Origin of the sequence: Bacterioplanes sanyensis, from assembly GCF_014652515.1 — a bacterium.
In the GTDB taxonomy this organism is placed as follows: domain Bacteria; phylum Pseudomonadota; class Gammaproteobacteria; order Pseudomonadales; family Oceanobacteraceae; genus Bacterioplanes; species Bacterioplanes sanyensis.
Window position 1 is genome coordinate 141,450 of sequence record NZ_BMYY01000002.1, and the last position, 453,605, is coordinate 595,054.

General features: G+C 53.2%; 429 protein-coding genes, 3 tRNA genes, 1 other RNA gene, 2 pseudogenes and 3 CRISPR repeat arrays. Of the genes and pseudogenes, 249 read left to right on the forward strand and 186 right to left on the reverse strand.

The window, feature by feature from the left end; translation table 11 throughout:
- A pseudogene (locus tag IE090_RS03665) lies at window positions 1-538 on the forward strand (alpha-amylase family glycosyl hydrolase); the annotation flags it as partial.
- A 904-nt stretch (window positions 539-1,442) separates the two neighbouring features.
- On the opposite strand, the gene IE090_RS03670 reads toward IE090_RS03665, so the two are convergent.
- Window positions 1,443-2,399 (reverse strand): hypothetical protein, encoded by a 957-nt coding sequence (locus IE090_RS03670; protein ID WP_189386997.1) that lies wholly within the window; start codon window positions 2,397-2,399, stop codon window positions 1,443-1,445.
- Between the two features lie 496 nt (window positions 2,400-2,895).
- On the opposite strand from IE090_RS03670, the gene IE090_RS03675 reads away from it, so the two are divergent.
- On the forward strand, window positions 2,896-4,584 hold the full coding sequence (locus tag IE090_RS03675) for an alkaline phosphatase (RefSeq protein ID WP_189386998.1): 1,689 nt from the start codon (window positions 2,896-2,898) through the stop codon (window positions 4,582-4,584).
- A 35-nt stretch (window positions 4,585-4,619) separates the two neighbouring features.
- Here IE090_RS03675 and IE090_RS03680 read toward each other — a convergent pair whose 3' ends face one another.
- Window positions 4,620-5,201, reverse strand: a complete 582-nt coding sequence (locus IE090_RS03680) for a hypothetical protein (protein WP_189386999.1) — start codon at window positions 5,199-5,201, stop codon at window positions 4,620-4,622.
- Between the two features lie 302 nt (window positions 5,202-5,503).
- Between IE090_RS03680 and IE090_RS03685 the strand changes: the two genes are divergently transcribed.
- The 3 genes from IE090_RS03685 to IE090_RS03695 all read left to right on the forward strand — a co-directional run bounded on the left by IE090_RS03685 (window position 5,504) and on the right by IE090_RS03695 (window position 9,580).
- A complete protein-coding gene (locus tag IE090_RS03685) occupies window positions 5,504-5,797 on the forward strand; it encodes a 4a-hydroxytetrahydrobiopterin dehydratase (RefSeq protein ID WP_189387000.1) in 294 nt (97 codons plus the stop codon).
- 177 nt (window positions 5,798-5,974) lie between these two features.
- Window positions 5,975-7,795, forward strand: coding sequence for a PhoX family protein (locus IE090_RS03690; RefSeq protein WP_189387001.1), 1,821 nt, complete (start codon window positions 5,975-5,977; stop codon window positions 7,793-7,795).
- A 63-nt stretch (window positions 7,796-7,858) separates the two neighbouring features.
- Complete coding sequence (locus IE090_RS03695; protein WP_229815451.1) at window positions 7,859-9,580, forward strand: Aq_1262 family (lipo)protein; 1,722 nt, start codon at window positions 7,859-7,861, stop codon at window positions 9,578-9,580.
- On the opposite strand, the gene ppnN is transcribed toward IE090_RS03695, so the two are convergent.
- The gene (ppnN, locus tag IE090_RS03700; protein ID WP_189387002.1) at window positions 9,567-10,928 is read right to left on the reverse strand and encodes a nucleotide 5'-monophosphate nucleosidase PpnN; all 1,362 of its coding nucleotides are present in this window, start codon (window positions 10,926-10,928) and stop codon (window positions 9,567-9,569) included. The genes IE090_RS03695 and ppnN overlap by 14 nt on opposite strands.
- A gap of 17 nt (window positions 10,929-10,945) precedes the next feature.
- The gene (locus IE090_RS03705; RefSeq protein WP_189387003.1) at window positions 10,946-11,527 is read right to left on the reverse strand and encodes a CBS domain-containing protein; all 582 of its coding nucleotides are present in this window, start codon (window positions 11,525-11,527) and stop codon (window positions 10,946-10,948) included.
- A gap of 261 nt (window positions 11,528-11,788) precedes the next feature.
- Between IE090_RS03705 and IE090_RS03710 the strand changes: the two genes are divergently transcribed.
- From IE090_RS03710 to purU, 3 genes are all read left to right on the forward strand, one after another.
- A complete protein-coding gene (locus IE090_RS03710; RefSeq protein ID WP_189387004.1) occupies window positions 11,789-13,084 on the forward strand; it encodes an ammonium transporter in 1,296 nt (431 codons plus the stop codon).
- A gap of 5 nt (window positions 13,085-13,089) precedes the next feature.
- The gene (locus IE090_RS03715) at window positions 13,090-13,728 is read left to right on the forward strand and encodes a hypothetical protein (protein ID WP_189387005.1); all 639 of its coding nucleotides are present in this window, start codon (window positions 13,090-13,092) and stop codon (window positions 13,726-13,728) included.
- A 136-nt stretch (window positions 13,729-13,864) separates the two neighbouring features.
- On the forward strand, window positions 13,865-14,716 hold the full coding sequence (gene purU / locus IE090_RS03720; protein ID WP_189387006.1) for a formyltetrahydrofolate deformylase: 852 nt from the start codon (window positions 13,865-13,867) through the stop codon (window positions 14,714-14,716).
- An 11-nt stretch (window positions 14,717-14,727) separates the two neighbouring features.
- Here purU and IE090_RS18050 read toward each other — a convergent pair whose 3' ends face one another.
- Entirely contained in the window at window positions 14,728-14,898 is a 171-nt protein-coding gene (locus tag IE090_RS18050) for a helix-turn-helix domain-containing protein (protein ID WP_189387007.1), read from the reverse strand.
- Window positions 14,899-15,218: 320 nt separating this feature from the next.
- On the opposite strand from IE090_RS18050, the gene IE090_RS03730 reads away from it, so the two are divergent.
- Window positions 15,219-15,758: a PepSY-associated TM helix domain-containing protein gene (locus IE090_RS03730; RefSeq protein ID WP_189387008.1), complete on the forward strand. Its 540-nt coding sequence runs from the start codon at window positions 15,219-15,221 to the stop codon at window positions 15,756-15,758.
- A gap of 43 nt (window positions 15,759-15,801) precedes the next feature.
- Here the strand turns inward: IE090_RS03730 and IE090_RS03735 are convergent, their stop codons facing one another.
- The 3 genes from IE090_RS03735 to IE090_RS03745 all read right to left on the reverse strand — a co-directional run bounded on the left by IE090_RS03735 (window position 15,802) and on the right by IE090_RS03745 (window position 19,999).
- Window positions 15,802-17,334, reverse strand: a complete 1,533-nt coding sequence (locus tag IE090_RS03735; RefSeq protein WP_189387009.1) for a methyl-accepting chemotaxis protein — start codon at window positions 17,332-17,334, stop codon at window positions 15,802-15,804.
- Window positions 17,335-17,706: 372 nt separating this feature from the next.
- Window positions 17,707-18,426: a hypothetical protein gene (locus IE090_RS03740; protein ID WP_189387010.1), complete on the reverse strand. Its 720-nt coding sequence runs from the start codon at window positions 18,424-18,426 to the stop codon at window positions 17,707-17,709.
- A 220-nt stretch (window positions 18,427-18,646) separates the two neighbouring features.
- Window positions 18,647-19,999, reverse strand: a complete 1,353-nt coding sequence (locus IE090_RS03745) for an 8-oxoguanine deaminase (RefSeq protein ID WP_189387011.1) — start codon at window positions 19,997-19,999, stop codon at window positions 18,647-18,649.
- Between the two features lie 325 nt (window positions 20,000-20,324).
- Between IE090_RS03745 and IE090_RS03750 the strand changes: the two genes are divergently transcribed.
- The gene (locus IE090_RS03750; protein WP_189387012.1) at window positions 20,325-21,875 is read left to right on the forward strand and encodes a sensor histidine kinase; all 1,551 of its coding nucleotides are present in this window, start codon (window positions 20,325-20,327) and stop codon (window positions 21,873-21,875) included.
- Window positions 21,876-21,881: 6 nt separating this feature from the next.
- Here the strand turns inward: IE090_RS03750 and IE090_RS03755 are convergent, their stop codons facing one another.
- From IE090_RS03755 to IE090_RS03780, 6 genes are all read right to left on the reverse strand, one after another.
- Window positions 21,882-22,520 carry a TetR/AcrR family transcriptional regulator gene (locus IE090_RS03755; RefSeq protein ID WP_189387013.1) on the reverse strand — a complete coding sequence of 213 codons (639 nt, stop codon included), beginning with the start codon at window positions 22,518-22,520 and terminating at the stop codon, window positions 21,882-21,884.
- Between the two features lie 208 nt (window positions 22,521-22,728).
- Window positions 22,729-23,460, reverse strand: a complete 732-nt coding sequence (locus tag IE090_RS03760) for a hypothetical protein (protein ID WP_189387014.1) — start codon at window positions 23,458-23,460, stop codon at window positions 22,729-22,731.
- 18 nt (window positions 23,461-23,478) lie between these two features.
- Window positions 23,479-24,546 carry a BMP family ABC transporter substrate-binding protein gene (locus IE090_RS03765; protein WP_189387015.1) on the reverse strand — a complete coding sequence of 356 codons (1,068 nt, stop codon included), beginning with the start codon at window positions 24,544-24,546 and terminating at the stop codon, window positions 23,479-23,481.
- 17 nt (window positions 24,547-24,563) lie between these two features.
- Window positions 24,564-25,490, reverse strand: a complete 927-nt coding sequence (locus IE090_RS03770) for an ABC transporter permease (RefSeq protein ID WP_189387016.1) — start codon at window positions 25,488-25,490, stop codon at window positions 24,564-24,566.
- A 3-nt stretch (window positions 25,491-25,493) separates the two neighbouring features.
- Window positions 25,494-26,585 (reverse strand): ABC transporter permease, encoded by a 1,092-nt coding sequence (locus IE090_RS03775; protein WP_189387017.1) that lies wholly within the window; start codon window positions 26,583-26,585, stop codon window positions 25,494-25,496.
- Window positions 26,578-28,122: an ABC transporter ATP-binding protein gene (locus tag IE090_RS03780; protein WP_189387018.1), complete on the reverse strand. Its 1,545-nt coding sequence runs from the start codon at window positions 28,120-28,122 to the stop codon at window positions 26,578-26,580. The genes IE090_RS03775 and IE090_RS03780 overlap by 8 nt, the downstream gene beginning before the upstream one ends.
- Window positions 28,123-28,363: 241 nt before the next feature.
- Between IE090_RS03780 and xdhA the strand changes: the two genes are divergently transcribed.
- The 9 genes from xdhA to IE090_RS03825 are packed head-to-tail and all read left to right on the forward strand — an operon-like array spanning window position 28,364 to window position 38,036.
- Window positions 28,364-29,857 (forward strand): xanthine dehydrogenase small subunit, encoded by a 1,494-nt coding sequence (gene xdhA / locus IE090_RS03785; protein WP_189387019.1) that lies wholly within the window; start codon window positions 28,364-28,366, stop codon window positions 29,855-29,857.
- A gap of 30 nt (window positions 29,858-29,887) precedes the next feature.
- Window positions 29,888-32,236, forward strand: coding sequence for a xanthine dehydrogenase molybdopterin binding subunit (xdhB, locus tag IE090_RS03790; RefSeq protein ID WP_189387020.1), 2,349 nt, complete (start codon window positions 29,888-29,890; stop codon window positions 32,234-32,236).
- Window positions 32,233-33,096, forward strand: coding sequence for a xanthine dehydrogenase accessory protein XdhC (gene xdhC, locus IE090_RS03795; RefSeq protein ID WP_229815453.1), 864 nt, complete (start codon window positions 32,233-32,235; stop codon window positions 33,094-33,096). Before xdhB ends, xdhC begins: the two co-directional genes overlap by 4 nt.
- Window positions 33,097-33,099: 3 nt before the next feature.
- Complete coding sequence (gene alc / locus IE090_RS03800; RefSeq protein ID WP_189387021.1) at window positions 33,100-34,131, forward strand: allantoicase; 1,032 nt, start codon at window positions 33,100-33,102, stop codon at window positions 34,129-34,131.
- Window positions 34,128-34,637 (forward strand): 2-oxo-4-hydroxy-4-carboxy-5-ureidoimidazoline decarboxylase, encoded by a 510-nt coding sequence (gene uraD / locus IE090_RS03805; protein ID WP_189387022.1) that lies wholly within the window; start codon window positions 34,128-34,130, stop codon window positions 34,635-34,637. Before alc ends, uraD begins: the two co-directional genes overlap by 4 nt.
- A 41-nt stretch (window positions 34,638-34,678) precedes the next feature.
- Window positions 34,679-35,020 carry a hydroxyisourate hydrolase gene (uraH, locus tag IE090_RS03810; protein ID WP_189387023.1) on the forward strand — a complete coding sequence of 114 codons (342 nt, stop codon included), beginning with the start codon at window positions 34,679-34,681 and terminating at the stop codon, window positions 35,018-35,020.
- Window positions 35,021-35,022: 2 nt separating this feature from the next.
- Window positions 35,023-35,532 carry an ureidoglycolate lyase gene (locus IE090_RS03815; RefSeq protein ID WP_189387024.1) on the forward strand — a complete coding sequence of 170 codons (510 nt, stop codon included), beginning with the start codon at window positions 35,023-35,025 and terminating at the stop codon, window positions 35,530-35,532.
- 24 nt (window positions 35,533-35,556) lie between these two features.
- Window positions 35,557-36,861 (forward strand): guanine deaminase, encoded by a 1,305-nt coding sequence (gene guaD, locus IE090_RS03820; protein ID WP_229815455.1) that lies wholly within the window; start codon window positions 35,557-35,559, stop codon window positions 36,859-36,861.
- Window positions 36,861-38,036: a urate hydroxylase PuuD gene (locus tag IE090_RS03825; RefSeq protein WP_189387025.1), complete on the forward strand. Its 1,176-nt coding sequence runs from the start codon at window positions 36,861-36,863 to the stop codon at window positions 38,034-38,036. The genes guaD and IE090_RS03825 overlap by 1 nt, the downstream gene beginning before the upstream one ends.
- Window positions 38,037-38,262: 226 nt before the next feature.
- Here IE090_RS03825 and IE090_RS03830 read toward each other — a convergent pair whose 3' ends face one another.
- Window positions 38,263-38,418 carry a hypothetical protein gene (locus IE090_RS03830; protein WP_189387026.1) on the reverse strand — a complete coding sequence of 52 codons (156 nt, stop codon included), beginning with the start codon at window positions 38,416-38,418 and terminating at the stop codon, window positions 38,263-38,265.
- Window positions 38,419-38,554: 136 nt separating this feature from the next.
- Between IE090_RS03830 and IE090_RS03835 the strand changes: the two genes are divergently transcribed.
- The 5 genes from IE090_RS03835 to IE090_RS03855 are packed head-to-tail and all read left to right on the forward strand — an operon-like array spanning window position 38,555 to window position 41,787.
- On the forward strand, window positions 38,555-39,112 hold the full coding sequence (locus IE090_RS03835; protein ID WP_189387027.1) for a PepSY domain-containing protein: 558 nt from the start codon (window positions 38,555-38,557) through the stop codon (window positions 39,110-39,112).
- A complete protein-coding gene (locus IE090_RS03840) occupies window positions 39,093-39,758 on the forward strand; it encodes a response regulator transcription factor (protein ID WP_189387028.1) in 666 nt (221 codons plus the stop codon). The genes IE090_RS03835 and IE090_RS03840 overlap by 20 nt, the downstream gene beginning before the upstream one ends.
- Complete coding sequence (locus IE090_RS03845; RefSeq protein WP_189387029.1) at window positions 39,758-41,122, forward strand: ATP-binding protein; 1,365 nt, start codon at window positions 39,758-39,760, stop codon at window positions 41,120-41,122. Before IE090_RS03840 ends, IE090_RS03845 begins: the two co-directional genes overlap by 1 nt.
- Window positions 41,112-41,447, forward strand: a complete 336-nt coding sequence (locus tag IE090_RS03850; RefSeq protein WP_189387030.1) for a Bor family protein — start codon at window positions 41,112-41,114, stop codon at window positions 41,445-41,447. The genes IE090_RS03845 and IE090_RS03850 overlap by 11 nt, the downstream gene beginning before the upstream one ends.
- Window positions 41,440-41,787 carry a hypothetical protein gene (locus tag IE090_RS03855; protein ID WP_189387031.1) on the forward strand — a complete coding sequence of 116 codons (348 nt, stop codon included), beginning with the start codon at window positions 41,440-41,442 and terminating at the stop codon, window positions 41,785-41,787. Before IE090_RS03850 ends, IE090_RS03855 begins: the two co-directional genes overlap by 8 nt.
- An 11-nt stretch (window positions 41,788-41,798) precedes the next feature.
- Here IE090_RS03855 and IE090_RS03860 read toward each other — a convergent pair whose 3' ends face one another.
- Complete coding sequence (locus IE090_RS03860) at window positions 41,799-43,742, reverse strand: methyl-accepting chemotaxis protein (protein ID WP_189387032.1); 1,944 nt, start codon at window positions 43,740-43,742, stop codon at window positions 41,799-41,801.
- Between the two features lie 370 nt (window positions 43,743-44,112).
- On the opposite strand from IE090_RS03860, the gene IE090_RS03865 reads away from it, so the two are divergent.
- The 8 genes from IE090_RS03865 to IE090_RS03900 all read left to right on the forward strand — a co-directional run bounded on the left by IE090_RS03865 (window position 44,113) and on the right by IE090_RS03900 (window position 52,492).
- Window positions 44,113-45,111, forward strand: coding sequence for a hypothetical protein (locus IE090_RS03865; protein ID WP_189387033.1), 999 nt, complete (start codon window positions 44,113-44,115; stop codon window positions 45,109-45,111).
- Window positions 45,104-46,129 (forward strand): hypothetical protein, encoded by a 1,026-nt coding sequence (locus IE090_RS03870; protein WP_189387034.1) that lies wholly within the window; start codon window positions 45,104-45,106, stop codon window positions 46,127-46,129. Before IE090_RS03865 ends, IE090_RS03870 begins: the two co-directional genes overlap by 8 nt.
- Window positions 46,129-46,686: a hypothetical protein gene (locus IE090_RS03875; RefSeq protein ID WP_189387035.1), complete on the forward strand. Its 558-nt coding sequence runs from the start codon at window positions 46,129-46,131 to the stop codon at window positions 46,684-46,686. Before IE090_RS03870 ends, IE090_RS03875 begins: the two co-directional genes overlap by 1 nt.
- Entirely contained in the window at window positions 46,686-49,043 is a 2,358-nt protein-coding gene (locus IE090_RS03880; RefSeq protein ID WP_189387036.1) for a DUF6160 family protein, read from the forward strand. The genes IE090_RS03875 and IE090_RS03880 overlap by 1 nt, the downstream gene beginning before the upstream one ends.
- Before the next feature lie 83 nt (window positions 49,044-49,126).
- The gene (locus IE090_RS03885; protein WP_189387037.1) at window positions 49,127-50,671 is read left to right on the forward strand and encodes a 2-isopropylmalate synthase; all 1,545 of its coding nucleotides are present in this window, start codon (window positions 49,127-49,129) and stop codon (window positions 50,669-50,671) included.
- 5 nt (window positions 50,672-50,676) lie between these two features.
- Window positions 50,677-51,378 carry a hypothetical protein gene (locus tag IE090_RS03890; RefSeq protein ID WP_189387038.1) on the forward strand — a complete coding sequence of 234 codons (702 nt, stop codon included), beginning with the start codon at window positions 50,677-50,679 and terminating at the stop codon, window positions 51,376-51,378.
- On the forward strand, window positions 51,378-51,818 hold the full coding sequence (gene rimI / locus IE090_RS03895; protein ID WP_189387039.1) for a ribosomal protein S18-alanine N-acetyltransferase: 441 nt from the start codon (window positions 51,378-51,380) through the stop codon (window positions 51,816-51,818). Before IE090_RS03890 ends, rimI begins: the two co-directional genes overlap by 1 nt.
- On the forward strand, window positions 51,815-52,492 hold the full coding sequence (locus IE090_RS03900; protein WP_189387040.1) for an energy-coupling factor ABC transporter permease: 678 nt from the start codon (window positions 51,815-51,817) through the stop codon (window positions 52,490-52,492). The genes rimI and IE090_RS03900 overlap by 4 nt, the downstream gene beginning before the upstream one ends.
- Here IE090_RS03900 and IE090_RS03905 read toward each other — a convergent pair.
- The 5 genes from IE090_RS03905 to modA are packed head-to-tail and all read right to left on the reverse strand — an operon-like array spanning window position 52,489 to window position 56,868.
- Window positions 52,489-53,019: a response regulator transcription factor gene (locus IE090_RS03905; protein WP_189387041.1), complete on the reverse strand. Its 531-nt coding sequence runs from the start codon at window positions 53,017-53,019 to the stop codon at window positions 52,489-52,491. The genes IE090_RS03900 and IE090_RS03905 overlap by 4 nt on opposite strands.
- A 3-nt stretch (window positions 53,020-53,022) precedes the next feature.
- A complete protein-coding gene (locus IE090_RS03910; RefSeq protein WP_189387042.1) occupies window positions 53,023-54,276 on the reverse strand; it encodes an ATP-binding protein in 1,254 nt (417 codons plus the stop codon).
- 57 nt (window positions 54,277-54,333) lie between these two features.
- Window positions 54,334-55,431 carry a molybdenum ABC transporter ATP-binding protein gene (gene modC, locus IE090_RS03915; protein ID WP_189387043.1) on the reverse strand — a complete coding sequence of 366 codons (1,098 nt, stop codon included), beginning with the start codon at window positions 55,429-55,431 and terminating at the stop codon, window positions 54,334-54,336.
- The gene (gene modB / locus IE090_RS03920; RefSeq protein WP_189387044.1) at window positions 55,428-56,099 is read right to left on the reverse strand and encodes a molybdate ABC transporter permease subunit; all 672 of its coding nucleotides are present in this window, start codon (window positions 56,097-56,099) and stop codon (window positions 55,428-55,430) included. Before modB ends, modC begins: the two co-directional genes overlap by 4 nt.
- Window positions 56,089-56,868: a molybdate ABC transporter substrate-binding protein gene (modA, locus tag IE090_RS03925; protein WP_189387045.1), complete on the reverse strand. Its 780-nt coding sequence runs from the start codon at window positions 56,866-56,868 to the stop codon at window positions 56,089-56,091. The genes modB and modA overlap by 11 nt, the downstream gene beginning before the upstream one ends.
- A gap of 148 nt (window positions 56,869-57,016) precedes the next feature.
- Here modA and IE090_RS03930 point away from each other — a divergent pair, with 148 nt between their 5' ends.
- Entirely contained in the window at window positions 57,017-57,751 is a 735-nt protein-coding gene (locus tag IE090_RS03930; protein ID WP_189387046.1) for an enoyl-CoA hydratase/isomerase family protein, read from the forward strand.
- On the opposite strand, the gene IE090_RS03935 is transcribed toward IE090_RS03930, so the two are convergent.
- From IE090_RS03935 to IE090_RS03980, 10 genes are all read right to left on the reverse strand, one after another.
- A complete protein-coding gene (locus IE090_RS03935; protein WP_189387047.1) occupies window positions 57,748-59,301 on the reverse strand; it encodes a cryptochrome/deoxyribodipyrimidine photo-lyase family protein in 1,554 nt (517 codons plus the stop codon). The two genes, IE090_RS03930 and IE090_RS03935, sit on opposite strands and share 4 nt — an antisense overlap.
- Window positions 59,302-60,684, reverse strand: a complete 1,383-nt coding sequence (locus tag IE090_RS03940) for a DASH family cryptochrome (RefSeq protein ID WP_189387048.1) — start codon at window positions 60,682-60,684, stop codon at window positions 59,302-59,304. It lies immediately after the preceding gene.
- A 24-nt stretch (window positions 60,685-60,708) separates the two neighbouring features.
- A complete protein-coding gene (locus IE090_RS03945; RefSeq protein WP_189387049.1) occupies window positions 60,709-60,894 on the reverse strand; it encodes a DUF2256 domain-containing protein in 186 nt (61 codons plus the stop codon).
- The gene (locus tag IE090_RS03950) at window positions 60,894-62,429 is read right to left on the reverse strand and encodes a cryptochrome/photolyase family protein (RefSeq protein ID WP_189387050.1); all 1,536 of its coding nucleotides are present in this window, start codon (window positions 62,427-62,429) and stop codon (window positions 60,894-60,896) included. The genes IE090_RS03945 and IE090_RS03950 overlap by 1 nt, the downstream gene beginning before the upstream one ends.
- Before the next feature lie 193 nt (window positions 62,430-62,622).
- Entirely contained in the window at window positions 62,623-63,321 is a 699-nt protein-coding gene (locus IE090_RS03955) for a VC0807 family protein (protein WP_189387051.1), read from the reverse strand.
- Between the two features lie 82 nt (window positions 63,322-63,403).
- Window positions 63,404-69,289: a DUF4347 domain-containing protein gene (locus tag IE090_RS03960; RefSeq protein ID WP_189387052.1), complete on the reverse strand. Its 5,886-nt coding sequence runs from the start codon at window positions 69,287-69,289 to the stop codon at window positions 63,404-63,406.
- Window positions 69,290-69,458: 169 nt separating this feature from the next.
- Entirely contained in the window at window positions 69,459-70,151 is a 693-nt protein-coding gene (locus IE090_RS03965) for a phage tail protein (RefSeq protein WP_229815457.1), read from the reverse strand.
- A 193-nt stretch (window positions 70,152-70,344) separates the two neighbouring features.
- Window positions 70,345-71,373 (reverse strand): lipoyl synthase, encoded by a 1,029-nt coding sequence (gene lipA / locus IE090_RS03970; RefSeq protein WP_189387053.1) that lies wholly within the window; start codon window positions 71,371-71,373, stop codon window positions 70,345-70,347.
- A 255-nt stretch (window positions 71,374-71,628) separates the two neighbouring features.
- Complete coding sequence (locus tag IE090_RS03975) at window positions 71,629-72,390, reverse strand: substrate-binding periplasmic protein (protein ID WP_189387054.1); 762 nt, start codon at window positions 72,388-72,390, stop codon at window positions 71,629-71,631.
- Between the two features lie 132 nt (window positions 72,391-72,522).
- Entirely contained in the window at window positions 72,523-72,915 is a 393-nt protein-coding gene (locus tag IE090_RS03980; RefSeq protein ID WP_189387055.1) for a thiol-disulfide oxidoreductase DCC family protein, read from the reverse strand.
- 169 nt (window positions 72,916-73,084) lie between these two features.
- On the opposite strand from IE090_RS03980, the gene IE090_RS03985 reads away from it, so the two are divergent.
- Genes IE090_RS03985 through IE090_RS04015 form a run of 7 tightly spaced genes read left to right on the forward strand, consistent with a single transcriptional unit; the run spans window position 73,085 to window position 80,523 of the window.
- Window positions 73,085-74,425 carry a V-type ATP synthase subunit B gene (locus IE090_RS03985; protein ID WP_189387056.1) on the forward strand — a complete coding sequence of 447 codons (1,341 nt, stop codon included), beginning with the start codon at window positions 73,085-73,087 and terminating at the stop codon, window positions 74,423-74,425.
- A gap of 2 nt (window positions 74,426-74,427) precedes the next feature.
- Window positions 74,428-75,030, forward strand: a complete 603-nt coding sequence (locus IE090_RS03990; protein ID WP_189387057.1) for a V-type ATP synthase subunit D — start codon at window positions 74,428-74,430, stop codon at window positions 75,028-75,030.
- Complete coding sequence (locus IE090_RS03995; protein ID WP_189387058.1) at window positions 75,027-76,844, forward strand: V-type ATP synthase subunit I; 1,818 nt, start codon at window positions 75,027-75,029, stop codon at window positions 76,842-76,844. The genes IE090_RS03990 and IE090_RS03995 overlap by 4 nt, the downstream gene beginning before the upstream one ends.
- 11 nt (window positions 76,845-76,855) lie before the next feature.
- On the forward strand, window positions 76,856-77,308 hold the full coding sequence (locus IE090_RS04000) for an ATP synthase subunit C (RefSeq protein ID WP_189387059.1): 453 nt from the start codon (window positions 76,856-76,858) through the stop codon (window positions 77,306-77,308).
- A complete protein-coding gene (locus IE090_RS04005) occupies window positions 77,305-78,006 on the forward strand; it encodes a hypothetical protein (protein ID WP_189387060.1) in 702 nt (233 codons plus the stop codon). The genes IE090_RS04000 and IE090_RS04005 overlap by 4 nt, the downstream gene beginning before the upstream one ends.
- Entirely contained in the window at window positions 78,006-78,695 is a 690-nt protein-coding gene (locus IE090_RS04010; RefSeq protein ID WP_189387061.1) for a DUF2764 family protein, read from the forward strand. Before IE090_RS04005 ends, IE090_RS04010 begins: the two co-directional genes overlap by 1 nt.
- A complete protein-coding gene (locus IE090_RS04015) occupies window positions 78,682-80,523 on the forward strand; it encodes a V-type ATP synthase subunit A (RefSeq protein WP_229815458.1) in 1,842 nt (613 codons plus the stop codon). Before IE090_RS04010 ends, IE090_RS04015 begins: the two co-directional genes overlap by 14 nt.
- Here IE090_RS04015 and astE read toward each other — a convergent pair.
- Together astE and IE090_RS04025 are read right to left on the reverse strand one after the other, a co-directional pair.
- Window positions 80,514-81,524, reverse strand: coding sequence for a succinylglutamate desuccinylase (gene astE / locus IE090_RS04020; RefSeq protein WP_189387062.1), 1,011 nt, complete (start codon window positions 81,522-81,524; stop codon window positions 80,514-80,516). The two genes, IE090_RS04015 and astE, sit on opposite strands and share 10 nt — an antisense overlap.
- Before the next feature lie 18 nt (window positions 81,525-81,542).
- Entirely contained in the window at window positions 81,543-81,983 is a 441-nt protein-coding gene (locus IE090_RS04025) for an Lrp/AsnC family transcriptional regulator (RefSeq protein ID WP_189387063.1), read from the reverse strand.
- A gap of 171 nt (window positions 81,984-82,154) precedes the next feature.
- Between IE090_RS04025 and IE090_RS04030 the strand changes: the two genes are divergently transcribed.
- The 4 genes from IE090_RS04030 to IE090_RS04045 are packed head-to-tail and all read left to right on the forward strand — an operon-like array spanning window position 82,155 to window position 86,726.
- Window positions 82,155-83,357 (forward strand): aspartate aminotransferase family protein, encoded by a 1,203-nt coding sequence (locus IE090_RS04030; protein WP_189387064.1) that lies wholly within the window; start codon window positions 82,155-82,157, stop codon window positions 83,355-83,357.
- A gap of 15 nt (window positions 83,358-83,372) precedes the next feature.
- Window positions 83,373-84,410: an arginine N-succinyltransferase gene (gene astA, locus IE090_RS04035; RefSeq protein ID WP_189387065.1), complete on the forward strand. Its 1,038-nt coding sequence runs from the start codon at window positions 83,373-83,375 to the stop codon at window positions 84,408-84,410.
- On the forward strand, window positions 84,407-85,867 hold the full coding sequence (gene astD, locus IE090_RS04040) for a succinylglutamate-semialdehyde dehydrogenase (RefSeq protein WP_189387066.1): 1,461 nt from the start codon (window positions 84,407-84,409) through the stop codon (window positions 85,865-85,867). Before astA (IE090_RS04035) ends, astD begins: the two co-directional genes overlap by 4 nt.
- A 55-nt stretch (window positions 85,868-85,922) precedes the next feature.
- Window positions 85,923-86,726, forward strand: coding sequence for a DUF1338 domain-containing protein (locus IE090_RS04045; protein ID WP_189387067.1), 804 nt, complete (start codon window positions 85,923-85,925; stop codon window positions 86,724-86,726).
- A 62-nt stretch (window positions 86,727-86,788) separates the two neighbouring features.
- Here the strand turns inward: IE090_RS04045 and IE090_RS04050 are convergent, their stop codons facing one another.
- Window positions 86,789-87,079 (reverse strand): hypothetical protein, encoded by a 291-nt coding sequence (locus IE090_RS04050; RefSeq protein WP_189387068.1) that lies wholly within the window; start codon window positions 87,077-87,079, stop codon window positions 86,789-86,791.
- 236 nt (window positions 87,080-87,315) lie between these two features.
- On the opposite strand from IE090_RS04050, the gene IE090_RS04055 reads away from it, so the two are divergent.
- Window positions 87,316-87,654 carry a hypothetical protein gene (locus tag IE090_RS04055; protein ID WP_189387069.1) on the forward strand — a complete coding sequence of 113 codons (339 nt, stop codon included), beginning with the start codon at window positions 87,316-87,318 and terminating at the stop codon, window positions 87,652-87,654.
- A 60-nt stretch (window positions 87,655-87,714) separates the two neighbouring features.
- Here the strand turns inward: IE090_RS04055 and astB are convergent, their stop codons facing one another.
- Together astB and astA (IE090_RS04065) are read right to left on the reverse strand one after the other, a co-directional pair.
- Complete coding sequence (astB, locus tag IE090_RS04060) at window positions 87,715-89,049, reverse strand: N-succinylarginine dihydrolase (protein ID WP_189387070.1); 1,335 nt, start codon at window positions 89,047-89,049, stop codon at window positions 87,715-87,717.
- An 18-nt stretch (window positions 89,050-89,067) separates the two neighbouring features.
- On the reverse strand, window positions 89,068-90,066 hold the full coding sequence (gene astA / locus IE090_RS04065; protein WP_189387071.1) for an arginine N-succinyltransferase: 999 nt from the start codon (window positions 90,064-90,066) through the stop codon (window positions 89,068-89,070).
- Between the two features lie 264 nt (window positions 90,067-90,330).
- Between astA (IE090_RS04065) and IE090_RS04070 the strand changes: the two genes are divergently transcribed.
- Window positions 90,331-90,855 carry an Lrp/AsnC family transcriptional regulator gene (locus tag IE090_RS04070; RefSeq protein ID WP_189387072.1) on the forward strand — a complete coding sequence of 175 codons (525 nt, stop codon included), beginning with the start codon at window positions 90,331-90,333 and terminating at the stop codon, window positions 90,853-90,855.
- Here the strand turns inward: IE090_RS04070 and ybaK are convergent.
- From ybaK to IE090_RS04095, 5 genes are all read right to left on the reverse strand, one after another.
- Window positions 90,852-91,331, reverse strand: coding sequence for a Cys-tRNA(Pro) deacylase (gene ybaK, locus IE090_RS04075; RefSeq protein WP_189387073.1), 480 nt, complete (start codon window positions 91,329-91,331; stop codon window positions 90,852-90,854). The two genes, IE090_RS04070 and ybaK, sit on opposite strands and share 4 nt — an antisense overlap.
- An 8-nt stretch (window positions 91,332-91,339) precedes the next feature.
- Window positions 91,340-91,579 (reverse strand): DUF1653 domain-containing protein, encoded by a 240-nt coding sequence (locus tag IE090_RS04080; RefSeq protein WP_189387074.1) that lies wholly within the window; start codon window positions 91,577-91,579, stop codon window positions 91,340-91,342.
- A complete protein-coding gene (locus IE090_RS04085) occupies window positions 91,576-92,262 on the reverse strand; it encodes an SIMPL domain-containing protein (protein WP_189387075.1) in 687 nt (228 codons plus the stop codon). Before IE090_RS04085 ends, IE090_RS04080 begins: the two co-directional genes overlap by 4 nt.
- Window positions 92,263-92,272: 10 nt before the next feature.
- Window positions 92,273-92,560: a DUF1244 domain-containing protein gene (locus tag IE090_RS04090; RefSeq protein ID WP_189387076.1), complete on the reverse strand. Its 288-nt coding sequence runs from the start codon at window positions 92,558-92,560 to the stop codon at window positions 92,273-92,275.
- A gap of 151 nt (window positions 92,561-92,711) precedes the next feature.
- Window positions 92,712-93,392 (reverse strand): type 1 glutamine amidotransferase domain-containing protein, encoded by a 681-nt coding sequence (locus tag IE090_RS04095; RefSeq protein ID WP_189387077.1) that lies wholly within the window; start codon window positions 93,390-93,392, stop codon window positions 92,712-92,714.
- A 98-nt stretch (window positions 93,393-93,490) separates the two neighbouring features.
- On the opposite strand from IE090_RS04095, the gene IE090_RS04100 reads away from it, so the two are divergent.
- Window positions 93,491-94,405, forward strand: coding sequence for a LysR family transcriptional regulator (locus IE090_RS04100; RefSeq protein WP_229815461.1), 915 nt, complete (start codon window positions 93,491-93,493; stop codon window positions 94,403-94,405).
- Here the strand turns inward: IE090_RS04100 and IE090_RS04105 are convergent.
- The 5 genes from IE090_RS04105 to smpB form a co-directional block, all read right to left on the reverse strand.
- Window positions 94,385-94,861, reverse strand: a complete 477-nt coding sequence (locus IE090_RS04105; protein WP_189387078.1) for a cyclic nucleotide-binding domain-containing protein — start codon at window positions 94,859-94,861, stop codon at window positions 94,385-94,387. The genes IE090_RS04100 and IE090_RS04105 overlap by 21 nt on opposite strands.
- A 100-nt stretch (window positions 94,862-94,961) precedes the next feature.
- Window positions 94,962-95,534: a hypothetical protein gene (locus IE090_RS04110; RefSeq protein ID WP_189387079.1), complete on the reverse strand. Its 573-nt coding sequence runs from the start codon at window positions 95,532-95,534 to the stop codon at window positions 94,962-94,964.
- A 137-nt stretch (window positions 95,535-95,671) separates the two neighbouring features.
- Entirely contained in the window at window positions 95,672-95,932 is a 261-nt protein-coding gene (locus tag IE090_RS04115) for a hypothetical protein (protein ID WP_189387080.1), read from the reverse strand.
- Window positions 95,933-96,281: 349 nt separating this feature from the next.
- Window positions 96,282-96,639: a transfer-messenger RNA gene (ssrA, locus tag IE090_RS04120) on the reverse strand.
- Window positions 96,640-96,727: 88 nt separating this feature from the next.
- Window positions 96,728-97,210 carry an SsrA-binding protein SmpB gene (gene smpB / locus IE090_RS04125; RefSeq protein ID WP_189387081.1) on the reverse strand — a complete coding sequence of 161 codons (483 nt, stop codon included), beginning with the start codon at window positions 97,208-97,210 and terminating at the stop codon, window positions 96,728-96,730.
- A 211-nt stretch (window positions 97,211-97,421) separates the two neighbouring features.
- Here smpB and IE090_RS04130 point away from each other — a divergent pair, with 211 nt between their 5' ends.
- The 3 genes from IE090_RS04130 to IE090_RS04140 are packed head-to-tail and all read left to right on the forward strand — an operon-like array spanning window position 97,422 to window position 99,513.
- Window positions 97,422-98,774, forward strand: a complete 1,353-nt coding sequence (locus IE090_RS04130; RefSeq protein WP_189387082.1) for a sodium-dependent transporter — start codon at window positions 97,422-97,424, stop codon at window positions 98,772-98,774.
- Between the two features lie 12 nt (window positions 98,775-98,786).
- Window positions 98,787-99,218, forward strand: a complete 432-nt coding sequence (locus IE090_RS04135; protein ID WP_189387083.1) for a type II toxin-antitoxin system RatA family toxin — start codon at window positions 98,787-98,789, stop codon at window positions 99,216-99,218.
- Window positions 99,211-99,513 carry an RnfH family protein gene (locus IE090_RS04140; RefSeq protein ID WP_189387084.1) on the forward strand — a complete coding sequence of 101 codons (303 nt, stop codon included), beginning with the start codon at window positions 99,211-99,213 and terminating at the stop codon, window positions 99,511-99,513. Before IE090_RS04135 ends, IE090_RS04140 begins: the two co-directional genes overlap by 8 nt.
- 20 nt (window positions 99,514-99,533) lie before the next feature.
- Here the strand turns inward: IE090_RS04140 and IE090_RS04145 are convergent, their stop codons facing one another.
- On the reverse strand, window positions 99,534-99,932 hold the full coding sequence (locus IE090_RS04145; RefSeq protein ID WP_189387085.1) for an outer membrane protein assembly factor BamE: 399 nt from the start codon (window positions 99,930-99,932) through the stop codon (window positions 99,534-99,536).
- A gap of 86 nt (window positions 99,933-100,018) precedes the next feature.
- Between IE090_RS04145 and fur the strand changes: the two genes are divergently transcribed.
- Window positions 100,019-100,429, forward strand: a complete 411-nt coding sequence (gene fur / locus IE090_RS04150) for a ferric iron uptake transcriptional regulator (RefSeq protein WP_189387086.1) — start codon at window positions 100,019-100,021, stop codon at window positions 100,427-100,429.
- A gap of 70 nt (window positions 100,430-100,499) precedes the next feature.
- Here fur and recN read toward each other — a convergent pair whose 3' ends face one another.
- Entirely contained in the window at window positions 100,500-102,164 is a 1,665-nt protein-coding gene (recN, locus tag IE090_RS04155; RefSeq protein WP_189387087.1) for a DNA repair protein RecN, read from the reverse strand.
- A gap of 142 nt (window positions 102,165-102,306) precedes the next feature.
- Here recN and grpE point away from each other — a divergent pair, with 142 nt between their 5' ends.
- From grpE to dapB, 4 genes are all read left to right on the forward strand, one after another.
- Window positions 102,307-102,879 carry a nucleotide exchange factor GrpE gene (grpE, locus tag IE090_RS04160; RefSeq protein ID WP_189387088.1) on the forward strand — a complete coding sequence of 191 codons (573 nt, stop codon included), beginning with the start codon at window positions 102,307-102,309 and terminating at the stop codon, window positions 102,877-102,879.
- A 142-nt stretch (window positions 102,880-103,021) separates the two neighbouring features.
- Complete coding sequence (gene dnaK / locus IE090_RS04165) at window positions 103,022-104,932, forward strand: molecular chaperone DnaK (protein WP_189387089.1); 1,911 nt, start codon at window positions 103,022-103,024, stop codon at window positions 104,930-104,932.
- A gap of 83 nt (window positions 104,933-105,015) precedes the next feature.
- Entirely contained in the window at window positions 105,016-106,137 is a 1,122-nt protein-coding gene (gene dnaJ / locus IE090_RS04170; RefSeq protein WP_189387090.1) for a molecular chaperone DnaJ, read from the forward strand.
- A gap of 44 nt (window positions 106,138-106,181) precedes the next feature.
- Window positions 106,182-106,985 carry a 4-hydroxy-tetrahydrodipicolinate reductase gene (dapB, locus tag IE090_RS04175; protein WP_189387091.1) on the forward strand — a complete coding sequence of 268 codons (804 nt, stop codon included), beginning with the start codon at window positions 106,182-106,184 and terminating at the stop codon, window positions 106,983-106,985.
- A 94-nt stretch (window positions 106,986-107,079) separates the two neighbouring features.
- Here dapB and IE090_RS04180 read toward each other — a convergent pair whose 3' ends face one another.
- Window positions 107,080-107,688, reverse strand: a complete 609-nt coding sequence (locus tag IE090_RS04180) for a TetR/AcrR family transcriptional regulator (protein WP_189387092.1) — start codon at window positions 107,686-107,688, stop codon at window positions 107,080-107,082.
- A gap of 523 nt (window positions 107,689-108,211) precedes the next feature.
- Here IE090_RS04180 and carA point away from each other — a divergent pair.
- Genes carA through greA form a run of 3 tightly spaced genes read left to right on the forward strand, consistent with a single transcriptional unit; the run spans window position 108,212 to window position 113,082 of the window.
- Window positions 108,212-109,354, forward strand: a complete 1,143-nt coding sequence (carA, locus tag IE090_RS04185; RefSeq protein WP_189387093.1) for a glutamine-hydrolyzing carbamoyl-phosphate synthase small subunit — start codon at window positions 108,212-108,214, stop codon at window positions 109,352-109,354.
- A gap of 10 nt (window positions 109,355-109,364) precedes the next feature.
- On the forward strand, window positions 109,365-112,580 hold the full coding sequence (gene carB / locus IE090_RS04190; protein ID WP_189387094.1) for a carbamoyl-phosphate synthase large subunit: 3,216 nt from the start codon (window positions 109,365-109,367) through the stop codon (window positions 112,578-112,580).
- Window positions 112,581-112,605: 25 nt separating this feature from the next.
- Complete coding sequence (gene greA / locus IE090_RS04195; RefSeq protein ID WP_189387095.1) at window positions 112,606-113,082, forward strand: transcription elongation factor GreA; 477 nt, start codon at window positions 112,606-112,608, stop codon at window positions 113,080-113,082.
- Between the two features lie 62 nt (window positions 113,083-113,144).
- Here the strand turns inward: greA and fabA are convergent, their stop codons facing one another.
- Together fabA and IE090_RS04205 are read right to left on the reverse strand one after the other, a co-directional pair.
- On the reverse strand, window positions 113,145-113,660 hold the full coding sequence (gene fabA / locus IE090_RS04200) for a 3-hydroxyacyl-[acyl-carrier-protein] dehydratase FabA (RefSeq protein ID WP_189387096.1): 516 nt from the start codon (window positions 113,658-113,660) through the stop codon (window positions 113,145-113,147).
- A 130-nt stretch (window positions 113,661-113,790) separates the two neighbouring features.
- Window positions 113,791-114,909 carry a beta-ketoacyl-ACP synthase III gene (locus IE090_RS04205; protein ID WP_189387097.1) on the reverse strand — a complete coding sequence of 373 codons (1,119 nt, stop codon included), beginning with the start codon at window positions 114,907-114,909 and terminating at the stop codon, window positions 113,791-113,793.
- Window positions 114,910-115,093: 184 nt separating this feature from the next.
- Here IE090_RS04205 and IE090_RS04210 point away from each other — a divergent pair, with 184 nt between their 5' ends.
- Window positions 115,094-115,480, forward strand: coding sequence for a hypothetical protein (locus IE090_RS04210; protein ID WP_189387098.1), 387 nt, complete (start codon window positions 115,094-115,096; stop codon window positions 115,478-115,480).
- On the opposite strand, the gene yhbY is transcribed toward IE090_RS04210, so the two are convergent.
- Window positions 115,477-115,776, reverse strand: a complete 300-nt coding sequence (yhbY, locus tag IE090_RS04215) for a ribosome assembly RNA-binding protein YhbY (protein WP_189387099.1) — start codon at window positions 115,774-115,776, stop codon at window positions 115,477-115,479. The genes IE090_RS04210 and yhbY overlap by 4 nt on opposite strands.
- 68 nt (window positions 115,777-115,844) lie before the next feature.
- On the opposite strand from yhbY, the gene rlmE reads away from it, so the two are divergent.
- The 14 genes from rlmE (at window position 115,845) to pnp (ending at window position 130,963) form a co-directional block, all read left to right on the forward strand.
- Complete coding sequence (gene rlmE, locus IE090_RS04220) at window positions 115,845-116,465, forward strand: 23S rRNA (uridine(2552)-2'-O)-methyltransferase RlmE (protein ID WP_189387100.1); 621 nt, start codon at window positions 115,845-115,847, stop codon at window positions 116,463-116,465.
- A gap of 72 nt (window positions 116,466-116,537) precedes the next feature.
- Complete coding sequence (gene ftsH / locus IE090_RS04225) at window positions 116,538-118,463, forward strand: ATP-dependent zinc metalloprotease FtsH (RefSeq protein ID WP_189387101.1); 1,926 nt, start codon at window positions 116,538-116,540, stop codon at window positions 118,461-118,463.
- 59 nt (window positions 118,464-118,522) lie between these two features.
- Window positions 118,523-119,368, forward strand: a complete 846-nt coding sequence (gene folP / locus IE090_RS04230; RefSeq protein ID WP_189387102.1) for a dihydropteroate synthase — start codon at window positions 118,523-118,525, stop codon at window positions 119,366-119,368.
- 15 nt (window positions 119,369-119,383) lie between these two features.
- Entirely contained in the window at window positions 119,384-120,718 is a 1,335-nt protein-coding gene (glmM, locus tag IE090_RS04235; RefSeq protein ID WP_189387103.1) for a phosphoglucosamine mutase, read from the forward strand.
- 94 nt (window positions 120,719-120,812) lie between these two features.
- Complete coding sequence (gene tpiA / locus IE090_RS04240) at window positions 120,813-121,553, forward strand: triose-phosphate isomerase (protein WP_189387104.1); 741 nt, start codon at window positions 120,813-120,815, stop codon at window positions 121,551-121,553.
- 10 nt (window positions 121,554-121,563) lie between these two features.
- Window positions 121,564-121,950, forward strand: a complete 387-nt coding sequence (gene secG, locus IE090_RS04245; RefSeq protein ID WP_189387105.1) for a preprotein translocase subunit SecG — start codon at window positions 121,564-121,566, stop codon at window positions 121,948-121,950.
- A 27-nt stretch (window positions 121,951-121,977) separates the two neighbouring features.
- Window positions 121,978-122,064 (forward strand) — tRNA-Leu (locus IE090_RS04250).
- A 285-nt stretch (window positions 122,065-122,349) separates the two neighbouring features.
- Complete coding sequence (gene rimP, locus IE090_RS04255; protein WP_373296395.1) at window positions 122,350-122,790, forward strand: ribosome maturation factor RimP; 441 nt, start codon at window positions 122,350-122,352, stop codon at window positions 122,788-122,790.
- Window positions 122,791-122,811: 21 nt separating this feature from the next.
- On the forward strand, window positions 122,812-124,308 hold the full coding sequence (gene nusA / locus IE090_RS04260; RefSeq protein ID WP_189387107.1) for a transcription termination factor NusA: 1,497 nt from the start codon (window positions 122,812-122,814) through the stop codon (window positions 124,306-124,308).
- Between the two features lie 27 nt (window positions 124,309-124,335).
- Window positions 124,336-126,852, forward strand: coding sequence for a translation initiation factor IF-2 (gene infB, locus IE090_RS04265; RefSeq protein WP_189387108.1), 2,517 nt, complete (start codon window positions 124,336-124,338; stop codon window positions 126,850-126,852).
- Window positions 126,853-126,934: 82 nt separating this feature from the next.
- Window positions 126,935-127,336 carry a 30S ribosome-binding factor RbfA gene (gene rbfA, locus IE090_RS04270; RefSeq protein WP_189387109.1) on the forward strand — a complete coding sequence of 134 codons (402 nt, stop codon included), beginning with the start codon at window positions 126,935-126,937 and terminating at the stop codon, window positions 127,334-127,336.
- A 2-nt stretch (window positions 127,337-127,338) separates the two neighbouring features.
- Window positions 127,339-128,286 (forward strand): tRNA pseudouridine(55) synthase TruB, encoded by a 948-nt coding sequence (gene truB, locus IE090_RS04275; protein ID WP_189387110.1) that lies wholly within the window; start codon window positions 127,339-127,341, stop codon window positions 128,284-128,286.
- A gap of 88 nt (window positions 128,287-128,374) precedes the next feature.
- Window positions 128,375-128,644 (forward strand): 30S ribosomal protein S15, encoded by a 270-nt coding sequence (rpsO, locus tag IE090_RS04280; RefSeq protein ID WP_189387412.1) that lies wholly within the window; start codon window positions 128,375-128,377, stop codon window positions 128,642-128,644.
- A 216-nt stretch (window positions 128,645-128,860) separates the two neighbouring features.
- Window positions 128,861-130,963: a polyribonucleotide nucleotidyltransferase gene (pnp, locus tag IE090_RS04285; RefSeq protein WP_189387111.1), complete on the forward strand. Its 2,103-nt coding sequence runs from the start codon at window positions 128,861-128,863 to the stop codon at window positions 130,961-130,963.
- A gap of 46 nt (window positions 130,964-131,009) precedes the next feature.
- Here the strand turns inward: pnp and IE090_RS04290 are convergent, their stop codons facing one another.
- Together IE090_RS04290 and IE090_RS04295 are read right to left on the reverse strand one after the other, a co-directional pair.
- A complete protein-coding gene (locus IE090_RS04290) occupies window positions 131,010-131,279 on the reverse strand; it encodes a hypothetical protein (RefSeq protein ID WP_189387112.1) in 270 nt (89 codons plus the stop codon).
- 96 nt (window positions 131,280-131,375) lie between these two features.
- Window positions 131,376-132,743, reverse strand: coding sequence for an MBL fold metallo-hydrolase (locus IE090_RS04295; protein WP_189387113.1), 1,368 nt, complete (start codon window positions 132,741-132,743; stop codon window positions 131,376-131,378).
- Window positions 132,744-132,872: 129 nt separating this feature from the next.
- Here IE090_RS04295 and IE090_RS04300 point away from each other — a divergent pair, with 129 nt between their 5' ends.
- From IE090_RS04300 to IE090_RS04310, 3 genes are read left to right on the forward strand one after another with little or no spacing between them, the layout of a single operon-like run.
- On the forward strand, window positions 132,873-134,402 hold the full coding sequence (locus IE090_RS04300; protein WP_229815464.1) for a thymidine phosphorylase family protein: 1,530 nt from the start codon (window positions 132,873-132,875) through the stop codon (window positions 134,400-134,402).
- The gene (locus IE090_RS04305) at window positions 134,402-135,298 is read left to right on the forward strand and encodes a ribose-phosphate diphosphokinase (RefSeq protein ID WP_189387114.1); all 897 of its coding nucleotides are present in this window, start codon (window positions 134,402-134,404) and stop codon (window positions 135,296-135,298) included. Before IE090_RS04300 ends, IE090_RS04305 begins: the two co-directional genes overlap by 1 nt.
- Window positions 135,295-137,745: a phosphoketolase family protein gene (locus IE090_RS04310; protein ID WP_229815465.1), complete on the forward strand. Its 2,451-nt coding sequence runs from the start codon at window positions 135,295-135,297 to the stop codon at window positions 137,743-137,745. The genes IE090_RS04305 and IE090_RS04310 overlap by 4 nt, the downstream gene beginning before the upstream one ends.
- Here IE090_RS04310 and IE090_RS04315 read toward each other — a convergent pair.
- Window positions 137,711-138,490: a TonB family protein gene (locus tag IE090_RS04315; protein WP_189387115.1), complete on the reverse strand. Its 780-nt coding sequence runs from the start codon at window positions 138,488-138,490 to the stop codon at window positions 137,711-137,713. The genes IE090_RS04310 and IE090_RS04315 overlap by 35 nt on opposite strands.
- Window positions 138,491-138,707: 217 nt before the next feature.
- On the opposite strand from IE090_RS04315, the gene IE090_RS04320 reads away from it, so the two are divergent.
- The gene (locus IE090_RS04320; RefSeq protein WP_189387116.1) at window positions 138,708-139,310 is read left to right on the forward strand and encodes a peroxiredoxin; all 603 of its coding nucleotides are present in this window, start codon (window positions 138,708-138,710) and stop codon (window positions 139,308-139,310) included.
- Between the two features lie 91 nt (window positions 139,311-139,401).
- On the opposite strand, the gene IE090_RS04325 is transcribed toward IE090_RS04320, so the two are convergent.
- The 5 genes from IE090_RS04325 to bioF form a co-directional block, all read right to left on the reverse strand.
- Window positions 139,402-140,448, reverse strand: coding sequence for a cyclic nucleotide-binding domain-containing protein (locus tag IE090_RS04325; RefSeq protein WP_189387117.1), 1,047 nt, complete (start codon window positions 140,446-140,448; stop codon window positions 139,402-139,404).
- Between the two features lie 92 nt (window positions 140,449-140,540).
- Window positions 140,541-141,257: a dethiobiotin synthase gene (gene bioD, locus IE090_RS04330; protein ID WP_189387118.1), complete on the reverse strand. Its 717-nt coding sequence runs from the start codon at window positions 141,255-141,257 to the stop codon at window positions 140,541-140,543.
- Window positions 141,258-141,263: 6 nt separating this feature from the next.
- Window positions 141,264-142,043, reverse strand: coding sequence for a malonyl-ACP O-methyltransferase BioC (gene bioC, locus IE090_RS04335; protein ID WP_189387119.1), 780 nt, complete (start codon window positions 142,041-142,043; stop codon window positions 141,264-141,266).
- The gene (locus IE090_RS04340; RefSeq protein ID WP_189387120.1) at window positions 142,030-142,725 is read right to left on the reverse strand and encodes an alpha/beta fold hydrolase; all 696 of its coding nucleotides are present in this window, start codon (window positions 142,723-142,725) and stop codon (window positions 142,030-142,032) included. Before IE090_RS04340 ends, bioC begins: the two co-directional genes overlap by 14 nt.
- Window positions 142,722-143,885, reverse strand: a complete 1,164-nt coding sequence (bioF, locus tag IE090_RS04345; protein ID WP_189387121.1) for an 8-amino-7-oxononanoate synthase — start codon at window positions 143,883-143,885, stop codon at window positions 142,722-142,724. The genes IE090_RS04340 and bioF overlap by 4 nt, the downstream gene beginning before the upstream one ends.
- A gap of 146 nt (window positions 143,886-144,031) precedes the next feature.
- On the opposite strand from bioF, the gene bioA reads away from it, so the two are divergent.
- On the forward strand, window positions 144,032-145,333 hold the full coding sequence (gene bioA, locus IE090_RS04350; protein ID WP_189387122.1) for an adenosylmethionine--8-amino-7-oxononanoate transaminase: 1,302 nt from the start codon (window positions 144,032-144,034) through the stop codon (window positions 145,331-145,333).
- A gap of 110 nt (window positions 145,334-145,443) precedes the next feature.
- On the opposite strand, the gene IE090_RS04355 is transcribed toward bioA, so the two are convergent.
- Window positions 145,444-146,247, reverse strand: a complete 804-nt coding sequence (locus tag IE090_RS04355) for an ion transporter (protein ID WP_189387123.1) — start codon at window positions 146,245-146,247, stop codon at window positions 145,444-145,446.
- Between the two features lie 385 nt (window positions 146,248-146,632).
- Between IE090_RS04355 and mraZ the strand changes: the two genes are divergently transcribed.
- From mraZ to mutT, 20 genes are all read left to right on the forward strand, one after another.
- On the forward strand, window positions 146,633-147,088 hold the full coding sequence (gene mraZ / locus IE090_RS04360) for a division/cell wall cluster transcriptional repressor MraZ (protein WP_189387124.1): 456 nt from the start codon (window positions 146,633-146,635) through the stop codon (window positions 147,086-147,088).
- Window positions 147,085-148,020, forward strand: a complete 936-nt coding sequence (gene rsmH, locus IE090_RS04365; RefSeq protein ID WP_189387125.1) for a 16S rRNA (cytosine(1402)-N(4))-methyltransferase RsmH — start codon at window positions 147,085-147,087, stop codon at window positions 148,018-148,020. Before mraZ ends, rsmH begins: the two co-directional genes overlap by 4 nt.
- Window positions 148,020-148,280 (forward strand): cell division protein FtsL, encoded by a 261-nt coding sequence (ftsL, locus tag IE090_RS04370; RefSeq protein ID WP_189387126.1) that lies wholly within the window; start codon window positions 148,020-148,022, stop codon window positions 148,278-148,280. Before rsmH ends, ftsL begins: the two co-directional genes overlap by 1 nt.
- Entirely contained in the window at window positions 148,277-150,004 is a 1,728-nt protein-coding gene (locus IE090_RS04375; protein WP_189387127.1) for a peptidoglycan D,D-transpeptidase FtsI family protein, read from the forward strand. Before ftsL ends, IE090_RS04375 begins: the two co-directional genes overlap by 4 nt.
- A complete protein-coding gene (locus IE090_RS04380) occupies window positions 150,001-151,455 on the forward strand; it encodes a UDP-N-acetylmuramoyl-L-alanyl-D-glutamate--2,6-diaminopimelate ligase (protein WP_189387128.1) in 1,455 nt (484 codons plus the stop codon). The genes IE090_RS04375 and IE090_RS04380 overlap by 4 nt, the downstream gene beginning before the upstream one ends.
- Window positions 151,445-152,809, forward strand: a complete 1,365-nt coding sequence (locus tag IE090_RS04385; RefSeq protein WP_189387129.1) for a UDP-N-acetylmuramoyl-tripeptide--D-alanyl-D-alanine ligase — start codon at window positions 151,445-151,447, stop codon at window positions 152,807-152,809. Before IE090_RS04380 ends, IE090_RS04385 begins: the two co-directional genes overlap by 11 nt.
- A gap of 1 nt (window position 152,810) precedes the next feature.
- Window positions 152,811-153,893 (forward strand): phospho-N-acetylmuramoyl-pentapeptide-transferase, encoded by a 1,083-nt coding sequence (gene mraY, locus IE090_RS04390; RefSeq protein ID WP_189387130.1) that lies wholly within the window; start codon window positions 152,811-152,813, stop codon window positions 153,891-153,893.
- Window positions 153,894-153,902: 9 nt separating this feature from the next.
- Window positions 153,903-155,258 carry a UDP-N-acetylmuramoyl-L-alanine--D-glutamate ligase gene (murD, locus tag IE090_RS04395; protein ID WP_189387131.1) on the forward strand — a complete coding sequence of 452 codons (1,356 nt, stop codon included), beginning with the start codon at window positions 153,903-153,905 and terminating at the stop codon, window positions 155,256-155,258.
- Window positions 155,255-156,409, forward strand: a complete 1,155-nt coding sequence (ftsW, locus tag IE090_RS04400) for a putative lipid II flippase FtsW (RefSeq protein ID WP_189387132.1) — start codon at window positions 155,255-155,257, stop codon at window positions 156,407-156,409. The genes murD and ftsW overlap by 4 nt, the downstream gene beginning before the upstream one ends.
- Window positions 156,402-157,460: an undecaprenyldiphospho-muramoylpentapeptide beta-N-acetylglucosaminyltransferase gene (murG, locus tag IE090_RS04405; RefSeq protein ID WP_189387133.1), complete on the forward strand. Its 1,059-nt coding sequence runs from the start codon at window positions 156,402-156,404 to the stop codon at window positions 157,458-157,460. Before ftsW ends, murG begins: the two co-directional genes overlap by 8 nt.
- Before the next feature lie 43 nt (window positions 157,461-157,503).
- Window positions 157,504-158,913, forward strand: coding sequence for a UDP-N-acetylmuramate--L-alanine ligase (gene murC, locus IE090_RS04410; protein ID WP_189387415.1), 1,410 nt, complete (start codon window positions 157,504-157,506; stop codon window positions 158,911-158,913).
- Complete coding sequence (locus IE090_RS04415) at window positions 158,889-159,830, forward strand: D-alanine--D-alanine ligase (protein WP_189387134.1); 942 nt, start codon at window positions 158,889-158,891, stop codon at window positions 159,828-159,830. Before murC ends, IE090_RS04415 begins: the two co-directional genes overlap by 25 nt.
- Window positions 159,823-160,611, forward strand: coding sequence for a cell division protein FtsQ/DivIB (locus IE090_RS04420; protein WP_189387135.1), 789 nt, complete (start codon window positions 159,823-159,825; stop codon window positions 160,609-160,611). The genes IE090_RS04415 and IE090_RS04420 overlap by 8 nt, the downstream gene beginning before the upstream one ends.
- Window positions 160,611-161,846 (forward strand): cell division protein FtsA, encoded by a 1,236-nt coding sequence (gene ftsA, locus IE090_RS04425; RefSeq protein WP_189387136.1) that lies wholly within the window; start codon window positions 160,611-160,613, stop codon window positions 161,844-161,846. Before IE090_RS04420 ends, ftsA begins: the two co-directional genes overlap by 1 nt.
- A 57-nt stretch (window positions 161,847-161,903) precedes the next feature.
- On the forward strand, window positions 161,904-163,070 hold the full coding sequence (ftsZ, locus tag IE090_RS04430; protein ID WP_189387416.1) for a cell division protein FtsZ: 1,167 nt from the start codon (window positions 161,904-161,906) through the stop codon (window positions 163,068-163,070).
- 91 nt (window positions 163,071-163,161) lie between these two features.
- Window positions 163,162-164,070, forward strand: coding sequence for a UDP-3-O-acyl-N-acetylglucosamine deacetylase (gene lpxC / locus IE090_RS04435; protein ID WP_189387137.1), 909 nt, complete (start codon window positions 163,162-163,164; stop codon window positions 164,068-164,070).
- Window positions 164,071-164,201: 131 nt separating this feature from the next.
- The gene (locus IE090_RS04440) at window positions 164,202-165,128 is read left to right on the forward strand and encodes a M23 family metallopeptidase (protein ID WP_189387138.1); all 927 of its coding nucleotides are present in this window, start codon (window positions 164,202-164,204) and stop codon (window positions 165,126-165,128) included.
- Window positions 165,129-165,265: 137 nt separating this feature from the next.
- On the forward strand, window positions 165,266-167,995 hold the full coding sequence (secA, locus tag IE090_RS04445; RefSeq protein WP_189387139.1) for a preprotein translocase subunit SecA: 2,730 nt from the start codon (window positions 165,266-165,268) through the stop codon (window positions 167,993-167,995).
- 9 nt (window positions 167,996-168,004) lie between these two features.
- The gene (gene argJ, locus IE090_RS04450) at window positions 168,005-169,222 is read left to right on the forward strand and encodes a bifunctional glutamate N-acetyltransferase/amino-acid acetyltransferase ArgJ (protein WP_189387140.1); all 1,218 of its coding nucleotides are present in this window, start codon (window positions 168,005-168,007) and stop codon (window positions 169,220-169,222) included.
- On the forward strand, window positions 169,222-169,647 hold the full coding sequence (gene mutT / locus IE090_RS04455) for an 8-oxo-dGTP diphosphatase MutT (RefSeq protein ID WP_189387141.1): 426 nt from the start codon (window positions 169,222-169,224) through the stop codon (window positions 169,645-169,647). The genes argJ and mutT overlap by 1 nt, the downstream gene beginning before the upstream one ends.
- Here the strand turns inward: mutT and IE090_RS04460 are convergent.
- The gene (locus tag IE090_RS04460; RefSeq protein WP_189387142.1) at window positions 169,631-169,975 is read right to left on the reverse strand and encodes a DUF6164 family protein; all 345 of its coding nucleotides are present in this window, start codon (window positions 169,973-169,975) and stop codon (window positions 169,631-169,633) included. The two genes, mutT and IE090_RS04460, sit on opposite strands and share 17 nt — an antisense overlap.
- A 119-nt stretch (window positions 169,976-170,094) precedes the next feature.
- On the opposite strand from IE090_RS04460, the gene IE090_RS04465 reads away from it, so the two are divergent.
- Entirely contained in the window at window positions 170,095-170,925 is an 831-nt protein-coding gene (locus IE090_RS04465; RefSeq protein WP_189387143.1) for a FadR/GntR family transcriptional regulator, read from the forward strand.
- Here IE090_RS04465 and lnt read toward each other — a convergent pair.
- Genes lnt through miaB form a run of 5 tightly spaced genes read right to left on the reverse strand, consistent with a single transcriptional unit; the run spans window position 170,858 to window position 176,164 of the window.
- A complete protein-coding gene (gene lnt, locus IE090_RS04470) occupies window positions 170,858-172,387 on the reverse strand; it encodes an apolipoprotein N-acyltransferase (RefSeq protein WP_189387144.1) in 1,530 nt (509 codons plus the stop codon). The two genes, IE090_RS04465 and lnt, sit on opposite strands and share 68 nt — an antisense overlap.
- A 24-nt stretch (window positions 172,388-172,411) precedes the next feature.
- A complete protein-coding gene (locus tag IE090_RS04475; RefSeq protein ID WP_189387145.1) occupies window positions 172,412-173,284 on the reverse strand; it encodes a CorC family transporter in 873 nt (290 codons plus the stop codon).
- The gene (ybeY, locus tag IE090_RS04480) at window positions 173,281-173,757 is read right to left on the reverse strand and encodes an rRNA maturation RNase YbeY (RefSeq protein ID WP_189387146.1); all 477 of its coding nucleotides are present in this window, start codon (window positions 173,755-173,757) and stop codon (window positions 173,281-173,283) included. The genes IE090_RS04475 and ybeY overlap by 4 nt, the downstream gene beginning before the upstream one ends.
- Window positions 173,754-174,788, reverse strand: coding sequence for a PhoH family protein (locus tag IE090_RS04485; RefSeq protein ID WP_189387147.1), 1,035 nt, complete (start codon window positions 174,786-174,788; stop codon window positions 173,754-173,756). The genes ybeY and IE090_RS04485 overlap by 4 nt, the downstream gene beginning before the upstream one ends.
- A gap of 26 nt (window positions 174,789-174,814) precedes the next feature.
- The gene (gene miaB, locus IE090_RS04490) at window positions 174,815-176,164 is read right to left on the reverse strand and encodes a tRNA (N6-isopentenyl adenosine(37)-C2)-methylthiotransferase MiaB (RefSeq protein WP_189387148.1); all 1,350 of its coding nucleotides are present in this window, start codon (window positions 176,162-176,164) and stop codon (window positions 174,815-174,817) included.
- A gap of 262 nt (window positions 176,165-176,426) precedes the next feature.
- On the opposite strand from miaB, the gene IE090_RS04495 reads away from it, so the two are divergent.
- Window positions 176,427-177,017, forward strand: a complete 591-nt coding sequence (locus IE090_RS04495; protein ID WP_189387149.1) for a hypothetical protein — start codon at window positions 176,427-176,429, stop codon at window positions 177,015-177,017.
- 52 nt (window positions 177,018-177,069) lie between these two features.
- Here the strand turns inward: IE090_RS04495 and IE090_RS04500 are convergent, their stop codons facing one another.
- The 11 genes from IE090_RS04500 to IE090_RS04550 all read right to left on the reverse strand — a co-directional run bounded on the left by IE090_RS04500 (window position 177,070) and on the right by IE090_RS04550 (window position 185,986).
- Window positions 177,070-177,231, reverse strand: a complete 162-nt coding sequence (locus tag IE090_RS04500; RefSeq protein ID WP_189387150.1) for a hypothetical protein — start codon at window positions 177,229-177,231, stop codon at window positions 177,070-177,072.
- A gap of 74 nt (window positions 177,232-177,305) precedes the next feature.
- Window positions 177,306-177,869, reverse strand: coding sequence for a TetR/AcrR family transcriptional regulator (locus IE090_RS04505; RefSeq protein WP_189387151.1), 564 nt, complete (start codon window positions 177,867-177,869; stop codon window positions 177,306-177,308).
- 83 nt (window positions 177,870-177,952) lie between these two features.
- Window positions 177,953-179,134 carry a Bcr/CflA family multidrug efflux MFS transporter gene (locus IE090_RS04510; RefSeq protein WP_189387152.1) on the reverse strand — a complete coding sequence of 394 codons (1,182 nt, stop codon included), beginning with the start codon at window positions 179,132-179,134 and terminating at the stop codon, window positions 177,953-177,955.
- An 85-nt stretch (window positions 179,135-179,219) separates the two neighbouring features.
- Window positions 179,220-180,311, reverse strand: a complete 1,092-nt coding sequence (gene ychF / locus IE090_RS04515; RefSeq protein WP_189387153.1) for a redox-regulated ATPase YchF — start codon at window positions 180,309-180,311, stop codon at window positions 179,220-179,222.
- 49 nt (window positions 180,312-180,360) lie between these two features.
- Window positions 180,361-180,948, reverse strand: coding sequence for an aminoacyl-tRNA hydrolase (gene pth / locus IE090_RS04520; protein ID WP_189387154.1), 588 nt, complete (start codon window positions 180,946-180,948; stop codon window positions 180,361-180,363).
- Window positions 180,949-181,018: 70 nt separating this feature from the next.
- On the reverse strand, window positions 181,019-181,651 hold the full coding sequence (locus tag IE090_RS04525) for a 50S ribosomal protein L25/general stress protein Ctc (RefSeq protein WP_189387155.1): 633 nt from the start codon (window positions 181,649-181,651) through the stop codon (window positions 181,019-181,021).
- 86 nt (window positions 181,652-181,737) lie between these two features.
- Entirely contained in the window at window positions 181,738-182,679 is a 942-nt protein-coding gene (locus IE090_RS04530) for a ribose-phosphate pyrophosphokinase (protein ID WP_189387156.1), read from the reverse strand.
- Window positions 182,680-182,730: 51 nt separating this feature from the next.
- Window positions 182,731-182,805, reverse strand: a tRNA-Gln gene (locus IE090_RS04535).
- A 4-nt stretch (window positions 182,806-182,809) separates the two neighbouring features.
- Complete coding sequence (ispE, locus tag IE090_RS04540) at window positions 182,810-183,661, reverse strand: 4-(cytidine 5'-diphospho)-2-C-methyl-D-erythritol kinase (RefSeq protein WP_189387157.1); 852 nt, start codon at window positions 183,659-183,661, stop codon at window positions 182,810-182,812.
- Complete coding sequence (lolB, locus tag IE090_RS04545; RefSeq protein WP_189387158.1) at window positions 183,654-184,214, reverse strand: lipoprotein insertase outer membrane protein LolB; 561 nt, start codon at window positions 184,212-184,214, stop codon at window positions 183,654-183,656. Before lolB ends, ispE begins: the two co-directional genes overlap by 8 nt.
- On the reverse strand, window positions 184,211-185,986 hold the full coding sequence (locus IE090_RS04550; RefSeq protein WP_189387159.1) for a tetratricopeptide repeat protein: 1,776 nt from the start codon (window positions 185,984-185,986) through the stop codon (window positions 184,211-184,213). The genes lolB and IE090_RS04550 overlap by 4 nt, the downstream gene beginning before the upstream one ends.
- A 133-nt stretch (window positions 185,987-186,119) precedes the next feature.
- Between IE090_RS04550 and hemA the strand changes: the two genes are divergently transcribed.
- From hemA to IE090_RS04575, 5 genes are all read left to right on the forward strand, one after another.
- Window positions 186,120-187,397: a glutamyl-tRNA reductase gene (gene hemA, locus IE090_RS04555; RefSeq protein ID WP_189387160.1), complete on the forward strand. Its 1,278-nt coding sequence runs from the start codon at window positions 186,120-186,122 to the stop codon at window positions 187,395-187,397.
- 4 nt (window positions 187,398-187,401) lie between these two features.
- Window positions 187,402-188,490 carry a peptide chain release factor 1 gene (gene prfA / locus IE090_RS04560; protein ID WP_189387161.1) on the forward strand — a complete coding sequence of 363 codons (1,089 nt, stop codon included), beginning with the start codon at window positions 187,402-187,404 and terminating at the stop codon, window positions 188,488-188,490.
- Window positions 188,490-189,317, forward strand: a complete 828-nt coding sequence (gene prmC / locus IE090_RS04565) for a peptide chain release factor N(5)-glutamine methyltransferase (RefSeq protein ID WP_189387162.1) — start codon at window positions 188,490-188,492, stop codon at window positions 189,315-189,317. The genes prfA and prmC overlap by 1 nt, the downstream gene beginning before the upstream one ends.
- Window positions 189,314-190,054 carry a HesA/MoeB/ThiF family protein gene (locus IE090_RS04570; RefSeq protein ID WP_189387163.1) on the forward strand — a complete coding sequence of 247 codons (741 nt, stop codon included), beginning with the start codon at window positions 189,314-189,316 and terminating at the stop codon, window positions 190,052-190,054. Before prmC ends, IE090_RS04570 begins: the two co-directional genes overlap by 4 nt.
- Window positions 190,055-190,240: 186 nt before the next feature.
- Entirely contained in the window at window positions 190,241-191,533 is a 1,293-nt protein-coding gene (locus IE090_RS04575; RefSeq protein ID WP_189387164.1) for an NAD(P)/FAD-dependent oxidoreductase, read from the forward strand.
- Here the strand turns inward: IE090_RS04575 and IE090_RS04580 are convergent.
- Both IE090_RS04580 and trmL read right to left on the reverse strand, forming a co-directional pair.
- On the reverse strand, window positions 191,499-192,569 hold the full coding sequence (locus IE090_RS04580; RefSeq protein ID WP_189387165.1) for a PQQ-dependent sugar dehydrogenase: 1,071 nt from the start codon (window positions 192,567-192,569) through the stop codon (window positions 191,499-191,501). The two genes, IE090_RS04575 and IE090_RS04580, sit on opposite strands and share 35 nt — an antisense overlap.
- A gap of 1 nt (window position 192,570) precedes the next feature.
- The gene (gene trmL / locus IE090_RS04585; protein ID WP_189387166.1) at window positions 192,571-193,056 is read right to left on the reverse strand and encodes a tRNA (uridine(34)/cytosine(34)/5-carboxymethylaminomethyluridine(34)-2'-O)-methyltransferase TrmL; all 486 of its coding nucleotides are present in this window, start codon (window positions 193,054-193,056) and stop codon (window positions 192,571-192,573) included.
- A 248-nt stretch (window positions 193,057-193,304) separates the two neighbouring features.
- Here trmL and IE090_RS04590 point away from each other — a divergent pair, with 248 nt between their 5' ends.
- Genes IE090_RS04590 through IE090_RS04665 form a run of 16 tightly spaced genes read left to right on the forward strand, consistent with a single transcriptional unit; the run spans window position 193,305 to window position 209,795 of the window.
- Window positions 193,305-194,246, forward strand: a complete 942-nt coding sequence (locus IE090_RS04590; RefSeq protein ID WP_189387167.1) for a type IV pilus biogenesis protein PilM — start codon at window positions 193,305-193,307, stop codon at window positions 194,244-194,246.
- A complete protein-coding gene (locus tag IE090_RS04595) occupies window positions 194,236-194,865 on the forward strand; it encodes a hypothetical protein (protein ID WP_189387168.1) in 630 nt (209 codons plus the stop codon). The genes IE090_RS04590 and IE090_RS04595 overlap by 11 nt, the downstream gene beginning before the upstream one ends.
- Window positions 194,862-195,521 (forward strand): hypothetical protein, encoded by a 660-nt coding sequence (locus tag IE090_RS04600; protein WP_189387169.1) that lies wholly within the window; start codon window positions 194,862-194,864, stop codon window positions 195,519-195,521. Before IE090_RS04595 ends, IE090_RS04600 begins: the two co-directional genes overlap by 4 nt.
- On the forward strand, window positions 195,514-195,831 hold the full coding sequence (locus IE090_RS04605; RefSeq protein WP_189387170.1) for a hypothetical protein: 318 nt from the start codon (window positions 195,514-195,516) through the stop codon (window positions 195,829-195,831). Before IE090_RS04600 ends, IE090_RS04605 begins: the two co-directional genes overlap by 8 nt.
- A 3-nt stretch (window positions 195,832-195,834) precedes the next feature.
- Window positions 195,835-197,424: a pilus (MSHA type) biogenesis protein MshL gene (gene mshL / locus IE090_RS04610; RefSeq protein WP_189387171.1), complete on the forward strand. Its 1,590-nt coding sequence runs from the start codon at window positions 195,835-195,837 to the stop codon at window positions 197,422-197,424.
- Window positions 197,424-198,329: an ExeA family protein gene (locus IE090_RS04615; RefSeq protein ID WP_189387172.1), complete on the forward strand. Its 906-nt coding sequence runs from the start codon at window positions 197,424-197,426 to the stop codon at window positions 198,327-198,329. The genes mshL and IE090_RS04615 overlap by 1 nt, the downstream gene beginning before the upstream one ends.
- A complete protein-coding gene (locus tag IE090_RS04620) occupies window positions 198,326-199,453 on the forward strand; it encodes a hypothetical protein (RefSeq protein ID WP_189387173.1) in 1,128 nt (375 codons plus the stop codon). Before IE090_RS04615 ends, IE090_RS04620 begins: the two co-directional genes overlap by 4 nt.
- Complete coding sequence (locus IE090_RS04625; RefSeq protein ID WP_308428484.1) at window positions 199,450-201,168, forward strand: GspE/PulE family protein; 1,719 nt, start codon at window positions 199,450-199,452, stop codon at window positions 201,166-201,168. The genes IE090_RS04620 and IE090_RS04625 overlap by 4 nt, the downstream gene beginning before the upstream one ends.
- Window positions 201,169-201,170: 2 nt before the next feature.
- Complete coding sequence (locus IE090_RS04630) at window positions 201,171-202,394, forward strand: type II secretion system F family protein (RefSeq protein WP_189387174.1); 1,224 nt, start codon at window positions 201,171-201,173, stop codon at window positions 202,392-202,394.
- Window positions 202,395-202,405: 11 nt separating this feature from the next.
- On the forward strand, window positions 202,406-203,311 hold the full coding sequence (locus IE090_RS04635) for a hypothetical protein (protein WP_189387175.1): 906 nt from the start codon (window positions 202,406-202,408) through the stop codon (window positions 203,309-203,311).
- Between the two features lie 17 nt (window positions 203,312-203,328).
- Entirely contained in the window at window positions 203,329-203,781 is a 453-nt protein-coding gene (locus IE090_RS04640) for a prepilin-type N-terminal cleavage/methylation domain-containing protein (protein WP_189387176.1), read from the forward strand.
- Window positions 203,782-203,787: 6 nt separating this feature from the next.
- Window positions 203,788-204,258, forward strand: coding sequence for a GspH/FimT family pseudopilin (locus IE090_RS04645; RefSeq protein WP_189387177.1), 471 nt, complete (start codon window positions 203,788-203,790; stop codon window positions 204,256-204,258).
- Between the two features lie 12 nt (window positions 204,259-204,270).
- Complete coding sequence (locus IE090_RS04650; protein ID WP_189387178.1) at window positions 204,271-204,756, forward strand: type IV pilus modification PilV family protein; 486 nt, start codon at window positions 204,271-204,273, stop codon at window positions 204,754-204,756.
- Entirely contained in the window at window positions 204,756-205,544 is a 789-nt protein-coding gene (locus tag IE090_RS04655; protein WP_189387179.1) for a prepilin-type N-terminal cleavage/methylation domain-containing protein, read from the forward strand. The genes IE090_RS04650 and IE090_RS04655 overlap by 1 nt, the downstream gene beginning before the upstream one ends.
- On the forward strand, window positions 205,534-205,944 hold the full coding sequence (locus IE090_RS04660) for a hypothetical protein (protein ID WP_189387180.1): 411 nt from the start codon (window positions 205,534-205,536) through the stop codon (window positions 205,942-205,944). Before IE090_RS04655 ends, IE090_RS04660 begins: the two co-directional genes overlap by 11 nt.
- On the forward strand, window positions 205,941-209,795 hold the full coding sequence (locus tag IE090_RS04665) for a DUF6701 domain-containing protein (protein ID WP_189387181.1): 3,855 nt from the start codon (window positions 205,941-205,943) through the stop codon (window positions 209,793-209,795). Before IE090_RS04660 ends, IE090_RS04665 begins: the two co-directional genes overlap by 4 nt.
- A 44-nt stretch (window positions 209,796-209,839) precedes the next feature.
- On the opposite strand, the gene ntrC is transcribed toward IE090_RS04665, so the two are convergent.
- The 3 genes from ntrC to IE090_RS04680 form a co-directional block, all read right to left on the reverse strand.
- The gene (gene ntrC, locus IE090_RS04670; RefSeq protein ID WP_189387182.1) at window positions 209,840-211,264 is read right to left on the reverse strand and encodes a nitrogen regulation protein NR(I); all 1,425 of its coding nucleotides are present in this window, start codon (window positions 211,262-211,264) and stop codon (window positions 209,840-209,842) included.
- A complete protein-coding gene (gene glnL / locus IE090_RS04675) occupies window positions 211,261-212,337 on the reverse strand; it encodes a nitrogen regulation protein NR(II) (RefSeq protein ID WP_189387183.1) in 1,077 nt (358 codons plus the stop codon). Before glnL ends, ntrC begins: the two co-directional genes overlap by 4 nt.
- Window positions 212,338-212,565: 228 nt before the next feature.
- Entirely contained in the window at window positions 212,566-213,096 is a 531-nt protein-coding gene (locus IE090_RS04680) for a DUF4124 domain-containing protein (protein ID WP_189387184.1), read from the reverse strand.
- Window positions 213,097-213,267: 171 nt separating this feature from the next.
- On the opposite strand from IE090_RS04680, the gene dtd reads away from it, so the two are divergent.
- The 7 genes from dtd (at window position 213,268) to IE090_RS04715 (ending at window position 221,011) form a co-directional block, all read left to right on the forward strand.
- Window positions 213,268-213,702: a D-aminoacyl-tRNA deacylase gene (gene dtd / locus IE090_RS04685; RefSeq protein WP_189387185.1), complete on the forward strand. Its 435-nt coding sequence runs from the start codon at window positions 213,268-213,270 to the stop codon at window positions 213,700-213,702.
- A gap of 106 nt (window positions 213,703-213,808) precedes the next feature.
- Window positions 213,809-214,192, forward strand: coding sequence for a SirB2 family protein (locus IE090_RS04690; protein WP_189387186.1), 384 nt, complete (start codon window positions 213,809-213,811; stop codon window positions 214,190-214,192).
- Between the two features lie 104 nt (window positions 214,193-214,296).
- Window positions 214,297-214,656 (forward strand): hypothetical protein, encoded by a 360-nt coding sequence (locus IE090_RS04695; RefSeq protein WP_189387187.1) that lies wholly within the window; start codon window positions 214,297-214,299, stop codon window positions 214,654-214,656.
- Between the two features lie 117 nt (window positions 214,657-214,773).
- Entirely contained in the window at window positions 214,774-216,117 is a 1,344-nt protein-coding gene (locus IE090_RS04700; RefSeq protein WP_189387188.1) for a TolC family protein, read from the forward strand.
- On the forward strand, window positions 216,114-217,502 hold the full coding sequence (locus IE090_RS04705; RefSeq protein WP_189387189.1) for an efflux RND transporter periplasmic adaptor subunit: 1,389 nt from the start codon (window positions 216,114-216,116) through the stop codon (window positions 217,500-217,502). Before IE090_RS04700 ends, IE090_RS04705 begins: the two co-directional genes overlap by 4 nt.
- Complete coding sequence (locus IE090_RS04710; RefSeq protein WP_189387190.1) at window positions 217,483-220,641, forward strand: efflux RND transporter permease subunit; 3,159 nt, start codon at window positions 217,483-217,485, stop codon at window positions 220,639-220,641. The genes IE090_RS04705 and IE090_RS04710 overlap by 20 nt, the downstream gene beginning before the upstream one ends.
- Window positions 220,628-221,011: a hypothetical protein gene (locus IE090_RS04715; protein ID WP_189387191.1), complete on the forward strand. Its 384-nt coding sequence runs from the start codon at window positions 220,628-220,630 to the stop codon at window positions 221,009-221,011. The genes IE090_RS04710 and IE090_RS04715 overlap by 14 nt, the downstream gene beginning before the upstream one ends.
- Here the strand turns inward: IE090_RS04715 and IE090_RS04720 are convergent.
- The 6 genes from IE090_RS04720 to IE090_RS04745 form a co-directional block, all read right to left on the reverse strand.
- Window positions 220,997-222,550 carry a GGDEF domain-containing protein gene (locus IE090_RS04720; protein WP_189387192.1) on the reverse strand — a complete coding sequence of 518 codons (1,554 nt, stop codon included), beginning with the start codon at window positions 222,548-222,550 and terminating at the stop codon, window positions 220,997-220,999. The two genes, IE090_RS04715 and IE090_RS04720, sit on opposite strands and share 15 nt — an antisense overlap.
- Window positions 222,551-222,717: 167 nt before the next feature.
- Complete coding sequence (locus IE090_RS04725) at window positions 222,718-223,035, reverse strand: peptidylprolyl isomerase (protein WP_189387193.1); 318 nt, start codon at window positions 223,033-223,035, stop codon at window positions 222,718-222,720.
- A gap of 56 nt (window positions 223,036-223,091) precedes the next feature.
- The gene (minE, locus tag IE090_RS04730) at window positions 223,092-223,352 is read right to left on the reverse strand and encodes a cell division topological specificity factor MinE (RefSeq protein WP_189387194.1); all 261 of its coding nucleotides are present in this window, start codon (window positions 223,350-223,352) and stop codon (window positions 223,092-223,094) included.
- 1 nt (window position 223,353) lies between these two features.
- Window positions 223,354-224,160 (reverse strand): septum site-determining protein MinD, encoded by an 807-nt coding sequence (gene minD, locus IE090_RS04735; protein ID WP_189387195.1) that lies wholly within the window; start codon window positions 224,158-224,160, stop codon window positions 223,354-223,356.
- Between the two features lie 50 nt (window positions 224,161-224,210).
- Complete coding sequence (gene minC, locus IE090_RS04740; protein ID WP_189387196.1) at window positions 224,211-224,864, reverse strand: septum site-determining protein MinC; 654 nt, start codon at window positions 224,862-224,864, stop codon at window positions 224,211-224,213.
- On the reverse strand, window positions 224,861-225,223 hold the full coding sequence (locus IE090_RS04745) for a HopJ type III effector protein (protein ID WP_189387197.1): 363 nt from the start codon (window positions 225,221-225,223) through the stop codon (window positions 224,861-224,863). Before IE090_RS04745 ends, minC begins: the two co-directional genes overlap by 4 nt.
- A 167-nt stretch (window positions 225,224-225,390) precedes the next feature.
- Between IE090_RS04745 and dinB the strand changes: the two genes are divergently transcribed.
- Window positions 225,391-226,428 (forward strand): DNA polymerase IV, encoded by a 1,038-nt coding sequence (dinB, locus tag IE090_RS04750; protein WP_189387198.1) that lies wholly within the window; start codon window positions 225,391-225,393, stop codon window positions 226,426-226,428.
- Between the two features lie 11 nt (window positions 226,429-226,439).
- Here dinB and IE090_RS04755 read toward each other — a convergent pair whose 3' ends face one another.
- The 4 genes from IE090_RS04755 to IE090_RS04770 all read right to left on the reverse strand — a co-directional run bounded on the left by IE090_RS04755 (window position 226,440) and on the right by IE090_RS04770 (window position 230,477).
- Window positions 226,440-227,012: a phosphatase PAP2 family protein gene (locus IE090_RS04755; RefSeq protein ID WP_189387199.1), complete on the reverse strand. Its 573-nt coding sequence runs from the start codon at window positions 227,010-227,012 to the stop codon at window positions 226,440-226,442.
- Window positions 226,948-228,168, reverse strand: a complete 1,221-nt coding sequence (locus tag IE090_RS04760) for a glycosyltransferase family 4 protein (RefSeq protein ID WP_189387200.1) — start codon at window positions 228,166-228,168, stop codon at window positions 226,948-226,950. The genes IE090_RS04755 and IE090_RS04760 overlap by 65 nt, the downstream gene beginning before the upstream one ends.
- 110 nt (window positions 228,169-228,278) lie before the next feature.
- Complete coding sequence (locus tag IE090_RS04765; RefSeq protein ID WP_189387201.1) at window positions 228,279-229,304, reverse strand: AraC family transcriptional regulator; 1,026 nt, start codon at window positions 229,302-229,304, stop codon at window positions 228,279-228,281.
- 276 nt (window positions 229,305-229,580) lie between these two features.
- Entirely contained in the window at window positions 229,581-230,477 is an 897-nt protein-coding gene (locus IE090_RS04770) for a DUF6685 family protein (protein WP_189387202.1), read from the reverse strand.
- Window positions 230,478-230,759: 282 nt separating this feature from the next.
- Between IE090_RS04770 and IE090_RS04775 the strand changes: the two genes are divergently transcribed.
- Window positions 230,760-231,212: a flavodoxin domain-containing protein gene (locus IE090_RS04775; protein ID WP_189387203.1), complete on the forward strand. Its 453-nt coding sequence runs from the start codon at window positions 230,760-230,762 to the stop codon at window positions 231,210-231,212.
- Here IE090_RS04775 and IE090_RS04780 read toward each other — a convergent pair.
- A complete protein-coding gene (locus tag IE090_RS04780; protein WP_189387204.1) occupies window positions 231,209-231,658 on the reverse strand; it encodes a hypothetical protein in 450 nt (149 codons plus the stop codon). The genes IE090_RS04775 and IE090_RS04780 overlap by 4 nt on opposite strands.
- Window positions 231,659-231,924: 266 nt before the next feature.
- Here IE090_RS04780 and IE090_RS04785 point away from each other — a divergent pair, with 266 nt between their 5' ends.
- Window positions 231,925-232,629: a TetR/AcrR family transcriptional regulator gene (locus IE090_RS04785; RefSeq protein ID WP_189387205.1), complete on the forward strand. Its 705-nt coding sequence runs from the start codon at window positions 231,925-231,927 to the stop codon at window positions 232,627-232,629.
- Here the strand turns inward: IE090_RS04785 and IE090_RS17925 are convergent.
- Entirely contained in the window at window positions 232,619-232,753 is a 135-nt protein-coding gene (locus IE090_RS17925) for a hypothetical protein (RefSeq protein WP_268247112.1), read from the reverse strand. The genes IE090_RS04785 and IE090_RS17925 overlap by 11 nt on opposite strands.
- Before the next feature lie 355 nt (window positions 232,754-233,108).
- Window positions 233,109-234,251, reverse strand: coding sequence for an NAD(P)/FAD-dependent oxidoreductase (locus tag IE090_RS04790; protein ID WP_229815469.1), 1,143 nt, complete (start codon window positions 234,249-234,251; stop codon window positions 233,109-233,111).
- 128 nt (window positions 234,252-234,379) lie between these two features.
- Here IE090_RS04790 and IE090_RS04795 point away from each other — a divergent pair, with 128 nt between their 5' ends.
- The 8 genes from IE090_RS04795 (at window position 234,380) to IE090_RS04830 (ending at window position 240,844) form a co-directional block, all read left to right on the forward strand.
- Complete coding sequence (locus IE090_RS04795) at window positions 234,380-234,580, forward strand: DUF2788 domain-containing protein (RefSeq protein WP_189387206.1); 201 nt, start codon at window positions 234,380-234,382, stop codon at window positions 234,578-234,580.
- A gap of 313 nt (window positions 234,581-234,893) precedes the next feature.
- Window positions 234,894-235,406: a hypothetical protein gene (locus IE090_RS04800; protein WP_189387207.1), complete on the forward strand. Its 513-nt coding sequence runs from the start codon at window positions 234,894-234,896 to the stop codon at window positions 235,404-235,406.
- A 63-nt stretch (window positions 235,407-235,469) separates the two neighbouring features.
- A complete protein-coding gene (locus IE090_RS04805) occupies window positions 235,470-235,718 on the forward strand; it encodes a DUF4404 family protein (protein ID WP_189387208.1) in 249 nt (82 codons plus the stop codon).
- Between the two features lie 2 nt (window positions 235,719-235,720).
- On the forward strand, window positions 235,721-236,152 hold the full coding sequence (locus IE090_RS04810; protein ID WP_189387209.1) for a CBS domain-containing protein: 432 nt from the start codon (window positions 235,721-235,723) through the stop codon (window positions 236,150-236,152).
- A 140-nt stretch (window positions 236,153-236,292) separates the two neighbouring features.
- On the forward strand, window positions 236,293-236,997 hold the full coding sequence (locus IE090_RS04815) for a helix-turn-helix domain-containing protein (protein WP_189387210.1): 705 nt from the start codon (window positions 236,293-236,295) through the stop codon (window positions 236,995-236,997).
- Between the two features lie 51 nt (window positions 236,998-237,048).
- Window positions 237,049-238,197 (forward strand): glycosyltransferase family 4 protein, encoded by a 1,149-nt coding sequence (locus tag IE090_RS04820; protein WP_189387211.1) that lies wholly within the window; start codon window positions 237,049-237,051, stop codon window positions 238,195-238,197.
- A gap of 44 nt (window positions 238,198-238,241) precedes the next feature.
- The gene (locus IE090_RS04825; RefSeq protein WP_189387212.1) at window positions 238,242-238,547 is read left to right on the forward strand and encodes a hypothetical protein; all 306 of its coding nucleotides are present in this window, start codon (window positions 238,242-238,244) and stop codon (window positions 238,545-238,547) included.
- A 92-nt stretch (window positions 238,548-238,639) separates the two neighbouring features.
- On the forward strand, window positions 238,640-240,844 hold the full coding sequence (locus IE090_RS04830) for a CHASE2 domain-containing protein (protein ID WP_189387213.1): 2,205 nt from the start codon (window positions 238,640-238,642) through the stop codon (window positions 240,842-240,844).
- Between the two features lie 52 nt (window positions 240,845-240,896).
- Here the strand turns inward: IE090_RS04830 and IE090_RS04835 are convergent, their stop codons facing one another.
- Window positions 240,897-242,945 carry a FecR family protein gene (locus IE090_RS04835; protein ID WP_189387214.1) on the reverse strand — a complete coding sequence of 683 codons (2,049 nt, stop codon included), beginning with the start codon at window positions 242,943-242,945 and terminating at the stop codon, window positions 240,897-240,899.
- A 20-nt stretch (window positions 242,946-242,965) separates the two neighbouring features.
- Window positions 242,966-244,321, reverse strand: coding sequence for a tetratricopeptide repeat protein (locus IE090_RS04840; RefSeq protein ID WP_189387215.1), 1,356 nt, complete (start codon window positions 244,319-244,321; stop codon window positions 242,966-242,968).
- Between the two features lie 318 nt (window positions 244,322-244,639).
- Between IE090_RS04840 and ccoM the strand changes: the two genes are divergently transcribed.
- The gene (gene ccoM, locus IE090_RS17985) at window positions 244,640-244,759 is read left to right on the forward strand and encodes a cytochrome c oxidase subunit CcoM (RefSeq protein ID WP_308428487.1); all 120 of its coding nucleotides are present in this window, start codon (window positions 244,640-244,642) and stop codon (window positions 244,757-244,759) included.
- Between the two features lie 127 nt (window positions 244,760-244,886).
- On the opposite strand, the gene IE090_RS04845 is transcribed toward ccoM, so the two are convergent.
- Genes IE090_RS04845 through IE090_RS04880 form a run of 8 tightly spaced genes read right to left on the reverse strand, consistent with a single transcriptional unit; the run spans window position 244,887 to window position 252,333 of the window.
- On the reverse strand, window positions 244,887-245,651 hold the full coding sequence (locus IE090_RS04845; protein ID WP_189387216.1) for a septal ring lytic transglycosylase RlpA family protein: 765 nt from the start codon (window positions 245,649-245,651) through the stop codon (window positions 244,887-244,889).
- A complete protein-coding gene (gene mltB, locus IE090_RS04850) occupies window positions 245,651-246,607 on the reverse strand; it encodes a lytic murein transglycosylase B (protein ID WP_189387217.1) in 957 nt (318 codons plus the stop codon). The genes IE090_RS04845 and mltB overlap by 1 nt, the downstream gene beginning before the upstream one ends.
- Window positions 246,608-246,620: 13 nt before the next feature.
- A complete protein-coding gene (rodA, locus tag IE090_RS04855) occupies window positions 246,621-247,763 on the reverse strand; it encodes a rod shape-determining protein RodA (protein ID WP_189387218.1) in 1,143 nt (380 codons plus the stop codon).
- Complete coding sequence (gene mrdA / locus IE090_RS04860; protein WP_189387219.1) at window positions 247,763-249,616, reverse strand: penicillin-binding protein 2; 1,854 nt, start codon at window positions 249,614-249,616, stop codon at window positions 247,763-247,765. The genes rodA and mrdA overlap by 1 nt, the downstream gene beginning before the upstream one ends.
- 13 nt (window positions 249,617-249,629) lie before the next feature.
- Complete coding sequence (rlmH, locus tag IE090_RS04865; protein ID WP_189387220.1) at window positions 249,630-250,097, reverse strand: 23S rRNA (pseudouridine(1915)-N(3))-methyltransferase RlmH; 468 nt, start codon at window positions 250,095-250,097, stop codon at window positions 249,630-249,632.
- Window positions 250,094-250,444 carry a ribosome silencing factor gene (rsfS, locus tag IE090_RS04870; protein ID WP_189387221.1) on the reverse strand — a complete coding sequence of 117 codons (351 nt, stop codon included), beginning with the start codon at window positions 250,442-250,444 and terminating at the stop codon, window positions 250,094-250,096. The genes rlmH and rsfS overlap by 4 nt, the downstream gene beginning before the upstream one ends.
- 7 nt (window positions 250,445-250,451) lie before the next feature.
- A complete protein-coding gene (nadD, locus tag IE090_RS04875; RefSeq protein ID WP_189387222.1) occupies window positions 250,452-251,096 on the reverse strand; it encodes a nicotinate-nucleotide adenylyltransferase in 645 nt (214 codons plus the stop codon).
- A complete protein-coding gene (locus IE090_RS04880) occupies window positions 251,077-252,333 on the reverse strand; it encodes a glutamate-5-semialdehyde dehydrogenase (RefSeq protein WP_189387223.1) in 1,257 nt (418 codons plus the stop codon). The genes nadD and IE090_RS04880 overlap by 20 nt, the downstream gene beginning before the upstream one ends.
- A 158-nt stretch (window positions 252,334-252,491) precedes the next feature.
- Here IE090_RS04880 and IE090_RS04885 point away from each other — a divergent pair, with 158 nt between their 5' ends.
- On the forward strand, window positions 252,492-253,415 hold the full coding sequence (locus IE090_RS04885; protein ID WP_189387224.1) for a GGDEF domain-containing protein: 924 nt from the start codon (window positions 252,492-252,494) through the stop codon (window positions 253,413-253,415).
- On the forward strand, window positions 253,412-254,398 hold the full coding sequence (locus tag IE090_RS04890; RefSeq protein WP_189387225.1) for a GGDEF domain-containing protein: 987 nt from the start codon (window positions 253,412-253,414) through the stop codon (window positions 254,396-254,398). Before IE090_RS04885 ends, IE090_RS04890 begins: the two co-directional genes overlap by 4 nt.
- 3 nt (window positions 254,399-254,401) lie before the next feature.
- Here IE090_RS04890 and IE090_RS04895 read toward each other — a convergent pair whose 3' ends face one another.
- Window positions 254,402-255,244 (reverse strand): class I SAM-dependent methyltransferase, encoded by an 843-nt coding sequence (locus IE090_RS04895; protein ID WP_189387226.1) that lies wholly within the window; start codon window positions 255,242-255,244, stop codon window positions 254,402-254,404.
- A 94-nt stretch (window positions 255,245-255,338) separates the two neighbouring features.
- Here IE090_RS04895 and IE090_RS04900 point away from each other — a divergent pair, with 94 nt between their 5' ends.
- Entirely contained in the window at window positions 255,339-255,923 is a 585-nt protein-coding gene (locus IE090_RS04900; RefSeq protein WP_189387227.1) for a DedA family protein, read from the forward strand.
- Here the strand turns inward: IE090_RS04900 and IE090_RS04905 are convergent.
- Window positions 255,918-256,160, reverse strand: a complete 243-nt coding sequence (locus tag IE090_RS04905; RefSeq protein WP_189387228.1) for a hypothetical protein — start codon at window positions 256,158-256,160, stop codon at window positions 255,918-255,920. The two genes, IE090_RS04900 and IE090_RS04905, sit on opposite strands and share 6 nt — an antisense overlap.
- A gap of 130 nt (window positions 256,161-256,290) precedes the next feature.
- Here IE090_RS04905 and IE090_RS04910 point away from each other — a divergent pair, with 130 nt between their 5' ends.
- Window positions 256,291-257,310: a DUF3549 family protein gene (locus IE090_RS04910; RefSeq protein WP_189387229.1), complete on the forward strand. Its 1,020-nt coding sequence runs from the start codon at window positions 256,291-256,293 to the stop codon at window positions 257,308-257,310.
- A complete protein-coding gene (locus IE090_RS04915) occupies window positions 257,307-257,747 on the forward strand; it encodes a YchJ family protein (protein ID WP_189387230.1) in 441 nt (146 codons plus the stop codon). Before IE090_RS04910 ends, IE090_RS04915 begins: the two co-directional genes overlap by 4 nt.
- A 34-nt stretch (window positions 257,748-257,781) precedes the next feature.
- On the opposite strand, the gene IE090_RS04920 is transcribed toward IE090_RS04915, so the two are convergent.
- Complete coding sequence (locus IE090_RS04920) at window positions 257,782-258,054, reverse strand: hypothetical protein (protein ID WP_189387231.1); 273 nt, start codon at window positions 258,052-258,054, stop codon at window positions 257,782-257,784.
- Window positions 258,055-258,175: 121 nt separating this feature from the next.
- On the opposite strand from IE090_RS04920, the gene IE090_RS04925 reads away from it, so the two are divergent.
- From IE090_RS04925 to IE090_RS04945, 5 genes are all read left to right on the forward strand, one after another.
- Complete coding sequence (locus IE090_RS04925) at window positions 258,176-259,186, forward strand: hypothetical protein (protein ID WP_189387232.1); 1,011 nt, start codon at window positions 258,176-258,178, stop codon at window positions 259,184-259,186.
- 117 nt (window positions 259,187-259,303) lie between these two features.
- Window positions 259,304-260,461, forward strand: a complete 1,158-nt coding sequence (locus tag IE090_RS04930) for a D-alanyl-D-alanine carboxypeptidase family protein (protein ID WP_189387233.1) — start codon at window positions 259,304-259,306, stop codon at window positions 260,459-260,461.
- A gap of 89 nt (window positions 260,462-260,550) precedes the next feature.
- Window positions 260,551-260,823: a YbeD family protein gene (locus IE090_RS04935; RefSeq protein ID WP_189387234.1), complete on the forward strand. Its 273-nt coding sequence runs from the start codon at window positions 260,551-260,553 to the stop codon at window positions 260,821-260,823.
- Window positions 260,824-261,468 (forward strand): lipoyl(octanoyl) transferase LipB, encoded by a 645-nt coding sequence (gene lipB, locus IE090_RS04940; protein ID WP_189387235.1) that lies wholly within the window; start codon window positions 260,824-260,826, stop codon window positions 261,466-261,468.
- Window positions 261,465-262,127 (forward strand): TorF family putative porin, encoded by a 663-nt coding sequence (locus IE090_RS04945; RefSeq protein ID WP_189387236.1) that lies wholly within the window; start codon window positions 261,465-261,467, stop codon window positions 262,125-262,127. The genes lipB and IE090_RS04945 overlap by 4 nt, the downstream gene beginning before the upstream one ends.
- A 5-nt stretch (window positions 262,128-262,132) precedes the next feature.
- On the opposite strand, the gene mtnC is transcribed toward IE090_RS04945, so the two are convergent.
- From mtnC to dksA, 17 genes are all read right to left on the reverse strand, one after another.
- The gene (mtnC, locus tag IE090_RS04950; protein ID WP_189387237.1) at window positions 262,133-262,837 is read right to left on the reverse strand and encodes an acireductone synthase; all 705 of its coding nucleotides are present in this window, start codon (window positions 262,835-262,837) and stop codon (window positions 262,133-262,135) included.
- Window positions 262,834-263,385 (reverse strand): 1,2-dihydroxy-3-keto-5-methylthiopentene dioxygenase, encoded by a 552-nt coding sequence (locus tag IE090_RS04955; protein WP_189387238.1) that lies wholly within the window; start codon window positions 263,383-263,385, stop codon window positions 262,834-262,836. Before IE090_RS04955 ends, mtnC begins: the two co-directional genes overlap by 4 nt.
- On the reverse strand, window positions 263,382-264,047 hold the full coding sequence (locus IE090_RS04960) for a methylthioribulose 1-phosphate dehydratase (RefSeq protein WP_229815470.1): 666 nt from the start codon (window positions 264,045-264,047) through the stop codon (window positions 263,382-263,384). The genes IE090_RS04955 and IE090_RS04960 overlap by 4 nt, the downstream gene beginning before the upstream one ends.
- 9 nt (window positions 264,048-264,056) lie before the next feature.
- Window positions 264,057-265,070 (reverse strand): S-methyl-5-thioribose-1-phosphate isomerase, encoded by a 1,014-nt coding sequence (gene mtnA / locus IE090_RS04965; RefSeq protein ID WP_189387240.1) that lies wholly within the window; start codon window positions 265,068-265,070, stop codon window positions 264,057-264,059.
- 67 nt (window positions 265,071-265,137) lie between these two features.
- Window positions 265,138-266,796 (reverse strand): glucose-6-phosphate isomerase, encoded by a 1,659-nt coding sequence (pgi, locus tag IE090_RS04970; protein WP_189387241.1) that lies wholly within the window; start codon window positions 266,794-266,796, stop codon window positions 265,138-265,140.
- Between the two features lie 97 nt (window positions 266,797-266,893).
- The gene (panD, locus tag IE090_RS04975; protein ID WP_189387242.1) at window positions 266,894-267,274 is read right to left on the reverse strand and encodes an aspartate 1-decarboxylase; all 381 of its coding nucleotides are present in this window, start codon (window positions 267,272-267,274) and stop codon (window positions 266,894-266,896) included.
- Between the two features lie 106 nt (window positions 267,275-267,380).
- The gene (gene panC / locus IE090_RS04980; protein WP_189387243.1) at window positions 267,381-268,241 is read right to left on the reverse strand and encodes a pantoate--beta-alanine ligase; all 861 of its coding nucleotides are present in this window, start codon (window positions 268,239-268,241) and stop codon (window positions 267,381-267,383) included.
- The gene (panB, locus tag IE090_RS04985; protein WP_189387244.1) at window positions 268,241-269,047 is read right to left on the reverse strand and encodes a 3-methyl-2-oxobutanoate hydroxymethyltransferase; all 807 of its coding nucleotides are present in this window, start codon (window positions 269,045-269,047) and stop codon (window positions 268,241-268,243) included. The genes panC and panB overlap by 1 nt, the downstream gene beginning before the upstream one ends.
- Window positions 269,048-269,522: 475 nt before the next feature.
- Window positions 269,523-269,816, reverse strand: a complete 294-nt coding sequence (locus IE090_RS04990; RefSeq protein ID WP_189387245.1) for a HigA family addiction module antitoxin — start codon at window positions 269,814-269,816, stop codon at window positions 269,523-269,525.
- Window positions 269,816-270,094 (reverse strand): type II toxin-antitoxin system RelE/ParE family toxin, encoded by a 279-nt coding sequence (locus IE090_RS04995; RefSeq protein WP_189387246.1) that lies wholly within the window; start codon window positions 270,092-270,094, stop codon window positions 269,816-269,818. The genes IE090_RS04990 and IE090_RS04995 overlap by 1 nt, the downstream gene beginning before the upstream one ends.
- Before the next feature lie 316 nt (window positions 270,095-270,410).
- Entirely contained in the window at window positions 270,411-270,932 is a 522-nt protein-coding gene (folK, locus tag IE090_RS05000; RefSeq protein ID WP_189387247.1) for a 2-amino-4-hydroxy-6-hydroxymethyldihydropteridine diphosphokinase, read from the reverse strand.
- On the reverse strand, window positions 270,932-272,203 hold the full coding sequence (gene pcnB, locus IE090_RS05005) for a polynucleotide adenylyltransferase PcnB (RefSeq protein WP_229815472.1): 1,272 nt from the start codon (window positions 272,201-272,203) through the stop codon (window positions 270,932-270,934). The genes folK and pcnB overlap by 1 nt, the downstream gene beginning before the upstream one ends.
- 1,070 nt (window positions 272,204-273,273) lie before the next feature.
- Window positions 273,274-274,653 carry a sigma-54-dependent transcriptional regulator gene (locus IE090_RS05010; RefSeq protein WP_189387248.1) on the reverse strand — a complete coding sequence of 460 codons (1,380 nt, stop codon included), beginning with the start codon at window positions 274,651-274,653 and terminating at the stop codon, window positions 273,274-273,276.
- Window positions 274,650-277,598 carry a sensor histidine kinase gene (locus IE090_RS05015; RefSeq protein ID WP_189387249.1) on the reverse strand — a complete coding sequence of 983 codons (2,949 nt, stop codon included), beginning with the start codon at window positions 277,596-277,598 and terminating at the stop codon, window positions 274,650-274,652. Before IE090_RS05015 ends, IE090_RS05010 begins: the two co-directional genes overlap by 4 nt.
- Window positions 277,588-277,764 (reverse strand): hypothetical protein, encoded by a 177-nt coding sequence (locus tag IE090_RS05020; protein WP_189387250.1) that lies wholly within the window; start codon window positions 277,762-277,764, stop codon window positions 277,588-277,590. Before IE090_RS05020 ends, IE090_RS05015 begins: the two co-directional genes overlap by 11 nt.
- A gap of 62 nt (window positions 277,765-277,826) precedes the next feature.
- Complete coding sequence (gene gluQRS / locus IE090_RS05025) at window positions 277,827-278,696, reverse strand: tRNA glutamyl-Q(34) synthetase GluQRS (protein ID WP_189387251.1); 870 nt, start codon at window positions 278,694-278,696, stop codon at window positions 277,827-277,829.
- 33 nt (window positions 278,697-278,729) lie between these two features.
- On the reverse strand, window positions 278,730-279,164 hold the full coding sequence (gene dksA, locus IE090_RS05030) for an RNA polymerase-binding protein DksA (protein ID WP_189387252.1): 435 nt from the start codon (window positions 279,162-279,164) through the stop codon (window positions 278,730-278,732).
- 198 nt (window positions 279,165-279,362) lie between these two features.
- Between dksA and IE090_RS05035 the strand changes: the two genes are divergently transcribed.
- Complete coding sequence (locus tag IE090_RS05035) at window positions 279,363-280,571, forward strand: pyridoxal phosphate-dependent aminotransferase (protein ID WP_189387253.1); 1,209 nt, start codon at window positions 279,363-279,365, stop codon at window positions 280,569-280,571.
- On the forward strand, window positions 280,571-281,284 hold the full coding sequence (gene sfsA, locus IE090_RS05040) for a DNA/RNA nuclease SfsA (RefSeq protein WP_189387254.1): 714 nt from the start codon (window positions 280,571-280,573) through the stop codon (window positions 281,282-281,284). The genes IE090_RS05035 and sfsA overlap by 1 nt, the downstream gene beginning before the upstream one ends.
- Window positions 281,285-281,294: 10 nt before the next feature.
- Here the strand turns inward: sfsA and IE090_RS05045 are convergent, their stop codons facing one another.
- The gene (locus IE090_RS05045; RefSeq protein WP_189387255.1) at window positions 281,295-281,624 is read right to left on the reverse strand and encodes a Rieske (2Fe-2S) protein; all 330 of its coding nucleotides are present in this window, start codon (window positions 281,622-281,624) and stop codon (window positions 281,295-281,297) included.
- Between the two features lie 21 nt (window positions 281,625-281,645).
- On the opposite strand from IE090_RS05045, the gene IE090_RS05050 reads away from it, so the two are divergent.
- Together IE090_RS05050 and IE090_RS05055 are read left to right on the forward strand one after the other, a co-directional pair.
- A complete protein-coding gene (locus tag IE090_RS05050; protein ID WP_189387256.1) occupies window positions 281,646-282,620 on the forward strand; it encodes a FecCD family ABC transporter permease in 975 nt (324 codons plus the stop codon).
- Complete coding sequence (locus tag IE090_RS05055) at window positions 282,614-283,354, forward strand: ABC transporter ATP-binding protein (RefSeq protein WP_189387257.1); 741 nt, start codon at window positions 282,614-282,616, stop codon at window positions 283,352-283,354. Before IE090_RS05050 ends, IE090_RS05055 begins: the two co-directional genes overlap by 7 nt.
- A 381-nt stretch (window positions 283,355-283,735) precedes the next feature.
- Here IE090_RS05055 and IE090_RS05060 read toward each other — a convergent pair whose 3' ends face one another.
- Both IE090_RS05060 and IE090_RS05065 read right to left on the reverse strand, forming a co-directional pair.
- Window positions 283,736-284,536 (reverse strand): cyclic nucleotide-binding domain-containing protein, encoded by an 801-nt coding sequence (locus IE090_RS05060; protein ID WP_189387258.1) that lies wholly within the window; start codon window positions 284,534-284,536, stop codon window positions 283,736-283,738.
- 98 nt (window positions 284,537-284,634) lie between these two features.
- Window positions 284,635-284,985, reverse strand: a complete 351-nt coding sequence (locus tag IE090_RS05065; protein ID WP_189387259.1) for a pentapeptide repeat-containing protein — start codon at window positions 284,983-284,985, stop codon at window positions 284,635-284,637.
- A 118-nt stretch (window positions 284,986-285,103) separates the two neighbouring features.
- On the opposite strand from IE090_RS05065, the gene IE090_RS05070 reads away from it, so the two are divergent.
- Window positions 285,104-287,476, forward strand: coding sequence for a DNA polymerase II (locus IE090_RS05070; protein ID WP_189387260.1), 2,373 nt, complete (start codon window positions 285,104-285,106; stop codon window positions 287,474-287,476).
- 18 nt (window positions 287,477-287,494) lie between these two features.
- Here IE090_RS05070 and IE090_RS05075 read toward each other — a convergent pair whose 3' ends face one another.
- From IE090_RS05075 to IE090_RS05090, 4 genes are all read right to left on the reverse strand, one after another.
- Window positions 287,495-288,568: an imelysin family protein gene (locus IE090_RS05075; RefSeq protein ID WP_189387261.1), complete on the reverse strand. Its 1,074-nt coding sequence runs from the start codon at window positions 288,566-288,568 to the stop codon at window positions 287,495-287,497.
- A gap of 19 nt (window positions 288,569-288,587) precedes the next feature.
- A complete protein-coding gene (locus IE090_RS05080; RefSeq protein WP_189387262.1) occupies window positions 288,588-289,742 on the reverse strand; it encodes a DUF1513 domain-containing protein in 1,155 nt (384 codons plus the stop codon).
- 11 nt (window positions 289,743-289,753) lie between these two features.
- Window positions 289,754-291,199, reverse strand: a complete 1,446-nt coding sequence (locus IE090_RS05085; RefSeq protein WP_189387263.1) for a di-heme oxidoreductase family protein — start codon at window positions 291,197-291,199, stop codon at window positions 289,754-289,756.
- 86 nt (window positions 291,200-291,285) lie between these two features.
- Window positions 291,286-292,740: an imelysin family protein gene (locus IE090_RS05090; protein ID WP_189387264.1), complete on the reverse strand. Its 1,455-nt coding sequence runs from the start codon at window positions 292,738-292,740 to the stop codon at window positions 291,286-291,288.
- A 237-nt stretch (window positions 292,741-292,977) separates the two neighbouring features.
- Between IE090_RS05090 and IE090_RS05095 the strand changes: the two genes are divergently transcribed.
- The 3 genes from IE090_RS05095 (at window position 292,978) to IE090_RS05105 (ending at window position 295,840) form a co-directional block, all read left to right on the forward strand.
- Window positions 292,978-294,249, forward strand: coding sequence for a cytochrome-c peroxidase (locus tag IE090_RS05095; protein WP_189387265.1), 1,272 nt, complete (start codon window positions 292,978-292,980; stop codon window positions 294,247-294,249).
- Between the two features lie 70 nt (window positions 294,250-294,319).
- On the forward strand, window positions 294,320-295,099 hold the full coding sequence (locus IE090_RS05100) for a TIGR01458 family HAD-type hydrolase (RefSeq protein ID WP_189387266.1): 780 nt from the start codon (window positions 294,320-294,322) through the stop codon (window positions 295,097-295,099).
- A gap of 36 nt (window positions 295,100-295,135) precedes the next feature.
- On the forward strand, window positions 295,136-295,840 hold the full coding sequence (locus tag IE090_RS05105) for a tRNA-uridine aminocarboxypropyltransferase (protein ID WP_189387267.1): 705 nt from the start codon (window positions 295,136-295,138) through the stop codon (window positions 295,838-295,840).
- On the opposite strand, the gene IE090_RS05110 is transcribed toward IE090_RS05105, so the two are convergent.
- The 6 genes from IE090_RS05110 to gpmI form a co-directional block, all read right to left on the reverse strand.
- The gene (locus IE090_RS05110) at window positions 295,806-297,221 is read right to left on the reverse strand and encodes a D-arabinono-1,4-lactone oxidase (protein ID WP_189387268.1); all 1,416 of its coding nucleotides are present in this window, start codon (window positions 297,219-297,221) and stop codon (window positions 295,806-295,808) included. The two genes, IE090_RS05105 and IE090_RS05110, sit on opposite strands and share 35 nt — an antisense overlap.
- A gap of 2 nt (window positions 297,222-297,223) precedes the next feature.
- Window positions 297,224-297,523: a c-type cytochrome gene (locus IE090_RS05115; protein WP_189387269.1), complete on the reverse strand. Its 300-nt coding sequence runs from the start codon at window positions 297,521-297,523 to the stop codon at window positions 297,224-297,226.
- Window positions 297,524-297,638: 115 nt separating this feature from the next.
- The gene (locus IE090_RS05120; protein WP_189387270.1) at window positions 297,639-298,412 is read right to left on the reverse strand and encodes a divergent polysaccharide deacetylase family protein; all 774 of its coding nucleotides are present in this window, start codon (window positions 298,410-298,412) and stop codon (window positions 297,639-297,641) included.
- Window positions 298,409-299,758, reverse strand: a complete 1,350-nt coding sequence (locus IE090_RS05125) for a S41 family peptidase (protein ID WP_189387271.1) — start codon at window positions 299,756-299,758, stop codon at window positions 298,409-298,411. Before IE090_RS05125 ends, IE090_RS05120 begins: the two co-directional genes overlap by 4 nt.
- A 44-nt stretch (window positions 299,759-299,802) precedes the next feature.
- Window positions 299,803-300,927 carry a murein hydrolase activator EnvC family protein gene (locus IE090_RS05130; protein WP_189387272.1) on the reverse strand — a complete coding sequence of 375 codons (1,125 nt, stop codon included), beginning with the start codon at window positions 300,925-300,927 and terminating at the stop codon, window positions 299,803-299,805.
- 9 nt (window positions 300,928-300,936) lie between these two features.
- Entirely contained in the window at window positions 300,937-302,481 is a 1,545-nt protein-coding gene (gene gpmI, locus IE090_RS05135) for a 2,3-bisphosphoglycerate-independent phosphoglycerate mutase (RefSeq protein ID WP_189387273.1), read from the reverse strand.
- 150 nt (window positions 302,482-302,631) lie between these two features.
- On the opposite strand from gpmI, the gene IE090_RS05140 reads away from it, so the two are divergent.
- From IE090_RS05140 to IE090_RS05155, 4 genes are all read left to right on the forward strand, one after another.
- Entirely contained in the window at window positions 302,632-303,045 is a 414-nt protein-coding gene (locus IE090_RS05140) for a rhodanese-like domain-containing protein (protein WP_189387274.1), read from the forward strand.
- A 24-nt stretch (window positions 303,046-303,069) separates the two neighbouring features.
- Entirely contained in the window at window positions 303,070-303,540 is a 471-nt protein-coding gene (gene secB / locus IE090_RS05145; RefSeq protein ID WP_229815474.1) for a protein-export chaperone SecB, read from the forward strand.
- Window positions 303,541-303,690: 150 nt separating this feature from the next.
- Window positions 303,691-304,674: a ferrochelatase gene (gene hemH, locus IE090_RS05150; protein ID WP_229815475.1), complete on the forward strand. Its 984-nt coding sequence runs from the start codon at window positions 303,691-303,693 to the stop codon at window positions 304,672-304,674.
- Window positions 304,675-304,775: 101 nt separating this feature from the next.
- Window positions 304,776-305,585: a crotonase/enoyl-CoA hydratase family protein gene (locus tag IE090_RS05155; RefSeq protein ID WP_189387276.1), complete on the forward strand. Its 810-nt coding sequence runs from the start codon at window positions 304,776-304,778 to the stop codon at window positions 305,583-305,585.
- A gap of 47 nt (window positions 305,586-305,632) precedes the next feature.
- Here the strand turns inward: IE090_RS05155 and IE090_RS05160 are convergent, their stop codons facing one another.
- The 3 genes from IE090_RS05160 to IE090_RS05170 all read right to left on the reverse strand — a co-directional run bounded on the left by IE090_RS05160 (window position 305,633) and on the right by IE090_RS05170 (window position 309,589).
- Complete coding sequence (locus IE090_RS05160) at window positions 305,633-307,342, reverse strand: SulP family inorganic anion transporter (RefSeq protein ID WP_189387277.1); 1,710 nt, start codon at window positions 307,340-307,342, stop codon at window positions 305,633-305,635.
- A 10-nt stretch (window positions 307,343-307,352) separates the two neighbouring features.
- Window positions 307,353-308,216 (reverse strand): MBL fold metallo-hydrolase, encoded by an 864-nt coding sequence (locus IE090_RS05165; protein WP_189387278.1) that lies wholly within the window; start codon window positions 308,214-308,216, stop codon window positions 307,353-307,355.
- A 269-nt stretch (window positions 308,217-308,485) separates the two neighbouring features.
- Complete coding sequence (locus IE090_RS05170) at window positions 308,486-309,589, reverse strand: PA0049 C-terminal domain-containing protein (protein WP_189387279.1); 1,104 nt, start codon at window positions 309,587-309,589, stop codon at window positions 308,486-308,488.
- A gap of 763 nt (window positions 309,590-310,352) precedes the next feature.
- On the opposite strand from IE090_RS05170, the pseudogene IE090_RS17810 reads away from it, so the two are divergent.
- The 6 genes and pseudogenes from IE090_RS17810 to IE090_RS05190 form a co-directional block, all read left to right on the forward strand.
- A pseudogene (locus tag IE090_RS17810) lies at window positions 310,353-310,460 on the forward strand (DUF6500 family protein); the annotation flags it as partial.
- Between the two features lie 858 nt (window positions 310,461-311,318).
- Window positions 311,319-313,073: an anti-phage protein ZorA-like protein gene (locus tag IE090_RS05175; protein WP_189387280.1), complete on the forward strand. Its 1,755-nt coding sequence runs from the start codon at window positions 311,319-311,321 to the stop codon at window positions 313,071-313,073.
- Entirely contained in the window at window positions 313,073-313,777 is a 705-nt protein-coding gene (locus IE090_RS05180) for an OmpA/MotB family protein (RefSeq protein ID WP_189387281.1), read from the forward strand. The genes IE090_RS05175 and IE090_RS05180 overlap by 1 nt, the downstream gene beginning before the upstream one ends.
- Window positions 313,774-314,895: an HNH endonuclease gene (locus IE090_RS05185; protein WP_189387282.1), complete on the forward strand. Its 1,122-nt coding sequence runs from the start codon at window positions 313,774-313,776 to the stop codon at window positions 314,893-314,895. Before IE090_RS05180 ends, IE090_RS05185 begins: the two co-directional genes overlap by 4 nt.
- Before the next feature lie 175 nt (window positions 314,896-315,070).
- Entirely contained in the window at window positions 315,071-315,298 is a 228-nt protein-coding gene (locus IE090_RS17815) for a hypothetical protein (RefSeq protein WP_229815477.1), read from the forward strand.
- Between the two features lie 140 nt (window positions 315,299-315,438).
- Complete coding sequence (locus IE090_RS05190) at window positions 315,439-317,157, forward strand: UvrD-helicase domain-containing protein (protein ID WP_189387283.1); 1,719 nt, start codon at window positions 315,439-315,441, stop codon at window positions 317,155-317,157.
- Window positions 317,158-317,452: 295 nt separating this feature from the next.
- Here the strand turns inward: IE090_RS05190 and IE090_RS05195 are convergent, their stop codons facing one another.
- Together IE090_RS05195 and IE090_RS05200 are read right to left on the reverse strand one after the other, a co-directional pair.
- Entirely contained in the window at window positions 317,453-317,734 is a 282-nt protein-coding gene (locus IE090_RS05195) for a hypothetical protein (protein ID WP_189387284.1), read from the reverse strand.
- A 212-nt stretch (window positions 317,735-317,946) separates the two neighbouring features.
- A complete protein-coding gene (locus tag IE090_RS05200; RefSeq protein ID WP_189387285.1) occupies window positions 317,947-318,372 on the reverse strand; it encodes a hypothetical protein in 426 nt (141 codons plus the stop codon).
- A gap of 692 nt (window positions 318,373-319,064) precedes the next feature.
- Between IE090_RS05200 and IE090_RS05205 the strand changes: the two genes are divergently transcribed.
- The gene (locus tag IE090_RS05205; RefSeq protein ID WP_189387286.1) at window positions 319,065-320,465 is read left to right on the forward strand and encodes a PDDEXK-like family protein; all 1,401 of its coding nucleotides are present in this window, start codon (window positions 319,065-319,067) and stop codon (window positions 320,463-320,465) included.
- Window positions 320,466-320,941: 476 nt separating this feature from the next.
- Window positions 320,942-322,287: a CRISPR direct-repeat array (repeat unit 36 nt; unit sequence GTCTCAATCCCTTTATTAACAGGGCGTGGTTTTAAC).
- A gap of 326 nt (window positions 322,288-322,613) precedes the next feature.
- Here the strand turns inward: IE090_RS05205 and IE090_RS05210 are convergent.
- From IE090_RS05210 to cas10, 8 genes are all read right to left on the reverse strand, one after another.
- Window positions 322,614-324,899 carry an amidohydrolase family protein gene (locus IE090_RS05210; protein ID WP_189387287.1) on the reverse strand — a complete coding sequence of 762 codons (2,286 nt, stop codon included), beginning with the start codon at window positions 324,897-324,899 and terminating at the stop codon, window positions 322,614-322,616.
- Between the two features lie 315 nt (window positions 324,900-325,214).
- A CRISPR array of direct repeats spans window positions 325,215-326,073; the repeat unit is 36 nt; unit sequence GTCTCAATCCCTTTATTAGCAGGGCGTGGTTTTAAC.
- Window positions 326,074-326,220: 147 nt separating this feature from the next.
- Entirely contained in the window at window positions 326,221-327,360 is a 1,140-nt protein-coding gene (locus IE090_RS05215; protein WP_189387288.1) for a Card1-like endonuclease domain-containing protein, read from the reverse strand.
- The gene (gene cas6, locus IE090_RS05220) at window positions 327,317-328,285 is read right to left on the reverse strand and encodes a CRISPR system precrRNA processing endoribonuclease RAMP protein Cas6 (protein WP_189387289.1); all 969 of its coding nucleotides are present in this window, start codon (window positions 328,283-328,285) and stop codon (window positions 327,317-327,319) included. Before cas6 ends, IE090_RS05215 begins: the two co-directional genes overlap by 44 nt.
- Window positions 328,282-329,910 (reverse strand): type III-A CRISPR-associated RAMP protein Csm5, encoded by a 1,629-nt coding sequence (gene csm5 / locus IE090_RS05225; RefSeq protein ID WP_189387290.1) that lies wholly within the window; start codon window positions 329,908-329,910, stop codon window positions 328,282-328,284. The genes cas6 and csm5 overlap by 4 nt, the downstream gene beginning before the upstream one ends.
- Window positions 329,907-330,917, reverse strand: coding sequence for a type III-A CRISPR-associated RAMP protein Csm4 (csm4, locus tag IE090_RS05230; protein WP_189387291.1), 1,011 nt, complete (start codon window positions 330,915-330,917; stop codon window positions 329,907-329,909). Before csm4 ends, csm5 begins: the two co-directional genes overlap by 4 nt.
- A 9-nt stretch (window positions 330,918-330,926) precedes the next feature.
- On the reverse strand, window positions 330,927-331,643 hold the full coding sequence (gene csm3, locus IE090_RS05235) for a type III-A CRISPR-associated RAMP protein Csm3 (RefSeq protein WP_189387292.1): 717 nt from the start codon (window positions 331,641-331,643) through the stop codon (window positions 330,927-330,929).
- Window positions 331,644-331,671: 28 nt separating this feature from the next.
- Window positions 331,672-332,082, reverse strand: a complete 411-nt coding sequence (csm2, locus tag IE090_RS05240) for a type III-A CRISPR-associated protein Csm2 (RefSeq protein ID WP_189387293.1) — start codon at window positions 332,080-332,082, stop codon at window positions 331,672-331,674.
- A gap of 9 nt (window positions 332,083-332,091) precedes the next feature.
- Window positions 332,092-334,611, reverse strand: coding sequence for a type III-A CRISPR-associated protein Cas10/Csm1 (cas10, locus tag IE090_RS05245; protein ID WP_189387294.1), 2,520 nt, complete (start codon window positions 334,609-334,611; stop codon window positions 332,092-332,094).
- Window positions 334,612-334,947: 336 nt separating this feature from the next.
- Window positions 334,948-336,430: direct repeats of the CRISPR family, unit length 36 nt; unit sequence GTCTCAATCCCTTTATTAACAGGGCGTGGTTTTAAC.
- Window positions 336,431-336,626: 196 nt separating this feature from the next.
- On the opposite strand from cas10, the gene IE090_RS05250 reads away from it, so the two are divergent.
- The 3 genes from IE090_RS05250 to cas2 are packed head-to-tail and all read left to right on the forward strand — an operon-like array spanning window position 336,627 to window position 338,253.
- Window positions 336,627-336,896: a CRISPR-associated endonuclease Cas2 gene (locus IE090_RS05250; RefSeq protein ID WP_189387295.1), complete on the forward strand. Its 270-nt coding sequence runs from the start codon at window positions 336,627-336,629 to the stop codon at window positions 336,894-336,896.
- Window position 336,897: 1 nt separating this feature from the next.
- Window positions 336,898-337,821: a CRISPR-associated endonuclease Cas1 gene (cas1, locus tag IE090_RS05255; RefSeq protein ID WP_189387296.1), complete on the forward strand. Its 924-nt coding sequence runs from the start codon at window positions 336,898-336,900 to the stop codon at window positions 337,819-337,821.
- The gene (cas2, locus tag IE090_RS05260) at window positions 337,822-338,253 is read left to right on the forward strand and encodes a CRISPR-associated endonuclease Cas2 (protein WP_189387297.1); all 432 of its coding nucleotides are present in this window, start codon (window positions 337,822-337,824) and stop codon (window positions 338,251-338,253) included.
- On the opposite strand, the gene IE090_RS05265 is transcribed toward cas2, so the two are convergent.
- From IE090_RS05265 to flgA, 12 genes are all read right to left on the reverse strand, one after another.
- Window positions 338,250-339,032: a DUF6602 domain-containing protein gene (locus tag IE090_RS05265; protein WP_189387298.1), complete on the reverse strand. Its 783-nt coding sequence runs from the start codon at window positions 339,030-339,032 to the stop codon at window positions 338,250-338,252. The two genes, cas2 and IE090_RS05265, sit on opposite strands and share 4 nt — an antisense overlap.
- A gap of 53 nt (window positions 339,033-339,085) precedes the next feature.
- Window positions 339,086-339,400, reverse strand: coding sequence for a hypothetical protein (locus IE090_RS05270; RefSeq protein ID WP_189387299.1), 315 nt, complete (start codon window positions 339,398-339,400; stop codon window positions 339,086-339,088).
- Between the two features lie 221 nt (window positions 339,401-339,621).
- Entirely contained in the window at window positions 339,622-340,047 is a 426-nt protein-coding gene (locus IE090_RS05275; protein ID WP_229815479.1) for a hypothetical protein, read from the reverse strand.
- A 1,101-nt stretch (window positions 340,048-341,148) separates the two neighbouring features.
- The gene (locus tag IE090_RS05280) at window positions 341,149-341,844 is read right to left on the reverse strand and encodes a helix-turn-helix domain-containing protein (RefSeq protein ID WP_189387301.1); all 696 of its coding nucleotides are present in this window, start codon (window positions 341,842-341,844) and stop codon (window positions 341,149-341,151) included.
- A 190-nt stretch (window positions 341,845-342,034) separates the two neighbouring features.
- Window positions 342,035-342,259 carry a helix-turn-helix transcriptional regulator gene (locus IE090_RS05285; protein ID WP_189387302.1) on the reverse strand — a complete coding sequence of 75 codons (225 nt, stop codon included), beginning with the start codon at window positions 342,257-342,259 and terminating at the stop codon, window positions 342,035-342,037.
- Between the two features lie 92 nt (window positions 342,260-342,351).
- Window positions 342,352-343,227, reverse strand: a complete 876-nt coding sequence (locus tag IE090_RS05290) for a hypothetical protein (protein WP_189387303.1) — start codon at window positions 343,225-343,227, stop codon at window positions 342,352-342,354.
- Window positions 343,211-344,407: a tyrosine-type recombinase/integrase gene (locus tag IE090_RS05295; RefSeq protein ID WP_189387304.1), complete on the reverse strand. Its 1,197-nt coding sequence runs from the start codon at window positions 344,405-344,407 to the stop codon at window positions 343,211-343,213. Before IE090_RS05295 ends, IE090_RS05290 begins: the two co-directional genes overlap by 17 nt.
- Before the next feature lie 166 nt (window positions 344,408-344,573).
- Window positions 344,574-344,649 (reverse strand) — tRNA-Arg (locus tag IE090_RS05300).
- Between the two features lie 40 nt (window positions 344,650-344,689).
- Window positions 344,690-345,424 (reverse strand): flagellar brake protein, encoded by a 735-nt coding sequence (locus tag IE090_RS05305; RefSeq protein WP_189387305.1) that lies wholly within the window; start codon window positions 345,422-345,424, stop codon window positions 344,690-344,692.
- 15 nt (window positions 345,425-345,439) lie between these two features.
- Window positions 345,440-345,910: a flagella synthesis protein FlgN gene (locus IE090_RS05310; RefSeq protein WP_189387306.1), complete on the reverse strand. Its 471-nt coding sequence runs from the start codon at window positions 345,908-345,910 to the stop codon at window positions 345,440-345,442.
- A 13-nt stretch (window positions 345,911-345,923) separates the two neighbouring features.
- A complete protein-coding gene (flgM, locus tag IE090_RS05315) occupies window positions 345,924-346,262 on the reverse strand; it encodes a flagellar biosynthesis anti-sigma factor FlgM (RefSeq protein ID WP_229815482.1) in 339 nt (112 codons plus the stop codon).
- Between the two features lie 64 nt (window positions 346,263-346,326).
- A complete protein-coding gene (gene flgA, locus IE090_RS05320; protein WP_189387308.1) occupies window positions 346,327-347,013 on the reverse strand; it encodes a flagellar basal body P-ring formation chaperone FlgA in 687 nt (228 codons plus the stop codon).
- Between the two features lie 133 nt (window positions 347,014-347,146).
- Here flgA and IE090_RS05325 point away from each other — a divergent pair, with 133 nt between their 5' ends.
- The 18 genes from IE090_RS05325 (at window position 347,147) to IE090_RS05410 (ending at window position 368,282) form a co-directional block, all read left to right on the forward strand.
- Window positions 347,147-348,067, forward strand: coding sequence for a chemotaxis protein CheV (locus tag IE090_RS05325; protein WP_189387309.1), 921 nt, complete (start codon window positions 347,147-347,149; stop codon window positions 348,065-348,067).
- A gap of 16 nt (window positions 348,068-348,083) precedes the next feature.
- Window positions 348,084-348,905, forward strand: coding sequence for a CheR family methyltransferase (locus IE090_RS05330; RefSeq protein ID WP_189387310.1), 822 nt, complete (start codon window positions 348,084-348,086; stop codon window positions 348,903-348,905).
- Between the two features lie 591 nt (window positions 348,906-349,496).
- On the forward strand, window positions 349,497-349,895 hold the full coding sequence (gene flgB / locus IE090_RS05335) for a flagellar basal body rod protein FlgB (protein WP_189387311.1): 399 nt from the start codon (window positions 349,497-349,499) through the stop codon (window positions 349,893-349,895).
- A gap of 2 nt (window positions 349,896-349,897) precedes the next feature.
- Entirely contained in the window at window positions 349,898-350,344 is a 447-nt protein-coding gene (gene flgC / locus IE090_RS05340; RefSeq protein ID WP_189387312.1) for a flagellar basal body rod protein FlgC, read from the forward strand.
- Between the two features lie 10 nt (window positions 350,345-350,354).
- On the forward strand, window positions 350,355-351,149 hold the full coding sequence (locus tag IE090_RS05345) for a flagellar hook assembly protein FlgD (protein WP_189387313.1): 795 nt from the start codon (window positions 350,355-350,357) through the stop codon (window positions 351,147-351,149).
- A gap of 20 nt (window positions 351,150-351,169) precedes the next feature.
- A complete protein-coding gene (locus IE090_RS05350) occupies window positions 351,170-354,868 on the forward strand; it encodes a flagellar hook-basal body complex protein (protein WP_189387314.1) in 3,699 nt (1,232 codons plus the stop codon).
- Between the two features lie 229 nt (window positions 354,869-355,097).
- On the forward strand, window positions 355,098-355,844 hold the full coding sequence (locus IE090_RS05355) for a flagellar basal body rod protein FlgF (protein WP_189387315.1): 747 nt from the start codon (window positions 355,098-355,100) through the stop codon (window positions 355,842-355,844).
- A gap of 36 nt (window positions 355,845-355,880) precedes the next feature.
- Window positions 355,881-356,666: a flagellar basal-body rod protein FlgG gene (gene flgG / locus IE090_RS05360; protein WP_189387316.1), complete on the forward strand. Its 786-nt coding sequence runs from the start codon at window positions 355,881-355,883 to the stop codon at window positions 356,664-356,666.
- Window positions 356,667-356,676: 10 nt separating this feature from the next.
- Entirely contained in the window at window positions 356,677-357,363 is a 687-nt protein-coding gene (gene flgH / locus IE090_RS05365) for a flagellar basal body L-ring protein FlgH (RefSeq protein WP_189387317.1), read from the forward strand.
- A gap of 11 nt (window positions 357,364-357,374) precedes the next feature.
- Window positions 357,375-358,475: a flagellar basal body P-ring protein FlgI gene (locus IE090_RS05370; RefSeq protein WP_189387318.1), complete on the forward strand. Its 1,101-nt coding sequence runs from the start codon at window positions 357,375-357,377 to the stop codon at window positions 358,473-358,475.
- On the forward strand, window positions 358,472-358,774 hold the full coding sequence (locus IE090_RS05375; RefSeq protein WP_189387319.1) for a hypothetical protein: 303 nt from the start codon (window positions 358,472-358,474) through the stop codon (window positions 358,772-358,774). Before IE090_RS05370 ends, IE090_RS05375 begins: the two co-directional genes overlap by 4 nt.
- A gap of 273 nt (window positions 358,775-359,047) precedes the next feature.
- Window positions 359,048-360,043: a flagellar assembly peptidoglycan hydrolase FlgJ gene (gene flgJ, locus IE090_RS05380; protein WP_189387320.1), complete on the forward strand. Its 996-nt coding sequence runs from the start codon at window positions 359,048-359,050 to the stop codon at window positions 360,041-360,043.
- A complete protein-coding gene (flgK, locus tag IE090_RS05385) occupies window positions 360,036-363,020 on the forward strand; it encodes a flagellar hook-associated protein FlgK (protein ID WP_189387321.1) in 2,985 nt (994 codons plus the stop codon). The genes flgJ and flgK overlap by 8 nt, the downstream gene beginning before the upstream one ends.
- 40 nt (window positions 363,021-363,060) lie before the next feature.
- A complete protein-coding gene (gene flgL, locus IE090_RS05390; protein ID WP_189387322.1) occupies window positions 363,061-364,299 on the forward strand; it encodes a flagellar hook-associated protein FlgL in 1,239 nt (412 codons plus the stop codon).
- Between the two features lie 79 nt (window positions 364,300-364,378).
- Entirely contained in the window at window positions 364,379-365,383 is a 1,005-nt protein-coding gene (pseB, locus tag IE090_RS05395) for a UDP-N-acetylglucosamine 4,6-dehydratase (inverting) (protein WP_189387323.1), read from the forward strand.
- Window positions 365,380-366,519, forward strand: coding sequence for a UDP-4-amino-4,6-dideoxy-N-acetyl-beta-L-altrosamine transaminase (pseC, locus tag IE090_RS05400; protein WP_189387324.1), 1,140 nt, complete (start codon window positions 365,380-365,382; stop codon window positions 366,517-366,519). The genes pseB and pseC overlap by 4 nt, the downstream gene beginning before the upstream one ends.
- On the forward strand, window positions 366,520-367,605 hold the full coding sequence (locus tag IE090_RS05405; RefSeq protein WP_229815484.1) for an N-acetylneuraminate synthase family protein: 1,086 nt from the start codon (window positions 366,520-366,522) through the stop codon (window positions 367,603-367,605).
- On the forward strand, window positions 367,602-368,282 hold the full coding sequence (locus IE090_RS05410; protein ID WP_189387325.1) for an acylneuraminate cytidylyltransferase family protein: 681 nt from the start codon (window positions 367,602-367,604) through the stop codon (window positions 368,280-368,282). The genes IE090_RS05405 and IE090_RS05410 overlap by 4 nt, the downstream gene beginning before the upstream one ends.
- On the opposite strand, the gene IE090_RS05415 is transcribed toward IE090_RS05410, so the two are convergent.
- From IE090_RS05415 to IE090_RS05435, 5 genes are all read right to left on the reverse strand, one after another.
- Window positions 368,274-368,843, reverse strand: coding sequence for a YdcF family protein (locus IE090_RS05415; RefSeq protein WP_189387326.1), 570 nt, complete (start codon window positions 368,841-368,843; stop codon window positions 368,274-368,276). The two genes, IE090_RS05410 and IE090_RS05415, sit on opposite strands and share 9 nt — an antisense overlap.
- Entirely contained in the window at window positions 368,840-369,901 is a 1,062-nt protein-coding gene (gene pseI / locus IE090_RS05420) for a pseudaminic acid synthase (RefSeq protein WP_189387327.1), read from the reverse strand. Before pseI ends, IE090_RS05415 begins: the two co-directional genes overlap by 4 nt.
- Window positions 369,898-370,470, reverse strand: a complete 573-nt coding sequence (locus IE090_RS05425; RefSeq protein ID WP_229815486.1) for a formyltransferase family protein — start codon at window positions 370,468-370,470, stop codon at window positions 369,898-369,900. The genes pseI and IE090_RS05425 overlap by 4 nt, the downstream gene beginning before the upstream one ends.
- A 33-nt stretch (window positions 370,471-370,503) precedes the next feature.
- Window positions 370,504-371,124, reverse strand: a complete 621-nt coding sequence (locus IE090_RS05430; RefSeq protein ID WP_189387328.1) for a pseudaminic acid biosynthesis-associated methylase — start codon at window positions 371,122-371,124, stop codon at window positions 370,504-370,506.
- A 584-nt stretch (window positions 371,125-371,708) separates the two neighbouring features.
- Window positions 371,709-373,682, reverse strand: a complete 1,974-nt coding sequence (locus tag IE090_RS05435; RefSeq protein ID WP_189387329.1) for a motility associated factor glycosyltransferase family protein — start codon at window positions 373,680-373,682, stop codon at window positions 371,709-371,711.
- Between the two features lie 199 nt (window positions 373,683-373,881).
- Between IE090_RS05435 and IE090_RS05440 the strand changes: the two genes are divergently transcribed.
- From IE090_RS05440 to fliD, 3 genes are all read left to right on the forward strand, one after another.
- On the forward strand, window positions 373,882-377,490 hold the full coding sequence (locus IE090_RS05440; RefSeq protein ID WP_189387330.1) for a flagellin N-terminal helical domain-containing protein: 3,609 nt from the start codon (window positions 373,882-373,884) through the stop codon (window positions 377,488-377,490).
- 65 nt (window positions 377,491-377,555) lie between these two features.
- Window positions 377,556-377,939, forward strand: a complete 384-nt coding sequence (locus tag IE090_RS05445; RefSeq protein WP_189387331.1) for a flagellar protein FlaG — start codon at window positions 377,556-377,558, stop codon at window positions 377,937-377,939.
- Window positions 377,940-378,065: 126 nt separating this feature from the next.
- Window positions 378,066-382,016: a flagellar filament capping protein FliD gene (fliD, locus tag IE090_RS05450; RefSeq protein ID WP_189387332.1), complete on the forward strand. Its 3,951-nt coding sequence runs from the start codon at window positions 378,066-378,068 to the stop codon at window positions 382,014-382,016.
- Window positions 382,017-382,305: 289 nt separating this feature from the next.
- Here fliD and IE090_RS05455 read toward each other — a convergent pair whose 3' ends face one another.
- Complete coding sequence (locus IE090_RS05455) at window positions 382,306-382,500, reverse strand: (2Fe-2S)-binding protein (RefSeq protein ID WP_189387333.1); 195 nt, start codon at window positions 382,498-382,500, stop codon at window positions 382,306-382,308.
- A gap of 226 nt (window positions 382,501-382,726) precedes the next feature.
- Here IE090_RS05455 and prfB point away from each other — a divergent pair.
- From prfB to ung, 3 genes are all read left to right on the forward strand, one after another.
- Window positions 382,727-383,867 (forward strand): peptide chain release factor 2 gene (gene prfB, locus IE090_RS05460; protein ID WP_189387334.1). Its coding sequence is split into 2 segments (ribosomal slippage): window positions 382,727-382,843 and window positions 382,845-383,867, totalling 1,140 coding nucleotides; the frame shifts between segments, so codons are not numbered across the junction.
- A 40-nt stretch (window positions 383,868-383,907) separates the two neighbouring features.
- Window positions 383,908-385,437 carry a lysine--tRNA ligase gene (lysS, locus tag IE090_RS05465; protein ID WP_189387335.1) on the forward strand — a complete coding sequence of 510 codons (1,530 nt, stop codon included), beginning with the start codon at window positions 383,908-383,910 and terminating at the stop codon, window positions 385,435-385,437.
- Window positions 385,438-385,502: 65 nt separating this feature from the next.
- Window positions 385,503-386,180, forward strand: coding sequence for a uracil-DNA glycosylase (gene ung, locus IE090_RS05470; protein WP_373296407.1), 678 nt, complete (start codon window positions 385,503-385,505; stop codon window positions 386,178-386,180).
- 1 nt (window position 386,181) lies between these two features.
- Here ung and IE090_RS05475 read toward each other — a convergent pair whose 3' ends face one another.
- A complete protein-coding gene (locus IE090_RS05475; protein WP_189387337.1) occupies window positions 386,182-388,233 on the reverse strand; it encodes a class I SAM-dependent methyltransferase in 2,052 nt (683 codons plus the stop codon).
- On the reverse strand, window positions 388,187-388,477 hold the full coding sequence (locus IE090_RS05480) for a hypothetical protein (protein ID WP_189387338.1): 291 nt from the start codon (window positions 388,475-388,477) through the stop codon (window positions 388,187-388,189). The genes IE090_RS05475 and IE090_RS05480 overlap by 47 nt, the downstream gene beginning before the upstream one ends.
- A 17-nt stretch (window positions 388,478-388,494) precedes the next feature.
- Here IE090_RS05480 and fliS point away from each other — a divergent pair, with 17 nt between their 5' ends.
- From fliS to IE090_RS05705, 45 genes are all read left to right on the forward strand, one after another.
- Window positions 388,495-388,959: a flagellar export chaperone FliS gene (gene fliS / locus IE090_RS05485; protein ID WP_189387339.1), complete on the forward strand. Its 465-nt coding sequence runs from the start codon at window positions 388,495-388,497 to the stop codon at window positions 388,957-388,959.
- A gap of 352 nt (window positions 388,960-389,311) precedes the next feature.
- Window positions 389,312-390,763: a sigma-54 dependent transcriptional regulator gene (locus IE090_RS05490; protein ID WP_189387340.1), complete on the forward strand. Its 1,452-nt coding sequence runs from the start codon at window positions 389,312-389,314 to the stop codon at window positions 390,761-390,763.
- 173 nt (window positions 390,764-390,936) lie between these two features.
- Window positions 390,937-392,205 carry a sensor histidine kinase gene (locus IE090_RS05495; protein WP_229815489.1) on the forward strand — a complete coding sequence of 423 codons (1,269 nt, stop codon included), beginning with the start codon at window positions 390,937-390,939 and terminating at the stop codon, window positions 392,203-392,205.
- Window position 392,206: 1 nt separating this feature from the next.
- The gene (locus IE090_RS05500) at window positions 392,207-393,562 is read left to right on the forward strand and encodes a sigma-54-dependent transcriptional regulator (RefSeq protein ID WP_189387341.1); all 1,356 of its coding nucleotides are present in this window, start codon (window positions 392,207-392,209) and stop codon (window positions 393,560-393,562) included.
- A gap of 168 nt (window positions 393,563-393,730) precedes the next feature.
- Entirely contained in the window at window positions 393,731-394,183 is a 453-nt protein-coding gene (fliE, locus tag IE090_RS05505; RefSeq protein WP_229815492.1) for a flagellar hook-basal body complex protein FliE, read from the forward strand.
- A 14-nt stretch (window positions 394,184-394,197) separates the two neighbouring features.
- Window positions 394,198-395,895 carry a flagellar basal-body MS-ring/collar protein FliF gene (gene fliF, locus IE090_RS05510; RefSeq protein ID WP_189387342.1) on the forward strand — a complete coding sequence of 566 codons (1,698 nt, stop codon included), beginning with the start codon at window positions 394,198-394,200 and terminating at the stop codon, window positions 395,893-395,895.
- A complete protein-coding gene (fliG, locus tag IE090_RS05515; RefSeq protein WP_189387343.1) occupies window positions 395,885-396,907 on the forward strand; it encodes a flagellar motor switch protein FliG in 1,023 nt (340 codons plus the stop codon). Before fliF ends, fliG begins: the two co-directional genes overlap by 11 nt.
- Window positions 396,908-396,915: 8 nt before the next feature.
- Window positions 396,916-398,070, forward strand: a complete 1,155-nt coding sequence (locus IE090_RS05520; protein ID WP_189387344.1) for a FliH/SctL family protein — start codon at window positions 396,916-396,918, stop codon at window positions 398,068-398,070.
- Window positions 398,039-399,379 carry a flagellar protein export ATPase FliI gene (gene fliI / locus IE090_RS05525; RefSeq protein WP_373296408.1) on the forward strand — a complete coding sequence of 447 codons (1,341 nt, stop codon included), beginning with the start codon at window positions 398,039-398,041 and terminating at the stop codon, window positions 399,377-399,379. Before IE090_RS05520 ends, fliI begins: the two co-directional genes overlap by 32 nt.
- 1 nt (window position 399,380) lies before the next feature.
- Window positions 399,381-399,851, forward strand: coding sequence for a flagellar export protein FliJ (gene fliJ, locus IE090_RS05530; RefSeq protein ID WP_189387345.1), 471 nt, complete (start codon window positions 399,381-399,383; stop codon window positions 399,849-399,851).
- Between the two features lie 99 nt (window positions 399,852-399,950).
- A complete protein-coding gene (locus IE090_RS05535) occupies window positions 399,951-400,235 on the forward strand; it encodes an STAS domain-containing protein (RefSeq protein ID WP_189387346.1) in 285 nt (94 codons plus the stop codon).
- Window positions 400,236-400,238: 3 nt separating this feature from the next.
- Complete coding sequence (locus IE090_RS05540; RefSeq protein ID WP_189387347.1) at window positions 400,239-400,601, forward strand: response regulator; 363 nt, start codon at window positions 400,239-400,241, stop codon at window positions 400,599-400,601.
- Window positions 400,602-400,606: 5 nt separating this feature from the next.
- Window positions 400,607-402,622: a chemotaxis protein CheA gene (locus IE090_RS05545; protein WP_189387348.1), complete on the forward strand. Its 2,016-nt coding sequence runs from the start codon at window positions 400,607-400,609 to the stop codon at window positions 402,620-402,622.
- Between the two features lies 1 nt (window position 402,623).
- Entirely contained in the window at window positions 402,624-403,139 is a 516-nt protein-coding gene (locus IE090_RS05550) for a chemotaxis protein CheW (RefSeq protein WP_189387349.1), read from the forward strand.
- A gap of 29 nt (window positions 403,140-403,168) precedes the next feature.
- Complete coding sequence (locus IE090_RS05555) at window positions 403,169-405,502, forward strand: methyl-accepting chemotaxis protein (RefSeq protein ID WP_189387350.1); 2,334 nt, start codon at window positions 403,169-403,171, stop codon at window positions 405,500-405,502.
- Between the two features lie 20 nt (window positions 405,503-405,522).
- The gene (locus IE090_RS05560) at window positions 405,523-406,341 is read left to right on the forward strand and encodes a CheR family methyltransferase (RefSeq protein WP_229815496.1); all 819 of its coding nucleotides are present in this window, start codon (window positions 405,523-405,525) and stop codon (window positions 406,339-406,341) included.
- Window positions 406,341-406,994 carry a chemoreceptor glutamine deamidase CheD gene (gene cheD, locus IE090_RS05565; protein ID WP_189387351.1) on the forward strand — a complete coding sequence of 218 codons (654 nt, stop codon included), beginning with the start codon at window positions 406,341-406,343 and terminating at the stop codon, window positions 406,992-406,994. Before IE090_RS05560 ends, cheD begins: the two co-directional genes overlap by 1 nt.
- Entirely contained in the window at window positions 406,994-408,040 is a 1,047-nt protein-coding gene (locus IE090_RS05570) for a protein-glutamate methylesterase/protein-glutamine glutaminase (RefSeq protein WP_189387352.1), read from the forward strand. The genes cheD and IE090_RS05570 overlap by 1 nt, the downstream gene beginning before the upstream one ends.
- A 56-nt stretch (window positions 408,041-408,096) precedes the next feature.
- Entirely contained in the window at window positions 408,097-408,402 is a 306-nt protein-coding gene (locus IE090_RS05575) for an STAS domain-containing protein (protein WP_189387353.1), read from the forward strand.
- A 6-nt stretch (window positions 408,403-408,408) separates the two neighbouring features.
- Window positions 408,409-410,148, forward strand: coding sequence for an ATP-binding SpoIIE family protein phosphatase (locus IE090_RS05580; RefSeq protein ID WP_189387354.1), 1,740 nt, complete (start codon window positions 408,409-408,411; stop codon window positions 410,146-410,148).
- Window positions 410,141-410,491 (forward strand): Hpt domain-containing protein, encoded by a 351-nt coding sequence (locus IE090_RS05585; protein WP_189387355.1) that lies wholly within the window; start codon window positions 410,141-410,143, stop codon window positions 410,489-410,491. The genes IE090_RS05580 and IE090_RS05585 overlap by 8 nt, the downstream gene beginning before the upstream one ends.
- 265 nt (window positions 410,492-410,756) lie before the next feature.
- Window positions 410,757-412,232, forward strand: coding sequence for a flagellar hook-length control protein FliK (locus tag IE090_RS05590; RefSeq protein ID WP_189387356.1), 1,476 nt, complete (start codon window positions 410,757-410,759; stop codon window positions 412,230-412,232).
- Window positions 412,233-412,504: 272 nt separating this feature from the next.
- Window positions 412,505-413,035 (forward strand): flagellar basal body-associated FliL family protein, encoded by a 531-nt coding sequence (locus IE090_RS05595; protein ID WP_189387357.1) that lies wholly within the window; start codon window positions 412,505-412,507, stop codon window positions 413,033-413,035.
- Between the two features lie 9 nt (window positions 413,036-413,044).
- Window positions 413,045-414,019 (forward strand): flagellar motor switch protein FliM, encoded by a 975-nt coding sequence (fliM, locus tag IE090_RS05600; RefSeq protein WP_189387358.1) that lies wholly within the window; start codon window positions 413,045-413,047, stop codon window positions 414,017-414,019.
- Between the two features lie 9 nt (window positions 414,020-414,028).
- On the forward strand, window positions 414,029-414,598 hold the full coding sequence (gene fliN / locus IE090_RS05605) for a flagellar motor switch protein FliN (RefSeq protein WP_189387359.1): 570 nt from the start codon (window positions 414,029-414,031) through the stop codon (window positions 414,596-414,598).
- Entirely contained in the window at window positions 414,573-414,977 is a 405-nt protein-coding gene (fliO, locus tag IE090_RS05610) for a flagellar biosynthetic protein FliO (protein ID WP_189387360.1), read from the forward strand. Before fliN ends, fliO begins: the two co-directional genes overlap by 26 nt.
- Window positions 414,974-415,735, forward strand: a complete 762-nt coding sequence (fliP, locus tag IE090_RS05615) for a flagellar type III secretion system pore protein FliP (protein WP_189387361.1) — start codon at window positions 414,974-414,976, stop codon at window positions 415,733-415,735. Before fliO ends, fliP begins: the two co-directional genes overlap by 4 nt.
- Before the next feature lie 12 nt (window positions 415,736-415,747).
- Window positions 415,748-416,017, forward strand: coding sequence for a flagellar biosynthetic protein FliQ (locus tag IE090_RS05620; RefSeq protein ID WP_189387362.1), 270 nt, complete (start codon window positions 415,748-415,750; stop codon window positions 416,015-416,017).
- 2 nt (window positions 416,018-416,019) lie between these two features.
- Complete coding sequence (gene fliR / locus IE090_RS05625) at window positions 416,020-416,796, forward strand: flagellar biosynthetic protein FliR (RefSeq protein WP_189387363.1); 777 nt, start codon at window positions 416,020-416,022, stop codon at window positions 416,794-416,796.
- Between the two features lies 1 nt (window position 416,797).
- Entirely contained in the window at window positions 416,798-417,946 is a 1,149-nt protein-coding gene (gene flhB / locus IE090_RS05630; protein ID WP_189387364.1) for a flagellar biosynthesis protein FlhB, read from the forward strand.
- A 69-nt stretch (window positions 417,947-418,015) separates the two neighbouring features.
- Window positions 418,016-420,220: a flagellar biosynthesis protein FlhA gene (flhA, locus tag IE090_RS05635; protein WP_189387365.1), complete on the forward strand. Its 2,205-nt coding sequence runs from the start codon at window positions 418,016-418,018 to the stop codon at window positions 420,218-420,220.
- Window positions 420,221-420,239: 19 nt separating this feature from the next.
- Complete coding sequence (gene flhF, locus IE090_RS05640) at window positions 420,240-421,478, forward strand: flagellar biosynthesis GTPase FlhF (RefSeq protein WP_189387366.1); 1,239 nt, start codon at window positions 420,240-420,242, stop codon at window positions 421,476-421,478.
- A gap of 35 nt (window positions 421,479-421,513) precedes the next feature.
- Window positions 421,514-422,332, forward strand: a complete 819-nt coding sequence (locus IE090_RS05645) for a MinD/ParA family protein (RefSeq protein WP_189387367.1) — start codon at window positions 421,514-421,516, stop codon at window positions 422,330-422,332.
- A 3-nt stretch (window positions 422,333-422,335) separates the two neighbouring features.
- The gene (locus tag IE090_RS05650; protein ID WP_189387368.1) at window positions 422,336-423,064 is read left to right on the forward strand and encodes an RNA polymerase sigma factor FliA; all 729 of its coding nucleotides are present in this window, start codon (window positions 422,336-422,338) and stop codon (window positions 423,062-423,064) included.
- Between the two features lie 127 nt (window positions 423,065-423,191).
- The gene (cheY, locus tag IE090_RS05655) at window positions 423,192-423,566 is read left to right on the forward strand and encodes a chemotaxis response regulator CheY (RefSeq protein ID WP_444542203.1); all 375 of its coding nucleotides are present in this window, start codon (window positions 423,192-423,194) and stop codon (window positions 423,564-423,566) included.
- 18 nt (window positions 423,567-423,584) lie between these two features.
- The gene (locus tag IE090_RS05660; protein WP_189387370.1) at window positions 423,585-424,382 is read left to right on the forward strand and encodes a protein phosphatase CheZ; all 798 of its coding nucleotides are present in this window, start codon (window positions 423,585-423,587) and stop codon (window positions 424,380-424,382) included.
- Between the two features lie 12 nt (window positions 424,383-424,394).
- Window positions 424,395-426,593 (forward strand): chemotaxis protein CheA, encoded by a 2,199-nt coding sequence (locus IE090_RS05665; RefSeq protein WP_189387371.1) that lies wholly within the window; start codon window positions 424,395-424,397, stop codon window positions 426,591-426,593.
- Window positions 426,594-426,619: 26 nt separating this feature from the next.
- Window positions 426,620-427,648, forward strand: a complete 1,029-nt coding sequence (locus tag IE090_RS05670; protein ID WP_189387372.1) for a protein-glutamate methylesterase/protein-glutamine glutaminase — start codon at window positions 426,620-426,622, stop codon at window positions 427,646-427,648.
- On the forward strand, window positions 427,648-428,388 hold the full coding sequence (locus IE090_RS05675) for a motility protein A (protein ID WP_189387373.1): 741 nt from the start codon (window positions 427,648-427,650) through the stop codon (window positions 428,386-428,388). Before IE090_RS05670 ends, IE090_RS05675 begins: the two co-directional genes overlap by 1 nt.
- A complete protein-coding gene (locus tag IE090_RS05680; RefSeq protein ID WP_189387374.1) occupies window positions 428,385-429,077 on the forward strand; it encodes an OmpA family protein in 693 nt (230 codons plus the stop codon). Before IE090_RS05675 ends, IE090_RS05680 begins: the two co-directional genes overlap by 4 nt.
- A 63-nt stretch (window positions 429,078-429,140) precedes the next feature.
- On the forward strand, window positions 429,141-429,923 hold the full coding sequence (locus IE090_RS05685) for a ParA family protein (protein WP_189387427.1): 783 nt from the start codon (window positions 429,141-429,143) through the stop codon (window positions 429,921-429,923).
- 303 nt (window positions 429,924-430,226) lie between these two features.
- Window positions 430,227-430,952, forward strand: a complete 726-nt coding sequence (locus tag IE090_RS05690) for a chemotaxis protein CheW (protein WP_189387375.1) — start codon at window positions 430,227-430,229, stop codon at window positions 430,950-430,952.
- Window positions 430,953-431,090: 138 nt separating this feature from the next.
- Window positions 431,091-431,573, forward strand: coding sequence for a chemotaxis protein CheW (locus IE090_RS05695; protein ID WP_189387376.1), 483 nt, complete (start codon window positions 431,091-431,093; stop codon window positions 431,571-431,573).
- 10 nt (window positions 431,574-431,583) lie between these two features.
- The gene (locus tag IE090_RS05700; protein ID WP_189387377.1) at window positions 431,584-431,961 is read left to right on the forward strand and encodes a DUF2802 domain-containing protein; all 378 of its coding nucleotides are present in this window, start codon (window positions 431,584-431,586) and stop codon (window positions 431,959-431,961) included.
- 337 nt (window positions 431,962-432,298) lie between these two features.
- Complete coding sequence (locus IE090_RS05705; protein WP_189387378.1) at window positions 432,299-432,541, forward strand: hypothetical protein; 243 nt, start codon at window positions 432,299-432,301, stop codon at window positions 432,539-432,541.
- A 6-nt stretch (window positions 432,542-432,547) separates the two neighbouring features.
- Here the strand turns inward: IE090_RS05705 and IE090_RS05710 are convergent, their stop codons facing one another.
- On the reverse strand, window positions 432,548-432,922 hold the full coding sequence (locus tag IE090_RS05710) for an MAPEG family protein (RefSeq protein ID WP_189387379.1): 375 nt from the start codon (window positions 432,920-432,922) through the stop codon (window positions 432,548-432,550).
- Window positions 432,923-433,052: 130 nt separating this feature from the next.
- Window positions 433,053-433,532, reverse strand: a complete 480-nt coding sequence (locus tag IE090_RS05715) for an Mpo1 family 2-hydroxy fatty acid dioxygenase (RefSeq protein WP_189387380.1) — start codon at window positions 433,530-433,532, stop codon at window positions 433,053-433,055.
- 114 nt (window positions 433,533-433,646) lie between these two features.
- On the opposite strand from IE090_RS05715, the gene IE090_RS05720 reads away from it, so the two are divergent.
- Entirely contained in the window at window positions 433,647-434,672 is a 1,026-nt protein-coding gene (locus IE090_RS05720; protein ID WP_189387381.1) for an AraC family transcriptional regulator, read from the forward strand.
- Here the strand turns inward: IE090_RS05720 and bcp are convergent.
- The 5 genes from bcp to nrdA form a co-directional block, all read right to left on the reverse strand.
- On the reverse strand, window positions 434,636-435,109 hold the full coding sequence (bcp, locus tag IE090_RS05725; protein ID WP_229815498.1) for a thioredoxin-dependent thiol peroxidase: 474 nt from the start codon (window positions 435,107-435,109) through the stop codon (window positions 434,636-434,638). The two genes, IE090_RS05720 and bcp, sit on opposite strands and share 37 nt — an antisense overlap.
- Window positions 435,110-435,213: 104 nt before the next feature.
- Window positions 435,214-435,495, reverse strand: a complete 282-nt coding sequence (locus tag IE090_RS05730; RefSeq protein WP_189387382.1) for a hypothetical protein — start codon at window positions 435,493-435,495, stop codon at window positions 435,214-435,216.
- A gap of 71 nt (window positions 435,496-435,566) precedes the next feature.
- A complete protein-coding gene (gene yfaE, locus IE090_RS18055; RefSeq protein ID WP_373296409.1) occupies window positions 435,567-436,019 on the reverse strand; it encodes a class I ribonucleotide reductase maintenance protein YfaE in 453 nt (150 codons plus the stop codon).
- Window positions 436,019-437,152: a class Ia ribonucleoside-diphosphate reductase subunit beta gene (gene nrdB / locus IE090_RS05740; protein WP_189387383.1), complete on the reverse strand. Its 1,134-nt coding sequence runs from the start codon at window positions 437,150-437,152 to the stop codon at window positions 436,019-436,021. Before nrdB ends, yfaE begins: the two co-directional genes overlap by 1 nt.
- 115 nt (window positions 437,153-437,267) lie before the next feature.
- On the reverse strand, window positions 437,268-439,535 hold the full coding sequence (nrdA, locus tag IE090_RS05745) for a class 1a ribonucleoside-diphosphate reductase subunit alpha (protein ID WP_189387384.1): 2,268 nt from the start codon (window positions 439,533-439,535) through the stop codon (window positions 437,268-437,270).
- A gap of 371 nt (window positions 439,536-439,906) precedes the next feature.
- Here nrdA and IE090_RS05750 point away from each other — a divergent pair, with 371 nt between their 5' ends.
- Window positions 439,907-440,647, forward strand: coding sequence for a response regulator (locus IE090_RS05750; protein WP_189387385.1), 741 nt, complete (start codon window positions 439,907-439,909; stop codon window positions 440,645-440,647).
- Between the two features lie 37 nt (window positions 440,648-440,684).
- Window positions 440,685-442,223, forward strand: coding sequence for an ATP-binding protein (locus IE090_RS05755; protein ID WP_189387386.1), 1,539 nt, complete (start codon window positions 440,685-440,687; stop codon window positions 442,221-442,223).
- 162 nt (window positions 442,224-442,385) lie between these two features.
- Here IE090_RS05755 and IE090_RS05760 read toward each other — a convergent pair whose 3' ends face one another.
- Window positions 442,386-443,309: a LysR family transcriptional regulator gene (locus IE090_RS05760; RefSeq protein WP_189387387.1), complete on the reverse strand. Its 924-nt coding sequence runs from the start codon at window positions 443,307-443,309 to the stop codon at window positions 442,386-442,388.
- 142 nt (window positions 443,310-443,451) lie between these two features.
- Here IE090_RS05760 and glpK point away from each other — a divergent pair, with 142 nt between their 5' ends.
- Both glpK and IE090_RS05770 read left to right on the forward strand, forming a co-directional pair.
- Complete coding sequence (glpK, locus tag IE090_RS05765; RefSeq protein ID WP_189387388.1) at window positions 443,452-444,939, forward strand: glycerol kinase GlpK; 1,488 nt, start codon at window positions 443,452-443,454, stop codon at window positions 444,937-444,939.
- A gap of 90 nt (window positions 444,940-445,029) precedes the next feature.
- Window positions 445,030-446,124 carry a GGDEF domain-containing protein gene (locus IE090_RS05770; RefSeq protein WP_189387389.1) on the forward strand — a complete coding sequence of 365 codons (1,095 nt, stop codon included), beginning with the start codon at window positions 445,030-445,032 and terminating at the stop codon, window positions 446,122-446,124.
- Window positions 446,125-446,133: 9 nt separating this feature from the next.
- Here IE090_RS05770 and argF read toward each other — a convergent pair whose 3' ends face one another.
- Window positions 446,134-447,039 carry an ornithine carbamoyltransferase gene (gene argF / locus IE090_RS05775; RefSeq protein WP_229815501.1) on the reverse strand — a complete coding sequence of 302 codons (906 nt, stop codon included), beginning with the start codon at window positions 447,037-447,039 and terminating at the stop codon, window positions 446,134-446,136.
- A 331-nt stretch (window positions 447,040-447,370) separates the two neighbouring features.
- Here argF and IE090_RS05780 point away from each other — a divergent pair, with 331 nt between their 5' ends.
- Window positions 447,371-448,063 (forward strand): transglutaminase-like domain-containing protein, encoded by a 693-nt coding sequence (locus tag IE090_RS05780; protein WP_189387390.1) that lies wholly within the window; start codon window positions 447,371-447,373, stop codon window positions 448,061-448,063.
- Here IE090_RS05780 and rimK read toward each other — a convergent pair.
- From rimK to IE090_RS05795, 3 genes are read right to left on the reverse strand one after another with little or no spacing between them, the layout of a single operon-like run.
- Complete coding sequence (rimK, locus tag IE090_RS05785; protein WP_189387391.1) at window positions 448,060-448,965, reverse strand: 30S ribosomal protein S6--L-glutamate ligase; 906 nt, start codon at window positions 448,963-448,965, stop codon at window positions 448,060-448,062. The two genes, IE090_RS05780 and rimK, sit on opposite strands and share 4 nt — an antisense overlap.
- Window positions 448,962-449,402: an ATP-dependent zinc protease family protein gene (locus IE090_RS05790; protein WP_189387392.1), complete on the reverse strand. Its 441-nt coding sequence runs from the start codon at window positions 449,400-449,402 to the stop codon at window positions 448,962-448,964. Before IE090_RS05790 ends, rimK begins: the two co-directional genes overlap by 4 nt.
- Window positions 449,399-449,752 carry a MaoP family protein gene (locus IE090_RS05795; RefSeq protein WP_189387393.1) on the reverse strand — a complete coding sequence of 118 codons (354 nt, stop codon included), beginning with the start codon at window positions 449,750-449,752 and terminating at the stop codon, window positions 449,399-449,401. Before IE090_RS05795 ends, IE090_RS05790 begins: the two co-directional genes overlap by 4 nt.
- A gap of 123 nt (window positions 449,753-449,875) precedes the next feature.
- Here IE090_RS05795 and hdfR point away from each other — a divergent pair, with 123 nt between their 5' ends.
- The gene (gene hdfR, locus IE090_RS05800) at window positions 449,876-450,727 is read left to right on the forward strand and encodes an HTH-type transcriptional regulator HdfR (protein WP_189387394.1); all 852 of its coding nucleotides are present in this window, start codon (window positions 449,876-449,878) and stop codon (window positions 450,725-450,727) included.
- Window positions 450,724-451,689, forward strand: a complete 966-nt coding sequence (locus tag IE090_RS05805; RefSeq protein ID WP_189387395.1) for an alcohol dehydrogenase catalytic domain-containing protein — start codon at window positions 450,724-450,726, stop codon at window positions 451,687-451,689. Before hdfR ends, IE090_RS05805 begins: the two co-directional genes overlap by 4 nt.
- Here IE090_RS05805 and queE read toward each other — a convergent pair whose 3' ends face one another.
- On the reverse strand, window positions 451,690-452,391 hold the full coding sequence (queE, locus tag IE090_RS05810) for a 7-carboxy-7-deazaguanine synthase (RefSeq protein ID WP_189387396.1): 702 nt from the start codon (window positions 452,389-452,391) through the stop codon (window positions 451,690-451,692).
- Window positions 452,391-453,053, reverse strand: coding sequence for a 7-cyano-7-deazaguanine synthase QueC (gene queC, locus IE090_RS05815; protein ID WP_189387397.1), 663 nt, complete (start codon window positions 453,051-453,053; stop codon window positions 452,391-452,393). Before queC ends, queE begins: the two co-directional genes overlap by 1 nt.
- Between the last annotated feature and the right edge of the window lie 552 nt (window positions 453,054-453,605).

Genomic DNA, 453,605 nt, shown 5'->3' on the forward strand with positions numbered 1-453,605 from the left:
GTGCAGCAGTAAACAGCCATGCTTCTCTTCGCGTGACTGTCTGTTTTTTGAAAAAGCACTGGCTGCCTGCATGGCCTACGTGGATTTAAACCCTGTTAGAGCAGGCATGGCGAAAACACCTGAAACGTCTGATTATACCTCGATCAAAAAACGCAGCCGTAAAGCACAGCAAGCCAGTTCACCCAATCACCCGTTTCAACAAGTCCCCGAGCTATTTAACTTCGCTGGTAACCCTCGTGAAAAAATGCCGGAAGGCATTCCAATGCAGTTAACCGACTACATCGACTTGGTGGACTGGACAGGCAGACAAATACGCGATGATAAACGCGGTCATATCGATCAAAGCTTACCACCCGCGTTGCTCAGGCTGGGCATTGATCCACAACACTGGCTGGTGATGACGCAGCAATTTGAAAGCCAATTTAAAGGCCTAGTGGGCAGTGCTCAGCAGCTAAAGGCCAAACTGAGCTGCTTTTTCCGCGACAGCAAACAACATAGAACGGCTGGCATTGGTGCTTGCCAGCAGCTGCTGACTTAACAGAAGTCAATAAAATCTCTGCATCAAAAACCTGTTTGTTCAACAAGCATGGGTTAACTTTGTCTGAAACTCTCTCTCGGTAGCTAAATCACTTTTTGATTCATTGATAGACGGTGCTCAAGGCCGCCAGTGGCTGGGTGCAGCAGTAAACAGCCATGCTTCTCTTCGCGTGACTGTCTGTTTTTTGCCTGGCTAAAAGCCAAACTGAGCTGCTTCTTTCAAGATAACAAGCAACACCGAACGGCTGGCATTGGAGCTTGTCAGCAGCTGCTGACTTAACAGAAGTCAGCAAAATCTCTGCATCAAAAACCTGTTTGTTCAACAAGCAGGGGTTAGCTTTGTCTGAAACTCTCTCTCGGTAGCTAAATCACTTTTTGACTCATTGATAGACGGTGCTCAAGGCTGTCAGTGACTGGGTGCAGCAGTAAACAGCCATGCTTCTCTTTGATGACTGTCTATTTTTGTTTGCTAAGGCGCGGAAACCTGAATGCGAGAGCGCATTTTGAGCTAAGAGCGGCTTTGCATTGTGTGCTAGCTGGGGTCAGAGCTTAAGCTCTGACCCCTTATGTGGATTTTCACCGGCCTTCATTTTTACGCCTGCTGGAAGTCCTTTGGCCTGAGCTGGGAGTTGCCAAACGCTATTTTGCGTTGGATGGGTGTGCAAGATCACCAAGACCTCTCTTCGCGTGACTGTCTGTTTTTTGGCAGTAAACAGCCATGCTTCTCTTCGCGTGACTGTCTGTTTTTTGCTAGGCGATGGCGACCAAGGTGGTACTGGCGGCAGCACCACCGGTGGTGACAGCCAATCAAGTGCTACTGCGCCGACAGAAACCGACCAAGGCGCCCAGAGCGATGCGGGCGCGTCGGTAAATCAACCGTTGGGAGGAGGCAAAGGTGGCCTGCTCTAAACGAAGTAGTATTCTCCAGAATTACCGCCATGCACACCAGATAGGACGCAGGCTGCGGTTGTGCCGCGGTAATTGCTGACCTTGCGGCCAGTTTCAATATCAATACCAAAATCCCGCGCCAAGCGGCCGGCGGGCAAGTGCAGGTCAAAGCGAGCCTTAGGGTTGACCTTCAAGGTTTCTTTGGACGACGGAAACGGCTTGCCCTCGTAATAGCCAAACTGAATGCGGTTTTGCTGCCAGAACCGATAGCGCTCCTGCTCAAACTGGCGGCGCATGATGGCGCTGGTCGAGTTAGGACCATTGTGGGCGTCTTCCACCGTCATGGCACGGTCTTTCAGTTGGTGGTAGGTGTCCACTTCACCTTTTAAAGCATCGCAAAAGGCGCGGCCACGCAAATGCGCGTTAGCATTGCTAGGGTTCAACAGGGCGTTGAGCACCAGGTTCTCCGCCTTGGATAACACCCGGTCATGCAAACACCAGTCGTACCACTCCATGCGGCACAACAAGCGCAAGTTGATCTCGCGGATTTCGCCATCGTTCAGTGCGCGTTCACCGAGGGTTTCTGGCGTATGCTTGCCTTGCAAGCCAAGGCACAACTCCGGTGGTACGCGCTTAAAGCGCTCGTCATTCGGGTCCAGCCCCAAGGCAGCAAAGACCAACTGAGCCCGGTACAGCATGAGCTCTTGCGCCAGGTTGTTGGTGTAACCGGCCACGGCCAAGCCATTACTGGCATCCAGCAAGCGATCCCGCGTTATGCGGAGATAGCTCTCGGCGTTTTTGGCGCGGGTAAGTAGTCCACTATTTTCGCGAGCTAGGCGCTTGGCGGAGCGTTCCTGTTCCAAAGCGTGTTGTTTCCATGCAACGTAATTTTCATGGTACGTCGCCGCGTCCCTTTCAGCCTCACGGGCACGGTTTTGAGCGTTTGGGTCCAGGAAGTAATGGGGTTTTAGCATGGGTTCTCCTTGCTGTCTTCCTTGATGACAATAGAAGCATTAGGTTAAGGCTAGCTGCATATATTGCAAGTGTGGCCTTTGTGATGTGTGAGCTCGGGCACTACCGGCTATTCTCGGGATGTCTGTTTCAAGCTTTGAACTCGCTCTCGCGGCTAGGTTTTCCACGCCTTAGCAGGCCGCCTGAGTTGGCAGTGCCTGTGCCCGCAGGGGGGGGCCCAGATAGCAGCGCAAAGCAGGGAGTTCTCCCGCCGACGTGAGAGCAAGCTCCTTCAATAATGGCATAGGGCTTGGCGGTTAAACGCAACGCAGCTTTTTGCGCATTCATTAACCCGTTGGCAGCCCGAATAGAGTCCTTTGGGGACAGTTTGCTCACTGATTGAACATTCAATCAACTTTGTCATAAAACTTTTATATTACCTTTGTAGCGTGCACGCCCAATGTGCCCCGGACCTGTTTGGGGCAAAAGTCATTCGCACTATCGAAGGTTACTTATTTCATGAAAACCCTCAGCAAATTATCGGCGGCGATTGTTACGTCGACTCTGCTCGTTGCCTGTGGCAGTGATTCAGATTCCAGCTCGGATAGCGAAACGACAGCGCAGCAAGGTCAGGTGAAAAATCTGATTTTGATGATTGGCGATGGCATGGGCGCTCAGCAAGTCGGTTTGTTGGAAGAATATGCGCGTCGTGCGCCAGCCAATGCTGCTCAAGTGGGTCAGGTGACTGGCTTGCAGCGTTTGGCTGAGGGCGGTGCGTTGGGTCTATCCATGACAGCGCCCATGGGGGCGAACCCTGGCTTGGTAGTGGACTCTGCTTGCTCGGCCACGCAACTGGCGACGGGCCAAGGTTCGATTTCTGAAGCCGTGGGTTTGGATGACCAAGGCAATAAAGTCGAAACCATTTTGGAAAAAGCCAAAAAAATGGGTAAGGCTACGGGCCTGATTACCGATACGCGCTTAACTCACGCCACGCCAGCAGGCTTTGCCTCGCATCGCCCGCATCGCTCGATGGAAAATGAAATCGCTGAAGATTTATTAGATGCCGGCGTAGACGTTTTGTTGGGCGGTGGCTCGCGCCATTGGGCACCGGCTGTGGATGATTTTGCTGCACTGGCGGCAGAATTGAATGCACCGACTCATGTCATCAAAAAATCCAAGCGCAGCGCTGATGACGATCGCAATCTATTTATGGAAGCAAAAAGCGCGGGCTACGCGCTGGCATTTGATCGCGCCCAAATGAACGCCGTTACTTCAGGCAAACTGTTGGGCCTGTTTGATGATTCGGCGATGAACGATGGTATTGAATACACTCAGTGCAAAAAGGCAGGCACGGCAGAAGCGGGTAGCAAATGTGCTGATGAGCCATCGCTGAAAGAAATGACCAAAAAAGCGTTGGATATTCTCTCGCAAGACCCTGATGGCTTCTTCTTGATGGTTGAAGGTGGCCAAATCGACTGGGCGGGTCATATTAATGACACCGGTTGGTTGCTGCATGAAATGCTGAAGTTTGATGAGGCCGTACAGGCGGTACATGAGTGGGCGGCAGAGCGTGATGACACCTTGGTGGTGGTCACGGCAGACCATGAAACCGGTGGCTTTGGTATGGCGTATCACAAGCACGATATTCCAGCGGCGAAAACTCTGCCAGGTGATGGCATGGTGAATGGCGATGGCAGTGCGCGCGATTACCAGCCGCAATACAACTTTGGTGCCTTGGCAACGCTGGATAAGATCTACGCCCAGGAGCGCTCGTTTTATGACATTTTGAGCGCTGTCAATGGCGATTGGGATTTTTCCAATAGCCAGGCGGCTGATTGGGTAGCGGAAGTGAATGCCAGCTTGCATCAAGACTTCCACATTGATACCGAATCAGGTGAGCGCATTGCGGCGCGCTACGAAGTGCCAGCAGAAGATGTGCACCCTGAGCACAAGTATCTGAGTGCGACCAATATCCCAAAATTTAACGATTTTTCAGACTTCTACGTGTATGCAGATGAAGACACCGGTGCTTTGATTGCGCGTGAAATTGCGCACAAGCAAAGCGTGACCTGGGGCAATGGCACCCATACCGCAGCACCTGTGCCGGTATATGCTTTTGGCCCAGAAGCCATCACCAAGCAGTTTTCTACCATGCAGCATCATACCGATGTTGGTCAGAAAATGATTAAGGCATTGATTGGCGAATAAGCCTAAGCCTTAAGGCCCTAGAAAAGTAGGGCCTTTTAAATAAGCCTGTCGTTTTTCAGTGTCAGCACGAGATAGCGGTAAGCGTTTCTTTCCATCTCATGGGCCGCTCTGGCTGGGTCGTCATTAAATGGGTGCAGTAATATTAAAGGCAGCCAATGCACGACGGTAAATGAATCCTGCAGCTTGTACAGATTTTGGTCGCTGTGATTTTGCGCGGTAATGTGCAGGTTGATTGCACCGGTTTTCCACCCAGGTAGCAGAAAAAGCAGGGCGGGCATGGGGTGAATGAATAAGTCCAGCACATTGCTTTGGCTATTGACCACGCCGCGTATGGTGACCTGCGCTTGGGCTTTGGTGGCCACAATCTGACAGCAACCCGACTCTATTAACGCCGTTTCAAATGCGGTTCTATGAAAATCGGCGTAATAGTCTTGGCTGAAAGCATCATTGGCTGCTGCCATGCGCCACTCGCTATACACTCTGGTCTTGTCCGGCTTGGCAGTGTGCAAGGCGTGTTGCGGCACGGTAGGTAGGTCATGTGCTCTGAAGGTCGCACAGCCGCTGCTACACACTGTGCTGATGGCAATGACTACTAGCGTTAGCATTCCTTGGCGCATGCTGATTCCTTGTGGCGATCAAGGTGATTATATCGGCCGTGAAATGCGCTGTAGAGAAAAGCAAAGCTCTGGAACGCTGGGTTTTAGGGCGATTTTTCTGAGCGATGTTCAGTGTTTGTTCAGCTGTGCTTAGGGCAACCGCTACTGGCTACACCAAGGTTAGGGCTTAAGGCTAAGACAGTGGCGACCGGTCTGCTGTGTGCAGATGGGGGCGCCAGTAATGGGCCAACCCGCACGCTGCTCTTTAAACCTGTGTTGGCTGCCATTAAGGTGATGGGGAATCTCAGCGAAGGAGCATTAGCATGAGTGATAAATTAAATGATGAGGCCATCGTTACGGCGTTGTCGACGTTACCGCAGTGGCAAAAACAGCTGCTAGATGGGGTGGCTGCGTTGCAAAAAGACTTCCGCTTTAACGATTTCGCCGGGGCCATGGCGTTTGCTCAAAAGGTGGCGACATTGGCGGATGAACACGACCATCACCCACAGTTAACCATTACCTACGGCCATGTCGAGGTGCTGTGGTGGTCCCATGATGTAAATGGTGTCAGCGAGCGCGATGTGCGCCTGGCTGAACTGTGTGAGGCATTGGTGTGAAACCAAACCGGCAGGCGGCTAGGCCGCCTGTCCGTTTAGGGTAACGGATTTCTTCTACCCGCATCTCTTGTCACGGATGTGACTTGTTACTGTCATATTTTCTTATCTGAATTGTCATTAAGCATCGCTAGGCTGCCCTCTCCTGACCGTACACGGTTTGATAAAGAGAGAATAACCATGGAAACGATGATGAAGTCGCGTCTGGCTCAGGCGCTGATGATCGCAGCTACCGCTGCTGCGGTAACTGGATGTGGCAGTGATAACGATAGCGATAGCACACCTGCCACCCGTGAGATTACGTTTGCCGGTGTCAATGCGCCTGCCACCGACGCCGACAAGCGCGCTATTTTGGCCTCCAGCGCTACGGTAGAAGAGAAAACCTACGGTGGTGAGTACCGCACTTTCTTGCGCTCGGGCGATGAGAAAGACGGCATTATGTTTGGTCAGCTGGTGGATAAAACCGGCAGCGTGCTGCAAGCTGAAGATGGCTCTGTACGCATTTCTGACTCTAATGAATTCACCTCGATTTTACCTGTGGGCGATAAGCTGTTTTCGGTGTCACAGTTTGAAGACCGCCCTGGCGCTATGTTCCTAATGGAACTGGATCAAGCCGACGATGGCGTGTTGTCGGTTAAATCGCTGCAACAAATTGATCAGTCTGGCGTTGACGGTGGGTGGGTACACTGTGCTGGCTCTGTGACGCCTTGGACCACTCACTTGGCGTCAGAAGAATATGAGCCGGATGCACGCAGCCAGGTTACTGGCGATGATGCCGCTGATAATGGTTACTCGGCCCCAATGCTGGATTATTACGCTAACCCTAGCGAGTGGAACCCTTATTATTATGGCTGGAACATCGAAGTGGCCGTCGATGAAGATGCCACAGTGACGTCAACCAAGCACTACGCCATGGGCCGTTTAGCCTACGAGCTGTCGTATGTAATGCCAGACGAAAAAACCGTCTACATGACAGACGATGGCACCAACGTTGGTTTATATATGTTCGTCGCTGACAATAAAGGTGACTTAAGCTCAGGTACCACCTATGCCGCTAAATGGCGTCAAACCTCAGCTGAGGGCGTGGGTGCGGCCAACTTAGAATGGGTGAGCTTAGGGCATGCCAATGGCGCAGACATCAAAGACTATGTGCACGGCAGCAACGGCAAGCCACAGGTGAAGTTTGCCGATATTTTTGATGCCGTTGAGCCAGAGGCCAACGTTTGCCCAGTGGGTTACACCTCCATCAACGCCGGTGGCAATGGTCAGGAATGCTTGAAAGTTAAACCTGGTATGGAAACCGTCGCCTCGCGTTTGGAAACCCGTCGCTACGCGGCCATGCTGGGTGCAACCACCGAGTTTCGCAAAGAAGAAGGCGTGACTTTCGATAGCAAGCGTAACAAGCTCTATATTGCCATGTCGTCGGTTGAACGTGGCATGGAAGACTTTAAGAAAAATGGCGCGTCGAAAAACTCTTACGACATCGGTGGCCCTAACCACATTCGCCTGAACAGCTACAACAAGTGTGGCGCTGTGTATCAGTTGGACCTGGCCCAAAATACCGCCATGGGCTCTGACTATGTGGCGCAAAATATGTCGGGCTTGGTATTAGGTCGCCCAGTGTCTGAGCAAGATCCACAAGTGGCAGGTTTTGAAGAAAACAACAGCTGCCATATCGATGGCATTGCCAACCCGGATAACGTTACCTATATGTCAGGCTACGACAAGCTGATCATTGGTGAAGATACCGGCAGCGGCCACCAGAACGATGTGATCTGGGCGTACGACTTTGCGGATCAGTCACTGACTCGCATTCAGACTACTCCCTACGGTGCCGAAACCACTTCACCTTATTGGTACCCCAATATTAATGGTTGGGCTTACCTGACCTCTGTGGTGCAGCACCCATACGGTGAATCCGACAGCGATAAAGACACCGGCGCGGGTGAAGCGCGTGCCTACACCGGCTACATCGGGCCTTTCCCGGCTGTAAAACAGTAGTCACATTGGCGGGGTAACCTGCAAAGGACGGCTGCGGCCGTCCTTTTTTGTTGGGAGAAAATCATGAACAAATCCATCTGGTTACTGGCCGCTGCGCTGCTCAGTGGCTGTTTTAATGGTCAGGAAGACAACCCTCAACAGGCCAGCACCGAAGTACCTGATAACACATCGTCAGTCGCTGACAATAACTTAGAATATGGCAGCTTAATCGACCTAAGCCATGATGTTAGCCACAACCCCGTCGCCTACATACCGCCACAATGTTACACCGACCCAGTGACGGAGCAGGGCGCACAGAACCCGTGCTATGTGTGTCATACCGACAGCAAGCGGCCTAATTTCTTGAACGATACCGACGTTCAGCAAACCTACACCTTTCCTGAACCAGGGTTAAAAAACTACTGGTCAAACCTATTTAAAGACCGCCGTGAGGCCGTCGCTGCCATCAGTGATGACGCGATTTTAAATTACGTGCGACAAGATAATTATAAAGATAAGCATGGCCAGATTACCCTAGCGCAAAAGCTGCATCAGCTACCCGCAGAGTGGGATCGCAACGGCAATGGTGAGTGGGATGGCTATGTGCCGGATGTGTATTTTAATTTTGATGAAGAAGGCTTTGATCGCGCTCCAGATGGCAGCCTAACTGGCTGGCGTGTGTACGCATATTATCCATTTCCCGGCACTTTTATGCCGACTAACGGCTCTACCGATGACGTTATGATGCGTTTGCCAGAGCCTTTTCGTCAAAACCGCGACGGTGAGTTTGACAAAGAAATTTATAAGCTCAACCTGGCCATCGCTGAAGCCATTGCCCGTGAAAAAGACGTACCCTTCGGGCCGGTGGATGAGAGCAAGGTCGGCGTTGATTTAAATAAAGATGGCGTGCTGAGCATCAGCTCTGTTATTCGCTACGATTGGGCGCCGTTAGAAAATCGCCATATGTATTATGTTGGCTTGGCCGGTGAGCTACAAAAAGCGGGCGAAGTAAAAGCCGCAGCGCGGCTGTTGCCCGTCGGCACTGAGTTTGCCCACAGTGTGCGCTATCTCGACGTGACCGAAAACGGAACCGCCATGGCCCAGCGGATGAAAGAATTTCGCTACGGTAAAAAATCCTTCTGGCGCAATTATCACCAGCTGCGCACCATTGTCGACAATGAAGTCAAAGAGCGTCACGACTTCCCTGATCGCACCAAGCAGGTCACTGGCAATGCCGAAGAGGGCCTGACTTTAGCGCATGGCTGGACATACCAAGGCTTTATTGAAGATGATAAAGGCCAGCTGCGTCCACAAACCTACGAAGAAACCTATTTTTGCGCGGGCTGCCACGGTGGCATGGGCGCCAGTAACGACACCATTGTGTCGCTGGAGCGTAAGTTTGACCACGGCACTTTTCGCGATGGCTGGTATCACTGGTTGGAAAAAGGCCTGCAAGGTATTGCAGACCCTAAACGTGAAGATGGCCAAGGCGAGTATGCGTTCTACTTGCAAAATAATCCGACGGGTAATGAATATCGCAACAATATGGAGGTATTAAATACCTTCTTTCATAGCGATATGAGCCCTAAAACGCAGGCGTTTGCCCAGCTAGAAACGGACATCTCTCTGCTGCTGATGCCGTCACCACAACGTGCTTTGCAGTTAAATAAGGCTTATCAGCTGGTGGTGAAAGAACAAAGCTTTGCCGAGGGCCGTGATGCGGTGCTGGCGCCGTTAACCACAGTGCATAAGCAAGTGGAATTGGACGGCAGCACCGGCATTGACAATGTACTTAGCTATTATTGATTTGATAGCAAGGCGTGTATTGGCCGCTGATTTTCATGCGGCCATGATCAACCATCGCTTTTAATAGCTGATCCATGCCGGCCATGATGCCGGCATCGCCGCTGAGTTGAAACGGCCCATGTTCTCGCACTCGCAACACGCCAGATTCCTTCACATTGCCGGCGACAATGCCAGAAAATGCGCGGCGTAAATTGGCCGCCAGTTCGTGCTCAGGCAGTTGCTTGCTTAAGCTGAGGGCGGCCATGGCTTCGTGCGTCGGTTCAAACGGATGCTGAAAATCCGGGTCGATGGTTAAGCGCCAATTAAAGAAATAGGCGTCGTTCTCTTGGCGGCGATAGTCTTGTACTTTGCGTAAGCCTTCTTTAATGGTGCGGGCAACGGTAGTCGGCTCATCAATAATTAGCTGATAACGCGACTGTGCTTCTTCGCCTAAACTGTCGCCGATAAACCTATCAATGGCTTTTAAATAGTCACCAGCTTCTTGTGGCCCAGTAATGACCACAGGAAAAGGCATGTTACGGTTATCTGGATGGGACAAAACACCCAATAAAAACAGCAATTCTTCGGCTGTGCCTGGGCCACCAGGGAAAATCACAATGGCATGAGCCATGCGCACAAAGGCTTCTAGGCGCTTTTCAATATCCGGCAGAATCACTAGCTCATTAACGATGGGGTTGGGCGCTTCTGTGGCAATGATGCCCGGCTCAGTAATGCCAATGTAGCGACCATCGCAAATATGTTGTTTGGCGTGGCCAATGGCAGCGCCTTTCATAGGGCCCTTCATGGCACCTGGGCCACACCCTGTGCCTACGTTAAGGCCACGCAAGCCTAACTGGTAGCCGACTTTTTTGGTGTATTCGTATTCATGCCGAGGAATGGAGTGGCCACCCCAGCAAACGACCAAATTGGGCTCGGTGTCGGGTTTTAAAACACCGGCGTTACGCAGCAGGTGAAACACCGCGTTGGTGATGTCTTCTGGGTTGTTGAGGTCAAAGCGATGGGCGCGCAAAATGGAATCTTGAGCGTAAAGCACATCGCGCAGCACCGAAAACAGTTGTTCGCGCACACCGCGAATCATGTCATCGTCGACAAAGGCAGACGCTGGCGGATTTTTTAGGTTGAGTACGATGCCACGGTCTTGTTGCAATACCTCGATATCAAAATGACGATAATCCTGCTCTAAATCGAGGTAGTCATCGGTACCATTGCCAGCATTTAACACCGCATAGCAGCAGCGCCGAAAGAGCTCATGAGTTGCGCTATTGGTATCGGTTAATTGTTGAATTTCGTAGCGGGATAAGACTCGCAGATGGGTTTTGGGGTGTACCAGTTGATAATTTTTGATCATGAACAACTCCTAGATGATCAGGCCCAAAGCTCCATTGGGCCGTAATGACTCAGGGTGCGCAAAATATCGGATGGCGTCAAAATGCCACACAACTGTTGCTGGTCATCTACCACCGGCAGCGCGCCGATGTTGTATTGGTACAGCGTTTGCGCAGCCTGACGAATATCGGCCTGGGGCCGAATGCACACCACCGGCCGGCTGGCATAGCGGCTCACCGGGTGGTGTTGAATATCGTTGTTTTCTATCAGTGCATTCAGTACATCGCGATCGGATAAAATTGCATGCACTTGCAGATTGTCATCCACCACTGGGAAGTGATGAAAACTGTTGTGCCGGAAGCGCCGTAACGCCAACCCCAAACTGTCGTTGGGACTTAGGGCCTCAACCTGCTGCGACATAATGTCTTGCACATAAGCGACTGGCTGAGGTGGGCGTTGCTCTGGGTGCTGGTAGGCTGAGTCGGCGGTGGCTTCATAGCTGTGCGTGGCAGGGTGATCGTCCTGCACCGGTGAGGTAGCGGTGGTTTTTTGAGTGCGCAAGCGATCCGGCTGAACCGGTGTTTCAACCCGACGACCCATATCAAACACCACTAACGACATACGCGTCACCTCTGCCTGACTGTTACAGTGTCATCATAGTCGCATAATTTAACCAACAATGGTGCACTATTGCGTGAATGCACTGCTTTAGGGCTTTAGTGGCCGCTGGCATGGGTATTTTCAAGGTAGACAGCGCTTAGAAGCATCCTGCGCTGCTCGCAATGTGCAGCGCCCAGCACGCATTCAGACGCTATGGCATATGCCTTGCTCCATTTGATATCCACCGGCTTAAACGCCGCGTTGACTTCAAGGAGTGTGCTGATGAAATCGACTGTTTGGTTGTTATTTGGAATCGCTTTTTCTCCTATGACCTGGGCCGCACCGCCATCGGTGTCGGAATGGGTGTTGTCTATGAATACCGTGTGGCTGGTGATGGCATCGGCGCTGGTATTTTTTATGCAGGCGGGCTTTGCATTATTAGAAAGCGGTATGTCACGCAGTAAAAATGCTGTGAATGTAATGATGAAAAACTACATGGATGTTTGCCTGGGCAGTTTATTATTCTGGCTGGTCGGCTATGGCCTTATGTTTGGTGAAAACCTCACAGGCTTTATGGGCACCAGTCATTTTGCTTTATCCGATGCCAGCGATTGGGATTTTACCCTGCTGCTATTTCAAACCATGTTTGCTGCCACCGCCATCACCATTTGCAGCGGCGCCATGGCGGAACGCACTCGATACGATGCCTATTTATTGGCCGCAGCTGGCATTATTGTGTTGATTTATCCGCTGTTCGGCAGCTGGGTTTGGGGCGGTTTATACGGCGGCAGCGGTTGGCTGGCCGATTTAGGTTTTATTGATTTCGCCGGTTCTACCGTGGTGCATTCCATCGGTGCTTGGTGTGCTTTAGCCGGCATTATGGTGCTGGGGCCACGCAGCGGTCGCTTTGATAAACGCAGTGGCGAGGTGCGCGCCATACCTGGCCATAATTTATCCTTGGTGGCGCTGGGCGGCTTTATTTTATGGTTGGGCTGGTTTGGTTTTAACGGCGGTAGCACGTTAGCGGCAGGCAGCGATATTGGCAAAATTGTGCTGAATACCCAGTTGGCCGCGGCGGCAGGCGCCTGTGGAGCATTGTTGTTTAGCCGCTTAACGCGTCAACCTGTGTTGTTAACCGCAACGGTGAATGGCAGCTTGGCGGGGCTGGTAGGTATTACCGCAGGCTGTGCGGTGATGGCGCCTGAACTGGCGGCCTTTACCGGGTTAATCGCAGGCGCCATCGCCGTGGCGGGTGCGCGCTTATTGGAGCGCTGGCAATTGGACGATGTGGTGGGTGCCATTCCTGTGCATGGCTTTGCAGGTGCTTGGGGGACCTTGGCAGCCGGCATGTTTGTGCACGGAGATTTATTCAATCCAACACAAATAATGGTGCAGCTGGCGGGAATCGGGGCAGCATTTTTATGGGCGTTCCCGCTGTCTTTGCTGCTGTTTTTTGCCATTGATCGCACGCTGGGATTGCGCGCCTCAACCCAACACGAGCAACAAGGTTTGGATTTTACCGAGCACGATGAAGTGGGGTATCCGGAGTTTCACCGCCATAGCATTATTCGGGAGTAACGCGGATGAGCGAAGCAAGAAACCGTCGTGCTGTGTACACCGTGATGTCTGAATATTTGCCAGAACTGCAGTTATGGCCAGTGATGTGGTTATGGCAACGTGAATTTGCAGATCGCTCGCCGTTTGAGCTGAATGCGTTTTTTACCGCTTGCAGCCACTTTCCTGTGGTAAAGCAGCATCGCGCGTCTTTGTATCGCCAGTTGATAGCGCTACTGATGGATGATGCCGCCAAGCTCAAACCTGATCCTTGGCCCGCCATGCAGCGTTATCAACAGGCGCTGCAGCCCGCTACTGAAGCCCGAGATGACGCAGAACTGGCGGTCTTTAATGAAATCCTGGCGTCACTGTTTTACGACCTGCGCTCAGATACCGCCGTGACAGTGACGCATTATGTGATGGAGCAAGCCGGGCGTCGGCGACTGTCCCGGACGCTGATATCCCCAGCCTTGATGGAAGATTTCGCTCGCTGTGCAAAAAATGGCGAGCGGCTAACAACGGCGGCGGATACCCATCAATTGCGCGCCTTACTCAACCTGATTTATATCGGTTTGTGTGAATGCCTGGGGCCTGTGGTCGCGGATCGCATGCTCAATCAGGCGGTAGAGCGTGCTGGCCCCCAAGCACGGCCATTAGTGACAGGCTGAAAAATAACACTTGCCGCAGCCCCTCACGGCCGCAGCTGCTATGATAGCCGGCCATTTCATTGGCCGGGCTTTGATTTCCCCTGTGGTAGGGCGGCATCGTGGTCTGGCGTTAGCAGCTTAAGAAGAAGTTATATTTATGGAACGTGTGTACCGTTTGACCATTTCCTGTCCGGATCGTGTTGGCATCGTTGCCAAAGTCGGGCAGTTTTTGTCCGGCCACGGCGGCTGGATTTTGGAGGCGAATCACTATTCCGACCTCGCCAGTGGCCAGTTTTTTATGCGCCACTGCATCAAAGCGGATTCCATGCCACTAGGGCTGGAAGAGTTTAAACAAGAGTTTGCACCGATTGCGGCAGAGTTTGATATGCAATGGGATGTGAAAGACTCTGGCGTGGCTAAAAAAGTTATTTTAATGGCCAGCCGCGAAAGTCACTGCCTGGCGGATTTATTGCACCGCTGGCACAGCAAGGAACTCGACTGCGATATTCCTTGTGTGATTTCCAACCATGATACTTTGCGTTCGATGGTTGAATGGCACGGCATTCCATTTTTTCATGTGCCGGTGGATAAAAATAATAAAGAAGAGCACTTTCGCCGCGTGAGTGCCATTGTGGATGAGCATAACGCCGATACCATTGTGCTGGCTCGTTACATGCAAATATTACCGGCGGATTTATGCCAGCGCTATGTCGGCCAGGTGATTAATATTCACCACAGTTTTTTGCCGTCTTTCGTCGGTGCCAAACCTTATCATCAAGCCGCTGAGCGCGGTGTAAAACTTATTGGTGCGACCTGTCACTACGTGACTGAAGAGCTGGATGCTGGCCCCATCATTGATCAGGATGTAATTCGTGTGTCGCACAAAGACACCGTTGAAGACATGGTGCGCCTTGGCAAAGACGTTGAAAAAATGGTGTTGGCCCGTGGTGTGCGCAGCCACCTAGAAGATCGGGTATTGCGTCACGGTAATAAAACCATCGTTTTCTGAGGCTGAATTACTCAGGCGCGCATGGCCCGGGGCGATAAGCCAAACCATTGGCGACAGGCCCGGCTGAAATTGGCCGGGTCACTGTAGCCCAATAAGCGACTGACGGTGTGAACACTTAAGGCGCCACAACCGAGCAACAATAGCCGAACAATTACCGAGCGCTTGCGCCTTGGTTGCTCCACCAGCTGTTGATGATGACAACCTTCACCCCAAGCGACGCTGCAAGATCAGCGCACTGCGTTCCGATTCTGTTGCCATTTGCTCAGAGCGCAGGAATGCCAATCACTTCCACCGCTGCAGTTCAGCCAGCAGACTTTGGGTCAAAGGGAAAGTAAGCCAGTCCAGCAACAGCCTGTGCATGATGGCTTGCTTTTTTAAGGTTCATTTAAACAGCACCTGATAGTCTTTAACCCATGATCCAGAGAGCACAGCTGCCGTTTTCGCAAAACTGCAAAGTGACTTGGGTAACTTACTTCAATCCTTATTCGATGAGTAGTCAACAATGTCGAGAAAACTTCTTGTTTCGATTCACCTTTATCTGGCCGCTTTCTTTGCCCCCATGGTGATTATCATGGCCATTTCCGGTGGCTTGTATCTATTTGGGATCAAAGGCCAAATGAATTACCAGCAGGTGGCCGAGGTTACAGCCCCCGAATGGTCACAGCAGTCCGATGAGCGCCAGCAGCAGGTAAAAGCTCTATTGCAAAGCCAGCAGCTGGACAGTGACTTTGAGTATGTGAAAATCAAAGGCGATCAGTGGTACACGCGGCCTACCAGTCGTGAGCATTTTCGCTTGCAAATGCAAGATGATCTCGTTGTGATCAGCCGCGCTGAGCCAAATTTACAAGCCATGGTGATGGAGTTGCACAAAGGCCATGGTCCGGGCTGGTTTAAATGGTTTGAAAAATTATTCGCCGTAGGCCTGCTATTTATTATGGTGTCGGGGCTGGTATTGGGCTTGCAATCGCCGATGTTAAAGAACAAAACCTTGGCGCTGAGTGCGGGCGGTTTACTGGTATTCTTGCTGTTGGCATTGGTATAGCACTTCACCAGATGGCGAGTGGATAAAGAAACTGTCACTCGCCTTAAGTGTGAAAAAACTCTGTGGTTTGCTGCAACGCTTGGGCTTGTTGGCTGATGTCTTCGGCAGTGGCAGATAATTGCTCCGACGCCGAAGCATTTTGTTGGGTAACGCTGTCCATTTCTGACATGGAGCGGCTCATCATTTGAGCGTTACTGGCTTGCTCGGCGGAGACGGATGATATTTGTTGCACCAGCTCGGCGGTGCGCTCAATGCTGGGGACAATTTCTTCTAAAAGTTGGCCAGCCTGTTGGGCAATGGCGACGCTATTGCTAGCTTGCTCACCAATAGTGCGTGAGGCTTCCTGACTGCGGGCGGCGAGCTTGCGTACTTCGGTGGCGACCACGGCAAAGCTTTTGCCACTCTCACCAGCTCGGGCGGATTCGATGGCGGCGTTAAGGGCAAGCAGGTTGGTTTGATAGGCAATGTCGTCAATGATGGTGATGTTTTCTGCGATATTGGACATGGCGGTTACTGTGTTGGTAACGGCCTCACCGCCTTGGCGAGCTTTTTTTGCCGACTCAATAGCGATGGCTTCGGTTTGTCGGGCATTGTCGGCATTGCGGGTAATCGATGATGCCATTTCTTCTACCGATGAAGTGATTTGTTCAATGCTGGACGCTTGCTCGGTAGAGGAGGTGCTGAGTGCTTGCGAGGTGGCGTTGAGTTGTTCAGAGGCGCTGGCCAGTGATTGCGCACCGCCTTTGACGTTGTCCACTGTGTCTCGCAAGTGATCGTTCATATCCTGCAGTGCGTGCAGTAACTGCGCCATTTCATTGTTGCCTGTCACCCGAATATTTTGACTGAGGTTGCCCTTTGCTAGCACCTTGGCAAACGACAAAGCACGGTTGATGGGGAAGATAATGCTACGGCTAACCCAGACGGCTGACAGAATGACTATCACCAGCAAGCCTAGGGCGACCAGTGCCAGTATCGACTCCAGCTGCATAAGGCCCGCGTCGGCTGTGGCGTGTAGGCCGTCGACAATGGCGTCGATGTCTTCAAGGTAAAAGCCCGTTCCCAGTACCAGATCCCAGCGTTCGAGATAAATGGCATAGGAAAGTTTGGGTGAGGCGACGGTTTCACCCGGTTTAGGAAAGTAGTAAGTTACATAATCACCGCCTTGTTGAGCGGCAGTGACGAGCTCACGAATCAGGTAGTTCCCCTTGACGTCTTGTAAATTCCAGTGATTTTCCCCCAGCCCTTTATCCATTGAGCCGAGTAATACCCGCGTTCCATCGCTGTGATAGCCAAACATATAACCGTTGTTGCCATACTCTAGTGCCTTGAGGATGGGCAGCGCCTGTTGCAGTGAAGCGCCGCTGTCATAAAGATGGGTGACAGCGGTGGTAGCCATGCGCACATAGCTTTGCAACTGGTCGCGCTTGAGTTGGATTAAATTATCCTCGGCTTGGGCGGTTTGCTGTTGTGATAACTGGCCAATTTGAATATAAGCAACGCCAGCCAGTACTGAGGCTAACAACACGACGGGAACAACAGCGAGCAGGTGCAGTCGGGTTCTGATTGAGATATCCATATGCGATTACCATATATCCGTTTTGATCGGAGGACAGAGATGCATGGCTGTCTCAGAGGTTATACAAAATACTCGCAATGCGTCCGATTTTGACGCCTATTGGCACTTGAAAATACGTCTTAAGAATGATGAAAAATACGCCACCGATACAAGTTTCAACACCATAGATATGCATTAAGACCCTATGGGCTTTATCTAAGGTGTTGATATCTCGATTATTTTTTGTCGAGTGAGGGATTACGGGGCACTACTCAGATAGGAACATGCTCGGCAAGCCAGCCTTCACCTATGGTTAAAGAACAATCTCATGCTTTATGTTGATCTACAAGGGTGTGGCTTCTAAGCATAAGAGGCGAGGACGTGGCATAAAAATCAGTACACCAAGTTAGGGTAAAAATCACAGACTGACTGGTCAATTAGCTCTACATTGGTGTTGCAATCCCAGTCAATTTTCCCTCCAACAGAGCTGAATGTCGGTGTCAGACGCACAATGGCAGGTGTTGGCCAGCCTGCGTTGGCTTGGGCAGCGATAATGCCATGACTGATTTTGACAGCATCATACTCCTTACTCTGCACGGGTGCTTGCCGACCTAAATCGGTCAAGTCTGATGGAAACTCACCGTGCAGGTTGGCGTATTGATCGACCTCGAGTTTGATGGGGGTGAGCGCTTGCAGCAAACCGGCAAAGCGAGCGCTGTGACGGTAACGCTCTTGATGGTTTAAAAAAGTTTGATCTTGCTCGTCCATAGGGGGTGTCGCGTCTTTTTCTGCAGCTTTTGCTGCGACAGTTTCTATTTGGCACTGCCAGCCCCAACTTTCTTGTTTGGCAACAAATTCAGCCGCTTTACGCTCGCAATAGCCGACGGTTTTACTGGCTTGCCACAAGGTTTGCTGTTGGCCATCTTTTTGATAATACACCGCACAAGGAATTTGCTGCCCTACTTGCTCGTAGGCAACCCAAATAAGGCGCTGCTGGTCTTTATGGGTACAGCGATATTGCTCGGTGACTACCGGCTCGGCAGCTTGCAGAGGAAAAGAGAGCAAGCAACTGGCGGCCAACCCTAACCAAGCTGAACGGCGAACAATGGTCATAACGCGATATCCCTGAAGGTTGGTTTTTTGAAAGGCGCTATCCTAAGCCGCCAGTGTATGGCTGGCCAGTGCTAACAACGCTGTTCAGCCATGAGTGTGAACAAGGTCCGCCCTGACTTGTGCGCTAGGGCACTTCTGACTAACTCCACACAGCTCTGCGCGAGTGCTGCGGGCTTTCAGAGCAAGGCAGTGATGGCAGCAAATGGCCAGCCCTTGCGCCTTATGTAGCGCTCAATAGTTGCTCGGCAGCGCTTTGGTGACGCTGCATTAGCTCCTTGATATCACCACCCAACCACTGTCCTTGCTGCACTTTCCAACTGCCATTAACCATCACGGCATCGGCGCGCTGAGCGCCGCATAGAACCAAGGCCGCCAAGGCATCATGGGCACCGCTGAAGCGCGGCTCGTCCAACTTAAATAGCGCGATATCGGCTTTTTTGCCGACGGCCAGCTCACCAATATCGTCGCGATTAAGCACACTTGCAGAGCCTTTGGTGGCCAGCTGCAATGCATCCAAATGGCTGAAGGCATCGGCTGGATAGCGTAAACGTTGAATTAATAAGGCTTGTCGCACTTCCTGCATTAAATTGCTGTGGTCATTGGATGCACTGCCATCGACGCCTAACCCCACCGGGCTGCCAGCTTGTTGCAGTTCATTCACCGGACAAATGCCCGAGGCCAGCACCATATTGGAGGATGGGCAATGGCAGATCCCTGTGCCTGTTTGGCCTAAACGCTGGATTTCCTCACGATTAAAATGAATGCCATGCGCTAACCAGGTGTGTGCGCCTAACCAGCCGACGGATTCAAGGTAATCCAGCGGCCGCTGACCAAACTGGGCGATACAAAACGCGTTTTCATCCTCGGTTTCGGCCAAATGGGTATGTAAGCCTACCCGATATTGTTGCGCTAATTCGGCTGTTGCCGACATCAGCTCCTGCGTGACCGAAAACGGTGAGCAAGGCGCCAATGCGATTTCCAACAAGCCATGCTCATCTTGTTGATGCCAGCGGCGGATCAAGCGCTCACTGTCATCCAGAATGTGTTGCTCCGTTTGCACCACCTCTTTGGGAGGCAAGCCGCCGTCTTCTTGGCTGAGCGACATTGAGCCACGGGTCAAAGTGGCGCGCATGCCCAATCGCAGGGCGATTTCTGCTTGCTGGTCGATGGCGGCATTGAGCGCTTGGGGAAATAAATAGTGATGGTCTGCAGCCGTGGTGCAGCCCGAAAGCAGCAGTTCGACCAGCGCCAACTCCGTGGCGACGGCATGCCACTCTGGCGTCAGCCCGGCCCAGACGGGATATAAACTTTGTAACCAGGGAAATAGCTTTTTATTTAATGCCACTGGGCAAGCACGGGTGAGGGTTTGATAAAAATGGTGATGGCTATTAATTAAGCCGGGCAACAATACGTGCTCGCTGGCATCCCAGGTTTGATCGATCACGGTGTTAGGTTGTTGGCCGCTGGCCACCAGTTCCACAATGCGGTCGTTGCAAATGACGATGCCGTTGTCGGCATTTTGTGCATTGGCGGTATAGCAGGCGCGGGGGTGTTTGATCCAGATGGTGGTCACAGGCGTCTCCGTTAATCGTGCGACGCACTGACACGCCGCACTCTGTTTCTGTAGGGCGCATAAGCGCCATCAACAGCAGTGACTTGCGTGTTAATCTGCTCAGCGCAGTTTATCAGAGTCAGGCTCGGCAGTAACGGTGAGTGGTTTATCGGCGTTATTGCTTAACAGCTTGTTACCTGGGCGCAGTCGTGATGAACCTGTCAGCGATGAGAATGCTTCCACGTCAGTACTGTCGCGCACTTGAGGCGGCTATAGCGGTTCAAGTGGGTCACTGCTAGGCTCACAGCAGGGGTCGCTGGGGCGGCTGGTTAGGTGGAGCTGATGCATGTCCAAAGCTGGCGTTCTAAGCCGCAAACTGCTGCTGGCGATCTTGCTCAGCAGCTCCCTGGTTACTTTGCTCATGACGGGTTTTATTCTTTGGCGCGATTATCAAAGCGAGGTGTCGGATGCGCGCCAAGCGCTGGAGCACATTCAACTGACCTATTTGGATAGCGTTGCCATCAGCTTGTGGAACATGGATGAAACCCAACTCGAAGCTCAGCTGCAGGGTATGGTCAACCTGCCTTATGTCGAAAAAGCGACAGTTAGTGATGAATTTGGCGTGGTGATCGAGGTAGGAGAAGTAAGCGCTGGTCAGCAGCTAGAAGCGCAAGATTTTGAGCTTCTGTATACGGCCAAACAACGTCATCATCAGCTGGGCGTGCTGACCCTGCAGGTGGATCATGAGCGCATCTTGGCGGCGGTGTACGGTAAGGCCGTGACGATTTTGGTTTCCCAGTTTGTGCGCACATTATTGATCTCGGCTGTGATCTTACTGCTGGTGAACCGCATGATCACTCGCCACCTAGATAGCTTAGCCGCCTGGGCGGATCGCGATGATTTAAGCGTTGGGCCGACGTTGCAACGTCGTGGACGACCGGATGAGCTGACCCGTTTGGTGCAGGCGATCGATCGGCAACGCCAGCGTGTGCTGCAAACACTGGCGGAGCGTGATTTGGCCAGCGCCCGCTTGCAAGAACTGAACAACACTCTGGAGCAGCAAGTTGAAAATCGCACGCGGCGCTTAAGCCAGGCGTTTCAGAGTTTGCAACAATCGATGGAGGAGCTGCGCAGTACCCAGCAGCAACTCGTCACGTCAGAAAAAATGGCGCAGCTGGGTGGTTTGATTGCCGGCGTTGCTCATGAGTTAAATACCCCGCTGGGCACGGCTTTAACAGCACACAGCTTTTTAAAAGAGCAGCTGCAACAAGCACAAAGCGACGACGATATGCGCGAGGCACTGGTTTTGCTGGAAAACAACTTGCAGCGTGCGATTGCCATCGTTAATACCTTTAAACGTTTGGCGGTACAGCCGCAGCAAGAAGCTCGACGACGCTTTCGCTTGGCTGACGTTGGTGTGGAGTTGTTTGACCTGGTGGCAGATTATGGCGTGGCTGATCGGCTGCAGCTGGATGTACAGCTGGCCGATGTTTGGCTCAACACCTATCAAAGCAGTTTTATTACCGTGGTTCGCTCGATTTTGGCTAACAGCATTGAGCATGGTTACCCTGAAGGCGGGCCAATGCAGATTAGCATTACCGCGCGTTGTGATGAGGAAGATTGGCTAACGCTGGAATTTATCGACGATGGCATCGGCATGTCTGAGGAAATTCGTGCGCACGCCTTTGACCCGTTTTATACCACCCGCCGTTCACAAGGCAGCACCGGCTTAGGGTTACATTTGGTGTATAACCTGGTCAGCCAGATTCTGGCCGGCCAGATACGCGCGGAAAACAGCACTCGAGGTGCACATTTGGTGCTGACGATTCCGGTGGATGTGACGCGTGAGGAGCAAACCTTAGCGAAGGGCTCCTCAGAATCGGACTCTGCTAGGTAGGCGCTGTTACTGAGGGCTGGGCTTAAGACCGCAACCGGTCAAAATCATGTCTTGCAAAAAGTGGGTAATGCGCTCGATGTCTTCGAGCTCGTATTGGCGCTTATTCGACACCTCCAATACCTGAGTTTCAAAGTCGGCGTAGTGCTGGGTGGTGGACCAGATCATAAAAATCAAATGCATGGGGTCCACTGGACGCAGCTTGCCCTGGTCTATCCAGCTTTGAATCACGGCGCTTTTGTCTTTTACCCAATGGCGCATTTCTTGGCTTAAATGTTCTTTTAAGTGCGGTGCACCCTGGATAATTTCCATGGCAAAGATTTTGGAGCCGTTGGGGTTGAGGTAGGACTGTTGAACTTTAACGGCAATAAAGCGGCTCAGCACTTCTGCTGGGTCATCGGCTGGGCTAATGTCTTCCAGCACTTCGTTCCAGCTCTGCATAATATGACTTAATAAAGCCTTATACAGATTGGCTTTGCTCTTAAAGTAATAATGCACATTGGCCTTGGGAACCTCCGCACGATCGGCGATGGCCTGCATACTGGTGCCTTTAAAACCGTTGCGAACAAACTCACGCTCAGCGGCGGCGAGGATGTTTTCCTCATTGCGCTCACGGATTTTGCCCGGCTTATACTTCTGTGTGGTCATGATCAACTTCCTACAACAGCTGGTAATCACAAAGGGCAGCCAGTGCTGCCCTAGGGGAACCTAAAAACCCCTTTTTATCATTTTGGTGTCGTTAAAAATCGCCAAGCAGTGCTCATTTACTGCAGTAAACTCCGCTTTGTTGACGATTTTTGCCTAGCCAAAATTTCGACTCTGAGGTTTTTAGAGGCCCCTAGGTTATCATTAACGCTTACAAATGCGCTTTGATGATAAAGCTTACTGCATTTTGGTCCTTGTCTTCATCATCGATGAATTTCAAACCAAACTTGTTGTTCCAGTAGCTGTATTCCACACCGACTTTCACCTTGTTGCTGATCCCCAGTGCCGGGCCAACGTTATAGGTGATTTGTGGGTTGAAGTGGAACTGGGCGTCCAGGTCTTCGGTTGCGGTGGAATAGTCGATGTAACCATCAATATTGAAATTGCCCTGGTTCCAGCCATAGGTCAATGTCAGCTGATGGTCGTTTTCAACATTTTCGTTGTTGGCGTAGAAATAGGTGGCGCTGGCGTAGTTTAGGCCCGGCACCGCCAGGTCAGCGCCAACACCGTACAGGTAGTTGTCCTGCTGGCCAGAGGCGTCGCTGGTCGAGCCAAACTCGTAGGTAAAGGCAGCGTTAATGGCGCTGACAAAACCGTCCATTTTCACCAGGTGAACCTTGGGTGAAAACTCACCGTAGGTTTCTTTAAACTGAGTGCCGCCTTCTGGCGTTTCGCCAACATGGCGATCGACGAAGAAAAACAAGCCGCCCCAGCTATGACCAGAGGCGTGCTCCAGTGTCATGGTGGTGAGTTTTTCTTCGGGTACCAGCTTGTAATCTTCGCCATACAACACAGACACACTGTTATCTGCCCAGTATTGCTCTGCTTGAGCGGGGACCGCAATGGCGGCGCTTAACAAGGTGCCAATGACTACTTTTTTCATGACTGCTTTCTCTCTTTATCAAGCTTCGGGTAATTTGCTATCGACACCTTCGACGTGCCAGTTCATGCCTTTGAGATCGTCATCTGCCAGGCTTTCATTGACTTTAACGCGCTCTGTGCCTTGCTGATCTTTGATCGGGCCTGCGAACACTTGCAGTTCACCGGCCTTAATTTGCGCTTTTTTCTCTTCTACCAAGGTACGTACCTCGGCCGGTACCGCAGCGTTAAACGGCGCGATATCGGTAACGCCTTCTTTCAGGCCATACCACAGGCTTTGTGATTCCCAAGTGCCATTCATCACGGCTTCGGCTTTGGCAATATAGAGCGGCGCCCAATTGTGAATGGTGGAGGTCAGGTGAGCACTTTTACCGTAGGCCGACATATCGGTGTGATAACCGATGGCGTATTTGCCTTTGGCTTCGGCGGCTTGAATAACTGCCGCAGAGTCTGTGTGCTGAGTAAGTACATCAGCGCCTTGCAGCATCAAGGTTTCGGCCGCTTCGCGCTCTTTGGCTGGATCGTACCAGCTGCTGATCCAGATGACTTTTACTTTTACATCTGGGTTCACTTCACGCGCGCCTTTGGTAAAGGCATTAATGCCGCGCACCACTTCAGGAATAGGGAAAGAGGCAACGTAACCCAGGGTATTGCTTTCGGTCATGCTGCCAGCAACTAAACCCGTTAAATAACGGCCTTGATACGCACGGGCCATGTAGTTGCCGACGTTTTTACCCTGCTTGTAACCGGTAGCGTGTTCAAATTTAACTTTGGGGAACTTGCGCGCCACTTTTAGGGTTGGGTTCATGTAGCCAAACGAGGTGGTAAAAATCAGCTCGTTGCCTTTTTGTGCCAGGTTGCGAATCACTCGGGCCGAGTCAGCACCTTCTGCCACGCTCTCGACGTAGGTGGTTTTGACTTTATCACCAAATTTTTCTTCTACCGCTTTACGCGCTGCATCATGGCCGTAAGTCCAACCGGCATCGCCGACTGGGCCAACGTAAACAAAGCCGATGTTGAGCGGTTCTGCCTGGCTGGCGCTAGCCGCAAAGGCCAGGCCGGCGGCGACCATCAGTTTTTTAATTGTCATGTCTCTCTCCTTCCAGATTAACTCATTGGCCGGTAGGGGCGGCCGATGGATTTAGGTGCGCTCAAACGGGTTTTAACGGCATCGCTGGATAGCCATACCAACACCACAATGGTCGCAACATACGGCAACATGGCCATAATATTGGGCGGTACTTCAAAGCGCGTGCCTTGCAGCACCAAATGCAAAATACTGGCAAAACCAAATAAGTACGCACCTAACAAAATGCGCTCGGCTTTCCAGCTGGCAAACACCACCAGTGCCAGTGCAATCCAGCCGCGCCCGGCTGACATGCCCTCTGACCACATAGGCGTGTACGCCAGCGATAAATAAGCCCCGGCTAAGCCTGTCATGGCACCGCCAAATAGCACCGCGGCGTAGCGCAGCAGCTGCACGTTAATGCCAATGGCATTGGCGGCTTCTGGGTTTTCACCAACAGCGCGAATTTTTAACCCCAAGCGGCTGTACTTAAACAGCCAAAACACCAAGGCAAATAGGGTTAGCGCCACGTACACCAGAGGATCGTGCTGGAATAGAACCTTGCCAATAACTGGGAGGTCGCTGAGCAATGGAATGGCCAGCGGCTGCATGCCATCCAAGCCAATGCCAACATAGTTGCTGCCCAAAAACGCGCTCAGGCCAGTACCAAAGATGGTCAGCGCCAAACCGGTGGCCACTTGGTTAGAGGCCAGTGAAATGGCCAAAAAGCCAAACAGCAAGGCCATCAACATGCCAGCAAATATGGCAAACCAAACGGCAATAAATAAGTTGCCGGTGACGGTGGCGGCGATAAAGCCAATCACAGCGCCCACCAGCAGCATGCCCTCTTGGCCGAGGTTTAACACACCGGATTTCTCACACACCATTTCGCCTAGGGCGATCAGAATTAACGGTGTGCCGGTGCGAATGGTGGCGTATAAAATATTGGTAATTAGATCAATATCCATGACTCAGGCCTGGCTTGCGGTGGTCGAATGGGAAGCGGGCTGGCGGCGCCAGACCAGTCGATAGGCAATCAGAAAATCCGTTGCCAGCAAGAAAAACAGCAACATGCCCTGGAACAGCCCGGTAAGGGATTTGGGCAAGGTCATTTCCATTTGCACCATTTCACCGCCCATGTAGGTCAGTGCCAATAACATGGAGGCGAATAAAATGCCCAGCGGCTGCATTCGGCCTAAAAACACCACAATAATGGCGGCGTAGCCATAGCCAGGTGACACTTGTGGCACCAGTTGCCCGAGCGGCCCCGTGACTTCGGAAACACCGGCTAAACCGGCCAGTGCACCGCAGGCCAGCAAGGCAAACCAGGTCAGTTGCTTGTCTTTAAAACCGGCGTAGCGTGCGGCTTTGGCATCTTCACCGAGCACGCGAATTTGATAGCCAACCCAGCTGCGTGCCATCAGTGTCCAGATAGCCACCATCGCCAGCAGGGCAAATAAGATGGAAATATTTAAGCGATAATCGTCGCTAAATACCGGCAGCAAGGTGGCGTCGGCAAACAGCGCAGATTCTGGAAAGTTAAAGCCTTCAGGGTCTTTTAATGGCCCATGCACACCGTATAGCAGCGCATTTAGCGCTACATAGTTGAGCATGATGGTGGTTAAAATTTCATTGGCGTTAAAGCGGGTTTTTAGCCACGCGGCCAACGCAGCCCAGCCCAAGCCACTTAAGGTGCCGGCTAATAAAATAGGCACCAGTGCCCAGCGACTGTCGGCATCGAGGAACTGCAGTGCGGCAATGCTGCCACCCAAAGCGCCCATAATGAACTGACCCTCGGCGCCGATGTTCCAAATTTTGGCGCGAAAGCACAATGTGAGTCCCATGGCACACAGCAATAACGGTGCGACTTTGATCCCCAGCTCGGTCCAGCCATACACACTGGTCAATGGGGCAATAAAAAATGTATGTAAGGCCGCGAATGGATCGTGCCCTAAAAAGACAAACAAAATGCCACCGCAGAGCAGGGTGAGCAGGATGGCAATCAATGGCGATAAATAAGCCATTAAGCGCGAGTCGGACGGGCGCTTTTCCAGTTTAAGCATGACTTACCTCGGGTTGTTGTGGCTGTGGGTCAGAAAACTGACCGGCCATCCACTGGCCCAGTTGTTCAATAGAAACACTTTGTGTTGGCGCGATGGGGGATAAACGGCCGTCACAAATAGCACCAATGCGGTCACTGATCTGATACAGCTCGTCAATATCTTCGGAAATCACCAAAATCGCGGCGCCTTGATCGCGCAAATGAATCAGCGAGTGGCGAATTAAAATGGCAGCGCCAATATCGACGCCCCAGGTCGGGTGGGAACACACCAAAAACTTAGGTTGTTGCTCGATTTCGCGGCCAATAATGAATTTTTGCAAGTTGCCGCCCGATAAACTTTTGGCTTGGGCGTCTTCGTCGGCGCATTTGACGTTGTAGCGGTCAATAATATGGCGAGCGAACTGGCGCACGGCTGGATAACGAATCCAACCTTTGCGCTTTAACCCGGTATGGCTAGCACTTAACAGGGCGTTATCGACCAGCGACATATCGGGCACGGCACCGCGACCTAAGCGCTCCTCCGGTACAAAGGCAAAGCCGAGTTGGCGGCGCTGATCTGGGCTGAGGTGTTCGATGGCTGTGCCATTGAGCTGGATGCTGCCACTGTCTTGGCGCTCTTCACCGGATAGCAGCCCCATCAGCTCGTCTTGGCCATTGCCCGCTACACCGGCAATGCCGAGAATTTCACCGGCTTTGACCTGCAGTGCTAACTGCTCTAGGCGCACGCCAAAGGGGTCTTCAGGTTGGTAGCATAAGTCCTTGGCGTCTAATGCGACGCGGGTGCCTTGGGCTTTGCTGTAGTTTTCGCTCAGCGGCGTGTCGTCCCCTACCATCATGCGTGCCAGCTCACCGCTGGTGGTGTGCTGTGGGTTGCAATGCCCGGTAACCTGGCCGTGGCGCAGCACTGTGGCGGCATTGCACAGCTCTACTACCTCATCCAGCTTGTGCGAAATAAACAGGATGGAGCAGCCTTCGCTGGCCAGGGTTTTCAGCGTTCTAAACAGTTGCTGCACTTCTTGAGGGGTGAGCACCGAGGTTGGCTCATCCAAGATGAGCAGCTCAATGTCTTGCAGCAAGCAGCGCACGATCTCGACGCGCTGCTGCTCACCTACCGATAGGGTATACACCAGGCGTTTAGGATCCAGCGCCATGCCGTAGTGCTCGGACACCTCACGGATACGCGCTTCGAGCGCCGCCATGTCTTTGGCTTGGTCGGCGGGCAAGCCGAGGGCGATGTTTTCTGCCACCGTCAGCGTTTCAAATAACGAGAAGTGTTGAAACACCATGCCAATGCCAAGCTGGCGGGCATGGCTGGGGCCGCTGATGACTTGCGGCTGGCCATGCCACAACAGTTGGCCGGCATCGGGCGCAATCACACCGTAAATAATTTTCATCAAGGTGCTTTTGCCGGCGCCGTTTTCGCCCAGTAGGGCGTGAATTTCGCCACTATTAACGCGCAGTTCAACGGCGTCATTGGCGATGCACCCGGGGTAGGCTTTGGTGATGCCTTGCAGGTGCAAGCGTTCGCTGGAACTCACAGTGAAACCTCAGTTGATAAAGCTGACCAGTTGGACAGTCTTAGCAATTAGTTTGCCACTGCGAAAAATCCACCCATTAGGATATGATGGTTATACACTTGACCAAATGGTCAGATTTTTGCAGGGTCTTGTCCGGAAGACCGCTGCAAACCGGAAGTGTCTGGGCTGCAAGCGGGCCCGAAAAACGGCCGCCATGATACGCTATTTCCTGGGCTAAGCGGCAAAAAATGGGGATACCGTGATGCGATTTAATCTAAATGGCCGCTGGGTAGAAGACGCTCAGGCTGATCCGCAATCGACCATTTTGCGTTACCTGCGCACTCAAATGGCGCAGGTGGATGTGAAAGAAGGTTGTGCTGGCGGCGACTGCGGTGCCTGCACTGTCATGGTCGGCCAGGTGACGGAGCAGGGGCTGCAATACCACACTGTTAACGCTTGCATCGCCTTGTTGGCCAGTGTGCATGGTGCTTATGTGATTACCCCGCAGGGGCTGGCCAGTGATGGCGAATTGCATCCGGCGCAGCAGGCTCTGATTGACCATCACGGCTCGCAATGCGGCTATTGCACACCCGGCTTTGTGATGTCGATGGCGGCGCTGTATCAGCAGCAATTCAGTCAGGCTGATTCTGACGCTGCTGGCCAGACGGTCAGTAATCGACCAGCTGATCGATTGAATGCATGGCCGGTGCCTGAGGACGAGGCCATTCATGCGGCGATTTCCGGCAACTTATGCCGCTGCACCGGCTATCGACCGATTATCGATGCCGCGCGGGCGATGGGGGAATATCCGGCTAAAAATGCTGACGCAGTTGTCAGCTTTGATCCGAAAGAGATAAATGTCAGCCAAGAAAATGGGCTGCAACCACTTCTTAAAAAACAGCAACGGCAGCTGTTTTTGCCGGCGACGGAAGAGCAATTAAAAGCCTTATTGCAACAATATCCGCAAGCGACCTTGTGGGCCGGTGGCACTGACCTAGGGTTGGAAATTTCCCAGCGTTTTAGCCAGTTCGACACGGTGATTTGCCTGCATCAAATCGACTCGCTGCAGCACTGGCAACATCAATCGGATGAGCCGTCAGGGCAGTTGGTGTTAGGTGCAGGCATGACGTACACCCAGTTGGAGCCTGTACTTGCAAAAGATTTCCCCAGCTTTGCTGAGCTGTTGCACCGCATCGGCTCTCGCCAAATTCGTAACCTAGGTACCTTGGGCGGCAATATTGCCAATGCCTCGCCCATCGGTGACACGCCGCCCGTGTTATTGGCTTTAGGAGCGCAGTTGGAAATTGACGGCATACACGGCCGCCATCAAATCGCAGCGCAAGATTTTTTCACCGGCTATAAGCAAACCCGCTTGCGCACCGGCGAATATTTGCGTGCGGTGATACTGCCCAAACTGTCCCCGAGTCAAACCCTGCACTGCTTTAAGGTGTCAAAGCGCTACGACGACGACATTTCTGCGGTGATGTATGCCGCTTGGTTGGAGATTGACGATCAGCAAATTATTCAGGCACGCATTGCTTGCGGTGGCATGGCGGCAACACCGCTGCGCGCTTACACGGTGGAGCAGGCTTTAACCGGCCAGCCTTGGTGTGAGGCCACTGTGCTCGCTGCAGCACAGCAAGTGGAGCAAGACTATCAACCGATCGACGATGTGCGCGCCAGCCAAGGTTATCGCTTACAGTTGGTGCGTAACTTGTTATTAAAAACTTGGGCACAGCAAGAGGTGGTGGCATGAAGGAGACGGTAGCATGAAGGAGACAGTGATATGAGTTATCAGTCGTCGTTACTGGCGCCTTACAGCGAACGTCGCCAGCGCCCGGCCAAGGGTCGCAGTGGTCAATCACTGGCCCACGACAGTGCACACAAACACGTCAGTGGTGAGGCGGTGTATGTGGATGACATGCCGGAGCTGGCGCGCACACTGCATGTGGCGGTGGGCAAAAGCAGCATTACCTGTGGCCAGATTACCCAGCTAGATTTAACGGCAGTACGCAGCGCCGAAGGCGTGATCGATGTCATTACCCTCGATGACGTGCCCGGTGAAAAAGACATAGGCCCAGTATTTAAAGGCGACCCCTTGTTGGCGGATGGGCGCATCGAATTTCATGGCCAGCCCATTTTTGCCGTGGCGGCAGAGAGCTTTGAACAAGCTAAGCGCGCCGTGGCGCTGGCAAAAGTCGATTATCAGACCGATACCCCGATATTAACCATCGCTGCGGCATTGCAACAAAATGCGTTTGTACGCCCTGCCCATGTGATGCAAAAAGGCGATGTTGAAGCGGCCTTGCAGCAAGCCCCAAAAATGTTAACCGGTGAGCTGTATAACAAAGGACAAGAGCATTTTTATCTCGAAGGTCAGGTCAGTTACGTGGTGCCAACGGAAGATGGCGGCATGAAGGTGTATACCTCCAGCCAGCATCCCACCGAGGTGCAAAAACTGGTGGCTGAGGTGTTGGATGTACCGATTAACTATGTGCAAACCGAAGTACGGCGCATGGGCGGCGGTTTTGGTGGCAAAGAAACGCAAGCGGCACAGTGGGCGTGTCTGGCAGCAGTATTTGCCAAGCGCTTAAAACGACCGATAAAAATGCGCCTTGATCGTCAAGACGACATGCAATTAACCGGTAAGCGCCATGACTTTTATGGTCGTTATCGGGTGGGCTTCGATGCGCAGGGCAAACTGTGTGCAGCAGACATTGAGCTGGCGGGTAAATGTGGCTATTCGCCCGATTTATCCGATGCCATTGTCGATCGCGCCATGTTTCATATCGACAATGCCTATCATTACCCCGCGATGCGTGTGCTGGGGCAGCGCTGTAAAACCAATACTGTGTCGAACACCGCCTTTCGTGGTTTTGGCGGCCCACAAGGCATGTTGATCGGCGAGGGCATATTAGACGACGTAGCACGAGCCGTGGGGCGCGACCCACTGGATGTGCGCTTAGAAAACTTATACCAACTCGGTGACAGCACCCATTACGGCCAGGAAATAGAAGACTTTCCTATGGCGGAATTGATGACGAACCTGGCTAGCCAGTGTGAATATTATTCGCGGCGCCGGGCAATTGCCGATTTTAACCAGCAGCATCGCTTTAAAAAACGTGGTTTGGCCTTAACGCCAGTGAAGTTTGGTATTTCCTTTACCATCCAGTTTTTAAACCAAGCTGGCGCTTTGGTGCATATTTATACCGATGGCTCGATTCACCTCAATCACGGTGGCACGGAGATGGGTCAGGGTTTATTTACCAAAGTGGCGCAGGTGGTCGCCAATGAATTTGATGTCGATATCGACACGATTCAAGTGTCTGCGACGGCGACGGATAAAGTACCCAATACGTCGCCCACCGCGGCGTCTTCCGGTACGGATTTAAACGCCAAAGCGGCACAAAATGCCTGCTTAACCATCAAATCCAGATTGCTGGATTTTGCCCAGCAACACTATGGTGTCAGTCGCGAGGCGTTGCGTTTTTGTAATAACCATTTAGTGGTCTCAGCCGAGCAAGAAACCTGGGTGACGTTTGCTGATTTTATTCAGCTCGCTTATCAGAACCGGGTATCTTTGTCATCAACGGGTTATTACAGCACGCCCAAAATTCACTATAACCGCGACCAGGCCAATGGGCGTCCATTTTTTTATTATGCCCTAGGCGCTTCATGCTCTGAGGTGGAAGTGGATACGCTGACAGGCGAATACAAAGTATTGCGCACCGACATCCTGCACGACGTTGGGCGCTCTTTAAACCCTGCCATTGATATCGGCCAAATTGAAGGCGGCTTTGTGCAAGGCATGGGCTGGCTGACCAGTGAAGAACTGAGTTGGGATGAGCAAGGTCGGCTAGCGTCTAATGCGGCAGCCAATTATAAAATTCCTACGTCGATTGATGTGCCAGCTATGTCGGTCACCTTGTGGGATAAAGCCAACAGCGAAGAAACCATTTATCGCTCCAAAGCCGTGGGTGAGCCACCGTTAATGCACGGCATTTCTGTCTGGTGCGCCCTGCGCGATGCCGCCGCCAGTGTGGCGAATTACCGTGTAAATCCACCGTTGAATACGCCCGCGACCCCTGAGCAAGTATTAAATGCCGTGCAATATTGTCAGGAGCATGGCGCGTGAACGTGCGCTGGTTTGAAGCCCTAGCGGACTGCGAGCAACAAGGGCACAGCTATGTGTTGCTGACGGTCATGGGCACAGCAGGTTCGGTACCGCGTAACCCTGGCAGTAAAATGCTGGTCACAGCGGAGCAGCAGTACGACACCATCGGTGGCGGTGAGCTTGAATTTCAGCTGATATCGCAGGCGCGACAATTATTGGCTCAAGGGCAAAACAGCCAACAATTGGTGCAAGTTCCACTGGCGGCAAAAGCCGGTCAGTGCTGTGGTGGCAGTGTGAGTGTGTTGCTGGAATGCTGTATCGCCAGCGCCGCACCTGTGGTGATTTTCGGTGCTGGCCACGTGGCGCACGCATTAATGACCATTTTGGCTCAGTTGCCCATACCTGTCCTATGGCTGGATAACCGTCAGAAATTGGCGCAAGAAGCGGGCGCGCCATGCCAATGGCTGGCGGACCCTGTCGCTCAGGTGGCCGATTTGCCCGCTCAGGCTCGGCTGGTCATCGTGACGCATAATCACCAATTAGATTACGACTTAATTCGAGCGGCACTGCATCATGGCCAGTTGGGCTATGTCGGCTGTATCGGTTCTGCCACCAAAACCGAACGTTTCAAGCTGCGTTTGCAGCGCGATGGCTTTTCACAAACCGATATACAGCAACTGACCATGCCGATTGGCCATCCGGATGTGGCGGGCAAAGAACCCATGGCTGTGGCTGTTGCCATTGCTGCGCAATTGTTGCAGCAGCCAGTCATATCTGCACCACACAGCCAAGATCGCCAGCGCCGCCAGGGGCTGCATTGGAAACAGTTAAAGCAGGTGTTGCAGGGCGATACCTCGAGTCCGGTTAAATCAGGAGAATAACGAATGGCAACTGCCGTAAAGCAACATCCCTATCAACAATGGGTCGACTTGGCCAGCCGTCGCTTAGGTGGACAGGTGCTGGCTTGCAATGATGATTTTTTTGCCGAAATGGAAAATCTTATCAAAGCCAGCGAGCCGGTATTTATTGCCGATAAATACACAGATCGTGGCAAATGGATGGATGGCTGGGAAAGTCGGCGCAAGCGCTTAGCCACCCTAGAAAATGGTGAGCTGGAAGATGGCTCTGACTGGGCCGTGCTTAAACTGGGAGCCGCTGGGCGTTTGCGTGGTTTTAATGTGTGCACGCGCTTTTTTGCCGGCAATGCGCCTCAGCAGGTAAAAATTGAAGGCTGCATCAGTCACCAGGCACCGGATGATAATACCGAGTGGCATACGTTGGTGGAGCGACAAGACGTCCAACCGGATAGCGATAATTACATCGACTGCCACCATGATGGCCTTTATAGCCATCTGCGTTTAACCATGTTTCCTGACGGTGGCATTGCCCGTTTGCGTGCTTATGGACAGGCGCAAATGAATAGCGACTGGCGCTTGCCAGGTGAGCCCATTGATTTAGCGTATGTGAAAAATGGCGCTCGTCCACTGGCCTGCAGTGATATGTTTTTCAGTGATATGAGCAATCTCATTATGCCAGGGCGCGGCGTCAATATGGGGGATGGTTGGGAAACCAAGCGCCGGCGCGGCGGTCGTGACAGTGATTGGATGATCATTAAGCTAGCGACGCGTGGCAATATCGCCAAGGTATTGGTCGACACGGCCCACTTTAAAGGCAACTACCCAGATGGCTTTGCCTTATTTGCCATCGACAGCCCAGATGCCGACCCGGATGAAAACGCCGATTGGCAAACCGTTATCTCGCGCCAGCCATTAACGGCGGATGCTGAGCATTTTTATCGCCAACAAGTGTTAACGCAGCAACAGTGCTTCACACACGTTAAAATTGCCATGTACCCCGACGGTGGCATCAGTCGCTTGCGGGTGTACGGCTACCCTGATCAGGAGCTTGAAGCATGACGCTGGATGAATTTAACCAGCTGACGGACGAACAAGCCCGTGTGCAGTTATTGAGCTGCTGTGCGGCCGAACGTTGGGCCGATGCCATGTTGGCGCAGCGACCTTTTGCTTCGCTGCATACCCTTTGTGAGCAGGCAGAAAGCATTTGGCAGCATCTGACTGAAGCGGATTATTTACAGGCATTTGAGGCGCATCCCAAAATTGGTGATGTCAGTTCGCTGCGTGAAAAGTATGCCAATACCAAGGCGATTGCTGCCAATGAGCAAAGTGGTGCGCAGCAAGCGTCTGAACAAACCTTGCAACGCTTGAGTGAGCTGAACCATAGCTATGAACAGAAGTTCGGCTTTATTTTTATTGTCTTTGCCACCGGTAAAAGTGCGCAACAAATGCTGGCCCTACTAGAGCAGCGCATTGACAATGAGCGCGATCAAGAGGTGGCAAATGCTGCGGCGAATCAAATGCAAATAACAGACTTGCGGCTTAAAAAGCTTATCCAAGAGAAGTAGCACACGAGTCGCAACAGAGTCTTATAAAACAGAGGTTGGATATGAAAAGTGTGATTACCACGCACATTCTGGATACTCACAAAGGTCGCCCGGCGGCCAATGTTGAGGTCAGCCTGTATCAATGGCAGCAAGACGGCTGGCAACACATGGCGAGCGCTCAAACCGACGATGACGGTCGCATTACTGACTGGCTCGGTGATCGCCAGCGTGAGCAGGGCTTGTATCGGCTGACGTTCGCCACGGCTGAGTATTTTAGCCACCAGGGTGTGATCAGCTTATACCCCCAGGTGGACATTCATTTTCAAATTGAAAATGCCGATGAGCACTACCATATTCCGTTGCTGCTCAGTGCCAATGGCTACTCCACTTATCGGGGGTCCTAGTTGTGCATCGGGTGTTAACGCCACAGCCACTGACTGCAGCGGCTTTTGCGCCTTTCGGCGACTTAATTGCCGCGCAAGCCACGCCGCTGATGATTAATGAAGGCACCACCGAGCGCCACCATGCGTTGGCAAGCGTCAGTGTGGGTGACGGCGAGGGCATTATTAATATTTTTCGCGCCCAGCCGCGCACCTTGCCAATGCGCATCACCATGATGGAGCGCCACCCATTGGGCAGTCAGGCATTTTTGCCGGCGGACAATACGCCCTATTTGGTGCTGGTATGCGAGGGAAAGACCGAGCCAGACCCAAGCACCTTGCAGCTGTTTGTGGCGCAAGGCGTTGGCGTAAACTACCGCCCGAACTGTTGGCACCACCCGCTGTTGGCGTTAGACAAAGTCTGTGATTTTTGGGTGGTCGACCGCCGGGGCGATGGCAATAACCTGGAAGAATCCTGGTTTGATGCGGACACGATAATTGAACTACCCGATCCGCGCGGTGAGCGGATCGGCTGAGGCAGGCTATGCCTCGGATTTTTGATGAGAGAATATTTAATGAACTACCAAGCTCAGCGCGGCGCCATATTGCATTTTTTAGATCAAAATACGCCCGAGTATTTTGCCGACGGCATTTTGGTCACGGACAGCGAACAGGGGACAGTCGTGGCTGTGGGCGAGGCTGAAGCCATATTGGCGCAATTTCCCCAGCTAGAGGTCACGCAGCACGAGCAGGCACTGATTTGCCCAGGGTTTATCGATACCCATATTCATTACCCTCAGGTCGACGTCATTGCTTCGTATGGCGAGCAGTTGCTTGACTGGTTAAACAACTACACCTTTCCACAAGAAGGCAAATTTGCCGACCCACAACACGCCGCGGAAACGGCAGACTTTTTTTTGCGTGAGCTGTTAAAAAACGGTACCACCACGGGATTGGTGTTTGGCACGGTACATCCGCAATCCGTCGATGCTTTTTTCCACGCCAGTGAAGCGCTCAATACCCGCATGATTTGTGGCAAAGTCATGATGGATCGCAACGCCCCGGACTTTTTATGTGATGACGCTGCCCGCTCTAAAGCAGACAGCCAGGCTTTGATTGATCGTTGGCATGGCAAAGGACGACAGCTGTATGCCGTTACCCCGCGTTTCGCCATTACCTCCACGCCCGAGCAGTTAGCCGCGGCGGGCGAGTTGCTGGCAGACAATCCTGGCGTTTACATGCAAACGCATTTATCGGAAAACCTGGATGAAATTGCGTTTGTGAAAGAGCTGTTTCCTGAACACAAAAACTACCTGGATGTTTACGACCATTACGGTTTATTGGGTGAGTACAGCACTTTTGCTCATGGGGTACACCTGGAAGACAGTGAGTATCAACGCCTGAGTGAAACCGGCAGCAAAATTGCGTTTTGCCCGACTTCTAACTTGTTTTTAGGCAGTGGCTTATTGCCACTGGATAATCAACCTTACTCGGTTGAGGTCAGTGTGGCGACGGATGTGGGTGGGGGCACCAGCTTTTCTATGTTGCAGACGATGAATGAGGCCTACAAGGTGTGCCAACTGCGCGGCAGTCGTTTAGCACCACAGCAGGCGTTTTACATGATGACGTTGGGCAATGCCAAATCGCTGCAGCTGGATGATCGCTTGGGCAACTTTACCGCCGGTAAAGAAGCCGATTTTGTGGTGCTGGATTTAGCCGCAACTGAGTTAATGCAACGTCGTCAGGCCAGCTGCAATACCTTAGATGAAACCTTGTTTTGTCTGACCATGCTTGGCGATGACCGCAGTGTGGCAGAAACCTGGGTGGCAGGTAAAAAAGCCTACAGCAAACATGAGGCCAGCTGATGGAAGCCTATTTATTTGACTGGCTAAACTTATTTTTTCGCTGGTTTCATGTCATTGCTGGCGTGGCCTGGATCGGCGCTTCTTTTTATTTTATCTGGCTAGATTTAAGTCTGCGCGAGCCGCCGGAGCATAAAAAAGAGCAGGGCATTAAAGGAGACCTGTGGGCCATTCATGGCGGCGGGTTTTACGAAGTGGCCAAATATCAGGCGGGGCCACCACAAATGCCAAGCACCTTGCATTGGTTTAAATGGGAGGCCTACACCACCTGGCTCACAGGCTTTGCGTTGCTGTCGGTGATGTATTATTGGGGCGCTGAGCAGTATTTAATTGACCCACAAAAAGTCGCTTTAGGGCAGTGGCAGGCCATTGGCATTAGCTTGGCGTTTCTCGCGGGCGGCTTTGCTGTGTATGAAGCCTTGCTTAAAAGCCCATTACGGCAGATGCCAAAGCTGTTTGCGGCCTTGTTGTACAGCGCGTTGGTGCTGGCTGCTTGGGCGCTGGATCAAATCTTCAGCGATCGGGCGGCGTACTTGCATGTCGGAGCACTGATTGGCTCGATTATGGCGGGCAATGTGTTGTTTGGCATTATGCCGGCGCAGCGTGAATTGGTGCGTGCAGTCACCGCAGGGGAAACACCTCAGGCGCATTTTGCCGAGCTAGCCAAGCTGCGCTCCACCCATAATAACTATTTCACCCTGCCGCTGATTTTTATCATGATCAGCAATCATTACCCTATGACCTATGGCCATGAGCAAGGTTGGCTGGTGCTGGCTTTCATCGGCGCCATCAGTGCTTTTGCTCGTCATTATTTTAATTTAAAGCATCAAGACAACCATCAACCCTGGATTTTGGTGGCAGCCGCGTTGGCCTTGTTTGCCTTGATTGGCTGGATGCTGCCAAAGCCGGCTCAACCCCTGCCCGAGAGCAGTGAGCGCGTATCGCAGCAACAGGCGATGGCGTTAGTGACGGCACATTGCTCGGCTTGCCATGCTGCTAAGCCTTCCCATGCGGCATTTAATGCGCCACCAGGTGGCATTGAGTTGGAGCAGTGGTCACAAGTGACGGCCAATGCAGCACGCATTATTCCGGCATTGCGTACCGGTTATATGCCGTTGGGCAATGCCAGTGGCATGACCGAGGAGCAGCGCGCACAATTGATTCAGGCGCTGCGCTGAACTAAACGTCAGAACGATAAGGGTGTTGAAGCGTCATTTTTTGGGGCTTGCAACACCTGCTGTCGCTGGCGTAAATATTCCTCCTCAGACATCTGATAACTGCCCATGCATTCTTCATATTGCTCAGGAGGATACTCGCTCATGCAATGTGAGCGTTGGCTCTCTTGCATTTGACTGTAACTGCAGGCGCAGCTCAGAAACGCCAAAGCTAATAGATACAGGTTGTTCATGCGGCTTGGCTGGCAGCAACTGGGCGTGCAATGATGGCCGCTGGTTTAACGGTTGTTGGCTTTAACATGCGCTTCCCTGTGCGATTTTTATGCATCACCTGGCGGTTGGTCTGGACCAGCTGTTGCAACTGTTCTAAGTAGGCAGATGACATATCGAGCTCCATGGTTTTTTTATCTATAGCGCCGCAGTTTACGGTCGCTGGCTGAACGAAGGCTGAATCGGATTGTTGAAAGCTTCGATGTTGGTGTGGTGGTTCACATTCAGTTCCGATTCAGTCGCAGGCTGGTATGCTGCAGCCCTCTGTGTACTGGATTGAGATTGTGCGCTGTTTTTTTCTCTGTTGCCCATATGACAACTGTCATGTCATTCGCCTTAGCGCCCGCTGGCGCTCGGGCTTGGCGACGCTATTGCTTTGCTGTGTGGCTGTTGGCGCGCAGGCGGAGCCAAAAGACAATAAGCCCACCTGGGTGGAAGAGCAGATTTCACCCACCACCGAATGGCTTGAGCGCGCCGTCGTGCCTTTTACTCGCTGGATGGAGAAGTCCATTCAGGAGCCCGCCAAACAGCGCCAGCAAGACTTTGTCAGCGAAGTTCCTCAGCCCTTACCCGCTGGCATCATCAGCCCTGAAGAAGCGGCCCGTCTGTTAGCCTTGTTGGAATCCGGCCAGTTGCTAAAAGTGCAGTGGCTGAGCTCTAAACCTCCAGTTTATGTGTTGCGCATGCTGTCTGCCAATGGGCGTGTGCGCGTGTTTTATATGAATGCCAGGGATGGAACCTTGCTGGATACCCCTCCCACGGTGACTGAGCCTGAAGATGGAGAAGTGCATGAAAGTACTGATCGTTGAAGATGACACGGCGCTGGCAACACAGCTGCAGACGGGACTGGTTGCCAGCGGAGCAGACGTCACCGTGTGTTATGACGGTGTGGACGGTTTGTTTCAGGCGCAAGAATTGCCGTTTGATGTGGCCGTGGTCGATTTGGGGCTGCCGAAGCTGGAAGGTACCGAGCTGATTCGTCGCTTACGGGCTGGCCAATCCACGTTGCCGGTGCTGATTTTGACGGCTCGCGGCGGTTGGAAATCCAAAGTGGAGGGCTTAGAAGCTGGCGCCGATGACTACATGGAAAAGCCTTTCCACATTGAAGAGCTGCAGGCTCGTTTGCGTGCCTTGCTGCGCCGAGCCAGCGGTTACAGCAGTGAGTTAACCGCAGGGCCGTTGACGCTTAACCTGACCTCAGAACAGTTTTCATTGGCTGGCCAAGCGTTGGAGCTAACCGCTTATGAGCATCGCATTCTGGAGTACTTGATGCGTCATCGAGGTGAGGTGGTATCAAAAGCGGTGTTAACCGACTACCTGTATGAACAAGACTTTGACCGTGACAGCAATGTTATTGAAGTGTTGGTCGGGCGTTTGCGGCGCAAATTAGCCCAAGCCGATGGCTTTGCACCCATCACGACGTTGCGCGGTCGTGGATATCGGTTTGCCGATTAATGCAGCAGTCGCTACTGGTACGTTTGTTGGCGTTTACCTTGCTATTCCTACTGGTAGTGATGGCGGCCGTCGGCTACGTGTTAGATACCGCGTATCAGCAGCGACAGTTAGAAGATTGGAAAGAGCGCATGCAAATCCACAGCTACAACCTGCTGGCCATGATCGAGGAGCAAGGGGCCAGCATTGAGCTGCCGCAACAACTGCCAGATCAACGCTTTAATAACGCCAGTGCTGGCTTATACGCCGTGTTAGAGCAGCCGGACGAAGTGTTGTGGCAATCGATTTCTGCGCGCGGATTAGAGCGCTTTAGTCATGGTTGGAGTGAACCAGGCGATTGGGATTACAGCCGCGCCAGCAACGGCGAGCAAGAAATTCTGATTGCTCGCTTTGGCTTTGAGTGGCAGTTATTGAGCCAAGGCGGTGAACTGCGCACCTTCAATTTGGTGTTGGCCAGCACGGGCGAGCGCCAGGCCGCTGCCAGCCAAGCGTTTCGGCAGCAATTGTGGTGGATGCTGGCTGAGATCATTATTGTGCTCATGCTGCTGCAAATGCTAGTGCTGTATTTAGGGCTACGGCCACTGCGGCGGATGACGGCAGAATTAAACATGCTGCAGCAAGGCCAGAGTGATCAGCTAGCAGATAATTACCCACGCGAGCTGCTGCCACTGACGTCCAGTTTTAATCGTGTGCTGGCGGCAGAGCACGGTCAGCGCGAGCGCTACCGCAATACCGTCGCCGATGTGTCGCACAGCTTGAAAACCCCGTTGACGGTACTGCAAGGAATGCTTCCTCAGCTGACACTGCCGGCTGAGCAGCAGCGCGAAATTGAGCAGCAACTGCAACGCATGTCTGATACGGTGCAATATCAGTTGCAGCGTGCCATGACGGGCCAGCGGGTGAGTGCCGCTCAGCGCATTGCGGTGGAGCCGGTTTTGCAATCGGTGGTGTCGGCGTTAAAAAAAGTGTATATCGATAAAGCGATTCACTGGCAGCTAGAGCTGGAGAAAGACTGTTTCTTTTATGGAGACGACCATGATCTTATGGAGATCATCGGTAACCTAGCCGACAATGCTTGCAAATATGGCCATCAACAAGTGCACATTTGCTTGTATCGACAGCGAAAATTCTGTTGTTTGCGCATTGAAGACGATGGTCCGGGCGTGCCGCCGCAGCAGTATCAGCAAATACTGCAGCGTGGCGTGCGCCTCGATCGACACACGCCCGGCCAAGGTTTCGGCTTGGCGTTGGTCAAAGAAATCATTGATGCGTGCCAGGCAGAGCTAAAAATTTCACCGTCTTCTCTGGGCGGTGCGTGTTTTGAAGTACGATGGGAGGGAGGTCAGCCGGATCAGCATGGCAGATAATAATAAACTCATACGGGTATTAATGCTGTGCACACTGCTGTTTTTAACGGCGTGTTCAAGCGTGACGATCCGCCCTTATGGTGGTGAAAAAGTGACCACCGAGCCAGATTACAAAGAAAGCAAAGATTACTACCTAGCGTGGCTTTTGGGTGAGCACAATGTCAATGTCAGTGATATTTGTGGCGAACGAAGGGTCATGCAAATGCAGACAGTCAATAGCTTGTATGACATGGTTGTGAGTTTTGCCTCCATCTTGATTTACACGCCACGCACCGCCAAGGTTTGGTGTGAGCATCCCTATGGTGAGGAGGCCTCAGGTGGTTAGTCGTTGGTTTTTCTTGGTCAGCATCTTGTGCTTAACGGGCTGTGGCACCCTCAGCTTCACGCAAGATTTGCCGGATAATTATTACGTTGGCAGCTATGGCTCAGAGCAATGGCATGACACCACATTGGATGGCATGGTCGAAATCAGCGAGCCAGTGAATTTATATCTGGAGTGTCAGGGCAAACCCTGGGCAAGCATTAAAACTGAATATACTTTTTCCAATGGCTTGGTAGCCTTTGTCGGTGAGACTGCCTTAAGCTACGCCGTTCCCGCTTTAGCATTTGTCAGCCCTTACACACCTTGGGCCTACCGCATTCGCTGCGGCCAACCAATGAACTGACTGCGCCGTTTTTATAACTTAAAACGTGCCACCAGTTGGTTGAGCTCTGCTGCGACATCGCCCGTGGCGGCAGAATTATGTTGCAGTTGCTGAGCGCTATCGGCGCTGTTATTGGCCTGAGTATTAATATGAATAATATTCTGGTTGATTTCTTCTGCAACCTGATGCTGCTCCTCGGCTGCTGCAGCAATCTGTGTGGCCATATCGCGAATGGCGGTGACTGAATCTTGAATGTGGCCGAATACTTGGCGGGTTTGCTCGGTCGCCGCACTGGTTGCCTGGGCGTGCTCCAAACTGCTGGAAAGTTTGCCAGAAACGTCGCCGGTGCGCTCTACCAGTGAGTTGATCAAGGCATCAATTTCTTCCGTGGATTCAGCCGTTCTGGCGGCCAAAGTACGAACCTCATCGGCGACTACGGCAAATCCGCGTCCTTGCTCACCGGCGCGTGCTGCTTCAATGGCGGCATTTAACGCCAGCAAGTTGGTTTGCTCGGCAATACCGCGAATGGTATCGAGAATCGTGGTGATGTTTTTGGATTCATCCGCTAAGGCCAGCATCGCTTGGTTGGATGATTCAATCACCGCTTGTAACTGCTGCACAGCATCGGAGGTGTGGTCGATGTACTCGCGCCCTTGTTGCACGTGCTGTTGGCTTTCATCGGCGGCGCTGGCGGTGTCATTGCAATTACGTGAGACTTCGTTGGCGGTGGCCACCATTTCGTTAAAGGCGGTAGAGACTTGCTCGATGGCGTTGCGCTGTTGGTCTACCCCGCTGCTGATGTTTTCCGAGGAATTTAACGTATTTTCTGCCTGCTGTTTGACGCTGCCCGCGCCTTGCTTAATATCACTGACCAGCGCATGAATCATACTGATAAAACGGTTAAAGGCTGCAGCCATCTTGCCGGATTCGTCATGGCTGCGGACTTCTAATCGCTTGGTTAAATCGCCTTCGCCGCTGGCCACTTCTTCTAAACCTTTGGTGACCGCAGCAATCGGGCCGGCAATCAGCTTACTGATCCAGTAGCCGATTACGGCAAAGACGGCGACCAGCACCAAACTTAATAGAATAATGGTATTTCTTAGACTGTTGGCTGTGGCATAGACCTCTTGCTCAGGAATCAAGCCAATAAACTTCCAACCCAGCTCGGGTGAGGTCATGGTTTTGGCGTACCAGTTGCGGTCATGCAGCTGAACTATGGATAAACCATCATTGCGGAAGAAATCCTGATAAGGGCCGCCTAAATCACCGACTTTCTTAAAGTTATTTTCACTGTTGTTACTGTCCGCCAAAATGGTGCCGGTTTCTTCGATCAAAATAAGGTAGCCCTCTTCGCCAAATTTAACCGCTTTGACCATATCGGTCAGCTTGGCCAAGGTCACATCGACGCCCACAACCCCTTTTATACCGGACGCTGTGGTGAAGGTATGAAGAAAGTCAATGAGCGGTGCACCTGTATTGGAATCCTCATAGGCGGGAGGACGTACGGGTTGTGTCGCCGAATTCATGGTGGCTTGATACCAAGGGCGCTGTCGCGGGTCGTAGTCGCTGGTGGAGGTGGAGGGCCATTGAACGTACCCGCCCGTATCTAACCCTAAAAATACATAAGCCAAATCTGGGCGTGCTTGGCCAAAATCATCGAACAGCGCAAATACCTCGGCTTCGGCATCGCCTTCACGTTGTGCCCGCGTTTTACGTTCAATGCCCATGTAGGTCGTCGTGTCTGCCGTCAGACGTTTAACGGCATTGGTGTGCGCCAAGAAGGTCGCGTCTTCTGCCAGACCGTTGAGGTAAAGAGTAAAAGCCGTATCAATATGGCTGATTTCAGCGCTGGCTTGCTGTTCAAACTGCTGCTCTGCCTGCTCACGGATTTGCATTGTGACCAGCAAGGCAATGATGAGTAACGGCAGTATCACGGCTGACAACAATGCCAGCATCAGGCGAAAACGAATCGACATAACAACCCTCGCAGGCGAGTAAGGTGAGTCCAGATTTGGTAAGACCATTATTGGTACTTTAGCGATAGATTCGCACTGCCGTCTTGACTGGCCCGATTAGACAGGTTGCCTGGCCCGATTGGTGAGTGGTCGCTGACCTCTGTGGCAAACTAGAAATTTTGGCTTGTATTGTCCTATCTGGATAAATGTCAGAGCTGGCGGGCTTGGCCCTAATGCGCCGTCAGTAAGCTGCACGGTCGTACAACTAATAATTCTTGCTGAGATAGACAAAATCCTTACCCTCAAAGCCAAACGATAATAATCACTCACCGCAGCACCTCGGCACGCTACCGCTGCCTCTAAACCAGTGCATCGCGGATACGGAAGGCCTATGAAAGCAGTTGTAGTTGGCATCGCTCTGACCCTGTTGGCAGCGCACACCCATGCCAAGCTCGAACCCATCGCCGACGAAGAGCTGAGCCAGTACACAGGCCAGGCATTTTTACAGATTGATAACAATAATGTCGGTAACATGGACTTCACCCGCTTTACCTTTGGTATGGATGTGGAAACCCTGCTGACCAGCGATTTGGTGGAGCTGGGTCGTTATGAGCGCAGTGGTGAGCCGGCAGGCTCCAGTGATATTCGTATCAATGATTTTGCCTTGGGGTCTATCAATGCCGATGGCTCTATTAATCCGTTTAAAATTCGCGACCCCTTTGTTGAGCTGGCCTATGAAACCGTAGGCAGCGGTGCCAATGCACAGGAAAACTTGGTAGGCGTTCGCTTAGGGTTTGGTGAGGCATTTGGTAAATTAACCGGCAATATAGAATATTTGACCGGTAATATCGAAGTAGAAATCTACGGCAAAGGCAGCTATCTGGCGAGTCAAATGAGCTGCAGTTGGTGGGATTTGGTATGTGCCGGTGCAAAAGGTTTGGTTGGCGGTACGTGGGCAAATGACGATTTTTCGGCGCAAGCCGTATTGATCAACCCGAGTAATGGCGAACCCGATGGTATTCGTGCCACCCATGTCGGTATGCAAGATGGGCAGACGTTGTCGATTCCCAATGGAAGTGGCTTTACTAATTTCCTGTTGGGAATATTTAGCTCTAGCAACTGTGAGTTGTTAAACGTCCAGACCTGCTTTCCTTTAAGTATCTACCGTACGCTGGATATTGGTAACAGGGATACAGGAGCGCCTGCTCAGGGGATGTTTATGTCGTTTCAAACCAAAACCGTGACCTGGTATGACGGTGGGAATGGCACCAATGCGACGCAGGGCGCTTTTATGAATATTCCAAACGGCGGTATTCGAACCAGCTTTCAAGAAGCCTTCGATGGCACCGAACGCGTTCGCACTAAGTTCCTGGACCCTTACTATGACTAAATGGCTGCCGCTGCTGGTATTGGGGTGTTGTATTTCGGCACAAGCCGATTTAGTGCCTGTTGATGATGCCGCTCTGGGGGAAGTGCAGGGCGCTGGCTTAGGTGTGGTATTTGAAAACTTTGCCTTTGAGGCTGGAGAATCTGTATCTGCTGGCAACCGCTTGGATATCAGTGGTATCACCAATTCTTCTGGTCAGCCGGTAGTGCTGGGGGTTAGTCAGTTTTATATTGCCGGCAGCGGCAGTAACCAGGGCGCGAATGTCATCGGCAACCCGGTCAATTTAGGGCGCTTGGCCTATCCGTTTAATCTCGAGTTGGTAAACGGGGATGTCTTAGGCATTAGCGATAAAGCCATTTTTGAATTTACCGCACCCAGCCGCTTGATCGGCCAAAGCTCTGGCAATGACAGCATGTTGGTGTTGGCCACAGAAAATCGTACGGAACGTCGTTTTCCTGGGTTACCTGTGGCAACGGGCAGCCGAGTTGATCGCGTGACCGGCATAGATACCAGCGTATTAACCAGCCGTGAAGGCGAGCGCCCAGATATGGGCGTACGCTTTGATGTCAACGTTAGCGGTACCACCACTCAGTCACTGCAAAGCCATATCACCGGGTTGGCAGTAGATGGCAGCTATGTGCGCTTGTGGGGCGACAATAATGAAATGATCGGCAATTTGGGCATTAAAGCCGTGGCCGATAGCCTTACGTTTTTTGCCTGCAATGAAGACGGCAATAATTGTGGCGACAACGTCGTATTTACCGATTTTATTATTGAAAGTGAATTAGGTTCAGGTGAAGACCAACCGGTGACCTTTGAGGTCGATGCCAGTGGCAACTTTACCGTTGAGGTGGGCAGCATCGCGGGCAAGAGCAACAGCTTTTATCAAAACTACTACAACAATGGTCCGCGTACGGATGTTTATATTGGCGATGTCACCGTCGCTGGACAGAGCTTCGGCAGTACGACCATATCGAACTTGCAAATTCAGTACTTAAAAGCCACCAGCAGGGACTTGTAATGAAAGCACTGATTCTTTCTTGTGCATTACTCATCCTGCCTGCATTGGCTTTAGAGCCGCTTGATAGCCAGGCACTGGCCGAAGTGACAGGCCAAGGTGGGGTGTATTTATCCGGTGACTTAACCATCAATGACACCGGTGGGCCGCTGAATCGGGATGGGCCGTCGCAAAACGGCTACAGCTGGCAAACCGCCTGTGGCGTGAATACCACAGACAAGCGCTGCGGTGGCCGTATTGCTGTGAACACCGACCAAAGCGGTGGCTGGTTGGTGCTGGATAATATTCGTGGGCGCTTTGCCTTTGAAGGTTTAACACTGACCACGCGCCGCATCGATTCTGGGTTTGATGGCGATGGCGCCAATTTTAATCGCGATGTGATGGAAATTGGCTTACCGGATCAACTCGATTACAACGACGTGTCTTTTACCATTGCTAACAGCAATGCACCCAGGCCAACCGATGCCGGCTTTCAGCAAACCGATATTATGACGTTGAACATTAACGGTACTGTGAACCAGCAAGGTAATGTGTTGCTATTCCCGACAGGAGCACCCTAATGAATCCGGCTCGCCTCGCTTTTTTGCTCTTGGTCTCTCCAGCAGCGACGCAGGCATTGCAGCCTTTGTCGGATCAAAGCTTAGGCGCCGTTACCGGCCAAGCCGGCATCACATTAGAGCAAAGCGGCCATGTCAGTGTGGGTGAAATTAGCTACACCGACGATGGCAATCGCCTGCAAATACAAAACATAGAACGCGGTGAGCAAAGCACTATTGCTTTGCCTTCTGCCGTTAAGCATGTCACCGATGTAGCGGCGGATGGCACGCTGTCCATTAATACCACGGTGGCGCCGACGGCCCTAGCCATCGGGGGTGTTCGTATTAATGATTCTTTGGCCAGCACGGGCGCTTTTCGTCTGAATTACAGTGGCAATACCCACCTACAGCTCAGGCCGAGCAATGGCCGCTATATTGAAGGCCAGGTGGATACCTCGATCTCGGACGCAGAATTAATCTGGACCACGAACGGCCATTCCATCAGTTTTGACGACATTTTGTTTCGCGCCGATATTGATCAGTTCAGCATTGGCGATGCCTATAAAGGTACAAAGCAAGGGCTGGATTTTGAGCTCAATCAATTTGCCTACGATTTTTCTACCGGCGGTTTAAAGCTGGGTGGTGTTTCTTTGGGTACGCTATCGGGTGAACTGGCGTTATCTGGTAGCGCTCAACTCTATGCCGGCGGTCGCTTGGGTAACCAGGGCCTACAACTGGATGCGGCCATTAGCATCGTTAACGACAGCAGCAACTATGTGCAGTTTGTCGACGATGGCAATGCGCTTTATATGGGCGACTTTAATGGCGCGTTAAATGTCACGGGTTTAACCATCGATGTGGCCAATGATCATTTAGCCGTGGGCGTCGACCAGTTAGACGGTGCTTTTAATGCCAATCGTATTTTAATTGGTGACAGCACCCGGCCATTAGGGGCAGTGCAGTTTGATTTTCTATTGGCGGATGACGGTACCAATGGTCGCTTCAATCGCTTGCGTTTGTATCCCGGTGTTCGCCAACCCGTGCTGGCAGCGCTACCGACAGATATCCGCCCTTATTCCAGTCAGTTTTATCAGCCGCTTAATGCCGCCAGCGACGGGCTATCTGCGGGTATTGATTGGAACTTAACCAGCGCTAACGCCAGCTACATTGATGATAATCGCTTGGTGGTCGTCAGCGGCATTAAAAGCTACGGCTCTGGCGATATTACTTTTGATGTTCGCGGTTTTGATCATGACAACAACAGCGCCACGGCGGATAAAACCGCCGTTGCCATTGGTCTGAATGATTTTAACGGCAGTTACAGCATCGAAGGCCTACGAGTGGGCAATAAAAATGCGCCCCTGCAGGGCGGCGCTGAGTTATTGCTGTCGCTGGAGGTGTTTCAGGCGATGGACTTTAACCTCGATGCCTACACCTACATCACGGCGGGTGGTGTGAGTGGCGGCGGCATACAGGTTGATGGTGATTATTTATTCAGTGATACCAATATTGGCCTGTCGGTGGACGACCAGGGGCAGGGTATTTGGGCCACGGGTGTGACCTACGACATTCACATGCGCCAGTTCCAATTTGATGTCAGCAATCGTGGCATCAGTGTGAATCGCGGTGAGCAATGGAGCACCATGAACATCGACGATTTGCGCTGGGGCGATAAGCTGGCAGGGCGCAGTTTGGGCCGCGTCACACTGGAGCGCTTTGAACGCGGCTCCTCACTGGAAATTCTACCCGGCGGTGCGGGCGCTGTGTGCGTCGGCGCCAGTGCGGGCAGCCAATCCGCCTGTGATGCTGCCGGTGGGCGCTGGGAGGATCGCGGCGAAGAGGGTCTAACTGTCGCTTTAAAAGCCGCCTTTGAGCCTGAGGGCCTCACCAGCGATGGCACCATCGCGCGCAACCGCTTGACTTGGGAAAACAACCGCAACTCCGACGGCAACGGCGGCTATGTGAATGGTACTGGCACTCGCATTGAGTTTGATGGCATCAGCACCAACGATGGTTTGGGCAAAAGTGACAGCAACGATTATGGCTTTCGCGCGGATTTGAACATCGACGTCTATGAAACCAAGGTGGTGAAAAAGAGCGATGGTGAAGACAGCCAGAACGTTGATGGTAAAAAGGGCGACGAGCTGATTTATGACGACAGTTCGCGCACCACTTACAGCTACGTTGAAACCCCAACGGCGGCACAAAAACAGCTGCGCCCGCTGGGCTTTGCAGTGCAGGGCAACGTGTCGTTTAAAGACTTTCAAATTGACCAAGTCAGACTGGGCCACCCAACCGGCGGCACGCAAACCGTGTTTTCGGGCGTAGTGATGCAAAACATGGACATCACCACCAATCTCACCGCGACGCCGATTCGCTAACCTCCCTACTTTGGCATCACTGGCCGTGAATTCCCCTTCGGGCGTATACTAGGCGCTCGAATTTCACGGCAGTGGAGAAGCCCATGAAAGACCGTCTGGTCATCTTCGATACCACCATGCGCGACGGCGAGCAAAGCCCCGGCGCATCCATGACAAAACAAGAAAAAATACGGATTGGTAAAGCCCTAGAGAAGATGCGGGTTGACGTCATTGAGGCTGGCTTCGCTGCTGCCAGTGGCGGTGATTTTGAGTCCATCCAGGCGGTGGCGGCCAATGTGCGAGAAAGCACCATTTGCTCGCTGGCGCGGGCGGTAGATCGCGATTTGGAGCAAGCAGCGGCGGCATTAAAGCAAGCCGAGCGGGCGCGCATTCACACCTTTATCGCCACCTCGCCCATTCATATGGAGCACAAGCTGCGCATGTCGCCGGACCAGGTGGTCGAGCAAGCCGTGTATGCGGTGAAAAAAGCCCGTGGCTTTGTCGACGATGTGGAGTTCTCCTGCGAAGACGCAGGCCGCAGTGATATCGACTTCTTGTGTCGCATTATTGAAGCCACCATCGATGCCGGTGCGCGCACCATCAACATTCCCGATACTGTGGGCTATGCCATTCCAGCGGAGTTTGGCGACAAGATCCGCATTCTATTGGAGCGCATTCCCAACGCCGATAAAGCCATCTTCTCGGTGCACTGCCACAACGATTTGGGCTTAGCGGTGGCCAACTCGCTGGCGGCGGTGGCCAATGGCGCGCGTCAGGTGGAATGCACCATCAATGGCCTGGGCGAGCGTGCCGGTAACGCCGCGCTGGAAGAAATCGTTATGGCCACGCGCACACGCGCCGATTTGCTCGATTTGGAAACCGGCATCGATGCCACCCAAATCGTACCGACTTCGCGCTTGGTATCATCGATTACCGGCTTTCCGGTGCAGCCTAATAAAGCCATTGTTGGCGCCAATGCCTTTGCACATGAGTCGGGCATTCACCAAGATGGCGTGCTCAAGCACCGTGAAACCTACGAAATTATGCAGGCCGAAGACGTTGGTTGGGGCGCCAACAAAATGGTGATGGGCAAGCACTCTGGCCGAGCGGCGTTTCGCAGCCGTTTAGAAGAGCTGGGTGTGACTTTTGAAACCGATGAGCTGCTGAACAAAGCCTTTGCCCGCTTTAAAGATCTGGCCGATAAAAAGCACGAAATCTTTGATGAAGATTTGCAAGCGCTGGTCTCTGAAACCAAGCAAGCGGCGGTCGCCGATACCTACCGTTTAATCTCGTTAGAAAGCCACTGCGCCACCGGAGAAACACCGGTAACAGAGGTGGTGGTTAGCTTTAATGGCGAAGAACACCGTTGCAAATCTCAGGGCAGTGGTCCAGTGGATGCGGCGCTGAAAGCCATTGAAATGGTGGCGCAGTCGGGCGCGAACCAGCTGCTGTATTCAGTCAACGCCATTACCCAAGGCACCGACTCCCAAGGCGAGGTAACGGTGCGGTTAGAAAAAGGCGGGCGCATTGTGAACGGTCAGGGCGCTGACACTGACATCATCACGGCGTCGGCCAAGGCCTATATTCATGCGTTGAATCAGCTAGTGTCGGGCGCTGATCGCCAGCACCCACAAGTTGAGGGCGTGTAAAGCCGATGTTAGAGCAGCGCCGGCTCGATTATCTCGCCGCCATGGGCATCACTCAGTGGATGCCCAGACAGCCCTTGCCTCATGCCGCGCCATCGCGCTGGCTGCCAGATGTCTCCAACGCACCGAGCCATGACGAGGTTGAGCAGCTGGCGGAGCAACATCACATTCCGCCCGTGGTCGCCAGTGAGCTGCTGGAGCTGGAGCAGCGCTCGCACCAACCAACGCCTGCTCCGGCACCGGCCCCCGTAGCGACGGACAGCGACGCCCCAGCCGATGCAGCGCCAGTTGATTTAACTCCGCCGCGCTTCGAGCTTTGGTTCGCGCGCGCCACGGCGCGTGGTGTCTGGGTGGTTGATGGCCAGCAAGATCTGACCTTGCTGCGGCGCTTTATGCTGCGGGTGGTCACGGCGATGGGCGCTGAGCCCGATTTAAGCGCTGAGCCAGTGCAGTTTCGTTGGCCCTTTATTGAATCGCGCCAGCACGACCAAAGTCGTCCGGTGGCGTTGCAGGCGTTGCAGGCACAGTGGCAGTTTGTGCAGCAGCAAGGCGTCGGTTACGTCATCAGTGTGGGCTCAGATAGCCGTGACTGGCTGGCCGCCATTGAGGCCGATGTGTTTTTTCACATCGACGATTTGCAGCAATGCCTGACGTCGGCGGCACATAAGCGAGCGTTGTGGCAAGCCCTGGTGTCATTGGAGTCGCTGTAATGATTCGGGCCGCACAGCCACAAGACTTAGCCGCCATCATGCACATCGAACGACGAGCTCACGCCTTCCCCTGGAGTGAGCAAGTGATGCAGCAGTTCTTGCAACGCCCAGGCAGTGCTTGGGTGCTGGAGCAGCAAGGCGAGCTGGTCGGCCATGCCGTTATTCGTGTTATTGCCGGCGAGGGCGAGCTATTGACCATTGCCATTCACCCCGAACAACAAGGGCAAGGCTTGGGGCTGCAGTTGCTGCAAGCCATATTGCAGCAGTTTGCTCAGCAAGGGGCGGAGCAATGTTTTTTAGAAGTGCGTGCCAGCAACCACAGTGCGATTCAGTTGTATGAAAAACTCGGCTTTGCCTGTGCTGGTGTACGCAAAGACTATTACCCCTGCGCCCAAGGGCGTGAAGACGCTTGGATCTACTGCTTGGACCTGAGTGCATGACGCCTTGGTACGATACTATTCCCACGCTGGTGCAAATTCTAACGGCTGTTAGTGGCTTGGCGGTGGCGGCGTGGGCATTGCTGGGCAGCAACTGGCAAGCGTTGCGTGAGCACAGTACGGCGCAACATTTGTTTGCTGGCAGTGTGCTGGTGATGGCCACTATGTGGGCCGGCAGTGCCGGTGTTCGCCCCGGTCTAGATTTTTATTTGCTCGGCTATACCGCTGCGGTATTGATGATGGGGCTGCGTTTGGCACTGGTGGCGGGCTTGCTGGCGTTGCTGCTCAATTCCATTATGGTGGCTTGGTTGCAAGGCGATGCTGCCTGGCCGATGTTGGGTTATCGCTATCTGGTGCAAATCGCGCTGCCCATGCTGTTTAGCTATGGGTTTTATCGTTGGGTGTATTTGCGCATGGCGCATAACCCGTTCATTTATATGCTGGTGGCGGGCTTTTTCAATGCCGGCTTTACCCATGCCGTGGCGGACTTACTGAATGGCGGTGCCTTGTGGGCGCTGGGAGTCTATAGCGCCGAGCAAATCTGGCACGACTACCTGCGTTATTTTCCGCTGACGATGTTCCCGGAGGGCATTGTAAACGGCATGTTTATCGCGGGCATGGTGGCGTTTCATCCGCTGTGGCTGAGTACCTTCGATGAGGAGTCGTATTTTCGTTAGCGCGGCGCGTATTTCTGTAACTTGCGCTGCAAAGTGCGACGGTGCATGTTGAGTGCCCGAGCTGTGGCTGAAATATTGCCCTCGTGCTCATTTAACACCCGTTGAATATGCTCCCACTCCATGCGATCCACCGACATCACTTCGCCTGGCTCTGTTTCGGCCAGCTCCTCGTTGTCATCATCAGCAAACGCGCGCAGCAACTCGTGAATGGTGGCGGGCTTGTGCAAGTAGTTGTGCGCGCCTTGTTTAACCGCCTCAACGGCCGTGGCAATGCTGGCATAGCCCGTCAGCATGACGATGCGACAGCCTGGTAGCAGTTGGCGCAGTGGCTGAATCAGTTGCAGGCCGGAGGCCTCGGCCAAGCGCAAATCCAGGGCGATCCAGTGAGGCTCAAACTCGCGTGCTTGCAGCAACGCTTGCTCGCCATCACTGGCGGTAGCAACCTCATAGCCACGACGGCTAAGGCCGCGAGCCAGTACTTCAGTAAAGTGCGGATCATCGTCAACAATCAGCAAGCGGGTCGACATGGGTTAGCCTCGTTGCGCTCGTAAGGGAAGGAATAAACGGCTGATGCTGGCGCCGCTGGGGCTGGCGATTAGCTCAATACGGCCGCCAAATTGCTCAACACTGGCATTGCTCAAATACAGCCCGATGCCCATGCCTTGTTGCTTACTGCTGTTAAACAACGGCTGCTGTTGAATATGGCGACTGGCTTCTGGATCGGGCTGAATAATATCCAGCTGCCATTGCTGTTGTTGCACTCTGGCTTCCAGCTGCACCGGCAAGCTGCCGGCTTCAGCGGCGTTGTCGAGTAGGTTTAACAGTGCTTGGTCTAGCAGTGGCGAAGACGGCACCCAAGCTGCGGATTCTATGCCGTGATCTTCCCACAGGGCATTGGGCTGCGACAGGCGCCAGCGATGCAATAACTGGCACAGCCAGGGGTAGGCTGCTTGTGTGCCTTCTTCATAGGCGTGACGACCGGCGGCGGCCAAATGCTGCAGGGACTGGCGACATAGGGCCACCTGCTCGCGCAATATATGCCAGTCATGGCGAGGCACTGTGACCTGGGGCTGGTCTTGTGCGTCTTCCGTCAGTTCGTTCAGCAGCATTTGCATGGTCATCAGTGGCGTTCCCATTTCATGGGCGGTGCCAGCAGCCAGCGTGGCGATGCCGATTAGCTGCTCATTTTTTAATTGCTGCTCGCGCAGGCGCCGGATTTCATCCTGTTGCTGCTGTTGGCGCTGGCGCAGTTGCGGAATAAACACCACCACAATCAGAGCACTGATAATAAAGGTCAGCCACATGCCGGCCAGGTGCCAGTCGAACAGCGTATGGCCCATGGCATGGCTCATGTTATCGCTGGCAGCGGGCCGGGTTAACAGTGGCTGATACCACTGGCTGAGCAGGCTGTAATCGGCGATGCATAAGACGCCCAGCGACAATAAATAGGCGCGCGGTAAGGCATAAGCACCGACCACCAATAACACCAGAAAATAGGAAATAAATGGGTTGGTGGCGCCGCCGGTAAAAAACAGCAAGCCGGTCAGCAGCTGCACTTCAAACGCTAGGTGCAGCAGCAGGTGCCAGTCTTGTGCTTGGCCCCGTTGGCCTTGCCACAGGTTCACCAGCAGCAAGGGCATATACAGCGCTAATAAGCCCCAGGCCGGTGCCAGCTTATGAAAGCCCTGCCATTGCAAGTAGGTCAAAAACAATAACCAGACGGTGGCGATGGCCAGCCGCAGAGCGGCCAGACGCGGCATCAGAAAATTCAAATGTTGATTCATCGCCGCAGTATATCTTGAGGCTTGGCGGGGAAAACAGCGCCGAGGCAATTTGTCGCATCAAAAGCGCTGCACCGCGCTGGCTTTAATCTGTGCCCACACGCGCTTTCCTGGCTGCAGTTGCAACTGCTGACAGGAGCGCTGGGTAATCAGTGCCAAAATGGCCTGCGCGGGCGAGTCATCGCGATGGTGCAAGCGCAAGGTCAGACACTGCTGGCTGGCATTGTAAGGGCGTACATGCTCGATGGTGGCGGCCAGCTGATTGAGCAAGCTGCTGTCACTCAGCGGCTGTAGACTCAGGCTGATATCTCGGGCCAGCAAGCGCAGTTGCAAGCGTTGGCCAGGCTGAGCCTCTTGTTGCTCCATCCACAGTGAGAAGCCATCGCCTGTTATCTGTGCCAAACCGTCGTCGCTGATCTGACTCACCGTGGCGCGAACAGCAGTGCCCAAAGGCTGATCGAGAGACTGCTCAAAAGGCAGCAAGGTTTGATGATGGCCAAAAGCCTGAGTAAGAGGTTGCGGCGGCTGACTTTGGCCTTCGTCGATCAAAATAACTTGCTGCGCCAGACGGGTAACCTCATCCACTGAGTGACTGACGTACAGTACCGGGCCTGTGAATAGCTCGGGCAAGCGCTCCAACATAGGCAAGATGGCTTGGCGGCGGCGGTTATCTAGGGCTGCTAATGGCTCATCCAATAGCAACAGCTGTGGACGAGTCAGTAAGGCACGCAGCAAGGCAATGCGCTGGCGCTCACCGCCTGACAGTTGCGCTGCGTGCTTATCGAGCAGGTGTTCGACTTGCAGCACCGGCAGCAAAGCGGACAGCTCATCGTTGGTTAACGGTTGCGGCGCGCGTTTACGGGCATAATCCAAGTTGCCTTGCACGCTCAGGTGCGGCAGCAGGCTGGCTTCTTGAAAAACGTAGCCGAGCCTGCGCTGGTGAGGCGGGCGCTGTTGCTGTGGGCTAAGCCAAGGCTGACCGTTGACGGTAATGGTGCCTTGGGCTGGCTCTAGGCCAGCTAAGCAGCGCAATAAGGTCGTTTTACCGCTGCCGGAAGGCCCAAACAAGGCGGTAATGCCGCCACCGTCGATGCCTGCTTGGGCGCTGAGATGAAAGCCTGGGCGTGACAGCTGCAGATCGAACTCCAGTTGGCTCATCGCTTCGCCCCGCGGTTGAGGCTGTACATCAACACCAGCACGATAAAAGAAAACACCAGCATAACGGCAGATAAGCGATGGGCCTGGCCGTAGTTTAATGCCTCAACGTGGTCATAAATTTGCACCGCAATCACTCGGGTTTCGCCCTCAATATTGCCGCCGATCATCAATACCACGCCAAACTCGCCCAAGGTATGGGCAAAGCCCAAAACGGCGGCCGTTAGCAAACCGCGCCAACATAGCGGCAATACCACAGTCATAAAGCGATCGAGCGGACCTGCGCCCAGTGTTGCCGCTACCTCTAACGCTCGTTCGTCTAGGGTCTGCATCGCCGCCTGCAGCGGTTGCACCACAAACGGCAGTGAATACAACACAGATGCCACCACCAGGCCTGCAAAGGTAAAGGGCAAAGGACCAATGCCTATGGCTTCTAACGCTTGTCCGAGAGGACTGTTGGGCCCCAGCCCCACCAGCAAATAAAACCCCAACACCGTTGGCGGTAACACCAGTGGCATGGCCACCAAAGCAGACACGGGTGCCTGCCAGCGTGACTGGGTACGTGCCAGCCACCAAGCCAGTGGCAAGCCGATGAGCAATAAAATAAAGGTAACCAGCGCGGCGAGTTTAACGGTTAGCCCAATGGCGGTGAGATCTGATTCAGTCAGCATGGGGCGAGCGATAACCGTAAGCAGTTAACAGTGGTTGGGCTTTGGCGGATAACAAAAACTGCACCAGCTGCTGAGCCTGTTGGTATTGCTGTTGGCTCTGGCGGCGATGGCGAATGATGGCCAAGTCTTGGCGGATGGGTTGGTGCAATACGTCTGGCACCAGCCACACACTGCCTGGCCATTGCATAGCCGTTTGCTGCGCACGGTGGATATGCGATACCGCCACAAAGCCCATATCGGCATTGGCGGTGGCCACAAATTGATGGGTTTGGCTGACGTTCTCGCCCAGCACCGTGCGCTCACGAATGCCTTGGCTAATGGCCGCCGGTAAGTTGAGTGCCAGCAAGGTTTGCTGTGCCGCCAGGCCATAGGGCGCAAGCCGTGGGTTGGCCATTGCCAGGCGTTCGACATGGCCTTGCTTGAGGCGGGCCAGCACATCAATGTCTTCCTGCGCAGACCACAATGCCAAACGCCCGATGGCATAAGTGTGGGCACGGCTGGCCAGCCCCTGTTTTACCAGTGCTTCTGGCTTGTGGCGATCGGCAGACAACAGCACATCAAACGGTGCACCGTGTTGAATTTGGGCGTAAAGCTTGCCCGAGGAGCCACTGCTGATACGAATATCCGCTTGCGGATGCTGATGTTGATAGGCCTCAACCAGCGCCTGCAATGGGGCGCTAAAGTTAGCCGCAACAGCGATGCGAATCGGCTCTGCCATCAGGCTCTGACTGGCCAGTAGCCACAGCAATAACACACAGCGATAAATCACAAGCAACACTCCGCAGCGAAAAACTATGGCAGTATACCTGTGCTGGCGGGCGTCGTAAGCACAGTGAGTGTCTGCACATCTGCCTCTGTTCAAGCCATCAGGTTGGCTATTAGTGTGCCGTATTTAAAGTAATTTAAGGAGATCATCGATGGCCATCATCGAGCTGGAAAAGCGCCACCGTGTGGCAGTGGTCAGCATGAACCAAGGTGAGAATCGTCATAATCCGGCTTTTTTGGCGGCTTTTAATCAAGTGCTCGACGAAGTTGAAGCCGACCATGATTATCGCGCTTTGGTGCTGGCGTCTAGCGACGATAAAAACTGGAGCTTGGGGCTGGATACGGACTGGCTATTCAATGCCTGCAAGGCACAACAAGATGATGACATTCGCCAGCTATTAAATGGCTTGATTCAGCTGTTTAAGCGTTTATTGAGCTTTCCTGTGCCTGTGATTGCAGCGCTCAATGGTCACACTTATGGCAACGGTGCCGTGCTGGCGTGCGCCTGTGATTTTCGCTTTATGCGTGCTGATCGTGGCTTTTTCTGCTTTCCAGAGATAAATGTAGGCGTGCCGTTTTTTCCCAGCATGTTTGAACTGATCGAGCGGGTCATGCCGAGTCGTTTGTTTAATCGCATGCTGCACACAGGCGAGCGCCAGGATGCCACCACGCTGTTGCAGGCGGGTGTGATCGAGCAAGCCATTGAAGGGGCGGATGAAACACTGGAGCAAGCTCAAGCCTTTGCGCAAACATTTGATAAACCGCGTTGGGTATTTGCAGAAAACAAACAGCGGCGCTTCCGCCCAGTTTTTGAAGCCATGGAGAAACATGATCCGCAAGCCACCGAGTATTTGATTTTTGCATTAGCGCAGCAGTATCGAAACTAAAATAAACTTAATTGCTGGCTGTGTGTCGACTTTTTATTCGCACGACGGCTGCGTTTGCGCGAGCCGTGTTTATGGCCAATATCGCGCGCGGTGGCCATAAATTCAGCGTCGCGCAACTGGGTGATGTGTGCTTTGGCACGGCGACTGGCTTGGGCAAAGTCGACCAAGGGCTCTGGGTAGTGCTGGCCCAAAATCACGCCGCTTTGGCGCTGCTGGCTGGCCGGCATTAACCAAGGCTGGTGAATCCAGGCATTGCTGACGCTGCGCAGCTCGGGTAGCCAGCGACGAATAAACTCCCCCTTGGGGTCGAGCTTTTGCGCTTGCAGGGTGGGGTTATAAATGCGCGGTATGTTAATGCCGGTGGTGCCGGCTTGCATTTGCACTTGCGGATAATGAATCCCCGGCTCGTAATCAACAAACTGTGCTGCCAAAAACTGTGCTGCTGGTTGCCAGGGCTGCCACAGTGGATAGCTGATGATCGACATCAACATGGCGCGCATACGGAAATTGAGCCAACCGTGATGATGCAAATAGCGCATGCAAGCATCCACTAACGGCCAGCCCGTTCGGCCTTGCCGCCAGGCCTGTTGCCAGTCGGAATTTATGTCGCTGCGCAGCTGGCGATAAGCTGGATGCAGCGCTTGCCACTCCATATCCGGCTGGTCTTCTAATTTCTGAATAAAATGGCAATGCCACCACAAACGGCTTTCAAAGGCAGTCAGGCTGCGTTTGAAATACTTGTCTGTGCACTGCTGTTTTTGCCAGCGTACAGCATGTACTAACTCCCGCACGCTGATGCAGCCCATGGCTAAATAGGGGCTAAGGCGTGAGCAAGCTTGCTCGGCGGTTAATGGCGAGCTGATGGATGAGCGATAAAAGCGCCCGCGCTGGTCAATAAAGCTTTGCCATAATGCCAGTGCCTGCTCCCGACCACCTAGCTGGCGGCCTGGGCAGGGCCAATGATCGTGGCTGGCATGGTTAGGTCTGATATCGGCGGGTAAATCGCCAATGGGGTGGCTGCCCGGCAGCAGGCAGGCATTGGCGTTTGCTAGCAAGTGCTTAGGCGCAGAGGTTAGCGCTTGTTGCATAAATACTTGCCAATGTTCGGCCCATTGGTCGCGATCAGGGTTGGGGCGTAAAACCCCAAACTGCGGTGACTGCTGCCAGTGAACATTTAGCTGTCGGCATTTATTCTCGACTTTTATATCGCGTTGATAGGTCCAGAAATTACCGGTTTCTTGATGGCTAAATAATGCTAATTGATGCCCCTGCTGTTGCCACTTTTCTAATTGCTCGGCCAAATCAGTGCTAATAAAACACAGCCCAGCGCCGCCCAGCTGCCGCCAATGTTGATTGAGCGCTTGCAGGCTTTCATAAATGAAGGCCCACTGACGCTGACTGGTATCTGGTAATTGCCAATAGTCATGTTCCAGGGCATATAGCCCTACCAACGGGCAATCATAGCGGCGGCAATAATCCAGCGCCTGCTGCAGTGGCGGGTGATCCACCAACCTTAAATCGCGTTTAAACCAAACGACGGCGACGTGCATTTATGCCACCGTATGGCTGCAGTGTATGGGTGCTGAATACTCTGGCAGGCAGTGTTCACCGCTTTGGTGGGTCAGAATATGCTCCAGTGAATGCGACTTTAACTGTGGTAACCACTGATGAATGTGTTGCAGCTCTGGGTCGTATTGGCGCAGCTGTTTATTTAACGCAAAGTAACGCCCTTGGCCTGGCTGGCCCCTAGGGTCATGGCCCATACCGGCTAAATAGGCCCAGTTACCCCAGTTGCTGGCGACATCAAAATCAATTAAATGTTGTTCAAAAAAGCGCGCGCCCAAGCGCCAATCCAGCTTTAAATCATTAATGAAAAAACTGGCCAGCCACTGGCGCATGCGGTTGGAGCAAAAGCCAGTCTGCTTTAGCTCAATTAGGCCGGCATCAATCATGGGCACACCGGTAGCCGCTTGTTGCCAAGCTTGCCAGTGGCGGTTGTTTAACGGTGGAGGGCTTAAGGGCTGATCGCTCAAGCCCTGATAGCGAAAATAGCGATGGCCATGTACTCGCAACGACCAATGAAAATATTCTCGCCACAGCAGCTCGAAGCCCAGCCAATAACTGTGTTCATCGGCACCGTGGGTTTTTTCATAGTCCTTAATGGCATGCCAGACCTTGCGCACGGACAAACAGCCCCAAGCTAAAAACGCCGATAACTGGCTGGAGTATTCGCGTCCACACAGCTGGTTGCGCGTTGTTTTGTAGTGAGCAATGGCTCGACTCTGCCATAAATAATGAGTCAGCCAGTTTTCGGCCGAGCTTTCGCCGCCGCGTAAGTGAAAGCCCGACGGTTCACGAGCAGAGGAAAAATCCGCCGGCCAAGGTACATGAGTAATATAAGGGGCTTCTTGGCCGGGTTGAGTGAGGGGTACCGGTGGTTGCGGCGTGGCAACTTCTGGCTGTAAGCGTTTTTCGATTTGGCGGCGAAACTGACTGAAGCTGGCGGGCCATTGCTGCAGCAAGGGCTGCATTTGCTGTTGGCTAAATAGCGTCTGGTTTTCGTAGGTCGTAACTTCGATTCCCGTTGCGTCTAACTCAGTGAGCCACTGGCTCTCCTCTGGTGCTTGCACACTGTGGGTCAGCAAGTTATATGGCTGCTTTTTATGCCAGCGCTGCAACAGTTCTACTGGGTCGCCGTGGAGGATTTGCAGTGGAATGTTTTGCAAATATAGGTTGCGATGCAAATCAATCAGGCAAGCTCGCAAAAAGCGTGCTTTCGCCTTGGCTAACCGGTCTAAACCAAATTGATCAGCTTGCAGCCAGTGTTGCGGCAATATGTAAACCACCGCCACCGGTTGTTGCTGTTGTTGTGCCATGGCAAAACCTGGGTGGTCATGCAGACGTAAATCGTTGCGTAGCCAAATTAGGTTCATTGTCTCTCCTGCTGCGTGGCCAGCTTAAAACTCATCTTCCACCATGCTGGCGGCACAGAGATTTTTGGGGGTATTGTTTTTGCTGCGGCGGCAGCGCTCGCTGCAGTAGCGCACTTCGGTCCAAACGCTGCGCCATTTTTTGCGCCAGCTAAATGGGCGGCCGCAGTGCTGGCAGTTTTTCTCTGGCAAATGTGGCTTTTTATGTGCCATCACAACTCCTCGATGTGGTCGAGTAGGTGTTCGGCGCGGGCAATAATGGCGTGTTGTTTTTCCGCCTTCATGCGATCAAAGCTGCGGTAAATCATGCCCATGCGTGGGTTGCGCGCAAATTGCTCACGATGGCGTTGCATAAAGTGCCAGTACAGGCTGTTGAAAGGGCAGCTGTCATCGTCGGTGGCCGTTTTCACGGAATAATGGCAATGCGAGCAATAATCGGACATTTTGTTAATGTAATTGCCAGAGGCGGCATAGGGTTTACTAACTAAATAGCCGCCATCGGCATGCATCACCATGCCCAAAGTATTGGGTAACTCGACCCAGTCGTAAGCATCGGCATACACGGCTAAATACCAGTCGCAAATGTCTTGCGGTTTAATGCCGGCCAGTAAAGCAAAATTGCCGGTGACCATTAAGCGTTGAATATGATGGGCGTAGGCGTATTTGAAAGTGCTGTTAAAGCATTGCTTCATGCACTGCATTTTGGTCTCACCATGCCAGTAAAAACTGGGCAAGGCGCGCTGATTTCCTTGGGCATTTAAGGTGGCGTAGTCAGGCATTTTTAACCAATAAATACCGCGCACGTATTCGCGCCAGCCAATGATTTGGCGAATAAAGCCCTCAACGGCATTAAGCGGTGCATGGCCATCCAGATACGCCTGCTCAGCTGCCCGGCACACTTCCATCGGCAACAACAGACCGCAGTTTAAATAGGGAGCAATCAGGCTGTGAAACATCAAAGGCTCGTCCATCACCATGGCGTCTTGGTAGTCACCAAACCAGGGCAGGCGATGGTCAATGAAATGCTGCAATGCTTTGAGCGCATCGTTTCTGGTCGTTGCCCAGTTAAAGTGTTCTAGGCTGCCAGCATGTTCACTGAAGTGCGTTTGCACTAGCGCCAGCACCTCCGCATCGATGTCGTCGCGCTCAAATGTCAAAGCCGGTGGGAGCGGTACCTCACCGCGATATTTCTGGCGGTTATCGGCATCGAAGTTCCACTGCCCGCCCGTGGGCTCATCGCCCTCCATCAACAAGCCGGTTTGACGGCGCATGTCACGGTAAAAATATTCCATGCGCAGTTGCTTACGCCCCTGAGCCCACTGGGCAAATTGCTCGGGCGTGGCGATAAAGCGGTCGTCGTTAAAGCAGGTGACTGCAACGCCTAACGTTGTAGGCCATTGGTGCTCAATCAGCTGCTGCAGCCGGTATTCACCGCACTGGGTGATCAGCACCGACTCATAGCCATGCTGCTTATGTAACGCCTGAATAACGTCTAACAGCGAGCGCTGCTCAGTGTTGGGTTGATAGGCATGGTAGTGAACATGCCAGCCCTGTTGTCGTAGTTGCTGTGCGAAGTGGCGCATGGCGCTAAACAACAGGGCGATTTTCTGTGGATGGTGAGGCACATAGCGGGCCTCGTCGTCCACCTCGGCCAGCAACACATGGTCACGACCTGCCTCAGCGGCACGCAGGCTGCTGATGGCGTCATGCAGTTGATCCCCCAGCAAAACGACTAGGCGTGGTGTCATCGTGTATAACCCTGTCCCATTTGTACATATATTGTATAGGTATAGGGGGTTAAGGTCACGATCTCCAGTCGCGCATTGCTAACAGGTCAGTATCAGACAGGCGTGATAAAGCCGATATTGCTGCAGAGGTAGAAGAGAAGTGCTGCTGCGATGAGGGCAGTTAGGGCCAGGGCCGTGCCTGGCCCACCTGTGATTATTGGCGAACAAAGTCCTCAAGGCTGTGCCCAGTGGCTTTTTTGATCTGGCGGAACAGATACCAGATGGCAGTGCCCAATACTATCATGCTGGGCAAGACAATCACTGGATAGCTCATGGCGGTCATGGTGCCTAGTTGCTCGTTGTACTCTGTCGTGCCCGCTGGGCTGGTCACTATATAGCGCGCCAGAGCGTAGTTCAGGGTGGCTGATAAGAAAAAGGAGGCGGCCACGATTTTATTGGCCACGGCTAGGTGACGATTAAAGTTGCGCTGCTCGCCACGCTGTTCAATCAGCTGCTGCAAGCGCTCTACATCAAGCACTTCATCGTTAAGAATAATCAGCCGTACCAGTGAAAATCGCGTATTCACGGTGAGTAGCACGGCGATGCCAATCAATGCTGGTATGGCGGCTTCTTTGATGGCGATGTATTCCGCCGGCAACTTCAGCAAGCTGATGCCGCCGGTGAGCAACACACTGACAATGCCTAACACCGAAAAACCATTAACCTTGCCTGCGGCTTTTAGATCCCACAGGCCATAACACACTGGAAAGGCGAGAGCGACTACCACACCCAAGGTGGGGCCGAGCCAGTCGTCACCGCTGCCTTTGGTCAGAATAAAAGTGGGAATAACAATGTTGAAGATAAGGTTGGGCCAAAAGCCGTGATTGGGTTTGCGGCTAACATCGCTGGACATGAGTCTCTCTCAATAAAAAACATCCCGTGGCGAGTATACCGACACGGGATGTGATTAGGGAATGAGCGTTGACAAAGCGTGATCAGATTAGAAAATCCCACTGCTCGCTGGTTTGGTAGTGCTGCTGCATTTCTGGCGACATAACAAAGCCGTAGAGAACGTCGTCCTCGGTTGCACCGGCTTGCAGATATTGCTGCCAGCCAGCAAAACCGGCCTGATCAGAATCACGGCCTAACAAGGTGTTGTAGTACAGCTCTAGGGTTTCATCGCTATTTAACGTACCGGGGTTGATCTCCCAGCGCTCAACAAACTCCTGTGAGTGCAAAAAGCCATTAACGATATCACCGATACTGGCACCTTGATCGATTAGGTTGGCCCAGTATTGGAACCCTTCCACATCCGCCTGACGCCCTAACAGTTGCATATACAGTGCCGCCAACCAGTCGTGGTCTTGGTCGTAGGTAATTAACAGGTCTTGATCGTTAAAGCGCAGCGTTTCAACGTTGATCAGGGTATCGGTATCGTCGGGGTTGTTGAGGTGACTAATACGAGTGACGGCATTATCGCGCTCCACCAAAAAATCATCGCGTTTGCCGCTGATCAGTATGGTGTCGTTGTCTTGGCCGCCGTGCAGGGTATCGCTGCCGCTGCCACCAAATAGGGTATCGTTACCATCATCGCCGAACAGCTTATCATCGCCGCCTTCGGAGCCGATGGTGTCGTCGCCATCGCCGCCATGTAGTTCATCATCATCGGCGCCGAGTACGATGTTTTGGTTACCGCTACCAGCAAACACGATGTTGCTGCCGGCGCCGCCGCGCACGGCGACATCGCCAACAATAATGGCGAACTCGATGTTATCCAGGTCGAGCACGGTACCTGCGGGCAGCTGACTGGCATCCAATATCATAACCTCGGTTTTATCACCCTCGACGCCGCTGACTTTGATCGGCTCGGACGGCGCTTCGCTGCCATTGCTGGTAAAGGTCACTTGGTTGAGCCAACCCGCACCAATGCCATTGAGCCATTGATCCATGCCATTGATCATCGAGAACCAATCCGAGGCCGGCGCGGAGTCGCGCAGCAAATACAAGCCGTCGCGGAACGAGGTTTGGTCGATGGCGGTTTCATTAGCGCGGGCACTGGCGCCAATGCCCCCGGGTAAGCGCAGCGTGGTTACCGGCTGGTTGTCGCCATCAAAATGCAGCGGAATATCGGCCAGATTGCTGCTGTTATCTGTGTCCTGACGGTTGCTTGGTACCGGAGATATGGTGACCTTGCTAACGCTTTGACCGTTTTCCGTCTCTGTTTGCTGTTGCACTGGCGTGCCGTCGATCACTGTAGTGGGCGGTGTGGTCGGTGTTGGGTTGGGGGATGGCGGTGGTGGCGCTGCGGCGACATCAAAGGTCAGGGTATTGCTCGCTGCGGCAAACACAGTGCCGTCATTCACGCTAAAGGCCAGCGTGGCGTAGGCCGCACCGCTTTCTCCACTGGTGGGTGAAAACTGCAACAAGGTAGCGTTGATGTCCGCGACGCTGACGACATCACCATTGTTAACGTCCATGCCGTTGAGTGTCAGTATGCCAGCGGCTGGCACGGTATCGATGCGCACGGATTGCAAAGTATCGCCAAGGTCAACGTCGCTAAAACCAAAGTCGGCGGCGGTAAAGGTATGGGTACCGTTGTAGCTGATATCGACCGTATCATCGGCGGCGGTAGGGGCATCATTGACCGGTGTAATGTCGATGTTCACGCTGCCCAAGGCGGTGTTGGTACCGCCGTCGTTCACGCTCAAGCTCACGGTAGCGGCATCGTTGCCGGCCAGGTTTTCGCCCGGTGTATGGGTGATGTTGGCGCCGCCTAAATAAGAGTCGATATCGGCGATGGTGCCGGTCAAGGTGAGTGCCGCAGAGGCACTGCCGCCGATGGTCACGCCACCACCGCTGGTGGCCGATAGCGTGCCGGCGCTGGCGGTTAAGGTCAGGGTAACGCTCCCTGTGGTGTCGACATCCGACAGGGTCGCGGCGGATAAATCCAGGTTGGCGGCGGTGTCTTCGGTAAAGCTGACATCGTTGATTAAGCCAACCAACTGCGGCGCGTCGTTGACGGCTGTCACCACCACGCTGACATCCGCGCTACCGCTGGCCTGGCTATCAGAGACCGTAATGTTGACGGTGCGGGTGGACTCTGCTGGGTTCTCGCCGGTCGCTTCAAAGGTTAAAGCCCGCAGCAGCGACTGCACCAAGGCTGGGGTCGAGAGCGCGCTCAAATTAACGGCAAAGTCATTGCCTGCGGCAATATTATTAGCCAAGGTACCAATCACGGTGCCGGACACCGACACATTGGAACCTGCGGTGGTGCCAGCCAGGCTGACCACACCGCTGGTGTCCACCGATAAGACGTCGCTTGCGGCATCGGCATTGTTGGTAACACTCACGGTTATTGTGCCGCCATTGAGATCGACAGAGTCGGCATCGGTGAGGGTGGCGTTGCTGCCAGCATCCAGTAACACAGTACCGCCGCCTTCGGAGGCGTTAACGCTGTCGCTGTCTAGGTTGCCAATCACCGGCGGATTGGGTGTCACGCTGATGGTAAAGCTGCCGCTGTCGTCGGCATCCCCGCCGTTAGCGATGCCATCGGCATCGTTCAACGTTAGGGTGAAATCACGATTACCCAACGCCGACGGTGCCTCGTAGAGCAAATTCTGCAGTAGTGTCTGTATCCGCGCACTGCTGGCATTGGCGCCGAAGTTTATGGTGACATCATTGCCACCTTGGCCGTCATCGGTGACGTCTACGGTACCAATCGAGGTGCCTGATACCAGAATGGTTTCCCCTGCGCTGACGGTGGCATCGCCGCCTGACGACACCGTGGTGCCGTCAACAAACCAATTGCCGTTGGCGGTGCCAGCGGTTTGCGCCAGGGTGAGAAAGCCGCCGTTGTAATCGGCACTGTCGCTGTTGGCGACGGCGGCGTCGGCAAAGCCACTCAACGCCTGGGCACCATTGCCCGCCACCACTTGGCTGGTCTCGGTATACACATTGCTCACCACCGGCGCATCATTCACTCCTGTCAGCGACACCGTGGAGGTTAAGTTAGGCGTGGCCGCGTTGTTGCCGCCATTGGCCGTGCCGCCACTGTCGGTAACACTGGTGATGGTGACGACACGATTGCCAGCGGTGGTGGGGTTGTCTGAGCTGTTACGGTAGGTCAGCCCGTCGATCAGGGTTTGCAGCTGCGCTTCTGACAGCGTGGCACCCGTGAACGAGACCGTGGCGGTACTGCCAGTCACTGACACATTGGTCGTTAGTCCATTGGTGGCGGTGTTGACCGAGTTGCCGTTGGTCAGAGCCACATCAGAGCCATCGAATGACAGGATTTCGCTACTGCCGTCGGCGACATTGGTGACGGTCAGGGTCAGCCCGCTGAAGGTCTGCCCGGTTTCGACGGTATCCGTGCTGACCGTGTTAAACAGATCCTGCGCAGCGTCGCCTTCAACAAAGGTGGGGTTGCCGCCGGTGGCGGTGACGCTGGGGGCATCGTTGACATCGGTGAGGGTCGCCGTAATGGAACCCGTGCCGTTGGCCGCGCCATCACTGAAGGTGTAATCCAGCTGAACGTTGCCAGCTGGGTCATTGCTGCTGTTGCTGTAGCGAATCGCTTGCAGCACTTCATTTACCAGCGCCGTGGTCGGCGTAGTGCCATTGTCGGCAAAGCTCAGTTGTAACTGGCCGTTGCCGGTATTGACGATGGTGGCGATCACGTTACCACCAGCCGAAACGGTGCCACCACCATTGGGGCCACCGGCAACGGTCAAGTTGCCGCCTGTGAGCACACTGAACAAGTCCGACGCATCGGTGCCGCCATTACGCACCAGGGTCAAACTGGCGCCAGAATAATCACCGTTGCCGCCGTTTAAAGCATCTAGCTCCTGATCTGAAATGGTGGCATTGGCATCCAACTGCACCGTCGCCGCGCCTTCGGTGTAGCTTGGCGTGCCATCCAGACCAGTGAAAACTGGAGCATCATTTACGGCGTTAATGGTCACACTGGCGGTATCTGAGGCGTTAGAAAACGCCGTTGCGTTGCCAGTTGTTGAGGCATTGGCGGTGCCGCCAGCGCTGCCAGAGGATTTATCCCAGGCGTGAAAAGTAATGGTGGCCGTGCCGCTGTAGTTAGCATCAGGCACAAAGCGAATTAGCTGAGTACTGCCGCCGCCCAGACTACCATCGAGCAGCCGTGCGGTGGCGGTAAGATCGACACTGCTGCCGGCTGTGCCGGAAAAGTTATTCCAACTGCTGCCGTTGTCGGTGCTGTATTGCCATACGCCGTTGGTGTTATCGACTTGGGTCACGGCGATGGCTTCCACCGCGCCGCCATCGACGTCGGTAATCGAGCCATCGACCACCATGGCGGCCACACTGGTGCCCGGGTTATTGGCGTTATTAGCACTGTCGTCATCGCCATCGGCACCAGAGCCATCGTCGTCACCGGCGTCTTCGTCGATGGCGGTTAATACCGGCGACTGACCGGCATCCAAGCTTGGTGCATCGTTAACTGTAGAGATGTTAATGGTGACGGTATCGGCCGTGCCATTGGAATTGCCATCGTTCGGCGTCACTGTCAGCGTGGCGGCGGTGGTGTCGTTGGCATCGGAGGTAAACAGGATGTTGCTGGTATTATCGAGAAAGATATTTAAATCTGCCTCGCCTCCCGCCAGTGTCATGCTGTTGGTGCCCGAGCCTGCCACGGTGACGCCATCGGCGGTGCCATTACCGCCCAGTGCTGCGATGGTGCCGCGATCAACGCTTAACGTCAGAGTAATGGGGTCGTCCAGCTCAGCGTCGGAAATGTTATAGGCGGATAAATCAACCGCCGTGGCGACGTCTTCGGTGGCGGTATCGTCGGCGGGTGCGCCTCCTAGGCTGGGTGGGTTATTCGGCGGAACTGCAGTATCAATGATGATATTGTTGATGGAGGCGTAGCCTGAGCCATCGTTAAAATATATCCGCACTTCATCTACATATTGATAATACGAATTGGCGGATAAATCTTGGTTAACACGAGACGTGTTGCTATTGGCATTAAAACTGACAGTACTGCTGGCCACCATAGCGCCGTCACGGTAAGCAACGATGCTCATGGCTTCGCCGGTTTGATTACCCCAATCGTAAAAATCGAAGCCATTAAACTTAAACTCCGAACCGTCACTGCTTTTGACGGCCATTCCGCCCCATTCGGTGACGTACGAGTTGTAATCGACGGTCAGTCCGCTAAAGCCATCACTGCTGGCCAGGTTAGCGCTGCTAAACCAGTTCATACTGTTGGTTTTGGTGCCGCTAGAGTCGTCGATATTCAGTATTTGAATCGTGATGCCGGCAATATCGCTACTGCCGCCTTCGCCATCTTCGGCAATATGGTCAGTGTCCCAGTTGCCATCGTCGGAGGAAAAGGTCAGCGTGGTAGCAGCTAAGGGGTGGTGATAGTGATCAGCGGCAATGGCCTGGCTGGTTAACTCGATGGGCCCATGGTCCAACCGCCAGTTCGATCCATTTTCTGACAGTCCGATAATCTCGCTCGCTGCCGCAACTGGGCGCTGTAAGAGTTGTGATAATTGCTGAATAAATAACTGACCAGTACCGCCTCGTGCGACTTCACAGCCATACAGCAAAACACCATGATGAATCTGCTCACCTAATTGCTGAAGTGGTGTAGCTAAATCGGTTAACGAGGCTAGATCAATTTTGCTGTTGCCCATGTGCAACTGCCCAGGCCCACCGTGGCAAAAAATATGCAGATGCGGTGTACCTCCCAGCGCCTGTAACTGCTGGATTAAGCCCTTCAGACTATCGCCATCTTGAGTGAGATAAACTGGAACTAGGCCGTTTGAGCTGGCGGCGCTAGCAATAATGTTTGCATCTGTTAAACGCGGGTCGATCACCGCAAGGGGTGATTTCACACTCTGCATTGCAACGGACTCCTGAAGCTTTTAGCGACAGCAATTGACGTAGGTCGTTAGAGTGTAGTCAGACTTTACTATTTTAGTTGTCGCATAATGACATCCGAAAAAGAGTTTTAAGCGCGTTGCAGGCGTCAGGAGTACAGAGATCGGCTATCGATCTCTGTTATGTGTAGGGTTAGTCTCGGGGTGGGAAGACGCCTACTAGAGCAACGCAATAGCGCATCCCCGTCTGTGGCGGGCGGCTTTCAAAAGACTGGCTGCCACCAGTATTGCCAACCGTCACCGCGCCGGTCACGGCACCGCTGGCACTGACGCCACCCACTTGCGCCACGGTTTCGGTATTTTTTGCAGCCCAGATGGCTGCGGCATTCGGGCCACCTGGCGAGGCTGCCAGATAATTCTGGCTGTCGCTGGGGGTCGTTACGTTTGAGCCTGAGTTGGGCACCACTGGGATGGACACATTGACCGTTACTGGGCTTGAAACCGTAGCGCTGTGGGTATGGCTAGGTAGGTTGAGGATATTAAGCGTAATGAACTCCCGGCCGGGCATGGCACCTTGGCGAATATTTTGCAAACCTGGGCCGGTGCCGATTCCTACCGGTGTGCGCCCCCTTAAATCCGGCAGGCCAAAGGTGGTGCGCCCGTCGCCACCATAGTTAGTACCGAGCAGAGAGAACAGTGCTGAGTTGCTAGAAATTGCCAATAATTGTCCGTTTGCTTCGGCAAATCCTCTGGGGCAAAAGGTCGCCGCTGTCATACATACAGAGCCAATGTAAGGCTCCGGAACACAATTCGCCTGTGCCGTGTTGATAACAGGCAAGGATAATAATGCCGTTAAAAGTGACATGCGTGTGCGAGTAATAGTCATTGGAAACTCCATCCATAATTCGATCAACTGGAATAGTTCGATGAACTGGCAAACATTCAGTCATGGAGCGCAGAGTGGGCTTTTCCAATTTTGCCGCCGGAAATAATGACAACGGCTGAGTTTTAGCGGGGAAATACAGGAAAGTAGGGGTTTAAAACAACAGCGCACGAACACAGGTCGTGCGCTTTATTATTTAACTGACGGTTTTTAGCGGAATACGTGCTGCGGGTACCTCTGGCAGTTCAATGCCTAGGTTGTTTTGTTCAAACACTTTGTCGGCGCGGTAACTCGAGCGCACCATAGGACCGGAGGCGACTTCCATAAAGCCTTTTTCCAGCCCCACATCACGGTAATGATTGAACTGCTCTGGGGTGACGTAACGATCTACCGGCAGGTGGTTTTTGGTCGGGCGTAAATATTGACCCAAGGTCAAAATATCCACACCGATGGCTCTGAGCTCGTCCATGGTTTGATAGATTTCTTCGTCGGTCTCGCCGATGCCCACCATCAAACTGGTTTTTACCAATACGTTTGGGTTGTGCCGTTTGGCAAAGGCCAACACATTCAGGGTTTGCTCATAGCCAGCACGCGGGTCACGCACCACATGGGTGAGGCGCTCAACGGTTTCGACGTTTTGGGCAAACACATCCAAACCTGAGTCCACCACTTTAGCCACGTGTGCTTCGATGCCATCAAAATCCGGAGTCAGCGCTTCGACTTTGACGTTCGGCGTGCGCTGTTTAATCGCGTTCACGCAGGCGGCGTAGTGAGCTGCGCCGCCATCGTCTAGGTCATCACGATCTACCGAGGTCAATACGATGTAGCGCAGCCCCATCAGTTCAACAGACTCAGCGACGTTGGCCGGTTCGTCTTTATCTAACCAGCCGTTGGGGTTGCCCGTATCGACGGCACAGAATTTACACGCACGAGTACAAACCGAGCCCATCACCATGATGGTGGCAGTGCCGTTATTCCAACATTCGCCCATATTCGGGCAGTGGGATTCTTCGCACACGGTGCTTAAGCGATGCTCGCGCACATTGGCTTTAACTTCTTCAAAGCGTTGCCCGCCTGGGATCTTAGCGCGTAGCCATTTGGGCTTGCGACCGGCGGGCATTTCCTCGCTGTCTTTGCGGGCTTTGATGCCGTCTTTGATGGCGCTGAAGCCATGTTCGCTTTGAAACTTGCTGCCACTGCGAATGGGCGCGGAGTCTTTACTCATGAAGTCTGTGGATACCTCTAAGCACGGTGATGCAATCAGACACAAGAATACCATGATGCCGAGTGTCATGCCGAGCTGGCAAAACGTCGCAAGTAAGATTGTCGTTGCGTTGGCAAACCCCGCAGAGGGGAGTCTCTGGTTTCGTTCTGCCTCTTGCCAATGGAATCACCATGGCTTGCGAGGCACACCTCACCAGAGAACTTGGATGGCCGGCTGAAAGCATGCGAACTTCTGGCTCAGCACGCTGGGGAAAGCTCAGTCGCGGTCGGCTACTAAAGTGCTGTGACGGCTGTCGTATTCGAAAGTATCCCACTGCCAGTGATCAAACAGCTCACTGAGTTGCGCGCTGCCAATCAGCTGGCTCATGCCCTGGTCAAAGCGTTGTGCCAGCAGCCTGCCGCGCTCTGTATCAGCAAAAGTAATATAAACAGGGTGAGCGTCAACGGTAAACACGGACCATTGCTGTGGGTCTAACTCGCCTTGCTCAACCTCACCCCACAAGCTGTTGCGGGCATTGATGACGACGTCCAGATCGCCTTGTTTCAGGTGGTGTAATAATTGTTGCTGGTGGCGCAAGCGATGCGGACGTAGGCTTTCATCCTCAGCGCCATCAATGCGATAGCCTCGGACTTTACCAACATGCAGCCCTTTGAGTGCTTGCCATCCTTGCCACTGCAACTGGCCTTTACGGAACACCACGGAAATGACATCGCTATCGAGATGCCATTCTGGCAAGACGAGGCCGTGCTCTTCAGCTTCGCGCTGATAAACACCCACGACGGCATCTGCCTGACGGTAACGTACTAGGCCCAGAGCGCGGGTGTAGGGAGCGGTTTCAGTTTTGACTTCAATGCCTTGTGGCTCGAACACGGCGCGTAGCATATCCCAGTACAAGCCAGTGCCATCGGTATGGGTGGCTTTGTCACGGTTTTCGGCAGTGATGTGGATAACGGCTGGTGTTTCTGACCAAGCCAAGTTGACCATGAGCAGTAAACTGATTAATGAAAATAAGCGCATAGCCAAGCTCCTTTTTCGAGGCTCCCATCGGGATAGAGCTCCAGCGTAGCGCTAAAGGGAATTACTGACTTGGTCTGACTAGTGCAAACGTTGTAGGAAAACCTCCACACACACTGTGAGAAGGCCTGTTATTCACAATTGACAGGAGTCACAACGTGACTGGCCAGTGAGTAGCCGGGAAATACGATGTCGATGGCGAGCAAAAAATAAATAGCCAAGGTCTGCTAACCAGCGAATGCCCGGCCAGCGCAGTGGCGCAATCCAACGTCCTTTGCCCACTGCGCGCCAGCTAGCGTAGGTGGCATCTAGCCCAAAAAGGTAGCGCCCGTTTTCGTCAATGGCGGTAAGAATTTGGTTGGCGTGTTTGGCATCAATGTCGGGGAACTCTATGTTGAGTTCTGCGCTATGAATATCTACCAAGCGCAGCTTGTTGTGTCGATCAAGCTGCTTTAAATAGCGCATTTCACGGGTACACAACGGGCAGCGACCATCAATAAAAACCGTCAGCGAGAGGGCCGAGTTCATGCTAAACCTCCGGTATGAAAATGAGTGCCTGAAGGCGGCAGTGCTGTCCGCCTCAGCTATTTTACAGACGCGTTAAGCCGTTCCAAAGACTGACCTAACGCAATGACGCTGACAGATCAGCAATGCTATTGATGACGTCTGCAGAGCTTCTACGACCAGAGGACCGAACATGGGTTCAGCCAACACCGCATATCACTCCATCACTGAACTGGTTGGCGACTTGGTGCGCTTAACGGTGCCGGTACCACCTGAAGGGCAGCCACCGCTGGTGCGACTGAATGATTTAGCCGTGGTACGGCAGGGCGATATTGTGCGGTTGGCACAGGTCATTGATGTGCGTGACCAGCAAGTTTCTATGCAGGTGTTCGACGGCACCAAAGGTCTGGCAACGGACGCCGAGGTTGCATTTCTGGGCCACCCCATGCAAGTGACGTTTTCCGACCATGTGCTGGGGCGTATTTTTAACGGCAAAGGTGAGCCGGCGGATAACGGCCCTTCGCTGCAGTTTGATAGCAAGGTCGATATCGGTGGTCCGACGGTCAATCCGATGCGTCGAGTGCTGGCATCGCGCATGATTCGCACCAATGTGCCCATGATCGATGTATTTAATTGTCTGGTAGAAAGCCAGAAAATTCCGATTTTTTCAGTGTCTGGCGAGCCCTATAACGCTTTTTTAGCGCGCATTGGCAACCAGGCGGATGCCGACATTGTTGTGTTTGGCGGCATGGGTTTGGGCTTTGATGATTTTTATTCGTTCCGCAAAAGTTTTGAAGACTCGGGTGCCTTTGCCCGCACGGTGATGTTTGTTAATCAGGCCTCGGATTCCATCGTTGAGCGCTTGCTGGTACCCGATATGGCGCTGGCAGTGGCCGAGCGCTTCGCGGTGGAAGAAGGCAAGCGCGTGTTGGTGCTGTTAACCGATATGACGGCCTATGCCGATGCACTAAAAGAAATCGGTATCGCCAATGAGCGGGTGCCGTCTAACCGCGGCTATATGGGCGATTTATATTCGCAGTTGGCACGGCGCTACGAAAAAGCCTGTGATTACGCCAAAGGCGGTTCTGTCACGATTTTATCTGTGACCACCATGCCAGGTAATGATGTTTCTCACCCGGTACCGGACAACACCGGCTATATCACCGAAGGCCAGTTTTATTTACACGATGGCGAGTTGGACCCGTTTGGCTCGCTATCGCGGCTGAAACAGCAGGTGATTGGTAAGCAAACCCGTGAGGATCATGGCCAAGTCATGAATACCATGATTCGCTTGTATTCCGGCGCTCGCGATGCCCAGCAAAAACAGGCCATGGCGTTTGAACTCAGCGATTACGATCAGCAGCTGTTGCGTTTTGGTGAGCAGTTTCGGCAGCACTTTATGTCGCTGGAGTCGGACATGACGCTGGAGCAAGCGTTAGATTTGGGCTGGCAAATCATGGCGCAGTGTTTTCGGCCAGAGCAGCTGCTGATGAAGCAGTCACTGATTCAGAAATATTACCCACAAGTGAGCTAAGCATGGCACAGCTGCTGCTTTCTAAGGCCACCTTGCTGAAAGAACGCCGTCAGTTGGCGGCTTATCAGCGCTTTTTACCGTCGCTGGAAATGAAGCGCCAGCAACTCATGCTGGCGGTCAAAGCCAGCGAACAGCAGTTGCAACAGATGCAGCAGGAACTGGATCAAATCGGAGATGTCATTGCCGATGATGTGCCCATGCTGGCCAACAAGGATATTCATCTGCAGCCATTGTTAACGGTCAAGAAAGTGCGTTACCAGCGTGAAAACATTGCTGGCGTTGCCATAGAGCGCGTCGCCGAGGTGCTGTTTGAGCAAACGCCGGTCTCTATGTTGTCACGACCACACTGGGTAGATGTGGTTCAGCAACGGCTGCAGCAGGCGATTGAGTGGCAGTTGCGCATCGATGCCGAGCAGCAAGTCTTGGCAGCACTGCAGGCGGCGCTCATCAAGGTGACGCAGCGCATGAACCTGTTCGACAAGGTGCTCATTCCCCAGAGCCAGAAAAACATTCGCCGCATTCAGATTTATCTGGATGACAAAGCCCGTGAAGCCGTCGTGACCTCAAAAATTGCCAAAAACAAACGCAAGGAGGCGGCCTTATGAGCATTGCACGCTTCCGTAAAATCTTATTAGCTGGGCCGCTGTCTGAGCGTCAGCGACTGCTGCGCAGCTGGCAAGCGTTTGGCCGTTTGCACATCATCAGCCGCGATGGCAGTCAGGGCTTTGAGCGCCAGTTATCCCCACGCGATAAACGTGCTTACGAAGCCATGAAGCATTTGCAGCTCAGCGCTAATGCCCGTCGGCCGTTGCAACACTGGCCCAAAACCTTGCTGCAACAACACAATGTGGTCGAAGCGGCCAATCAGCTGGTGGACGATGTCCTCGACAATGCCAATCAGATTCGCCAGGTCGGCGATGAGGCCGACAGTCTGCGTGAGCGCATTAACGCCTTGCGTCCGTGGGGCGATTTTCGCCTGCCGCCAGACAGCAGTGTGGATAAATTCCGACTGTGGTTTTATCGCTTGCCGGTCAACCAGCGTGATGCCCTTGATGAGTTAGAACTGCCCTGGCAAATCGCAGGCCGCAGCAGTCGTTTTTATTATTTGATTGTGGTCAGCGCCACCGAGCCGCCGGTGGATTTACTGCCAGTACCACGAGAGCATTTGGGTTCACGCTCGTTGCAACAGTTAGAACTGGAGCTGGAGGCCAGCGAAAGCCGCCTAGAAGATTTGCAACTGGAGCGTGAGCGCTTAACGCGTTTTCGAGAACTGCTGCGGCGCCATTTGGTCGCCGCCGACAACGAAGCCGTGTATCGCTATGTAATGGCGCAAACCGAGCAGCATCAGCAGCTGTTTTCCCTCAGTGCCTGGGTGCCGGAAGAGGCATTAGCCGAGCTAGACACCATGGCCACCGAGTTGGGCTTTGCTTGGAGCGCCGCCGACCCGCTACCAGAAGAGCAGCCGCCGACCTTGCTGCAGCCTGCCAAAGCGCTGCGTCCAGGTGCCATGCTGGCCAGTGTTTATCAGTTACCGGCCTATCGCAGCTGGGACCCGTCCGGGCATTTGTATCTGTCGTTTGTGCTGTTTTTCGCCATGATTTTATCCGACGCAGGCTACAGCTTGGTGCTGTTACTGGCATTAGGGGTGTTTTGGCGCTCGCTGGGGCGCAATGATTCTGGACGCACCCTGCGACAGCTGATGGTATCGCTGCTGGGTGGGGCTTTGTGCTGGGGCGTCGCTGCCGGCAGCTACCTGGGCTATGACATTGCTCAAGTGGCACCAGACTATTGGCTGGCGGGGTTAAAGGTGATCGACCTTAGCAACTACGACGCCATGATGAAGATTTCTGTGATTGCCGGTGTTGGCCATGTCATTGTTGCCAACTTAAGCCTAGCTTGGGCGCGGCGGCGACAATGGTCGCAAGTGGTCACCCGCCTAGCTTGGGTCGTTATGACGGCGGCCGGTTTGGGCGCTTGGTTGTTGCCAGCGCAGCAAACGCACATGTTGATACTGGCTGGCGTCGCCGCAGCCGCCATTTTGCTGTTTGCCGCCTGGCCTTCGCAAGGGGGTTTAAAACAGCGCGCCATCTCACTGGGCAAGGGCGCATTGGCATTGGCCAACGTCACCAAATTATTTGGTGATGTATTGAGCTACATGCGCTTGTTTGCTCTGGGGTTAGCCAGTGCCTCGCTGGGTTTGACCTTTAATGATTTGGCCGCCGGTGCGGCAGCCTCCAGCCCGGGCGTCGGCATTGTCAGTGCGGCGCTGATCTTTTTGTTGGGGCACAGCATTAACTTGGCGTTGGCCATTATGAGCGGTGTGGTGCATGGCCTGCGGCTTAACTTTATCGAATTTTATAACTGGGGCGAGCCGGGCGAAGGCTACGCCTATCAGCCCTTCCGGTTGCGGGAAAATTAAGGAGCAAGCAGATGAATGAATGGGTATTAGCGCTGGGTTGGTTGGGCATTTTTGCTCCAGTGGCGCTGGGGTCAATTGGCAGTGTGATTGGCTGTGCGCTGGCCGGACAAGCGGCCATTGGTGCGATGATGCAAACTGATTCCGGTTACGGGCGTTTTATTGGCCTGTCGGTGTTGCCATCCTCGTTTGTGATTTACGGCATTGTGTTGATGTTTACCTTACAGCGCCCTGTTGTGGTGGAGAACTCTGGCGGCTTGTTTGGCATCGGTGTGTTGGCAGGCCTCGCTCTGTTGATGACAGGGCTATGGCAAGGCCGTGCCTGCGCTTCGGCCATCAATGCGTCGAAAGAAAAACCAGAAATTTTTGCTTTAACCATCGCTCCAGCAGCCATTGTTGAAGGCTTTGGGGTGTTCGTCTTTATCTTTGCCTTGGTGCTGTCCGGTGGCTTGGGAGGTGGTGCATGAGTTCACACGACCCAGAAGTCATTTCATCTGGCATTGATGCTCTGGTTCAGCGTTTGCAAAGCGACGGTTTAGAAGCCGGTCAGCGTCAAGCAGACGATATTATTGCTAAAGCCGAGGCCGAAGCCGAGGCCATTCGTAGCAAAGCTCAGCAACAGGCGGAGCAGTTACTCGAACAGGCGCGTCGCACCATGGCCACAGAGCGCCAGGCGGCGGAGGATGCCTTGCAAGTGGCGTTTCGCGATCTGGTGCTGGATATGAAAAATCGCCTATTGATGCGCTTATCTGAGACTTTTGAGCATCAGGTGCACGACGCCATGCAACAACCTGAGTTGCTGCAAAACCTGATTCGTGAAGCCGTCATTGCCATCGCCGCGCCAGCGCCCCTGAAGTCTGAGCAGTCACTGACCGTGCTGGTGCCAGACGCACTGCTCAATGTGCAGGAAATTCGTCAGGACCCAGGTAAGGCCACCGAAGGGCCGCTGGCCGAGCTGGCGTTTGCGCTGCGCGAAGAAGTGTTAAAGGACGGCATTCAATTTCGCCCGCTAAGCAAAGGCGGGCGGGTGGCCGAAGGTGGCTTTCGGGTTGCCAGCGAGCAAGGCCAGGTGCAAATCGATATTTCCGACAAAGCCATTGCTGAGCTGCTGCTGTCCTATTTGCAGCCACGCTTTCAGGCCATGTTGGACGGTGTAATTCGCTGATGTTAGCCACCGACCCCTACGTCGCTTTAATCAGCAGCCTGCCGCGTCACGATGTGCTGTTTGATGAGCAGCAAACGCCGTTATCACGCATCAAGCTCAATCAGCGTTTGCTCATGCTTACGGATCATCACCGTGAGCAGTTACAGCGGGTTGAGCAGGTGTTGCATTGGGACACCTGGCCGGCAGCCATGCCACACAGCGAGGTAGTACAGCGCATTCGCCAGCACATGCTGTATATCGAAGATGCCGATGTGCGCGAGCTGATTCATGAAAAGCTCGATTTACGCACCTTGGTGGGGGCGCTGCGCTATCGCTTGCGTGAGCCATCGCAGCCACCGCAAGGCGATTGGGCGGTGAGCCGCTATCGCGATGTGATTGTGCGTCATTGGCACGAGGATGATTTTCACCTCAGTCAGGCGTTTCCTTGGCTGAGCGAAGCGCTGGCGCTGATGCGCCAACAACACACGTTAAAGCTGGAGCAGCTGATCATGCGTCAGGCTTGGCAAACTCTGCACCGTCATCAACCGGAGCAGGAGTTTGGCTTTATGGCGGTAGTGCTGTATGTGATGAAATGGCACTTGGTCGAGCGCTGGAATCGCCGCGATGGTGACATTGCCCGGCAACGTTTTAATCAGTTAATCCGCTCCACTCTCAAGAGCGCAGGAAATACAGCCCATGAACATGAATGACAACGCCAGTGCCCGCGTGGTGGCGGTGCAAGATGACCTAGTCACCATCGAAGCCATGGCCGTCGATGAGCAATATCGGCCATTGATGAAAAACGAAGTGGTCTACATTTTGCCAACCCGCTTGGCCGGTGATCGTCAGGAGTGGTTAAAAGCGGAAGTGCTACGGGTTAATGGTCGCCGCGCTGATGCTCAGGTGTACGAAAGCACCGGCGGCGTCGGCGTCGGTGATCCGGTGGTGCAAAGTGCCGATATGCTGTCGGCCGATTTGGGCCCGGGCCTGTTGGGTATGGTCTATGACGGCTTGCAAAACCCATTGGAGCTGTTGGCCGTGCAGCACGGCACCTTTTTACCGCGGGGCGTCGATTTGCCGGCCCTAGATGAAGAAAAGCTGTGGCCGTTTAAACCGTGTCGCAAAGAAGGCGACCGGGTGCGGGCGGGTGACGTGATCGGCAGTGTGGCCGAGGGGCGTTTTCGTCACAGCATCATGGTGCCGTTTGATCTCAACAGCGATTGGACCATCGACTGGATTATGGAAGGCAGCTTTACTGTGGTCGACAGCGTAGCTCAGGTCTCTAATGGCCAGCAACAGCGGCAGATCCATATGCGCCAGCGCTGGCCGATTCGCCAACCGATTAGCCGCGCCTTGCTGGCTCAAGGCCAGGCCGAGCGGCAATACCCAAGTGTGCCGTTATCGACCACCATGCGTTTGATCGACACGTTTTTTCCCATCGCTAAAGGCGGCACCGGCTGTATTCCTGGGCCGTTTGGCGCCGGTAAAACCGTGCTGCAAGGCTTGATTGCTCGCTACTCGGATGTCGATATTGTCATCGTGGTGGCCTGTGGTGAGCGTGCAGGTGAAGTGGTGGAAACCATTCAGGAGTTTCCCAATATGCCGGACCCGAAAACCGGCGGCACCTTGATGGATCGCACCATTATTTTGTGCAACACCTCGTCAATGCCAGTGGCAGCCCGTGAGGCCTCGATTTATATGGGCATTACCCTGGCCGAGTATTACCAGAGCATGGGCTACGACGTGTTATTGATCGCCGACTCTACCTCGCGCTGGGCACAGGCGATGCGTGAAACTTCTGGCCGGTTGGAGGAAATCCCAGGCGAGGAGGCCTTTCCGGCTTATCTCGACTCTGCCATCAAAAATGTTTACGAGCGCGCTGGCGTCTTGCAACGCTACGACGATCAGCAAACCACTGGCACCTTTACCATGATCGGCACGGTGTCGCCGGCGGGCGGTAACTTTGAAGAGCCGGTCACGCAATCGACCTTAGGCACGGTGAAAACCTTTTTGGGCTTGTCCGCCGAACGTGCTTACAAGCGCTTTTATCCGGCGGTGGACCCTTTGCTGTCCTGGTCGCGCTACTTGCAGCAACTCAAGCCCTGGTTTGATGACAACCTAGATCCGCACTGGACCGAGCGAGTGGCGCAGTTGCAGTCCTTGCTGGAAAAGGGCGAAGAAATTAATCGCATGATGCAGGTGACTGGCGAAGAGGGCGTCACCCGCGACGACTTTATCATCAGCCAAAAAGCACAGCTGTTAGATATGGTGTACTTGCAGCAAGACGCCTTTGATGACGTGGATGTCTCCGTGCCAATGGAACGTCAGCAGGCGCTGTTAGGGTTGATCGAAGCCGTGGTGGAGCACCAACCAGCGGCTGACGGCGATGCCGACGACAAGGCCTCGGTGCGTGACTTCTACACTCGCCTCACCGGCCTGTTGAAAAACCTTAACTACGCCAGTTGGGGCAGCAGCGATTATCAGTCACTGCTGTCTCAAGTGCAGCAAATGCTGCAGTCTGGGCCGGCTCACAACTGAGCCGGTACCAAGGTCAGTAAGGCGCGTTGCCCCAGTGCCACCTTGGCATTGGGGAAGACAATCGCCTCGCCATCTTGTTGTGCCGTATACGTGGCGCCGCTTTCTTGCGCCAATACCTCGCCTTCTTTAAAGGCAGTAAAGTTGGGCACGTCATCGCCAAAGCCGAGGCTGAAATCCTCCTGCTGACGCAGAATCACCTGATTGACCCGATAAATACTGAAATCTTCTGCTCGGTACTCTGGCCATTGTGGCTGCGGTTCACTCACCAATTGGTTGATGGCTTTGTCTGCAGCGGCAAAGCGAGTCATATCGTTTTCACCAAATGGGCGCACCTTGCCCAGCTCGACGGTAAAGGCGATGGCATCGAATTGATCGGCAGAAAAATAGCTAAAGGTGGTGGTCGGCGCATTGGAGAGCAGCACCGCATGTACCTCGCAGGCGGCCAAAAAGCGCAGCCATTCGGGGCTGTAATCGCCGTTGGCCCGATACGGGTAAACAGCAAACTTCTCGTGCTGCGAGGGTTTGATGGCGGTGTGCAAATCGTAGTGATGACGCTGGCCTGAACCTTTGGCAAAAAAGTCGGCGACGGCTTGCTCCAGCTGTTGGGCGCGCTGGCGCTCGGTGTTCACTAAGCCTGGGCCGCGCGAATGCTCGCCGCTGAACAAGCGGTTCATGTTTTCTTCGACAAAGCGCTCACCGATGTTCATGGCTTCCAGGTTGCCGAAAATAAACAACACTCGCTGGCTGACCTGTTGCTCGCCTTTGAGGAGGCGCTGCACCAGGGCATCGCAAATTTCGATGGGCGCTGTTTCGTTGCCGTGCACGCCACAGGACAACACAATGTCAGCGCTGGCCGGCTGTTCAGGCTCAAACTGAATGATGCCTGGTGCGATGACACTGACACGCGTGCCATTGCTGAGATGGAACGTGCCGGTGGTTAATTGCTCAGGATGGTGGCGGCTAAGTGCTAAAAAGTCAGGGTCTATTTGCAAGTCTGTCATATCAGAGTCCAGTCTGGGTCAACGGCGGAAACGGGCTTCCAGCACCACCGAGGAAGTGGTGCGTTCAACGCCCGACAGGGCGCCAATGTCGTCTAATAAGTTGCTGAGTTGTTGCAGGGAGTCGGCTTCGACCATGGCAATCAGGTCGTATTCGCCACTGACCGACAATAACTGCACGATGTTAGGAATTTGCTGCAGCGCACGCTCAGTGCTGTGGGTCAGCTTTTGTACCAGCTTGATCAATACGTGGGCTTCGACCTGCTGAGCGCGAAATTGCTCACCCAACTCGACCCGATAGCCACTGATGACGCCGCTTTCTTCCAGTTTTTTCAGTCGGCTCTGCACCGTGGAACGCGATAAAGACAGCTTGCGTGCCAGCTCTGAGACACTGGCGCGGGCATCGTCACGCAGCAAGGCGAGCAGGCGCTGATCGGCCGGAGACAGGTTGTGTATGGTCATATTGTCTTTGTGCTTCGTCAGATTGCGCGTATTTGTACACTAATCCGCCATAAATGTCGCTACAGTTTGGCGTTACAGCTGGCCAGAATAGAAGAATGTATAAGCCAGTGGTGTTTCCGTCTGACCACTGGCTGATTTAGTATCAACCTTTTTGCTGAAGAGGATAGGGCTGTGCAGGTAACACGCGAACTTTTTGATCAGGTCATGGTGCCAAACTACGCGCCGGCAAAAGTGATTCCGGTACGTGGTGAAGGCTCACGCGTCTGGGACCAACAAGGCCAGGAATACATCGACTTTGCCGGTGGCATCGCGGTGAACTGCCTGGGGCACTGTCATCCAGCACTGGTGAAAGCCCTGCAGGAACAGAGCGAAAAGATCTGGCATTTGGCCAATGTTATGACCAACGAGCCAGCTTTACGCCTGGCGAAAAAACTGACCGACGCCACCTTTGCCGATCAGGTTTACTACGCCAACTCGGGCGCAGAAGCCAACGAAGCGGCCCTGAAGCTGGCGCGTCGCTGGGCGTTGGATAACTACGGCGAGCACAAAAGCCAAATCATTTCTTTCCATAAAGGCTTTCACGGTCGCACCTTCTTTACCGTAACCGTGGGCGGCCAAGCGGCCTACTCCGACGGCTTTGGTCCTAAGCCGGGCGACATTGTGCACGCCGAGTACAACAACCTAGATAGCCTGCGTGAGCTGATTTCTGACAACACCTGTGCGGTGATGATGGAGCCACTGCAAGGCGAGGGCGGCATCATTCCGCCGACGCAAGAATTTGCTCAAGGCGTACGTGAGCTGTGTGACCAGCACAATGCGCTGCTGATTTTTGACGAAGTGCAAACCGGCGTTGGTCGTACGGGTCACCTGTATGCCTACATGGGCCTGGGCGTTACACCAGACATCTTAAGCACAGCCAAAGCGCTGGGCGGTGGCTTCCCAATTGGTGCCATGTTGACCACCAAAGCCATTGGCGATCACCTGAAAATCGGTACCCACGGTTCGACTTACGGCGGTAACCCGTTAGCGTGCGCGGTGGCGGAAGCAGCGCTGGATACCGTGAATCAGCCTGAGGTGCTAGAAGGCGTTAAAACGCGTCATCAGCGCTACGTCGATGGTCTTAACGCCATCAACGAAAAGTACTCTGTGTTCAGCGAAGTTCGCGGCCAGGGCTTGCTGATCGGTGCGGCTTTGAATGAGCAATACAAAGGCCGTGCGCGCGACTTCTTGCAAGCGTCACTGGCGGAAAACCTGATGGTGCTGGTTGCTGGTGCTGACGTGGTGCGTTTTGCACCGTCGCTGGTGATCCCAGAGCAAGACATCGACGAAGGCCTGCAGCGCTTTGAGCGTGCCGTCGCCAAGGTGGCGGGCTAAGCCCGGGGAGGCTTCATGCTGGTCGTACGCCCGATACAAGCGTCGGATTACCAATCGCTGCGCCATATTGCCATTGAATCAGGCCCAGGTTTTACCTCGTTAGTGGATGAGCCTGAGCTGTTAGAGGGCAAGATCGAGCGCACCCAGCGCAGTTTGGCAGCTGACGTCACCGCACCGGGTGACGAAGGCTACCTGCTGGTGTTGGAAGACACCGACAGCGGCGAAGTCGTCGGCACCACCGCCATCGAAGCGGCGGTGGGGCAAAAAACGCCGCTCTACCACTACCATGTGGGCAAGTCGGTGCACCAGTCGGCGCAATTGGGTATCCAAAGCATCGTCACCACCTTGACGGTGTGCAACAACTATATGGGCTGCAGTGAGTTGTGCAGCCTGTACTTGCTCGCCAACCACCGCCGCGGCATGGCCGGTCGGTTGTTGTCGAAGGTGCGTTTTTTATTAATGGCGCAGCACCCGCAGCGCTTTTCAGATTTTGTCATTGCGCAAATGTTAGGCGTGGCGGACGAGCAAGGTGTGTCTCCATTTTGGAGCTGGTTAGAGCAGCACTTTGTTAAGCTCGACTTCTCAACTGCCAGCCGCATGGTGGGCTCGGGTAATAAAGCTTTTGTACCTGAGTTAATGCCGCGTCATCCGATTTACAGCAACCTGCTCAGCGAAGAAGCCCAGGCCGTTATTGGCCAGGTGCACAGCAATACTGAGCCGGCGCTGCGCATGCTGAAAAACGAAGGCTTTAACCACCGCGGCTACATTGATTTATTCGATGCCGGCCCCACGGTAGAAGCACCGCTTAGCAGCATTAAAAGTGTGCGCGACAGCCAGTTAGCGCGGGTGGAATTTGTGCCTGAGTGCCAAGGCCAAACCAGCGTTATGGTCAGCAACACAGGTTTAACGGATTTTCGCGCTTTAATTTGCGAGCACGCCGATTTTAATGCGCAGGATCAATGCTTGATTTTGCCGCAATCGGTACAACCACATTTAAAAATAAACAACGGCGATGCCGTGCGTTTTCTCGATATGGGGAGGATGTCTGCATGACTCCGACACAATTTATTAACGGTAGCTGGAGCAGCGGCCAAGGCTCTGCCATGGCGTCGCTAAACCCAGCGACTGGACAAACCATTTGGCAAGGCACGAGTGCCAGCCAGGCAGACGTGGATGCTGCCATCAGTGCTGCTCGTGAAGCTTTTGCCTACTGGTCTGGCTTGAGTTTTGAGCAACGCTTGGAATTAATGCAGGCGTTTAAGCAGCAATTAAGCGAGCACCAAGAAACTCTGGCAGCGGTTATTTGTGAAGAAACTGGCAAGCCATTATGGGAGTCGCGCACCGAAGTGACCGCCATGATGGGCAAAATCGATATTTCGGTGCGTGCTTATGAAGAACGCACGGGTACCACTGAAAATCCGATGCCAGGGGCGCGTGCTTTTATTCGCCACAAACCACACGGCGTGGTGGCGGTATTTGGCCCCTATAACTTCCCAGGTCACCTGCCCAATGGCCATATTGTTCCTGCATTGTTGGCGGGTAACTGCGTGGTGTTTAAGCCCTCTGAGCTGACGCCAAAAGTGGCGGAATACACCGTCAAATTGTGGCAGCAAGCTGGCTTGCCCGATGGCGTATTAAACCTGGTGCAAGGCGAAGTCGAGACCGGCAAAGCGCTGGCGTCACACCCGCAAATCGACGGTTTGTTCTTCACTGGCAGCTCCACCACTGGCAAATTATTACATGAGCAATTCGCCGGTCACCCGGGCAAAATTTTGGCGTTGGAAATGGGCGGTAACAACCCATTGATCGTCGGTGAAATCAGTGATCAACGCGCTGCTGTGCACGATATTATTCAGTCGGCGTTTGTTACGTCAGGTCAGCGCTGCACCTGTGCTCGTCGTTTGTTTATTCCTAAAGGCAGCGAAGGCGATGCCCTGTTACAGCAGCTGATCAGTGCCGCTCGCAATATTCAGGTTGGTGACCCACTGGCGGATAACTTTATGGGCGCCATGATTTCTGCCAAGGCGGCACAAGGCATGGTGGCAGCGCAACAGCGTTTGCAGTCGCTGGGTGGTGAAACCTTATTGGAGCTGACTCAAAAAGATGCCGAGCTGGGCTTTGTGACGCCAGGCATTATCGATGTCAGTGCCATTGCCGAGTTGCCAGATGAAGAATACTTCGGGCCGTTGTTGCAGGTTATTCGCTATAACGATTTAGTCGAAGCCATTGATCAGGGCAATAACACGCGCTTTGGTTTATCGGCCGGCCTTTTGAGTGATAGCCGTCAGCAATATGACCAGTTCTTCCGTGATATTCGTGCTGGCATTGTTAACTGGAATAAACCGATTACCGGTGCATCCAGTGCCGCACCGTTTGGCGGTATTGGCGAAAGCGGTAACCACCGCGCCAGCGCTTATTATGCCGCGGACTACTGCGCTTACCCGGTAGCGTCCGTGGAAGCAGAAAAAATCCAGCTGCCAGAAAAATTGGCTCCTGGATTGGCGATTTAATTCGCATTAGCCCATCGACTTTAGCGGTGGGCTTCTTTTTAACCAGGAGGTATTTATGTCGGATGCAGTGCATCAATTGTTTGACGCGCTATGGCAGAACTATGTCAAGGTGACACCATCAGCGGAAAATATTCATCAGTTGCTGGGCAATACCCAGGCGGACGATATCATTAATGATCATATCGCCTTGCGTACCTTTAATTTAGATAAGGTCGGTCTGGATAAACTCGCCCAGCACTTTATTAATATCGGTTACGAGCCTTGCGGCGAATACCACTTTGAGCAAAAGAAATTATTTGCTCGCCACTTTGAACACCCAGACGCAACGGCGCCTAAGGTATTTATCTCTGAGCTGTTGGTCGAGCAATGCTCGCCTGAGTTACAGCAGGTCATTACTGAGCTGGTCGCTAATGTTGATCCTGCTGCGGTTGATCGTCCTGACTTTTTATACTCAGGCACGCATTGGCAAGTCAGCCACGACACTTACCAAAAACTGCTGCAAGAAAGCGAATATGCCGCTTGGATGGCAGCCTGGGGTTATCGCGCCAATCATTTCACCGTTGATGTGAATGCGTTATCGGCGTTTGAAACCCTGGAGTCGGTCAACGATAAGCTTAAGCAAGCGGGTTATACCTTGAATGCCTCAGGTGGCGAAATTAAAGGCTCGCCAGACGTGCTGCTGGAGCAAAGCTCAACCATGGCCGACAAGGTAGAAGTGCAGTTCAGCGACGGTACTTACACCATTCCTAGCTGTTTTTATGAATTTGCCCGCCGCTATAAGCAAGCAGATGGTCGCTACTACACAGGTTTTGTTGCCGCCTCAGCGGATAAAATCTTTGAGAGCACCAATAACGGTTAAGCAACGTTTGAATCATGCTGTACCGCTCTGAGCGAGTGCAGCAGGCATCCACAATGTTGTCTTTAATCCTCTTTTTGTTTGGCGACCCAGGCAATGTGTTTTTGCACCGCTGGGTCGTTGAGCAAGGCTGGCAAAGTACACAGTTGCTTGGCCAGCGTCATTTCATCGTATAGCCGATGAATGCCACTGTGACAGCGGCGGCATATCCAAATACCTAAGTTCCGTTCCTCACGGCTGAAATGCTTGCGAAAGTAAGTGCGGCGATGCATCTTGCGCGGAATCAGATGGTGAAAGGTCAGGTCGACCTGGCGCTGGCACAGTTGGCAGTGTTGATGCGTGGGCTGGCGGGCCATGTTACCTCTAATGTTACGTTTTTAAACTCGAATGCTCAGGAAATACGGCTATGGCCTGCGTATCATGCAGCTCTCAACGTTATGGGAGCTTTTGAAAACCTCAGAGGCGAAATTCTGACTAGGCAAAAATCGATGAGAAAGCGGAGTTTACAGTAGTAAATGAGCATTTTGAGGCGATTTTTAACGAAGTCACAATGAGAAAAAGAGGTTTTTAGAGGTTCCCTTATGGAGCATTCATGAAAATAGCCGCTTCAATCCTGATCACTGCTGCAATTATCCTCTCTGGCTGCATGCATTCGCAAACTGACCAGCGCGAAGTCAGTATTCGTGATATGGGCGATGCTATGAATGAGTGCCGCCGCTACACCCGTGAGCGCATTCCAGAGTTAACTGGTGTCAGCATTGATCGCCTGTCGACGCGCGAAACCAAACACAAGTATGACATCTACCTAGATATTACCGACGGTCAGCAACATGGCTATGTCCAGTGCCAAGTTGATAAAGAACACCCTGATGGCGTTGCCTACCACTCAGTGCGAGAGTTTGTACAAAAAGCCCGCTCGTTTGCTGGTTAGCGTGTGAGTTAGCAATAAAAAAGCGGACTGAATGTCCGCTTTTTCGTGTGCAGTGCTGGTTTACACCAAGCCGTCGTACAAATCTGGGCAACCCAGCCACTCGGTCAATGCGGCCATCGCTCGCTTGCACTCATGCATAAACTCAGGCTCTAACAAGTCCAATGGATGCAGGCTGTCACGATAATGCTCGCTGACCCACTGCTGCAGGGCGTCGATTTTTGCTTCATCCAGCATAAAGGCTGGGTTAACGGCGGCAATTTCTTGCTCGCTCAGCATCACGCGCAGGCGCAAGCACGCAGGTCCGCCGCCGTTGCTCATGCTTTGGCGCACGTCCACAAACTCCACCCGGCGAATCGGCTGACTGTCGTCGGTGGTGAGTTTTTCTAGGTAGCGGGCGACGGCTTCCACTTCTTGGCACTCGGTCGGCGCGATCAAGGTCATGGCGCTCATGTCGCCATCCGGGCCTGACAGCAGTTGGCTGTTAAACAAATAACTGCGAATGGCCTCGTCCAGACTGACTTCGGCGGCCGGTACGCACACCGGTGTGAACTCACCCAGCTCGCTCAGCTGCGCAAATGCAGTTTGCTGCGACTCTGCTTCATACGCCTGTTCGTGGAAGAACAGCACAGGGCCATTAGCCACGGCCACCACATCATTATGGAAAGCACCGGCATTGATGGCTCTAGCGCTTTGCTGCAAATACACCGCCTGGCGCACGCCGTGTTGGCGGGCGATGGCTTGGCTGGCTTCCAGAGTTTGGCGTGCTGGGAACTGCAACCTGGTGGTATCTGTGCCGCGCTGGCGTCCCCACACAAACAGGCCGGTGCCGGCACTGCCATGACTGGCACACAGGCGGCTGTGGTTGGCGGCACCTTCATCGGCAAAAGCGCCGGTGCCGGGCAGGGCAGGGTGCACATTGAACACCGCCGGGTTGTGGAAAATACGCTGCAACGCGGCAAAGGTGTACGGGTGTTCGATGGCACGGTGGGCGGTGGTCACCAGGTTGGCAGGCGTTAGGTGCACTTTGCCGTCGGCGCTATCGAGAGAGGGCGTAACCGTGGCGGCATTGGCGGCCCACATGGAAGACGCGGAATACACCATCGACAGCAGCTCGGGGGCATCACTGCCGGCGGTGTTGATGATGTCTTCGTCGCTGCCGCTGAAGCCCAGCTGGCGCAAGGTGCTCAGGCCTGGGCGCGGCTGCGGTGGAATAAAGCCCTGGCGATAACCTAGACGCAGCACGGTGCGCATCTTTTCCAGACCTTGCAAGGCCGCCTGCTTGGGGCTTGAGGTTTTTAATGCATTGCGGTGCGAAGCCAGGTTACCACTGGCGAGGCCACCGTAATGATGAGACGGGCCAATCAGGCCGTCAAAGTTCACTTCAAAATATTGCATGGGCATAACCTCGTCACATTACAGGGCGATAAACGCCAGTGAATCTGTATCCTGCAGTTCAAGCGCCTGGCGCTGCTCGGCAGGAATGTAAATCTGTTCTTCGCCCACCTGAGCCTCAGTTAGCATGACGCGAAAGTGCTGCCAATCGGTGTTGGCGGCAATGACTTGGCTGTCGGTCTCGCCTTCATTGGCCAGAGGCAGGTGGCGAATGGCTCGCACGCTGGCAATGTCGTCAATGTTGGCGTACATCAAAGGCCCAGCATCAAAGATGTCGACTACGTTATCGTAGCGGAAGCCTTCGCGTTTCAGCAGCTCCATTGCTGGGCGGCCGGCGTCGGCGGGCTGGCCGATCACGGCTTGCGCATCTTCGGGCAGCAAGGTGGTGTAAATCGGGTACTTGGGCATCAGTTCGGTAATAAACTGGTTAGAGCCCAGCCCACACAAGGTGTCGGCTTCTTCAAAACTCATTTCAAAGAAGTGGTGGCCAATGGCGTCCCAGAACGGGCTGTGGCCTTCGCTATCACTCCAACCACGCAGCTCGGCAATCACCGCTTGCTCAAAGCGTTGGCGGAATAGGCCCATGAGTAAATAACGTGAGCGCGCCAGCCAATGGCCGTTGCCGCGGTAATCGGGCAGTAAAAACAGCGAGCCGACCTCAGAGCAACCGGTGTAGTCGTTGGTCAGGTGTAATAGCTGACTCGCAACTTGCTTACCCAATGAATGCGAATGGTGCGTCATGGGCATCAAACGGTAGGCATAAAATGCCTGGCGATAGCCCGTCAACGCTGAGACCCCGGCACAGCCGGCCAGTCGTTGTTGCTCGGTGTCTTCCATCACCAGCATAAAGCTGTCGTCTGGGTGCTTTTCAGTACGGGCAAAGCTCGCCTCTGACTGTCGAATGCGCTCCAGTAACGCCTCTCGATCCGGTGGCAGGGAGGTCATACCCTTGCCAGCCGCCTTGGCCAATAGCAGCAACTGATCGATGTCCTGCTCGGCTATGGGGCGAATAATCAGCATATGAAGTTACTCACAAAATCGCGTTGTGCTCAGTCTGGCTCAGTGTTGTAAGAATGTGCTGCGCTTCTCAGCTTTTTTCGTCGAATATTATTCGGAGGCTGTTGTATGCTATCCATCCGCCGTTGGAAAATGGCATAATATGCGCCAATCAAGGGGCGTGGATTCACAAAAACCATGCCCCTAAAGCGGCCTTTGAGGTCCACCCCAAAAAGGTGATACCTAAATTGAGCCGAATCTTATTTGGTCATAACAGGAGGCCAAACCATGCATACCCTGAGAGATGAGCCGCCGCTGCCGGCTCGTGCTGGTTCGCTGGATCGTTTGGATTTGCGCATGTTGCGCATATTGCAGTCAGATGGCCGCATCACCAATAAAGCCTTAGCAGCGGCCGTGAACCTATCTGCCAGTGCCTGTCATCAGCGCTTGCAACGCCTGATGGATCAAGGCTGGATCGAAGGCTTTATGGGGCGGGTGAATATTGAGCGCCTGTGCGAGCCGGTGCAGTGCATCGCCACTATTTGCATGGCCAGTCATGCGCCCGATACCTTTCGCCAACTAGAGCAACACATTGATGACTTGGCGGAAGCAACCGCCGCCTATACGGTGAGCGGCGGCTGCGACTTTATTGTGCACTTTGCTTGTGCGCGCATGAGTCGCTACATGGAGCTAACGGACGAGCTGATCCGCCTGTGCCCGGAAATTGGCAACATCAGTACCCATGTGGTGCTTAAGCAAAGCAAGGCGTTTACTGGCTACCCCATTGCCCAGTTACTGGTTGAGCCGGCTTAAGCGCCGTCCTGAATCGCAGCAACTTGGCCCCGTGTTAGGTTAACCAAATCGGCCGGGGCCAACTCGATTTCTAACCCGCGCCGGCCAGCGCTGACGTAAATGCTGTCAAACTGCTGAGCACTGTCATCGATGACGGTCGGCAAAGCTTTTTTCTGCCCCAGTGGACTGATACCGCCGAGTAAATAGCCGGTAACGCGCTGCGCATCGTCTGGGTTGGCCATATCGGCTTTTTTGGCGCCCAGTGCTTTTGCCACACGCTTCATATTCAAGCTTTGCGCCACCGGAATGACTGCAACGGCCAGTCCTGTTTTGCCACCACTAAGCTCGATCAGCAGGGTTTTGAACACCTGTTCGGCTGGTAAGCTCAGCTTTTCCACCGCCTCCAGGCCATAGGCCTGGCAGCTGGGGTCGTGCTCATACTGGTGAATGCGGTGTTGAATGCCTTTTTTCTTAGCCAAGTTAATCGCCGGTGTCATCGCTTAGCTCACAAGGCAAATTCGCCCTCATCATCGCCAACAAAGGCGAAGCGAGGCTGGGGGTGGCCGTTGATGTCGACGGTTTCGACAAACATGTCATAGGGCCGCACCCACAAGTCTTGCTCGCCATATAACGGCTGATAGAGCACCAGCCATTCTTCGGTTTCGCTGTGACGCACCAAGTCGATCACTCGATAGTCATTGCCTTTATAGTGGCGGTAGCGGCCTTTGGCTAAGGTCGGTTTCATGAGTCGATCTCGTAACGCACGTTAATTTGGGCTTCGATTTTTTGTTCCTGAAACAGCGTTGGCGCTGGCGCGGGCGCCTTGGCGCTTTCCATCATGGTGCGAGCTTGCAGCATGGGTGGGTGATAGCTGCCGCCGCCCTCTACCATGCGGATCACTCGTTCGATGCGGGCGCCAGCGGCATTGGCCATGGCATCGGCCTTGCTGCGTGCTTGCTCAACGGCTTTGGCCAGCGCTTGGCGTTGCAAGGCGTCGCGGTCGTTAAAGCGCAGTTGCGTGTGATTGATGTGCATGCCGTCGATTTGCATCAGTTCATGCACCAAGCGGGCATGGCGCTCTAACTCGCGCAAGCTGATGGTGACAGGGCGGGTGACTTGCTCGCCGACAAACACACGCTCTTGCTTGCGCCATTCGTATTGTGGGTAATTACGAATTTGTGCCGCTTCGATGTCGTCTTTGCTGATTCCTAGGTTTTTGCTGGTGGCCAGCAGTTGCATCATGGCGCTGTCGACCTGCTGCTTGGCGTCAGGCAGGGTTTTGGCCGTGGCCTTGAGAGTGAGGTGTAGCTCGGCGTAATCGGGCATGACTTCCACCGCACCGTGGCCGGAGACTTCGATGTAATCGTCGGCATAAGCGGCGGGCGCCAAGGCCAGTGCGGCACTGAGCAGTATTGATGTCCTGATCATAGGGGAGTCCTTATTTTTTGGCGGCTTGCTCAAATTGAGCCAGTTGCTCAGCCGTGGCCGGCTGCTGATGTTTTTCTTTCCACTCACTGTAGGGCATGCCGTAGATGCGTTCGCGGGCCTCTTCATAATCGAGGGTTTCGCCCTGCTCAGCCGCGGCGGCGACGTACCATTTGGCCAGGCAGTTACGGCAAAATCCCGCTAGGTTCATCAGCTCGATGTTTTGTACCTGTTTGTTGTCGTCCAGGTGTTGCAGTAAGCGGCGTAATACGGCGGCTTCGATGGCAGTGGTGTCAGACATAACAGCCTCGTCTGTTGAATGGGCTGATTATGATTGCCGTGAAGTGTGCGCGCTGCAAGTGGAGAGGGTGCAATTTATGGTAAAGGCAGAATTCCGGTGGGTCTCGCAGGGCAAGACAAAGCGCCCGCCGTTACGGGCGCTGTATGGCACGTTATGCGCTCAACGCCGCCAGTAGTTTTTCCGCCGCTGGGGCAGAGCTGGCGGGGTTTTGGCCGCTGATCAGCAGACCATCTTGAATGGCAAAGGCCTGGAAGTCGCCTACGGCTTGGTAGTCGGCACCACGCTCCTTTAATACATCCTCTAACAGGAAGGGCACCACCTCGGTGAGCTGTACCAGGGCTTCTTCGCTGTTGCTAAAGCCGGTGATGGCTTTACCGGTAACGGCGTAGGCACCGTCTTGTTTGACATTGGCCAGTGCACAAGTCGCGTGGCAGACCGTCGCTACCGGCTTGCTCTGCTGCAGAAAATCTTCCAGCAGCGCAATGGAGTGGGCGTTGTCGGTTAAATCCCACAGTGGGCCATGGCCGCCGGGATAAAACACGGCGTCGTAATCACTGGCATTCACATCCGCCAACACTCGGGTATTGGCCAGTTCAGCTTTGGCGCTGTCGTCTTGCTCAAAGCGGCGAGTGGCATCGGTTTGCGCCTCATCGGCTGCACTGTTGGGATCGATGGGCGGCTGGCCTCCGGCAGGCGAAGCCAGAGTGATATGGCAGCCGGCGTCTTTAAAGACGTAATAGGGGGCAGCAAACTCTTCGATCCAGAAGCCGGTCTTGGCGCCTGTGTCACCGAGCTGATCGTGTGAGGTTAATACCATCAAAATATTTGGCATGTTTGAGCTCCTGTATCAATGTGGGGAGCAGAGTAAATACTGGCCCTAAATCTAACAATCAGGGTATGGTTTAACTCAATGTCTTAATATTTTTGACAATGATGGAAAACAGTAACGAACACCTGCACGCCATGCAGTTATTCGCTCGTATTGTTGAATGCGGCAGTTTGGCGGCGGCGGCGCGTGACATGGGTGTTAGTCGGGCGGTGGTCAGCTATCACCTTAACAAGCTCGAACAGGCCGCTGGGCTGATGTTGTTGAATCGCACTACGCGCTCGCAAACCTTAACTGAAGCTGGTCAACGCTATTATCAGCATTGCGTGGCCGTGCGCGAGCATGTGCAGCAAGCGCAACGGGAGTGGGAGCAATTACGCGATGCACCCAGTGGCACGCTGAGGTTATCGGCCCCGGTCAATTTAGGGCTGCAATGGCTGATTCCTTTGCTCAGTGATTTTCGCCATCGCTACCCTGGCATTGAGTTGGACATTGCTTTGAGCGATGAGGTGGTGGACATCATTGGCACCGGCTTGGATGTTGCCATTCGCGGAGCACCGTTGCCGGATTCTGGCTTGCAGGCGCGTAAGCTGGCCAGTATGCCGACCTGTTTGTGCGCTGCACCGGCCTACCTTCGCCATCGAGGCAGACCAACGGCGCCGGCGGATTTGGCCGAGCATGATTGGGTGCTTTATAAGCAGCATCAGCGCTTGCACTTAACGCAAGGGCGGCGCAGTTTCAGCATTGATTTGCAGGGGCCGGTTCGCACCAATAACGCTGCTGCGCGCACCGCGCTGGTATTGGCAGGTCATGGTCTGGCTCGCATTCCCTGGTACGACGCTCAGCCCTGCTTGCAGGACGGGCGTTTAGATCAGGTATTGGCGGATTACGAGCTGCAAGACATCGAGCTATACGCGGTATTTCCACCCGGCAGTGGCCGCAGCCAGAAGGTGCGTTTGCTATTGGATTATTTGGCGCAGCGCAGTCAGGCCGGGTTGTTAGCCCAAACTATTGACTAGTTGAAAGTCCATGATGCGCAAACGCCGCGATAACGACACGGCGACGGCACGAATGACCTTGGCAGCAATCTTGGGTGACTCCTCGCTCATGCGATCAAGTGCCTCCCGCGATAGGGTGAGCAGGGTACAGTTTGATTTGGCGACGCAGGTCGCCGAGCGCCGCTCGCCATCGAGCACCGCCATTTCACCAAAGGTTTTATTGGCCCCCAATAATGCCACCTGCACTTTTCGATTATTGCCATCGGCCTTCATCACAGAAATTTTGCCGCTGTGAATAATGCCCATATAAGTACCGCTATCGCCTTCGCGAAACAGGGTGTTGCCGGCTTCGATGTCTTCCAAGTGAAAAAAAGGCGCTGCACTGCGCAGCTCAGTACTAGAAAAGGCATCGAACATGTTGCATTCGGCCAGCATGCCGATGAGTTCGTCTAAATAGGTTGGGGAGTGGTCACGCATGGTGCGGCTCTCGTGGCGATAACAAAGCCTGCTTAGGTTAGCAAAGCCAAGCGCAGTTACTACGTTGGCTTTTGGTAACGACTGGTGTGACCAGGGCGCTTTACTGCGCAGCTACCTGACCAATGGCGGATTGCACCTGAGTGAAATGCTCCAGCACTTCTTCAATTTCGTGAGCGGCGTCGCGCCAATCATCGGCTTGCTTCATGCCAATACGTGCCATCGCCTGCACAGTGGCTGGGTGAACCAGCAAATCTTTTGCGTGGTAGCACTCTGCCGTGGGCAGAGGTGGCAGCTTGCCATCGGCATGATAGCCAGATTCGATTTCCTCTAATGGCAGATCTGCCAGGGTGTCGGCGACATTATTCAGAGCGGTTAAATACTCATCGCACTGTGGGTACTGCTGCTCAAAACGGCTCAGCAGTGGCTTGCTCAGCTCCACCAGCGCTTTTGCCTGAGCACCAATATCGTCACCGTTTTGCTGCTGCAATTGCAGCAGTAAATGCTTGGCATGCTGATGATAATGGCGCAGCGCCGGATCATGGCTCATGTGCCGGCCATGACCTTCGCCGTGATGGCCATGCTGATCACCGTGATGAGCGCCATGATGGTCATTATGGGCTTGAGCGTTAAAACTCAGCGCCGCGGTGGCCGCAGCCAGCAGCAAAATGCGCATTGCGTATTCCTCTATAAATAAAAACAATTCGCATTCTACTTACTTGTCACGGCTTTGTCATATCTGGGGTGTAAGCGTTTTCTACGGGTGTGGCCTTTTGTATTGAATGGTTGTGTGCGGTGTCATGGCATTCTCTATTACTTGCCCGCAACTATCATCACGCCAGATGTATAACCGTACCCATAGCCATACCCCATACCGTTCTTGTAGTTGTTGCCGCCAGAAGTGACAGGAACAATCTGAAGCACAGAGTATCCAGCTGTGACTAAATCATTGCAGGCTTGCTCTACTTGCAATGCCAACTCTGTGCCATCGACGGTGTCTTCTGGTTTGTCTTTGCCAGGAGATTTGGTGTGTTTTGGGGCTTCAATAAATACGCTGCGGATTGCTTGAGACATTTATCATCCTCTGATATCGAAAAATCGCCTGATTGTGGAGTCTGGTGATTTGGGTTTCTGTCGCGCGAGTAGTGAATCGCTTCTCAATGATGATCCTATAAAAGCGGTATTACTGGTGCGATCGACTACCCAACTTACCAATGGAACTCCTTCGTTAAGTCCGATAATAAGCCACTGACTCTAAAAGAGTCTCTGCTTTGAGTCTATAGACCTCGGTTTGGCCATTGAGAGAAAAATTGTCAGTGGAAGTCAGCGACTTTAGTGGTGACTAAGTCCGTAAGCACTACAACGCAGGGGCTTTATTAATAAAAAAGGCCCTGCCCAAGTTGGGCAGGGCCTTTGTGGTGTTTGGTGGAGATGGCGGGAGTTGAACCCGCGTCCGCCAATCCTCCACTAGAGGATCTACATGCTTAGTCTTCTCTATTAATTTAGCCGACTACGGCCCGAGAGACAGGGCGTAGCTAGCGAGCTCGATTTAAGTTTAACCGTTCAGCTCCGAGCGAAGCATCCAGGCGATCCTGTAGGGCGATGCCCTCGTCCCCCAGTTACAGGCACCTGAGTTCAGAGGTAAGCAGGCTTAAGCTGCTAGTGCGTAGTTTTCGTCGTTTGCGACTATAACTAGTGTACAACGTTTATTAACGAGATCGTCGTACGCTCTCGGCATGCACCCATAGCTTCGTAATCAACGTCGAATCCAGATCATCCCCGAATCCGGTGTTGCCGCTATCGGCAATCAGTGAGACGGAAGCCTTCGCCAAAAGTTCCGCTCAAGTTCACGCAAGATACCATATTCACTCAGCGAACTGAATGCTTCATCACGCGTTCTTTTTGCTTGGCCCAATCTTTGTCTTTCGCGGTGGCGCGCTTGTCATGGGTTTGCTTACCCTTAGCCAGTGCGATTTCCGCTTTGACGCGATGGTTTTTCCAATACAGGGCGGTGCAGACGCAGGTATAACCCTTGGCCTGGACTTTCTGCATCAGGCGTTCGATTTCACGACGGTGTAGCAGCAGCTTGCGCTCACGCCTTGGGTTGGCGACCACGTGTGTTGATGCTTGATCTAGTGGTGTGATCAAGGCACCGGTCAGCCAAGCTTCGCCTTTATGAAAAACGATATAAGAGTCCAACAGCTGACATTTGCCGGCACGCAGGGATTTTACTTCCCAGCCCAGCAAGCTCACGCCCGCTTCGGTCTTGTCTTCTAGGAAGAAGTCGTGACGGGCTTTTTTGTTGAGGGCAATGGTGTTGCCGCTAACCTTGGGTTTTTTCTTTTTGCTCATGGCGCGCAGTATATCTGAGGCGGTCGCGCTTGGGCAGTGTTTGTGCGTTGCTTACGTGTTAATGACGTACCAGTCAGTATCTGACGGGCCAATGATGAAAGAAAATGTGCGTTTCCGCTCACCATACGGTAGTTTTTCGCCTTGAGGGCTGGAAGTTATTTCCTGACAATGCTGAAAAAACAACTACAACGGAAAAAAGAGAGGAAGACTAATGGCAGCAGATAAGCGCGGTATGCACGGCGTCTGGGCAAGTCGCTGGACCTTTATCTTGGCGGCCACCGGGTCGGCGGTGGGCTTAGGTAATATCTGGAAGTTCCCATACATTACGGGAGAAAACGGCGGCGGTGCCTTTGTGCTCATGTACTTGGCGTGCATTTTAGTGGCTGGTATTCCGGTGATGATGGCGGAGGTGCTACTGGGGCGTAAAGCGCGTCTGAGCCCGATTAACACCATGAGTCACTTATCGGCGGAGTATAACGCGCCTAAGTTCTTCCGCAGTATTGGTTGGCTGGGAGCGCTGGCTGGCTTCTTTATTTTGTCGTTTTACAGTGTGATTGCTGGCTGGACGCTGTCTTACACCGGCAAGATGATCAGTGGCGACTTTACCGGTGCTACGGGTGAAATGGCTGGCAAAATTTTTGGTGATTTGTTGGCCGACCCTGTGTCGCTGACCATGTACCACACCATTTTTATCATCCTGACCGGTGTTGTTATTGCGCGTGGTGTCAACGAAGGCCTGGAAAAAACCGTTCGTGTGTTAATGCCGCTGCTGTTCATTATGCTGGTATTGCTAATGGGCTACAGCATGACCACCCCGGGTTTTGCTGACGGCTTTAAGTTTTTGTTTAGCTTTGACGCTAGCAAACTCACTGCCGATAGCGTGGTGGTGGCGCTGGGCCACTCCTTCTTTACTTTGTCATTGGGTATGGGCGCCATCATGGCGTACGGCGCGTATATGCCGCAGCAAGCTTCGCTGGGCAAAACTGTAATCACCGTCGGTATTCTGGATACCCTGGTGGCGCTAACGGCCGGTTTGGTGATTTTCCCGATTGTGTTTAGCCAAGGCCTGGAGCCGGGTGCTGGTCCTGGTTTGATGTTCCAAACCTTACCCGTAGCGTTTGGTAGTCTGCCGGGCGGTGCATTTATCGGTACAGCTTTCTTTATCTTGGTGGCGATTGCAGCTTGGAGTTCCGCCATTTCGATCGCTGAACCCGCGGTGGCTTGGGCGGTAGAAAAAGGTGCGACGCGTTTGGTGGCCACCATGATCGTCTGTGGTGCTGCATGGGCCTTGGGTATGCTGACGGTGCTGTCATTTAATGAGTTGTCTGACTTTACCTTCTTGAAGGGGACTTTCTTCGACAACCTCGACTTCCTGACGTCAAATATCATGCTGCCACTGGGTGGTCTGTTGATTGCGCTGTTTGTCGGCTGGTTTATGAAGGAGCGTGCGGTGGCGAAGGAGGCCAACGTGCAAAGCGAGATGGTGTACAATATTTGGCGCGTTATGTTGCGCTTTGTATCACCCTTGGCTGTTCTCTTCATCTTTGTGAACGGCCTGCTGTAACCAGGAAGCCGTATGACCACAATTACCCGCAGTGCGCTGGTAATGCACAGCGCTGAGGAAATGTTCGAACTGGTCAATGACGTTAGTCGTTACCCCGAGTTCCTCAGCGGCTGTGAACACACCGAGGTCCTCGATCAAGGTGAGGACTTCATTGAAGCCCGTCTAACCATTGCCAAGGCGGGCTTTAATCAAAGCTTTAGTACCCGCAATACTTTAGAACGCCCAACGCGCATGGATATGCAATTGGTCGATGGACCATTTTCGCATTTTCATGGAGTGTGGCTGTTTACGCCGTTAGCGGAGGATGCTTGTAAGGTGTCGCTGGAGCTGGATTTCGAGATCGCAAATCGCATCGCCGGTGCCGCGGTAGGAGCGGTATTTAAGCAAATTGCCAACACCATGGTCGATTCCTTCGTACAACGGGCAAAACACATTTATGGCTGAGTTGATTGAAGTCGAAGTGGCTTACGCGCTACCGCATAAGCAAAGAATATTGACGGTTCAGGTAGAAGAAGGGGCAACGTTGCTAGACGCTGTGCGCGCTTCTGGCATTGAGCGCGAGTTCCCCGAGCTGGATATCGAACAGGCGAAATTTGGGATTTTTGGCAAGGCCTCACGCGCGCCCGATAAAGACACGGTGCGCTCCGGTGATCGGGTAGAAATCTACCGTCCGCTACTTATTGACCCCAAACAGGCCCGCGCTAATCGTGCGGCCAAGGCAGCGGCCAAATCTCAATGACCGCTGGGCGATAGCAACGCTTACTCAGTGACCTTGATCGTATCAGCCGACTCTTCTTGCTGCGGTACGCTGTTCAGCTGGCTTTCTTCACTGAACTCAGCGTCTGGCAGCTCGCCCTCGTAGTGGCTGAAGCGTCCGCTGTCGTCAAAAAATACGCTGATCTGGTATGACTTCACCACTTCATCACGTTTTTCCAGTGAGTAGAAGTAATCCCAGCGCTGTTGCTCGAAGGGGTTGCCGAGCACCGGGGTGCCCATCACATAGATGACCTGGCGCGGTGTCATGCCGGGCTCCAGTTGCGCCAGCATGTCGGCGGTTACGATATTTCCCTGCTGTACGTTCAGTTTATAAACGCCGGGAAAGGTGCAACCGGAAAGGGTTGCAATACCAAGTGAAACAGTCAGAATTAGAGCTCGCATGCGGTGTATCTCGTCAGTAGGGCTTGCGACGTGGCTGGCGATGATACCTGATAAGTTCCAATGCTGTGAAATATTCGAGGAAAGCAATGTCCGAGCAAAACGTCGAGCTGCGCAAAGCGGGCCTTAAAGTCACTTTGCCACGGGTCAAAATTCTGAGCATTCTGGAGAACAATCCAGACGCTCACCTCAGTGCGGAAGACGTTTATCGCTCACTGATCGATAACGGTGAGGATGTCGGGCTGGCCACTGTATATCGTGTGTTAACTCAGTTTGAAAGTGCTGGCCTGGTAGCGCGTCATAACTTTGATGGCGGCCACTCGGTGTTTGAATTGGCGCGCGGTGAGCACCACGACCACATGGTCTGCGTCGATGATGGTACGGTGATTGAGTTTACCAACGATGAAATTGAGCGCCTGCAGCATGAAATTGCTGAAGCACATGGCTACGACTTGGTCGATCATAGCTTGGTGCTGTATGTGCGCAAAAAGCAAGATTAAGGCGAATGCACAAAAAAGCCCGGCTAATTAGCCGGGCTTTTTTGTGCGCGAGTGCTTTTTAAAGTCGGCATTAGCGTGCCAGTTTCAGCATTTCTTGCGCGTGGGCTAAGGTTTGCTGGGTAATATCAATGCCGCCCAGCATGCGCGCTACTTCCTCACAGCGCTGTTCATTGCTGAGTAAACGAATTTGAGTGTGTGTGGCTTGGTCACCGCTGATTTTGCTCACTTGAAAATGCTGGTGTGCCTGAGCAGCCACTTGGGGTTGGTGGGTCACACACATGACCTGCACTTGCTCGCCTAAACGGCGCATTAGCCGGCCCACGCGCTCGGCTGTACCGCCACCGATGCCGACATCCACTTCATCGAAAATAATGCTGCCAATGTCGTTACTCTGTGCCGTCACTACTTGAATGGCCAGGCTGATGCGTGCCAGTTCACCGCCGGAGGCGACTTTGGCTAGCGGCCCCATGGGCATGCCTGGGTTGGTCTGCACGTACAGTTCAACGTGGTCGATACCGGATGGATTGGGCTTGGTGGTGGTGAAGCGGGTTTCTAACTGGACCTGCCCCAGCGCCAATGCCTGCAGCTGCTCGGCGACTTGTTGGTCGAGTTGCTGAGCTGCTTGTTGGCGCTGCTGAGATAGGCTGGAGGCTTGTTGCTCAAACTGTTGTTGTAGTTCATCGACTTGTTGTTGCAGTTGCTCCAAATCGTCATCGGACAAACTCAGCTGTTGCAGTTGTTGCTCCAGTGATTGCCAGTGTTCATACAAACTTTGTGGTTGTACTTGATGTTTGCGCGCCATGGAAAAAATATCGCTGAGGCGACTTTCGACTTGTTGCAAGCGGTGGGGGTTGATGTCGACGGTATCCATGTAGCGTTGCAGTGAGTTGCCCGCTTCTTCTAGTTGAATATGGCCTTGTTGCAATAACTCGCGGGCGTCGTTTAAGTCGCTGTGCTCATCGTCAATGGCCTGCAGTTGCTGGATCGCCTGAAACGCCAGCTGCACTGCACTGGTGTGGCTGTGCTCGTCGCCTTGGCACAACACCAGTGCTTGCTGACCGCTGAGCAGCATGGTTTCGGCGCCGGCCAAGCGCTTATGTTCGTTTTCTAGTTGTTCCAACTCGTCGCCGCCCAGCTGCAGCTCGCGCAGTTCTTCTACCTGATAGCTCAGTAGCTGCTTTTGCGCTTCGCTCTCCTGGCTATGTTCGCGCAGCTGGCGCAAATGCTGAGCCGCTTTTTGCCATTGACGGTGCAGTTGGCGTACTTGGCTACACAAGGGGGTTAAATCAGCAAAGTTGTCGATCAGCTGGCGGGCGGTATCAGGTTGCAATAGACGTTGATGGGCGTGTTGAGCATGGATATCGATCAGCTGAGCTGCTAACTCGCGCAGCTCATTTAAGGTGCTGCTGCGACCATTGATGTAGGCGCGTGAGCGACCCTCGCGCGAGACCACACGGCGCAGTAGTACTTCGTCATCGTCTTGGGGGAGATCACGCTCGTTAAGCCACTGGCGTGCTGCTGGATTAAGGCGGAAAGTCGCGCAGACCTCGGCTCGCTGTGCTCCTTGGCGCACACAACCCGCCTCTGCGCGTTGCCCAAGGGCCAAGCCTAAGGCATCGAGCAAGATGGATTTACCGGCACCGGTTTCACCGGTGATGACCACCATGCCGTGGCGAAACTCCAGCTCCAGTTGTTCGACTAGAGCGAACTGGTGAATAGACAGATGACTGAGCATGCTCCTGCTCCTACCTGAATGAATATACAGTGTTTTTATATACAGTGTGGGTTTGTGTCAAGTGAAGGTCACGTTAGCCCTTGAAAGATCAGCAACCGGTCCCATATACAGCCGAGCTGAAGCGAGACTGAGGAAGAGTTAGATGTCTGATGAGCACAAGCAAGATGAAGCCTTGGTAGAGGAATCTCTGCAACCGGTAGACGAAGAGGTAGAGACCGACGCCGCTGACTTGCCTGAGAGCGATGCGCTGAGCCAGGCACAAGAGGAAATTGCTGAGCTGAAAGAGCAGCAACTGCGCATTCAGGCGGAAATGCAAAACGTTCGCCGCCGTGCAGAGCTGGACGTTGAAAAGGCCCACAAGTTTGGCCTGGAAAAGTTCGCCAGTGAAATGCTCACTGTGGTCGATAACTTGGAGCGCGCCTTGGCCGCTGCCGGTGAAGATGAAGCGACCAAGGCATTGCGCGAGGGTGTTGAAATGACGCTAAGCGGTTTGCTGGCAGCGCTGGAGAAATTCCAAGTGCACCCAGTTGACCCGCAAGGCGAGCCATTTGACCCTGAATTGCATCAGGCCATGTCGATGGTGGAAAACCCTGAAGTCGACGCCAACACCGTGATTGCCGTGATGCAAAAGGGCTACACCATTAGCGGCCGCTTATTGCGCCCAGCCATGGTGATGGTGAGTAAAGGCGCCGGCAAAGTCGACGAGCAGGCGTAAAAAGCCAGAAACAGGCCTTGAAAAGCGAATTTACGCACTTACATAAAGGTTAACGCTGAATATCGCGGTTTCAGGCCGACAGCAAACGAGTCATTGAACAATTGAGTTAACCGCCCCAGAGCGGTGATCGGAGACAATAGCTATGGGTAAAATTATTGGTATCGACCTGGGCACCACGAACTCTTGTGTGGCGGTTCAGGATGGCGACAAAGCCAAAGTCATTGAAAACGCTGAGGGTGATCGCACCACCCCGTCGATTATTGCGTACACCGACGGTGAGACCTTGGTGGGTCAGCCAGCCAAGCGTCAGGCAGTGACCAACCCTGACAACACCCTGTTCGCCATCAAGCGCCTGATTGGCCGTCGCTTTGGTGACGATGTGGTGCAAAAAGACATCTCTATGGTGCCGTACAAAATTATCGAAGCCGACAATGGCGATGCCTGGGTACAGGTCAACGGTGAAAAATTTGCACCACCACAGATTTCAGCCGAAGTGCTGAAGAAAATGAAAAAGACCGCCGAAGATTACCTGGGCGAAGCAGTCACTGAGGCTGTGATTACCGTGCCTGCGTACTTCAACGATTCGCAGCGTCAGGCGACCAAAGACGCCGGTAAAATCGCTGGTTTGGATGTTAAACGCATCATCAACGAGCCAACGGCGGCTGCGCTGGCCTACGGCATCGACAAAGAAGGCGGTGACCGCACCATCGCGGTCTACGACTTGGGCGGTGGTACTTTCGATATTTCCATCATCGAAGTGGCCGACGTCGACGGTGAAAAGCAGTTTGAAGTACTGGCCACCAACGGTGACACCTTCTTGGGCGGTGAAGACTTTGACCTGCGTTTGATCGAGTACCTGGCAGAAGAATTTAAGAAAGAAAGCGGCATCGATTTGCACAACGATCCGCTGGCACTGCAGCGTCTGAAAGAAGCGGCAGAAAAAGCCAAGGTTGAACTGTCTTCAGCGCAGCAAACCGACGTGAACCTGCCGTACATCACAGCGGATGCGACTGGGCCTAAGCACTTAAACGTGAAAGTGACCCGCGCCAAGCTGGAAAGCCTGGTAGAAGATTTGGTTGAGCGCTCACTGGAGCCATGCCGCATCGCACTGAAAGATGCCGGTGTTAGCTCGGGCGAAGTGGATGAAGTAATCCTGGTCGGTGGCCAAACCCGTATGCCAATGGTGCAGCAAAAAGTCGCGGCCTTCTTCGGCAAAGACCCACGTAAAGACGTTAACCCAGACGAAGCAGTCGCTGTGGGTGCGGCGATTCAAGGCGCGGTACTGTCGGGTGACGTTAAAGACGTATTGCTGCTGGACGTAACGCCTCTGACCCTGGGCATTGAAACCATGGGTGGCGTGGCCACGCCGCTGATCGATAAGAACACCACCATTCCGACCAAAAAGTCGCAGGTGTTCTCAACAGCGGAAGACAACCAGACTGCGGTGACCATTCACGTGGTTCAAGGTGAGCGTAAGCAAGCGGCGCAAAACAAATCCTTGGGTCGTTTTGACTTGAGCGATATTCCACCGGCATCGCGCGGTGTGCCGCAAATTGAGGTGACGTTCGATATCGATGCCAACGGCATTTTGAACGTGAGCGCCAAAGACAAGGCCACTGGCAAAGAGCAGTCGATCGTGATTAAAGCGTCGTCTGGCCTGAGCGATGACGAAATCGAGAAAATGGTAGCGGATGCCGAGGCCAATGCCGAAGCGGATAAGCAGTTTGAAGAAATGATCCAGGTGCGTAACACCGCCGATGGTTTGATTCACGCCACTAAGAAAACGTTGGAAGAAGCCGGTGATAAGGCGACTGAAGACGAGAAGCAGGCGATTGAAAAAGCCATTACTGAGCTGGAGGAAGCGCTGAAAGGCGACGATAAAGCAGCCATTGAGCAGAAAACTCAAGCGCTGACCGAAGCCTCCAGCTCGCTGGCGCAAAAGCTGTATGCTGAACAAGCGCAGCAAGGTCAGGCCGGTGCTGATGGCGAGCAAAAGTCTGCTCAGGATGACGACGTTGTCGACGCCGAGTTTGAGGAAGTCAAAGACAAATAATCAGGGCCCGCTCTGATTGAACGCGACGCGGCGCCACAGGTCTCCTGGGGGCCGCGTTTTGTGTATCTGCAGGATACTGAAATATGTCGAAACGAGATTATTACGAAATTCTGGGTGTTGGCCGTGATGCGGATACCAAAGAGCTGAAGCGTGCTTACCGCAAGCTGGCGATGAAGTATCACCCAGACCGCAACCCAGACGATCCGGAAGCGGATGCCAAGTTTAAAGAAGCCACCGAAGCCTACGAAGTGTTAGGCGATGAGCAAAAGCGTGCGGCTTACGATCAATACGGCCATGCCGGTGTTGACCCCAACTCTGCCGGTGGCTTTGGCGGTGGTGGCGCTAGCTTTAGCGACATTTTCGGCGATGTGTTTGGCGATATCTTTGGTGGTGGCGGCGGTCGTGGTGGCCGTGGCGGTCCGCAGCGTGGATCGGATTTGCGCTACACCTTGGAGCTAACGCTGGAAGAGGCTGTTCGCGGTATTGAAAAAACCATCAAGGTGCCAACTCTAGTGGGGTGTGAGCCTTGTGGTGGCAGCGGCGCTAAGCCGGGTACTTCGCCCAAAACCTGTAATACCTGTGGTGGTCATGGCCAAGTGCGTATGCAGCAAGGGTTCTTCTCGGTGCAGCAAACGTGTCCGAGTTGTCGCGGTCAGGGCACCATCATTGATGATCCGTGCGCCAGTTGTCACGGTCGTGGCGTGAAGGAAGAAACCAAAACACTGTCGGTGAAAATTCCACCCGGTGTGGATACCGGTGATCGCATTCGCTTGTCCGGTGAAGGTGAAGCGGGTGCCATGGGTGGTCCGGCCGGTGATTTGTATGTGCAGGTCAGTGTGCGCGAGCACGATCTGTTCCAGCGCGATGGTCGTAACCTCTACTGTGATGTGCCGATCAGTATTGTCGACGCAGCACTGGGCGGTGAACTCGAAGTGCCTACCTTGGATGGTCGTGTGAAGCTGAAGATTCCAGCCGAAACCCAAAGTGGCAAGTTGTTCCGTTTGCGCGGTAAAGGCGTCACGCCGGTGCGTGGCGGTGCGCCGGGTGACTTGTTGTGTCGGGTGCAGGTGGAAACACCGGTGAATCTAACCGGTGAGCAAAAAGATCTGCTGCGCCAGTTCCAAGCCTCCTTGACGGGTGAAAAACACTCGCCGAAAAAGACCGGCTGGTTTGACGGCGTGAAAAAGTTTTTTGAAGAAATCTAATCCGCAACGGTGACCACGCTGTTGCTGCAAAAGCAGGATAAAACATGACGCGAATAGCCATAGCCGGTGCGGCCGGTCGCATGGGGCGAGTGCTGGTCGAAGCGGTTGCCAATCACGCGCAAGCCGAACTGGGCGCAGCGTTTGTGCTGCCAAATGACCCGATGCTGGGGGTCGATGTAGGTGCTCTGGCGGGCCTTGGGCGCGAGCTTGGAGTAGCAACTCGAGCGGACATCGAGCAAGCACGAGATACCTTTGACGTGCTGATCGATTTCACTGCGCCTGCCGCCACCATGGCCAATGTCGAACTATGTCGCGCCGCGGGTAAAGCCATTGTGATTGGCACCACTGGCTTAAGCGACAGCCAGAAAGCCCAGCTACAAACGGCAGCGGCGGATCATGCTGTGGTATTTGCACCCAATTATTCGGTGGGTGTGAACCTGTGTTTGAACTTGCTGCGCATGGCGTCGTCAGTGATGGGCGAAGACAGTGATATCGAGGTGGTGGAAATGCACCATCGCCACAAGGTCGATGCGCCCTCAGGCACTGCATTGCGTATGGGTGAGGTCGTGGCCGACACCATGGGCTGGGATTTAAACGAAGTCGCTGTGTATGGCCGTGAAGGTCATACCGGTGAGCGACCGCAAAAGCAGATTGGCTTTGAAACCATACGCGGTGGCGATGTCGTTGGAGATCACACCGTGATGTTTGCAGCTGATGGCGAGCGGGTGGAAATCACTCACAAGGCACAAAGTCGTATGACTTTTGCCAAGGGCGCTCTTCGTGCTGCCCTGTGGGCGGTTGATCAGCCTCATGGTTTGTATGATATGCAAGACGTGTTGGGCTTTTAACTCATGCGGTTGAGCATAAAAAAACGGGCGCAAGCCCGTTTTTTATTGCAGGCACCTTTGAACAGTTCGGTGCCAAGTATAATCGTCAGGCTTGTTAGGCCTTGACGCCCAATAAGTGATCGAAGCCGCGTTCTACCATGCGCTCCATGCCGCGTGGTTTGCCACTCGGGTCGAACACCATAGAGACCAGCATTTGTGCATTGCCCAGTGCCCAGCGAGCCCGCTCTTTGGGGGGCAAGCCTGGCTCAAGTTGGCCTTTTTTAACACCTTTGTCTATTTGCTTGGCGATTAAGTCCAGCAGCTTATTTTGAAACTCTAGGTAGCTAGGCCAGATTTCATCACGTACGGATGCACTCCACTCCAGCCACACCTTGATGTAAGCGGGATGCTCATCGCAGGCTTGCATAAAAGCTTTGATGTGAGCGCGTACGGCTTCAACCGGGTCGTCATACTCTTTATAAATATCTTCGGCGAGTTGCAGTAAAAACTGCTCAACTTCCGCCAGTACATTGCTCACCAATGCTTCGCGTGTTTTGAAGTAGTTAAATACGGTGGCAACAGAAACACCGCCCAGCTCGGCGATCTCGGTATGGCCGCCACGGCCAATGCCACGCTGAGCAAATACTTCCACGGCGTGTGAGAGCAATAGGCGTTTGCGCTCTTCGGGTTGCAGTCGACGGCGTCCGTCTACGGCTACAGGCATAATAAGGTCCTCACGTCATCCTCGGGTGCTGTTTATTGTGTTTCTACATGGCCAGCCTACAGCATGGTCGGGCCATGGAGCTGCTTTAGCATACGACGCTAGTGAAAACAGTGTCAGTAGTTAAAGCAGTCAATAATGATAAAGAACGATAGGGGGGGGTTGTTAAGTAAAATTGAGTGTAAGTTTGTCTTACATGATTGTTACATTATGTAATCCTCTGCTTCATCTGTCATTACCGAATCCGATGATGAGCAGATCATGTTGTTATTTTTGTAACTATGTCCCTGCGTTGCGTCTTCATCGGCTGCTGGCGTGGACAGAGAAAGCACTTTTGAGTATCATTTAGGGTTAAGTCCAGCATGTACAGAGGTGCAGCCCAGCAGTGGGGCACCGAACCAGTTTTAAAAAGCGGAATGGTGTCTCTCAGTCGCCATTCCGCTTTTTTACGATTAGCCGCCGGCCACGGCGCACTCCAGTTGCATGCTGACCATTCTGTTCAATGTATCTTTTCGGGGATTGAGCCTTGCCTACGCCAGCCATTCTTGCTCTTGAGGACGGCAGCCTGTTTAAAGGCACCAGTTTTGGTGCCACCGGGTTGTCGGTCGGAGAGGTAGTTTTTAACACCTCCATGACGGGTTATCAGGAAATTCTGACTGACCCATCCTATGCCAACCAGATTGTTACCCTGACCTACCCGCACATCGGCAACTACGGCACCTGCCGTGAAGACGAAGAGTCGCGCGGGGTTTTTGCCAAAGGTCTGGTGATTCGTGATTTACCGCTGGTGGCTTCTAACTTTCGCAGTGAGCAGGCGCTGGATAGCTACCTCGAACAGCACAACATCCTCGGCATCGCCGACATCGACACGCGTCGTTTAACGCGCGTGTTGCGTGAAAAGGGCTCGCTCAACGGTTGCTTGCTGGCCGCTGACGATGCTTACGAGCAGGCGCGCATTGATGAAGCGTTGCAGCAAGCCAAAGCGTTTCCTGGCCTGAAAGGCATGGACTTGGCGAAAGAAGTCTGCACGAAAGAAGCCTATCGCTGGACTGAAAGTGAATGGACGCTGGGTCGCGGCTATGGCGTTCAAACCGCACCCAAGTACAAAGTTGTGGCCTACGACTTCGGTGTTAAACGCAACATCTTGCGCATGCTGGCGGAGCGCGGTTGTGAGTTAACTGTGGTGCCGGCGCAAACCCCAGCCAGTGACGTGCTGGCGATGAATCCTGATGGCGTATTTTTATCCAACGGCCCGGGTGACCCGGAGCCATGTGATTACGCCATTAATGCCATTAAAGAAATCTTGGAAACCAATATCCCTGTGTTTGGCATTTGCTTGGGGCATCAGCTGCTCGCGCTGGCGTCTGGGGCCAAGACGGTGAAAATGGGTCACGGCCATCACGGTGCTAACCATCCAGTGCAAGATTTAGACACGGGTGTGGTGATGATTACCTCGCAAAACCACGGTTTTGCCGTCGACGAAAGCACCCTGCCAGCCAACCTCAAGGCAACGCATAAGTCGCTGTTTGATGGTACTTTGCAGGGCATTGCGCGCACAGATAAGCCGGCCTTTAGCTTTCAGGGGCACCCAGAGGCGAGCCCTGGCCCGCGCGATGTGGCACCGCTGTTTGACCAGTTTATCGAATTGATTGAAAAAGCCCGTAACTAAGGATTCAGCCATGCCAAAACGTAGCGATATCAGCAGTATTTTGATTATTGGCGCTGGTCCGATTGTGATCGGTCAGGCCTGTGAGTTCGACTACTCAGGTGCGCAGGCGTGTAAAGCGCTGCGTGAAGAGGGTTACCGTGTCATTTTGGTGAACTCCAACCCAGCCACCATCATGACCGACCCGGTGATGGCTGATGCGACCTACATCGAGCCGATCACCGTTGATACGGTGGCCAAAATTATTGAAAAAGAGCGCCCAGATGCATTGCTGCCAACCATGGGTGGCCAAACGGCACTTAACTGTGCGCTGGGCCTAGAGCAAGCGGGCGTGTTAGAGAAGTTTGGCGTTGAAATGATCGGCGCCAACGCCGACACCATCGACAAAGCCGAAGACCGTGACCGCTTTGATCAGGCGATGAAAAACATCGGTCTAGAATGTCCGCGCGCGGGCATTGCCCACAGCATGGAAGAAGCACGCGAAGTGCAACAAGACTTGGGCTTTCCGTGCATCATTCGTCCGTCCTTTACCATGGGCGGCAGCGGTGGCGGTATTGCCTACAACAAGGAAGAGTTTGAAGAAATCTGCCAGCGCGGCTTGGATTTATCGCCCACCAACGAGTTGTTGATCGATGAGTCCCTGATCGGTTGGAAAGAATATGAAATGGAAGTGGTGCGGGACAAAAACGACAACTGCATCATCGTTTGCTCGATCGAAAACTTCGATCCGATGGGCGTGCACACTGGCGACTCCATTACCGTCGCGCCTGCGCAAACCCTGACCGACAAAGAATACCAACTGATGCGTGATGCCTCCTTGGCGGTGCTGCGTGAGATCGGTGTTGAAACCGGTGGCTCTAACGTGCAGTTTGGTGTTGATCCTAAAACTGGGCGCATGGTGGTGATCGAAATGAACCCGCGGGTGTCACGTTCATCGGCGCTGGCGTCGAAAGCCACGGGCTTCCCGATTGCGAAAGTGGCGGCCAAGTTGGCAGTGGGTTACACCCTGGATGAGCTGCAAAACGACATCACCGGCGGTGCCACACCGGCATCGTTCGAGCCGTCGATCGACTACGTCGTGACTAAAATTCCACGCTTTACCTTCGAGAAGTTCCCGCAAGCGGATGCTCGTCTGACTACGCAAATGAAGTCGGTCGGTGAAGTCATGGCCATGGGCCGTACCCAGCAAGAATCGCTGCAAAAAGCCTTGCGCGGCCTAGAAGTGGGTGCCAGTGGTTTTGATCCGAAAGTGGACGCAACTCATGAGCACGCGCGCGAAAAAGTATTAGCGGAGCTGAACACCCCAGGAGCTGAGCGCATCTGGTACATCGCCGATGCCTTCCGTTTGGGCATGACGGTCGAAGAAGTGTTTAGCCACTGTGCCGTCGATCCTTGGTTCCTGGTGCAAATCGAAGACCTGATCAAAGAAGAAGCCGAAATTGCCGCCAGCAGCCTGATGGCACTGGATGCCGATCGCATTTATCGCTTAAAGCGCAAAGGCTTCTCCGATGCGCGCTTGGCAACCCTGCTGGGTGTGAGTGAAAAAGCCTTCCGCAAGCAGCGCCAAAAGCTGGGCGTGCGCCCTGTGTATAAGCGCGTTGATACCTGCGCGGCGGAGTTTGCGACCGACACGGCTTACATGTACTCAACGTATGAAGAAGAGTGCGAAGCGGCACCGTCTGAGCGCGATAAAATCATCGTGCTGGGTGGCGGTCCTAACCGTATTGGTCAAGGCATTGAGTTTGACTACTGCTGTGTGCACGCTGCCTTTGCCGCGAAAGAGGAAGGGTACGAGGCCATCATGGTCAACTGTAACCCGGAAACCGTCTCTACCGATTACGACACGTCTGACCGTTTGTACTTCGAGCCATTGACGCTGGAAGACGTGCTGGAAATCGTCGACAAAGAGCAACCGAAAGGCGTCATTGTGCAGTACGGTGGCCAAACACCACTGAAACTGGCCAACGAGCTGGAAGCTGCAGGCGTACCCATTATTGGTACCTCGCCAGAGGCGATTGACCGCGCAGAAGACCGTGAGCGCTTTCAGCAAATGATTCAGCGCTTGGGTCTGAAGCAGCCGGTCAATGCTACCGTGACCTCGACCGAAGAGGCGATTAACAAGGCCAATGATATTGGTTACCCGCTGGTGGTGCGTCCTTCCTACGTGTTGGGCGGTCGGGCGATGGAAATTGTTAACGATGAAGAGTCGTTGCGCCGCTATATGCGCGAAGCCGTGCAGGTGTCTAACGATTCACCAGTCTTGCTCGACTACTTCCTGAACCGTGCGGTAGAGGTCGATATCGACGCCGTGTGTGACGGTGAGCAAGTAGTGATCGGCGGCATTATGCAGCACATTGAGCAGGCGGGTATTCACTCGGGTGACTCGGCCTGCTCGCTGCCACCCTACAGCTTGCCTGCCGATGTGCAGGACGAAATGCGCGACATGGTGCGCAAGATGGCGCTGGAGCTGGGTGTGGTTGGTTTGATGAACACTCAGTTGGCCTGGCAAGATGGTGAAATCTACGTCATCGAGGTCAACCCGCGTGCATCACGCACCGTGCCGTTTGTGTCTAAGTGCATTGGCACCTCGTTGGCGGCGATTGCGGCCAAAGTCATGGCGGGCAAAACACTGGCCGAGCTGGGCTTTACCGAGGAAATCATTCCGAGTTACTACTCGGTGAAAGAAGCGGTGTTCCCGTTCAACAAGTTCCAAGGTGTGGATCCGATTTTGGGCCCTGAAATGAAGTCCACCGGTGAGGTCATGGGCGCGGGTACCAGCTTTGGCGAGGCGTTCTACAAAGCTCAACTGGGTGCGGGCGCGAGCATTCCGCATTCGGGCATTGCTTTTGTGTCAGTACGCGATGCCGATAAAGCCGGTGTGGTTGACGTTGCCCGTGGCCTGATTGAATGTGGCTTTACTCTGGTGTCTACTCAAGGGACTTGCCACGTATTGCAACAAGCCGGTGTGGCGGTGGATAAAGTCAATAAAGTGACTGAAGGCCGCCCGCACATTGTTGATATGATTAAGAACGATGAAATTGCCTTGATCGTGAATACCACCGAAGGTGCGCAGGCCATTGCTGACTCGGCGGATATTCGTCGCAGCGCGCTGCAGCACAAGGTGTATTACACCACCACGCTGGCCGGTGCCGAAGCCGTGGTAGAGGCATTGAAGTCCGAAGGCTCAGCCGACGTTCGTCGTTTACAAGAACTGCACGCGTCCATTTAATGGGCGCGTCTAAAAGGAGTGATTTATGCAAAAGTACCCTATGACCAAAGAAGGGGAGCAGGCCTTGCGCGATGAGCTGCAACAGCTCAAAGGCGTAGAGCGCCCCAAGGTCATCGAGGCCATTGCCGAAGCTCGTGAACATGGCGATCTGAAAGAAAATGCGGAATACCATGCCGCGCGTGAGCAGCAAGGCTTTATTGAAGGTCGCATTCAAGACATTGAAGGCAAGCTGTCCAATGCTCAGGTGATTGATATCACCAGCATTCCGCACAGCGGCAAAGTGCTGTTTGGTACCACGGTAAGCATCATTAATTGTGATACCGATGAAAGCGTTGAATACAAAATCGTGGGAGACGATGAGGCGGATATTAAAAATAACCGCATCTCGATCTCATCTCCGATTGCGCGTGCGCTGATTGGTAAAGAAGAAGGCGACATTGTCGTTGTGCAGGTACCAGCCGGTGCGGTTGAGTACGAAATCGACGAAGTTAAGCACGTTTGATTCTAGCCTGATGTAAAAAAAGCCGGCGTTTGCCGGCTTTTTTTGTGGTTGCTCAGGCGCGTTTAAAAATCGTCGGTTGAGGTAAACAAGCCCACTCGCAAGTCTTTGGCCTGATAAATCTCACGGCCGTCCACTTCCATGCGCGCATCGGCAATGCCCATGACCAGTTTTTGCTCCATGACGCGTTTCATGTCGATGCGGTAAGTGACCTTTTGTGCCTTGGGCAATACTTGGCCGCGGAATTTCACTTCGCCACAGCCCAGTGCGCGCCCGCGTCCTGGGTTGCCGCGCCAGCCAAGAAAGAAGCCGACCAGTTGCCACATGGCATCTAGGCCTAAGCAGCCGGGCATGACTGGGTCGCCTTCAAAATGGCAGTCGAAAAACCATAAGTCTGGGTTGATGTCGAGTTCGGCGACGATTTCGCCTTTGCCGTAGGCACCGCCTTCAGAGCTGATATGGACGATGCGGTCCATCATCAGCATATTGGGTAGCGGCAAGCGGGCGTTGCCTTCTCCGAACATCTCGCCGTGGCCACAGGCCAGTAGTTGTTCGCGATCGAAGGAAGCGGGCTGAGTCATTGAGGTTCCTCATGTGTCAGTTTTTAATCACAGACTGACACATGAGATAGCGTTCGCCTAATGAAGGTTTTTTGAAAAAAAGGCAATAAAGTCGTTTTGGGCCTATGCAATGTGGCCTGGAACGATCAGATCAAAGCTTTTCAACCAACAAGCTGCCGATGGAGTAGCCGGCGCCAAACGAGCAAATCAGGCCCTTATCACCTTGCTCGAAGTCTTGCTTGTAGCGATGGAAGGCGATCACCGACCCCGAGGAGGCGGTGTTGGCAAATTCATCCAGCACAATCGGCGCTTCATCACCAACGGGGTCGCGGCCGAGCAGTTTTTTCACCGCAAAGTTATTCATATTGATATTGGCCTGATGCAACCACATGCGCTTCAGTGACTGCGGCTCCAGTTGATTTTCGGCTAATTGCTCAGTGATAAAGCGTGTGACCAGCGGCAGCAGCTCTTTGAACACCTTGCGACCTTCTTGTTTAAAGAAAGGGCGATCTTCTGGCAGGTCTTCAAAGCAATAGTCGGCGTAGGAAGCGTCGCTGCGAATATTGTCGGAGTACTGGGTGAACTGCTTGGTATCAACAATGCGGAAGGCCTGCTCGCTGGTGCATGTGTCAGCAGGCTCAAGGACGGCAGCGGTGGCGACGTCGCCAAAAATAAAGTGGCTGTCGCGCGACTTAAAGTTTAGGCCTGGTGTGGTGAATTCTGGGTTCACAAACAATACGCAGCGTGCGATGCCGGCCTTGAGAGCCGCAAATGCGTTGATCATGCCGAAGGTGGCGGATGAACAGGCGATGCCCATGTCGTAAGCTGAGCCTTGGATGCCCAGATCACGCTGAATCTCTACCGCCATGCCGGGGTAGTCGCGCTGGCGAAAGGTGCTGGAGACAATGACCAGGTCGATGTCTTCGGGTTTTTTGTTGGCTTGTGCCATGGCTTCTTTGGCAGCCGCAATGCCCATGGTCACCATCTCCGGGGTGCGACCTTTTTGGGTTGGCTCAAACACCGGATGCATGATGTCAGGGTTTATAATGCCGTCTTTATACATGGCATAGCGTGCTTTAATGCCAGATGCTTTCTCGATAAATTCCGAGCTTGACGGCGACAATGCTTGGCGCTCGCCAGCGGCAATGGCCTCGGCATGTTGCTCGTTGTGGCGCTCTACATAGGCGTTGTAGGCCGCCACCAGCTCGTCGTTGGTGATCTGGTGAGGAGGAACAAACAAGCCGGTTCCGGAAATAACAATATCTGACATGCGCTGCGCAACCTTAAATTTTGATCAATGCCGAAGACGGAAAATTTCTCCATTATCCCTAGAACGGTGGCCCCTTCCAACACCCCATTAGTCGCAACTGTGTTCTGATACCGATCATTGCGGTCGTTGCTGTGGTGGCCTAACGTAGCTGCCTCAGTGAATGCACTGTTCCCCAGAGGATGCGATGCGACATTATTTGATTTTACTGCGTACTTTCTGGCTTGGTGGTTTGTGGAGTTGCGCCTACGTTGTGCGGCCTTTGCTGGAGCATAAGGGGTACTTTCCTCATCACGGTGTTGAAGTGATGAATGCCATGGTCGGCATCGGTGCAGTGGCGGGCACATTACTGTTGTTGATGGCGTTGGTACGGCGAGTCTTTGATTGGCGTCAGTTGCCGTCGCGGATGCTGTTGATCATGCTGGCGCTGTCCGCTGGCTATTTTGCTCTGCTGCCTTGGTGGAAGCTGCAAATGATGGTGTTGCACGCCATGTGCGTTTTAGGTTTGGTGTGGCTGTGGTTGGCGCCACTGGATGTGGTGCGGCGCCAGCCTAGTTCTCATCGGGTCGATTAGCTCAGGTTAGATAGCTTGGGGTTGGCCTTTGGGTTGCGGCGCAGCAGCAGTGCGGTGTTGCCGATTTGCTGTACCAGCTGAGCGGAGCAGGCCTTAACCATTTCTGCAATGACGGCCTTTTTGATCTCACGGTCACCTACCGCCAGTTTGACTTTGATTAGCTCATGGTCGTCCAAGGCGCGGTTGAGCTCATCCATAACCCCCTCAGACAAGCCATTGCCTGCGACGGTGACGATGGGGTTCAAACGGTGGCCAATAGCGCGGTAGGCTTTCTTTTGCTCGTTGCTTAGTGTCATGCGGTGTCGGTTACTCAGGTTTTCGATGGTAAACTACCAGTATACCTGAATGAGGAGAAAAACCCCCTATGGCGCGTTCAAAAAGCAGTGCCGGTTGGCTGAAAGAACACGTCGATGACGAATACGTGCAACGCGCCCAGCAAGATGGCTATCGCACACGTGCCAGTTACAAGCTGTTGGAGTTAGACGAGCGCGATAAACTGCTACGGCCAGGTATGACCGTGGTGGATTTAGGCAGTGCTCCAGGTGGCTGGTCGCAGGTGGTGGCGAAGCGGCTCAATGGTCAAGGCCTGGTCATCGCATCAGACATTTTGCCCATGGATAACATCGCCGATGTCGAGTTCATTCAAGGCGATTTTACCGAAGAAGCGGTGTTTGATCAGTTGATGGCCGCCATCAATGGCAGGCCAGTGGATCTTGTAATTTCCGATATGGCCCCCAATATGAGTGGTATGGCGTCGATTGATCAACCTAGCGCCATGTATCTGGTCGAACTGGCGTTGGATATGGCCCGCCAGGTGCTGAAACCGAACGGCGAGTTTGTTGCCAAAGTGTTTCAAGGTGAAGGGTTTGACGACTATCTTGCTGAGGTCAAACAATCCTTTACAAAGGTCCTGATCCGCAAGCCCAAGGCTTCTCGTGCCCGTTCGCGGGAGGTCTACCTAGTAGCAAAAGGTTTTCGGACCTGAGCTAGCTTGCTAAGCTAAAGCCCCTGGCAACCGTCCCTGTGGGACTGGCAGTTAATTGAGGTGGTGCCTGATATGGCCAAAAATTTCATTCTATGGGCAGTGATTGCTGCTGTCCTGATGATGGTGTTCAACAATTTTCAGAACGTCGGACAAGGAGCCAGTTACTCCTATTCTGAGTTCATAACCGCTGTGCAAAGCGGCCAGGTCGAGAAGGTGACCATATCCGGTCAATCGATCAAAGGCATCAGCTCCAGTGGCGAGTCATTTGAAACCGTATTGCCGGTTTACGATGACAAGCTTATGGACACCTTGCTGGAAAACCGTGTGCAGGTGGTTGGTGAAAAGCCCGAGAAGCAAGGCTTTCTTTCTCAGTTGCTGCTAGCGTCGCTGCCGATTTTGATCATCATCGCTGTCTTCATGCTGTTTATGCGTCAGATGCAAGGCGGCAGCAGTGGTCGTGGTGGGCCAATGGCATTCGGTAAAAGCAAGGCCAAGCTGCTCAGCGAAGACCAAATCAAAACCACTTTCGACGACGTTGCTGGCTGTGATGAAGCCAAAGAAGACGTGAAAGAGCTGGTCGAGTTTCTGCGTGATCCGGGCAAGTATCAGCGCCTGGGCGGTAAGATTCCTCGCGGTGTATTGATGGTGGGTCAGCCAGGTACGGGTAAAACCCTGCTAGCAAAAGCCATTGCCGGCGAAGCTAAAGTGCCGTATTTCTCCATCTCTGGTTCTGATTTTGTTGAAATGTTTGTCGGTGTTGGTGCCTCGCGGGTACGCGACATGTTCGATCAGGCTAAGAAGCAAGCGCCTTGTATCATCTTTATTGACGAAATCGATGCTGTCGGTCGTTCCCGTGGCGTGGGCATCGGTGGTGGCAACGATGAGCGTGAGCAAACCCTGAACCAACTTCTGGTTGAAATGGATGGCTTCGAGGTGAACGACGGCATTATTGTGATTGCTGCAACTAACCGCCCGGATGTACTTGATCCAGCGTTGCTGCGTCCAGGCCGCTTTGACCGTCAGGTGACTGTTGGTTTGCCGGATATTCGTGGTCGTGAGCAGATTCTGAAAGTGCACATGCGCAAAGTACCGATAGCCGACGATGTAAAACCATCGTTGATTGCCCGTGGTACTCCAGGTTTCTCAGGTGCGGACTTGGCCAACTTAGTCAATGAGGCCTCGCTGTTTGCGGCGCGTGCCAATCGTAACCTAGTCACCATGGAAGAGTTCGAGCAAGCTAAGGATAAAATCCTGATGGGCGCCGAGCGCAAGACCATGGTGATGTCGGAGAAAGAAAAAACCAACACTGCGTATCACGAGGCGGGTCATGCGATTGTCGGTCGCTTGGTGCCGGAGCATGATCCTGTGTACAAGGTGTCGATTATTCCGCGTGGCCGCGCGTTAGGTGTGACCATGTTTTTGCCGGAAGAAGACCGTAACTCCATCAGCAAGCGCGGTATCGAAAGCAATATTTGCTCGCTGTACGGCGGCCGTATTGCTGAAGAAATGACCTTAGGCAAAGACGGTGTAACGACCGGTGCCTCCAATGACATTGAACGTGCGACCAAATATGCGCGTAACTATGTCACCAAGTGGGGCTTGTCAGAGAAGCTTGGACCACAGCTGTATACCGAAGAAGAGCAGCAAAGCTACTTGGGTGCAGCTGGCGGAGGTCAGTTGTCCCATCTTTCTGATGAAACGGCTCGCTTGATTGACGCTGAGGTCAAGCAATTGCTGGATGGCTGCTACCAGCGCGCCTACCAGATTCTGGAAGATAATCGTGACAAACTTGAGCTGATGAAAGATGCCTTGATGGAGTACGAAACCATCGACGCAGATCAAATTGACGACATCATGGAGGGCCGCAAACCACGTCCGCCTAAAGCTTGGAGTGGTGATGACTCCTCAGGCCCTTCAGCGCCAGCTGAAGACAGCCGCGACATGGCCCAAGATGGCGATGATGACATCGTCGGTGACCCAGCTGGGGAACGCCAATAATCCTATCTTGATTAACAAAGGCGGCCTAAGGGCCGCTTTTTCTGTTTGAGAAAAACTTCATGATTGTAACTGGTGCTGGCCGTACGCTGGATTTATCTCAGGTGCGCATAATGGGCATCCTGAATGTCACGCCGGATTCATTTTCGGATGGAGGGCGTTTCAACCATTTGGATGCCGCTCTCCAACATGCAGAACAGATGCTGGCAGATGGCGCAACTGTCATTGACGTTGGCGGCGAGTCGACTCGCCCAGGCGCTGAGCCGGTCGGCGAACAACAAGAACTAGATCGTGTGCTGCCTGTGGTTGAAGCTTTGCTGGCCAAGACGGATGCCATGGTATCGGTTGATACCAGCACAGCCTCAGTGATTGGTGAAGCCTCTGCGCTAGGCGCACATATGGTCAATGATGTGCGGGCTTTGCGCCGTGATGGCGCGCTGGAGGCAGCAGCGGCGAGCGATATGCTCATTTGCTTGATGCATATGCAGGGCGAGCCACAAACCATGCAGTTCGACCCCAGTTACACATCGGTACTGGATGATGTCAGTGACTTTCTAGCAGAACGGGTCGAGGTTTGTGAACGTGCCGGCATCACACGTTCACGTATGTTGATTGACCCCGGCTTTGGTTTTGGTAAAACAACTCGCCACAACTACGAGCTGATTCAACGTTTGCAAGAGCTGCAGCAACGCTTGCAGTTGCCGTTGCTGACAGGCTTGTCGCGTAAGCGCATGATTGGTGAAGTCACTGGACAACGCCAGGCCGATCAACGCATCGCTGGCAGTGTCGCTGGGGCATTATTGTGCGCTATGAATGGCGCACGCATTTTACGAGTACACGATGTGCGTGCGACCGCCGATGCCTTGGCGGTATGGAACGCCAGCCAGCACCCTTCGAGCTGGCAATGAACAACAGGATGACACATGGCTAGACGCTATTTTGGTACCGACGGTATTCGCGGTCGTGTCGGCACGGCGCCGATCACACCAGAGTTTGTGATGAAACTGGGTTGGGCTGCGGGCAAGGTATTTGCTCAGCAGGGTAAAAGCCGCATTTTAATCGGCAAGGATACGCGTATATCTGGCTATATGTTTGAGTCCGCACTGGAAGCCGGCCTATCGGCGGCGGGTGTGGACATCGGTTTGCTGGGGCCTATTCCTACGCCTGGCATCGCGTATTTAACCCGTACTTTTCGTGCCCAAGCTGGCATTGTGATCAGTGCCTCGCACAACCCGTTTTATGACAACGGCATCAAGTTCTTCTCGGCCGATGGCCAAAAACTGCCCGACGAAACCGAGCTGGCGATTGAGCACTGGCTTGACCAAGAAATGACCTGTGTCGAATCAGACCAGCTGGGTAAAGCGCAGCGTATCGATGACGCCGCCGGGCGCTACATCGAGTTTTGCAAAGGCACGGCCAATTCATTGAACTTGCGCGGGCTCAAAGTGGTTCTGGATTGTGCTCACGGGGCAACCTACCAGATTGCGCCGGCGGTGTTTCGCGAGTTGGGCGCGCAAGTCATTGCCATGGGTAACCAACCCGACGGTTTAAACATCAATGCTGATGTTGGCTCAACCGAGCCCGAAGCATTACGTCAGCGGGTGTTGGCCGAGCAAGCAGATTTGGGCATTGCCTTTGATGGCGACGGCGATCGAGTGATGATGGTGGATCACTGCGGCGAGTTGATTGATGGCGATCAGCTGTTGTTTATTGTTGCCCGCCATGCTCAGCAGCAACAGCGCTTAAATGGCGGTGTGGTGGGTACCTTGATGAGCAACTTGGGGCTGGAGTTGGCGTTAAAGGATGCGGGTATCGAGTTTCGTCGCGCTAAGGTCGGTGATCGCTATGTGATGCAGATGCTGAGTGAGCTAGGTTGGCGCTATGGCGGCGAGTCTTCCGGTCATTTGCTGTGCCTAGATGCTAACACTACGGGCGACGGCATTGTATCGGCCTTGCAAGTCATGGTGGCTTTGCGTGATAGCGGTGCGTCGTTGCACGATTGGTCGCAGCGTATGAGCAAAATGCCGCAAACCATGATCAATGTGCCGCGCCACCGCGATATCGATATTCATACTAATGCCGCGATTCAACAGGTGGTTGCGGCGACGGAGGCGCGTCTGGCTCAGCGTGGTCGAGTATTGTTACGACCATCGGGTACCGAGCCCTTGGTAAGAGTGATGGTGGAAGGCGAAGATGTCGATTTGGTTAAGGTTCTAGCGTCAGACTTAGCTCGCGTGGTCGAGCAAGAGCTCAATTGACAGCCGTGATGCAGACCATACTCAGCTGCGTTGTTGGTTGTGCCAGCGGCGCAACTTGGATAGTATCTGCGCTCTTTAAGTTTGGGGATGGGTTATGCGGCGTCGCCTGATTGCTGGCAACTGGAAAATGAACGCCAGTGTTGACAGTGTTCGCACACTGTTACGAGCGCTGAGCGAGTTTCAAGATGACAGCAAAGACGTGGTGGTCTTCCCACCTGCGCCTTACTTGGCACTGGCCGTCGAGTTGACGAAGCAGAGTCAAATTGGTGTGGGTGCGCAAACGTGTGCCGCTTATGAATCCGGCGCTTACACCGGTGAAGTTGCCGCCAGTATGGTGCATGACATCGGCGCACGGCACGTTCTGGTGGGGCATTCCGAGCGTCGCTCGCTGTTTGCTGAAAATGACGATGCCGTGTTGGCGAAAACTCAACAGGCACTGGCCGTTGGGCTGACCGCGTACGTGTGTGTCGGGGAAACTCTAGCCCAGCGTCAAGTTGGCGATGAGCAGGCGGTTGTTGCGCAACAGTTGCGTCGTCTGGTGACGGAGTTGGCTCCCGCTGACTGGCAACACATTGTTATTGCGTATGAGCCCGTCTGGGCGATCGGCACGGGAGAAACGGCAACGCCGGCCCAAGCTCAAGCGATGCATGCTTTTATTCGCTCGCAACTGCAGCAGGTGTCTGCTGAGGTCGCTGAGCGTACGCCCATTCTCTACGGTGGTAGTGTGAAAGCTGCCAATGCAGAAGAATTATTTAGCCAGCCGGATATCGACGGCGGCTTGGTAGGCGGCGCCTCATTAGACGCCCAAGAATTTTTGGCCATTTGTCGTTCATAGGTCCTTATATATGGAACAGGTAATTTTAATCGTTCACATTCTGCTGGCTGTCGGCATCATCGCGTTTGTCATGATGCAGCAGGGTAAGGGTGCAGATGCTGGCGCTTCTTTTGGAGGCGGTGCTTCGCAAACCGTTTTTGGTAGCCAAGGCAGTGCTAACTTTTTAAGCCGTTCAACGGCCATTCTGGCGACTGCATTTTTTGTCACTAGCTTGGGTTTGGCGGTTTATGCCAAGCAAAAAGCCACTTCTGCGTCAGATTTGGGGATTCCTAGCGAAGAAGCATTAGAAATGCTTGAGCAAGAGGCCCCAGTTGTGGAACAATACGCGCCTTCTTCAGATGCTCCTGAGCTGGACGCTTCTAATACCGAACAACCGGTAGTTGAAGACGAAGGCTGACGGCTGGGCTAACATGCCCACAGAAGTGCGGATGTGGTGGAATTGGTAGACACGCCATCTTGAGGGGGTGGTGAGCTTACGCTCGTGCGAGTTCGAGTCTCGCCATCCGCACCAACACTCAGCTGAACTGTCGTGTGATCACGCAGCTCGCAATTTGAGCTCAATATGCCTTATAATGTGCGCGCTTTGATCAGGCAGTCTGGTGTCAGACACCGAGTGAGTTGAAAAGCCCCTCAAGTCAGGGGCTTTTTAGTAGCTGTTTGCCACCGTTTGGCGGTAGCAGGCAGCTCCTGACGAAGGCTTTTTAGGCCTTCGGTCTGCAGAAATTTTTAGCGGACTGGGCATTTATGCCCAGTTTTTGTTTGTAACGAGGGTAAACGGTTGGCAAAAGAAGCACAGTTGACAGAGATGCTGGCTCCAGTGGTTGAATCTATGGGATTCACTTACTGGGGGCTGGAATACCTGGTGCAGGGTAAACACACCGTATTGCGAGTGTTTATCGACCATGAAGATGGTATTACCGTCGACCATTGCGCCGATGTCAGCCGCCAGCTGAGCAGTGTGCTGGATGTAGAAGATCCAATCTCCCAAGACTATACCTTGGAAGTTTCCTCACCCGGTATGGACCGTCCTTTATTTACCCTGGAGCAGTTTCAGGCGTATGCCAATCACATTATTGATGTGCGTTTGCGTATGCCATTCGACGGTCGTCGTAAATTTAAGGGCCAATTGATTGGTACGGAGCAGGAAGATGTCGTGCTGTTCGTTGATGGGCATGAATATTTATTGCCCATTGAACTGATCGAAAAGGCACGTGTCGTTCCACAGTTTAAGGACTAAGTTGCACAGCGAGGCTAGAAGATGAGCAAAGAAATTCTCCTGGTCGCAGAAGCGGTATCCAACGAAAAAGGCGTCTCCAAAGAAATTATCTTTGAAGCCATCGAATCGGCCTTGGCCGCTGCAGCGAAAAAACGTTATGAAGATGAAAACGCCACGATTCGCGTTGACATCGATCGCAAAACCGGCGATTACGAAACTTTCCGCAGTTGGTTAGTGGTCAGCAACGATGTAGTTCCAGGACTCGGCGATGAGCTGACCCTAGAAGAAGCGCACGAAATCGATACCAATCTGCAGCCCGGTGACACCTACGAAACCCAGATTGAAAACCCTGAGTTTGGTCGTATTGCGGCCCAAGCTGCTAAGCAGATTATTGTGCAAAAAGTTCGTGAAGCCGAGCGCGCACAAGTGGTTGAGCAATACGAGCATCGTATTGGCGAACTGATCAGCGGCACGGTTAAAAAAGTGACACGTGACAATGTCATCGTCGATTTGGGTAATAATGCCGAAGGTTTATTGCCTAAAGAAGAGCTAATCGGCCGCGAAATTATGCGCATGGGTGACCGTGTGCGCGCCATTTTATTCGATGTGCGTCCGGAAAATCGTGGCCCACAATTAATGCTGAGCCGCGCTCGTCCAGCCATGTTGATTGAGCTGTTCCGCATTGAAGTGCCAGAAATTGCTGAAGACGTTATCGAAATTAAAGGCGCTGCCCGAGATCCGGGTTCGCGTGCAAAAATTGCGGTAAAAAGCAGCGACAAGCGCATCGATCCTGTGGGTGCCTGCGTGGGTATGCGCGGCGCACGTGTGCAAGCTGTAACCAATGAACTAGGCGGTAATGAGCGCATTGACATCGTGTTGTGGGATGACAACCCAGCACAACTGGTGATCAATGCCATGGCACCTGCTGAAGTGGCCTCCATTATTATGGATGAAGAAACCAACACCATGGACGTTGCTGTGGTGGAAGAAAACCTTGCCCAAGCCATTGGCCGTGGTGGTCAGAACGTGCGCTTAGCGTCCGAGCTGACGGGTTGGGAAATTAACGTCATGACCGAAGCAGATGCGGCTGAAAAGCAAAATGCAGAAGCCTCAGGTTTCATTGACGGCTTTATTAAAAGCCTCGATATCGATGAAGACTTTGCCACCTTGTTGGTGGAAGAGGGTTTTACCACGTTGGAAGAAATTGCCTACGTGCCGATGGAAGAACTGCTGTCGATTGAGGGGCTGGATGAGGAAGTGGCTGGTGAGTTGCGTAACCGTGCGAAAGACGTGTTGCTGACCCAGGCCATTGCTTCCGAAGAGCAGCTCGAGGAGGCACAGCCGGCCGACGATTTGCTGGGTATGGATGGCATGGACAAGCACTTGGCGCTGGTATTAGCCAGCAAAGGTATTTGCACCATGGAAGACCTAGCAGAGCAATCGGTGGATGACTTGCTCGATATTGACGACATGACAGAAGAGAAAGCGGCCGAGTTGATTATGACGGCCCGTAAGCCCTGGTTTGAGGGTTCTCAATAAACCATTCGCTCGGCATAGGAGAAACGTATGGCAGATGTAACAGTTAAAGAACTCGCCGACGTGGTCAAAACCAGCGTTGATCGCTTGCTGTCGCAGATGAAAGAAGCGGGTTTGCCGCAGACTTCTGCAGAACAAACAGTGACCGATGAGCAAAAACAAACGCTGCTGAGCTTCCTGAAAAAAAGTCACGGTGAAGCAGCTGAAGCACCGAAAAAGATTACTTTGAAGCGTAAAGCAACGACCACGTTAAAAACGGGTCAAGGCGGTCGCAAGGCCGTTACCATCGAAGTGCGTAAAAAGCGCACTTACGTAAAACGTGAAGAAGTTGACAATAGCGCTGAAAAAGCGCGTCAGGAAGAAGAAGCTCGCTTAGCGGCTGAACGTGAAGCAGCGGAAAAAGCCGCAGCTGCAAAAGCGGCCGCAGAAAAAGCGGCGGCAGAAAAAGCCGCGGCTGAAAAGGCCAGTGCGGAAAAAGCAGCAGCTAAACCTGCAGCCAAAGCTGCTGATGCCGGTAAAAAAGAAGCCGCCAAGCCTAAAACAGCTGAAGAAGAGCTGGCACAAAAGCGTGCGGAAGCAGAGCTGGCAGCCAAGCGTCAGGAAGAAGGTGCTGGCCGTAAAAAAGGCAAAACCGATAAAAAGCGTGATCGTGATGACGACAGCCGCTTTATGGATCGAGACAACAGCGGCAACCGTGGCAACCGCAAAGCCAAGGTTAAGCTGAAGGGTGGCAATCGCCGTGCATCTAAGCAGGCGAATGAGCACGCGTTCACTAAGCCGACTGCGCCAGTGATTAAAGAAATTGAGTTGCCAGAAGCGATTACCGTCGGTGATCTGGCACAGAAAATGGCCGTAAAAGCCGGTGAAGTGATCAAAGAGCTGATGAAATTGGGCGTGATGGCGACCATTAACCAGACTCTGGATCAGGACACTGCAACCCTAGTGGTTGAAGAAATGGGCCATAAAGTTTCTAAACTGATTTCTGACAACGAGTTAGAAGAAGCGGTAACAGAATCGGTCAATTACGACGGTGAAGAAACCACGCGTGCACCTGTGGTGACCGTGATGGGTCACGTTGACCATGGTAAAACCTCACTGCTGGACTACATTCGTAAATCGCGCGTGGTGTCGGGTGAAGCGGGCGGTATTACCCAGCACATCGGTGCCTATCACGTTAATACCGACCATGGCATGGTGTCCTTCTTGGATACTCCTGGACACGCCGCGTTTACCTCCATGCGTGCCCGTGGTGCGCAATCGACGGACGTGGTGATTCTGGTGGTCGCTGCTGACGATGGTGTGATGCCGCAGACCGAAGAAGCGGTACAGCATGCCAAAGCAGCCGGTGTACCGATCGTGGTGGCCGTCAACAAGATGGACAAAGAAACCGCTGATCCAGATCGTGTGAAAAACGAGCTGTCTGCGCGTGACGTGATTCCAGAAGATTGGGGCGGCGATGTGCCATTCATTCCGGTTTCTGCACACACAGGTCAAGGCATCGACGAGCTGTTAGAAGCCGTGCTGCTGCAAGCTGAGCTGTTGGAGCTGAAAGCGCACTTTGACGGCCCAGCACAGGGTGTTGTTGTTGAGTCGCGTTTGGATAAAGGTCGTGGCCCGGTTGCTACCTTGCTGGTACAAAACGGTATGCTGAATAAAGGCGATATCGTACTGGCTGGTACCTGTTACGGTCGTGCTCGTGCGTTGCTGGATGAAAACGGCAAGCAAACCGAAGGCGCTGGTCCGTCTATCCCGGTTGAGATTCTCGGCCTGAACGGCACGCCGGATGCGGGTGATAATTTCATGGTGGTGGAAAGCGAGAAGAAGGCCCGCGAAGTGGCTGAATTCCGTGAAACCAAGATGAAAGAGCAAGTACAGCAGCGTCAGCAAGCGGCGAAACTGGATGCCCTGTTTAACAACATGGCCGAAGGTGAAGTCTCTAGCCTCAACGTGGTTCTGAAAGCCGACGTACGTGGCTCGTTGGAAGCCATCGTGGCATCACTGCAGAAACTGGCCACCGATGAAGTAAAAGTAAACGTGGTGTCGTCTGGCGTCGGTGGTATCACCGAAACCGATACCACCTTGGCGGTTGCTTCAGGTGCCGTTGTCTTCGGCTTTAACGTACGTGCCGACAATGCGGCGAAGAAAGTGGTCGAAAACAACAACGTCGATATGCGCTACTACAGCGTGATCTACGACTTGATCGACGACGTGAAGCAAGCCATGGCTGGCCTGTTGGCCCCTGAGCTGCGCGAAGAAATTGTCGGTGTGGCGGAAGTACGTGACGTATTTAAGTCGCCTAAGTTTGGTCAGATCGCTGGCTGTATGGTGATTGACGGTACGGTTTATCGTAATAAGAAAATCCGTGTACTGCGTGACAACGTCGTGGTTTACGAAGGTGAACTGGAATCTCTGCGTCGCTTCAAAGACGACGTACAAGACGTTCGCCAGGGCATGGAATGTGGTATCGGTGTGAAGAACTATCAGGACGTTCGCCCCGGCGATCAGATCGAAGTCTTCGACGTGCGCGAAGTTGCACGTACACTGTAACCAGCGCTTGTTGCTGCAAGAAGCCCGGCTCTGATAGCCGGGCTTTGCCGTCTCTGGGCGGCTCGTTTTTGAGGAATAAACTATGCCAAAAGATTACAGTCGTACCTCGCGCTTGGGTGAGCAAATCCAGCGCGAGCTGGCACAAATGATTCAGTTCGAAATGAAAGATCCGCGCTTGGGCATGGTGACCCTTAACCTGGTGAAGGTAGCGAAGGATCTGGGCTACGCCGACATCTATTTCACCGTGATGGGTGCCAAAGGCGAAACTGACGCCGAAATTCGCTCGCAAACCGAAGCCATTTTGAACGATGCCGCCGGCTATTTGCGTTCGCAACTGGCGCGTATTTTGACCACTCGAGTGACGCCGATGCTGCGCTTTCATTACGATGAAACCCTGGAGCGCGGCCATCATCTGACCGGCCTGATTCGCCAGGCGCGTCAGCAGGATGATGAGCGCCATCAAGACGACAGCGACGAGGATTAACCTTGGCGCGACGTAACAAAGGCCGTGCGGTGCACGGCATTGTGGTGATTGATAAGCCGCTGGGGCTGACTTCCAATCAGGTACTGCAGCGGGTGAAGCGTTTTTACAATGCGCGCAAAGCCGGTCACACCGGTGCCCTGGACCCCCAAGCCAGTGGTGTATTGCCGATTTGCCTGGGAGAGGCCACCAAGTTTTCACAAGTGCTGCTGGACGCTGACAAAGCCTACGACACCACCGCCGTGTTGGGTGAAATTCGCTCTACCGGTGATGTGGAAGGCGAAGTGATAGAAACGCATCCTGTCCCGGAACTGACCGAGGCTCAGGTAGAACAGGTGTTAGAGCAATGGCGCGGACCGATTGAGCAGGTACCGCCGATGTTTTCCGCGCTCAAGCTTGATGGCAAGCCTCTGTATGAGCTGGCTCGTCAGGGCATGACGGCTGAGCAAGCGCAAGCCATTGCCGACAAAAAGCGTCGCACGGTGAACATTCATGAGCTCACTCTCAATGCCCAGCGTGCGACGGAGCTAGACCTGTCGGTACGTTGCTCTAAAGGCACTTACATTCGCAGCCTAGTGGAAGACATCGGCAATGGCCTTGGCTGTGGTGCTTATGTGGGGCATTTGCGCCGCACGCATTCAGGCCCGTTCAATTTGACTCAGGCGGTGACGCTGGAGCAGTTGGAGCAACTGGCGGAGCAAGCTGATACCCACGCTTTAGATGCGCTATTGCTGCCCATGGCGCTGGCAATACCAGACAGTTGGCCGGTGGTTGAACTGGATGCGCAACAAAGCGCGAAAATCCGCCAAGGTCAGGCGATCAGTACTGGTCTTGCCGATTGTCCTTCAGTACAATTATGGGCCGTTGATTCAGGGCAGCGACAGCTGATCGGCATTGGTCGGATCGAACGCCGCGGCATACGCCCGCAGCGCCTGTTGCAGTTCGAGAGTTAACCGTCACCGCAGGTGACAACGCATGCCACTGTTAATGTGCACGGTGGTGATGCCAATTTTTATGCACATTCATTGTGGAGTAATAACAATGGCATTAACAGCTGCTCAAAAAGCTGAGATCGTAAAAGAGTACCAAACCGCTGAAGGCGATACTGGCTCTCCAGAAGTTCAAGTTGCCCTGCTGACTCACAACATTGTGGGCCTGCAAGGTCACTTCAAAGAGCACGGTAAAGATCACCACTCTCGTCGTGGTCTGATTCGCATGGTTAACCAGCGCCGTAAGCTGCTGGACTACCTGAAGCGTAAAGATGCAAACCGTTACCTGGAGCTGATCAAGCGCCTGGGTCTGCGTCGCTAAGATCTCGCTGTGCAGCAAAAGCCCTTCGGGGCTTTTGTTGTATCTGAACACTGCCTGCCGTTTGTTTTTCCAATTCCTGCCCCTACTGTGGTGCCAACCCCGCGTGTGTGCGGTGGTGCTTCTAAGCATGTGTCTTTGCCTTGAGTGGTGAGGGCGAATGCTTAGAAGCACCGGCAGTATGCAGGACGTCAATTTGTTTAAGGAAACCGAAACATTATGAGCATCATTCCTGCTGCTAAAATCAAAACCTTCGACTTCGGCGGTCAAACCGTCACCTTAGAAACCGGTCGTATCGCCCGTCAGGCTGACGGTGCGGTACTGGCGACCATGGGCAAAACCCAGGTGCTGGCAACGGTTGTGGCTGCGAAGAGCACCAAGCCGGGTCAGGACTTTTTCCCGCTGTCCGTTCATTACCAAGAAAAGATGTATGCCGCGGGCCGTATTCCTGGTGGCTACCTGAAGCGCGAAGGCCGTCCTTCTGAAAAAGAAACCCTGACCTCACGCCTGATTGACCGTCCAATTCGCCCACTGTTTGCCGATGGCTTTATGAACGAAGTTCAGGTCATTCCAACCGTGATCGGTTCTGAAAAAGACGTTGATCCAGATATCTTGGCGATGATCGCTGTATCTGCCGCCTTGGCGATTTCCGGCGTACCGTTTAATGGTCCAATTGGTGCGGCGCGTGTGGGCTTTACCGATGAAGACGGCTACCTATTGAATCCTACCCACAGCCAGTTGGAAGACTCGCTGCTGGACATGGTGGTTGCCGGTACCAAAGACGCGGTACTGATGGTTGAATCCGAAGCTGATGAGCTGACCGAAGACGAAATGCTGGGCGCGGTATTATTTGCTCATAAGTCTTTCCAGTCTGCCATCGACGCCATCAATGAGTGGACCGCTGAGCTGGGCGTTGAAAAGTGGGATTGGCAAGCCGAGCCACGCAACGAAACTCTGTACAATGCCGTTAAAGGCGAAGTGTTTGACGCGCTGAGCGAGGCTTACACCATCTCTGATAAGATGGCACGTTACGGTCGCATCGATGAAATCAAAGCTGCTGCGGTTGAAAAATTGGCAGCAGCAGAAGGCGAAGAGGGCCCAACGGCTGACGAAGTGGCTTCTATGGTCGGTGAGCTGAAATACGAAGTGGTACGTCAGCGTGTCATCGACGGTCAGCCTCGTATTGACGGTCGTGACAACGACACCGTGCGCCCTTTGACCATTGAAACTGGCGTATTGACCAGTGCACACGGTTCTGCCTTGTTCACCCGTGGTGAAACTCAGGCCATCGTTGCCACCACGCTGGGCTCTGCACGCGATGCACAGATGATTGACTTCCTGCACGGCACCAAAGACGATCCCTTCCTGTTTCACTACAACTTCCCTCCATTCTCTGTCGGTGAAGCTGGTCGCATGGGCTCTCCGGGTCGTCGTGAAATTGGTCACGGTCGTCTGGCCCGTCGTGGTATTCAAGCCATGATGCCAACCCAAGAAGAGTTCCCATACACCATTCGCGTGGTATCAGAAATCACCGAATCTAACGGTTCTTCATCGATGGCGTCTGTGTGTGGTGCCTCTTTGGCACTGATGGATGCCGGTGTACCGATCAAAGCGCCAGTGGCCGGTATTGCCATGGGTCTGGTGAAAGAAGCCGACAAGTTTGCCGTGTTGACCGACATCTTGGGCGATGAAGATCACCTCGGTGACATGGACTTTAAAGTAGCGGGTACCGACGAAGGCATCACCGCGCTGCAAATGGACATCAAGATCGAAGGCATTACTGAGCAGATCATGGAGATCGCGCTGGAGAAAGCCAAAGCGGCGCGTCTGCACATTCTGGAAGGCATGAACCGAGTGATTGCCGAGCCGCGTAAAGAGCTGTCGGAAAACGCGCCAACCATGACCACCATCAAGATCGATTCTGACAAGATTCGTGACGTGATCGGTAAAGGCGGCGCCACCATCCGTGACATCACGGAAAAAACCGGTGCTTCCGTCGACATCAACGACAACGGTGAAATCAATATTTTTGCCGTCGATAAAGCCGGCTCTGATGCCGCTAAGGCGATGATTGAAGCCATCACGGCTGAAATCGAAGTAGGCGTGACCTATGAGGGTACCGTCAGCAAGATCGTTGACTTCGGTGCCTTCATTAACGTTCTGCCAGGCAAAGATGGCCTGCTGCACATCTCGCAAATCAGCGAAGAGCGTGTTGAGAATGTGGCCGACCACCTGAGCGAAGGTCAGAAGGTGAAGGTTCACGTCATGGACGTTGATCCTAAAGGTCGCGTTAAGCTGACCATGAAAGGCGTTGAGCAATAAGAGCGAACGGCTTGAAACCAAAAACCGCTGCCTAGCAGCGGTTTTTTTATGCCTGAATGTTCAGCAATTGGCCCGGGCGAGGGGCGCTGTCGCCTTGCTCGACTTGTAAAAAAGTGTCTTCAACGGCATTGCGACCGCGTTGTCGCTGTGGCGGTGGCTGCTCCGGGTCGGTTTTGGCAATGTACTCCACCGCACCGACGCGGTCGTCACTGCTTGGCGGAGGGTTATTGTAGTTGGAAGAGGGTACAACAGCGCCGCCGGGGCTATTCGGCCGGTTGGGTATGGTGGGCAAATAGGTCAGGCTCGATACGTCCATAACAGCATTTCACAGCGACTGTTTGGCTACTATAGAAGCCTGCATCTGAGCCTGCGAACCCATTACTTACAGAACGCTACCTTTGGCAGGTAGCGCCTACAGCTCGACGCTTTGCAAATACTCAGGCACTTGTGCGCGCCAGCCGAGCTCATCTTCGATTTTTAAGCGCATGGCATCGGCGGCGCAGTCTTCACCGTGGGTGATAAACACCTGCTTGGGCTGACACGATGAGTGCCTTAGCCAATCAATAATTTCTACATAGTCGCCATGACTGGAGAGTGCTTGCAGGTTGTGTACCTCCGCCCGCACAGGAAAATATTGGCCGTGGATTTTAACGTGGTCAGCGCCGTGGGTGAGGGCATCACCGCGTGTGCCGGCGGCCTGATAGCCGAGAAACAATACGCTGTTGCGAGGGTCACCGATCAGGGTTTTCAAATGGTGTAACACTCGCCCGCCGCTGGCCATGCCACTGGCAGAAATAATCACCGCCGGATACTTGCGGTTATTTAGTTCTATTGATTCTTCCACCGTTTTCACATAGGTGGTGATGTCATCCATGCGTTGGCAATCTTCGCGGCTGAGTTTGTGTTGCTCATGCAGATCAAAAAAGATCTCGGTGGCGCGAATGGCCATGGGGCTATTCAGGTAAATCGGCATGGTGGGAATGCGCTGCTGCTGGCGCAGTTGCTCCAGTATGTGCAGCACCATTTGTGCCCGACCAACGGCAAACGCGGGCATCAGCACAATGCCGCCGCGGGCAGCCGTGCGATTGATAATATCGGCGATGACTTGGTGCTCATCGACGTCTTCATGGCGGCGATCGCCATAGGTCGACTCCACCACCAAATAATCGCTTGCTGGCAGGGGCTTAGGTGGATACATGATCAAATCGTCACTGCGGCCGACATCGCCACTGAAGGTAATGCGTTTGCCCTCGTAAGTGAGGCGAATGGCGCTGGCTCCCAGAATGTGCCCGACTGGGAAGAATTCAGCCGTCATGCCGCCGGGCAGTTGCACTGGCTCAGCAAAGGACTGAGCTTTGAACTGGCGCAGTACCTTGCGGGCGTCTTCTTCGGTATACAGCGGCTCGGCTGGCTGGTGGCGGCTGAACTTTTTTTTGTTGGCGTACTTGGCGTCTTCTTCCTGCAAGTAGCCGGCATCCGGCAGCAGTACCTTGCACAGTGCTTTGGTGCCCTCGGAGCAATAAATCTCTTTGTGATAACCCTGCTTCATCAAGGCCGGCAAGTAACCCGAATGATCGATATGAGCGTGGGTGAGCAAAACGGCATCCAGTTCGGATGGTTGAAACGGCAGCTCGGCCCAGTTGCGCCGGCGCACGTTTTTAATGCCTTGGAATAAGCCGCAATCCAGCAATACACGATGACGGCCATAGCTAAGCAAGTACTTGGAACCGGTGACGGTGCCGGTGGCACCAATAAACTGCACACGGAAGGAACTGCTCATGTGACTCTCCTTTTCATGACTTTGATCAGGATAAAGACAGGCGGCAGCAACAGTGTTGATGCAAGGCAATAACGGCGCAGGAGTGAATCCCTACACTGGCTGGCATAACAGATTAATGTACGAGTCACCATGAACAGCAGCACCTCTCCGGCAGCGGATTATTTGCATCTTGTGCGCATGGGCATCGACACGCACCAACAACCTGTGGTGTTTATTCGCAGCGATTGCCACGTTGCCATTGCTGAAGGCTTTAACGCCAATGCCCAAGTTGAAATACACACCACGGATCAGCGGTTGGTCGCGCAGTTGGTGCTGGTAACCAACGATCGCTTGCCGTGTGAGCAGGCGGCGCTATCAGAAGCAGCTTGGCGACGCTTGGGCTGCCCGCCGGAAGGCGAAAAAGCTTGGTTGCATCATGCGCATCCGGTGGAGTCGATGTCGTACGTGCGCGGTAAGCTCTACGGCGAACGCTTCGATCAACAGCGCGCCCGCGCCATTATTAATGATATCCATGCTGGCCTTTACAGTGACATTCAATTGTCGGCCTATGTCACCGCTTGTGCCGGTGATCGCCTAGATACCGATGAAACCATCGCCATTACCCGTGCCATGGTCGACAGTGGCCTGCGTTTAGAGTGGGACAACGACGTGGTGTTGGATAAACACTGCGTCGGTGGTTTGCCGGCCAATCGCACCACCCCCATTGTGGTCGCCATTGTGGCCGCCAATGGTTTGCTTATGCCCAAGACTTCTAGCCGCGCCATTACCTCGCCGGCGGGCACCGCTGACACCATGGAGACGCTCACCCATGTCCAGCTTGGCTTTGAGCAAATGCAGCAGGTGGTTGAGAAAACCGGCGCCTGTTTGGCTTGGGGCGGCTCGGTCAGCCTCAGCCCCACAGACGATATGATCATTCGTATAGAACGAGCGTTAGATCTCGACAGCGAAGGCCAGCTGGTGGCCTCCGTTATCTCCAAAAAAGTGGCGGCGGGTGCCACCCACGTGTTGATTGATATTCCCGTCGGGCCAACGGCCAAAGTGCGCAGCGAAGAAAAAGCCCACAAGCTCAGACAGTTGTTAGAGACCACCGCGGCGGCCATGGGCCTGCAAGTGCGCACCGTCATCAGCGATGGCAGCCAGCCCATTGGTCGCGGCATAGGCCCAGCACTGGAAGCCAGAGACGTGCTGCAAGTGTTGCAGAACGATTTACATGCCCCGCAGGATTTACGGCAAAAATCGCTGCAACTGGCGGCAGCACTGCTGGAAATGGGCGCTGCTGCTGAGCCAGGCAGTGGCCATCAGTTGGCCGAACGCACCTTGCTCAGCGGCGCTGCCTGGCAGCAATTTGAGCGCATTTGTCAGGCTCAGGGGGGGCTTAAGCAACCCCAGCCGGGTGCTTTCAGTCACTGTATTTATGCTTCTCACGGCGGCGTCGTGGCCTATTTCAACAACCGCTTTTTGGCGCGCTTGGCATCACTGGCAGGGGCGCCGAATGCGCCTGGCGCTGGCATCGAGCTGCACGTGCGTCTGGGCGATGAAGTGCGCGCCGGTGCCCCTTTGTTTACCTTGTATGCCCAAGCTGCGGGCGAGCTGGCTTATGCGCTGGATTTTCTCGATGGTCATACCGACGTGATCCGTATTGAAGAGGAGCTGGTGTGATGAAGTTGCTGTGTCTCGATCAGCACCAAGCCATGGCGACTGCGCTCAGCAGCGCGCTAGGGGCAGAGCAGCTGCCGTTGGAGCAGAGGCACTTTCCCGATGGTGAGCTGTATTTCAATTTGCCGGCTGACGTCAGCGGTGAAGACATTGTGCTGCTGTGTCACTTGCATCAGCCCAATGATCCGGCCATGGCGATCTGGTTTTTGGCTCGTCATCTGCGCGATATGGGCGCCGGCAACATCATTCTGGTGGCGCCGTATCTGGCGTATATGCGTCAGGATATTCGCTTTCAGCCTGGTGAGTGCCTGACTTCTAAGTATTTTGCCGAGCTGATCAGCCAAGCCGTGGATGGTTTGACCACCATCGACCCGCATTTACATCGCTACAACAGCTTGGATGAGATCTACCGCATTCCCAGCCGAGTATTGCACGCGACAGACGCCATTGGTGATTATTTGCGTACCTTGGCAAAGCCGTTGGTGATAGGCCCAGATGCCGAAAGTGAGCAGTGGGCGACAGCGGTGGCCAATGCGGCCGGCTGTGATTATTTGGTTCTTAATAAGCAACGCAGTGGCGATCGCGAGGTGGCCATAGATGTGCCTGATATTCGCCATTATCAACAGCACACGCCGGTGTTGGTGGATGACATTGTGTCTACCGGCCGTACCATGTTGCGCACGGCTGAGCAGTTGGTGCAGCAAGGCTTGCCCAAGCCGCTGTGCATCGCCGTGCATGCGGTCTTTGCCGAAGGAGCTGAGCAAGAAATGCGTGCCGGCCCCATCGCCGATATCGTCAGCTGTGATTGCATCCCTCACCCAAGCAATCGTATCGCCACCGCCGGTTTGCTGGCGCCGGCCATTAACGATCTGATGGACCAGATCAGGAGGTCAATATGACTCAGACCAACCCTATGCCGTTAACTATGAGCGCTGAACAGTGTTATCAGCAGGAAGAAATCGCTGCTCAGGCCCTGCAACATCGTCAGTACGACCCTCATTTTGCCCGTTGGGCGGCAGGTTGTGGTGTGATCGAGCACAGTGATCGCACTCAATTACAGGTCTACGAGCTGGCCACGGCGCTGGTCGAAAGCGGCCACATGGCAAAGCGAGAAGACTGTTATCGCAAACTGGAGGCGCTGGATCAGCTGTGCAACCAAGCCATGTGGCTGGTGGTGCACATGACCTACGCCAAACAGCTATTTCTCGATGGCCGCGATTTGGCAGCGGAGCATTTTAAACGTGATCCGCAAGGTCACACAGGTGGATCACTTAACATGGTGCCGGCCTATGCCGGCATGCTGGCCATCAATCACTTAACTCAGACCCACCGCGATTGGCTGATGGGACAGGGACATTGCGTGGCGGCGGTGGATGCGTTGCAGTTGTTGACCGGCACGGCGTTGCCTGAGCGCCGCCAGCAGTATGCCCTCAATGACGACGGCCTGAGTCAGTTTATTGCCGATTTTTATAACTATCGCATTCGCCCAGATGGCAAACCGTTGTCGCCTTTAGGCTCGCACGTCAACGTGCACACCGCGGGTGCGAGACTGGAAGGCGGTTATTTAGGTTTTGCTGGTCTGCAGTACGTGCATCAGCCACTGCCGGGTGAGCGCTTGGTGGCCTTTTTAAGCGACGGTGCTTTTGAAGAGCAACGCGGTAGCGATTGGGCTGCGCGCTGGTGGCGGGCAGAAGACTGCGGCTTGGTTAGCCCTATCATGATTGCCAATGGCCGCCGTATTGATCAGCGTACCACCGTGGCGCAGCAGGGCGGTGTGGATTGGTTTGTACAGCATCTGCATCATCAAGGCTTCAACCCCTTTGTGATCGATGGACGTGATCCGGCGGCGTTTGTCTGTGCCATTTATTTTATGGAGCAGCATTTGCAGCATGCCGGCGACAGTGTGCAAGCCGGCAAAGCCAGCTACCCAGTGCCTATGCCTTATTGCATTGCCGATACTGAAAAAGGCTTTGGTTTTCCCGGTGCCGGCACTAACGCTGCTCATGGTTTACCGCTGGGCAGTAACCCTCGCCAAGATGCTGATGCGCTGCGTTATTTCCATCAAGGTGCCAGAGCTTTATTTCAGCCTGTAGAAAAGTGGCAAGCTGCCTGCGCTGAGCTGAGCCAACCTAGGCCGATCTGGCGCCCAGCGGCCGTCACCATCAACCGTCATGAGCCGCAGTGGCGCGATAAGCCTGTGTCACCTATGGCTGCCATCGACCAGTACTTTGTTGATCTGGTGGAGGTCAACCCACAGCTGCGGGTGCGAGTGGGCAACCCAGATGAGCTGCGCTCAAACCGTATGAATCAAACCTTGGATCATCTACATCATAGGGTGACTGAACCAGAGCAGGGCGCCGCTGAATCCACCGATGGTGCGGTCATTACCGCGCTAAACGAGGAGGCCGTAGTCAGTGCTTGCCTGGCCAATCAGGCTGGTCTCAACCTGGTGGTGTCGTATGAGGCCTTCGCCAATAAAATGCTGGGGGCTTTGCGCCAAGCGATTATCTTTGCCCGTCATCAAAAAGAAGTCGACGACCCAGCAAGTTGGTTGGGCCTGCCGGTGATATCAACCTCTCATGTGTGGGAAAACGGCAAAAACGAGCAAAGCCATCAAGATCCATCGCTGGCGGAAAGCCTGCTGGGCGAGATGTCTGATATGGCGCGGGTGGTGTTTCCGGCCGATGCCAACAGCGCCATGGCGGCGTTAAAAGCGTGTTACGGCGATTTAGGCACGGTTTGGAATTTGGTGGTGCCTAAATCCACCATGCCCGCTGTGATGGATGCGCGCCAGGCCGAGGCTCTGGTGCAGGATGGTGCGATTTGCCTGCGCGGTCACTGTGCTGCCGAGTTACAGCTGGTCGCTTGCGGTGCTTACCAGTTGCAACAGGCGCTGTTGGCCAGTGATCGGCTGCGTGAGCTAGAAGTGGCGCACTCGCTGATTTATTTGCTTGAGCCTGGCCGCTTTCGGGTGGCGCGCGACGAGTTCGAAGCGCAGGTTTTAGCCAGCGAAGCGGTGTTTGAGTCCTTGTTCCCAGCGCGGGTACAACAGCGCGTATTTTTGTGCCATACCCGCCCAGAAGTACTGCTGGGCCACGCTCGCATGTTGGATCTGGGGCCGCAGCACACGCTGGCACTGGGTTACGTTAACCAAGGCGGCACCCTCGACAGCGACGGTATGTTATTCGCTAATCGCTGCACCTGGGCCGATGCCGTGGCGGCGCTGGCACGTTTAAGTGATCGTGATCCGCAGGACTGGCTCAATGCCGAGGAATGGGCCGCTATTTGCGGTCAAGGTGATCCGTATCAGATCATCCGCGATCCTTATCCGCCGCTGCCATCTTAAGCGTTGGGCGAAAAACAAAGGGCTCCTCTAGGTCATCTGGCAGTGGCGGAAACGGGTTGGCAGCCAATACTGCGCGCACGGCCCAATCGTCTAACTGGCGTGAGCCCGAGCTGACGATGACTTGCACGTGCGTGGCGATGCTGCGGTAGCGAATGTGCAACTCCAATCGCACTTTGCCCTGCAAGCCGCTTGGTGCCAGCAAGTGTTGGCGCAAGTGCGCCATGATTTGTTGCTGATAGCTGCGCTCACGCGGATCACTGCTCCATTGTTGCTCCCCCTCGTTAGCCAGCGGCCGTTGTGTTGCTGGGCGGGGTGTTGCGGGGCTCGCAGCGCTGGCGGGTTTAACCGGTGGGTTCGCTGACTGAGTAGGCTTGGCGGTGCGGATCGGTTGGGGCGATGGGCTAGTTGATGGCGAGCTCGGTACTTTAGCACTGGCGATGGTAGCAGGCTGTGCGGGTTGCTTGGGGCTGGCCGGTTTTGTAGGCGTAGCCGGTTGGACTGGCCGTGCAGGTACGTTCATCGGCTGACCGCGCAATGTATGCGCGGGCTGGTGCAGTATGGGTGGTTGGGTGCGCGTTTGCAGCTGTATTTGTACTTGGGCGTGTTCGGTGGCGGTAACGTCGATATCACTGTCGATGCTGGCCAAAAGCCAGACATGCAGCGCCGCCGATATGCCAATGAGCAGCAGCACACGCAAGCGTCGGTGCCAGGGTTGGCGGGCAGCAATGCGACGACGCAATGACATATCAGTCCCTTGTTGCAGACCTGAAGCCGGTCTTGTGTTTCTGTTCTTTATAGCTCTGTACTATGAGTTGTATTGGCAAAACTAATCAAAACCCCTGATTCTGATAGTGGTGGTGGGATTAGCCCAAAACGCATTGTATGATAGCCAGTCTTTGCAGTAAGCGGTGACTGTGTTACCGGTGAGTCGCAACGATTAAACCCCACAAGGAGCTATTGATATGAGCGTATTAGTAGGTAAGCAAGCCCCAGATTTTACCGTACCTGCGGTACTGGGCGATGGCACCATCGTAGATTCGTACAACTTTGCTGAAGCCACCAAGGGCAAGTATGCATTGGTATTCTTCTACCCACTGGACTTCACCTTCGTGTGCCCATCTGAGTTGATCGCTCTGGATCACCGCATGGATAAGTTCAAAGAGCTGGGCGTAGAAGTGATTTCTGTGTCTATCGACTCGCACTTCACTCACAACGCATGGCGCAACACGCCAATCGACAAAGGCGGCATCGGTGAAGTTAAGTACACCATGGCAGCTGACGTTGATCACGGCATTTGTAAAGCTTACGACGTTGAAACTGCTGGCGGTGTTGCTCTGCGTGGCGCTTTCTTGATCGACAAAGAAGGTCTGGTACGCGCGGCTAACATCAACGACCTGCCACTGGGTCGTAACATCGATGAGCTGGTGCGTCTGGTTGAAGCACTGCAGTTCCACGAAGAGCACGGCGAAGTATGCCCAGCTGGCTGGAGCAAAGGCGACAAAGGTATGGACGCATCACCAGAAGGTGTGGCCAAGTACCTGGCAACCGAGAGCGACAAGCTGTAAGCACGGTTTGACGTGAAAAAGCCCGCGCTACGCGGGCTTTTTTGTGCCTATTTAAACGTTAGGATGCTTCTGAATAATTCGATGCCTTAGGTTAGGTATCGCTTTCAGCGCGGCGAATAATGCGGGTTTGCAAGCCGGCTTCACTCAGCAGATAGGCGGCGGCCTCGCCACGGCTGTCGTCGTGTAGCAAGTAGATAAAATCCGGTGCCAGCTCACTGGCGCGTTTGCGTAATTGGCTGAGGGGTAGCAACCGTGCTTTTTGCAGCGGTTGAATCGTTGCTTCGCGCTCGCTACGCACGTCGAGCAGCACGATCCCGGTATCGCTTTCCTCCTGTAGGGCCGGGATATCGGCTTCATTGACGTACTCCAGCACTGGCTGTTTGAGCAGGGTGGTAAAGTCTTCTTTGCTTAAGACCATGAGTTCACCCGCCGAACTCATGGTGACGGTGGCGTTGCGGGGCAAGTCGCTGATCAGGGCATCTTCACCAAATAGCGCGCCGCGATCGAGCGCCGCTAGGGTTTCTTGCTGCGCGCCTTGGCCGCGGCTGACGATGGCATTGCCGTGGCGAATGACATAGCAACAGTCGCCGGGTTCACCTTCACGCACAATGACCTCACCCAGCTGCACGCTGCGCTCTTCAAAGCGGCTCAGCAATTGCTGAATGTTGGCGGGTGGAATGCGGTTAAACAGCGCCGAAGTCAGCAGTGTTTCCAGCCAGTCGGTATCTTCGTCGTCTTGATCATCATGCTCATAGGACTGGCGCAACTCTGCCCAAGTGGTGATCAGCTCCAGATATTGCCTAGGCACGGAGGCGACGGTGCTGTCGGTATGGGTGATGCCAGCGCAGCGGTGAATCGGGTGGCTGCCATCGAGGGCGAGAAAGTTTTCGTCATCGTCGGCTTGCAGGGTTTCGACATGAAACTGCTCGTCAGCCAAATCGACAGCACCAGCCAGCAAAAAGTGGCAGTTACTGTCTTCTTGGCCACGTTTAAACAGGATTTTTTTCGAAGGCCACTTGCTGATTTGAAAATGCGGCAACAACTCGGCAACGGCATCCGCTGAAAGATCATCAAACGGCACAAAGTGCTGCAACCGGGATACCAGTGCTGTTGAATTGGGTGCCGAGGGTGTGGTCATGACTGCCAAGCCTGTTTTTATTCGCTACCGCAAGCATAGCAAAGCCCCAGAGCCCTGACTCAAGGCAGGAGCCTCCTGATTCAAGAAGCCCGCTATCCTTCCGGCAGCGTCAGTGCCGCTGCCACGGCGTCCAGTTGTTGGCTATCGAAAGCATCAATGCCAGCGCAATGCGGCACCTCGCCTAGGCAAGGAATGTTGTTCTGGCTGAACCAGCGCCGTAAAAACTGAACGTTTTCCGCTTGTACCTGCATGTCTGGCTGAATGGCGTTGGCGACCCAACCGGCGACTTGGCGGCCATGGGCCAGCAGCATTTGTGCCGTCAGCAGTGCATGGTTAATGGCCCCCAGTTTTAGACCAACGACCAATATCACTGGTATATCCAAGCGTATGGCAAAGTCCGCCAGCGTCTCTATGTCGCCTTGGCTGCCATCATTGAGCGGCACCAACCAGCCGCCTGCGCCCTCGGTTAAGTGCAAGTCGGCGTTGATCTCGAGGGATGGCTGGCAAGCGTTTAATAGCTGGCTGACCGAAAGCGAGCGTTGCTCCTGCGCGGCGGCAATGTGCGGGGCAATGGCGGCTTGCAGCGCAACCGGGTTATGCACATGGTAAGCGTGCTGCAAGCTGCTGTAATGGCGCAGCAGGCGAGCATCGTCGTTTTGCCACTCGCCTGAGCGCTGTTCGCAACCGGCGGCGACGGGTTTCAGGCCAAAGGTGCTCAAACCTTGCTGATGGGCTTTGTGCAGTAGGGCGGCGGATACCAGAGTTTTGCCGGCGTCGGTATCTGTGCCGGTAACAAAATAGCGGGCCATGGTGAGTTACTCGTCCGGTTTGTGGGCCAGCCACCAGTGCAGCTGGTAGCTCAATGGGTACTGGTCTTGGGCATCTTTGGGGTAGTGATGTTGCAACTGCTGCAGTGCTTTGCGCCCGCCAAGGCCACTGGCGCGGCCAGGGTTGACGTTGGTGGCGCCAATGGCTTTGAGGCTGCGCAGCAGTGTGCTCATGTCGGCAAACTGCTGGGTAAAGCATTGCTGTTGTTGTTGCGTTAATACCAGGCCGGCAGCGTCGATGGCCTGGCAAATATCGGCCTGGCTGCTGAAGCGATTGACGTGTGGGCGCTGGTCGATGGCGTGCCAGGCCTGTTGCATTTCTTGGTGGGTGCCGGGCAATAAGCTGGCGACGGCAATGCAGCCGCCGGGTTGCAGCACACGCTGCCATTCGCGTAGCGTCGCGGCGGGGTTTTCACTCCATTGCAGCATCAGGCTGGAAACAATGCCCGCGGCACAATTGCTGGCCAAGGGGAGCTGATCCGCATCCGCCTGCAGCCAGTGCAGCTGCGGGTTGTGATACTTGTGTTGCGCTTGCTGCAACATGCCAGCGGCCATATCGATGCCGGTTAATTGGCGTGTGCCTTTTTCTAACAGCGGTGCCACCGCTGCGCCTGTGCCGCAGCCAATATCGAGCCAATGGCCCTGTAGTCGCTGGGGCAGCAGCGCCAGTAGTTGTTGCAGGGCATACTGCTGCACGGCGGCAGCAGCGTCGTAGCTGGCGGCGGCGCGGCTGAACTGGCGGGCAACGAGACGTTTATCGCGTGTCATACACCGCCTCCGCCAGCTGTTGCAGTCGTTGCAGCAGTGTTGGGTGATCCTCTCCGGCAAACAGGGCATGACTGCTGCCGCAGGTTTGATAGTCGAACCCCGTCGGCTGCAGCGCATCGTTGGCGCCGCACCAGTGCTCAGCTGCTGCCACATCGGTCAATGCAGCGTGCTCCAGCCAAGGCAAAGTGTGCTGCAGTATCGCCGCATCGTTCAGTTGGTAGTGGGCTAGCTGGCGCGCGCGTTGACGGGCATCACGGGCGCCGCGACAAGCAAGGGCCAAAAAGCGCTGTGCCGTGCGCTGCGGGTGCTGTGCCAGGTTTTCTTTAAAGGCTTGGTAATCGGACGCTGGCATGCAAGGCCCTACAAATTGCCGCCCGGTAGCGAGGGTGACGAGGTGTTTAGGTTGGATCTGGCTCTGTTGCTGCGCAGTCAATAAGGCCGCTTGGCAAGCCAATGCGCCGCCCAGTGACCAACCCACCCACAGGCCGCTGGCGGGCAGGGTGGTGATCAAGTGCTGTAAAAACTCATCGACGCTGACGGCCTCATTGGGGTAGCTCATGGCGTAATGCTGGCCCGGCAGCTTCTGATACAAGTCTTCAAAGACCTGTGGCGAAAAGCTCCAACCCGGCCACCAGAGCCATTGCTGCGGGCCTGGGTTGTGCTGCAGACAGTGCCAACTCATGGTTGTGCCTCCAGCAAGGTACAAAGACTCTCTACCAGTGCGCTGATCTGTTCGGGCTGGTGGGCCGCGCTTAAGGTAATGCGCAAACGCGCACTGCCGGCAGGCACGGTCGGCGGGCGAATGGCACTGACCCAAAAGCCTTGTTGCAGCAGTTGCTGGCTAAGCCACAGCGCACGCTCGCTGTCACCGACGGTGAGCGGCTGAATGGCGGATTGTGACGGCATTAACGGCAACTCGGCGCCAGCGGCCAAGCGTTGGAACAAGGCGATATTGGCATTTAACTGGGTTTGCAAATCGCCTTGCTGTAAGCGCGCCAGTTGACTCAGCATGGCGTCGGCCAGGGCCGGTGGCAGGGCGGTGGTATAAATGTAGGAGCGAGCGAACTGCACTAAATAATCGGCCATGGCGTCATCACAGGCGACAAAGGCACCAAAGCCACCCAGGGCTTTGCCCAGTGTGCCTACATACACTGGCAACTCGCTGCTGCTGAGATTGAAGGCGATTTTGGCGCCTTCACCGTGAACACCTAGGGTGCCAAAACCGTGTGCATCATCAATCATCAGCAGCGCGTCGTGCTGCTGCGCAATGTTGGCTAAACGCGGCACATCGGCGCAGTCGCCGTCCATGCTGAAAATACTGTCGCTGACAATTAAGTGCGCACCAGCGTCATTGTGGTCTGCCAATAACTGCTGCAAATGCTCGCAGTCGTCGTGGCGATAGCGATGCAGGCGTCCGCGACTGAGCTGAGCGCCGTCGAGCAGCGAGGCGTGATTGAGTTTGTCTTGCCAAATATGATCACCGCGCTGTGCCAGCGCACTGATCACCCCTAAGTTGGCCATATAGCCGGTAGAGAACAGCACGGCACGCGGATAGCCGGTGTGCATGGCTAGGGCGTGTTCCAGTTCGGCATGGGCACGGCTATGGCCACACACCAAATGCGATGCACCACTGCCGAGTTGCCATTGCTGAGCGGCTCGGGCCAGTGCCGCACCGCCAAAGCTGGCCAAGCCAAGATAGTCGTTGGCACAAAAGTTAATCACGCGCTTGCCATCGCGCTCGACTAAGGCGCCTTGCGCACTGTCGAGTTGCGCACATTGGCGCCATAAATGTTGTTGTCGTCGCTGTTGCAGAGCGGTGGTAACGCGTTGCTGCCAGATCATGATGTCGTCGCCTAGCCGTTGGTAAACTGCGGCTTTGATGTGTCATCGACAGTCGCAGAGTGGCTCATCATAATGAGCGCCGTTAACCGGTCAATGGCATTTAGGTTTACAAGTTTACAGGCCATCTATGCCGTTAAGGAGTGATCATGACGTTTTCTGCCCCCATCGCTGATCAAGTGGATCTGGACTTTGATCGCCAGCATATCTGGCACCCTTACAGCTCCATGACTCAGCCAGCGCCCGTGTGGCCAGTGGCGTCTGCTACAGGTGTTCATATTCGCTTAGCCGATGGCCGTGAGCTGATTGACGGCATGGCGTCCTGGTGGTGTGCGGTGCACGGCTACAATCACCCCAGGCTCAACCAAGCGGCAACGGAGCAGTTGCAGCACATGAGCCACGTGATGTTTGGCGGCCTGACACACGCGCCGGCGGTGGAGCTGAGCAAGCGTTTGGTGGCATTAACGCCGGAGCCGCTGCAAAAAGTCTTTATTGCCGATTCTGGCTCTGTGTCGGTGGAAGTGGCCATCAAAATGGCCATTCAATATCAGCAGGCGCGTGGCTTGACTGGCAAAACCCGGCTGCTGGCGTTGGAGCGCGGTTATCACGGCGACACCTTAGGCGCCATGTCTGTGTGTGATCCGACCCGTGGCATGCACAGTTTGTTCACGGGCTTATTGCCGCAACAGTTGTTTGTGCCTGCGCCTCAGTGTGGCTTTGACGATGACTGGGACGACAACGATATCGCACCGCTGCGCCATCGTCTGGAGCAGCACCACCAGGAGATTGCCGCGCTGATCTTGGAGCCCATCGTGCAAGGCGCGGGTGGCATGCGCTTCTATCACCCCGAGTATTTGCGCCGTGCGCGCGCGCTGTGCGATGAGTTTGATGTGCTTTTGATTGCCGATGAAATCGCCACCGGTTTTGGCCGCAGCGGCAAGTTATTTGCCTGTGAGCATGCTGATATCGCGCCTGACATTATGTGTCTGGGCAAAGCTTTAACCGGCGGTTACATGACCTTGGCGGCAACTCTAACCACCACTCAGGTGGCAGAAACCATTTCCGCCGGTGAGGCTGGCTGCTTTATGCATGGCCCGACCTTTATGGGCAATCCGCTGGCGTGTCGGGTGGCGTGTGAAAGCATTGATCTGTTGCTTGAGTACGACTGGCAAGCGCAGGTGCAGCGTCTTCATGCCGGCTTACAACAGGGGCTGGCGCCAGCACAAGCATTGCCCGGAGTAGCGCAGGTGCGGGTGCGCGGTGCCATTGGTGTGATTGAAATGCAGCAGGAGGTCGATATGGCACGGCTACAGCCCGCTTGCATTGAGCAAGGCATTTGGGTGCGTCCGTTTGGCAAATTGGTGTATGTGATGCCGCCGTTTGTGATGACAGACGAGCAGCTGCAACAACTCACCGGCGGCATGGTGGCAGCGCTGCAACAGGTTTGTTGAACCTATTGCACGTTTTGCACGGTGGCCTTCCAGCTCTCTTGCATCCTACGGTTGCTTGCTAGAGGCTGGAATGGTCCGAGCTAAGCAGGCGTACGTCTGCTTGGTTGAGACTAGCGCTGCTGTGCCTGGATCAGGGCTTTAAGCTCGCGTATTTCGCTTTGCAAATCTTCTATTGTCGCTTTGCCGTCGACTTCATCCTGTTCCGCGCGCTCACGCGCGTGCTCGTCTTCCAACACATTGACCACAATACCGATCACCATGTTGAGGAAGGCAAACGCCGTTAAAAAGATAAAGGTCAGATAGAAGATCCACGACAGCGGATACACCGCCATGGTTTCGTACATGACATCGGTCCAATCCTCGAAGGTCATCACCCGGAACAAGGTCAGCATGGAGATGGAAATATCGCCCCACAGTGTCGGGTTGATATGGGCAAAGAAAGTCGCACCGACGGCGGCGTAAATGTAAAAGATAATAAACATTAACAGCAGCACATAGCCCAGCTGTGGCAAGGCGCGCAGCAGTGAGTTCAGCAAGGTTCGCAGCTCTGGGATAATCGACACCATCCGCAGCACGCGGAAGATTCGCACCAACCGGCCGATTAGGGCCATTTCGGTGTCATCCACCGGAATCAAGCTAATCACCACCACTAGGGTATCAAACACGTTCCAGCCGCTGTGGAAAAAGCGCTTTTTATTCGGTTCGGCAATAAAGCGAATCACGATCTCAAACAAAAAGATCAGGGTAATGGCGACATCCAGCCACAGAATCAGCGTCATTAGCGATTCTGGGATCTTGTAGGTCTTAGCGCCGATCAACAGCGCCGACAGAATAATGATGGTGACAACAAACAGTTCAAACGCCTTGTTGTCACGCAAGCGCTGGGAAGCGCGCTGGATTTGCTCAATCTTCATGGCAGTTTTAGGTCCGACATTTCAGCAAGCGGCGATTCTACTGTCGGCACCGTGAATTGCCTACTCCTTGATATTGTTAGTTAGTGGTCACTTCCTTAGAAGAAAATGATCTTTGATGGGGTTGGTGGGTACTAACTTCACAACTTACTTGAAGTTTGTGCCGCAGTTCATAAATGACACATCATTTTTTGCCAACCACTTTTTACCACTCGCGCCTATTTCCGAGCTAAGTCCTTGTCATTATTAATAAAACTGAGTTCACAAAGGCCACTGCCCTAGCTTGCAAAAGGGCATACCCCTTCCTATAGTGTCGCTCAGTGGATAAAAGTGGGTAAAAGTGGATTTTCATGGATAGTAAATACCCACCTCTATACAGGACGCGCGCATGTTCCGGGGGTTGCACACCATCAACTTGGACACCAAGGGCCGACTGGCAATCCCGACCAAATATCGGGAGCCCTTGTCGGCGCTTTGCGCTGCGCAGTTAGTGGCCACTATCGATACCGAAGAACGCTGTTTGTTGGTGTACCCAGTGACAGAGTGGGAGGTTATTCAGGCCAAGATCGAAGCGCTGCCGAGTTTTAACCCAGCAGCGCGCCGGATTCAGCGGTTGCTGTTAGGTCACGCCACGGATCTTGAGCCCGATAACAATGGCCGCGTGTTATTGCCCCAGTATCTGCGTGAATACGCAGGGTTAGAAAAAGAGTGCGTGCTGGTTGGCCAGGGCAAAAAGCTCGAACTTTGGAGCAAAGCTCTCTGGCATAGCCGCCGTGAGGAATACTTAGAAATGGTCAGCCAGCCCGAACAGCTGCCCGAAGAAATGCAGAGCCTGTCGCTATGAACCTGGAAGAGTTTAAACACACCACCGTTTTGCTGGAGCCAACCGTCAACGGTTGCTGCGCCAACGCCGACGGTGTGTACGTCGACGGCACCTTTGGTCGCGGCGGTCACAGTCGTTTGCTGCTGAGCAAACTCAGCGCTGCGGGCCGGGTGATTGGCTTTGATAAAGACCCGCAGGCCATCGCCACCGGTGAAGCGCTGGCGAGCGAAGACCCGCGCTTTCAAATTGTAAAAGCCAGCTTTGCTGACATGAAAGTCGAACTGGCGCGTCTAGGTATTGAGCAGGTCGACGGCATTTTGCTCGACCTAGGCGTGTCGTCGCCGCAGTTAGATGATGCCAGCCGCGGGTTTAGTTTTTTGCGTGATGGTCCGTTGGACATGCGTATGGACCCAACCTCCGGCATCAGTGCCGCTGAATGGGTGGCCACCACTGATGAACAAGAAATTGTCCGAGTATTAAAAGAGTACGGTGAAGAGCGTTTTGCCAAACGCATGGCACGGGCGCTGATTAAGGCTCGCAGCGAGCAAGCAATCACCACCACCCACCAGCTGGCCGAGTTGATCAAGGTCGCGAATCCAGCATGGGAAAAGCACAAGCACCCAGCCACGCGTGCTTTTCAGGCCATTCGCATTGCCGTCAATAACGAGTTGGGTGATTTAGAGCAGGTGCTGGCGGACAGTGTTGACCTGCTGCGCCCGCATGGCCGCTTAGCGGTGATTAGCTTTCACTCGCTGGAAGACCGCATGGTCAAGCGTTTTATCCGACGTCAAGAGAAGGGTATTGACGTGCCTCGTGGTATACCGCTGACGGATGATCAGCTAGGTCGCACCATGAAACGCGTTGGCAAAGCCATTATGCCGGATGCCGAGGAAGTGGCGGTCAACAGTCGCGCCCGCAGTGCGGTGTTACGCATTGCTGAGCGCTTGGCCTAATGCGCTTACCGGCGGTGGCCCTGCTGCTGTGGCTGATGGTGCTGGTCACCGCCTTAGCGCAAGTGGTCAGTAGTCATCATCACCGCCAGTGGTTGGTGGTCTGGCAGCAACAAGACGCTTTGCGCTTGCAGCTGTTGCAAGAGCAAACACGACTGGTGTTAGAAAAAAGCACCCTCACGGCCCACGGACGCATTGACCGCTTGGCGCGTGAACAATTGAACATGACGGACCCACAGCAAATACAGGTATTAACCCCATGAGCGGCGAGCCTCAGCCTCAAACAAACCACATTGCCCGCTGGCGTATCGCGCTGGTGCTGGGTGGTTTTGTATTGCTGCTGATGTTGGTGCAGGGGCGCTTGGTAATGCTGCATACGGTCAAGCAGCCATTTTTGTACGAGCAGGGCGAGCAACGTACCGTGCGTCATGAAGTGCAGCCAGCCATGCGCGGCTCTATTGTTGACCGCCATGGGCGACCGCTGGCGGTCAGTACGCCGGTGGTCACTTTGTGGCTGAACCCACAGCAAGTGCAAGCAGAACAACTGCCACAGTTGGCTCGGGCGTTGGATTTATCCCCCGCCAAGCTCGCTCAGCGAGTGGCCATGGCGCTGGAAAAAGAGCGCGAGTTTATGTACTTGCGCCGCCAAATGGCGCCGGCTCAGGCGCAGAAAATCTTAGATTTGGGGATGGCGGGCGTTTATGGCGACGATGCTTTCCGTCGCTTCTATCCCGCTGCTGAGGTGACCGCGCATTTGCTGGGCATTGTTAATGTTGATGGCAAAGGCCAAGAAGGCCTAGAAATGGCCTATGACGACTACTTAACCGGTCGTGATGGCGCCCGTGAAGTGGTCAAAGATTTGTATGGCAACGTCGTCAAACAAGTGCAGGTGACGCAGGTTCCTGAGCCCGGGCGAGATTTACAGCTGACAATGGATTTGCGCCTGCAATACATTGCCTACCGCGAGCTCAAGGCCGCAGTGGCCGCGCATCATGCCAAAGCCGGCGCGGCGGTGCTGCTGGATGCACGCAATGGCGATGTGCTGGCATTGGTGAATCAGCCATCGTACAACCCTAATAATCGCGCCACCCTGAAGCCCGAGCATATGCGTAATCGCGCTATCGCTGATTTGATTGAACCGGGCTCCACCATGAAGCCATTTACTGTGGCGGCGGCGTTGCAGTCTGGGCGCTATCGCGCTTCCAGTGAAATTGACACCTCACCGGGTTTTATTCGCGTCAAACACAAGGCCATTCGCGATCATCGCAATTACGGCGTGCTCGATATTACTGGCATTATCACTAAGTCGAGCAACGTGGGTGTGGTCAAGTTGGCGCACGATTTGGGCGCTGAATCTATGTGGTCGTTCCTGGCCGACGCCGGTGTGGGTGAAAGCACGGTATTGGGCTTTCCCGGCGAGGCGCTGGGCCGCTTGCCTTACCCTGAACAGCTCGATGACTTGCGCTTGGCGACCGTTTCTTACGGCTATGGTCTGTCCGTTACCCCCCTGCAGCTGGCCCAGGCCTACACCACCTTTACCGAACATGGCTGTCGCTTGCCGGTGCATTTGGTGATGCCGGAGCGTCGTGACCAGGTCTGTAAGCGGGTGATGTCGGCCGATATCGCGCGCCAAGTCATCGACATGATGGAAACCGTTACGTCGGCCCGCGGCACGGGCCGTCGCGCTCGGGTGGCTGGCTATCGGGTGGGCGGCAAAACCGGTACGGCACATAAAGTCGGCAAATCAGGTTACGAAGACTCGCAATACACAGCGGTGTTTGCCGGCGTGGCACCGGTATCCAACCCTGAGTTGGTGTTGGTTGTATTTGTCGATGAGCCGCAGGGGCAAGAGTATTACGGCGGTGAAGTCGCGGCGCCGATCTTCTCGCGCATCATGGCGCAGGCGCTGAGGTTGCGGCAGGTGCCGCCAGACGAGCAAAACCCCGATTGGCTGAAAAATCTACGTGTTGCGGAGGGTCCGGCATGAAATTGAGTCAGATCGTCGCGCCTGAGTTGTTTATCCCGCCCGAGTGGGATCGTGATGTAAACCATTGGGTGGTCGACAGTCGCGATGTTAGCGCTGGCGATGTTTTTATCGCGCGGGCGGGCAGTCGGCAACATGGTAGCGACTATTTGGATATGGCCGCCGAGCGCGGCGCAGCTTGTGCCCTGCAAGAAGGCGGGCCGGTGTTTGCACTGCACCAGCAGTTGCCTGTTTTCGGTGTGAACAGTCTGGAGGCGCTGCCGCAGTGGCTGCAGCGGCGCTATTCTGGCGCGTCAAACATGGCGCTGTTGGCGGTGACGGGCACCAATGGCAAAAGCTCGGTGACCCAGTACATTGCCCAACTCAGTCAGCAGCTGCAGCAACCCTGTGGGGTGTTAGGCACCTTGGGCAATGGCGTCTGGCCACAGCTGCAGCCAACTCGCAATACCACCGCTGATTTGAGTGTGATTATGCGCAGCCTGGATGCCATGGCATCTGAGGCGTCATTAGCGGCCATGGAAGTATCGTCTCATGGCCTAGATCAGGGGCGAGTGCAAGGCTTGGCGTTTGAGGTGGCCGTGATGACCAACCTGACCCAAGACCATCTCGATTATCACGGCGATATGGACAGCTATTTTGCCGCCAAGCAGCGTTTGTTCACCGAGTTTGATTTGCAGGCGGCGGTAATTGGAGTCGATGACGAGTATGGCCGTCAGCTGGCTAAGGCAGACCTCAGCTGCCAGCGCATCGTCACCGTCGGGCGTCATGACGCCGATGTGAGCTATCAGATACAGCCGTGCGATAACGGCATGCAGGCATGGGTGCAGTCACCTTGGGGCGAGGCTGAGTTATGGCTGCCGCTGGCCGGTGACTTCAACGTCAGCAATGCATTGTTGGCGATGACGGCATTGGCGGTACGAGGAGCCGATTGGCAGGCTTTGGTAGCCGCCGCCGCACAGTTGCAGCCAGTTACTGGCCGCATGGAGCGCTATCGCGATCTGCAGGGGCGCGAGGCCATTATCGACTTTGCCCATACGCCAGAAGCGCTGGCGACGGTGCTGCAGGCGGTGTCCGGCCAATTCAATAAGTTATCTCTGGTGTTCGGTTGTGGTGGCGATCGTGATCGCGGCAAGCGCCCGTTGATGGCGGCGGCGGCAGCTAAAGCGGATTGTGTTTGGCTGACCGACGATAACCCCAGATTTGAAGACCCAGAGCAGATTTTTACCGATGTACTGAGCGAGCCCAAGGCGCACAGTTTTATTCAGCAACATGACCGGCGTTTGGCCATCAGTGATGCGATAAGCCGCCTACTGCCTGGCGATGGCGTCATCATCGCGGGCAAAGGCCATGAGCCGTATCAAGATATTCAAGGTACCCAGCATCCCTACAGTGATGCCGAGGTGCTGCGTCAGCTGGGTTTTGTACCGTTAACGGAGGTTCGCCATGATGTATGAGCTGCTACTGCCACAAGTGGCCGATATTATGAATGCCGACATGTTGGGGCCAGAAAATTATCGCCTGATTACGCGTGTTAGTACCGACACGCGCAGCTTGCAGCCCGGTGACCTGTATGTGGCGTTGCGCGGCGAGCGCTTTGATGGCCATGCCTTTGCTGCTCAGGCACTGCAGCAAGGCGCTGTCGCCGTGGTGGTCGATCACCCGTTAGAAGTGTCAGGGCCACAGTTGCTGGTTAACGATACGCTGGAGGCATTGAGTCGCTTGGCCGCTTGGCGGCGGCGCGAGTTCGAAGGTCCAGTGGTGGGGATTACTGGCAGCAGTGGCAAAACCACCGTCAAACAGTTAATGGCCTCGGTGTTGGAGCAGCGCTATCGCACCTGGATGACTCAGGGCAATCTCAATAACCATATTGGGGTGCCACTGACACTGCTGGGGTTATCGCCCGAGTATAAAGCGGCGGTGATTGAAATGGGCGCCAGCGGTGTCGGTGAAATCGATGCCACTGCCCGTCTGGTAAAACCCAGTGTTGCCATATTGACCAATGCCAGCGATTCCCACTTACAAGGTTTCGGCTCGCTGCAAGGCGTGGTCAGTACCAAAGGCGAGCTGCTGGATCACATTAGTGAATGGGGTACCGCGGTACTCAATGCCGATGATCCCCATTTTGACGACTGGCAATGGCGTGCGCGTGACCGCGAGATTTTGAGCTTTGGTTTGAGCGAAGAGGCCGATGTCAGCGCTCGCGATATTCATACCAGCCTCGATGGCGTGCAATTTACCCTGCAAACACCTGATTTCAGCTGTGCGATTCAGCTGCCCTTGCTGGGTCGACACAATGTGTTGAATGCCCTAGCAGTGGCCGCAGCTGCCATTGCCGTCGGCCTAAATCAAGAGGAAATTCGCCAGGGCCTCAACTCGGCGCAGGCCTTTGACGGCCGCTTGCAGTGGCACCGCGGGCAAGGTGGCATTCGCTTGCTCGACGACAGCTATAACGCCAATCCAGCATCCGTGCGGGCCGCCATCGATGTGTTGGCCGATGCCGAGCGCGGCTGGTTGGTGCTGGGTGATATGGGCGAGCTGGGCGAGCAAGCGTTGGCGGCGCACCAGAATATTGGCGCTTATGCCAAGCAGCGTGGCATTCATGCCTTATTGGGCTGTGGTGAGCTGAGCAAAGCGGCGGTGGCAGCGATGGATTCTGACGCTAGCCAACATTTTAACAGCCAGACAGAGCTGCTGACGTATTTACAACAACACACCCAGGCCGGCGATGTTGTGCTGGTCAAAGGGTCGCGCAGTGCTGCGATGGACCAAGTCGTCCGGGCGCTGCAATTAGGGGACGAGGATAACTGACATGTTACTGTGGCTAGGGCAATGGCTGGCACAATTTGAATCTGGATTTAGCGTAGTCAGCTACCTGACCTTGCGCGCCATTTTTTCTGTGATAACGGCATTGCTGGTATCACTGTTATTAGGGCCGTGGGTGATTCGCAAATTACGCGAGTATCAAATAGGCCAAGCCATTCGTGAAGTCGGGCCAAAATCGCATTTAAGCAAAGCCGGCACGCCGACCATGGGCGGTGTACTGATTTTATTGTCGATTACCGTGAGCACTTTATTGTGGGGCGATTTAGACAACCGCTTTGTGTGGTTGGTATTGCTGGTGACCTTATTATTTGGTGCCATTGGCTGGATTGATGACTACCGCAAAGTGGTAGAAAAAAACTCCCGTGGCCTGCCAGGTCGCTGGAAATATTTCTGGCAATCGGTGCTGGCCTTAGCTGCAGCAACCTTTCTGTTTTATACCGCGCAAAGCCCGCAAGAAACCCAGTTGGTGGTGCCTTTTATGAAGGACGTAATGCCACAACTGGGGCTGATGTTTATTGTGCTCACCTATTTCGTCATTGTCGGCTCCAGTAATGCGGTGAATTTAACCGATGGTTTGGACGGCTTGGCCATTATGCCCACGGTGATGGTGGGCGCGGCGTTGGGCGTATGCGCTTATTTGGCTGGTAACGTGAATTTTGCCGATTATCTGCACATTCCCTATATCGCTGGTGCTGGCGAGCTGGTGGTATTTTGCGCCGCCATTGTTGGTGCTGGTGTTGGTTTTTTATGGTTTAACACCTATCCCGCTCAAGTGTTTATGGGCGATGTTGGCTCGCTGGCACTGGGCGCCGCTTTAGGCGTGGTTGCCGTGGTGGTACGTCAGGAAGTTGTTCTGTTCATTATGGGCGGCGTGTTTGTGGCCGAAACCCTGTCTGTGATCATGCAAGTTGCCTCCTACAAAATGACAGGCAAACGCATTTTTCGCATGGCGCCCTTGCATCACCACTTTGAATTAAAAGGTTGGCCGGAGCCGCGCGTGATTGTGCGCTTCTGGATCGTCACCATTATTTTGGTGCTGGTCGGGCTAGCCACACTGAAAATTCGCTAGGAGCTGGCAATGAAACGGCAGCATAACGGCAAAAAATTAATTGTGGGCATGGGGCAGACGGGTCTGTCTTGTGCTCACTTTTGCCGTTTGCAGGGCTGGGAATTTGATGCCTGTGACAGTCGCGCGCGGCCCCCGGAGTTGGCTCAATGGCAGCTATTTGAAGGTGCCCAACTGTTTTGTGGTGATTGGCAACACCTGTCGATGTCGGCTTATGAAACATTAATTGTGAGCCCAGGGGTTGCTTTATCAGAGCCAGCGATTGCAGCGGCTCGTGCAGCTGGGGTAGAGGTTGTCGGCGACGTGCAACTCTTTGTTGATGCCATTGATAAGCCGTTTATTTGCATTACCGGCTCCAACGGTAAAAGCACGGTCACGACTTTGGCGGCTGGTATTTTACAGGCACTGGGTAAATCCGCCCTGGCCATTGGCAATATCGGTGTGCCAGTACTGGATGCCATCACGCAATCCCTGCACGCCGATATTTATGTGTTGGAGTTATCCAGCTTTCAGTTGGAAACCTGCCAGCGCCTGCCATCCCAGGCAGCAACTCTGCTCAACTTAACCGCTGACCACATGGATCGCTACGCCAGCATGGAAGATTACTGGCACGCCAAACAGCGAATATTTAATGGCGCAAAAGCTGCGGTTGTGAATCTTGATGATGGTTACAGCCGTCCTCATCGGGCGATTTCTGAGTGTACTTTCTCTTTGCAGCAACCAGCTGATGTTTGTCTGACTCAAGACGCGGGTCGTGACTGGATTCAACTGCAGCAGAAACCTTGGTTAGCTGTCGATGAGCTGCGCATCAATGGCGATCATAATGTTGCCAATGTGCTTGCGGCACTGGCGTTGGTCGATGCCGCAGGTTTGGGTGCTGAGCTAGATTGCACTGCGGTACGTCGCTATGTGCGTGATTTTTGTGGTTTACCGCACCGATGCCAAACCGTGGCCGTTAAGCAAGGTGTGCGTTTTATCAACGATTCAAAAGGCACCAATGTGGGCTCGACGCTGGCTGCCATTGACGGTTTGCGTGTACGCAATGGCGGGCGCTTATTCTGGTTGGCCGGAGGCGTCGCTAAAGGCCAAGATTTTTCGCCTTTGGCACAAATTTGCCAGCAACGGGTAACGCGCGCCTTATTATTTGGCCAGGATGCGAAGCAGATCGCGCAGCAATTGGGCGATGCCTGCGATGCTCAGATTTTTACCTCTATGGCTCAGGCACTGACAGCACTGGCGCCGCAATTACAAGGCGATGATGTGGTGCTGTTATCACCGGCTTGCGCCAGCTTTGATCAGTTTAAAAATTTCGAGCAACGCGGTGATGCGTTTGTTCAGGCGGTCGAGCAACTGGAGGTGAGCCAATGAAAGACTGGCTGCAAACCTTCAGTTGGCAGTGGCAATGGCAACAGCCACTTTTTTGGCCCTGGCTGGCCTTGCTGTTGTTAGGCTGGGTCATGGTGGCCTCCGCTTCGACCGGCATTGCTGATTATTACACTGGTAATGCCGCCTATTTCAGTATTCGCCACGCTGTATATGCAATGTTGGGGATGGGTGCAGTAGCCGTGATGAGCCAAGTACCACTAGCATTTTGGTCGCGGCTAGAGCCGTTACTGCTGTTACTGGGGTTGGTGGCCCTAGTGCTGGTATTTGTGCCCGGAATCGGCCATGAAGTAAACGGCAGTCGGCGCTGGCTGAATTTGGGTGTGATCAAAATTCAGGCTTCAGAAATAGCCAAGCTAGCGGCAGTTTTTTACCTCGCAGGTTATTTGGTCAGGCGTCAGGTAGAAGTCCAGCAAACCTGGAAGGGCTTTATGAAGCCATTCATTATTTTAGGTTTGATGGTCGCTCTGCTGTTAATGGAGCCGGACTTTGGCGCCGTGGTGGTACTGATGGGCGCGGCCTTAATCATGCTGTTTTTAGGTGGCGTAAAAGCCGGTCAGTTTTTTCTGCTGGTGATTGGTGTCAGTGTTATCAGTGTGGTGGTGGTGATGATGGAACCCTACCGAGTTGAGCGCTTAACCGCTTATATGGATCCATGGGCACCTGAGCATGTGTATGGCAGTGGCTATCAATTAACACAGTCTTTGATCGCGTTTGGTCGCGGTGATTGGCTAGGGGTTGGCTTAGGTGAAAGTGTGCAAAAACTGTTTTATTTGCCCGAAGCACACACAGATTTTGTGTTTGCCATTTGGGCCGAAGAAACGGGTTTGGTCGGTGCTACCTTAGCCTTGCTACTGCTGGCGACCTTTATTGCATTAGTTTGGCAGGTGGCTTGGCAAGCACAGCGTCGAGGGCAACTGTATGGCGCCTATATTGTTGCTGGCATTGCCTCTTTGTTAGCTCTGCAAATGGTGATTAATTTAGGTGTGAATACCGGCCTATTGCCCACTAAAGGTTTGACCTTGCCTTTTTTCAGCTATGGCGGCAGTAGTTTATTAATCTGCTGTGCCATGGTCGGCATTGTTTTGCGCGTGGCACATGAAACAGACATGGCTGCGGGAGGTAAAGATGGCTGATTGTATCGTCATCAGTGCAGCTGGTACCGGCGGCCACGTGATACCGGCATTAAGTGTTGCTCAAGAGCTTAAGCAGCGCGGCTATGAAGTGCATTGGTTAGGCACACCTCACGGTATCGAGCAGCAATTAGTACCCAAAGCCGGCATTCCTTTGCACAGCATTACTATTCGAGGCTTGCGCGGTAACGGCTGGCGCGGTTTGCTAGCGGCCCCTTGGCGAGTGCTGAAAGCAACTTGGCAAGCATGGAAAATCATTCGCGCGTTAAACCCTGTGGCGCTGGTCGGGTTCGGTGGTTATGTCACCGGGCCTGCGGGTATGGCTGCTCGTTTGGCGGGCTGTCGCTTGGCCATTCATGAGCAAAATGCACTGCCGGGTATGACCAATAAATATTTAAGGCCACTGGCCCATGCTGTTTTGCAGGCATTTGATGGTGCATTACCCGGTGCCTTGACGACGGGCAATCCGGTGCGAGCAGAATTTAATACCATTGCACCACCAACTAATGAGCACACTGCGCTCAACGTATTAGTGGTAGGAGGTAGCCTTGGTGCTCTGGCACTGAATCAAGTGGTGTTGGGCGCGATGCAAGCATTACCGGTCAACGAGCGGCCCAACTTAGTGCACCAAGTAGGTAAAAAACATTTGGCTGATATGCAAGCCCAGTATCAACAAGCGGGTGTAGAGGCTGAGGTTCGGGATTTTATTGATGATATGCCAGCGGCATTTGCGCAGGCTGATTTAATTATCTGCCGAGCGGGTGCATTGACGGTTTCGGAAGTGGCTGCGGCTGGTCGAGCGGCGATTTTTGTGCCCTTTCCGTATGCGGTCGATGATCATCAAACCAGTAATGCCAACGCACTGGTTCAGCGAGATGCGGCTGAGTTAATCCAACAGTCACAATTAACGCCGCAATGGTTACAACAGCGGTGGCGGTTTTATCAACAGCAAAGGCCAGCGTTACAACAAATGGCCAAGCGCGCTAGGCAATGCGCAGTGCCAGATGCAACGGCACGAGTAGTACAACATTTGGAGACAATGATTCGTGGTTGAATGCAAACCGATCAATAAATCAGACCACTTTGCGGTACCAGAAATGCGCCGGGTGCGGACCATTCATTTTGTCGGTATCGGTGGCGCAGGTATGTGTGGTATTGCAGAGGTTTTGCTCAACCAGGGGTACTGCATCAGTGGCTCTGACCTCAAGCAGGGCGCAGTAACGCAGCGGCTGGAAAAACTCGGCGCGACGATTTTTATCGGCCATGCAGAAAGCCATATTGATCAAGCCGATGTGCTCGTGGTATCGACGGCGATTGATACCGATAACCCAGAAATTCAGGCCGCCTTACAGCGCCGTTTGCCGATTGTCAGACGGGCTGAAATGCTGGCCGAGTTAATGCGTTTTCGTCATGGCATCGCGGTTGCGGGAACCCATGGCAAAACCACCACCACCAGTTTAGTGACCAGCATTTTGGCGCAAGCGGAGCTGGATCCGACCTTTGTGATCGGCGGTAAGTTAAACAGCGCTGGCGCTAATGCGCGTCTTGGAGGAAGCCGCTATTTGGTGGCCGAAGCCGATGAAAGTGATGCCAGCTTTTTACACTTGCAGCCCATGGTTGCCATTGTCACCAATATCGACGCGGACCACATGTCGACCTACGACGGTGATTTTGAGCGGCTGAAAAATACCTTTATCGAGTTTTTGCACAACTTACCCTTTTATGGGTTGGCTGTGGTGTGCAGTGATGATGAGCACGTGCGCTCTATTTTGCCGCATATTGGCCGCCAGTTTGTGACCTACGGCTTTGCCGATGACGCTGATTATCAGGCCTATGACCTGACCCAAGAAGGGTTGTATACCCAGTTTAAAGTGCGCCGTCCTGGCAATCGTGAGGATCTGGCCATTCGCATGCGCATGCCAGGCAAACACAATGTATTAAACGCTCTGGCAGCGATGGCGGTGGCAGACGATGAGGGCGTTACCGATTGTGCCATTCAAGCGGCATTGGAAAACTTTGCCGGTGTTGGACGTCGTTTTACCGTATGCGGTGAATTTCCCGTAGCCGACGGTGACGTCATGTTGGTGGATGATTATGGCCATCACCCTCGGGAGTTGGAAGTAACACTGGCAGCGATTCGTGAAGGTTTTCCCGAGCGGCGCTTGGTGATGTTATTTCAACCGCATCGTTACAGTCGTACCCGAGACCTGTACGAAGATTTTGTGCGCATTTTATCGCAGGCGGATGTGTTGTTATTGATGGATGTTTATCCGGCCGGTGAAAAAGCGATTCCAGGTGCAGATGGTCGCGCTTTGTGCGGCAGTATTCGTCAGCGCGGTCAACTCGACCCGGTCTTTATTGAACGGGGTGAGTCGTTGCAGCAAGTATTAACCACGCACCTGAAAGCGGGGGATTTACTGCTAACCCAAGGGGCGGGAGATATTGGTGCAATTGCACAACAGTTAGCGCAAACGCTGCCGCAATGGTTGCAGGAGGTCGGCGCGTGACTCAACTGGGCACCATTGCGGTATTAAAAGGCGGTATGTCGGCTGAACGTGAAGTGTCGTTAAAAAGCGGCGCAGCCGTGGCTGCTGCGTTACGTCAGCGCGGTCACGACGTGATCGAAATCGATATACAGCGGCACATGATCAGTCAGTTAGCAGAGGCTGAGTTCGACGTCGCATTTATTGCATTGCACGGACGTGGTGGTGAAGACGGCACCATTCAGGGCGTTTTAGAGTGGCTGGATAAACCTTACAGCGGCAGCGGTGTGATGGCATCGGCCATTGCAATGGATAAGTGGCGCACTAAGTTGCTGTGGCAGGCAGCGGGTTTGCCAACCCCTGCGGCGGAAATATTGACTCCAAACAGCGATTGGCAAGCTGTGATCGAAAAACTCAATTTTAACGCCATCGTTAAACCGTCACGTGAAGGCTCCAGTATTGGCATGCGCCGAGTAGCGGACAGCGAAAGCCTAGCGGCCAGTTTTGCCTTTGCCAGTGAGTTTGATGCCATGGTGTTGGCTGAGCAGTGGGTGACAGGGCGTGAGTTTACGGTGGGCATTGTCGGCAACACTGCATTACCGGTTATTCAGCTGAAAACACCGCACGCATTTTACGATTACAACGCCAAATATGAGGCCAACGATACCGAATATTTACTGCCTTGTGGGTTGGATGCTGAGCAAGAACAAGCGTTGCAAACCTTATGTTTGCAAGCATTTGAGTTGCTCGGTTGCGAAGGCTGGGGGCGCATCGATGTGATGCAGGATGAGCAAGAGAGATTCTGGTTATTGGAAGCCAACACCAGCCCAGGTATGACAGATCATAGTTTGGTGCCTATGGCTGCGCGTGCCGCACAGATGGAATTTGGCGAATTAATCGAGCAAGTGCTGACGTTAGCACTGGAGCGACAGTATGGCTGAACGACGCTGGCTGAAGCGCAAACCACCCGCACCAAAACGGGGTGCGACACCGCTGGAAAAACCCAGAGCGAAACGGTTGCGTCTGCCAGCGATGCCGGCTGTTAAAGTACCGTGGCGAGCACTGTTTTTAGTCAGTGTCGCGGTATTGGTTGTAGCGGCACTGCAGTTTAGTTATCGCCATTGGCCGATTACCGATGTTGTGGTTGAGGGTCGCATGGCGGTGCACTCGGCCGAGGACATCGCGCGGCGATTGTTATGGCTTAAGCAGGAATCTTTTTTTAGTGCTGATTTGCATCGAGTGCAGCAGCAAATTGAACAGCTACCACTGGTGGCAGGCGTGGTGGTCAGTAAGCAGTGGCCATCGGGCATTACAGTCAATGTGCGAGAGTCGGTGCCTGTGGCACGCTGGAACGAAAACTCACTGTTGGATTCTAGCGGTCGTGTGACGGAGCGACCAGCAGTGTTTGATGCCAGTGAGCTGCCGCACATCAAAGCGCAGTCACGCTATGCCGATGTTGCATCTCGTAGTTACCGGTTGGTGCAACAAATACTGTTATCGCGACAGGTCACAGTTGAGCACCTCAGCGTTAGCAGCAGTGGTTCCATCCATGCGCAATTAAGCAATGGTTGGTCAGTCGCTTTGGGTAAGGGTTATATCGAACAACGATTACAACGTCTGGCGCGTTTGCTGGATACATTGCCAGCGCAACAGGTGGCCCGTTTGGATTTGCGCTATGGCAAAGGCGCAGCCATTGGTTGGCGTCAGGGGGAGAAGGGATAATGAGTCAAACAACAGAAAAAAATATGCTGGTTGGTCTCGACATAGGCACGTCCAAAATTGTTGCGATCGTGGGCCAGATGGATAGCTCCGGCGGTATAGAAATTGTTGGTTTGGGTAGCAGCCCCAGCCGTGGTTTGAAAAAAGGCGTGGTGGTGAATATCGATTCCACCGTGCAGTCGATTCGCCGTGCGGTAGAAGAAGCCGAGCTAATGGCTGGCTGTCGTATTCACAGTGTTTACGCTGGTATTGCCGGGTCGCATATTCAATCCATGAACTCCAATGGCATCGTTGCTATTCGTGATCGCGAAGTGACGGAAACCGATATCGAGCGTGTAATTGAAGCCGCTCAGGCAGTGGCGATTCCACGCGACCAACGTATTTTGCATGTGTTGCCTCAAGAGTATGTGGTCGACAACCAAGAGGGCATTAAAGAGCCTGTTGGCATGTCTGGGGTGCGCTTGGAGGCAAAAGTGCATTTGGTCACGGGTTCGCAAAATGCTGTACAAAACATCGAGCGTTGTATTCACAAATGTGAGCTGGAGACAGACGCCATTATTCTTGAACAATTGGCCTCCAGCTATGCTGTACTAACAGACGATGAGCGCGAACTGGGCGTATGCATGGTGGATATTGGCGGTGGCACCACAGACATTGCTATTTTCACCGAAGGTTCGATTCGCCATACCGCAGTGATTCCTATTGCTGGCGATCAGGTCACTAACGACATTGCGATGGCCGTTCGCACACCGACTCAGCATGCAGAAAAAATTAAGATCAAATACGCCTGTGCTTTGACACAGTTGGCCAAAGCTGACGAAATGATCAAGGTGCCGGATGTGGGCGACCGACCACCGCGAGATTTATCGCGTCAAGCATTGGCAGAGGTGGTTGAACCTCGTTATGACGAGTTATTTACATTAATTCAGGCAGAATTGCGACGCAGTGGCTATGAGGACTTAGTCGCAGCCGGTATTGTTCTAACTGGTGGTACCGCCAAAATGGAAGGTGTGGTGGAACTGGCAGAAGAAATATTTCATATGCCTGTGCGTCTGTCGCGTCCTCAGGGCGTTAGTGGCCTGACGGATGTGATCAATAATCCTATTTATTCCACCGCCGTCGGGCTATTGTTGTACGCGGCAAAACAACAAGAAATACCAGTGGCAAACAGTCAAACGGAAGACAGTGAAAAAGGCGCGCTTTGGCGCCTGAAAGAATGGATTAAAGTGAATTTTTAAGATTAAATTAGAAACGCGCGGCGAAGGAGATCAGCAATGTCTCAGAGAGAAGGGGATATGTTCGAATTAGCGGACGACATTCAACAATCAGCAGTGATCAAAGTCGTAGGTGTGGGTGGCGGCGGCGGCAACGCTGTGCAGCATATGGTCGACAACCACATTGATGGCGTTGATTTTATTTGTGCCAACACTGACGCTCAGGCGCTGCGTAATGTGCACTCCCGCTCCATTATTCAATTGGGCGGCGATTTAACCAAAGGACTGGGTGCCGGTGCTAATCCGGACATTGGCCGCCAGGCTGCCATCGAAGATCGTGAGCGCATTGCTGAAGCCATTAGCGGTGCGGATATGGTTTTTATTACCGCGGGCATGGGCGGTGGTACCGGCACGGGTGGCGCCCCCGTGGTTGCAGAGGTGGCCAAAGAGCTGGGCATTCTGACCGTTGCAGTGGTGACCAAGCCATTCCCGTTTGAAGGCCGTAAGCGCATGAACATTGCTGATCAGGGCCTTAAGCAGCTGAGCGAGCATGTCGATTCATTAATTACCATTCCTAATGAAAAGCTGTTGGCAGTATTGGGTAAAAATACCTCGTTGCTGGACGCCTTTAAAGAAGCAAACAACGTACTGCACGGTGCTGTTCAAGGGATTGCAGAGTTAATCACTCGCCCTGGTATGATCAATGTCGACTTTGCCGACGTGCGCACAGTCATGTCCGAAATGGGACAAGCCATGATGGGGACGGGGTGTGCAACTGGTGATAACCGTGCACGCGAAGCAGCAGAAGCAGCCATTGGCAGCCCACTGCTGGAAGATGTCGACTTGCAAGGTGCTCGCGGCATTCTGGTGAATGTGACCGCAGGCTTCGATTTGTCTTTGGGTGAGTTCTCCGAAGTAGGCACAGTGGTAGAAGAGTTTGCTTCTGAAAACGCCACCGTTGTCGTGGGCACTGTGATTGACCCTGAGCTGACGGATGAATTGCGAGTAACTGTTGTCGCTACGGGTCTTGGCGCGGTTAAGCAAGCGGCGGAGCCAGCGCCGACGGAAGTCGTTGTCGACAACACGCAACGCCAAGCAGAACCTGTGGCTGCTGAGACTCGCCGAGCGGAACGCACTGTTGCACATGGCCATGCCAGTGGCAATACGGCACGCCAAGCAGAGGTTAACTCCAAGCCAGACATGGATTATTTGGATATTCCGGCATTTTTGCGCCGTCAGGCAGACTGACGGTGCGCACTAGCGCAAAGCGACATAGTTGCTATAATGCCAGCCGTTTTGAACTGTACAAAGAATACTCAGTAATGGCAGGAATGTCCGTATGATCCGACAACGAACCTTGAAAAACACCATCCGCGCCACTGGGGTGGGCTTGCACTCGGGTGAAAAAGTTTACCTGACGTTAAAGCCGGCGCCGGTGAATAGCGGCGTGGTGTTTCGTCGTGTCGATCTGGACCCTGTGGTCGACATCCCAGCGCATGCGCTCAATGTTGGCGAAACCACACTGTCCACCACCTTGGTAAAGGACGGTGCTCGAGTGGACACCGTTGAGCACTTGTTGTCGGCGATTGCCGGTATGGGCATTGACAATGCGGTAGTGGAATTGAGCGCTCAAGAAGTGCCGATTATGGATGGCAGCTCTGGCCCCTTCGTGTTTTTGCTGCAGTCAGCGGGTATCCAAGAGCAAGACGCGCCCAAACGTTTTATCCGCATTAAGAAGAAGGTAGAAGTTACCGAAGGTGATAAGTCAGTGAGCTTTTTGCCTTACGATGGTTTTAAAGTCAGCTTTGAAATCGACTTCGACCACCCAGTACTGCGCCAAAGTGTGCAGAAAGCCAGCCTAGATTTTTCTTCCACCTCTTATGTTAAAGAAGTCAGTCGCGCACGCACCTTTGGCTTTACCAAAGACCTCGAGTACATGCGCTCAAAGAATCTGGCCCTAGGAGGCAGCGTTAAAAATGCCATCGTTGTCGACGACTACCGAGTCCTGAACGAAGATGGGCTGCGCTACGATGACGAGTTTGTCAAACATAAGATTCTCGATGCCGTCGGCGATTTGTATTTATTAGGACATAGCTTGATCGGAGAGTTCGTAGGTTATAAGTCCGGTCATGGCCTTAACAACCAGTTACTGCGCGAGTTAATCGCTTGTGAAGACGCATGGGAGTTTGTTGAGTTTGACGAACAAGAGGTGCCGATTGCTTACATGCGCCCTGCTGCCGCTGGCTAATGCATTGCAATCAACGCTGATTTGAGTATTCTCACACAAAGGCCATACTGAAAGATGGCCTTTGTTGTATCTGAGTGCAGCGAATTACTCCCAGTATAAGAGGAAGCGTCAGCAACCCTGACCCAGATGTTATGAACATCATTATCGTCGGCCGCCGGCATGGAGAATCCAAGACCTTAACCCTGAGCACATCGGCGAAAGCCATCATGCTCGGGTTTTTGTTTGCTATGCCATTTGCTATGGGGGCCGGTGGCTACTGGTTAGCCCAACACTTAGCCGACGAAGGCATTCTAGATCTTAATACTGCCAAAGCGTGGGAGCGAGATCTCGACCATCAGCGCCAGCAATTGCAGCAAATTCGTCAGCAAACCGATCAGGAGTTAGACGCGCTCACTCTGCGCTTAGCCGAGTTGCAAGCGCGCTTGGTTCGGCTGGATGCATTAGGCGAACGCTTGGTAGACGTTGCTGACCTCCACAGCGAAGAGTTTGACTTCGGTATGGCACCCGCAGTGGGTGGGCCGGGCCAGTTGGGAGCGTCCTATCAAGCACCAGAGATTAACGAGGTATTAGACCGCCTAGCCGAGAGCATCGATAGTCGGGAGCAGCAGCTACAGGTGCTCGATGACCTGATGGCGGCAGATAAACTCAGCAAAGACACCTTTGTTGCTGGTCGTCCCATTACTCGAGGTTGGATGTCCTCCCGTTATGGCAAGCGCACAGACCCTTTTACTGGGCGTCCCGCTTGGCACGCAGGAGTCGACTTTGCTGGTAAAGACGGCTCTGACATCGTCGCCGTGGCCGCCGGTGTTGTTACTTGGTCAGGCGATCGCTATGGCTATGGCAACCTAGTCGAGATCAACCATGGCAACGGATACAAAACCCGTTACGCACACTGCAAAGAGCTGAAGGTTAACGTTGGTGATGTGGTGCGCAAAGGCGATGTGGTTGCCTTGATGGGCAGCACGGGTCGCTCTACTGGCCCGCATGTTCACTTCGAAGTCTACAAAAACGGTCGTACCGTCGATCCCGCCGCTTATATTCACCGCCGTCCACGCTGATACGGCTGCTTTCAATACGCTTGTCATCATTCTGGGTTATCAGTAGCCTTAGCCAGTTTTTGGCAGGGCCGCCGAGCGCGCTTTGATCAGCCGCCTGACCCAGTACGCATTTTTATTGTTTGGATTACAACAACACCATGATCGGTAAACTCTTACGCACCCTGGTCGGGAGCAAAAATAATCGTGAACTAAAGCGCATGGGCAAAGTGGTTGCTCGTATCAATGCACTGGAAGAGACTCTGCAAAGCCTAGATGACGCGGCTTTGTCTGCCAAAACTGCTGAGTTTAAACAGCGCTTAGAGGGCGGTGAAAAGCTCGAAAATCTGATCCCAGAAGCTTTTGCTGTCTGCCGTGAAGCCAGTCAGCGAGTGATGGGTATGCGTCACTTTGACGTGCAGTTGATCGGCGGCTTGACCTTGCACGAAGGCCGTATCGCAGAGATGCGCACCGGTGAGGGTAAAACCTTGGTCGCCACCTTGCCAAGTTATCTGAATGCTTTGACGGGCAACAGTGTGCATGTGGTGACGGTGAATGATTACCTGGCACGCCGCGATGCCAATTGGATGCGCCCGCTGTTTGAATTTTTAGGTCTGACGGTAGGGGTCGTGGTGCCGGGTCAGAGTGGCGAAGAAAAGCGCAGCGCTTACCAGTGTGACATTGTTTACGGCACCAACAACGAGTTTGGTTTTGACTACTTGCGCGACAATATGGCGTTTTCCGCCGACGATAAAATGCAGCGCGATCTGAGCTTTGCCATCGTCGACGAGGTGGACTCCATCTTGATTGACGAAGCCCGTACGCCGCTAATCATTTCAGGCCCAGCGGAAGACAGCTCAGAAATGTACAAGCTGATCAACCAGCTGGTACCGCGGTTGGAGCAGGGGCAAGTCAACGAAGAAGATGAATCGGTCAGCGGTCACTTTATCGTTGATGAAAAACAGCGCTCCATCGAACTGACCGAAGAAGGTCACGAGGTGGTGGAAGAGATGCTCAGCGAAGCCGGTGCCTTAAAAGAAGGTGAAAGCTTGTATGCCACCTCCAACCTAACCTTGCTGCACCATGTGCACGCGGCGTTAAAAGCCCATGCCGTTTATCAGAAGAACGTCGATTACATCGTGCAAGGCGGTCAAATCGTTATTGTTGACGAGCATACTGGCCGCACCATGCCGGGCCGTCGCTGGAGCGAAGGCTTGCACCAAGCCATTGAAGCTAAAGAAGGTGTGCAAATTCAGCCTGAAAGCCAAACTCTGGCCTCGACCACCTTCCAGAACTACTTCCGTCTTTATGGCAAGCTGGCGGGTATGACGGGCACCGCCGATACCGAAGCCTTTGAGTTCCAGCAAATTTATGGTCTGGATGTGGTGGTGATTCCACCCAATCGCACCGTCCAGCGTATCGACTACAACGATGTGATTTATGCCACGCAGCGTGAAAAATACGACGCGGTGGTGGAAGAAATCCGCCAAGTGGTGGCGGAGAAACGTCCCGTATTGGTGGGTACGGCATCGATTGAGTCGTCTGAGTACATTTCTCAGGTGCTGCAAAAAGCCAAAGTAGCGCACAACGTTCTCAATGCCAAAGAGAACGATCGTGAGGCGCAAATCATTGCTGATGCCGGTCGACCAGGTACGGTGACCATCGCCACTAACATGGCCGGTCGTGGTACCGATATCGTGCTGGGTGGTAGCTGGGAGGCGGAAGTCGCTGCGCTGGAAAATCCAACCGACGAGCAAGTAGCGGCGGTCAAAGCCGACTGGCAAAAGCGCCACGATGCGGTGTTGGAAGCCGGTGGTCTGCACATCATTGGCACCGAGCGTCATGAATCACGTCGTATCGATAACCAGTTGCGTGGCCGTGCGGGCCGTCAGGGGGATCCGGGCTCAACCCGTTTCTTCTTGTCGCTGGAAGACAACCTGATGCGGATCTTCATGTCGGAGCGCATGCGCGGCATGATGCAGGCGTTAGGCATGAAAGATGGTGAATCTATCGAGCATAAGATGGTCTCCAATGCGGTGGAAAAAGCTCAGCGCAAGGTTGAGGGCCGTAACTTCGATATTCGTAAGCAATTGCTCGAGTACGATGATGTCGCCAATGATCAGCGTCGCGTGATTTATGATCAGCGCAATGAGTTGATGGAAGCCGAAGATATTTCGGAAGTGATCAACAATGTTCGTGCGGATGTGGTCAACCGTGCCATCGATTCGTATATCCCGCCGCAAAGCCTGGAAGACCAATGGGATATCGCCGGTCTTGAAGCCCAGCTAAAAGCCGAGTTCGATGTTGAGCTGCCGGTGCAGTCTTGGCTCGATAATGAAGACAAACTGTACGAAGAAACTCTGCGTGAGCGCATTTTAGAGGCCATCACTCAGGCCTACCGTGAGAAAGAGCAGGCCGTCGGCAGCGAGGTTATTCGCACCTTCGAGAAACAGGTAATGCTGCAGATCGTCGATAACTTGTGGAAAGAGCATTTGGCGACCATGGATCACCTGCGCCAGGGCATTCATTTGCGCGGTTATGGCCAGAAGAACCCCAAGCAGGAATATAAGCGTGAATCCTTCCAGTTGTTCCAGGAGCTGTTAAACAACATCAAGCACGAGACCATTCGCGTGCTTTCTCACGTCAAAGTCCGCCAAGAGGAAGACGTGCGGGAAATGGAAGAGCGCCGTCGTGCGGAAGCACAAGCGCAAGCCGCGGCGGCTCAGTATCAACATGACAGCGCCAACGCCATGGGCACTGAAGAACCGGCCGAAGCCGATGAGGCATCAGCGCAAACCTTTGTGCGCGATGAACGCAAGGTCGGTCGCAATGAGCCATGCCCCTGCGGCTCGGGCAAGAAATACAAGCACTGTCACGGCAAGTTATCTTAAGGAAAGAGCATGGCGGTTAATATTCAGCGTTTTCGTGATTATCTTGCGGTGGACGGCGTGCGTCTGGGCGTGGCTCAAGCCGGCGTGCGCTACGCCAATCGTGACGACCTGGTCATCATGGAGCTGGCAGAAGGCAGCCGCTGTGCCGGGGTGTTTACCCGTAATGCGTTTTGTGCAGCGCCGGTGGTGCTGTGTCGCCAACATTTGCAAGCCGATCAGCCACGCTATTTGCTGATCAATACCGGTAATGCTAATGCCGGTATGGGGCAGCAAGGCGATGCCGACGCGCTGGCCAGCTGCCAGCTGTTGGCCAGTCAGACACAAGCCAGCCCACAGCAAGTATTGCCGTTCTCTACCGGTGTTATCGGTGAGCCGCTGAATATGGCCGCGTTTGAGCGTGGTATTCCTTTGGCCTTGGCCGATCTCCGTGCGGATAACTGGGATCGTGCCGCCGCCGGCATCATGACCACAGACACCGTGCCCAAAGGCGCCAGCCGCGAGGTGATGATTGCCGGGCAGCCGGTGCGCATCACTGGTATTTCTAAAGGTTCGGGCATGATTAAGCCAGATATGGCGACCATGCTGGGCTTTATTGCCACCGATGCCGAGGTCTCTGAAGCCATTTTGCAGCGTTGGTGCAAGCAGTTGGCGGATGCGTCGTTTAATCGCATCACCATCGATGGTGACACGTCAACTAACGACTGTTGCATGCTGATTGCAACCGGTCGCAGCGGTGTGGTCATCGATGATGAGCAAAGCCCAGCGGCGGATGCCTTGTTCTCTGAGCTGCAACAGGTGTTTCAGCAGCTGGCTCAGGCCATTGTGCGTGACGGCGAAGGGGCGACCAAGTTTGTTACTCTGCAAGTCAACGGTGCGGCCAAGCCGCAGGAAGCGCTGGATGTCGCTTACACGGTCGCACACTCTCCGCTGGTGAAAACCGCCATGTATGCCTCGGACGCCAACTGGGGCCGTATTCTGGCTGCAGTAGGCCGTGCAGGGCTGCAAGATTTGCAGTTGGATCAAGTGCAGATTTATTTGGATGATGTGCAAATCGTCGAAAATGGCGGTCGCTGTGCCAGCTACACCGAGCAAGCTGGCGCTGCAGTATTGGCTCAAAGCGAGTTTTGTGTGCGTATTGAACTGGGGCGCGGTGAGTGCAGTGACACGCTGTGGACATCCGACCTGTCGCACGAATACGTCTCTATCAACGCGGATTATCGTTCTTAATGAAGCAAGTGCATGTGGCCGTCGCCGTGGCCTGTGTGAATAGCGGTGAAATTTTGATTGCCCGTCGCCCGGATGATAAGCACCAAGGCGGCTTGTGGGAGTTTCCGGGAGGCAAGGTCGAAGCCAACGAAAGTGTGGCGGCTGCGCTGGTGCGTGAGTTAGATGAAGAAGTGGCACTGCCCTGCCGCGAGCAAGCGATGACGCCGTTGCTGCAAATTCCGTATGAGTATCCCGACAAACACGTTCTGCTGGACGTTTATTGGGTCGAAGTCGGCATCAATGACGCCTTGCTGGCTCACGGCGCTGAAGGTCAAGAAGTACGCTGGGTAAAAGCAGAGCAGCTGATGCAGTTTGAGTTTCCCGCCGCCAACGCGCCCATTTTAACGGCGATTAGCGAGCGCTTGGCGCTCAATGCCAGCCACTAAAGGGCCATAGCAACAGCGTAATAATGAGCACTACCGCCAAGGCTACAGCGATATGATCGACGGGGCGTTGGCGTAGACGCTGCCAAAAATCGGGCATAGGCTGCTGTTCAAACTCGGCTCGTAAGCGCTGGCTGCGAGCCTGTTGATAGGCATCGAGGGTCTGCCGTGCAGCGTCAAAATCCTCATCGTGGCGTAGCCAAATGGCGGCAACCGATAAGCCCCAACGGCCGGCTTGAGTTTCGTAGGTGTCAAAGTCGCGTAACAGCTCGCGCACTTCATCCGCTTCGTCATCATCCACGCCATTGAGGCGGAAAAGTAATTTGGCCACGGCCAGCTCCGATATTGGTTTGCTGTTGCAGACGGGCCAGAATATCTGAAATGGCCTTGCTTTACAGTGTGTGTTTATCGACACTGGAGTAATAAAACAATAATGATAAAAATCTCACCATGGCAAAAACCTTACCGGATCAAATTGCCGATCTCTTGATCGCATTGGTTTTTATCGGCGACTTACGCGCCGGCGATAAACTACCCCCTGAGCGTCAATTGGCGCAGCTGCTCGATGTAGACCGTACCTCATTGCGGATGGCTTTGCGCATTCTGGGGCGCATGCAAATACTTACCAGCATCCAAGGCTCAGGCATTGTGATCACCGATTACCGCACCGCGGCAGGGCTGGATTTTCTCGACAATCTGTATCGCATACCCGAACTGGAGCTAGGCAGTGAGCTGCTGTTAGCCGGGCTGGAGCTGTTTAATCGTGCATTGCCCACGGCACTGCGTTTGGCGCTGGAAAAGCGCTATCAGCATGACCAAGACGATGAGCGCATCACGGCGCTGGCTCAGCAACTCTTCGACCAAGCAGAAGAGGGGCGTCCCGCCAGTGAGCTAGCGCGTTTGGAAGTGGCGCTGATCGATCAGCTTATGGCGGCGACGGGTAATCAGGTATTGCAGGCCTCGGCCATTAGCTCGCACCGCATTCGCATTCAGCTGGTAACGCGCATGTATGAACTGATTGATGTGTCCGCTCACCTGCGGCGCATGATGGGGTTTTTATTGCGCAGTGCCAGCACTGCGCCAGACATGGACGCTTTGATTGATGACTATCAACACTACATTGATGAGCTGACACAGCCCCTGCGTGAGGACTTATTACAGCGGCCCACAGCCCCTAAGCTATTGAGCTCGCCGCTGCAAAATGGTCGCCAGATTATGAGCCTGCAGGCCTTGCTGCAGAGCGACGGCGCCACCATGCCAGTGCCAGAATCAATGCGCTGATGCCATAAAGCGGCCACAGTCCCCACATCATGTAGGGCGTTAGGCCTTGGCGCATCTGAGCGCTTCCCGTGAGGGTGGCTGTTTGCTCGTAGGGCAAGCGCTCAACGATATTGCCGCGTTCGTCAATCAAGGCGGTAATGCCAGTATTGGTCGCCCGTAGCACATAGCGCTGAGTTTCCAGCGCGCGCATCTGTGCCAAGGCTAAATGCTGTTTGGGGCCAAGGGAGTCGCCAAACCAGGCGTCATTGCTGACAGTGATCAGCATGTCGGCGTGACGAGCGCTGGCATTGACTAGATCGGCGTAGGCAATCTCGTAACAAATGTAGGGCGCGAGTAAGAACAGTTGCTCTTGCTCGCCACGCTGCTGGCGTACTTTTAAGGGCGCTTGATGAGCTGGGCCAGATAAAAAGCTCGACATCTCTAGATCAAAAAAGGGAATCCAGCCGCGTATCAGCTTTTCTAGTGGCACGTATTCGCCAAACGGCACCAAGCGCTGTTTGTGGTACATGCCTTCACCGCTGCCAATGGCCACCACGCTGTTGTGGTACTCGCCAGCATTCATATGACTCCGTGGATAGCGATAAGGAATGCCAGTGATCACCGTACTGTTGTGATGGCGCGCTTCATTGGCGAGCGCTTCCATATATGGCTTAAAGCGATCGTACAGCAGAGTCATGGCGGTTTCTGGCCACAGAATCAGATCTGAGTCCCAATGCTCCCTAGTGACGCTGAAGTAGGTATCGATGGTTGGCTGGATTTGCTCGCGCCGCCATTTTAAATGCTGGGGCACATTGCCCTGCACCGCGCTGACTTTTAGCTCTCCTGTGGGTTGCGTCCATTCCTGCTGCTGCAGCCACCAGCCGATTGGCCAAGCCAGTAGCACCATCAACAGCAGCGGCTGGCGTTGGCGAACGGCAACCATCATGGCGGTGGCGGTCAATACCAACAAAAATGACAGCCCGTAGCTGCCAATAATGGGTGCCCAGCCCGCAAGCCAGGTAAACAAATGTGCATCGCCGGCAAATAACCAAGGGAAGCCAGTCATAAACCAGCTGCGAAACCACTCGTGTAAAAACCAGAATACTGGGAAGGTCAGCCAAGCGAGGTGTTGGCCTAGCCAGCGTTGGCGCAACGCCATCCAAATGGCGGGAAAGGTGGCTAAGAAGCCGGCAAACACTGCCACCATGGGAACCGCCAGCCAGGCTGGAGTACCACCATGGTCGTGCATGCTAACGTAGACCCAAGATACACCAGCACCGAACTGCCCCAGGCTGTACCACCAAGTGTGTATGAAGGCCTGGCGTCCGCTATGACACCGTTCAAGGCTGACAAACAGCACGCCAATGCTGACCAGCCCCAGCGGCCACCAGAAGAATGGCGCCAAGGCCAGCGGGAACAGGGCACCGGCGGCGGCCAGCACCAAGTATGCAAACCAAGGGGAGTGGTGCCAGCCGCGTATCATGTGAGGATCCGAATAGAAGGGTGACTAGTGCGCGCTATCTGAGTCTGCTTCAGCCTCAGACTCCGCCGCTGTAACTTGTAGCAAGTTAATGCGTCGGCTACAGCCGTTAACGACTTTAAATTCCCATTGGTCGATGCGAATGGCTTCATTGCACTCGGGCACGCGGCCAAAGTGATGCACCACGATGCCGCCAATAGTATCGAACTCACTGTCGCTAAATTCGGCACCAAAGTGCTCATTGAAGTCGTCGATGGGCGTCAGGGCTTTGACCATGCTGGTGCCGTCGTCGACTTCTTTGATCAGGCTGTCCTCATCGTTGAAGTCGTGCTCGTCTTCAATTTCGCCAACAATCTGCTCGAGTACATCTTCAATCGTCACCAAGCCGGCAACGCCACCAAACTCATCGACCACCAGGGCCATGTGGTTGCGGGTGGCACGGAACTCTTGCAACAGCACGTTCAGACGCTTGCTCTCGGGCACGAAGGTCGCTGGGCGTAGTACGTCCTTGAGGCGAAAATCATCGCGTTGGTCGTTGAGGATCAAAGGCAGCAGGTCTTTGGCCAATAAAATACCGACCACTTCGTCTTGGTCATCACCCATCACAGGGAAGCGCGAGTGCGCCGATGACGTGATTTTGCCAAGGGCGTCGCTGAGGGGCTCATCTATGCCAATGGAAATCATCTGCGCCCGCGGAATCATAATATCCCGCACCTGCATATCTGAGACTTGCAGGGCGCCTTCAACGATGGTCAGGGTTTCGGTGTCGACAATGCTGCGCTGGGCAGCTTCGCGAACAATTTCTTTGATGTCCTGACGGCTTTGTGGGTCGTCAGAAAATAAGTCGGTCAGTTTTTCCAGCCAGCTCTTAGGCTGGCTGCTCGATCGGTCTTCGCTCATGAGGCCTCATCAGAATAAGGATCGGAAAAGCCCAGCTGCGCCATAATCTCACGCTCCAGACCTTCCATTATCTCCGCTTCGTCATCCTTTATATGGTCGTACCCCAGTAAATGCAAGCAGCCATGTACGATCATATGGGCCCAATGGGCCGTCGTGGTTTTACCCTGTTCGCGAGCTTCCTGCTCTACCACAGCAACACAGACGATTAAATCGCCCAGCAGTGGAATCGGTACCTGTGGCGGCGCTTCAAACGGAAACGACAGCACATTGGTCGGCTTGTCTTTGCCGCGATACTCAGCATTGAGTTGCTGGCTCTCGTCGGACGTCACTAAGCGAATGGTCAGTTCAGGTTCGTCCAGCTTACAATCACGCGCTAATGCAGCACTGACCCAGAGATTAAACTGAGCTTCGCTCGGTAGCTCGTGGTCAGAGGGCAAGTCGTCGCCGAGTTGCAGATCGACAAAGGGTGTCATGCGTCGTCACCTTTTTCTGCGCGACGACGTTCACGCTGTTGTTGTTGCTCTTGGCTTTCATGGCGGTCATAGGCATCAACAATGCGCTGTACTAGCGGGTGGCGAACCACGTCTTGGTTGCCAAAGCGGGTAATACCGATGCCATCAACGCCATCCAATACTTCTAGGCCATGTTTTAGGCCAGAGTAAACGCCGCGTGGTAAATCGACCTGGGTGACGTCACCGGTAATCACGGCTTTTGAACCAAAACCAATGCGCGTCAGGAACATCTTCATCTGCTCCTTGGTGGTGTTTTGGCTTTCGTCCAAAATGACAAACGAGTGGCTCAGGGTACGACCACGCATATAGGCCAAGGGGGCCACTTCAATAACGTTGCGCTCCATCAGCTTGGCCACCTGATCAAAGCCCAGCATTTCATACAAGGCGTCGTACAGAGGGCGCAGGTAAGGGTCGATTTTTTGCGCTAAGTCACCGGGCAAAAAGCCCAGTTTCTCGCCCGCTTCGACCGCTGGACGCACCAGCAGCAGGCGTTTGACTTCATCACGAGTTAGGGCTTCCACGGCGGCGGCGACAGCCAGAAAAGTCTTGCCGGTGCCGGCGGGGCCAATGCCGAAGTTCAGATCGTGGTTGCGAATGCGCTCTAAATAGTCGATTTGCGATGGGCTGCGCGCTTTTACCTCCAGCTGCGGCGTACGCACGGTGTTGTGCTCGCGCGAGCGGCCACTGCGAGCTTGAGCTGCGTGGCTGGCGTCTTCTTGCAAAAACAGATGGATTAGATCCGGACTGATTTCGGTTCCCTTGTGGGTTTCCTTATACAGTCGCTGAATCAGGCGTGCAGCGCGTTTAGCCGCGCCAGCAGGGCCTTCCAGACTGAACTGGTTGCCACGGTTGTAGATTTCCAAGCGAAAGTGCTCGGCAATTTGATGCAGGTGGCCATCCAGGTGGCCACACAGGTTGGCCAGCCGCAAAGCGTCATCCGGCTCCAGAGTGAAACGGGTGACGGCGGTTTCGTTAGCTGCTTGCTCGCTCAAAAGTATCCTCGGCGTAGGCAGGAAAATTAATAGGCGGTCGACGGGTCGATGACTTCGCCGCGCAAACTGTTGGCGTAGGCGTCGACAATGCGCACCTTCACGAACTTGCCAATCAGGCTGTGATCGCTGCTGCGGAAGTTGACCACGCGGTTATTCTCGGTGCGGCCTTGCAAATCACCTAGATCTTTTTTCGATACGCCGTTGACCAGAATTACTTCTTCACGGCCGACCATGCGGCGGCTAATTTGCTGGGCATTTTGCACGATACGACTTTGCAAAATCTGCAGGCGTTGCTTTTTCACTTCTTCCGGAGTGTCGTCATCTAGGTTGGAGGCCGGGGTGCCCGGGCGCTGGCTGTAAATAAAGCTGAACGAGGTATCGAAGCCAATGTGCTCGATCAGCTTCATGGTGTCGGCAAAATCGTCTTCGGTTTCGCCGGGGAAGCCAATGATGAAGTCGGACGAAATCGAGATATCTGGGCGCAACTTGCGCAGGCGTTCAATCTTGTCGATGTAGAGGTCGACTTCATGGCCACGCTTCATTGCTGCCAAAATTTTATTAGAGCCGCTTTGCACCGGCAAATGTAGGTGACTCACCAGCTCTGGCACTTCGGCATAGACATCGATCAAACTGTCGCTGAATTCGACTGGGTGTGAGGTGGTGAAGCGAATGCGGTCAATGCCATCGATTTCAGCCGCCTGAGTGATCAACTCGGCCAAATCGGCGAAGTCGCCATCGCCGGTATCGCCCTGATAGGCGTTTACGTTCTGACCCAGCAGGTTGACCTCACGCACGCCTTGCTCGGCCAGTGCTTCGATTTCTTCCAGCACATCGGCCAGCGGCCGGCTGACTTCTTCGCCGCGCGTGTAGGGTACAACGCAGAAGGTGCAGTATTTGGAACAGCCTTCCATCACTGACACAAAGGCGCTGCTGCCTTCGACTTTGGGCTTGGGTAAGTGATCGAACTTCTCGATTTCTGGGAAGGTCACGTCCACCACTTGGATGGCATTGCTGGCTTTGTTCACCATGTCGGGCAAGCGGTGCAGGGTTTGCGGACCAAACACCATATCGACATGGGGGGCTCGTTGAATGATGGCATCGCCTTCTTGGCTAGCAACGCAGCCGCCGACGCCAATGCGCAAGTCGGGGTTTTTGCTCTTCAAATGCTTCCAACGGCCCAGCTCATGGAAGACCTTTTCCTGCGCCTTCTCGCGGATCGAGCAGGTGTTGAGCAGAATAACATCGGCTTCTTCCGGGTTATCCGTGATTTCCATGGCGTGACTTTCGCCCAGCATATCGGCCATGCGGGATGAATCGTACTCGTTCATCTGGCAGCCATGGGTTTTGATGTAGAGTTTCTTGCTCGTGGTTGTCATAACACCTGTCATCGTGCTGAGTAAATCGTGGTTGCGCCAACAAAAAGGCGCGCCATTATACGGTTTCTGCCTACTTCTTCGCCAGCATTCGCCAGACTTGTCAGTGCTTTCTGGCTTCAATCGTGTCGGCGTCGCAGTCTGCCTAGCTTGTCAGCGCTGGTCAGCACTGCTATATACTGGCAAAGTGTCGTTGCGAGGAGGTCGATTCATCGCGGCCGCTCAGGCCACCCCAGTATTCCGACAACGGACAAGGAGCCTGCTCATGAACACAGCGATGCAACCCCTGTTCTGGCGCATCAGCGGACAACACAGCGGAATGGATGCCATCAGTCTGCTCATGCCCGATGACTCTGGTGAAGTGCCAGCCGAGTTCCCTACCGATGTTACCATTCAGTCACGCCGGCGCTCGCCGGACCCGGTCGATGTGCGCTGGTCAGATGACGACAATGACCTGTTTATGACGTTGGTTGATCGCGTTATGGACTTATCCGATGAAGCGGAAATGGTGCTCGATCTTACTGACGATGTGGTGCAGGGCATTATTCATTTGGTGGCGTTGGCACGTTTTCGCACACCTTGGCCGGGCGAAGAGCTGGAGGCAGATGAGCTGAATGCACCGCGTCAGGAGTTAGAAATCGGTGACTTGGTGGCCCTCAACACCAGCGCTGGCTTTCCTATGGCGGTGGTGGTGGCGCTGGATTCCGTCGATGCCACCTGCATATTGTTGGACAGCATTGAAACGCTCACCGGCGACATCGTGCCTGATCACAGCGTGCTGGTTATAAGTCGTCTCAACGTTTTACCGTCGTATTTTGCCAACTCGGATCAGGGCGACTCTGAAGTTCGCCACTGATCTTAATGGCCCCGCTATCAGTAGCGGGGTGTTTTCCTACCTCTCTTGGTGCTTATTCGCTATCGCGTTGGCGTTGACGCTCGCGCTTTTGCGCTAGGGCCAAGCCTGCCAGCACATCGAAATAGCCAGTGGTCAGGCGTGCACCGCCTTTTACCGACGTTGCAGGATGCGGAGCTGATTGCTCGTTCAGCTGGGCAGTCTGAGTTGTTGCCATAATAATCCCACCTTGCTTGAGTGAATGTTCATTCTGTTTTTAGTGTCACATCGATTAACTGTTGGGTGTTGCCGTTAGGCCTTGATGCCATCCCAGCACAGCGCCAGCAATTGTTGAGCTTCTAGCTCCTCGCCCATCAGTTCTGGAGCGCAGTTGTACTTTTTTGCCAGTGTCGACAGCGCGCCGTAAACAAAGGTACTGAGTACTTTTTCGGGGCAGGCTTTCAATACCTGCTGTGCTTGTCCATCTTGCAAGATACCAAACACTACCTCATGCAGTGCCGTAGCAGCCCGCTCCATGGTGCCATCAGTGATGGCAGGGCATGCCGACATCTGCTCTAGTAGGGCACAATCCCTAGGGTTGGTACGCATATAACGATAAAAGTTGCCCCAGAACTGGAAAAAGCGCAGTTTTACACACGCACTGCCGTCGTAGTCGGTCAGGCAATGCTCGGTCATGCGTTTCATCAGTTCTAAATACAGCTCTTGTACCAATTCATCTTTGGTCTCGAAGTAGCGATAGATAGTACCGGCACCGCAACCGGCCTGACGGGCCACGGCTGACATTGGGCAAGATTGCAGACCATGCTCAGCAATGAGCTCAGCGGTCGCCTCCAAAATGCACTGGCGTTTATCCATCTGTACTGCTTAGTTGTGACTGAACGTTCATTCTGCTCTTGCGGCGGTCAGAATGCAAAAGATGCGTTGCACATCGTTTGGGATCAGCTTGTTGCATGAGTGGAACGTTGGCTGCGCTGATTAGCAATCCAGACACACAAACAGCCCATTGCGGCGGAAAACATCATCACCAGCATCATGGGGCGAGCGCTGAAATCATGCACTTGGGTCCAGAACCACCCCAGCAGTGCACCGGCTAAAAACTCGGTGACACCAATCAAGGCGGTGGCCGAGCCACTGATGGTGTGAAAATGCTGCAGTACCGAGCTGATGGCATTGGCGGCAATTAAGCCAATGGCTCCGACGCTGAGCATAATCAGCGGCAATACCAACCACAGGGATGGTTTCTCCATGGTTTGAGTGAGCACCACCAAGCTAACGGTGGCTGCCAGTTGCAGCAAGGTGCCCACTTGCAGTAAGTGTTTGCTGCCAAAGCGCGGCAATAATCGGACGTTTAGACGGTTCAGCGACATCATCACAATGATATTGGCACCAAACAGCCAGGCAAATTGCGACGGTGGCCGTTGATAGTATTCCAGATACAGAAATGGAGCGGCGGTGATAAAAACGAACATGGTCGAGAAAGCAAACGCCAGGGCAACAATATAAGGCCTTGCCTCAGTATGACTGATGACCTGCCAATAGTTGCGCCAAGGCGACTGCCTGCTACGACGCTCAGGCGGATGACTCTCGTCTAAAACAAACATCACAATGGCAATGACCACCAAGCTGTAGCCTGCCAAAATCACGAAAATATCGCGCCAGTCGCCGAAATGAATAATCACAGCACCCAGAGCCGGTGCCAGTAGTGGTGCCACCATCATGATCATGGCCACCATGGACAATGTCCGGGCAATGTCATCGCCTTGAAAGCGATCACGCACCACGGCAGGGCTGTTCACCGTTGCCAAACCACCGCCAATGGCCTGAATCGCGCGCCAGAGCAGCAAGCCATCGAGCTGATCGACCTGGATAAGCATCACCGAGGCGATGAAGTACAGCACCAGCCCCAGCAAAATAATCGGGCGACGGCCAAAGCGATCCGACAGCGGCCCACCGGTGAGCTGCCCGACGGCATAACCAACTAAAAAGGCGCTCACCGACAGTTCGACGTGGTGGATGTCGGTATTTAAGTCTGCCGCCATGGCTGCCATGGCGGGCAAATACATATCGATGGCGAGGGGCGCGATGGCTGTGAGCAGAGCGAGTAGAAGAGGTAATGGCATATGGGTCAATAAAAAGCCGCATCATACCCTGATGATGCGGCTTAATCGAGGTCGTGCAGCGCAAAACATTGTGCTGCAAAAGCAATTAGACGTTGAAGCGGAAGTGAATTACATCGCCATCCTTAACGATGTAGTCTTTGCCTTCCAAGCGCCATTTACCAGCATCGCGGGCACCCGCTTCGCCGTTGTGAGCAATAAAGTCGTCGTAAGCAATCACTTCTGCACGAATAAAGCCGCGCTCAAAGTCGGTGTGAATGGCTGCTGCTGCACGTGGTGCGGTGGAGCCAATTTTAATGGTCCAGGCGCGCACTTCTTTTACGCCCGCAGTGAAGTAGGTTTGCAGACCTAGCAGCTCGTAGCCAGCGCGAATTACGCGGTCGAGGCCGGCTTCTTCCATGCCTAAATCTGCTAAGAACTCCGCTTTATCGTCGTCATCCAGTTCGGCGATTTCGGCTTCGATCTTGTTACATACCACCACCACAGAAGCGCCTTCGCTGTCAGCGATTTCACGCACTTTATCGACGTAGGCATTGCCTTCTAGGCCGTCTTCATCGACGTTGGCAATGTACATAGTGGGCTTGGTGGTGAGCAGGTGGAACTGGCGTGACAGCTTCAGCTCGTCATCGCTCATGTCTAACATGCGTGCGGTTTTGCCTTCTTCAAAATGCGGAATCAGGCGCTCCAACAGAGCTTTTTGGGCAATGGCGTCTTTATCGCCGCCTTTGGCAACGCGGACAACGCGTTGCAGTTGCTTCTCGCACGACTCCAGGTCGGCCAAAATCAGCTCGGTATTGATCACATCAATATCGGCGGCTGGGTCAACATGGTTGGCGACGTGAATCACCTGATCGTTTTCAAAGCACCGTACCACGTGGGCGATGGCGTCGGTTTCCCGAATGTTGGCCAGGAACTGGTTGCCCAGGCCTTCACCTTTGGATGCACCGGCGACCAAACCTGCAATATCGACAAATTCCATCGCCGTCGGCACCACGCGCTCAGGATTGACGATGGCCGCCAGTTCATCCAGGCGTTTGTCTGGCATGTTCACCACGCCAGCATTGGGTTCAATGGTACAGAAGGGGAAGTTTTCTGCATCAATGCCTGCTTTTGTCAGTGCGTTAAACAAGGTGGACTTGCCGACGTTGGGCAAACCAACGATGCCACATTTAAAACCCATAGTTGTATCCTGTGTCGAATCTGAAGTACGGCGAAAAATTGCCGGTATTTTACCCTTTATAGGAGTGAAGTCGATTCATGGCTTTGGCCATGTCACCTGTCATGGCGTCGGGAAGTACGCACATGGCTTCTTCAATGGCATTGTCTATGCTCTGCTGCTCTGCTTTGCTGGCGCGGCCGAGCACGTAACCAGTGACGCGGCTCTTGTCGCCAGGGTGGCCTATGCCAATACGTAAGCGATGAAAATCTTTGTTGTTACCCAGGCTGGAGATGATGTCGCGCAAGCCATTTTGACCACCGTGGCCGCCGCCTTGCTTAAAGCGGGCAACACCTGGGGGGAGGTCAAGCTCATCGTGAACAACTAATATGTGCTCGGGCTTTAGCTTATAAAAATTGGCCAGCGCCGCTACGGCTTGGCCGCTGCGGTTCATAAAGGTGGTGGGCAGCAGCAGAAAGCAATCTTGCTTGCCAATGCGTCCTTTGCCGCACAAGCCAAAGAATTTTTTATCCGCACTCAAGGAAATGCCGTTGGCACGCGCCAAGCGCTCTACCATCCAAGCGCCAGCGTTATGACGGGTGTGCTCGTATTCGGCACCAGGGTTGCCCAGGCCAACGATCAGCTGAATCGGGTTTGCCATCAGAGTGTTACCTTTATTTCAGACACAAAAAAGCGGGGACCAGCCCCGCTTTTTATCGGTGAGATGGGGCTTATTCAGCCGCTTCTTCACCTTCTTCTTCAGCTGCACCGCCTTTAGGAGCGATAACAGTTACAACAGAGGTGTCATGGTCTGCACCGTGAGACAGCGCCAGAGACTCAACACCTTTAGGCAGTTTCAGGTCGCTCAAGTGGATAACGGTGCCCACTTCAACGTTTGCCATGTCGATTTCGATGAACTCAGGCAAGTCGCCTGCTGCACAGATGATGTCCAGGCTGGTCAGCTGGTGAGCGATCTTACCGCCACCTTGCTTAACGCCAACACAGTTGTCTTCGTTGATGAAGTGCAGTGGAACGTGTGCTTTGATCTTGGTGGTTTTGCTAACACGTTGGAAGTCAGCATGCCAGATCAGTTCTTTGGCCGGGTGACGCTGCAGGTCTTTCAAGATAACTTGCTCAGACTTGTCGCCAATGTTCAGGGTGATGATTGAGCTGTAGAAAGCCTCTTCATCCAGTGCACGGAACAGTTCTTTGGCTTGCAGAGTGATCGCTTGTGGTTTGCGATCGTTGTTGCCGGCTTTACCGCCATATACGATGGCGGGTACACCTTTGTTGCGACGCAGGCGGCGGCTCGCACCTTTCCCTGAGTCTTCGCGCAGTTCAGCGTTCAGAGTAAATTCTGACATGGTGTTTTCCTCAATGGTTGGATAAAAAACCGCCTGAGCTTGCGACCAGCTCAGGCGGTTTTATAGAAATCTATTTAGGCTGCGAATCAGCGGAACATGGCGCTGATCGATTCCTCGTTATTCACGCGGCGAATCGATTCAGCCAGCAGACCAGCAATCGTCAATTGACGAATGACGCCGGTGGCTTTGGCGGCTTCTGACAGCGGGATGGTATCGCTAACCACCAGCTCGTCCAGCTCAGTGTCCGACAGACGCTCGACAGCGGGGCCGGATAGTACAGGATGTGTACAGTAAGCGACAACCTTTTTTGCCCCAAAGTTTTTCAAGGCTTTGGCGGCCTGGCACAGAGTACCAGCGGTATCGACCATATCGTCGACCAATACGCAGGTACGGTCGTTGACATCACCGATGATGTTCATCACTTCAGAGACGTTCGCTTTCGGGCGGCGTTTGTCGATGATGGCCAGATCAACGTTCAGCTGTTTAGCGAAGGCACGAGCACGTACCACGCCACCGATGTCCGGTGAAACAATGGTCATATTCTCGTAGTTCTGGCGCTCTAGGTCGTCCAGCAAAACTGGTGAGCCGTAAACGTTATCGACTGGAATATCAAAGAAGCCTTGGATTTGATCGGCGTGCAAATCGACGGTTAAAACACGGTCGATGCCAGCGCCAGACATCATGTCGGCGACAGCGCGAGCGCTGATAGGTACACGCGCAGAGCGTGGGCGACGATCTTGGCGAGCATAGCCGAAGTAAGGTACCACAGCGGTAATACGGCTGGCAGATGCGCGGCGCAAAGAGTCGGCCAGCAGCAAAACTTCCATCAGATTATCGTTTGTGGGAGCGCACGTCGGTTGCAGGATAAAAACGTCTTTACCACGTACGTTCTCGTCGAGTTCGACGGTGGTTTCGCCGTCGCTGAATTTACCCACGGTGGCTTCACCCAGAGGAATATCCAGACGCTCGACCACGAGTTTTGCCAGTTCCGGGTTGGCGTTACCGGTAAATACCATCAACTTAGACACAGGCAGCCTCTTTGATGTAATGATTTATATGATGGAAAGCTTAGAAGAAGATGGCTGGGGTGGCAGGACTCGAACCTGCGCATGACGGGATCAAAACCCGTTGCCTTACCACTTGGCGACACCCCAACTTTTAAGACGGTCTGAATAATACCTTGTGTGCTGGCGATTGGTTAATACCTTTCGCTACAAAGGTCACATACTCAGCCGGTAACTGGCCAGAAACTGTGGTAGCTTCTGCCTCAGAACCGAAGCTTGAAAATATGCAAGCTCCAGTGCCCGTCAGCTTAGCAGGAGAGAAATTATTTAGCAAATTCAATGCTTTACCAACTTCAGGGTAGAGCATCGAGACAACTGCTTGGCAGTCGTTGTTTCCCTCTCGCCTCAGCGCGGTGCGTATATTAGTGGCGGGCGTATCACGTGTCAAACATTTATTTGAAAAAATTTTCCCTGTATTAACATGCACTTGCGGAACCACCACCAAATACCAGGGTTCATCGAGCTCAGGCGTGGGGGTAAGCTTTTCACCAACCCCTTCGGCGAAGGCGGCCTGGCCGCGAACAAACACCGGCACATCGGCGCCGAGGCGCAAGCCGATGTCGGCCAACGCATCTTCAGACAGCTGCAATTGCCATAATTGGTTGAGCGCTAATAGGGTAGTGGCTGCATCTGAGCTGCCGCCACCTAGGCCACCGCCCATAGGCAACACCTTGTTTAGCTGGATATCCACACCACAAGGTTTATCGCTTAGGGCTTGCAGAGCGCGCGCGGCGCGAATGATGAGGTTGTCTTCAAAATCTACCCCCTTGATGTCGGGGCTTAGCGTGAGCTGATCGTCGCCGCGGATGCGAAACGACAGCTCGTCGCCGTAATCGAGAAACTGAAACAGGGTTTGTAGCTCGTGATAGCCGTCTTCTCGTTGTCCAAGAATGTGCAGCATCAGATTTAACTTGGCCGGTGCCGGTACGGTTAACCAATCAGCCACGCAGGGTCCACTCCTTAATTGCAAAAACAAAGCGATGATTGTGGCCGCTGACTTTAATCAGGCCAGGTAGCCAGCGCTGACCTTGGCGACTGTAGCGGCTGTAGCGAATCAGCCAGCCGTGCTGCTGTAATGAGATCAAGCGACCTTGCTCATCACGTTGCACTTTTGTTTGCTCGCCTGGGCTGGGCTGGCCTTGTACCCAATAGCGCACGTTTTGCACTGGAAAGGTCCAGCCCATGTAATGTTGTAACAGGTGTTCAGCGGACGGAGCGCGTTGGGGTCGTTCCCAACCTGGGAGCGTGAGCTCAGCAAAACGGTCGTTGCCGGTTAAGCGTGAGGCGCCTTGCCCCAGTGGGCCAGAAATAAACAAGTCATAGGCCTGCTGCTGTTGTTCCCAGCTCAAGTAACCAGTGACGGTGTCTTCTGGGGTGGTTACGGACAACTTGCCGCGCACCAACCAGTTTTGATCATTGTGGGCACCTCCATTTGGAGATGGCCCTAAGCTGGCGCAGCCGGTGAGCAGTGCCAAAAACATAAATAGCAGGCGAGTCATGGTTCTAGTTCAACATTCAGACGTTGCAGGGTTTCTTCAATAAAGTGGCTGTCTGGGGTTTGCTCTAAACCCTGGCGCCATATCTCGCGTGCTTCGCGGGTTTCTCCACTGAGCCACAGCAGCTCACCTAAGTGCGCAGCAATTTCATGATCCGGCATCAGTTCGAACGCCTGTTCTAGCAAAGTTCGCGCTTTGTCGATTTCGCCCATGCGAAAGTACACCCAACCAAGACTATCAATGATGGCTGGGTTGTTGGGCGACAGAGCCAGCGCCTTTTTGATGAGTGGATAGGCTTCTTCCCAGCGCTCAGTTTTATCGGCCAGGGTGTAGCCGAGCGCATTAAGCGCCTCGGCATGGTTAGGCTGCTGAGCGATAATATGGCGTAGATCGCTTTCTAACAGTTCAAGGTTGTCGAGCTGGCCAGCCAGCATGGCGCGGGTGTAGCGCAGGTCGACATGGTCAGGCTGCAACTGCAATGCTTGGCCGATCAAGTCGATGGCGCCTAGAGTGTCGTTGTTTTGCGCCAGTAACTCGGCTTCGATACGCACCAGATCAACGGTTTTCTCTGGCCATTCGGCGCGACGCCCATCTAAATAAGTGCGTGCTGCTTCTAAGCCATCGCGCTGCAGAATGATCTCTGCGGCGCGCAGCTGAGCGGGCAGAAACTCACGGCCATCGTTCACCTGCCGAAAATGCGCCAAAGCTTCATCAGATTGCTGTTCGGCATAGGCCAGCTTGCCGAGATAGAAGTGGGCTTCATTGGCGTAGCGGCGTGTATTGATCAGTGATTGCAGCAAGTTACGAGCATGGGTGTGCGCATTGAGTTCTTGCTCCAGCAATGCCAGCGATAACGTTAGGGCATGGTCATCTGGGTAGCGTTGATGCAGGTCGCGAAAGGCCTCGCGGGCATCTTCCATGCGCCGCAGATCTAACAGCAGGCGAGCATACAATACGCTCATGCCTTTATTGTTCGGGTGCTGAGGTTGCAGATCTTCCAGCCAGTTGACCGCTTCTTCAGTTCGCTGCAGCTGTGCCAGCAAGCGGGCTTTTTGCATGCCGGCACTGAGGTAGTCTGGCTGCATCTCTAGCGCTCGTTCGATGCCCGCCAGAGCTTCATCATACTGCTTGAGATGCTGGTGCATGATGGCGATGGCATAGGCCAAGTTGGCATTGTTAGGGTATTGCTGTTGTAAGTCACGTAAGCGCTGCAATAACTGTTGCTGCTGATCTGGACTTAATTGGCCGCTGTTCGCAGCAAGGTAATCAAACTGGCTGATGCCAGACAAGCGCAGTAAATCTTGCAGATGATTCAGAGCCGCATGATAGCGACCTTGCTGAATGGCGGTTTGAGCTGCAGCGTGATGGGCGGATGGGTCCTCTGGCGCCCCCGACAACCAGATGCCGTTAGCCTCTGCTGCTAAGTTGTCGGCGCCTACATAGCTGGCAATACGACTGGCGCGCTCAGCAATGTCTGGGTCACCTGTTTGTCGTGCTTGCAACATATAGTTGCGCAAGGACACGTCAAAGCGCTGTCGCTGACCGGCAAACTCAGCCACCAGCAAGGCATATAAAGTGTCTGTGGGAATGGGGCGATAGTGAACGTCTGGTTGCTCGACCACTTCTTCAATCGCCGTTGTTGCTGCGCTAGGGTCTTCGCTAGGCGGCGTGCTGTCTGCTGTGAGAGTGGCACAGCCAGCCAGCCACAATGGTGCTGCCAGCCCTGCTATCCATCGCTGTAGGTTGCAAACTGGGCGCAAAAACAAACTGGCCATAGACTTCCGCATTCAGTGAGTGGTGAGTGTATTTAGAGTTAGATGCCGATTTAAGTCAAAGTTTTCGTCGTGGGCATTGTGCCACGGCTACTTTATAATCGGCGCCTTTTGAGACGGAGCAACCGGCGGCAGTATGGCGATCTGGGCAGTGGGCATCAATCACAAGACTGCACCCGTATCGGTGCGCGAGCGGGTGGCGTTTGATCCTGCGCGCATGCCGGACGTACTGGGCCAGCTGACGTCACTGCATCCGATCTCTGAGGCGGTGGTGCTGTCGACCTGTAATCGCACCGAGTTGTATTGCAGCGCTGCGGAGCTGCAGCAACAACAGATTGCTGAATGGCTGGCAAGTTATCACCAAATTCCAGTGCAGGATCTCGCCCCGGCACTTTATTGCTTGCAGCAAGATCAAGCCGTGCAGCACACCATGCGAGTGGCCAGCGGCTTGGATTCACTGGTGTTGGGCGAGCCGCAAATTTTAGGGCAGATGAAATCGGCCTACGCCGTCGCCCAGGAGCATGGCGCTGTGGGCTCTGAGCTGGGACGCTTATTTCGCCAAACGTTCTCCATCGCTAAGCGGGTGCGAACCGATACCGCCATTGGCCAAAATCCGGTGTCTGTGGCCTTTGCCGCGGTGCGCATGGCGCAGCATATTTTTGCCGATTTAGGGCGCAGCCATGCGCTGCTCATTGGCGCGGGTGAAACCATCGAGTTGGTGGCGCGTCACTTGGCGCAAGCTGGGGTTAAGAACATAACCCTAGCCAATCGCACCTTGGCACGAGCCCAGCACTTGGCGGAAGAGTTTCATGCCGATGCGGTGCTGCTGGAAGACATTCCTCAGGTGTTGCCGACGGCAGACATTGTTATCTCATCCACCGCCAGCCCACTGCCGATTTTAGGTAAGGGGGCGGTCGAAAAAGCCCTACGCCAGCGCCGCCACCGGCCGATGTTTATGGTCGATATTGCGGTACCGCGTGACATCGAAGCCGAAGTCGCCGAGCTGGCCGATGTGTATCTGTACACGGTGGATGATTTACGTGACATCATTGAAGAAAATGTACGTTCGCGTGAAGATGCTGCGCAGCAGGCTGAAGAGCTGATCTTGGCCGGCGTCGAGCATTTCATGCGTGAGCTCAAAACCCTCGATGCCGTGACCACTGTCCGTGACTTACGCGATTACAGCACGGCAGTGCAGCAAGATATGCTGGAAAAAGCCCTAAAGCAGTTGCAGTCTGGTGGCGATCCTGAGCGCGTATTGCGCCAGTTTGCTCACAGCTACAGCAATAAACTATTGCACGCGCCGACCGTGGCGCTCCGCAAAGCCGGCGCCGAAGGTCGGCTTGAAGTTCTCGACTGGACGCGTGAGTTGTTTCAACTCGACCGTGCAGTGACCTCCGTGGAAGAAAAATAGCCCCATGAAAAGCTCAATTATCAGTAAGCTCGAACACCTGCGTGACCGCTATGAAGAAGTGGGTCATTTGTTGTCTGAGCCCGATGCTGCCAACGATCAAAACCGTTTTCGCAGCTTGTCAAAAGAATACGCCGAACTGGAAACCATCGCCCAAACCTTTGGTGCCTATCAACAAGCCCAGGCTGACCTGGCAGAGGCGGAAAAGCTCGCCAATGACAGCGATCCAGATATGCGTGCCATGGGCGAAGAAGAGCAGCAAGTGGCAACCGAGACCCTAGAGCAGTTGGCACAGGAAATCGAAATCCTGTTGCTGCCGAAAGACCCAGACGATAGCCGCAACGTGGTGGTCGAAGTGCGTGCCGGTACGGGCGGTGATGAAGCGGCCATTTTTGCCGGCGACCTGCACCGCATGTACGGCCGCTACGCCGAATTGCGAGGCTGGCGCATGGAAGTGCTGAGTGCCAGCGAAGGCGAGCACGGTGGCTATAAAGAAATCATCAGCCGTATCAGTGGCGAAGATGTGTACTCACAACTGAAGTTTGAATCTGGCGCTCACCGCGTTCAGCGCGTGCCTGAGACGGAAAGCCAAGGGCGCATTCATACCTCCGCTTGTACCGTGGCGGTGATGCCCGAAGTGGGTGAAGAAGAAGACATCGACATCAACAAAAACGATTTGCGCATCGATACCTTTCGCGCGTCGGGTGCCGGTGGTCAGCACGTCAACAAAACCGACTCCGCCATTCGCATCACTCATTTGCCCACCGGCATGGTGGTGGAATGTCAGGATGAGCGTTCGCAACACAAGAACCGCGCCAAAGCCATGGCCTTGCTGGCCACACGCTTGCGCGATGCACAAACCCAAGCCGCTCAGGCGGAGCAAGCCGCTGCGCGTAAGAGTTTGGTAGGCTCGGGCGATCGTTCAGAGCGCATTCGCACCTACAACTACCCACAGGGACGGGTGACGGATCACCGTATTAACCTGACTTTGTACAAGCTGGAAGAGATCATGCAAGGTGATCTGAACCCGGTGGTACAGCCGCTGATTCAAGAGCACCAGGCCAATTTGCTGGCGGAAATGGCTGGCGCCAACTGATGCAAATCGAGCAGTGGCTGCGCCAAGCGACGGCTCGGCTGAGCACTTCTGACAGCGCCCGGTTAGACGCCGAGCTGTTGCTCGCACAGGTGTTAGAGAAAGATCGCACCTGGCTGTACACCTGGTCGGATCGCGAGCTGAGCGATGGGCAGCTACAGGCCGTCGATACCTTGCTGCAGCAGCGCCAGCAGGGCGTGCCCGTGGCACATTTATTAGGGCAGCGCGAGTTCTGGTCGCTGCCGCTGCGGGTGAATGCCAGCACCTTAATACCGCGCCCAGATACCGAAACCCTAGTGGAATGGGCGCTGCAGCTGCCGGTTAGAGATCAGGCCAGGGTGCTGGATTTGGGCACCGGCACCGGCGCCATTGCTCTGGCCTTGGCGAGCGAGCGCTCCCAGTGGCAGGTGGAAGCCGTGGATGCACAAGTGCAAGCCGTGCAACTGGCACAATACAACGCCCAAGCGCTGCAACTCGATGTACGGGTTTATGCCTCCCATTGGTTCAGCGCCGTTAACGGCCGCTTTGATGTGCTAGTGAGCAACCCGCCTTACATTGACGCCGACGATGAGCACTTGCAGCAAGGCGATGTGCGCTTTGAGCCAGCGTCAGCGCTGGTAGCCGAGCAAAGCGGCCTAGCAGATCTGTTTTACTTGATTGATAACGCGCCACATTGGCTGGTGGATGGCGGTTGGTTATTGCTGGAACATGGTTTTCAGCAAGCCGAAGCGGTGCAGCAGCGTCTGCGTCAGCAAGGCTTTTCTCAGGTAGAAAACCGCTGTGATTTGGCCGGTCAGCCGCGCATCAGTGGAGGTTGCTGGCAGCCATGAAGGATCAACAACTGCTGCGCTATGCGCGCCATATCTTATTGCCACAGGTCGATGTCGAAGGTCAGCAACAGCTGCTGAGCTCTCATGTCATGATCATTGGCCTTGGCGGTTTGGGTAGCCCGGTGGCGCAATATTTGGCCGCCAGCGGTGTTGGGCGCCTGTCGTTGGTCGATCCGGATCAAGTCGAGTTGTCGAACCTGCAGCGCCAGCTGGTGCACAGCGACCAGACCCTCGGCCAGAACAAGGTAGACTCTGCGCGCCAGTCGCTGCAGGGGATTAATCCAGACGTCGCGCTGCAGACCTTTGCAGTGGCCGCCGATGAAGCCTGGTTGCTGGAGCACCTGCAGCAGGTCGATGTGGTGGTCGATTGCAGCGATAACGCCGGTGTGCGCTATGCCATTAACCGCGCTTGCTTGGCGAGGCAAACGCCTTGGGTATCGGGCGCTGCCGTGGCGATGAATGGCCAACTGGTGGTGTTTGATCCACGCCAGGCCGATTCTCCTTGTTACCGCTGTTTGTATGCGCAACTTCCCGATCAGCCGGGCCAGTGTGCCGACAGCGGTATTTTGGCCCCTGTGGTCGGCACCGTCGGTAGTCTACAGGCGGTAGAGACACTGAAAGTGCTGCTGTCTTTGCCGTTGCCCGTTGGCAGCTTGCTGACTTATGACGCACTCAGCAGTGACTGGCGACGCTGGCAATTGCAGCGTCAGCCAGACTGCGAGGATTGTGGCCGGTAAATCTGGCGTCTCGTCTCACAGGCGTCTCAGTCAGCTGCGCGAACCTGTCTCTGAGTGGGTCGATGTGGTGTTCTTGTTGTAATACTTTATGCTTATTTGGTTATGCCTTCCCGCATTGTTGCTAAGGTTAATGCTTAACAACAAGGTGCTGCGCTGCAGTGCACGTATGGGCGGAGAGGATAAATCATGGCTAGAGTGATTGTGTTAGGAGCAGGCACTGGCGGCATGGCCGGGGCTTACGAAATTCGTGAACTGCTCAGTTCAGACCATAAGGTCACTGTGATTAATGAGCGGGAAGACTTCCAGTTTGTGCCATCCAACCCCTGGATTGCCGTCGGCTGGCGTCAGCGGCCAGACATCAGTTTTCCAATTCGTCCCCACCTGGAACAAAAAGGCATCGAGTTTATCGCCCAAGCGGTCACGGAACTGGATGCTGCCAATAACCGCTTGACGCTGGCGAACGGTGATGTTGAAGATTATGACTATCTGGTGATTTGCACTGGGCCCAAGCTCAACTTTGCTGCCATTGAAGGCGCCGGGCCGCACGATGGTTTTACCCAATCCATTTGCAGTCTGGATCATGCGGAATCTTGCTACGACGATGTCAAAGCTCTGGTTGATGAGCCTGGCCCTGTGATCGTAGGGGCGATGCCGGGCGCATCCTGCTTTGGCCCAGCCTACGAATATGCCTTTGTTCTTGACCGTGAGCTGTGCAAGCAAAAAGTTCGCGACCGTGTGCCCATGACCTACGTTACTAGCGAGCCCTACATTGGCCACCTTGGTTTGGGGGGCGTGGGGGATTCCAAATCCATGCTCGAAAGTGAATTGCGCAACCGCCACATTCAGTGGATCACCAATGCTAAAGTCACGCGCGTGGCGGATGGCGTTATGTACGTGGATGAGTTAAACGACGAAGGCGAACTGAAAAAACAGCACGAACTGCCTTTTCGCCATTCCATGATGCTGCCGTCTTTTGCCGGTGTTGACCCAGTGGCGGCAGTGGATGGCTTGGTAAACCCCAAAGGCTTTGTCATCATCGACGAGTTTCAGCGCAATCCAACCTTCAACAATATTTATTCTGCGGGTGTTTGTGTGGCCATACCACCGGTGGAGGACACACCCGTGCCAACAGGCACGCCAAAAACCGGTTACATGATTGAATCCATGATGACGGCCATCGCCCACAATTTAGCCGCTGATTTGGACGGTAAAGGCGAAGCGAATCACCGCGGCACCTGGAGTGCGATTTGCCTGGCAGATATGGGCAATACCGGCGCCGCCTTTGTGGCTATTCCGCAAATTCCGCCGCGCAACGTCACCTGGTTTAAAAAGGGCAAGTGGGTTCACTTGGCCAAAGTCGCCTTCGAAAAGTACTTTTTGCGCAAAATGAAAACCGGTTCCAGCGAGCCTGTTTATGAAAAATACACCCTCAAAGCCCTCGGTATTAATCGCTTGAAGGAAGAGACCAGCGATAAATAGTGCCGTTATCGGTGGCGAACAGCAGCTCTCCTGTCTCGAGCTTGGCGAGCGCGCGAATGCGTTGGTCTAGTTCTTCTAGCCAGCGTTTTTCGCTGATTTGCTGCGTATCATGGCGAATACTCAGTTGATTTAAATGACGCAGCTTTAAGGCGCCAGACAGCAACACCGTGTGTTCATCATCGCTGTGCCATAACAGCAATGAGCCGGGAGCAATGGAAGGCGTAAAGCTATACACAGGGTCGATCATATCTGGGTGCTGGCGATGCTCACCGACGTACATCGGGTTCCAGTATTCTTTGCCCAATGACACCTCTGCCCAGCCATAGTTGCCGCCTTTGACAATGCGATTGAGTTCATCGCCGCCACGCGGCCCATGTTCAATGGCCCACAGGGTGTCGTTGGCGGCATCAAAGATCAGGCCCTGCGGATTGCGATGGCCATAGCTCCAGATTTCAGGTAATGCCCCCTCTTGGTCGACGAACGGGTTATCGGTTGGCACCGAGCCATTTAAATGCAGGCGCAGAATTTTGCCGGCATGGGTATCTAGCCGCTGACCGGTAGCCCGCTCGCCGCGATCACCAATCGACATAAATACATAGTCGCCATGAAAGGCGATGCGGCTGCCGAAGTGGCGATTGCTGTCAAAGGCAGAGTTGGATGTCAGCAACACTTCGGTCGCTTGCAGCTGCATTGCATCTAGGTTCAGGCGTGCTCGTGCCAGCGCCGTTGAGGCGCCGCTGGTATCTGGCTGGGCGTAGGTAAAATACAGCCAAGGGTGTGGCTTGGCGGGCAGCAGTGCCAGATCCAATAAACCACCTTGGCCTTCGGCATGCACGCTGGGTACGGCGCTGATCACTTGTTTATTGCCGCTACTGAGTGTCAGCAAACTTAACTGGCCGTGACGTTCAGCCACCAACACTTGCTCTTCATTTATGGGCAGTAGCGACCACACCACGCCAAAACCATCGGCCACTGGCTGAGGTTTGGCGTTAATGGTCGCGCTAAAGCACATCATCAGCACACATAACCAACGCATATTAAGTCTCCGGGTTGGGCGCGAAGCTGGCACCATCAAATCCTTGCTGGCGCCATGCCTCGTAGACCATGACAGCAACACAGTTAGAAAGATTCATACTGCGGCTTGCCGCCAGCATCGGCAAGCGCAGCCACTGCTGACGCGGGATTTGCTCGCGGATCGAAATGGGCAAGCCGCGGGTTTCTGGGCCAAACAGCAAATAGTCGCCGGCCTGAAAGCGAACATCACTGTAGCCCGTCGAGCCTTTGGTGGTCAGTGCAAAGACACGCTCTGGGGCTTGCTGCGCCACAAAGGTCGGCCAGTCAGCATAGACCTTCACTTGCGCCCATTCGTGGTAATCCAGCCCAGCACGGCGCAGGGCTTTTTCTTCCAGCGAGAACCCCAGTGGTTCGATTAAATGCAGATGGCAGCCAGTGTTGGCACACAAGCGAATGATGTTGCCCGTATTGGGCGGGATTTCGGGTTCAAACAGCACAATATTGAACATAGTTTGGGCTCGTTAGGCGGTACCTTGGTCTCAGAGTTTCGTGAGGTTACACAAAAAAACACACTGTCGTGCTTAGTCTTGACTTGTGTGGCTGACACAATAGTCATGTTCTGGATATAAGACCATACGAGTCAGCCAACTGGTCTAAACTTAGCCACAGTTTTGTTGGAATTTTTTTGTCGTATCGTGCCAGTATCGTCCTCGCCTATAACGGGTGGTAGGCGCAGGCAACAAACAGTGAGTTACGAGTGAGCTGGAAAACAGGCTGGCGCTGGCCAGGTAAATCACACGCAGCCAAAGGCTGTATCGGAATCGCACTGCATCAGGGGCAGGCATTTGGCGTGCATTTTAACGGCAGCGGCGTCACCCAATGCTACCGTCCGGCTGATGGTGAGAGCGGTTTGGAAGGCCTGAGCCAATGGCTGCAGCAGTTGCCTGCGGTGAATGCGCCGGTGCACATGATGCTGGACCATCAAGATTATGAACTGCATATGGTTGAAGCTGCACCCGTGCCGGATGAGGAACTCAGCGATGCCATGCGTTTTCGGGTAAAAGACATGCTCAGCATGCCGCTGGAGGATGCCATCGTGCAGGCCACGCGCCTTCCCGCCGATGCTTACCGTGGCCGCCAAGACATGGCCTTTGTCAGTGCCGTTCGCCGCGATCATATTCGCAAACTGGTGAAATGGTGTCATAACCGCGACTTGGAACTGCAGCAAATTAGCTTGCCAGAGTTCAGCTTGTTGAATTTGGTGACGGCGCAACTGGTCGAGCACAGTGTTGCTTTGCTGCGTTTGGATGAGCACTCCGGTGCGCTTTATGTGTATTACGACGGTGCCTTGTATCTGGTGCGGTCATTGGCCATTGGTTATGCAGATTTGCAATCCAGCAACGCTTCTGAGGCGCTGGCCCTAGACAGCAATGAGCAACTTGAACGCTTGGCTTTGGAGTTGCAACGCTCAATGGACTTCTACGAAAGCCAGATCGGTATGGGCAGCATTGGCCAAATTTGGGTGCTTAAGCCTGATCAAGGTGATTTAGACGAGCCATTACCACGCTTGGAAGACGTTCTAAACATACCGGTACGGCAAATTAGCCTCGACAGTCTTTACAACCAAATGCCTGGCGATACCGGCTTATCAGCCTCGTTATTAACTGCGTTAGGAGGGTGCTTGTCGCATGAGTCCTGACGTTAAACAACGCATCAATTTTTATACGGCTGAGTTTCACCCGCCACGCTTACCAGCGCCGGTGGCGCGTTTGTTACTGGGGCTGGCCGCGGTGAGCATCGTACTGCTGATGATTGGCAGCGTGCTGAGCTGGCAGGCGCAACAACAGCAGCAGCAACGCGATCATTGGCAGCAGCAGCGCGAACAGGCATCGACTCAGCTACAGCAACTGCGCGATAGCCTGCCTCCGCTGCAACAGGATGCTGACCTGCTGGCTCAACAGCAGCGTTTGCAAAGCCAGCGCCGTGGTGCACAAGCGGTGCTGTCCTATCTGACTCAGGGCAAGTTAGAGCAAAGCCAAAGCTTTTCACGTTTGCTGCAAGGTCTGACACAGCTGTCTGGCCAAGGCGTGTGGTTAGCTGGGGTGCGCATTGAGCGGGGTGGCGAAGCCTTGACTTTAAAAGGCTATTTACAGCGTCCGGAGCAACTGTCGACCTACGTTGAGTCGCTGCTGCAGTTGCCGGGTTATCGAGGCCGAGCGTTCCGTCATATCCAGCTGCAAGAAGTGGAAGAGCAAAACTGGTTACAGTTTGAGCTCGCCAGTGACGGCGTGGATGATGAGCAGGGGGATAACGGATGAGCTGGTGGCAGCATCCCCAGGCGCAAAAACTGATTCAGGCCTACTTAAAGTTATCTCAACGCGAGCGGTTACTGCTGCAGGTGACCTTGTACATAGGCGTCATTTTGCTTTGTGTGTGGTTATGGTTTGAGCCCAGCTGGCAGCAACATCGATCAGCCGCTGCTGAGCAGCAACAGTTGCGCAGTGAAACCCAACAATTGCACCAGCAGTTGCAAGCGTTAGAACAGCAGCCAAGACGCGACCCCAATGCCGAATTGCAACGCATTATTGCAGATGAGCAGCAACAGCTGCAGCAACTGCGTCAGCGCATTGGCCAGCTGACCGATGCCCTCGTTAGTCCACAGCAGATGTTGGCGGTGTTGCGCAGCCTGCTGCAGGCCGATCAGCGCTTACAGCTGGTTGCACTCAGCAACAGCACACGCGAGCGCGTTGAGTTAGGGGAGGCCTATCAAGATGTGCGCCTCTATCGCCATGGCTTGGAGCTGACCATGACCGCTACCTACCCAGGTTTGGTGGACTACCTCAATCAGCTCGATCAAGCCCCTTGGCAACTGTATTGGCAGCTACTCGACTATGAAGTTGATCAATATCCGCGCGGTCAGGTGACGTTAAAAGTGTATACCTTGAGCACCCAAGAGGAGGTCATTGGTGGCTAAGCAGCTTGTGCTTTTATCGCTGGTAGCGCTGTCTTTAGTTAGCCTGACGGCGGTGGCTGCCGACCCAACACGTCCGCCTCAATGGTCTGTCGGCAGCGAGGCAGTAGTGCGCTCAGAGTTGGTACTGCAGCAGGTGATATGGCGTTCCGACGCGCCGCTGGCGGTGATTAACCAACAAGTGCTGGCGCCGGGCGATAGTGTCGACGGTGCTACCCTTCAACATATTGGCCGCACCCATGTGGTGGTGGTTCAGAACGGCCAGTCGCGCCGTCTGGACTTGCTGGCAACAACCAAAACAAAGGTGCAGTAACGCATGACAGCTAAGGGCTATTTTTTGTATCACACTTGGGTTGGCCTGCTGTGCTTGGGCTTGTCTGGCTGCGCCATGCAACCCACCCAAGCGCCTGTGGAAAAGGTCAATCACACGCCATTGTTGACCACGGAGCCCCAAGCCGAGGCCGAGCCATTAGCGCTGGAGCAATTGTTGCCCCCCATAGAGAACCTGGCTGAGGAAGCACCGCGTTTCGATGTGGTGGCCGACCGCACCCCGGCACAGGCATTTTTTAATAGCCTAATTGATGGCAGCGGCCAGAATCTGATTGTGCATCCGGATGTGCAAGGTGAGATCAGTCTGAATCTGAGCAATGTGACATTGGAGCAAACGTTAGAAGCCGTGCGCGATGTGTATGGCTTTGATTTTGTGCAAGGCACCTATGGCATTCGTATTCTGCCGCCGACTCAGCAAACCCGAATTTTCCCCATCAACTATTTGAACGTGCAGCGCTCTGGACGCTCTGGCATGAGTGTCAGCAGTGGCCAGGTGTCGTCTACCGACACCCAGCGGGCCGACGATAGCAGCACCACCTCCGCTCGTCGTAGCAGTACGGTCAATAGCAGCGAGGTAGAAACCAGCAGCGGCACAGATTTTTGGACCAACTTACAGTCAACCCTGCAGCTGTTGGCGGCGGATGAAGAAGGGGCCCGAGTGGTGGTCGACGCCCATGCCGGCATGGTGGTGGTCAAGGCCATGCCATCCACCTTGGCACACATTCAGCATTACCTAGAAAAAGCCGAACTCAGCGTACGCAAACAGGTGTTGATTGAAGCCAAAGTGGTGGAAGTGACTCTAAATGATGGCTTTCAATCGGGCATCAACTGGTCAACCTTGGCAGCACAAGGCAACGCGGATTCTTGGAGCGGCTCACTTAGCTCAGCGGCACTGAGAAACCCAGACTTTATTGAAGGCATTTTTTCACTCAACCTGGATGTGGGTGATTTCACTGGTACCTTGCAGCTGTTAGAGACCCAAGGTGATGTTAATGTGCTCTCCAGCCCACGCATTGCCACGGTCAACAACCAAAAGGCAGTGATCAAAGTCGGCACCGACGAATACTTTGTGACCGATGTCAGCAATTCCACCACCACCACCACCACGGGTAACACTCAAACCCCAGACATCGAGCTGACGCCGTTTTTCTCCGGCATTGCTTTGGATGTGACGCCGCAAATTGGCGAACAGGATGAAATCATTTTGCACGTTCACCCGACCATTACCGAGGTCGAGTCACGCACCAAAACCATCGAGCTGAGTCAGGATGAATTCAAACTGCCGCTGGCCTTTAGTACGGTGCGCGAAACCGACTCCATTATTCGTGCTCGGTCGGGCCAAGTGGTGATTATTGGTGGCTTGATGCAAAACCGTGAGTTGACTAAGGTCGCCAGCGTGCCGCTGTTGGGTGATATCCCGGTATTGGGCTGGTTGTTCCGCCAAACCCGCTCGGAGATGCGCCAAAGTGAGCTGGTGATTTTGCTGCAGCCGCGCATCGTTGGTGGCGCGCTTCAGCCTGAGCAAGTTGAGCAGCTCAATCGCCGTTATTCAGGCCTGGTGCCAGCGGAGGACTGATGGAGGCCCTGGCTCGGCTCAATGAAGGGTGTCAGCAGCATTTTGGTCTGCAACAGCCACCTTTTACGTTAACGCCCAACACCCGCTTTTACGTGGATTTGCCGGCGCAACGTCAGGCTTATGAGCAAGTGCACTATGCATTGGCCTCCGGTGAAGGCTTTGTCAAAGTCGTGGGCGAGGTGGGCACTGGCAAAACCATGCTGTGCCGTCGCTTGCTCAACCAGTTGCAACAGCAAGAGTGTGTCACCCTGTACCTACCCAACCCTCAACTGAGTGCTGATGGCTTATGGCTAGCTCTGGCGCGCGAGCTGGAGTTAAGTGTTAAAGGAAGATCCTTGGCTACAGTGCAGCAGGCGCTGCAGCAACAATTATTGCAACATGCGCAGCAGGGGCGCCAAGTAGTGTTGCTGGTGGATGAAGCGCAAAGCATGCCGAAAGCAACCTTGGAAGCGCTGAGATTGGTCTCAAATCTGGAGACAGAGCAGCAAAAACTGCTGCAAATCGTGTTGTTTGGTCAGCCAGAACTGGATGAGTTATTGCAGCAGCCTGGGTTGCGCCAGCTGCAGCAGCGCATCACCACCACTGCCCGCCTGAGCCCGCTGGCCAGTACCGAGATGCTGGCCGATTATCTGCAACAAAGGCTGAGTGCGGCAGGCCATCGCGGCATGCAGGTGTTCAGCCGTGACGCGGTAGACTATTTATGGCAAGTCAGCGGTGGCGTTCCGCGTTTGGTGAATGTTCTGGCTGGCAAAGCGCTGTTGGCGGGCTATGGCCAGGGCGTTGCTCAGATTCAGCGCACCCATGTGGCACTGGCGGCGGCGGATACTGAGTCGGCTCGTGCGCCCAAGCGCGCGCCGCTGTGGTGGTCCGCAGCTGTATTAGCGGCTTGTATGGTGATGCTATGAGCCTGGTACATAAAGTGTTGCAGGATATCGATCAGCGTCAGGGCGATGCGCCGTCGTTACCGCCAGGCCTGCAAGCCAAGGAGCCTCAACGGTCGATATGGCCGGCGCTGGCGATGGCGGCGTTACTGTTGTTGGTGGTCTTGGTAGTGGCTTGGCGCTTGCTGGTTACGCCGACAGTCGAAGCAGAGCGACCTGCGCCAACCTTGGCGCAGCCGGCCGACACTGAGGCGACGCAACCATCGCTGGCAACTCCAAGTGAATCTAGAGAACCTGCTCATGTTGCCAATTTGTCTACTGCGCCATCGGCTGCCGTTAATGATCGAGTTGAGCCGGACTCACTGCAAGATGAGTCGCTTACATTGGAAGACGAGTCACCCACATTAGAAGGTGAGCCAGATGTATCGGCAGAGCCGGTCATCAGCCAATCGACCGTGAAAGTACCTGCTGTACCGGCGGCGGTGAATGAGCATAAGTCTGACGAGCTTTCTGCATCGCCCAGTGCTACCAAAGCAGTGGTCGATCTGGCACCGGAGCGAGCCATCGCCGAAGTGAAAGAAAGCAATGATTTTAGTAATGAGCCCTCGCCGCCAGCGGCTCAAGTCGAGGCCACCGCCAAGGCTATGAACCCAGCGCCCGCCAGAGTGACGCGGCGGGGTGATGGCGAGCGTGAGCAATTTGCCAAAGCCCTGCAGCAGATGCAAAACGGTCAATGGTCGGCGGCGCAACAACAGCTGCAGCCGCTACTGGAAAGTCAGAACGACACCGCGCTGGTGCGCTATCGCACGGCATATTTGCGCACCCTAGTAGAGCAGCAGTTATGGACTGAGATGCTGCAGTTTTATCGCCAGCACCAAAGCATCACAGCCGCCAGTTGGTTGGCGGTCGCCGCACCGGGTTTGCACATGGCCGGTGAGCATCGGTTGGCGGCACCCGCCTATCGACAGCTGATGCGCCAGCAGCCGCAGCAGGCCAGCTGGCCGCTAGCGCTGTTATGGCTGTACCGACAAATGCAGCAGCCAGAGGCCGCGCGTCAACTGTTGCCACAATTGGCACGCTACCCCAATTTGAATGCGCAGCAACGGCGTTGGCTGCAGCAGCAGGCACAGGAGTTAACGTCCTCATGATGCAAACAACCGCCTCCGGGCCGAAAAAACGTGTACGCGTTGGCGACTTATTGCAGGAAAAAGGCCTGATCAGTGAAGAGCAACTTCTGGCAGCACTGGCCGAGCAAAAACGCACGGGCAAAAAACTGGGCCGTGCCTTGGCCGACTTGGGCTTTGTCAGCGAAGACCAACTGCTGCAAACCCTGGCCGACTATTTTTCTTACCCCTTTGTCGAGCTGGCACGCTTTCGCCTGAACAGCGAGTTGATTGGCCTGTTGCCAGAGTCTCAGGCGCGGCGGTATCGCTGCTTGGTGTTAGCGGAAGAGCAGGATGGCCTGCTGGTCGGCATGTCTGACCCAACAGATTTGATGGTCATCGATGACTTGCAGCGTATTTTGAAGCGGCCTGTGTATCCGGCGTTTGTGCGCGAACGTGAACTGCTGTCGATTCTCGATTCGAGCTATCGCCGCCAGGAGCAAATGGCCAGCATCGCCGGTGAATTGGAAGGCGAGCTGAGCAGCAGTGATTTTGACATCAACGAGCTCGGTGTCGGCCCAGACACCAGCGACGCCCCGGTGGTGCGCTTACTGCAAAGCCTGTTTGAAGATGCGGTGCAAATCAAAGCCTCCGACGTGCACATTGAGCCCGAAGAAAGCCAGCTACGCATTCGCTTGCGGGTCGATGGTGAGCTGCAAGAACAGGTCATGAAAGAAAAACGTGTTGCCTCGGCGTTGGTGTCACGCCTCAAAATCATGTCTGGCTTGGATATTTCAGAAAAGCGCTTGCCGCAGGACGGCCGCTTTAATATCCGGGTAAAAAACCGCAACATCGACGTGCGTTTGTCGACCATGCCAGTGCAGTTTGGTGAGTCGGTGGTCATGCGTTTGCTCGACCAAAGCGCCGGCATTTTGGATATGTCGGCATTGGGCATGCCGGCGACGATTCAGCGCCACTTTGAGCATTTAATTACTCGGCCTCACGGTTTGATCTTGGTTACCGGGCCAACCGGTAGCGGTAAAACCACCACACTGTATGCCGCGTTAACGCGCCTAAATCAGCCGCAAAAAAAGATCATTACCGCCGAAGATCCAATCGAATATCGTTTGCCGCGCATTAATCAGGTGCAAATTAACAGCCGCGTTGGGCTGGATTTCGCCACCGTGCTGCGCTCGGCTCTGCGCCAGGACCCAGACATCGTATTGGTGGGGGAGATGCGTGACCATGAAACCGCTGAAATTGGTCTGCGTGCCTCCATGACGGGCCACATGGTGTTGTCGACCTTGCACACCAACGATGCGCTGTCGGCTGCCGATCGCCTGTTAGATATGGGCCTCGATCACTACCTGGTAGCGTCTTCCTTGCGCGCGGTATTAGCGCAGCGGCTGGTGAAGCGTCTGTGCCCGCACTGCCAGCAACCACACGAGACCAGTGAGCAAGAGAAAGCTTGGCTCAGCAGCTTGGACGAAAGTGCGATCGAGCATCCGTTTATTGAAGGTCGTGGCTGCCATCATTGCCACAACACTGGCTATCAGGGTCGCATTGGCATTTACGAGTTGTTGGAGATGAACAGCGATTTAATTGCTGCCTTGCGGCGCAAAGACAGTCACGGCTTTGCCATGGCAGCAGCGCAGGCACCGAACTTTCGTTCACTTTCCCACTGTGCGCTGGATTATGCCCGTGAAGGTATTACCTCGCTGGAAGAAGTCTTCCGTGTGGCGGCAACCTTGGACGACTAACAATGGAATTTAGCTACCAAGGGCGCGATGCCAGCGGCAATAAAGTAGAAGGGCAGCTGCAAGCACCGAGCGAAACCGTTGCCCTCAATACCCTCAGTGATCGCGGCATCACAGTGACAGGGCTGTCGACGGCGGTGGTGGAGGCGCAATCTAATCATGCCGGTGGCATACAGTGGCGCCAGCACGTCAGCATGGACGAGCTGATTTTATTTACCCGCCAACTCTATGCCTTGACCAAAGCCGGCATTCCCATCATTCGCGCATTAAATGGCTTGGCGGAGTCGTCGCACAATCGCTTGCTGCAAGCCACTTTGCGCGATGTCAGCGATTCACTGGTATCCGGCTCTGAGCTATCCACGGCGTTTCGTCGTCATACGGCGCTATTTTCACCAATTTACGTCAACTTGATTCAAGTCGGCGAAAACACCGGTCAACTGGATGACGCCCTGCTGCGTCTGGTCGATCACCTGGAAATGGAGCGTGAAACTCGCAAGCGGGTGAAATCGGCACTGCGCTATCCAACGCTGGTGATCGGTGCCATCAGCATTGCCATGGTGGTGATTAATCTGTTCGTCATTCCCGCGTTTGACAATGTGTTCGCCAAACTCGGTGCCGATTTGCCCTGGCCGACGCGGGTACTCATGGCGACGTCGAGTTTTTTTCAGGCTTATTGGCCGTATATGTTGGCCGGTTTGATTGGCGGTATCGCCTGGTTGCGCTGGTACGCCCAGACCGAAACGGGCGGTATTTGGTGGGATCAAAAGCGCCTGCGTATGCCGTTAATTGGCAGCATTTTCGAACGCATTGCTTTGGGCCGCTTTTCGCGCTCTTTTGCCATGATGATGGCCGCCGGTGTGCCTATTTTGCAATGCATGACGGTGGTGGCCGACAGCGTCGGCAATCGCTATATCGGCCAAGCCATTCGCGGAATGCGCAGCGGCATCGAAAGAGGCGAGCGCCTTACCAGTACCGCCGCCGCCACGGGCATGTTTACCCCCTTGGTGCTGCAAATGCTGGCGGTGGGTGAAGAAACCGGCGCCATCGAGCGGCTGTTAAACGAAGTGGCCGACTTTTACGAACAAGAGGTGGACTACGAGCTTAAGCGTTTGGCGGATGCCATTGAGCCGATATTGCTGGTGTTTTTAGGTGCATTGGTATTGGTGCTGGCATTGGGCGTATTCCTGCCCATTTGGGATTTGGCCGGTGCCGCTTTGGGCAGAGGCTAGCGGTGACTGATATGCCCCTTGATTGCCGTCAATACCAAGCTCGCCATAGCCATTATGCTGGCCATAGATGCTCTGGCTACAGCCAGTTGCAAGTGGCTGTGGGCCTGGCATTGCTGGCGGCGTTATTGGCTTTTTTTATACCGCGCGCGACGCTTTTGTTAGAAGAGGCACAGCGTTTGCAGGTAATGGCAGAAACCAGTCGCTTTCGCGCCGCCGTATTGGCGCTTAGAGCCAGTTGGTGGAGTAGCGGGCAACGCCCGGTCTGGCTGCAGTTGCCGCTGGTCGGCGCTGCTAGCGAAGCCTTGATACGCGCTGATACCATTAGACCAAATGCGACAGAGTCGTCTGTGACAGCACAAAGCACGACCCTTGAAGGTAAAAGAGAATGGCAGAATACGACAAAATTTGACGCCGTTGCCATGACACCTTCAGGTTGGCCGATCGATTGGCGATTTTTTGACGCCAATGACGCGTTGCCTCAGCAACCGGCTAGGCTAACCAATGGCGGTTGTCAGCGCCTATGGCATGGGCTGCAAGCTGAGGGCGCCAAAGGGCAAAGTGAAGGCCAACATAAAAGTGAAGGCGACAGAGCAAGTGAGCAGGCGGTCGCCGGCAGCTGGGCAAGATTGATTCGAGCTGCAGGGCTAAATTACCGGCTGCAAATGCAGCAGGCGTTGGCCTCACAGCAAGGCTGTTTTTACCTGCTGGCGGCAGAACCCATGGCGGAAGGTTTGTTACAGTCGCCGCCGCAGCTTGGCAACCAAAACAATACAGGGCAGGCAGTTGTGCTTAATAGCGCACAGCCTCCCACCACCGAAGAAAGTCAGGTGATGGACGCTTGGCTTAACCGCGACGGACAGCAAGGTTTGATTGTTTATAACGTCCAATCCGGGCGTATAACTTGGCACTTCCGATAACACAGGAGTCGGACTCTATGAAAAAGCAAGCAGGTTTTACTTTGATCGAACTGATCATGGTGATTGTGATTCTCGGCGTTTTGGCTGCCTTTGCGCTGCCGCGTTTTGCGGATTTGGGTGGTGAGGCGCGTAGTTCTACGGTTCAAGGTGCTCTGGGTGCGGTTAAGTCGGCAGCCAATATTGCTCATGCAAAGCACTTGGCTGAAGCCGACGGCGATTCAACAGTGACGTTGGAAGGGCTGACTATCAACATGGTTAATGGATATCCTGCTGCTGGCGATGCAACGACTGCCGGTATTATCGAGTCAGCAGGTATCACTTCGGATGACTTCGATATTTCGTATGGAACGGGAACAGTCACCATTGCGGCTAAAGGTGCCAGTGGCACTTGCGAAATGGTTTATACCCAAGCGGCAGCAAATTCTAGTCCGGAGTACTCGATTGATGCCGATGCAGCAAACTGTAATTAATCTATTTTGAAACAAACACAAGGCTTCACCCTGGTCGAGCTGATTATTACCATTATTTTAATGGGTATTTTAAGCGTCTCGGCCAGTGCCTTGTTTTTTAATCCGTCGGCGCTGTCTGCGCTGGCGGTGCGTGATCAGCTGTTGTCGGCATTAAACCAGGCGCAGCTGAAAGCTCTATCAACCGGTCAGCCGGTGCAATTGGTGTTGAGCCAATCTGCCTCTGATTGGACACTGGTGCTCACTGCCGCACCAGGCACGCCACAAGCGCTGGAGGTGCAACGTCAGGTTTATGAACGTCAGCAAGCCACCGTGGCCATTAACGGCTCAGCCCTCAGCAACGGCGCTAATTGGAGCCAAACGTTTACTAACCAAGGCGCGATTGCCAGTCAGCAACGCTTGGTGTTTACCTCGTCAAACAGTCATGCCCTGTGCTTGGCATCATCCGGCTATGCCTATTCTGGCAATTGCCAGCCCTGAGTTGTTATCCCCATGAAGCGGCTAATGCGTGGCATTACCTTGGTCGAACTGGTGATTACCATTGTGATTATCAGTATTGCCATGGTCGCCAGCGTATCGAGCTTTTCTGTCATCACAGGTCGCACTGCCAATGCCATGGTGCAAACGCGCTCGTTGGAACTGGCACAATTATATTTGGATGAAATTCTGGCCCGGCGCTTTGATGAAGCCAGTGACCCCACTGGCATACCCACTTATACCGGCGCGTGTCGCATTACCGACGATGGCGAAAATCGCGGCCAGTACGACGATGTTGATGATTTTCATGGCCTTAGTGAATCGCCACCGGCGTTAATCGATTTGCCCGCCGAGGCGGATTACAGCGGTTTTCGCGTGGATGTGGCTGTCGTTTGTGATAACGGCGTGGGCACCAATGGCGCTGCTAAGCGCATCACCGTCACCATTACAGCTCCAGATGGCAGTCAAAGCCCCTTTAGTGCCTATCGGGGGAATTTTTAATGCCACGGCAACGCGGTTTTACCTTGGTTGAGATGGTAATAGTGGTGGTGATTTTAGCCATTGTGGCCGCCATCAGTGTGGTGATTGTTCGCCAGTCAGCGCAAAGCCTGGTGGATTCTGGCGCCCGCCAGCGGCTGGCGACCAATGCCGGTTTAATTAATCAACAAGTAAGTCGCGCCTTGCGAGAAGCCTTGCCAGGCAGTATTCGAGTATTTGCCGGCAACAGTTGCATTGAATTTATGCCCATTGTGGCCGCCAGTCGTTATACCCAGCTCAGTGTCGGCGATGCCATTACCCAGTTTTCGGCTTTTTCCTACGGCACCGAGCAGGCCGGGCGAGTGGCGGTGTATCCATTGCCGGGGGGCAACTTATATGCGCTGAATAATCCTGGGCCGCTTACCAACGCCATTGCTACCTTGCCTGCGGGCAATGAGGTGGTGGTGAATTTGGCCGCGGCGCATACCTTTCCTGTTGATTCCCCGAGTCGGCGCTTCTTTTTGGTGGCAACGCCGCAAACCTTTTGCCAGCAAGGTAGCTTTTTGTACCACTACCAAAATTACGGCACCCTCGCCAACAGCGGCAATGTGGTTGCTGCGTTACCCAGCACTGAAGCCGCTGGCCGTCGGGTAATGGGTGCGGGGCTTACGGTAGATTCGTTAACTTTTCGAGTCACGCCACCCACTTTACAGCGCAACGGCGTGGTAACGTTTGAATATCAACTGCAGGATGCTGCCAATCAGGAAACCTTGAACGTGGTGCAGGAGGTGCAATATCGCAATGTACCTTAATGACTATGCTCAGCAGCGCGGAGCGGGTTTGCCGCTGGCGATTTTTATTGTGACTGCATTGGCGTTAATTATTACTGCCATGTCGCAATTGCAATCCAGCTCCAGTGCCAGCGTGGCTTTGCAACTTAATTCGCAACGGGCGTTTTATGCCGCTGAGTCTGGCGCGCAATTAGCGATGAATGTGCTGTTTCCACCCGACGGCAGCGCAGGACTTGCCTGTGCAACGACGCCTTTTTATAGCCAGAATTTTACCGCCACAGGCCTCGCTGGCTGTCAGGCCAGTGTGCAATGCACGGCGGTAACGGCCGGTGCTGATAGCGTTTTTACCTTGCGCTCAACGGGCAGCTGCGGCAATGGCGCCAGCCAAGCGCGGCGTGTTATTGAGGTGCGGGCACAATGAAATACGTGTGGTGGCTGTTGTGTTGTTTCTTTATTGCGCCGGTATGGGCAGCACCAGGCGATATTATTTTTAGCGATGACTTTGAAAGTGGCAGCCTGGCGCCCAACTGGAGTACCTCAGATGCCTTTGCTTCCGGCATAAATGGTATGACATCCAACTCAGGCAATTTAAGCCTATTTTTGCATTGGCAAGATGTCAGTGTGCGTACGTTGGCGCTCGATTTAAATGTGCCAGAAGCTGAGCTAAGTTTTTGGTGGCGTCGCGGTGATGATAGCTTTAGTGAATATCCAGATAATCAAGAAGACTTAGTGGTAGAGTATTTAAATAGCAGCGGCACTTGGATCGAGATAGACCGCTTTCCGGGCGGAGGTAATCGAGGAGAAATAGGTTTAGCTGCTTATTCTTTACCCGCGGATGCTTTGTTTTTAGGCGGTGCTATTCGCTTTCGCTTTGAAGGTGGCTTTAGTGCGCAAGGGTTTGACTATTGGCATATTGATGATGTGGTAATCGAAGAAGCTGGCATTCCGCCTAGTGGCTATTGTACGCAAAGTGGCATCATCTTCTGTGACGAGTTTGAGCGTGCCAGCATTGGAAATGATTGGTCTATTGCTACAGCTGAAGGTGGCGCGGCTATTACAAGTGCTGTATCTAGCAGTGGTCGTCGTTCATTGAGCACTTATGCGGGCGAAGTGAGTGCTCAATTAAAAACACTCGATTTGAGCAGTTACAGTTCGGTCACTTTGGAATACTGGTGGGCACGTGGTAACGACGCTTGGGATCCCAGTGAAAACCCCGAAGGCAATGAAGATCTTGTGCTTGAGTATCGTACTGGCTCAGGTGGTTGGGTCGAGTTAGATAGATTGAATGGCAATGGCTCGCCAGGATTTAGCGAAAGCCAACAATTAATACTGCCGGTAAACGCCTTAGTCAGTGATTTTCAGCTCAGGTTTTACCAGGAGCGTGGCCAAAGGCGGAATACCGGAGAGCCACTAGATTACTATCATATAGATAATGTGCGCCTAACTGCTGAAGCATCATTACAATGCTTTTTTGATGACTTTAATCGCGGCAATATCGGTAATGATTGGGTGACATCAGCGGTGGCAGGTGGCTTTGCTCCGCAAATTGTTAATAGCCGGTTGCGCTTAACTCAAGACACTAATAACCAGTCTACGGCTGCCTCGCTGCAACGCTTGTTTCCTGCCGATAGCAACATCGTTACCATTGAATACGATCACTATGCTTGGTCAACTTTGGGCGGCTCGGGTGCCGATGGCATTGCGGTGGTGTTTTCTGATGCGGCGATTACGCCACAGGCTGGTAGCTTTGGTGGTTCATTGGGGTATGCGCAACGCAATAATGGCGATGATGGTTTTGCTGGTGGTTGGGTCGGTATTGGTATTGATGAATACGGCAACTTTGCCAATCCATCAGAGGGTCGTCAGGGCGGCATCGGGCGTACGCCAGACAGTGTGACATTACGTGGCAGTGGCGTTGGCCAGGCTGGCTACCGGTTTATTGCCAATAGCGGTGGCTTAAATCCAGGCATTGATCAGCGCAATGCGTCAGCTAATACTGGTGGGCCTAATCATCGCTACCGTTTTGTTATTGATGCGCGTACCGATGGTCAAACTTGGGTCACAGTGCAACGTAATACTGGGCCGGGCTTTGCCAATGTGATAGGCCCTGTAGATGTTGAAACTCAGCCAGGCCAGGCCGCTATTCCACAGAATTTATTGTTATCCTTTACCGGCTCTACCGGTGGCTCGCGCAACGTACACGAAATCGATAATTTAGAGGTATGTGCAGCCGAGTTAAACCCAGTGGGCTCCTTGGTGCATCACTTTGAATTTTATTATTCCGGCAATGGCCTGACCTGTACCCCCAAAGAAAACATCCTCATTCGTGCCTGCGCCAATGCGGATTGCAGTGCGTTGTTTACCGACCCAGTGGAAGTCACTTTAGGTCCCAGTGGTTGGGTTGGTGGCGATACCTTTACCATTACGGGGGGAGAGGCTACGGTAAGTCTAGCGGTCACTACAGCTTCGACGGTGGATTTAGAAGTCATTAGCTCTGATCCGCTCACTCAAGCCTTTACCCAGAATTTATGCAGTATTAATGGTGGTGCATTAACGACTAATTGCTCGCTGTCATTTTTAGATTCTGGCTTGCTGGTCACTGTGCCCAATATGACGGCTAATTTGCCGGTGACAGCCACCATTGCTGCGGTAGAAACAGCCACGGACAGCAAAGTCTGTATCCCTGCGTTTGCGAATGTGGATAAAACCGTGGCGTTCTGGTCGGGTTATGTGAACCCGAATAGCGGCACCTTGCCGGTTCAACTGGATGATGGCTCTGGCTTTAGCAGTATTAGCGGCAGCGAAGCGGCGGCTACCAACGTTACCTTAAGCTTTGATGGCACTGGTGAAGCGGACATCCTGCTGAATTACCAGGATGCCGGTTTGATGAGCTTATCAGCGCGTTACACTGGCAGCGGCGACGATGCTGGCTTGATAATGGATGGTAGCGATCAGTTTGTCAGTGTGCCGGCAGGTTTTTGCATGGCGACCAGTTCCAGCTGCGCAGCAGCAGACAGCAGTTGCCCAATATTTGGCACTGCTGGCGAGAACTTTCCGCTAACCATTACTCCCGTAGCTTATGATGGCGACAGTGATTATTGCAGTGGCAACAGTGTTACGGAAAATTTTGCATCTAACATGACGTTAAATCATGCGTTAATCGCCCCCAGTGGCGGAGCGCCTGGCACTTTATCGCCCGTCAGTTACGGTCATAGCTTGGGCGGAGCGCTGACCTTAACTGATGTGCGTATTTCTGAGGTCGGGGTGTTCCAGTTGGATACCGCCATTGATGGCGGCAGTTATTTAGGCGTGGATGTGTCCCCTGGCAGCAGCTTTGAGCCGGGTGTCACCAGCTTGCCCTTTGGGCGGCAAATTCCCTACCGCTTTGCGACGTCCGTTAACCCAGGTGAACTGGCGCCGGCTTGCGGTGGCTTTAGTTACATTGGTGAGCCACTGTCGTGGTTAACGCCACCCAGCATTGGTCTAATCGCAGTCAATGCTCAGGGCGATACTACGCTCAATTATTCGTTTACGGGTTTTAATAGGCTAGAAGTAGATAATTTTGAACCTGAAACCATCGGTACCGATAACTCTAATTTGGGCACCGATGGCAATACCTTGGCTGTGAGTGAGACATTTAATGCCGGTACGCTATCGGATATTGGCAGCCTGCCGTCTGGGCGGTTGGAGTATGTGTTTTCTAATACTGATGCCCTGAGTTACAACAAAAGCCTGCTAGCCAGGGTTGCCCCTTTTAATCCCGATTTGACGATTACCCTAGCAGACTTTCAAGACGATGACGGCGTTGGTCATACACAGCCAATATCGGAATTAAGCTTTAATCCACAAGCCAATTTTGAAATGCGCTATGGTCGCTTATGGCTGGAAGATACCTATGGCCCAGAAACTCAAGACTTGGCGATGCCAATGCGCACTGAGTTTTTCAGCGCTGCTGGGCGCTTTGAGCAAAATATCGATGACAGCTGCACGGTGTTTGCCTCAACGTCAGCCGCTTTGGCGCCAGCGGGCTTTACCAGTTTACAGGCCACAGCAGGCACCCTAGTGACTGGCCGCGATGCCACGGCTTTCATTTTAAACGCCTCGACACCGAATCAAGGCAGTGTTGACGTAACTTACGATGCCGCCACTGTATTGCCCTGGTTGCAGGACGACTATGACGACGATGGCAACTTAGATAATCCAAGCGGCACAGCGACGTTTGGAATCTACCGTGGCCATGATCGCGTCATTTATTGGCGTGAAGTACCGTGATAGAAACACGTTGATAAGAGCACCGCGATCAGCGCAGCTGTGGATTATTCGTCGTGCTCATCGTCATCGCTGGAATGTTCCATATCCAGTTCTTTGATTTTGCGCGTTAAGGTATTGCGCCCCCAGCCGAGCAAGTTGGCGGCATCCCGGCGGCGACCGGCGGTATGCTTTAACGCCGTTTCAATCATAATGCGCTCGAACACGGGCACAGCTCGATCCAATAATTGCGTGGTGCCATGGCTGAGCTGTTGGTCGGCCCAGTAGCGCAGCGCTTGCTCCCAGTTTCCCGATGTTTGGCTGCTGCCTTTTTGCTCTAATAATTCGGGCGGTAAATCGCTGACCATGACTTCACGGCCGGATGCCATCACGGTAATCCAGCGGCAGGTATTCTCTAGCTGACGCACATTGCCAGGCCAGTCGAGGGCGGACAAAAACTCCTCGGTTTCCGGTTTTAATACTTTGACTTCGCTGTCTAACTCGTCGGCGGCACGCTTTAAAAAGTGACTGAGCAAACGTGGAATGTCTTCGCGTCGGTCGGCCAAACGTGGCAGATGCACGCGAATAACATTTAAGCGGTGAAATAAGTCTTCGCGAAAGCGGCCTTCTTTGACCAGTGTTTCTAGATTTTGGTGAGTGGCGGCGATGATGCGTACGTTGACTTTAATGGGAGTGGTACCGCCAACGCGGTAAAATTCGCCATCGGCCAAAACCCGCAGCAGCCGTGTTTGTGTCTCTGACGGCATATCGCCAATTTCATCTAAAAATAGCGTGCCGCCATCGGCTTGCTCAAAGCGTCCACGGCGCTGGCCACCAGCGCCGGTGAACGAGCCCTTTTCATGACCAAACAGTTCGGATTCAATTAAATCTTTAGGAATGGCGGCCATGTTCAACGCAATAAAGGGATTGCCGGCACGTGGGCTGTGCTTGTGCAGCGCATGGGCGACCAGCTCTTTGCCAGTGCCGGATTCGCCATTAATCAATACCGTGATGTTGGATTGTGACAAGCGACCAATGGCGCGAAACACTTCCTGCATGGCCGGTGCTTCGCCGATGATTTCGGTGTTGTCTTGCTCGGCCACCATGGCCGGTTGCTGGGCATTGAGCTCAGCAAAATGGGCAATGGCGCGTTGAATCAGTTCAACGGCATCGTCGACGTCAAAGGGTTTGGGTAAATACTCAAAGGCACCTTGGCGGTAAGACGACACAGCGCTTTCGAGATCTGAGTGCGCAGTCATAATAATCACGGGCAAATCTGGATGGGCCTCGTGTGCGCGACGTAACAGCTCCAAACCGTCCATGCCGGGCATGCGAATATCAGAAATAATCGCATCCGGGTGCTCGTGCTGAAGCTGGCGCAATGCCGGTTCGGCTTGCTCGAACACTCGGGTGGTGAGATTGGCCTGCGACAGGGCTTTTTCCAGTACCCAGCGGATGGATTTATCGTCATCAATAATCCAAACAGTGCTCATAAGTTTTCCAACGGTAAGTAAATAGAGAAAATAGTGCTGCCCGGCTCGCTATCGAATTCGATAATGCCGTTGCATTGATTAATAATAGATTGCGCAATAGAAAGCCCCAGGCCGGTGCCGTCGGCTCGACCGCTGACCATAGGGTAAAATAAATCTTCCTGAATATCGGCGGGAATGCCAGGGCCGTTATCCTGAATATCAATTTGCACCACCAAACGGTGGCGCTTATGGCCGATGGTGAACTGGCGTACCGTGCGTGTGCGCAAGCTTAGGGTTGGCTGAAAAATATGGCTTTCCAGCATGGCTTGCATGGCATTGCGACAAATATTCAGCAGCGCCTGGATCATTTGATCTTTGTCGGCCAGCAGTTCCGGAATGGATGGGTCATAATCGCGTTGAAAAAGAATGCGATTGTGCGATTCCACACCAATCAGCTGGCATACCCGCTCCAGCACTTCGTGAATATTTACTTCTTCTTGTTTGGGGATTTGTCGTGGCCCCAATAAGCGATCCACCAAATCACGCAAACGGTCGGCTTCTTCAATAATGATTTGGGTATATTCGCGCAGGCCTTCTGAAGGCAGCTCTCGCTCCAGCAGTTGCGCTGCTCCGCGAATACCGCCCAACGGGTTTTTGATTTCATGGGCTAAGCCGCGTACTAGTGAGCGCGTGGTTTCTTGCTTGGCAATTAACTGCTCTTCGCGACTGATGCGCATTAAACGATCACGCCCCTGCAGTTCAATTAACAAGGTGGGCAGGCGGGTTTCTGGGTGGGAAACCGGACTCACGCTGTAGTCCATGGTGACTTGTTGCTGATTGTGCAGCAGGATGGTGGCTTCGCGCTTGGTAAAGCTGTGGCCGGTCACGACGGCGTCTTCTAAGGCCTGGCGGTCTTTATCGTCTTCGACCACCATTTCCCAAAAATGAATGCCCAAACCGCGCTTACCACTCATCTCCAGCAAAGCTTCGGCTGCTGGGTTCATGTAGGTGACGGTGAGGTCCGCATCCAGCAACAGCACCCCGGTATTTAGGTGTTCCAGTAGGCGTTGGCTGATGACAGGACTGGCTAGCATGAATGTTCCCCCTTTGATTTAGGGCATCAGCAAAAAGCGAGCCAGCTTAAAAGCATCTGTTTTTAAGTGCACAATCATAGCGCTCAAGCCTGGCCTGGATGCCACAGAGAAGAACAATAGCAAGGAACGCTGTTGTTATCTGCACTAAGTTGGTGCAGATGGAGTGGAGGGGTGTTTTTTATTGGTGCATTGCCAGCACAATGTCGTGCTGGCGAAGGGGGCGGTAGATTAGTTGGCCGTAGGGCGTTGCACGTAAACGGTCACTGGCTGGCTGGAAATTAGGGCTTCATCGTCTTTATCGCGAACTTGCAACTGAAACTGATACTCCCCGCGCGATAAGTTGCTTAGGCTGAACGAGGTTTGGCGGCCACGCTTAACCACGCTGCTGCCTTGCAGTAGCACCACCGAGTGGCCGGCTTGCAAGCCTGGGCTGAGCACACCATTCACGCTGATATTGCCACCCATGCCGCGTGGAATGTTCGTGCCTTCACTGGGCGAGACAATGGCTAGGCTGGTGTACTCAAACGCTGGCTCTTTTTTCGGCTCTGGCTTTGGCTCTTTTTCGGGCACTTTCATCGCCGGCATGGTGGGCAGCTCTTTCACTTCGTGCTTTTCAGAGTTTTTGCTGGGCCGGTCGCTAAAGATCAAGTTGCCGTTTTCATCGCGTGAAACATACACCTCGGTAGCCGCGCTGGCGGGCACTAACCACAGCGCCAATAAAGTGGCTAATGCCGATTTCCAACATGCCTGAATGGCCATCAATATGCTCCTATCTATTGCTTGCGGCAGTGTGTCACAGAGTTTAGGCCAGGCTCTAGCGACTGGCCCACAAAAGTACGATCAATGGCTGGCTGTCGGCGCTGTATGGCGCTGCGCTTGCGTCGCTCACGAATTTAATTATGCTGCGCTCACTGTTTCAGGAGGCGTGACATGATTGCTTTAATCCAGCGCGTTAGCCAAGCGCAAGTGGTGGTAGAAGGTAAAACCGTCGGTGCTGTTGGCCATGGCATCTTGTTGTTGCTTGGGGTGCAAAAAGACGACGACAGCGATAAGGCAAAAAAGCTGCTGGACAAAGTTCTGAGCTATCGCATTTTCTCTGATGATGAAGGGCGCATGAATCGCAGCCTGCGGGATATTAACGGTGAGCTATTGGTGGTGTCGCAATTCACCTTGGCGGCAGATACCCGCAAAGGCACCCGCCCTGGTTTTTCTAAAGGTGCAGCGCCAGCTCTGGCGGAGGCCCTGTACGATGAATTTGTTGAGCTAGCCAAGCATGAAGTGAGCACTGCCAGTGGATGTTTTGGCGCTGATATGAAAGTCTCACTCACTAACGACGGTCCAGTCACATTTTGGTTGGAAGTGTAATGCGCTGTTAGAAAATGCCATGGTCATAGGGTTTGCGGCAGCCAAGGTTTACACTATGCCACTTCCGCTTACTGTCACTGCAACAATAAAAGGTTTGACTCGGACTATGGATTACACCGCCATCAAAGCCAGCCATATGGGGCTGGCCTACTTAAGCTTTATCCTGCTTAACTTGCGTTTCTGGCTGTTTTATTGGCGACCGTCGTTGGCGCAGAAATTGTGGCTGCGCATTCCGCCGCATCTGGTCGACAGCGCGCTGTTGGTATTTGCCATCTGGCTGTGCTTTGTGATTGATCAGTACCCGCTGCAGCAGCATTGGTTAACGGCCAAAGTGCTGGGTTTGATCGCCTACATTGGCATCGCCACCGTGGCTATTAAACGCCAGCGCCTGGTGGCTTACGGTTTAGCCATTTTGGTGTTTGCCTACATCTTTGGTGCAGCAAAAACGCACTCGGCACTGTCATGGCTAGCGCCATGGTTTGCCTCGTAGCAGGCATCGCAACTGGCTGGAACTTAATGCAGCCGCTGCGTATCCTATAACGACGTTATTTCGGAGACTGTGCTTTGCACTGTGCCCATTTCAGACAGACAGGCATGCAGTTGCTGCTACTGATCTTGCTGGCGCTGGCGTTTAACGCGCAGGCGCTGGTGGCTTGGTCGATGCCGCCATTGCCTGCTGCTGATCTCAATAGTGGCGTGCAAAACACTGATGAGGCGGCTCCTTGCCATAATATGGAGCAGCAAGCAGACACTTCGATGATGTCTGACCACTGCGGCAGTGACCATGATTGCCAGGCCGACTGCCCCCATTGCCATGGTTTGTGCTCCAGCGCGATGGCCACCGCCATGCCACTGTCTTCAAACTGGCCTGGCAAACGCATGTCTCCTTTGTTCCAGTCTCAAGCGCTGCCCAAAGGCGCTTTAGCCAGCCTTTACCGACCTCCCATTCTCTGACCTGCTGCAGGTGTTTTTTGCCGTGACTTGTGCCTGTAGGTACAGGCCGCTGTCATAGTGCTTATGCGCCTGCCTGTTTGTTTTATTTCAGTTTGAGTTCAAACGGGTCAGAGACCAATGATGACACTTCAAAATATCAGCCGGTGGCTAACGACCGCCTGGCTATTACTGAGCGCTTTAAGCGCTCAGGCCGCTCCTTTGAGCTATGCGCAGGCGCTTAACCGCGCCCTGCAACAAGATTTTCAAGCGCAGCGCTGGCAGGCGCTCAGCGATGCGGCGTTGCAACAGGCGCACGGCGCTGATAGCTGGGATGACCCCATGCTGTCACTCAAACTGGCCAACGTGCCGGTGGATGATTGGGCGTTAGATCAAGAGCCCATGACGCAAGTTATGCTCGGTGTACAGCAGTGGTTGCCGCGCGGCGATAGCCTTAGCTTGCAGCAGCAGTTTTTTCAGCTTCAGTCCGAGCAAGCTCAGTGGCAGCAACAGTTGCGGCGGTTATGGCTAAGCCGCGAAGTAGGACGCTTATGGATCAAAGCCAGTTGGGCGTGGCAAGCGCAGCAACAGCTGACTGAGCAGAAGCAAAGTTGGCAGCAATTACGCCAAGTGGTACTGCAGCGTTATGAAAGCGGCCGCAGCCAAGCACGTCAGCAGGATGTGGTGGCCATTGATGTGCAGCTGCAGCGTTTGCAGCAGCGTTTATTGACCTTGCGCCAACAGCAGCAACAGTTGCAGGCGCAGCTGGCTAACTGGCTGCAAGCTGATGTGGGCGAGTTAGCGCCGTTGCAAAGCTCATTAGAGGCGTTTCACAGCGAGGCAGAACAGCCTGATTGGCGTCAGCATCCACAGTGGCAACTGGCACAGTTGGCTGAGCGCAGTAGTGCCAATCGCGTGGCTTTTGAACAGCAACAGCAAGGGCCGCGTTGGCGTTTGGATGCTAGCTACGGCTGGCGCAGTAACAGCTCCAGTAACAACGATATGCCACGCAGTGACTTTGCCTCCGTCGGTGTGGCCTTGGCCTTGCCGATGGGCGAGCGCAGCAGTCGCCAAGTGCGTGCCGCCATCGCTCGCCAAGCCGCCGACAGTGCAGCCTTGCAAGACAGCGAGCGCAGCCTAAGTTTGGCTTATGCCACGCGTCAGGCCGATGCCAGCGGTTTCATGCAACGCTGGCAGCACCTGCAGCAACAGCTGTTGCCGAGTTTGCGCCAGCAATATCAGCTGCACTTAGCGAGCTATGGTCAGGGCCGCAGCGAGCTGGCCGAACTGGTGCAATCAGCACTGGAGCTAAGCAATGCCGAATTGCAGTCGTTGGCCTTATTGCGCGATATCTGGCTCAGCCGCAACGATCTCAATTACTTCCACAGCAACTATCCCATTGCACCGGCTCAGGCGTCGTCTGATGCCCAACCCCTTTCGTTTGCCCGGCCATCGACTGACGCTAATAAGGAGCGCTTGCCATGAAAAAACGTACCCTTGTACGCACCACATTAGCCATGGTGGTGGGAGCTGCCTTAGCCATGACGGTGCAGCGCTTTTATCCACAACTCGTAACTCCAACTGCGACCCAAGCCGACAGTGCGCCATCGGAGCCGCAGCCTTTGTATTGGGTGGCGCCCATGGATCCAAACTTCCGCCGCGATCAGCCGGGCTTATCGCCGATGGGCATGGAGTTAGTGCCTGTTTACCCAGATGATGCGGCCTCTAACTCCGCTGGTAGCGTAAAGATTTCTGCTCAGTTGGCCAATCAGTTGGCGCTAACGCAGCAACCGGTTAAGCGTGCACCTTGGCGCGACGAGCGCTTATTAGCGGCTGAAGTACTGCCGCATCCGCAAGCCACCCAAGCGGTGCAAGTGCGTTTTTCTGGTTGGGTTGAGTCGTTAGCGGTCAATGCTGCAGGCGATGGCGTCAGCGAAGGTCAGCCACTGCTGAGCATTTATAGCCCTGAGTTGGTGACTGCCCAGCAGGAGCTGTTGAGTGCGCGCGGAGCCATGCTGAAAGGCGCGCGTGAACGCCTGCGGGCGTTGGGCATGAGCAGCGAATGGATTCAAAACGTACGCCGTGCGGGCAAGATTCAGCAGCAGGTAGCCATTACAGCGCCGCAAGCGGGTTTGCTGTTGGATATGCCGCTGGCGTTAGGGCAGCAAATTCGCCCGGGCCAGACCTTACTGCGCATTACCGACCCGAGCCGAGTGTGGCTCCAGGTTCAGGTGGCTGGCCAAGCATTGGCAACGGACTTGAGCCAAGCCGAGTTGCAGGTACGCAGTGCATCGGGCGATTGGCAAACTACCAAGCTGCACTCCCTTGCGCCGCTGGCCAACCAGCAAGGACGGCAACGCATTCAAGCCAGTATTGCTGGCGAGCATGGTTTGATGCCCGGTGATTGGGTTGAGGCCCGTTGGGTTTCTGAGAGTGAGCCAGTGTTGCAGATTCCGGCCCAAGCATTGATTGACGACGGTGTGCAAACGCGCGCTGTGGTAAGGCTGGCTGACGATACCTTCAAATCGGTGGCTGTAGTGGCTGGCCGGCGCAGCCATACAGTCGTGGAGGTGCTGCAAGGCCTCAGTGCAAACGATGTGGTGGTGACCTCGGCGCAGTTCCTGATTGATTCAGAATCCATGATTGATTCGGATTTATTGCGCTACGCCAAGCAGGATCACTCAGGCATGGATCATTCGGGCATGGATCATTCGAACATGGATCATTCGAACATGGATCACTCGAACATGGATCACTCGAACATGGATCATTCGAACATGGATCATTCGAACATGGATCATTCGAATATGAATCACGCGGCTCAGCCAGCAAAAGATCAAGGAGCAAAGCATGATTCAGCGCATCATTGAGGCCTCGGTGCAGCAACGGGTATTGGTGCTGCTATTAAGTGCGATTTTGGTGGTGATTGGTCTACAGGCGCTGCGCACCACACCGGTGGATGCCATTCCTGATTTATCCGATGTGCAGGTCATAGTGCGCACGCCGTATCCAGGGCAAGCGCCCGAGGTGGTGCAAGAACAGGTGACTTACCCGTTAACCTCGGCATTAATGTCGGTGCCGGGTGCCAAAACCGTACGTGGGTATTCGTTTTTTGGTGACTCCTTTGTTTACGTTATTTTTGATGACAATACCGACTTGTATTGGGCGCGTTCGCGGGTGCTGGAGTATTTAAACCAAGCTAATGATGCTTTGCCTGACGGGGTAAAACCGGCCTTAGGTCCGGATGCCAGTGGTGTTGGTTGGGTGTATTTATATGCACTGCAAGACACCAGTGGTCAGCATGATCTGGCGGATTTACGCGATCTGCAAGATTGGTTTTTACGCTACGAGCTGCAAACCGTGGCGGGAGTTTCAGAAGTGGCGGCTCTGGGCGGTATGCAGCGCCAGTTTCAATTGCGACTCAAACCACAGCGGCTGATGGCCCACGGTTTGTCGGTGGCTGAGGTGGTCTCGGCATTACAGCAGGCTAATCAGGATACTGGGGCGTCCGTTGTTGAGCTGGCCGAAGCAGAATACATGTTGCGCAGTCATGGTCTGATTCGCACCGCCGACGACTTATTAAATATCGGTATTAGCCATAATAATCAGGGTTTACCTGTGCTGGTGCGTGATATTGCCGACGTGTTGGAAGTGCCGCAAATGCGCCGTGGCATTGCCGAGCTAAGCGGCCAAGGCGAAGTGGTCGGCGGCATTATTGTGATGCGTTCGGGTGAAAATGCTAGGGCCGTTATTAGCGCGGTAAAAGACAAGCTGCAGCAGCTTAAATCGTCTTTGCCAGAGGGCGTAGAGGTTGTGCCAGTGTACGATCGCACTGCGCTTATCGATCGGGCGGTGAATAACTTATGGAACAAACTCAGCATGGAATTTGTGATGGTGGCGCTGGTGTGCGCGCTGTTTTTATTTCATTTGCGTTCGTCATTGGTGATTGTATTAAGTTTGCCACTGGGGATTTTGGCGGCCTTTGTGTTTATGCGCTGGCAAGGTATTAATGCCAATATCATGTCTCTTGGGGGCATCGCCATTGCTATCGGGGCCATGGTGGATGGTGCCATTGTGATGATTGAAAATTATCACAAATACCTGGAGCGCTACCCGCCCAAAACGGACGCTGATCGTTGGCAAGGCGTAATTAGCAGTGCACAACAAGTAGGCCCGGCGCTGTTTTTCAGCTTGCTGATTATTACCTTAAGTTTTATTCCGGTATTTATGCTGGAAGCCCAAGAAGGGCGTTTGTTTGCTCCCTTAGCCTATACCAAAACCTATGCTATGGCTGCTGCGGCGATGTTGGCCATTACCTTAGTGCCGGTATTAATAGGTTATTTAGTGCGCGGGCCAATTAAGGCAGAAAAAAGTAATCCGCTGAATCGAGTATTAACGGCACTTTATACACCGGTGTTAAAACAGGCATTGCATTATCCTAAAACCACCTTGTTACTGGTGGTTGTTATGGCACTGTCAGCTTGGTGGCCAATGAAACAATTAGGGTCGGAATTTATGCCGCCACTGGATGAAGGCGACTTAATGTATATGCCCACCACCTATCCGGGCTTATCGGTGGCTGAAGCGCGGCAAATATTGCAGCAAACCGACCGCCTGATTGGCTCAGTACCAGAAGTCGCCAATGTACTGGGTAAAATTGGCCGCGCCGATAGCGCTACCGACCCTGCACCTTTGACCATGATCGAGAGCTTTATTCAGCTTAAGCCAAGGGAACAGTGGCGAGATGGCGTCACTTTGGATGATATTAAACAGGAGCTGGATCGCAAGGTGCAGTTTCCGGGGTTAAGTAATGCTTGGGTCATGCCGATTCGAACTCGCATCGATATGCTCGCCACCGGTATCAAAACCCCGGTCGGCATTAAGATAGCCGGCGATGATTTAAATCAGATTCAGGCCATAGGCCAGCAGCTAGAAGCACTGATGATGGATGTACCCGGGACAACATCGGTTTACGCTGAGCGCACGGTCAGTGGTCGCTATTTGGATATTCGTCTGCGACGTGAGCAGTTGGCACGCTTTGGCTTAACGGTGCAGCAAGCGCAGCAACTGTTGGCAACGGCGGTTGGGGGAAAAGCCGTCACACAAGCCGTTGATGGTCTGCGCCGTTACCCAGTATCGGTACGTTTGCCGCAGCGTTATCGTGATTCGCCCGAAGCCCTGAAACAGCTGATGTTTTATGCGCCCAACGGTCAATTGTTAGCGCTGGCGGATATTGCCGAGATTAACATTGCTGCTGGCCCTGCCATGATAAAAAGCGAAAATGCACGCATTAATGGCTGGGTTTTTATCGACATTGCAGGCGTTGATTTGGGACGTTATGTCGAGCAAGCACAACAGCATGTGCAAACCGCACTGGCTGATGGACGGCTGCAAATGCCCGCTGGCTATTCGTTAAACTGGTCTGGCCAGTATGAATATTTATTGCGTGCGCAAAATAAGCTGCAATTAGCCGTACCGTTAACTTTAGTGATCGTAGCGGTATTGCTGTATTTGGCTTTTCAGCGGTTACGCGATGTTGCTTTGATTTTGCTTACCGTGCCTTTGTCCTTAGTCGGCAGCGTTTGGTTGTTGTGGGCATTGGATTTTCATCTGTCGGTGGCGGTGGGCGTTGGTTTTATTGCCCTAGCCGGCGTGGCGGTGGAAATTGGCGTGATCATGCTGGTGTATTTGCAGCAAGCTTGGCAACAACAAGTGGAACAGCAGCAGGCGCGACAGCAACGCTTAACGCCCAGTGATGTTCGCGCAGCGGTATTGCAAGGCGCCGGACAGCGCTTGCGTCCTATTGCTATGACCGTCGCCACCATTGCCATTGGTTTATTGCCCGTTATGTTAGGGCAGGGCACCGGTTCTGAAGTGATGAGCCGCATTGCCGCCCCTATGGTGGGTGGTACCGCCAGTGCCTTGTTGCTGACTTTACTGGTGTTGCCAGTCTTGTTTTACTGGCTAACTTGCTGGCAATTGCGACACCAGAATCATGACTCTGCCTGACATCTCACGTTGGCCTCTACCTTTGCACCAGGGCGATTATGCCCTGGTGGTTTCTCGCGGTGACGATATCGCGCCACATATTTTGGTGTATGAAATTGAGCGCGACTTTCTGTCGGCACCGAGGCGTTTTGCGGTGTTAAATATCGTCGCTCGTGACAGCCGCGCCGTTGATATCAACCCAGAGCCCAGCGCTGCAGCAATAGACTGCCAATGGTTGGCCGATGACGATTATGGCGACGATCAGCAAAGCTGGCAGTGGTCACAAGGTGATGAGGGCTTACAGTGGATTTGTCATCGATGTGATTGGGTCACGACCCTCAATGCCAGTGATGCGCACCAGGCATTGGCACAGTGGTTACAAATGAGATAACTCAAGTTCAGTGGTCACGCGATCGCGACCGTTGGATTTGGCTAAATACAAGCATCGGTCTGCGCGCTCTAGCAAGGCTTCATCGGACTCACCGGGTTGGTGAGCAGCAACGCCAACACTGATGCTGATGTTGTGGTTGTCTTGTACCGCCATTTGACGTGCCAGGCTGCGCAGGCGTTCACAGACGGCTTCGGCTTCATCCAGTGTGGTAGCTGGCATCAGTAGTAAAAATTCTTCGCCGCCCCAGCGTGCAACGGTATCCGTGGGCCGCATATGGCCGGTTAAAAAGCTGGCCACTTCGACCAAGGCTAAATCACCGACCGCATGGCCATGCAAATCGTTAATGCGTTTAAAGTGATCGATGTCGACGATGGCCAGTGTCAGTGGAGCATCGTTTTTACTGTGGGATTCACACAACCGCAGCAGCCGCTTTTTGCCCAAGCGGCGGTTGGCAATGCCGGTGAGCGGGTCGGTGTTCACTTGTCGTTTCAGGTTGTCTGTGAGCTGAGAAAGTTGACGGTTACGCTCGGCTAACTCCTCCGTGCGCTCGCTTACTTTTTGCTCCAACTCTATGCGCAAGGTCTGCCATCGTTCTTCCGCCCGTGCTCGACGACGAATATTGATGGATAATATCGAAATAATGGCCGATAAAATCACCACTACCACAGCCAAAATCAATAAGCCGGTTTGGTGTCGCTGCAAAAAGGGAACGGGCTCAAATAGCAAGGTAGCATCAGCAGGCAGCCTAGTCATTGGAATATTAAAGCGCCGTAGTTGGCGATAATCGAAAGCAGGCAGGTACTCACCCTGGCGTACCGGAATATTGCTGGCTGGTTTGCCTTGCAAAATCTGCAGTGCTTGATCGGCTATATGATGGCCATGGCGAGTTCCATCATTCATGGCGCCACCCACAACTCCGTGGCCGAGCATCAAACTGCCCCACATGGCAAAGACAGGAGCACGACTGGAAGCCGTTAAATCTGGTACCGAACTTTGATAAGAAAAATATTTACCACGAGCGTCCTTATGTAAAGCCAATAATAATACGGCACTTTGTGCGGGTAGCTGGCGTAGGCGTTGGTTAAGCTCAGATAGAGTGAAATATGACCACACCTCCAGCTGTTCACTTTGCAAAGCTTTGGCTTTGCTGGCCATTAATTGCCCTAATGTTGAAGCCTCATCAGCAATGATAATGATGCGACGAGTTTGCGGTAAAACATGCTGAATCAAAGCTAGGTTTTCTTCTATAGCCATGCCTTCGTACACACCTGTGTATTGAGCTTGGCCTGATAAATCATGCTGCTCAGGGATATTCACACCGCCGAATACTAAAGGCACATTCGCCGCCCAGGGCGATAGTTCGTTTAACACCAGAGCCAAGGCGCTGTCGTCGGTGGTAATGATTAGATCTGGTGGAGTACGCTGATATTTATGGTTGAGCACCGTCACCATGTGTTGGCGTAATGTCGGATCATCAATAAAGCGACGGTCATCCAGATATTCAATATGAATGTTGGCGCGTGGTAAGTAATTTTCCAAACGCTGAATAACAGCGTCATTGATTTGCTGAGTCCAGATAAATTGTTGATGGTAGGAATGTAGGATCAGTACTCTTTGTGGCAGGGTGGGGTGTGCATGGCCGACAGCGCTGTACCAGAGAAGGCACAGCCATGCCAGGAGTGCGAACCAGCCACGGCACATAAGGATTATTCGCTCAGAGTAGCATCGTCGTTAATGAGCGGGCGTGGGGGTAAGGTGGTGGGCTTGAGCAAATGAAAGCCGAAGTCCGTGGGAATCGGCCCTATAATCACTGTCTCGCCATCCCATTGATGCAAAGCGTTTGCTAGCGTAACGGGTAGCTGGTCGGGATCGTGGTAACCAGCAAAGCCTTGATTGTTGCTACTGGGGCAGACCGAATGCTCAACGGCTAAATCTTCAAAGTTGGCGCCTAAATGCAACTCTTGCAGTAGATCACGTGCCAGCCATTCACTGCGCAATAAAATATGATGTAGGGCGATGGACATAGCGAACTCCGGTTAAGGTCAACAAGCCCGCGCCAGCGGACTCTATAAAGATAGACCTAATCCTGCGCTTCTTCCGGCAGTGTGACATTGAGCTCTAACACCGAAGTATTGCCCTGATGCTCCAATTGTACGTTGACATCTTGGTCATCAATGTGAACGTATTTGCGAATAACAGCGAGAATTTCTTGCTGTAACTGGGGCAGGTAATCTGGGCCGTTATGACGCAGCCGATCGTGAGCCACCAATACCCGCAAGCGCTCCTTGGCAACGCTGGCCGTTGAGGGCTCCTCCTTGCGGAATAGATCCATTAAACTCATATCAGCCCCCAAATACGCGCTGCAAAAAGCCTTTTTTCTGCCGTTCGAGGAAGCGGTGCGGGCGATCTTCGCCCAAGTAACGTGCTACGGCATCCTCATAGGCTTGGCCAGCATCGCTATCGCTATCATGAACCACAGGAACCCCCTGATTCGACGCTTTTAACACGGCTTCCGATTCTGGAATAACGCCGAGTAGCGGCACCGCCAGAATTTCTTCGACATCGGTAACTGATAACATCTCACCACGTGCGACACGTTCTGGGTTGTAGCGAGTAAGGAGTAAATGCTCTTTAACAGTGCCGCCTTGCTCGGCGATGCGAGACTTGCTCTGCAAAATACCGATGATTCGGTCTGAGTCGCGCACTGATGAAACCTCTGGGTTGGTCACAACAATGGCTTCTTCGGCGAAATACAGCGCCATATGGGCGCCATGTTCAATGCCAGCGGGAGAGTCACACACGATATAGTCAAAGGTTTCTTTCAGCTCGTTGAGTACGCGCTCTACGCCATCAATGGTGAGGGCGTCTTTATCGCGCGTTTGTGATGCCGGCAGAATAAATAGGTTGTCGAGTTTTTTGTCCTTAATGAGTGCCTGCTTTAGATTGGCCTCTTGCTGCACCACGTTAACAAAGTCATATACCACGCGGCGCTCACAGCCCATGACCAGATCGAGGTTGCGCAGACCCACATCAAAATCAATCACCACGGTGCGATGGCCACGCAGTGCCAAGGCGGTTGCAACCGCTGCGCTGGTGGTGGTTTTGCCGACGCCTCCTTTGCCGGAGGTGATTACAATTACTTTGGCCAAGGGTTTGTTCCTTTCAGGTACGGGAGCGATCAGGTTTTTGGCAGTATTTCCTAAACATGGGTGATGTTCAAGTTACCGGCGTCAAGGGTGACGACTACTGCACCTTCTGCCTGCTTCGGTGCCTCATCAAATAAGCGATATTGGCCGGCAATGGCGACCAGTTCGGCATCAAATTGCTGGCAGCCAATGACGGCATTTTGCTCGCCTTTTACGCCTGCCAAGGCGCGCCCGCGTAGGGTGCCGTACACATGAATATCGCCGGCCGCTAGAATTTCTGCGCCTGCACTGACCATGCCCAACACAATTAAATCACCGTCTGAAAATACTTGCTGGCCGGAGCGAATATTACCTCGGTGAATTTTGACTTGTCTTGCCTTGGTCTGATGGTGGGAGGTTTTAGCCGGCTGGCGGCCTAAATCGGCCAAACCCAATGCTTGTAGCTGTGGTTGCCAGTCGGGGCCGGCATTGCGCACCGCAATAGGCAAAACACCGTAGCTTTGACACAGCTCGACAAGACTGGCGAGGTCATCGCCTGGCTGCAATGGCTCTAAATCCAAGGCGCAGGGTAAGCGACAAAACAGGGCCGGCGCTTCTTGTTGTTTGCGCGCCAGCTCCGCTTCTATGGCGGTTAAATCGCGTTGGCTGAAGCTAAGAGTGGTTAGAGCGACGCTACCGGCCTTTAGAGAAACGGCGGCTGCTGTCATAGGGCCTCCGGTTTGGCTTGCAGCGGAAACTGGTCGAACCGCACGTCGGTACGGCCATCGCGTAACAGACGACGTAAGTTGTGGTGATTGTCGACATCAGGCGTGTCTAGCACGTCACGATAGTGCTCGCCAAAGCATAGGAGGGTTTGTTCATCGGATAGCTGCAGTAATTCAGCCAACGCTAGCACCTTGCAACTGCCTTGGTTTTGTAACTTGGTATTGTGGACTGGGCCATTATCGAAGGCCGTAGGGGTAAACTCGTACCAGTGATCAATAAAGGTCAAGGTGGTAGCAAACTCATGCTGACCCGATTGCAAACTGGTCAGTAATGCCTTATGGGCATGGGCGAAATCCGTCATGACGCGTTCCTTATGGCTACGCTAGGGAGTCTCCAAATAGTACTGTGCAGGGGCTGCTCAGACGAACTATTTACAGGATTGCTTAAGGCTACCATGCTGCTGGCGACTGTCCCAGTTGTCAGAAACGCGCTACCATACTGTTTTTATATACAGCTATTAATCGACTTATGCGCAAGATTATTCATGTCGATTGCGACTGTTTCTTTGCCGCGGTAGAAATGCGCGATAATCCGGCGCTGGCGCAAGTGCCCATGGCCATTGGTGGTCGTGAGCGTCGTGGCGTGATTTCGACCTGCAACTATCCAGCGCGTGAATTTGGCGTGCGCTCGGCCATGCCGGTGGCGCAAGCGCTCAAACTGTGCCCGCATCTGGTGCTTATGCCAGGACGCATGTCGGTTTATAAACAGGTGTCGGCTCAGGTGATGGCCATTTTACGCGCACCCGCTGAGCAGTTTGAGCAAGTCTCGATTGATGAGGCGTTTTTACAAGTGGATGAGCGTCACTCTGCAACTCAGCTGGCACAGCAGCTCCGTGACCAAATTTGGCAGCAGGTAGGCATTACGGTATCGGCGGGCATTTCGGTTAACAAATTTTTGGCCAAAGTGGCGAGCGACTGGAATAAGCCCAATGGCCAGTATCTGGTCGGCCCCAATGATGTGGCGGCTTTTGTCGCGCCATTGCCGGTCAGGCGCATCCCAGGTGTCGGGCCGGCCTTAGAGCAAAAACTGCAGCAGCACGGTATTCACACCTGTGCCGATGCCCAAGCCTGGTCGCTGACAGAACTCGTACGGCGCTTTGGCCGTAGCGGTGCAACCTTGTTTGAGCGCTGTCGCGGTTTGGACGAACGCCCCTTACGCAGTGAGCGGGTGCGTAAAACCATCAGTGTTGAAAAAACTTTTCTGAATGACTTAACGGGCCTAGAGGCCTGCTTGGAAGTGCTGCCGGACTTGCTCCAACGCTGGCAGCAGCGACTGATGCACGCGCAGGTGGATGCGCGCTCGCTAGCGCCGTTTGTCAAGGTGAAGTTCGCCGACTTTCACCAAACCACATTGGCGGACCATCAACAAGACGCCAGCGCCGATGGCTTTGCAGTACTGTTGGCGCGAGCCTTAAAACGCGATCAGCAACCGGTGCGTTTGCTTGGCATTGGCGGTCGTATGGCTGCTGGCGATGAGCGTCAGTTGACGTTGTTTGAGGTCCCTTAACCCAGCAGGCCCTAACCAAACAGGCCTTCTGGCCAGAGCGCCAGTGAACCTAGGCTAATGCACAGCCCTAACAGTGCGCCAACCAGCACGTCAGTAGGGTAATGCATGCCCAGTACCACCCGCGATAACGCCACTAATATGGCAAACGGCACCACCAGCCAAATCAGTGCTGGCACAAAAATGCTGAACAACACGGCAAAGTTCACCGCGTTCATGGTGTGGCCCGAAGGAAAGCTGTAAACATCGAGCGGTGCAATGTGGGCTCGAATATGCTGCCAAGAAATATAAGGGCGCTGGCGTACTAAACGGTTCTTTAACTGGCTATAGACTGCCACGCACAGCAGGCCACACACGGCGATATGACCAACGACTTTAAGTCCCGGAAGCCCTTGAACGGCGATAACGGCCAGCATCAAGCTGTACCAAAAGACCCCATCGCCTAAACGACTGATGCCTTTGAAAAATAAGCGAATGGCGCGATGGCTGCCGTAATCATTAAGTGACTGGCACAGGCGCAGCTCATAGCGATCCGCTTTGCTGAACAGGTGGGCGATCCTTGGTAGGGCGGTCTTGTTCAGTTGCATGGTGATTTGCCTCGTAACTGGCCAGTGATAAGCGTTGGAGAAAGTCATCGACGATGCTGTCCCAGCTGATGCCTTCGGCATGTTGTCGGGCGTTTTGTCGTAAACCGCGAAGTAAGTTCGGGCTGTCTGGCACAATGCTGGCTTGCTGGATAAAGGCGTCCTCATCACCAAAGGGTGCTAGCAGGCCATTGCTACCGTGACGAATATGCTGGTGGGCGGCGGCGTAATCGAAACTTACCACTGCCAGACCGCTGGCCATGGCCTCGGTGACGACATTGCCAAAGGTGTCAGTCTTGCTAGGAAACAAAAACACATCGCCACTGGCGTAGTGGCGCGCTAATGCCTCACCGGTTTGCATGCCACAGCAAATAACATCGGCATGTTGCTCTCGCAGGCTGTGCAACTCCGGGCCATCTCCCACCAACACCAGTTTTACGCGCTCATCCAGTGCTTTTAGATGTTGGTAAGTACGTATCGCCAGTTGCAGGTTTTTCTCGCTGGCGATGCGACCTACGTAAAGCAGCACCAGATCATCATCTCGTGCTTGCCATTGCCGCCGCAGTTCCGCATCGCGTTTGGCGGGATGAAAGCGCTGGCTATCAACGCCACGAGACATGACTTGGACATGGCGAAAACCATGCTGCTCCAGTTCATCGCGTTGGCTGTGGGTTGGCACCAGTGTGGCGTGTGTGCGGTTGTGGAAACGGCGCAAATAGGCGTAAACCCAAGGTTCCAAGGCACCGAGCCGGTAATGCTCGATGTACTGATGGAAATTTGTATGAAAACCGCTGATGACCGGCGCTGGAATGGTTTGCGCGGCACGAATAGCGGCCCAGCCCATCGGACCTTCGGTAGCGACGTACACAGCTTGGGGTTGAAAGTCTTGCAATGCCTTGCGAATTCGCCCTTGCCAAGGCAAACCAAAGCGCAATCCCTGATAACCGGGAATAGGCAAGCCGGGCAGTGTGACGGTTTGCCACGGCAATGAAGTGAGCGTCTGCGGTGTTTCCCCTGCTTGTCGGGGCCGGATCACCTGCACTTGCACGCCGCGCTCCATCAGCCCATTGACCAGATGGCTTAGCGTGTTGGCGACGCCATTGATTTCGGGGGCAAAGGTTTCGGTAATAATGCTAATTCGGCTGATCGGGAGAGGCATAGGGGTACCGGCTTTATTCGATATACCCCTACTGTCGGCTGTGACTGTGACAGTTCTCTTGCAGCTGGGTGACAGTCCAGTGACGGCGCGAATAGCCCTGCTTAGCAGGACTAATGACGATCCTCGCGGTAATAAGAAGGCGCATGTTGGGTCCAGCGCCGAAAGGCCTTACGAAAGTTAGACGGGTCGCTGTAGCCCACCAGTGCTGCAATCTCCTCGATGGGTAAACTTGAGGTACGCAAGTATTCGATGGCCATTTCTTTGCGCACTTCGTCCAATATGCGCTGGTAGGAGGTACCGATTTCTTGCAAACTGCGGCTCAACGTTCGCGTCGAAGTGGCCAGTTGGCCGGCCACCACATCCACCGGCGGGAACTGGCCGGGATTGCGTAATAAGATGCGTCGAACTTTGGCGACGATGCCTTCTTTGGGGCCTAAGCGCGCAAGAATTTCTTCACACTGATTCTCTGCCATGGCGGCTGTGGCCTGGTCGGCCATTTGTACTGGCTCATCCAGAATGCTGCTGTCGAACACCAGTTCGGTACGTGGCTGATCAAACAGCACCGGGCAAGCAAAATAATCTTGATAGCGATCAGCATAACTGGGCTTGGGATGGTTGAGGTGGACCGCTGTTGGCTGCAGTTGGCGACCAGTTAAAAAACGTGCCAAACACGTGAAGTTCACCACAAACAAGTCGCATAACATGCGATAGATATGGTCGATGGGGATGTGAGTTGTTAAGCGAACAGCAGCATGCTGCTCTAGCTCGACCACTTCGAAGGTAAACGCCGGGTCCACCAGAGGGTGATATTTAAGCCCCAGTTGCAAGGCGCTGCGAATGTCGGCGCAGCTCATAATGGCATAGCCTAACATGCCGAACTGGTTAATCTTGATGGCTTCACCGATGTCCATGCCGAGGCTGTCATCAGGGCAGGATTTAATCAGGTTTTCTGCCAAGATCAGTACTTGCTGATAGGTCAAACGAGCGCTCGGATCGGCAAAAATTTGGCAGTCTAGCCCAGTGTTGTGCAACAGCGCTGCTGTGCCGATGCCTTTGCTTTCGCCGACGCGAACCAGAGTCGCAGGAATGTTGACCGGCACCAGTGGCTCGGTCAGGCTCCAAGTACCTCTAATCATGCTGTTACCACTTATTGTTATAGTCGGACGGTCGCCACCGGTGGTACGCAGGCAGCTGCCGTGTTGGCCAAGCATGACAGGGTTTTGTCGTAAATCAACCCATCATTAAGGCGTCTCTGGCCTGATTTGGTGGCCTTGAAGTGGCTGTAAAAAAGCGCCTAGCATCTGGCTTGGCTCAGTCGATAGCCGCCCCTAAGAGTGGGGGAGGCTGTAGGTATCCAGCGGATGGCACCCGCCAACAACGGCCGCCATAGTGAGCACGAGTCGACAGCCGTTTTACCCCGCTGCGATGGCATCGGTGGGAGCTTTACCAATAGCAGGAAGTGGAAAGTGCTGGCGTCCTACCAATCGACCAAAGTCAATGATTTGCTGGCTTGAGCGATTGTGCATTAGGCTGAGCAATATCTTGTTGATGGCTTTATTGCCTTTGCCCGCAGTGAGAAGGACCAAGTCACTGCGGCGCGGTTCAAACTCGGCTAACACTGCGGGTAAGTTTGCTTGCAATAATAAGTCTAACACCTGATAGGCACGGCGGCGGGTCATCAACAGTACCCAGTAGGTTTGCCGCAGCTTTTCTAGCGCTGCTTGATTCACTTGCTCAACCAGCATCAGCGCATCAATATGCATGTCGCGCTGTTTGTGGGTGGCATGCAATTGCGCCAGCGCCAACTCATCGCTATGGCCCTGATTGATCCAATAGCAGCGACCATCCCATTCGCGATAGACCAACCGATGCGGGGCTTCTGATTGTGGGAAGGCTGTTGTGACCAAGCGTTCGAAGTCATCATTGGTCTGCCACTCGTGGTTATAGCAGCAGCTCTCGGCATAGCTCAGCAGCGATGGCCACTCTTGGCTGCTGTCCCCTTGATCGACTCCCTGAATCGCGCTGATTAGCCAACTGCGTTTGACTTCCTGCTCTACCAGCAGCTGTCCCAGCAATTGGTGCAGGGCTTGCCAGTCTTCTCCGGCATCGGCCAAGGATGTTTGTGCGGCTTGAATGGCGTCGTTGAGGCTGAGCCAGTGAGAGCGCAGATGGCTGCTGGGATTAAGTGGTCCCATGGCTTCTAATGGTAACTCTCTGACTGCCTGAGTGGCATACCAGATAGGGAACAGGCGCTGTAACAAGCGGTTGAGCCAAGCTTCAAGGTCAAAGCCTTGGGTTTCACTGCTCATTTTAATCTCCATTAAAGTGGCCTGAGGCAAAGGCTTCCGCATTCATTAGTATATTTCGGCTGGACACGCCTGTTCTATAGTCTGTGCAATTAAACAGCCATTCACTGGGCTGCCTTCTCGACCTTGAAAACGACACCAGCAAAGCCGCGACCTACACCCTACGGACGCCGAACTGTGCAAAGGCTCTCGGACCACTGACGCGGCAGTAGTTGACCGTTATACTGCGGCATTATTTTTCAGCTGATGACCAACAGGGATCAAGCAAACAGTAATGGGGCAATTATGAAACAGATATATTTGGCTGTGGGCAGCGTGACAGGAACCGCGACGGCGGTGGCAGAGCGAGTAGCGCTAGAACTGAAAGATTTGGGTCATGAGGTGCAGCTAGATTCACAAGCGTCGGTGGCAGCACTGACCCAGCAGGATTTTGATGCCATTTTGGTCGTTACAGCGACAACGGGCCAAGGTGATATTCCCGATAACTTATTGCCATTCTATGCCGAGTTAGGCGATACCATGCCGCTGCAAACGGGTAAGCCCTTTGGCGTTATTGCCTTGGGAGATAGCTCTTACATGAACTTTTGCGGTGCTGGCGAAAAAATGGAAGAGCGTTTGTATGAGCTGCAAGCGGTTGCCCCCGTTCCCAAAGTCACCATCGATGCTACAGAAACCGTCACACCGGATGATGACGCCGTATTTTGGCTGAAAGAGTGGTCGGCTGCAGCGCTGGCCTAAATACCAGCACGCGCTGATTTCATGTTTTGTAGCAAGGTATGTAACTGATTGATGCGCTGACGGTCGCTGTAAGGGGTTTGATTGAGTTCAAATTGCTGGCGCGCCTCAGTGACACGCTGGAGGGCGTCGACAGAGCTTGTTGGCGTTCCTGCTTCCGCGTCGTTGGTCGGTGATCCGGCACTGATAACGGCCATGGCGTTTAAGTTGCTGCCTTGTAGCAAGCCGTATTGCTGTAACCGCGCCTGAAATTGGCCGAGTTGATCGCGCGGAATGGCTTCCACGTCGAATTCTTGAGCAACGGCGCTGACCATCAGCGCCCTAGTTGAGAACTGGTAATCCCCGGGTTTGGGCTCATCTTTGCCTGTTGCCGAGTCAGGCGCCTGCGGCGCAGCTGATGAAGCGGCGGGCTGGTTTTGAAGATAACTGGTCAGTGCACCCAGTTGCATAGCACCTTCCTACATAGTTGTCTGCTGTAACAGACCTAAGCAGAAGCCGTGCCAGCTGCGCCGAATCACCATTTCATGGGCACCATCGCTTTATTTAGCGGTATTTGAAGCAGTTAATAGCGGCAGGTGTTTGCCGCTGCATTTTGGTATCCGTTTGTTACTCACCATCATTGACGAAATGGTACAAATGTACCTGGGTTAGCAGTTTCTATTCCGCTGACTTTGCGGATAATTGTCAGACAAAATAACTATTCAGGAGCTAATGTATGGGCGTGACTGACAACGTCGCCTTGGCCAATGGAAAAACACTTCAGTACCAAGGACGCAAAGCCAGTCGCGCGAAAAGTGAGCAACGGCGGCGGCTAATTTTGGAGGCGGCGCTGAGAATCGTTATCTCTGACGGTGTGCGCGGTATTCGGCATCGTGCTGTGGCGAAAGAAGCTGGTGTCCCGCTGGCAGCAACCACCTACTATTTCAAAGATATTGATGAGCTCATCGTCGATACCTTTACCCTCTACACTGAAAAGGCCCTGTTAGTGGTCAATCACTTTACAGATCAGTTTTACCAGCCTTTTTTGCAGGGAGTATCCAGTATTGATTTGCGTACCCGAGAAGGGGCTCATCGTATTGTTACCTCATTGGCTGGTCAGCTACGTGCTTACATCGCCAATCAGACTGGCGCCGAGCGAGATATGTTGATTGTCGAGCAGGCGTTTCGCTATGAGGCTGTGCTCAACCCGCGCATACGCCAGCTGGCACAAATGCATCGGCGTGCACTTTACAACAAGGCAGTAGAGTTTTTGCAGTTGGTTAATTCTGAGTCGCCAGAACAGGATGCCATCATCCTGCTCGGCATGTTTCAGACGTTGGAATACGGAACTTTGCTTAGCGATGAGCCGGACTACGACATTATTGAAGCCACGCTCAAACGCTACTTGATGCTATTAGTGCGGGACTTTATCAGCGACTAGTGCGGTAGCCGAAGCGCCCTAGTACATTGAGCAAGACTTGCAGCTCAGCATCACTAAGGCGGTTCACCTGGTAGCAATGTTCACACAAAAACGGTTGCGCTTGCTTCAACATTGCAAGACTCACATCAGTATCCATTTTGCAGTGATTGCAGGTGATAGGAACTAACACCTGTTCAGACAAAATAGTGCTGATTTGTTCTTCCTGGTTGATGCATTCAGCGCGCAATGGATGATTCATATTCGACGATTTCCCTGCCGGATGTCTGGTTGACTAAACAGATGTTAATAGAGTAGCAGGCACACGCCATAAACTTGTTGTATCTCCCTATTTTATGGTGACTTTTTGTAGTATGCCTGTCGCCTATGACTCTGTTTAGTAAGCTGAGTGTAGTACACACGTAACAAAAAGGAACAAATCAGGGCTAATTGAGCCAAATGAACCACGGACAGAGGTGTGACATAAATAAATTTCGTGACTTTTAAGGCATTAGGTAGTGGTTTTCTCCCGTTTGTAACCAGTTTGTAACAGCTTCGGCAATGGCAAGGCTAGCCGTTAAGCCCGGGCTCTCGATACCGAACAGGTGTAAGAATGGATTCGGGCTACCGAACTCACTGAACCAAGGGAAAAAGTCACGTGCAGGCATACTTGGTCCAGATAACTTAGGACGAATGCCACTGTAATCCGGCTGCAAACGATGCTCTTCCAAATCAGGTAGGTAACGCTGTGCCGCTTGTGCAAACTGGCTGCGAGCATGCTCGTCGACATGATAGTCATCGGTCTGGTTTTGATAGTGTGTATCAGGCCCCAGCTTTAACTGTCCCGCCAAATCGACAGTGGTATGAATGCCCAGCCCAGTAAGATTGGCATCTGGAATAGGGTAGATAAGGTGCTGTACTGGGTTGCGACCGTGGTAGCGGAAATACTGGCCGCGGCATGGGTAAAGGGGAGGGATATGACGGGGCTGATTGTTGCCAGAACACGCTTGAGCCACGCTTTGGGCCCCCAAACCAGCGCTATTGATCAGAGTATGGCAGTTCAGCTCGAACGGCCCGTCTGCGGTTGCTATGGTCAGCTGCCAGCCGACGTCTTGTGCCTGGGCTGCCATGAGCTCACTGCGATATTGCACTAAGGCGCCCTCATTGACGGCCAGTGCTTCCAACTGTTGTAGCAACGCATGGCTATCGATAATGCCGGTGCTGGGTGAGTACAATGCGGCCGCTGCACTAACCGCTGGCTCGCGTTGCTTTAGCTCCGCAGCCTGCAACCAATACAGTTCAACGCCGGCCTTTTGGCCGTGTTGGTGTAGTGCCTGTAGCTGCGATAGCTGCTCAGACTGTGCGACGATGAGCTTGCCAATCTTGTTAAAGGGGGTGTGGTAGCGCTGGCAAAACTCGTATAACAGGGTTTTACCGCGCAAGCACCAACGTTGTTTCAGAGAGTCATGAGGGTAATAAATACCAGCATGGATGACCTCGCTGTTACGACTACTGGTTTCTTCGCCAGCGCGAGAATGTCGCTCAATGAGCAACACTCGGTAGTGAGGAGCTAGTGCTTGGGTGATGGCTAAACCAACGACGCCAGCGCCAACGATGCAGATATCGAAATCGAATGTAGCGTTCACTCAGTCTCAGATGGTTTGCTCAATGGAATAGCAATAATAACGACTATATGAGTGGGATTCAGCGTTCTTTGGTTTCTTGTTGAGCACAGTCGCAGTAGAATGCGTGCGCCTACCAAAGAGGAGTCGATATGCACGCCGCTGAGTTTGAAAACCTCGCCTTGATGATCGGTATTCCAGCACTGATCTGCTTTATGTTTTTCATTATTTACGACTTGGGGAAGCGCTCCAATGCCGGCAAATGGGGCATGTTTGTACTGTTTTTTGCGCTGGGTTTGGGTGTGTTGGGGTTTATCGTAAAAACTGTATTGGTTGAGTTTATGGATCTTTAATCAGAAGCTTGCATGTTATCAGAGTGAGTGGAAAGCACCGCTAAAAGGTGCTGTTCGCAGAAAACATCGTGACCTTTGACAGAGTAATACTCAGCGCTTGAACCATTCTGCGCCCTAGCTACTACGAAACCGTGCTTTGTTGACTTTGTTGTCGTGCATCAGACTGATATCCGCCAGTTGACATGGTGTGCGCAGCTTTCCTTGCCTATATCTAAATAGTCATCCGTATTGCTGGTGCCATCACCCTAGGACAGATGCAATACGGCGTATAAGGACGCTCCAACAACAATAAGCACACAGATAAGGAGTGGCTATGGGCTTGCATGCATATCGGTCCGACACAGCTATCCCCGCCTTAAATTTGGTGGCCGTACCCGAATCCCTTACGGGCTCTGCTGGCCGTCGGGTGTATATCGGCAACTTACCTGATGATAGCGAAGCGCTCACTGGGTTTACGCCGCAAGTGCAAGAGCTGATTCGTGATGCAGTACCTGTGGCTGACTTGGTGCTGGCGCGGCATGAGCGGAGCCAAGTTGGGCCACTCTACCTGTTTTTTATTAACCCTAGGCTCAGTGCCAGTCATAATGCTGCGTTACTGGCGCGCTTTTTGACCGATCCACGCTTTCAACCAGGCTGTTTAGCACCGGTAGCGGCCAGTCATGCGGCGGTTGTTCACAGTTTTAGGTTATTGGCTGCCACCCCTGTCGATCACAGCCGTTATCGCCATTCGACGTTGCTGTATCTTGGCGATACGGCCAATCAACGCGCCATGCAACGCTTTAGCCAGCAGCTGGGAATGATGTTTCGTTTCCAAGCGCTTTACTGATCTATGCCGTAGCCTGTCACCTGCTGTCGTCGTACACTGACGCTCAGCAAAAGGAGATACAGCATGAGTCAAGAAAGCTTGAAGCAGCAACTACAACAATTGCATCAAACCCTGCAGCAGCAACCCCAGCTGACGGACGAAGATCGTGAGTGGGTGCGCAAGGTGGCGCAGGACATTGAGCAGACCGGTGCCGCCGATGCTGATTTGAGCGAGCGGATCAATCAGCAGGTCGTGGAGTTTGAGCAGGATCACCCGGCGTTGGCTGAGGCGTTGCGTCAGGTTATGGATACCTTGGCTAGGATCGGAGTGTGATCATGCGTCATATGCCAACACTTACGGAAGTCATGACCGCCTTCCCTGTGCACATTGATGAGCAAGATACCCTCGCCAGCGCAGCCGCGTTAATGGACGAGCATCAGTGTCATCATTTACCTGTGCTAAGAGGTCATGAACCGATAGGCGTTCTTAGTATTCGGGAAATTGAACTGGCTCGTCAGCCTGGCCGCAGCAGCGCTGAGTTGACTGAGCTGAATGCCGGTGACTTGTGTCGCCAGTTCGACAGTGTCGAGCTGCATACCCGTCTTGATGTGGTGTTAGAGCAAATGGCGGAACATGGCGTGGACGCCATGCTGGTGATGCGCAGTGGACGCATGGCTGGCATATTGACCTGTCAGGATGTCTGTCGCTCGTATGCGCACTGGTTAAAAGAGACCTTCCTACCGCCAGAGGATCCAAGCATCGCTTGATGCACTGTCTTGGTTCCTAAAGGCAATCAAGTGCTAAAAAACAGCGCATAAATCGATGCAACGGCGGTGATTTTCACCGTCGTTGCGCGTTTTCTCGGTTGGTACGCTCCTTGCCAATACACAGTGAGGAGGAACCCGCCATGTATAAAATCGCCGATATAAACGACTACCGCCCATCTGCCCAGCCCACGCCAGAAGCAGTGCCGGGCTGGATGGCTGCGGTCACCGACATTCTTGAGCAACGCGGCCAAGAAGATGAATGCTTACAGCAGTTGCTGCAATTGTTGGCACAGCACTGTCAGCTTAATAATGTGTCTGTCGCCGTACCTGAAGCTAGCCGTCGCTTTAAAGCCCGTTATTGCACTACCGGTGTCGTCAATGGGGTCTACAGCTTTGCTGTCCAACACGCTCTTTGTCGCCAGTTTGAGTCTGGAGAGTGGCTTTCTATTCGTGATGGCCAAGAGCGTCCCGATGTATTTGAGCCTGGCATTCATACCCTATCTGCTCAGCACCGCTGTTTGTTGGTGCCTGTGTGTTTACGCCATACGGTGCTGGCGGTGTTGGTGATGGATGTGCGCCATGTTCGCGGTAGTGTGGATCATTGCAGCATTCGCTATTTCGCCGCACAAATGGCGAATTTAATGGCCACCCAAGTGGTGCCGAACTTTACAACCTTGTATGCGCGGCCCTACCAACGTGTGCAGGAGAATGAAATCGATGACATTCGCCATGCCATTGAACGTTGTAACGGCAATAAGACCATGGCTGCTAGAGTGCTGGGGCTAACGCCGCGCCAGCTTCGCTATCGATTAGCCAAGTTAGAGGCGCTGGCGCAGTCATCATAGTGTCATCAGCGAGCTGTCAGACTTGGGTTTTCTCTGATCTGACGGTTCGCTATGTCTGTCACTCGTTTAGCCATCGTAACGGAAACCTACCTCCCAGATATCAATGGTGTCGCCAATTCATTGCATCAGCTGTTAGTGAATTTGGATCCCCAACGCTTTGATATTCGCATCTACCGACCGCAGCCGCGTCAGGCTTGGCAGCCTCGCTGGCCTGAGTACTGGTGTCGTGGTATGCGTATCCCCATGTACCCGGATTTACAACTGGGCTTACCGCGTCGTCATTGGCTAATACAGCGTTGGCAATCCTGGTTACCAGATGTTGTTTACATCGCTACAGAAGGGCCATTGGGTATGAGTGCCTTGCGTGCAGCGCGACGCTTGGGAGTACCTGTGGTTAGTGCTTTTCATACCAACTTTCATCGTTACGGTGACTACTACGGTCTAGGCTGGATTCGGCGTGCAACCGTGGCGTGGCTGCGATATTTCCACAATCAAACTCGGTTGACGCTAGTACCGTCGGAAGACAGTGCGCTGGCGCTTCATGAGGTTGGCATCAAACGTGTGGCTGTATTACTCCATGGCGTTGATGGCCGTCACTTCCATCCCTCTAAACGCTGCACTCAATTGCGTCAGAGCTGGGGCGCAGGGCCCGTGCTGCTATATGTGGGGCGTATTGCTGGCGAGAAAAATATTCCAGTTGCGATACGGACTTATCAGCAATTACGGCAAGTACATGCGGGACTGCGGTTGGTCATGGTGGGCGATGGGCCTTTGCGCGCCAGTCTGCAGCGGCAACATCCCGATATTGTTTTTACTGGCGTACTGACCGGAGATGCCTTGGCGCGTCATTATGCCAGTGCTGATGCGTTGGTGTTTCCCAGCCTGACAGAGACCTTTGGTCTGGTCACCTTGGAGGCCATGGCCAGCGGTTTGCCCGTGGCGGCTTATTGCCATGCGGCTGCTCGTCAGTTTGTTCGCTCGGGGCATAACGGTGAGCTGGCGGATGATGACACCGAGGCTTCCTTTCAACGCGCGTGCGAACGACTGCTCGCCGGTGACTGTGTGCAACAAGGTCGCAACGCACGTGTTGCCGCCGAGGCGGCTGACTGGGCGGCGATTGCAGAGCAGTTTGAGCACTATCTGTTAGCAGTGATGCAACCGGCTAGCGGCCCTCAGAACCGAGTTCAGTCTGTGGTATGAGGATTGCAGCTCCCCAATAATGGCCATGACTAGGGGAGCACAGTATGGAGTTCAATCGTCAAAACCTGACCTTGCTACAGAAAATTAAGCGTTTAGCTAAAGAGGAGCAGGGAGCCGAGGTGCATTTTGACTCAAAAACACTGGAAAACGACTTGCGCACTCTGGTTAGCAGCGGCGTCAGTGCTGAGTTGCTAGCCCTGATCGAAGATTTTCTACCAACCCGTGAACCTGACCCTGCAATTACGCATGAGCCTCGCCTTTACCGTGGTAGTGCCCAGTTAGTAGACGACAGGCCGCGCACTGCAAGGCGTACACAGCGTGTTTATCGTGGCCAGGTCGTTTCTGCATAGCGCCAGATCGGCGCGTTTTTGGTGGCTGCGCAATCTGGTGGTGCATTGTGCTGCACTAGACTGCAGTCATATGGAAAGACGCAGAGGTCTGCATGGCCAAACGATGGCGCTACTATGTCTGGTCTGTATTAGTTGGCTTGTTGGTGACCATGTTAATGATGGCTGCCTTCACGCGCTCCGGTGACACTGATGCGCGATGGCTCAATCGACTGGACTACTTATTGTTTGATTTACGCTTTCAGCTGTTGGGAGCGCCTCGATCTGACTTGGGTGAACATCGTATTGTCATCGTTGATATCGATGAAACCTCGTTAGCACGCGAAGGTCGCTGGCCTTGGAGTCGTCAAGTAATGGGGCGACTCACCCGTAAGTTAGCTGCTTCCGGTGCTGTGGTGGTCGTATATGATGTGGTGTTTTCTGAGGCTGAGCGCAACCCGTTAGATGAAGTGATAGCACGGGCCCGTGAGCAGGGCTTACCGTTTGACCCGCCCAGTTGGCGGATGGTTATAGATGCGGATCAGCAGTTTGCCGCCAGTTTGCAACCGCTGGATGTGGTGCTGGGTTTTTTTTTCCTTGACCAGGTATTACAGCATGGCGAGTTGCCACCACCGCTGACGCACTGGTCGCCCCAGCAGCGACAGCAAATCATCCATATCAACAAACCCGGCTATGCCGCGAATATTGCTAGTTTGCAGTATGCGGCTGGTCAGGCAGGCTTTGTCACCACTTTTGTCGATGGCGATGGTGTGGTGCGGCGTTCGCCACTATTGATTGCGCATCAGGGGGATGTGTACCCCTCTCTGGCACTGGCAGCGGCGATGAGCTATCTGCTGATTGAGGAGGTCGACATTGACCTTGTAACCGTGGGCCAAAGTCAGGCGATTCGCCACATTAATCTTGCAGGTCAGCGCATACGTACCGATGCGGCAGGTCAGGTCATAGTGCCGTATCGTGGAGTGGCGCGCAGCTTTCCTTATATCTCAGCTACGAGCGTGCTTAATGATGAGTCTGTAGCCGATCAGGTCGACGGTGCGATTGTGATGGTGGGCACATCGGCACAGGGCTTGGCAGATTTACGAACCACGCCGTTACAGACTCAGTACCCTGGTGTGGAGGTGCACGCCAATTTGCTAGATGGCCTGTTGCGAGGGCAGTTTCCCTACCGGCCTGAATGGGAAGCAGGCGCGGTTTGGGCGCAATTACTGCTGCTAGGTCTGCTGTTGTCGTTATGGCTGCCACGTTTGAGCCCAGGTTACACACTGTTACTGAGTGGCGGCTGCTTGGTGGTTGTCGTTGGGCTGAACTACTATTGGTGGTATTTCAGCCGCCTTGATTTACGCTTAGCCAGCCCTTTGATTCTGATTTTAACTTTGATGTTGCTAAGCCTTGGGGATGGCTTTCGGCGTGAGTATGTGTCGCGTCGGCGCCTGCGTGGCATGTTCGATCAATACGTGCCGCCGGCTCACATCGAGCAGATGATGGATGATCCGCAGCAATATCGATTTGGTGGCGAAAGCCGCGAACTGACCGTACTGTTTAGCGATATTCGCGACTTTACCCGTATCTCTGAGCAGCTCAGCGCCAGTGAACTGAAAAAGCTGTTAAATCGCTATTTTACCCCTATTACTGCTGTCATATTTGATCACGATGGCACCATCGATAAGTATGTGGGCGACATGGTAATGGCGTTTTGGGGGGCGCCATTAGCGGACCCACGACATGCCAGCAAGGCCGTGGCAGCGGCCTTGGCCATGCAGTCGGTTACTAAGGCGCTAAGCCGACGTTTTCAGCAACAAGGGTTACCGGCCATTCGTGTTGGTATCGGGTTACACACTGGGGTCATGAATGTTGGCGATATGGGATCGGCCTATCGCCGTTCTTACACTGTGCTAGGGGACGCAGTTAACTTGGGCGCACGGCTGGAAAGTATTACCAAGTTTTATCAGGTGCCTATCCTAGTAAGCGAGAGCACTTGCTTGCAGGCTTCTGAATATGTCTATCAGTTTATCGACTGCATCCAAGTGAAGGGCAAAGAAACTGCGGTTCGTGTGTACCGCCCATTGGCGTTGCACGGTCAGCTGGATCAGAGCTGGCAGCAACAACTGGCGCTGCAAGAGACGGCTTACCATTATTACTTGCAGCAACAGTGGCAGCAGGCGCGTGCGTCTTTTGAGCAGCTGCGATTAAAGTATCCGGACTGCGCGTTGTATGCGATATACCTGCAGCGCATTGATGTGCTCGAACAACAGCCGCCAGCACCGCAATGGAATGGCGTTTATCGGCATGAGAGCAAATAAAAAAGGCACCTTTGACCGGTGCCTTTTTCGTATTATTTGGCGAAATTAGCGATCAACGTCGGTTTTGCAGTGGCCACACCACAACGCCATTGGCGTCACCACCTTCCAAGTCTTGGAGGGAGAACATACCGCCAAAAGCTTCTGCATCGGGAGCCACTAGCACACCACCAAACTCACTGGCTTCCAAATCAATCAGTAAGCCATTGCGCTCACCGTTACTGAGAATGGCATTGAGGACGGGTGCATTTTCTTCGCCGATGCGGATGTCGCCGGCAAACTCAATTTTCCATACGTCGGCATCGCCAAACAGAGCTGCCAACTGGCCGTTACTGACGCTGCCAGTATCAAAATCAACCGTAAACTGGCCATCGACACGGTTAAGGCTCTGATCTTTGTCATTAAAGCCAAGGAAGGCTGCTCCCGCTGCACTGGCGGAATAATCGACAGTACCATAAAGCCCAGCCATATCGGCGACACGGATCGGCTCAGCAGTGATCCACAATACTTTGCCGTCGCGTGGCTCGAATTGCTCTGGGTTGCTCGGATCAGGGTATGATTTTACCGGTTGTTCACTGGTACCTGCCCAGATTCCCCACTCAACGCCAGGCAGCGGCTGTTCGCGCACAACACTGCTGCCGTCATAGCGCACCACACCTAGACGCTCGTCTTCGCCACCTGATTGAATCACAAATACGGGCTCTTGCTCGCCTAGCGGGATAGCGACACCACCGCGTTGTTCGCCTTGTGAGCCAACGGCACCGACAAACCCATTGGTGAGTAGAACTTCATATTCCTCATTACTCAGGCGCGGATCGGGCGATAGGTTATCATTTGGCTCGGTTGGATCGGTTGGATCGGTTGGTTCGTTTGGATCCGTCGGATCTGGCGGCGTTACATCATCACCCGGATTGACGGGGTTGTCGTTTTCGTCACGGATTTCAAACTGATCTTCAGTGGCAGCTTCTTCCTCGCGCTCTAGTGGGTTGAGTGCAGGCTCTTCTTTTCCGGTGGTCTCAGTGACTGGCGTCGCGGCTTCGCTGTCGGTCGCCGCTAGGTCATTATTATTGGTGTCATCTTCGATTGCTGGAACAGAGGTTTTATCCACGCTGTTTGAGTCTGCTTGGGCGCTATTGGTCGCAGTGACGTCTGTTCCCGTATCAGCGGTGTCTAGGCTCTCATCCGAGCTGGTTGCATCATTGCTTTGGCTATCGATCTGTGTATCGGCGCTACCGTCGTTTGCCTGGGAGTCCAAGTCTGTGTCGGTGGTAGCGTCATCTTCATTGCCGCTGGTGTCGCTTGTTTGCGCATCACTGCGGCCGTCCTCGTCCCGTTCGTTGACGTCTGCCAAGGTAATGGTGGCTGCATCTTCCATGGCATTCTCCGTCACTTCAGCTGAGTTGTCCGGTGCCACAGCCATGCGGTTGTCGTCAGTACCGCCTTGATCCTCTTCTACATTAACTGGGGTTGGGCGACGAGAAGCCGCAGCAGCTGCCTGTGGAGCAGGGTCTTGCAACGCCGACGGCGGATTTAATAAACCACTGAAGCCTGAATCATCCAGCACGGCGAAGTTGAAGTCGGCGCCTGAGCCCAGTTCGAACTGGCCAATGTCCGAAGATAGTGCAATCCCTCCTTCCCAAACACCCGCCATCAATGACTGTTGTTGCCATAGCAGGCTGTACAAGGTGCCACGAATGCCGATACTTGCCACTGGCGTGCGTACTTCGTAATCACTTTGCTCTCCTTTGCCAATCTTGCCCGTCAGGGTGCGAAAGCCGCCTTCCACCAACTCCATTAAGATGGTGCCACCCGTTTGCTCGGCGTTCATTTCGTAGGTGCTGATGCGCAGTTCACTGTTGCCTTTTAGTGCCAGCAGAGCGTTGTCGACAAAACGTATCTGTACGCGGCTATCACTGCCGGTGCGCAAAGTGTCAGTAACATAAACAGCATCGCGACGTTGCAGCGAGCGAATCTCTCCATTGGCTGAAACAGCTTGGGCTTCACCGCGTACCATGATGACCCGGCCGGCCAGCTCGGCTGCTTGAGCAGGCAGCCACCCCAAAGCGAGTAGCAGTATTAAGAACCTGTGCATTCTGATAAACATGATTGCCTCCTAGGTATGCGTCAGAATGACAGCGCTATGCCGGATTCGAACAGCGAACGTTGGTACTCATAGACCATGACGTTGCTGCTGCTATTCACCCAGCTCAATTGAAAAAAGACACTCATCGCCGGAATTAACTGACGGCTGTAGCCCAAGGCCAGTTGGGAAAGCTGTTCCTCACGAGTTACACCGGCGGCAAATAAGTTGGTTTTGGGCAGCGGATTCTGGAACTGTTGTTGTTGATATAAGGCCATGCCATACCACTGAGCGGCACTGCTGACGGCATATTGAAAGCTCCAACTTAAACCGAGGCTGTTACGCGCTAATGATTGCTCATCGCCGATATCTGTTGTGGCTTGTAAGCGCCATTGCTGGTTAAAGCGGCGTGTGGCGTGGTTTAAGCCCAGCTCAAGGTCTGCTTGCACTAAGTCGAGGGCATTATTGCGCTGGTTATTCTGTTGCTGCACGCTGGTGGTGGTGGCCCAAGACCAGTGATCAGACAGCGGTGTCGTCCAGTCAAACTCGGCCCCCAATTCGTTCTGATAGGCCTCGCCACCCAGTTGGTATTGACGGTACTTAGCAGACACCGCAAAAGTATGTTGGCTGCGCATCACGCGCCACCCCAAATCTGCGTAGGCACTGTTTAAATCGTATTCGTTATTCAGACCGTTATCCTTGCGGCTAGCGCCCAAACGCAAATCGATACCGCTGCGCTGGCTTAATGGATGCAGGTATTGAGCGTGACCGCGCAGCTGATAAAAACCACTGTCATTGGCGCGTTGCTCTTCACTCAAAATGGCGGTCAGCTGGCCATCTAACAGTTGAATACGATCTTCATCCGTCGCTGCATTGATGTTGCTGTCATAGCCTGCAGACAAACTCACGCCACCTTGCCACTGCGGCTCACGTCGCTCTCTGCGACGCTCGATACGTTGCAAAAACTGCTCTACAACACTCACCACACTGGCCGGCGGTTCGGCCGCCAGAGCACGCCGAAACTCACGCTCGGCACCATCTAAATTATCCAAGTAGAAGTGGGCGCGCGCTAACTCCAAGCGGTAGCGAATCACCTCGGGATAGGCACTGATCAAGCGTTCGAACACAAACAATGCCTCTTGATAATGGCCGGTTTGAGCGGCACTAAAACCATAATAGAAATCAAATGACGGGTCGCCTTCGTACTGCAACAGCTGTTGTTGGGCAGTGGCATACGCCAGCTGATACTGCCCCTGCTCAACGGCAACCCGTAGTTGCTGTAACGGGTTGCCTGTGTGGTCCGCACTTGTGTTATTGCCGGCTTGAACCGTCAGCCACCAGCAACATGCAATAGCAACCGTTACCAGCTTGCCAGCCATGGTAAACAGCCCATGAATCATAATTTGCTTTCCACAGTCGAAGAATACGTCATCTAAGTGTGCCTTGTTATTCGTTAATTGCCACTTTTACCGCACATTGACACGTTAGCAGCTGCTTGGGCAGCAAGGTACGGGCCAGTTTCCATACTAGTAATATGGCTATTTGATTTGCATCAAGCACATGAACGAGAGGGAATACAGGCCAAGAAAGGCCTTGATACATGTCAATTTGCCTAATGCCTAGCTTGCTATGTTGAACCCATACACAGACGGTCGTTGTTGCCACAGCGTTCGCTGACCGTTGGCAAGTTCGACAACATCGACAGAGAGGTAAGCGCTATGTTTATGGATGAAGTGGTTTTATCAGGTCTGCTTATTGTCGGACTGACTTGTGCATTTTTTGGTGGCGTGTATTGGGCAGTCAAAAAAGACATCAGTAAGCACGGCACTGGAGAATAATCGCTAGCTTGGGCTAGCCTCCACCACCAACGCAGGGGTGTTGGAGTATTGTTTTGATTCTGCGCTGAGTACCTTGCCTCTGGGCCCAGGATGACTCCCTGCGGCCCCTTTTTTTTATTGTTCTTGATCATTGATGTCCTGCTAACAAAATGGCGTCGATGTTTTCTTTCCGCAGCAGCTGCTGCAGTTGCGCCAGTTCCTCTCCCTCTTTCACTGGGCCGATTCTAACACGATGCAAGGTAGGCTGTGATACACGTTGATGTTGACTGACGATAACCGGCCAACGTTGCTGCAATAGCTGTTGAAGGCGCTGCTGAAGTCGCTGTGCAGCATTTTGATCGCCTAGGGCGGCGACTTGCAACCAGCGTTCTGAGTGTGGCTTGGGGGGCTTTAACACTTCAACCCGCACCAGAGCTGTACCTTGCTCATGCATGTTTAACCTTACGGCGGCGGCGTAAGACAGATCAATAATCCGATCAGCGTGAAATGGGCCACGGTCGTTCACGCGCACAACCACACTGGCGCCTGTGTCTAAACGAGTCACGCGCACATAGCTGGGTAATGGTAGGGTTTTATGAGCCGCAGTAAAGGCGTAGACGTCGTAGATTTCGCCATTGGATGTTTGGTGGCCGTGAAACTTCATGCCGTACCAAGAGGCAATGCCCTCTTGAGTAAATGGATATGCTTCCTGCATAACCTCATAGCGCTGACCCAGTACGACATAGCTGGCCGGATTGCCGAGCACGCTTTTGGGCTCGGCGCTTGGAATAGGTTCCTGCAATGCCGCCAGCTCTGCTTTATTGGGCGGGGTAAAGTCATGCTTGTGCTGGTAGCGCGAGGTGGCACAGCCACTGAGCATGGCCAAGACCAAAACAACCACCAGCCATGGCATTAGCGCAGAGCCTCACTGAGTTGGTAAACTGCCATGGCATACAGGCGGCTGTGGTTGTAGCGAGTAATCACATAAAAGTTGTGACCACCAAACCAGTATTCGGTGCCGGAATCCGCCTCTAGTTGAATCAGTGTGGCGCTGGCGTTATCCGGCACCTGAGCTGATAGTTTGACGCCGACGGCGCGCAGCTCACCGGCTGTCCATTTGGGTTTTAGGCGGTCATTGATCATGTTTTCTGGCGCTGGTTGGCTTAACTCGACTGGCAAGGTTACGGTCTCACCAGCGCGCCAGCCGTGGCGTTTAAAATAATTGGCCACACTTTCAATGGCGTCGGCTGGGTTATTCCACAAATCGCGCTTACCATCTTGGTCAGCGTCAACGGCATAACTCAAAAAACTGGTGGGAATGAACTGGCCATAGCCCATGGCACCTGCGTATGAGCCTTTGACTTCGGCCAAGTCAATTTGCTCTTTTTCAGCGAGGGCGAAAAAGGCCTTAAGCTCGCGCCAAAACAGTGGCCGCTTGGGGTAGTCGAAGGCTAGGGTGGCCAGCGAGTCGAGCACTCGGTAGCTACCTTGGCGTTGACCGTAATAGGTTTCTACACCGATAACAGCGGCGATCACATGGCGATCGACACCGTATTTTTGTTCCGCAGCCGCCAGCTCTTTGGCGTAGGTTTGTAGAAATTCTTTACCTTGGCGAATGCGCGAATCGGTAATAAAAATTTTGCGGTATTCGTGCCACTCCAGACGTCGCTCAGCCGGTCGAGAGATGGCCTCAAGTACCGAGTCCATACGCTCCGCCTGCGCTAACCAGTGCCGCGCTGTCGCCGGTTTGATGCCGTACTCTGCTTCTAATTCTTGGCTGAACTGGTCAAATTTTGGGTGTTGATCATACGCGGCATGAGTGCCGCTCGACAGCAATGTCAGACCCAAAACCGCCGCAAGTATGCGCATTGTGATTTCCTTCTTAGCGTTGTCGATGACTGGCCATAGACATCAGCAAACCGAATGCCAGCATCAAGCTGACCACCGATGTGCCGCCATAGCTCACCAGAGGTAAGGGTACCCCCACCACGGGTAAAATGCCGCTGACCATGCCGATGTTCACGAACACATAAATAAAAAACGTGACGGCTAACGACCCAGACAGCAATCGCGCAAACACAGTGTCGCAGCGTGTCGATAAATACAAGCAACGCAAAATGATCAGGCAATACAGGCTGAGCAAAATCAGCACGCCCGCCAGCCCCAATTCTTCTGCTAATACCGCAATAATGAAATCGGTATGGCTCTCCGGTAAAAACTCCAACTGCGATTGGGTGCCGTGCAAAAAGCCTTTGCCATCGATGCCGCCACTGCCAATGGCCGTCTTGGATTGGATGATATTCCAGCCGGAGCCGAGTTTGTCACTTTCCGGGTTGAGAAACGTCAAGACGCGCTGCTTTTGATAATCATGCATGACGAAAAACCACATCAGCGGTGCGCAAGCGGCGACAATCGCCACCATAGAGCTAATCAGCCACCAAGACATGCCGGCAAAAAACAGCACCAGTAGGCCGGAAGTGCTGATTAAAATGGCGGTGCCTAAATCAGGCTGTTTTAAAATCATCACGGTGGGCAGAGCAATCAGTACCAGTGCTTTTAGCAGATCGATTAAGCGCGGCGGCACCGGCCTTTGCGCCATGTACCAAGCAACGGTCAGCGGCAGAATGAGCTTTACCAACTCCGATGGTTGAAAACGTGGCAAGCCCGGCAGTGCCAGCCAGCGCTGTGCGCCCTTGGCTCCCACGCCCATGACTAAGACGGCTGCCAGTGCGGCCAGCCCGGCGACAAACGCCCAAGGTGCGATGCGCTGATATAAGCGCGGTGGAATTTGGGCGGCAGTGACCAACAACACCAAGCCGATACCGAAATGAATGGCTTGGCGAATGACCATGCCCCAGTCACGGCCACTGGCACTGTATAAAATGGTTAAGCCGCCACCACATAGCAATAGCAGTAGCAATAGCAGCGGTAAATCCAAGTGGATACGCGCAAACAACTGTCGACTGCGTTGAAAGCCCTGCATCGAGCCACTGCTGATGCTGCGACGAAAATCCGTAGTCGCCATCAGTTAGACTCCTCTGCTAGGTACTGGTTAATCAGTGCCTGCGCCACAGGGCCTGCGGTGGTGCCAGAAGATTCGCCATTTTCAACAATCACGGCGACGGCGATTTGCGGATTCTCCACGGGCGCAAAGGCGGTGAACAGTGCATGGTCACGCAGTCGCTCTGCTAATGCTTCAGAATCGTATTCCTCATTTTGCTTAATGCCCACCACCTGGGCGGTACCGGTTTTACCCGCCATAGGGACTTTAAGCGTTTTACGTAGACGCCAGCCGGTGCCGTGGGGGCCGATGATGACGTCTTCCATTGCCTTGGCCATGCGCTGCCAGTGTTGTGGGTCTTTGAGTTTAATGTCGGGCGGTGCTGACTGCTCGGGCACAAACGCCTCGCCATTGGTGGCTGCCAGCAGGCGCGGCAAATGCCAGCGGCCATGAGCCGCTAACACGGCGGTGGCGGTCGCCATTTGCAGCGGTGTGGCTTTCATAAAGCCCTGGCCAATGCTCATGTTGACGGTGTCGCCGGCAAACCAGAAGCTGCCGCGGTGATGGCGCTTCCATTCACGATCTGGCAGTAGACCAGGCAGGGCGTTGATGACGTCTACTGACGTGTCACGGCCAAAGCCAAACTGGCCCAAAAAGGGCGAAAAGTGGTCAATGCCCATGCGCACTGACAACTCATAGAAGTACGTATCACAGGATTCGACCATGGCCTTGTGCATGTCTACGGTGCCATGTCCGGTGCGTTTCCAATCGCGATAGACGCGGTCGTAGTTATCGATTTTGAACCAGCCGGGATCACTGATAGTGGTGTCCCAGTCAGCGACGCCGGATTCTAAAATCGCCAGACCCACAAAGGCTTTCAGGGTGGATGCCGGCGGGTATTGGCCGCGCGCTGCGCGGTCAAACAGGGGTTGGTCGGGGTCGTTGCTGAGATCGCCGTAGTCTTTATAAGAAATGCCGGTTACAAACAGGTTAGGGTCAAAGGCGGGATTACTGTAAAACGCCAGAATACCACCGGTATTCACGTCAATCGCCACGGCGGCGCCGCGAAAGCCCTGCATTTCTTGTTGTGCCCGTTGCTGCAGACGAGCATCCAGATGCAAGGTTAAATCTTGGCCTGGAACTGGGTCTTGCTGCTCTAGCACGCGCAACACACGACCACGTGCGTTGGTTTCAACCTTTTGATAACCCACTTCGCCATGGAGCAGGTTTTCATAGCGGCGCTCAATACCGATTTTGCCAATATGGTGGGTGGCGCTGTAGCGCCGCTTTTGTTCTTCGTCACTTTCAATGCGGCTTTGGTCTTTGGCGTTGATGCGGCCAACATAACCCAACACATGCGCAAAGCTATCGCCGAGTGGGTAATGACGCACCAGTTGAGCTTCGACCTCGATGCCTGGCAAAAAGAAGCGGTTGACCAAAATGCTGGCGATTTCTTCTTCATTGAGGCGGTGGCGCACCACCACGGGTTCGTAAGGGCTGCGACGCAGGTTTAAGCGTTGCTCGAACTTTTCCCGGTCACGCTCGCTTAAGCCGATTAAGCGATCCACTTCGGCTAGGGTTTGCTCGAGATCATTCACCCGCTCGGGTACCAGCGTCAGGCTGTAGGAGGGAATGTTTTCCGCCAACAAGACGCCATTGCGGTCATAAATCAGGCCACGTGTCGGCGCCACTGGGCGCAGAGCAATGCGGTTATTTTCCGATAGGTCTTTGTATTTTTCGTGCTCGGTAATCTGCAGATGCGCCATGCGCCAAGCAAGAATCCCCAGCAGCGCCATGATAATGACTGCCAGTGTGATGGCCCGGGCGCGAAACAGGCGTTTTTCCGCCGATTTGTCCCTGAAGGCTGATTCCCACATGCCGTCAGTCCATTTATTTGTGGTAAGGGTGCCCCTGGAGAATGCTCCAGGCACGATAAAGCTGCTCGGCCACCAACACCCGCACCAGCGGGTGCGGCAGTGTTAGGTTAGACAGTGACCAGCGCTGGCGTGCCAGAGCCAGTATGTCCGCACTCATGCCATCTGGGCCGCCAATGAGGATGGCAACGTCGCCACCTTGCATGCGCCAGCCTTCCAGCTGTTGTGCTAACTGTGGGGTACTCCAGGGCTTGCCGGCCACTTCCAGCGTGACAACATGATCCTGGGGCCGCAGCGCTTTGCGTAAAGCGTCTGCTTCCTGGCGCATGGCTTTGTCTATGTTGCTGGATTTGCTGCGCTGGCCGGGAGCGATTTCAACCAACTCAAGAGCGCAGTCCGAGGGCAGGCGCTTGGCGTATTCTTGATAGCCTTGTTCCACCCAGTTGGGCATCTTCTGGCCCACGGCCAGCAAGCGCAGCTTCATTGTGACTGGCTGCCCTCGTTGCTTTCGGGTTCGCCCCACAAGCGCTCAAGGTCATAAAAATGGCGAGCCTGGTCGGTCATGACGTGCACGACAACATCGATCAGGTCGATCAGTACCCAGTCCGATGCAGCACGTCCCTCGGTAGCGTTCATTTTTAGACCGGCTTTTTTGGCTTTTTCTTCGACATTGGCAATGACAGCTGCCACATGACGATTTGAGGTGCCGGTGGCGATGATCATCCAGTCGGTGACCGAGGTGCGGCCACGAACATCGAGAACGGTGATGTTTTGAGCCTTCATATCGTCCAGTGCGTCGAACACCAGTGTTTTAATATCGTCAGTTTGCATTCAGAAGTTATCGGTACAGTTGTTGTTGATGAAGGTAGTTCAGCACGTTGGGCGGAACCAAGAAGGTGACATTCTCGCCCTGCTTGATAGCGCGGCGCAAGTAAGAGGCGGAGATATCGAGCTCTGGCCAGTGGTGACGGCAGATATGACCGCTACTGGTGCGCAGCAAAGTGGCGACATCGCACTCGCGCTGCTCCAGTTGCTGCTCCTGCCAATGGCTGGTGTTTTGCAGGCCTGGGCGGCTGACCACCAGCAAATTGGCTTGCTCCAATAGGGCCAGCGGTTGATGCCAATGCTCAAAGCCCTGCCAAGCATCTTGCCCCATTACCCAGGTGAATGACACCTCTGGGTGGCGCTCATGCAAAGCGGCCACGGTAATGGCGCTGTAACTTAACTCGGCACGTTGCAGCTCGATGTCGCACGCTTCGATGCCCGCCAGTTCAGCACAGGCCAGCTCCAGCATGGTTAAGCGCTGCTGCGCATCCGCTTGTGGCTGTGGCCGGTGCGGTGGAATGCGGTTGGGAATCAGCAATACGCGATCAAAGCCCAGATCGCGCAGTTGCACCGCAATGCGCAAATGACCAATGTGCACAGGGTCGAAGGTGCCGCCCAGTAAGGCCCAATGAGGGGAATTATTTGCGGATTTCGCCATTACCCAGCACTACGTATTTTTGTGATGTCAGACCTTCCAGGCCCACTGGGCCACGAGCATGAATTTTATCGGTGGAGATGCCAATCTCGGCGCCCAGCCCGTACTCAAAGCCATCAGCAAAGCGAGTGGACGCATTCACCATGACCGAGCTGGAATCGACTTCAGTCAAAAAGCGCCGCGCCAGGGTGTAATTCTCAGTGACAATGCTGTCGGTATGGTGGGAGCCATGGCGGTTAATGTGCTCAATGGCGCTGTCGAGGCTATCGACAATACGCACCGACAAAATCGGTGCCAGGTATTCGGTATCCCAGTCTTCGTCACTGGCAGGCACAGCAGAGCCAATCAACTGACAAGTTTGCTCGCAACCGCGCAGCTCTACATCGAGCGCTCGATAGGCCGTGGCCAGGTCGGGCAATAATCGCTGTGCCACGCTCTGGTGCACTAACAGAGTTTCCATGGTGTTGCAGGTGCCATAGCGATGGGTTTTGGCATTGATGGCAATGTTGGTCGCCTTGCCTGGGTCGGCAAACTCATCCAAGTAAACGTGACAAATGCCATCCAGGTGCTTAATGACGGTCACCTGAGCGTCGCGGCTGATGCGCTCAATCAGGCCTTTGCCGCCGCGCGGCACAATGACGTCGACGAACTCTGGCATGGTGATCAGCTCGCCCACGGCGGCGCGGTCGGTGGTTTCGACCACTTGCACGGCACTGTCGGGCAGGCCGGCGGCTTTTAGGCCAGTGCGAATGCATTTGGCCAGCGCTTGATTAGAGGCGATGGCTTCGGAGCCACCGCGCAAAATGGCGGCATTGCCGGACTTCAAACACAAGCTGGCAGCTTCAATGGTGACGTTGGGGCGGCTTTCATAAATGATGCCGATCACCCCCAGAGGTACGCGCATTTTGCCCACTTGAATGCCGCTGGGGCGGTAGTTGAGATCGGTGATTTCGCCCACTGGGTCGGCCAGTGCAGCGACCTGCTGCAAGCCTTCAAGCATGGCATCGATGCGCGCTTCGGTCAGCTCCAAGCGATCCAGCAAAGCGGCATCCAGGCCATTGTCGCGGCCGCGCTGCAGATCTTCGGCATTGGCACTGTGCAACTCCGGTCGTGCCGTTTGAATGGCGTCGGCAATGGCCAGTAAAGCGCGATTTTTGTCGGCACTGGAGGCCCGATTCATGGCGCGGGATGCGTCGCGGGCTTGCTGCCCTAAGCTGTGCATATAGTCTTTGATGTTCATGCGTAATACCTGAAACCGTGGCGAAATCGTAGGGTTTACTCCCATGGCCAGCCTGGCCTGGTTTGCAGCGACTGCGTGGACCGCGAGGATCGTGCGAAAGTGCGGTAGTATACACGAGGCAGTCGCCAGCCTGTGACAATAACAATGAAGGGCTTCGGATGGAAAAAACACAGCTACACAGCCTGGTGGTGTTGCAAGTCAAAATCATTTATTGCCTGTTAGCAGCACTGGGCCTGAGCATCATCGCCGTGCTCGATTTATTGGAAAGCAAATACGTGTTTGCTGCCGTTGCCGCTGGGTTTTCGCTGGCGCTGGTGATTTATGCGGGTTATTTGCTGCTGCGCCGCAAGAAGCGTTCATCGCCTTACCCAGAATGGCTATTGGTGGGCATGCTGTGTGTCTTTACTCTGTTTGGCATGCAGGAAAGCAGTCAGGTGGTGCATTGGATTTATTTTGTGCCCATTTATTCTTATTTTTTGTTTTCGCTGCGCGTCGCCACCTACATTACGCTGGTTTACAGCATCGCCTTAGTGGCATTGGTGATGGGCCAGTTTGATCCCTACTTACGCCTACAGATTCTCTTTACCTACGCCGCTTGCTACGTTTTTTCTGTGATGTATGCGCTGATTAATGAGCACAGTGGCCGTGGCCAAACTCAGGTGATTCACACCGACTCTCTGACACAGGTATACAACGAGCGTCAGTTATTACTGGATTTAAACAAAGAAATGACGCGCGCTGATAGGCAGAGCTGTCAGTTAATGTTGGTCGCCGTTAACACCCCAGATCGCTGGCAAAGCCTTAAGGTTGAAGACTATGAACAGCATTTGCTGTATTTAGGCCGACGTATCAAGCGTTGCTTGCGCCACTACGATACTTGTTACCGCATGCACAATGACAACTTCACCATCATGATGCCTGATAGCACCCCTGCTGAAGCGAACGAGCTACTGGCGGCCATCAAACAGTCGCTGGCTGACAGCCGTTTGCGTCAAGAAGCGATTGTCCTGCACATGCAGGCCTACCAACCCGAAGACGATGCCGACAGCTTGCTGGCGCGTTTGCAGCAGGAGGCGGCATGAAAATCGACTGGTCGCAGGAGCAGCTGCTGCCACGTTTGCAGGCGCTGGTCTACACATTGGCAGCGGTGGCGATTATTGGTTTGCTCATCGACCAATATCGCCAAGGCTTGTATTCATTGGTATTGACCAACGCCATTGCCATTCCGGCGTTTTTGTTCAGTGCCATCTTTGTTTACATCAATCGTGATCGCGACGGCCATCCGTGGGTGAATTATGCCTTGGTGTTGGTGCTGTCGGCCTTGGCGCTGTATCGGCTACCCACCTATCCGCAACTGATGTTGCACTACCTCTACGCTTTGCCATTGTTCAGTTATTTTTGTCTGCCGATGTGGCACGCCACTTGGTTTAATTTATTGATGGGCGCGCTGATGACGGCGATGATCTGGTCTGGCAGCGATACCGCAACGGGCATTCGCACCGGTACCAATTATGCGCTATTGCTGGGCTCGGCTTGGTGCTTTGCTTATTTGACCCAGATGAAGTCGCGGGCATTAAAGCGTTTATCGCTGACAGACCCATGTTCAGGCGTCTATAACCACCGCCACTTTCAGCCCGTGTTAGGGCGAGAGTTGGCGCGTGCGGGCACTCATGGACAACCCGTTAGCTTGATTGCACTGGAGCTGGATGACTGGAGCCAATGGCTGGACATTCACGGTCGCGCCGCGGTGCTGCAGTTTTTGCCGCATTTTGCCGAAGCAGCACGCCAACAAATTCGAGCCGGCGATGATATTTTTCGCCTTGATCAAGCGCTGTTTGTGTTGCTGTTGCCTAACTGCCCCGAGGATGGCGCCATTGTGCTGATGGAGCGAATAAAGCGTGTATTACAGCAACGCACCTGGAAGCCCTTTGCGGAAATAAACATCAGTGCGGCGGCGGTTAGCTGGCAACAACAAGAAAGCGCCGAAGCCATGCAAAAACGCTTGCTGGCCAAACTGCGCCAGCAGCGTCGCGCCAGTTTGCAGCTGGCGGCGTTTCAACAATAAAGCTCAGGCCTTAGCGCGAATAATGCGCACCATGGTGGGGGTATTCACTTGTGGAATGGCGATTTTGCCGTAGCAATCGGCCGGGTCTATCACTTGCACCTGGCTGAAGCCATCTTCGCTAAAACCTTGCTCAATCGCGGCGCTGCTGCGGTAATGCAGCGGCCAGTCGCCACGGGTAAAAAAGCCCACCAAGCGCTGCGCCAATTTGACGTAGCGATAGGACGGGTGCTCGACCAAGTCTGGGTACAAGTCGGTTACATAATGCCCTTGAGGAAAGCGCTGTAACCCCTGTGCAATGCGTGCCCAAACGCTGCGAATCTGCGCCAGGGGAAAGTAATTGACCAGCCCCTCGCTGATAACGATGGTCGGTTGGCTGGCATCCAAGCTGGCGAGAATCGCTTCGATGCTGTCCTCGCCCTCGCTGTGCAAAATGTTGCAGCTGCGCACCTGATGTTGTTCGCAACTTTCCAATTGTTGCAGCAACACTTGCTTGCGCTTGGCCATGGCGGGCAAATCGGTTTCGATGTAACGCAGGTGCGGGTAGCGTTGACACAGGCGAAAACCACGCGGTGACAACCCGGCAGCCAGCTCGACCACCTGAGTGACGCCGTGCTGTTCGATCAACTCACTCAGTTGGGCATCGATCACTTGGTGACGCTGCAGTAAAAACACATCAATATTGGCACCGGCCAAGCGCTTCAGTAGGGCATTGATGGGGGCCAACGCGGCGTAGGCAATGCGCCCCATGGGGGTGGCAAAGGCGCTGGCAGATAAACCGTGGCGTAGCCACACCATGCCGGTGTAATGGGCACTGATGCTAATGCGGGAGGTATCGGTGGCAGTCATGTTTAGAGTCGTTGTTATTGTTGTCGATGGCGGCAGAATAGCGTGTTCACCTGCTCGGCTCCAGCGTTGTTAAAAGGCTCAATGAATGGCGGATATGCACGAATGGCTCAACCAATGGCTGGCGGCTACCTCGCCGGTTTGGCTATTGCTGGTATTAGCCATGGTGGCAGCGCTGGAATCTTTGGTGTTGGTGGGGCTGCTGGTGCCGGGTGTGGCGCTGCTGTTAGGTTTGTCGCTGCTGGCGGCAGAGGCCGGCATTTCACCCTGGCAGTGGTGGTTGGCGGGCGCTGTGGGTGCTTTTGTGGGCGATACCATCAGTTTTGCGGTAGGGGCTTGGGCTGGGCATCGCATTGATCATTGGCCCTGGTTGCGCCATAGGCCACAGCAGTTGCAGCAAGGGCGAGCGTTTTTCCGCCGCTACGGCGTTTGGAGCATTGCTCTGGGGCGCTTTGTCGGGCCACTTAGGCCATTGATACCGGCGCTGGCGGCGGCTTTGAGCATGCCTTGGCGCAGTTTTTTGTGGGTTAACGCTTGGTCATCGCCAGCCTGGAGCGCCGTGTATTTGCTGCCACCTTTGCTGCTGGGCCAAATGCTGACCCTGAACGGCCCCTGGTTGTGGGGGCTGGTCGCTCTGATGACCATCGTGGCGCTGTGGGTGGCACAGCGCATGCGCTTATGACTGGCGCGTTTGTGCGGCGCGCAAGTCTTTCTTAGCCTCGCCCAACTGATACTCAAGGTCAGCGATGCGTTGGCGGTCGTCTTTTTTCTGCTGCTCCAGCGCCTGATACTGATCGGCAATGTCTTGCAAGCTGCGCTCAGCTTCTTGCACCTGCTGCTGCCATCGCTGACTCAGAACATAGCCGACGATACCGCCACCAATAATCAGTCCTGCCAATAACGCTAACACTAAAATCATATTTGACTCGCTAGTTCACCTTGCTCAGCTGCCATGATAACCAGCGAAGCCGGAGCTGCGGTAGAGGGCGCGCATTTAAAGGTGGGCTTCTGGTAACATGCGCGCAACTTCATGATCGACAGGTGACGGTGTGACCATTTCCCAGTTGCTAGCGCAAACCGCTGCGCAAGTACGGATTTTTGACATGGGGCGGCGCATTAGCCAGCTCAGCCAGCAAGATTTTGCCGAGTTCGAACAGCTTGCTAGGCCGCATCCCACACCTTATTTGCGCCATGCTTGGCTTGGCATTCTTAGCTGGCAGCCTGAGCAGCCCGGCAAGCACAATATCTGGTTTTTAAAGTTGCCGTTAGATGAGCAAAATTTGCTGCAACCCGGCCCACGCGATGCTTTTTTACAGCATTGGCTGCGGGTGGTGGAGGCACCGGATAAAGAGCACGGCGAGGCGCCTTGCGCTTACAAGCCAGACGCCAATCGCATGGCGTATTTTCATGCCTTAGCGGCGAAGCTGCTGCAGCAACCCGGCAGTCAGTATTACACCACGGCTCGCGCTTATCTAAGTGGGGATACCGGCTGGGATAACTGGCAGGGCGTCGGTCTGCAAGGCTTGGCGGAAGTGGTGGCGCGCATGGAAGAAGAAGGCAATCAGGCGTTGCTCCGTGATGCCATGGCGCACATGCCGGCGGTGCCGCGCAATGTGGTGTTGGGCTTTTTAGAGAACACCATTCCTAGCCATGAGTTGACCCTAGCCATCAACGACCGCTTAGCCGAGGTGGTTAAAAACAACGCCAGCGCTGCCGATTTAGCCGCCTTTGCGCGCGGCTTGAGTCAAAGCATTAACCTCGATCAGCGCCGTGCATTACTGCAGGCGATTTTGGCGCACCCTGCGGCCACCGACATTGAGGTAATGGCCTCGGTTGCCAGTCGCTGCTGGCACGACCTGGAGGGCGATACCTTGCTGCAGTATTTGGAGTGCTTGGCGCAAACCGATGAGCAGGGGCAAGCGTTTATGCCGCTGGTATCGGATTTAATGACGTTGCCGGGCAAGCGCGAGCATGTGTTAACGGCGTTTCGCAGCCCCCAGCGTAGCGCGCGTTTATCTGAGGCCATTGGCCAGTTAATGGCTCAGGTGCGTCAGGGCGATGTTCAATGACGGCGTGCCCATGTCAGTCCGGGCAACGCTATAGCCACTGCTGCCAGCCATTGCATGACGGCCAACCAGCGGCCACCGCCGCTGCCTTGATGCGCTCACGCTACAGCGCCTTTGCGCTGCAGTTGTCGGCATACTTACTGCGCAGCTGGCATGCATCAACGCGGCCAGCGCAGCTCGATTTAGATGCGGACTGCGAGTGGCTAGGTTTGACAATTGAACAGGCAGCCGAGCAGGGCGAGCGGGCGCAGGTGAGTTTTTGTGCGCGTTTTCGCGCCGCTGGCCGCTTTCAGCAATTACGTGAGCGCTCGAATTTTGTGTGCGAGCAGGGTCATTGGTATTACCTAGATGGCGATGCGCACTGGAGCGAATGGGCCATCGGCCGTAACGACCCTTGCCCCTGTGGCAGTGGTCGCAAGTTCAAGCGCTGTTGCGGCTAGCCTCTATCGGGGCCTCTGGGGGTTAAGAGGTGCCCTAGTGCTTGGGCCGGGTCATGCCTTTCACCATCATGCCCCAGGTCATCATCAAGGCACCAATGAGCGAGGCCAGCATCATCAGGTTTACAAACAAAGCGTGACGCTGGTAATAGCTGCTGTATTGTTGCTCGGCACTGCTGCACTGGCCGCTGTTGAAATCGAGACTTTGGCCCAGCTCTTTACAGTCATTAAGGGCTGACATTTCCAAACCATACAGGGTTAATAGCAGAATGCCGGGCAAGGCAAATAACAAAGCGCCAATGCGCAACATAAATCACTCCGGGCGAGATCAGGTTGGCGGAAGCTGTCCGATGCTTGACATCGTCCAGCTAATGTTTTCATCTTACCGGTAGTCACCCACCATGAAAACGATAATAAAAGACGCTGCTTTTATGAAATTCACCACATTTGTTCTGGCCCTGCTCTTGGGCAGCGCTGCGCAGGCCGCCGATCTGGATGTGCTGCTGCAGCAAATTAAAACCGACATCGCTGCCAATCGGCTGTCGACACCTGCCGGAAATAACGCCCTAGAACGCATTGATGCGTTTCGTGAACAGGCGCCGTTCGACTATCGCGTCATTCCGTTGATGTATCAGTGGGGCGACGCCTATTTGCGCTTAGCCGATGAGGCCATGGACAACGGCGATATTGATAAGGCAAACCTGTATTTGCAGCGTGTGTGGCAAGTAGCGTCCTTGACGCCCGGCTTAGAGCAGGCACAAGCGCGGCTGGATCAACTGGCGTCCACCACGCAGCAAGTGGCACAAAAAGACAAAAAACAGGCACAAAAAAAAGATCAGGCGGCAGAAGCCGAACGTCAGCGCCGCATTGCCGCCGCTGCGGCTGAAGAGCGCGCCCGGTTGGAACGCGAACGCCAGCGGCGACTAGAGCAAGCGCGGCGTGAGGCCGAGGCAGAAAAGCAACGCTTGATGGCTGAGCGCAAAAAACGCGAAGAGGAAGAACGCCAGCGCCGAGCTGAAGCGCAACAAGCGGCGCGGTTGGCTGCACAGCAAACTCAAGCCAGCACAGCAGCGCCAGAAGCCGAGCCTGCGCCGGAAGAAGTCGAGTCAGCTCGGGAACTGTGGGAGCAAGCCGAGGAAGACAGGCCACCGCTGGCCAAATACGACCTCAATGGCGGCATGATCAGCGACCGCAACCGTGACATCGGCGATTCTCTGGAGCCGATTTGTCGCGCGATTCTTGATAACGACGCTTCGGTGGTGATTCATACCGAAGACAAGTCCGACTACCGTTGGCTCACCGTGCGCTTAACCTTGTGTTTGCGCCGTTTGGATGACAGTTTCCGGTTGCGTCATAGCTATGAAACTTTGGCTCAGGCAGAGCCGTTTTTAACGCTGCATCCGCCGCGCGAAGTCTCTCTGGTACGCAAAGCGGCTGATTGAGTTTTGGTATAGATGGGAGTGTCGTTGCCACTCCCATCACGCTTTACCAGACCTGACACTGACAGCGCTGATCAGCGTGTTACAATCGGCCCGTTTTCTTCTCAAATTTGTAGAACTATGCTGCGCTTACCTCTGATTGTTCTGTGTTTTTTATTTTCTAATGCGGCACTGGCCAGTGTGATTGTGCCCGCTGCTCCCAAGCTGGCTGCCGATGCTTACATATTGATGGACGCCGACAGCGGTCAGATTCTGGTAGAGCACGAGGCAGATAAACCCCGCCCGCCCGCCAGCTTGACCAAGATGATGACCAGCTACATTGCCGTGCACGAGTTGCAGCTGGGCAACGTCAGCGAAGACACACAAATCCCCATCAGTGTGAAAGCCTGGCGCAAAGGCGGCTCTAAGATGTTTGTGCGTGAGGGCACCGAGGTGCCACTGATCGATTTGCTGCGTGGCATTATCGTGCAGTCCGGTAACGATGCGTCGGTGGCTGTAGCTGAGTATTTCTCTGGCTCTGAAGAAGCCTACGCCGAGTGGATGAATCAATACGCCAAGACCTTTGGCATGAACAACACCAACTTTCTTAACGCCACTGGCTGGCCAGTCGAAGGGCACTACTCCACGGCTCGCGATATGGCGATATTGGCGCGCCACATCATCAAGGATCACCCCGAGTATTACTCCCTGTATGCGGAGAAATATTATGAATACAACGACATTCGCCAGCCTAACCGCAATAAGCTGCTGTGGCGTCGAAGCAGTCATTTCACCGTAGATGGTTTAAAAACCGGCCACACGGAAGAAGCCGGCTACTGCCTGGCGGCGTCGGCTAAGCATGAAAACACCCGCTTTATTGCTGTAGTGATGGGGACTCGCAACGAAGAAGCGCGTGCCCGTGAAACCCAAAAGCTGCTGGCTTATGGCTTTCGTTACTATCAGACCCACAAGCTTTACCAAGCCGGTGAAGTGTTGCAGAGCCAGCGCGTTTGGTTAGGCCAACGTGAAAATATCGACTTGGTGTTAGAAGATGATTTGTATCTGACCCTGCCCAGTGGTGCTGAGGGCGATTTGGATGTCGACATTACCTTTGATGAGTTTTTAGAAGCACCGGTGCAGCAAGGTCAGGCGATTGGCAACATGACCATCAGCCGCGATGGCGAGCTGTTAGCCCAGCGTCCATTGCTGGCCTCGGCCACGGTGGAAGAAGCAGGCTTCTTCGGACGTATGTGGGGTAAGGTACAATTATTCTTTGCTCGCTTGTTTGCCGGCGCTTGAAGTTCGTCAGCAAGGCCCCATTGATAGGCGCATTGATACGCACTTGGCCGGCTCCTAGCCGGCTTTGATGTTTTTACGAGGTAGTGAGTGTGAGCCAGCAAGAGCCCCCCAAGATTGAGTTTCCCTGCGACGATTATCCCATCAAGGTATTAGGCACCGGCGTGGATGATTACGAGCAGCTGGTGATCGATATCATTCGTGTGCATGCGCCAGATTTTGATGCCACCAGCATGCAAGTACGCGACAGCCGCAATGGTCGTTTTCGCTCCATTACCGTCTATATTCGCGCCACCGGCCCAGATCAGCTGCAACGCATCCACACCGACCTAACGGCACAAAGCTTTGTGCACATGGTGATGTAAATGACGGCCACGCCAACCGACTCGCTGCAACTGCGTTGGTTAGGTCTGCAGCCCTACGACAGCGTCTACCAAGAAATGCTGGCGTACACCGAGCAACGTGACGCCGACACACCGGATCAAATCTGGCTATTGCAACACCCGCGTGTCTTTACCCAAGGCCAGGCCGGTAAGGCCGAGCACGTGCTGATGCCGGGCGATATTCCCGTGGTGCAATCGGATCGTGGCGGCCAGGTGACTTATCATGGCCCAGGCCAATTGGTGGTGTATTTACTCATTGATATTAAGCGCCGCGGTATGGGCCCGCGCCAGCTGGTGAGCTTGATTGAGCAAGCCATTGTCGATGCTTTGCAGCACTGGCATATTGACTCGGCACCACGGTCGGATGCCCCTGGGGTCTACGTGCAGCAGCGCAAGATCGCCTCCCTCGGCCTGCGCATTCGCCAAGGCCGCTGTTTTCACGGCCTGGCGTTGAACATTGATATGGATTTAGAGCCATTTGCGCGCATTAACCCGTGCGGCTATGAAGGCATGCAAATGACGCAAATGGTGGCCGAAACCGATCAGCCCGTGGTGTTTGACGAGGTTGCCGAGCGGCTCGCTCAGGCGCTCACCACACGCTTTGCAGAGAGTGAAGAACTGGCATGAGAACACTATTAACAAGTGTGCTGTTATTGGCGGCACTGGGCGCGCAAGCGCAACAGCGTTACAACCTGGCGTTGGTCTCCGATTATTTGTTCCGTGGCCTGACGAAAACCGATCACGAACCCGCGCTGCAAGGCGGCATGGATGTGCGGCGCGGCGACGCCTATGCCGGCATCTGGCTATCGAACATTGATGCCCCCGAGCAGGCGGAAGGCATTCCGGTGCAGATGGATGCTTATTTCGGCTATAACCATCGCTTTGGCGGTTTTAATCTCGATACCAGCGTGGTGACCTACAACTATTTGGTTGACAGCTTGGCGGATGAAACCGAGTTTCGCTTGGCCACCAACCCGGCCAAAGGTTGGGAGCTGAGTGTGGCGCGCGGCATCAAGCAAAAAACCTGGTATCCGGAAATTCGCTACGAGCACTATTTGCAACACCGCTTGTATTTGGACGTCATGGCGGGCGTGTGGCTGCAAGACGATGCCGACGATAAGGGCTTTAATCTGCGCGCTGAGCTGGCGCGTGACTTCCCTGAGTTTCACAGCATCGACTTGTTTGTGGCGCTGGACTTTATCAGCGATCAAACACCCTTTGGTATGGATAACGACGAAGACGACTCAGACATTCAAGTCGTCTTCGGCATTCGCAAGAATTTTTAACGCCGTTACAGCTTTTCTAGGCTTATCTCCGCCAGCGACGTCACCACCGGGTGGCGGGCGCTGGCAGGCTGCTCCCCTCGACACACCCACACAGTGTTAAGACCGGCCGCTCGCGCCGCGTCCAGCTCGGCTTCAATATCGGATAAAAACAAAATCTCATGCGCTTCTAGCTGATGGCGCTGTTGCAGCTCGGCGGCGATGTGCTCATAGGCGCTGGCCTCGGTTTTAGCGCCGATGCGGGTGTCGAAGTGACCGCTAAATAACGGCAATAAGTCTCCATCACAGCTGTGGGCAAAAAACAGCTTTTGTGCTTGCTCTGAGCCGGATGAATACACATACAAAGGCAGCTCGCTCGCCCATTGACGCAAGGCCTGAGTGGCGTCCGGGTACATATGAGCTTGATAGTCGCCTTGCTGATAGCCTTGGCGCCAGATCAATCCCTGCAAGGTTTTCAGCGGCGTGGCCTTGCGGTCCTGATCGATCCACTGCTCAAGCGCACTGATCAGCTGCTCATCGCTGTCGGCTGGCCGTTGCTCTTGCTCCAGTATGGCGCGGGTTTGTTGCAGGCAGTCGGCCACTTCCGGCTGCTGGCGCTGCTGCTCAACAAAGGGGCGTAAGTGGCGACGAGCGTAGGGAAACAGCACCTCTTTAACGAACGCGATGGAGGAGGTGGTGCCTTCGATGTCGGTGACGATGGCGGCAATGCTCATGCGTTTTCTTCCAGGCGGTTAAACAAGTTGGCAATGTCGCTGCCGGTAAACTGGGCGACCCAGCCTTCTGGGTTGGTAAACCAGCGAATCGCCACAAATCTAGGGTGCGGGCCCATATCGAACCAATGTGGCGTGTTCGCTGGCACACTGATCAAATCACCGGCGACGCAATGCACCTCGTACACTTTGCCGTCTTGGTGAAGGGTGAATAAGCCCTCACCGGCGGCAAAAAAGCGCACTTCGTCTTCGCTGTGGGTATGCTCGCTGAGAAATTTTTGTCGCAGTGCTGCTTTATCTGGGTGGTTGGCATCCAGGCTGATGACATCGACCGCCTGATAGCCATGCTGCTGTTGCAGCCGTTCGATGTCGTCTTGATAGGCCGCCAATACTTGCTCGGGGGCACAGCCCGGTTGCAGCTCTGGCTGGGTCGGCCATTGCTCAAATTGCACGCCGATGTCTTGCAAGCGCTGGCGAATTTTCTGGCTGTCGTCGGTGGTAAACAGCAAGTTGGTAGGGGCGTTATCCGGGTAGATGCGGATGGTAGTCATAATGGCGAACCTCGCTCAATGCGCAGCCTTTCAAGTTCATAGCGAAACAGGTGTTCTAGCGCTTCTAAGTGGCGAAAGCACTCGTCAGCGTCGCGGCCCCAGGTATAAACCCCATGGCCGCGAATCAAGTAGCAGGGTGCGTAGCGGCGCTGCTGTAAGCGCTCACTGACCTGCTGGGCCAGGGTGTCGATATCCTGGCTATTGGCAAACAGTGGAATGGTGACCTGGTCTTCATGGGTGCTTTCACCCGCCAGCGCTTTTTGCAGCTCCCAGCCTTGCAGTATCAGCTCATCACTCGGCCATAGGCGTGACAACAACACAGCGTAAAACGAGTGGGTGTGCAGCACCGCACCGACTTCAGCAAAGTCACGATAAAGCTGCGTGTGCAGGGCGGTTTCAGCAGAGGGCTTACCCGGCGTCAGCGGCCGGTTGTGCAGATCCACCTGCATCAATTGCGCGGCGGTGAGCTGGCCTTTATCTCGCCCAGAGGTGGTAATCAGGCAGTGCTGTGGCCCCAAGCGCAGGGAGTAATTGGAGCTGGTGGCCGGCGACCAATCGTTGGCATAAATGCGATGGGATAGCTGGCACAGTTGCTCGGCTTGGCTGCTGATGTCAGTGCTGGCATCCACGGTATGAGGCGTTGTTGTGGTCTGTGTGGTCACAAGCATGTCCTAACGAGTCAACAAGGCAGCAAGGGTGTCGCGTGAAGGGGCTGGAATCACTCCCTGCTCACAGACGATGGCGGTAATCAGCTCGGCCGGGGTGATATCAAACGACGGATTGAGCGCCTGACAGCCTGCTGGGGCAATGGCCTGGCCTTGCAGTTCGGTGACCTCGCTTGCAGGGCGCTGCTCAATAACAATGTCATCACCGCTGGCCAGGGTTAAATCAAAGCTGCTCGACGGCGCCACCACCATGACTTTGGCACCGTGATGACGGGCCAAAACGGCCAGGCTGTAGGTGCCGATTTTGTTGGCGACATCGCCATTGGCGGCAATGCGATCAGCACCGACGATGATCCAATCAATGGCTTGGTTGCGCTTGCGTTGCTGCTGCAGCAGATGCGCCGCAGCGCCATCGCACACCAGTTGCACATCTATATTGTCTTGCATCAGCTCCCAGCAGGTCAGGCGTGCACCTTGCAGCCAAGGGCGGGTTTCACCGGCATACACTTGGCTGATCTTGCCATCCGCCCAGGCGGAGCGAATCACCCCCAGCGCGGTGCCGTGGCCGCCGGTGGCCAGCGCCCCGGTATTGCAATGGGTGTACACCCGGCTGTGCTCACCCAACAGGGAGGCGCCAAACTGTGCCATGGCTAAGTTGTCGGCAATGTCTTGCTGGTGAATCGCGCGTGCTTCGGCCACCAATTGCTCGGGCCCAGCGTGGCTCAGTGCCGCCATGCGCTCTAACGCCCAAAACAAGTTGACTGCAGTCGGGCGCGATTCGGCCAGACGCTGATAGGCGTGCTGCAAGTCACCGCCATGTAAGGCTTCCAAGGCATAACCGTAAGCGGCAGCAATGCCGATGGCGGGCGCACCGCGCACCACCATGGCACGAATGGCATCGGCCACATCGGCAGCGTTAAAGCAGTCAATGTACTGTTGCTGATGCGGCAAATAGCGCTGGTCTAGCAGGCGCAAATGCTGCTGTTGCCAGTCGATGGCATGAACCTGTGAATGCGTCATGATGTTCCCCTGTTCGAATGGCGCAATGGTAGTCGCGCCAGACTTTAATGAACAGAGGTGGGCGAACTTACAGTTGCTGTTGCATGCGATGGAAGGCGCGAATCAGACCATTGGTCGAGCCGTCGATGTCGGCCGCGATGGCGCCGCCTTCCAACGCCGACAATACTTGCCCGCCGAGCTGCTTGCCCAGCTCCACGCCCCATTGGTCAAACGAGTTAACGCCCCATAACATGCCTTGGGCAGCCACCTTATGCTCATACAGAGCAATCAAAGCGCCCACGCTGTGCGGCGTGGCTTTAGGGAAATACAGAGTGTTGCTAGGTCGATTACCGGGAATCACCTTTTGCGGCGCTAATACGATGGCCTCGGCTTGGCTCATGCCAGCCGCCACCAGCTCGTCGATGGCTTCCTGCTCAGATTTGCCCTGCAGCAACGCTTGGCTTTGCGATAAGCAGTTCGACACCAGCATGGCGTGGAAATTATCAATCGGATTGTGACTGCACATGGGCACAATAAAGTCACACGGTGAAAAGTGCGTGCCCTGGTGCAACAACTGGTGAAAGGCGTGCTGACCATTGGTGCCAACACCGCCCCAAATGATCGGGCCGGTGTGGTAGTCCACCTGATTGCCATCGAGGGTAATCGACTTACCATTGCTCTCCATGTCCAGCTGCTGCAAGTGCGCGGGCAGTGAGCGCAGGTAATGGTCGTAGGGCAAGATGGCGTGGGAGTTAACGCCAAAGAAGTTCACATACCAAACCCCCAACAGCGCCATGATGACCGGCATGTTTTCGGCCAAGGGCGCGGTGCGGAAATGCTCATCCATGGCAAAGGCGCCGCGCAACAAATCGCGAAAGTTATCAATGCCAATGGCCAACGCCAGCGGCAGGCCCATGGCCGACCACAGTGAATAGCGCCCGCCGACCCAATCCCACATGGGGAAGATGTTCTCTTCGGCGATGCCAAACTCGGTGGCTTTGGCAATGTTGGCGGAAACGGCGGTGAAGTGGCGGCTAAGATCGTCTTCAGAGCCGCCGTTGTCTAAAAACCAGCGCCGACACGCGGTGGCGTTTTTAAGCGTTTCTTGGGTGCCAAACGACTTGGACTGCACGATGAACAAGGTGGTGGCTGGGTCGAGGCGCTTGAGGATTTCGGTGATGTGCGAGCCATCGATGTTGGCCAAATAGTGAATGCTAAGGCCAGAATCCCAGTACGGCTTGAGCGCGCCCGAGGCCAGCTTGGGGCCGAGAAACGAGCCGCCAATGCCAATCGAGACAACGTCGGTAAAAGGGCGGTTGTCGTAGCCGCGCCATTGGTTGCGGCGAATCTTCCAGCAAAACTCTTCCATGCGGTGCACGGTGTGGCGCACCTCCGGCATGATGTTGACGCCATCGACCAGAATCTCGCGCTCGCTGAAGTTACGCAAAGCGGTATGCAAAGCTGGGCGGTTTTCGCTGCGATTGACGTGCTCGCCGCTAAACAAGTTGCTGATGGCACCGGGCAAGTCGCGCTGCTGCGCCAGCTGTAGCAACAGCTGCTGAGTGTGCTCAGTAATGCGGTTTTTGGAGTAATCCAGGGTCAGGCCGGCGGCCTCAACATGGAAACGCTCGAAGCGCTGTGGATCTTGGGCGAACCAGTCGCGCATGTGCTGATCTTGAATGTCCTGGTAATGCTGTTGCAGCGCTTGCCAGGCGGGTACCGAGGTCAGGCTTCCTTGATAGGCCATGGAAATGTCCCAATCTGTCCAGAGGCCTTTGATTATACATATACAGAATAAAAAAACGCCGCATTAGAGCGGCGTTTTGGCATTCGAGGCGAGTGACTTAAGCCACTTGTACCGGAATGTCGAAGCTGGTGTGGCTGACGGTATTGTCGGCGTTCATATACACCATTTTGGGTTTGAACGACGCCAACTCGTTTTCGTCATAGTTGCCGTAGGCACAGATAATGATGCGGTCGCCAACATCGGCCAAATGCGCGGCAGCGCCATTGACTGAGATGATGCCGGAGTCCTCTTCGCCACGAATAATGTAGGTGGTGAAGCGTTTGCCATTATCAATGTTGTAAATTTGAATTTGTTCAAATTCGCGCATGCCCGCGAGATCCAGCAACTTGCCGTCAATGGCGCAAGAGCCTTCGTAGTTCAGCACTGAGTGCGTCACACGGGCCTGATGCAGCTTGGCTTTGAGCATGATGGATTGCATGGTAAACCCTTTCGTTTCTGTCCGGACTATTCTCAGCCTGGCGTCATGCCTGGGCATGGAATTGGTCAAAAGTTAGCCACATGGGCATAAGGCGTCGAAGTATGCCTTATTCAAACGCCCGATTCAATGACAGTGGCAGATTATCAATTAGGCGCGCAGGGCCAAGGAATACGGCGGCCAGAATGATAATGTCACGGTCGTTTGCGCCCGCTTGTTTAAGGTCATGCTGGCGCTTTATTTCCAGATAATCCAGCCGCAAACCGGCGTCTTGCAAGTGTTGTTTACCACTGTCAATCACGGCTGTTAACGGTTGGTTATTTTGTAGCTGTTGCGCCATGTGCTGCAGTGTTTGATACAACACAGGTGCCCGCTGGCGCTCGCTGTCATTGAGATAGCCATTGCGCGAGCTGAGCGCCAAGCCATCCGCCGCGCGGGCGGTGGGCACGGCGACAATCTCCAGTGGCATGTCCAAGTCGGCCACCATCTTGCGAATCACCGCCACTTGTTGCCAATCTTTCTGGCCAAAAAAAGCTTGATCGGGCTGCACCTGATTAAACAGCTTGGTGACCACGGTGGCGACGCCATCGAAGTGACCCGGGCGGCTACCGCCGCACAAACCTTCTGAGACCGCTGGCACATGCACGGTGCTGAGCTGCGGCTGGCCATTGGGGTACATTTCATCAACGCTTGGGGCGAACAGCAAATCACACTGCGCCGCTTCAAGCTTGGCTTGATCGTCTGGCAAGGTGCGCGGATAGCGCTGCAAATCACTGGCGTCGTCAAACTGCAGCGGGTTCACAAACACGCTGGCAACGACAAAATCGCAGTGCTGGCGCGCGCGCTCGATCAAACTGATGTGGCCGGCGTGCAGGTTGCCCATGGTCGGCACGAAGCCAATGGTGTTGCCATTGGTGCGGGCGCTGCGCACAGCCTGGCGCAGCTCTTTAACCGTGTGCACTGTGCGCATTAGGCGAACCCGTGCTCAGCGGCGGGAAAGGTGCCGGCTTTGACTTCCTCGACATACGCCGCCAGTGCTTGCTGCACGGTGCGGCCATCGGTCATAAAGTTTTTCACAAACTTAGGCACGTGGCCGCTGTTAAGGCCGAGCATATCTTGCAGCACCAGCACCTGAGCATCGGTATCACCGCCGGCGCCAATGCCCACCACGGGAATGCTTAGAGTTTTTGCAATGCGCGCGGCCAGCTCGGATGGCACGCACTCCAATACCAATAAATCGGCACCAGCGCTTTCCAACGCTTGGGCATGGGCCAGCATGGCGTCGGCGGCAGCGCTGTCGCGGCCTTGTACTTTATAGCCGCCTAACTTGTTGACCGACTGCGGGGTTAAACCCAAGTGCGCACACACAGGCACGCCTTGACGGGTCAGTGCTGTAATCATTGGCACCAACCAATCGTCACCTTCTACCTTGACCATATGGGCACCGGCTTGCATGACTTTGCGCGCACTGTCTAAGCACTGCTCAACTGTGCCATAGGCCATAAAGGGAAGGTCGGCCATGATCAGAGCCGGACGACTGGCGCGGGCGTTGCCGCGAGCGACGCAGGCGGTGTGGTAAACCATGTCATCAAGGCTGACGGGCAGTGTGCTGTCGTGCCCCTGCAAAACCATTCCTAACGAGTCACCCACCAGAATGACCTCAACACCGGCTTCGGCGGCCAGCTGGGCGAAGGTCGCATCGTAGGCGGTCAGTACCGCAATTTTCTCGCGCTCGGCTTTGAGTTTCGCCAACGCTGGAATGGTGATGGTTGTCATCCTGCTTCTCCGGTAAATCGGTCTGGCTTGTGGCCGACCGGGTGACGTTGAGCTGCGTATAGTCCGGATTGGCGAGGCATTGTCAATATTGAACCGCAGGGGCAAATGTGGAAGCTACGTGCGCAAAAAGTCGGAACGCAAGAGAAGGGGAGAGTGGTGGCAACTCGGGTGGAGTAGTTGAGGGGTGTAGGCGCTTAGTTTTCTTTGCTAACGGCTTTATATCGAGCATCTATTAAATGCGCGGTTTTAATGCCTCGGTTTGCCATGCCTTGGCAGGCCGTTTGAGTTGGCGTTGCGGCGACTAGGGCGTTTGAACTTGCGAAATCACAGTGATTCGCCCGGCTGCGCACGGGCTTGAATGCCAAAGCTGCGCGCCCCGGGTGGAGCCGCACTTGTTGAGTTTTTTCTGAGCTAAAACTTTAGCGCTTTTGACGCTGGAACCAAATGGGAGAGCGTCCATCCCATCAGTCATTGCTTAAGCTGCTTCGAAGTCCAATGGATGAATGCCGTCTAGGTTGACCGTTTTACGGACCACCCATAGATCATACCTATCTTGCATCGCCAACCAACTCTCAGGGGAGCGCCCGAGAACCTTAGATAGCCGCAGCGACATTTCTGGGCTAATACCGCTGTTCCCTTTGAGCAGCCGAGACAAAGTGGAGGGCGACACCCCTAGGCTGGAAGCAAGTTGACGGGAACTGATACCGAAAGGCTCTAAATATACCTCCCGAATAAACTCACCAGGGTGTGGCGGATTATGCATAGTCATCAGTGATAATCCTCATAATCAAGAATGTAAGCGTTGCCGTCTTGAAACTCGAACGTCATGCGCCAGTTGCCGTTAACACGAATTGACCAACGTCCTCTGTCTCGTCCCTTCAATGAATGAAGCCGAAAACCAGGGATATCCATATCATCTGCCGACGTGGCGGTATCAAGAGCCGCCAACTGCATGCGCAGTTTGTTGGCATGATCTGGCTGTATGCCAGACGTGTTGCCTGTCGAGTAGAACCGCTTCAGTCCTTTGTGGCGGAATGATTTAATCATGATTAAAGCTTAGCATGTTGCGCATCACGCAACAAAGGGGCGTTTGAATCTGTGCAGATGCAGTCGTTTGGCAGGCCGCGCATGCGCTGTTCGGTCACGGCTTCGACGCCTCAGGATGTGGGGTGGTTTTGATTTTCTCGGTTTAACACCTAAGTTTTCGCGCTTTAGCAGGTCGCCTGAGTGGGCACTGGCTAGGCCCGCTAGGGCAACCTCAAGCTGGGCGTAGAGTTAGCGAAAAATAAAACGCAGATACGGGGTCAGAGCTTAAGCTCTGACCCTAGCGCATGGCCCCCTGTGAATGACACCAGCGATCTACTCAGCGCGCCAGCAACCGCTGGCAACAGGCCTGGTACTCTGCATGCTGCAGTCGTTGCAGCTCGCCATCAAAGGCGGGGGTGAGCTGGCTCAGCAGTTCACCGCTTGGCAGTACCAGTTGTGGCTGAATTTCTGCCAGTGGCAGCAGGGTAAAGCTGCGTTGGGTGAGTTCATGGTGCGGTAAGTTCAGGCGCGAGCAGCGGTGTTGCTGTTGGCCAAACAGCAAGATGTCCAAGTCGATACAGCGCTCGCCCCAATGACGCTTGCGCACACGCCCTTGCTGCTGCTCTTGTGCTTGCAAGGCATCGAGCAGTGCCAGCGGCGCCAGCTCGGTCTGTAGCTCTGCGACGGCATTGTAAAAGTCGGGCTGATCCTGCGGCCCCAGCGGTTTGCTGTGATACAGCGAGGAGACCGCCGTGAGGCGGCTTTGGGGCAGCTGTGCCAGCGCTGCTAGCGCCGTGCACAGCTGTTTTATCGGGTCATTGAGATTGGCGCCCAGGCCGATGTAGCACACTTCGCCCATTAGTTACGGCGCGGCGAGCGGCGGCGATTCGGTCGGCGCTTGCGCGGTTTGTCATTGTCGCTGCGGCTCGGTGTTACCGGGCCATGTTGGGCTTGAAAGTCGGTCCACCATTGGCCTAAGCCGTCTAGCTCTTCACCCGATTGCTCGCGCAGTAAAACAAAGTCGTAGGCAGCGCGGAAACGCGGATGGCTCAACAGCTCTTCGCAGCGGCGCGAGCGCGTTTTCGGCAAGCGCAGTTGCAGCTCCCAGATTTCTTTCATCGGAATCGAGAAGCGCTTGGGAATGGCAATGGTGCGTGCTTGCTGGGCGATCACACGTTCAGCAGCTTTATGCAGGGCCTGCTGCGGCGGCATGCCCTTGTCTTGCAGTTGCTGCATGCGTTGGTTGACCGTGGGCCACAGCAAAGCCGCCAGGAAGAAGTACGGCGTCACGGATTTACCCGAGCGAATGCGCACATCGGTATTGGCAAAGGTGTTGCGCACCAAAGCCTGGCAGAAGTCGTCGTGTTGCAGCTGCTCAGCGGTTTGCGGGAACAGCTCAGCAAACAGGCCATAGTGCAACAATTGCTCAAAGGTTTGCTCGGCTTGGCCATGCAAAAACAGTTTGAGGATTTCTTCAAACAAGCGCGCCGGCGGTATTTGCTGCAGCAGCGGCGCCATCATGGCAATCGGGCGCTCGGTTTCTTGCTCCAGGCTAAAGCCCAATTTGGCGGCAAAGCGAATGGCGCGCAGCATGCGCACTGGGTCTTCGCGGTAACGTACTTCTGGGTCGCCAATTAAGCGCAGGCGCTGATGTTTTAAATCGTCCCAGCCACCGGCATAGGCATGCACAGAAAAGTCGGCAATGTCGTAATAGAGGGCATTGACGGTGAAGTCGCGGCGCATGGCATCTTCATCTTTGCTGCCATAGACGTTGTCGCGCAAAATCATGCCTTGATCGCCCGTAGCTGACTGCTTGGCGGAATGCTCTTCGCTGGGCGGTGCACGGAACGTGGCGACTTCGATTACTTCGCGACCAAACACCACATGCACCAGTTTGAAGCGGCGGCCGATTAAGCGCGAGTTGCGAAACAGTTTGGCGACTTGTTCCGGTGTGGCGTTGGTGGCCACATCAAAATCCTTTGGCTGCATGCCCAGCAAGGTATCGCGCACGCCACCGCCCACCAGCAGTGCCTGATAGCCAGCCTTATGCAGCCGGTACAGCACTTTCAAAGCGCTTTCACTGATCTGACTGCGACTGATGCTGTGATGGTCGCGGGGGATAATGGTCAAAGGGGCGTTTGATGACGGTTTCGTCAGCCATTTTTTCAGCGCGCGCCCGGGCGCTTTTAAAGGATTTATCAAGGGTATAAGCCGTTTCACGGGGTCTTCTGTTGCCTAAGTCGAGGCCCGCGAGTGTACCCTTCAGCTGGGGGAAAGAAAACGTTTGGTCGCGCCAGAAAAACAAAAAGCCGCATAAGCGGCTTTGTCGGGCGTGTTGTTATTATTGTTGGCGCCTGGCTCAGACATTTGAGCAACTGTTTTGAATAGTCAGAAACACCTTTGTTTTTCTTATTGTTGTGTTTGCTGCTCATTCAGAACAGTCATTCTTCTCTTGCCGACCCTGTTGTTATTGTTATTCAGAGCCTCACCGCGACTGTTATTGTTATTTTCGTCACGTCGCTCGGGCTAGCGGTTGTTATTTTTATGTGTTGCTGCCGTTGCTGTTAAGACTAAAGCAGATGGCGTGCCAGTTTTTAAAAATCCTTTTAAATCAATGGTTTGCTGGTTTTGCTTGGGGGGCTATGGGTGATTTAGACCAAAGTGTTACCAGAATTGGGCCAGATGGGTAACACTTGGGTGTCGCCGGGTAACAGGCTGTAACACGATGGCACGCTTGGTTGTCTAGCAGCCGTTAGCTGAAAACTCATGCTGTGCGGGACAATCAGCGCACTCATGCACAGGCCGCAGGAGTGAGGCAAGAGTAGCGATGGATGGCCGGCCTAGAAACAAGAAAGCCGATGGATTTCTCTACCAAGTGGTAGGTAAATCCATCGGCCATCAGTGAGTTGGGGCTTATTATTATTGTTTTCCACTCGTGGCCGGTTGTTGTTGTTATTGTCCGGCCTGTTCATCGCCTGAGTATTATTTTTATTAGTACAGGCAATTCTTTGTAATTCTTGACTGAGCTAAAGCCAGTAGCGTGCCAATCTTCCAAGAAATATTAAAAAATCTATGTTTATCAACGACTTATGTGATTTTCTTGAAAGATAAGAGAGCTGGTTGAGGGTGTGGTGAGGAGGTTTTGTTACGGGATTGGCGGGCTATGACCGAAATCTATGCCCGCTGTTACGGTGGTGGTGTTACTTTTTCTTACGTGGAATCCCTAGTCGCTGGCGACGCTCCCATAGGCTTTTGCGCGAGATGCCCAGCTTGCGCGCCAGCTCGGTCTCCGTCATACGGGCTTCGTTCTCTAACACGAAGTGCACGAAGTAGTCATCCAGTGATAGGTCGCCTTGCTCACTGTCTGTGTTACCTGGCTGCTCAGTTTGCACCAGGTTTTCTTTCAAGGTGTTACTGACGTAACTATCGGGTGATAGATCAATACCCAGCAAGTCGGCACTGATGGGTTGATCATCATCGGCCAAAATCACCGCACGCTCGATGGCATTTTCCAGTTCGCGCACGTTGCCTGGCCAGTGATAGCGTCGAACTGTGTCTAGGGCTTCTGGGCTGAACTGCATTGCGGCTAGCTGCATTTTTTCACAGCGGCGGCCCAGCAGTGCCTGAGCCAGTTCGACCACATCTTCGCCACGGTCGCGCAGTGGCGGTAGGTGCAGCTCCATCACATTGAGGCGGTAGTACAAGTCTTCACGGAACTCGCCCTTGTGCGACAGTTCACGTAGGTTGCGGTGGGTGGCGGCAATCAAACGCACATCCACTTTGCGGCTTTGCACCGAGCCTACGCGGCGAATTTCGCCTTCTTGCAATACCCGTAGCAGGCGCGCTTGGGCCTCCAGTGGCAGCTCACCAATTTCATCTAAAAACAAAGTGCCGCCATCGGCGGCTTCCACCAGGCCTTGGCGCAGGGCGGTAGCGCCGGTAAATGCCCCTTTTTCGTGGCCGAACAGTTCGGATTCGATCAGGGTTTCGGGAATGGCGGCACAGTTAACGGAAATCATAGTGGCGTTTTTGCGCTGGCTTTGCGCATGCAATGCCCGCGCAACCAGCTCTTTACCGGTACCGGATTCACCCTGAATCAGCACTGTCGCATCGGTGGGCGCGACCTTGCTGATTTTACGAAACAGCACTTGCATGGCCTCGCAACTGCCAATGATGCCGCTGACGGGGTAATCCTGTTCTTGCTCGGTGCTGGGGGAGGCGGTTTGGGTGGCTTTGCTGTCCGCCAAGATGCGGCGCACGGCATCGACCAGTTCATCATGATCAAAGGGCTTGGCGATGTAATCCACCGCGCCGAGCTTCATGGAATCCACGGCGCTGCGCAGAGAGGCGTAGCTGGTCATGATTAAAACGGGTGTGCGCCCGGCCAAAGAGATCAGCTCCGTGCCATTGCCGCCAGGCAGGCGCAAATCACTGATAATCAGGTCGAACTGGTCGAGGGACTGTTGGCGGGCGGCATCCAGAGAATCGACATCTGTCACCTCGTAGTCGTGGCGCTGCAATAAGCGACGCAACGCCTGACGGATGATGGTTTCATCTTCGACGACCAAAATATGACTCATGCGCTGTAATCCAACTCTTGTTCAGACGGCTGTAAACGGGGGAGGCTCACTTTAACACAGGTACCACGGCCGTCACGGACTGGGCTGTGAATACTGATACTGCCGTAGTGTTCTTCAATAATGCTGTACACCAGCGCCAGACCTAAGCCTGTGCCGGTGCCGACATCTTTAGTGGTGAAGAAAGGCTCAAAAATGCGATCCAGGGTATCGGGTGCAATGCCGTGGCCTTCATCGACCACCCGTAAGATAACCTGATGTTCATCAGCTTCACTGGTGACTTGAATGCAATCGCCCGCTTCACTGGCATCGCGGGCGTTGCCGAGTAAGTTAACAAACACCTGTACCAAGCGCTGGGCGTCGCCCAGTACCTGCAGCTCTGGGTCGCAGCTGTTTTCAAACTGAATGTCCATACTGCGTTTGCTTAACCGCAGTAACTGCACGGCTTCTTCGACGCACTGGCAAATGGGCACCGCCTCGTGCTCACTCGATTGGTTGCCGGCGTGGGCAAAGTTCATCAGCGACTGCACAATGCGGCTGACGCGTTGGGTTTGCTCTTGAATCTGGCCGGCCATTTCTACCAGTTCTGGGTTGTCGGTTTCGTAACGAATCAACTGCGCCAAGCTGTCTATGCCGGTAATGGGGTTGCCGATTTCATGCGCTACGCCCGCCGCCAAGCGACCAATGGAGGCCAGTCGCTCACTGTGCATCAGCTCTTCTTCGAGCAGCTGGGTGTCGGTTTGATCTTCCATCAGCACCACCATGCCACCGGGCTGGCCACCCGAAGGTTGAATCAGCGCTTTGTGCAAGCTGTACCAGCGCGGTCTGGCGCCGATGTCGATGCGTTGTTTGTGCACATGCATTTGCGGGCTGGCGATAAAGTCCAGCAACAACTCACACCAAGGGCTGGGCAGGCGCTTTAGGTGTGAGCCTGTTACGGTTTGCGCGCTGATGTTGGTGAGCTCTTGCATGGCTTGGTTCCACATCAAAATCTCGCCATCGTCGGCCAGTGAGCACACGCCCATGGGTAAACGCTCCAGAGTTTGGCGGTGGTAGCGGCGTAGGTTATCCAGCTCGCCGGCCAAGCCGCTGAGGCGATCGTGAAAGCCCTCTAAGCGCTGCTCGATTTGATAGATGTCTTCGCTCAGCTCGGCGTCCTCTTGAAACGGCAGTGAGCGGGTAATGATGTCGTGTGCCACCGTCGGCCCCATCAGGCCAGACAAGTTAGCCTCTAAGCGGGCGCGCAAACGACGCAAGGCATAGGGGCGGTCTTCGTAGGAGGGCAAATGTAGGTCTTGTAACGCCTGGTAGACCTCGCGTTCAGCCACATAGCGCCCCAGCGGTTTGCTGAGGGATAAAATCACGTCATTGGAGTTGCCGGCCATCAGTGGCTTGCGGGTTGGCCGCGAGACGGTGTCGATGGAGCAGGCCTCGGCTGCGGATACCTCAGACGGTTTTTGCCGGCTGAGCAAGCTGATCACAATAAACAGGGTTAAGTTGACCGTCATCGCCCCCATCGCTGCTAGGTGCCAGTTGTCTTCATCCACTGCCGGCAGTGGTAGTAATGGCACCTGCCAGCCTAGCGCGAGCTCAGAAAACGGCAGCAGCATGCCGTAGACCCAGGTGATGATGCCACCCAACAGCCCCAGCAAAAAGCCGTGGCGATTGGCTTTAGGCCAATACAACAAGCCCAATACACCGGGTAAAAACTGCACCGCAGCCACAAAGGCCAGCAACCCGAGGCGGTTAAGATCGAGATCGGCGCCGACCACGTAATAAAAGCCATAGGCCAGTAGCAAAATGGCGGCAATCAGCGTCCGGCGCATCCATAGCAGCCAACGGTAAAAATCGTGGCGCGGGCTGGGCTTATGAAACGGCAACACCAAGTGGTTGAGCAGCATGGCGGCCATGGCCAAGGTAATCACAATAATGATGCCGGAGGCCGCCGCTAACCCGCCCAAAAAGGTCAGAATGACCAGCGCTGGCGAGTCGAGCTTAAGGCCGATGCCAATGGCAAAGTATTCCGCCGGCGTATCGACCTGCATGTAGACACCGGCCCATAAAATCGGCGGCACGGCCATGGCCATGGCCAGCAAAAACAGCGGAAATCCCCAGCTGGCTGGATGCAATGCTTGGGCGTTAACGTTTTCGGTAAAGGTCATATGAAACATATGTGGCATCACCACTGCCGCGGCAAAGAATACCAGTAGCAGGGTGCGCCAGGGGCCTTCTTGCAGGGTGACCAGTGGGGTGACCTGCTCACTGAGCAGACGATCCTGATTGTCCACCAGCCATTGCTCTAGGCCGCCGACTTCTGAAAACACGCCAAACAGTGCTACGCCAGCCAGAATCAAAATGGCTGATAACTTGAGCAAGGATTCAAACGCCAGCGCCAGTACTAGGCCTTCGTGCTTTTCTCGCGGCGATACATGGCGCGCACCAAATAGCACAGCGAACAAAATCATGGTCAGGCAAAAGCCAAAGGCCAGTTCGGCGGTGTCCCAATCGCCATTGAGCAAGTGCAATGTGTCGGCAATGGCGCGCAGCTGCAGGGTCAGCATCGGAATGACCACCGCCAGCATAAATACCGTTACCAGCATGCCGGCTAAGCGACTGCGATAGCGAAAGGCGAGTAAGTCAGCCAGCGAGCTAAGTTGGTAAATGCGAGTGATGTTAAGCAATGGCCGCAGCAAAATCGGCGACATCACAAAAGCACCGGCAATGCCGAGGTAGTAGGCCAAAAAGCCGTAGCCGTATTGGTGGGCTAAGCCGACCGAGCCATAAAACGCCCAAGCACTGGCATAAACGCCCAGCGACAGTACATACACCAGCGGATGGCGCACTAGGCGTCGTGGCACCCAGCCACGTTCGACGGCATAAGCGGTGGCGAATAATACGCCGAGGTAGCCGAATACGATCAACCCCAGTTGGTTCAGACTAAAGCTCATCGTCCCCCCGGGCATGATTCAACCACACGTAAAAGGCGATCAGCACAAACCAGATGGCAAACGGTCGATACCAGGCGCCACGGGCGTCCAGCCACCAGTCCATCATTACTGGCGAGAGCAGATAAATGCCCACTAATAGCAGCAGGCCAAGACGATAATCGTACATGCAGTCCCTAGATATGTGTCGGCATCAGTGCCAGCCAAAAAAGCGACGGCAAGCGTAACACATCAATGACGAAAGGCGGCGGGGGCTGGCTTAGCTTGTTGTCCGGCTAACGCGTCGGGTTGCCAGTGCTCGCATCCCCATGCCAGTAGCGCGGCGTTGCCGGCCTGTTGCAGTGCTTTGGGCGGCTGTTGACCTAACCAATCCAGTACTTGCCACAGCGTGCCGCCGCTGGCGTCCACCTCAATCGGCTGGGCAAGGTTTTGCTTGCTAAGTTTTTGGCCATTGGGTTCCAGCGCCACGGGTAAATGAGCATACACGGGTGTTGGTAATTCAAGTGCCTGTTGCAGCAGCAGTTGCATGGGGGTGGAGTCGATTAAGTCGATGCCACGGGTAATGTGCGTTATGCCCTGATCGGCATCATCGACCACCACCGCCAGTTGATAGGACCATAAGCCCTCGCGGCGGCGAATGACAAAATCACCTAGGTCAGCTAAGTGTGCTTGGTAGTGCCCCTGGTATTGATCTTCAAAACTCAGCTCACCGCTGGGGCAAAGAAATCGCCAGGCCATATCGGTATCGTTGGCCGTAGCGCTGTTGCAAATGCCTGCGTGGGGACGGCCTGCGAGCTGTTTGCGCGAGCAGCGGCAAGGAAACGCCAGTTGTTGTTGGCGCAACTGCTGCAAAGCCTGTTGGTAGGCGTCGCTGCGCTGGCTTTGATAGCGGACATCGCCGTCCCAGTGCAGCTGGTAGGCTTCGAGAGTGCGTAAAATGTCGTCGCTGGCACCGGGCTGTTGTCGCGGTGGGTCGAGGTCTTCAATGCGCACCAGCCACTGGCCGCCACGCGAGCGCATATCTAGGTAACTGGCGACCGCCGCAAGCAAAGAGCCAAAATGCAGCGGGCCGGTAGGGGAAGGGGCAAAACGACCTTTCATAGAGAAGTGCACGGGGCTGTGCCCCGTAGCAGATTAAACGCCGAGCTGTTTTTCTTTGATTTCAGCCAGGGTTTTGCAGTCGATGCACAGATCGGCAGTGGGGCGGGCCTCAAGGCGGCGAATGCCAATCTCGATACCACAGGCTTTGCAGAAGCCGTAGTCACCGCTGTCGATTAAATCGAGGGTTTTTTCAATTTTTTTGATCAACTTACGCTCACGGTCACGAGTGCGCAGTTCCAAGTTGAATTCTTCTTCCTGGCTGGCACGGTCGTTGGGGTCGGCGTAGTTATTGACCTCGGTTTGCATGTGCTCTTTGGTGCGATCCACTTCTTCCATCAGCTCCTGCTTCCAATTTTGCAGGATCTGGGTGAAGTGCTCGACCTGAGCATCGTTCATGTACTCTTCACCCGCCTTGATCTCGTAAGGAGTGAAGTTGGACAAAGCAAATTCTTTTTTCTGTTCCGGCATCGCTTACCGCCTCACCTGGTTCGCCGGTCATGCCGGCATCGGTTCCATGCGCACTTAGGCCACTATGCGCCTAGTGCGATCCAAATGACAAGGCGGGGAAACTATCAGATCTGTGTCAGAGCGCCAACTATTTGTTTGCTTTCTGTCGATCAGCACGGACAATGGCGCATTTTCTGAGCAATTTGGTGGACACTTGCCATGAATGACAGCTTGCCCGACGCACAACGCCGCTCACAGCACATTGCCCCGTTTCAGGTCATGGCCATTTTGGAACAGGCCCAAGCGTTGGAGGCGGCGGGTGAAGACGTTATTCATCTGCAAGTCGGCGAGCCAGATTTCGCCACCCCAGAGCCCATGGTCGAAGCCGCGGTAACGGCACTGCGCGCCGGTCAAACACGTTACACCCCAGCTCTCGGTATGCCCGCGCTGCGTGAGCGCTTGGCGCATTATTATCAGCAACGCTTTGGCGTACATATCAGCCCACGGCAAGTGGTATTAACACCGGGAGCGTCGGGGGCTTTGCTGCTGCTCACCGCCGCCCGGCTAGAGCAAGGCCAAACCATGCTGTTGGCAGACCCGGGTTACCCCTGTAACCGCCATTTTGCGCGCGTATTTGAAGCTCATGGGCAGTTGGTGCCTGGCGATCCGACGGCGGGGTTGCAGCTCACACCGCAACAGGTTAGGCAACACTGGCAGGCGCAAACGCGCGTGGCGCTGGTGGCGTCACCGGCCAACCCTACGGGCACTGTGTTGAGCCTGCCACAGTTGCAGGGCTTGCATCAGGCGGTCAGCGAGCAAGGCGGCGAGCTGTGGGTGGATGAGATTTATCAGGGGCTGAACTACGGCGCGCCTGGCTCTGACGCTAGCCAAGCCCCCGCCATTGAGACCGCTTTGCAGCTGGGCCAAGGTGACAACTTGGTGGTGCTCAACAGTTTTTCTAAGTTCTTTGGCATGACAGGTTGGCGTCTGGGCTGGGCGGTGGTGCCCGAAGCCTGGGTCGAAACCCTGGACACCCTGGCGCAAAACTTGTTTTTAGCGCCGTCGACTCCGGCGCAACATGCCGCGCTGGCAGCTTTTGGCGACGATACCTTGGCCATTCTTGAGGCGCGCCGCCAGGAGCTGCAGCTGCGCCGTGATTATTTGCTGCAAGCTTTGCCAGACTTGGGCTTTAAGCTTGCGGTGGTGCCAGACGGCGCGTTTTATGTGTACGCCGATGCCAGCGATTTAACCGACGACAGCCTGAGCTTTTGCCAACAGGCCCTAGCGGCGACGGGCGTGGCCTTTACGCCGGGAACAGACTTTGGCGAGCACCAAGCTAAGCAGCATGTGCGCTTTGCTTTCACCACGCCATTGTCGCGTTTGCAGCAGGCAATGGCGCGCTTGCAGCAGTGGCTGGAGCGGCGTTAATGCAGTATCCAGCGCTGCAGCCCGCCACTTTGATCAAACGCTACAAGCGCTTTTTGGCCGATGTTGAACTGGCGGATGGGCAAGTCATAACCGTTCACTGCCCTAACACGGGTTCGATGAAGCGTTGTGCCGAACCGGGCAGTCGGGTGTGGTTGCTCGACAGCCACAATGACAAGCGCAAATATCGCCACAGTTGGGAGTGGGTTGAAGTCGATGGCCGATATCTCGCCTGCATCAATACTCAGCGCGCCAATCAGTTGGTGGCAGAGGCGCTAGCAGAAGGACGTGTGACCGATTTGCACGGCTATGATGAGATCATCAAAGAGCCCAAGGTCAGTGACGGTCGGCTGGATTTTTTATTGCGCGCCGCCCAGCTGGCGGATGCCTACGTTGAAGTCAAAAGCGTGACTCTGCTGCCGGAGCGCAATGGCTCGCGCTTGGGCAGTTTTCCCGATGCTGTGACCGAGCGCGGACGCAAGCACTTGCTGCGCCTGCAGCAACTTAAGGCCGAAGGGCATCGCGCTGTGTTGCTGTTTTGCGTCGCCCATGAGGGCATTGAGCAAGTGACGGTGGCGGATGACATCGACCCAGCTTATGGCGCCACCTTACGTGAGGTGATGGCGGCCGGTGTGGAGGTGATGGCTTGGCAGGTCGCCTTTAACCAACACCCTGCGGGCATGAAGCTGGCGCGACCGTTAGAACTGCTGCTCTAGTTTTTCTGCGCTAGAGCCGAACCCAAAGCCTGCCTTGCTCATCGCAGCGACAGGGCACCGAGGTTAAGGACTGGCCCTGACAAGGGCCAGCGATGCAATCGCCGCTGTCGATTAAAAACAACGCCCCGTGAGTGGCGCATTGAATGAGAGCGCCTTCGCTGTCGAGAAACTGGTCCGGCAACCACTCCAACTCGATGCCTAGATGCGGGCACTGATTGCGGTAAGCGTAAAACTGCCCGTGCTTGTGAACCACAAAAATCGCCGTGCCATCCACCTCAAAGCCTTTGCTTTGACCTTCCGCTATTGCGCTGCTGTGGCACAATGCCTGCTCTTTGCTCATTGTTAAGGCCTTGTCGCTGTCATGTTGCGCCGCGAGCTTATCCCGCCATTGTTGTTGTTGCTAGTCCCGCTGTGTTTGCTGGCGGGTGTGTTTATCGGTAGCCAAAGCTGGAGTTGGCTATGGCAATCGGGTACCGGTCAGATGGTGCTGTGGCAGATCCGCATGCCAAGAGTGCTGCTGGCCTTTTTGATCGGTGCGGTGCTGGCTTGGGCTGGGGTGCTGATTCAGGGCGTGGTGCGCAACCCGTTGGCAGACCCGGGGTTAATTGGCGTTTCGGGCGGGGCGGCGGTGGGGGCGGCCTTGTATTTGGCCTTAGCCAGTCATTGGCCCGTGGCTCTGCAAACCCTGTTTGCCTTTTCAGGTGCTTGGTTGGCGCTGTTGCTGGTATTGCGTTTGGGCCTGAGCGGTGCATCGCTGCACGCCATGAGCTTTCTGATTCTCGCCGGCATTGCCGTCAACGTGATGGCCAGTGCCGTCATTGGGCTGTTGTCGTATTTGGCGAGTGACAGCGCGCTGCGGCAAATCACTTTTTGGTCATTAGGGAGTTTGAGTGGCGCCAACTGGAGCTGGGTGGCGGCATTGACGGCGGTACTGCTGGCGGCACTGTGGTATTGGCCCAAGCGCCTGCGCCAATTGGATGCCTTGCTGCTGGGCGAAACCGAAGCGCGCTCGTTAGGGGTCAATGTGGCGCAGCTGCAAGGCCGCACCGTGGTGTGGGTGGCGCTGATGATCAGTGTCGCCGTCAGTGCCAGCGGTATCATTGGTTTTGTTGGCTTGGTCAGCCCGCACATCGCACGCCTGCTGGTGGGGGCGGCGCACCGTCGGGTATTGCCCGTGGCGGTGGTGTTGGGCGGTTGCCTGATGGTGTTGGCCGATGCGGTGGCGCGGGCGTTAATTGCACCGGCTGAGCTACCCATTGGTATTGTCACCAGCTTATTGGGTGCGCCTGTGTTTATCTCTTTATTGCTGCGAGAAAAGCGACGTTTGTCATGGTGATGCAACTGCACAATATTGGCGTCAACCGTGGCGCTGTGGCCATTGTCGATGGCATTGAGTTAAGTGTTCGGCGGGGCGAAATTCTGATGCTGTTGGGCCCTAATGGCGCTGGTAAATCGACCCTGTTGCAAGTAATGGCTGGGCTTGAGTCACCCTCACGTGGCGAACTCAAGCTCGATGGTGAGCAGCCACAGCATTGGAGCCGTCAACAGTGGGCCAATACGGTCAGCTTTTTGCCGCAACTCAGTGCGCTGTCATTTCCACTGACGGTGGCGGAAGTGGTGGCACTGGGTAGTCTCAATCAACAGTCGGTGGTGCATGAGCGCCAAGCTTTGCAGCAGGCATTGCAGTACTGGGACATCGACTATTTGGCGCAGCAACAAGTGCGCTGGTTATCCGGCGGTGAGCAGCAACGGGTGCAGCTGGCGCGCAGTTGGCTGCAAGCCCAACAGGGTCAGCTGTGGTTGTTAGATGAGCCGCTTAGCGCCTTGGACTTGCGCCATCAAAAGCAGTGCCTGCAGTTAGCGCGCGACTACGCCAGCGCGGGCAAGGCGGTGGTAATGGTGATTCATGACCTTAATCTGGCATGGCAGTGTGCTGATCGAGTGGCGTTGCTGTGTTGTGGCCGCTTGATGGCACAGGGCACACCAGAGCAGGTGCTGAAGGAGTCGTTACTGAGCGAGGTGTTTGAAGTGCCGGTATCCACGGTTGGCGGGGTGATTCGCTGGCGCTAAAAAAACGCCCCTCAAATGAGGGGCAAAGCAACCGTGATTAGCTTGATGAGAGAGATCACAATCCATTGCAATGGCTCTGGATTCTGAACACCGACACCATCGCTGGCGTCGACAAAACCTACTGTAGAGATCCTAAACGCTCTAGTCAATAATAATTCTCATTTATATTTAAGAATTTGTTTTCTTTCCATGGTTGGCGCGTTTGGCGTGATCGATAGGCAAAAAAAAGCCCCTCAATGAGGGGCCAATGCAACCGTGATTAGCTTGATGAGAGAGATCACAATCCGGGCCGAAGCTGGATTCTGAACACCGGAGCCATCTCTGACGCCGATGAATGCTACTGTACGCAGCGCATCAAATCTTGTCAATAATGATTCTCATTTATTTTTGGTCTTGCTTCTCAGTCTCTTCAATAAGCTGTTGATTCATGGTGCTGATGCGGCGGGCGAACCCCTCTATTAGGTTCAGTGCCGCCTGTGGCTGTGCTTCGATCAACAACACAAAGTCTTCTTTGGGGACCGCCATGATGGTGCAGGGGGTGGTGGCGACCACAGTGGCTGAACGCGTTTCTCCAGTAAATACGGCCATAGCACCGAACACTTCTTCTTCGTCAATGTCACCGACTTTAACGTTGTCGACAAACACATCGGCATGACCACTGATGATGGTGTAAACATGGTCGGCAACATCGCCTTGTTGAATAATCACCTCGCCAGGTTGCACATTTTGAAAGCCAGCAGCAGGTCGAGTATGACTCTTGTGTTGCTCAGCCATGTGGTTGAGCAGGGCTGAGTTGAGGGTGATCAGATACTGGCTCCAATAGTGCATGCGGCGCTGATCCGAATAGATGTGGCGCAATAGGGCGTTGCGATCAATGGTGATCAGTTCAACGTACTCATCGGTGCGAAAGATGGGCGTTGGCATAGAAAATGAGTGAGTGATGCCGACTAAGTCGCCCTCATCAAAGCTGACCAAGGTCTGGCCATTGTGGCTGAGCTGTAAGGCTCCGTCCTCGATCAAAAAAATACGATCTGGGTCAAACAGTTCGTACAGGTTTTCCACCCCTTCCAGCGTGGTGCGCTCGCTACTGAGCTCGAAGTCTTCCAGCAGCGCTTGGGTTAACGCTGGGATACGCTCCAGTAAGGGCGTGATGGTCTCTGAGGGGGGGCTGGCTAAATACATGGCGGTTCCTGCTATTCGCATTCGGCTGTTGACGCGCGGGCGTCTGGACAGTCATCAAGTTACAGCAATTCATACAAGGCTTGAACAGACCAACCCCGTCATTCTTGGCGTGGGTGATGGCGCAAGCGTATGCCTTGAGTAACGGATAATAATATTTCTTGCGCAGAGAGTTCGGGTGGAAAATAACAACCACTGATTTTGGCATCGGCCAAGCTGGCACCGTTTAATAAGCAACCGCTGAAGTCGATGCCACGCAGATCAGCGCCACGGAAATAGCAATCGCTTAAATCGAGGCCAGCAAAGTTAATTCCACGCAAGTCTAGGCCGCGCAAATCACAGCCTTGCAGTGCGACGGGCTGGCCTTGCTCGCGCGCGGCGTTAAACCCCGCCACGTCATCATGACGCAGCAGTTGATATAACGGATCTTGGCTGATGATGGGTTTTGCCATAGGGTCACTCCTTTGGGCCTGCCGTCTGCACTGTGCCTATTTTGCAGCCGTTACTAAATTTGGGCTGCCAGCGATTTCCTCATACACTGCAGCGGACTTATGCCAGTATAGATGCTCAATGCCACAACCAACGCCAGCCTTTCTGTTAACCACTGAGTGGCACGACACTCCAGAAGGCACGGAGCTGATTTTCTGGTGGTCAACGCCTGAAGGGCCTATGTGCACGCGCCACTCGCAGCCCGGTGTGTGCTTTATCGACAGCGAACATGCCGAGCGCGCTAGCGCCATCGCCGACACCCTAGGGTGGCCCATCACCATCAAGGCGCTGCAGCTCAAGTCGTTTGCCCTGCAACCCGCCAGTGCCTGTTATATGCCGGCGGGTTATTTGTATCGCTGGCGCGATGTGCTGGCTGATCAGGGCATCGTGTGCCGTGAAGTCGATATTCGTCCCACCGACCGCTACCTGATGGAGCGCTTTATTTACGGTGCCGCTGAACTGCACACGCAGGGCACCGAGGTACGGCTGGCACCGGCGCGCTATGTGCCCAACTTGCATTGCCTATCGTTAGACATCGAAACCTCCATGCCGCGCCGCGATGAGCAACAGCGCCTATTTTCTATTGCGGTCTACAGCGATCGCGATCAGCGCATTTTTACCTGTGCCAAGCCCGCAACAGAGATGCACAGTGAGCTGACCATCGAATGGTTGGCTGATGAAGCAGCGTTATTGCAGCGCTTTATCGACTACGTACAGCACAGTGATCCAGATGTGTTGATGGGCTGGAATCTAGTGCAATTTGATGTGGAGTTTTTACGCAATAAGGCCAAGCAGTTGGGCATTGAGCTGCGCCTTGGCCGCAATGGAGAGGTGCTTAACTGGCGCCGCAGTCGCACGCACCCAGAGCGCGTGTTTATTCACATGGCCGGGCGGCTAGCACTGGATGGCATCGAGCTGCTGCGCAACGCTACCTGGCAATTTGAGAGCTTCGCGCTGAACGATGTAGCGGCTGAGCTGCTAGGCGAAGGCAAGCTGTTGCACGGCGAGCAACGCGGCGACGACATTGAACGCCTGTTCGAGACTGACCCCATCGCCCTAGCGCGCTACAACCTGAAAGACTGCGAGCTGGTATGGCGCATTTTTGAGCACGCCGACTTGCTCAACTTCACCATAGAGCGTGCCCACATGACGGGCCTGGCACCGGATCGTATGGGTGGCTCAGTGGCGGCATTTGAAAACCTGTATTTGCCACGCTTGCACCGCGCAGGTTTTGTCGCCCCCAACATTGGGGAAGGCTATCACCAGCGCAAAAGCCCAGGTGGCTTGGTGATGGATTCACGTCCTGGCTTGCATGAGCATGTGTTGGTGCTGGATTTTAAAAGCCTTTACCCGTCAATTATTCGCAGCTTTAACATTGACCCCATGGGGTTGGTGTTGGGGCTACAGGCACAAGCGCAGGAAGCGTTTGCCGGTGAACTGACGGTGCCGGGTTTTTTTGATGGCGTCTTTCACAAACAGCAGCACTTGCTACCAGAGTTGATTGGCCAGCTGGGGCGTTATCGCGATCAGGCCAAGCGTGAGGGCAACCAACCGCTGGCACAAGCCATTAAAATCATCATGGCGTCCTGCTATGGCGTACTTGGCTCCGATGGCTGTCGTTTTTACGACACCCGGTTGTCCAGTTCCATCACCATGCGCGGCCATGAAATCATACGTCGCAGTGCCGCTTGGATCGACGCGCAAGGCCACCAGGTGATATACGGTGATACTGATTCGGTGTTTGTCGCTATTCAAGCGCCTGCATCGGCTCAAGCTGCCCACCAGCTAGGGCGGCAACTGGCACAGCAGCTTAATGATTATTGGCGCCGGCAACTGCAGCGCGAGTTTGGCACTCAAAGCTTTTTAGAAATGGAGTTTGAAACCTACTATCGACGGTTTTTTATGCCGTCGATTCGTGGTGAAGAGGTCGGCAGTAAAAAACGCTATGCCGGCTTGGCCGCGGATGCCGAAGGCCACAGTGAGCTGGTGGTCAAAGGCTTAGAAGCGGTGCGCAGCGACTGGACGCCATTAGCGCGCAATTTTCAGCGTGAACTGCTGCGCCGTTTGTTTGCCGGTGAGGCGTATCAAAGCTGGCTGCGGCAAACCGTCGAGCAACTGTTAACTGGCCAGCTGGATGCGCAGCTGGTGTATCGCAAACGCTTGCGTCGGCCGCTATCGGCCTACCAACGGCAAATCCCTCCCCATGCCAGAGCGGCGCAAAAGCTGGAGCAGTGGCTGCTGCAACAAAACCAGCCCGCGCGCTTTGCTCAGCGTGGTGGCTGGATTCAATACCGCATGACGGTCAATGGCCCAGAGCCTGTGGAGCACAGTCCGTCAGCGCTGGATTATCAGCACTATTTAGAAAAACAGCTGCAGCCCATTGCCGATGCCATTTTGCACTTTACCGGCGAGGAGTTTGCCACCCTCGCAGGTCAGCAGCTGCGGCTGTTTTAATTGCGTTTCTAACTACTGTTAGTCACCGTCCGTGAAGTTGATGCCCAGATCAATGCCTAAGGCCACCGGAATTTCACGCTTGAAGTTACCGTCGAGCATGCCAATGGCGGCGTTGAAATCTACCGCATTGCGCTCTGCCAGTGCCTGCTCGGCCATGGCAATATTCGCGTTTACGGCATTGACGTTTAACTCATAACCTTGCTGTTGCATGCGCTCTAGAATGCTGGCCCCTGCGTAGGGTTCGGTCAGCAAACGCTTGCTGGCCTCAAATGCTGTGCCTACCAGCTGCCAAGAGGCTTCGGCTGTGGTGCCGGCTTGAGTGATGACGTTGCGCTTTTTCAAATAATCCAGATATTCCTGGCCACTAATTAAGATCTGCGCCAATGCCTCGCGAGCGTTAGGCAATTGATTGCTGATCAGGCGTTGGTCGAAGCCGCTGCCGCTGTTGTCGTAGTCAATGCTCCAGCCCCCAGCCAGCTGCTGAGCATGCTGCTGTAAAAGGCCAGTTAGGCCGGTCAATATGGCGCAGCGCTGGGGTGTGTTGGCATAGTTGTCGGCCAAGTTGTCGCCATAAAACAACGCCTCTTCTAACGCCAGTAAGCCGACGTACTGAAAGCGCTGTTCAGCAAAAAAGGCGTCACCTAGGTTGTCTTCTGTCAGCCAGTTTTGCTGTGTGGTGCGCACGGTTTCACGGTAGTCGGTGCCGCGCAATCGCAGTGAATCGATGTAGGTATACAGAGGTAATACAGGGTCGGCATCGGCGGGGCCGAAGTTAAACAGCTGTGCCTGATACCAAGCATCGGCGGTCGCCAGCCACTGTTGCTGTAACTCTGGTAAGCCTGCGGCACTGGGTTGCTGGCACCAGCTCTGGGACTGGCTATTTAACACCGCCGTCTGCTCATGAAATGCGTCTACCGCCGGCAAAATTTGCTGTCGGGTAATGGCTTCTACCAAGTTCTGGCGCTCAGCTTGGCTTAGCCCTTCGCCTGAACTGTCACCACTGCTACTGCTGCCACCACCGCCACAGGCGCTAAGAAGCAAGGCGCAGCTAAGGGCGGTCGCAGTTAAGGCGGTATGTGTTGTTGTAATCATCACGGTCTCCAAAGCCGCGCTAACTGGCGGCGAGGTTAGGGTCGATGGCATGCAAATGGTTATCCCAAGCGACATCGCTTAGGTGCTGACGACTGCCGGGAATCTCTTCCAAGTTGAAGGCATCGAGCTGGCGTATATGGCCATCAGAGTTGGTCAAAATAAAGCGCTTTTGGTCGAGGCTGACGGTCAAGCCGCAGACATCATGCAAGCGGTGGTAGCCGGCCAGCCGGCCACTGTCGATGTGCCAAAACAGGGCGATATCGCCACGCGGGCTAGTAAAACCGGCCAAGCGACTGCGGCCATTAATGCGGGTGCTGCCCATGTAGTCGTTGCAGTGCCACAGCAAGGTTTCGGGGGTGTCTAACACTTGTAAGGCATTGCCGCCTGACGGTAGCAGTGCGGCCAGTGGGGCCAACTGCTGATGCTCGGCTGCTTGGCGCTGCATCTGCAAAGCCACGCTGATGCTGCCATCCTGCGCAACATCTAGGTGACGAATGCTGGCCTTTGGCTCGGCCACTTGATACTCCGCTAACAGCTCGCCGTTATGGCTGTCGATCAAGCTCAAACTGGAGCGCATACTGTCGAGGTTTAATACTTTGCGCCCGCTATCTGGGTGCGTCAGCAAACCGCCATTGGCAACGGCCAGGGTGCGCCCGTCGGGCATCAGTTGCAGCTCGTGTGGGCCGATGCCGTGGCTGCTGAATGAATCTAACACCTGATAGTTGTCGGCGTCGCGCACGATCAAGCGCCCAGTGCCCTGTTGATAGTCGGATTCGCTGGTAAATAAATAGCGGCCATCAGCGCTGAAGCAGGCATGACCATTTAAATGATGGTGGGGCAGGCAGGCGCTGCGTTGTTGGATGCGCCCAGATAGCAAGTCGATTTCTACCAGCTCCCGCCCTGGGCGACGCGCCACCACAATTAAATGCTGGGGCCTTAGGGCATGCTGCAGCACATCGTGACCACGCAAGCCAGTGACTGTGGTGGCGTGTGTTGAACTACTGGCCCAAGCAGCGCCGTATTGCTCCGGTGTGCGTCCTTGAGCCGAAATCAGCCACTCGCGCGGAGCAGGCTGTTGCGCCAGATAACGGCCACCGCTAAAGGCAGCCATGGCTGGCAAAGATAGGCCGGCGAGCACTAGCTGGCGCCGTCGGGCATTGATGGGCATGGTCATCGGGAGCTACCTCACAAAGAATTCACAAACATCAGCAACTGTTGGCGCTGTGGCGTGCTGAGTTCGGTAAATGCTTGGCGACTGGCGGCTGCTTCGCCGCCGTGCCAGAGAATGGCTTCTTCTACCGAGCGAGCACGGCCATCGTGCAAAAAGTTCTGACTGCCACTGATGTGTTTGCTAAGGCCAATGCCCCACAGCGGCGCTGTACGCCATTCACGGCCACTGGCCTGATAATCTGGGCGACCGTCGGCCAGCTCTGGCCCCATGTCGTGTAACAAAAAATCGCTGTACGGCCAAATGCGCTGGCCACCCAAATGCGGCTGCTGTTCGCTGGCAAGGGTGGTGAAATCTGGCTGGTGGCAGCGCTGACAACCGGTTTGATAAAACAACTCACGCCCCGCCATTACCTGAGTATTTTCTGGGCTGCGACGCTTGGGCACACCTAGGTTGCGGTTGAAGTCGACCACCATTTGCAGCAACTCTTCACTCAACTCAACGCCGTTGGCGTCATTGCCATCTGGCTGCTCCTGACAGCTGGGTTGTGCTGGGCTGCAGGGCTGCTGCGGAAACAGCGGGTTGGTAATGCCGACATCGCCGGCAAAGGCGCCCGCTACGGTAATTTCTAGGCTGGCACGATTGGCTTTGAGGCCAAAGCGACCGGGGGCTACGGCTTGGCGGCGATAATCCCATACTTGATTGACGCGACCAGAAATACCGTCACCGTCGAGGTCTTCGGGGTCGGCTAGAGCATCGATATCCGCTTGGTCGATCAGTTCGATCAAGCCGGCACCATGAATAGACGGTGCAATGCGCAAGCTCATCAAGGTATCTGGATGCAATGGGCCATAGCCCAGATTGCGAATTTCAATGCGCGGACGGCGCAGTTGGCGCTGCTGGCCATCTGGGTAGGTAAAAATATCGTTTTGCCAGTGAACGTGAACATAGCCCTCGGGTGCAACCGACATGGGTAGCTCTGCACCGCTGTGACGCAACTGATGCGCCAGCGCCACCGATTGCGATTGCAGTTGCTCGCCGTAGGTTGGCTCAGGTAGCGCGCCGTGGTGCGGGTGGTTGCCGGGAATGCTTAAGCGCAAAAACGCACTCAGCAAAGGTGTATCGCCGCTGTCGGGCACATGGCCGCGACCGCCTTTGGTATGGCAGGCCAAGCAGGTGCGAGCGTTATACAAAGGGCCGAGGCCATCACGGGCATCGGTAATGGTGGGTGCTTTAATCCAAGGCTGATGGGCTAGGGCTTTGCCGGCGTAAAACTCGGGTTTGGCACTGGCCGGTAAGTTAGCCACAGGCAGCTCCGAGCTAGGAAAGGGGCTGAAGTTAACACTGGCATCACCGCCAGGCAGGGCTTCTGCTGGGTCGTAAGGGGGCGCTTCCTGACAGCCCACCAGTGTCACGGTAGCGCTGATCAAGACCAGCAAGGAGTGATGAGGCAATCGATTCATGGCGATAGCAATCCAACCAATAAAACGGCAGCGGCATGTGCCGCTACCGTAAGGGCTGACCGTGGCTGACGGTCAGTGTTAACAGCTTACTCTTCACATGTTGTGGTCGGGTTTTGGGTGTCGCATGCCGAGGCTTCTGGGTCGACCACAACGCTGCCCAGCTCCAGTTGGGTAGCGATTTCGGCGATGACCGCGGATTGCTCATTCAGGGCAATAATGGTGTCGGCAACGGAGCTGGTATCCGTCGACTGAATCAGCACGTCAAACGGTGTGCCGGCACGCGCTTGATTGTCGATGGTGGTGTAACCCGTCTCTGTTTTGGCCAGAGCGGCAGTCATTTTCGCAACGAGGTCGTTATGGCCAGCATCTTTCAGTAAGTCGTCCAAGCCATAGCCGTTGATGGCATTGCTGGTGACATCATCGGTGCCGTCTAAGTCGCTGTCATAACCGGCATAGTCACCGTAGAAGCTGTTGGCCACACCTTCGGCATTGAGCCAGATGTCGCGGTGAGTGTTGTCTGAGAAGCAGGAATGCTCATCTTCTTGTGAGTTAGCGCTAAAGGCGATTTGCATGCGCTCGCCAGCCAGCTCACCTTCTGACAGTGTGCCCATACCGGTCATGATTTCGGCCAGCTTCTGCTTGGCTTGCTCTTGGCTGTCCGCTTGAACGAATGCAGTACGGTAGCTGGCGCCTTCCGCCCAACCGTCGCGCACTTGCTTAAGATCGGCGATGAGCTTGTCTACGGCCACTTCCAAGAATTGGAAGCGACGATCGGCGTTAGCGTCGGTGGTGAAGTCGGTCAATGGGCGTTGGCCACCAAAGGCCAAGTTTTGTGCGGCCCAAGTTTTCACGGCATCGCCACGGTCGCTGCCGATGGTCGGCTCAGCATTGTTATTTAAGTCCTGGCCCCACAGCAGGAATTCGATGGCGTGATACCCAGAAATAACATCACGCTCGTCTTCTGCGGTGGCGGTATTGGCCAGTAGATCTGCGTTGATTTCGATGTCGCGGTTACCAATGATGTTTTCGGCTGGGCTATTGCTGGCCACGTCCGCATCGATGGCGGCACCGCCGTTAACGCCGGTTTGGTGCTCGGTCACACCAACTTGATCTGTGTCGAAATCGCTGTCGTTGGTTTTAACGTAATCGATCAGCGCTTCGCCCAGTGGCCAGGCATTGATATCGCCTTCAGGGCCGTCCTCGGTGCTGTAGTCGCTGGAATCGATGGGGCTCATGCGGAAACGATAAACTTCTGTTTGGCCATAGGGCTCGCGTGCCACCAGCCAAGCCTGTTTGGCGGCATCCAAATTGGCCTGAGTCGGGTCGGCTTTAAATGCAGCAATCGCAGTTTTCAGTGCTTCGGCCGTGGTAACGGCATCGCTGTAGGCGGCATAGGCAATGTCAGCGTTGGTGTTGAGTACCTTTTCAACATTGCCCAAGTTAAGACCGTCTTGCTTATCGTTGGAATCGTTGTCGTCACTACCACAGGCAGTGACCATCAGCGCGGCAGACAGCGCCGCTGCCAGTTTGAGCTTGTTCATGATGCATCCTTTAGTTTTTTAGACCATGCCGGCCTGTTGTCTGCGGGTCTTCGCACCTGACCATGTAAATAGGCAGCAGGAGCGAAAGAGCGGGACACACTCTAATGTTGTTGATAATCACTTGCAATAATTCTAGGCAATAAAAATGATTATCATGTTAGTTAGCTTTTGATATGATACCCATGATTTATTTATGGATAAAGCCCGGAGCGTCAACGGGTTCAGGAGAGACTTCATATGAGCTGTGCCTATCCCTTACGTCTGCTGTTTTATAGCGCCCTAATGGCTGGCTTGAGTGGCTGTGGTGGGTCATCTAGCAGCAACAGTGACCATCAGCCAGATACCTCGCCGCTTAGCCAAGCGACCCTAGGTAAGCAATTATTTTTTGACACCAACTTGTCGGCTAGCCGCACTCAATCCTGCGCCAGTTGCCATGATCCGGAGCACGGTTTTATCGACAGTCGCACCGGCGCTGATGGTTTGATGCGATTTGCTTCATTAGGGGACGACGAGGTTTCTCTCGGCGACCGCAATGCACCGACAGCGGCCTACGCTCAGTTCAGCCCAGAGTTTTATCAGGGCCAGCGCCAGCGTTTTAACACGGACGGTGATTTCAGTACGTACCAGGGCTATCTGGGGGGACAGTTTCATGATGGTCGCGCCGATGATCTAGCTGCACAAGCAGGAGGGCCACCGTTAAACCCAGCTGAAATGAACATGCCAGACAAAGCCGCTGTGGTGTCGCGCTTGTTGGAAAACGACGACTATCAACGCCAATTTACAGCACTGTTTGGTGCTGATATCTGGGATGATACCGACGCTGCATACGCCGCTATGACGCAAGCCATTGGCGAGTTCGAGAAGAGCACTGAGTTTGCGCCGTTTGATTCGCGCTACGATCGCTCGTTGTTGCCAGTGGGCGATGCCAATCGCTACACCTATCACCCCGCTTCTAAAGCCGCGTTGGGTAAGGCGCTGTTCTTCTCAACTGAGTTTACGAATTGCGCTGCCTGTCACCAGCTCAAGCCCCAAGGTCAGCGCGGTGAAGTGTTCACAGGTTTCGAATACCACAACCTGGGCGTGCCAGAAAACACGGCATTACGGGCACTAAATGGCGCCAGTGGCCCAGACCTTGGTTTGCAGCAGCACGTTGATGAAACGTCATTGGCGGGCAAGTTCAAAACACCGACGTTACGCAACGTGGCCGTCACTGGCCCTTACATGCACAACGGTGTCTTTCGTCAGTTGGATACTGTGTTGTTGTTCTATGAGCATGCTCGCCAGCGCGCCAATGGCAAGGCCACTGACTTTGTTAACCCAGAAACCGGTGTCGCCTGGCGTGCCCCTGAGGTGGACCGCAACCTTAGCAACGTCGAGCTAGGCAGCGGCAGTAAGGACCTCAGCGATAAGCAAAATCGCGAGGCATTAGAGTGCTTCTTAATGTCATTGACCGATGCCCGCTATGAGCACTTGCTGGATGCCACAAAAGTCACGGAGTGTGGCTTGTAAGCTGCTACTGTGATGCCACCGCAGCGGCTATGTTGAGTTGTGTTCTCAGTTATGCCGGTGTGGAGGCAGCATGCAAGCCCTTTTATTTGACATTGATGGCGTGTTATTTAGCGATAGCGGCGCCATCAGCGGTGCCGCTGATACGGTGCGCTGGGTTCGGCGTGAGGGCATTCCTCATTTATTTGTTAGCAACACCGTCAGTGTTAGCCGCGCGGAGTTGCTCCGTCGTTTGCAAACCCTAGACCCGAGCGTTACCGGCGAGCAGCTGTTAACACCGGCAATGGCATTACGCCACTGGCTGGCGGATCAGCCGGCCATGCACTTAGCGCTGTTTGTGCCACCTACCGCTCAGGCCGAACTGCAAGACGTGGCCAGCTACCGCGAGGAAGAATGCCGCGGCGTGGTCATCGGCGATTTAGGTCCCAATTGGAGCTATTTCCATCTTAATCATGCCTTTCGTATCTTGATGCAGCGCCCCGGGCAAATGCTGCTGGCGTTGGGCATGACACGCTACTACGACACAGATTCAGGCCTGCACCTCGACACAGGACCATTTGTGAAAGCACTGGAATATGCCTCAGGCCAGTCGGCCATGGTGTTTGGTAAGCCGGCATCGAGCTTTTTTCAACGAGCACTGGCGCAGTTAAACACCACCGCAGCAGACACCCTGATGGTGGGGGATGACTTAATGACCGACGTGATGGCGGCGCAAAACTGTGGCTTGCAAGGCGCCTTGGTGCGCACGGGCAAGTATCGCCCGCAAGACGAGCAAGGCAGTTTAAAGCCTCATTTTGTGCTCGACTCCATCGCCGACCTACCTGCCTTTTGGCGCAAGCAGCACGCTGCCTAATAGCAATGTCGCTTGGCGCTGGCATAATGCGCCACCATGAATAATGTCATTTCTCAGCTGCGACGCCAGCAGGCGGCGCAAGCTTCTAAACCCTTTGTTGCCCGTGGTGCCAAAGTTAATCGCTGCCCTGATTGCTTGCTGGCACGCGAGTGGTGCCTGTGTGCTGACGTGCCACAAGCCGAGCAGGGCGTGGCCTTGTGCTTGGTGTATTACCCAGGTGAAATCTACAAGCCCAGCAACAGCGGCCGACTATTAGCGGATGTTATCGCTGATAGTCACGCCTTTATTTGGCAGCGGCCTGAACCGCCGGCTGGTTTATTAACGCTATTGGCGCGACCGGAATATGCCCCCATGCTGATATTCCCCTATGAATACGCACAGCACCACCAGCAGTTGCAGCAAGATCAGCAGTTACATGACTACATTGGCGAGCGTACGCCACTGTTGGTGGTGTTGGATGGCACTTGGCGCGAAGCCCGTAAAATGTTTCGCAGCCACTGGTGGCCTGAGCTGCCAGTGCTGGCGGTGCAACCGCAGGCGCTGTCGGGTTACGCCTTACGCAAGGCAGTGCAGCCTCATCAATTGGCGACCGCTGAGGTCATGGTGCCGCTGCTGCAGCGCTTGGGCAAAGCCCGCGCTGCAGACAAGCTCGATGAGTATTTCAGTCGCTTTCGCCGGCATTATCTAAAGGCGAAAGCGAACCACATTAAGCGCCCAACACTCGACTCAGGTGGTCGTTGATAAAGCGTCCTTGCGGGTCCATGTCACGGCGTAGCTCTAAGAAGTCGTTAAAGCGCTCGTAGCGTGCCGCAAACTCCTGTGGGCCGAGGGTGTGAATCTTGCCCCAGTGTGGACGCCCGTCGTACTTCCAGAAAATGGGCTCAATGGCGGCAAAGTAGGCCTTGTAGTCTTTGTCGTGGAAGTTATGGCAGCTGATGGCAAAGCCATCGCGACGATAAAAGGGGCTCAGCCAATGTTCGTCGGCAGCCACGTAACGTGCTTCGATGGGAAAGATCACCGGAATATCTTGTTTTTTGATGGTGGCGAGGATTTCTTTCAGGCACTGAGGGCCGACTTCTGCCGGTACCACGTATTCCATCTCGTTAAACAGGATGTCGCGCAGGTTGCCGAAGATTTCGTACGACTTGCCGTAACGAGTTTCTGGCTCGACACCACTGGCGCCAAAGTTGACCAGCCAGCTGCGCATAAAGGGCATGTAGTCGATCATGTTCGACATCATGCGAAAGGCTTCATAAGCATCGCCACTGGCAACGGGCGGCTCAGCGGGAATTTCATCCACGCTGACCTTATCGATGGCGACACCGAGCATGTAGTCACTGTGTGGCAGGGCAAACATTTCGTAGTGGCGGTGTTTATCACGCAGTTCTGCAGCGCGGGCGAGGCCTTCTTCTTCCGACATCATCCAGCTGTGTTCTTTCAGGTGATAAGCCGGGTCTGTTTTGATGCGTGATTTGGTGACCACCCCCAGTGCGCCAATGTGGTTACCTGCGGCGTAAAACACATCGCTGTTTTTGGTGGGGCTGCACTCAACAATGTCGCCATCGGCTTTAACAATGCGCATGGCCCGCAAATGGCTGGAAATACTGCCGAGCTCTTTGCCGGTGCCGTGAGTCGAGGTGGCAATGGCGCCGGCAAAAGACTGGCTGTCGATGTCGGACATATTGATGGTCGACATACCGTGCTTCCACAGCTCGCGCCCTAGCATAGAAAGCCGTGTACCGCCCCAAACGTCAGCCTCCAGTGCTTGCAAGTCGGCATTTTCTACACCGCGTAAACGCGCCAGCGACAATAAGGTGTGATTGGTTGGCACCAAGCCGCTGAAACTATGGCCCGAGCCGACACAGCGAATGGTGTGATTGGCGGTCTTGATGGCATCAATTAATTGCTCTTCATTGCGCGGCACCAAGCGCTCACTCGGTTGACAGCTCTGGTTACCGGACCAGTTCTTCCACGGCAGCACGCGTTTGCCATCGGCGCCTATGATGCCGGCAGGGGGTTTGGGTTCGTTAGAGGAGCAGCCCGCAGTGGCAGAAGCCACCATGCCAGCGCCAACGGCTTTCAGCAAATGACGGCGACTGAGATTAATGCGATCGAAATTCATGCTTATTTTTCCTTAGCCATGTACTGAATGATGTCGCGAATGTCGTCTTCGGTGCATTCCACACAGGTGCCCATGGCCGGCATGTTGCCGATGCCATTAATGGCGTGGCTAACCAGAGTGTCCATGCCTTGGTTGACCCGATCGCGCCATTCATCTGAGAACGCAGTGGGCGCACCTGAAACACCAACGCCATGGCAGGCGCTGCAGTAAATTTCATACAGTTCGATGGTGTAGTCGTCAGTGGCGACTGCCGGCAAGGCGCTGCAGAGCAGGGCTGCAGCGAGTACAGTGTTTTTTATCATTGTCTGCTCCCCGAAAGTTGCGCCCAGATTAACCAAAGTGAAACGAACGTACAAGGTTTGGCGCACGGCAAAACCGCCTCGTCGAGGCGGTTGCAATCGGGTATCGGTATGGTTTTTAGCGAATCTGTAGTTGGTAGCGGCTGGTGTGCTGCGGCATAGCCCAGCGTTGCCACAAACGCTGGCTTAAGAAGCGGTCGATGCGCTGCAAGCGCACGCCGCGCTGCTTGAGTGTGGGTAACGCTTGTTCGAGAAAGTCCAAGGATTCAGGGTAGGGGTGGCCAATCAATACCGCATAGCCACGCTGTTCGGCCAGTGCAATGGCACGCTCAAACTGGCGAGCAATGTCGGCTTTGGCAACGCTGTGGTCGAGAAAGACATCGCGACGCAATGCCGGCAGCGGCTGAGCTAACGCCTGTTGCAGGGCGACGCTGTCGGCGCTGGTGAGGCTGTCGACAAAAAACAGCCCACGCTTTGCTAGGGTCTGCATCACGGCGCGCATGGCCTCTGGCTTACGGGTCAGCAAGCTGCCCATATGGTTATTGACGCCGGTGACAAAGGGCACGGCGGTTAGCGATGTTTGCAGCTGCTGCTGCAGTTCCGCTGGACTCATTTCTTCGGTCAGAGCGCCTGGGCCCAATTTGGCGCCGGTATCGTTGGCCATAGGGGCATGCAGCATCACGCCATGACCCTGTTGATGGGCCTGGCGCGCCAGCATTTGGGCGTAGGGGGTGTGCGGTAAAACGGCATAGGTAAGGGGGCCTGGCAAGGCCAAGGCGCGCTCACCTAATGCTCGATTGTTGCCTAAGTCATCAATGATGATCAGCAAGCTGGCCGCTTGCGCCGGGGCGCACAGCAGCAACAAGGCCAGCCATAGCCAGCGTTTGATCATTCGCCGTTACTGTTGCTATCGGTCTCGGCTGCTGCCGTGGTGGGGCGCAAAATATTCAAACCGCGCAGCAAGGTATGGGCTTCGTACAATTGGAAGTCGCGCTTTAGCAGCTCGCTGGTGCTGTTTTTGCTGACCTCTTTGCCGTCTTCTTCACCTTCAGGGTTGCTGAGGTGGCCAGGGAGATCGGCTTCTTTAAAGTAGCGTTGTTTGTAGGGCGTGACTTCGCTTTGCTCGATCCAAATATCGGGCTTGATGCCTTGCGCTTGAATCGAGCGCCCTTGCGGCGTGAAGTAGCGTGCGGTGGTCAGCTTAATGGCTTTTTCTTCACTGATTGGCAATACGCTTTGCACCGAGCCTTTGCCAAAGGATTGAGTGCCAACAATGACGGCGCGCTGGTGATCCTGCAAGGCACCGGCGACAATTTCTGAGGCCGACGCCGAGCCGCCATTGACCAGTACCACCAACGGCAGTTCGCGCGCCACGGTGCGCTGAGTAGCGGAATAGCGCAAGCGAGAATTCGGTGCGCGACCCTCGGTGTAGACGATAAGGCCGTCATCGATAAAGGCATCGGCCACTTCCACCGCAGCGTCCAATACGCCGCCTGGGTTGTTGCGCAGGTCGAGAATCAAGCCGCGAATATCGCCTTGTTGCCAGTCGAGCAGAGCACCGTTCAGTTCACGGCCGGTGTTGGCTTGGAATTGGGTAATGCGTACATAGCCGATGTCATCGGCCATCATTTCGGTACGCACGCTGGCGACTTTGATTTCTGCGCGTTCCAGCTCAAAGCTGAGCAGTTCTTTTTCGCCCTCGCGTCGCACCTCTAGCTCAATAGTAGTGCCAGGCTCGCCACGCATGCGCTCGATGGCGTCGGTCAGGCTCATGCCCATTACCGCTTCGCCATCTAGCGTCACGATCAAATCACCGGCTTGTATGCCGGCTTTTTGTGCTGGGGTATCGTCAATGGGCGTGACCACGCGAATCAGGCCATCTTCCATACCGACTTCAATGCCTAAACCGCCAAATTTGCCTGAGGTGTGCTCCTGCAAATCGTCGTAATCGTCAGGCTGCAGGTAGGCCGAGTGCGGGTCTAAGGAATTGAGCATGCCGTTAATGGCGTACTCAAACAGGGTTTCGTCGTCGACTTCTTCCACATAAGCGCTGCGAATACGCTCAAAAATCTCGGTGAAGTTGCGCAGCTCTTGCAGTGGCAATTTGCCCTCTTGGGCAGCGGCGGCGATCGCTTCGGCGGAAGCATCACCTTGAACTGGGGTGGTCTCGGTATCCGAGGCGTAAGCGTTCAGTGAAAACAATAAAACAGCGGCAGGTACTAAACAAAAACGACGCATGAATCAGTCTCGGTCGGGTGAAATGTTGCAAGAATGGCACAAAATTAGCGGCGTTTCAGCCATGCCGCTGGATCCTGTGCTTTGCCCTTATAACGGATCTCAAAATACAGTGAGGGTTCCTCACTGGCACTGTTGCGCCCGCTGCGAGCCAGCACATCACCGCGATACACCCAGCTGCCAACGTCGTGAAACAGCGCTTGGTTATTTGCATACAGGCTCAAGTAGCCATCGCCGTGGTCAACAATACTGACCAAGCCGTAGCCGCGCAGCCAGTCGGAAAACACAATGCGGCCATGATGCACGGCAATCACAGGTTTGCCTTCAGCGCTGCTCATCAGCCAGCCACGGCGGCGTGCTTTAGTCTCAGGGTTGACACTGCCAAAGGCTTCTAGCACTCGCGCGGCATCGACGGGCATCGGCAACTTACCTTTCATCGAGCGGAACGGTTGCTCGTCTTGCTGACGGTTGGTGTTGGCGAGCAAGAATTCGACTTCGCGCAACAGCTGTTCTAACCGCTGGCGGTCGGCCTCTTTGCGCTTTAAGCGTTGGCGCTCGTTGCTCATGTCGCGCTTTAAGCTGGCGAGCAAGGTTTGCTGCTGTTGGCGCTTGGTTTTTAGACTGGCGTTCTTTTGCTGTAGCTGGCGCTCGGTTTGTTGCAGTTGCTGTTGCTGCGCTTGAACTTGTTGATCAATGGTGGCCAGTCGCTGTAGCTCGGCGATCAGGTGCTCGATGCGCTCGCTGCGGGCCTGATTAAAGCTTTGAAAGTAGCGCAGTAAGCGCTGGCTTTGCTGCGGGTCGTCTTGGTTGAGTAGCACTTTCAGCGGTGCGGTGTTGCCCATGCGCGCGGCTGCACGCAGTTGCTCACTCAGGTGTTGGCGGTGTTGTTGCTGAAGCTGGCGGAGCTGTCCCTGCTCCTGTCTGAGCTTTTTTAGCGTATCGCGCTCCTCCTTGAGCTGTTGGCGCGTCGCTTCGATGCGGCGAGTGAGCTCGGCAATGTCTTGGTCCGATTGCTGCAGTGACTGATCTAGCTCGCTGTATTCAGCGCGAGCGTTTTTTAGCCAGGCTTGCAGTTTTTTAATGTCCTGCTGCAGGGCTTTTAGCTCGGCTTCGTCGTCGGCCCAGCCGCTGCTGCAGGCGAGCAGCAGCACCAGAGTGAGTACGATGCGCACGGCGCCTCCTTAAGCCTGCCACTGAATCAGTGGTTGGCCGGTCATCTCGGTGGGAATGTCCAAGTTCATCATGCTCAGCAGGGTCGGGGCGACATCGCATAAACGGCCCGGCTGCAAGGTGGCGGCTTTTGCACGGTTGTGCACATAAATCATGTCGACGGGGCCGGTGGTGTGTTGCGTCATGGCACGGCCCTGATCGTCCACCATTTGCTCGGCGTTGCCGTGGTCAGCGGTGATCAAACACTCGCCGCCGACTTCTAATAACGCCTCGGTCACGCGTTTTAAGCACACGTCGATGCACTCGGCAGCTTTGACGGCAGCGTCGTAAACGCCACTGTGGCCGACCATGTCGCCATTGGCGTAGTTGCAAACAATCAGGTCGTAACCGCCGTGCTTGATGGCATCGACCAGTTTGTCGGTGACTTCATGGGCGCTCATGTCGGGCTTGAGGTCGTAGGTGGCGACATCGGGCGAGGCGATCAGCTCGCGCGTTTCGCCGTCGTACTCGGCTTCACGGCCACCTGAAAAGAAGAAGGTCACATGCGCGTACTTCTCTGTTTCGGCAATGCGTAACTGCTTCATGCCCTGGGCCGCTACGTATTCACCAATGCCATTTACCAGCGCTTCTGGCGGGAAGGCGCAGCTGGCGGGAATGTCGGCGGCGTATTCGGTGAGCATGACAAAGTCGCTCAGCTTGGGGCGCTGCTGGCGCACGAAACCGCTAAAGTCGTCGCCTTCGACAAACGCTCGGGTCAGTTCACGGGCGCGGTCTGGGCGAAAATTAAAGAAGATGATGGCATCGCCGTCTTTAACTTGGGCGTCGGCGTCGCCAATGACAGTGGCCTGTACAAACTCGTCGTTTTCATCGCGATCGTAGGCGGCTTGCAGCGCAGCCATGCCGTTATCGGCCTGGAACGGCGCCACGCCCTCGGTCATGGCGCGGTAGCCATGTTCAATGCGCTCCCAGCGGTTGTCGCGGTCCATGGAATAAAAGCGGCCAATCAAGGTGGCCAGCTTGCCATTGCCGAGCTCAGCAAGCTTGTTTTCGACCGCTTCGATGGAAGCTTGGGCGCTGCGTGGTGGCATGTCGCGGCCATCGAGAATGCCGTGCACCAATGAGCGGCTCACGCCTTTGGCTTTGGCCATGTCGAGCAGCGCCAGCAAATGGTTCTCATGGCTGTGCACACCGCCGGGGGACAGCAAACCGACAAAATGCACTGCGCCACCGCAGGCAATGGCTTTGTCCATGGCGGCACTCAGTGCTGGGTTGGTGGCCAGCTCGCCGTCGGCAATGGCTTTGTTAATGCGGGTGTAGTTTTGATAAACAATGCGGCCAGCGCCTAGGTTCATATGACCGACTTCGGAGTTGCCCATTTGGCCATCGGGCAGGCCCACGGCGGCGCCTGACGTTTGCATCAACGCATTGGGGTAGTTGGCCAGCAACGCATCCCAGGTCGGCGTGTTGGCATTGGCGATGGCGTTGTGCTCGGTTTCCTCTCGGTGGCCCCAACCATCGAGAATGATCAGAGCGGTCGGCGTTGGACGTGTCTTCATGGCGACTTAACCTGGGTCTTGTTCACAAAAAGGGCGGCATTGTACCTCAGCCACTCAGCGCTGCCTATTTTGCCACCGCTATATGGTGGTGGCCGCTGGCGCCAGACGCTATACTGCGCGCTTTATTTTTGACTGGTAGCGAAAGGCATTATGGATCAGTTGTTTGAGTTCATTGGCAATCACGTCTGGTTAGTCGCCATCTGGACAGCATTTTTGCTGGCCTTGATATGGGACAACCGCCAACGCAGTGGCGCTTCGGTGTCGGTGGCACAGGCCACGGTCATGATCAACAAAGAAGACGCTGTGGTGCTGGATATCCGCGATAAAAAGGATTACCGCGCCGGCCACGTCACCAATGCCATCAACATTCCTTACGCTAATCTGGCCAACCGCCTAGGCGAGCTGAGTCCGCATAAGGAAAAGCCCATCATCTTGGTGTGCAAAACCGGACAAACGGTGTCGATGGCGGGCAAGATGCTGCGCGAAAAAGGCTTTAATGCCGTGCGTTTGCAAGGTGGCATGATGGAGTGGACTGCTCAAAACCTGCCGGTCGTAAAAAAATAACTCACGTACTAAGGAACCCCAATCATGGCTGACAACGAAAACCCACAATTTGCTTTGCAACGCATCTACATTAAAGATTCGTCGTTTGAAGCACCGAACACGCCCAAAACCTTCACTCAAGAGTGGAAGCCAGAAATCAAACTGGACTTAAACAGCGGCGCGCGCAAAGTTGACGAAGGCTTTTACGAAGTGTCGGTTAAGGTGACCATCACCGCGACCAACGCTGACGAAACCGCTTTCCTAGTAGAGCTGATGCAATGCGGTTTGTTTGCGGTCAGCAACATCCCAGAAGAGCAGCTGCAGCCAATGCTGGGTGCTATGTGCCCGAACATCTTGTTCCCATACTTGCGCGAGAGCGTGGATGCGATGGTGGTTAAAGGTGGCTTCCCAGCTTTGATGCTGGCGCCTATCAACTTTGACGCCCTGTATCAGCAGCGCGTACAGCAAGCCCAGCAACAAGCTGAGCAAGCCTCCAGTGAAGAAGCAACGCACTGATCATTACTGAGCAAGAGTGTTGTTAAAAAACGCGGCTTGGGCCGCGTTTTTTTATGCCTGTGTAACGGCGTTTGTCGGCATAAATGAATGGAGTTAGCGGGCTCGATTCTTTAAACTTCCACAAAACTTGTACAGAGCATGGGAGCGTTTGTGGAATCCAGTCAAAAACCGTCCTTTGGTGTCCTGCTTGTCAACCTTGGCACCCCCAAAGCCCCAACCGCCAGCGCCGTGCGCGAATATCTGGCTGAATTTTTATGGGATAAACGCGTTGTCGACGTGCCGCGGCCTTTATGGTGGCTGATTTTGCACGGCGTCATTTTGCGCATTCGCCCAGGGCGCGTAGCCAAAGCCTACGCCAGTGTTTGGACCGAAGACGGCTCACCACTGATGAGTATTTCGCGCCAACAGCAAGCGGCGTTGCAGCAACTGTTGGGCCCTGAAGTCCCGGTGAGCCTGGCCATGACCTATGGCGAGCCGACCATGGAGCAAGCCGGGTTGGAGCTGCGCCGTGCCGGTGTGGAAAAAATGCTGGTCTTGCCGCTGTTCCCGCAGAATTCGTCATCGACCACGGCGGCGGTGCACGATCGCTTGGCCAAAGGTCTGGCACGCTGTCCACACTTGCCGGAAATGCGCTGGGTCAGTCATTACCACGACCATCCTTTATATATAAAAGCGTTGGCCAACTCGGTGCGTGACTACTGGGCTGAGCACGGCCAGGGCGAGCGCTTATTGATGTCGTTCCATGGCATTCCACAGCGCTACGAAGACCGTGGTGATCCTTACCCCGAGCAGTGCCGGCAAACGGCGAAAGCCTTGGCCTTGGAGCTGGGCTTAAACGACGAGCAGTGGCTGTGCTCGTTTCAATCACGCTTTGGCCGTGAGGAGTGGGTCAAACCCTACACCGATTTTACTCTGCAGGACTGGGGCAAAGAAGGCTTAAGCCGCGTGGACGTCATTAGCCCAGCGTTTGCCGCCGACTGCTTGGAAACGCTGGAGGAGTTGGAAGAGGAAAACCGCGATAACTTCCAACAAGCCGGTGGCGGTGATTACCACTACATTCCTTGCCTCAACGTGCGTGACGATCACATGCAGTTACTGGCAGAGCTGGTGCGCCAACACACTCAGGGTTGGTAAGGCTCGATCACGGAATTGCGCGTTTCGATCATGGTGCCCGCTAGGGCACTGTGTAACCATGGCGCTCGCCTTTTACTCTTAACAAAACCAGAGATCGCGTTATGACGGAACGAGTCACCTGTGATATTCAGCAAGGCGTCGCCACGGTGTGGTTAAACCGCCCGGACAAGCTGAATGGCTTGGATATGCCCATGTTTAAGCAAATGGTGGCCATGGCCAAGCGCTTGCGTCGTGATCGCTCGGTACGTTGTGTGGTGCTGGCGGCTAAGGGCGACTCCTTTTGCGCCGGGCTGGATTTTAACGCCCTCAGCAAAGACCCCAGCATGGTGCCCAAGGTGTTTTTAAAGTGGCCTTGGCGCAAGCAGAACCTCGCCCAGGAAATTGCCCATTGCTGGCGTGATTTACCAGTGCCGGTGATTTGTGCCATTCACGGCAACTGCTTTGGTGGCGGTCTGCAAATCGCCCTGGCGTGTGATTACCGCATTGCCACAGCGGATGCCAACCTCAGCATTATGGAAATGAAGTGGGGCTTGATTCCGGACATGAGTGGCATGGTGACGTTATCGCGCTTAACCCGGGTGGACATCGCCCAGGAGCTGATCATGACTGGCCGTCAGTTTTCTGCGCAAGAAGGCCATGAGTTCGGCTTGATCAGCCGCCTCGATAACGACCCCGTTGCGGCGGCACACGCCATGGCCACTACGGTGGCGAGCAAATCGCCGGATGCCGTTGCGGCTAGCAAATACCTGCTGAAAAAAACCTGGCAGGTGGGCGAGCGCCGTGCCTTATTGTGGGAGCGCCTGGTGCAAATGCGTTTGTTAGGGCGCAAAAATCAACGCATCGCCATGCAAAACGGCTTAAAGCGTGACCAAGCGCCTAAACCGTTTTTGGATCGTAGCTCTTTTCGTTAATACGGTTTAGCTAAGGCACCTCTGAATAATTTGGTGCCTTAATTGGGTTAGTCGGGTGCGCGCAGTGCACACCAAGCGTCATATTGACTCATAAACACCTGACCGCTGAGTTGCTGCAAAAAGTGCGAGCGCTTGAGTTGGTCCATCACCGGGCCTTTGACTTCGGAAAGATGCAGGCGCACGCCGCTGTCTTGCAAGCGCTGGTTAATGGCTTCTAGGCTCTCCAGCGCCGAGGCGTCAATGCCGTTGACCGCGGGACACATTAATATCAAATGCTCAATGGCCGGATTGGCGGCGACTTTTTCTGTGATTAAGTCTTCTAAGTAGCGGGCATTGGCAAAATACAGCGACTCGTCCACACGCAGGGTTAATAAGCGCGCATCGGTTTCTACCTGCACGCGCTCGACGTTGCGAAAATGCTCCGTGCCCGCCACCCGGCCCACCACGGCATAATGCGGTTTGCTGGTGCGATACAACAACAGCAACACCGACAATACAACGCCGCTGCCGATGCCGACTTCCACGCCGACCAGCAAGGTCAGCAGCAAGGTGGCAAACATGGCGGCAAAGTCGCTGCGCGAATAGCGCCAGGTGCGCCCCAGTGCTTCCAAATCCACCAGCGACAACACGGCGACAATGATGGTGGCGGCCAGCGTGGCCTTGGGTAAAAAATACATCAAAGGCGTTAATAACAGTGTGGCGATGGCAATGCCTACGGCGGTAAAAGCACCCGCAGCGGGCGTTTGTGCGCCGGCATCAAAGTTCACCACCGAGCGTGAAAACCCGCCGGTGACGGGCAAGCCACCGGAAACCGCCGAGGCGACGTTGGCGCTGCCCAAGCCCAGCAACTCTTGGTTGGGGTCGATGCGCTGGCGGCGTTTGGCGGCCAGGGTTTGCGCCACCGACACCGACTCGACAAAGCCCACCACGCTAATCAGCACAGCGGCCAGTGCCAATTGCTGCCACAGGGCAGCGTCAAAATGGGGCACGCTCAGCTGTGGCAGGCCGGCCGGCACCAAGCCTACCACCGACACGCCTTGCTGCTCTAAGCCCAAGCCCCAGGTCAGAGCCGTGGTTACGATCACAGCCATAACCGGCCCGGCTTTACTGAGCATGTCAGCAAGGCTGGGGTTAACTCCCAACTGCTGTAGCCAGGGCTTTAAATAGCGCCGCACGGCCAATAAAAAAAACAAGGCGCCGCTGCCTAGCAGCAAGGTCGGTATATGAAGCTGTGGCACATTGGCTAATAAAGAGTGGCCAATGCTTAATAAGGTATGGCCCTCAGCCTCAATGCCTAAAATATGGCGCAACTGGCTGGCGGCAATGAGCAAGCCGGAGGCGGTAATAAATCCAGAAATGACCGGATGGCTGAGAAAATTCGCCAGCATGCCCAAGCGCAGCAGCCCCATAACGATCAGGATTAACCCAGACAAGAGCGCTAACACCATGGCGGCGGCAATAACATCGTTTAACTGAGTGAGCCCTAACTGAGCAATGGCAGCCGCGGTCATCAGCGACACCACCGCCACCGGCCCAACGGCCAAAGTGCGGCTGCTGCCAAACAGGGCGTAGGCCACCAATGGCAAAATACTGGCGTATAAGCCGACCTGTGCGGGTAAACCGGCCAGTAGGGCATAAGCCAGAGATTGCGGAATCAGCATGATGGTGACAATGAGCGCTGCCACCACATCGCTGCTCAAAGCGGTGCGGTCGTAGTGTTTTAGCCACTGCAATATTGGTAGGTAACGCTGCAGCATGGGCTTCCTATCAGAATAAATTGAGTGGCAGTTTTAAATACACCTGACCGTTATCATCCGCTGGCGGCATTTGGCCGGCACGCATATTGACCTGCACCGATGGCAAAATCAGACGCGGCATATCCAACGTGGCGTCGCGCTCGGTGCGCATGGCAACAAACTCGTCTTCGCTCACGCCTTGATGAATATGCACGTTGGCGACTTTTTCTTCTTTCACTGTGCTTTGGTAGCGATAATGCTCGCGCCCGGGGGCCAGGTAGTCGTGGCACATAAATAAGCGCGTTTCATCGGGCAGGGCAAAAATCTTTTGTACCGATTGGTAGAGGCTGCGGGCATCGCCACCAGGAAAGTCGCAGCGGGCGGTGCCGTAGTCTGGCATAAATAGGGTGTCACCGACAAAAGCGGCATCGCCAAATAAATACGTCATGCAGGCTGGGGTGTGGCCGGGCGTGTGCAGTGCACGGCCCTGCAGTTGCCCAATGTTGATGACATCGCCATCGGCAAATAAGGCATCAAACTGGCTGCCATCGCGGGCAAACTCAGTGCCGGCGTTAAAGGCTTTGCCAAACACCTGTTGCACTGTGGTGATGTGCTGGCCAATGCCCAAGCGTGCGCCAGTATGTTGCTGCAAATAGGGCGCGGCCGATAAGTGATCGGCGTGCACATGGGTCTCTAAAATCCAATCCACTACTAAGCCGTGCTGTTCAATAAACGCCAGCAAGGCTTCTGCAGAGCGGGTATCGGTGCGCCCAGCGGAGTAATCGAAGTCGAGCACCGAATCGATAATGGCGCAATGCTTAGACTGCGGGTCTTGCACCACATAGCTGTAGGTAAATGTGGGCTCGTCGAAGAAGGCGGTCACAAGCGGCGTCATAAAGCCTCCGGCTTAATGTCATTTGGTTCTAAGGATATTCTATATTTCTATATAACCAAGGTAGCATGCTGTAGCTTGGATGTCATGACCCGCATCAGTAAAGCGCATTTCCCATCTTGATGTGGGGGCGAGGCAATGCGGGTAGAAAGGTGAGTGGGTAGAAAGGTGAGTGGGTAGAAAGGTGAGTGGGTTTGATCGGGGGCGAGCAAGAGCCACGGATGTGGCCCTTATTTATGTCACGGCTCGTGTCACAGCACGGCGATTTTATTTTAAAGCGCGCCAATGGCTTGGGTCAGCATGGCGCGGATTTGCGCAACAATGGCCTCTTCGGTATCAGCTTCGTAGCCACGCACGGCTGGGGTATGAATATGACCGATGGCGATATCTGGGTTGAGCTGTTGGCCCAATAGAATTGCTCGATAGCTGATTTCATTGGATAAATAACCACCGCCAGAGCCTTCGACTGAGGTTTGCCCTGCCAGTTGGCCCAAATTTTCGGCTGCAAATTGGCCTTGCTCCAGCGTTTGCACTTGGCGATTATCCTTCACCTGCCAGCGCCCTTGCACTTGCTGCATGGCGTGAACGGGCAGCGAGAACTCAACAAACTGCGGCCCTGCTAGCTCCTCACCCATAAGCCTAGGCGGTAGGGGTTGCTCATGGGTCGCGCCGGTAAAAATATTGCGATTACCCGGTGCTTTGGCGCTGCGATTTAAGCCGGGGAAGCGTTCTAAATCAAAATGTTCCCGTCCCATAGAAATAGTGACCACCATATCGACTTTATGAGTGGTTAAATACGGTGTTAATAACGCTTCGATCATGCCTTGATCAAAATCTTCAAAGCGCACGGGAATCATCGCTGCTTCTATTTCGGCGCGGCGACCGTTTCGTGTTAATACTTGATTGTCGAGTTGCAATGCGGCCAAGCCAGATGGATTGGATTGATGCAAGTAACGGTCGAGAAAAAACGGATCAAAACCGGTAATTAAAATACGCACATCGGCATTTTGATCAAAGTTAATATCGTCAATGCCACGCGATGCACGCTCAAGTTCTGTTAGCTGTTCATCTTGCATGCCTTGCTGTTTTAATGCGCGGCGCAGCCATAGGCGGTTCCAGTATAAAGGTCTGTCATCACTCAGCTCGCTTTGCGCTAACGTCACTGCTTGGCGCCACAGTTGATGGCCGGCAGCTTGCAGTTGCTCGGAAGTGGGGGCTGCACCGAGTTTGTCTTTTAATGGCTGCGCGACCGACGCCAAGGGCGTCAATAATGAGGGTTGCTCGGTTTCAGCTTTGGCCACGCGCAGTTCTTCTGGGTCGAGGGCGGTGGCATGAAAACTGAGGCCGGCTAAGGCAAGCAATAAAAGAGAGCGCATAAAAAAGTCTACTGCTGTGATAAAACGCTTAGGCTATCACAAGGCAGTGCATGAGCAGACTAAGACGTTCGCTGTAAATGCGCGCGGCGTATGATTTTTGTCACGCACACCGCCATTGCCTTTTGCTGAGCAGGTCTATTCAGCCATCAGCTTACACCTTAACCCGTGGCTGAGCCGTTCAGAGCACAGTTATGAAGATTTTTGCTCAAAACCGGTGCCAATATGGACATGATCGGCGCTTATCACTTCTGGCTTCACCGAGTAACGTTATCCACGCACAGGCTTTGCTAGACAGCAGCTGCCACATCCTTCATGCAGCCATGCTGGGGTGTTAAACAAACTTGGCTTCTCTAAAATTGTGGATAAAAACCCGCTTAATCAATACGATGGCCCCAGTCATGCGAGCCACATTACGGCAGAAAATCATTGACGTGTGCAGCAAAAAAATTCAGCAAAAGGTGAAGGGGGGAATGTATCTTTTTACGCTTTTTGGCTGGGGCACCTCGGAATAGTTCGGTGCCCGCTCTGGAACGCCAGAGGGCTCAAGATCACGACGCTCTAGCAAGGCTACCGCAAAAATCGGCGACACAGGGCTAGAGTTCTCTGGCGCTCCCAAAGGGCGCGGGCAGCAGGTTTCTATAACGTCGTTGCCGATGTTGAAAAGGACTGGCCATTTCCTGCCATCGTCGCCTTGCTCTGAAAGCTTGCTGCACTCGCGCAGAGCTGTGCAGAATTACTCAGAGGTGTCCTAAAAAATGACGACCCCGAGCTGCTGATGGAGGCGGCTACTTGGTGGATTCAACCTCATCAACTGGATCACTTTGAAAAAGCAGTGAAGAATCGCCGGATGGTGGAGGCTATTGGCGACTAACAGCTAAGCCTTCTATGGACTTATCACGACCACGCGATTAGCTTCAGTTGAGCACGACACAGCTCTGTTGACCCTGTTAAAAAGCGCGAGCGATATTGAGAGTTACCGAAATCCTCTTCTTACCACTTTGCTAAGCCCTAGCTGTAGGGCCAAAGGAAGATCAATTGATGCTTGTCTCTTAAGACGGCAGCATAAAGCAGCCGTCGATCTTCATTTGTTTTATATCAGCACAGTGTTGTTGTTACGTGGGATGCCGCCTAATGTTTGGCATCAGTGAATGACGCGAAGGACGAGCAAACCAATCAGATAGAAAACAGAGCCTCCTAACCTAGGACAAGGAAGCGATAAGCAACGCGGAGTTGTGCTAAGCGAAGCAGACATTTTCTAGAATGCGAGTATTGCGACATTATATGTCGCATGTTGTCTGTTATAAGAGCTTTTACCCTTCTCAGCCTCCTATAAAGTGGGCATACTGCGCCTTTCTTGGAAATAAGTTACTCAATAGACTGATCTCGATGAGTTGGAAGTAACCAGATTATGAGTTTGTTATGGCTTCGCTCGAAAGGCGAGATGTGAGTGACGCGTGGAGCGTATATGCCGTTATGTTCACTAATCTGCGCGCTGATCCATCACAGCAAGTCCCTTTAGCTGTTAGCCAAACCCAGCTGAATCAGTTCCTAGCAGCCTACTGGGTGGGGTAATAACCACCGAGTTAGTAGCGAACACGAATTATCGGCTGGTGTGGTAATGCTCATGGCGGGGGCGTGAACCTCGGGCATACAAACCCCGTTGCATGATGGCCTTCAGCGTTGTGATGGCTACCTGATCCGACGATCTTACAGTGAAGGAGTATTTAAGTTGCTAAACCTGATAGAAAGCCTGCTACGTGGAATCTCGGCGACGGGCATTGCTGATGCATTTATCGTGTCGATTTTCCTGACGCTTGCGATCTCTCTTTACTTAAAACGCAGTAATCGCGGTCAGGGCTTTACTCACTATGCGCCAACTTTGCTGACGACCCTGGGTATTCTCGGCACCTTTGCGGGCATCATTGTAGGCCTGCTTGATTTTGATGTGAACAAGATAGAGCAAAGCATTCCGGCCCTGCTGGCGGGCTTAAAAACGGCGTTTATTACCAGTCTTATCGGAATGCTGGCGTCTATTTTTTATAAAGTGCTGGTGTCGAGTGGCTATTTAACAAAGGCGGTTGATCCCGCTTTGGATGAAGATCAGATCGGCGCAACGGATATTTACGCGGCGATTGTGCGCCAGGCGGATGAAATGGCTGTGCTTTCAAAAGCCATCGGCGGTGAGGAGGACTCCAGCCTATTAAGCCAGATCAAGCTGATGCGTGCGGACATTACTGATAACCATAAATCGAGCCAGCGTGTACGTGAACTGATGGGCACAACACTGGTAGATATCCAGAATGATGTAGCGGCGCAGCAGGCTGAGTTTAAAGAGTTCCAAGAACGTTTATGGCGCAACCTGCAAGATTTTGCTGACATGTTGTCGAAGTCAGCGACCGAGACGGTGATTAACGCGCTTAAGGACGTGATTAAAGACTTTAATAATAACCTCACCGAGCAATTTGGCGAGAACTTTAAGCAGTTAAATGCCGCGGTTGAAAAACTGGTTGAGTGGCAAGAAAACTACAAAGGCCAGATCTCAGATATGACGGCGCAGTATGCACAGGGGGTGCAGGCGATCACGGCAACTGAACAGTCGATGGAAAAAATCAGTGAGCGTGCCGGCACCATTCCGGAGACAATGGAGCGACTGCAAACCGTGGTTGAGGTCAATCAGCACCAAATCAACGAGTTGGATCGCCATTTGACGGCCTTCTCTGATGTGCGTGATCGTGCTGTAGAGGCGGTACCGGAAATCCGCAAGCAGATCGACGAGACCATTGCCGGTGCACAGCAAGTAAACCAAGAAATCACCACTGGTATGCAGGGGGTGGCTGAGTCTGTGCAAAAAGTGATGTCTGATTCAGCAGAGCAGTCAGCCAAACAGATTGCTGACAGTGCTAGCACCTTGTCACAGGCGATTGCCACCGGTGCGGAAGAGTTTGTTGCTAACTCCCATGGCGTGAATGCCTCGCTGCAGTCCACCTCGGATGTACTGCAACAACACAGTCATGAAAGCCGCCAGACTTTGCAAGATGCACTGGAAGAAGTGAATGCCAGCATGCGTGCTCTGGTAACAGATATGAAAACAGAAACCGAGCAGGTTAATAAGAAGTTTGCCGATGTTGGTGAATCTGTCATTCGTGAAGCGGGTGCGGTACAGAAGACGATGACGGCGAATGCTCAGGAGTTGATGGACTCTGTTCGCCAAGCCTTTGAAGAGGCTGCCCAACGTCAGACCGAAGCGCATCAGCGTGTATTGAGTGGCTTGTCGCAACAGGCGGATAAAGCGTTGGCAGATACCGGTGAATCTGTGACTAAGCAGGTCAATGCACTCGATCGTGCGCTTGAGCGTGAAATGAATCAGGTGATGACTGAGATGGGACGTGCATTGGCACGTATTTCAGGGCAATTTACCTCGGATTATTCGAAGCTGGTCAAAGAAATGGATAATGTAGTGCGTCGCACTGCTGGAGCTGCTTGATGAAGCTCTTGACCTCTCAGTCTAATGAACAGGAAGAGTCGCACTGGTTATCAGTCTCGGATTTGATGGCGGGCTTGATGATGGTGTTCTTGTTTATCGCGGTCGCTTTGATGCTGAAAGTTAACCAAGATAAGCAGAAAATTCAGCAAGTCGCGGTCGCCTACCAAGAGAATCAGGTCGCCATTTATGAAGCCTTGATGGGCGAATTTGAGGATGATCTGAAAACTTGGGATGCTGAGATCGATAAAGATTCTTTGACCTTTACTTTTAAGTCTCCCGAGGTGTTGTTTGCTCAGGGTAAGTCTGATTTGACGTACGAATATCGTCGGCTATTGGAGAATTTCTTCCCGCGTTATCTCGATGTCCTGTGGCAGTTTAAAGACTCTATCAATGAAGTGCGCATTGAAGGGCATACCAGTAGTCTGTGGAATGGTTACGTCACAGATACCCAAGCATATTTCAATAATATGGAGCTATCGCAGGATCGAACCCGAAGTGTGCTGTCGTATGTATATCAGCTGGCGCCGGTCGCAGACCGTGTCGGCTGGATTAAGCGCCACCTGGCTGCTGTGGGCTTATCCTCATCGCGTATTATTAGTGATGCTAGCGGTCGCGAAGACCGCAGAGCATCACGGCGTGTGACGTTTCGTGTGATTACTAACGCAGAGATTCAGATCAAGAAAATTCTGGAGTTTCAGCAGTGAAGCTCGATGTCAATCTATCAGAGTTAATTGCCTGTGCCGAACGTATGGGCAGTTTTGTTCCGGATTTTGCAGTTGAGGTCGCGATTGAAGATTCGTTTGAGCTAGATACTTCGCTATCCAGTACCGCGGGCCTAGAAATTGGCCTGGATGAATTGGAAATAGAGCAAGGCCTGCTCGGTTATCGCGGTCGGCAAGTATTGCTGTTTATTCCCGATCATGGTTCTCGGGCCGGCAATGTGCTAGCTGGGCGGTCAGAAGGTAACAAGTTTCATGTGGCGGACTGTCAGAAACTTGATGAAATGCGTAGTAAACAGCGTTTTGAACGCTATAAAGCTACCTATAACGTCAGCGGTAAGTTCGAAATTTTTGGCACCCTGGGTTATCGGGGCGAGGATGTTAGCGGTGAAGCAGAGTTGCATGTGTGCAAGTTATGTTTGGGCTATCTAAATTATCGTGGCTATAAAAACTCGAATAAAGCTGCCAAAGATTCTGTCTACGATGCCTTTGATATCAGCGAATTTTTGTCGAAGTATAGTACGCTGTTTCGCTCCATGCCTAAGCGCGAAGCGCTGGTGGATATGGCCGGTTATGTTGATAACTGGAAGGAGATTTCCCGCGACTTCCGCCAGAGTCATAACTGGAGCTGTGATCACTGCAATGTGAATCTTCAGAGTCATCCTGCTCTACTGCATACACACCATATCAACGGTGTTAAACGCGACAATCGTCCAGAGAATCTGAAAGCTCTGTGTATTGATTGCCATCGTAAGCAGCCACAGCATGACTATATGAGAGTGACTCATGCACAGATGCAGGAGCTTAACCGCCTGCGCAAAGAACAGTCCCTGTTATGTCAGGATAGTTGGGACGAGCTGATTGAACTGGCAGATACCTCTGTGACTGATTTATTGCGTCACTACCGATTAAAGAGTTACGCGAAACCTGTGGTGGGCCACGAGTTGCAGGCTGATAGTGGTGAAGTCATTGCCATGTTTGAGCTGGCCTGGCCCGATAAACAAAAGGCTATTGCTATTGATTATGATGCCATCTCTCTGGGCAGTCAGTACGGTTGGCGCGTGATCTCAGTGGGAGAGGCGATAAAGCGCATGAATCAGTAATACGGTACTTGTATTAACCTCGAGCGATGATTTTAAGGATCCCCTCACATGTTAGCACTGCAGTATGTTGCTATGGGTTATCCACCCTATCTATATCAACATCTCTCTTTTCAAAGCCTATATGGTGCTCCATCATTACCAACTCTACTGGTAGCCGTCATAAACGGAGTGCCTCATGTCTCCCGGGCTGGAGTACAGTGCTGATGAGTATCACTATGGCATCAAGGCCCTTGTTTTTTGTCTGATGAATACGTTAGCGACGGACCAAGCAAAGTGCTATGAAAAAAAGATTTATCGTAGATCTGAGCTACGCGGCAGTGTGCGTGTTGGGCTGTCTGTCGGCGCCAGTGAAGCGACCTCTCAAACTGAGATAATTAATGCTTCTTTTGGGAATGGCTGCTAGCAAATGAGGCAGCCCACGATAGGGTATCACTGAGTGAGAACGCTGTGGCTAAACTGGGTTCTACAGGGTATCTGAGTATTGAATAAAAAACAGCTTGTTACTAATCTAGGAGTAACAATTGGGTTGGATAGATAATAGATATGGACCGCGCAGTCTTGCAAAAGCAACTATTAAAGCTGGTAGGTTTACATGCACCTATCAAAGCTCGTAGTCTAGCTAAAATACTTGCCGATGAATTTGGCAAGCATGTAGATCGCAGCGATGTAAATTCTGTACTTTATGCTCTTAAAGCGGAGCGAAAGGTTGAGGTCAATGCAGGCTATGAGTGGAGTATCTATGGGCAGTTGGTAGCTGAAAAAAGCCGATCTGATCGTAATGTAGCAGAAGTAAAACTGGACATGGAAGCAGAGGAAAGGGTTGTTTCTCCTGAAATCATATTTACTCCAGATCAACAGGCGGTAATTAATCTTGATCCAGTGGATCATTTACTGATTCGAGGCCAAGCAGGAAGCGGTAAGACAACTGTACTGGCCGCTCGAGCCGGACGTATTTTGTCAGCAATGAATAAAGGGTCATTGTTATTCCTGACCTACAATTCGGCATTATCAGCTTATGTAAAAAAGACCTTCAAAAAATCAGGCATGAAAAGTAGCATCGCCGTCCAGACGTTTCACGAATGGTCACGGAACTGTGTCAAAGCGCTTGGTTTTGAGTTTGGTGGCTGGGTCGATGACAAAGCTCGTAGTCAGAAAATATTACAGCTGATTGATGTCGCTATTGATGAGCTCGGTAACCATCGTCTTTATGATCTGAAGCAATCGCCAGAATTATTGACTTGGTGGGGCGATGAAATTGCTTGGCTGTTTGGTCAACACCTTATGCGGCTAGATGACTATCTCTCTGTAGAGCGAACAGGTCGCGGTACGTCCGTGCGTGTATCTCAGGAGGATCGCCGTTTCGTATGGTATGTCTTCGAGCTTTACGAAGAATGGTTGGAAGATACCCGCCAAGCGGACTACGACAATCCCGCAGGGCTGATTTTGCGTGCACTTCAGGAAGAGGGAAAAAACTTGCCTGACGAGTTACGCTTCGATCACGTCATGATTGACGAGGTACAGGATTTCGATAAAAGTTGGCTGTTAGTGGCGGTGAAAATTCCTCGCGTATCGCTGAGTATGGCAGGTGACCTTGCACAGAAGATCTACAAACGAAGTTTTAGTTGGTCCTCTGTAGGGATTCAGGTGCAGGGAGGCCGTTCGCGGCGATTGCCTGCGAGTCATCGAACAACAAAACAGATTATGGATGTAGCGGCACACCTGCTTATTAATAATGACGTGACAGATAGCACTGATTACACCGCACCAGAGCGCCCCGTGAAGAGTGGCGACAAGGTGAAAATGATTGTTGGTGCGAATCCAAAAGATGCATACGATAAAGGTTATGATTGGATTTTCGAGCAATTCAAACGCCTGAGAAGTACTACGGTAGCTGTTGTTCTCCCATTTTCTCGCCAGATGTACCCCGCCAAAATGGCCTTAGAAAAACGTGGCCTGAAAGTACAAAGCGTGAAAGGTGCTGGTCTAGGTGGTGTTGATGGTGGTGTCGTTGTTACAACTTTTCACCAGCTTAAAGGTTTAGAGTTTGATCACGTGGTTATTATGGGGTTGCATGATGCACAATACCCGTGTCGACTTCTGGAAAGACTGCCACAAGAGGATCATTCCGAGGAGATTAGCTTAATGAAGCGGGTTCTTTATGTTGCTATGACTCGTGCTAAAAAGAGTGTGTCTCTTGTCGGATCGAAACCTTTCTGTCGTTTTTTTGATGGTGTACCTGCCAACCTTATTGACGAGATCTAAGTTATCGTTGGCTCAATTCATTGGTGCTCAACTGGGGCTTTGTGTATGGAATAGCTAGCGATTTTATCCACACTCGATGTGCAAAGATTCATTATGATGACGGAAACAGTGTAAAGTACCAATCTTAAATCGGGGTTAGGAGATAGACCAGTATAGCCTTGTCAGCCCGCGGGCTGGATAAGCATGTTGTGATACATGTCTATTGCTTATCCGTGGGTATTAACTTTGAGTATATCGCTGCTGAAATACTGGTGCTGATCTTTTTTTAGTGATGGCCGTAGGATTGTTGGTCTTGTCACCGACGCCACTTAGCGGCAATAAAATAATCCACGGGCTCACCAGCTACGACGGCGGCATAGCCCTCTATGTGTTCAAGTTCATCGGGCAGGCAAGGGTGCTCTGCAGTGAACGACCACCATTGGCATGACTCGGGCTGACGGGCAACAAAGGCTTGCCATTGCGGGTTTAAAAAGCCAAAAGCTTTAGCGGGAGCGGCTTGGTAAGGGTCGTTTGGGGTTTCGCGTTGTTCTATGTCAGCTAAAGTCAGCGCTTGCTGTAGAAATTGCCGCTGCATCATAAAGGGCTTGGGTGTTGGAGGCAGTTGCGGGGGTGGCTGGCGGCGAGCGGCTAGCCGGTTAATCAACCGCAGCGGCCATGCAACGCTGAGGACGAGTAAACCAAGGGCATAAAAAACAGCGCCTCTTAGTCCAGTGTCGGGTCGGCGTAGAGCGTATAGGCCGATCAGTATGCCCATGACAAGGTAAATAACAGCGATATTTGTCAATGCGCTCATGCTGGCCCTTTATTTTTGCTATGGCGCTGCCCAATCAGTTTGCCTCGCTCGATTTGCAGTAATAGATACTGCTGGTAGTCGCTGGCAAAGCCTTGATGGCGGTATTGCTTGAGCTGGCCATCGATTAAGGTCAGGGTGCCTGAGTACCAATGGGCAAAAACGCGCTCGTCGTAGCCGGGGAATACATCGCCCAAGCTCATCTCGCAATGCTCGCCCATGATGCTGGTGTGGCTTAAATCGGTTAAATACAGGTGTTGATCCAGAATTTGCCAGTGGCCCAGATAGCCGCGCACTAAATGAAAACCGCTGAACAAAAAGCGTGGAGTTTCTTTGGCAACGGTTAAATAGTCTGACAGCGGCGTAGATATCATGGAGTAGCGTTGTCCCTGATAATCCAGAGTTTCATGCAGTTGAGCAGTCATCGCGTCCTTGTTGATTGAATGTGCAGTTGCATTATGTGGATTGGCTGGCAGCGAATCAATATGGCGGTAGGTCGCCCCAGAGAAGGCCAGCTCGGTGTCGCTGCTTTTGGCTGTAGCTGGCTAGAGCGTAAACCAGCTTTATGATTTTAGCCCTCTGGCTATCCAGGGCGGGTACCGAACTTATTGCTCAATGTGGGGTGCGTTGTCACCAGCGGAGGAGATGTGCTGGCTGAAAGGCTGAGGTGGCGGGTTGTGGTGGATCAAAAGAATAATTGGCCTCCCCACAGGAGGCCGATGTTTTTAATTAACTATTTGAATCTAAAGGGAAAATTAGGTCTCGGTTGTTACTAATACCCCCAATGGTACCCCGACCATTCCCAGGGTACCCCCGAACACGGATCCTTTGGTGTACGCTATCGCGAGTCCATCTTTCTAGCCCACTTGATACGATAAAAGCGACTTATGTTGGCATGCATGATACTGAACTCAGTTGTTAACCTGGATCATTGCTAGGTAAAGGTCATTTGCTTATAGTCTTTGCTGATTTATTTGTTATTAGTTTCTCGGTCTTCGACAGTTTGCGTGGGAGAGTGCCTCTTCCAAGTCACGCGCTCAGTTGAATGACACCTCTAGCGTCGCTTAGCGGCAATCGATCACTGAGATCGACACACATACATTTATAGGTGGGCAGGGTGGCAAAGTTACCAACAGAGTATAAGAATGCAATGCAGTCGGCACTTGAGGAGTTGAATGAGGTGCTACTGGAACGGCAAGGTAGCGCCGATGATGATATTCGTCAGGAAACCAACATTTTCCGTATTTTGCGGATAGAGAATTATGAAATTCGCCACGGCGCATTTCTTGATTACCTGTTGGACCCTGATAGAAACCCAGAACTAGCACATGAGTTTGCCAAAGCATGGATTGCAGAGATCTATGATGAGTTGAGCATCGATGACGGTGGTTTTCTAGAGCGTTTGTTCGAGGCGAATGAGTTTGAACTTGGCCCGTTAAAAGATGAACATCGTTTCAGTGAGGTATCGATTCCTGAGAGCAGGCTAAGAATTGACCATGCTTTTGAAGTCAAAGTGGGCAAAACGAGGCGTGTGTTTGTATTTGAGTACAAGCACAACGGTGTTGTTCAGAATGATTTGGCCGCTTATCAAGCCTTTGTCAACGATAAATATGCAGGAAATCGCTACCTGGCCCGCTACTTTGTTATGGACTTGGGAAACAAAATTCACAACAGCTTTGAAAGTGAAATATTTGACTTAGTTAGCAAAGAAACACTGGTAAATGCGCTTGATATGACGCTTGACCTTGCAGTACGCAAGGATATGCAAGCAACAAGAATGTACCTAGAACAGTATCGAGACATTCTAGCGCCTGAGGTAGAGGAGCAATATCCATGGAGGGGCTTAGAAAATATACTCTGGAATACGTGGAATCCCTCATATATTGAGTATGATGATGCGTGGAAGGTATGGGATAAACTAGCTGAAAAAGCTATAGATGACCCCGATATTTTCGAGGATCTTGCAGCCTTCGACACTGAGCAGCTGTTTGACCAGGCAGTTCTTGAAGCACTGGAGGATGTGGATAATTGCAGTGTTCGGCGAAACTCGGGTTGGGTACGAATCGAGCCAAGCAAATGTCAGCTAAAGCACTTTTACTTGTTTTCTAATCTTTGGTTTGGCCCTGAAGGGCTCTATATGGGGCTAAACCTTCAAAGTTGGCACGACCCTAAGGGTCAGGTAGAAGAGCAGGAAAAACAGCATCAACTGGCGTTGCAGGTTCTAGCAAATAGTCGCTGGGGGAGTTTTTGCGGGTCGCCCGAGCAGTGGCCGTCACTGAGTCGTATTGAGCTGACTTTTAGTAGAGATGAGAGCAGTGAATTTATCGTTAAAGACTTAAAGTTGAGGAATCGCTCTGAAAGCAGTAAGCGTACTCATGGCGTAGTCATCAATATTAAACTTCCTATTGAGCTTTCAGAACTCAAGCAAGCTTGCTGTAGTGATGAAATGCCAAAGGTTTTTACTCAGTATATTGCTGAAGCCGAAGCGCTGGTCGAATCGATTAATAAGCTGAGCTGATCTTTCAGTTGGATTTTCAAAATTGGTGTGATTTATTAATAGTCTTCAGAATACCAGTAGAGTCTGTGAATTCACCCCTAAATAGTATTCTATCCGAAATAACAGGGTGTCACATGCTGTGACACCCAGAGCGTTTATAAGCATGTACCATCTTGGTGAGCCAGTTTGTCACCGACATAAGAGGAATGAACACCAATGCTGGCTACGCCTCTAGTGTCTATGCCTGCTTGCAGCGTTTTTTTACAAGATTACTAAGTCGGCGGTTTTAGTGGTTTTTGATAGAGCCAATGTGATCGTCCAACCGAATTTGATGAGCAGATGTTAACGTGATGGCTTTGAAAAATTTTGATTTTTAATAGGGCCTTGTAATGCTCCTTGTAGTGATATGATTTGTCGCTTTAGTTGGGTGGGATAGTATGTGGTTTGTACAGTATATGAGGCTTTTTTGGCCTGGATATCAGGATGCAATTATTTTGATATAAATCCCTTTGTTAGCAGGGCGTGGTTTTAACTCATCGCCCAGATTACGGACAGCCCGGACCTGTCTCAATCCCTTTATTAGCAGGGCGTGGTTTTAACAAGGGCGGCGTGGCCAGACAACACCAGGAAGGGTCTCAATCCCTTTATTAACAGGGCGTGGTTTTAACGAATGCAGGTGGCTATGTGTTCGTTCTACTGAGGTCCCAATCCCTTTATTAGCAGGGCGTGGTTTTAACCTTTAACGATGCGTTAAACACCCTTGCCCAGTTGTCTCAATCCCTTTATTAACAGGGCGTGGTTTTAACTGCGCCTAGATGACCATGAACAACGTCTCAATGGGTCTCAATCCCTCTATTAACAGGGCGTGGTTTTAACGCAGCTGCAAGGCGTGATGCTCAAATCGTTCCGTCTCAATCCCTTTATTAACAGGGCGTGGTTTTAACGAAAGACTACTGGAAAGACGCCCCGGAGTGGGCCGTCTCAATCCCTTTATTAGCAGGGCGTGGTTTTAACTTTCGGTGATGCCGTTATCATCGTTACCGCTATGTCTCAATCCCTTTATTAGCAGGGCGTGGTTTTAACGAATAACTACGGCCAACCGGCACAAGTAGCTCGTCTCAATCCCTTTATTAGCAGGGCGTGGTTTTAACACAACTGGCCGCCGCCGACGCCGACAACAACTACCGGTCTCAATCCCTTTATTAGCAGGGCGTGGTTTTAACCTTGGCTCCGTGCCATTCTAAACGAGGCATCGTTGTTTCAATCCCTTTATTAGCAGGGCGTGGTTTTAACCGAAAACGATTACCAAGTATCACTGTTAATCTGTCTCAATCCCTTTGTTAGCAGGGCGTGGTTTTAACACCGACCTCCGGCGAGGTGCCGATCTTTCAGCGTCTCAATCCCTTTGTTAGCAGGGCGTGGTTTTAACAATTCACGCTGTTGAGAACCACATGGTTCGCGCAGTCTCAATCCCTTTGTTAGCAGGGCGTGGTTTTAACATTAAGATTCTCGCGTCAGAGGATGACGGTGTGAAGTCTCAATCCCTTTGTTAGCAGAGCGTGGTTTTAACGTTTAACGATTTCGATGCAGAACAAATTCAACGTCTCAATCCCTTTATTAACAGGGCGTGGTTTTAACCATGACTCGTGCTAACATGACTGATGCTAACAGTCTCAATCCCTTTATTAACAGGGCGTGGTTTTAACAAATCTATCTATACCACGTTGCGGGGTTTTCTGTCTCAATCCCTTTATTAACAGGGCGTGGTTTTAACGGTGAAAGTGCGCTACGGAAAGCGTTTTCAATCGTCTCAATCCCTTTATTAACAGGGCGTGGTTTTAACTCCATTGCTAAGAAAACAAGAAGTAAATCAATCACTTAGAACGGATATTTCTGCACCAATTGGGTGCGTAGAAGTTGTCTGTTTTTTGATCATCTTGTTTAAAGAGCTTGCGCCAGTGTATCGGTCGTTGGCGGTTAGGCCAAGGCCTTAGTGTGGTGGCCAGTCGCCGTGCTTTACCCAGTGTTGCAGCAGCTGCGGCAACTGGCTGAGCTCTGTACCGCTGCATACCTGTATCTGGTGGCTATTCAGTCTCTCAGACAAGCTGGTGTCGGGCTCAACTCTATCAGCACTAACAGGGTGTCACACGCTGTGACACCCAGAGTGGTTTATAAGCATGTACCTTCATGGTGAGCCGGTTTGCCACCGACATAAGAGGAATGAACACCAATACTGGCTATGTCTCCAATGTCTTTGCCTGCTTCCAGCGGGTTTTTACACAAGATTACTAAGTCGGCAGTTTTACCGGGCTTGATAGAGCCAATGTGATCATCCAACCGATTTTGTTGAGCAGGTGTTAATGTGATGGCTTTAAGAAGTTGGTAGATTTCAGCAGGGCCTGATGCTGCTCCTTCGGTGGGTAGGGCAGTGGCCTGCTTAGTGTCTAAATCAGGATAAATCCAAGTAGCACGCCCCTTTTTTCCATTGATGTTATTCAGTATACGCATGTGCTCAACATACCAAAGAGGATTGACGGGAGCGATGGGAGCATCGGAGTGAAGTGAGAAATCGATGCCCATAGCCTGCTCTAGGGTGTAAGCATCCAGATATGGCAGGCGGCTATGATCCTGCTTGTTAATGTCGATCGTTGCATGGCCATCTAAAATGCTCGAGAAAGCACCACCCCAATAGGCAACGTGGCCGGTTAAGTGTGAGGTAGAAAGATTGACGCCTCGAAGCTTGGCTAGGCCGACGGCGTTGAGTGCCGCCGGAGTTGCTTTCTCTGGCGTACTAGGGTTGCCAGCAACAGTTGCATGAATCAATACCATGGGATTCGTGTTTGCCTGTTGCTGTTGAAGATAAGCCATGCTGTTAGCGGTGGATATCATTGAATCGTCACCGTTGGCATGAACTTGGAGCATCCAGCCATCATGCCAGAATGGTAACATTGTTTGATACAGCGAACCGTCGCCTTGGAATGGCTCGTCTCCCGGCTTTAGTGATTGCTCAGGTCTTTTTAGTGGCTTTGAGGTGGAGTTTGAATAATTTGAACCTAAATACCCTTCTTTTCCATCACAGACTCCATCGGTAGCGTAATTCTCTGCTAGAAACCCTGAGCAACCTTGGGTCGAGCCATCAGCCCAAACCTTAATTCCATTGGCCGCAAAAATACCAGTGGGCATACTTTCGTTGTTTGGTGTAGGCCAGGTGTTGGTTCTAGAGGCGATGCCTTGCTGCTCCAGTTGCGTGACAGTTTTGACTGGGGACTGGTCTGCTCTGCTTTGGTCTTGGATCGTACTCGCCATCAGCGTACGGTAGCGCAAAGCTGGCATATCAGATGTGTCTAGCAGGCTATCAGCGTTTCCGTTTTGGTAGGCTAGGTCGTGTAAATACATGATTTCACTAACAGAAAAGCCACCACCATTGATTACCGTTGTTACGCCTGAAGCGGCGATTTTTTTGACAATAGGAGCGGTTGCTTTGAATCCATCATCAAGAGTCAAAAAGAAAAATGGACTGTCTTTTCCTGTCTTAAGGTCTTTTCCTATTTTAACCAAAAAATTACTATACGCGGGCTCTTCGAGTAGCAAGCCTGTAAATAGACCTTCATGAACCTGCCAAGTGCCGAGTGCTGGTGTTTTGTCTTGGGGGAGTGTGACACCAGGATTAAGGTTTATTTTGGGCCCGCAAGGCCATTTTGAGCAAATACCGGCGGCAACAAATGCGGCCCCGTTAACATAGCCAACATGGCCAGATTGATCGAGTAAGAAAACAGGTTTGCCATCAGCCTTTCTGGGCAATAACTCTTCATCGATTATCTGTGCGGGATTGTTGCGCAGTGCTGCTGCGCTTTTGAGTGCATCGCTTGTATTACCAAAGCGTGCGGGGTCAATGCCATTACCGATAACCCATGGCGATAGTGGATTCTGATCCAACCAGTCTTGCAATCGACTTTTAGTCCATGCAAGGCCAGTAACGGTCGAGGTCGAGTTACCATAGTCACACAGTGAGGGAACACCTTCTTGATCATATAGGCGATAATAATAGAGTTCTGGTAAGCAGGGTGAAAGATCTGCAATAGCAGAATAGTCAACCATTTGTGTTAAATGCATATGCGGTTCGATAAAACCAGGCATCAGCGCTTTACCCTTGAGGTTTACCTTCTTAACATTGTGATTGCTTTTGCACTCAGCAAACATGCTATCTACCCCAACACTGACGATCTGCTCACCGTTAACCAGCATGGCGCTGTAGTTGCCAAGCATATCAGCAGTAGAGTCGGCCATGGTTAATATTGTGCCGTTATAAAATAGCGTTTGCCCGGGTTGGCTAGAAGCGCAAAAGTTGTTTGATGTCACGTAAGAGGCATTGGATGTAGTTTTGGTCGTACACGCGGACAGTGTTGCTGTAAGAATGGCTGTCATCGCAGCATAGTGCATACAGTTAATTTGCATTTGGTTTGCTCCCTTGTTTTTAGAGATCAAGATGGTGACGTAACTCACCTTGATCTTGTTATTAGCAAGGCTTGTTGCTCTCAAAAACAAGGGTGTTAGATAAAGTGTAAGAACTTTGGCTCAGTATTTTTTATAAGAAAGGATATAGCGACATGATATGTCGCCACATCCTAGAAAAATCGATGTTTTCTCTTTTCTTGAAAGGTGCAAATCTGCCTGGTGTGAAACTCAAGGTGCAAGGGTTTTGGTGTGAATCTTTTATTAGCAGAGTGTGGTTTTAACCGGAAAATACGGTGCTGAGGCCAAATCAGCCATGTCTCAATCCCTTTATTAGCAGGGCGTGGTTTTAACCGAAGACTGTGACGGCCACGGCCATCTCGAATGGTCTCAATCCCTTTGTTAGCAGGGCGTGGTTTTAACAACCATGGGTGACGCTACAGTCTTACCTATGACGTCTCAATCCCTTTGTTAGCAGGGCGTGGTTTTAACTACGAAGCCAACGAAGCCGCCGAGCTGGAAGCGTCTCAATCCCTTTGTTAGCAGGGCGTGGTTCTAACGATTGCAATGTTTCTAACACTGAACTGAAAGCGTCTCAATCCCTTTGTTAGCAGGGCGTGGTTTTAACTGTACGAGCTGTATTACCGAGTTTGGGAAGACGGTCTCAATCCCTTTGTTAGCAGGGCGTGGTTTTAACCTTGAGTCGCGCCCATGAGAACACCTTGCGTTCGTCTCAATCCCTTTATTAGCAGGGCGTGGTTTTAACACAGAGCAATCTGCACGTCGTAAGTTGAAGGAGTCTCAATCCCTTTATTAGCAGGGCGTGGTTTTAACACAGCAGCGAGGAATCCGACGCGCCAGAGTTGTCTCAATCCCTTTATTAGCAGGGCGTGGTTTTAACTAAAAATGGTTTCTTGGTGGATTCGTTCAAAGAGTCTCAATCCCTTTATTAGCAGGGCGTGGTTTTAACCGAACCCGATGCTACCGCAGAAGACCTTGATCTGTCTCAATCCCTTTATTAGCAGGGCGTGGTTTTAACCAACAGCCTGTGTCCAGAAAACCTGCGCGGCTTTGTCTCAATCCCTTTATTAGCAGGGCGTGGTTTTAACTTTCGCTAAGGCGAGAAAATCCAAGCTAAGTCGTCTCAATCCCTTTATTAGCAGGGCGTGGTTTTAACTCCATTGCTTAGAAAACAAGCAGTAAATCAATCACTTAGAACGGATATTTGTACACCAATTGGGTGCATAGAAGTTGTCTGTTTTTTGATCATCTTGTTTAAAGAGCTTGCGCCAGTGTATCGGTCGTTGGCGGTTAGGCCAAGGCCTTAGTGTGGTGGCCAGTCGCCGTGGTTTACCCAGTGTTGCAGCAGCTGCGGCAACTGGCTGAGCTCTGTGCCGCTGCATACCTGTATCTGGTGGCTATTCAATCTTTCAGACAAGCTGGTGTCTGGCTCTATTAGGCTGACCAGCAACTTGTCCGCCAGCAAGCCGCCGAGACGACTGGCCAACAGCGCCAGTTTATGGGTTGTGTGTTGGCCACCTTTGTTGATATTCCCGGTTTTGCATTCGATTTGCAGAAGTTTGTTATTGGCCACAATCAGCACATCCCCCTCGTTGTGAATCTTACCCTGCACGTTGACTTTAACGCTATGGCCTAGGCGGTCTGGGGCTAGGTGAGGTTGGGCGCATAGCCAGGTATATTCTTCGAGCCAGCTGCCGCTTAAATAAGTATTGGCTTGGTCGGCGCTGCCTAGCATCCATTCGTTTGAGTCATGGCTTGGGGTGAGCAGACCGTGCTCGGTTAATAGAGTAAGTGTTTGCTGCTCTACTGAGGTAGGGGCTTGCCAGTGTAACCTTTTATGCTGTTTGTTCTTGCCTGCAAAAGTACTATTGAGCTGTTTGATTAACTGTAACAAATCAAGGTGGTGGCTGACTAAAAAGTGGCTAAGCTCCGCGCGTTGATGAATGTGATTTTGCCAGTTGTCACTATGGTTGCTTTGGGAGTCTTGAGCGGTGAGGCCATGAGCGCGAAGGCATAGCGGTAAGGTCAATACGTCTCGCATTTCTTCTGCCCTAGGGGCAGCGCTGCCGAGAAACTCAATGCGACGCTCCACTGTGTTGGCATACAGAATGCGCTCAGCACAGGGGTTAAATACTTCATAAGCGGCTAAGCTCATTAATTTTGTGCCACCGGTGATATTGACCCACAAAGGATGTTCACAGTTTGGTGCTATGTGAGTTTGTAAAAACTGCGTGATCGCCGGATAGTCGTGATCTGGCATAGAAGAGATCACCCTAATGTGTGCTGCATTCCAGCCGGCTGTGACTAGAGCTGCAGACAAACACTGAGCTTTTTCCTGCATGGTGTCGGATGCCAGAATGACTACATTTTCTGGCCGATACTGCAACAGCGGAATTATATTAGCCAGCGGCTGAGCACTGGCGATCACTATATGGGTTATCATTAATGAGTTCTGCTGCGTTGTAGTGAGGGTTCAGCAGATAGCGCCCTAAACCAAAGCTGGCACTTTTGCCAATGTGAAGCCATTGCCCCAGCTGAAGCAAAGGCCACAGCTCATTGAGGTCGCCAGTTAACTCGATATTGCCGACGACCCCTCCGAGCGGCATGACCTGTTGCTGGCGGTTTGAGTAGCGTTGCCAGTCCAGCCATCGTAATTGGGTATGGGTATTTAGCCGCTGTGCCTGCTGTTTGAGGCGTTTAAAATCAACCCCTGGGTCTTGTGGGTTGCTGGAAGCCAGCGTGCTGTAGCGTCGTGCCAATGCCATCAATAATGCTGGCGCGGTTATCTGCTGTGGGCCAAGAATGCTGCCGTGTTGCTGTAAGCGTAGGGGGGTTAAAAAGCGTAGCCGTGCTTTGTTTGCCTGCTCGGTGGTGGGGTGGGACACTGTTTGCCAAGCATTAATTTGGCCACCAGGCTGGTAACACAGCTGTTCAGTGCTGGTGTCGTAAACGGCGTGCAACTGCATGGCAATATTATGCTTGCTTAAGCCACGCGCTAGGGCCTGCTCCCAGGCGAGAAATATAAGCGCTACTTGTTGCAATGCATCACCGAATAGCACCAAATTAAAGTGCCAATGCTCCCCCGCTGCTAACCTGCGCTGACCTGGATCGGGTGCTTCAATCACGTAAGTATTGCTACACAGCTGCGCATCGCGTCTTTCAAAAATACGCGTGTAGGGGCAGCCTGCGTACAATAAGCAGCCGTCGCAGCTGGGCTGTCGTGTCATGCAAGATAAGCGACGTAAAGCATGACCAAACGCACCGCGTAACATAGAGCCTGCATACAGCGGCAAGGTAAAATCTTGCGATGCTCGCACTTCGAAACGAAAGCGCGCAATGGGTAGGGGTTTTAGCAGTAGGGTACTCATTCGACGTCCTTAAGCTGTTCCCATAAACGCTTGGCTGCCTTGGATTTTTTACGATTTATACTAAGGAAATCGAAAGTTTCCTTCATCAGGATCTTGGCATCAATTTGGTCGGGTCGCTGCCAACTGATGGCTTGATTGATCATTCTACTCAGCGCTTCAAATATCAGGTTGTTTGGTTGACCAGTGTTTTTTAGCTGAGGGTTTTGTTCAATAAAATCACGTAACTGCGCTTGCAAACGTTGAGGCTCACTCATGTTTTCCAGTTCTTGCTGGCGCTGAGCCTTTTGTTGCTGTTGCTCTTCAATGGCTTTCTTTTGTTGCAGTTGCTCTTGCTGTTTGCGCTGTAGTTCTACTTTCGCCTCAGTCAACATTGCTTGTTTTTGGCGCGCTTCCTCTAGCTTTTGACGGGCTGGTTCACTGGCCGTGTTTAGAAGCTGTTGCAACGAAGCAATGGTTGTGTCATCGAACTCCACAACTACCCAGCCAAACGGCAACAACTCGGGGTCTTGCTTATGTTTAGCTGCTAGGCGGACCTCATTGGTGGTGCTTTGGTACTTAGAGTCTTGTCCTCTTGGAGTCATTATCTCGATGGAGCGTAAACCGTCGAGCGTCTTATCGACTGCGCCAGAGTACTTACCCAGTCGCAACAGCATGGCCTGACCTTTATCTAAAGCTTGTTTGAAGTCGCTATCAGGGGCACATAGGGCTGTCATTATCTCAACCCATGTCGAACTTAAATATCCCGCGTTTTTTCCAAGTTGTTGCAGTTCTTGTTGCAATTTGGGGAAATAGTAGCTGTTGCACTGCTCAGCTAAGGCTTTCAGGTGACTGGGAACCCTGTTTGAGTCTCGGCGCTCGTTATTTATATCTACAAAGCGTATATCGCCGCTGAAAGCTCTATGGCGCCAAGGGCTGATGCATTCCAATAGGGTTTGTAGGGCTTTGGCTGTTTTTTTGGGATTGGGCACTCGGCGCTGGCTAACCGAGAACAATACTTCTGTTGCGATTAGGTTGTCTGGCTGTTGATAGCTGGCATCGCTGATCTTAAGGCGATAAAAAGGGTCTTGCTCAACGCTCTGGTAACTGAGTAGTTCTTTAGCTAGCTGGTTACTATTTTTACTTTTCTCAAATTTTTTATTATGTGTACTTTTCTCTTGCAGCCAATGAGCCATGCACGCAGTTCTGATGGCGCCTTTTAGCGCTGTACCCGTTAATAGAGGCTGTTGTTTGAAAAGAGAGTAAGCACATCGAGCAATAGCCAATTGGTTGGTGATATTACGATTATCTTCCCGTTGAGCGATCTTACCTACTCGATCTTCATACAACTGATTTACGCCTCTGCTCACAGGTATCAAGCGCTGCGAATAAGGCAGGAGTTGGTCCTTTTTACTATGAATAGTGCGCCGTACTTGTAGGATTTCTTCCGGCTTTCCTTCACCAATTAGGTCGGCCAGCTGCTCTAGCCCTGCTTGACCTAAGCCTTGATTGAGGCCCCCATCGCTTAGTGCATGAAGATAGCCATCATCGATAACATAGTGAGTAGGGAGATAATCTTCGCCTGCGCCCAAATGTAGAGGCCCTAGTACGCTAACGCGATAGCGATGAGTTGAGATATTGGATTTCATTGGCAACCCTCCCTAATGCCGTCGAAATGTATTGGCAGAATAGGGCTGTACCCTTGCTGAACTGTATCAGGATGACAAACAGATAGTTCGCTTAGCCCTTGACCACAAAATAGTGATGATTGCGCATTCACTGGGGTCAACAAAGCGCCAGTATCTGCTAATAGAACCGGATTCTTCCACGGAACAAAGTTGTTTGGACTTTTTCCCCCTGCAGCAGCACCGTGTTTACCAAACCGAACATGTACGTCATAAAAGCAGTTCTGCGCTTGCCAGCCATGACCTTGTGAATCGTGCCAGTTTTGTGGTGCACAAGGTGCCAGCGTTAACCAACTATTAGCTTCTTGAGGAACTGGCTCTGTTGAAAACTGTTCAGCGTCGACCACTTCGAATCGTCCACAGCCGGTACTGGCGTCTTTGCCGTAGCCGAACTGACCAATAGCAGTGAGTATTTGCTTCAGTTGATCAATAGTAATACGGCTATCGAGTACTGCATAAATATCCATGACCAGCTCTGGGTGGTACCAAGTAAGGCCTCTTTCGTAGGGGGCAAAGCCATCTTCACCCCGGCCGGTTGTGCCAGTCAGGCGATTAATACTATTGTGGGTTCTTATGCTGTGTTGCCAAAGTGGGGCGCTGGTATTCTTTCCTGATATCAGTAACTCGTCGTCACGGCATAAAAACTCATTCCATAGTGATACGGGTTGATGCACATCCTTTAGGGGCAACCAATGATGTTTTATCGCTTGCTTGCGTTGTGTGATCGCGGTGGAGTGATAACCGAAAAAATGCAGTGGCAAAGCCGGACGTGGAAGATAGCTACTCGGAAATGCATCAGACAAAACAAGAAAAGGCTGTGCGTTTAAATAACCATCAAGCCAACGAACTAGCTGTTGGGATGATTGCTCGGCAACCATCTGGCAACACATGCCAAATAATGTGTCTCCACGCAGAGGTGTGACAAAAGGACTACGCGGTCGAATACGCAAGCGATACATTTGGTGGCTCATATCGCCTCCTTACCGCTGTGCCGTTGCAAATGGGTCGGTGCGGTTGAATCGTTCGCTGATATCTTCACCGTTTAGCTGCAAGCCGATAAACTTAACCTTACCGTACCCTCGAGACCCTGAACCGCCTAGGCCGTCGAGTTCAAGCAGTTTTAGGCCTACCAGGATTTCATCTAATAAGTCTTCGTTGTCGATGACTTTGTAGGATAGTCGGAAGTCAAATTCGGCGCCCTCTGGTACTCGCTCGACCTGTCGAGGGTGCTCTGCTTTGCCACTGATACGATTAATCACATTTTCACTTTTGGCCTCTGTAAGCAGCTCTTCGGGTTGACGTTGATCTAGCCAATCTTGCTTGAGAGCACAATCCCAGAACGACAGCCGTGTTGGGCCAATTTCCTTGACAATTTCGCTGTCGGCATCACCGGAGAGCCCAAACAAACGCGCGATCGCATCAGCCCGCTGGCGCTTATCACCTTTAAATTCTGCTAGTTTTTCTGCCGATAGCGGCCCACCCTGGCAGTCTACAACGACGCCACAACGCCATTCGAGCATGCTACGCATTTTTCCCTTAATACTGGAGCCTGGAATGTAGGGTGCTAGCGTATAGGGATGTTTAAGCACTGGGTTATCAATGCCACCAATCTGCATTTCACTGGCATTGCCACCGATTCTTAGCCCAGTCACCAGCTCCAGTGTGGCGCTTAATGTAAAAATGTTGTTCAGTTGCATAAGATATCCTTATTTTCGGGAACTGGGTTTACTTACCATGTACTTTGTAAAAGCCCATAAACGCTTCAAAAAAAAGTTTGAAGCTGCGCAAAGAGTCTTTGTCGTTTACCTGGCTAAGGCAATGGCTGAACAGTGAGAAGAAGTTTTCATCAACCAGGTTGCGTCCTTTGGCATAGGCAACTTTTGCCTTCAGCATGCGAATCAGAGGTAGGAAGTTATTAAACTCATCGGCACTGCAGCGCCGGGACTTTTGCTCCCACATAAGGACTTCGTCATAGAATCGGCGCAGCTGGGTTGATTTATTGAACTCCCCTCGGGCCGATGCTACGACTTTGGCTTTTTCTTCGGCTATATCGGCGTAGAGATCTAAACTCGGCGACTTGATATCTATGTCATCCAATCTGATGTTGGTCGAAACTTCTCGCTTGCTTTGATTCATGCCAGTTCCTCAATCTCGGTGGCGGTACAAGTACATGGATACAGGAATACGATACGCCGACTTAAGTTTGGCAATGCCGTCGGCACCAATGGTTTGAACCAGTTTTTGATACAGCGCATCGCGATCCTGTTGGCTGGAATTAAGGGTGCTTAAATGACGGATAGTTCGATAGCTTAAGCGTGAGCGCCATAGGCCAGATTCCGGTCTGTCCTGCTGCTCGGCAAGATCTATCAGTTCCAATAGCTGGTAGAAATATCCCGTCGACAGTTGAGCGGAGTCTGCGAGTTCAATTAACACCTGCGCGGCTTGATCGACTTGATGGTAGTCGTCCCAGTGAATAGTCTGGGATAATAATCGCAGTGCATTTTTTATACGATCACCATGATGGTAAGCTTTTGCTTCCATCAGAGCGCTTTCGCCAAGCCTAGCCAGTTGTGGGATCGGAGTGGTTGGCTTGCACATGGCAATGCCTGCGGAGAAGGTGATCTTCTCGTTGTTGGCAGTGTATTCTCTAAATGATTGGCGCAACTCGGCAGCGAGCAAAATTAAACTGTGCCAAGGGCCTATAAGAAAGAAGTCGTCACCACCGGCGAATACGGTGTAGGTGTTAGGGTACTTTTCGGCACACAAAGCGGGCAGATAGAGAGAGAAAAAAGCGTTAACCTGGCGAGACAATGCTGTCATGGTCGCTAAGCTAGGGTGCTGCAGACCGTGCTGAAATAGCCAGCCTAGATTGTCCACGTCGCCTTTTAACACTCCCAAGCCGACGGTACCTCGATACGGCTTGGTAGCGTTGCTGGTTAGTTGTCGATCGTCACGAGCAATGTGACTAAACTCTTTTATATCGCCTTCCTGCCCAGGTTGCTCTGGTGGTGCTAAATCGTCGTAACGTGGTGAAGTTAGGTCTGCTGCTGACAGTGTGGCAACATAGCCGTTGATGGCTCGTCGAGCATAGCCATTCCAGCTGACTTGGTGAGTATCTGATGCTAAAGAAAAATCAAACAGTCGCCGAAGATTGCCATGCTGAGCTTCGTGGCTAAATTGTCCCGATGATTCCTCATCGCTGATAAACCGCATGTGATAACCGAATAGACTAACTTCCAGCTGTGTACCACGTAGTTTGGATCGTGTAATGGCCAAGCGTTCGGCTTTACCGCCAATTCTGCGCCCAATTTCTATTTGATCATGGGCCAGTGGTGATACATTCAAGCCTTCGCTGGCGCTGCTGGCGGTTGTTATTGCTGAGCTCGCAGCACCTTTGCCAGTAATCGGACAAACGACCCCACCGTGACTTTGAATCTGTTGCACATAATCCGGTAACACGGCATTGGGAGCTTCGTTGGTACAGAGGTTCAAGCGCTGTACCTTGCTGATGGCTAATGCTTCAAACAGCTGTTGAAGTAGGCCTGGAAACTGGCCAGTTTCCTTTATGAACTGTCTTTTACCGGCGGTTACTGTGGCTAGGCCTAGCCCAGATTCGCCGTAGCAATGTTGTAAAAACCAATCATTAAATATCGCTTGAACTCGAGCAATGGAGTGGCGTGATTGCTCGGTATTGGCGGCAAGTATCAAGAACTTACCAGCAGCGTTAATAATCTGACTGGATGAGGGTAGGTTTAGAGACTCTAAGAGCTTTAAAGCGGCGCATTCAGTGATTAGTGACACATATTGTGATCTGCCCCTAAGCAGTCTAGCGGCGTGCTTAGTTGTTTCGGCACCCTGAGCAAAAATAAAGGGTTGGATACCAAAAAAGTCACCTTGAATCAGTAAAAATTCAGAAGCCTTATCGCGTGCTTGCTCATTCTGACCTTTATCCGCCTGGCGGTTATGCCATAAGGCGACGGCAAAAGCTGCTGCAAGGCGACTGTGGTCATACAGCGAAGTATCTGAGCTGAAACGTGAAGGAATCGCCTGAGCATACACCTGCCAGCAACTATCGAAATGATCCAACCACAAAGGTAATGAGTGCTGGTGACTGTTTGGAATCTTGGTAACAGCTTCAACAAAGTCCTGCCATAAAGTGGCGTAGCTAGCGGGAGTTGAGTTGGCTCTTTGAGGAAATATGCTCGCCGCAGACAAGGCGGTTGACGGGTAATGATAGTGGGCCGTATCCGATGAATTGCCTATTTGCTCAAACAGGGTTGTTAAATGTGAAACTGCTTGAGTGGCGTTTTCTGGCGGTAGCTGTGTTACTCCCGCAGCTAGCGCAAAGGCTTCGCTGATAAGGTGCTCCAGCACTGAATCACTCCCACCCTGAGCTACACAAACAAAAGAATCTGATTCACTCAGTTGCCACCAGCTACTGAATGGTGCAGCGCTTTGATGCTGCTTAAATGGCAGGCTATCACGCAATTGTTGCAGTGCGGTCACGGTACACTCAGCTGCACTGCTCTGCGATGAAGGGTCATGTTTTGCTGATTGATCTTGGGCGCGCCATGCGAATTCACCGATGGCTCGAGCATACACCGCTAAAGCAATGCACGAAGCTTGGTGTAGTGGCGAATCTTCGTTGATCGGGGCATCTGGCATGCAGCGTCTCCGTGCTGTGTGATCGATACAATTGACTCAGGAAGCGCTATGGCAAAACGGATCGACTCGTCGCTTCCATGACAAGGGATATAGAGTATTTGATCAGCAGCAAGATGCAATAGCTAAGCGGTGGTTTGTTCCCAGCTTAGGCTGACCAGAAAGAGTGGTTACTTAACGGGCCGCTATGGTTATGGCTATGCCGGCATATGTAACACCAGGTTACATCGGCAATGTATTGGACGAAATCTGTACAAAAATTGGACATTTAAGCCTTTTAGCTGACTTGGCGTGGTGGAGTAACAAACGCTCGTCTCTTTTAATTGCTGCATAGAAATCAGATTAATCCCTTTATTGGCAGGGCGTGGTTTTAACGAACCAGCGGCTCAAGCAGGAGCGAGAGCGCAGTCTCAATCCCTTTATTAACAGGGCGTGGTTTTAACAAAGAAAGAAGCGGTAAAGGTTATTCATATATGTCTCAATCCCTTTATTAACAGGGCGTGGTTTTAACCAACAGTCAGGAGATTCTGATGATTGAGCTCACGTCTCAATCCCTTTGCTAGCAGGGCGTGGTTTTAACAATGAGTGCATACGACGCAAGCGAACTAGCAGGTCTCAATCCCTTTATTAACAGGGCGTGGTTTTAACTGCACCGACTGGGCTGCTACGGGACCGTTGATGTCTCAATCCCTTTATTAACAGGGCGTGGTTTTAACCAAAAGCTGAAGTTCGAGGAATACATGCAGGCGGTCTCAATCCCTTTATTAGCAGGGCGTGGTTTTAACTATGGATTAAGGATAAAACATGTCTGAAATCAAGTCTCAATCCCTCTATTAATAGGGCGTGGTTTTAACTGAGCTGGCCATGACCTACATCGAAACGCTTGAGTCTCAATCCCTTTATTAACAGGGCGTGGTTTTAACACGAAAGCTCGGCCATTGAAAGCGCGTTTCAAGTCTCAATCCCTTTATTAACAGGGCGTGGTTTTAACTTTAACCATTGAGAATCATGCTGCATTTAGTGGGTCTCAATCCCTTTATTAACAGGGCGTGGTTTTAACGATTACACAATCTGAATTAGATCTGATTATCGAGTCTCAATCCCTCTATTAACAGGGCGTGGTTTTAACGGTGATCACATCAAATGCGGTATCTATGAACAGTCTCAATCCCTTTATTAACAGGGCGTGGTTTTAACGGAACAGTGCAGGGTTATCGAATATCCGCGACACGTCTCAATCCCTTTATTAACAGGGCGTGGTTTTAACGGAAAAGATGTTAGGCCATGATCCGTACTACCTGGTCTCAATCCCTTTATTAACAGGGCGTGGTTTTAACGCACAGCTATCGGTGAACTAAATGGGCACCCAACAGTCTCAATCCCTTTATTAACAGGGCGTGGTTTTAACGGCTGGATACAGCTTGAAGACAGCAGCCAAGACGTCTCAATCCCTTTATTAACAGGGCGTGGTTTTAACCCTAAAAAGAGGGTTTAAAGATGGAAAAGTTAAGTCTCAATCCCTTTATTAACAGGGCGTGGTTTTAACGTTCTGCGTGCGGAAGACGGCCTTCAAGCACTGTCTCAATCCCTTTATTAACAGGGCGTGGTTTTAACGAATTTGCTGGGCGATATCGCGCTTGGTTAATGTCTCAATCCCTTTATTAACAGGGCGTGGTTTTAACAATAGGCTACGGCTATAAGCTGAGCAATACTAAGTCTCAATCCCTTTATTAACAGGGCGTGGTTTTAACAGACGCACGCCGCTACATCTACTCGCTAGACGACAGTCTCAATCCCTTTATTAACAGGGCGTGGTTTTAACTCCATTGCCAAGAAAACAAGCAGTGAATCAATCACTTAAAGTGGTTAATTCTGCACCAAGTTGGTGCGCTGTTGTTGTCTGATTTTTGTACAGTTTGTTAAGGAGCTTAAGTATCGTACGTCAGGTCGACGTACTTGCCAAGTCCGCCCGGTTTATCTATGCCTGATTCTCCAGTTGCGGTGTTGAGGTGGCCTGTATGTGGTTATTGATGGCGTACGATATTCACGACAATAGGCGTCGGCGGCAGGCGCTGCGAGGCTTGCGCCGAGCCAGCGACGGTTATCAAGATTCATTATTTGAGGTAGCTCTGGCGGATTCCGACTGGTCTGTATTTTGGCAGACATTGCGACCTTGTTTCTCGGATGACGACCGGCTGTTGGTGTATCGAGCTGATGGCCCAGGCCCTAGCTGGCAACTAGGGCATGGTGCTACCGCGTCACCGTCGCCCTTGTTGTGGGTGGTGTAGCATGCAACGACAGCGTTTGATTCTGGATAGGCGCCAGCTCACGTTGAACTATGAGGCGGGTTGTTTGATTATTCGTCACCCAGATGACAGCCCACGTACGCTGCCGATCGAGCGTATTCGCCAAGTTATCTGTATGCATGGTGTGCAGTTGAGTAGCCATGTGTTGGGGCAGTTTCGTCATCGCCAAATTGATTTTGTGGTGTTGAATTTGCGTCATGCTGATCACAGTGTGGCTTTGTATGGCGATGGCGCACGGCAGCAGCAACGCCGCTTGGTGCAATACCAATGGCAGTGTGACCCTGAGAGTGCGCTACCACTGGCGGTATCCTTATGTCGGCACCGTTTGCAACGGGCCATTCGCTGTTTGTTGCCGTATGAGCACCCGACGGCTTTGGATTGTGCCCGCTCGTTGCCATTGGCGCGCGCGGCGATGCTGGAGGCGACCACATTGGAGCAGTTGCGAGGGCTAGAAGGGCAAGCCCAGGCGCAAGTATTTGATGCTTGGCGCCAGTTGCTGCCTTCGGGTTTAGGCTTTGTACGGCGCCAGCGTCAGCCACCGCCAGATCCGGTAAATGGTTTGTTGTCGCTGACGTATTCTCTGGTGTATCAGGAGGCGGTGCGTGCTTGTTTGATGGCGGGGTTGGACGGTCAGTTGGGGTGCTATCATCGGCTACTGGCTGGGCGCGAATCATTGGCGTGTGATGTGATGGAGCCGCTGCGTCCCGATATAGAGAGCTGGGTGGTGCAGTTGTTTCTTCAAGGTATTGTTACTAAACGGCAATTTACGCGCCCCAAGGCTGGCCAAGCATGTTTGTTGGGTAAAGAGGCACGGGTGATCTTTTATCAGGCGCTGGCTAAGGTACAGCCGAGCTGGTGGCGGCAGTTGCAGGCTACGACACGGTGGCTGTGTCGACGGATGGCGTAAATGTCGCATCATGCGGATTGGTATTTAATTGCCTACGATATTCGCGACGTAAAGCGTTTGCGGCGTGTACATCGTTTTTTACGTGCTGAGGGCATTGCTGTTCAGGAGTCCGTGTTTGCTTGGTATGGCGATGGCCGTCAGTTAAATGATCTGCAAAAGCAGCTGCGGCAACTGATCGATGAGCGTTACGATGATGTGCGTGGTTACCGTTTGTTGCCTCAGCGGCCATTATGCTTGCTGGGGCAAACGCCATTTATGAGCGGTGTTTTATTTGAGGGCTACCCGATACATTGGTATCGAGACTGGTCAGAGCTGGCCAGCCATCAGGAAACAGCCGCGCTGTTGCGCCGCCAATGGCTGGCGGCGGGCTCCGATAAGGCCAATAACGCATCCGATGACGACTGGCTGATTCCTTGGGAGGGGCGTGGTTAATCTTGTTGCGGCGTTGAGGTGCTTAGGTGCTGGGCGTACGCCATGACGTCAATCATGGGGACGGTGCCGAGTTGTTGTAGCATGTTGATTAACTTGAATAAGAATGCGGTGACGGCTTTGTCGTGTGGCTCCGTGTAATAATCTCGGCTGTGGAGGGGCTCTAGTGTCTTAGTGTGCTGCTTCCATGATTCGCGATGAAAATAACCATGAGAGGCGCAGCAGCCGATATCAAGCAGGCTGTCGTTTGCAAGGTCACTGTTGGTCAAGCTCTCGATTAATGCTGAGGATTCAATAGATGCCCAGCCATTATCCAGAGACAATATTCCACCCAGTATCAGGTGATAGGGCTTAGGATTTTTTAATCCGCTGATGGTCGGAACAGGCAAGCTAGTCCATGTGAGCCGCCTGACGGATGCGATTTTATCCTGCGCATACTCTACATGCTCTTTACTGAGTGTTTGTTTGACTTCAAAGGCCGCATATACACTTTCGACGGGTATGATCTTTTCTCCATTTTGTTCAAAGACTAAAGGGGAGTATTGGCGATCGTAAATGATAATGTCGATTTGGTCGCTGTATTCCCCTTTACTGTCTACTACGTGGCCACCGCTAACAACATAGCGTTTGGGTAGATAGTCGCTTAATAACTCAATCCATACCTTTTCAGTGGCATCACCTTTAGTGCCGGGGTGATGGAATGATGTTCGAGCAGAATTTAGTTTGTGCTCGATATCTTTGTGCAGGTTTTGCATCAGCGTGGCTAGAGAAACTTGGCTCATTAAACTCTCCTAAAATTTGAAAATTATGATGGATAGAACTTAAACACTCAGCGCTACCGACCATTATGACTGGGTTGCATAGCCTTGGCTGATCGCCACCTTGCGGCAATAAAATAATCCACGGGCTCACCAGCTACGGCGGTGGCATAACCCTCTATGTGTTCAAGTTCACCGGGCAGGCAATGATGCTCTGCAGTGAACGACCACCATTGGCATGACTCAGGCTGGCGGGCAACAAAGGCTTGCCATTGTGGGTTTAAAAAGCCAAAAGCTTTAGCAGGGGCGGCTTGGTAAGGGTCGTTTGGAGTTTCGCGTTGTTCTATGTCGGCTAAGGTCAACGCTTGCTGTAGAAATTGCCGCTGCATCATAAAGGGCTCGGGTGTTGGTGGCAGTTGCTGGGGTGACTGACGGCGAACAGCCAGTCGGTTGATGAGCCGAAGCGGCCATGCAAGGCTAAAGAAGAGTAAACCGAAGATGTAAAAAGCAGCACCTCTTAGTCCGGTATAGGGCCGTGGCTGGCGGTGTGAGATGCATTGGCTAACAATCACGCCGATGGCCAGATAGATGAACGCGATGGCAGTGAATGCGCTCATGTTGGCCCTTTGTCGTTGCTGTGACGCTGCCCAACCAGTTTGCCTTGGTAGATTTGCAGTAATAGATACTGCTGGTAGTCGCTGGCAAAGCCTTGATGGCGGTACTGGGTGAGTTCGCCGTCAACTAAGGTCAGAGTACCAGAATACCAATGGGCAAAAACGCGCTCGTCGTAGCCAGGGAATACATCGCCCAAGCTCATCTCGCAATGCTCGCCCATGATGCTGGTGTGGCTTAAATCGGTTAAATACAGGTGTTGATCCAGAATTTGCCAGTGGCCTAGGTAGCCGCGAGCCAGGTGAAAACCGCTAAAGCAAAAGCGCGGCGCATCTTCTGCAACCGTCAAATACTCTGACAGTGGAGTAGATACCATGGAATAACATCGACCCTGAAAGTCTAGGGTTTCGTGCACTTGAGCTGTCATCTCGTCCTTGCTGATCGAATGTGCAGTTGCATTATGTGGATTGGCTGGCGGCGAATCAATATGGCTGTGGTTGTATGGATCGATTAATATTGTGTGTCGAGGCGCTCCCACTCTGGGCCGGGCTAGTGTAGTCCCAGGATGCGTAGGTACTGTTTGTCATCACCCTTGCAGTATTCACCGCCTCACCTTTCTTAAATAATCGATGTGTTGTCATCAGTGCTTTGCTGCTCGGGTGGTGGGCTCGCTTCACTCAAAATCGTACTCGTGCATTCACTTATTGCGTGTGTTGCCAACGTAGCGCAGCTTCTTGAGTAATTGTGTGGGCTCTGCTGTTCTATGGAGAAAGTTTTTCGTGCAAGCCTCTACCACTGACGTTGTATTGGGTTTCTAGCAAATGCTTTGTTGTGGTCAGCTGAATCACGTGTTCAATGATGCTCATGTATGCTTGCCCCTTATTCGATCTATGTAACTTCCGTTGCTTACGCTAGCAATACTGAAAGTCAGAACCATGGTCTGACGATGGAGCTGTGAATAACGAAGTTAAAACATGATGCGCTAACGCTGTGACTAGATATGGGGCTGAAGTGCTGAACAATGTGGTGCTGAGGCAGTGAATGCAGAACCATCAAATGCCAGCGCTCATTGAGGAGAATAGACATTATGCTAAGCATCGAACCTAGGCTATTGGATAACCCTGGTATGGTATATATAAGAGGCGACCGATTTTTTTGTGAAAGAATCAATCTTTGCGCCTAATAGTCGGTGCCAGCTCACAGGTTTAGTCGTTTGAATGTGCACTGGCCAGTCCTGTTTTTAGGCCGAGGGCAGAAAAAATCGGAATCGATTTTACGTTAGGTTTATTACTGGCCTGTAGGTGCCAGCGACGATCAATAGGCACGCTGCTGCCTATAGATTCAACAAAAGTTATGGTGTCAGCTTGAAAAGGAGTTGGGTCTTGGAGCAGCAGATCAGTGCTGCTGGGCTAGAGGTCGTCAGCAGCGTTTTGGCCATTCGGGGAAAGTCATGCACTGCGGGCAGTGACAGCGCATGTTGGCAGAGGTGTGGTCAGTTCGGAGATGGGGGCGTCAATGCTGGCGGATATTACCGCCAGCACAGTGAAAAGCATGTTTTGGAACGTTCCTGAGGATCGAACATACCCCGGTGCTCTATTGCTATTAGCTCAAGCTGCTCTAATCGTTTGATGGAATTATCAATGGTGGCATGACAGCGCATGCCGCACTTTTTAAAATCCGCTCTTCCAAGCATGATTCGGTTATTATTTTGTGGCCGATATGCGCTGGCAATAATCAGCAAAACTTGAGCTTGACGGCCTTTTAACTGGATGAAGGCGTCGGCTTTAATAATGTAAAGCGGTATTTGGGCAAAGGCGCCACTCATTTTGCCACTCTTTCCGACTTTTAATTTGAAGTTGCCGGGCGGCTTGGAGGTTGGGCCTACGTCTAGTTTCCCTTTGCATTCATCGATATTCTGCCAAGCCAGTGCATATAGGCAGCAGCGGCCTGCCCCGTTTCGAAACTGACTCTCGCGTGTTTTGACGATAAATCCATATTTTAGTAACTGCTTCAATGCACGATTAATGGTGTCGTGTGAGGTGAAACCAAACTCGCGAAGTATCTTAGCTGATGCGCAGAGGTCGCCATTGTTGTGGCCGTTGTATTGTGAGGCTAACACGATCAGCAGTTTAATCGCTGATCCGTTCAAATATGCGAACGCAGCTGCGTGCAATACCATCCGTGGTATTAGCGCAAATCGTGAGATTTCGGTGTGTTTTGCCATTGAGACTCCTAAAGGATCAATATCTGGTTTGAAGCAATACCAGAGCTCAGAACGAGTGCAGCCCCAGCCTTTAATGAAGGCTGTATTCGACTATGAACTCTGGCGTTACTTTGTTTCTAGGCTCAACATGCAAGGGCCAAGATGGTCGACATGCAGTTGGGTTTGAGCTTGGATGTTTGCTATTAGCCGTTCACTTTTTTAACTGGCTATTGCGCTGTGCAATGCGTTCTTCGATCCATTGCTGAACCTCGGATTCAAGCCAAGCGGAGGCGCGCTCAGCCAGTTTGATGGGGGCGGGGAAGCGGCCTTCAGCGATCAGTGCATGAGCGTGAGAGCGGCTGATGCCTACCAGCTCTTTGACTTCTTTCCAGCGCAGGAAGCGTTCTTGGTTATCAATGGCGTGCTTTTGATTCATGGATACACCTATGTGTTGTTGGAACATAGGTACATTGTGTGGATGTGGCTGGCGCCAAAATAGGGCCAGCCTGTTTTGTTACAAAAAAACAATCAGCCATTCTCGTTGTAGAAGCGCCTGTCTTGGTAGCGGTTTGGGCTGGCTTGTGTCAGCTCTGTTTGGGCGTATTCGCGCAGGCGATCGCGCAGAAAATCTTGGCTGGGCAGGGGGATGTCAGATTGCAGTTCTGATAAAGCTTCCAGCACACTGTCGGCGATGGCATAGGGCTGAAACTTGGTCGTGCTGTCACGTTCTGTCATGGCGCTGGCCATGAGCCCAAGTGCCCGGTTATAGACCATCTTTGAGTGAGCTTGGGGTTCGGTTTTGAGTTGATCTAGTTTAGATTCAAGTTTCTGGTACTGGAGCTTTAGGCTGCTGTGTTCATTGAGTAGTTGGCGATAGCTATCATCCTCGTAGGCTCTGATCGAACGTTCGAACTGCATTAGCTCTTCGCAATCAAGCAAATGGCGTTGCTTTAGGTTGAGTTGGTAAGAGGCATACTCTGCTTCTGGGTAAATCAGCATGTGGAGCTGCTCGTTGGTGTCAATGTCGATGAGTGTTGTCGGTATCGCCTGATGTGCTTTGTTGAGGTTAAGACTTTGTGTCGCTGACTGGTCGGTAATGGCGGCTGCAATTTGATTGCGATAGTGATCATCCTTGACTTGATAAGTCCCGGACAGCTCGACAGCACCTCGGGTGAGTCGTGACTCCACCATGTCCAGTATTTGGCGAGGGCTTTGCTCGGTGTTGTAGGTATGCGGCAGCTCCACAGCGGCTTTTGTTGCGATATGTGCTTCGCCAGGCAGGAACTGATAATGAATATACAGCTGCAAGTGCCCATCTCTGAGGCCCTGACAAACTCGCGGCAGGCTTAAATCGGTTCCTGCTTTGCCTGTGGCGATGGCTTGTAGGTCAACGAAGTGTTTCAAGATTGCATTCTCCTTGGAATAATTGATCGGCCCACCATTGCAGCATTTGTCGGCGTTCTTCTAGGTAGAGAGCACGGTTATAGGCTTTGCGTACCTGGTTTCTTTCTTCGTGGGCCAATTGTTTTTCAATAACGTCGGGCCGAAACCCTGCTTCATTCAGCACTGTCGATGCCGTTGCGCGTAAGCCATGAGTGGTGGTTTTCGACTGATAGCCAATGCGTTTGATCAGCAACAGAAAGGCATTTTCAGACAGCGGCTTAGTGACGTTGTTGGGGCTGCGAACCAGATAGTGGGATTTGCCGGTATGTTTTTGTAGCTCTCTTAACACTTGGATGGCCGCATCGCTTAAGGGAATAATGTGATCGCTGCGCATCTTCATGCGTGCCGCTGGGATGCACCACAGGCGCTTATCCCAGTCAATTTCATCCCAGCGTCCAAATCTCACTTCGCCGGTACGTGTCATGGTGAGAATGACGAGTTTGAGCCCGAGCTTGACGATCGGGTGGGCGCTGTCAGCTTCGATGGCGGCCAAGAAAGCTGGCATATCTTCAAAAGGCAGGCTGCGCTGGTGTTGAGCGGGTGGCAAGGCCTTGAGGGCATGGGTAATGCCGGGCACCGGGTTGTCTTTTACGATGCCTTCCGCCAGCGCGTAGGTGAAAATGTGCTCTAGGTAGGTTTTGACCTTGCGCGTGGTTTCACGCACGCCGTCGTCTTCCATGCGCCTGAGCACTGCCAGAACGTCTGCGCCTGAAATAGAGCTGACGTCTTGCTGGCCCAGGAATGGGAAGATGCGTCGCTCCAACATTTGCATGACCTTCAATGCATAGCGTGGTGTCCACCTGGGGGTATTTAGCTCGTGCCAGCGCCGCGCCAGTGGTTCGAAGGTGTGGAGTGCAGCGGTGGCTGCTGCTTGGCGCTGGGCCTGTTTCTCGGCAACTGGGTCATCGCCTTGCTGGATCAGCTGGCGGGCCGCAAATGCTTTTTCTCTCGCCTGCTTCAGTGTGACCTCGGGGTACACGCCGATGGCGAGTAGCTTTTCTTTGCCATTGATACGGTATTTAAGGCGCCAGTACTTGGCTCCGCTTTTCTTAACCAGCAGGAACAAGCCTTTCTCATCGAACAGCTTGTAGTCCTTGGCTTTGGCGGCAGCATTCTTGGCGGCTGCGTGGGTAAGAGGCATAGCTTTGGGGGTACCTATTCATGGTCGAACTCAGGTACCCCAGAATGTACCCCCAAGGAGGTGTTGCTGTCCACGGACATCTTTGAACTTGCTGAAACGTAAAGCTAGGTTTTATGAGGCCTGTAGAGCGTTTTGAAGAGAGTGCTGAACTTGGGGAATGAATAATTGGCCTCCCCACAGGGACTCGAACCCCGATCTACCGCTTAGGAGGCGGTGGCTCTATCCGGTTGAGCTATAGGGAGGCTTGGCGGGGAATTGTAACGAGTGTTAGTGGGGCTGTCATCAGTCCTCCAGCGACTCTTTTTCCATCTCGATCATGCGCCGCTCTTCCCATTGCAGTTCGGTGATCAGGCGGTCGATGTAGCGCTGCGCGGTGGCAGACAGCATGGTAAAGGCAAAGCCGCAGTGGGTATCGCCTTGGTCGTTAACGACGATATGGCGTGCTTCTAGGCTGCAGTCCATGGTGTGCTCGCGATTAAAGCGGACGCGTACAATGGGGAAGTCGCGTTGGTCGTCGAGGCGTTTTTTAACATTGCCCCGAAAGTGAGCCTTAAAACCACTGGACGATAGGTCAACCATGCGGCCTAGCAAGTCGCCTTCTTCGTCATTCATGCGCACTTTGACCAGAATTTCGTGGGCCGGTGGAACTTGCACGCGATAGGCAGTGCGGCGCTGCAGGTAAAGTACTTGCTCGGGCAGTTCGACGCGGTAGCGCTCTTTCGTGGGCTGATATTTTAAGCGGCCGGTGATGCGAAATTCGATACGAATGCCACGGGCGTCACACTCAACACTAAAGCGCTTGCCGCTGCGGATGGCGTCATTACCGTCACGTGGCACCACTTGGTCAAGAAAAAAAGAGCGGCTTTTGAAGTCTGTTTCAGTGATGGCGGAGTGGTAGTCAGTGCTATCGCCATCAATGCGCACTGTAACGGGCGTTTCCATCAGTACGATTTTGCGTAGCGCGCCATAGACATCTTCCGCTTCTGTCAGTGTGTATTCCTGATGATCGTCAGTCATGATGCTGAACCTGGGTCAGGCTTGTACATACCCCTGGCCCTTGTTTACCCCTTTGGCTTGTCCCTGTTCATTATACAAGTGTGGATCATTATTACTGCCACGCAAAATCTGCAGGCGCTGTTGGGTGCGGTGGCGGGCGACAAGCACCAGTTCGGTCAGTTGGGCGGATAATTGCCGGTTGTCGTCGTAAGCGCTGGCAAGTTGTTGCCACAGCTTGAGTATTTGGTCTTGGTTGGCGATGTCGGGATGTTCTAGGCAAGCGGGCGAGTGGGGAAGTTGTTGCGAGGTCATCCACTCGAGTCGCTCATTTGCTGTTTGCTGTATTTGTGCCAGTAAGGTTTGCTTGGGGGCTTGGAGAGGCTGCAGCTGTTCGGGTTGAAGTTGGCGAAGCACGTCAACTTCTTGGTGCAACAGCTGCTGCAGGCGCTGATTCAGCGCCAATTCATCATGCAGGTAACGGGCAAGAGGTTCGGGGTTCAGAGACATGAGTAAGTCCTGATCAGTTTAAACGCTCCTCGAAATCAAGCATTTTTCCTGCCAGCTTCTCATAGTCGATTTTGTATTCGCCGTTACTGATGGCATTGCGGATTCGTTCTACCGTGGCGTCGTCCACCTCCGGCATGTCGCGAATTTCCGCTTCTATTTGCTGAATGCTTTTGCTGCTGGCGCTCAGTTTTACCTGATCGGCATAACTGGCCGCTGCTTGCTCGGTTTTGTTACCACCTGGATTGGCGGGTGGCTGCTCTTTGACCGGCTCAGAGCGGGTGCGGGTTTGACCGTCCAGCCCTCCGGTGAATTTGTTGATGTTCATGCTTAAGTCTCCGAACCAATTGCCCATCTTACACTCCTGCATGGTAGTTATCGGCTTTGTGTTTTGGAACTTTAAAATTTTTTTTGCTGACTTACTGCACCTGTACTACCCCGGCTGCTGTCACCGTGGCTTGGATAATGCGTTGTGACTGCAAGTTGCGTACCCGGATGCGCTCACCTAAATGGCCGCTGGCCATCGCCTCGCCAGGCATTTCAACTTGAATACCAGGGCGAATGACCTGAATTCGCACGCGTTGGCGACGTTCAACCAAGTTCGGTTGTTCGAGCATGTCTGCAGAGAGTACGGTGCCGGGGCGCAAGCTGCGTTTTACCTGCTTACCTATCACCTTATCTAGGTTGCGATAGTAGCCTTTGGTCTGTTCGCCTGTGTCCAATCGAGCCAGCCTAACGTCATCGGATGTCAGAATCTGGTCACTGGCGACTGGACGCGCCAATACCACCAAGTCGGCCATGTGGTGCAGTTGAATGGCCAGATTTTGTGACCAGTAGGGAGAGTCACAGCGCAGTGCAATACCATTGCGTCCTGCTTGCAATGGGCGTCCCGTGTCGATTTCTAGTGGCAACCGGCAGCGAGGCGGTTGGTAGCCTGTACTCATACCAATAAAGGTAATGCTGGCCTGCTCTTGGATGCCAGTTTGCCGGCGCCACTGTTGGATCAGGCGCTGCTCTAGCTGCTGGCGCCAAACCGGTTCGGTGGGCGCAGAACTGATGGCAGCTGGTGAACAGGCGACCAACGAAATAAATGCAATTGTTGTCACCTTTGCGGTGGCTTCGGCTATGCTCTGGTAGTACAAACGCAAGAATCTCATGTATTCGGCGGTTTTTTGTCACTTGAATGTGCCCGGCATAGAAAGCAGCAAAGGTCATGCCGGTTTACCACAGGAGCAAGTTATGGCTGGTGTACTGGACACCGTTAACCAGCGAACTCAGTTGGTCGGTGAAAACCGACTGGAGCTATTACTGTTCAGGGTGAATGGCCCTCAGGTATATGGCATTAATGTGTTTAAGGTACGCGAAGTGCTGCAGTGCCCCAAACTGACCATGTTGCCTGGTAGTCATCCGGTGATTCGTGGTGTGGCGCACCTGCGTTCAGGAACGACCACCATCATGGATATGAGCATGGCCACGGGCAATGCTCCCCTGCAGAACCTTGAAAGTGCGTTCACTATCATTACTGAGTACAATGGCCAAACCCAAGGTTTTTTGGTGGCGGGTGTTGATCGCATCATTAATATGAACTGGGAAAATATTCATCCACCGCCAGAGGGCACGGGGCGAGACCATTACCTCACTGCCGTGACGGAGGTTGACAACCATCTGGTTGAAATCATTGATGTGGAGAAAATTCTGGCCGAAGTTTCTCCGATCAACGAAGAAATCAGTGAGGGTGTGGTCAGCGAAGACATGCAAGCGGCTGCGCGGCAGAAAAAAGTCTTGATCGTCGATGATTCCAAGATCGCGCGTAAACAGATTACTCGCTGTCTGGAGCACATCGGTGTTGAGGTGGTGGCGCTCAATGATGGTAAGCAGTGTTGGGAGCATATGTTGAGCATTGTCGATAATGACGAGCGTCTGCAAGATCATTATCTGATGTTGATTTCTGACATCGAGATGCCAGAGATGGACGGCTACACACTGACCACGCGAGTGCGCTCGGACTCACGCATGACCGACTTTTTTGTCGTGTTGCACTCATCGCTGAGCGGTGTCTTTAACAAGGCTATGGTAGAAAAAGTCGGAGCCGACGATTTTATTGCCAAGTTCGACCCAGATATCTTGGCCGAGCGGGTCGTCAAACAACTAGAGAGCTGATAGGTACTGACAGCGAATGACTTTAACGATTACGCCGGATGAGTATAAGCGCTTCCGGCAAATGCTGGAGAGCAGCAGCGGGATTATGCTAGGCGATGGCAAGGAATACTTGGTGACCAGTCGTCTGCGTCGCTTAGTGGAGCGAGAATCGCTAAAGAGTATTTCTGAGTTGCTGGATGCTTGTGCTCGTAAACGCGCATTGCAGGAGTCGGTCATCGATGCCATGACCACCAACGAAACGCTGTGGTTCCGCGATGATCATCCTTACCGCATTTTTCGCGAAAAGCTGCTCCCTGAGCTGTCGCAGAGTCGTCGGCCCATCAAAATTTGGTCGTCGGCTTGCTCGACCGGCCAAGAGCCTTATTCGCTCAGTATCGAAATTGAAGAGTACAAAAAGCGTAACCCTGGCAAGCTTATGTCGGGTGAGCGCATCTTGGCAACGGACATTTCACCGTCGGCCTTAGCCGATGCCCGTCGTGGCCAGTATCAGCAGTTGGCCATTCGCCGGGGTATGAGTGAGCAGTATCTGAAGACCTATTTTAAACCAGCGGAAAACGATAGCTGGCAGATTAATGAGCAAGTAAAAAGCCGAGTCGAGTTCAGATTGCAAAACCTGCAGCAAAGCTTTGCGTTGCTGGGCAAGTTCGACATTATCTACTGTCGCAATGTGTTGATCTATTTCTCGCCCGACTTAAAAACCGACATCTTACGTCGTATGCGTGGCTGCCTAAATCCGGGAGGCTATTTGATGCTGGGTGCATCCGAGGCAATGAATAACCTCAGCGATTGCTACGAGATGGTTCAGTGTCATCCTGGCATTGTTTACCGCGCCAAGTAAGTTGCCCATTGTGGTCGTCAGTGGCTGGCGGCCTTTATTCCCCTTAATCTCGCCTCGGTGATATGGCTACGCCACTGCCATGATCAAACCGTATCTCCCTAAGGAACACTAATTTAAGCAGCTTTGGTACAGCTCAGCGTGAGTGCCGTCGGCCTTAGAGTAGCCCTCGCTTTGCTCTGACGCTTGCCAATGTGCGAATGCCGGCCCACCCATCGAGAAATGGGAATACAGAGTCCAGGCCAGCCCGAATGCCCCGTCGGGCGAGGCCTTAAACGCACATCTGCTCTAGGAAAGGGAGCCACCTTGTCCGTCGAGAGAAAACACACCAGCTGCACATTTCAGATCTCGTTGAGCGTGCAAAGACTTTTTCAACCGGCTGCTAGGAAAAGCTTTGCCGCTCAAGCGCTATTGCCGCCCCGTTTGCCGCTTGGTGGCAGATGTTGGCCTCTTTTTCTGGGCTGCGAGGCGCATGGTTGCGCGGTTGCCTGTTTTTTTGAGTTGTTTTTAGCGACTGGTATGGCCCTTGCAGATGTGTTGTCAAACGCGGCTGATAAGTTTAGGTCGCAGAGCAGATTGAACGGGGGCCAGAGTATGGGCGCGATTAACTTCTCTAACGGTTTAGGTATTCATGCCAAGGCATTGCAGTTGCGGGCGGCACGCGCAGAGGTGTTGGCCAATAACCTAGCGAATGCAGATACACCGGGATTTAAAGCGCGTGATATCAACTTTCGCGCCATTTTGGCTGAGGAGCAGCAACAGCAGTCGACATTGTCGATACAGCAAACCCGCGAGGGTCACTTGGAAGGCTCACGTCGCCAGCATGACGATTTGCTCTATCGCATCCCAAACCAGCCAGCCGTTGATGGCAACACGGTAGAAACTCAAATCGAGCAGGCCATTTATTCCCGTAATGCCATGAGTTATGAGGCCAGTTTTGAGTTTTTAAACAGTAAGTTCAAAGGCATGCGCAATGCCTGGCGAGGAGAATAATCATGTCGTTAAGTAATGTTTTCGATATCGCTGGCTCTGGTATGAATGCCCAGTCGATTCGCTTGAATACCACCGCCAGTAACATTGCCAATGCAGAGAGCGCCTCCAGCTCAGTAGAAGAAACCTACCGCGCTCGCAAACCTTGGTTTGCCGTGATGCAACGGGAGTTTACCTCGGTCAATGAACGCGGTCAGTTTCAAAAGATTCAGGGGCAAACCGGTTTGGGCGTAGATGTGTTAGGCATCGTCGAAAAAGACTCACCGCTGAAGCCTAAGTTTCAACCCGATCACCCAATGGCGAATGAAGACGGTTACGTTTATTACCCCAACGTCAACGTGGTGGAAGAAATGACCGATATGATGTCGTCCTCACGCAGCTATCAAATGAATGTCGAAATGATGAAAACGGCCAAACAAATGCTGCAGCGTACCTTAACACTGGGCCAGTAGGGAGGTCGTCATGTCCATTAATGATGTTGGCAGTGTCAACCAAGTATTGGATCAGTATCGCACTGATAGTAAGAATAAAGACGAGCCGAAAAAAAATGAGCTGGGTAAAAATGCTTTTCTTGAGCTGATGGTGGCTCAGCTCAACAACCAGAACCCACTGGAGCCGACAGATAACCAGGCATTTGTGGCACAGCTCGCGCAGTTTTCCAGTGTTGAGGGCATTGATAACCTAAACAGCACTGCCGAAAGCATGATGAGCCAGCTCAATTCTACTTCGGCACTGCAGGCATCCAGCTTGGTTGGGCAGGCGGTCATTGTGGATGGTAACGAAACCGGTTTACTGATGAATGGTGGCATTGTCAGTGGTTACAGTGAATTATCAGCCTCAGCCGCCAATATGCGTTTACAAATTAAGAGTAAATCGGGAGAGCTGCTGGAGCAGATTCCGCTGGGCAACCATGGCGCTGGGCCAATGTCGATTCGCTGGGATGGCTACAACCTGATGATGGACGGCGAAGTGCAAGATATCGATCACAGTCAGTTGAATCGTCAGGTATTCCAGAAAGACGAAGACGGCGAGTTGGTGCTGGATGATAACGGCAATCCAATTCCAGTCGCTTACCCACCGGGTGAATATAAGTTTGAAATTACCGCATCGATTGGCGGTAAAACAGAGCAAGTCAATATGCAGATGAGCTCTCGGGTTGATAGCGTCACCATGTCGCCAAGTGGCCAGGTAACGCTCAATCTGACCGGTGGCCAGCGCGCCACCATGGACGAAGTTAAACAAATTCTTGACGCATAAGCGGCAGCGGAGAGATCACTATGGCATTTAATATTGGTTTAAGTGGAATTCGGGCTGCCTCAACGGACCTTGAGGTAACAGGTAATAACGTGGCTAATGCCAGCACGGTCGGCTTCAAGGAATCGCGCGCCGAATTTGCAGATGTTTATACCACCACTTTGCTGGGCACGGGTTCAAAGCCGGTAGGCAGCGGTGTGCTGGTTGATAATGTGCGCCAGGAATTTAGTCAAGGTAATATCAGCGGCACTGAAAATGCCTTAGATATGGCCATTGATGGCAATGGTTTTTTTGTACTGGATGACAAAGGCTCGGTCTCTTACACCCGCTCTGGTATTTTTTCATTGGATAAAGACGGTTGGGTAACAGCCAACAATGGCTCACGCCTGCAAGGTTATGCTGCCAATGAAAATGGTGTGGTGAATGGCGTTTTGGACGATATACGTATTCGTGTTGCTAACCAAGCACCGCGATTAACATCGTTAGTGTCGGCGGTGTTTAACCTCAATGCTTCTTCACCTATTTTACAGGAGCAAGGCTCGCAACTGACCACTAACGGCTTGGCTATCGGAGCACCCGATGCCGGTATTATTGAAGATACGCGCACAGTTTTGGATACCTCCGGTCAGCCGGTAACGGCAGGCACTCGCACTACGTTAACGCATACAGTCGACTTAACCACAGTGGCGGACGTAACCACACCGGCCGACCCTGGCGCTTTTGGTGTAACTATCGATCCGCTGGATGGCTCTGGTCCGCAAGTGATTAATATCCCTGGTGGTACGGTAACAGTAGGGGCCAACCCAACGGAGCATTTGCAAAATATTTTAAATGCTTTGCAAGCGGAAATAGATGCCGTCTTTGGTAACAATGAATTTAATGTCACCACCAATCAGTCGCCTTTGGCTAACCCGTTGGTGAGTCCGACCAATCTGATCATTGAGCGGACCGGCTATGATGCCACCACAGGCTTGGGTATGTCGGTCACCACGCCGACCGGTAGCTGGAATACTTTGTTTGGTGATCCAACGGCCGCCGCTCTGGTGGCGGGTACCGCTGGGCAAAAACTATTTACAGGTTCCAGCCCCTTAACGGCAGATTTTCGCAGCATACCCGGCACCTCGACGACAACGCGCACCACGGCCACACCGCCACTCACCATTACCGATTTTGAAGCGGGTGACCATGCTCAGGTTGCATCGACAGTGACTGCTGGTACCACGGTCATTGGCGACTTTTCCGCCGGTGGCGGCAATACCATTGTCTTTGATATGGAAGTCACGGACTTGGCCGGCACTACGACCAGCCAGACCATTACCTTAGACGACACAACGCTGGCCGGTGCCGCTGACATTAACAATGTCACGATGGAAGAAATTCGGGCGCAGATAAACACCCAAATTGGCGCTGGTGCGTTAAATGGTTTGGTGTCTGTCAGTGCAGGCCACCCAATGACCTTTACTGCCAGTACTGCGGATAATGGCGATAGCTTGGTGCTGGTACCGGGGCCAAGTACTAACTTTGATTTATCCACCATCGGCTTTGCGCCAGCCAATCGCAGCGATACTGGTGATGCCGATGTGTTGCCCAATAACACGTTTCGTATTCAGGTCTTGGGCGCCACCACACCACCCGATAATTCCAATGCCTACAACATTACCATTGCACCTGGTAATTATGCCTCGCTGAATGATTTAGCGGCGGCCATTCAAGCGCAAATTGATGTCAATACTGGGGCCAACGGCATTGCAGGACGAGTCAGTGTGCAGGCCGTCGGTGGCCAGTTGGTATTTACCAATACCGATGTGGGCTCGGAATACAGTATTTCATTAAGTGCCAATCCAACCTTGCCAGGTACACAAGGGCAGGATTCGTTAGAAGCATTGCAGTTGGATAACCCTGCCGTATTTCTGGGTACCGATGAAATAGATCGCTCCAACTCCTTCCGTATATCTCTAACGGTGCCGGCGCCTGACGAAGAGGGGCGTAGTGGTACCACAGTGATTTCTTTGGACGAGGAATATCGTTCGGTTCAACAGTTAGCGGCGAGCATTAACCGTCAATTAAACAGCGTCGATTCTGAAGCTTATATTGGTGTGCAAGCCCAAGCCGTTGAAGTGGAGCCAAGGGTCGTACCGCCAGAGTTTAAACTGCAATTTGTGGCCACGGAGGCAGGTGAGGCATCGGTGATTACCTTGTCGGACTTTGTCGCTAACGGCGAAGATATCAGCATTGATCAGCTCTATGGTGTGCTGCAAGTGGATGAAGATGACGAATCGTTGCTCACCACCGGCATTGAAGGGGTGACCAATGAATACCCAGAGCAGAGCGTAACATTGACCGACCCAGACGGAAATGAAACCGAAGTGGTGATCCCTGCGCGCAGTGAAGCCAATGAAATTGCGTCGCTGTTTAATCAGCAGCCAGGCGTAACGGCATCGGCCGAAACGCAAATGACGATTCCGCGCAATAGTTTTAATAGCCCGACTGGGCAAATTCGCCTCAGCGTTAACGGTCAGCAATTAACGTCGGCATCGCTGGAAGATATGGCCGAAGAAATCAACTCGTTTCGCAGTACTACGTTGCCAGGCTTTAGCGCCAGCGTGAATGAGTTGGGCGATTTAATTATCGACAACCAGATTGGTCGTGATATTAAAATTGAGATGAGCAGCCCAGTCGATACCGACTCTCTGGTGGTCAGAGGCGCACCGGACACTGGCCCCGTGGTGCTAGGGGGCACAGCCACAGCTGATCGCGCCGCTGCTGTGGGTGGGCAGGTGAGTTTTATTCTCAATGAAGATTACACCCTGAGCCGTCCAGAGCCGGCTGTGTCGGGTATTTTTGGTGCGCTGAATGAAGATGAGTTTACCCCCTATGTACTGAACTCTTTTGACCCAACGGACCAAGACACCTATAACTTTGCGACCTCGACTACCATTTACGATAGCTTGGGTGTGCCGCATATCATGAGCAAATATTTTGTACGTGAGCCCCTCGACCCGACCCGGCCCAATGAGCAAAATATTTGGGCCATGTACGTGCAAATTGATGATCAAGATGTCGGCGATCCTGACCCGACACTGCCATTTCCGCAAAACCTCGAGCCAACGCGAGCACGCTTCGAGTTGTTTTTTAACCAGGATGGCACCTTGGATACTAATGCCACCGGTGATTTATTTGTGACCAATTGGGATCCAGTTGACGAAGACGGCAACCCAACGGGCGCGCTGGCGTCGCGTAATGTGTTGGAGGGCGGCTTACCTTTAACAGACCCCCCAACAACGTCTAACTTCCAGATTGATTTGGAAGGTACCACTCAGCATGGCGGCGCCTTTGCCACCAACGATATCAATCAAAACGGTTACGGCACGGGTCGTTTGACCGGTTTGGAAATTGACCAAGATGGCATTATCTTCGCCCGCTTTACCAATGGTCAGGCGCAAACATTGGGGCAGGTGGCCTTGGCCAGCTTCCGCAATCCAGAAGGGCTCACGCCACTCGGTGATACCGGTTGGGGGGAGTCGTTTGAGTCGGGCAACCCGACCATTGGTCAGCCGCGTACCGGTGCTTTTGGTCAGGTACGCTCTTCAGCACTGGAGGATTCTAATGTCGATTTGTCCGAGGAGTTGGTGGGGCTGATCATTGCGCAACGAAACTTCCAGGCCAGTGCTAAAACCATCGAAACCACGGACCAGGTGACCCAAACCATCCTCAATATATAATCGTGACAGAGCCAGGCAAACCTCTATGTTTGCCTGGCTTGTTATTGGGGCGGCAACGCTCCACCTAGGCATAGGTTGAGCGCTGCCGTTCTACTCTCTAAAACGTCAAAATCCCACCGTTATTTCTCCCTAACTTATTGAAAATAAAGTGTTTTTAGTTCTGGCACGAGCCGTGCATTCACATAGGGTAAATGCCAACCGAACGACCTGAAAAGGTCATGAGGATAAGATGGATAAAGCACTTTACATCGCCATGTCCGGCGCCAAACAAAACACCTTAGGGCAGGCGGCACATGCCAATAATTTGGCCAATGCCAGCACTACTGGGTTTCGCTCGGACTACACCCAAAGCCGCGCCATGGGGGTATTTGGTGAGCATTTCCCTAGTCGCGCTTATGCCATGACCGAACGCCCCGCCAGTGATTTTCGCCAAGGGCCATTGCAGGAAACCGGTCGCCGCATGGACGTTGCCATTGAAGGCGATGGCTGGTTTGCCGTGGTGGGGCCGGACGGCGAAGAAGCCTATACCCGCGCCGGAGACCTCAGTGTCGACCCAGCTGGTCGCTTAATTAATGGTCAGGGGTTGCAGCTGATCGGCGACGGTGGGCCGGTAGTGTTGCCCGAGTTCGAACAAATCGAAGTCAGCCGTGCCGGCATTGTTTCTATTCAGCCGACAGGCGATGTACCTGCCGGTGTGGCTGAGCCGGTGCAGCTGCGTTTGGTAAGGCCCAATGTGCAGGCGCTGGAAAAAGGTGAAGACGGGTTGTTTCGTTTTCGTGATCCACAAGCACCTGAGCCACCACCGGATTTAAATATCACTTTGGTGAATGGTTTTGTGGAGGGCAGTAATGTCAATGCCGTTACTGAACTGACCAGCCTGATTCAACTGAATCGCCAGTATGAAATGCAAGTAAAACTGATGAAGAAAGCGGATGAAAACTCCGCAGCAACCACACAAATTCTGGGTAACCAGTAGGCCAAGCCCTGGGTCCACCAGCAGGAGTAATGACTTATGATGCCAGCACTTTGGGTCAGTAAAACCGGTCTGGAAGCGCAGGATTTAGCGTTAACTACGGTGTCGAATAACCTGGCCAACGTATCTACCACCGGCTTTAAAAAAGATCGCCCTGTATTTGAAGACTTGTTGTATCAAATTCAGCGCCAGCCCGGCGCCAATACCTCCGCCGATTCACGCTTACCCTCGGGTTTACAGCTGGGCACCGGGGTACGTACTGCCGGAACACAAAAGGTGTTCACCACAGGCTCTTTGGAGCTAACGGATCAGCCTTTGGATTTGGCCATTAATGGTCGTGGTTTTTTTCAAATTCAGAATCCAGACGGCACCATTGGTTACACGCGTGACGGGACATTTCATATCAATAATGAAGGCATCGTCGTCAATGTTAACGGCTACCCGTTAGAACCGCAGATTGCGATTCCCGATCAAACCAATCAGCTCACCATCAGCAAAGACGGTATTGTCCAAGCCACGTTGTTTGGTGACCCAAACCCGCAACAGCTGGGGCAAATTGAAGTGGTGGATTTTATTAATCCGGCCGGTTTGCAGGCACGTGGCGGCAATATCTTCCTAGAAACCGCAGCCAGCGGCGCACCGCAGGTGGGTGTGCCTAATGAAGACGGCTTTGGCACCGTAGAGCAAGGGGCGCTGGAAAACTCCAACGTTGAAGTGGTGGAGGAGTTGGTGAAAATGATTACTGTACAGCGCTCCTATGAAATGAACTCCAAGGTGGTGTCAGCCGCCGATAAAATGATGCAGTTCCTGACACAAAACGTGTAGGAGGTTGGCCATGAGTAGCTGGAAATTATCTATCGTTGCTATTGCACTGGTACAGGCTGGTTGCACCAGTGTGCCCATGCAAAAAGACGTATTTCCCAATGACCCGGATTATGCGCCGGTATCTGCACAGAGCTTGCAAGCACCGCCAGTATCGACGGGGTCTTTGTATCAGGAGCGCTACAATTTTGGGCTGTATACGGACCAGCAAGCACGTAAAGTAGGCGATATTATCACGGTGATTTTTGATGAGAGTTACCGCTCACAAAAATCTGCAGAAACCGTTGCGGATAAGTCATCTAGCAACAACATTGCTGCCAACTCCGTCGCTGGCATGGTACCAGGGTGGAAAAATATAGGCTTGAACACAGATACGGAAACTGACCGCCAGTTTTCTGGCAAAGGTGAGGCGGACCGCTCTAACAGCTTAACGGGACGTATCAGTGTGTCTGTGTCAGAAATATTACCCAACGGTATTTTGCGCATTCGCGGTGAAAAGTGGCTGACGCTGAGCGATGGCGATGAGTACATTCGCATTCGCGGCCTAGTGCGGCCGGCGGATATTACACCTGACAACACCGTAGCATCGTCGAAAGTGGCCGATGCCCGTATTTCCTTTGGTGGTCGTGGTAATCTGAACAACTCCACTGAAATGGGGTGGGGAGATCGCTTGTTTATGTCGCCCTGGTGGCCATTCTGAGGAACACGATCATGATATGGTGGAAAGCGTTAACCGTGATGCTGTGCTTGGCTTTATCAGTTACGCCGGTGCAGGCGGAGCGCATCAAAGACATTACTTCCATCGCCGGTGTGCGCAGCAATCAGTTGATTGGCTATGGCTTGGTCGTGGGGTTGGATGGCACGGGTGACAAAGCGCCATTTACCACACAGACTTTTACCAACATGATGAATCAGTTTGGTATTACGCTGCCAGCAGGCGTAGATCCTAAATTGAAGAACGTAGCCGCTGTGTCGGTTACGGGTGAGCTGCCGCCGTTTGCCAAACCTGGCCAGCGTATTGATGTCACGGTGTCGTCGTTGGGTAATGCCAGTAGCCTGCGTGGTGGATCGTTATTGTTTACTGCCCTAAAAGGTGCTGATAATCAGGTTTATGCTGTGGCTCAGGGCAACCTAGTGGTGGGTGGTTTTGGCGCCGAAGGTAACGATGGCTCCAGCATTACTGTAAATGTGCCCAGTGTTGGGCGCATTCCCAATGGAGCCTCGGTAGAACGCACGGCACCGAGTAGTTTTGCCCGCGGCGATAGTTTAATTTTTAATCTTGATCGGCCAGACTTTACCACCGCCCGCTCAATGGTTGAGAGCATCAATGATTTATTAGGCCCAGGCACAGCAGAAGCGTTGGATGCTACTTCCATTCGCGTCAGCGCACCGCGCGATACAAGCCAGCGCGTGGCGTATTTGTCGGTGATAGAAAACCTAGAAATTGAAACCGGTAAAGAGCGTGCCAAGGTTATTATTAACTCACGCACTGGCACCATTGTGATGGGGCAAAACGTGATGATTGAGCCAGTCGCCGTTACCCACGGCAATTTATCTGTCACTATTACTGAAGATTTTGAAGTATCGCAGCCTAACCCGCTGGCCGATGGTGAAACCGTGGTGGTACCGCAAACCAACATTCAGGTAGACGATGGCGGCGATAGTCGCATGTTTAAATTTGGCCCAAGCATATCTTTAGATAGCATCGTCAAAGCCGTCAACGAAGTGGGTGCCGCACCAGGGGATTTAATGGCAATACTTGAGGCCATGAAGCAAGCCGGTGCCTTAAAAGCGGAGTTAATCGTTATATGAGTCAGGATCTATTTGAGCGTATCAAGCTCTTATCACTAGAAGTTCAGTCACTGGTGCGTCAAGGCGTAAAGGACGGTGTGCCCGAGCGCATTGACGAGCGCAATGCGTTGCTGCGGCAGTGGTTTGCTGAAGTGAACGACTTGATGACCTTAACCAACGAGCAGCAGCAATTTCTTGAGCAATTATTACAGCAAGAGCAACAGCTGTTAACGCAATTAGAGCAGGAGCAGCATGAGCTGAGCAGTCACGAGCGTGGCAAGAAAAAAGTCTCGGCTTATCAGTCGATTTCGCGTAATTAAAAATCCTTGGGCATGTCTGAATAATTTGGTGTCCGCTCTGGATCACCCAAGGGTTTCAGATCATGGAGCCGGTTTGCCGCTGTAGAGCCAGAATCGGCCCCGCAGATCTGTAGTTATCTGGCTCCCCCCGCAGCTCCCCATAGCGTCATTGGCGACGTTGAAAGCCCTGTCTATACGCCTTGTTTTAAAAGTCTGCTGTACTCGCGCACAGTTGTTCAGACGTGCTCCGGTGTTGGCAAACTCCTTGCTTATTCACCCTTAGAGGTGAATTTTATGATTCAGGCAAACTCATCGCCCGGCCAGGTCTATACCGATCTCAATGCTCTACAGGGCATTCGCAAACTGGGCAAAGAAGATCAAAGCGCGGCCTTAATGGAGGTTGCCAAACAGTTCGAGTCGATGTTCGTCAATATGATGTTGTCGTCCATGCGCCAAGCCAATGACGTATTTAAAGAAGACTCGCTGTTCAGTTCACCTGAATCAGGTTTTTATCAGCAAATGTACGACCAACAACTGGGGCTAACGCTGTCGAGTGGCCAAGGAATGGGGTTGGCCTCGGTGATTCATCGCCAACTGCTCAGTAGTTATGGCGAGCAACAGGCGCCACAAGCGTTGGACCACAGCAAGCTGAGCGATCGCCTAATTAACAAACCCACACCGCAGCTGCGCCAGGCGATGGCGGATGTTGAGCAAATATTGATGGACACCCCTGAGCAAGCTGAGCCACAAGCCGCCTCTGATGTTGCTCAGGGAGAAGGTGGCAAGGGGCAACAGTTTGCCTCTGCTGAGGCGTTTGTTGCCGCTGTTTACCCCGCGGCCAAACCGGTGGCTGAACAGCTGGGTGTGGATGTGCGTGCCATTGTGGCTCAAGCGGCGCTAGAGACAGGATGGGGGCGTCACATGATTACCGATGGAGCCGGCCGTAATAGTTATAACTTTTTTGGCATCAAGGCCGATCAGCGTTGGTCTGGGCCGTCAGTGGAAGTCACCACTCATGAATACCGTGATGGCGTGGCAGTGAAAGAAAAAGCGCAGTTTCGTGCCTATGCCTCGTTGCAACACGGCTTAGAAGATTACGCCGCCTTTTTGCAACAGAATCAGCGCTATCAGCAGGCGATTAATCAAGGGCTAGATGGCAATGACTACGGCCATGCTTTGCAACGTGCCGGCTACGCCACCGACCCTGCCTACGGTGACAAAATTCAGCGTATTTCAAATGGTGACTTGCTGCAGCAAGCACTGAAGTCTCTGGAGGCCGACAATGGCTGATATTTTAAGTATTGGTATTTCTGGCCTGAAAGCCCAGCAGGCCGCACTCAGTGTGGTGGGTCATAACATTACCAATGCGGGCACCGAAGGCTACAGTCGCCAAGAAATTAACTTTACCGAGAACCGCCCAGATTTTCAGGCCGGCAACTGGATTGGTGCCGGAGTGTCGATTCAATCGGTACGCCGCGTTTACGATGAATTTTTAGTCGAGCAGCTTAGGCGTGATACATCCACATTTAACTCGTTCGATACCTTGGCCACCAATGCCGAGCAAATTAATAGCTTGCTGGCTGATCCTGGTACTGGGGTTCAACCTGGCCTTGAGCGTATGTTTGGTGCGCTGCAGTCGACGGTGGATGATCCATCGTCGCTACCGGCGCGTGAGGTGCTTATCAGTGAGGCCAATGGTTTGGCAGATCGTTTTTCTGCCATCAATGATCGGTTGGTTGAGCAAAATGATGTGATTAACGGTCAGATGGAGGTGATTGCTGGGCAGATCACCACCATTGCCAAGTCCATTGCGGAGTTGAACGAGCAAATTCAGTTCGCCACCGCCTCGGCCCAGGGACAAGAGCCGAGTGATATGCTCGATCAGCGCGATAAGTTATTAAAAGATTTATCGGAATTGGTGGAAGTAACCGTCAGTGAGCAAGATGACTCGGTGGTTAACGTCGCCATTGGTAATGGTCAGTCGCTGGTTATTGGCAACGATTATAACGAGTTGTTTACCGATCAAGGCGCTCAAGATCCATCGCGTAGCGATTTATACTTTCGCAATGGTGACAGCGTTCAAAATATTACCAGCCAAATTGTTGGCGGCCAGTTGGGCGGTACGTTGGAGTTTCGCCGCCAAATATTAGACCCAACCGTCAATGGTCTAGGGCGTTTGGCCTTGGTTATCAGCCAAACCTTTAATGATCAGCACAAGCTGGGCATTGATTATGATGGTTTAAAAGGTGATCTATTTTTTGACAGTATTAACGAACCGGAGAAAACTTATCAGCGGGTGTTGGGTGATCGCAACAATGCAGACCCAGATGACCGTTTGATTTCTGTACATATTAAAGATGCCGGCCAGTTAACCGACAGTGATTATAAAATCGAGTTTCCAGGCCCGGATGATTATACCTACCGGGTGATTCGCCAAAGCGATGGCGAGCTACTCAAAACCGCCGCTTTGAGTGGCGCCTATCCGGACTCCATTGAGGTTGATGGCTTTGAAATCCGGTTTGAAGGGGGGAGCTTTCAGCAGGGAGACGACTTTCTGGTACAGCCAACGCGCAATGAGTCGGCCAATGTCGGGGTCAACATAACCCGCGCCGAGCAGGTGGCGTTGGCGTCTCCCATCAGCACGGATGCCGCGATTGGCAATAATGGTAGCGGGCAAATTTCTCAGGGTGAAGTGTATGACATCACCACGCCGTATTTATCGAAAGAGGGTGAGCTAGACCCGCCAATTCTGATTCGTTTTACCTCACCCAATCGCTACGATGTGCTGGACAATACCGACCCTGGTAACCCGATCCCGCTGTTTCCACCACTAATGAACCAGGTGTATACGCCTGGCATTAGCAATAATATTCTGCCTGGTGATGAAGGCAAAACCGCCTTCACCAGTTTCGGCGGCTACTTGCCGGCGGCACCAACTTATCAGGCACCGCCACCGGCAGCAATCGAAGAGCCTGGCAATGGTTTTTTCCCTGAGCGCATAAAAATCAAGTTCACGAACCCTGAAACGGGCAAAGAGTTTACTCAGCCGACGTTGACCACGCCTTATCAAGCATCTGCTAAAGAAATTGCAGCGTCATTGTCGAAGCGTGATGGGGTTGAGGCCGTGGCCAGAACCACAGTAGAACTCAGTGACTTTACCGTCGATGAAAGTGATCCATTTTTAAATATGGGGGTGTCGCTAAACGGCATCGAGCTGACGGACACTTTAGGCCCCAATCAGAGCAAATACGATCCTGATTATCCGGATGTCGTGCCCGACCCGATTACCCCCAACTTTATTGCCGACCGCATCAATGCCAATCGTGATTTTCAGGACATGGGCATTGTGGCACGCAGTGATGGCGCCAAAGTGACTGTGATTGCACTCAACGGGGAGGACTTGAGTTTTGAAGTGTCGGGCGATCCGGGTGACGGTTTTTCGGTTAGTAATGGCCAAGACATCATGTTGCGAGAAACAGGCCCGTCACCGGCCATTCAACTGTCGGAGTATGACGGCTACGATTTCTCCGACGGTGGTCCCTATACCTACGAGTTTGATGTGCCCGGCCAAGGTACCTTCAATATCGAAATGACCGGCACCTACGATACAGGTGAGGAAGTACTCGACGGCATTCGTGAACAATTAGAAAACGCCGGTTTTAGCTTTTCTGGTAATTTGGATGTGGCCATTAATGAACGTGGCCAGATCAACTTTCAGCCACGGCTAGAAGTGAACGGTACCGGCGTTAATGGTTCTAGCAAAATCACCATGGGTGGTCAGGTTAAAGTCATCGCCGACCCTAATTACAGTATGGAAATTGCACCGCCGGGTAATAACCTGTTCCCAGAGCAACCGGTTGGAGAAGACGTTCATTTTGGCTTTGATATCGAAATTAGCGGGCTGGTGGCGGCAGGTGATGAGTTTACCGTGAACTTCAATCAGGACGGTACTTCTGACAGCCGCAACGGCATTTCTTTGGCGGCCTTGCAAACTGAGGATACCGTAGGCGGCAATACCAGCTACAGCGAGTCCTACGCTCGTTTGGTGGAAAAAATTGGTTCGGTCACCAGCCGTGCGCAAATCAATCGCGATTCCAGTGAGGTGTTATTACGCAACTCCGCTGATGCCGTATACAGCACCTCGGGTGTGAACTTGGATGAGGAGGCCGCCGCATTGATTAAGCATGAGCTGGCCTACAACGCTTCGGCGCAGGTCATTCAGGTAGCACAGCAAATATTTGATACCTTAATTGGCACCTTCCGATGATTTTGGCAGAGCTTAGCGCAATCGCTATGAGGCATGGGCTATGAGAATTTCAACACAACAGATTTTTACCACCGGCCTAAATCAGATCATGGATAATCAGGCCGCGGTTAACAAAACCCAGCAGCAAGTCTCGACTGGCCGCAAGGTATTAACACCCGCCGATGATCCCATTGCGGCCACCAAAATTTTACAGCTGCAACAAGATCTAGCGCAGCGTGATCAATACGACCGCAACATCACAGCAGCAGAAAATCGCCTAAAGCTGGAGGAGGCCACTCTCAGCTCCGTAACCGAGCAGATGACGCGCTTGCAGGAGCTGACGGTCAAAGCCGGTGGCGGTGCATTAACGCTGGAAGATCGCCAGTATATTGCCGCCGAGGTGTCGCAAATTCAAAACAGCTTGGTGGATTTGTTTAATACTCGTGATCCCAACGGCGAGCATATTTTTGCTGGTTTTAAAGGCAAAGAGCCGCCATTTCAGCCAGGGCCATCTGGGCGCTATGAGTACCAAGGTGATGAAGGCCAACGCTTTCTTGCTATTGGTGCTTCAACCACGGTCGCTACCGGCGATACCGGCAAAAAGCTATTTGTTGATATTCCGGCGGTAAAAAACTCCTTTACCACCTCAGTGAATCCATTGAATACCGGTGATGTGCAGGTGAGTGCCGGCTTTGTGGTCAAAGAAGACGACTATGCCGAGTTCTACCCGGATGATTTGATCGTGACCTTTAATCCGGAATCGGCGGTATCGCCACCTGGCCCGAATTACACCATTCGTCGTGCGTCAGATAATCGCATTGTTGAAGGCAAGGCCAACCAGCCTTATGGCGATGGTAATAGCATAGTGGCAGCTGGGGTTGAGTTTAAAATCCTTGGCCAACCTAAATCAGGCGATGAAGTGTTGATCAACTCGTCTCCCAAGCAAAGCATTACGGATACTGTTTTCCGCTTAACAGAGGGCCTTAACACACTGGCCGATAACCCTGAGGACTCCGCTACTCTGGACATCCTGATTGAAGACACCCTGAACAATCTGGCGGCAGCGCAGACCTCGATTTCTGAGGTGCGCAGTGACATTGGTGCGCGTTTGAACACTGTGGAAAACACCAAAAATCTGTCCGCCGATGTACGCATTGTTAGCCGCGAGGTGCTCTCGAAGCTGTCGGATGTCGATTTTGCTGAAGCCGTGAGCCGTTTATCGCAGCAAACCTTCTTGCTGGAGGCAGCACAGCAAAGCTACACCACCATCTCGCGTCTATCCTTATTCAACCAGCTATAAATGGACCAAGTTTTGCAGTAGGTTAGAAGAAGGCTGGGGAAACTAGCCCAAGTGACGTGATTCTGACGGGGAGAAGGCCATGTTTGATGGTCAGACGATTCTTATAACGGGTGGCACAGGCTCTTTTGGCAAGCGCTACGTCAAAACTCTGCTGCAACAGTATCAGCCTAAGAAGATCATTGTGTTCTCTCGCGATGAGCTCAAACAGTTTGAAATGCAGCAAGAATATAATCACAGCTGCATGCGCTACTTTATTGGCGATGTCCGTGATAAAGAGCGCATGATGCAAGCCATGAAGGGCGTTGACTACGTTATTCATGCTGCAGCGATGAAGCAGGTCCCCGCTGCTGAGTACAACCCGACGGAATGCATTCGTACCAATATTGATGGTGCCGAAAATGTGATTCGCGCAGCCATCGATCATGGCGTCAAAAAAGTAATTGCGTTATCTACCGACAAAGCCGCCAATCCGGTTAACCTGTATGGCGCCACCAAGTTGTGCTCAGACAAGCTGTTCGTGGCGGCAAACAACATGGTCGGCAACGAAATTCCCCGCTTTGCCGTAGTACGCTATGGCAATGTGGTGGGGTCGCGCGGTTCTGTGGTGCCTTTTTTCCGCAAACTGATAGCGGATGGCAGCGATAGTTTGCCCATTACCGATTTGCGGATGACGCGCTTTTGGATCACGTTGCAGCAAGGCGTAGACTTTGTTATTCGCAACTTTTCACGTATGCGTGGCGGCGAAATTTTTGTGCCTAAAATTCCATCGGTCACCATGACGGACTTAGCACAAGCCATCGCCCCTGGGATCGATATGCATGAAATCGGTATTCGCCCAGGCGAAAAGCTGCATGAAACCATGTGTCCGATGGACGATAGCTACCGTACCATTGAGTTCGACGACCATTTCGTCATTTCGCCCGCGATTCGCTTTTATGACGGCGATATGGATTATTTAACCAACGCTGTAGGGGAGGCTGGCAAACCTGTTTCCCAGGGCTTTAGCTATGATTCAGGTAGCAATCCTTGGTTTTTATCGGTGGCAGAAACCCAGCAGCTATTGGCGGTGGCAGAGCAAGAATGAATTATGGCCGCCACTGTATTGATCAGCAGGACATCGACGCTGTCGTTGAGGTACTGCAGTCCGACTTCCTCACCCAAGGCCCTATGGTGCCCCGTTTTGAAAAGGCACTGGCAGATTACGTAGGCGCTGCGCATGCCGTCTGTGCCAACAGTGCAACCTCTGCCTTGCATGCTGCCTGCGCAGCTTTAGAGGTAAATGCACAGTCGCGTGTTTGGGTCAGTGCCAATACTTTTGTTGCCAGTGCCAACTGTGCGTTGCTGCTAGGTGCCAAAGTAGATCTCATCGATATTGATCCTGAGACCGGCAATATCACACCACAGACTCTGCAACATAAACTGGATAATACCGCACAAGAACACTGGCCCACCCACTTAATTGTGGTGCATTTTGCTGGTAACTCCTGTGATATGAAGAATATTGCTGGCCTAGTAAAAGCCAGCGGTTGTCGCATTATTGAAGATGCCAGTCATGCACTGGGAGCAGAACACGACGGTGCTAAAGTCGGTGCCTGCTGCTATAGCGACGTGGCGGTTTTTAGCTTTCATCCTGTGAAAATGATTACCTCAGGTGAAGGTGGCTGTGCTGTGACTCAACAGGGCGACGTTGCCATGCGTATGCGACGTTTCACCAGCCATAACGTTGTGCGTGACCCCGATGAACTGCTGGCTCAAGGCCATGCGATTGATGGTGATTGGTTCTACCTGTCGCAAGCGGCCGCGCCTAATTATCGTATGAGTGATATTCATGCGGCGTTAGGTTTGAGTCAGTTACATAAACTGGATGGCTGGCTAACCAAGCGTCGTGCCTTGGCTGCGTATTATGATCAGTGCTTTGCTGATTCTTCCCTGATGCCACTGAAGCAAAGTCGCCTCAGCAGCTACCACTTGTATGTGGTGCGCCTACCAGAGGGTGCACCCAGAAAGCAGGTTTTTCGAGCAGTGCGCCAAGCGGACATTGGCGTCCAGGTACACTACATCCCGCTTTATCGTCATCCTCATTTACCTCAGGCCGTGTTGCCTGGTTGTGAAAAATATTATCAACAGTGCCTGACATTGCCTTTGCACGTGCAGCTCGATCAGGCCGATTTGGATAGGGTGGTGGCGCAACTCGATCATGTATTAAAGGAGTATTCCTAAATGATGGAAGCAATAGAACCCGCCGTGATTGCTGAACGTAAAATTGGTGATGGGCAGCCGTGCTTTATAACGTTAGAAGCCGGCCCCACGCACGACGGCTTAGCGTCGGCTAAAAAGCTGGTTGAAGTGGCGGCGGAGTGCGGCGCAGATGCGGTGAAATTTCAGATTTTTGACCCAGATCGTTTGGTCGCCGATAAAACCTTGCCCTTCAGTTACGATGTTCTTATCGACAGAGAATCTGGTACGACAGAAACCGTCACCGAACCTCTATACGACATTCTCAGTCGACGAGCATTGCCAGAAACCGAATGGTGGCAGTTAAAGGATTATTGTGACCAGCTGGGGCTGCTGTTTTTTGCCACAGTATCCGATGACAGTTACTTCAGCATGATCGAAAAAATGCAGCTGCCATCACTGAAGGTCGCATCAGCGGACGTTAACCATACGCCTTTCTTGCGTCAGCTAGCGCGTACCGGTGCCTGCATTCAGCTGGATACTGGTAATGCCACATTGGGCGAAATAGAAACGGCCATTGATGTGCTGCGCACTGAAGGCAACCACAATGTCATAGTACACAACTGCCCGTCTGGTTATCCCGCCCGGCTGGATAGTATTAACCTGAAATTATTGCGTACCATTAAGCAAGTGTTCCAGTGCCCCGCTGCGTACTCCGATCATACACCGGGTTGGGAAATGGACATTGCGGCACTGGCGATGGGCGCCGATCTGTTAGAAAAAACGATCACATTAGATCGTATGACGCGCAGTGTTGAGCACACCATGTCGCTGGAACCACAAGAGGTTTGCCAGTTCATTCAAACCATTCGAGATGTGGAAACCGCCATGGGGCAGCCACGTCGTATTATGACGGCGGCTGAACTGGAAAAACGCCAAGCCATTCGACGTAGTGTTTATTTGCTTGATCCTGTCAACGCTGGGCAACCACTGTCGCAGGCCAGAGTCGAGTTTCGTCGGCCCGGGTTTGGTTTGTCGCCGCAGGAATACGAACGCTTTTATCAAGCCACTATTAAGCAGGATTTGCCTGCGGGCACACAATTAAACTTGTCACACTTGAACTTAGCATGAAGCGTATTGCTTTTATTCCAGCTCGTGGTGGTTCTAAACGGTTACCACGAAAAAATATCTTGCCATTTTGCGGCAAGCCAATGCTGGTGCACAGCGTGGATGTAGCAACGAACAGCGGCTTGTTTGATGATGTGGTGGTCTCTACCGAAGATGAAGAAATTGCCAATATTGCTGCACAGGCCGGTGCACGCGTCGATAACCGACGCGATGATTTGGCGGGCGATAGCAATACTGTGATTGAAGTGTGCCGGGAGTTTTTACAACGTGAGCCTCACTGGCAGCAAATGGTGATTTTATACGCGGCATCGCCTTTGCGTAAGGTTGAGGACGTGCAAGCGGTTGTTAACTTATTGGATCAGGGTGACTGTGATGTTGCTATGGGAGTAAGTGAATACAGCAACTATGTTCACCAAGCACTGAAATACGATGAGCAGGGGTTTGCCGTACCGGTATTTCCCGATTGGGTTGCACAGCGTTCCGATCACATACCGGCAATGCATGTCAGCAACGGCAGTTTATATGGGGTTTGGTGTAAAGCTTTTATGCAGCACCCTACGCTGTACCCTGAAAAGCTTAAAACGCATGTTATGCCTCGAGAGCGAGCGGTGGATATTGATACCGAGCTTGATCTCGTTATCGCGGAAGCAGTAGCCCGTCACATGAAGCGCTCATATTAACGCAAATACTTCACCATTGTAGAAAGGGTGGCGGTGTCTGAGGGTGTTGTAAATCGAGCTTTCACTGCCAGTATCTGTGCCTCTAAATGTGTCAATGAATGCCTGGGTAGACTGTTGTTCGTGCTGGATTGTGGCTGGATCATGTAGGTGTGCGCTTTGGGCGCTGCAAACGTCCACATCAATGTTCTTGGGTAAAAGCGTTCGAAAAATTAAGCCGGCTCGGTTGGCGTGATAGTCTGACGTTACGACTACCACGTTACGAACGTCATACGCAGATAAAATATTCTTGCGAATAAAGTAGGCATCTCCGACGGTATCTCTGGCGTGGTTGTCGGTGAGGATGTTTTGTCTGCTTATGCCATAGTCTTGTATCAGCACTTCGGCGACCTGATTTCCTAGGCACAGAGGAGTGTCGTCACGATAGTTCCAACCTGTGGTAACAAAAAAATCTGCTTTGATCTGGTGGAACTGGTCATAAGCCAAGCGAATCCGGTCTTGTGTCTCTTGGTCTAAGTGGCCTTGTTGATCCATCCAATGGGCCAGAATGATGACCGCTTTCATGCGTTATCGTCGCTGCGAACACATTGCCATTCCACTCGGTCTCCACGCTCTACGCTGTGCAAAAGCCGCTGACCAATTATTTGATCTAAGTATTTAGGGGCGAGGCCGAAACCCGGTCGGATACGTCTGATGTGGTGACTTTGGATGATTTCACCTGCCGCCAGGTCTTGAACAAAATACAGTGAGCGTCTAAATATCGTATTCTGTTGCTCACAGGCTGAGCGATCAAAACTTTGGTCTCCCATCGCGCCATGTGCTGTCGATGTGGCCGCTACTAAATCGGACATTTCGCTAGGTTCCAGCGAAAAGGTGCTATCGACACCGCCGTCTGAACGGTCGAGGGTAAAGTGTTTTTCAATCACGCTGGCACCTAAAGCGGTAGCTAAAATACTCGCTGTATTGCCTAGTGTGTGATCGGAAAGGCCCACATGAACATTAAACTCTTGCTGCAGCCGTGTAATTCGTCGCAAGTTGGCTTGACTGAGCGGTGCAGGATAACTGCTGATGCAATGCAGCAAAATCACATCACCACTACCGAATTTTTTGGCCGTCTCTAATGCATCACCCACTTCTTCGAGGGTGGCCATCCCAGTTGACATGATCATAGGTTTGTCTTGTTCGGCGATGCAGCGAATCAATGGCAAATCGGTGAGTTCAAATGAGGCCACTTTATAAGCAGGTGCGTCGAGTGATGCTAATAACTCAACCGCTGTTTCATCGAAGGGTGAGGAGAACAAGGTGATGCCGCGTTGGCGTGCGTAATCAAACAGCTTTTGATGCCACTCGAAGGGTGTGTAGGCTTCTCCGTATAGGTCATATAGGCTACGTCCAGCCCATAAGCCGTCATGAATTATAAAGTCGGGTTTGTCAGAGTTCAGAGTCATGGTATCGGGTGTATAGCTCTGAATCTTAATGGCGCTGACACCGGCTTGCTGTGCGGCATCAATGGTTTTTAAAGCGCGGTCTATGTCGCCATTATGGTTAGCAGACAGTTCGGCAATAATGTAGGGCGGCTGCTGATCTGAGATTTCCCGGCCTGCAATCATGATCGGCTTCATAGTATGCTCCCTCGGTTTGACTTCAGACGTTGAATCTCTGCGGCGATGTTGCTATCCCAACCAGAAAAATCACTCGGTAAATCTGCTAGGTAATGAACCGTGCCGCTGGCTGCTTGGTCATGCAGCTGCCAATTCTTGCTTAAAATAGATTCAATGTTGTCAATAAATAGCTGCTGCACTTCATTCAGCAGTTGTTGGTAGGTTTGACTGAATGTCATATTCGTCGGATTAAACGTTAGTTTTCTTTGATGGAGTATTGGGCCGGTATCAATGCCCTGATCGATCAGATGAATGCTTACACCTGAGGGAGTGCCATCATAGAATGACCAGAAGTTGGGGTGTGCACCACGGTTGTAAGGCAAATAAGAAATATGCAAATTCACCACCGGGCAAGATGCGCTGTCGAGAATTTGCGGGCGAATTATATGGCGATAGCCAAAGCTCACGGCGAGGTCAGCTTGAATGTTCCCCACTGGAGCCGAGCTATGTTCGAGATTGCAGCCTTGTTTTTGTAGCTCGGCTGCAATTCTTGTTTCATGAGGTTCGTAACCTAAAAGCAGTACGTTCACAATGCTCTCATTTTTCTGTGTTTGGAGCTGACTCTACTGTTTTTTGAGCAAAAACCAGTTGGTATTAGCACCAGTCGGGTAGCGTGAATCTCGGTCATAAAAGAAGCCATAGTGAATGAGTTGTAGCTGAGAAAATTGATCCAACATTTCACCGGCGAAATCGCGTTTGAACAGCTTGCCTGTATGACCTCGATAGTCGATGCTGACCGGGGTCGGGTTGTAGTACTCAATCAATAAAATGTACTGACGACTGGTGTCGTAAAGCTTCTGATAGAAGTCTGTTAGGTGGTCTGGATTAATATGAATAAGCACACCTGAGGTAAAGACCAAGTCCGCCGTGTGATCCGGCTGGTAGTCGAGCACGGATTCGTTAATAACTCGACAAATGCCTTTTTCTTTGAGCACGTTAGCTGCATTCGGATTGATTTCGATGCCTGTTAGTTGGCACTCTGGGAGTAGCTGGTGTAGCGCATCTAGGTTGTTGCCAACATTAGGCCCAAATTCTGTGATGCTGTCAGGGGGCGCTATGTGCTGGAGAATTTCTTGGAACTGATGGCGATAGGACTGTCGCAATGTATCGCTATTGTTCCGATTGATGTAGTCATTTCCAAAGTCACTGGACCAAAACTCTTCCTGCTCAGTTTTATAAGACATGGCCTGTTCCTCAATGATTTAATGTGGTCCATTCTGCGTCAACATAGTGATCGTTGCCATCCAGGTGGCGGAAAAGCTCCTGTTTAATGATGCTCAGGTAGGAATGGTTGTCCTGAGACCACAGTTGGTTGGCTTGCTGGGCCTCTTCTCCTCTCGGCGTCGATTCAACTCCGAAGCGCATTATCTGAGCCTGGGTAGAAGAGCGGGTTCTCTGAAGATATGCTCTCACCTTTTCTCCGACAAGAGGTAAAATACGAAGAGGCAACATTAACTACTAGCATGCAGGCTACAATGCCAGATTTATCGTCACATTAAAACAGTGGTGAGCCAACCGGAGGTCATCAGAGCTCTCAATGTTAATCAGTCCACGATTTCTTGTGAGCTACACCTCTGATCAGTGTGCGCATAGGCCATTAGTCTCTTACCTTCTGTGTCAACTATTGTGTCAGCATTGGAGGCTTTTCTCACTTGTGTCTATCTCAAGTGGATTGGCCTTGCTTGGAGGTTGATGTCATTTTGTTTTTGTCATATTTACTCGGTTTTTATTGATTATTTATTGGCGAAGTACTTCTAGGTTTTGACCGCTAGAAGTAGTTCTTGGATGTCCACTCTTCTGTTGCTAAGTGTTTTTCCCCGTCTATTAATTTGTATATTTTTCTTTGTATTTTTTTTGTGTATTTCTTGTATTCCGTTAGCCATAAGTTATTGGCTTTTTGGGCATCCTCTTCATTTAGGATATTAAGGCAGTTGTATAGAAGAAGGAGTGGGAGTCGGTTGATGCCCATGGTGCAATGTTTTATAGATGGGGAGTCTTTGCATAGGTCCTTGATTTCCCTTAGTATTCTAAATATTCTAAATATTTGTTCTTTTTTGTTTGAGTAGTTGCTTAAGGGTTCTGTTAACGCATTGCTTATCTTAAATGCGTTGTCAAAGCTGGATTTGATGAAAATAAGAGTGTCTTCGTATTTTGCAGAGGTGTAGGTAATGCTTTTTTGTGTTTCTTCTGGTTTTAGAATTTTGCTCTCTATATCTGTTGTCGAAGTGTAGGTGGTTCCTTCTATTGCGGCCCCGTGTGAACAGTTGTATATGTTGTTGTTAATGGTTTTTGTTGATTCTTCCATGACTAGCCTGGCTGCATTTAGTGCTGACTTTGTGCCAATGATGTCGCCCTGAGTGGACTGTACTCGGAGGTTGTGTCGTGCTGTTGATGCTCTAAGTGAGGAAAGTTTTTTCGGTAGATTCTTGTGTTGAGATATGTTGCCAGAAGAGTGATGTTCATTGTTTGTGAATGCGTAATCAATTCCAAATAGATAGATGTCAGCCTTGGTCAATCTGGCGGCAACTGCCAGTGCTCCATTAGCACAGTTTATTCCACCCTCACGTAGAATGTTTTCGTCACTGTAAAGTGTAGCTATAGGTGATGATTCGGGGATGAATGCATATACATTATTAAATAATTCAACAAAGCCAGGAGCGCCTTCAATGGTAGTCAGTAGGGTTATATCACTGAGGTTGTATTGTTCATTAATGTGTTGGAGTAAGTCTGCAGCAAGCACTTGGTATTCTAACTCCAAGTGTGCATCAGGGCGTATCCCTGATGCTAACAGTGAAGATAAGCCGCTACCTGCAGTAATGATAAAGAGGTTGTCTCGATGTTTTTTTAGTGCGTCTATATAAATGTCTAGAGAAGGTCCGGCGCCTACAATGGCTATGGGCTTGCCATCGGTTATTTTTGAAGCTTCCATGTTAAGAATCTTGATGCCGCGTCGGCTATTCTCCAAGGAGTTAAGTATACGTTGAGTGTCCGGTCCGACCTTTTCGTAAGCAATGCCAACAAAACTAGAGTACTCTTCGAGCAATTTCTTCTCGGCTTGGTACTTGTCTGAATCAGGCGTATGTGTGTATCTGATGGTTGATGAGCTAAGTGAGGGGAAAAGTTCAACACACTGGACACGTAAATCATGTGTGTAAATTTGTGCTCCTTTTTCCCCCGGTGACTTGGTAATGATCGACAAAAAGTAGCCGTTACTTAGTGATGTAAGAATATCTTGCCAGTCAATACAATATAAGGAGGCTTTCAGTCGGGTGATATCCTGTTCTACCACAGTGATGCTGCGGTACTTTTTTTGATTGGCCAGAATTTCAATGTGATAGCCTAAGCCAACCCCAAAGACTACTAGGTCAAGGTTCGACACGCGTTGCTCTGATGCCTTTAATCGGTGCTGCCGTAAGTGAGAGATGACGGGCTCAAATGCTCGGTCTTGTATTAGATGAGGAAGGTAGTTGGGCATGTTAACGTTGTGGTATGGCTGTGATTCTACTTTCTGGTTAAATCTTTCTACCTCCTCAAGTGCATATTCGGGTGCCCTTCCGCCGTATAAATCTACATTGGAGTCGCTTTGAGGGAGTCCTATTCGGCCAGTCGTTGGATCGATCACCAAGGAAGGTTGGAGCTCACAAGTTGACAGTTGCCTGTAAACGTCAGGCATCTGTCGCTCAAAGAACTGTAAGTTTTTTTGCTCGCGTGCCTTTGCTTTGCGCAGTGCTGTCTCGATCATACATCCCCCTAACCTAGTTTCATTCATAGTATGCAAGGTTCATACCGGTGGGCCGATGTCCCATCGTACAATTTTTTATCAACGCTCCCCTAAAGCATTTCTGAACACTGCCGCTAACCCTAATGACACAGTCAGGCGGAGCGCTGCCAAAACCATTCGCGATGGTGGTAGCTCCCTTAGAAGGTTAAGGAGACATACCATGCCTCAAATTATTAATACCAACATCGCGTCCATTAACGCTCAGCGTAACTTGGACAAATCTCAGTCTGCCAACCAGCAGGCGCTGCAACGCCTGTCGTCTGGTCTTCGCATTAACAGCGCCAAAGACGACGCTGCCGGTTTGGCAATTTCCACGCGTTTCACGTCTCAGATCAAAGGTCTGAACGTGGCGGTTCGTAACGCTGGTGATGGCATTGCGCTGGCACAAACCGCTGAAGGTGCCTTGGGTTCCATCAACGAAAACTTACAGCGTGTCCGCGAACTGGCCGTGCAATCTGCGAACGCAACCAACTCTGACGTTGACCGTGAAGCACTGCAAGCTGAGGTGGATCAGCTGGTGGCAGAGATTTCACGTACCGCTGACGAAACTGACTTTAACGGTCGTAAACTGCTGGACGGCTCTTTCTCAGCCACTTTCCAAATCGGTGCCAACGCCGGTCAAACAGTGGATGTCACCATCGCTGAGCTGACCGCCGACAAGCTCGGTTCGGCTCGTACCGCAGGTATCAGTGCCATTGGCAGTGACCAGGCGTTGGAAAACGGTGACTTAGTTATTAACGGCGTTGCTATTGCCGCCTCTAAAGCGGGCGACGACACTGCTTCTACCAGCAATGCGGCGGCATCGGCCATCGCTAAAGTTGCTGCCATTAATCAGTTCTCTGATCAAACCGGTGTGACCGCCTCGGTTGATAAAAACGTCGTATCTGGTTCAGAAATGGAGGCCATTGCTGGTACTACTACGCTCACTCTAAACGGTGTGGACATAGACCTGTCGACCACCAGCAGTACCGTGCAAACCCGTGCCGCCGTGGCTGAGGCAGTGAATGCAGTAGCCGATCAAACCGGCGTGCGTGCCATCAACACCAATACCGACTCTGGTGGTGTTCAGCTGGTGGCTGAGGACGGACGTAATGTCGAAATATCTTTCGGCAACTTTGGTGGTTCGCTCACCTCTGGCAACGTCGCCGACGCTACCGGCTTGGCCTTTAACGGCGCCGGCACTTATGAGGGTGGTTATACCCTGGTGGCCGATGGTGATGTAGGAACAATTGAAATCGCCGGTGGTAACGGTACAGGTAATGGCGACCTGGACAATTCAGGTCTGGTTGCAGGCACCTATGAGCGCGGTACGGCGACCACTGTATCGCGTGAAGAGAGCAGTAATCTCACTGCCACTACCGTTACTGGTGGTAGTTTATCGAATGCATTAGCGGATCAGAATGACAATGCCAGCTTGGTTACTGGTGGGTCGCTGGCAAATACAATTTATACTGCCGCTTCGGCTGCGACCACGGCAGGTGGTACTATTGGATCGCTGCAGAATCTTGCGGTGACGGTGGAGAGTGCCAGTGGCGGCACAACAGATACCATGCTGACTTTTGCCACAGGTACCGAGGTTTATCAGGCTGCGTCAGCTTTAAATGGTGTCGATGGTGTTAATGCGTTTGAGCGCATTCAGTTTACTATCACTGACTTTACGACAGCTACTGGTGGCGGTACGCTGTCGCTGGCTGGTCAGTCGATCGCTCTCACTGATGATGCGTTGGCAGATTACGACCAAGCGTCAGAGCGTAATCAGTACCTTACTAATGCTATCAATAACACCGATTTTGGTGCAGACATTACTGTAACAGCAGAGCTTAACTTTGATAAAAGCGCCATTTCAATCACCATCGATAACCGCTCCTCAGGAAATATTGAGGTCAACACATCGACGGGTGCAGGCTTAATTGCCTCTGCTGGTGGTGCTTACGCTATACCTTCAGGCTCTGTCACAGGTTCCGTTTTGGTAGGCCAGTTGGCCTTTACCACTTCTAGCGGTAGTAACAAAGTGTCGTTGGCCTTCACTGAGTCGACGGCTGGTGCTGCCTCTAGTGGCGAGCTCTATTCCGGTAAAACCTTTGTGGGTTCTGATGCTGGTAATACTGCCCTGAGTACTACAGGTACCAATGAAATCAACGTTGCCATTGAGGGCGTTTCGGTTGGCTCCTCTACGGTCAAGAGTGGTGCCACGGTGAGCGACATAGTGACACAGCTCAATTCAATCGACGCTGATATCAATGCCTTCGAAGAGATTTCTCTCACCTTTGATGCTACCAATCTTGAAGTGGGGGATACCTTATTCATCGGCACCGGTGCAGACGTGACTGCAGGCGGTGCTTCCGGGGTCGGTATAGCGGCCAGCGATGGCGATGCCGATGGCACGGTTGAGCTAAACGAGTTGGCGGACGCTATTAACGGAGCGGACTTCAGTGCTCAGAATATGGACGTATCGGCCAGCATGAACGCTGATGGCGAGCTGGTGCTGAATATACGCAACTACTCAGGTAGCCAAGTAGGTATTGCAGTCGACGGTGAAGGCCGCTCGCTGCAGCAGAAAACTACCGGTGATCTGGTGGGGTCGGTACAGCAGCAACTGTCTGGTGAGTTACGTTACTCATCTGAGACTGGCCGTGCGGTCTCCGTATCCATTGCCGATGCCGATGTCGGTGGCGAGCTGTACGCAGGTAACTCCAGCAGTACTGAGTTTGCCGGTGTGAACGGCCTGGATGACGGTGACATTCTGATCAATGGCGTGAGTATCGGCTCTGCCAAGATCGAAGCGGACAAAGCCTCTGCGGTGGAAGCATCTGATGGCACTAAGATTCTCTCCAGCTCGAAAGAGAAATCCGGCATTGCCATTGCTGCAGCCATCAACGATGTAGCCGATGAAACCGGTGTGCGTGCCACGGTGAATGCTACTGAGGTCGTAGGCGGTGACGGCACTAATGCCGATACCTCTGCCTTCGAAATTGGTGATTCCGCCGAGATTTATATCAATGGCTACTCAGCAGGTACTGTGACGCTGCAAGACGATGGTTCCGGCAACATTGATACCGACCGTGCCAAGGCCGATGCTCTGAGCATTATTAACTCAGTCTCTGGCCGTACCGGCACCACCGCCACAGATAACGGTGTGTCACTGACGCTGAATGCCGAAGATGGTCGTAACATCTCAGTGGCGATCAATGACGAGTCAGGATCCGACTCTTCCATTGGTGCGCTGTTCGGTTTGGATGCCGCAGTGGATGGTATCGGCGAGTCCACTTTTGGTGACGCCCGTGCCGCGACCAATACAGGTGTCAGTGCTGAGAGTCTGACCTATGAGACTACTTACAGCACCGTTCGCCTCGACTCTGCTGGCGAGTTCACCATCAGCTCTGGCTCTGCCGGTGCCGATGAACTGGATGCCTTGGGCTTATCGGAAGGCAGCTTCGGTGGCGCGGTTGACGGCACCTTCCTGACCGATATCGACATTTCGACCTTTGAAGGCGCACAAGCGGCGATTACTTCAATCGACAATGCGATTTCACAGGTGGCCAGTCAGCGGGCTGACTTGGGTGCGATTCAAAACCGTCTCGAGTCCACCGTGAGTAACCTGCAGGTCACATCAGAAAACTTGAACGCCGCAAACTCGCGGATTCAAGATGCTGACTTTGCGGCTGAAACCGCTGAGCTGTCACGTACCCAGGTACTGCAGCAGGCCGGTATTTCGGTACTGGCACAGGCCAATGCTGCTGGTCAGCAGGTCCTGTCTCTTCTGGGATAACAGCCAGCCTAAGGGGGAGGGCAGCCTCCCTCGGGTTGCTTAACTGATAACCAGAGAGGTGATGTATGAGCGATCTGAACTTGAACAGTTACGACAAAGGCGCTGTGTCACCTTCAGTCATCCGGGATACGACCGTCAGCAGTGGCATTCGTACCAGAGCCGAAGAAACCGGCAAAAGCGGCAAAACTTTACCGCCCGAGGGCGACAAAGTGGAAGCGCTGAGCAAGGAACAAGTGCAGGATGCCGTTTCCCGGATTAATGAATATGTGCAGCAATCGGAGCGTACACTAGACTTTCAGCTAGACGAGGACAGCGGCAAAACCATCATTCGGGTGTACGACTCACAGTCGTCGGAGCTGATTCGACAAATACCCAGTGAGTTGGCTTTGGAGCTGGCGCGAAAGTTGAATGATGAGGAGCCATCTTTGTTATTCAGCGCTCAGGTCTGATACGCGTAGCAACAGCAATGGGTTGTGCAAGCAACCCTCAAGCGAACCCCATGCAGGCCGATAACGCTTGTATGGGGTTTGTTCGTCTTGGCACGTCAGCTTAGCCGTGCTGCGAGGAGGTTAAACATGGCATCGATTCAATCATTAGGGCTTGGCTCAGGTGTTTTGACTACAGATTTGGTCGAACAAATCGTCAATGCTGAAAAAGAAGCGACCAGCTTGCGCCTCGACCGGCGTGAGGAGCTAGTCGATGCCAAAATCACGGCATATGGTGAAATCCAATCGATGATGTCAACGCTGCAAAGCAGTGTGCTGGCGTTATCGAGCCCATCGTTGGCTGGTGCGACCAAAACGACATCCTCCAATGAATCGCTGGTAACAGCGACATCGGGCATCACCGCGGCGCCTGGCAGTTATAATGTTGAAGTCATTAACACGGCTAAATCGCACTCCCTAGCGTCTTCGACATTTTCCAGCTTTGACGAAATTATTGGCACCGGTGAGTTAGTGTTTTCCTTTGGCGAAATCACTTATGACGGTAGCGACAATTTTGTCAGCCAAGAGATCAACGGCGATCGGCCGTCTAAAACCATTACCATTGATGAATCCAATCGCACTCTCAGCGGCGTACGCGATGCCATCAACAACGCCAATATGGGAGTGACCGCCAGTATTATTAATGATGGCAGTGGCTATCGCCTGTTGATGACCTCGCAGGAAACCGGCGCTGAAAATGGCATGCGTATTCAGGCACAAGACAGTGATGGCAACCTGCTGTCGGGTGGATTAGGAGCACTGGCGTACAGCGAGAGCCAAAACTCCGCGGGCAATATGTCGCTGACAGAAAAAGGCCAGGATGCGCAGCTACAAATTAACGGTCTTAATATCACTCGCAGCACCAATACCATTGACGAAGTCATCAGTGGTGTGACTCTGAATTTACAGGGCGCCGATGTGGGTAATACGGTCACGATTAGTGTATCGCCGGACACGGATTTGATGGCAGAAAACCTACAAAATTTTGTCACCTCTTATAACGAGCTGAAAAAGTTTGTTGATGATTTGTCTGGCTATGATGCCGACTTGCAGCAGGCTGGACTATTGCTAGGTGACTCGACCATGCGCAATATTCAGGACCAAATTCGCTCAATGATTAGCCAGCCGATCGAAGGATTAAATGGCACTAAATACCGGTCGCTGACCGAGCTGGGTATTAATACCGATCGTTTTAATGATTATTTGCTCGAATTTGATCAACTGCAATTTAATAAAGCCGTGCGTGAAGAACGTGAGTCTGTGATTGGCATTTTGGCGAAAAGTGGCACCTCCAGTGACAGCCAGATCACCTACATGAACGACTCCATTAATACCCAGCCAGGTGAGTATGACGTCAATATTACTCAGTTGGCCACTCAGGCTAAATATACGTCTGGCAGTTTGGCCTCATTGGATTTCTCTAGCCCTGTGGTCATTGATGACAGCAATAATACCTTTGGCATTAATGTGAATGGCACCAACGCCAGCATTGAGTTGACTCAAGGCTCATATGCATCAGGTGATGAGCTGGCGGCTCAATTAGCGTTGCAAATCAACTCCAATGAAACATTGCTGCAAGCCGCCGCTAACGTGACGGTGGAATACAACGCCAGTGAGCAAAATTTTAGCATTACATCCAATAAATATGGCTCAAGCTCACAGGTCTATATCACGGCGACGGATGTGAACACGGCTAATACGTTAGGCTTTAGCTTGCGGGGGCAGGGTACCTACCAGGGTGTTGAACTCACCACGTTAAATGCGGAAGCCTTCAGCGGTCGTGGTGCCATTACTCAAATTGGCAGTCGGGTTGTGGCGGCAGATGATGGCATCGACTTTAGTGCCAATAACGCCAGCTTTTCTTTAGCCGTCGATGGTAATCCGGCTGTGGCGGTAACCGTCACCCAAGATGCCAGCGGCCAAGACTTAAACAACGACGGTGTGTTTGGTGATCGCAAAGACAGCTTGCAAGCGATTCAAACCGCGATCGATGCCACCTCACTGAATGGTCAGGTGGTGGCTAAGTTTAATGATGAAGGCTACCTACAGTTTGAAACCGTGGCCGAGGGCAGTGCCCGCAGCATTGAAATTACCGCCGTCGGTGGCACGGCCAGCGATGAAAAACTCGGCCTAGATGCAACGCAAGGTGCCCAAACCAACGGTAAAGACCCTGGCGTGACCTTTGGCGATGCGGTGGAGTTTAACGTGCAAGTGGACGGCATTGGCACCAGCACTAAGGTGGCGCTGCCAGCGGGCACCTATGCCACGGGCAATGATCTAGCCACCGCTTTGCAAACAGCCATTCAAACCCGCATGGATACCGATCCAAATTTTGCTGGCGTGGTGAGCGGTGCCGAAACGGCGGCCGGCAGTCGGGATATCAGCACCAATATCGATTTTGCCAGCAGTAATGCCGGCTTTCGCTTGAATGTTTCGGGTGTTGAGCGCGATGTGCTGGTCAATACCGACTCGGGCGATAACGTTGCTGACATTCAAGCGGCACTGGACGCTGCCTATGGCGCTGGTGTGGTAACGGCTTCTATGGATGGTTCGGGCCTGAAACTGACCACAGTGGCAACAGGCACCGATGAATACATCGAAGTGCTCAATGATGGTAAAGGCGCTACCTCCAGTGTTTTTGGCGATATCTCCAGCGGCTACGACTTTAGCGCGGCGGGGCAAAATGCGACCTTTACTTTGGAGGTCGACGGCGTTGATATTGATGTTGATGTTAATGGCAATGGCACGGTGGGCAGTGGCAATGCCGAGTCTAACCTCACGGTTATTCAACAGGCATTGGACTCGGCGCTTACTGCGACTGGGCAGTTTGCCGCTGGTGATGTGGTCGCCAAGGTGGATGGTTCCGGTCAGTTGTTTTTTGAAACTCAGTCTAAAGATGGGGTAAAAACCGCGGCCACCTTTGGTGCCAACGCCAGTTTGGAGATTAAAAACCTCGGCGGCACAGCGGTATCGGCCCTCGGTCTTAGTGCTGAAACGGTCAGCAATGGCTACGACGCACTGGGGATGGCCTCTGGTAAGAGTTTTGGCTACGACCTAGATGTCGAAGTCGGCTACGACTACGACGCTGACAGCGATTTGGGCTCACTCAATATTGCCATCGGTGGGCAAGGCACAGAGATCGGCTTCACCGATCTGGATGCTGAGGCAGTGGCCTTTTTGGGCCTGCAAGATGCCAGTGTTTACAGCCAGCCGATTCCCACCGGCAAGGACGTAGCGGGCACCATCAACGGCGTGGAAGCCTCTGGGAATGGCCAGTTTTTACGTGCGCAAGACGGCAATGTTAAAGCCAAACCAGGCTTTTACCTTGGCAGTGCCGTCGATTTTTCTACCCCGCTAGTGGTCGACAGTAGCAACAATACCTTTAGCGTCAGTATCGATGGCGTGGAAGCCGAGGTAACACTCAATCAACCAGCGGTTTACAACAGTGGTGCCACCTTGGCGCAAGCATTGCAAACGGCCATTAATGATACGGCGGCGTTTAAGCAAGCAGACGTATCGGTAAAAGTCGAGTACACAGATGATCCAGCCTCTTTTGCGCATCAGAAATTTGGCATTATCTCCAACTCGACGGGGGCAGATTCGAAAGTAGAAATCACAGAAGTTTCTAACGAGGCAGCCAATGCATTTGGCTTCGTCAAAGGCATCGGTGATGGCGAAGTCGGTACTGATCGTCAGGGTGAAATAGATGCGGCGTCTGGTATTCGTCTGAAGGTGACGGGTGGTGATATCGGCGATCGCGGCAGCGTTTCTTATGTATCGGGTTTTGCTGATCAGTTAAAAGACACGCTGAGCGCCTTTTTGAATGGGGAGAACAGCCTATTAGGCGTGCGCCAGCGTGGCCTAGAGCAAGACAAGGAAGATATCGCCACCGACCGCAGTGATCTGGATAGCCGTATCTCTGCCATGGAAGCCAGGCTGAAGTCACAGTTTCTGTATAACGACTCCATCATTCAAAAGCTCAATACCACGCAAGACTTTATTAAGCAGCAGTTTGATGTACTGAATGCCGGAAGAGAATAAGGCTTATCTGACTAATTTTGCACAGCTCTGCGCGAGTGCGGCAGGCGTTCAAAACAAGGTGGTGATGGCAGTATATGGCTAGCCTTTTTCAACATCGCCAACGACGTTATATAGGCCTGCTACCTGTGCCCTGCTGGGGGCGTTAGAGAACGCCAACTATGGAGTGAGCACCGAATTACTCGGAGGCGCTTAAAGGAAACGCTAAGATCGAGGCTAAAAAGGGAGCGATGCGGCTCCCTTTATTGAATCTGGAACAATGAAACTGAAAATGTGAAACACATTAGCCGTGTTAACTGGCAGCGGCAAACTCACAAACGGGCAGGGATTCTGTGCGTTCACGAATCAATTGTTTAGCAACTTGGCCGCAGCAACCACAGTCGGTGGCAACTCCAAGCGACTGACGAACCTGGGCATAGCTATGGCCTTGGTCGACGGCGTCTTCAATTTGCTGTTGGGTCACGGCTTTGCAAAGGCAAACATACATGGCGCAGCACTCATTCGATGGCTTCCGCAGGTGCGGAATGGCAATTACACACGACTGATAACTGCATACTAGTGTTAATGCGAAAGATTTGCAATAAGTTTTGCGAGTTTTTTGGCGGCCATCTACCTCCCCATCAACTGAGGGGGCCGTCATCAACTGGGGTGACTGTCGCATCCGGCGCCGCAGTTGGGTAAAATGCCCGCCTTTCTCTGTGTTACCCGGGTGTATGCCATTCAACGGGCGCGGCCGGCCAACCATTAAAGGTGTTACCTTGGAAATCAATCCGATCCTAGAAACCATCAAAGACCTGAAAGCGCGCACCGACGTGCTTAGGGGGTATCTTTGACTACGCTACCAAACTTGAGCGCCTAGAAGAGGTAGAGCAAGAGCTGGCTCAGCCGGATGTTTGGAACGAGCCAGAGCGGGCGCAGGAGTTGGGGCGTGAGCGCTCACAGTTAGAGGCTGTGGTAAAGACCATTCAAAACTTGGATGGCGGTCTGTCAGATGCCCGTGACTTGCTGGATATGGCGGTTGAGGAAGACGACGAAGACTCAGTCGCCGATGTGGAGGCGGAGCTGGCAGCGTTGACGTCAGAGTTGGAAACGCTGGAGTTTCGCCGCATGTTCTCCGGTGAGCTGGATGCCAATAACGCCTATCTGGAGATCCAGTCCGGCTCGGGCGGTACCGAGGCTCAGGACTGGGCCAATATGATGTTGCGCATGTACTTGCGTTGGATCGAGAACCATGGCTTTAAAGGCGAGCTGATGGAAGTCTCTGAAGGCGAAGTGGCCGGTATTAAAGGCGCGACGATTCGCATCGAAGGTGAATATGCCTATGGTTGGTTGCGCACTGAAACCGGTGTTCATCGCTTGGTGCGTAAAAGCCCATTCGACTCAGGCAATCGCCGCCATACTTCGTTTGCCTCGGTGTTTGTCTCGCCTGAAGTCGATGACAATATCGAAATTGACATCAATCCGGCGGATTTGCGCATCGATGTATACCGCGCCTCTGGTGCCGGTGGTCAGCACGTTAACCGCACGGAATCAGCGGTACGTATTACCCACGAGCCTTCTGGCATCGTCACCCAGTGTCAGAACGACCGCTCGCAGCACAAGAACAAAGATCAGGCAATGAAGCAGTTGAAAGCCAAGTTGTATGAGCTGGAGCTGCAAAAACGCAACGCCGAAGCGCAAGCGCTGGAAGACACCAAATCGGATATTGGTTGGGGCAGTCAGATTCGTTCTTACGTACTGGATGACGCGCGCATTAAAGACCTGCGTACGGGTGTTGAAAATCGTAATACCCAAGCGGTACTGGATGGCGATTTAGACCCCTTTATTGAAGCCAGCCTGAAAAAAGGCCTCTGAAAACGTATTTCTGCGGATGAACCGCACTTAAGGCAGACCCATGACAGACACGACTCAAACTGAGCAAATTCAGGAACAAAATAAGCTGATCGCTGAGCGCCGTGCCAAGTTGGCCCAGTTGCGCCAGGGCTGTAATGCCAATGGCCACCCTAACGACTTTCGTCGTGAGCATTTATCCGCCGAGTTAAAAAATAAACACGGAGACAAAGATAAAGACACGCTGGCGGCAGAAGGAATTCGTGTCTCTGTCGCCGGCCGCGTTATGCGTCGTGGTGGCCCCTTTGTTGGTATTCAGGACGCCACCGGTGCCATTCAATTCTACATGGCCAAGCCATTGCAAAAAGAAAGCGAAGCTTGGCAGCTGCTTGATATCGGCGACATCGTCGGCGGCACCGGCACCTTGCAAAAATCTGGTAAGGGCGAGCTGTACGTTGCCATCGAAGAAATCAGCGATTTTCGTATCCTGACCAAGTCATTGCGCCCATTGCCGGATAAGTTCCACGGTCTGGCGGATCAGGAGCTCAAGTACCGTCAACGCTATGTTGATTTGATCATCAACGAAGACACCCGTCGAACTTTTATGGTGCGCTCGAAAATCATTGAAAGCATGCGCTTTTATTTGTCACAGCGCGGCTACATTGAAGTAGAAACGCCGATGCTACAGACCATTCCTGGCGGCGCAACGGCCAAACCGTTTGAGACCCATCACAATGCCCTCGGCATTGATATGTTTTTGCGCATCGCGCCAGAATTGTATTTGAAGCGTTTGGTGGTGGGCGGTTTCGATAAGGTGTTCGAAATCAACCGTAACTTCCGCAACGAAGGTCTGAGTACGCGTCACAACCCAGAGTTCACCATGATTGAGTTCTATCAGGCGTACGCAACTTACCATGACCTGATGGACCTGACCGAAGACATGCTGCGCTCCATTGCCGAAAATGTCTTGGGTACCACAACGCTGGTTTATGGTGATTCAGAGTACGACTTCAGTCAGCCGTTCCAGCGCATGACCATGGTGGAAGCGGTATTGAAGTACAACCCAGACTTTGATCCAGCAGTCTTTGCCGATCCGGAAAACAATCTGGAGCAATTAAAAGCGTACGCCAAGCAAGTCGGCGTGAAAGAATCCGAGGCACAAAAAGCTTGGGGTGCTGGTAAATATGTGACAGAAATTTTCGAGGAAACGGCTGAACATGAGCTAGATCAGCCGACGTTTATCACTGAATATCCATGGGAAGTGTCGCCGCTGGCACGCCGTAACGATGCCAATGCATTTGTTACCGATCGCTTTGAGTTTTTTGTGGGTGGACGCGAGCTGGCGAATGGTTTTTCGGAATTAAATGACGCCGAAGATCAAGCAGCACGCTTTCGCAAGCAAGTAGAAGAAAAAGATGCAGGCGACGATGAAGCCATGCACTTTGATGAAGACTATGTACGTGCGCTTGAGTTTGGCTTGCCGCCAACGGCGGGCCAAGGCATCGGTATCGACCGTCTAGTGATGTTGTTTACTAACAGTCATACCATTAAAGATGTCATTCTGTTCCCGCATATGAAGCCGGAAGCGGAATAAACCTGTCAGATTGAGGTTTAAGGTGGGCAATGCCCACCTTTTTTATGGGTAAAAGATTTATGCAAATGACAAAAGCCGGAGCCTTGCATCCATCCTGGCAACAGGTAGTAGGTGAAGAGCTGCAACAACCCTATATGCAGCAGCTGCGCGACTTTTTGAAAACAGAAAAAGCAGCGGGCAAAGCCATTTTCCCACCCGGGCCGCAGATATTTAATGCCTTTAATCACACACCGTTTGAGCAGGTAAAAGTAGTGATTATTGGTCAGGATCCATACCATGGCCCTGGCCAAGCGCATGGTTTGAGTTTTTCAGTGCAACCTGGCATCGCACTGCCGCCATCGCTTAAAAATATCTTCAAAGAATTACAACAGGATTTAGGCATCGCCTTATCTGGCAGTGGCGATTTAACGCCTTGGGCTGACCAAGGCGTGCTGTTGCTCAATGCCACACTCACAGTAGAGCAGGCGAAAGCCGGTTCGCATCAGGGCAAAGGCTGGGAGCGCTTTACCGACGCTGCAATTCAAGCATTAAATGAGCAGCGCCAAGGGTTGGTGTTCGTATTGTGGGGCAGTTATGCGCAAAAAAAAGGCGCGGTGATTGATACTCAGCGTCATTTGGTGCTGAAGTCTGTGCACCCTTCGCCTTTATCTGCTCATCGCGGTTTTTTTGGTAACCGCCCATTTTCGCGCATCAATGACTATTTGCAGCAGCAAGGCTTAGCGCCGATTAACTGGCAGCTATGAGTTACATACCAGCGAGTGTTGGTTGTGCCGGTTTGTGCAAATAGAACTGGTACATGCCGGCAAACAGTTGTGGCTGTTGCTGCTCCAGTTGTTGCCATTGGCTTAGCGTCAGCTGATGGGCATGACAACCAAAGTGGCGTTGTGCCAGAGACTCGGCGCTGGGGGGCGGGATTAAACCGACCCACTCCAACTGCGTTTGCTCCGCCAGTTGCAGCAGTTGCGACAAATCGAAGACCAGCTCTTGGGTGTGAAACAATAGATCTCGACAGGCGCTCAAGCTATAAAAATCTGGTGACTGAATTAGGCTGTGCCAGTCGCCTTCAATGGCTTGTTGCAACAGCGCCTCGCGAACTAGGCGAATGTCTTGATTGTTTTGTGGACGTTGCTCGGCCAAGTGTTGTCGTAATTGTGTGACGGCTCGCCTGGCTGTGCGGCTGTAAAGTGCAACCTTGATAAAACCATTGGGACGCAATTGCTGCGCGAGCGCCTTTAGCCCCATTTCTGGCTGCTGCATATGGTGCAGCACGCCAGAACACTCAATTAGATCAAACTGCTGACCCAAACGCTCTACTGCGAGCAAATCTCCCTGCACAAAATCAATGTGACGTTCGCCGTAATGCTCAGCTTGACGTTTGGCATAGGCCAAGGCGCTGTGGCTGATATCGAGGGCCGTGACCTGCATCTGATAAAAATAATGCGCCAGCCGAATGGCATGGCGGCCGGTGCCGCATCCGGCTACCAGCGCCTGAATAGGCCCAGGGCGTTGATTTAAGCCTGCCAGCTGACTCGGAAAGGTGGCTTCCAGTGCGCTCCAGTAATGGCTGGGCTGGTTATAGCCAATATCACGCCAGCGTGGGTAAGGGTGCTGATCGTATTGAGCTTTGACCGCTGCGGTGGTGCGATCGCTCAGCATGCCAATGGAAGGTAGCTGCGCGGCGATGCGCGTCAACTGCAGAGGTTCTTCTACTTGCTGTTGCCAATGTTGTTGAAGCCAGTGAGGCCAGTGCTGGAGTTGACGTTGCTGCAAGGTGGCGAAATGTTGACACTGACTGGCGGGACGATACATCCACTGCAGTATCAGCACTGGGTACAGGTCGGGCCCCTCCAGCGCATCGCTGGCGAGCATGCGCTGACTCAGTTGATCAAGCTGTTGCAGGAGTTGCTCTTCGCTGTCACTGATATAGCTCACGCCTTCATTCAGCCAGCACTGGTGTGCCAGAGCGCTGACCAATGGCAGCATTGGCTCGGCAATGGCAAGTGAGCGGCTGCTACTAAACAGCAGCGTTTGGCGCAGTGTCACGAACAAGCGCTCAAACACGGGGTCGGTGAAATAGAAACACTCTAAGCAGCGCAACAGCAAAGGATCATTGGCGATGTTATCCAGTGCTAGCGGGCAACCGGCTTCAGACAACTTAAGTTTGTGGCGCAGTAGGGAGGTCGCCAGTGGCCGCAGCTGGCTGTAATCAACGTCATTGAAGTCGAGAAAGCGCAGTAGATCTTGCTCCATTTCCTCGGCGTAAAAGTCAGCCACAATGTGTGCGGCGGCATCAAATAGCTGGCTACGCAACGTACGACTGGGGTGGCCGGTGCGTGCCAACTCGCGAAACTGCTGAAATGCTGCCACATACTCGCCTTTGAGCAGTTTGACGTGGGCCAGATAATGCGCGGCTTTGGTGGCGGAGCGGGAGATTTTGGCGGCTTGTTCAAAATACTGCTCGGCGGCGTCGAGATCCCCTGCGGTTAGCTCCACATGACCGGCGCTATAGAGCAGGCTGACACTGTCAGGTTTAACGGCTAAGCCTTGGGTGACCCACTGCCGTGCTTGGTGCAATCTCGAGCGCCGCAGCTCAATGCGACACAGTAGGTTAATGCCTGGGATGTAATCTGGCCGTGCGCTGTTGGCTTGGCGGGCTAAATAGGCAGCTTCTTGCAGCAACGCTCGGTCATTGCGTGGGTGTGCATCACTGTAGAGCTTGCTGGCCAGCTCATACAGGTGGCGGTGTTGCTCAGGGCTGAGTGCCTGATCGATCAAATGTAAGTTTGCCGTCGCCATAGTGCCGGGCCTCTGCCACCAGAATAGAATTCACAGAGTGTGCTAAGCAGCCTTTGTGCCAGTTTTTAAGTTGTTGATTTATATGGCTTTTGGCTGGATTTTGAAGTGTTTTCGGCAAGGCCATGCCGCCGTTTGCCGCTGCTGGCGGCGAAGCCTTGTGGTAGTTTTTTGCTACTGTGATAGCTCCATCCCTAAAGTCTGCTTTACGCAGGCCGATATCATCAGCACAGGCGACAATATGCATGTGCAGGAGACATTGGTATGTATCACTCAGGTGCCCGGCAGTATCAGCAAGTTAACAGCTCCTCCGAGGCGCTGGATGCGGACCCGCATCGTTTAATTCAATTATTGATGGAAGCGGCGCTCACACGCATGGCGCAAGCTAAGGGGGCGATAGAACGCAACGAGATGGATACGAAGGCCAACTTACTGGGCCGAGTGATGGAAATCATTCAAACCCTGCAGTCGAGCCTAGATCACTCGCAAGGCGGGGAAATCTCCTCCAATTTAGAGCGCCTTTACGATTATATGAATCGTCGCTTGTTGCAGGCTACAGCGCACAACGATCTAGATATGATCGATGAAGTTATGGGGCTGCTGCTGGAAGTTAAGCAAGGCTGGGATGGCATACGTCAGGAATACCTGCAATCCGTCGGCTTGAACCAACCAAGTTCCGCCTCAGATACGGAATCTCCGCGCGATGCAGGGCACAGTTTTTCTGTGTAGTTCAGATTAAAAGATAAAATTGAACGCCTGTTAATTAACAGTTTTTTCTGATTTCTCTGCGGCGCTGGCCTTAGCCTTCAGCGCTGCATTCCTTGATATTTAGCCTTTATAAAATCAGCTATGTTTCTGATTTTTCACTATTTTATTTTTGAAAAAACCCCATTTCCTTGACGAAGGTCGCTTGTTTTATGGCGACATCTTCAGTAAAACTGACGTAAATTCAGCCCTTTCGAGACAAAAAATCTCAGCGTCATTTGTTTGACCGGTGCTGGGCTGGGTACTTAAATTCAGTTAGGCAAGTCAAAACAATGACGCACTTGGCGTCGCTAGCGGCTCAGCAAAGGCATTTGGCATGTGGAGAGACATTAGAGTGCTGTTGATCGATGATGATCAGCAGCGGCGGCATGATTTGAAGGTCGTTCTCGACTTTTTGGGTGAAGAGAGCATCGCGGTCAGTGCGGCTGAGTGGCGTGAGGCCGCTAGCGATCAAATCGAAGACAGCAGTAAGGTAAATGCCGTTATGTTGGGCTATTGCTCAGATCCGGCAGCGTTGGTGAAGGAGTTGTTGGAGTGGGACAAGGGCATTCCTTTGTTGGCCTTGGAAGACTCGCCTGTAGGGCCTGATGCTTCTGACGCGATGCGCCATGCCATTGTTGCTACCGTCGATATGCCGCCGAGCTATAGCCAGTTGCTAGATAGCTTGCACCGCTGCCAAGTATATCGTGAGCAATACAGTCACAGCCGTAACCGTGGTGAGCGCCGCGAGGTACAGCTGTTTCGCAGCTTGGTCGGCACCAGCCGGCAGGTTCAGCACGTGCGTGAGTTGATCATGCAAGTGGCCGATAAAGATGTCAGTGTGATGATTCAGGGAGAATCTGGTACTGGCAAAGAGGTCGTCGCACGCAATCTACACTACCACTCTTATCGTCGTAACAAACCTTTTGTGCCCGTGAACTGTGGTGCTATTCCGGCTGAGCTCCTAGAAAGTGAGCTGTTTGGCCATGAAAAAGGGGCCTTTACCGGCGCGATTAGTAGTCGGCCGGGGCGTTTTGAGTTGGCCGAAGGCGGTACGTTATTCCTAGACGAAATTGGCGATATGCCGCTCAATATGCAGGTGAAAATTCTACGTGTGCTGCAAGAGCACACGTTTGAGCGGGTTGGTAGCAATAAAACCATGAAAGCTGACGTGCGCATTATTGCGGCCACGCACAAAAATTTAGAAAGCATGATTGCAGACGGCTCGTTCCGCGAAGACCTCTACTACCGCCTCAATGTTTTTCCCATAGAAATGCCATCCTTGCGTGAGCGCATCGAAGATTTGCCGCTGCTGCTCAATGAGCTGATTTCACGTATGGAAAACGAAAAGCGCGGTTCCATTCGATTCAACTCCGCCGCGATCATGTCGCTATGCCGACATGAGTGGCACGGCAATGTGCGTGAGCTGGCAAACTTAGTCGAGCGCTTGGCGATTTTGCATCCTTACGGTGTGGTTGGCGTTGGCGAGCTGCCGAAAAAATTCCGTCATTTGGACGAAGACGAAGATGGTTTGCCCTCTCCCGTTGCTGATGTTACTCAGCAGGAGGCTGGTTTAGCCGGCGTCGACTCGCCTGCTTTGTTGCCAGTGAATGGATTAGACTTGCGCGAGTACCTGCAGGATTTGGAGTGTTCTTTAATTCAACAAGCGCTTGATGATGCCAATGGCGTAGTCGCTCGCGCGGCTGAAAAGCTAAATATACGTCGCACCACCTTGGTGGAGAAAATGCGCAAGTACAATTTGTCGCGCAAAGAAAAAGACCCCGCTTAGTGTCAGCCCCTGCCAGTGCAATATCAGCGCCTACCACTCGACACCGGCATATGCCGGTGTTTTTTTCTGACGCTTTTTTATCTTATTGACGATGTAAATACGGCACGCAACTTGCTCAAGCCCTAGTAACTGAACTTTGATGCCAGAAAATCGGCATAGTTGACGAGGTGATTATGAGCAACCTTGCTGTACGCCATACAAATGACGCTGAATCAGATTCTCAGCCGTGGGATCTACCGGCGGGTACGGCTCCGATGGAGCCAGCGGACCTGAAGAGAGCCTTCAACTTGTTTACCGAAATGTCGCAGCAGCTGACGGACTCCTACACCCAGCTAGAAAATCGGGTGCAACAGCTGAGTGGTGAGTTGGCGACGGTATCGGCGCAGCGCATGCACGAGCTGGCAGAAAAAGAGCGCCTCGCCGATCGCTTGGAAAGCCTGCTGCAGCTGATGCCAGCCGGTGTCTTGTTGCTGGATGAAAATGGCTACGTTAGCCAAGCGAACCCCGCCGCTGAAGAGTTTTTGCTCGCCGCCGCTGGTAGCAGCAGCCTAGTTGGGCAACGCTGGCGCAGCCTGATCCAAAAATGCTTTAAGCCTCGCCTAGACGATGGCCATGAAATCTCCTTGGTCGATGGCCGGAGGGTGCAGCTGCAAACCGCCGCCATGGTCAACGAACGTGGCCAACTCATTTTGCTGACGGATATGACGCAAACGCGTGAGCTACAAGCCCGTCTGAGCCAGCATCAGCGCTTATCATCAATGGGGAAAATGGTGGCATCGCTGGCTCATCAAATACGCACGCCTCTGTCAGCGGCCACCTTGTATGCCGGTCATTTATCGAGTTCTGAACTGACCCGTGAACAACGCCAGCGCTTTGCCGGCAAGTTGCAAGAGCGGCTACAGCACTTGGAAAGCCAGGTGCGAGATATGTTGATTTTTGCTCGTGGTGAGGCGCCACTGAATGACGAGCTGACCTTGGCTGAGCTGCAGCAGCAGTTATTGAATGCGATGGAAGTACCGCTCAAACAGCACCAAGTGGACTTGTCTACCCAGCTTCCTGTGCCGCAGCATCGTTTGCGTTGCAACCGTGATGCGCTGGTCAGTTGCCTGATGAACTTAGTCAACAATGCTCTAGAGGCAAGCGAAGGTAAGTGCCAACTTACTTTAAGTTTAGCGCCTAGCCATAGTGGCGGTGTTTATATTCACTTGACCGATAACGGCCCTGGTATCAGCGAGGCACTGTTGGCGCGGGTGTCAGAGCCGTTTGTGACCACCAAGAGCAATGGCACTGGGCTCGGCTTGGCGGTGGTGCAAGCCGTGGTACGAGCCCATCGCGGTGAGTTTTTACTGACTAATCGCCCGAGCGGCCCAGGTGCCATTGCCACCATTGTTTTGCCCGCTTTGATTCAACCTGCCGCCGGCGCACCAGCAACAGGAGTCTGATATGAAAGTTCTGGTCGTAGAAGATGATTTAAGTTTGCGCGAAGCCGTGGTGGACTCGCTGGAGTTGGCCGGTTATGAGGTCAGTGAGGCCGCCAATGGTGCTGATGGTCTGGCGCAGTTGCGGCGTCAGTCACCTGACTTGGTCTTGTCTGACATTAATATGCCAGAAATGGACGGCCTGCAATTATTGGACGCGGTTAAGCAAGAACGGCCCTGGCTGCCCTTTGTCTTAATGACCGCTTATGGCGATGTCGGCCAAGCGGTCAGTGCCATGCAGCGCGGTGCCCATGACTATTTGATGAAGCCGTTTGAACTGAATGAGCTGCACACCATGTTGCAACCTTTTAGTGGTCAGCAAGCGGAGGATGACTCACAACCCGTGTGTGAAGACCCTGCATCGATGCAGCTATTTCAGATGGCCAAACGCGTGGCTGAAACCGACTCAACGGTATTAATCAGTGGTGAGAGCGGCACTGGTAAAGAGGTGCTGGCACGTTACATTCACCAGCAATCCGGCCGGCGCAAAGGACCATTCATTGCCATTAACTGCGCCGCGATTCCAGAAAATATGCTCGAAGCCATGTTATTCGGCTATGAAAAGGGTGCCTTCACCGGTGCTTATCAATCCATGCCTGGCAAGTTTGAACAAGCCGACGGCGGCACCTTATTGTTGGATGAAATCACCGAGATGGACCTCGGGCTGCAAGCCAAGCTACTGCGCGTGCTGCAAGAGCGTCAGGTTGAGCGTCTTGGGGGCAAAAAAACCATTGATCTGGATGTGCGTATTGTCGCAACCACCAACCGTGAGCTGGCGGAGTACGTGGCGGATGGTAATTTTCGTGAAGATTTATATTACCGGCTGAGCGTCTTTCCACTGCACTGGCTGCCACTGCGCGAGCGGTGTGGTGACATTGCGCCACTGACTCGACGCCTGCTGGCCCATCATGCCGCCAAAATGAAACGGCCAACGCCGGTATTGCTGGCATCAGCCGAGCGCAAGTTGCTCAGCCATAGTTGGCCAGGCAACGTCCGCGAGCTGGACAATACGGTACAGCGGGCGTTGATTTTGCAATCTGGGCCGCAAATCAGCGATACGGACCTACTGCTCACTCCTGTGCCTAAGCATCGCCAGTTGGTTGCAGATGACGAACCGACGACAGCCATGCCGCTGGATGAAGGTGAGCTGGGCAGTGATTTGCGCAATCGCGAAGTCGAACTGATTGTCAAAGCGCTGCGTGAAGAGCCGTCACGCAAAGAGGCCGCAGACCGCCTCGGAATAAGCCCACGCACCCTGCGCTATAAGGTGGCGCGCTTACGCGATGAAGGCATTGACGTCGAGTCGATGTTAAGCGCGTAACCTGCTTTTTTCAGTTTGCAGTATGTTCGTAGCTAAAAAGCCGCCGTCATCTTGGCGGCTTTTTTGTGTCGGCAGAATTGGCAAGAGCTTTGCAATGACAGAAATATAGATACAAAAATTCCCTTAAAGCGTCAAAAAAGCGTACGCATGACGGTGAGGTAACTGCATATGGTCAATCGTGTCGATGTTAATAGCGTGCTGATGCAAATGCGTCAGGTTAAAGAGCAGTTGCGCGCCCAGCACGATCAGCAGGCAAGCCAAGCGGCGCCCACTGCGGAGCTGCGCAGTGATCGAATTGCCGGTGACAATCTTGCGCGTCAAGTTGAGCGGTTACAGCAACAGCAGCAGCAGGTGAATCCGGCTCAAGCCAGCCAGTCTGTGCAAGGCGACCCTGCGATACCAGATTTTCAAACCATGTTTTCAAACGCCGTCAATAATGTGGCTATGAAGCAAAAACAAGCCAGTGAACTGGCAACACGCTTTGAACAAGGCGACCCTAGCATTGATTTACCAGAAGTCATGATTGCTCGGCAAAAATCCAGTGTTTCTTTTCAAGCGATGACACAAGTACGTAACAAGTTAATCGAAGCGTACAAAGATGTAATGAATATGCCGGTTTAATGTGAGGCCATGGTATGGAAAACGCACCTGCTCAAACCGGCACTCAAGCCGAACAATCTGATACCAGTCGTGACCCAATGCTGGACGACGCCAGTGGCGGTGCACATCCGGTATTGGCGGGTTTTAATCGCCTAACCATTATTCGTCAAGTGGGCGTCATTGCTGGCATTGCCTTGGTGATTGCCTTGGCGTTTGCGATTTTAATCTGGTCACAGGAGCCATCCTATAAGCCACTCATTCATCGCCTGCAAGACCATAACGCCCAAGATATCATCGAAATTTTGCAGCGTGAGAATATTAATTTTCAAATTGATCCATCATCACAGATATTGATGGTGCAGTCGGGCGATCTACACGAAGCCAGGATGAAGCTAGCGGCGGCCAGTTTAATTGACGAAAAAACTGTTGGCTTAGAAGTGCTGGAGCAAGATAGTGCCTTAGGCACCAGCCAGTTTATTGAAAATGCGCGTTATCGCCGCGGTCTGGAGGGTGAGCTGGCACGTACCATTGCCAGTGTTAATGCGGTGCGTAATGCCAGGGTGCATTTGGCGTTACCGAAAGAGTCGGTATTTGTACGTGATAAGCGCTCGCCTAGAGCATCGGTCTTTTTGGAATTGTACGCTGGCCGAGAAATGACACGAGATCAGGTCGAAGCCATAGTTAATTTAGTCGCCTCCAGCGTCAGTGATATGGCGCGCAGCGATGTGTCTATCGTTGACCAACACGGTAATTTGTTGTCGAAAATTGAGCAGCAAAGTGAAGACTTTATGGTGACCAAGCAATTGGAGTACACCCAAAAAGTTGAAGAGTCACTGATTTCTGCGGTCAATAATATTCTCAAGCCTGTGCTGGGTAGTGACAACTACAAAGCAGAAGTCTCGGCTGATGTTGACTTCACTGTGCAGGAGCAAAGCGAGGAGCTGTATAACCCAGATTTAATCGCACTGCGCAGCGAGCAACTGATCGATGAAGAAAACGTCGGTGACCCTAATGGCGGTATTCCTGGCGCTCTGGCCAATCAGCCGCCCATTGATGTGCAAGTCCCCGAACAAGCGAATGGTGGCCAAGGGGGGAATGTGCCAGCGCAACGCCGCTCAGAAGCCACCCGTAATTATGAGGTCGATCGTACCCTTAGCTATAAACAGCATCAGGTTGGTCGATTGCGCCGCGTGACCGTTGCCGTGGTGGTGAACGACCGCGAAAATATCAATGCCGAGGGCGAGGTGGAGTACGTGCCTTGGGCGCTAGAAGACCTGCAGCGATTGGAAATATTGGTCAAAAATGCCGTTGGTTTTAACCCTGCCCGCGGCGACAGCGTTAATGTGATCAACTCACCCTTTATGGGTAAAGGTGACGTCGCCTTAGGCGAGCCAGATTTTTGGACTCAACCTTGGTTCTGGGAAATCATGAAGCAAGTGTTGGCCGGATTGTTTATATTGGTATTGATTTTCGGTGTCATTCGACCCACGGTGAAAAGCATCGCCAGCCGCGGCAAAGAAGACTCCGCCAGTATTCTCGATGAGCTGGAAGACGCTGAGGCAGGTCTAGAAGATGAGCGTGTCACCTTGGCGGGCGTGGATGAGTTCATGTTACCAGGTGCCTCTGAAAGTTATGAACGTCAGCTGGATGCGCTTAAGGGCCTGATCGCCGAAGATCCTGCCCGAGTGGCCCAGACGGTGATTAGATGGGTAAACGACGACGATGGCCGATGACGAACAGGAAAACAATCTCGCGAACCTGAGTAAAGTCGAGCGTGCCGCCATATTGTTGATGACGCTAGGCGAACAAGACGCTGCTGAGATTCTCAAGCACATGGGGCCCAAAGAAGTGCAGCGCGTGGGTACTGCCATGGCGACGTTGAGCAATGTGAACCAAAACCAAGTTGAGACCGTGGTGGCTCAGTTCTTAGAAGAGGTCGGCGGCCAAACCGGCATGGGGCTGGGCTCGGATCAATATATCCGCAATATGTTGACATCGGCGCTAGGTAACGACAAAGCCGGTGCATTGATCGACCGCATTTTATTGGGGGGCAACACGACGGGGTTAGACTCGCTTAAGTGGATGGAGCCGCGTCAAGTGGCTGATCTGATTCGTCACGAGCACCCACAAATTCAAGCCATCGTGGTGTCTTATCTCGACGCCGATCAATCGGCCGAGATTCTGTCCAACTTCGATGAAAAAGTGCGCTTGGATATCGTCATGCGGGTGGCGGCATTGGAGGCGGTGCAACCGGCGGCTCTGCAGGAGCTGAACGATATTCTCGAGCGTCAATTCTCTGGCAAAGCTGGCACTCAAACGACTTCGATGGGCGGTGTTAAAGTCGCTGCCAGCATCGTCAACTACGTCGATAGCACCATGGCCAATGAGCTGCTGGAAAGCATCAAAGAAATGGATGACGATTTGGGCACCCAGATTCAGGATCTGATGTTTGTTTTCGACAACCTAGTCGATGTCGACGATCGCGGCATTCAAACTCTACTGCGCGAAGTTTCTACCGATCTGCTCGTGGTTGCGCTCAAAGGTGCCGACCCTACGGTACAGGACAAAATCTTCAAAAATATGTCGAAACGCGCCGCTGAGCTGCTGCGTGATGACCTAGAGGCGAAAGGGCCAGTTAAAGTCAGCGAAGTGGAAGGTGCGCAAAAAGAAATCCTCACCATTGCCCGACGCTTGGCAGATGCCGGCGAGATTATTCTGGGTGGTGGTGGTGAAGCCATGCTCTGAGGCCGGTTATGTCTGAACTGAAAAAGCCTGGCCATACCATTGCTGCCGAGGATGCCCAGGAGGCACGCCCTTGGCGCTTGCCGTTTTGGACCGAGCCACCCGAGTGGCAAGCCGAGCGTGAGCCAGAAACCGACGAGGAACCAGCGCCAGAAAGCGACGAGGAAGCTTTATCGCTACCGACTGCCGAAGAGCTTGAGGCTATTCGTCGAGAAGCATACAACGCCGGCCTTGAGCAAGGGCTGGTGGAGGGGCGACAGCAAGGTCACCAGCAAGGCTATGACGAAGGCCGACAGCAAGGTCATGAGCAGGGTTATGCCAAAGGTGAGCAAGAAGGCCGCAGTGCCGGCTTTGCCGCAGGCGAGGCTCAAGGTTTGGAGGCCGGTCAGAGCAGCATCGACACCACAGTCGCGCAACTGCAGCAGGTGATTCAGCAGTTGCAGGCCCAGCTGCTGGAGCGCGATCAGCAGCTACCGCGTATTTTGACGCAACTGGTTGAACACACTTGCCAACAAGTGATCGCGGCGGAGCTGAAAACAGGCGCCAGCCAGATTGAGCAGTATGTGCAGGCGGCTTTGCAACAATTGCCGGCCGGTAAGGATCATGTCACCGTGCTGCTCAGTCCTCAGGACGAAGCTCATCTGCAGCAGCTGCCCCCCCTGCGTGGCCGCACTACGGAAGTGGTGGTGGACCCCCAGTTAAACGCCGGCCAATGCCGTGTTGAAACCGAGCACAGCTGGGTGCAATACGATGTGACTGAGCATTTGCAGTCGCAGCTGGAGCAGCTGATGCCATTGTTGCTGCAAGCAGCGGAAGACTTTCCGGCTGAGGAGGAATTGTCTCCGGAACTGCCTGATAGGGTGCCCCTGAACGAAGAGGCGTCATCGCCACAGGACGACAGCGCTGATTTAGGCAGCGAAGCTCCTACTTCTGAGGCTGAGGTTGCTAACTCGTCTTCGTTGCAACCTGCGGCTGAGCCGCAGCATCATGCTGACAGCGAATCCAGCGAATCCAGCGAATCCAGCGAATCCAGCGAATCCAGCGAATCCAGCGAATCCAGCGAATCCAGCGAATCCAGCGAATCCAGCGAATCCAGCGAATCCAGCGAATCCAGCGAATCCGATGAAGCCAACGATGTTGAGGGCCCTAGCCATGGCCCTGAGTGAGCGTTGGCAAGCGCTGTCACTGCCAGCTTCTCAATATCAGCCCCGTATTGCCGGTCAACTGATTCGCATGGTTGGTCTGACGTTGGAGGCTGTCGGCATCAACGTCAAGGTCGGTGACCGCTGTCTGGTAGAGCGCCACGCGGGTGACGCCATCGAAGCCGAAGTCGTGGGCTTCGACCAGCAGCGTATTTTTTTGATGCCTATTGAGCAGATTGAAGGAGTTCGGCCTGGTTCGCGGGTATGGCCACTGCAAGGCTCTGCCCATGTTCCCGTTGGCGATGGCTTACTAGGGCGAGTACTCGATGGTACTGGCAAACCTTTGGACTCTTATGGCCCCTTGCAGCAAGTCGCTGAAGGCAGTTTGCATGGGCGCATCATCAACCCCTTGCACCGTGCACCGATTCGCGAGCCGTTAGACGTTGGCATTCGCGCCATCAATGCCATGTTGACGGTCGGCCGTGGGCAGCGCATCGGCTTGTTTGCCGGTAGCGGTGTGGGCAAGAGTGTGTTGCTGGGCATGATGACGCGCTTTACCACAGCGGATGTCATTGTCGTGGGCCTGATCGGCGAACGTGGCCGAGAGGTAAAAGAGTTTATTGACGAAATTCTGGGCGAAGAGGGCTTAAAGCGCTCTGTCGTGGTCGCCTCCCCTGCGGATGACTCACCCCTTATGCGGTTGCGAGCGGCCATGTATTGCACTGCTGTGGCGGAGTATTTTCGTGATCAGGGGCGTAACGTGTTGCTGCTGATGGACTCGCTAACGCGTTACGCTCAGGCCCAGCGTGAAATTGCCCTCGCGGTGGGTGAGCCGCCAGCGACCAAGGGCTATCCGCCTTCCGTGTTTAACAAACTCCCTAAGTTGGTCGAGCGAACCGGTAATGGCCCGCAAGGGGGTGGGTCGATCACCGCGTTTTACACCGTGCTCAGTGAAGGCGACGATATGCAGGATCCGATTGCCGATGCCAGCCGTGCCATTTTGGATGGTCATATTGTGCTGTCGCGTAAATTGGCGGAAGAGGGCCACTACCCCGCCATTGATGTGGAAGCTTCCGTCAGCCGAGTCATGCCGCAAATTGTCGACGGTGACTGGCTGCAGCGTGCGCAATTGACCAAGCAACTGCTGTCGCATTACCGCCAGAACCAAGACTTGGTCAATGTTGGCGCCTACCAGCCGGGCAGTGATCAAATGTTAGACGTTGCCATGGAGCGTATGCCCACCATTAAAGCCATGCTGCGTCAGCGCCTGGATGAGGGCTCATCGCTACAGGACAGCGAGCAGCAACTAACCGCCTTGATTAGCGGTGGCTGAGATGCCTCGCCACCCCCGTGCCAAGCGCCTGCAAACGGTTGTCAGGCTGGCAGAGCGTGATGAGCGCCAAGCGCTGGCTAACTTAGGTGCAGCGCAGCAAAAGCTGCAGCAAGAACAGCAACAACAGCAACAGCTAACCGATTACGCAGGTGATTATCAGCGCCAGATCAGTGGTGGCGATGGCGGCCAAATCAGTGCCGCACAATTACATACGACTGTGGGCTTTTTACAGCAAATTGAGCAGGCGCTAAAACAACAACAGCAGCAAATTGTACTGCTGCAAAAACAGGTCGACCATGAACGTGAGGTTTGGCAGACGGCACAGGCTAAACTCACAGCATTACAGCAACTTATTGAAAAATTAGAGCTGGAGTACGACCAACAACAAGCGCGACTGGAGCAGCGCCAAGCCGACGAATGGTCCAATCGCGCGGCCTTTGACCGCCTGCGGCAAGCGCGCAGAGACGATTGAGTTTTAACCCCCCATCTTTTCCGCCGCTGGCATATTGGCCAGCAAATTCTGCACAAACGTCTAATCTGACATCGAAAGAATGGCAATTAAGGCAGCAATATGGCAACCGTCATTGCTTGTGGCGAACGTCTCAGTATCGATCGGGTTGAGGCTCTACATGAGCAAATTTTGGCAGCGCTTAGCTCGGTAGAGAGCATCGAAATTGACGCCTCAAAAGTGCAGTACGCTGATACCGCCGGTCTACAGCTGCTATTGGCGCTGCAGCATTCCCTACAATCCAGCGGTAAAGGTCTGTACTGGCAGGGCGCCAGCGACGCAGTGACTGACTGCGCTGCACTGCTTGGACTGAACACACTACTGCAACTGTCACAACCCCAGGAGTAACACATGCCCAGTATTCTGGCAGTCGATGATTCTGCATCTATGCGACAAATGGTGACCTTTACCCTCAAAGGGGCAGGTTTTGAGGTGGCTGAGGCCAAAGATGGTCAGGAGGCGCTGGCACTGGCGCAACAAAAAAAATATGACCTAGTGTTGTCCGACGTCAATATGCCAAACATGAATGGTATTGAGCTCGTTAAGGCATTACGGCAACTGGCCGATTACAAGTTTGTGCCGGTATTGATGCTAACGACGGAATCCACCGGTGACATGAAAACGCAAGGCAAGCAGGCTGGAGCCACTGGTTGGATCGTTAAGCCATTTAATCCAGACCAGCTGCTCAACACGATTCGCCGCGTACTGGGGTAAGTGTTATGAGTGTTGACCTGTCGCAGTTTCACCAGGTTTTTTTTGAAGAAAGCCTAGAGGGCCTAGATATCATGGAGGCTCAGCTGCTGCAGCTGCAAGCGGGCTCAACGGATATGGAAGCGGTCAACACTATATTTCGTGCCGCACATTCCATTAAAGGCGGCGCTGGCACCTTTGGCTTTGCGGATGTCGCGCAGTTTACTCATCTGGTAGAAACCCTATTGGATGAAATTCGCGCAGGCCAACGTCCTGTCACCGAGCATGCCATTGAACTGTTTCTGCAATCCGTCGATGTGTTGCGTGCCCTATTACTGGCATTGCAACAAGGCGAACGTCCGGATTTATCCACCGCTGAACAGCTTAAGCAAGAACTACAAAAAGTGCTGGATTCATCAGCAGTCCCTGAAACAGCGAGTACAGATGTTGTACCCGCTGCAGCGCAATCCAGTGCACAGGGGTGGTTGATCGAGTTTCGGCCCGATGTCGATCTATTGCGTACCGGTAACGAGCCCTTTCGCATGGTGCGCGAAATTTGTGAGCTGGTGGGTCAAGAGGCGGTTACCGTCGAGGTCGATAGCAGTGCCCTGGTCGATATTCAAACCCTAGATCCGACCAGCTGTTATTTAAGCTGGCAAATTCGTATCGACTGCGCGATTGAGCTGAGCAACCTACAGGAAGTGTTCGAGTGGGTCGAAGATGAGTGTGATATTCGCTATCAAGCGCTGAGTCAAGCTCATGCAACACGAGATGTACCTGAGTTGGAGGCCCAGCCTGAAGCCCCCGTTCCTGCAGTTGAACCTGAGCCGCTAGCAGTCAAAGAAGAAGTTCCTGCTGCGGCTAAGCGCCCAGTAGATGCATCGATTCGGGTGTCTATCGATAAAGTTGATAGCCTGATCAACATGGTGGGGGAACTTGTCATTACTCAATCCATGCTCAGTCAACTCGGCCAAGACTTCGACTTATCCAGCTTGGCCCGCTTACAACAAGGGCTGATGCAGTTAGAGCAAAACACCCGCGAGTTACAAGAAAATGTGATGAAAATTCGCATGCTGCCTATCAGTTTTGCCTTTAGCCGTTTTCCTCGTCTGGTTCGCGATGTAGGTGGGCAATTGGGTAAGCAAGTCCAGCTTAAGCTGATGGGAGAAGATACTGAGCTAGACAAAACCGTGATGGAAAAAATTGGTGATCCATTGGTGCATTTGGTGCGCAACTCGTTGGATCACGGCCTCGAAACACCTGAGATACGCAGACAGAGTGGCAAGTCTGAAGTCGGGCACTTGACCCTGAATGCTTATCACCAGGGGGGCAATATTGTTATTGAAATCAGTGATGATGGTGCTGGTCTAAATGAAGAGAAAATTCTTCGCAAAGCGGTAGAGCGCGGCTTGGTATCTGTTCCAGAAGCACTCACACCTGAGGAAATTCATCAGTTGATTTTTTTACCTGGGTTTTCTACTGCCGATACCGTCAGTGATATTTCTGGTCGCGGTGTGGGAATGGATGTGGTGAAGCGCAATATTCAAGAGCTCAATGGCAGTATCGAAGTCCAATCCGAACAAGGTGTCGGTTCTACTTTTACTATTCGGTTACCTCTGACATTGGCCATCCTAGATGGCCAGCTAGTGCGCGTTGGGAACGAAAAATACGTTATTCCGCTGGTATCAATTGTTGAATCCATTCAACTGGAGCCGCGCAATATGAATCATATAGCCGGTAGCCAGCCGGTCATGCCTTTGCGTGACGAGTACATACCCATTGTGTGTATGAAAGATGTCTTTTCGTTAACGAAAAATACCGACCTGAGTGACGCTATGTTGGTCATTGTCGATGGTGAACGTGGCAAAGTTGGGCTGGTCGTTAATGAGTTGCTGGGGCAACAGCAGGTAGTCATCAAAAGTCTTGAGCAAAACTATGAGCGGGTCCCTGGTATTTCCGGGGCTACTATTTTAGGTGATGGCACAGTGGCATTAATCATCGATGTGACGGGCCTGCACAAACACAGTAATGAAAGGGCAGCCTGATATGAGTTCTGAAGATGTCGAAGTACAGGCCAGCGATGAGCAACAATATCTAACGTTTATCATGGCGGAGGAAGAATACGGCGTCGATATTTTGGCCGTGCAAGAAATCCGCGGCTGGGAAGAAACCACCTCCATACCGAATGCTCCAGACTACATCCAAGGTGTGATTAATCTACGTGGCACCATTGTTCCCATTATGGATTTGCGCCGACGTTTTGGTCTCAAACCCGTGGAATACAGCCCTATCACTGTGGTGATCATATTAAAAGTGAGTACGGACCAGGGCGAAAAAGTAATGGGTATTGTGGTGGATGCGGTTTCGGATGTGTACTCCATAAAGCATAGCGATGTGCGCCAACCACCGGATTTAAACCAGGATGACAACTCAGATTTTTTACGCGGGTTAGTCAATGTTAAAGACAAAATGGTGATTTTATTGGATGTCGGTACTTTGCTAACCAGCCGTCATCCTTTGGAGCTGCCATCATTGTCAGAATACGACCCGGGGCATGCCTGAGTCAGAATCAACCAACGGAAGCTAAGACGATGGGTATACTCAGTTCTCTGTTTCACTCTGCCAGCTTGCAAGAAACACAATATAAATATGAAGCACTAGATAATGCGCAAGCGCTCATGGAATTGGCACCTGATGGCACAGTGATCGCTGCCAATCGTAATTTTTTGACACTACTGCACGCAGATTGGAGCAGTGTGCGTGACCGACCCCAGCACCACCTATTGGCTGGAGAGGAGGCGGATAGTCAGCGCTATCGATCATTGTGGGAACGACTAAGCCGAGGTGAAGCCGACTCTTTACTGCAGACCTTTAAAACACCTGCGGGTAAACCCATTTGGTTGCAGGTTAGCTACAGCCCGATACGCTCAGCAGGACAAGGGGTGTGGCGTATCTTAGCGACCGCAATTGATATGACAGAACAAGTCAATGCACTGCACGAACACGCTAGCAATAGCGACAAAGTACAAGCATTGGAAGTCTGCCAAGCCAATATTATGTTGGCCGATATGGATATGCGTATCGTCTACCTTAATGAATGCCTCAAAGAAACATTGCAGCAGAACGAAGCCAGCATCCGCAAAGTGCTACCCAATTTTTCTACAGCCAACTTAATTGGTACCAATGTTGATGACTTTCATAAAAAACCCGCCATGCAGCGGCGCTTAATTGGCGATTTAAAGGAGCCGCACCACACCAGAATTGAAGTAGGCGGCGTGATTTTTTCGCTTATTGCTACTCCCTGGCTTAATCAGCAACAGCAGCGCATCGGTACCATTGTGGAATGGCAGGATGTGACAGAAGCTGTCAAACAAGATAAGCGTAAAAAGGCCGAAGCTGACGCCAATGCCAGAGTCAAGCAAGCGCTGGATGTCGTGACCACCAATGCCATGATTGCTGACAACGACGGCACTATTGTGTACATGAATGATGCTGTCCAAGCCATGATGGCTAACGCTGAGAGTGACATTAAGCGTGATATACCTACTTTCGACGCCAATCGGTTAGTCGGCTGTAACATTGATACTTTTCACCGCAACCCCGACCATCAGCGTCATATGCTGGCGGCACTGAAAGATACCTATAAAACTGAAATAACCGTTGGAGGGCGAACGTTTTCACTGATTGCTAACCCCATTTATAACGACGATAAGGAAAGGCTCGGTACTATTGTTGAATGGCGAGATCGTACTTATGAAGTGGCTACTGAAAAAGAAATCGATAGTATTGTGGATGCTGCCTCTGCAGGCGACTTGTCGCAACGAATTGATCTGGCCAATAAAGAAGGTTTTTTCCTAAATTTAGCTGAGGGGCTGAATCGTCTTCTAACCATCGCCGATAGCGTTGTGAGCGACACCATACGAATCTTCGATGGACTGGCTCAAGGAAAGCTCGACCGTCGCATCAATGCCGAATACACAGGCGCATTCGACAAACTCAAACAGGATGCTAACAGCACCGTTGATCGATTGACCGACATTATCGGGCGCATTCGCGAAGCGGCAGGGGCGGTGGCGACAGGGGCGAGCGAAATCGCCCAAGGCAATGCTGACTTGAGCCGTCGCACTGAGTCACAAGCTTCATCGTTAGAGCAGACCGCCTCGTCCATGGAGCAAATGACCAGTGCTGTTAAGCAAACCAGTGATAACTCTGTACATGCCAATGAATTGGCCACTTCAGCCCGGCATAAAGCTGAAACCGGTGGTGAAGTGGTCTCAAAAGCTGTGGTAGCCATGCAGGAAATAAATCAGTCTAGTAAACGCATTGCCGATATTATTGGCGTAATTGACGAGATCGCTTTTCAGACCAACTTACTGGCACTGAATGCCGCGGTTGAGGCAGCCAGGGCCGGCGAGCAAGGTCGAGGATTTGCGGTAGTCGCAGGCGAAGTGCGCAATTTGGCTCAGCGCTCTGCCAGTGCTGCTAAGGAAATTAAAGAACTGATTCGCGATAGCGTTGATAAAGTTGAAGCGGGTACCTCGCTAGTAAATCAAAGCGGTAACACCCTTAACGAAATTATTGCCGCCGTTGAAAATGTCTCCGCCATGATTCAAGAAATCAGTACGGCGGCACGTGAGCAGTCAGCAGGTATTGATCAGGTAAACAGCGCCGTCGCACAAATGGATGAAATGACCCAGCAAAATGCCGCGTTGGTTGAACAAGCATCAGCAGCGGGCGAAGCCATGGCAGAGCAAGCGCAGTCGATGACACAAATGATGGAGTTTTTTGATATCGAACTGTCCGCACCTGTGAAGCCGCCACGTGCTCATCCCGCACCGATTGCAGCCAGTGGTCAGACGCAATTATCTCCTTCTGCGGGCTTTAATGTGAGTGATGATGACGACGATGAATGGGCAGAGTTTTAGAGGTAGCAAGAGGTTGTATCGTGCAGACACGTGAGTTTGCGATGACAGAGGCGGATTTTGCCGCCATTGCCCGCCTAGCTCTAGAGCACACTGGTATTGTGCTCGCCGAGCATAAAAAAGACATGGTTTACGGCCGCATTGCTCGGCGTATCCGTGCCCGTCGTTTATCGAGTTTTACGCAATACATCGATTACCTAAGTCGTCATTTGCAGGATGAGATCAGTGAATTTATCAATGCACTCACCACCAATCTGACATCATTTTATCGCGAGTCACATCACTTTGACTTTCTCCAGCGGCGCTGGCTGCCCGAGCTACTCACACAATCAACACGTAAGCGACTGCGCGTATGGTCAGCAGGATGCTCGATCGGACAAGAAGTTTACTCCATTGCGATGGCATTAAAAGAAGGCGGTATTCCCCATTCCTGGGACTGTAAATTACTCGCCACGGACCTAGATTCCAATGTTCTAGAGACTGGGCGCGCTGCTCGCTATCCCATAGCGGCCTTGGAAAACTTGCCCGCAGGGCTTGAGAAACGTTACTTCGAGCGTATCAATACCAAGGAAGTTCAGGTTATCCCTGCGTTGCGAAACATGGTTTTTTTTAAACGATTAAATCTGTTAGGGGCTTGGCCAATGACCGGGCCATTTGATGCCATCTTTTGTCGCAATGTGGTGATTTATTTTAATAAAGACACCCAGCGGCAACTATTTGATCGCATGGCAGATATGCTACCGCTCGGGGGGCACTTGTTTATCGGGCACTCAGAAAACTTACACGGGATTACTGGGCGCTTTGAGCCGCTAGGGCAAACCATTTACCGGAAGATTCACTGATGCATTCACCTCCATTGAATGACCGCCCGGTGCAACCTCCGGCAGCGGGCGGATTCGATCACGTTAACCGCTATTGGGATGGCTTGCATAAAGTATGGGCTGCCAAAATATTACCTGGTGAGTTTTATGTATCAGCCCATGGTGAAATGGTCGTCACCTTGTTAGGTTCATGTATTTCAGCCTGTGTTCGCGATACGGTGCGCGGTATCGGTGGCATGAACCACTTTATGTTGCCGGAGCAAGGCGAGCACTCGACGACAAACTGGGGCAATGATCCGCTGACGCATGCTTCGCGCTACGGTAATTGGGCGATGGAGTATCTGATTAATGAAATCTTAAAACGCGGCGGGCGCCGTGAAAATCTAGAGGTAAAATTATTTGGTGGTGGCCAGATGATTGCGGCGATGAGCGATGTTGGGCAGCGCAATATTCTGTTTGCTTACGACTACCTTGCCCGAGAGGGCCTAACGGTGGCGGCTGCGGATGTTGGTCGGGAGGTGGCGCGTAAAGTGCTGTATTTCCCCGACACGGGGGCGGTTAAAGTGAGGAGAATCAAACATATGAAAAACGATGTGTTACTGCAGCGTGAGCGCGATTACCAACGCTCAGTCACCGTGCCAGAGTCTGCCGCCGGCAGCATAGATCTATTCTGATGGCCAATGCGATTCGAGTATTGATCGTCGATGACTCGCCACTGATGCGACAGTTATTGACATCATTGTTAGCCGACGAGGTCGATATTGAGGTGGTCGGTAGCGCCGCCGATCCGTACATAGCGCGCGATAAAATCAAGCAGCTGCAACCGGATGTGTTGACACTCGATATTGAAATGCCGCGCATGACCGGCCTGCAATTTCTAAAAAACTTAATGCGTTTGCGGCCGATGCCGGTGGTTATGGTGTCGTCGTTAACAGAGCAAGGAGCGCCCGAGACACTGGATGCGTTAGAACTCGGCGCCATCGATTATATCGCCAAACCACAGATTAAAAATGAGGCTGCATTTCAGCGCTTTGCCCGTCAACTGCAAGAAAAAATCCGCGTTGCTGCCCATGCTAGGGTCAGAGCGCTCGATCAAGGCCAGGTGAGCAAAGCCCGGGCCCAGGTAATGCCTGTGCAGCGTTATGAGCGTTGGATTGCAATAGGCGCCTCAACCGGTGGTACAGAAGCCATCAAAGAAGTGCTCATGGCCGTACCCAAACACTGTCCACCGATTGTCATCACTCAGCATATCCCAGCGGTGTTCAGTCGCTCTTTTGCCATGCGTTTAAACCATTCGCTGGAACTGGAAGTGTGCGAGGCTGAAGATGGCTTAGAAGTATTGCCCGGCCGTGCCATCATTGCACCGGGTGACTATCACTTACAGTTTGAAGCACGCAATGGAGGGCATATTTGCCGCCTTAGTCAGGCTGAAAAGGTGAATCGGCATCGGCCGTCCGTTGATGTGATGTTCGATAGCTTGGCAATGTTAACGTCGGCCCCTTCTTTAGTTGCTGTATTGCTGACGGGTATGGGGAACGACGGTGCAGCCGCCATGGCACGATTGCGAGCGCAGGGGGCGTTGACGCTGGCGCAGGACGAGGCGTCGAGTGTGGTGTGGGGGATGCCCGGTGCCGCTGTCGCCTTAGGGGCCGTTGATCAGGTCGTGCCTTTGTCTGAGCTGGCGCAAAAAATGCTGAAGCTGGCGGCGGCAAAAGAGTGACAAACCTGCCGCATGTGCTAAACATGATGTACGACACCCGTTTGGAGGATGGATGAATGACAGTACAGGCTTCTCTCTCAGGGAACGGTCAGGAGCTCACCATTAAGGTGGATGGGCGCTTTGACTTTAGTGCACACCAAGAATTTCGTGACGCTTACGAAAAACAGACCGCTGAGCCACAAAAGTTCGTAGTTGATCTGGGGGGAACTTCCTATCTCGACAGTTCTGCATTGGGCATGTTGCTGTTGCTACGCGATCATGCCGGCGGCGATAGCTCCGATGTCCATATCGTTAACTGCAATCAAGACGTGCGGAAAATTCTGACGATCTCCAACTTCGAACAACTGTTCTCCATTCAGTAAATCAGTATGGCGACGGGTGGCATCCGTATTCTGATTGCCGACGATAACAGTACCGATCGTATGGTGCTGAGCCGTATCGTTCGCAATCAGGGGCATGAAGTGGTTGAGGCCAGCAATGGTTTGGAAGCCGTCGCTGCCTTCGAGCAAGAGCGTCCTGCTATGGTGCTAATGGACGTTATGATGCCTGAGATGGATGGACGTGAAGCCGCTCGGCAGATTAAGCGTCTGGCGGGTGAAGAACTGGTCCCACTGATTTTCCTCACGTCTTTAACCGATGCCCAAAGCTTGGCTGATTGTCTCGAGTCTGGGGGGGACGATTTTCTTAGTAAACCTTACAACAGTGTGATTCTGCAGGCTAAAATCAAGTCTTTTTCCCGTATGCGGGATATGCACCAAACCCTGCAACAACAGCGCGATACCATCGCCAGCAATAACGAGCATTTATTGCATGAGCAGCATGTTGCCAAAGCGGTATTTGATAACGTCGCCCATGCGGGCTGTTTGTCGGCGTCAAATATTCGTTACACCTTATCCCCCTTGTCGATTTTCAATGGCGATGTCTTGCTGGCGGCACGCAAACCTGGCGGAGGCATGCATGTACTGTTAGGCGACTTTACTGGGCATGGTTTACCGGCTGCCATCGGTGCTATGCCGATGGCAGAAATCTTTTATGGTATGACGGCCAAAGGTTTTGCGCTGCACGATATTCTTCGCGAAATAAATCTAAAACTAAAAGCGATTTTACCCGTCGGTTTTTTTTGTTGCGCCGCCGTGGTGGATTTAAGTTTTGAGCGACACAGCGCGTCCATTTGGATGGGTGGGGTACCTGATTGTGTATTGCTGCGAGCTAACGGTGCTGAGCGTCAGGTGTTAAAGTCCAGCAACTTACCCTTGGGGGTGCTGAGCAATGAACAGTTTAACGATGCCATGGAAGAGTATCCGCTGGAGCTAGGAGATCGCTTGCTGATGTGGTCAGACGGCATTCTTGAAGCGCGCAACCGCGAAGGCGAAATGTTTGGTGAACAGCGACTCACCGAGGTCTTTGACCGCAGTACGCATGTTGATGAAATTTTTGACAGTATTCACGCCGCGTTGGATCAATTTCTGTCAGGCTGTGAGCGAGATGATGACACGACCCTACTCGAATTGCGCATGGCTGAAGAAAGCTCATTGGAAGCCTACTTACCAGACTTGCAAGCCGGTCCAATGGCTGGCCCTTTAGGCTGGCATATGGTGTATCGGATGGAGGCGGATACCTTGCGGCACTTCAATCCGTTACCACTGCTGATGCATGTGATCATGGAAGTACCGGGGTTGCGTATCATGGGCGGCGAGCTACACACGGTTATGGCTGAGCTTTTCTCCAATGCGTTTGAGCACGGGGTACTGGGGCTGGATTCATCGTTAAAAACCAGCCCACAAGGTTTTATGGAGTACTACCGTCGCCGTGAGCAACAGCTTCAGCAACTGACGGAAGGCTTTGTCGAAGTGCGCATGCGGCATGAGGGCGACGGCCACAGTGGGCGCCTGATCTTAGAAGTCGAGGACAGCGGACCTGGGTTTGACTATCAGTCTGTACGGCAAAACCGCACAGCGGATGGCGCTAGTCAACGGCAATACAGTGGCCGTGGGATACCATTGTTGCGACAGATTTGTCAGCGTTTAAATTACCTAGGTAAGGGGAATCGTGTCGAGGCTATTATTGACTGGCCCCAGTCACAACAACGAGGAAGTGAGCATGAGTGAGTTGGCGAGCCATTTCGATGAAGAGGCTCTGGATATGTTGAAAGAAGTCATGGATGAAGAGTTTCCCGAGCTGATTGCAGTCTTTGTTAGAGACTCTGAGCAGCGCTTGCCATTGCTGCAAAAAGCGATCGAGCTAGGCAATGCGGGCGAAGTGAGAGAACTAGCGCATAGTTTCAAAGGTGCCAGTAGTAACATTAGCGCCCAGCTTCTGGCGGATCACTGTTTCGCACTGGAACAAGCAGGGCGGGCGCAAAATCTTGAACATGCGCCCGAGCAGTTTGAGCAGGTACAAACTGAGTACTGGCAGGTGAAGGCACTGTTACAGCAAATGTTGAGCAAGTAATAGCCTAACGCCCCCTCTGAATCATTCACGACACATCAAACCCAGTTAAGCGCCATGCTCTGGCGTTCTATGTTGGAACCCACGAACAACTGCATTCACACCACGGTAGCTACAACTCGTCATCTTGGCTTATTTCTTGCTGATTACTGCAGAGCAGATAGCCGACATCAGAGACGTTGCCTTGACAACTTATCTCAATAACGTTCGCTGCAGGCGCGGTCGTCTGCGTTCAGACAAGCACGGCTTGTGATTCAGGAGTATTCACATGATGCATTCGGGAAGTTCAGCCACTGGGCTGACGGGTTTGTTGATGTCACTGGGTGGCCGCTTGGCGTTAGACAGTGGCACAGAGGCTTTGCCTAGCGATGGCCGCTTTTCTAAGTTATTTAACCAACTGTTGCAAACACCGGAAGGTGCGGAGCGCTTATCGCAAGCCTTATCGCAGGCACGTCTTGATCCCCAGTCAGCTATGCCGGAGTCCTTGTCTGGCGAGCTCTCAGAACAAGATTGGCAACAGTTGGAGGCAGCTTGGCAAGCATGGCAACAGCAAGCGGATCAGCCATTGCCGTTGATGGGACAATCCTTGCCGGCCAATGTTGCAGATTTGCTGCAACAAGTTCGTGATGGCCAAGCTCTGGTGGAATCGACATCGGTAACTCCACCGGTAGCGACACCGGCATCAGGATTAGCTGGCGAGGCCGTTACAACAGAATATGCATTGGGCACAGCGCAGTCAGCGGATACAGCCGCTGTGGGCGCAGTAGGTGTAGCGGCTAAGGAAAATACTCAGGTACCCAAACAAAGTGGTGACGACCTAGGGCTGTCAGTCTTGGCGCGCGCACAAAGCCCCGTCACCGAGGCTGGCACGACTCCCGCTGCCATGGCTGATAGCACCAGCAGGGAGGTCGGTGCGTTAGCTGAGCCACATCCGCGCATCCGCTCGGGCCTAGATATGTCAGCCAAATTAGACAGTGCAACCACTCAGCCAACTGCCGTCGAAACCGAATCATCCGCGGATGAAAGCGAAGCTATCTCGTCTGATCGTGAGCGCCTAGCCAGTCTGCAGCCGCGCGAACGCTCAGAGGGCGAGCGCAGCATGGGTGAGAGCGGAATCCAGGCGCTAGAAATACAAGGAGCACGTCAGTCTGCCACCAGTACAGCACCCGTTGCTGCACAAGCCGTAACGACGTCATCCATTGCCGCTGACGAGGCTGTGACGTTCAACGACCCACTGATTGAAGACGCGTTTGAATTGCAAGAAAAACGAGAGTTAAACCAGCTGCGTGGGGATGAACGCTTGCGAGAACGCCTAGATCTTGGCGCGGATCGTCAAGGCTGGAGTGTGGCCTTGGGGAGCCGTATCGTTGCCATGATTACCGAGGAAGTACAGCAAGCTCGTATTCAGTTGGACCCGCCGGAGCTGGGCAGTATGGAAATACGTCTACAGGTGCAGCAAGAGCAAACCAGTATTCAGGTACAAGTGCAAAGCCCGCAAGTACGTGAGGCATTGGAATCCAATGCCCACCGTTTACGCGAGGCACTGGCCGACAACGGGCTGACGCTGGCTGGATTCGATGTCACTGAGCAAGGCAGTCAGCAAGGTGGTCAGCACAATGAAAATGGTGACGGCCAGCGACAACCAGAATGGATAGCTGACAACGAAGGGGATGAGAGTGGTAGTGCAGTCACGGCTCAAGCAACCCAATTATCCAGCGACAGCATTCTCGATACCTTTGCCTGATCCTTGTCATCATTAACAATTCGGCAACCATTTGCTTGGAGGTGGGTGCCGTATTGTTTTCTCCCCAATGATCATTCGCTGGAAACATGAAAGATTTTTCTGGCAAGCTTTTCAGCGATGTCACTCTCCGCGTTAGCATTTCTGTCATAGCATGCTCAGCAGCTAGACTGGGCAGTAACTAAACTGCCATAGATACTGAAAGCGTCGATTTGTTGACAGTTTTTGATGGCACGTGGTTTGCACGAATGCAGTGACGACAGGAGAGACATATTATGGCAGCAGAGCAAGACCTCAAGCTGGATGATGACCAAGCCGCCGACGGCGAAAGCAAAGGTAGTAAAAAAAAGTTACTACTGATTATTTTGTTGGGGCTAGTGCTCGTGGGCGCTGCTGTTGCCGGTACGCTTTTCTTGCTGTTGTCAGGCGATGAAGATGTCAGCGACAGTGACACTGAGGTGGCAGAGCAGATAGAGGAGCCCAAAGCGCCCGCGCAATACGTTATTCTCAAGCCTGAGTTTGTCATCAGCTTTCAAGTGGGGCCACGCCAACGCTTTTTGCAACTGAGCTTGCAGGTGATGACACGCAAGTCAGAGGTGGTTGATACCTTGAACATGCATGAACCTATGATTCGTAACGATATTATCCGCATTATCAGTGAACAGGATTTTGACACATTGCGTACCGCAGAAGGTCGGCGTGCGTTGCAAAAACAACTGACGGAGCACCTCGATATGCTGGTGCAGCGAGAAGGCAGCGAGAGCGGTGTCGAGGCCGTACTCTTTACTAACTATGTGATGCAGTAGGAAGGCCCGGTGCAGGATTTACTGTCACAAGACGAAATTGATGCGCTTCTTCACGGTGTCGATGATGGTGATATCGAGCCAGAAGACGACATTGATGAAACCGGGGTCAAGTCATATGACTTGACCAGCAACGACCGCATTGTTCGCGGTCGTATGCCAACCCTAGAAATGATCAATGAGCGCTTTGCTCGTTATATGCGCATCAGTATGTTTAATTTTTTACGTCGCAGCGCTGACGTAGCGTCGGGTGGTGTGCAGATCATGAAGTTTGGTGAGTATGTGCACACCTTGTATGTACCCACCAGTTTGAATCTGGTGAAAATGCGTCCGCTGCGTGGCACGGCACTGTTTATTATGGACGCCAAATTGGTGTTCAAATTAGTGGATAACTTTTTTGGTGGCGATGGTCGTCACGCCAAAATCGAAGGGCGTGAATTTACACCGACGGAGGTCCGAGTGGTGCAAATTGTGCTCAGTCAGATTTTTAATGACATGATCGAAGCTTGGGCACCGGTAACCAAGCTCGAATTTGAGTATGTTGGCTCAGAAGTAAACCCGGCGATGGCGAATATTGTTAGCCCGAGTGAAGTTGTTGTCGTGAATACTTTTCACGTTGAGCTGGATGGCGGTGGTGGTGATTTTCATCTGACTATTCCCTATTCGATGATTGAACCAATGCGAGAAGTGTTGGATGCGGGGGTGCAAAGCGATATTGATGATGTTGACGAGCGCTGGATGCAGTCGCTGCGTGAAGACATTCTCGAAGCCCGCGTGCCAATGCACGGCACGCTGGTTGAGCGCGATATTACCCTGCGTGAGGTCGCGGAGCTGAAAGCAGGAGACGTGATCCCAATCGATATGCCTGAGTATTTTACCTTGCAGGCAAATGGCATTCCTTTGTTCCTGGGTAAGCTGGGGATTTCTAATGATAATTTGGCGGTGAAAGTTATTGATCAGGTTCACCGTCATCGCTCAAGAAAGTAGGAGAGCACGATGGCTGACGATGAAAACGACGTAAAGCCGGACGAATCTGTCGATGCCGATGCATTGGCGGATTCTGTCGCCAGTGGTATCGAAGAGGCCGGCGAGGATGAAGCTGCATTAGCGGATGAATGGGCGGCAGCGATGGAAGAGGCGGGTGAAACCCCCGATGACGACAGCGTTGAGGACGATTGGGCCGCCGCCATGCAAGAAGAGGCTGCTGCTTCAGAAGAGCCCGAGGCAGAGCCAGAAAATCATGTAGAACGGGCGCCACTCGATCCATTGCAAGATGAAGGGACGCCGCGCACCATCAATACCGACGGGCCAGAGCTGGATGTCATTCTTGATATTCCGGTGCGTATTTCCATGGAGGTGGGCAGTACGCAAATTCCCATTCGCAACCTGTTGCAATTGAATCAGGGCTCGGTGGTCGAACTGGATCGCTTAGCCGGTGAGCCGTTGGATGTGCTGGTCAATGGTACGTTGATCGCCCATGGCGAAGTAGTGATGGTGAACGATAAGTTCGGTATTCGATTAACCGATGTGGTGAGTCAGAGTGAGCGTATTCAACGTCTGCGTTAGTGTGCTGTTAGCGGCGTTGCCGTTATGGGCAATGGCAGAGCAAAAAACCGCCGTAGCAGACCCATGGTCATCCGCTGGCACTGTGGCGGTATTTTTATTGTTGATTATTGGTCTGATCCTATTACTTACCTGGCTGGCGACTAAGATGCGGGCCATTCGCCCGACGATGGCCTCGGGCGCCATTCGGCCCGTGGCCACTTTGACGTTGGGCGTAAAAGAACGCATCGCCTTGGTTCAAGTGGGCGATAAGCAAATTCTGGTGGGCATAACTGCTCAGCAGATTACCCCTCTGGCTGAGTTTGACGAACCGGTGATTGATGTCGAGCAGGAGAGCAGTGCCAGCTTTGCTGACATACTGAAAAAGGCGGTACGCTCATGAAACGTTGCTGGCCGCTGCTGCTCGTATTGCTTACCCTCATGGCTTGTCCGGCATTGGCTGAGGAGCAAAGCAAAGCCTTTTTAGGTGTGCCAGCCATTGTTTACGAAAGCACTGATACGGGTGGCAATTATTCGGTAACTTTTCAAATTCTGGTGATCATGACGCTGTTGTCGGTGTTGCCGGCACTGCTGATTATGATGACGTCCTTTACACGAATTATTGTTGTACTGGCGATCTTGCGTCAGGCCATTGGCCTGCAACAAACACCGTCGAACCAAATTTTGCTCGGACTCACCCTGTTTTTAACCTTGTTTATCATGATGCCGGTATTTCGAGTGATTAATGCCGAAGCTTTGCAACCCTACATTAACGAGGAAATTACTCCAGCGGAGGCGTTGCAGCGGGCTACCGTGCCGATGCACGAGTTTATGTTGGCGCAAACGCGTGAAAATGACCTGCAGCTGTTTATTCGCATCAGTGGTCGCGATGATATTGGTAGTGCAGAAGAAACACCTTTGCATATTTTGATTCCAGCATTTGTGACCAGCGAGTTAAAAACCGCCTTTCAAATCGGCTTTTTGTTGTTTATTCCTTTTTTGATCATCGACTTGGTTGTCGCCAGTATTTTGATGGCGATGGGTATGATGATGCTGTCGCCCATTATTATTTCGCTGCCGTTTAAAATTATGCTGTTTGTGCTGATCGACGGTTGGGCATTAGTTATGGGCACGCTGGCCAACAGTTTTGGCACGGTTTAGCCGGGAGGTCGTATGAGTCCAGTGGAAGTGGGAGATTTATTTTCCCATGCACTATATCTGGTGCTGGTGATCGTGGTCGTCATGATTGTCCCCAGTTTGATTATTGGTTTAGTGGTGAGTACGTTTCAGGCAGCCACACAAATCAATGAGCAAACCCTGAGTTTCTTGCCGCGTTTAGTGGTGACCTTGCTGGCTTTAATCGGCTTTGGGCCATGGGCGGTGACCGCCGTGTTGGATTACAGCCGTGATATTTACACCAATATCGCCTTTTTAATTGGTTAGCCGTGTTTGAGTTTGAAGCCTTGGAGGTGGGGCACTGGGTCAGTCGCTACCTCTACCCCTTTGCACGCATTTCAGGCTTGCTGATGGTGATGCCACTAATTGGTACCCGCATGGTGCCACAGCGTATTCGTATTTTTTTGGCGTTGGTGGTGGCCATTGTCATTACCCCCGTGCTTCCGCCCATGCCCAAAGTGGACCCGATTTCTCTTGAGTCTGTATTGATCATTGCTCAGCAGTTGCTGATAGGGATTGCTATGGGGTTTGTGATCGAACTGGTGACGCAAATTTACGTCATTGCCGGTCAATTAATTGCTATGCAAACCGGCTTGGGTATCGCCGTCACAGTGGACCCGGCTCAAGGGGCGTCGGTGGTGGTGATCAGCCAATGGTTTTTATTTATGGTCAGTCTGGTGTTTTTATCCCTAGACGGTCATCTGGTGATGCTAGAAATTCTGGCGGATAGCTTTCATACCTTACCGGTTGGGTTTGATGGTCTGGATGCAGCGGACTTTGGCATGATCGTTGAGTGGAGCGGTTGGATGTTTGCGGCGGCGGTGGTGATCTCTCTGCCAGCGCTGACGGCATTGCTGATTGTGAACCTGGCGTTTGGTGTGATGACTCGCGCGGCGCCGCAGTTGAATATTTTTGCCTTGGGTTTTCCCGTCACCATGATTGTTGGTTTGTTCATCATGTGGGCCACCATTGGCGAAATGGCCCAAGGTTTTCAAAGCTACATGGATGCCATGTTTGAGTTCCTGAAAAAGCTGACGCGAGGTTAAGATGGCCGAAGAAGACAGCAGCCAGGAAAAAAGCGAGGAACCCACCAGTCGCAGGCTAGAAAAAGCCCGAGAGGAAGGGCAAGTTCCGCGCTCCAAAGAACTGGCGACAACCGCCGTACTGGTGATCGGTGCAGCCGGCTTGATTGCCTTCGGCCCTTGGATGGCGGACTACATGGCGGGTATTGCTCGCTATGGTTTTGATATCGAGCGCTCCGCTGTATTCGACACCAGCGTCATGAGCCGTCACTTAGGTGCGTCGCTGGAAGACTCTATCTACGCCATTGCACCTTGGTTGGTGCTGGTGCTTGTTGCGGCCATTGCTGGCCCTCTCGGCATTGGCGGTTGGCTGTTCTCGACCAAGGCCATCGCCCCCAAGCTAGAGCGTTTGGACCCGTTAAAGGGGCTCAAACGCATGTTTTCGATGAATTCGCTGGTGGAGCTAATCAAAGCTTGGGCCAAGGTCATTGTGGTGGGGCTGGTGGCTTGGTTGGTAATGGCATTCTTTTTCGAAGAAGCCATGAATCTAAAACGCAAGGCGTTGGAGCCGGCCATTCAGGGGGCGGTGGATATCATCTTGTGGAGCGTACTGGCGCTGTGCTTATCAACGCTGGTGATCGCCATTGCCGATGTCCCCTGGCAAATCTACAGCCACACCAAAAAGTTGCGCATGTCGATGCAAGAAATTAAGGATGAGTACAAAGAAACCGAGGGCAAACCTGAGGTGAAAGCCAAGGTTCGGCAGCTGCAACGCGAGGCGGCGCAGCGTCAGATGATGGGCAGTGTGCCGGATGCCGATGTCGTTATCACCAACCCCACTCACTATGCCGTGGCTCTGCAGTACTCTGCCGATGCCATGACCGCGCCTGTGATGCTGGCCAAGGGCAGTGATCAGGTGGCGCAAAAGATTCAGGAAATTGCTCGGGAGCACAATATTCCGCGCATGCAGGCACCGCCGCTGGCTCGGGCATTGTTTGCTCACGCCAAAATTGGTGAAGAAATTCCGGAGGGCTTATACGTCGCGGTCGCGCAAGTGTTGGCTTATGTCTATCAGATGGATATGTATGCCAAGGGCCGTGGTCCTAAGCCCGAGCGCAAACCGGATATGCCGATTCCACGTGACTTACGAGTTGACCCCGACGCTGGCCGTTAGACACTGCCCTGAAAATGGGAAAGGTTTTTGCAGGGTGGCTGTATTAGTTAAATTTTTGACGGTACAGATATGGCAGCGGCCCCCGGACAGGTTCTAAGTCAGGTTAAATCGACCTTCGCTTCGCTTAGCAACACCAGCCTAGCGATTCCGCTGATGCTGTTGGTGCTGCTGGGCATGATGACCCTGCCGCTGCCGCCCTTTCTGTTAGATACCTTTTTTACTTTCAATATTGCGTTGTCGGTTGTGGTGCTGCTGGTCAGCGTCTATGCCCGCCGGCCCTTGGACTTCGCCATTTTCCCCACCATTTTGCTGGTAGCGACCTTATTGCGTTTGGCGCTCAACGTGGCCAGTACCCGAGTTGTACTGCTGAATGGTCACGAGGGTGGCGATGCCGCCGGCAAGGTGATTGAGGCCTTTGGTGAAGTGCTGATCGGCGGCAACTATGCCGTCGGTTTGGTGGTTTTCATGATTCTCGTCATCATCAACTTCGTGGTGGTCACCAAGGGCGCAGGCCGCGTATCCGAAGTAACCGCTCGCTTCACTCTGGATGCCATGCCGGGCAAACAGATGGCGATTGATGCCGATTTGAATGCCGGTTTAATCGATGCTGATGCGGCCAAAACTCGGCGGGCTGAAATTGCTGCCGAAGCGGATTTTTACGGTGCCATGGACGGTGCCAGTAAGTTCGTTAAGGGCGATGCCGTGGCCGGTATTTTGATTCTTATCATTAACATTGTGGGTGGCTTTGCCATTGGCATGGGCCAGCACAACCTCACGCTAGGGGATGCGGTTGAAGCGTATACCTTGTTAGCGATTGGTGATGGTCTGGTGGCGCAAATTCCATCGTTACTGTTGTCCACGGCGACGGCCATCATGGTAACGCGCAATGGCAATGACGAAGACATGAGCCAGCAAGTTTTTGGTCAAATGTTCGCCTCGTCCCAGGCGCTGGGTGTGTCGGCTGGCTTGCTGTTCTTGATGGGCATTGTGCCTGGTATGCCGCATACCGTCTTTTTGTCGGCAGCGGCCATTGCCGGAGCGGTAGCTTATTGGATTCGTTGGCGCAAACAAGGCGGAGTGCTAGGCGATAAAATTGCACAGCGCCTAGGCGGGCAAAAAGCCGCTCAAGAATCTCAGGGCGAAACCAATGCTTCCACCGCACTCGCTGCCCCGCAAGAAAAAGCCCAGGCCGCACTGCAGCAAATGGAAGTCAAGGAGCTGGGCTGGGATGACGTTGAGCCAGTTGACCGCATTGGCCTAGAGGTGGGTTATCGGCTGATTCCGCTGGTGGATAAAAACCAAGGTGGGCAACTGCTAAGCCGCATTAAAGGCGTACGGCGCAAGCTCTCGCAAGAGTTAGGCTTCCTGATGCCGTCGGTGCATATTCGCGATAATCTCGATCTGTTGCCAAACCAGTACCGCATCACCCTGATGGGCGTCACGTTGGCGGAAGCTGAAATTCATCCCGAACGCGAACTTGCAATTAACCCAGGCCAGGTGTTTGGCAAAATCGACGGCATCGCCGGTCGTGATCCAGCCTTTGGGCTAGAAGCCTACTGGATCGATGCCAGCCAAAAAGACAAGGCACAAACCCTGGGCTACACCGTGGTCGATGCCAGCACTGTGGTGGCAACCCACATCAACCAAAAACTGCAGCGCCATGCCCACGAGCTGTTGGGCCATGAAGATGTGCAAACACTGGTGGATATGCTGGCCAAAACCTCGCCCAAGCTGGCCGAAGAGTTAGTGCCCAATACGGTCAGCATCAGCCAGCTTCTCACCGTGTTACAGAACCTGCTGCGTGAGCAAGTACCGATTCGCGATTTGCGCTCCATCGCCGAGTCTTTGGCGAATAACCCTGGGCAGAGTCAAGATCTCGCCACTTTAACTTCGATTGCTCGCCTGTCTCTGGCGCGCATGATTGTGCAGAACATCTTTGGTAACGAGGATGAGCTGCCGGTAATGACGCTTGACCCATCTCTGGAACAATTGTTGCTTAAAACCATACAGCAGGGCAATCAGCCGACCTCGCCGACAGGTTTGGTACTGGAGCCTAATATGGCGGACACCTTGCAGCGCTCATTGGCAGAAGCGGTGCAAAACCAGGAAATGGCGGGTCGCCCTGCCGTGTTACTGGTGACCACGCAACTGCGTTCAAGCATGGCAGCGTTTGTCCGCAACAGTCTGGAGCAGCTACATGTGCTGTCGTATCAGGAAATTCCGGACAACAAAAGCATCACGATTGTTGCCACCATTGGCAGCCAGAACGGCTAACTGACAAAGGCCTGAGCTCATGAAAGTAAAACGCATCACCGCAGCGAACATGCAACAAGCATTGCGGCAGGTTACCCAAGAACTGGGTAGCGATGCCGTTATTTTGTCGAGCAAAAAGGTTGACCAAGGGTTTGAGGTCGTGGCGGCTACGGATTACCAGTCTGGCGACGCCGAAGCTCAAGCCGAAGTAGAACGCCAGCTGACGCTGCAGCGCGAGCTGGAGCAAACCCGCCGCCAGTTGCAGCCGGAAGCATCAGAGCGAGCCGAAGCTCAAGTTCCACCGCAGCAAAAAGCGCGTGAACAAAAGGTTAGAGAGCAGTTTGCACAGCCCAGTGCGCCTGATTCCGGTGAGTTGCGGCGCATGAGTGGCGAGTTGAAAGAACTTAAAAACTGGTTAGTGAGCCATCAGGGAAGCCCGTGGGATCAAGAACGGCCCATGACTTGGCAGCAATCTCAGCTGTGGCAGCGTTGTCAGGACGTCGGGCTAGAACCTGCCTGGTCGGACCGTTTGGTGAGCCGACTGCAGCCCGCGGATAACTTAGACGACAGCTGGCGTCAGGCACTGCAGTTGATGGAGCAAGACTTGCCAGTAGCTAACTTGCCTTGGTTAGAACAAGGCGGACGCTATGCTCTACTGGGGCCAACTGGGGCGGGCAAAACCACCACCATTGGTAAAATGGCGGCACAGTTTGTCATTCGTCACGGAGCTGAATCCGTGGCCTTGATTACCCTCGACAACTACCGAATTGCAGCGCATGACCAGCTTAAGACCTTTGCCAAAATCCTCGGTGTGCGCTGGTTAAGAGCCCCGCAGGATGGCACCTTGCCCGAGCTATTAAAAAAGGTGGCGAAGGCCAAGCTGGTGCTCATCGACAGTGCCGGTCTTGCCAGCCAAGACCCGCACTTCACCGAGCAATTGTCTATGCTCAAAGACTGTGGAAATGCAGTCAAAAAACTGCTGGTACTGCCCCTCACCAGTCAGGGGCGCTGCCTGCAGGAAAACTACGAACATTTTAAAAGTGCAGCGTTACATGGCTGCATTTTCACCAAGCTGGATGAGTGTTTTTGTCTGGGGCCAGCCATGAGCATTGCCGCTCTGGCGAGGCTACCACTGACGTTGGTCACTGACGGGCCCCATATTCCGGACGATTTGCACATGCCGGAGGCCAGCAAGCTGGTTAGGCTGGCTGAGCAGATGGCAAGAATGGCACGGACGCGCTGGCCCGTACCAGAAGCCGCTTACGCGGCGCTGCGCTAATCCAGTCGGACTTAATTTAAGGAGCAACAGCTGTTATGGCGAAGCATCCCGTACAGGTGATCGCTGTCACCGGTGGCAAAGGTGGCGTGGGTAAAAGTAATGTATCGGTCAACCTGTCTATTGGGCTGGCTGAGTTAGGGCGCAGGGTCGTGCTGCTAGACGCTGACTTAGGGCTGGCAAACATCGATATTTTGCTGGGGCTGAGTTCCAATCGCACCATCGAGGACGTTCTTCAAGGCGAGTGCGATTTGGCGGATATCATGCTAACTGGGCCTGGGGGTATTCGTATTGTGCCAGCGTCCTCCGGTACGCAACGTCTCTCGCAGCTCAATAGCATGGAACACGCTGGCCTAATTCAAGCGTTCAGCGACCTAGGGGACGACATCGATGTACTGGTGGTCGATACCGCTGCCGGTATATCCGATAGCGTCATGAGTTTCGTGCGGGCAGCTCAGGAAGTCATCTTGGTGGTGACGGATGAACCTACGTCAATTACCGATGCCTACGCTCAGATTAAACTACTCAACCGTGATTATGGTTTGTTCCGCTTTCGAGTGGTCGCCAACATGGTGAAGTCGCCGCAGGAAGGAAACGCATTGTTTAATAAACTTACCAAAGTGACCGATCGCTTCTTAGACGTTGCCATGCAGTACGTCGGCGCTGTCCCTCAGGACGACGCAGTGCGTCGTGCGGTACAGCGTCAAAAAGCGGTGTTGGATGCGTATCCTCGCTCTAAAGCTGCAACCGCGTTTCGAGCGCTTGCGAAAAAAGTGGATGCCTGGCCGCTGCCGTCGTCGCCGCGAGGGCATCTGGAATTTTTTGTTGATCGGCTGGTGCAGGAAGCAGGAGCCTGATCCGTGTCAGCGGGAAGTTGCCTGGTGTATTCAGACATTCAGAAGCATGATGCGGATCGTTTGGTCCGTGAGCACGCCGGCTTGGTCAAGCGCATCGCCCATCACTTACTTGGGCGTCTGCCCGATAGTGTCCAACTGGATGACTTGCTGCAGGCTGGCATGATTGGCCTGTTAGAAGCGGCGCGTAAGTACGATGGCAGCAAAGGCGCCAGCTTTGAAACCTATGCCGGCATTCGTATTCGTGGCGCCATGTTGGATGAAATTCGGCGTGGTGATTGGGCACCGCGCTCTGTGCATCGCAACTCTCGTCGTATCTCAGAAGCGATAAAAGCCGTTGAAAGTAGCAAGGGGCGTGATGCCGAAGATGCTGAAATCGCTGAATACCTAGGTATTTCTCAGCAGGAGTATCACGCCATCTTGCAAGACAGCGCTAGCTGCCGTCTGTTCAGTTACGAAGAGGTGACGGAGGGAGGCGAGCCCGTTTCTTTCGACGGAGCAGCGACCAACATCATCGATGGTCTAGAGCGCGATCACTTTCAGCAACATTTGGCCCAAGCGATTCGTCAGTTACCAGAGCGTGAGCAGCTGGTGCTGGCGTTGTATTATGACGAGGAGCTGAACCTAAAAGAGATTGGCGCGGTACTAGGTGTCAGTGAATCTCGGGTCAGCCAACTGCACAGTCAGGCCGCCAGCCGCCTTCGCACGCGTTTGAGTGACTGGCTGAGCGATTAATAGTGAAGGCCTGTCAGCGTGTACATTAGTGTCATATGGATAAAGCGCTGACAGGGTCTACAATAACCCTTAGGAACGACTTGGAATATGCAAAGTCGACTTAGTGGAGGTCGTTTTGGATAAAAACATGAAAATTCTCATTGTCGATGATTTTTCAACAATGAGGCGCATCGTGAAAAATCTGCTGCGGGATTTGGGCTTCACCAACACCGCTGAAGCAGATGATGGCAATACTGCATTGCCGATGCTGCAGTCTGGTGATTTCGACTTCCTCGTGACTGACTGGAATATGCCCGGCATGACAGGCCTTGAGTTACTCAAGCGAGTGCGTGCCGATGACAAGCTCAAGCACTTGCCGGTACTTATGGTGACGGCCGAAGCCAAACGGGATCAAATCGTGGCGGCGGCTCAGGCAGGTGTGAATGGCTACGTAGTGAAGCCATTCACTGCGGCGGTGCTCAAAGAGAAAATCGACAAAATCTTTGAGCGTGTCGAAGGCTGAAAGGATTAAGGCGGGCTCATGGCCGACAACCAATCTGAACAAGACAAGGCAGCTTCATCGTTAGATGAATCTGTGACGGCTGAGATTCGCCAGCTGGCGGAGCAAATGATCGCAGAAGCCGAGAACGGCCGTCTGAGCGATGCCGTTGCTGTGGTTAATAAGCTCAATGAACTTCGAGACCGTACCCTTTATCAGGAAGTGGGCAAACTGACTCGTGCAGTGCACGAGTCCATCAAAAATCTAAGTATTGAATCCATCGGTGCGGGTTCAGAAATTGCCAATACGACCGATAAATTAACCTATGTGGTAGAAATGACCGACAAGTCGGCCAATAAAACCATGGATCTGGTTGATGCTAGCGTGCCTAAAATTGCTGACATTCAGCAACAGGCGGGGGCGCTATCCCAGCGGTGGGATAAGTTTTTGAAGCGTGAGTTGAAGCCCGATGAGTTTCGTCAGCTATCGCGAGATATTCAAACGTTTTTACAACAGTCACAGGATGTAGGGCAGCAGGTTCAAGGTAATTTATCAGAGATTATGCTGGCCCAAGATTACCAAGATTTAACTGGGCAGATTATCCATAAAGTGGCTGAACTGGTGAAAGATATCGAAAGCCGCTTGGTTAGTCTTGTTGCTATGGCAGGAACGCTGGATTCTCTGACAGGCATCTCGCATCCTGAAGAAGTCGAGGCACAACCAGCTACAGATAACCATGGCAACATTGCTGCCGAGGGGCCGCAGGTAAACACTGCGGATAATAACGTCGTGAGTAGCCAAGACGATGTTGACGATTTGCTTTCCAGTCTTGGTTTTTAGAGGAGCCAACGGATGAGTTTCGATGCTGATGAAGAAATTCTCCAAGACTTTTTAGTCGAAGCGGGAGAAATTCTTGAGAGTTTATCCGAGGAGCTGGTAGATCTTGAACAGCGCCCGGATGACCATGATCTGCTCAACAGCATTTTCCGTGGTTTCCATACAGTAAAAGGTGGTGCTGGGTTCTTACAGCTGAATCCCTTAGTCGACTGCTGTCACGCGGCGGAAAACGTTTTTGACACGTTACGTAATGGTCAGCGCGGGGTTGACTCTAACCTGATGGACGTGGTCTTGCAGGCGCTAGATGCTGTCAATGATATGTTTGAGTCGGTGCGTAGCGGGCAAATGCCCCAAGATGCAGATCCTGCAATCATTGAACGACTGCACGACCTTGCGCGTCCGGCTGAGGCTGAGCCTGCTGCACCAGCCGAGCCGCCTGCACAGGCAGAAGCACCAGAGCCGCCCCCCGAGCAGCCAGCTGCTTCCCCAGAGGGTGACTCCTCGGGTGATATTACCGACGATGAGTTTGAGCAATTGCTCGATGCTTTGGAGGACGATCCAGCTGCCGCAACGGCCCCACCCGAGACCGAACCGTCTGCTGCTGATGACTTTATTGATGTCGATTCTGGCGCAGACAGTACAGATGATGAGATATCAGAAGATGAGTTTGAGGCACTGCTAGACCAAATCCACGGTAAGGGTAAGCACAGTGGAGCTCCCGTAGCCTCAGACAGTGCCCCAGCAGCGCCCGATGACACTCCCGCACAACCTGAAACTAAAGCGGCTGAGGGTGATGATTTAATTACCGACTCTGAGTTTGAAGAGCTATTGGACCGGCTCCATGGCAAAGGCCAGCACGCTGGCTCACCCGCTGGCGGTGAAGCAGCGCAAGAGCAGCCAGTGGCGCCGCCACCTCCACCGCCTAGTCCCAAACCCGAGAATAAACCCCAGCCTGCTGCGCAAGCGAAACCTGCTCCTAAACCGGAAAGTAAGCCGGACTCTAAGCGGGCTGACAAAGAAGCACATCCAGTCGCTGAGGCGACTGTCAGGGTAGATACCAAGCGCTTGGACGACATTATGAATATGGTCGGTGAGCTGGTGTTGGTGCGTAATCGCTTGATGCGCTTGGGGCTCGAAAGTGCCGATGAATCCATGTCTAGGGCCGTGGCGAACCTAGATGTGGTGACAGGCGACCTACAAACGTCGGTAATGAAAACACGGATGCAACCGATTAAAAAAGTTTTCGGCCGCTTCCCCAGAGTGGTTCGCGACTTGGCTCGGCAGTTGAAAAAAGAAATTAATTTGGAGCTGCGTGGTGAAGATACTGATCTAGACAAGAATTTGGTAGAAGCATTGGCGGATCCACTGGTCCACCTCGTGCGTAACGCTGTTGATCACGGTGTTGAAATGCCGGATGAGCGAGAAAAGAAAGGCAAATCTCGTGTAGGTACTGTGGTGTTGTCAGCGGAACAAGAAGGGGACCACATCCTGCTGGTTATTCAAGATGACGGTGGTGGTATGGATGCGGATGTATTGCGCCGCAAAGCCGTTGAAAAAGGTGTTATGGATCAGGATGCAGCAGATCGCTTAACGCCGACGGAGTGCTACAACCTGATATTTGCTCCAGGTTTTTCTACCAAGGAGCAAATATCAGATGTGTCTGGCCGTGGTGTGGGTATGGATGTGGTAAAAACCAAAATTACCCAGTTAAATGGCACCATTAATATTGACTCTGAGTTGGGGCGCGGCACTGCTATTCGTATTAAAGTGCCATTAACACTGGCGATTATGCCAACACTAATGGTCATGTTAAAAGAACAAGCGTTTGCTTTTCCACTGGTCAGTGTGAATGAGATTTTCCATCTTGATTTAACCCAAACCAATATTGTTGATGGACAGGAAGTTGTGGTAGTGCGAGAAAAACCTATTCCACTGTTCCACTTGAAGCGTTGGTTAATCAAGGGTGAGGAGTTCTCGAAAGCTGATGAGTCAGCGCATGTCGTGGTGGTGTCAGTGGGGACACAGCGAGTCGGCTTTGTTGTTGATCAGCTAATCGGCCAGGAAGAAGTGGTTATCAAACCGCTAGGAAGAATGCTCCATGGTACAGCGGGTATGGCGGGTGCAACCATCACCGGCGATGGGCGCATCGCTCTAATTCTTGATATCCCTAGCATGTTGGGCCGCTATGCCAGCCGAGCTATGAGCGCGGCGTAGGGGCCAGTTGAGGAGTAAGCAGGCGAATGACAATTAAAGTCCTGGTGGTGGACGACTCTGGTTTTTTTCGGCGCCGGGTGTCTGAGATTATTAATTCTGATCCGCGCATGGAGGTCGTTGGCATCGCTGACAATGGCCGTCAGGCCATTGAGAAAAATGACCAGTTGAAGCCTGATGTCATCACCATGGATTACGAAATGCCAGTGATGGATGGCATTACTGCGGTACGTAATATTATGAAGTCGCGCCCTGTGCCTGTACTCATGTTTTCATCACTGACCTTTGAAGGGGCACGGGTGACACTCGATGCTTTGGAAGCAGGTGCGCTCGATTTTTTACCCAAAAACTTTGACGCTATCGCCAAAAACACTGCGCAAGTACGGCAAACGCTGACAGATAAAATTGCCGCTGTGGCTGGTAGTCGCCAGCGCAAGCCGCCGGAACCTCCGGCTCCGCGTCCAGTTCCCGTGCGCCGCTCCGTTGCGGGGACCAAAGACTTAGTGATGATTGGCACATCTACTGGCGGGCCTGCCGCGTTGCAAGCCTTATTCAAGGTTATTCCTGCCGGTTTCAAAACGCCCATCGTGATTATTCAGCACATGCCAGGCTCTTTTACCAAAGCCTTTGCTGAGCGCCTCAATCGCCTCAGCCCGTTGACTGTCAAAGAGGCCGAAGATGGTGAGCGTATTCAATCTGGTCATGTCTATGTTGCCCCAGGGGGGATGCAACTGATGGTGGATAAACGCCAAGGCGGATCCATTCACATTCGTGAAAGTGATGAACGGGTTAACTATCGGCCTAGTGTTGATATCGCTTTTGCATCGGCAGCAAAGCATTATGGAAAGCGTACCTTAGCCATAGTGTTGACGGGCATGGGAGCGGATGGTCGTGAGGGGGCAAGGCTACTGAAGCAGTGCGGTGCAAGCATTTGGGCTCAAGACGAAGCCAGTTGTGTTATCTTTGGTATGCCGATGGCCGTCATCAAAGAGGGCCTTTCCGATGATGTGTTGTCTTTGGCTGATATCGCTCCCAAGCTGGCTGCAGAGATAGGCTAATGGATCGCTGGGCGCTGGTTTCCACCGCGCTGGCTGTGGCGGCAGTTTTATGGGGTTTTGCTTTAGAGGGCGGCCATTTCAGTCTTTTATTTGATGCTCCAGCAGCCGTTATTGTCTTCGGTGGTTCGACCCTCGCTACGTTAGCGCAAGTTCCCAATGCTCATTTAGCGCCTTTGGCGCACCTGCTTTCTTGGCTGGTGGTGCCGCCCAACTACTCACTCGAGCACCTGATTAGTAAGCTGACTGTATGCGCCAATGCTCAGCGTAAAGACGGTTTGCTGGCATTAGAACAGTTGGCAGCGGGGGAGTCAGAGCCATTGTTAAAGCGAGCACTAACGATGCTGGCTGATGGCTTTGATGACAGCATAATTGATAAAACTCTACAGCAGGATGTACACAGTCAATACGAACGTGACAATGAACTGGTGGATCATCTAGATCAATTAGCGGGGTATTTACCGACGTTAGGCATTGTCGGCGCGGTACTGGGTTTAATGCAGGTACTGTCAAATATACAACAGCCTGATGCCTTGGCCACTGGCATTGCGACTGCTTTTGTGGCGACTTTTTATGGGGTTGCCAGTGCGAATATCATTGTGATTCCGCTGGCGAATCGTTTACGGCAAATGTTGTCATGGCGTCGCCGTTACCAACTGGCGTTGCTGGCGGGTGTTTTGTCCATTCGCAGTGGAGTCAACCCAGCTGTTCTGCGCTATCGCTTACAGGGGATTACCTTGTGAGCCGCTCAGTTAAACAAGGGCAGCAACATCGCTGGCTGGTGTCGTATGCCGACTATATGACGCTGCTGTGCGCATTCTTCATTATGATGTATGCCATAGAGTTGATAGACAACGAAGAGGGCGACGCCATTCGTCAGCAAATCGAGTATTTATTCTCTGCACAATCGAGTTCTTTGCCACCGGTAACAGACTCACCGCTCACAAAAGGCAGCGGGTTATTGCCGCTGGTGGCAGATATTCGCCAAGTGACTCAACTTATTCGCGATACGGACGATATAGTGGTAGAAGGCGAACAAGATTGGCTGACGGTATCGCTCAACGCGGATTTGCTGTTTGCACCGGGAGAGACTCGGGTAAAAGACGCCGCACTGCCGTTGTTGCAAAGCATCGCTGAGGAGCTGCGTGCTTGGCCCTATCCGATCAATGTTCAAGGCCATGCTGACGACACCCCCGTTCGGGGTGAGATAACTAATTGGGAAATTTCGGCATTGAGAGCCGCTGCTGTCGTGCAAAACTTGACTCTGTATGGGGTAGCACCACAGCGAATGGCCGCCATGGGATTATCTCACTATCATCCAGCAGAGCCGTACAACACTGAAGAAGCTCGGCGGCAAAATCGGCGTGTGGTGATTTTCATGACTCAGGATGATCAATCAGTACCTTGGTCGAGGCCGCGGCAGCAACAATAAACTGACATGATTCTTGCTTCAGCGTGATAATAGCAAGCGATTTGTGTGGTCGAGGACTTTCAGGTGCGTATCTGGTCAATAGCTAATCAAAAAGGTGGTGTCGGAAAAACCACCAGCGTGGTCACATTGGGCGGTTTGCTGGCCGAAAAAGGGGAGCGTGTTCTGTTGGTCGATTTAGACCCACATGGCTCCTTGACCAGCTACTTCAAGCAAGACCCAGATAGCCTTGAGCGCAGCCTCTACCATTTGTTTTTTGAGCAGCGCTATAAAGATAAAGCCTTTATTCAATCGGTTTTGAAACCCACCTCCCATCAACATATTGATGTGCTGCCTGCTACCACGTCGTTGGCGACACTCGAGCGCCAGGTTAGCGGTCAGGATGGTATGGGGCTGGTGCTGGCGCGTAGCTTGGCGCAGTTGTGGGACGAGTATGACCACGTGCTATTGGATACCCCGCCGATCTTGGGCGTGCTGTTGGTCAATGCGCTTGCCGCCTGCCAGCGCCTAGTGATTCCGACACAAACAGAACACCTGGCTTTGAAAGGTTTAGAGCGTATGATTCACACCTTAAAAATGGTGATGCGCTCGCAGAATCGCAGCCTGCCTTACACCATTGTGCCAACCTTGTTTGATCGACGGACATTAGCCTCGGTTACCACCTTACGGGAAATGCGGCGCGAGTATCGTGAGTCTTTATGGGAGGAATCGATCCCGGTAGACACGCGTTTACGCGATGCTAGCCATGAAGGTATTTTTCCTCATCAAATGGATCCTGATAGCCGTGGTGTCAGGGCTTATCGTCACTTGTTGAGAGATTTAGAGAGTCAGGAGGACAGTTCCTCATGACCCATCCTTTAAACGATTATTTTGATAGCTTGCTAGGGGTAACAGACTGGGACAGCCGGCTGGAAGCCGCGACGGCTCCCTTGGTGGATCCAATCTTGGACAAAGACAGTATTGTGCCTGGTAAGCGGCTACAGCTTTGCCGACCTGCCACACAACAGCCGCTCGCTGCCAATTTTACGATGGCGTTGAATTTCCTAGCTCTGCTAGCAAGACTCTCTTGTTCTCGTCTGCGGCAGGCTTTGCTGACTTTTTGCCAGCATCATTTGCCATCAACATGCCACAGTGTGACGGCGGGAGGTAGGTATGGCTGAGTCCATCCGTAAGACGCGCACGGCCAACCAAGTTGATGGCGTCCTACAAGATTACCTTGATCAGTTGCTCATTACCGCGACGGAAGTTAAGCCGGTCGCCGAGCCGGCAGAGTCATTACCCAGTGTCGAGTCTGCTAACGCACAGGCGCTGACCTCGCTGGTACCTCAGCCTGCAAAAGCGCCTTTAACAGAGCCTGTAGTAGATACCGCTGAACTGGATGAGCCGGAGATAGCTCTGGGCGAGAGTGGTGGTGGCGTTACTGACCTCGATTGGCAAAACAGCCAGGGGGTTGAGTGTTTGATCTTTAAAGTCTCTGGGCTCAAGTTGGCCATACCTCTGCCTCTGCTCGGTGGCGTGCATCGTATGGCGACAGATATTACGCCGTTATTTGGTCAAGTGAGTTGGGTACTGGGAGTATGGCAATCGGACGATCATCGCCTGAGTATCGTCGATAGCGCTGATCTGATTATGCCAGAGCGGGGCGTGAAACTGGCTCGAGATGGTTTTGATTATGCCATTCAGCTTGATCGTACGCCGTGGGCGCTGGCTTGCCAGGAAATATGTGACACGATTACTCTGCAAAAATCGTCAATTAAATGGCGTGGCGAGAAAGGAAAACGTCAGTGGCTTGCCGGTACCGTCATTTCTGAGATGTGCGCTTTGCTCGATGTACCTGGGTTGTTATCTATGCTGGAGGAGCAGCGACACCAAGCATAGTAAGGGCTAGGGGCTGCTTTTGTTCACCGCACAAAAGGCGTAATTCAACTGGTACACTTTGTGCTCTCTTCTATAGTAATGAAAGGTTGTAAGGCCGCTAGGCGGTCAAGCAATGGCCTTTCATAGCGAGGATGTAATATGTCTGCGATAGCCGGAAATAAGACCGGAGAAGATCCGGTCCTGCAGTGGGTGACCTTCCGTCTCGAGAACGAGACCTACGGCATTAACGTTATGCAGGTGCAAGAGGTCCTGCGCTATACGGAAATTGCTCCGGTTCCAGGAGCACCGCCGTATGTGCTGGGGATTATCAACCTGCGTGGTAATGTTGTGACCGTGATCGATACTCGGTTGCGCTTTGGCTTACCTTCGGCTGAGACCACTGATCAAACCCGTATCGTGATCATCGAAGCGGAAAATCAGGTGGTGGGGATGCTCGTGGACGCAGTGGCAGAGGTAGTTTACCTACGCCAGTCGGAAATAGAGACCACTCCGAATGTCGGCAATGATGAAAGTGCCAAGTTTATCCAGGGGGTTTGTCATAAAAATGATGAACTGCTGATTCTGGTTGAGTTGGAAAAAATGATGTCGGATGAGGAGTGGAACGAACTGCAGGGTCTGTAGGAGGTTTCACATGGCGTCTTGGTCGCTGTTGCATTGGTTACTAGCAGGAAATATTGGGCTTCTGGTCTTGGTTGCATTGGTGCTCTGGGCTGTCCATCGACAGCAACAGCGCGACTACAGGGCGTTGGATGGTCGTATCGCGGCGATCGAAGGAAATCATCAGGCTATCAGTCGCAGCGCCATTGGTGTAGGCCGGCGGGTCAAAGAGCTAGAAGGCCGTTTACAAAAGGTGCAGAAGTCTGCTTTGGCTCCCAAAACTGACGATAAGGTCTATCATCACGCGTCGCGTTTAGCAGGTATGGGAGCATCGGCGGCTGAGCTAGTCGAAAATTGCGGCATGGCGCGGGGGGAGGCTGAGTTACTGGTGTCATTGCGCCGCCCTCACTAGTACCCTGAGGCAGGGCCACGCTGCGTCATGTCGGTTCTTTGACGAGGCGTGCTGTGCGGCAGGTGTCAGAACTAAGTGAGAGGGGCTGGAGATCACGCCCAAAAGAAACGAATGGCAAGCCCAAGCCCCATGAGGGCGTTGCTGTTGTTGAAAATATCTCGCTGTTGCCTGCGAAAATCGCCTGCCACTAGCGCTTTTAAGTCGTTCTGAAGAACTGCGAACTTGTGATTCCGCGTGCTGATTATAACCAAATGTTCCTACGATAAGGGCCCTGAACTCTACAATGGAGTCAGGGCCCTTTGTTATGGGCTGTTCTGGATATACTGGAGGAGCAGCTATGGTGAAAGCTGTTTATGGGCTGGCATGGGTGCTGGCGACATTATCGGCATGGAATGCTCCCACAGAAGTCTCATTTTTGCCTAGCATGGCTCAAACTGTACAAGACGCCAGCTTGTTTGATCGTACTCACGATTTTACTGATCTCTATATCATTCATACTCGTGATAAAGAGCGCAACATTACCATCCACTGCAGTGCTCACAGTTGCTACAAAAACCGGCCAGCAATTTTATATGTTTGAATATGTTCATGCGGATATGACGAACAAGCTGACCGTCGTTCCCAAACCTAGCATCCACAGCAAGCTTCGTAGCGTCGCTTTATCGCTCAGGTAGGCCGCGCCGTAGGCTACTCGAGCGGCAATAAATAGGCTCGCCAACAGGTCTATCTGGCTCTGCTCTGCCTCTGCAATGTGGGCGATAATGACGCCGGCTGCAAAAGGCGGAAAGGCTTCGAAACTGTTGAGCTGTGTCCAGTGGGCTCTTTGTTGTAGGCCGGTTTGCTGTTCCAAGAACAATCGCGGCGAGCGGTTATCATAACGACGACCACCTAACTTTGCGGTTACGGTGAAAATATAGGGAAGCAGTGCAGCAATCAGTACGCACCAAAAAGCAATGGTCATTATTTTCTCCACAGTGAAGTTTCAAAGTCACACTATCAACTTCTCCCGTGGCTACCAGTGCCAATCCTGACAGGCATGGCACTGGCTTGGCAGCAGCGGCCCTGATGGCGATCATCACGGCCATTGCTGTTTAGGAGTAAGGAATGCCCAAGCGGCGATAGATAAAGCCCATCAACCATGCTGGCCCAATTAGCAGAAACTGAATGTCTTTGAAGAACGAGGGTTTTTTGCCTTCGATGTAGTGGCCAATAAACTGAAAAACCCACAACACAACAAAGCCAACCAGACACACCAACCACAGGCTTGGCCAGCCGTTTTGCTGTTCATACCATGCCAGCAGTGCGTAGGTTGCCAACGTGAAGGCGCTGAGGCCAATCGCCAGGCTAGGCGACATGTTCAAATAAAACCCCACCACAATGATGGCCGACAAGGTAGCCCAGTTTAAGTAAGGCACAGTTGCCATGGCTGCAGGAACCGGTATTTCCCACAGTAAGCCCATGATGACGACAAAAATCAGTGGTACACAAATCCAGTGAATCAATTTGTTCACGGGGTTTTGGTGACTGGCGCCGTATTCGGCAAACCATTGATCGGCAGTTTTTTTACTCATACCTCACCTCGTTGTTGTTATGCTATTTGATGATCACATCATCATAAGAAAAACCACCAAGAGGATCTTGCCTGTTAAGGCCAATTACTTTGCCTTTGACGGTCAAAATACATCATGCAAGAACACAAAACGGTATCGGTTTTATGGATTAAAGCATTGCTGGCGGCGGCTGAGCAGCAGGGCGCAGAGCGCTCGCAGGTGTTGCAAACTGCAGGTGTGTCGTTGGCGAGCGTGCGTGATGGGCAGCGCTTGAGCCTGGAGCAAACGCTGGCAATCTGGCGTGCAGCAGAGTCGTTGGCCGCCACCACGGATTTTGGCTTAATCATGGGGGAGTGGGTAAAGCCAGCTCATTTTCAGCTGTTTGCCCTGGTTCTATTACATGCGCGCGACCTAGGGGAGGCCTTTGATAAAACCATTCGTTATACCCGCATTTTGAGTGATGGCGGCCAGTTTCGCATCGAGCATGAGGGCGAATGGGCGGCGATTTGTTATGAGCCTCAGGCTGAGAACTTTAGCCGCCACCAAGTGGATGCCGTACTCGCGCTGCTGCGCGGCTTTTCCGATTGGCTTGCCTGCCAGCGTATACCGTTAAAGCAGGCCGAGTTTACTCATGCTCAACCTCCGAACTTGGAAAACTACCAGCGCATCTTCGAATGCCCGCTGCGGTTTTCACAACCACGCAATGCGGTGGTGTTTGCGGCGCATTGGTTGCAAGAGCCTTTGGCATTGGAAGATAGCGAGCTGGCGGCAATGCATGAATCCATGCTGGAGCAGCAGCTGCAAGCGCTGCAAACCCCTGACTTGCAGCAACAGGTCATGCACTGGTTGCAGCAACAGCCGTGTTTGGAGGTGACTCGCGCACAGTTAGCCAGCGACTTGTTTCTGAGCGAGCGCACATTGCAGCGACGCTTAGGCGAGCAAGGTCTGAGCTTTCAAAGTTTGTTGGATCAAGAACGTCGCCAGCGAGCACAATACTGGCTAGTGCAAACGGAAGACAGCATGACGGACATCGCTTCGCGGTTAGGGCTGTCGGCGAGTAGCTTTACTCGCGCTTGCCATCGTTGGTTTGCCGCCGCGCCGTTGGCGGTGCGGCGGCAGCAGGCTCAGAGTGAATCGAGCAGCGCTAAAACGTCATCGTGATGGCTTTTGGTTTTCACCTTTTCCATGATGTGTACCAGCTGGCCATCGCTGTCGATGATAAAGGTCAGGCGATGAACGCCCATAAACTCTTTACCCATAAACTTCTTCAGCGCCCAGACGCCGTATTGCTCGGCAATGGCGTGGTCTTCGTCGGACAATAGATCGAAGTTAAGCTCTTGCTTATCAATAAACTTCTGCAATCGCGCTGGCGCATCCGGGCTGATGCCTAATACCACGGCATTGCGGTCGGCAAACTCTTGTTGGCTGTCGCGAATACCGCAGGCTTGTGTGGTGCAGCCTGGCGTCATGGCTTTGGGGTAAAAGTAGAGCACCACGGTTTTACCGCGAAAATCACTTAACGATACCGTCTCGTCGCGCTGATTTTGGGTAGTGAAGTCTGGGGCGGGTTGGCCCAGGGCCGGTAAGTTCAGGCTCATGCGCTTTTCCTCAATAGGGCAAAGCCGTGAGGGTAGCGCATCGTCAGAGAGATGAGAAGATGTTGTGCAGAACTTATACAGGGAGCCGGTTGGCTCCCTTTAAGTCAGTCGGCGTTGATGCTCAACTGGTCGAGATAGCTGGTCAGTGCTTGCTTGGCTTTATTGCCGGCTGGGCTGTTGCGAAATACAAACTCGTGGGTCTTGTTTTCCATCACCAGCAACACATCGGCGCAAAAGTCACCATCATGCTCAGCCCTTACTGGACGCATGCGTGCCTCAACCAGTGCTTCTAGGTTGATGTAAAAATCACCGGGGATTTCTTCTAAATGCTCACGAGCATTCATGCGAACCATTGCCACATTGGGGGTGATGCGAATCAGTGCCATGCTGGAGTCTCCTTGTGTTGATGACTCCAGCATACGGCGGGTTCCAAGCTTGGCTATTGATTTAACGCAGGTCAGAGTTTTATTTTCAGGGCGCTTTTGGGTATGCAGCAGCAGGGCAGAATTTCATCTTCATCGATAAACGCCAGCGGCTCTTTGTGATAGTGCACGGAGCCTTGCTGTAACTGTACGCGACAGCTACCGCAATAGCCATCTCGGCATTGGTAATGCACGTCGACACCTTGTGCTTCTAATGATTCCAGCAACGAGGCTGCATGTTGGAACACCACTTCGCGGCCATCCTGTAAGGCAACGGCATAACGAGGCGGTTGCATTTCTTCCGACAGCGGTAGCTGGGGCGAAGCTTCCGGCTGCTCAGGATTCGATTCAGGCAGATACAGCTCTGCCTGATCGGGCTCAGGTGCAGCCTCTGGTTCGATGATTTCCAGTTCGAAGTCTGGCTCTGGGGTGGCAGGCTGGCCGTCGAGATCAAACTCCTCCGGCCAGTCGGTTTGACGATTGGGCATCACAGGTCGAAATCGCCAAAGTCGGCGGTATCTACTTCGCTGTCGATCGCTCCCACCAGGTAAGAGCTGATTTCAGCTTCTTGTGGCGCTACCTGAACGTTGTCGCTGTTGAGCCAAGCGTTAATCCAAGGCAGTGGGTTGTTTTTGACTTCCGGGAAGATGGGGTCAAAGCCCAATGCACTGATGCGCTGGTTGGTAATGTACTCAACGTATTGGCTGAGGATGTCGGCATTGAGGCCAATCATCGAGCCGTCTTTGAACAAGTAAGTGGCCCAGTCTTTTTCCTGCTGCGCCGCTTCGGCAAAAATGCGCTCGACATCGTCACGGCACTCTTGCGCGATTTGCGCGAACTCAGGGTCGTCTTTACCGCGCGCCATGATCTGCAATATGTGCTGCGTACCGGTGAGGTGCAGTGCCTCGTCGCGGGCGATCAGTTTGATGATCTTGGCATTGCCTTCCATTTTGGCGCGCTCAGCAAAGGCGAACGAGCAGGCAAAGCTGACGTAGAAGCGAATTGCCTCCAGCACGTTGACGGACACCATGGTCAAGTACAAGCGGCGCTTGAGCTCATGCATGTTTACGTCGATGGTTTGGCCATTGACCGTATGCACACCTTCACCCAGCTGCACATAGTAGTTAGACAGCTCGATAAACTGGTCGTAATACTCGGTAACAGAAATCGCCCGGCGCACGATGTATTCGTTTTTGGTGATGTCGTCGAAGATCTCAGCCGGATTGGGCACGATGTTGCGCACAATGTGGGTATAAGAGCGGCTGTGAATGGTCTCGCTGAACGACCAGGTCTCGATCCAGGTTTCCAGCTCCGGCAACGACACGACCGGCAGCAGGGCGACGTTGGGTGAGCGGCCTTGCACCGAGTCGAGCAAGGTCTGGTATTTCAGATTGCTGACAAAAATGTGCTGCTCGTGGGCTGGCAGGTCAAGAAAGTCTTTGCGATCGTTGGTCAGATCGACTTCCTCTGGGCGCCAGAAAAACGACAGCTGTTTTTCAATCAGGTTCTCGAAGATTTTGTGCTTTTGCTGGTCGTAGCGCGCGACGTTGACCTGTTCACCAAAGAACATGGGCTGAGCAAAAGTATCGAATTCGTTGCGATTAAAGGTCGTGTATGCCATACCAGTACGTATCTTGAAGTGGGCTCTGACCGGTGCCCGTCAATCAAAAACAGCGCCACAGTCAAGACTGCGGCGCTGCACATGCCGTCACCCGGTCAGCGGGCGACGGAATCTATCAGATTTTGCAGGCGCCGCCAGCACAATCGTCTTCAGCGGCACTTTGTGGGTCCTGCATGCCGTCACGCGTATTGTGGTAATACAGCGTTTTCACTCCATTGCGGTAAGCCGTCAACAGATCTTTCAGCAACTGCTGCATGGGCACCTTGCCGTCGTAGCGCGACGGGTCATAGTTGGTGTTGGCCGAAATCGCCTGGTCGACAAATTTCTGCATGATGCCTACCAGTTCCAGGTAACCTTGGTTGCTAGGAATTTGCCACAACAGCTCATACTGATCTTTTAAGCGATCGTACTCAGGCACGACTTGCTTGAGAATGCCGTCTTTGCTTTGTTTCACGCTGATAAAGCCACGCGGCGGCTCGATGCCGTTGGTCGCGTTGCTGATTTGTGAAGATGTCTCAGATGGCATGAGCGCCGTTAAGGTCGAGTTGCGCAAACCGTGTTGTGCAATGTCTGCGCGCAATGCTTCCCAGTCGTAGTGCAGCGGCTCTTCGCAGAACTTATCAACATCTTGCTTGTAAGTGTCGATTGGCAGCAAACCCTGAGCGTAAGTGGTATCGCCAAAGGCACTGCATGCACCTTGTTCTTGTGCCAACTTGTTCGAGGCGCGCAGCAGCCAGTATTGAATCGCTTCAAAGGTGCGGTGCGTCAGGCCATTGGCGCTGCCATCTGAATACTTGGTACCGTGTTTGGCCAAGTAGTAGGCATAGTTAATCACGCCAACGCCTAAGGTGCGGCGGGCAATGCTGGCTTTCTCAGCGGCGGGTACCGGGTAATCTTGGTAAGTCAGCAAGCTGTCGAGGGCGCGAACAATTAAGTCGGACAGCTCTTCAAGTTCGTCTAGGTTGTTCAGTGCGCCCAGGTTGAAGGCGGCCAGGGTGCACAAGGCAATTTCGCCGTCGGGATCGTTGACATCGTTCAATGGGCGAGTCGGCAGGGCGATTTCCAGGCACAAATTAGACTGGCGCACCGGTGCCTTTTTCGGATTGAACGGGCTGTGGGTATTACAGTGATCGACGTTCTGGATGTAGATGCGGCCGGTGCTGGCGCGCTCTTGCATCATGGCTGAGAACAGATCAACGGCTTTTAACGTGCGCTTGCGAATGCTGTCGTCGGCTTCGTACTTGGTGTACAGCTGTTCAAACAGTTGCTGATCTTCAAAGAAGGCATCGTACAGCCCCGGCGCATCGGAGGGCGAGAACAAAGTAATGTTGCCATTTTTGATCAGGCGCTCGTACATCAACTTGTTGATTTGCACGCCGTAGTCGAGATGGCGGACACGGTTTTCTTCCACGCCGCGGTTGTTTTTCAACACCAGCAGGCTTTCCACTTCGTAATGCCAGATGGGGTAGAACAACGTGGCTGCGCCGCCGCGTACACCGCCTTGAGAGCAAGACTTAACCGCCGTCTGGAAGTGCTTGTAAAACGGAATACAGCCAGTGTGATAAGCCTCGCCGCCACGGATCGGGCTGCCCAGCGCACGAATACGGCCACCATTGATGCCAATGCCTGCACGTTGTGATACGTATTTCACAATCGCTGCAGCTGTGGCGTTGATGGAATCCAGGCTGTCACCGGCTTCAATCAGTACACAAGAGCTGAATTGGCGGGTAGGGGTGCGCACGCCGGCCATGATCGGCGTTGGCAGAGATAACTTAAACGTGGAAACAGCATCGTAGAAGCGACGGATGTAGTCTAAGCGGCGCTCTTTGTCGTAAGACGAGAACAAGCAGGCAGCAATTAACACATACAAAAATTGAGCGCTTTCAAATACCTCGCCGGTGACGCGGTTTTGCACCAAATACTTGCCTTCTAGCTGCTTCACAGCGGCGTAGCTGAAGTTCATGTCACGGCTGTGATCGATAAAGCCGTCCATCGCTTCAAACTCTTCGCGCGTGTAATCCTCCAGCAAGTGGCGATCATAGCGGCCGGATTCAACCATGGCTGCCACCTGATCAAACAAGGCGGGTGGCTCAAAGCGGCCATAGGCTTTTTTGCGCAAGTGGAAGATGTTCAGGCGGGCCGCCAAGTACTGATAATCCGGTGCTTGCTCTGAGATCAAATCTGCTGCTGCTTTGATCAGAGTTTCGTGAATTTCAGAAGTCGGGATGCCATCGTAAAACTGTAAATGAGCTTTGAGCTCCACTTCAGATACGGACACTTTGTCTAGGCCTTCGGCGGCCCAGGTAATAACTTTGTGGATTTTATCCAGGTCGAGAGATTCTTGACGCCCGTCGCGTTTGCTGACTCGCAGCTGAGTGTTCATGTTGTGTGTGCCTGTATTCAAGGATTTGACTCCCCGATCCCTGATGGATCAAATCATCCGTAAAATGCTTGACGTCGCCACTAAGGTGTGGATGCATCCCTTGTAAGTGGCTGACATAAAAGCAGAAATATTGAGAGAGACACAAGATAATGCGGTGTTAGGGTTAATTCAACCCCAAGATATTGTGGGTTTGACGAATCGAGGTGTGGATAAGTTGTTAGCCATTGGTGGACACAAAACTGCCGTTGTAGGCGCCATCTGCTTGCCTGGCTTTTGTTGCTGTTTCGGTTACTGTGCAACGGTGCGTAACAAAGGCTAAAGTAATAGCATTACCAATTGCTCATCGATGTTACAGGGGAATAAACAAGCTCATGCGTAACCAAGAATCCGGCGCGGCGGCAGAAGAAAATTGGCGCATTTTGATCGTCGAAGACGATGAACGATTGGCCACTCTTACCAAAGATTATCTTGAGAGCAATGGACTTGAGGTTTCGGTTGAAGGTGATGGCAGCCGCGCGATTGAGCGGATAAAAAATGAGCAACCAGATCTAGTGGTGTTAGATTTAATGCTGCCCGGCGAAGATGGTTTGGCGGTGTGCCGTATTGTGCGGCCTTATTACAAAGGCCCCATTTTGATGTTGACCGCTCGCACAGAGGATCTGGATCAAGTGCTTGGGTTAGAAATGGGCGCAGACGACTACGTTGCTAAGCCAGTTCGCCCTCGTGTGTTATTGGCGCGCATTCGCGCATTATTGCGTCGCGTGCGTGACACCTCTGTCAGTGGCACAGAAGAGCAGGGCAGTGATAACCGTCTTACGTTTGGCAATCTGGTGGTCGATAACGCCATGCGCGAGGCGTGGTTGAACGGTGAAAGCATTGACCTGACCAGCGCTGAGTTTGACCTGTTGTGGTTGTTGTGCAGCAGTGCTGGGCGAGTGTTGACCCGTGAGGAAATTTTTCATCAGCTGCGCGGCATTGAGTACGATGGCCAAGATCGCTCCATTGATGTTCGTGTCTCCCGCATTCGTCCAAAAGTGGGCGATGACCCCATGAACCCCAAACGTATCAAAACCGTGCGCAGCAAGGGCTACTTGTTCGTCAAAGAACTGTGACGAGGGCAGCACCATTTTTATCCGAGTCTATGCCGGATTGCTGGCAGCTTTGTTGGTGGTGGGGCTGCTCTGTACCGCTGCCTTACAGCTCATTAACGTTGTCCGTACCGCTCAGTTTAACGAGGACATTGTTAACGGCACCATGGTGTTGCTGTCGCAACGGCTGCGGCAAGACCCAGGGGCCCTCAGTGACTTAGCCGCGCGTTTTGACGCGCAGCTCAGTTTGTTACCCGCCGAGCAAGCGACACACGATGGCTATGAGCGGCGTCGTTTGCAGCGCGGCCGAGTCGTGATCAAAACCAGTGATGATGGCCGCACAGCTCAATTGCTGCGGCAGATGAATAATGAGCAGGTGTTAAAGGTTCGTCTCAATACCGTGACGGACGTTCAAGCACAGGCGTCGGCCTATTTACTGCTAGAAGATTGGCAGCGTAGCGGTGAAGCCATCGATTCTTTTTTGGCACGTATGCAGCCGGCCTTCGGCTTTCCCTTGTCTGTAGTGGCCATTGATGATTTGTTCCTGTCGAATAGCGATTATGCGCGTATGCAATACGGCGATGTGCTCGTACGTATTGCCATCGAAGGCAACCAAGCAGAGGCGTTGGTCAAGCTTCCCGGGCGTCCACAGGCGCTGCGACTCGGCCCAATTAAAGCGTTTAACCCATACTCTTGGCAGGCCATTGCGGTGGTTGCCGTGATTGGCTTTATGTTGCTTGGCTTGGGCGTTTATTCGGTGGTGAACTCGTTTGAAGTACGTTTGCGCAAGCTAGAACAAGCAACCAGCCGCTTAGCTCAGGGGCACTTGAACGCACGTGTGGCAGTGCATGGCGGTGATGCCGTGCAACGCTTAGGGGAAGCGTTTAACAAAATGGCGGATCACATTCAGCGCTTAATTTCGATTCAACGGGAGATGGTCAGGGCAGTGTCGCACGAGCTGCGCACACCGGTGGCGCGCATTCGCTTTGGTCTACAGATCATAGAAGACAGCGTGTTGGGTGATGCGTTCGTCGGTAAGCAGCTAAAGGGTATGGATGCGGACATTCAAGAACTCGATGAACTGATCGATGAAATTTTGACCTACGCTCGGTTGGAAGAGGGTGGTCCGCTGCTGGACTTTCAGCGCGCTAACGTGGCGGATTTGGCACTGCAAGTAGTGGAAGAGGCGCGGCCGCCAGCTCATGTAAGCGTACATTATCGAGGACAGGCGGTAGACCAGGCCTTGCCTGTTGAAGTTGAGCCTCGCTATGTGCACCGAGCGATTCAAAACCTAGTTGGCAATGCTGCTCGCTACGCACGCAGCCGTGTTGAGGTCAGCTGCTGTATTGGCAATGATACTTGCCGTATTGATGTGGAAGATGATGGGCCAGGCATTCCAGAGGAGGATTGGGATAAGGTCTTTACCGCTTTTGCCCGCCTTGATGATAGTCGCACCCGCAGCTCTGGCGGCTATGGCCTAGGTTTATCTATAGTGCGCCGTATTGTCTACTGGCACGGTGGGCGTGCTCTGGTCGGGCGGAGCGATGCCTTGGGCGGGGCACGGTTTAGCCTGATTTGGCCGCGGCGTCACCCTGATTAACATCTGTACATTTCGTTACAGAAACCCTGACAGCTGTAACAGACTCCCTTGTGAGTTCAGGCCATTATGACCGTGCGTATCCCTAGGAGACGTGGTGAGAATGTAGCGAAGTTATTCGCTTTTATGGGGCTCGTTTGAGCCCTTTTTTTGTGCCTGTCGTTTCTACTCAGGTACGTCAGCGGCAACAATGCCGGGCAGGTCCCGCAGGCAGGTTTCCAGGGCCTGAGCTAAAAAATCCCGCATGTAATGGCTATGGCTGTGTTCTTTGCGCACGGCTGCATACAAAGTGGGCCAGATTCCTTCACCTAATTGGCAGGCGGTAATTAGGTTTGCCTCAAGATAAGGATGCAAGGCCCAGTTAGGTAAGCAAGCTATGCCACGGCCACTGGCCACTAGCTGCACCATCATCAGCGTCAGTTCTGTTTCGCGCGTCGCCTTGGGCTCGACACCGGCGGGCGTTAGAAAGCGTGAAAAAACGTCCAGCTTATGGCGCTGAACCGGATAGTGAATCAGCGTTTCATCCATCAGCTGCTGCGGCTGAATGCGGCGTTGTTGAGCCAGCGGATGCTGGTGGCTGACGGCCAACAGTGATTGGTAACGAAATAAGGGCTGATAGTGAATGGCAGGATTGCTCTCCGGGTCGGATGTAATCACTAGGTCAATATCGCCGCGCAATAAAGCCGGTAAAGGGTCGAAGTTGAAGCTGGTGCTCAGGTCAATTTCCACATCGGGCCAGTGGTCGCGAAAGCCATTGATGGCCGGCATCAGCCAGTCAAAGCAGCTGTGACACTCGATGGCCATGTGCAAACGGCCGCTGTGGCCGCTGGCGAGTTTTTCCAGATTGCGCTCGCAAGCGCGTATTTGCGGCAGTATCTGGTCGGCTAACTGCAGAATCTCAAGCCCTGCACGGGTAAAGCGCAGCGGTTTGGTTTTGCGTTCAAATAGCGCCGCCCCTAGCTTTTCTTCCAAGTCTTTCAGCTGATGAGACAACGCCGACTGGGTCAGATGCAAGCGACGGGCAGCTTCGACCAAGGTGCCGCCATCACGCAGCGCGGTCAGTGTGCGCAGGTGCTTCAAATCGAGCATTATTAATTCATTTCAATATTGTTGGGTTGTTTATCATAACGGCTCAAGATCAAGTTTGGCCAATGAGAACTGAGTGAAAACTGCTGGTGACTACTGAGCGGCGTCAGTAATATGCGCACCCAATAACAATAAGGGGTTCACCATGTCTCGCTTTCTACTCAGCCTGGATCAAGGTACCACGAGCAGCCGCGCCATTGCCTTTGCGAGTGACGGCCAGATCGTTGCGCAAGCACAGCAAGAGTTTCCTCAGCACTTTCCACAGCCCGGCTGGGTCGAGCATCAGCCGCAGGAAATCTGGCAATCGACATTAGACAGTGCTCGGGAGGTGATTCGCCAGCTGGGCGATGACGCCACCAAGGTCGCTGCAATCGGTATCACCAATCAGCGTGAAACGACTCTCCTATGGGATCGCCAGACCGGAGAGCCCGTTTATCCGGCGATTGTGTGGCAGGATCGTCGTACCGCCGATGCGTGCAGCGGCCTTAAAAGGTTGGGCAAAGAAGAATGGGTACAAAAGCGTACGGGGTTGTTGTTGGACCCCTATTTCTCCGCCACTAAGTTGGCTTGGATACTAGATAACGTCGACGGTGCGCGCCAGCGTGCTGAACGCGGTGAGTTGGCCTTTGGCACGGTGGACACCTATTTGCTGTGGCAATTGACGCAAGGGCGCGTCCACGCAACCGATGCCACCAATGCCTCGCGCACTCTCTTGTTTAATATTCACCAGCAATGCTGGGATGACGAGCTACTGGCGTTGTTTAACATTCCTGCTGCGGTGCTACCCGATGTGCGCGATAGCAGCGCTGACTTTGGCAGCGCCAGTGCCAAGTGGCTGGGCCAAGAAATTCCCATTGGCGCCATGATTGGCGATCAGCAATCGGCTCTTGTTGGTCAGGCTTGTTTTGGCAGCGGCATGGCGAAGTCAACTTATGGCACCGGCTGCTTTGTCATGATGAACAGTGGCGAGCAAGCGCTGCATTCCGAGCATCGATTGCTAACCACCGTCGCCTACCGACTGCAAGGCCAGGTCACTTATGCCTTGGAGGGTTCCATCTTTATGGCAGGAGCCACGATTCAGTGGATTCGTGATGGCTTGCAATTGATTGCGCGGGCCAGCGATACCCAAGTATTGGCTGAGCAAACCGGCTATGACAACCCAGTCTATATGGTGCCGGCGTTCACTGGGCTGGGAGCCCCGTATTGGGATCCAGACGCTCGCGGTGCCATTCTTGGCCTAACGCGTGATACCGGCATTAAGGAAATCGTGACCGCTGGCTTGCAGGCCGTGTGTTACCAGACACGTGATTTGCTCGAGGCGATGAAGGCCGATGGCGTCAATCCGGCAACGTTGCGCGTTGACGGTGGCATGGTGGTGAATGATTGGCTAATGCAGTTTCTGGCGGATGTTCTCGGGGTACACATTCAACGTCCGGCTATTACAGAAACGACGGCGCTGGGCGCTGCGGTGCTGGCGGGGCTGCAGGTGGGTGTTTACCGCAGCTTGGACGATATTCAAGCGTTGTGGCAGCATCAGCATGAGTTTCATCCTCTGTTGCCCATCCGTAAGCAGCAGGCTTTGTACGAGGGGTGGTTGGCGGCGGTACGCCGAGTTTGCAATAGTCAGGAATGACCAATGCGCGTGAGTGTCTTTGCGTAAATGGACATAGTGCGCCTGACAAGCCTCAGTATAATGACCAAAAAATAATCACGGACGGTGACAGTGCAGCAACTGCAGCGCGATATCTTGCGTCGCCACTGGTACGCAGCAGGTTGGGCCATGGCTTTCACCCTGCTGTTGTGTGTCGGCCACTACCTCGACCTTACCCAGCTGAGTCAACAACAACTTTGGCAGCACGTTGGCAGTTACTGGTTGTTGCAGGCCTTGTTACTGTTGCTGGTCGCATCTGGGTATACGCAGCGCTACGCTGACCCGAGTCTCACCATCCTATTCATGCTGCTCAGCATCGGCTTTATCACGTCGTTCATGTGGCTGGCACCACAAATGCGGCCCCTGTTGGTGCTGGGGTATGTAACGGTTTTGCCGTTTGGCATGTTCCAACTGACTTGGCGTGGCTTTCTCGGCATTGTGTTGGTGTCCATCGCTTGCTATGGCGCTGTGTTAGTGGCTATGCACGGCAATAGCCGAGCGTTCTGGCAGCCTGAGTTGGAATGGCTGGTGGGGTTAGCGTTTGCTGCGACACTGTCTTGTTTTGTGGTGGTGGCACGTGAATTCACCTACTTACGCGATGCCTATCGGCATAAGAATCGTGAGTTGCGCCAAGCACTAAGCCGCATTGAAGAGTTGGCTGTAACGGATGAACTGACTGGCCTCTACAACCGTCGCTATCTTCTGCGCGCAATGGAGAAACACGCCGCCTTGGCAGACCGTGAAGGCTTGAGTTTTGTCGCCGTGTTTGTGGATATTGATCATTTCAAGTCGATCAATGACCGCTATGGTCACAGCATTGGTGATCAAGTCTTGGTCGAGTTAGCAATGGTGTTGCGGCGCAGCGTACGGGAAGCTGATATGGCGGCCCGTTATGGTGGTGAGGAGTTTGTTCTGCTTTTGAGTGGCGTTACCCTAGAGGAAGCGCAGGCGGCGATGGAGCGCATCCGTACCGCTCTTATGCAGGGGCGCTTTTCAGCTCAGCAGGTTCCGCTGACGGTTTCCATGGGCATCGCCCATTTTCGCATTGGCGAAACTGTTGAGTCATTATTGAATCGTTCTGATCGCTTGTTGTACGAGGCTAAGCGTCAAGGCCGAAATCGCATCATGATTGAGTCAGAGCCAGCGGCTAATGGCGCCGCTAGCTAAGCCCTCTTTTTATTCTTCTTGCGACAGCAAAAACTCCAGCAACGCTTTTTGGGCGTGCAGTCGATTTTCTGCTTCTTCCCATACCACGGCTCTGGGGTCGTCCAGCACGGTATGATTCACCTCCTCGCCGCGGTGCGCCGGCAAGCAGTGCATAAACACCACATCGTCGCTGGCTTGATCGAGCAATGCTTCACTAACTTGATAGTTTGCGAACTGCTGTTGGCGCTGCTGTTGCTCGTCTTCCTGCCCCATGGATGCCCAGACATCGGTCGCAACTAGATGTGCGCCTCGCACTGCTTGTTCTGGTGTGGACACGAGCTCGATGCGGTCACGATTTGCCGCTACCAAGGAGGTCGCGGGCTCAAATCCGACCGGTGTGGCAATGCGCAGCTGGAAATCAAACTGCCGCGCGGCGTTGATGTAGGAGTGGCACATATTATTGCCATCCCCGATCCAGGCAACGGTTTTACCTTGAATACTGCCGCGCTGCTCAACAAAGGTTTGCATATCGGCAAGCAGCTGACAGGGGTGAAAATCGTCGGTGAGGGCATTGATCACAGGCACCTGTGAGAAGGCGGCAAAGCGCTCGACGGTGTCGTGATCAAAGGTGCGAATCATGACCACATCCACCATGCGTGACAGTACGCGGGCGCTGTCTTCAATGGGCTCTCCGCGTCCTAGTTGGGTATCCCGCGGTGATAAGAAAATCGCACTGCCACCCAGCTGCGCCATGCCTGCTTCAAAAGACACTCGTGTGCGGGTGGACGATTTTTCAAAAATCATTCCTAGAACTCGGTTTTTCAACGGTTCATGCAGCTGACCCTGACGCTGATAGCGCTTCAGTTCAATCGCACGGTTTACCACCCAATTCAACTCATCCGGGGTTAGGTCCTGGAGGGTTAGAAAGTGTCTCACGGTACTCGCTTCCTTAATTATCGATAGCAGGCTCAATCTGCTCGTTGCTCAGTTCGCTGTCGGTACTGGCGCGTTGCTTGGTCACGCATCCCATGACTCGCAATCGTTGCGCGGATCCTTAAATGCAAACGGGCAGCGAAGGGCTGCCCGTTCACAGGATCATACGAAAGGCTGATTACGTTGTAAACGAAAACGATGAATATTCGGGCTTGTTTGTTTTTGTCGAATAATATTTTGTGAGCGTTTTGGTCAGGCCGACTGTTCATTCAGGCCATTGTCGCTGGAGTTCGATGCCGTACTCTATGGGGCACCTTAATAAAGTAACGTGCACATGACGACGTATCTTAACGCCACCGAATTTTTTGATTTTGATCATCCTCAAGTGCAAGCCTATGGTCGAGAGCTGATCACGGATAATGTTCGTGACCCAATTGCCATCGCTCAACGTCTCTACTTGGCCGTGCGCGATGATATTCGTTACAACCCCTATGTTTTTTCGCCACAGCCGCATACCTTTCGCGCCAGCGACTGCTTGCTGCAGGGGCAGTCCTACTGCATTCCCAAAGCGGTACTGCTAGGGGCGCTGGCGCGCATGCATGGCATTCCTGCACGACTGGGGCTGGCGGATGTACGCAACCACCTGTCCAGTCCGCAGTTATTGGAGTTTCTGCGCAGCGATGTGTTTGTGATGCACGGCTACATTGAGCTGTATCTCAACGAGCGTTGGGTGAAAGCGACGCCGGCCTTTAACGCGGCCTTGTGCGCCAAGATGCGGGTGGAGCCGCTGGCGTTTAACGGTGTCGATGATTCCGTGTTTCAGGCGTTTAATGGGGAAGGTGAAAGCATGATGGAATATTTACAAGACCACGGCACATTCGTGGATGTGCCGGTGGACTTTATTGTGCGCTCGGTTGCCAAGGCTTACCCGCATTTGATGGCAACGGTGGAGAGTGGATTAAGCCAGCACTCCTTGGAGCATGATCTGAAGCGCGCTGACGCTACAGAGTGGCCGTCGAGCTATTAGCCCCGACCACGAGTGCGGGTGCGATTAGCGCGGGCGTTTTTCTCCAAAAACTGAATAATTTTGCCAGCAACATCAATACTGGTGGACTCTTCAATGCCTTGAATGCCAGGTGATGAGTTCACCTCCATCACCACGGGTCCGCGGTTAGAACGCAGAATATCCACCCCTGCCACATTCAGCCCCATGGTTTTCGCAGCTTTTACTGCGGTGGCACGTTCTTCGGGTGTAATACGAATCAAGGAGGCAGTGCCACCGCGGTGCAAATTCGAGCGAAACTCGCCTTCGCCTGCTTGGCGCTTCATCGCTGCGACCACGCGATCCCCCACCACTAAACAGCGAATATCGGCACCGCCGGCTTCTTTAATGAACTCCTGCACCATAATATTGGCTTTCATACCAAGGAACGCTTCGATCACGCTTTCGGCTGCTTTGCGAGTCTCAGCCAGCACCACGCCGATACCCTGCGTACCTTCCAGCAACTTAATGACCAGTGGTGCACCGCCGACCATTTTGATGAGGTCTGGTATGTCGTCCGGACTGTGGGCAAACCCAGTAATGGGCATGCCTAACCCTTTGCGTGCCATTAACTGCATGGAGCGCAGCTTGTCGCGCGAGCGGCTGATGGCGACAGACTCGTTCAAGGAGTACACGCCCATCATTTCAAACTGGCGTACCACGGCAGTGCCATAAAAGGTAATGGATGCACCGATACGCGGAATGACGGCATCATAGCCAGCCAACAGCTCACCTTTGTAGTGGATGCCTGGCTCTTCGCTATTGATATTCATGTAGCAGTGCAGGGTGTCTAGCACATGCACTTCGTGTCCTCGCGCCTCCGCCGCCTCAACCAAGCGACGAGTAGAATAGAGTTTGCTGTTGCGTGATAAAACGCCGATCTTCATCCTGTTTGATCTCCAAGGTAGCGGCTGGATACATCCACCAGAAAGCGCTGGTGTAACGCTTTGCGGCCAATCAAAGCTGGGTACTTCATGCTGCCTCGGTGGCTAAGAGTGACGTCCGATTGAAAGCGGATGCCTGCGATCACTAACCATGGATGAATGACGTAGCGCTTGCTGCCAATACCATTAGAGCTTTTGATGCGGCGCTGGTCATGTACAGGGTACTCACACTGTTGGTCGATGCGGGTCAGTTCATTATGAAAGTGCACCTGGAAGCGCACCCACAGCCGACCATCGCGCTCAAACTCTTCGATATCATCGGCATGCAGGCTACTGCTGCAGGCGCCGGTATCGACCTTGGCGCGACAAAAAATGTCCAGCTCAGGCAGGGCCACATGTTCCAAGTGGCCCAGCAGAGGCAAGGTATTCTCAGCCTTCAATCGTCATCATCCTCCGTAACCGTGGCTTGCCCAGCGCTGGCAGCGGCGAGACCTGGCGCGCGGTAATAATCCTGTCGGCGCTGCAGCGCTCGCTGATATTGCTGCCAAGCTTTCTCGATAGCAGTCTGGGCTATACGTTCTCCCCTTACAACCGCTTGGAACTGGTGCTCACATTCGCTTTCGGCTTCTGCACCATCGCCTAGCTCGCATAAGCGCACACCGTAGCGCTCCAGCAAGTCTGCTTGCTCACGAGTAAAGTCGCCTGATCGTGCGAAGCCATGAGGGAAGTTAGCGTCATCATAGAAGCGTTTACGGTGAGCGAACTCAACCAACGTAGTTGCAGTGTTCATCGCCTTCTGACCTCCTGTAATTGTGTGCTGGGCGTGACGGCGCGGAGTATGGGCAGGGAATAAAACACGGTAAAACAAAAAATATTGATCGACACGAGTGAGGTTTTTGCATAAAAAACCGGCATGGATACGGATTTATTAAAAACATTTTTAGAAGTGGCCCGCACTCGGCATTTTGGTCGGGCAGCGGAGAACTTGTATTTGACCCAATCGGCGGTCAGCTCGCGCATTCGCCAGCTGGAAGGTGCCTTGGGCGTCGAGTTATTTTCTCGCCATCGCAATAATATTCAATTAACGCCTGCCGGCGAAAAACTCACGCCTTTGGCTGAGAGCAGTGTTGTTCTAGAGCAGCGTATTCGTCATGAGGTGTCTCTGGGGGCCGACCGCCATTACCAATTGGCCATTGGCGCGACTCCCAATATTTGGGATGCGGTGTTGCAGCCACGTATGCCGAGGTTGCTGCGCCGACCGGGCATCGCCGTCAGTGCACTGGCACACAGCGGCACCACCTTAGTTCGGCAAATCTTAGAGCGCAGCCTGGACCTAGCACTGGTGTTTGATGTCCCGAAAGTGGATGAACTTGCGTCGCAAGTGGTGATGGATGTGACGCTGCACATGGTGGCGTCGCAGCCTTGTGATGATTGGAGTATGGCCGCGGAGCTGGGGTATGTTTGGGTCGACTGGGGAACCTCCTTTCGCATGCAGCACGCTCAGGCTCTAAAAGATATGCCCGCTCCGGTGCTCACGACCAATACTGGACGCATTGCCCTAGATAGTATCGTCAGCGAAGGCGGCGCGGCTTATTTGCCAGCTGGCTTGGCAGAGCCTTGGCTGCAGCAGGGAAGCCTGCATCGAGTGGCCAATGCACCTGTAATGACTCGCCATGTTTATGCCAGCTACTTACAGAGTCGTAAAGACGAGCCTTTGATTCTTGATGTTTTACAACAACTATCACAACCGGAGACGTCTGCGTGAGTACCAATAAAGCATGGTTTTTTCCCACTACTGGCGCGCCAGAGGTATTGCAAACGACCCAGTTAGCCATGCCTGAGCCTAGGCCTGGTCAGGTGCTCATTAAGGTTCAGGCGTCAGGCTTTAATCCGATTGATTGCAAAATTCGCGCCGGCCTAGCGCCGATCGCGGCGGATGATCAAGTGCCGGGCTGTGATGTCTGTGGTGACGTCGTTGCTTTGGGGGCGGGTGTTGAGCGTTTTGAAATTGGACAGCGGGTTTACGGTTGTGTCGGCGGTGTTAAAGGCAGTAGCGGCACCCTATGCCAATACCTGGTGGCTGATGCACAGCTACTGGCTTTGGCTCCCGCTGGTCTGACGGCAGCGCAAGCGGCGGTGGTACCACTGGTGGCGATTACCGCCTTTGAGGCACTGCAGCGCATGCAACTGCAAGCCGGTGATCGGCTTTTGGTTTTGGGTGGGTCCGGTGGTGTTGGACAAATGGCAGTGCAGCAGGCGTTGCTTCAAGGTGCGCAGGTGACGGCCACGGCTGGAACGGATGAACGGCGAGCGGCGCTGCAGTCTCTTGGTGCTCACGCGTGCGCCCATGATCAAGCGGATAAGCTCGGTGTGACATTCGATAAAGTGTTGGACACCCACGGCGGTGACAGCTTGCAAACGGCTTTGCGAGCGGCGGCACCTGCTGGCCAGGTTGCCACGATTAATGCCCGCAACACCTACGATCTTACCCAGGCGCATGCCAAAGGACTGACCTTACACGCCGTATTTATGCTGCTGCCGCTATTAACGGGTAAAGGCAGGGCGGCGCACGGCGAGTTTTTGCAGCAGTTGAGTCATTGGCTGGAGCAGGGAGAAATACACGTACCTTATGTAGAAACCTGCTCTGCCGCTGAGGTGGCGGATGTGCACCGCCGTTACGAGGCTGGCCAGCTGAAGCATAAAGTAGCGTTCACCTGGCCGCTATGATCACTCGATACGGATCATTTTGTGCGTCTGGAGACTGAGCTTCCAGCGCGGATGTTTAAGGCAGTACTGCAGTGTTTTGTGAGTGTTGGTGGTCGACAGGCTTTCAACAGCGCCCTGCAGTTTGTCTGAAGCGATGACGACCGGCTCGTAGTCGGCCATCGGCTGCAGGTAATAGTGATCTGCTTGTATATGGTCAAAGCGCTCGGGGGGCGCATCGGCTTGTGGGTACACCAGCTTCAGTTCATCACACTCGATGACCACCAACTCTGACTCGCCTTTAGGGCTTAAGCAAACCCAATCGATGCCATTGGCCAAGGGCAAGGTGCCGTTGGTTTCAATGGCGACTTCAAACCCAGCGCGCTGCAACGCGCTCACCAGTTCGTCATCCAACTGCAACGCCGGCTCGCCACCGGTGCAGACAACATAAGGTTTGCCTTGTGCTTGCCCATTCGCGGTAGAGCCTGGCCATTGTTGTTGAATAACCGTGACCAGTTGCTCCAGATCGTAGACGCCACCCAAGTGGCCATCCGTACCAATAAAGTCGGTGTCGCAAAAATTACAGACCGCCGCGGCGCGGCCATTTTCTCGGCCGTTCCATAAATTGCACTTGGAGAAACGGCAAAATACCGCAGGGCGACCTGCCTGGGCGCCTTCTCCTTGCAGGGTATAAAAGATCTCTTTGATCCGATATTGAGCCGCCATTAACTGGCCTCGTATGCCAGTGGATCGGTTGCGTTATTTTTTTCAAACGCCTCTAAACGTTCAACACACGATCCGCATTTGCCGCAGGCTTTTTCACGACCGTTGTAGCAGGTCCAAGATTTGCCATAGTCCAACCCCATGGCCAAACCATCTTTTAATATTTCAATTTTGTCGCTGTTCAGATAAGGCGTCACGATATCGACCGGCTCATAGTTAGCCAGCTTCGCAACGTCGTTCATGGCCAGCACAAATTCTGGGCGGCAGTCTGGGTAGATGGCATGGTCGCCGGAGTGGGCGCCGTAAAAGACTTTGTTAGCGCCAATATCAACGGCATAGCCAATGGCCAGAGACAGCAGAATCATGTTGCGGTTCGGCACGACCGTCGACTTCATGTTCTGATCTTCGTAGTGGCCCTCTGGAATATCTTTGTCGGACGTCAGCGACGAGCTTTGCAGCAATTGGTTGATCGCCGTGATGTCGATGATCTTGTGGTGAACATCCAGCTCGCTGCACACGCGTTTGGCAAACTCAATTTCCTTCTTATGTTTCTGACCATAATCAAAAGTCAGGGCGTACAGCTCATGTCCTTGCTGTTTGGCTTTGTTCAAAATAGTGAAGGAATCCATTCCGCCGGAATAGATGACGACGGCTTTGTCGGCCATGGTGAACCTCTTTCTATATCGATGTACTGAAACGGATAAACAGTCCAAGTCAGGGAATCGGCGATTCCGGACGTCAGTATACGTGCTTTATTAGAGTGGCAAAAACGCCCTAACTGAAAAGTTTCAAAAACCTGTTGATCGGCTCTCAGATATCTGTACAATGCGCCGCTCCTGATCGCTGTGACGCGGCAGGTGGGCAAGAAGCCCCTATTTTTCAATGACTTAGAGTGCTCTGTTTGATCTCGCTAAGCACTGAAAAATATCGAAACAAGGCATTGACCTTTTGGGTTTTTAGCGTAGTATACGTCGCCTTGATTCGAGGTTGGCTAGCTCAATGAGCTTTCTAGCCGGCTAAGTAACTCGTTGATCTCACTAGAAAATATTTGAAATTAACGGTTGCCAAGCCAGAAAGGCGCTGTATAATGCGCCGCTCGATCTGAGAGGCTTTCTTCCAGATCAGTCAGCGACAAGCTTCGAAAGAAACTTAAAAAATCGCTTGACATTAAAGGCTGCTTCATTAAAATACGCAGCCCGCTTTGATCGAAAGATCTG

What these genes read in the sequence shown, in the direction of transcription:
- IE090_RS03670 (WP_189386997.1), bottom strand. Translation starts at nt 2,399, where the DNA reads ATGCTAAAACCCCATTACTTCCTGGACCCAAACGCTCAAAACCGTGCC.
- IE090_RS03675 (WP_189386998.1), top strand. Translation starts at nt 2,896, where the DNA reads ATGAAAACCCTCAGCAAATTATCGGCGGCGATTGTTACGTCGACTCTG.
- IE090_RS03680 (WP_189386999.1), bottom strand. Translation starts at nt 5,201, where the DNA reads ATGCGCCAAGGAATGCTAACGCTAGTAGTCATTGCCATCAGCACAGTG.
- IE090_RS03685 (WP_189387000.1), top strand. Translation starts at nt 5,504, where the DNA reads ATGAGTGATAAATTAAATGATGAGGCCATCGTTACGGCGTTGTCGACG.
- IE090_RS03690 (WP_189387001.1), top strand. Translation starts at nt 5,975, where the DNA reads ATGGAAACGATGATGAAGTCGCGTCTGGCTCAGGCGCTGATGATCGCA.
- IE090_RS03695 (WP_229815451.1), top strand. Translation starts at nt 7,859, where the DNA reads ATGAACAAATCCATCTGGTTACTGGCCGCTGCGCTGCTCAGTGGCTGT.
- ppnN (WP_189387002.1), bottom strand. Translation starts at nt 10,928, where the DNA reads ATGATCAAAAATTATCAACTGGTACACCCCAAAACCCATCTGCGAGTC.
- IE090_RS03705 (WP_189387003.1), bottom strand. Translation starts at nt 11,527, where the DNA reads ATGTCGTTAGTGGTGTTTGATATGGGTCGTCGGGTTGAAACACCGGTT.
- IE090_RS03710 (WP_189387004.1), top strand. Translation starts at nt 11,789, where the DNA reads ATGAAATCGACTGTTTGGTTGTTATTTGGAATCGCTTTTTCTCCTATG.
- IE090_RS03715 (WP_189387005.1), top strand. Translation starts at nt 13,090, where the DNA reads ATGAGCGAAGCAAGAAACCGTCGTGCTGTGTACACCGTGATGTCTGAA.
- purU (WP_189387006.1), top strand. Translation starts at nt 13,865, where the DNA reads ATGGAACGTGTGTACCGTTTGACCATTTCCTGTCCGGATCGTGTTGGC.
- IE090_RS03730 (WP_189387008.1), top strand. Translation starts at nt 15,219, where the DNA reads ATGTCGAGAAAACTTCTTGTTTCGATTCACCTTTATCTGGCCGCTTTC.
- IE090_RS03735 (WP_189387009.1), bottom strand. Translation starts at nt 17,334, where the DNA reads ATGGATATCTCAATCAGAACCCGACTGCACCTGCTCGCTGTTGTTCCC.
- IE090_RS03740 (WP_189387010.1), bottom strand. Translation starts at nt 18,426, where the DNA reads ATGACCATTGTTCGCCGTTCAGCTTGGTTAGGGTTGGCCGCCAGTTGC.
- IE090_RS03750 (WP_189387012.1), top strand. Translation starts at nt 20,325, where the DNA reads ATGTCCAAAGCTGGCGTTCTAAGCCGCAAACTGCTGCTGGCGATCTTG.
- IE090_RS03755 (WP_189387013.1), bottom strand. Translation starts at nt 22,520, where the DNA reads ATGACCACACAGAAGTATAAGCCGGGCAAAATCCGTGAGCGCAATGAG.
- IE090_RS03760 (WP_189387014.1), bottom strand. Translation starts at nt 23,460, where the DNA reads ATGAAAAAAGTAGTCATTGGCACCTTGTTAAGCGCCGCCATTGCGGTC.
- IE090_RS03765 (WP_189387015.1), bottom strand. Translation starts at nt 24,546, where the DNA reads ATGACAATTAAAAAACTGATGGTCGCCGCCGGCCTGGCCTTTGCGGCT.
- IE090_RS03770 (WP_189387016.1), bottom strand. Translation starts at nt 25,490, where the DNA reads ATGGATATTGATCTAATTACCAATATTTTATACGCCACCATTCGCACC.
- IE090_RS03775 (WP_189387017.1), bottom strand. Translation starts at nt 26,585, where the DNA reads ATGCTTAAACTGGAAAAGCGCCCGTCCGACTCGCGCTTAATGGCTTAT.
- xdhA (WP_189387019.1), top strand. Translation starts at nt 28,364, where the DNA reads ATGCGATTTAATCTAAATGGCCGCTGGGTAGAAGACGCTCAGGCTGAT.
- xdhB (WP_189387020.1), top strand. Translation starts at nt 29,888, where the DNA reads ATGAGTTATCAGTCGTCGTTACTGGCGCCTTACAGCGAACGTCGCCAG.
- alc (WP_189387021.1), top strand. Translation starts at nt 33,100, where the DNA reads ATGGCAACTGCCGTAAAGCAACATCCCTATCAACAATGGGTCGACTTG.
- uraD (WP_189387022.1), top strand. Translation starts at nt 34,128, where the DNA reads ATGACGCTGGATGAATTTAACCAGCTGACGGACGAACAAGCCCGTGTG.
- uraH (WP_189387023.1), top strand. Translation starts at nt 34,679, where the DNA reads ATGAAAAGTGTGATTACCACGCACATTCTGGATACTCACAAAGGTCGC.
- guaD (WP_229815455.1), top strand. Translation starts at nt 35,557, where the DNA reads ATGAGAGAATATTTAATGAACTACCAAGCTCAGCGCGGCGCCATATTG.
- IE090_RS03825 (WP_189387025.1), top strand. Translation starts at nt 36,861, where the DNA reads ATGGAAGCCTATTTATTTGACTGGCTAAACTTATTTTTTCGCTGGTTT.
- IE090_RS03830 (WP_189387026.1), bottom strand. Translation starts at nt 38,418, where the DNA reads ATGTCATCTGCCTACTTAGAACAGTTGCAACAGCTGGTCCAGACCAAC.
- IE090_RS03835 (WP_189387027.1), top strand. Translation starts at nt 38,555, where the DNA reads ATGCTGCAGCCCTCTGTGTACTGGATTGAGATTGTGCGCTGTTTTTTT.
- IE090_RS03840 (WP_189387028.1), top strand. Translation starts at nt 39,093, where the DNA reads ATGAAAGTACTGATCGTTGAAGATGACACGGCGCTGGCAACACAGCTG.
- IE090_RS03845 (WP_189387029.1), top strand. Translation starts at nt 39,758, where the DNA reads ATGCAGCAGTCGCTACTGGTACGTTTGTTGGCGTTTACCTTGCTATTC.
- IE090_RS03850 (WP_189387030.1), top strand. Translation starts at nt 41,112, where the DNA reads ATGGCAGATAATAATAAACTCATACGGGTATTAATGCTGTGCACACTG.
- IE090_RS03860 (WP_189387032.1), bottom strand. Translation starts at nt 43,742, where the DNA reads ATGTCGATTCGTTTTCGCCTGATGCTGGCATTGTTGTCAGCCGTGATA.
- IE090_RS03865 (WP_189387033.1), top strand. Translation starts at nt 44,113, where the DNA reads ATGAAAGCAGTTGTAGTTGGCATCGCTCTGACCCTGTTGGCAGCGCAC.
- IE090_RS03870 (WP_189387034.1), top strand. Translation starts at nt 45,104, where the DNA reads ATGACTAAATGGCTGCCGCTGCTGGTATTGGGGTGTTGTATTTCGGCA.
- IE090_RS03875 (WP_189387035.1), top strand. Translation starts at nt 46,129, where the DNA reads ATGAAAGCACTGATTCTTTCTTGTGCATTACTCATCCTGCCTGCATTG.
- IE090_RS03880 (WP_189387036.1), top strand. Translation starts at nt 46,686, where the DNA reads ATGAATCCGGCTCGCCTCGCTTTTTTGCTCTTGGTCTCTCCAGCAGCG.
- IE090_RS03885 (WP_189387037.1), top strand. Translation starts at nt 49,127, where the DNA reads ATGAAAGACCGTCTGGTCATCTTCGATACCACCATGCGCGACGGCGAG.
- IE090_RS03890 (WP_189387038.1), top strand. Translation starts at nt 50,677, where the DNA reads ATGTTAGAGCAGCGCCGGCTCGATTATCTCGCCGCCATGGGCATCACT.
- rimI (WP_189387039.1), top strand. Translation starts at nt 51,378, where the DNA reads ATGATTCGGGCCGCACAGCCACAAGACTTAGCCGCCATCATGCACATC.
- IE090_RS03900 (WP_189387040.1), top strand. Translation starts at nt 51,815, where the DNA reads ATGACGCCTTGGTACGATACTATTCCCACGCTGGTGCAAATTCTAACG.
- IE090_RS03905 (WP_189387041.1), bottom strand. Translation starts at nt 53,019, where the DNA reads ATGTCGACCCGCTTGCTGATTGTTGACGATGATCCGCACTTTACTGAA.
- IE090_RS03910 (WP_189387042.1), bottom strand. Translation starts at nt 54,276, where the DNA reads ATGAATCAACATTTGAATTTTCTGATGCCGCGTCTGGCCGCTCTGCGG.
- modC (WP_189387043.1), bottom strand. Translation starts at nt 55,431, where the DNA reads ATGAGCCAACTGGAGTTCGATCTGCAGCTGTCACGCCCAGGCTTTCAT.
- modB (WP_189387044.1), bottom strand. Translation starts at nt 56,099, where the DNA reads ATGCTGACTGAATCAGATCTCACCGCCATTGGGCTAACCGTTAAACTC.
- IE090_RS03930 (WP_189387046.1), top strand. Translation starts at nt 57,017, where the DNA reads ATGGCCATCATCGAGCTGGAAAAGCGCCACCGTGTGGCAGTGGTCAGC.
- IE090_RS03935 (WP_189387047.1), bottom strand. Translation starts at nt 59,301, where the DNA reads ATGCACGTCGCCGTCGTTTGGTTTAAACGCGATTTAAGGTTGGTGGAT.
- IE090_RS03940 (WP_189387048.1), bottom strand. Translation starts at nt 60,684, where the DNA reads ATGAACCTAATTTGGCTACGCAACGATTTACGTCTGCATGACCACCCA.
- IE090_RS03945 (WP_189387049.1), bottom strand. Translation starts at nt 60,894, where the DNA reads ATGGCACATAAAAAGCCACATTTGCCAGAGAAAAACTGCCAGCACTGC.
- IE090_RS03950 (WP_189387050.1), bottom strand. Translation starts at nt 62,429, where the DNA reads ATGACACCACGCCTAGTCGTTTTGCTGGGGGATCAACTGCATGACGCC.
- IE090_RS03955 (WP_189387051.1), bottom strand. Translation starts at nt 63,321, where the DNA reads ATGTCCAGCGATGTTAGCCGCAAACCCAATCACGGCTTTTGGCCCAAC.
- IE090_RS03960 (WP_189387052.1), bottom strand. Translation starts at nt 69,289, where the DNA reads ATGCAGAGTGTGAAATCACCCCTTGCGGTGATCGACCCGCGTTTAACA.
- IE090_RS03965 (WP_229815457.1), bottom strand. Translation starts at nt 70,151, where the DNA reads ATGACTATTACTCGCACACGCATGTCACTTTTAACGGCATTATTATCC.
- lipA (WP_189387053.1), bottom strand. Translation starts at nt 71,373, where the DNA reads ATGAGTAAAGACTCCGCGCCCATTCGCAGTGGCAGCAAGTTTCAAAGC.
- IE090_RS03975 (WP_189387054.1), bottom strand. Translation starts at nt 72,390, where the DNA reads ATGCGCTTATTTTCATTAATCAGTTTACTGCTCATGGTCAACTTGGCT.
- IE090_RS03980 (WP_189387055.1), bottom strand. Translation starts at nt 72,915, where the DNA reads ATGAACTCGGCCCTCTCGCTGACGGTTTTTATTGATGGTCGCTGCCCG.
- IE090_RS03985 (WP_189387056.1), top strand. Translation starts at nt 73,085, where the DNA reads ATGGGTTCAGCCAACACCGCATATCACTCCATCACTGAACTGGTTGGC.
- IE090_RS03990 (WP_189387057.1), top strand. Translation starts at nt 74,428, where the DNA reads ATGGCACAGCTGCTGCTTTCTAAGGCCACCTTGCTGAAAGAACGCCGT.
- IE090_RS03995 (WP_189387058.1), top strand. Translation starts at nt 75,027, where the DNA reads ATGAGCATTGCACGCTTCCGTAAAATCTTATTAGCTGGGCCGCTGTCT.
- IE090_RS04000 (WP_189387059.1), top strand. Translation starts at nt 76,856, where the DNA reads ATGAATGAATGGGTATTAGCGCTGGGTTGGTTGGGCATTTTTGCTCCA.
- IE090_RS04005 (WP_189387060.1), top strand. Translation starts at nt 77,305, where the DNA reads ATGAGTTCACACGACCCAGAAGTCATTTCATCTGGCATTGATGCTCTG.
- IE090_RS04010 (WP_189387061.1), top strand. Translation starts at nt 78,006, where the DNA reads ATGTTAGCCACCGACCCCTACGTCGCTTTAATCAGCAGCCTGCCGCGT.
- IE090_RS04015 (WP_229815458.1), top strand. Translation starts at nt 78,682, where the DNA reads ATGAACATGAATGACAACGCCAGTGCCCGCGTGGTGGCGGTGCAAGAT.
- astE (WP_189387062.1), bottom strand. Translation starts at nt 81,524, where the DNA reads ATGACAGACTTGCAAATAGACCCTGACTTTTTAGCACTTAGCCGCCAC.
- IE090_RS04025 (WP_189387063.1), bottom strand. Translation starts at nt 81,983, where the DNA reads ATGACCATACACAACCTGTCTCCGGCCGATCAGCGCCTGCTCGCCTTG.
- astA (WP_189387065.1), top strand. Translation starts at nt 83,373, where the DNA reads ATGCTGGTCGTACGCCCGATACAAGCGTCGGATTACCAATCGCTGCGC.
- astD (WP_189387066.1), top strand. Translation starts at nt 84,407, where the DNA reads ATGACTCCGACACAATTTATTAACGGTAGCTGGAGCAGCGGCCAAGGC.
- IE090_RS04045 (WP_189387067.1), top strand. Translation starts at nt 85,923, where the DNA reads ATGTCGGATGCAGTGCATCAATTGTTTGACGCGCTATGGCAGAACTAT.
- IE090_RS04050 (WP_189387068.1), bottom strand. Translation starts at nt 87,079, where the DNA reads ATGGCCCGCCAGCCCACGCATCAACACTGCCAACTGTGCCAGCGCCAG.
- IE090_RS04055 (WP_189387069.1), top strand. Translation starts at nt 87,316, where the DNA reads ATGAAAATAGCCGCTTCAATCCTGATCACTGCTGCAATTATCCTCTCT.
- astB (WP_189387070.1), bottom strand. Translation starts at nt 89,049, where the DNA reads ATGCAATATTTTGAAGTGAACTTTGACGGCCTGATTGGCCCGTCTCAT.
- astA (WP_189387071.1), bottom strand. Translation starts at nt 90,066, where the DNA reads ATGCTGATTATTCGCCCCATAGCCGAGCAGGACATCGATCAGTTGCTG.
- IE090_RS04070 (WP_189387072.1), top strand. Translation starts at nt 90,331, where the DNA reads ATGCATACCCTGAGAGATGAGCCGCCGCTGCCGGCTCGTGCTGGTTCG.
- ybaK (WP_189387073.1), bottom strand. Translation starts at nt 91,331, where the DNA reads ATGACACCGGCGATTAACTTGGCTAAGAAAAAAGGCATTCAACACCGC.
- IE090_RS04080 (WP_189387074.1), bottom strand. Translation starts at nt 91,579, where the DNA reads ATGAAACCGACCTTAGCCAAAGGCCGCTACCGCCACTATAAAGGCAAT.
- IE090_RS04085 (WP_189387075.1), bottom strand. Translation starts at nt 92,262, where the DNA reads ATGATCAGGACATCAATACTGCTCAGTGCCGCACTGGCCTTGGCGCCC.
- IE090_RS04090 (WP_189387076.1), bottom strand. Translation starts at nt 92,560, where the DNA reads ATGTCTGACACCACTGCCATCGAAGCCGCCGTATTACGCCGCTTACTG.
- IE090_RS04095 (WP_189387077.1), bottom strand. Translation starts at nt 93,392, where the DNA reads ATGCCAAATATTTTGATGGTATTAACCTCACACGATCAGCTCGGTGAC.
- IE090_RS04100 (WP_229815461.1), top strand. Translation starts at nt 93,491, where the DNA reads ATGATGGAAAACAGTAACGAACACCTGCACGCCATGCAGTTATTCGCT.
- IE090_RS04105 (WP_189387078.1), bottom strand. Translation starts at nt 94,861, where the DNA reads ATGCGTGACCACTCCCCAACCTATTTAGACGAACTCATCGGCATGCTG.
- IE090_RS04110 (WP_189387079.1), bottom strand. Translation starts at nt 95,534, where the DNA reads ATGCGCATTTTGCTGCTGGCTGCGGCCACCGCGGCGCTGAGTTTTAAC.
- IE090_RS04115 (WP_189387080.1), bottom strand. Translation starts at nt 95,932, where the DNA reads ATGTCTCAAGCAATCCGCAGCGTATTTATTGAAGCCCCAAAACACACC.
- smpB (WP_189387081.1), bottom strand. Translation starts at nt 97,210, where the DNA reads ATGAGCAAAAAGAAAAAACCCAAGGTTAGCGGCAACACCATTGCCCTC.
- IE090_RS04130 (WP_189387082.1), top strand. Translation starts at nt 97,422, where the DNA reads ATGGCAGCAGATAAGCGCGGTATGCACGGCGTCTGGGCAAGTCGCTGG.
- IE090_RS04135 (WP_189387083.1), top strand. Translation starts at nt 98,787, where the DNA reads ATGACCACAATTACCCGCAGTGCGCTGGTAATGCACAGCGCTGAGGAA.
- IE090_RS04140 (WP_189387084.1), top strand. Translation starts at nt 99,211, where the DNA reads ATGGCTGAGTTGATTGAAGTCGAAGTGGCTTACGCGCTACCGCATAAG.
- IE090_RS04145 (WP_189387085.1), bottom strand. Translation starts at nt 99,932, where the DNA reads ATGCGAGCTCTAATTCTGACTGTTTCACTTGGTATTGCAACCCTTTCC.
- fur (WP_189387086.1), top strand. Translation starts at nt 100,019, where the DNA reads ATGTCCGAGCAAAACGTCGAGCTGCGCAAAGCGGGCCTTAAAGTCACT.
- recN (WP_189387087.1), bottom strand. Translation starts at nt 102,164, where the DNA reads ATGCTCAGTCATCTGTCTATTCACCAGTTCGCTCTAGTCGAACAACTG.
- grpE (WP_189387088.1), top strand. Translation starts at nt 102,307, where the DNA reads ATGTCTGATGAGCACAAGCAAGATGAAGCCTTGGTAGAGGAATCTCTG.
- dnaK (WP_189387089.1), top strand. Translation starts at nt 103,022, where the DNA reads ATGGGTAAAATTATTGGTATCGACCTGGGCACCACGAACTCTTGTGTG.
- dnaJ (WP_189387090.1), top strand. Translation starts at nt 105,016, where the DNA reads ATGTCGAAACGAGATTATTACGAAATTCTGGGTGTTGGCCGTGATGCG.
- dapB (WP_189387091.1), top strand. Translation starts at nt 106,182, where the DNA reads ATGACGCGAATAGCCATAGCCGGTGCGGCCGGTCGCATGGGGCGAGTG.
- IE090_RS04180 (WP_189387092.1), bottom strand. Translation starts at nt 107,688, where the DNA reads ATGCCTGTAGCCGTAGACGGACGCCGTCGACTGCAACCCGAAGAGCGC.
- carB (WP_189387094.1), top strand. Translation starts at nt 109,365, where the DNA reads ATGCCAAAACGTAGCGATATCAGCAGTATTTTGATTATTGGCGCTGGT.
- greA (WP_189387095.1), top strand. Translation starts at nt 112,606, where the DNA reads ATGCAAAAGTACCCTATGACCAAAGAAGGGGAGCAGGCCTTGCGCGAT.
- fabA (WP_189387096.1), bottom strand. Translation starts at nt 113,660, where the DNA reads ATGACTCAGCCCGCTTCCTTCGATCGCGAACAACTACTGGCCTGTGGC.
- IE090_RS04205 (WP_189387097.1), bottom strand. Translation starts at nt 114,909, where the DNA reads ATGTCAGATATTGTTATTTCCGGAACCGGCTTGTTTGTTCCTCCTCAC.
- IE090_RS04210 (WP_189387098.1), top strand. Translation starts at nt 115,094, where the DNA reads ATGCGACATTATTTGATTTTACTGCGTACTTTCTGGCTTGGTGGTTTG.
- yhbY (WP_189387099.1), bottom strand. Translation starts at nt 115,776, where the DNA reads ATGACACTAAGCAACGAGCAAAAGAAAGCCTACCGCGCTATTGGCCAC.
- rlmE (WP_189387100.1), top strand. Translation starts at nt 115,845, where the DNA reads ATGGCGCGTTCAAAAAGCAGTGCCGGTTGGCTGAAAGAACACGTCGAT.
- ftsH (WP_189387101.1), top strand. Translation starts at nt 116,538, where the DNA reads ATGGCCAAAAATTTCATTCTATGGGCAGTGATTGCTGCTGTCCTGATG.
- folP (WP_189387102.1), top strand. Translation starts at nt 118,523, where the DNA reads ATGATTGTAACTGGTGCTGGCCGTACGCTGGATTTATCTCAGGTGCGC.
- glmM (WP_189387103.1), top strand. Translation starts at nt 119,384, where the DNA reads ATGGCTAGACGCTATTTTGGTACCGACGGTATTCGCGGTCGTGTCGGC.
- tpiA (WP_189387104.1), top strand. Translation starts at nt 120,813, where the DNA reads ATGCGGCGTCGCCTGATTGCTGGCAACTGGAAAATGAACGCCAGTGTT.
- secG (WP_189387105.1), top strand. Translation starts at nt 121,564, where the DNA reads ATGGAACAGGTAATTTTAATCGTTCACATTCTGCTGGCTGTCGGCATC.
- nusA (WP_189387107.1), top strand. Translation starts at nt 122,812, where the DNA reads ATGAGCAAAGAAATTCTCCTGGTCGCAGAAGCGGTATCCAACGAAAAA.
- infB (WP_189387108.1), top strand. Translation starts at nt 124,336, where the DNA reads ATGGCAGATGTAACAGTTAAAGAACTCGCCGACGTGGTCAAAACCAGC.
- rbfA (WP_189387109.1), top strand. Translation starts at nt 126,935, where the DNA reads ATGCCAAAAGATTACAGTCGTACCTCGCGCTTGGGTGAGCAAATCCAG.
- rpsO (WP_189387412.1), top strand. Translation starts at nt 128,375, where the DNA reads ATGGCATTAACAGCTGCTCAAAAAGCTGAGATCGTAAAAGAGTACCAA.
- pnp (WP_189387111.1), top strand. Translation starts at nt 128,861, where the DNA reads ATGAGCATCATTCCTGCTGCTAAAATCAAAACCTTCGACTTCGGCGGT.
- IE090_RS04290 (WP_189387112.1), bottom strand. Translation starts at nt 131,279, where the DNA reads ATGGACGTATCGAGCCTGACCTATTTGCCCACCATACCCAACCGGCCG.
- IE090_RS04295 (WP_189387113.1), bottom strand. Translation starts at nt 132,743, where the DNA reads ATGAGCAGTTCCTTCCGTGTGCAGTTTATTGGTGCCACCGGCACCGTC.
- IE090_RS04300 (WP_229815464.1), top strand. Translation starts at nt 132,873, where the DNA reads ATGAACAGCAGCACCTCTCCGGCAGCGGATTATTTGCATCTTGTGCGC.
- IE090_RS04305 (WP_189387114.1), top strand. Translation starts at nt 134,402, where the DNA reads ATGAAGTTGCTGTGTCTCGATCAGCACCAAGCCATGGCGACTGCGCTC.
- IE090_RS04310 (WP_229815465.1), top strand. Translation starts at nt 135,295, where the DNA reads ATGACTCAGACCAACCCTATGCCGTTAACTATGAGCGCTGAACAGTGT.
- IE090_RS04315 (WP_189387115.1), bottom strand. Translation starts at nt 138,490, where the DNA reads ATGTCATTGCGTCGTCGCATTGCTGCCCGCCAACCCTGGCACCGACGC.
- IE090_RS04320 (WP_189387116.1), top strand. Translation starts at nt 138,708, where the DNA reads ATGAGCGTATTAGTAGGTAAGCAAGCCCCAGATTTTACCGTACCTGCG.
- IE090_RS04325 (WP_189387117.1), bottom strand. Translation starts at nt 140,448, where the DNA reads ATGACCACACCCTCGGCACCCAATTCAACAGCACTGGTATCCCGGTTG.
- bioD (WP_189387118.1), bottom strand. Translation starts at nt 141,257, where the DNA reads ATGGCCCGCTATTTTGTTACCGGCACAGATACCGACGCCGGCAAAACT.
- bioC (WP_189387119.1), bottom strand. Translation starts at nt 142,043, where the DNA reads ATGACACGCGATAAACGTCTCGTTGCCCGCCAGTTCAGCCGCGCCGCC.
- IE090_RS04340 (WP_189387120.1), bottom strand. Translation starts at nt 142,725, where the DNA reads ATGAGTTGGCACTGTCTGCAGCACAACCCAGGCCCGCAGCAATGGCTC.
- bioF (WP_189387121.1), bottom strand. Translation starts at nt 143,885, where the DNA reads ATGATCTGGCAGCAACGCGTTACCACCGCTCTGCAACAGCGACGACAA.
- bioA (WP_189387122.1), top strand. Translation starts at nt 144,032, where the DNA reads ATGACGTTTTCTGCCCCCATCGCTGATCAAGTGGATCTGGACTTTGAT.
- IE090_RS04355 (WP_189387123.1), bottom strand. Translation starts at nt 146,247, where the DNA reads ATGAAGATTGAGCAAATCCAGCGCGCTTCCCAGCGCTTGCGTGACAAC.
- mraZ (WP_189387124.1), top strand. Translation starts at nt 146,633, where the DNA reads ATGTTCCGGGGGTTGCACACCATCAACTTGGACACCAAGGGCCGACTG.
- rsmH (WP_189387125.1), top strand. Translation starts at nt 147,085, where the DNA reads ATGAACCTGGAAGAGTTTAAACACACCACCGTTTTGCTGGAGCCAACC.
- ftsL (WP_189387126.1), top strand. Translation starts at nt 148,020, where the DNA reads ATGCGCTTACCGGCGGTGGCCCTGCTGCTGTGGCTGATGGTGCTGGTC.
- IE090_RS04375 (WP_189387127.1), top strand. Translation starts at nt 148,277, where the DNA reads ATGAGCGGCGAGCCTCAGCCTCAAACAAACCACATTGCCCGCTGGCGT.
- IE090_RS04380 (WP_189387128.1), top strand. Translation starts at nt 150,001, where the DNA reads ATGAAATTGAGTCAGATCGTCGCGCCTGAGTTGTTTATCCCGCCCGAG.
- IE090_RS04385 (WP_189387129.1), top strand. Translation starts at nt 151,445, where the DNA reads ATGATGTATGAGCTGCTACTGCCACAAGTGGCCGATATTATGAATGCC.
- mraY (WP_189387130.1), top strand. Translation starts at nt 152,811, where the DNA reads ATGTTACTGTGGCTAGGGCAATGGCTGGCACAATTTGAATCTGGATTT.
- murD (WP_189387131.1), top strand. Translation starts at nt 153,903, where the DNA reads ATGAAACGGCAGCATAACGGCAAAAAATTAATTGTGGGCATGGGGCAG.
- ftsW (WP_189387132.1), top strand. Translation starts at nt 155,255, where the DNA reads ATGAAAGACTGGCTGCAAACCTTCAGTTGGCAGTGGCAATGGCAACAG.
- murG (WP_189387133.1), top strand. Translation starts at nt 156,402, where the DNA reads ATGGCTGATTGTATCGTCATCAGTGCAGCTGGTACCGGCGGCCACGTG.
- murC (WP_189387415.1), top strand. Translation starts at nt 157,504, where the DNA reads ATGCGCCGGGTGCGGACCATTCATTTTGTCGGTATCGGTGGCGCAGGT.
- IE090_RS04415 (WP_189387134.1), top strand. Translation starts at nt 158,889, where the DNA reads ATGGTTGCAGGAGGTCGGCGCGTGACTCAACTGGGCACCATTGCGGTA.
- IE090_RS04420 (WP_189387135.1), top strand. Translation starts at nt 159,823, where the DNA reads ATGGCTGAACGACGCTGGCTGAAGCGCAAACCACCCGCACCAAAACGG.
- ftsA (WP_189387136.1), top strand. Translation starts at nt 160,611, where the DNA reads ATGAGTCAAACAACAGAAAAAAATATGCTGGTTGGTCTCGACATAGGC.
- ftsZ (WP_189387416.1), top strand. Translation starts at nt 161,904, where the DNA reads ATGTTCGAATTAGCGGACGACATTCAACAATCAGCAGTGATCAAAGTC.
- lpxC (WP_189387137.1), top strand. Translation starts at nt 163,162, where the DNA reads ATGATCCGACAACGAACCTTGAAAAACACCATCCGCGCCACTGGGGTG.
- IE090_RS04440 (WP_189387138.1), top strand. Translation starts at nt 164,202, where the DNA reads ATGAACATCATTATCGTCGGCCGCCGGCATGGAGAATCCAAGACCTTA.
- secA (WP_189387139.1), top strand. Translation starts at nt 165,266, where the DNA reads ATGATCGGTAAACTCTTACGCACCCTGGTCGGGAGCAAAAATAATCGT.
- argJ (WP_189387140.1), top strand. Translation starts at nt 168,005, where the DNA reads ATGGCGGTTAATATTCAGCGTTTTCGTGATTATCTTGCGGTGGACGGC.
- mutT (WP_189387141.1), top strand. Translation starts at nt 169,222, where the DNA reads ATGAAGCAAGTGCATGTGGCCGTCGCCGTGGCCTGTGTGAATAGCGGT.
- IE090_RS04465 (WP_189387143.1), top strand. Translation starts at nt 170,095, where the DNA reads ATGGCAAAAACCTTACCGGATCAAATTGCCGATCTCTTGATCGCATTG.
- lnt (WP_189387144.1), bottom strand. Translation starts at nt 172,387, where the DNA reads ATGATACGCGGCTGGCACCACTCCCCTTGGTTTGCATACTTGGTGCTG.
- IE090_RS04475 (WP_189387145.1), bottom strand. Translation starts at nt 173,284, where the DNA reads ATGAGCGAAGACCGATCGAGCAGCCAGCCTAAGAGCTGGCTGGAAAAA.
- ybeY (WP_189387146.1), bottom strand. Translation starts at nt 173,757, where the DNA reads ATGACACCCTTTGTCGATCTGCAACTCGGCGACGACTTGCCCTCTGAC.
- miaB (WP_189387148.1), bottom strand. Translation starts at nt 176,164, where the DNA reads ATGACAACCACGAGCAAGAAACTCTACATCAAAACCCATGGCTGCCAG.
- IE090_RS04495 (WP_189387149.1), top strand. Translation starts at nt 176,427, where the DNA reads ATGAACACAGCGATGCAACCCCTGTTCTGGCGCATCAGCGGACAACAC.
- IE090_RS04500 (WP_189387150.1), bottom strand. Translation starts at nt 177,231, where the DNA reads ATGGCAACAACTCAGACTGCCCAGCTGAACGAGCAATCAGCTCCGCAT.
- IE090_RS04505 (WP_189387151.1), bottom strand. Translation starts at nt 177,869, where the DNA reads ATGGATAAACGCCAGTGCATTTTGGAGGCGACCGCTGAGCTCATTGCT.
- IE090_RS04510 (WP_189387152.1), bottom strand. Translation starts at nt 179,134, where the DNA reads ATGCCATTACCTCTTCTACTCGCTCTGCTCACAGCCATCGCGCCCCTC.
- ychF (WP_189387153.1), bottom strand. Translation starts at nt 180,311, where the DNA reads ATGGGTTTTAAATGTGGCATCGTTGGTTTGCCCAACGTCGGCAAGTCC.
- pth (WP_189387154.1), bottom strand. Translation starts at nt 180,948, where the DNA reads ATGGCAAACCCGATTCAGCTGATCGTTGGCCTGGGCAACCCTGGTGCC.
- IE090_RS04525 (WP_189387155.1), bottom strand. Translation starts at nt 181,651, where the DNA reads ATGTCAGAATTTACTCTGAACGCTGAACTGCGCGAAGACTCAGGGAAA.
- lolB (WP_189387158.1), bottom strand. Translation starts at nt 184,214, where the DNA reads ATGACTCGCCTGCTATTTATGTTTTTGGCACTGCTCACCGGCTGCGCC.
- IE090_RS04550 (WP_189387159.1), bottom strand. Translation starts at nt 185,986, where the DNA reads ATGGCCAGTTTGTTTTTGCGCCCAGTTTGCAACCTACAGCGATGGATA.
- hemA (WP_189387160.1), top strand. Translation starts at nt 186,120, where the DNA reads ATGGCGATCTGGGCAGTGGGCATCAATCACAAGACTGCACCCGTATCG.
- prfA (WP_189387161.1), top strand. Translation starts at nt 187,402, where the DNA reads ATGAAAAGCTCAATTATCAGTAAGCTCGAACACCTGCGTGACCGCTAT.
- prmC (WP_189387162.1), top strand. Translation starts at nt 188,490, where the DNA reads ATGCAAATCGAGCAGTGGCTGCGCCAAGCGACGGCTCGGCTGAGCACT.
- IE090_RS04570 (WP_189387163.1), top strand. Translation starts at nt 189,314, where the DNA reads ATGAAGGATCAACAACTGCTGCGCTATGCGCGCCATATCTTATTGCCA.
- IE090_RS04575 (WP_189387164.1), top strand. Translation starts at nt 190,241, where the DNA reads ATGGCTAGAGTGATTGTGTTAGGAGCAGGCACTGGCGGCATGGCCGGG.
- IE090_RS04580 (WP_189387165.1), bottom strand. Translation starts at nt 192,569, where the DNA reads ATGCGTTGGTTATGTGTGCTGATGATGTGCTTTAGCGCGACCATTAAC.
- trmL (WP_189387166.1), bottom strand. Translation starts at nt 193,056, where the DNA reads ATGTTCAATATTGTGCTGTTTGAACCCGAAATCCCGCCCAATACGGGC.
- IE090_RS04595 (WP_189387168.1), top strand. Translation starts at nt 194,236, where the DNA reads ATGAGTCCTGACGTTAAACAACGCATCAATTTTTATACGGCTGAGTTT.
- IE090_RS04600 (WP_189387169.1), top strand. Translation starts at nt 194,862, where the DNA reads ATGAGCTGGTGGCAGCATCCCCAGGCGCAAAAACTGATTCAGGCCTAC.
- mshL (WP_189387171.1), top strand. Translation starts at nt 195,835, where the DNA reads ATGACAGCTAAGGGCTATTTTTTGTATCACACTTGGGTTGGCCTGCTG.
- IE090_RS04615 (WP_189387172.1), top strand. Translation starts at nt 197,424, where the DNA reads ATGGAGGCCCTGGCTCGGCTCAATGAAGGGTGTCAGCAGCATTTTGGT.
- IE090_RS04620 (WP_189387173.1), top strand. Translation starts at nt 198,326, where the DNA reads ATGAGCCTGGTACATAAAGTGTTGCAGGATATCGATCAGCGTCAGGGC.
- IE090_RS04625 (WP_308428484.1), top strand. Translation starts at nt 199,450, where the DNA reads ATGATGCAAACAACCGCCTCCGGGCCGAAAAAACGTGTACGCGTTGGC.
- IE090_RS04630 (WP_189387174.1), top strand. Translation starts at nt 201,171, where the DNA reads ATGGAATTTAGCTACCAAGGGCGCGATGCCAGCGGCAATAAAGTAGAA.
- IE090_RS04635 (WP_189387175.1), top strand. Translation starts at nt 202,406, where the DNA reads ATGCCCCTTGATTGCCGTCAATACCAAGCTCGCCATAGCCATTATGCT.
- IE090_RS04640 (WP_189387176.1), top strand. Translation starts at nt 203,329, where the DNA reads ATGAAAAAGCAAGCAGGTTTTACTTTGATCGAACTGATCATGGTGATT.
- IE090_RS04650 (WP_189387178.1), top strand. Translation starts at nt 204,271, where the DNA reads ATGAAGCGGCTAATGCGTGGCATTACCTTGGTCGAACTGGTGATTACC.
- IE090_RS04655 (WP_189387179.1), top strand. Translation starts at nt 204,756, where the DNA reads ATGCCACGGCAACGCGGTTTTACCTTGGTTGAGATGGTAATAGTGGTG.
- IE090_RS04660 (WP_189387180.1), top strand. Translation starts at nt 205,534, where the DNA reads ATGTACCTTAATGACTATGCTCAGCAGCGCGGAGCGGGTTTGCCGCTG.
- IE090_RS04665 (WP_189387181.1), top strand. Translation starts at nt 205,941, where the DNA reads ATGAAATACGTGTGGTGGCTGTTGTGTTGTTTCTTTATTGCGCCGGTA.
- ntrC (WP_189387182.1), bottom strand. Translation starts at nt 211,264, where the DNA reads ATGAGCACTGTTTGGATTATTGATGACGATAAATCCATCCGCTGGGTA.
- glnL (WP_189387183.1), bottom strand. Translation starts at nt 212,337, where the DNA reads ATGCTAGCCAGTCCTGTCATCAGCCAACGCCTACTGGAACACCTAAAT.
- IE090_RS04680 (WP_189387184.1), bottom strand. Translation starts at nt 213,096, where the DNA reads ATGGCCATTCAGGCATGTTGGAAATCGGCATTAGCCACTTTATTGGCG.
- dtd (WP_189387185.1), top strand. Translation starts at nt 213,268, where the DNA reads ATGATTGCTTTAATCCAGCGCGTTAGCCAAGCGCAAGTGGTGGTAGAA.
- IE090_RS04690 (WP_189387186.1), top strand. Translation starts at nt 213,809, where the DNA reads ATGGATTACACCGCCATCAAAGCCAGCCATATGGGGCTGGCCTACTTA.
- IE090_RS04695 (WP_189387187.1), top strand. Translation starts at nt 214,297, where the DNA reads ATGCAGTTGCTGCTACTGATCTTGCTGGCGCTGGCGTTTAACGCGCAG.
- IE090_RS04700 (WP_189387188.1), top strand. Translation starts at nt 214,774, where the DNA reads ATGATGACACTTCAAAATATCAGCCGGTGGCTAACGACCGCCTGGCTA.
- IE090_RS04705 (WP_189387189.1), top strand. Translation starts at nt 216,114, where the DNA reads ATGAAAAAACGTACCCTTGTACGCACCACATTAGCCATGGTGGTGGGA.
- IE090_RS04710 (WP_189387190.1), top strand. Translation starts at nt 217,483, where the DNA reads ATGATTCAGCGCATCATTGAGGCCTCGGTGCAGCAACGGGTATTGGTG.
- IE090_RS04715 (WP_189387191.1), top strand. Translation starts at nt 220,628, where the DNA reads ATGACTCTGCCTGACATCTCACGTTGGCCTCTACCTTTGCACCAGGGC.
- IE090_RS04725 (WP_189387193.1), bottom strand. Translation starts at nt 223,035, where the DNA reads ATGTCCATCGCCCTACATCATATTTTATTGCGCAGTGAATGGCTGGCA.
- minE (WP_189387194.1), bottom strand. Translation starts at nt 223,352, where the DNA reads ATGAGTTTAATGGATCTATTCCGCAAGGAGGAGCCCTCAACGGCCAGC.
- minC (WP_189387196.1), bottom strand. Translation starts at nt 224,864, where the DNA reads ATGACAGCAGCCGCCGTTTCTCTAAAGGCCGGTAGCGTCGCTCTAACC.
- IE090_RS04745 (WP_189387197.1), bottom strand. Translation starts at nt 225,223, where the DNA reads ATGACGGATTTCGCCCATGCCCATAAGGCATTACTGACCAGTTTGCAA.
- dinB (WP_189387198.1), top strand. Translation starts at nt 225,391, where the DNA reads ATGCGCAAGATTATTCATGTCGATTGCGACTGTTTCTTTGCCGCGGTA.
- IE090_RS04755 (WP_189387199.1), bottom strand. Translation starts at nt 227,012, where the DNA reads ATGCAACTGAACAAGACCGCCCTACCAAGGATCGCCCACCTGTTCAGC.
- IE090_RS04760 (WP_189387200.1), bottom strand. Translation starts at nt 228,168, where the DNA reads ATGCCTCTCCCGATCAGCCGAATTAGCATTATTACCGAAACCTTTGCC.
- IE090_RS04765 (WP_189387201.1), bottom strand. Translation starts at nt 229,304, where the DNA reads ATGATTAGAGGTACTTGGAGCCTGACCGAGCCACTGGTGCCGGTCAAC.
- IE090_RS04770 (WP_189387202.1), bottom strand. Translation starts at nt 230,477, where the DNA reads ATGAGCAGTGAAACCCAAGGCTTTGACCTTGAAGCTTGGCTCAACCGC.
- IE090_RS04775 (WP_189387203.1), top strand. Translation starts at nt 230,760, where the DNA reads ATGAAACAGATATATTTGGCTGTGGGCAGCGTGACAGGAACCGCGACG.
- IE090_RS04780 (WP_189387204.1), bottom strand. Translation starts at nt 231,658, where the DNA reads ATGCAACTGGGTGCACTGACCAGTTATCTTCAAAACCAGCCCGCCGCT.
- IE090_RS04785 (WP_189387205.1), top strand. Translation starts at nt 231,925, where the DNA reads ATGGGCGTGACTGACAACGTCGCCTTGGCCAATGGAAAAACACTTCAG.
- IE090_RS04795 (WP_189387206.1), top strand. Translation starts at nt 234,380, where the DNA reads ATGCACGCCGCTGAGTTTGAAAACCTCGCCTTGATGATCGGTATTCCA.
- IE090_RS04800 (WP_189387207.1), top strand. Translation starts at nt 234,894, where the DNA reads ATGGGCTTGCATGCATATCGGTCCGACACAGCTATCCCCGCCTTAAAT.
- IE090_RS04805 (WP_189387208.1), top strand. Translation starts at nt 235,470, where the DNA reads ATGAGTCAAGAAAGCTTGAAGCAGCAACTACAACAATTGCATCAAACC.
- IE090_RS04810 (WP_189387209.1), top strand. Translation starts at nt 235,721, where the DNA reads ATGCGTCATATGCCAACACTTACGGAAGTCATGACCGCCTTCCCTGTG.
- IE090_RS04815 (WP_189387210.1), top strand. Translation starts at nt 236,293, where the DNA reads ATGTATAAAATCGCCGATATAAACGACTACCGCCCATCTGCCCAGCCC.
- IE090_RS04820 (WP_189387211.1), top strand. Translation starts at nt 237,049, where the DNA reads ATGTCTGTCACTCGTTTAGCCATCGTAACGGAAACCTACCTCCCAGAT.
- IE090_RS04825 (WP_189387212.1), top strand. Translation starts at nt 238,242, where the DNA reads ATGGAGTTCAATCGTCAAAACCTGACCTTGCTACAGAAAATTAAGCGT.
- IE090_RS04830 (WP_189387213.1), top strand. Translation starts at nt 238,640, where the DNA reads ATGGCCAAACGATGGCGCTACTATGTCTGGTCTGTATTAGTTGGCTTG.
- IE090_RS04835 (WP_189387214.1), bottom strand. Translation starts at nt 242,945, where the DNA reads ATGTTTATCAGAATGCACAGGTTCTTAATACTGCTACTCGCTTTGGGG.
- IE090_RS04840 (WP_189387215.1), bottom strand. Translation starts at nt 244,321, where the DNA reads ATGATTCATGGGCTGTTTACCATGGCTGGCAAGCTGGTAACGGTTGCT.
- ccoM (WP_308428487.1), top strand. Translation starts at nt 244,640, where the DNA reads ATGTTTATGGATGAAGTGGTTTTATCAGGTCTGCTTATTGTCGGACTG.
- IE090_RS04845 (WP_189387216.1), bottom strand. Translation starts at nt 245,651, where the DNA reads ATGCCATGGCTGGTGGTTGTTTTGGTCTTGGCCATGCTCAGTGGCTGT.
- mltB (WP_189387217.1), bottom strand. Translation starts at nt 246,607, where the DNA reads ATGCGCATACTTGCGGCGGTTTTGGGTCTGACATTGCTGTCGAGCGGC.
- rodA (WP_189387218.1), bottom strand. Translation starts at nt 247,763, where the DNA reads ATGGCGACTACGGATTTTCGTCGCAGCATCAGCAGTGGCTCGATGCAG.
- mrdA (WP_189387219.1), bottom strand. Translation starts at nt 249,616, where the DNA reads ATGTGGGAATCAGCCTTCAGGGACAAATCGGCGGAAAAACGCCTGTTT.
- rlmH (WP_189387220.1), bottom strand. Translation starts at nt 250,097, where the DNA reads ATGAAGCTGCGCTTGCTGGCCGTGGGCCAGAAGATGCCCAACTGGGTG.
- rsfS (WP_189387221.1), bottom strand. Translation starts at nt 250,444, where the DNA reads ATGCAAACTGACGATATTAAAACACTGGTGTTCGACGCACTGGACGAT.
- nadD (WP_189387222.1), bottom strand. Translation starts at nt 251,096, where the DNA reads ATGGCGAAATCCGCAAATAATTCCCCTCATTGGGCCTTACTGGGCGGC.
- IE090_RS04880 (WP_189387223.1), bottom strand. Translation starts at nt 252,333, where the DNA reads ATGAACATCAAAGACTATATGCACAGCTTAGGGCAGCAAGCCCGCGAC.
- IE090_RS04885 (WP_189387224.1), top strand. Translation starts at nt 252,492, where the DNA reads ATGGAAAAAACACAGCTACACAGCCTGGTGGTGTTGCAAGTCAAAATC.
- IE090_RS04890 (WP_189387225.1), top strand. Translation starts at nt 253,412, where the DNA reads ATGAAAATCGACTGGTCGCAGGAGCAGCTGCTGCCACGTTTGCAGGCG.
- IE090_RS04895 (WP_189387226.1), bottom strand. Translation starts at nt 255,244, where the DNA reads ATGACTGCCACCGATACCTCCCGCATTAGCATCAGTGCCCATTACACC.
- IE090_RS04900 (WP_189387227.1), top strand. Translation starts at nt 255,339, where the DNA reads ATGCACGAATGGCTCAACCAATGGCTGGCGGCTACCTCGCCGGTTTGG.
- IE090_RS04905 (WP_189387228.1), bottom strand. Translation starts at nt 256,160, where the DNA reads ATGATTTTAGTGTTAGCGTTATTGGCAGGACTGATTATTGGTGGCGGT.
- IE090_RS04915 (WP_189387230.1), top strand. Translation starts at nt 257,307, where the DNA reads ATGACGGCGTGCCCATGTCAGTCCGGGCAACGCTATAGCCACTGCTGC.
- IE090_RS04920 (WP_189387231.1), bottom strand. Translation starts at nt 258,054, where the DNA reads ATGTTGCGCATTGGCGCTTTGTTATTTGCCTTGCCCGGCATTCTGCTA.
- IE090_RS04925 (WP_189387232.1), top strand. Translation starts at nt 258,176, where the DNA reads ATGAAATTCACCACATTTGTTCTGGCCCTGCTCTTGGGCAGCGCTGCG.
- IE090_RS04930 (WP_189387233.1), top strand. Translation starts at nt 259,304, where the DNA reads ATGCTGCGCTTACCTCTGATTGTTCTGTGTTTTTTATTTTCTAATGCG.
- lipB (WP_189387235.1), top strand. Translation starts at nt 260,824, where the DNA reads ATGACGGCCACGCCAACCGACTCGCTGCAACTGCGTTGGTTAGGTCTG.
- IE090_RS04945 (WP_189387236.1), top strand. Translation starts at nt 261,465, where the DNA reads ATGAGAACACTATTAACAAGTGTGCTGTTATTGGCGGCACTGGGCGCG.
- mtnC (WP_189387237.1), bottom strand. Translation starts at nt 262,837, where the DNA reads ATGAGCATTGCCGCCATCGTCACCGACATCGAAGGCACCACCTCCTCC.
- IE090_RS04955 (WP_189387238.1), bottom strand. Translation starts at nt 263,385, where the DNA reads ATGACTACCATCCGCATCTACCCGGATAACGCCCCTACCAACTTGCTG.
- mtnA (WP_189387240.1), bottom strand. Translation starts at nt 265,070, where the DNA reads ATGACGCATTCACAGGTTCATGCCATCGACTGGCAACAGCAGCATTTG.
- pgi (WP_189387241.1), bottom strand. Translation starts at nt 266,796, where the DNA reads ATGGCCTATCAAGGAAGCCTGACCTCGGTACCCGCCTGGCAAGCGCTG.
- panD (WP_189387242.1), bottom strand. Translation starts at nt 267,274, where the DNA reads ATGCAATCCATCATGCTCAAAGCCAAGCTGCATCAGGCCCGTGTGACG.
- panC (WP_189387243.1), bottom strand. Translation starts at nt 268,241, where the DNA reads ATGCGCACAGTGCACACGGTTAAAGAGCTGCGCCAGGCTGTGCGCAGC.
- panB (WP_189387244.1), bottom strand. Translation starts at nt 269,047, where the DNA reads ATGACAACCATCACCATTCCAGCGTTGGCGAAACTCAAAGCCGAGCGC.
- IE090_RS04990 (WP_189387245.1), bottom strand. Translation starts at nt 269,816, where the DNA reads ATGACTATGCATAATCCGCCACACCCTGGTGAGTTTATTCGGGAGGTA.
- IE090_RS04995 (WP_189387246.1), bottom strand. Translation starts at nt 270,094, where the DNA reads ATGATTAAATCATTCCGCCACAAAGGACTGAAGCGGTTCTACTCGACA.
- folK (WP_189387247.1), bottom strand. Translation starts at nt 270,932, where the DNA reads ATGGGCGAAGTGTGCTACATCGGCCTGGGCGCCAATCTCAATGACCCG.
- IE090_RS05010 (WP_189387248.1), bottom strand. Translation starts at nt 274,653, where the DNA reads ATGAGTCATATTTTGGTCGTCGAAGATGAAACCATCATCCGTCAGGCG.
- IE090_RS05015 (WP_189387249.1), bottom strand. Translation starts at nt 277,598, where the DNA reads ATGAGCTTTAGTCTGAACCAACTGGGGTTGATCGTATTCGGCTACCTC.
- IE090_RS05020 (WP_189387250.1), bottom strand. Translation starts at nt 277,764, where the DNA reads ATGTACGATTATCGTCTTGGCCTGCTGCTATTAGTGGGCATTTATCTG.
- gluQRS (WP_189387251.1), bottom strand. Translation starts at nt 278,696, where the DNA reads ATGAAAGGTCGTTTTGCCCCTTCCCCTACCGGCCCGCTGCATTTTGGC.
- dksA (WP_189387252.1), bottom strand. Translation starts at nt 279,164, where the DNA reads ATGCCGGAACAGAAAAAAGAATTTGCTTTGTCCAACTTCACTCCTTAC.
- IE090_RS05035 (WP_189387253.1), top strand. Translation starts at nt 279,363, where the DNA reads ATGAATGACAGCTTGCCCGACGCACAACGCCGCTCACAGCACATTGCC.
- sfsA (WP_189387254.1), top strand. Translation starts at nt 280,571, where the DNA reads ATGCAGTATCCAGCGCTGCAGCCCGCCACTTTGATCAAACGCTACAAG.
- IE090_RS05045 (WP_189387255.1), bottom strand. Translation starts at nt 281,624, where the DNA reads ATGAGCAAAGAGCAGGCATTGTGCCACAGCAGCGCAATAGCGGAAGGT.
- IE090_RS05050 (WP_189387256.1), top strand. Translation starts at nt 281,646, where the DNA reads ATGTTGCGCCGCGAGCTTATCCCGCCATTGTTGTTGTTGCTAGTCCCG.
- IE090_RS05055 (WP_189387257.1), top strand. Translation starts at nt 282,614, where the DNA reads ATGGTGATGCAACTGCACAATATTGGCGTCAACCGTGGCGCTGTGGCC.
- IE090_RS05060 (WP_189387258.1), bottom strand. Translation starts at nt 284,536, where the DNA reads ATGTATTTAGCCAGCCCCCCCTCAGAGACCATCACGCCCTTACTGGAG.
- IE090_RS05065 (WP_189387259.1), bottom strand. Translation starts at nt 284,985, where the DNA reads ATGGCAAAACCCATCATCAGCCAAGATCCGTTATATCAACTGCTGCGT.
- IE090_RS05070 (WP_189387260.1), top strand. Translation starts at nt 285,104, where the DNA reads ATGCCACAACCAACGCCAGCCTTTCTGTTAACCACTGAGTGGCACGAC.
- IE090_RS05075 (WP_189387261.1), bottom strand. Translation starts at nt 288,568, where the DNA reads ATGATTACAACAACACATACCGCCTTAACTGCGACCGCCCTTAGCTGC.
- IE090_RS05080 (WP_189387262.1), bottom strand. Translation starts at nt 289,742, where the DNA reads ATGACCATGCCCATCAATGCCCGACGGCGCCAGCTAGTGCTCGCCGGC.
- IE090_RS05085 (WP_189387263.1), bottom strand. Translation starts at nt 291,199, where the DNA reads ATGAATCGATTGCCTCATCACTCCTTGCTGGTCTTGATCAGCGCTACC.
- IE090_RS05090 (WP_189387264.1), bottom strand. Translation starts at nt 292,740, where the DNA reads ATGAACAAGCTCAAACTGGCAGCGGCGCTGTCTGCCGCGCTGATGGTC.
- IE090_RS05095 (WP_189387265.1), top strand. Translation starts at nt 292,978, where the DNA reads ATGAGCTGTGCCTATCCCTTACGTCTGCTGTTTTATAGCGCCCTAATG.
- IE090_RS05100 (WP_189387266.1), top strand. Translation starts at nt 294,320, where the DNA reads ATGCAAGCCCTTTTATTTGACATTGATGGCGTGTTATTTAGCGATAGC.
- IE090_RS05105 (WP_189387267.1), top strand. Translation starts at nt 295,136, where the DNA reads ATGAATAATGTCATTTCTCAGCTGCGACGCCAGCAGGCGGCGCAAGCT.
- IE090_RS05110 (WP_189387268.1), bottom strand. Translation starts at nt 297,221, where the DNA reads ATGAATTTCGATCGCATTAATCTCAGTCGCCGTCATTTGCTGAAAGCC.
- IE090_RS05115 (WP_189387269.1), bottom strand. Translation starts at nt 297,523, where the DNA reads ATGATAAAAAACACTGTACTCGCTGCAGCCCTGCTCTGCAGCGCCTTG.
- IE090_RS05120 (WP_189387270.1), bottom strand. Translation starts at nt 298,412, where the DNA reads ATGATCAAACGCTGGCTATGGCTGGCCTTGTTGCTGCTGTGCGCCCCG.
- IE090_RS05125 (WP_189387271.1), bottom strand. Translation starts at nt 299,758, where the DNA reads ATGCGTCGTTTTTGTTTAGTACCTGCCGCTGTTTTATTGTTTTCACTG.
- gpmI (WP_189387273.1), bottom strand. Translation starts at nt 302,481, where the DNA reads ATGAAGACACGTCCAACGCCGACCGCTCTGATCATTCTCGATGGTTGG.
- IE090_RS05140 (WP_189387274.1), top strand. Translation starts at nt 302,632, where the DNA reads ATGGATCAGTTGTTTGAGTTCATTGGCAATCACGTCTGGTTAGTCGCC.
- secB (WP_229815474.1), top strand. Translation starts at nt 303,070, where the DNA reads ATGGCTGACAACGAAAACCCACAATTTGCTTTGCAACGCATCTACATT.
- IE090_RS05155 (WP_189387276.1), top strand. Translation starts at nt 304,776, where the DNA reads ATGACGGAACGAGTCACCTGTGATATTCAGCAAGGCGTCGCCACGGTG.
- IE090_RS05160 (WP_189387277.1), bottom strand. Translation starts at nt 307,342, where the DNA reads ATGCTGCAGCGTTACCTACCAATATTGCAGTGGCTAAAACACTACGAC.
- IE090_RS05165 (WP_189387278.1), bottom strand. Translation starts at nt 308,216, where the DNA reads ATGACGCCGCTTGTGACCGCCTTCTTCGACGAGCCCACATTTACCTAC.
- IE090_RS05170 (WP_189387279.1), bottom strand. Translation starts at nt 309,589, where the DNA reads ATGCGCTCTCTTTTATTGCTTGCCTTAGCCGGCCTCAGTTTTCATGCC.
- IE090_RS05180 (WP_189387281.1), top strand. Translation starts at nt 313,073, where the DNA reads ATGAAGCTCTTGACCTCTCAGTCTAATGAACAGGAAGAGTCGCACTGG.
- IE090_RS17815 (WP_229815477.1), top strand. Translation starts at nt 315,071, where the DNA reads ATGTCTCCCGGGCTGGAGTACAGTGCTGATGAGTATCACTATGGCATC.
- IE090_RS05190 (WP_189387283.1), top strand. Translation starts at nt 315,439, where the DNA reads ATGGACCGCGCAGTCTTGCAAAAGCAACTATTAAAGCTGGTAGGTTTA.
- IE090_RS05195 (WP_189387284.1), bottom strand. Translation starts at nt 317,734, where the DNA reads ATGATGCAGCGGCAATTTCTACAGCAAGCGCTGACTTTAGCTGACATA.
- IE090_RS05200 (WP_189387285.1), bottom strand. Translation starts at nt 318,372, where the DNA reads ATGACTGCTCAACTGCATGAAACTCTGGATTATCAGGGACAACGCTAC.
- IE090_RS05210 (WP_189387287.1), bottom strand. Translation starts at nt 324,899, where the DNA reads ATGCAAATTAACTGTATGCACTATGCTGCGATGACAGCCATTCTTACA.
- IE090_RS05215 (WP_189387288.1), bottom strand. Translation starts at nt 327,360, where the DNA reads ATGATAACCCATATAGTGATCGCCAGTGCTCAGCCGCTGGCTAATATA.
- cas6 (WP_189387289.1), bottom strand. Translation starts at nt 328,285, where the DNA reads ATGAGTACCCTACTGCTAAAACCCCTACCCATTGCGCGCTTTCGTTTC.
- csm5 (WP_189387290.1), bottom strand. Translation starts at nt 329,910, where the DNA reads ATGAAATCCAATATCTCAACTCATCGCTATCGCGTTAGCGTACTAGGG.
- csm4 (WP_189387291.1), bottom strand. Translation starts at nt 330,917, where the DNA reads ATGAGCCACCAAATGTATCGCTTGCGTATTCGACCGCGTAGTCCTTTT.
- csm3 (WP_189387292.1), bottom strand. Translation starts at nt 331,643, where the DNA reads ATGCAACTGAACAACATTTTTACATTAAGCGCCACACTGGAGCTGGTG.
- csm2 (WP_189387293.1), bottom strand. Translation starts at nt 332,082, where the DNA reads ATGAATCAAAGCAAGCGAGAAGTTTCGACCAACATCAGATTGGATGAC.
- cas10 (WP_189387294.1), bottom strand. Translation starts at nt 334,611, where the DNA reads ATGCCAGATGCCCCGATCAACGAAGATTCGCCACTACACCAAGCTTCG.
- IE090_RS05250 (WP_189387295.1), top strand. Translation starts at nt 336,627, where the DNA reads ATGTGGTTATTGATGGCGTACGATATTCACGACAATAGGCGTCGGCGG.
- cas1 (WP_189387296.1), top strand. Translation starts at nt 336,898, where the DNA reads ATGCAACGACAGCGTTTGATTCTGGATAGGCGCCAGCTCACGTTGAAC.
- cas2 (WP_189387297.1), top strand. Translation starts at nt 337,822, where the DNA reads ATGTCGCATCATGCGGATTGGTATTTAATTGCCTACGATATTCGCGAC.
- IE090_RS05265 (WP_189387298.1), bottom strand. Translation starts at nt 339,032, where the DNA reads ATGAGCCAAGTTTCTCTAGCCACGCTGATGCAAAACCTGCACAAAGAT.
- IE090_RS05270 (WP_189387299.1), bottom strand. Translation starts at nt 339,400, where the DNA reads ATGATGCAGCGGCAATTTCTACAGCAAGCGTTGACCTTAGCCGACATA.
- IE090_RS05275 (WP_229815479.1), bottom strand. Translation starts at nt 340,047, where the DNA reads ATGACAGCTCAAGTGCACGAAACCCTAGACTTTCAGGGTCGATGTTAT.
- IE090_RS05280 (WP_189387301.1), bottom strand. Translation starts at nt 341,844, where the DNA reads ATGGCAAAACACACCGAAATCTCACGATTTGCGCTAATACCACGGATG.
- IE090_RS05285 (WP_189387302.1), bottom strand. Translation starts at nt 342,259, where the DNA reads ATGAATCAAAAGCACGCCATTGATAACCAAGAACGCTTCCTGCGCTGG.
- IE090_RS05295 (WP_189387304.1), bottom strand. Translation starts at nt 344,407, where the DNA reads ATGCCTCTTACCCACGCAGCCGCCAAGAATGCTGCCGCCAAAGCCAAG.
- IE090_RS05305 (WP_189387305.1), bottom strand. Translation starts at nt 345,424, where the DNA reads ATGACTGACGATCATCAGGAATACACACTGACAGAAGCGGAAGATGTC.
- IE090_RS05310 (WP_189387306.1), bottom strand. Translation starts at nt 345,910, where the DNA reads ATGTCTCTGAACCCCGAACCTCTTGCCCGTTACCTGCATGATGAATTG.
- flgM (WP_229815482.1), bottom strand. Translation starts at nt 346,262, where the DNA reads ATGGGCAATTGGTTCGGAGACTTAAGCATGAACATCAACAAATTCACC.
- IE090_RS05325 (WP_189387309.1), top strand. Translation starts at nt 347,147, where the DNA reads ATGGCTGGTGTACTGGACACCGTTAACCAGCGAACTCAGTTGGTCGGT.
- IE090_RS05330 (WP_189387310.1), top strand. Translation starts at nt 348,084, where the DNA reads ATGACTTTAACGATTACGCCGGATGAGTATAAGCGCTTCCGGCAAATG.
- flgB (WP_189387311.1), top strand. Translation starts at nt 349,497, where the DNA reads ATGGGCGCGATTAACTTCTCTAACGGTTTAGGTATTCATGCCAAGGCA.
- flgC (WP_189387312.1), top strand. Translation starts at nt 349,898, where the DNA reads ATGTCGTTAAGTAATGTTTTCGATATCGCTGGCTCTGGTATGAATGCC.
- IE090_RS05345 (WP_189387313.1), top strand. Translation starts at nt 350,355, where the DNA reads ATGTCCATTAATGATGTTGGCAGTGTCAACCAAGTATTGGATCAGTAT.
- IE090_RS05350 (WP_189387314.1), top strand. Translation starts at nt 351,170, where the DNA reads ATGGCATTTAATATTGGTTTAAGTGGAATTCGGGCTGCCTCAACGGAC.
- IE090_RS05355 (WP_189387315.1), top strand. Translation starts at nt 355,098, where the DNA reads ATGGATAAAGCACTTTACATCGCCATGTCCGGCGCCAAACAAAACACC.
- flgG (WP_189387316.1), top strand. Translation starts at nt 355,881, where the DNA reads ATGATGCCAGCACTTTGGGTCAGTAAAACCGGTCTGGAAGCGCAGGAT.
- flgH (WP_189387317.1), top strand. Translation starts at nt 356,677, where the DNA reads ATGAGTAGCTGGAAATTATCTATCGTTGCTATTGCACTGGTACAGGCT.
- IE090_RS05370 (WP_189387318.1), top strand. Translation starts at nt 357,375, where the DNA reads ATGATATGGTGGAAAGCGTTAACCGTGATGCTGTGCTTGGCTTTATCA.
- IE090_RS05375 (WP_189387319.1), top strand. Translation starts at nt 358,472, where the DNA reads ATGAGTCAGGATCTATTTGAGCGTATCAAGCTCTTATCACTAGAAGTT.
- flgJ (WP_189387320.1), top strand. Translation starts at nt 359,048, where the DNA reads ATGATTCAGGCAAACTCATCGCCCGGCCAGGTCTATACCGATCTCAAT.
- flgK (WP_189387321.1), top strand. Translation starts at nt 360,036, where the DNA reads ATGGCTGATATTTTAAGTATTGGTATTTCTGGCCTGAAAGCCCAGCAG.
- flgL (WP_189387322.1), top strand. Translation starts at nt 363,061, where the DNA reads ATGAGAATTTCAACACAACAGATTTTTACCACCGGCCTAAATCAGATC.
- pseB (WP_189387323.1), top strand. Translation starts at nt 364,379, where the DNA reads ATGTTTGATGGTCAGACGATTCTTATAACGGGTGGCACAGGCTCTTTT.
- pseC (WP_189387324.1), top strand. Translation starts at nt 365,380, where the DNA reads ATGAATTATGGCCGCCACTGTATTGATCAGCAGGACATCGACGCTGTC.
- IE090_RS05405 (WP_229815484.1), top strand. Translation starts at nt 366,520, where the DNA reads ATGATGGAAGCAATAGAACCCGCCGTGATTGCTGAACGTAAAATTGGT.
- IE090_RS05410 (WP_189387325.1), top strand. Translation starts at nt 367,602, where the DNA reads ATGAAGCGTATTGCTTTTATTCCAGCTCGTGGTGGTTCTAAACGGTTA.
- IE090_RS05415 (WP_189387326.1), bottom strand. Translation starts at nt 368,843, where the DNA reads ATGAAAGCGGTCATCATTCTGGCCCATTGGATGGATCAACAAGGCCAC.
- pseI (WP_189387327.1), bottom strand. Translation starts at nt 369,901, where the DNA reads ATGAAGCCGATCATGATTGCAGGCCGGGAAATCTCAGATCAGCAGCCG.
- IE090_RS05430 (WP_189387328.1), bottom strand. Translation starts at nt 371,124, where the DNA reads ATGTCTTATAAAACTGAGCAGGAAGAGTTTTGGTCCAGTGACTTTGGA.
- IE090_RS05435 (WP_189387329.1), bottom strand. Translation starts at nt 373,682, where the DNA reads ATGATCGAGACAGCACTGCGCAAAGCAAAGGCACGCGAGCAAAAAAAC.
- IE090_RS05440 (WP_189387330.1), top strand. Translation starts at nt 373,882, where the DNA reads ATGCCTCAAATTATTAATACCAACATCGCGTCCATTAACGCTCAGCGT.
- IE090_RS05445 (WP_189387331.1), top strand. Translation starts at nt 377,556, where the DNA reads ATGAGCGATCTGAACTTGAACAGTTACGACAAAGGCGCTGTGTCACCT.
- fliD (WP_189387332.1), top strand. Translation starts at nt 378,066, where the DNA reads ATGGCATCGATTCAATCATTAGGGCTTGGCTCAGGTGTTTTGACTACA.
- IE090_RS05455 (WP_189387333.1), bottom strand. Translation starts at nt 382,500, where the DNA reads ATGTATGTTTGCCTTTGCAAAGCCGTGACCCAACAGCAAATTGAAGAC.
- lysS (WP_189387335.1), top strand. Translation starts at nt 383,908, where the DNA reads ATGACAGACACGACTCAAACTGAGCAAATTCAGGAACAAAATAAGCTG.
- ung (WP_373296407.1), top strand. Translation starts at nt 385,503, where the DNA reads ATGACAAAAGCCGGAGCCTTGCATCCATCCTGGCAACAGGTAGTAGGT.
- IE090_RS05475 (WP_189387337.1), bottom strand. Translation starts at nt 388,233, where the DNA reads ATGGCGACGGCAAACTTACATTTGATCGATCAGGCACTCAGCCCTGAG.
- IE090_RS05480 (WP_189387338.1), bottom strand. Translation starts at nt 388,477, where the DNA reads ATGCATATTGTCGCCTGTGCTGATGATATCGGCCTGCGTAAAGCAGAC.
- fliS (WP_189387339.1), top strand. Translation starts at nt 388,495, where the DNA reads ATGTATCACTCAGGTGCCCGGCAGTATCAGCAAGTTAACAGCTCCTCC.
- IE090_RS05490 (WP_189387340.1), top strand. Translation starts at nt 389,312, where the DNA reads ATGTGGAGAGACATTAGAGTGCTGTTGATCGATGATGATCAGCAGCGG.
- IE090_RS05495 (WP_229815489.1), top strand. Translation starts at nt 390,937, where the DNA reads ATGAGCAACCTTGCTGTACGCCATACAAATGACGCTGAATCAGATTCT.
- IE090_RS05500 (WP_189387341.1), top strand. Translation starts at nt 392,207, where the DNA reads ATGAAAGTTCTGGTCGTAGAAGATGATTTAAGTTTGCGCGAAGCCGTG.
- fliE (WP_229815492.1), top strand. Translation starts at nt 393,731, where the DNA reads ATGGTCAATCGTGTCGATGTTAATAGCGTGCTGATGCAAATGCGTCAG.
- fliF (WP_189387342.1), top strand. Translation starts at nt 394,198, where the DNA reads ATGGAAAACGCACCTGCTCAAACCGGCACTCAAGCCGAACAATCTGAT.
- fliG (WP_189387343.1), top strand. Translation starts at nt 395,885, where the DNA reads ATGGCCGATGACGAACAGGAAAACAATCTCGCGAACCTGAGTAAAGTC.
- IE090_RS05520 (WP_189387344.1), top strand. Translation starts at nt 396,916, where the DNA reads ATGTCTGAACTGAAAAAGCCTGGCCATACCATTGCTGCCGAGGATGCC.
- fliI (WP_373296408.1), top strand. Translation starts at nt 398,039, where the DNA reads ATGTTGAGGGCCCTAGCCATGGCCCTGAGTGAGCGTTGGCAAGCGCTG.
- fliJ (WP_189387345.1), top strand. Translation starts at nt 399,381, where the DNA reads ATGCCTCGCCACCCCCGTGCCAAGCGCCTGCAAACGGTTGTCAGGCTG.
- IE090_RS05535 (WP_189387346.1), top strand. Translation starts at nt 399,951, where the DNA reads ATGGCAACCGTCATTGCTTGTGGCGAACGTCTCAGTATCGATCGGGTT.
- IE090_RS05540 (WP_189387347.1), top strand. Translation starts at nt 400,239, where the DNA reads ATGCCCAGTATTCTGGCAGTCGATGATTCTGCATCTATGCGACAAATG.
- IE090_RS05545 (WP_189387348.1), top strand. Translation starts at nt 400,607, where the DNA reads ATGAGTGTTGACCTGTCGCAGTTTCACCAGGTTTTTTTTGAAGAAAGC.
- IE090_RS05550 (WP_189387349.1), top strand. Translation starts at nt 402,624, where the DNA reads ATGAGTTCTGAAGATGTCGAAGTACAGGCCAGCGATGAGCAACAATAT.
- IE090_RS05555 (WP_189387350.1), top strand. Translation starts at nt 403,169, where the DNA reads ATGGGTATACTCAGTTCTCTGTTTCACTCTGCCAGCTTGCAAGAAACA.
- cheD (WP_189387351.1), top strand. Translation starts at nt 406,341, where the DNA reads ATGCATTCACCTCCATTGAATGACCGCCCGGTGCAACCTCCGGCAGCG.
- IE090_RS05570 (WP_189387352.1), top strand. Translation starts at nt 406,994, where the DNA reads ATGGCCAATGCGATTCGAGTATTGATCGTCGATGACTCGCCACTGATG.
- IE090_RS05575 (WP_189387353.1), top strand. Translation starts at nt 408,097, where the DNA reads ATGACAGTACAGGCTTCTCTCTCAGGGAACGGTCAGGAGCTCACCATT.
- IE090_RS05580 (WP_189387354.1), top strand. Translation starts at nt 408,409, where the DNA reads ATGGCGACGGGTGGCATCCGTATTCTGATTGCCGACGATAACAGTACC.
- IE090_RS05585 (WP_189387355.1), top strand. Translation starts at nt 410,141, where the DNA reads ATGAGTGAGTTGGCGAGCCATTTCGATGAAGAGGCTCTGGATATGTTG.
- IE090_RS05590 (WP_189387356.1), top strand. Translation starts at nt 410,757, where the DNA reads ATGATGCATTCGGGAAGTTCAGCCACTGGGCTGACGGGTTTGTTGATG.
- IE090_RS05595 (WP_189387357.1), top strand. Translation starts at nt 412,505, where the DNA reads ATGGCAGCAGAGCAAGACCTCAAGCTGGATGATGACCAAGCCGCCGAC.
- fliN (WP_189387359.1), top strand. Translation starts at nt 414,029, where the DNA reads ATGGCTGACGATGAAAACGACGTAAAGCCGGACGAATCTGTCGATGCC.
- fliP (WP_189387361.1), top strand. Translation starts at nt 414,974, where the DNA reads ATGAAACGTTGCTGGCCGCTGCTGCTCGTATTGCTTACCCTCATGGCT.
- IE090_RS05620 (WP_189387362.1), top strand. Translation starts at nt 415,748, where the DNA reads ATGAGTCCAGTGGAAGTGGGAGATTTATTTTCCCATGCACTATATCTG.
- flhB (WP_189387364.1), top strand. Translation starts at nt 416,798, where the DNA reads ATGGCCGAAGAAGACAGCAGCCAGGAAAAAAGCGAGGAACCCACCAGT.
- flhA (WP_189387365.1), top strand. Translation starts at nt 418,016, where the DNA reads ATGGCAGCGGCCCCCGGACAGGTTCTAAGTCAGGTTAAATCGACCTTC.
- flhF (WP_189387366.1), top strand. Translation starts at nt 420,240, where the DNA reads ATGAAAGTAAAACGCATCACCGCAGCGAACATGCAACAAGCATTGCGG.
- IE090_RS05645 (WP_189387367.1), top strand. Translation starts at nt 421,514, where the DNA reads ATGGCGAAGCATCCCGTACAGGTGATCGCTGTCACCGGTGGCAAAGGT.
- cheY (WP_444542203.1), top strand. Translation starts at nt 423,192, where the DNA reads ATGAAAATTCTCATTGTCGATGATTTTTCAACAATGAGGCGCATCGTG.
- IE090_RS05660 (WP_189387370.1), top strand. Translation starts at nt 423,585, where the DNA reads ATGGCCGACAACCAATCTGAACAAGACAAGGCAGCTTCATCGTTAGAT.
- IE090_RS05665 (WP_189387371.1), top strand. Translation starts at nt 424,395, where the DNA reads ATGAGTTTCGATGCTGATGAAGAAATTCTCCAAGACTTTTTAGTCGAA.
- IE090_RS05670 (WP_189387372.1), top strand. Translation starts at nt 426,620, where the DNA reads ATGACAATTAAAGTCCTGGTGGTGGACGACTCTGGTTTTTTTCGGCGC.
- IE090_RS05675 (WP_189387373.1), top strand. Translation starts at nt 427,648, where the DNA reads ATGGATCGCTGGGCGCTGGTTTCCACCGCGCTGGCTGTGGCGGCAGTT.
- IE090_RS05690 (WP_189387375.1), top strand. Translation starts at nt 430,227, where the DNA reads ATGGCTGAGTCCATCCGTAAGACGCGCACGGCCAACCAAGTTGATGGC.
- IE090_RS05695 (WP_189387376.1), top strand. Translation starts at nt 431,091, where the DNA reads ATGTCTGCGATAGCCGGAAATAAGACCGGAGAAGATCCGGTCCTGCAG.
- IE090_RS05700 (WP_189387377.1), top strand. Translation starts at nt 431,584, where the DNA reads ATGGCGTCTTGGTCGCTGTTGCATTGGTTACTAGCAGGAAATATTGGG.
- IE090_RS05705 (WP_189387378.1), top strand. Translation starts at nt 432,299, where the DNA reads ATGGTGAAAGCTGTTTATGGGCTGGCATGGGTGCTGGCGACATTATCG.
- IE090_RS05710 (WP_189387379.1), bottom strand. Translation starts at nt 432,922, where the DNA reads ATGACCATTGCTTTTTGGTGCGTACTGATTGCTGCACTGCTTCCCTAT.
- IE090_RS05715 (WP_189387380.1), bottom strand. Translation starts at nt 433,532, where the DNA reads ATGAGTAAAAAAACTGCCGATCAATGGTTTGCCGAATACGGCGCCAGT.
- IE090_RS05720 (WP_189387381.1), top strand. Translation starts at nt 433,647, where the DNA reads ATGCAAGAACACAAAACGGTATCGGTTTTATGGATTAAAGCATTGCTG.
- bcp (WP_229815498.1), bottom strand. Translation starts at nt 435,109, where the DNA reads ATGAGCCTGAACTTACCGGCCCTGGGCCAACCCGCCCCAGACTTCACT.
- IE090_RS05730 (WP_189387382.1), bottom strand. Translation starts at nt 435,495, where the DNA reads ATGGCACTGATTCGCATCACCCCCAATGTGGCAATGGTTCGCATGAAT.
- yfaE (WP_373296409.1), bottom strand. Translation starts at nt 436,019, where the DNA reads ATGCCCAATCGTCAAACCGACTGGCCGGAGGAGTTTGATCTCGACGGC.
- nrdB (WP_189387383.1), bottom strand. Translation starts at nt 437,152, where the DNA reads ATGGCATACACGACCTTTAATCGCAACGAATTCGATACTTTTGCTCAG.
- nrdA (WP_189387384.1), bottom strand. Translation starts at nt 439,535, where the DNA reads ATGAACACTCAGCTGCGAGTCAGCAAACGCGACGGGCGTCAAGAATCT.
- IE090_RS05750 (WP_189387385.1), top strand. Translation starts at nt 439,907, where the DNA reads ATGCGTAACCAAGAATCCGGCGCGGCGGCAGAAGAAAATTGGCGCATT.
- IE090_RS05760 (WP_189387387.1), bottom strand. Translation starts at nt 443,309, where the DNA reads ATGCTCGATTTGAAGCACCTGCGCACACTGACCGCGCTGCGTGATGGC.
- glpK (WP_189387388.1), top strand. Translation starts at nt 443,452, where the DNA reads ATGTCTCGCTTTCTACTCAGCCTGGATCAAGGTACCACGAGCAGCCGC.
- IE090_RS05780 (WP_189387390.1), top strand. Translation starts at nt 447,371, where the DNA reads ATGACGACGTATCTTAACGCCACCGAATTTTTTGATTTTGATCATCCT.
- rimK (WP_189387391.1), bottom strand. Translation starts at nt 448,965, where the DNA reads ATGAAGATCGGCGTTTTATCACGCAACAGCAAACTCTATTCTACTCGT.
- IE090_RS05795 (WP_189387393.1), bottom strand. Translation starts at nt 449,752, where the DNA reads ATGAACACTGCAACTACGTTGGTTGAGTTCGCTCACCGTAAACGCTTC.
- hdfR (WP_189387394.1), top strand. Translation starts at nt 449,876, where the DNA reads ATGGATACGGATTTATTAAAAACATTTTTAGAAGTGGCCCGCACTCGG.
- queE (WP_189387396.1), bottom strand. Translation starts at nt 452,391, where the DNA reads ATGGCGGCTCAATATCGGATCAAAGAGATCTTTTATACCCTGCAAGGA.
- queC (WP_189387397.1), bottom strand. Translation starts at nt 453,053, where the DNA reads ATGGCCGACAAAGCCGTCGTCATCTATTCCGGCGGAATGGATTCCTTC.